This is a genomic window from Enterobacter cloacae complex sp. ECL352 (assembly GCF_020149545.1).
Classification (GTDB): Bacteria; Pseudomonadota; Gammaproteobacteria; order Enterobacterales; family Enterobacteriaceae; genus Enterobacter; species Enterobacter asburiae_B.
On sequence record NZ_CP083709.1, the window covers coordinates 2,181,149 to 2,642,521 of the forward strand.

The window sequence follows — 461,373 nt, forward strand, 5'->3', positions numbered from 1 at the left end:
ACAACAAGATATGTTTAAAACGAAGTCATAGCTAACTTAGCACGACTTCAGCCGGGCGTCCAGAGTTCCACATCATTTAGCCGGGAGCCCTGAACGCACAGCGGAGAAACCTTACGCCAGGTTAGCGTCCAGGAACTCTTTCAGTTGACCTTTGGACAGCGCGCCCACTTTGGTCGCTGCCACTTCGCCGTTTTTGAACAGCAGAAGGGTTGGGATGCCACGGATACCGTATTTTGGTGCGGTGCCCGGGTTCTGGTCGATGTTCAGCTTGGCAACGGTCAGTTTGCCCTGATATTCGTCAGCGATCTCATCCAGAATCGGGGCGATCATTTTGCAAGGACCACACCATTCAGCCCAGAAATCGACGAGGATCAGCCCGTCAGCCTTAAGTACGTCCGTGTCAAAACTGTCGTCAGTCAGGTGAATAATTTTATCGCTCATATATAACTCCACAGGAATAAGCCTGGTACGTTGGTTTTGTCTCCACCAACGACGTGTTGATGTCGCATTAACCAACTAAAGGTTGACTTTATTTCACCGGATACGCTTTCGTAAAGCAATAGTAAGCTGATATTCTACCACACTATGAGCAAAACACATTTAACAGAACAGAAGTTTTCCGACTTCGCGCTGCACCCGAAGGTGATTGAAGCCCTTGAAAATAAAGGGTTTCATAACTGCACGCCCATTCAGGCCCTCGCGCTGCCGCTGACGCTGGCCGGTCGCGATGTTGCCGGGCAGGCGCAAACCGGTACCGGCAAAACGATGGCGTTTTTAACGTCAACGTTTCATTATTTACTTTCTCACCCAGCGATTGCAGACCGCAAAGTTAACCAGCCGCGCGCGCTAATTATGGCACCGACGCGAGAACTGGCGGTACAGATCCACGCAGACGCTGAACCCCTGGCGCAGTCTACCGGACTGAAGCTTGGCCTGGCCTATGGCGGCGACGGCTACGATAAACAGCTGAAAGTGCTGGAAAGCGGTGTGGATATCCTGATCGGTACCACCGGCCGTCTTATCGATTACGCCAAACAGAATCACATTAACCTCGGCGCAATCCAGGTTGTGGTGCTCGATGAAGCTGACCGCATGTACGATCTGGGCTTCATTAAAGACATTCGCTGGCTGTTCCGCCGCATGCCGCCGGCCAATCAGCGTCTGAACATGCTGTTCTCCGCTACCCTTTCTTATCGCGTACGCGAGCTGGCGTTCGAACAGATGAACAACGCCGAATATGTCGAAGTGGAACCGGAGCAGAAAACGGGTCACCGCATTAAAGAAGAGCTCTTCTACCCTTCCAATGAAGAGAAAATGCGTCTGCTGCAAACGCTGATCGAAGAAGAGTGGCCAGATCGCGCCATTATCTTCGCGAACACCAAACACCGTTGTGAAGACATCTGGGGCCATCTGGCTGCAGACGGTCACCGTGTTGGTCTGCTGACCGGCGACGTGGCGCAGAAAAAACGCCTGCGTATTCTTGAAGAGTTTACCCGTGGCGATCTCGATATTCTGGTCGCAACCGACGTTGCTGCTCGTGGTCTGCACATTCCGGCCGTGACGCACGTCTTTAACTACGATCTGCCAGACGACTGCGAAGACTACGTACACCGTATCGGTCGTACCGGTCGTGCGGGCGCAAGCGGTCACTCGATTAGCCTTGCGTGTGAAGAGTATGCGCTGAATCTTCCAGCCATTGAGACGTATATCGGTCACTCTATTCCGCAGAGCAAATACAATCCGGAAGCGCTGTTAAGCGAACTGCCGCCGCCTAAGCGTCTAACCCGCCCACGCTCCGGCAATGGTCCGCGTCGTTCAGGTGGCGCGCCGCGTAATCGTCGTCGTTCAGGTTAAGAAAATATGCTCAGCTCCACCTCGCTTTATGCGGCAATTGATCTCGGTTCGAATAGTTTTCATATGCTGGTTGTGCGCGAGGTGGCGGGAAGCATACAAACGCTGACGCGCATCAAGCGCAAGGTCCGCCTCGCGGCGGGCCTGAGCAGCGATAATCACCTCTCCCCTGAAGCCATGGAACGTGGCTGGCAGTGTCTGCGACTCTTTGCCGAACGTCTGCAGGATATCCCGCACGCCCAAATCACCGTGGTCGCCACTGCGACACTCCGCCTGGCGGTCAACGCCGTGGATTTCATTGCCAGAGCGCAGGAAATTCTGGGTTGTCCGGTACAGGTTATCAGCGGTGAAGAAGAGGCTCGCCTGATTTACCAGGGCGTTGCGCACACCACGGGAGGTGACGATCGTCGTCTGGTGGTGGATATTGGCGGTGCCAGTACCGAGCTTGTGACCGGCACCGGCGCGCAGGCAACGTCGCTGTTCAGCCTGTCGATGGGCTGCGTGACCTGGCTTGAGCGCTACTTTACCGATCGGAACCTGGCGAAAGAGAACTTCGACGAGGCAGAAAACGCCGCGCGCGAGGTATTACGCCCGGTGATGGACGAGCTGCGCTATCACGGCTGGAAAGTCTGCGTGGGTGCCTCGGGTACCGTGCAGGCTCTGCAGGAAATCATGATGGCGCAGGGAATGGACGAGCGGATTACGCTTGCCAAACTTCAGCAGCTGAAACAGCGCGCCATTCAGTGCGGACGCCTGGAAGAGCTGGAAATTGAAGGCCTGACGCTGGAACGCGCGCTGGTCTTCCCGAGCGGACTGGCTATTCTTATCGCCATTTTCACCGAGCTGAACATCCAGTGTATGACCCTGGCCGGCGGCGCGCTGCGCGAAGGTCTGGTCTACGGGATGTTACATCTGTCGGTCGATCAGGATATCCGCAGCCGTACCCTGCGCAACGTTCAGCGTCGTTTTCTGGTTGATATCGATCAGGCAGGACGCGTATCGCAGCTGGCGTCACGCTTCGCCGATCGGGTTGCTAACGTCTGGGATCTTGACCATCTGAGCCGGGATTTACTGCTGAGCGCCTGTGCGCTACATGAAGTGGGGCTGAGCATTGATTTTAAGCAGGCACCGGCTCATGCAGCGTATCTGGTGCGAAACCTGGATTTACCGGGCTATACGCCTGCGCAGAAAAAATTGCTGGCCACGCTGCTGCTGAACCAGACCAACGCCGTCGATCTCTCCTCTTTGCATCAGCAAAACGCCGTACCGCCTCGCGTGGCCGAGCATCTGTGCCGCCTGCTGCGTCTGGCGATCCTGTTTGCCAGCCGCCGCCGCGATGATTTGCTGCCGGCCATTAATCTGGTGGCCGATGACGAGAAGCTTTCGCTGACGCTGCCGGAGAAATGGATTGATCGTCACCCGTTAGGGGCAGAGATGATCGAGCAGGAGTGCCAGTGGCAGAGCTACGTGCACTGGGTGCTTGAGGTAAAGTAATACGCTGAACATTGCCGGGTGGCGGCTTCGCCTTACCCGGCCTACAACCCCTTCGAACTCATCCTTTCTCTTTGGCTTTTGCCAGCATAGCGCGGATGTTCGCCACGTTAGCCTGACCCTTGTGCATCCGCTCTTCTGCGGTAATCACTTTGCGCTCCTGTTCCCAGATCACGTCATCCTGCGGCAGTTCCAGCAGGAAACGACTCGGCTCCGGGCGAACCAGTTCACCGTACTGGCGGCGCTCTTTACACAGCGTAAACGTCAGCTCTTTCTGCGCGCGGGTGATCCCCACGTAGGCCAGACGGCGCTCCTCGTCGACGTTGTCTTCATCAATGCTGCTCTGGTGCGGCAACAATCCCTCTTCCATGCCGACCAGATACACATACGGGAACTCCAGCCCTTTTGACGCATGCAGCGTCATCAGCTGAACCTGATCGGCCTCTTCTTCGCTCTCGCCGCGCTCCATCATGTCGCGAAGGGTAAAGCGGGTGACCACCTGCGTCAGGGTCATCGGCTCGTCGATTTCAGAGCCCTCCAGCATTTCGGTCATCCAGCTGAAGAGCTGGTTAACGTTTTTCATGCGCATCTCAGCCGCCTTCGGGCTGGCTGAGGTTTCATACAGCCAGGACTCATAGTCGATGCCGTGAATGAGATCGCGCACTGCCGCCACCGGCTCGCGCTCCGCGAGACGCTGCACTTCGCCAAGCCAGTGGGTGAAGCGGGTTAACGAGTCATACCCGCGTCCGGTTAACGTCTGGCTCAGCCCCATGTCGAAGCTGGCGGTAAACATACTTTTGTTGCGGGTCATCGCCCACTCGCCGAGCTTTTGCAGCGTCGCCGGGCCAATCTCGCGTTTAGGCGTATTCACGATGCGCAGAAACGCGCTGTCGTCATCCGGGTTAGTTAGCACCCGCAGATAGGCCAGCAGATCTTTGATTTCTGGCCGCGAAAAGAACGACGTGCCGCCCGAGATTTTGTACGGAATGCGGTTCTGCATCAGCATCTTTTCAAAGACGCGCGACTGGTGATTGCCGCGATAGAGGATCGCGTAATCCTTATATTCGGTTTTGTTGACGAAGTGGTGAGCGATGAGTTCGCCCGTCACGCGCTCCGCTTCATGGTCCTCATTGTTGGCGCTGAGCACTTTCAGCTCCGTGCCGTAGCCCAGTTCGGAGAAGAGACGCTTCTCAAACACGTGCGGGTTATTGGCAATCAGGATGTTTGCCGCCTTCAGGATACGCCCGGAGGAGCGGTAGTTCTGCTCCAGCTTAATCACCTGCAGCGCGGGGAAATCTTTGCTCAGCAGCACCAGGTTTTGCGGGCGCGCGCCGCGCCAGGAGTAAATCGACTGGTCGTCGTCGCCTACCACGGTGAAACGCGCGCGCTGCCCCACCAGCAGCTTCACCAGCTCGTACTGGCTGGTGTTGGTGTCCTGATATTCATCCACCAGCAGGTAGCGGATTTTATTCTGCCAGCGCTCGCGCACCTCTTCATTGCGCTGCAGCAGCAGCGTGGGCAGCAGGATCAGATCGTCAAAGTCCAGCACGTTGCACGCTTTCATATGCGCATCGTACAGACCGTAGCAGTGGGCGAAAATCCGATCCCGTTCGCCTTTGGCGATCGCCGCGGCCTGGGCCGGCGTCATCAGATCGTTTTTCCAGTTCGAGATCGTCGAGATCAGCTGCTGCAACAGCACCTTGTCATCTTCGATCAGCCCCTCGGTGAGCTCTTTGAGCAGCGCCACCTGATCGGTGTCATCGAAGAGCGAGAAGTTGGACTTCATTCCCAGCGCCGCATACTCGCGTTTGATGATATCCAGCCCCAGCGTGTGGAAGGTGGAGATCATCAGGCCGCGCGCCTCTTTACGACCCAGCGTCTGACCGACGCGCTCTTTCATCTCGCGCGCCGCTTTATTGGTAAAGGTGACCGCCGCAATGTGTCGCGCCTGATATCCGCAGTTGTGGATCAAATGGGCGATTTTGTTGGTGATCACGCGGGTTTTACCCGAACCGGCCCCTGCCAGCACCAGGCATGGTCCAGTAACGAATTCGACCGCTTGTTGTTGTCCAGGGTTTAAACGCATGGGAGTGTTGCTCAATCTTCGAACGGGGTGTGGATTGTAGCAGAAAGCCGGGCGCAGATTTACCGGCTAATGATAAAGTGGAGAAATCGCGTTTAACCCGTAGAGCAGAACCATGAAAAAGACCGCAGCAGCCCTGCATATTCTGGTAAAAGAAGAGAAACTGGCTCAGGAGATCCTGGTCAAGCTGGAGCGCGGCATCAGCTTTGATCATCTGGCGAAGCGTTACTCTAAATGCCCGTCCGGACGCAATGGCGGGGAGCTCGGCGAGTTTCAACAAGGTGCGATGGTCGGCCCGTTCGATCGGGCGGTCTTTAGCTGCCCGCTTCTGAAGCCCTACGGCCCGGTGAAAACCAAATTTGGCTACCATATCATTAAGGTGCTTTATCGCCGCTGACGCGTGGTATATTGCGCCCCGATTTATTTCAACCTATTCAAGGCACGATCATGGCAAAAACAGCAGCAGCAGTGCACATCCTTGTTAAAGAAGAGAAACTGGCTTTAGACCTTCTGGAGCAGATTAAAAACGGTGCCGACTTCGGCAAGCTGGCGAAGAAGCACTCCATCTGCCCGTCAGGCAAACGCGGCGGCGATCTGGGTGAGTTCCGCCAGGGCCAGATGGTTCCGGCGTTCGATAAAGTGGTGTTCTCCTGCCCGGTGCTGGAGCCAACCGGCCCGCTGCACACGCAGTTCGGCTACCACATTATTAAAGTACTGTATCGGAAATAAACATTCAAGGCCTTCTCTTAGAGAAGGCCTTGAATGTTTGCACCCTCTCCCAGTGGGAGAGGGGCGGGGTGAGGGCATCAGCCCGCACCAGGTGTTAACCCGCTACCGCGATACGCTTCATATCGGTCATGTAGCCACGCAGTTTGTGACCCACTTTCTCGATCTGGTGGCTGCGAATCGCTTCGTTCACATCACGCAGCTGCGCGTTATCCACGGCACCTTCCGCAATCGCTTTACCCAGATCGCCCGTCTGCAGAGTGGTCATAAACTCTTTCAGCAGCGGTACGCAGGCGTAAGAGAACAGGTAGTTACCGTATTCTGCGGTATCAGAAATAACCACGTTCATTTCGTACAGACGCTTACGGGCGATGGTATTCGCGATCAGCGGCAGCTCGTGCAGAGATTCGTAGTACGCGGACTCTTCGATGATGCCGGAATCCACCATGGTTTCGAACGCCAGCTCAACGCCTGCTTTCACCATGGCGATCATCAGTACGCCTTTATCGAAGTACTCCTGCTCGCCGATTTTACCTTCATACTGTGGCGCGGTTTCGAACGCGGTTTTACCGGTCTCTTCACGCCAGGTCAGCAGGTTTTTATCGTCGTTCGCCCAGTCCGCCATCATGCCGGAAGAGAATTCGCCGGAGATGATGTCGTCCATATGTTTCTGGAACAGCGGTGCCATGATGGTTTTCAGCTGTTCAGACAGCGCGTAAGCACGCAGTTTTGCCGGGTTGGACAGACGGTCCATCATCAGCGTAATACCGCCCTGCTTCAGCGCTTCGGTGATGGTTTCCCAGCCGAACTGAATCAGTTTTTCCGCGTAGGCCGGGTCGGTACCTTCTTCCACCAGCTTGTCAAAGCACAGCAGAGAACCGGCCTGCAGCATACCGCACAGAATGGTCTGCTCGCCCATCAGGTCAGATTTCACTTCGGCAACGAAGGAAGATTCCAGCACGCCCGCACGGTGGCCGCCGGTCGCCGCTGCCCACGCTTTGGCAATCGCCATGCCTTCGCCTTTCGGATCGTTTTCCGGGTGAACTGCGATAAGCGTCGGCACGCCGAAGCCACGTTTGTACTCTTCGCGTACTTCCGTACCCGGACATTTCGGTGCCACCATCACCACGGTGATGTCTTTACGGATCTGCTCGCCCACTTCAACGATGTTGAAGCCGTGGGAGTAACCCAGCGCGGCGCCGTCTTTCATCAGCGGCTGTACGGAACGCACTACGTCAGAGTGCTGCTTGTCCGGGGTCAGGTTAACCACCAGATCCGCCTGCGGGATCAGCTCTTCGTAGGTGCCCACTTTGAAGCCGTTTTCGGTCGCTTTGCGCCAGGAAGCACGCTTCTCGGCAATTGCTTCTTTGCGCAGGGCGTAGGAGATATCCAGACCGGAGTCACGCATGTTCAGGCCCTGGTTCAGACCCTGTGCGCCACAGCCGACGATGACCACTTTTTTACCCTGAAGGTAGCTCGCGCCATCGGCAAATTCGTCGCGCGCCATGAAGCGGCATTTGCCCAGCTGCGCCAGCTGCTGGCGCAAGTTCAGTGTATTAAAGTAGTTAGCCATGGGTGATACCTCGTGATGTTGTGTGTCTTATTGTTCGGTTCGCGTTTCAGCGAGAATGTACCCACATTACAACAGGAAATTTATTGCGGAAATTGATATATTCACAACGTCATATTGCAATTTTTGCAATGTAAAAAGAGGGAGTGGAATCGGTGGATTTACGCGATCTGAAAATGTTCCTGCACCTGGCGGAAAGCCGCCATTTTGGCCGCAGCGCCCGGGCGATGCACGTTAGCCCCTCCACGCTTTCACGCCAGATCCAGCGCCTTGAGGAGGACCTCGGCCAGCCGCTGTTCGTGCGCGATAACCGCACCGTCACCCTCACGGAAGCGGGTGAAGAGCTGCGCATTTTTGCCCAGCAGACGCTGTTGCAGTACCAGCAGCTGCGGCACTCGATTGACCAGCAGGGGCCGTCGCTTTCCGGCGAGCTGCATATTTTCTGCTCCGTGACCGCCGCCTATAGCCATCTGCCGCCCATCCTTGACCGCTTCCGCGCGGCGCATCCGTCGGTTGAAATTAAGCTCACCACCGGCGACGCCTCCGACGCAATGGAAAAAGTGGTGACGGGCGAAGCGGATCTCGCCATAGCAGGGAAACCCGAAACCCTGCCGGGCGCGGTGGCATTCTCAATGCTGGAGAATCTGGCGGTGGTACTGATTGCCCCGGCGCTGCCCTGCCCGGTGCGTAACCAGGTGTCGGTGGAAAAACCGGACTGGTCGACGGTGCCGTTTATCATGGCCGATCAGGGGCCGGTGCGCCGCCGCATCGAGCTGTGGTTCCGCCGTCAGAAAATCAGCAACCCGTCGATTTACGCCACGGTCAGCGGCCATGAGGCGATGGTGTCGATGGTGGCGCTGGGCTGCGGCGTGGCGCTGCTGCCGGAAGTGGTGCTGGAAAACAGCCCCGAACCGGTGCGCAATCGCGTGATGATTCTGGAGCGCAGCGACGAGAAGACGCCGTTTGAGCTTGGCGTGTGCGCACAAAAAAAGCGGCTGCATGAGCCGCTTATTGATGCGTTCTGGCAGATATTGCCAAACCACTAAAGCCGGGTGGCGCTGCGCTTACCCGGCCTACACGCAGCTCAGCCCTTAGCCCGCCAGGAAGAAGCGGAAGGCCGGGTTATGGGTTTCGTCGTGACACTCATAGCCCAGCTCGTTCAGCCGCGTTTCGAAATCCGGCTCGTGCTCGCCCAGTTCGAACGCCGCCAGCACGCGGCCATAGTCGGTGCCGTGGCTGCGGTAGTGGAACAGAGAGATGTTCCAGTGCGTGCCAAGCGTGTGAAGGAACTTGAGCAGCGCGCCCGGCGATTCCGGAAACTCGAAGCTGAACAGACGTTCCCGGAGCGGCTTCGATGGACGCCCGCCAACCATGTAGCGCACGTGCAGCTTCGCCATTTCATCGTCAGAGAGATCGACCACGCTGTAGCCGCCCTCATGCAGCAGGTTGAGGATCTCTTTGCGCTCCTCCACGCCGCGGCTCAGACGCACGCCGACAAAAATGCAGGCGTCTTTGGCATCGGCAAAACGGTAGTTGAACTCCGTCACCGAACGGCCACCCAGCAGCTGGCAGAACTTCAGGAAGCTGCCCTTCTCTTCAGGAATCGTCACCGCCAGCAGCGCTTCCCGCTGTTCACCCAGCTCGCAGCGCTCGGAAACGTAGCGCAGACCGTGGAAGTTCACGTTCGCACCAGACAGCACGTGCGCCAGCCGCTCGCCGCGAATGTTGTGCTGCGCGATGTATTTCTTCATTCCCGCCAGCGCCAGCGCGCCTGACGGTTCCGCCACCGCACGCACATCCTCGAACAGATCCTTCATCGCCGCGCAGATGGCGTCGCTATCAACCGTGACGATATCGTCGAGATACTCCTGACACAGGCGGAAGGTTTCATCCCCAATGCGCTTCACCGCCACGCCCTCGGCAAACAGCCCGACGCGCGGCAGGTCCACAGGATGCCCGGCATCCAGCGCCGCTTTCAGGCAGGCAGAGTCTTCCGCTTCAACGGCAATGACTTTGATCTGCGGCATCAGCTGTTTGATCAGCACCGCCACGCCTGCGGCCAGGCCACCGCCGCCTACCGGGACGAAGACGCGGTCGAGATGGGCATCCTGCTGCAGCAGTTCCAGCGCCAGCGTGCCCTGCCCGGCAATCACCATCGGATGATCGAACGGCGGCACCCAGGTAAAGCCCTGCTGCTGCGCCAGTTCAATCGCTTTGGCTTTGGCTTCGTCAAAGTTAGCCCCGTGGAGCAGCACTTCGCCGCCGAAACCGCGCACCGCGTCGACTTTGATATCTGCGGTAGCGACCGGCATCACGATCAGCGCCTTCAGCCCCAGACGGGCAGACGAGAACGCCACGCCCTGGGCGTGGTTGCCCGCAGACGCGGTAATCACGCCGCGCGCTTTCTGCTCGTCGGTCAGCCCGGCCATCATCGCGTAGGCGCCGCGCAGCTTAAAGCTGTGCACCGGCTGGCGGTCTTCGCGCTTCACCAGAATGACGTTGTCGAGGCGCGAAGAGAGTTTTTCCATTTTCTGCAGGGGCGTGACCTGCACGGCTTCATAGACCGGCGCGCGTAGCACCGCTCTCAGGTATTCCGCCCCCTCAGGGGCGGCGGATAAGGGTTGTGACTCGGCCATCATTAGCCCCCAAGTTTAGATTTATCGCGCACCGCGCCTTTATCTGCACTGGTGGCAAGGCTCGCGTAGGCGCGCAGGGCGAAGGAAACTTCGCGCTGGCGGTCTTTCGGCGTCCAGGCTTTATCGCCGCGGGCTTCCTGGGCTTCACGACGGGCCGCAATTTCCTGGTCGCTCAGCTTCAGCTGAATGCCGCGATTCGGAATGTCGATTTCGATCAGGTCGCCGTCTTCGATGATGGCGATGTTGCCGCCGCTTGCCGCTTCCGGCGAAACGTGGCCGATGGAGAGACCGGAGGTGCCGCCGGAGAAACGCCCGTCGGTGATCAGCGCACACGCTTTACCGAGTCCCATAGATTTCAGGAAGGTGGTTGGGTAGAGCATCTCCTGCATACCCGGGCCGCCTTTTGGCCCTTCGTAGCGGATCACCACCACGTCGCCTTCCACCACTTTACCGCCAAGGATGGCGTCTACCGCTTCATCCTGGCTTTCGTACACTTTTGCCGGACCGGTGAATTTCAGGATGCTGTCGTCCACGCCTGCGGTTTTAACGATGCAGCCGTTTTCCGCGAAGTTACCGTACAGCACGGCCAGACCGCCGTCTTTGCTGTAGGCATGTTCCAGCGAGCGAATGCAGCCTTCGGCACGGTCATCGTCCAGAGTGTCCCAGCGGCAATCCTGCGAGAACGCCTGGGTGGTACGAATACCCGCTGGACCGGCGCGGAACATCTTTTTCACCGCGTCGTCTTTGGTCAGCATCACGTCGTACTGGTCCAGCGACTCAGGCAGCGTCAGGCCGAGCACGTTTTTCACTTCACGGTTCAGCAGCCCGGCGCGATCCAGCTCGCCCAAAATGCCCAGCACGCCGCCCGCGCGGTGTACGTCTTCCATATGGTACTTCTGGGTACTCGGCGCGACCTTACACAGCTGCGGGACTTTGCGGGACAGCTTATCGATGTCGCTCATGGTGAAGTCGATTTCGGCTTCCTGCGCGGCGGCCAGCAGGTGCAGTACGGTGTTGGTGGAGCCGCCCATGGCGATATCCAGCGTCATGGCGTTTTCGAACGCGGCTTTACTGGCAATGTTGCGCGGCAGCGCGCTGGCGTCGTCCTGCTCGTAGTAGCGTTTGGTCAGCTCAACGATGCGCTTACCGGCGTTGAGGAACAGCTGCTTACGGTCGGCGTGGGTCGCCAGCAGCGAACCGTTGCCCGGCTGAGACAGGCCCAGCGCTTCGGTCAGGCAGTTCATGGAGTTGGCGGTGAACATACCGGAACAGGAGCCGCAGGTCGGACACGCGGAGCGTTCCACCTGATCGCTCTGCTCGTCAGAGACTTTCGGGTCCGCGCCCTGGATCATCGCATCGACCAGGTCGAGCTTGATGATTTTGTCGGAGAGCTTGGTTTTCCCCGCTTCCATCGGGCCGCCGGAGACGAAGATCACCGGAATGTTCAGGCGCAGGGAGGCCATCAGCATCCCCGGGGTGATTTTGTCGCAGTTGGAGATGCAGACCATCGCATCGGCGCAGTGGGCGTTAACCATATACTCTACGGAGTCGGCGATCAGCTCGCGCGACGGCAGTGAATAGAGCATGCCCCCGTGCCCCATCGCGATACCGTCATCCACCGCAATGGTGTTGAACTCTTTCGCCACGCCGCCGGAGGCTTCGATTTGCTCGGCAACCAGCTTACCGAGATCGCGCAGGTGCACGTGGCCCGGTACAAACTGGGTGAAGGAGTTCACCACGGCGATAATCGGCTTGCCGAAATCGGCGTCGGTCATTCCGGTGGCGCGCCACAGGGCGCGGGCTCCCGCCATATTACGGCCGTGGGTGGTGGTGGCTGAACGATACTTAGGCATGCTTTATTGACTCCCGTCTGACTATTTAATGGGACGGTGCGTGCCGTCCCAAATTTATGCTTAGTGGTTAACCTGATCCAACCAGCCGTATTTATCTTCTGTTTCGCCGGTGAAGAGGCCAAAGAAAGCTTGCTGAATACGTTTGGTGACCGGGCCACAGCGGCCTTCACCCACCTGGATACCGTCCACGCTGCGTACCGGCGTGATTTCAGCCGCCGTACCGGACATAAACACTTCATCCGCCAGATACAGGGATTCGCGGGACAGTACCTGCTCGCGCACTTCGATACCCAGATCTTTCGCCAGCTTGATGATGGCGTCGCGGGTGATGCCCGGCAGCGCGGACGAGGTGAACGGCGGCGTGAACAAAATGCCGTCTTTCACTTCAAACAGGTTTTCACCCGCACCTTCAGAGATGTAGCCATTTACGTCGAGGGCGATACCTTCCTGATAGCCGTGGCGGCGCGCTTCGCTACCGACCAGCAATGAGGAGAGATAGTTACCGCCTGCTTTCGCGGCGGTCGGGATGGTGTTTGGCGCCACGCGGTTCCAGGAAGAGACCATTGCGTCGATCCCCTGCTCCAGGGCTTCTGCACCCAGGTAAGCACCCCACGGGAACGCGGCAATGATCACATCTGTGGTATAGCCGGCTGGCGGGTTCACGCCCATGCCGACGTCGCCCACGAACACCAGCGGACGAATATAGGCGCTGGTCAGGTTGTTTTTACGGATAACGTCGCGGCAGGCTTCCATCAGCTCATCGACGCTTTGAGAAACCGGGAAACGATAAATTTTGGCTGAGTCATGCAGACGCTGCATGTGTTCGCGATGGCGGAACACCACTGGCCCTTTGTGAGAATCGTAGCAGCGGATGCCTTCAAATACGGAGGTACCGTAGTGCAGCGCGTGGGACATCACGTGGACCTTCGCGTCCTCCCAGCGAACCATCTCACCGTTGAACCAAATGTAATCAGCTTTTTTTGTCGTCATTTTTTCGTCCTGTCACGCTTAAGCGCGGATTTGTTGTGATGTGGTTGTGCTCTGGCAGATGGCAACATGGGCAACGTCTACCAGCTTTGATAACTGACTAAACAGTAAGTCGACCGACCGCGGGCTGGCAACGGTTAATTCGATACTGATATTCCGGGCGTCAGTGGCCGTCTCCATATTCATAGAGCAAATCTGAAAACCACGATGACGCACCACACGCAAAACGCGTTCTAAGGTTTCCGGGTTGAAGCGAGCCTGTACGGCGACCTGATGCTGCATCATGATAATTTCTCCATCATTTGTGAGTTACTGGCACCAGGCGGTACCAACGGCCAGACGTTCTCGAGTTCGTCGATTGAGACATGAAGCAGGTAAGGCCCATCGCTGTTCAGCATGGTGTCGAGCGCCGCTTCAACCTGATCTTTACGGGTGATGTGCTGACCAGGGATGCCGAAGGCGCTGGCCAGGGTGAGGAAATCGGGGTTATCGGTGAGAGTCGTTTCGCTGTAGCGCTCCTGGAAGAACAGCTGTTGCCACTGGCGAACCATCCCTAAACGCTGGTTGTCGAGCAACACGATCTTCAGCGGCAACTGCTTGCGCTTAACGGTGCCGAGCTCCTGAACGTTCATCATGAAGGAGCCGTCACCGGAGATACAGATAACGGTATCGTTCGGGCGGGCAACCTGCGCGCCAACGGCTGCCGGCAGACCGAAGCCCATCGTCCCTAACCCGCTGGAGGTGATGAAGTTTTCCGGACGGGTGTAGGTCATGTGCTGCGCGGACCACATCTGGTGCTGGCCTACGTCGGTAGTGACGACGCTGTCAGCCGGTTTACGGTCGGACAACTGCTTCAACAGCAGCGGCGCGTAGATGGCCTCGCCGGGATGGTCGTAACGCCAGGCGTGCTCGGCGCGCATGTCTGCGGTGTGCTGACGCCATGCGCTGATATCCAGCGGCTGCTGCAATGCCGGTAACAGCGCGTTGAGATCGCCCTGCAAGGCGACATGCGCCTGACGCAGCTTGTTCATCTCCGCCGGGTCGATATCCATATGAATGACTTTGGCGTTCGGCGCAAAGGTATTCAGCTTGCCGGTAACGCGGTCGTCAAAACGGGCCCCTACAGCGATGAGCAGATCGCACTCCTGCACCGCCAGGTTTGCCGCTTTGGTGCCGTGCATCCCCAGCATGCCCAGATAGTAGGGGTAATCCGCGTCGACTGCACCGAGACCTTTCAGCGTGCAGGTCGCTGGCATCTGCGTTGTTGCGATAAATTCGCGCAGGGCAGGAACGGCCTGCGCCATGCCTACGCCACCGCCGACGTACAGCATCGGCTGTTTCGCCTGGGCCAGCATCTGACGGGCCTCTTCAACTTCCGCTTCCGGAAAGGCATCGTCGCTTTCAACGGTAGAGAAGTGCGGTTCCAGATCGCCGAGTGCCACCTGGATATCTTTCGGGATATCAACCAGAACCGGACCGGGACGACCGGAGTTTGCCACATCGAACGCTTCTGCCATTACGCGCGGCAGCTCTTCCAGAGACTGGACGAGGAAGCTGTGTTTGGTGCAGGCCAGCGATAAACCGAGGACGTCAACTTCCTGGAAAGCATCGGTACCGATGAACGGAGACGCCACCTGCCCGGTGATGGCGACAACGGGAACGGAATCCAGCAGCGCGTCAGCCAGGCCGGTGATCAGGTTCGTTGCGCCCGGGCCTGAAGTCGCCATACACACGCCGGTTTTACCGGTCGCGCGGGCGTAGCCAATGGCTGCCATCGCTGCGCCCTGCTCGTGTCGGCACAAGAGATGTTCCACGCCGCCGTCATACAGTGCATCGTAAATCGGCATAATTGCGCCACCCGGATAACCGAATACGGTTTCGACTCCCTGCGCGCGCAACGCATGTACTACCCACTGTGCCCCATTCATAGTTAGTTCCCCGTCATAAATCGGGAGAAACAGAATTTTGTGCTAGTCGTCATTCTCTGCTCCTCATTTACGTTTTTTAGTCATAAAAAAACCCCCGGACCTTTCGGTGCGGGGGTCTTAGTTCGTTAAGGCTTGATTTCTAAGCCTTTCCTCGTCCAAGTGCAGCCCCGCACGGTGGGATAATAATCACCACCACGCTAATCACGACCAGGCTAATCACTCGTAGAAGGGCTGTCATTTTCAGTTCTTTTTGCATCTTGTTCGAAGGAATACCTAAAGAGTTATCACAGTTTTTAAATCAAACACAAGATTTATTTATGACGGATTTGATTAGGCCGCGAATCATATTTCTTAAAACCGTTGTTTTATATACGGAAATTAGAAAATGAATATTTTTCATTTTTTTACTGCGGTTTTAAGCGTCAAAACGGGGCTTTTTATATTCTGCGAGGAGGCTTCCACGGTTATGAAAGGGTTTCATTGTGTGTTTAAAATCTCTGAACAGGCGGCGTAAATTCGCAAAATGACGCTAAACAGACAAAATAGGCGCTGGCATAGTCACACCAGGAGGTAGTGCAAATGTCACTGTCAGTTGTTTATACGCGTGCGGCTCTCGGGGTAAAGGCACCGCTTATTTCCGTCGAGGTTCATTTGAGCAATGGGCTACCTGGACTCACGCTTGTCGGGTTACCTGAAACGACGGTTAAAGAGGCCAGGGATCGCGTTCGCAGCGCAATAATAAATAGCGGTTATACCTTCCCCGCGAAGAAGATCACCATCAACCTTGCCCCCGCCGATCTGCCTAAAGAGGGGGGACGATACGATTTACCTATCGCAATTGCCCTTCTCGCGGCTTCTGAGCAGCTTAATACGACACGGCTAGGCTCGTATGAGTTCGTTGGCGAACTCGCGCTCACAGGCGCATTAAGAGGCGTTCCCGGTGCGATATCGGGAGCGCTGGAAGCCATACGAGCAGGGCGGCAAATCATTGTCGCCAATGAAAACGCATCAGAAGTGAGTCTTATCGCCGAGAAGGGGTGTCTCATCGCCGGGCATTTACAGGAAGTTTGTGCCTGGCTGGAAGGGCGGCATGAACTGTCCGAGCCGGAGGAGTGTGATGATGTTATAGCGGATGCACCAGAGGATCTCAGCGAGATTATGGGACAGGAGCAAGGGAAACGGGCGCTGGAGATTACGGCGGCAGGTGGACACAATCTTCTGTTAATTGGCCCGCCAGGTACGGGTAAAACCATGCTGGCAAGCAGGTTGAGTGGGTTACTTCCACCGCTCAATAATCATGAAGCGCTGGAAAGTGCCGCCATATATAGCCTTATCAGTTCGACGTCGTTGCAAAAACAGTGGCGCCGTCGTCCTTTTCGTTCCCCGCATCATAGCGCTTCACTGACGGCAATGGTCGGCGGCGGGGCGATTCCGGGGCCGGGAGAGATCTCGCTGGCACACAATGGCATTCTGTTTCTTGATGAACTGCCTGAATTTGAGCGCCGTGTGCTGGATGCACTGAGGGAGCCCATTGAATCCGGTGAGATACATATCTCACGCACGAGAGCCAAAATAAGCTATCCCGCACAGTTTCAGCTGGTCGCGGCGATGAATCCCAGCCCGACGGGTCACTACCAGGGCAACCATAACCGCTGTACACCAGAGCAAACGTTGCGCTATCTGGGTAAGTTATCCGGCCCGTTCCTCGACCGTTTCGATTTATCCCTCGAAATTCCCCTTCCCCCGCCGGGTCTGCTCAGGCAAACGGGCATAACGGGTGAAAGCTCAGCGGAGGTACGCGAACGGGTGATTGCAGCCCAGACACGGCAGTACGCTCGTCAGAACAGGCTGAATGCACGGCTGGATAATGCCGGGATCCGGCAGTTTTGTTCACTTAACGTTGAGGATGCGGGATGGCTGGAAGAGACGTTAACGCGGTTCGGGCTGTCCATACGTGCGTGGCAGCGTTTGCTGAAGGTGGCCAGAACTATTGCTGACGTAGAGGGGTGCACTGACATTGAGAGGAAACATTTGCAGGAGGCGCTGAGCTACCGCGCTATCGATCGTTTGCTGCTGCATTTGCAGAAATTGCTGGCATAAAAAAAGGGGCCGTAGCCCCTTCTCTTCATTTTAGTCATCAGACTCGGTGTAGTCTTCTGCACCTTCCATCTGCGGCTTGCCGCCAGACAGCGTATGGAAGCGCTTTGGACGCTTAATTCGCGCCATGTACTTGATCCATACACGTTCCGCTTCTGACTCCGGCTCACGCTCACCACGGCAAACAGAAACAAACTGTTTCTCGTCTTCGGTAGCAGGTTCACGCTTCCCCAGATCCAGCTCGTTAAAGGCATAACCATGGCGCTCAAGCAGTTGAGCTTCTTTGATGGTGAAATCGCCGTGACGAGAGAACCCGCGCGGATAATGTTTATTGTCGAAAAAACGATTAGTCGTCGTAAAGCTTTCCGCCATCCTACACGCTCCTAATTCTTTGGCCGAGCTATTTATGGCGCGGAGTATTAGTTACGCTTGACAGAGTGTAAAACAAAACATTTAAATCATAACGACAAATAATTTTGCGGAGAAAGATGTGGATACGGAATTGCTTAAAACTTTCCTTGAAGTGAGCAGAACACGCCACTTTGGGCGAGCAGCTGAAGCCCTTTACCTGACGCAGTCAGCAGTCAGTTTTCGTATTCGACAGCTGGAAAATCAACTGGGTGTGAATCTTTTTACCCGCCATCGCAACAATATTCGCTTAACGCCTGCCGGTGAGAAACTGCTGCCGTATGCAGAAACGCTCATGAATACCTGGCAGGCAGCACGTAAAGAGGTGGCACATACTTCGAGGCATAATGAATTCTCGATAGGGGCAAGCGCTTCTCTGTGGGAATGCATGCTAAGTCAGTGGCTTACCCGACTGTATCATTCACATGGCCACCTGCAATTTGAGGCCAGAATTGCGCAACGGCAGTCGCTTGTTAAGCAACTTCATGAGCGCCAGCTTGATCTTCTGATCACAACCGAAGCCCCCAAGATGGACGAATTTAGCAGCCAGATTGTGGGCCAGTTTGGCCTGGCACTTTATGCGTCCGAACCTTCGATGATGAAGGCAGACCTGACCTATTTACGCCTGGAATGGGGACCAGATTTTCAGCAGCACGAAACGGGACTGATTGCACCTGATGATGTTCCGCAGTTAACGACCAGCTCGGCAGAGATCGCCTGTCAGCAGCTGTCCCTGCTGAAAGGTTGTACCTGGTTACCTGTTCGCTGGGCAGACGCTAAAGCAGGGCTGCACACCGTGATGGATTCCACCACGCTTACCAGGCCGCTGTATGCAATTTGGCTGCAAAACAGTGATAAGCAATCACAGATAAAAGATCTTTTAAAAATCAATGTAATGGATTGATGCATCAGCCAGCAGGGATGCTGGCTGAAATTAAGAAGAGAATTTTCTGCCGTATTTCAGGCAAAAAAAATCCTTTGCCGAAGCAAAGGATTCTATATGGCAGGGGCGGAGAGACTCGAACTCGCGACACCCGGTTTTGGAGACCGGTGCTCTACCAACTGAGCTACGCCCCTAAAGTTTTTTGCCATTAAGCCTGCCAACAAGGCAGGCTTAATGTCTTAATAAGTGGCGGAACGGACGGGACTCGAACCCGCGACCCCCTGCGTGACAGGCAGGTATTCTAACCGACTGAACTACCGCTCCACCGAAGACTGCTGTAACCACCGGATTTATGCACCGGCTTACTACTTAATTTGATGCCTGGCAGTTCCCTACTCTCACATGGGGAGACCCCACACTACCATCGGCGCTACGGCGTTTCACTTCTGAGTTCGGCATGGGGTCAGGTGGGACCACCGCGCTAAAGCCGCCAGGCAAATTCTGTTTAATCTGTATCAGGCTGAAAATCGTGTCTGTCTCTTCGCCGAAACAGCTTCGGCGTTGTAAGGTTAAGCCTCACGGTTCATTAGTATCGGTTAGCTCAACGCATCGCTGCGCTTACACACCCGACCTATCAACGTCGTAGTCTTCAACGTTCCTTCAGGACCCTTAAAGGGTCAGGGAGAACTCATCTCGGGGCAAGTTTCGTGCTTAGATGCTTTCAGCACTTATCTTTTCCGCATTTAGCTACCGGGCAGTGCCATTGGCATGACAACCCGAACACCAGTGATGCGTCCACTCCGGTCCTCTCGTACTAGGAGCAGCCCCCCTCAATTCTCCAGCGCCCACGGCAGATAGGGACCGAACTGTCTCACGACGTTCTAAACCCAGCTCGCGTACCACTTTAAATGGCGAACAGCCATACCCTTGGGACCTACTTCAGCCCCAGGATGTGATGAGCCGACATCGAGGTGCCAAACACCGCCGTCGATATGAACTCTTGGGCGGTATCAGCCTGTTATCCCCGGAGTACCTTTTATCCGTTGAGCGATGGCCCTTCCATTCAGAACCACCGGATCACTATGACCTGCTTTCGCACCTGCTCGAGCCGTCACTCTCGCAGTCAAGCTAGCTTATGCCATTGCACTAACCTCCTGATGTCCGACCAGGATTAGCTAACCTTCGTGCTCCTCCGTTACTCTTTGGGAGGAGACCGCCCCAGTCAAACTACCCACCAGACACTGTCCGCAACCCGGATTACGGGTCTACGTTAGAACACCAGCCATTAAAGGGTGGTATTTCAAGGTCGGCTCCACGCAGACTGGCGTCCACGCTTCAAAGCCTCCCACCTATCCTACACATCAAGGACCAGTGTTCAGTGTCAAGCTATAGTAAAGGTTCACGGGGTCTTTCCGTCTTGCCGCGGGTACACTGCATCTTCACAGCGAGTTCAATTTCACTGAGTCTCGGGTGGAGACAGCCTGGCCATCATTACGCCATTCGTGCAGGTCGGAACTTACCCGACAAGGAATTTCGCTACCTTAGGACCGTTATAGTTACGGCCGCCGTTTACCGGGGCTTCGATCAAGAGCTTCGCGTTGCCGCTAACCCCATCAATTAACCTTCCGGCACCGGGCAGGCGTCACACCGTATACGTCCACTTTCGTGTTTGCACAGTGCTGTGTTTTTAATAAACAGTTGCAGCCAGCTGGTATCTTCGACTGATTTCAGCTCCACCCGCAGGGGCTTCACCTACATATCAGCGTGCCTTCTCCCGAAGTTACGGCACCATTTTGCCTAGTTCCTTCACCCGAGTTCTCTCAAGCGCCTTGGTATTCTCTACCTGACCACCTGTGTCGGTTTGGGGTACGATTTGATGTTACCTGATGCTTAGAGGCTTTTCCTGGAAGCAGGGCATTTGTTACTTCAGCACCGTAGTGCCTCGTCATCACACCTCAGCGTTAAAAGGTACCGGATTTACCTGGAACCTCCGCCTACATGCTTAAACCGGGACAACCGTCGCCCGGCTAACATAGCCTTCTCCGTCCCCCCTTCGCAGTAACACCAAGTACAGGAATATTAACCTGTTTCCCATCGACTACGCCTTTCGGCCTCGCCTTAGGGGTCGACTCACCCTGCCCCGATTAACGTTGGACAGGAACCCTTGGTCTTCCGGCGAGCGGGCTTTTCACCCGCTTTATCGTTACTTATGTCAGCATTCGCACTTCTGATACCTCCAGCATGCCTCACAGCACACCTTCAACGGCTTACAGAACGCTCCCCTACCCAACAACGCATAAGCGTCGCTGCCGCAGCTTCGGTGCATGGTTTAGCCCCGTTACATCTTCCGCGCAGGCCGACTCGACCAGTGAGCTATTACGCTTTCTTTAAATGATGGCTGCTTCTAAGCCAACATCCTGGCTGTCTGTGCCTTCCCACATCGTTTCCCACTTAACCATGACTTTGGGACCTTAGCTGGCGGTCTGGGTTGTTTCCCTCTTCACGACGGACGTTAGCACCCGCCGTGTGTCTCCCGTGATAACATTCTTCGGTATTCGTAGTTTGCATCGGGTTGGTAAGCCGGGATGGCCCCCTAGCCGAAACAGTGCTCTACCCCCGAAGATGAGTTCACGAGGCGCTACCTAAATAGCTTTCGGGGAGAACCAGCTATCTCCCGGTTTGATTGGCCTTTCACCCCCAGCCACAAGTCATCCGCTAATTTTTCAACATTAGTCGGTTCGGTCCTCCAGTTAGTGTTACCCAACCTTCAACCTGCCCATGGCTAGATCACCGGGTTTCGGGTCTATACCCTGCAACTTAACGCCCAGTTAAGACTCGGTTTCCCTTCGGCTCCCCTATACGGTTAACCTTGCTACAGAATATAAGTCGCTGACCCATTATACAAAAGGTACGCAGTCACACCACAAGGGTGCTCCCACTGCTTGTACGTACACGGTTTCAGGTTCTTTTTCACTCCCCTCGCCGGGGTTCTTTTCGCCTTTCCCTCACGGTACTGGTTCACTATCGGTCAGTCAGGAGTATTTAGCCTTGGAGGATGGTCCCCCCATATTCAGACAGGATACCACGTGTCCCGCCCTACTCTTCGAGTTCACAACCTGTGTGCTTTCGTGTACGGGACTGTCACCCTGTTCCGTGCGACTTTCCAGACGCTTCCACTAACACACAAGCTGATTCAGACTCTGGGCTGCTCCCCGTTCGCTCGCCGCTACTGGGGGAATCTCGGTTGATTTCTTTTCCTCGGGGTACTTAGATGTTTCAGTTCCCCCGGTTCGCCTCGTTAACCTATGTATTCAGTTAACGATAGTGTGACGAATCACACTGGGTTTCCCCATTCGGACATCGCCGGGTCAAAGGTTCATATCACCTCGCCGGCGCTTTTCGCAGATTAGCACGTCCTTCATCGCCTCTGACTGCCAGGGCATCCACCGTGTACGCTTAGTCGCTTAACCTCACAACCCGAAGATGTTTCATCTTCTGATTGCGAAAATTTGAGAGACTCGAACACACCAATTAAGATGTGTCGTTTCAATTTTCAGCTTGATCCAGATTTTTAAAGAGCAAAACTTCGCAGTGCACCTTTTCAGGTTCACTCTGAAGTTTTCTTGTGTTCGCAGTAAAAGATGGTGGAGCTATGCGGGATCGAACCGCAGACCTCCTGCGTGCAAAGCAGGCGCTCTCCCAGCTGAGCTATAGCCCCATCGTTTATAATCTCTGTACCGCTCATCCTTTAAAAGGAGTTTGGTAGGCCTGAGTGGACTTGAACCACCGACCTCACCCTTATCAGGGGTGCGCTCTAACCACCTGAGCTACAAGCCTGCAGAGATTTTTACTGCTGTTTTTCATCAGACAATCTGTGTGGACACTACAAAGGCAGGTTCTTTAAGGTAAGGAGGTGATCCAACCGCAGGTTCCCCTACGGTTACCTTGTTACGACTTCACCCCAGTCATGAATCACAAAGTGGTAAGCGCCCTCCCGAAGGTTAAGCTACCTACTTCTTTTGCAACCCACTCCCATGGTGTGACGGGCGGTGTGTACAAGGCCCGGGAACGTATTCACCGTAGCATTCTGATCTACGATTACTAGCGATTCCGACTTCATGGAGTCGAGTTGCAGACTCCAATCCGGACTACGACGCACTTTATGAGGTCCGCTTGCTCTCGCGAGGTCGCTTCTCTTTGTATGCGCCATTGTAGCACGTGTGTAGCCCTACTCGTAAGGGCCATGATGACTTGACGTCATCCCCACCTTCCTCCAGTTTATCACTGGCAGTCTCCTTTGAGTTCCCGGCCTAACCGCTGGCAACAAAGGATAAGGGTTGCGCTCGTTGCGGGACTTAACCCAACATTTCACAACACGAGCTGACGACAGCCATGCAGCACCTGTCTCAGAGTTCCCGAAGGCACCAATCCATCTCTGGAAAGTTCTCTGGATGTCAAGAGTAGGTAAGGTTCTTCGCGTTGCATCGAATTAAACCACATGCTCCACCGCTTGTGCGGGCCCCCGTCAATTCATTTGAGTTTTAACCTTGCGGCCGTACTCCCCAGGCGGTCGACTTAACGCGTTAGCTCCGGAAGCCACGCCTCAAGGGCACAACCTCCAAGTCGACATCGTTTACGGCGTGGACTACCAGGGTATCTAATCCTGTTTGCTCCCCACGCTTTCGCACCTGAGCGTCAGTCTTTGTCCAGGGGGCCGCCTTCGCCACCGGTATTCCTCCAGATCTCTACGCATTTCACCGCTACACCTGGAATTCTACCCCCCTCTACAAGACTCTAGCCTGCCAGTTTCGAATGCAGTTCCCAGGTTGAGCCCGGGGATTTCACATCCGACTTGACAGACCGCCTGCGTGCGCTTTACGCCCAGTAATTCCGATTAACGCTTGCACCCTCCGTATTACCGCGGCTGCTGGCACGGAGTTAGCCGGTGCTTCTTCTGCGGGTAACGTCAATTGCTGTGGTTATTAACCACAACACCTTCCTCCCCGCTGAAAGTACTTTACAACCCGAAGGCCTTCTTCATACACGCGGCATGGCTGCATCAGGCTTGCGCCCATTGTGCAATATTCCCCACTGCTGCCTCCCGTAGGAGTCTGGACCGTGTCTCAGTTCCAGTGTGGCTGGTCATCCTCTCAGACCAGCTAGGGATCGTCGCCTAGGTGAGCCGTTACCCCACCTACTAGCTAATCCCATCTGGGCACATCTGATGGCAAGAGGCCCGAAGGTCCCCCTCTTTGGTCTTGCGACGTTATGCGGTATTAGCTACCGTTTCCAGTAGTTATCCCCCTCCATCAGGCAGTTTCCCAGACATTACTCACCCGTCCGCCGCTCGCCGGCAAAGTAGCAAGCTACTTTCCGCTGCCGCTCGACTTGCATGTGTTAGGCCTGCCGCCAGCGTTCAATCTGAGCCATGATCAAACTCTTCAATTTAAGTTTGATGCTCGTGAATTAAACTTCGTAATGAATTACGTATGTTCACTCAGAGACTTGGTATTCATTTTTCGTCTTGCGACGTTAAGAATCCATGTCACTTTGAGTGCCCACACAGATTGTCTGATAAATTGTTAAAGAGCAGTGCAACGCGGCTTTCGCTCACCGTTGCGAGGTCCCGTATATTACGTTTTCCTCATTCAGAGTCAAGCGATTATTTTTGCTTTTCTCTGCCGGCGTTCATCTCTGAACCCCGCTAACCCGGCGGCCTGTAAGCCGTTGTTCCGTGTCAGTGGAGGCGCATTATAGGGAGTTCTCAGACGTTGACAACCCCTCTTTTAAAAAAAACTTTCAACCGTCTCTTTTTTGCTCAAAACCGTGCTACAGCGCCAGTTTTTCGAGCGTTTCAAAGCCATAACGGCGTAAAACGGGTAAAAGTTGCTCAGTCTCTTTCGTGATGGCCATACAAAACGCGATATTCGCATCGGTAGATTTCGCATCCGGCGCTTCATGCTCCAGCAGCCAGGCCGTACGACGGGCGATAGCCGCACCGGAATCCACCAGGCGCGTCCCCTCCGGCAATACCTCTAATAGCTCTTCCTGTAATAGCGGGAAGTGAGTACAGCCCAGCACAACGGTATCCGGAGGCTCTGGCATCCGCAGCCACGGACGAAGAATACGACGCAGCTCGTCGAGTGATACCGCCTTTCCATGCAGCTTCGCTTCAGCCATCTCCACCAGCTCAGCCGAACCCAGCATCGCAATCTGGCATTCGTTGGCAAAACGGTCGATCAGTTCGCGGGTATAAGGACGCTTTACCGTGCCTCGCGTTGCCAGCAGACCCACAATGCCGTTCGCCGTCAGGCGCGCGGCTGGCTTTATTGCAGGAACGACGCCCACAACCGGGAACTGGAATTTTTCACGCAGGGCGGGAAGAGAAACGGTGCTCGCCGTATTACAGGCGATGACGGCCAGCGCAAGGGGATAGCGCTTTTGTACCGCGGTGACGATTTCAACCACACGCTCAACAATAAAATCTTCGCTCTTTTCCCCATACGGGAAAGCGACGTTATCGAAGGCGTAGATGTAATGGAGATCCGGCAGGAGATGCCGAATCTCATCATAGACCGAAAGCCCACCGACGCCGGAATCAAACACCAGCACGGTGGGACGCGGATTAGAAGGTGTAGCTGCCAGACAAGGTGTATTCCCGTCCTGCAGTTTGGTAGCCATAAACTGTCTCGTAATCTTTATCGAACAGGTTGGCTATTTTACCACGAACTGTGAGATGTGAGGTGACAGGATACGAAACTGCGACATCCCACAGGCTGACACCGCCCATTTTTACTTTCTCAGACGGATAAGCACCAAAGTCAGTGTCGTAACGCGTACCGAGATAGTGATAAGTCAGGCTCCAGTCGAAATCATAGATCTGCGTGTCGAGCTGATATTTCACCTGCTGTTTAGCACGACGGTCCAGAAGTTCGTTGGTTGCGGCATTGCGGGCATCCACATAATCGTAGCCAACAGTATGCGTCAACGGACCCGTATCAAACGATGCTGTCGCTTCCACACCTTTAATGCGCGCTTTACCGACGTTGTAATATTGCTGAAGGTTATTATCGAAGTCGATGAGATTATTGACGTCATTACGGTAGCCGGAGACGCGCCAGCTCACGCCGGCCGTCAGGCCTTCAAACGCACCTTCCCACTGCTTGCTCTCTTCGGGATCAAGATGGTCATTGCCATAGAAACCATAGAGTTGACCCAGATTCGGTGCTTTATAGGCCGTACCATAAGAAGCAACGAAGCGGTAACCCTCCACGAACTCCCAGGCCGCACTACTTTGCCAGGTGCCATGGCGACCGAACTGAGAGTTGTCATCGCTGCGAACCGCTCCTTCCAGAGTGAAGTCACCAAACTGCTGCAACCCGGTCAGGTAAACGCCGGTGTTACGCAGGTCGTAGCCGTTGGTCACGTAGTTTGTACCCGGCTCGGTGCTCTGCTTCTGCCAGTCAACGCCCGCGCCAATGTTTCCATGGCCAACATCAACGGAGTTCAGCCACTGGACGTTGTACTGCTTGATTTCATCCAGTGTGGCTGTCGAATCGTAGCGGCCCAAATTTGGGTCGTAGTTATAGTCCTTGCTGTGACTATAGCTGGTGAGCAGCTGTGAATGGAAGATGTCATCGTTGAAGCGCAATCCTGCATCCCAGGTCTGACTATAGAGCTGGCGGGTATCGACCAGTACGTCAGGGGTAAATGAACTGTAGTAACCGTCGTAGGCAGTACGGTTGCTATAGCCAAAGCCGCGAACAAATCCGCTCCACTGCTCCGAGAATGCGTGATCCACTGCACCATAGAGCGTTTTATTCATAAAGCCGTCGCGATCGGTCTGGGCAAGGCCACCATTGTTGCCGTCCGCAACCACATCAAACCCTTTGGTATAGGTGTAATCACCCGCAAGCGTGACGCGCGTGCTGTCGCCCAATGTTTGCTGAGTACTGCCGCCATAATTCTGGTAACCATGCGACCCTACACCTGCATTCAGCGTGGTACCGTCCTTCGCGCGAGTGGTAATAATGTTTACGACTCCGCCAATCGCGTCCGAGCCGTATACCGCCGAACGCGGTCCACGAACATATTCGATACGCTGCACCAGGGAGATCGGGAACTGGCTGAGATCGGACGACCCCGTAACGCCCGCCTGGTTAAGGCGGATCCCATCAACAAGGATCAGGACATGGCTGGAGTTGGTGCCACGTATAAAGAGAGAAGAGAGTTGCCCCATCCCGCCATTTTGCGCCGTATCCACGCCGGGCAGGCGACGCATAACATCAAGGACTGAGGTTGATTGCCAACGGTCAATATCGGCACGCGTAACAACGGAGGTTGCAGCCAGAATAGTTTTTTCAGGTTGTTCAAAACGATTTGCCGTCACCACCAACGAGTCGGCGCTATCCTGCGCCCAGCCCGAAAATGCCGTGACGGACAACGCCGTCAACAGCGATACTTTTTTAATCATTGTTAAAGCATCCACAATATAAGAAGGATGCCGCAGGCCTCATCGATAGCACGCGATGATGAAACCAAATGCGACGTGATCCCGGCAGGTCTTCGGGCTAGGTGGCTATATAAGGATGAAGACTTCCCATTTTCACAGTGTCTACAACACTCATCCCGCCAGACTTTACCGCTGCGCGTCAGCTCCAGATTTACACTGGATTCCCTTTTCACTCTCAGGAGACCGGAAACAGAATGCTACAATTAGACACGTATGGATGTCCAGACAGCTATTGCCCATTAAATCTGGACATCCCCTGAACAATGCCTACAATCCCCGCGTAATTCTTTATCATTCAGGACGCATCATGACCCCAGAACACCTCCCGACAGAACAGTACGACGCGCAGCTGGCAGAGAAAGTCGTCCGCCTGCAAAGTATGATGACGCCTTTCAACGCGCTCGTTCCCGAGGTGTTCCGCTCTCCCGTCAGCCACTACCGCATGCGCGCCGAGTTCCGCATCTGGCACGACGGCGACGACCTGTACCACATCATTTTCGATCAGCAGACGAAGTCCCGTATTCGCGTGGACAGCTTTCCGGCGGCGAGCGAGCTCATTAACCAGTTGATGACGCTGATAATGGACGGCGTGCGCAACAATCCGGTACTGCGTAACAAGCTGTTCCAGATTGACTACCTGACCACGCAAAGCAATCAGGCGATTGTCTCCCTGCTGTACCACAAAGCGCTCAATGACGAGTGGCGCGAGCAGGCAGAAGCGCTGCGCGATGCGCTGCGCGCGCAGAACATCAACGTTCACCTGATTGGCCGCGCGACAAAAACCAAAATCATGCTGGATCAGGACTACATCGACGAGCGCCTGCCGGTGGCAGGTAAAGAGATGGTGTATCGTCAGGTCGAGAACAGCTTTACCCAGCCAAACGCTGCGATGAACGTGCAGATGCTGGAGTGGGCGCTGAAGGCGACGGAAGGGTCAACGGGCGATCTGCTTGAGCTCTACTGCGGTAACGGCAACTTCTCGCTGGCGCTGGCGCGTAATTTCGATCGCGTTCTGGCAACGGAAATCGCCAAGCCGTCGGTGGCTGCCGCGCAGTACAACATCGCCGCTAACCATATCGATAACGTGCAGATCGTTCGTATGGCCGCGGAAGAGTTCACGCAGGCCATGAACGGCGTACGCCAGTTTAACCGCCTGGAAGGGATCGATTTGAAAAGCTACCAGTGTGAGACGATTTTTGTCGACCCGCCGCGCAGTGGACTGGACAGCGAAACCGAGAAGATGGTGCAGGCGTACCCGCGTATTTTGTACATCTCCTGTAACCCGGAGACGCTGTGCAAGAACCTCGAAACATTAGGCCAGACGCACAAGGTTGAACGTCTGGCGCTGTTCGATCAGTTCCCGTATACGCACCATATGGAGTGCGGCGTTTTACTTACCGCACGGTGATCTGTAGGCCGGATAAGCGTAGCGCCATCCGGCGTTTTTGGCAGGTGGCGCTTCGCTTACCTGCCCTACAAATAAATTCATTACTCCGGTAACTGGCTCTTACGGCTACGCATGCGCGAGCCAATCCAGAACACCAGCGCCACAGACAGTACCGCAGGGAAGAAGTTAGAGCCGATATCCGGATACTCCGCGCGAACCACCGTGCTATACAGCAATACGCCCAGAATAAAGCAGGCAGCGGCCAGCCCCGGTAACCCCACCGGCATGGTGCGGTTCAGGTAACGTTGATGCAGGCAGTAAACCGTCAGCACCAGCGCAATAAGCGGGAAAATCGAAAATGGAACAATTGAGCTAAAAATAGCGGCAAACGTACCATTAATGGATAAGCCAGCGATCAATGCCAGCAACAGCGTCCCTTTATCCTGACCTGACTGTTTCATTACTCACCTTCACTCTTCGGTTTGATGTGCCAGTTTCTCTTGTTCACGGCGATACCAGTAGTACGCGCCTTTGGAGATCATCCTGAGCTGCAATACCAGTCGCTCTTCGAGCTGCTTGCGTTGTTCAATGCTGACATCCAGCGCTTCGGCACCCGCGCTGAAAACAATCGTCACCATTGCCTCGGCCTGTGCTTCAGTAAACGCACGCGGCATATGGTTTTCGAGTTCAAGATAGTCGGCAAGTTCCGCGATGAAGTGCTGAATTTCACGCGCGACGGCGGCACGAAACGCCGCCGATGTGCCCGAACGCTCGCGCAGAAGCAGACGAAACGCGTTGGGGTTATTGCCGATAAATTCCATAAAGGTCGATACGGAGGTGCGGATCACGCTACCCCCTTTGGCGATACGCTGACGCGCCTGGCGCATCAGCTGGCGCAGCATCAGACCGCTCTCGTCGACCATGGTCAGGCCCAGTTCATCCACATCACGGAAATGACGATAGAAGGACGTTGGCGCAATCCCGGCCTCGCGTGCGACTTCGCGCAGGCTCAAACTGGCAAAACTCCGCTCAGCACTCAGTTGACTGAATGCGGCTTCCACCAGCGAACGCCGGGTTTTCTCTTTTTGTTGTGCTCTTACGCCCATCACGATAGTTGAATCCTTCCAAAGGCCTGATGGCACTATACCAGAGAATAAAATTAATCTGTTTGCCTGGCTTTGTGAATGATTGTTTACGTGCGGTTTGTGCTCCACTGCCCGAAAAAAGCACAACGATAATTGGGTTACTCTGGCAATGATGTTATGATTCTGTTGCTTTTATGTATAAGAACAGGTAAGCCTTACCATGCCACATTCCTACGATTACGACGCAATAGTTATTGGTTCCGGCCCCGGCGGCGAAGGTGCTGCTATGGGTCTGGTGAAACAGGGAGCCAGAGTAGCGGTCATCGAGCGCTACCATAATGTCGGCGGCGGTTGCACCCACTGGGGCACCATCCCTTCGAAAGCCCTCCGCCACGCCGTTAGCCGCATTATCGAATTTAACCAGAACCCTCTTTACAGCGACCACTCCCGACTTCTTCGTTCATCCTTTGCTGACATCCTGAATCACGCGGATACCGTTATTAACCAGCAGACACGCATGCGTCAGGGATTTTATGAGCGTAATCACTGTGAAATTTTGCAGGGCAACGCGCATTTTGTGGATGAACACACCCTGGCACTCGAATGCCACGACGGTTCGGTTGAAACCATCACGGCTGAAAAATTTGTGATCGCCTGCGGCTCACGCCCTTACCATCCGGCCGACGTGGACTTCTCGCATCCGCGCGTTTACGACAGCGACTCGATTCTGAGCCTGCACCATGAGCCTCGCCACGTCATTATCTATGGCGCAGGGGTCATTGGTTGCGAATATGCGTCGATCTTCCGCGGAATGGACGTCAAAGTTGACCTGATCAACACTCGTGACCGCCTGCTGGCGTTCCTGGATCAGGAGATGTCGGACTCTCTCTCCTACCACTTCTGGAACAGCGGCGTGGTGATTCGCCACAACGAAGAGTACGAGAAGATCGAAGGCTGCGACGACGGGGTGATCATGCACCTGAAGTCCGGTAAGAAGCTGAAAGCAGACTGTCTGCTGTACGCCAACGGTCGTACCGGCAACACCGATTCACTGCAGCTGGAAAATATCGGGCTTGAAACCGACAGCCGCGGTCAGCTGAAGGTCAACAGCATGTATCAGACCGCCCTGCCGCACGTTTACGCGGTCGGCGACGTGATTGGCTACCCAAGCCTGGCCTCAGCCGCTTACGACCAGGGACGCATCGCCGCACAGGCGCTGGTAAAAGGCGAAGCGACGGCGCACCTGATCGAAGATATTCCGACGGGGATCTATACCATCCCGGAAATCAGTTCAGTCGGGAAAACCGAGCAGCAGCTGACGTCAATGAAGGTGCCTTACGAGGTGGGACGTGCCCAGTTTAAACATCTGGCGCGGGCGCAAATCGTGGGGATGAGCGTGGGAACGCTGAAGATCCTGTTCCATCGCGAAACGAAAGAGATCCTCGGCATTCACTGCTTTGGTGAACGCGCGGCGGAAATCATTCATATCGGCCAGGCGATAATGGAGCAGAAAGGCGGTGGTAACACCATTGAGTACTTCGTTAACACCACCTTTAACTACCCGACCATGGCGGAAGCCTATCGGGTAGCCGCGCTGAACGGCTTAAACCGCCTGTTTTAACGCGCTGTCAAAATGGCCATCCATCGAACCACGGATGGCCTCTGCCAGCTGCTCATAGCGGCTGCGCAGCGGTGAACCCGGACGATACACCAGGCCGATAGTGCGACGCGGCTCCGGCTTAATGCACGGCAGATAAACCACGCCATCACGCTTACGCTCGCGCGGCACGGCCAGCGCAGGCAGCAGCGTAATACCGCTTCCCGCCGCGACCATATTACGCAGCGTTTCCAGGCTGGTTGCGCGGAAATGGGTATCCTCATCCGCACCCGCTTCGAAGCAAAAGCCCATCGCCTGATCGCGCAGGCAGTGGCCATCTTCCAGCATCAGCAGCTTTTCACCGGCCAGATCGGCCATCGGTACGCGATCGCGGTTCGCCCACGGGTGATCTTCATAGATCGCCAGCATCATCGGCTCATCGAACAGCGGCACTTCAATAAAGGCTTCACTCTCTTTCACCAGCGCCAGAATGGCGCAGTCGAGCTTGCCGCTGTCTAACTGCGCCAGCAGCTGATGGGTTTGCGCTTCATGCAGGTACATTTCGAGTTTCGGGAACGTCTGGTGCAGCATCGGAATGATGTGCGGCAACAGGTACGGGCCAACGGTTGGGATCAGGCCGATATGCAGCGGGCCGGACATCGCCTCCCCCTGCTGGCTTGCCATTTCCTTGAGCACTTTGACCTCGCGCAGCACGGTGCGCGCCTGATCCACCAGCAGAAGACCTGCCTGTGTGAACAGAACCTTACGACTGGTGCGCTCCAGCAGCATCACGCCCAGCTCGTCTTCCAGCTTGCGGATCTGACCGCTCAGCGTGGGCTGGCTGACGTGGCAGGAATCTGCCGCGCGGCGAAAGTGACGATGCTCGGCTAACGCTACCAGGTATTCAAGATCACGAATATTCATTATTCATCCTCCGTCGCCACGATAGTTCATGGCGATAGATAGCATAGCAACGAACGATTATCCCTATCAAGCATTCTGTTGAATAATACACCACATAGACGAGGCGGCACGTGTTTGACCCTTGACGTCCCCGCACCGTCAGCGAGTTTCTCTCAAAACTCGAACAACTAAAGCCAACGTGAACTTTTGCGGACCCCGTGGTCCGCTTTTTTTTTGCGTAAAAAAGCCCGGGGATAAAAGCAAAATGGCAACCGAAGTTGCCATTTTTAGTGTTTGCTCCCTCTCCCCGTGGGAGAGGGCCGGGGTGAGGACACCAGCCCGCACGGTTCAAACCAACCGGTTTTTCGCATCCGCTATCGCCTGCGCCACCTGCTTCGGCGACACGCCGCCTTTCGCGGCACGTTTATCCAGGCAAGACTGCAGCGCAAGGATCGGATACACATCATCCCCGATAACCGCGCTGAACTTCTGCAGGTCGGCCAGCGCCAGATCTTCCAGTGGTTTACCCTGACGAATGGCTTCCACCACCGCTTCACCCACAATGTGGTGCGCTTCACGGAAAGGTACGCCTTTCGCCACCAGATAATCCGCCAGTTCGGTAGAGTTCGCATAGCCCTGCTGCGCCGCTTCCTGGCAGCGCGGACGTTTCACCTGAATGCCGTCCAGCACCAGGGCGCCCATATGCAGACAGTCCAGCCAGGTGTCGAGCGCGTCGAACAGCCCTTCTTTGTCTTCCTGCATGTCTTTGTTATACGCCAGCGGCAACCCTTTCAGGGTCATCATCATGCCGGTCAGCGCGCCCTGCACGCGGCCACATTTGCCGCGGATCAGCTCCAGCGCGTCCGGGTTTTTCTTCTGCGGCATCAGGGAGGAGCCTGAGGTCACGCGGTCGGAGAGCTCGACGAAGCCCGCTTCGCCAGAGTTAAAGAAGATCAGGTCTTCGGCAAAGCGCGACAGATGCACCATTCCGATAGACGCATTGGAGAGCAGCTCCAGCACGTGGTCGCGGTCGGACACGCTGTCCAGGCTGTTACGGGTGGCGGAAGCAAAGCCCAGCCAGCCTGCCAGCTGTTCACGGTCGATTTCATACGCCGTACCGGCCAGCGCGCCGCTGCCCAGCGGGCTGACGTCCAGACGCTTCAGGGTATCCTGCAGACGGCTTTCGTCACGCGCCAGCATCTCGACGTAGGCCAGACACCAGTGAGCGAAGGTCACCGGTTGGGCGCGCTGCAGGTGGGTATAACCCGGCATCACCGCGTCCTGGTTGTTCTGCGCGGTCTCTACCAGCGCGCTCTGCAGCTGACGGTTAGCCGCCAGCAGTTCGCCAACGGTATCTTTGCACCACAGCTTAAGATCGGTGGCAACCTGGTCGTTACGGCTGCGGCCGGTATGCAGCTTTTTACCCAGCTGGCCGACTTTGTCGATAAGTTTACCTTCCACCCAGCTGTGAATATCTTCAGCATCGCTTTCGAGGATCTGCTGCGGGTTAAGACGCACCTCTTCCAGCAGATTGTTCAGCGCTTCTTCCAGCTGTAATTGTTCATCTGCGGTCAGTACGCCCACCGTCACCAGCGCCCTGGACCAGGCCACAGAGCCGACAATATCCTCCTCGGCCAGGCGGTAGTCGAAGCGCAAAGAGTCGTTGAACTGTTTGAACCGCTGATCCGCTGCCTGTGTAAAACGCCCACCCCAAAGTGCCATAACATGCTTCCTTAAATATCTTTGAATTTCATTGCCCGGTGGCGCTGCGCTTACCGGGCCTACAAAACATTAAATCGATTACGCCAGAATACGCGTGCCAATCGGCGTGCCGTTAAACAGCGCCGGCAGTTGTTCCGCGTGACGCCAGGAGGCGATATCCACCGGGCGGCCCAGCGTGCGTGCGGCATCCAGCGCGGCGTTCACTTTGACGATCATGCCGTCGGTAATAATGCCCTGGGCAATCAGCTGCTCGGCTTTCTCAGCCGTCATTTCCGCAATGCGCTGGCCTTTGCCGTCCAGAATGCCGCTCACGTCGGAGAGCAGGATCAGATCCGCACCCAGCGTTGCCGCCAGTGCCGTCGCCGCCTGGTCAGCGTTGACGTTCATCAGCTCGCCCTCTTCGGTCACGCCGATAGAGCTCACCACCGGCAGGAAACCTCCTTCCAGCAGCGTGTTAATCAGCTTAGGCGAACCCGGCTGCGCCAGTCCAACGTGGCCGAGCTCTTCGTCGAGCTGGGTCACTTTTACGCTGTCGCCATCGCCCAGATAGAGGCCGACGGACGCGATGTGGTGTTTCTTCGCCCACGCCAGCAGCGTTTTGTTCGCCGTACCCGCCAGCGCACCGGTAATGATGTCAATCTGGTCAGCAGGCGTGACGCGCAGGCCGTTCTTCTTTTTCACCGGCAGGTTGAGCCCTTTCATCAGCTCATCCACCACGCAGCCGCCGCCGTGGACAATCACCAGCGGACGCTGGTGTGATTCGCGATAGTTCACCAGCGCGGTAAACAGACGCTCCAGCGCTTCTTCGCTGTCCAGCAGTACACCACCGAGTTTGATAATTAATGGGTTCATCATCACACCTTAAATAAGAGCCTGCGTTTCCGGGAAACCGAAACGAATATTTGCACACTGCATTGCCTGTGCGGCAGCGCCTTTGAGTAAGTTATCTTCTGCGGCGACAACGATGAGATGCTCGCCCTGCACGGCAAAGCCGATGTCGCAGAACGGCAGGCCGACCACGTTTTTCAGCGCCGGCACGCCTTTATCGTACAGGCGCACCAGCGGTTTATCCGCATACGCCTGCGTGAAGGCCTCGTTCACCTGCTCTTTGGTCACGCCCGGCTTCAGGCGGCAGGTAATGGTTTCGAGGATCCCGCGCGGGAAGCTGCCCAGATGCGGCGTGAAAATGACGTCCGCGCCCAGATGCGTCGTGATTTCAGGGTGATGACGGTGATTAAACACGCCATACGGCTGAAGGCTCACTTCGCAGAAGCTGTTGGAGATAGCGGCCTTGCGTCCTGCACCGCTCACGCCGCTAGTGGCGTTGATCACCGGCCACTGGCTCAGATCCAGCAGGCCTGCGTCGATCAGCGGCTTCAGGGAAAGCTGCGCCGCCGTCGGGTAGCAGCCCGGAACGGCAATCAGGTCCGCTTCTTTCAGTTTATCTGCGCTCCACTCCGCCAGGCCGTACACCGCTTTTTCCAGCAGATCCGGATGCTGATGGGTGAAACCGTAATATTTTTCGTAAAACGCACCGTCGTTCACGCGGAACGCGCCGGAAAGGTCGAAGACCACGCAGCCAGCCGCCAGGAACTGCGGCGCCAGGTCGTGGCTGACCTCGTGCGCGGTGGCTAAAAACACCACGTCGACGCCGTCGGTAAACTCGCTGATGTCAGACATGGGCTGCAGCGGCAGATCGACAAGACCCTTAAGCTGCGGATGCAAATCGGAAATTAACTTTCCTGCATCATTGCTTTGCGCTGACACGGTCAAAGCGGTTATGGTCATATGTGGATGGCGATTCACGTAGCTTACAAGCTCTGCGCCCGCATAACCGCTAGCGCCTACAATCAGCGTATTCAACATCGGGTTCCTTTATGCTCAACGTTAATGTATTTTTATTCACATTTATTGCATGAATATTGATACTATCACGACCTAAGGTGTGTCAACAATGAAAATGAACTTACCGCCATTTATCGAGATCTACCGCGCCCTGATTGCCACTCCGTCCATCAGCGCAACGGAAGAAGCGCTGGATCAGAGCAATGAGTCTTTAATCAATCTGCTGGCGGGTTGGTTTAGCGATCTTGGGTTTAACGTTGAGGTTCAACCCGTTCCCGGAACACGCCACAAATTTAACCTGCTCGCCAGCACCGGAACCGGTGCGGGCGGCCTGCTGCTGGCCGGCCATACCGACACCGTGCCGTTTGACGATGGCCGCTGGACGCGCGATCCGTTCACCCTGACCGAGCACGACAACAAGCTCTATGGTCTGGGCACCGCCGACATGAAAGGCTTCTTCGCCTTTATCCTCGACGCGCTGCGTGACGTGGACGTGACGAAGCTGAAAAAACCGCTCTACATCCTGGCGACCGCCGACGAAGAAACCAGCATGGCGGGCGCGCGCTACTTCTCTGAAAACACGTCGATTCGCCCGGATTGCGCGATCATCGGCGAGCCGACGTCTCTGCAGCCGATCCGCGCGCATAAAGGCCATATCTCTACGGCCGTGCGCGTGCTGGGTCAGTCCGGCCACTCCAGCGACCCGGCGCGCGGCGTGAACGCCATCGAGCTGATGCATGACGCCATCGGCCGCATCATGACCCTGCGCGACGATCTGAAAGAGCGCTACCACTACGACGCGTTCACCGTGCCGTATCCGACGCTGAACCTCGGCAGCCTGCATGGCGGCGATGCCTCCAACCGTATCTGCGCCTGCTGCGAACTGCATATGGACATCCGCCCGCTGCCGGGCATGACGCTGAGCGATCTCGACGGCCTGCTGAATGAAGCGCTGGCTCCGGTGAGCGAGCGCTGGCCGGGCCGCCTGACGGTCTCCGAACTGCATCCGCCGATCCCGGGTTACGAATGCCCGCCGGATCATCAGCTGGTTGAAGTGGTGGAAAAGCTGCTCGGTGAGAAAACCGACGTGGTGAACTACTGCACCGAAGCGCCGTTTATTCAGACGCTTTGCCCTACGCTGGTCCTGGGCCCCGGCTCCATCAACCAGGCCCACCAGCCGGATGAATATCTGGAAACCCGCTTCATCAAGCCAACCCGCGAACTGATTACCCAGGTTGTGCATCACTTCTGCTGGCATTAAAACCGCACCGAAGAGTCCCCTCTCCCAGTGGGAGAGGGTCAGGGTGAGGCCAACAAATCGCATGATCTCCGTCACATTCCCATTAGCATCTCTTATCTGACGCAATGCGAATTAAATTTCGTAAATTGCCCGCATTTATTCGTTTGCTGAACCGTTTTCGCAGCAATTGACGACGGGGGTTTTACGTGGCTTTATAAAGGGAGATGACAAAATAATGTCCAGATGATTTTCGCCTGGGCATAAACAAAAATGATGGGGTGACTGGGTTTTTATGAACGAACAATATTCCGCGTTGCGTAGTAATGTCAGTATGCTCGGCAAAGTGCTTGGAGATACCATCAAAGACGCGTTGGGGGAGAACATCCTCGACCGCGTTGAAACCATCCGCAAGCTGTCTAAATCTTCCCGTGCCGGTAACGAGGCCAGTCGTCAGGAGCTGCTCACCACCTTGCAGAACCTCTCTAACGATGAGCTGCTGCCCGTTGCACGCGCATTCAGCCAGTTCCTGAACCTGGCTAACACCGCTGAGCAATACCACAGCATTTCGCCAAACGGCGAAGCGGCAAGCAACCCGGAAGTCATTGCCCGCACCCTGCGTAAACTGAAAGACCAGCCAGACCTCAACGAAGCCACCATCAAAAAAGCGGTGGAGTCGCTTTCGCTGGAGCTGGTGCTGACCGCACACCCCACTGAAATTACCCGTCGCACCCTGATCCACAAAATGGTGGAAGTGAACAACTGTCTGAAGCAGTTGGATAACAAAGACATTGCCGACTACGAACGTAACCAGCTGATGCGCCGTCTGCGCCAGCTGATTGCCCAGTCCTGGCACACCGATGAAATTCGTAAGCATCGTCCAAGCCCGGTCGACGAAGCCAAATGGGGCTTTGCGGTGGTGGAAAACAGCCTGTGGGAAGGGGTGCCTAACTATCTGCGCGAGCTGAACGAACAGCTGGAAGAGAACCTCGGCTACCGCCTGCCGGTCGACTTCGTTCCGGTCCGCTTCACCTCCTGGATGGGCGGCGACCGCGACGGCAACCCGAACGTGACCGCGGAAATTACCCGTCACGTCCTGCTGCTGAGCCGCTGGAAAGCGACCGACCTGTTCCTGAAAGACATTCAGGTGCTGATCTCCGAGCTGTCGATGGTTGAAGCGACGCCGGAACTGCGCGCGCTGGCCGGAGAAGAAGGCGCCAGCGAGCCGTACCGTTTCCTGATGAAGAAACTGCGTGGTCAGCTGATGGCCACTCAGGCCTGGCTGGAAGCGCGTCTGAAAGGTCAGCGCCTGCCAAAACCAGAAGGTCTGCTCAGCCAGAACGAACAGCTCTGGGAGCCGCTGTATGCCTGTTATAAATCACTGCAGGCCTGCGGGATGGGCATCATCGCTAACGGCGAACTGCTCGACACCCTGCGCCGCGTGAAGTGTTTCGGCGTGCCGCTGGTGCGTATCGACGTACGTCAGGAAAGTACCCGTCATACCGAAGCGCTGGGCGAACTGACCCGCTATCTCGGCATCGGCGACTATGAAAGCTGGTCCGAAGCCGACAAACAGGCCTTCCTGATCCGCGAGCTGAACTCGAAGCGCCCTCTGCTGCCGCGCAACTGGGAGCCAAGCAACGAAACCCGCGAAGTGCTCAACACCTGTAAAGCGATCGTGGACGCACCGAAAGGATCGGTGGCCGCCTATGTGATCTCCATGGCGAAGACCCCGTCCGACGTGCTGGGCGTTCACCTTCTGCTGAAAGAAGCGGGAATCGACTACGCCCTGCCGGTCGCCCCGCTGTTTGAGACCCTCGACGACCTGAACAACGCCAACGACGTCATGACCCAGCTGCTGAATATCGACTGGTACCGCGGCTTTATTCAGGGCAAACAGATGGTGATGATTGGCTATTCCGACTCCGCGAAAGATGCGGGCGTGATGGCGGCATCCTGGGCGCAGTATCAGGCGCAGGACGCACTGATCAAAACCTGCGAGAAAGCCGGTATTGAGCTGACCCTGTTCCACGGACGCGGTGGCTCGATTGGCCGTGGCGGCGCACCTGCACACGCAGCGCTGCTTTCACAGCCGCCGGGAAGCCTGAAAGGCGGCCTGCGCGTCACCGAGCAGGGCGAGATGATCCGCTTCAAGTACGGTCTGCCGGAAGTGACCATCAGCAGCCTGTCGCTCTACACCAGCGCTATCCTGGAAGCAAACCTGCTGCCACCGCCGGAGCCGAAAGCATCCTGGTGCCATATCATGGACGAGCTGTCTGATATCTCCTGCGATCTGTACCGCGGCTACGTGCGTGAAAACAAAGATTTCGTTCCTTACTTCCGCTCGGCAACGCCTGAGCAGGAGCTGGGTAAACTGCCGCTGGGCTCACGTCCTGCGAAGCGTCGCCCGACCGGTGGCGTAGAGTCTCTGCGCGCGATCCCGTGGATCTTCGCCTGGACGCAGAACCGTTTGATGCTGCCCGCCTGGCTGGGTGCCGGTGCCGCGCTGCAAAAAGTGGTGGAAGACGGTAAACAGAACGAACTGGAAACCATGTGCCGCGACTGGCCGTTCTTCTCTACCCGTCTGGGCATGCTGGAGATGGTCTTTTCGAAAGCTGACCTGTGGCTGGCGGAATACTACGACCAGCGTCTGGTGAAACCAGAGCTGTGGGCGCTGGGTAAAGAGCTGCGCGAACTGCTGGAAGGCGACATTAAAGTGGTACTCGACATCGCCAACGACTCACATCTGATGGCGGACCTGCCGTGGATTGCCGAGTCTATTCAGCTGCGTAACATCTACACCGACCCGCTGAACGTCCTGCAGGCAGAGCTGCTGCACCGTTCGCGTCTGGCGGAAGAAGAAGGTAAAGAGCCGGATCCGCGCGTTGAACAGGCGCTGATGGTGACGATTGCGGGCGTTGCTGCGGGTATGCGTAACACCGGCTAATACTCTATGCCCGGCGGCGCCGCGCTTGCCCGGACCTGTGACTGGTAGGCCGGGTAAGCGTTAGCGCCACCCGGCACATTTCGGTAGTCTTCTCATGCATTCCGATATCACCCGAATTTTGGCAGACCTGGTAAACCGCACGCTACCGCTGGGCCAGATTCATTTCTCAGCGCTGTCTGAACAGCATTCCCGAACATCTCCCTGCCTCGTCATTACCCTTGATGCCCCCTGTGAGGCGATATTTTCATCCTTTGGACACTTAACGCATCCATCGTCTAACGCCCTGAGCATGCATTTCGGTAAGCAGCTGCTGACTATCGAGTTACAGCATGACAATACGCTTGTGCAGCAGCTCCAGGTTGCCCGCCGCGGTCCGCGAACGGGTGCTTTTCTTCTGCAGACGCTAACCGAATTACAGATGCAGCCGGATGAGCAAGAGACCGCGATACTGGTGGTATTAAGCTTGCTCAGCCACTGCCGGGATCTGCTTGGCAGCGACATCCACACCGCCAGCCGCAGCCGCGCCCTGTTTGAGGCCATTCGCCGCTTCATCGAAGAACATCACGCTTCGGCGTTAACCCGTGAATCCGTCGCGCAGGCGTTCTACGTCTCGCCGAACTACCTTTCCCACCTCTTTCAGAAGATTGGCAACGTGGGGTTCAATGAATACCTGACGCAAACGCGACTCGAACACGCGCGCCAGCTGCTGAAAGGCTACGATCTTAAAATCAAAGATATCGCCGCACGCTGTGGGTTTACAGACAGCAATTACTTCTGCCGTCTCTTTCGCAAGCACACCGAACGCTCTCCTTCCGAATATCGTCGCCAGTATCACAGCGAGCTGACCGCCAAAAAATAGCATTGTGATCGCTCTCGCACTTCGCTAAGGACATTACATTTGTCCAGTATTTGGCAAAATTGGCCTGTATCCGCCCTGCCTGCCCGCGCCTTATCCTTTGTTCAACCTTTCTGACTTAAGGAAAAATAATGGAACTGTACCTGGATACCGCCAACGTGGCGGAAGTTGAACGCCTGGCGCGCGTTTTCCCCATTGCGGGCGTCACCACCAATCCGAGCATCGTTGCCGCCAGCCGTGAATCCATCTGGGACGTGCTGCCGCGTCTGCAAAAAGCCATCGGGCCGGAAGGCACGCTGTTTGCTCAAACCATGAGCCGCGATGCCGAAGGGATGGTGGCGGAGGCCAAACGTCTGAGTAACGCCGTCCCGGGCATCGTGGTGAAAATCCCGGTGACGGCTCAGGGGCTCATCGCGATTAAGGCGTTGAAAAAAGAAGGGATAGCCACGCTGGGGACCGCCGTTTACAGCGCGGCACAGGGCCTGCTCGCCGCGCTGGCAGGCGCGAAATATGTCGCGCCGTATGTAAACCGCGTAGACGCTCAGGGCGGTGACGGCATTCGCATGGTCCAGGAGCTGCAATCCCTGCTGGAACTGCACGCGCCGGAAAGCAGAGTGCTGGCCGCCAGCTTCAAAACGCCGCGGCAGGCGCTGGACTGCCTGCTGGCGGGATGCGAGGCAATCACGCTTCCCTTAGACGTAGCGCAACAAATGCTCGGCACGCCAGCGGTAGAGTCAGCCATAGAGAAGTTCGAGCAGGACTGGAAAAACGCGTTTGGTAACCTCAACCTCTAAGGGAGAACTGTTATGGACCGTATCATTCAATCGCCGGGAAAATATATCCAGGGCGCTGATGTGCTTACCCGTCTCGGCGACTATCTGAAACCCCTGGCCAATCGCTGGCTGGTTGTCGGCGATAAATTTGTGCTGGGTTTTGCCGAAGAGACCCTGCGCCAGAGTTTTAAAAAAGCCGAACTGCACGCCGAAATAGCGCCGTTTGGCGGCGAATGTTCACAAAATGAAATCGATCGCCTGAAAAAACTGGCCGACAGCGCCGACTGCCTGGCAGTGCTGGGTATCGGCGGCGGTAAAACGCTGGATACCGCCAAAGCGCTGGCCCATTTTATGGACGTACCCGTCGCCATTGCGCCAACAATCGCCTCCACCGATGCGCCGTGCAGCGCCCTTTCCGTCATTTACACCGACAGCGGTGAGTTCGATCGCTACCTGATGCTGCCGCACAACCCGAACATGGTAATCGTCGATACCAAAGTGGTAGCGGGCGCGCCGGCACGCCTGCTGGCCGCCGGGATTGGCGATGCGCTGGCAACCTGGTTTGAAGCACGCGCCTGCTCGCGCAGCGGCGCGAGCACCATGGCGGGCGGCAAATGTACGCAGGCTGCACTCGCGCTGGCCGAGCTGTGCTACAACACGCTGGTTGAAGAGGGTGAAAAAGCCATGCTGGCCGCGGAACAGCATATGGTTACACCGGCGCTGGAACGCATTATCGAAGCCAACACCTATCTCAGCGGCGTAGGCTTTGAAAGCGGCGGGCTGGCGGCGGCACACGCTATTCATAACGGAATGACGGCGGTACCGGACGCGCACCACTTCTATCACGGTGAAAAAGTAGCGTTTGGCACGCTGACGCAGCTGGTGCTGGAAAACGCGCCGGTAGAAGAAATAGAGACCGTCGCGGCGCTTTGTCACAGCGTTGGGTTGCCGATTACGCTGGCGCAGCTGAACATCAAAGAGGATATTCCGGCCAAAATGCGTTTGATCGCGGAAGCCTCCTGTGCCGAAGGGGAAACTATCCACAACATGCCCGGCGGCGTAACGCCGGATCAGGTATATGCGGCGCTGCTGGTGGCCGACCAGTATGGGCAGCGGTTCCTGCAGGAGTGGGAGTAAATAGCGTGAATAAAAATCCCCGCAACAGCGGGGATTTTTTTGCCCGTAGGCCGGGTAAGCCTTAGCGCCACCCGGCAAAAGGGTTACTGCAGGTCGAACCGATCCAGATCCATTACCTTCGCCCATGCGGCAACGAAGTCGCGGACGAACTTCTCGCTGGCATCGCTGCTGGCATAAACCTCTGCCAGCGCGCGCAGGACGGCGTTAGAACCGAAGACCAGATCGGCGCGGGTGGCGGTGTATTTCACTTCACCGCTGGCGCGATCGCTTCCGGCAAACAGTTCATTAGATTCGTCGGTTGCCTTCCACTGGGTGTTCATGTCCAGCAGATTCACGAAGAAATCGTTGCTCAGCACGCCCTCGCGGTCGGTAAACACGCCATTCTTGCCGCCATCAAAGTTTGCACCCAGCACGCGCAGGCCACCGATCAGCACCGTCAGTTCAGGCGCGGTCAGCGTCAGCTGCTGGGCTTTGTCGATCAGCAGTGACTCAGTGGTGGACACATCCACCTGCGCACGGTAGTTGCGGAAGCCGTCGGCAATCGGTTCGAGCAGGTTAAACATCTCGATATCCGTCTGATCCTGACGCGCATCCACGCGCCCTGGCGTAAACGGAACGTTGACGTAAACGCCTGCCGCTTTCGCCGCCTGCTCAACGCCCACGACGCCCGCCAGCACGATGATATCGGCCAGAGAGGCTTTGTTGGTGGTGCGCTGGATAGCTTCCAGAGCCGGCAACGCGCGAACCGCTACGGCGTTCACATCCCAGTCGCGCTGAGGAGCCAGCGCCAGACGCGCGCCGTTGGCGCCGCCGCGCTTGTCGCCGCCGCGGAAGGTCGACGCTGACGCCCACGCAACGGAAACCAGTTCGCTCACGGAGAGGCCAGAGGCAGCGATTTCCGCCTTCAGGCTTTCAATGTCTTCTTTCGACGGATTGAACACCGCCTGCGGCAGCGGGTCCTGCCAGATCAGATCTTCTTTCGGCACTTCCGGGCCAAGGTAACGCGATTTTGGCCCCATATCGCGGTGGGTCAGCTTGTACCACGCGCGCGCGAAGGCTTCGTTGAAGGCCTGCGGATCGTTCAGGAAGCGGCGGGAAATTTTCTCGAATTCCGGGTCAAAACGCAGCGTCAGGTCGGTGACCAGCATGGTAGGTTTGCGTTTTTTCGACGGGTCGAACGGGTCAGGCATGATTTCCGGCGCATCCACGGCTTCAAACTGAATCGCACCCGCCGGGCTGCGGGTCTGCACCCATTCGTATTTGAACAGGTTCTCGAAGAAGTAGTTGCTCCACTGGGTCGGAGTTTGCGACCAGATAACTTCCAGACCAGAGGTAATGGCATCTGCGCCAATTCCCGTGCCGTGCGTGCTGGCCCAGCCCAGGCCCTGCGCTTCAATCGGCGAGGCTTCCGGGTCGGTGCCGACGTGCGTGGCTTCACCCGCGCCGTGGGTTTTGCCGAGGGTGTGGCCGCCCGCGATCAGCGCAACGGTCTCTTCGTCGTTCATCCCCATGTTGCCGAAGGTGGCACGAATGGCCGCCGCAGCAGACAGAGGTTCACCGCTGGCGTTTGGCCCTTCCGGGTTCACATAAATCAGGCCCATTTCGGTGGCGGCCAGCGGTCGCTTCGCCAGCGCCTCCGGGTCACGGTGGGTTAGCCAGGCTTTTTCATCACCCCAGTTCACGTCCAGGTCTGGTTCCCAGACGTCTTCACGCCCGGCACCGAAACCAAACGTACGGAAGCCGGAGTTCTCCAGCGCCACGTTACCCGCAAGGATAAACAGGTCGGCCCAGGAAATTTTTTGGCCGTATTTTTGCTTGATTGGCCACAGCAGACGGCGCGCCTTATCCAGGCTCACGTTATCCGGCCAGGAGTTCAGCGGCGCAAAGCGCTGTTGACCGCGGCCTGCGCCACCGCGCCCGTCAACGGAGCGATAGGTACCCGCGCCGTGCCAGGCCATACGGATAAACAGGCCCGCATAGCTGCCCCAGTCGGCAGGCCACCACGGTTGAGAGTCGGTTAAAAGGGCTTTGAGGTCGCCTTTAAGGGCGGAGTAATCAAGTTTGCTGAATTCTTTGCGGTAGTCGAAGTCTTCACCCAGCGGGTTAGAACGATTGGAATGTTGGTTAAGAAGATCGATGCGGAGTTGTTTTGGCCACCAGTCGCGGCTGCCTGTACCTGCCCCCGCGCTGTGATCGACGCCGCCCTGGTGGAACGGGCATTTGCCGACCGATGCCGCTTTATTGGTCTCGTCTGACGTGCTCATCGCTATGCTCCCTTTTACAGTGTTACCGTTACGATATACACCACTAGCAATAAGTTATAGTTGAATTAATCCACAGATTCGATAGCTAATACCTTTTAACTATTCGCGTAACTAAAAAGCCCTCGTAATACGAGGGCTTTGTGCTTATTACGCCGGACGAACGCCCAGCGTATGGCAAATGGCGTAGCTCATCTCCGCGCGGTTCAGCGTATAGAAGTGGAAATCTTTCACCCCTTCACGGCTTAAAATTTTCACCATGTCCATCGCGATATTGGCCCCCACCAGCTTGCGGGTTTCCGGGTCATCGTCCAGCCCTTCGTACATTTTGGACATCCACAGCGGAATGCGGACATTGGTCATATCGGCGAACTTCTTCGCCTGTTTGAAGTTAGAGACCGGCAGAATGCCCGGGATAATTTCAACGTCGATGCCCGCGGAGACGCAGCGGTCACGGAAACGCAGGTAGCTTTCCACATCAAAGAAGAACTGGGTAATGGCGCGGTTCGCGCCGGCGTCCACTTTACGCCTGAGGTTCAGCAGATCGGCCTGGGCGCTTTTCGCTTCCGGATGCACCTCAGGATAAGCGGCAACGGAGATATCAAAATCAGCCACCTCTTTCAGCAGCGCGACCAGATCGGCGGCATACATGTCCGGCTTACCGCTGCCCGGCGGCAGGTCACCGCGCAGAGCGACGATATGACGAATGCCGTTATTCCAGTAATCCTGGGCGATGGCCCGCAGCTCGTCGCGGGTCGCGTCGATACAGGTGAGGTGCGGCGCCGCTTCCAGACCGGTACGATCTTTGATGCCTTTAATGATGCTGTGCGTACGGTCACGCTCGCCGGAGTTAGCACCGTAAGTCACGGAGACGAACTTCGGCTTCAGGCTGCTGAGACGATCGATAGAGCTCCACAGAGTTTGCTCCATTTCACTGGTGCGCGGCGGGAAAAATTCAAAAGAGACGTTAATCTGGCCGTTTACTTCGGCCAGGCTCTGATTCAGTGCTTCCCGCTGGTTGGCGTGAAAAAAGCTCATACCTTACCTCTATCAATCGCATGTCGTTATTTGTTGTGTTGTGAACTTCTATACGTTTAGACGTCCAGATGTAAAAATGACGGAAAAGCGGAGGGACGTCAACATAAATAATCAACAATAACGGTGAGGTTTGCTCAGGGAATATGAGGGAAATTCAGGATGAGGGTGAGTGCGGTCTGATGCCCTCACCCTAACCCTCTCCCACAGGGAGAGGGAAATTCAGGCTTTACAGCAGCTTAGCCAGACGGTTGATGTCGGACTGAATGGCTCCAGCGGTGACATCACGACCCGCGCCAGGGCCGCGGATCACCAGCGGGTTATCGCGGTACCAGCGGCTTTCGATGGCGAAGACGTTATCGCACGGCAGCAGCGCCGCCAGCGGATGTTCAGGACGCACCGCCTCGACGCCGACTCGCGCTTTTCCGTTGGCCTCGAAACGCGCCACATAGCGCAGTACCAGCCCCATCTCGTTCGCCGCTTCCAGACGCTGTACCATCTGCTCGTTAAGCTCTTCACCATTTTCAAAGAAATGATCCACAGAACCTTCTTCACAGCCGGCAGGCACCAGCGATTCGACGCGTACGGAATCCGGTTCGATGTCATAACCGGCTTCACGCGCCAGGATCACCAGCTTACGCATCACGTCTTTGCCGGAAAGGTCAACGCGCGGATCGGGCTCGGTTAAGCCCTGCTGCCACGCCTGATCCACCAGGTCAGTGAACGGTACGGTGCCGTCAAACTGCAGGAACAGCCAGGAGAGCGTGCCGGAGAAGATACCGCTCAGCGCCAGAATGCTGTCGCCGCTTTCAATCAGGTCACGCACGGTGTGGTTAACCGGCAGGCCAGCCCCAACGGTGGCGTTATAGAGCCAGTGGCGCCCTGTTTTTTCAAACGCATCGTGGATCTGGCGGTATTTATCGGTGCTGCTTGCCCCCGCCAGCTTGTTCGCACTGATGACGTGGAAACCGTGGCTGGCGAAATCCAGATACTGATCCGCAAGCTGTTCGCTGGCGGTAACGTCCAGCACCACCAGATCGTCATACGGGTGTGCGCGCATCCAGAGGAACAGCGACTCTTCATCCTGCTCTACCGCTTCATCATTAAAGAACGCAAGCGCGCGGCTGGCGTCCAGCCCTTCGTAGTTCAGGAGGCTGCGGCGGCTGTCCACCACGCCCGCGAGAATGAATTCAAATCCGGTACGCGCCGAGAGCGTGACCTGCTCGCGGGCGAACAGCTCCAGCCAGCGAGAGCCGATGTTGCCTTTACCAAACAGCACCAGACCGATGCGCTTTTCCGCGCGGAACAGGGAGGTATGCAGGCCCTGAATCAGGCTCTCGGTTGGGCCTTTACGCAGGACGGCGACCAGGCTGATGCCCTCTTCCGACTGCCAGGTGAATTCCACCGGCTGGCCTTTCAGCTGCTGCCAGAAGCGGTGGCAATGCAGCGGGTTACGGGTGACGCCCGCGCCCACCATCGCCACCAGCGCCAGCCCCTGACGCAGGCGAAGCTCGCCCGGCAGGCCCGCTTCATCCAGAATTTTCAGCGCGCTGTCCGCCACTTCCGCGGTATAGCAGAACTGCAGCAGTTGGCGATCGTTATGCACGCCAACGGCCAGCGGACGCACCTGGGCGCGTTTGAGGATCGTGTCGATATCTTTATGCGCCAGCTTGAAGTCCTGGCCCGCAGGCACCTGGAACTCAATCAGGCAGATGTCGTCGTGGCTGGTGACAATACGCGCCCCGGTACCGGACGCCAGCACGCGCTCAATGCGCGTGGAACCTTGATCCGGGGTGTAACTGCAGCGCAGCTGGAGGTCGATATCGCTGCCGGAAACCGGCTGCAGCGTGCGCGCGTGCAGTACCGGCGCGGCCAGACGCGCCAGCTCGCTGGCTTCGTCGAGACGCAGCAGCGGCAGCAGGCAGGCATCTTTTACTTTGCGCGGGTCCGCGCTGTACACGCCGGCCACGTCGCTCCAGATGGTGACGCGAGACACGCCCGCCAGGGCACCAATTTGCGTTGCCGAGTAGTCCGAACCGTTACGGCCCAGCAGCACGGTTTCGCCCGCGTTGCTGCGGCTGATAAAGCCGGTGACGACAATACGTTTGCCCGGGTGCTGCACCAGCAGCTGTTGCAGCAGCGGGTAGGACAACCCTTCATCCACCTGCGGCTGCGCGGCGCGTTCGGCACGCAGGAAATCACGTGCGTCGAGCCAGGCCGCTTCCACACCCAGGTGTTGCAGCACGGCGGCCATCAGGCGCGCGGACCACACTTCACCGTGGCCCACCACTTCGGCATACACCGCGTCGGTAATTCCGCTGTCCAGCAGGGCAGCCAGACGCTCAAGGTCATGCGTAAAGGCGCTGATCAGCCCGTCCGCCACGTCCGCAGGCAGCAGGCCGGCAATCAGCTCGCTCTGGTAACGGCGTAAGGACTGTTGCACCTGATGCGCAGAAAGGCGATCGGTCTGGCTCAGTTTCAGCCAGCTAATCAACTGGTTGGTGGTGCTGCCCGCCGCCGAGACAACCATCATGTCACCCGGCTGTGAATATTCCGTCATGATCCCTGCAACGCGCAGGTAACATTTCACATCAGCAAGACTACTACCACCAAACTTGTGCAGTTGACGACCCTTCGCCCCTGCCTGCGCTATCACACTCATGATTACCCCTTGGCTGCGATCCGGAAGGCATTTTCCAGATCGGCAATTAAATCTTCAGAATCTTCAATGCCGGTTGAGATACGCAGCAGCGTCTCAGAAATTCCGGCGGCGGCACGAGCTTCCGGTGCCATACCTGCGTGCGTCATGGTCGCGGCGTGGGAGATCAAGCTTTCAACCCCACCTAAGGATTCCGCCAGCGTAAACAATGACAGCCCGCCCAGGAAGCGACGCAGCGTTTGCTCGTCACCGTCCAGTTCAAAACTTAACATCGCGCCAAACCCTTTCTGCTGACGCGCGGCAATCTCGTGCCCCTGATTTTCCGGCAGCGACGGGTGATAAAGCTTTTTCACCAGCGGCTGGGTTTTCAGGAAATCGACAATCGCCTGGGCATTGCGCTGCGCCACGTCCATGCGCGGCGACAGCGTGCGGATGCCGCGCAACAGCAGATAGCTGTCGAAGGCCCCCGCGGTGACGCCAATATTATTGGCCCACCATGCCAGTTCGGTGACAACGTCGGGATCTTTAGCAATCACCACGCCCGCCACCACATCAGAATGGCCGTTCAGATATTTAGTGCATGAATGCAATACCAGATCGGCACCCAGTGCGAGTGGGTTCTGAAGGGCCGGACTGAGGAACGTATTATCCACTACACTTATCGCTCCCGCATCCCTTGCGAGCTGACAAATTTTCGCAATATCGACAACGCGCAACAATGGATTGCTTGGACTTTCCACCAGAACCAGCTTCGGCTTCTCTGCCAGGGCCTGTTTCAGCGCCTGTTCGTCGTTTTGATCGACAAACAGCACGCGATAGCAGCCGCGTTTCGCCAGGCTGTCAAACAGGCGATAGCTGCCGCCGTAGCAGTCGTGCGGCGCAACCAGCAGATCGCCCGGTTTCAGGAACACCGTGGTCACCAGGTGAATGGCGGACATCCCCGTATTGGTTAATACTGCACCTGCGCCACCTTCCAGCTCGGCCAGCGCGCGCTGGGTCACGTCACGCGTAGGGTTGCCACGACGCGAATAATCATGCGCGCGGGGTTCATTAAATCCGGTGAAATTATAGGTACTGGAAAGATGAATCGGCGGGACAACGCAGCCGTACTGCTCGTCATCATTTAATCCGCTACGCACTGCAATAGTGGCCTGTTTACGCGTCATGGTGAGGGCTTCCTGGCGAATGAGGTGAAAAGTCAGGCACCAGAGTAAACACTGAAAGTATGGACGTCAATACATCTGGACATCTAAACTTCTTTGCGTATAGATTGAGCAATGCGCAAATAGCCGTTAAAATTATATGCTTTAGTGCACGCTGCAGCGGCAATATCCGTGCCACGGTATCGTCTCTACGGTAAACTAGACAAGATTGCGGTTCAAAACGGGTGGTTACAGGTTTTGCACCTTTAAATAAATGACTGAGAGGATTAAAGGTATCTCATGGCTGAATGGAGCGGCGAATATATCAGCCCATACGCTGAGCACGGTAAGAAGAGTGAGCAAGTAAAGAAAATTACGGTTTCCATTCCTCTGAAGGTGTTGAAGATCCTCACCGATGAACGTACGCGTCGTCAGGTGAATAACCTGCGCCACGCGACCAACAGCGAACTGCTGTGCGAAGCGTTTCTGCATGCGTTTACCGGTCAACCGTTGCCGAACGATGAAGATCTGCGCAAAGAGCGCAGTGATGAAATCCCGGAAGAGGCGAAGGTGATCATGCGTGAACTGGGTATTGACCCGGATACGTGGGAATACTGAGAAGCGGATACAAAAAAGGCACCTTGCGGTGCCTTTTTTTCGGGAAACTTATTTAGCGCCCGGGATGCTGAAACGCTTGTTGAAGCGGTCAACACGGCCACCGGTTGCAACGTCACGCTGCTTACCAGTGTAGAACGGGTGGCATTTGCCGCACACGTCCAGGTTCAGATCGTGACCCACGGTAGAGCGGATCTGGATAGAGTTACCGCAAGAACAGTTTGCAGTAATCATTTCGTATTTCGGGTGAATATCTTTTTTCATGGGAGAACCTCAGTTAAGGCCGCGTCGCTCTTCCAGCCCTAACGCCAGACACCACGCGATGTTGATTGTAAGTTCTTTGGCGTAAAGTACACCAAAGGCGGCGAATCATACAGAATTTGACCAACGTATGCAAACTGATCCGCACGCCGCTTTTACTAATGTGTATACTAACGCGCCACTTTTCAAGTCAGGAAGATTCGATGCCCGTCGCTCACGTTGCCCTGCCCGTTCCGCTTCCCCGCACCTTTGACTACCTGCTGCCCGACAGCATGAGCGCCAAAGCGGGTTGCCGCGTGACCGTGCCGTTTGGCAAACAGCAGCGCGTGGGGATTGTTGTCTCCGTCAGCGATCAAAGTGAACTGCCGCTCAATGAACTGAAGTCGGTCGTTGAGGTGCTGGACAGCGAGCCCGTTTACTCCACCAGCACCTGGCGACTGCTGCTGTGGGCGGCAGATTATTATCATCACCCGATTGGCGACGTCCTGTTCCATGCCCTGCCAATCATGCTGCGCCAGGGCAAAAGCGCCAGCCATGCGCCGATGTGGTACTGGTTTGCCACCGAGCAGGGCCAGGCGGTGGACATCAACAGCCTGAAGCGATCGCAGAAACAGCAGCAGGCGCTGGCGGCGCTGCGTCAGGGAAAAATCTGGCGACATCAGGTCGACGAGCTTGAGGTCAGCGAAACGGCGCTACAGGCCTTAAGAAAGAAAGGGCTGAGCGAACTGGCCAGCGAAGCCCCCGCTCTTTACGACTGGCGGGAGAGTTTCTCCGTTTCAGGGGATCGCCTGCGTCTGAATACCGAGCAGGCCACCGCCGTGGGCGCGATTCATAGCGCCTCCGATCATTTCTCTGCCTGGCTGCTGGCGGGAGTCACCGGTTCCGGCAAGACCGAGGTCTACCTGAGCGTGCTGGAAAACGTGCTCGCGCAGGGCAAACAGGCGCTGGTGATGGTGCCGGAAATTGGCCTGACGCCGCAAACCATCGCCCGATTCCGCGAGCGCTTTAACGCGCCGGTTGAGGTGCTGCACTCCGGCCTGAACGACAGCGAACGCCTCAGCGCCTGGCTGAAAGCCAAAAACGGCGAAGCGGCGATTGTGATCGGCACCCGCTCGTCGCTGTTTACGCCGTTTAAAAATCTTGGCGTTATCGTGATCGACGAAGAGCACGACAGCTCCTATAAACAGCAGGAAGGCTGGCGCTATCACGCCCGCGATCTGGCGGTCTATCGCGCGCACAGTGAGCAGATTCCCATTATTCTCGGCTCCGCCACGCCTGCGCTCGAAACGCTGCACAACGTGCGCCAGCGTAAGTACCACATGCTGCGCCTGACGCGTCGGGCGGGGAATGCCCGTCCGGCCATTCAGCACGTGCTGGATCTGAAAGGTCAGCAGGTTCAGGCCGGGCTTGCGCCTGCATTGATTACCCGCATGCGCCAGCACCTGCAGGCGGGGAACCAGGTCATTCTGTTTCTGAACCGCCGCGGATTCGCCCCCGCCCTGCTTTGCCACGACTGCGGCTGGATTGCCGAGTGCCCGCGCTGCGACCACTACTATACCTTCCACCAGGCCCAGCGGCATTTGCGCTGCCACCACTGCGACAGCCAGCGCCCGGTGCCGCGCCAGTGCCCGTCGTGTGGCTCAACGCATATCGTGCCGGTCGGTCTGGGGACGGAACAGCTGGAACAGGCGCTTGGCCCCTTCTTCCCGGACGTGCCTATTTCGCGTATCGACCGGGACACCACCAGCCGCAAGGGCGCGCTGGAACAGCAGCTGGCGGAAGTGCATCGCGGCGGCGCGCGCATCCTGATTGGCACCCAGATGCTGGCCAAAGGCCACCACTTCCCGGACGTGACGCTTGTCGCCCTACTGGACGTGGACGGCGCGCTGTTCTCGGCAGATTTCCGCTCAGCCGAGCGCTTCGCCCAGCTATATACCCAGGTGGCAGGGCGTGCCGGTCGCGCCGGTAAACAGGGCGAAGTGGTGTTGCAAACGCACCATCCTGAGCACCCGCTGCTGCAAACCCTGCTGCATAAAGGCTATGACGCCTTTGCCGAGCAGGCGCTGGCCGAACGCCAGACCATGCAGCTGCCGCCGTGGACCAGCCACGTCATCATCCGCGCGGAAGATCACAACAACCAGCAGGCACCGCTTTTCCTGCAGCAGCTGAGAAACCTCCTGCAGGCCAGCCCGCTGGTGGATAATCAGCTGTGGATCCTGGGCCCGGTGCCGGCACTCGCACCAAAACGCGGCGGACGTTTCCGCTGGCAAATCTTACTTCAGCACCCTTCACGCGTTCGCCTGCAGCATATCGTCAGCGGCACGCTGGCGCTCATCAACACGCTGCCGGAAGCGCGAAAAGTGAAGTGGATACTGGACGTCGATCCCATTGAAGGCTGAAGACGGATCGAAAAATTTAACGCTCCTCACACTTTTTATGAAAATTCTGTAACCGATTCCATTAACTATCTGTAAAAATGGTGATGTCAGAAGTTCGGTGTTCAGGCGAGGAGAAGACGTTGAAGTCCAGGAAAGAGGTTGCACCGGCGACCATGAAAGACGTTGCCCAGAAAGCACAAGTCTCTACGGCAACGGTATCCCGCGCATTAATGAACCCGGATAAAGTCTCCCAGGCGACCCGTAACCGGGTAGAGCAGGCTGCGCTTGAAGTGGGTTATTTCCCACAGGCGATGGGGCGTAACGTTAAACGCAATGAGTCGCGCACCATTCTGGTGATTGTGCCGGATATCTGCGACCCCTTCTTCAGCGAGATTATCCGCGGTATTGAAGTCACCGCAGCGGAACAGGGTTACCTGGTGCTGATTGGCGACTGCGCTCATCAGAACCAGCAGGAAAAAACCTTCATCGATCTCATTATCACCAAGCAGATCGACGGCATGCTGCTGCTTGGCTCCCGCCTGCCGTTTGATGCCAGCATTGAAGAGCAGCGTAATTTACCGCCGATGGTGATGGCCAACGAGTTTGCGCCGGAGCTGGAGCTGCCGACGGTCCACATTGATAACCTCACCGCCGCGTTCAACGCCGTAAACTATCTCCAGGAGCTGGGGCATAAGCGCATTGGCTGTATTGCCGGGCCTGAAGAGATGCCGCTGTGTCACTATCGCTTGCAGGGCTACGTTCAGGCGCTGCGCCGTACCGGCGTCACCGTCGATCCGCACTACATTGCGCGCGGTGACTTTACCTTCGCCGCGGGTGGACAAGCGCTTGAGAAACTTCTGGACCTGCCTGAACCGCCAACCGCCGTATTTTGTCACAGCGACGTGATGGCGCTGGGCGCATTGTCGTACGCCAAACGCCGCGGCCTTCGCATACCGAAAGATTTATCGATCATCGGATTCGACAATATTTCGCTTTCAGAATTTTGCGATCCGCCACTCTCAACGGTCGCTCAGCCGCGCTACCAAATCGGCCGCGAAGCGATGCTCCTTCTGCTGGATCAGCTTCACGGTCAAACAGTTAGCAGCGGCTCGCGGTTGCTGGACTGCGAACTGATTGTCCGCGGCACTACCCAGGCATTGACTTAAAGTAAACGTCTTTCGGATACCCTTATCTGGTCAAAGCCCCGCCGCTTAAGTAACATGGCGGACTGACGAACGAATAAATACAGCGAAACGATAGTGGCACAACGAGATTATGTACGTCGCGGCCAGCCGGCACCTTCGCGACGCAAAAAGAGTAGCTCAAGGAAAAAGCAACGTAACCTGCCTGCTGTCTCGCCAGCAATGGTCGCTATTGCTGCGGCTGTAGTCGTCGCCTTTATTGGTGGCCTGTACTTCATCACGCACCATAAAAAAGAAGAGTCTGAGGCGCTTCAGGCCAGTAAAGTTGCCGGAAATGGCCTTCCTCCGAAGCCTGAAGAGCGCTGGCGCTATATCAAAGAGCTGGAAAGCCGTCAGCCCGGGGTGCGTGCGCCAACCGAACCTTCTGCGGGTGGTGAAGTGCAGAATGCGAATCAGCTGACGGATGAACAGCGTCAGCTGCTGGCCCAAATGCAGGCCGATATGCGCCAGCAGCCTACGCAGCTGAACGAAGTACCGTGGAATGAGCAGACGCCGGCACAGCGCCAGCAAACGCTGCAGCGACGTCAGGCGCAACAGCAGATCCAGCAGCAGCAACAACAGCAGCAGTGGGCGCAAACCCAGCCGGTGCAGCAGCCGAAAGCACAGCCGCGGGTAACGGAACAGCCATACCAGCAGCCGACGCGTACGGCGCAGTCTCAGCCTGTCCAGCAGCAGCCGAAAACGCAGCCGCAGAAACAGGCGGCTCAGCCGTATCAGGATCTGCTCCAGACGCCAGCGCATACCACCGCGCAGCAGCCGAAAACGCAGCAGGCCGCGCCGGTGACCAAAGAGACCGAAGCGCCGAAGCAGACGGCTGAGAAAAAAGACGAGCGCCGCTGGATGGTACAGTGCGGTTCGTTCAAAGGCGCAGAGCAGGCGGAAACGGTACGTGCTCAGCTGGCCTTTGAAGGGTTTGATTCGCGTATTACCACCAATAACGGCTGGAATCGCGTGGTGATTGGTCCGGTCAAAGGCAAAGAAAATGCCGATGGCACCATTTCGCGGTTGAAAATCGCTGGCCACACAAACTGCATTCGACTCGCCTCCGGGGGTTGAAACCCCCAAAATCCCCCCCATCTATCATTTAATTCAGCCCTGAGCACAGGCTCAGGGCTTCTGTTTCCCGATTCTGTAACCAGGGGGTCTGCTCGTGACAACAATAGTAAGTGTACGCCGTAACGGCCATGTGGTAATCGCCGGTGATGGCCAGGCCACGCTGGGTAATACCGTCATGAAAGGCAACGTGAAGAAAGTGCGCCGCCTCTACAACGACAAAGTGATCGCCGGTTTTGCTGGCGGCACGGCGGACGCCTTCACGCTGTTTGAACTGTTTGAACGCAAACTGGAAATGCACCAGGGTCATCTGGTGAAAGCTGCCGTTGAGCTGGCGAAAGACTGGCGTACCGACCGCATGCTGCGCAAGCTCGAAGCGCTGCTGGCCGTGGCCGATGAAACCGCCTCGCTGATCATCACCGGTAACGGTGACGTCATTCAGCCGGAAAATGATCTTATTGCCATCGGCTCTGGCGGCCCTTATGCCCAGGCTGCAGCCCGCGCGCTGTTGGAAAATACCGACATGAACGCGCGTGATATCGCGGTGAAGGCGTTGGATATTGCAGGTGATATCTGCATTTATACCAACCACAACCACACCATCGAAGAATTGACCTCCAAAGCGTAAGGATCTCCCATGTCTGAAATGACCCCACGCGAAATTGTCAGCGAACTGAACAAACACATTATCGGCCAGGATAACGCCAAGCGTTCCGTGGCTATCGCCCTGCGTAACCGCTGGCGTCGTATGCAGCTTGATGAAGAGCTGCGCCACGAAGTGACGCCGAAAAACATTCTGATGATCGGCCCGACCGGCGTCGGTAAAACCGAAATCGCCCGTCGTCTGGCGAAGCTGGCTAACGCGCCGTTCATCAAAGTGGAAGCCACCAAGTTCACCGAAGTGGGCTATGTGGGTAAAGAAGTGGACTCCATCATCCGCGATCTGACCGACTCGGCGATCAAGATGGTGCGCGTCCAGGCGATCGAGAAAAACCGCTATCGCGCGGAAGAGATGGCCGAAGAGCGCATTCTCGACGTGCTGATCCCACCGGCAAAAAACAACTGGGGCCAGGCAGAGCAGCAGGCGGAACCTTCCGCGGCGCGCCAGGCATTCCGCAAAAAACTGCGTGAAGGCCAGCTGGACGACAAAGAGATTGAGATCGATCTCGCTGCCGCGCCAATGGGTGTGGAAATCATGGCGCCTCCGGGCATGGAAGAGATGACCAGCCAGCTCCAGTCCATGTTCCAGAACCTGGGCGGCCAGAAGCAGAAAGCGCGTAAGCTGAAAATCAAAGACGCGATGAAGCTGCTGATTGAAGAAGAAGCGGCGAAGCTGGTAAACCCGGAAGAGCTGAAGCAGGACGCTATCGACGCGGTTGAGCAGCACGGTATCGTGTTTATCGACGAAATCGACAAAATTTGTAAGCGCGGCGGCAACAGCTCCGGCCCGGACGTGTCCCGCGAAGGCGTTCAGCGCGACCTGCTGCCGCTGGTTGAAGGCTGCACAGTCTCCACCAAGCACGGCATGGTGAAAACGGACCACATCCTGTTTATCGCTTCAGGGGCGTTCCAGGTTGCCAGCCCGTCGGATCTGATCCCCGAACTGCAGGGGCGTCTGCCTATCCGCGTTGAGCTGCAGGCGCTTACTACCGAAGATTTCGAACGTATCCTGACCGAGCCAAACGCCTCTGCTACCGTACAGTACAAAGCGCTGATGGCGACCGAAGGCGTGAACCTCGAGTTCACCGAAGACGGTATCAAGCGTATTGCCCAAGCCGCATGGCAGGTCAACGAAACCACCGAGAACATCGGTGCGCGTCGCCTGCATACCGTGCTTGAACGCCTGGTAGAAGATATCTCTTATGACGCGAGCGACCTTAACGGCCAAACCGTTACCATTGACGCAGAATATGTGAGTAAACATCTGGATGCGTTAGTGGCAGATGAAGATCTGAGCCGTTTTATCCTATAATCGCGGTTACTGGATTCTCATCACGTTTAATGGGGGCTAATGCCCCCATTTTTATTGGCTAAATACTTATGACTGACATCAGCCGTACTCAGGCGTGGCTCGAAAGTCTGCGCCCTAAAACGCTTCCTCTGGCCTTTGCCGCGATTATCGTCGGTACCGCCCTTGCCTGGTGGCAGGGTTATTTTGAGCCGCTGGTCGCCGCGCTGGCACTGATTACCGCCGGCCTGCTGCAAATTCTCTCTAATCTCGCCAACGACTACGGCGACGCGGTAAAAGGCAGCGACAAGCCGGACCGCATAGGTCCACTGCGCGGAATGCAGAAAGGGGTGATTACCCAGGCGCAGATGAAACGCGCGCTGATTATCACCGTAGCGCTGATCTGCGTATCCGGCCTTGCGCTGGTGACGGTGGCGTCTAAGACCACCAGCGATTTCATTGGCTTCCTGGTGCTGGGTTTACTGGCCATTATCGCGGCCATCACCTACACCGTCGGCACGCGTCCTTACGGTTATATTGGGCTCGGGGATATCTCCGTACTGGTGTTCTTCGGCTGGCTGAGCGTGATGGGAAGCTGGTACCTGCAGGCGCATACGGTGATCCCTGCCCTGTTCCTGCCCGCGACCGCCTGCGGTCTGCTGGCGACGGCGGTGCTCAACATCAACAACCTGCGCGATATCGACAGCGATCGCGAGAACGGCAAAAACACTCTGGCGGTTCGTCTGGGGCCGGTCAATGCGCGCCGCTATCACGCCTGTCTGCTCATTGGCGCGCTGGTTTGCCTGGCGCTGTTTAACCTGATTTCCTTGCAGAGCCTGTGGGGCTGGCTGTTTGTGCTTGCCGCGCCGCTGCTGATTAAGCAGGCCCGCTTTGTGATGCGTGAACTCAGCCCGTCCGCCATGCCGCCGATGCTGGAACGCACGGTAAAAGGCGCGTTGCTGACTAACCTGTTGTTCGTCATCGGGATTGTTTTAAGCCAGACGCTGCGTTAGCTGACAAATATCAATTAACAATTGATGATTTTGCCAACAACGCATTTCGCACGATATACTGAACACATTCGCAGCAACTGAGCGTTAAACCTATGAAATACGATACCTCCGAGCTTTGTGACATCTACCAGGAAGATGTCAACGTCGTTGAACCGCTGTTCTCCAACTTTGGTGGGAGGTCGTCGTTTGGCGGTCAAATCGTCACGGTGAAATGTTTCGAGGACAACGGGTTGCTGTACGATCTGCTCGAACAGAATGGCCGCGGCCGCGTTCTTGTGGTCGACGGCGGCGGTTCCGTGCGCCGTGCATTAATTGATGCTGAACTGGCCGGCATTGCCGTTCAGAATGAGTGGGAAGGCCTTGTGGTGTATGGTTCCGTACGTCAGGTGGACGATCTGGAAGACCTGGATATCGGGATTCAGGCCATCGCTGCCATACCGGTAGGGGCGGCGGGTGACGGCATCGGCGAAAGCGACGTGCGCGTCAATTTCGGCGGCGTGACCTTCTTCTCCGGGGACCATCTCTACGCCGATAATACCGGCATTATCCTGTCGGAAGATGCGCTGGATATCGAGTAGTTAAAAGTCAGCGAGAACCATAAAAAAACCGCCAACAGCAATGTGGCGGTTTTTTTGTCCCCTCAGGATTCGCGGTCCGTTGGGAAGTTTTGCAGACTAACACCAGGGAGTTTCATCATACTCTCGTCCAAACCTTGGGCAACCCCTCAGAACCTTTATAAAATCCTAATTGTCTATGAATACCTTAACTCCACGGTTGATGCTCATTATGATGAAGCGTCCCTTTCCGCCATCTCGCAAATGGGCATCGGTCCAGGGAAAGGTGTATTCACTACCGTAAAGCAGGCTAATACCAGGGCTTGTGTCCACCGACTTATCACCGGTGGTGAACGGTGGAGCGGTTAGCTGCAGGGACCGCATAATGAAACGCTATTTATGTATCGCGTTCATTGTCGCCAGCGTACTCGTTGTAAAGAGTGATGAACCGAATGTGTTCGTTGCTTTTGCTATGACAGCGCAGGACAAGTAGCGTTAAGGCCGCCTTTGGCGGCCTTTTTTATGGTGAGCCCCGGCTGACATCAAATCATAAAAAAGCCGGGTGGCGGCTTCGCCTTACCCGGCCTGTTCAATTCATCCCGTAGGGAATTAGACCTCTTCCATACGTCCCAGCAGCGCCTGCAGGCGATCCTGCCAGCCGTTCTGCTGTTCGCGCAGCTGGTTGTTTTCGCGCTCCAGTTCTTCGCGGCCGTGCTGAGCGTTCTGAACTTCCTGCGCCAGGCTGTTGTTCTTTTCTTTCAGCTCTTCAATTTCCATCTGCAGCAGGGTGATGGTGTCAATCGCCTGCTGTACTTTCGATTCCAGTTTCTCAAACACTTCTAAAGACATGATGCTACCTCTCCTGAATTGCAAGGCGACGCTTTAACATAAACGCGCACGACATATACCGTCGATTGTATGGAGCGCGGCGCTCTGTGTCCAGCGACACACCGCGCAGATCGCGGTTTGCAACACTTTTAGGTCTGGTCCTGGTGTGTTCGCATCATATATCCCTAAATTGTTAACTGATTCGTTAATGAAATGATTCAGCTCACATTCCTGTACTGATCCTGTACTGATGCAAAAATGTGCTTTATGGCGCGAAAACGCTCATTTTATTGACACAGACCACACATTTTGATTTCGATATTTCTCGTTTTTGCTCGTTAACGATAAATTAACACTATGTCTACAGGGCATCGTGGCTGTCACGGGCGGCCATGCTAACAATAAACATCAATTTCTTCAGGATTCCGATTATGAGTCAGACATCAACCTTAAAAGGCCAGTGCATTGCCGAGTTCCTTGGTACCGGGTTGTTGATATTCTTCGGAGTGGGCTGTGTCGCTGCACTGAAAGTGGCGGGTGCCAGTTTTGGTCAGTGGGAAATCAGTATCATCTGGGGTCTGGGCGTGGCGATGGCCATCTACCTGACTGCAGGGGTTTCTGGTGCACATCTTAACCCGGCGGTGACAATCGCACTGTGGCTGTTCGCGTGCTTCGACGGACGCAAAGTTGTTCCTTTCATTCTTTCTCAGTTTGCCGGCGCGTTTTGCGCAGCGGCGTTAGTTTACGGGCTTTATTACAATCTTTTCATCGACTTCGAACAGACGCATCATATGGTACGCGGCAGCGTCGAAAGTCTGGATCTGGCAGGCATCTTCTCAACCTACCCTAACCCGCATATCAATTTTGTGCAGGCGTTCGCAGTTGAAATGGTGATTACCGCTATTCTGATGGGCGTTATCCTGGCGCTGACCGACGACGGAAACGGCATTCCGCGCGGCCCGCTGGCACCCCTGCTGATTGGTTTGCTGATTGCGGTGATTGGTGCATCCATGGGCCCGCTGACCGGATTCGCGATGAACCCGGCACGTGATATCGGACCAAAAACCTTCGCCTTTATCGCTGGCTGGGGCGACGTCGCCTTCACCGGTGGCAAAGACATTCCTTACTTCCTGGTACCGCTGTTTGCGCCGGTTGTCGGGGCTGCGCTGGGTGCGTTTAGCTACCGCAAATTAATTGGTCGCCACTTACCGTGCGACACCTGTGTGGAAGAGGAGAAGGAAACGACTTCTACCGCACAACAAAAAGCTTCGCTGTAATCTGACTACGGGACACATACCATGACCGAAAAAAAATATATCGTTGCGCTCGACCAGGGCACTACCAGCTCCCGCGCTGTCGTAATGGATCATGACGCGAACATCGTCAGCGTGTCACAGCGCGAATTTGAGCAAATTTATCCTCGTCCAGGCTGGGTAGAACATGACCCAATGGAGATTTGGGCGTCACAAAGCTCCACGCTGGTCGAAGTGCTGGCGAAAGCCGATATCAGTTCCGACGAGATTGCCGCGATTGGTATTACCAACCAGCGTGAAACGACGATTGTCTGGGAACGTGAAACCGGTAAGCCCATTTACAACGCTATCGTCTGGCAGTGCCGCCGTACATCCGAGATCTGCGAACAGCTGAAGCGCGACGGTATGGAAGAGTATGTGCGCAGCGCCACCGGTCTGGTGGTTGACCCGTATTTCTCCGGCACCAAAGTGAAATGGATCCTCGACCACGTAGAAGGTTCACGCGAGCGTGCTAAACGCGGCGAGCTGCTGTTCGGTACCGTCGATACCTGGCTTATCTGGAAGATGACCCAGGGACGCGTTCACGTGACCGACTACACCAACGCCTCGCGTACCATGCTGTTCAACATCAACACCCTTGAGTGGGATGACAAGATGCTGGACGCGCTGGACATTCCGCGCGCGATGCTTCCTGAAGTGCGTAAGTCTTCAGAAGTATACGGCCAGACCAACATCGGCGGTAAAGGCGGCACCCGTATTCCTATCGCCGGTATCGCCGGCGACCAGCAGGCGGCGCTGTTCGGCCAGCTGTGCGTCAAGGAAGGGATGGCGAAGAACACCTACGGCACCGGCTGCTTTATGCTGATGAACACCGGCGAGAAGGCGGTGAAATCAGAAAACGGCCTGCTGACCACCATCGCCTGCGGCCCGCGCGGCGAAGTGAACTATGCGCTGGAAGGTGCGGTGTTCATGGCGGGTGCATCCATTCAGTGGCTGCGCGACGAGATGAAGCTGATCAGCGATGCGTTCGACTCCGAGTACTTCGCGACCAAAGTGAAAGACACCAACGGCGTGTACGTGGTGCCTGCGTTCACCGGTCTGGGCGCACCGTACTGGGACCCGTATGCACGCGGCGCAATTTTCGGCCTGACGCGCGGTGTGAACTCTAACCACATTATTCGCGCTACTCTCGAATCCATCGCCTACCAGACGCGCGACGTGCTGGAAGCGATGCAGGCTGACTCCGGCATTCGTCTGCACGCCCTGCGCGTGGACGGCGGTGCGGTAGCGAATAACTTCCTGATGCAGTTCCAGTCCGACATTCTGGGCACCCGCGTTGAACGCCCTGAAGTGCGTGAAGTCACGGCGCTGGGCGCGGCATACCTTGCCGGTCTGGCGGTAGGCTTCTGGCAGAACCTGGACGAGCTGCAGGAAAAAGCGGTTATCGAACGCGAATTCCGTCCGGGCATCGAAACCACCGAGCGTAACTTCCGCTACAGCGGCTGGAAAAAAGCGGTGAAACGCGCCCTGGCGTGGGAAGAGCACGAAGAGTAATTCCCCTCACCCCGGCCCTCTCCCCAAAGGGGAGAGGGTGTTTTAAGTCCCCTCGCCCCTTTGGGGAGAGGGGCTCCAACCGCACCGGCCCCCTCACCCCTCCCCACTCTGTGATAAACTTCGTGCAATTCCTTTTGATTGCACGAGTACCTCATGAAACGTGAACTTGCTATCGAGTTTTCCCTCGTCACCGAAGCGGCCGCACTTGCAGGCTATAAATGGCTGGGCCGTGGCGACAAAAATACCGCAGACGGCGCAGCCGTCCATGCCATGCGTATTGTACTTAACCAGGTCAACATTGACGGCACCATCGTGATCGGCGAAGGCGAGATCGACGAAGCGCCGATGCTCTACATCGGTGAAAAAGTCGGTACCGGCAAAGGCGATGCCGTGGATATCGCGGTTGACCCGATCGAAGGCACCCGCATGACGGCGATGGGTCAGGCCAATGCGTTAGCGGTGCTGGCCGTGGGCGATAAGGGTTGCTTCCTCAACGCGCCGGATATGTACATGGAAAAGCTGATTGTCGGTCCTGGCGCAAAAGGCGCAATCGACCTTAGCCTGCCGCTGGAAGAGAACCTGCACAACATCGCCAAAGCCCTGGGCAAACCCCTTAGCGAACTCACCGTCACCATTCTGGCGAAACCGCGCCACGACGCCACTATCGCGCAAATGCAAAAGCTCGGCGTGCGCGTGTTTGCTATCCCTGACGGTGACGTTGCCGCCTCGATCCTGACCTGCATGCCGGACAGCGAAGTCGACGTGCTGTACGGCATCGGTGGCGCGCCGGAAGGTGTGGTCTCCGCGGCAGTGATCCGCGCGCTGGATGGCGATATGCAGGCCCGTCTACTGCCCCGCCATGAGGTGAAAGGCGACAGCGAAGAGAACCGCCGTATCGGGGAAAACGAGCTGGCGCGCTGCGAAGCGATGGGCATCGAGGCCAATAAAGTGCTGGCTCTGGACGAGATGGCGCGTAGCGATAACGTTGTCTTCTCGGCGACCGGCATCACCAAAGGCGATCTGCTGGACGGCATCACCCGCAAGGGCAATATGGCCACCACTGAAACACTGCTGATTCGCGGTAAATCACGCACCATTCGCCGCATCCAGTCTATCCACTATCTCGACCGCAAAGACCCGGACGTGCAGACGCACATTCTGTAAAACCGTTTGATCGATAGAGCTTTCCGGCCCTGACGGGCTGGAAATTATCACCACAAGTACGGAAGATAGAACAGAGAAACAGCACAGGAGAAGATCATGGCGGACTGGGTAACAGGTAAAGTCACAAAGGTACAGTTCTGGACCGATGCGCTATTTAGTCTCACCGTACATGCTCCCGTTCACCCGTTTAAAGCCGGGCAATTTGCGAAGCTGGGACTGGATGTCGACGGCGAGCGCGTGCAGCGCGCCTACTCTTACGTTAACGCACCTGATAACCCGGATCTCGAGTTCTATCTGGTCACCGTTCCTGACGGTAAGCTCAGCCCGCGCCTTGCCGCTCTTAAGCCCGGCGACGAGGTGCAAATTGTGAGTGAAGCGGCAGGCTTCTTTGTGCTCGAAGAGATCCCTGACTGTGACACGCTCTGGATGCTGGCAACCGGTACGGCCATCGGCCCTTATCTCTCTATTTTGCAGTACGGCAAAGATCTGGAGCGCTTTAAAAACATCGTGCTGGTTCACGCTGCGCGCTACGCCGCAGACCTGAGCTATTTGCCGCAAATGCAGGCGCTGGAGCAGCAGTACGGCGGAAAGCTAAAGATTCAGACGGTGGTCAGCCGCGAAACCGTAGCAGGAGCGCTTACCGGCCGCGTGCCGGCGTTAATTGAGAGTGGAGCCCTGGAAGATGCGGTGGGTTTGCCGCTGAACGCTGAAACCAGCCACGTCATGCTGTGCGGCAACCCGCAGATGGTACGTGACACGCAGCAGCTTCTGAAGGATACCCGGCAGATGACGAAACATCTTCGCCGCCGACCGGGCCATATGACCGCCGAACACTACTGGTGATCAGCGGTATTTCACCTCAACGGTATCTTTACCGTATTTGTTTTCGCTCTGGGTGCCAATAAACGCGCCCAGATCGACAATCATCATCACGAAGATGACCGACGGCAGCAGCCTGCCCACAACCCACGGCAGGATGGACGGCAGCATCGCCCAGTTTCCCGCCACCAGCATCCACGCCAGAATAATCAGAAATGCCCACGCGCCGGAACGCCCGCGATCGTGCAGCCGTTTTACGACAACCGCCGCCGTTGGCCATAGCAGGCAGACCAGCGCGAAGGCCGCCGTTTGCGTGCTCAGCCAGGCGTTGTAAGCCACGAAAAACAGAAGCAGCATGGCGACAACCCACGTCACCATCCAGATCCAGAAATCACGGCGTCCAATACGCCCTTTGAATGAAAACAGCCACTGCTGTATGGTCATGTAAGGTTCCTTATTATCGTATAGCGCGTATTTTACCCTGGAGTTGTGACCTTTTGACAAGCCGACCAGATATCGTTTTAATCATGAGCACTTACGGCCAGGGGCAATGTTGATGAAAAGTTCGGCACGTTCTCTTTTCCTGTGTTTAGCGCTGCTCAGCGCGGGTTATCCCCTGCACGCCGCCGAAACCACAGCCCCGACCACAGCACCCTATCTGCTGGCGGGCGCACCGTCCTTCGATCAGTCCATCAGCCAGTTTCGTGAAACCTTTAATCAGACCAACCCCACGCTGCCGCTGGATGAGTTTCGCGCCATTGATGGCTCACGCGATACCCCCACATTGACCCGTGCGGCAAGCAAGATTAACGAGAATTTGTATGCTTCCACGGCGCTGGAGCGCGGTACGTTAAAAATCAAAAGCATGCAAATCACCTGGCTGCCGATACAGGGGCCAGAGCAGAAAGCCGCTAAGGCGAAAGCGCTGGAGTACATGAGCGCGGTACTGCAGGCCTTTACCCCTGCGCTGACGAAAAAGCAAAGCCAGCAAAAGCTGCAAAAACTCCTTACCGCCGGGAAAAACAAGCGTTATTACGCCGATACCGAAGGCGCGATCCGCTATGTTGTGGCGGACAACGGCGAAAAAGGACTGACCTTCGCTGTTGAACCGATTAAGCTGGCACTATCTGACACCCTCGGCGGGGCGAATTAATGACAAAAAGCAAAGCCTTTCGAGGGAAAATCTCTATACTGATTCACAGACCATGCTGCCCGACAGGGTGGCCATATTCCTTAATTCGCTTATTTAGCGTGGAGAATTGAAATGCGACATCCTTTAGTGATGGGTAACTGGAAACTGAACGGCAGCCGCCACATGGTAAACGAACTGGTTGCGAACCTGCGTAAAGAGCTGGCTGGCGTGACGGGCTGCGCGGTTGCTATCGCTCCGCCGGATATGTACCTGGATCTGGCTAAACACGCCGCTGACGGCAGCCACATCATTCTGGGCGCGCAGAACGTTGACGTTAACCTGTCTGGCGCGTTCACCGGTGAAACCTCCGCTGAAATGCTGAAAGATATCGGCGCGAAATACATCATCATCGGCCACTCCGAGCGTCGCACCTATCACAAAGAATCCGACGAGTTCATCGCGAAGAAATTTGCCGTGCTGAAAGAGCAGGGTCTGATCCCGGTTCTGTGCATCGGTGAAACCGAAGCGGAAAACGAAGCGGGCAAAACCGAAGAAGTGTGCGCACGTCAGATCGACGCAGTGCTGAAAACCCAGGGCGCGGCAGCGTTCGAAGGCGCAGTAATCGCATACGAGCCAGTCTGGGCGATCGGTACCGGCAAATCTGCAACCCCTGCGCAGGCTCAGGCGGTTCACAAATTCATTCGTGACCACATTGCTAAAGCCGACGCGAAGGTCGCTGAGCAAGTGATTATCCAGTACGGCGGTTCCGTAAACGCCTCCAACGCTGCTGAGCTGTTCACCCAGCCAGACATCGATGGCGCGCTGGTTGGCGGTGCATCCCTGAAAGCTGACGCTTTCGCGGTGATCGTTAAGGCAGCAGAAGCGGCTAAACAGGCGTAATTGCCTTTGTGGCGGGTGGCGCTTGCGCTTACCCGCCGCTCTTCTCCTCCCTCTCCCTTAGGGAGAGGGGTGGGGTGAGGGGAAACCGCTCGCACCGAACTACACTTTCCCCAGCAAACTAAACCACAGATAATCCAGCGGCAGCAGTACCAGATACGTTGCGATAGCCAGCGCCAGACAGAGCACCATCCCCGCCCTTGCAGGCACCTTCCCGAGCCCCATTGCTACCACAATCGGCGACGCCTGATACGGCAGCAGCGGCGTGGAATAGCCCAGCACCTGAATCATGATCACCGACAGCAGCGGGAAACCGGTCGCGTCCGAGAAGCTCTGCGCCAGCGTGGTGTAAAGCGCCGGCACGCCGTTGGCGGTCATAATGAAGTTGAGCGCCGTGGTAATACCGGTAAGCGCCAGGAAGCTGGTGAACGGTCTGTCTGCATCCAGCGGCATAATGCGAAGCAATGCCTCGCCCACGGCCGTTCCGATACCGGTTTGCGTCACCACGATCGCAAGCCCAAGAATGCCCGCAACGTAAATACAGGTACGCATATTCACCCCCGCAGAAAACTCTTCCCCGGTAATGAACCCAATGCGCGGCAGCATAACGATGACCGACGCCGCCAGCCCCGTCCACGCGGGCCCTACGCCGTGCCAGCTCTCCGTGACCCACATCCCCAGCACCACCGCCAGCAGCCAGGCAAGACGCTTTTCATCCCGCCCCATAGGATCAGACGGCGCCTGTTCCTTCGGCGGTTTTGGGCTGCCGGGAAATAGCCAGCAGATGAGGCCAATCAGAATCAGGCCTTTGAGGATACCGAGCACCGGCGTGTGCAGCAGCAGATACGGGACATAGTTCAGATGGATGCCGTACGAGCCTTCCGCCGCACCGCTCATCACCAGGTTAGGGACGTTAGCAGGCAGGATCGTCGCCGAAAGCTGGAAAGTCCCGAACCCCACCGCCAGCGCCAGCCCGAACCAGGCGCGGGAGCCGTCGGCGATACCGGCGCGTTTTGCCATCGCCGCGACAATCGGCATCAGCAGCGCAATACGTCCCATGTTCGACGGCATCACAAACGCCAGCGCGTAGCTCAGCAGCACCACGCTCGCCACCATCAACACCCAGGAGTCGGTGAGCTTTGCCGACAGCGCCCGGGCGGCCCTGTCCGCCAGTCCGGTTTTACGGATCGCCACGCCGAGCACAAAGCCGCTGAATACCAGCCAGAAAGCCGACGAGGCAAAACCGCCGAAGATGACCTCCGGCGGGGCGATTCTGGCGGTCATCGCCGCCGTGAAGAACAGCAGCGCGGTGATAAATTCCGGCAATAGCGACGTCGCCCACAGCACGATGGTGACGCCAACGATCAGTGAGGGCAGCAGCAAAGGATACGTTAACCAGAGCGACATACCTGTCTCCTGTAGAATTTTTCAGCAAGTCTACGGTGACAGGCAGCCCGAGTAAACGCGATTTATGGTGGGGTTACTTCAGGATAGTGCATTGATGATCCTGCAGTTCCTCCGCGGACGCGCGGTTAAACGTGAGCAGGTTACGCTCGGTCGCCAGCAAAACAAAAGAGCCGTCCGACTGCTGCGCCATCGCCAGGGCAAAGCGCCCCATATGGTCGCGCGCTTCCGGCAACTCTTCAGCCAGCATCATAAACGGGCTGCGCTGGACCAGTTCATTCTCCGTCACGCGGCGAGCAAGATATTCATGTCCTTCCAGCCCCCCCGGAAGAGGCAGCCACTGGGTGCTGATTTCTCCCTGTGCCGCGTTGAGCTTCTCGCGCACGTCCGGGCGCAGGCAGGAGATATGAATATGGAAATGGTTCTGCGTACGCCCTGTCGGGGAGTTAATCGTCAGCGAAATGGCGCTGTCAGGCACCTCGGATCCACGCTTCAGGGTCATAAAGCTGCGCGACTGCCACGCCAGCCAGAAAAAGTTCGGCGTATGAGCTTCGGTCAGCAGCGGGCTCTCGGTGCCGTTGATGCGATATGTCGGCATCAGCAGGTATTGCAGCGGCCCGTTGCGATCTTTAAATACCACATAGCCTGCATCCGTTTTCACCTGCGCACACGGTGCCGGGTTACGGTTCTGGATCTGATTCGGCACGCACTGGTCGAGAACGATATGTCGCAACGCATTCGGATTACCCGCCTTCATCCAGTACACACCGCCAGCGGCAAGGGCGATGACAATGAGGAGCAATAAGATAATTTTTTTCACAACGCGTTCCCTGTTTTCAGTAGAGGCAAAAGAGTAACGCAAAATGATGACCAAATAAAAAACCCGGCGGATTTCTCACGCCGGGTCACCGTTTCACAGGCTAATGGTTAGCGCTGGCTAATTTGGTCGAAAGTACCGCCATTGGAGAAGTGCTCTTTCTGCGCTTTGGTCCAGCCGCCGAACACATCGTCAATAGTGAATAGCTTCAGTTTTGGGAACTCCCCTTCGTATTTCTTGGCGACCGCCGCATCGCGTGGACGATAGAAGTTTTTCGCCGCAATTTCCTGGCCTTCTGGCGAGTACAGATACTTCAGGTAGGCTTCCGCCACCGCTTTGGTATCTTTCTTCTCAACCACTTTATCGACCACGGAGACGGTCGGCTCAGCCAGAATCGATTCGCTCGGGGTCACGATCTCAAATTTGTCTTTGCCCAGCTCGTGGGTGGCCAGCAGGGCTTCGTTTTCCCATGCGATCAGCACGTCGCCAATCCCGCGCTCGACGAAGGTGTTGGTGGCGCCACGCGCGCCGGAGTCCAGCACCTCAACGTTTTTATACAGCGCCTTCACGAATTCCTGCGCTTTGGCCTGGTCGCCATTGTTGTGATGCAGTGCATAGCCCCATGCGCCCAGGTAGTTCCAGCGAGCGCCGCCGGAGCTTTTCGGGTTCGGGGTAATCACAGAAACGCCCGGTTTGATCAGGTCGTTCCAGTCTTTAATTTGTTTCGGGTTTCCTTTACGCACCAGGAAGACGATGGTCGAGGTGTAGGGTGCGGAGTTATCCGGCAGGCGTTTGATCCAGTTTTTGTCGATGCGGCCGCGCTCGGCGATCGCGTCGACATCGTAGGCCAACGCCAGGGTCACCACGTCGGCTTCAATACCGTTTATCACGGACGTCGCCTGCTTGCCGGAGCCGCCATGCGACTGACGAACCACCACGTTGTCGCCGGTTTCCTGTTTCCAGTGTGCCGCAAACGCTTTGTTGTATTGCTCGTACAGTTCACGCGTCGGGTCGTATGACACGTTCAGTAACTGGATATCCTTAGCCAGAACGCTGGTCGATGCCAGCAATAATGTTAAACCCACGCCCCATTTATTCATCGCCCAGCTCTCTTGTGTAGTGTTTTGATGAATGCAGCGTGCCAGAAAGCAAATCGAGGATTAAAGAATAAAAAAAGATTGGCTATAACGTAGTGGAATAAAAGAAGTGGATGAACGGCCTGATGCCCTCGCCCTGACCCTCTCCCACGGGAGAGGGAGCAACCATAAAAAACGGTAACCCAGGGGTTACCGTTTTGCATTTACCTTGCCGCCACCCGGCACAAAACAAACGCCGATCAGTACAGTTTTTTCGCGCAGTCCAGCCAGTCACCTTTGAACGGACGCTTCATGTTTTCAATCGCGTCGATGATGTCGTGGTGAACCAGTTTTTCGTTCTGAATACCGACGCAGCGGCCGCCGTGACCCTGCAGCAGCAGATCGATAGCGTACGCGCCCATACGGGACGCCAGAATACGGTCGTAAGGGCCTGGGGAACCGCCGCGCTGGATGTGACCCAGTACGGTCGCGCGGGTTTCGCGTTTGGTTTCGGCTTCGATGTACTTCGCCAGCTCGTCAACGTCACAGATGTGCTCGGTGATAGCCACGATCGCGTGTTTTTTACCTTTCGCGATGCCCGCTTTGATTTCAGCCACCAGATCTTCACGGCTAAATTCGACTTCCGGCACGACGATAAATTCACAACCGCCCGCAATGGCTGCCGCCAGCGTCAGGTCGCCGCAGTAACGGCCCATCACTTCAACGATAGAGATACGCTGGTGAGAAGAAGAGGTGTCACGCAGACGGTCAATCGCTTCAACAACGGTACCCAGTGCAGTAAAGAAGCCGATCGTGTAGTCAGTACCTTTGATGTCGTTGTCGATGGTGCCCGGCAGACCGATGCACGGGAAGCCCATTTCGGTCAGACGTTTTGCACCCATGTAGGAGCCGTCACCACCGATAACCACCAGGGCGTCCAGGCCGCGTTTCTTCATGTTTTCGATAGCCACTTCACGAACGTGTTCATCACGGAATTCCGGGAAGCGCGCGGAACCGAGGAAAGTACCGCCACGGTTGATCATGTCAGACACGCTGTAACGGTCGAGCTGAACCATACGATCTTCATACAGGCCCAGATAACCGTCATAAACGCCAAAAACTTCCAGGCCTTCCGTCAGCGCTGCACGGACAACACCACGAATTGCCGCGTTCATGCCCGGCGCATCACCGCCGCTTGTCAACACACCGATTTTCTTAATCATGACTACCTCTGAACTTAGGAATGCAAAATTGAAATCTGTTGCCGGAAGAAACTTATCGACCAACGAATACTGCAAATAGTATATCAATCCCTTCCAGCTGAATTGATTCAGGTCAGACCAAACGGCGGTAATTTATACACAAAATGCTGGCCTGGCTCACTTTTTTACAACGAATTACGAAAGCCCAACATGACCGGGTACAACCGAGCAGGGATCCTGGTGAATGATGACGTCTGAACCAGGAAAACGCTGCAAAATCGCCTGCTCGACCTGCTCAGCAATAACGTGAGCCTGAACCAGTGGCAGGTTGTCTTCCATTTCAATATGAATCTGAATAAAGCGGGTCGGCCCTGACTGCCGCGTTCGAAGATCGTGTGCACCGCTGACGCCGGGCCAGGAGGTCACGATAGAAAAAATTTCATTACGTTCTGAGTCCGGGAGGGCGCGGTCAAGCAGTGATTGCACCGCTTCATACCCCATCCGCAGGGCGCTATATAAAATATAGATACCAATCCCTAACGCAAATAACGCATCGGCGCGATGCCAGCCATACCAGGCCAGACCGAGCGCAATAAGAATAGCCCCATTCATCATAACATCAGATTGATAATGAAGCATATCCGCCCGTACAGCCTGACTTTGCGTTTTGCGAACAACCCAGCGCTGGAACGTTACCAGAACAAGTGTGCATATAAGCGCAACGATCGTCACAACTACGCCCACGCCGGGATCGTTCATCGGTGTCGGCGAAACGAGATGCTGAATGCCGGTTAAAAACAGGAACAGCGCAGAGCCGGAAATGAACATACTTTGCGCCAGCGCGGCCAGCGACTCCGCTTTACCGTGCCCAAATGTGTGCTCTTCATCCGCTGGCTGCAGCGAGTAACGCACCACCAGCAGGTTGGTCAACGAGGCGGCAATGTCCATCAGCGAGTCCACGAGCGCCGCCAGAATACTGACCGAGCCGGTATACCACCAGGCAAAGATTTTAATCAGTAACAGGCTGGAGGCCATGACGGTCGCCGCAATGGCGGCCCGGCTTACCAGTCTTCCATAGGATTGATTCATAAACGCTCCTGTCATGTCATGCCGCTAGTATAACGGAAGCATGGGGAGTCTAAGGATGAATAAACGGTTAACAGCGCGGATGCGGGGCAAAAAAAACCCCCACATCATGTGGGGGAAGACAGGGATGGTGTCTATGGCAAGGAAAACAGGGTTTACTGGTTACTACGGGTACTGCTATTGCTACTGAAAAACGTCGTTTCTGAGCTTCGCTGCATCCGTGCAACCTCGCGCAGCTGGTCCATTCGCTGCTGATGTCTGGCATTCAAAACCGCTTGCTGCTCGGGCGTTAGCAGATGGAACATCTGGTTGCGGACCTTCGCCATCTCTACCTGGCGGGCAACCTGTTCCTGTGCCATTTTTTCGGCCTGAGCGCGCACAGCGCTTTCGTCAAAATTTTCTGCGGTGACAAGGCGATGCATTGTCTCCATTTCGCTAACATTAACAGGGGGCTGGTCGTGTCGTGCCCTCTGCATCAGATCTCGCATCTGTTGACGCTGATGTTCGGTTAAACTTATGCCGTCAAACATATGGCTTTGGCTGCTGTTCTGCGTTGCGCCCTCTTGTAAGGGACTGTTATCGCTGATGATAGCTTCAGCAGCCTGGCTAAACGCACTGAACGCCAGCGTTGAGGCCATGACGGCAGCGGTAACTTTGCGCATCACTTGCTCCCAAAATCTTTCGTGTCGCGATTCAACGAGAGACAGTCTACGATTCAGGCTGCAAACATGCGTCAGGGGGTGTAAAACAACGTAAAGTCATGGATTAGACAGCCTTGATGTCGTAATTTCTGCCTCGGAGGTATTTAAACAATGAATAAAATCCTGTTAGTTGATGATGACCGAGAGCTCACATCCCTTTTAAAGGAGTTGCTCGACATGGAAGGTTTCAACGTCCTGGTTGCCCATGATGGCGAGCAGGCGCTGAGTCTCCTTGACGACAGCATCGATTTACTTTTGCTCGACGTGATGATGCCGAAGAAAAACGGTATTGATACGTTGAAAGAGCTTCGCCAGACACACCAGACTCCCGTTATTATGCTGACCGCGCGCGGCAGCGAACTTGACCGCGTACTCGGCCTTGAGCTGGGCGCGGATGACTATTTACCCAAGCCGTTTAACGACCGTGAACTGGTTGCCCGTATTCGCGCTATCCTGCGTCGTTCCCACTGGAGCGAACAGCAGCAAAATACCGACAACAGCTCACCTACTCTTGAAGTCGACTCCCTGAGCCTGAACCCGGGCCGTCAGGAAGCAAGCTTTGATGGCCAGACGCTGGAACTGACCGGCACGGAGTTCACCCTGCTGTATCTGCTGGCGCAGCACCTCGGCCAGGTGGTTTCGCGTGAACATCTAAGCCAGGAAGTGCTGGGCAAACGCCTCACCCCGTTTGACCGCGCCATCGACATGCACATCTCTAACCTGCGCCGTAAGCTGCCGGAGCGTAAAGACGGTCACCCATGGTTTAAAACCCTGCGTGGTCGCGGTTATCTGATGGTTTCCGCTTCATGATAGGAAGCTTAACCGCCCGCATCTTCGCCATCTTCTGGCTGACGCTGGCACTGGTTTTAATGCTCGTTTTGATGTTGCCAAAACTCGACTCACGCCAGATGACGGAGCTTCTCGACAGCGAGCAACGTCAGGGCGTGATGATCGAGCAGCACGTGGAAGCCGAGCTGGCAAACGATCCGCCAAACGATTTAATGTGGTGGCGCAGGCTGTTTCGCGCTATCGACAAGTGGGCGCCGCCCGGACAACGCCTGCTGCTGGTGACCAGCGAAGGCCGCGTGATTGGGGCCGATCGCAATGAAATGCAGATCATCCGCAACTTTATTGGCCAGGCGGATAATGCCGATCATCCTCAGAAGAAGAAATATGGCCGCGTAGAGATGGTGGGGCCTTTCTCCGTCAGGGACGGAGAGGATAATTATCAGCTCTACCTGATCCGTCCGGCGAGCAACTCCCAGTCTGATTTTATCAACCTGCTGTTTGACCGCCCTCTCCTGCTGCTGATTGTCACCATGCTGGTCAGCTCACCGCTGCTGTTATGGCTGGCGTGGAGCCTGGCAAAACCGGCGCGTAAGCTGAAGAATGCCGCCGATGAGGTGGCGCAGGGTAACCTGCGACAACACCCTGAACTGGAAGCAGGTCCGCAGGAGTTCCTTGCCGCCGGAACCAGTTTTAACCAGATGGTGAGCGCCCTCGATCGTATGATGACCGCACAGCAACGTCTGCTGTCGGATATCTCGCACGAGCTGCGTACCCCGCTTACGCGCTTGCAGCTTGGCACCGCGCTGCTGCGCCGCCGCAGCGGTGAGAGCAAAGAGCTGGAGCGTATTGAAACGGAAGCGCACCGCCTGGACAGCATGATCAACGACCTGCTGGTGATGTCGCGCAATCAGCAGAAAAACGCGCTGGTTAGCGAAACGGTGAAAGCCAATCACCTCTGGCACGAGGTGCTGGACAACGCGGCGTTCGAAGCGGAACAGATGGGTAAATCCTTTACCGTCAACTTCCCGCCGGGCCCGTGGCCGCTGTACGGTAACCCCAACACGCTGGAAAGCGCGCTGGAGAACATCGTGCGTAACGCTCTTCGCTACTCGCATACGAAGATTGAGGTGGCGTTCTCGGTGGATAAAGACGGGATCACCGTCATTGTCGATGATGACGGCCCAGGCGTGAGCCCGGAAGACCGCGAGCAGATTTTCCGTCCGTTCTATCGTACCGATGAGGCGCGCGACCGGGAATCGGGCGGCACGGGACTGGGTCTGGCGATTGTTGAAACCGCTATGCAGCAGCACCGCGGCTGGGTGAAAGCCGACGATAGCCCGCTGGGTGGGCTACGGTTAACGCTGTGGCTACCGTTGTATAAGCGTTCGTAGCTGTTAGTGCCGGGTGGCGGCTTCGCCTTACCCGGCCTACTTTTTGCGGAGGACTATTTTCCCCACAATCTCCGCGAATTATCCTCGATCTTGCTGCTTAAACGCCGCTTCTGCATCGTTCTTGTCCAGCTGATGGATAACCCCGCGGCCGACAGCAGGCGGTGATACTGTTCGTCGTCAAACGGCATATGCCAGGCAATGGCGCAGGCGTCATAAACAGACACATCGCTCAGGCGCGACGCCAGCTCAAGCGGCGCGTCCGCTGAAACCTGCCCAGCCAGCACCACGCGATACAGCCAGCCGGTTTTACCCGCTTTTTGCAGCTGGGCCGACATATCCTGAATACCGAAGTGGTAGTTGAGCTTGAAGCACGGCGAGCGTGGCTGCGTCACCTGAATCAGGGCATCGCCCCAGCGGTAGATATCACCGATAAATACGTTCTTTTCGGTGAGCCCTTCGGTGGAGAGATTCTCGCCAAACGCGGGGGCAACAAAGAGGTCCGTCTGCTCGGGAAACTCGGTTTTCCAGTGCTGATAGTGTTCACGCGGGTAGTGGCACAGCGCGCGATCGGGCCCGCCGTGGATTTTCTTTTCGGCCTGCTCGTCACCCGCAAGCCCGAGGTCGGTTAACGTCAACTCACCGTCGACCTGAATTTTGGCGATGGCACTCGGGCGGCTGCCGTCGTACTCCCTTACCTTGCCTGTAAACACGTTCACCGGGTAATGCATTGCTGCTCCTTTATATGCCCTAAATAATTCGAGTTGCAGGAAGGCGGCAAGAGAGTGAATCCCCAGGAGCTTACTCAAGTAAGTGACTGGGGTGAGCGAACGCAGCCAACGCACCTGCAACTTGAAGTATGACGGGTATACAGATACAAAAAAAGCGAGTCATAAGACTCGCTTCTCACAGGCGTCAATGCAACCTTATTTTTTAGCGGCGAAACGCGCTGCTGCTTCGTCCCAGTTCACCACGTCCCAGAAGGCTTTGATGTAGTCCGGACGACGGTTCTGGAATTTCAGGTAGTAAGCGTGTTCCCACACGTCCAGACCCAGGATTGGGAAGCCGGATGCGCCAGAAATCGCTTCACCCATCAGCGGGGAGTCCTGGTTAGCAGTAGAAACCACCGCCAGCTTGTCGCCTTTCAGAACCAGCCACGCCCAGCCAGAGCCGAAACGGGTTGCAGCGGCTTTTTCGAATTCCGCTTTGAAGTTGTCAACGGAACCGAAGTCGCGCTCGATAGCCGCTTTCAGGTCGCCCTGCAGGGTGGTACCGGTTTTCAGGCCTTTCCAGAACAGGCTGTGGTTAGCGTGGCCGCCAGCGTTGTTACGCAGAACGGTTTTCTTGTCCGCTGGCAGCTGGTCCAGCTTGGTGATCAGCTCTTCAGCAGACAGGTTAGCGAACTCTGGCAGGCTTTCCAGCGCGGCGTTCGCGTTGTTCACATAGGTCTGGTGGTGTTTAGTGTGATGGATTTCCATCGTCTGCTTGTCGAAATGCGGTTCCAGTGCGTCGTAGGCATACGGCAGGGATGGCAGTGTATAACTCATAATCCTCTCCATTATTGTCGGGCGGCACAGCTGTTAATGCCGCGTAAGCAGTTGGTTCATTATAGTTAATTAAATGATATTGAAAATGATTATCAATGCCGTAGTTTTTATAAGGTTATTCGTTTTTCGATTAATCGCGAAATTGTGAGTCTGCTCACGCGGTTAACGTGCTGATTGCCATCCAGAACACATCTGCGGCAACCTTCTGAAGGTCCCCAAACCGCCTAATTTTTACACTCCTCAAGTCGGTGGGAAGCCACTGACGATAAAAACGATGAGGGTGTAAAAATGAATCATGCGATTACGATGGGTATCTTCTGGCATTTGATAGGCGCTGCCAGTGCAGCCTGTTTCTATGCTCCTTTTAAAAAAGTGAGAGGCTGGTCATGGGAAACCATGTGGTCCGTTGGCGGTATCGTGTCCTGGCTGATTTTGCCCTGGACCATTAGCGCCATGCTGCTGCCCGATTTCTGGGGCTACTTCTCCTCCTTCAGCGCCGCCACCCTGCTGCCGGTGTTCCTGTTCGGCGCGATGTGGGGCGTCGGCAACATCAACTATGGCCTCACCATGCGTTATCTCGGCATGTCGATGGGGATTGGTATCGCGATTGGCATCACGCTGATCGTCGGTACCCTGATGACGCCAATTCTCAACGGCAACTTCGACGTGCTTATTAATACTCAGGGTGGGCGGATGACGCTCCTGGGCGTGCTGGTGGCGGTCATTGGCGTAGGAATTGTGACGCGCGCGGGGCAGTTGAAAGAACGCAAGATGGGCATTAAAGCTGAAGATTTTAACCTGAAGAAAGGTCTGCTGCTGGCGGTGATGTGCGGCATTTTCTCGGCCGGCATGTCGTTCGCGATGAACGCCGCCAAACCGATGCACGAAGCGGCTGCCGCGCTGGGCGTCGACCCGCTGTACGTTGCGCTGCCAAGCTATGTCGTGATTATGGGTGGCGGTGCGATGGTTAACCTGGGCTTCTGCTTCATTCGTCTGGCAAAAGTAAAAAACCTGTCGGTAAAAACCGATTTCTCGCTGGCAACATCGCTCATCATCACCAACGTCCTGCTCTCCGCTCTCGGCGGCCTGATGTGGTATTTGCAGTTCTTCTTCTACGCCTGGGGCCACGCCAGCATTCCGGCGCAATACGACTATATAAGCTGGATGCTGCACATGAGTTTCTACGTACTTTGCGGCGGGCTGGTTGGGCTGGTGCTGAAAGAGTGGACGAACGCCGGACGTCGTCCGGTTGGCGTACTAAGCCTCGGCTGCGTGGTGATTATTATCGCTGCCAATATCGTCGGCCTCGGCATGGCAAACTGATTACACCCCCTTTCGACTGCGATGACGCCACTGTACCGGCGTCATCCCCACCTCGCGGTTAAACACCACTGAAAAGTAGTTACTGTCCTCAAAGCCGCAGCGCATCGCCACATCACTGACCATCCACTCCGTATGCTGGAGGAGATATTGTGCATGGCAGATGCGCAGCTGGCGCAGATAGTGGTTCACCGTCATCCCGGTCAGGGTGCGGAAATGCTGGCGCAACGCGCGCTCGCTGCACTGTTCCTGCTCGCAGAATTTCTCCAGTACAAAGTTTTTATTCAGGCTGCCCGCAAGCCGGGTGATGAGCTTATCCAGCAGCGCTTCCTGCGTTGTGGCGGAGGGGTTATCAGTGGCGTAACGATGGCGCTTCAACGTCATCACCAGCTGGGCGAAAAGCAACTCCGCCAGCTGGTTAGCAACGGGGTCGTTCTTCTGGCTCTCCTGCTCCAGTTGAGAAATAACCTGCCGTACCTGAGCCATGCCGCTACTGCTTAAGCGCCAGTGCGGAGAACACTTAGCATCAAGAAAGCCCGGAATGCTCGCGGCCCAGTCCACGTTAAGCTTGAGCCTGTCCGGACAGTAAATAACGTTTTGCAGCACCAGGTCGTTAACCGAGGCGTAGGAGTGTTTATCATCCGCGCGAATGTAGAACAGGTCTCCGCGCGTGATGCGGTAGGGACGGTCGTTGAGGATGTGCAGGCCGTTACCGCGCCAAACCAGCACCAGCTCGCAAAACTCGTGGGTATGTTCGGCAAAGACGTCCTGCGGGTAGCGATCGGCCACCGTGACGGCCTGACTCGCGGAGGCAAAAAAATCATCTTTGCGAAGAATTAACTGAGCAGCCACACCACGACCTCTACGCCGAATAACCTGACACTATTAGCTTTTTTGCGGAAATAAAACGGTGACTGCCCTCGCGTTACTGAAGCATCGCGTCTTTTCCCTGGCGAATATCGCGCGGAGACCAGTTAAATTCCCGGCGAAATAGCGTTGAAAAGTGATTGCTGTCGCCAAAACCGCAGCAATAGGCAATATCCGTGACGCTATCGTCGGTATGACGTAAAAGATGACGCGCTTTGATCAGGCGCAGACGGTTAAGGTAGCGTTGCGGCGTCAGTCCGGTGTGCTGTTTAAGCTGGCGATGCAGGGTCCGCAACGACAGGGAAAAATCATCCGCAAGGGTTTCCCAGCAGACATCCTCGGCAAAATGATCTTCCAGCCAGGCCATCAGATAGTTCAGGCGCGCGTTGTTATCTTCCAGCCCTTCCACCAGGCTGCTGCGGCGCAGCAGCACCAGAAGCTGCATAAACAGCAGTTCGCGCGTGGCAATGGCGTGCGTCTCCTGCCCGTCCTCGCTCTTCTCCATCTGGCTCACCAGCTGACGCACCTGCTGCAGGATGGACTGATTCACCCGCCAGTGCGACGGATAGTGTCCGTCTTGCTCCTGGGGCAACAGCTGGCTCAGCCCCGAAAGAAACTGGAACGCGTCCGGGGAACGGTAAAGCACATTCGTCAGACACAGGTTGTCGGTATGTTCATACAGGTGCCGGTCGTGGTCGCGCACGAAGCACACCGTACCGCCGCTGATGGTATAGGGCTGGCCATTGAAAACATGAATACCCGTCCCGCGCTCAACAATCACAATTTCGTGAAAATCATGATGATGCTCCGGGAACGCAGCCTGAGGAAGCCGTGGCTCAATCGCGACAGGCGAACCTCCTGAAGGAAAAAAATCCACGCAGTGCAGTACGGTCATAACGGCCCCCACCAATGAAAAATGTTCTCAAAATAGTAATTAAGGCCTCCCACACTCACCTTCAATTTTTGGCAGTAAACCTCGCAAAAGCTGTCCATTTTTCAAGAAACAGGGGGAAAGATCGGGAAATGCGCTCAGCGTCACACTGCCTGAGCATCCCGTCACTGCTGGAAACTGTGAACGCCCTCACATTCACCTTTGCTTTCTTGCCAGCGCGAGATTTGGCCTGTCAGTGGTGAGAAGGTGACTTTTTCTTCCCTTTTTTACACTCACCGCTAATGACTTAAGAAAGGACCCGACCATGACTTTTCGCCATTGTGTGGCTGTCGATTTAGGCGCATCCAGCGGCCGCGTAATGCTCGCGAGCTGGGACCGTGAGCAGCACGCGCTTTCGCTTCGCGAAATGCACCGTTTCGCCAACTGCCTGCAAAAGCAGGACGGTTTTGATACCTGGGATATCGATGCCCTGGAGGCGGAGATCCGTACCGGACTGAACAACGTCTGCAACGACGGCATTCGCATCGACAGCATCGGCATTGATACCTGGGGCGTGGACTACGTGCTGCTTGATAGCCATGGCGAGCGCGTCGGCTTGCCGGTGTCTTATCGCGACAGCCGCACCGACGGCCTGATGGCGCACGCTATCGCCCAGCTTGGCAAGGACAACATCTACGGGCGCAGCGGCATCCAGTTTCTGCCGTTTAACACGCTCTATCAGCTGCGTGCCCTGGTCGAGCAACAGCCGGAGCTGGTCGCGGACGTGGCTCATGCGCTGCTGATCCCGGACTACCTGAGCTATCGCCTGACCGGCAACATGAACTGGGAATATACCAACGCCACCACCACGCAGCTGGTCAACATCAACTCGGATAGCTGGGACGAACATCTGCTGGCCTGGACGGGGGCATCGCCTTCCTGGTTCGGCACACCCACCCACCCGGGTAACGTGATCGGTCACTGGATTTGCCCCCAGGGGAACGCAATCCCTGTCGTTGCCGTCGCCAGCCACGATACCGCCAGCGCGGTAATAGCGTCCCCACTTGCAAGCAAAGACGCGGCTTACCTCTCGTCCGGCACCTGGTCGCTGATGGGCTTTGAGAGCAAAACCCCGTACGCCAGCGATGCCGCGATGGCGGCAAACATTACCAACGAAGGCGGTGCCGAAGGGCGCTACCGCGTACTGAAAAACATCATGGGGCTGTGGCTGCTCCAGCGGGTGCTGAAAGAGCAGAACATTACCGACCTGCCCGCGCTTATCGCCGAAACCGAGAAGCTGAAGGCCTGTACGTTCCTGATCAACCCGAACGATGACCGCTTTATCAACCCGGTGCACATGAGCGCCGAAATTCAGGCCGCCTGCGTCGAGGGCGGGCAGCCGGTGCCGTCGAGCCCTTCCGAACTGGCGCGCTGCATTTTTGACAGCCTCGCCCTGCTGTATGCCGACATTCTCAGCGAGCTGGCGAGCCTTCGCGGAAAACCGTTCAGCCAGCTGCATATCGTGGGCGGCGGCTGCCAGAACCAGCTGCTGAACCAGCTCTGCGCCGATGCCTGCGGCATCACCGTGGTGGCGGGTCCCGTGGAGGCCTCCACGCTCGGGAATATCGGCATTCAGCTGATGACCCTGGACGAACTTTCCAGCGTTGACGACTTCCGTTCGGTGGTGGCGGCTAACGCCAGCCTGACCACCTTCACCCCCAATCCCTGCCGTGAAATTGCTCGCTTTCGGGCGCAGTTTCAGCAAAACCGACTGACTAAGGAGCTTTGCGCATGACAACTCAATTAGAACAAGCCTGGGGCCTGGCTAAACAGCGTTTCGCCGCCGTCGGCGTGGATGTCGAAGAGGCGCTGCGCCAGCTCGACCGTCTGCCCGTATCCATGCACTGCTGGCAGGGCGATGACGTCGCCGGTTTCGAGAACCCGGGCGGTTCCCTGACGGGCGGTATTCAGGCCACGGGTAACTACCCCGGCAAAGCGCGTAACGCGACCGAACTGCGCGCCGACCTGGAGCTGGCGCTGAGCCTGATCCCGGGGCCAAAACGCCTGAACCTGCATGCGATTTATCTCGAATCCGACGAGCCGGTGGCGCGCAACGAAATCAAACCGGAACACTTTAAGAACTGGGTGGAGTGGGCCAAAGCCAACCGGCTGGGCCTGGACTTTAATCCGTCCTGCTTCTCACATCCGCTGAGCGCGGACGGTTTTACCCTCGCCCACGCGGACGACGACATCCGCCAGTTCTGGATCGACCACGTGAAGGCCAGCCGCCGCGTTTCGGCCTATTTCGGCGAACAGCTCGGCACGCCGTCGGTGATGAACATCTGGATCCCGGACGGCATGAAGGATATCACCGTCGACCGTCTGGCCCCGCGCCAGCGCCTGCTGGCCGCGCTGGATGAGGCCATCAGCGAGAAGCTGGACCCGGCGCACCACATCGACGCCGTAGAGAGCAAGCTGTTCGGCATTGGCGCCGAGAGCTACACCGTAGGCTCAAACGAGTTCTATATGGGTTACGCCACCAGCCGCCAGACCGCGCTGTGTCTGGATGCCGGCCACTTCCACCCAACCGAGGTGATCTCCGACAAAATCTCCGCCGCCATGCTCTACGTGCCGCGCCTGCTGCTGCACGTCAGCCGTCCGGTGCGCTGGGACAGCGACCACGTGGTGCTGCTGGATGACGAAACCCAGGCGATTGCCAGCGAAATCATCCGTCACGACCTCTTTGAGCGCGTACACATCGGCCTCGACTTCTTCGATGCCTCCATCAACCGCATCGCAGCGTGGGTTATCGGCACCCGCAACATGAAGAAAGCCCTGCTGCGCGCGCTGCTGGAGCCTGTCGCCGCGCTGAAACAGCTGGAGGCTAACGGCGACTACACCGCGCGTCTGGCGCTGCTGGAAGAGCAGAAATCCCTGCCGTGGCAGGCGGTGTGGGAGATGTACTGTCAGCGTAACGACGCCCCGGCGGGCAGCCAGTGGCTGGACAACGTGCGGGCATACGAGAAAGACGTGTTGAGTCAGCGCGGGTAATTTTGCCCTCACCCTAACCCTCTCCCACAGGGAGAGGGAACTTTTACCCCCTCTCCCTGTGGGAGAGGGCCGGGGTGAGGGTTCAACCTCACCGCGATAACTGGAAAATGAAGACTATGCAGACCATCACCACTTCCTGGTTCGTCCAGGGCATGATCAAAGCCACCTCCGACGCCTGGCTGAAAGGCTGGGACGAGCGCAACGGCGGCAACCTGACGCTGCGCCTGGACGACGCGGATATTGAACCGTTCGCGGCCGATTTCCACCAGAAGCCGCGCTATATCGCGCTGAGCCAGCCGATGCCGCTGCTCGCCAACACGCCGTTTATCGTCACCGGTTCCGGCAAGTTCTTCCGTAACGTCCAGCTCGACCCGGAGGCCAACCTCGGCGTGGTGAAAGTGGACAGCGACGGCGCGGGCTACCACATTCTGTGGGGTCTGACCGACGAGGCGGTGCCCACCTCCGAACTGCCGGCGCACTTCCTCTCCCACTGCGAGCGCATCAGGGCGACGAACGGCAAAGACCGCGTGATCATGCACTGCCACGCCACCAACCTGATCGCCCTGACCTACGTGCTGGAAAACAGCGCCGACTTCATCACCCGCAAGCTGTGGGAAGGCAGTACCGAGTGTCTGGTGGTGTTCCCGGACGGCGTGGGCATTCTGCCGTGGATGGTGCCGGGTACCGACGAAATCGGCCAGGCAACCGCCGTGGATATGCAGAAGCATTCTCTGGTGCTGTGGCCGTTCCACGGCGTGTTCGGCAGCGGCCCAACGCTGGATGAAACCTTTGGCCTGATCGACACCGCCGAGAAATCAGCGGAAGTGCTGGTGAAGGTGTACTCCATGGGCGGCATGAAGCAGACCATTTCCCGGGAAGAACTCATCGCCCTCGGCAAGCGCTTTGGCGTGAGCCCGCTGCAATCCGCGCTGGATTTGTACGCATAACGCCTTCGCAGGACAAACGTTGATCGTTAAGGAGAATTATCATGAGCTTTATGTTGGCACTTCCAAAAATCAGCCTTCACGGCGCGGGCGCAATCGGCGATATGGTCAACCTGGTTGCGAACAAGCAGTGGGGCAAAGCGCTGATTGTCACCGACGGCCAGCTGGTAAAGCTGGGCCTGCTCGGCAGCCTGTTTACCGCTCTGGACGCCCATCAGATGTCGTATCACCTGTTCGATGAGGTGTTCCCGAATCCGACGGAAGCGCTTGTGCAAAAAGGAATTTCGGCTTACCGGGACGCGGAGTGTGATTACGTGATTGCCTTTGGCGGCGGCAGCCCGATTGATACCGCCAAGGCGATTAAAATCCTCACCGCCAACCCCGGTCCGTCAACCGATTACTCCGGCGTCGGCAAGGTGAAAAATGCGGGCGTGCCGCTGGTGGCGATCAACACCACCGCAGGCACGGCGGCGGAGATGACCAGCAATGCGGTGATCGTCGACTCCGCGCGTCAGGTGAAAGAGGTGATTATCGACCCGAACATCATCCCGGACATCGCCGTGGACGATGCCAGCGTGATGCTCGATATTCCCGCCTCCGTGACCGCCGCAACCGGTATGGATGCCCTGACCCATGCCATTGAAGCCTACGTATCCGTTGGCGCGCACCCGCTCACCGACGCCAACGCGCTGGAAGCCATTCGCCTGATCAACCTGTGGCTGCCGGAAGCGGTCGAAGACGGTCATAACCTTAAGGCGCGCGAGCAGATGGCATTTGGTCAGTATCTGGCGGGCATGGCGTTTAACAGTGCGGGTCTCGGCCTTGTGCATGCCCTGGCGCACCAGCCGGGCGCGACGCACAACCTGCCGCACGGCGTATGCAACGCCATCCTGCTGCCGATCGTCGAAAGCTTTAACCGCCCGAACGCGGTCGCGCGTTTTGCCCGCGTGGCGCAGGCGATGGGCGTCGATACCCGCGGCATGAGCGATGAAGCCGCCAGCATGTCCGCCATTCAGGCGATTCGCAACCTGAGCGCTCGCGTCGGCATCCCTGCGGGCTTTAGCCAGCTCGGCGTGACCAAAGCCGATATTGAAGGCTGGCTGGATAAAGCGCTCGCCGATCCGTGTGCGCCATGCAATCCGCGCGCCGCCAGCCGTGATGAGGTCCGCGAGCTGTACCTGGAGGCACTATGATCCGCAAAGCCTTTGTGATGCAGGTCAACCCGGACGCGCACGAGGAGTACGCGCGCCGCCACAATCCAATTTGGCCGGAGCTGGAAAAGGTGTTGAAAGACCACGGCGCACACCACTACGCCATTTATCTCGATAGGGCCCGCAGCCTGCTGTTTGCGACCGTAGAGATTGAATCGGAGGAGCGCTGGAGCGCGGTAGCGAATACCGACGTCTGCCAGCGCTGGTGGAAACATATGGGCGACGTCATGCCGTCGAACCCGGATAACAGCCCGGTGAGTACCGAGCTGAAAGAGGTCTTTTACCTGGACTGATGTGTTAACGCTGCTGCCCCCGCGGCGGCGGCGATCTCCTGCCTGCTGCTCAGCGTAAACGCCGACACCACCGTAATCGCCAGCACGAAACAGCCCAGCATCAGATACGTCTCCTGGAAGCCGATCCGGTCATACATATTCCCGGCAAAAGCGGAGAGGAAAATGGCCGCCGACTGCTTGGCGAACTGGAAGCCGATCAGATAGATAGTCGCTGACAGTCGGGTATCAAACACCCCGGTGATGTACTTAAATGCGCCCACCAGCAGGAACGGGACTTCCAGCGCGTGCAGCATCTTGAGGGCAATCACCTCCACGGCGGTGGTGGCGAACGAGGAGCCGATAATGCGCGTCGCCATAATCACCCCAGCGATCAGCAGCGTGTTCTTCGCGCCGATGCGGTTAATGATCCACGGCGAACAGAACATAATGATGGCGTTACAGATTTCCCCCGCAGTCGTTGCGAAACCAAAGGCGCGGGTTCCTTCCTGCGGCGTGGCGAAGAAGGTTTTAAAGAAGGTGGCAAACTGCTGGTCGAAAACGTCATACACGCAGGCCACGCCAATTACGTAGAGGATAAACATCCACATTCTGCGCTGGCGGAACAGGTTGAACACGGTTTTGGCGGTGATTTGCGGCTGGTTCGCGCCCAGGGCATCCATGACCTGCGCCGTCTGGTTGGGCTTTGGCTTCGCCACCACCAGCAGCAGCATCAGCAGCAATGCCGCTCCCGATCCCATCCAGAAAACGTACGACGGATCGATGCCGAACAGGATGCCGCCCGTTGAGGCGCACAAGCCCCAGCCGAGGCAGCCAAACATCCGCGCCTTGCCGTACTCAAAGAAGCTGTTGCGGCTCACGCGCTCAATGTAGGCCTCAATCGCCCCCGATCCGGCCGAAAATACAAAACCGATATACAGCCCGCCGCTCAGCGCGCCCAGCCAGATATTGACTTTCAGCAGCGGCGCGAAGACGTACAGGAAGAACGGCGCGAACAGAAACAGCAGCACCGCGATGATCCACAGAAGGTGTTTTTTCAGCCCCAGCTTGTCCGAAATTACGCCCAGCACTGGCTGGAAGGCGATAGCCGACAGCGAGATGCAGGAGAAGACAATCCCGGTGTGGGTTTTATTCAGGCCGATGATGTCCGACAGCCAAATCGGCAGGAACGGAAAGCAGGTGGCCATGATGAAGAAGTAGAGAAAGAAGAACAGCCCAAAAATCCAGAAGTTAGGGTTGTCTTTGTGGGTACAGGTTGTTGTGTTCATTATTTTTATCCTCAACGGAGGGCCGGCTGCCCGGCCCGTCACCCTTACACGCGTTCGACGCCAATCAGAATGGCGGTTTCCGGATCCAGAATCGGCAGCGCAATGCCCGCCTGCATCAGCCACTCGCCGCTCACCGTTTGCGGCGTTTCCATCCACGCCGGCAGCTTGCGCATGGTGTGCCCTCCCTCACCCGTAATCTGAATATTCGGGTGATCGAGCAGCGTGACGCGGTACCGCGCGCTGGCCTCCAGCCCCGCCATGCGCAGCGGCATCATCAGGCTGTAGTCCGGCATCGCGAGCTGGCTGACCATAAACAGCCCCTGAGCCTTATCTTCGCTAACAATACCCTGCGCCAGCGTGGTGGCGTCCGGCATATCAATTCGCCAGTGGGTGCCGCGATGAATGACCTCCCGCCACTGCTTGTGCAGCGCGGCGTAATGGCGATAGCCTTCGCGCTCCTGTGCGTCCACGGTGAGCGGATCCAGCTCCAGCCCCATATGGCCAAACAGGGCCGTCAGCCCCCGGAAGGCGATGCCGTGCTGGCGGAAGGTGGCGTGGCATTGATGATGACCGATATGCGCGCCCATCACCTCCGGCGGGAAGAAGTAGCTCATGCCGCGCTGGATGGTGCTGCGCTCCAGCGCGTCGTTGTTGTCGGACGCCCAGAAGCGGTGGCTGCGGGTCAGTACCTCATAATCAATGCGACCGCCGCCGGAGGAGCAGGATTCAAACTCAATATGCGGGAAGCGCTCGCCCAGCACGTCCAGCAGGCGGTAAAACTGACGGGTCTGAGCGTCGGCGGCGGCTTTACCGTTGTGTCCAGGCTGCACCAGCTCGCGGTTCATGTCCCACTTCACGTAGTCGACCGCATGCTCGCCCAGCAGCCAGCTCATGCGCTCCACCAGGTAATCAAAGGCCTCCGGGATGCTGAGATTGAGCACCAGCTGGTGTCGTCCGGTCGCCCGGGGATAGCCCGGCAGCGCCAGTACCCAGTCAGGATGCGCGCGGTACAAATCTGAATCCGGGTTGATCATCTCCGGCTCAACCCAGATGCCAAACTCCATGCCGAGCCGTTTGACGTGGTCGATCACCGGCGTCAGGCCGTTCGGGTATTTTTTCTCGTCCAGATACCAGTCGCCCAGCGCGGCATGGTCGTCGTTACGGCCTTTGAACCAGCCGTCATCAATGATGAAGCGCTCCACGCCCAGCGCGGCAGCCTCGTCGGCCATGCGCTTAATATAGTCCGGATCGTGGTTGAAGTAGATCCCTTCCCAGGTATTGAGGTGCACCGGGCGCGGTTTGTTTTCCGGGAAGCGGATGACGTTGTTGCGCAGGTAGCGATGAAACGGCTGGCTCATGCCGTTCAGGCCCTGCGTGGAGTAGCTGGCGTACAGGCGCGGCGTCCAGAGCGTATCGCCCTCCTCAACCGCCATTTCACCCGGCAGGTAGAGCGCTTCGGCCTGAAGATAGCGACGACCGTCGGTTTTCGCTTCCGCGCGCAGGCGGTGATTACCGCTCCAGCCCAGATGCACGCCCCAGACGTCGCCCTGCATTTCGCTGAACGACGGCGTACCGGCAATCAGCGCCGGGAAGTGCTCGTGGGAGGTTTTACCCCGACGGTTTTCAATCACGAAGCTGTCGTGTTCAAGCTTAACGCGGTGCGGCTGAAACTCCCTGATCCAGCGTCCGTGGAAGGCCATCACCTCCTGCGCGCGCTCGGCCACCGGCAGCGTGACGGCGAAACGGTCAACCTGCCAGGGGATCGCTTTCAGGTTCGTTAAACCGTGACGAACCACCAGCACGCCGCTGGCATCCAGCACCAGCTCGCTGGTCAGGCGCAAGCCCGCATGCTCATCTTCGGCGGTAATCGTCAGGGTGTTTACGTCCTGCTGCACCTGCGTGGTTTTGAACACCGGGGAACCGTCCAGCCCCTGGCGATGACCCTCAATGCCAGGCGAACCAAACAGACCATGCCCCAGCTCGGCCATCAGCGTGACCGGGGAGTCGACGTCAAGCCTGCCGTTGGCAACAGGACGCGCGAGCGTAGCAACATCCTGCGGCGAAAAGTGCTGAAGGTGAGGCCCCCAGTAGAGAATTTCGGCGAACGGATGGGTTTTGATCACCACGTCTACCGTCGTGGTTTCGAGTCGTAAAACGGGATCTTGCATCAGACATCTCCAGTCATCGGGATGATCTGAGTGTTGATCCGAAACGTTTCGGATACAAACCAAAACGTTTCGGTTCTGTGATCGGGTTTGGAATTTTAGTGGTTTAGGCCGTCTGGCCCGGAGAGAATTCAGGCTGCCAGAGCACCTGAAGCTGTTCAATATCGTCGCCGCTAATCAGCTGGCGCACCATATCGGCAATCTGTTTCCCGACGCCCTGGCGGGTGGACTGGATCACCGACGCCACCTCAACATCAACGATGCTGTCCTGCGGCAGGCCGTCATAGACCACCAGCGAGACGGCGTTGTCGCCGGATAAACGCCCCAGCTGCGCCAGCGCCATCGCCGCGCCGTCGCCGTGGGTGTTGCAGTCGGTGATGATGGCCGTTGGCGGCTGCGGCAGGGCAAGCAGTTCTTTCGTGGTGGCATACCCGACGCGGCGCGAAGGCGGCATGGCGCGCAGCCATTCGCTGGAAAGCCCGGCTTCCCGCAGGGCGTCGAGATAACCCTGACGGCGCTGGGTGATAAACGCCTGATTGTTGCTTTCGCCAAGTAGCGCGATACGCTGATGGCCTTTCTCGATCAGCCAGCGGGTAGCCTGATGCGTACCGGCGTAGTTGTCGAAGTCAAACCACGCGTACGGCTGCGGAAGGTGGCTGCGCCCGAGCGCCAGGAAAGGAAAACCGGCGGCCTGCAGCTGCTCAAGACGGGGATCGTGATCCAGCGTGTGCGCCACGATCAGCGCGTCGACGCGGCGGCTTTGCACCATGCGCATATAGCTGTGCTTATCCGTCAGATCGTCGTCGGCGATGAGCAACAGGTCGATCTCATGTCGCGCCAGTTCGTGGCTAATTTCGCCGACCATGTCCATAAATACGCTGTTATTGAGCGGAACAGGATGTACGGGAAACACCAGCCCGACGGCGTCAATTTTGCCCATCTTCAGGCGGCGGGCGAAGGTGTTCGGTCGGTAACCACGGCGCTGGGCCTCTGCTTCCACGCGTGCGCGCGTCTCGGCGGAGACGTCGTCATATCCGTTGAGGGCGCGGCTGACGGTGGTGACTGACAGCCCCAGTTCTTTGGCAATGGATTTAAGCGACATGAGTTTCCGTATCTCTGTTAGTTTTGTTCCGCCACCAGCAGCGCGTGCGTATCCGGCTCCAGCGCCTTAAAGATATGCGGCAGATCGGCGGGATAACAGATGTAATCTCCCGGGCCGAGCTCTTCCGCCGCGTCGATCAGGCCGACTAACGCGCGCCCCTGCGTCACAATAATATGTTCAACGGACCCCGGCGGATGCGGCTGGGAAATGCGGTCTGCGCCCGGCTGGGTAAGCAGGAGGTATACGTCGCGTCGCGCGCCCGGCGGACATGCTGCCAGCAGTATCGCCTCGTAGTTGGCCTGTCCGGCAACGACCTTCGTACCTTCACCACGACGGATCACCTGAGTGGTAGGCTGCTGTGGTTCAAGCAGGCGGGCAAAAGGAATATCCAGCGCCACGCAAAGCGACCACAGCGTTTCGAGGCTCGGGTTACCGTTGCCTGATTCAAGCTGAGAAAGCGTGGATTTTGCGATCCCGGCACGGCGAGCGATTTCCGCCAGTGAAAGCCCGGTTCGCAGGCGTTCTCGCACCAGGCTTTTTGCGATTACGCTGATTGGCTGCGTCATAAAACGGCCTCTTTGTTCTTTAAATCGAACGAATCGTTCATCTTGAAAAACACTTCTGTTGCGTTCATTATAATGGATACCCGTTCGATATGGCTAAAAATGTATGAAGCATCATCTCTCTTGCCTGAAAGGCGACACCATAAAAGCAATCATCCTGGTCTGCCTCGCGGTCGGCGTGGTCGGGATGTCATACGGCTCCCTGGCGATGGCCTACGGTTTCCCGATCTGGGTACCGTTTGTACTCTCCATCACCGTACTCGCGGGCGCGTCAGAGTTTATGTTTATTGGCATCGTGGCAAGCGGCGGTAACCCGCTGGCGGCCGCAGCCGCGGGGTTGCTGGTCAACGCGCGGCACGTGCCGTTTGGCGTGACGGTGCGTGAACTGGTCGGCAAACGTGGCCTGAGCCTGTTGGGCTGCCACATCATGAACGACGAAAGCGTGGTGTTTGGCCTGTCGCAAAAAACGCCCGAACAGCGCAAAGCGGCGTACTGGCTATGTGGTTTAGGCGTGGCGATTGTCTGGCCGCTGGGGGCCCTGCTGGGCGCTATGGTCGGCAAGCTGCTGCCGGATCCGGAAACCATTGGGCTGGATGCGGTATTCCCTGCCATATTGCTGGCGCTAGTGGTTCCCGCGTTTAAAAACCGTACCACGCTGATCCGCGCCTGCAGCGGCGCCGCGCTGTCACTGGCCGCTGTGCCGTTTGCCCCGGTGGGATTACCGGTGCTGCTCTCCTTACTGGGTCTCGCTGTGAGGAAAAAATAATGGGAAATATGACGTTTTTTATTCTCGGTATCGCCATTTTGTCTGCGGGAACGTATCTGATGCGTCTTGGCGGGGCGAAACTGGGCAGCAGGCTGGCATTGTCAGAGCGTTCACAGGCGCTGCTGTCAGATGCGGCAACGGTATTGCTGTTTTCCGTGGCGCTGGCGACCACGTTTTATGAAGGTGACCACTTTGCCGGAATGGCGCGCGTGCTGGGCGTGGCGTTTGCGGTATTTCTGGCCTGGCGGAAAATGCCGTTAATTGTGGTGATCGTGGCGGCGGCAGTGGTAACCGCGCTGCTGCGCGTGGCGGGCATAAACTAAAAAAGCGCCCCGGGGGCGCTCTTTCGACGGTGTGACAGCTTATTTAGTCAGTTCAGCAGTCATGTGTACGCGGTTACCTGAGAACGCCTGGGTAATTTTGTAAGATGATGCGCCAGCATCCTGAGCCTGAGCCGCGATTTTAGCTTCTGCGCCATCAATGGTAGAGGCGGTTGCGGTCACGGTCTGTGCAGCGAAAGAACCGAAAGAAGTAGCCAGAGCGATTACAACGACAAAAGTTTTGATGCTTTTCATGATATAAACCCTTTCATTAAGTTGTTTAGATAAGGCACCGTGCCTTGATGAGATAAATACTAGACCTCATCTCGAACAACTAAAAGCGGAAGGATTTGCTATTATCATTCAAAATTATTGATTAACTATTAATCGCTGCGGATGGGTATAAACGGTCGCCCTTCCCGGCTTGCAGAAGCCCACCAGCGTCAGGTTGCAGCGCTCCGCCACCTCCACCGCCAGCGTGGTCGCCGCCGACACCGCGAAGAGAATTTCCACACCGCACATCGCCGATTTTTGCACCATCTCATAGCTGGCGCGGCTGGAAACGAGTGCCGCCCCCTGCCTCCAGACATCACTTTCACGCGCACGGCGACCGAGCAGCTTGTCCAGCGCCACGTGGCGGCCCACGTCCTCGTGGCCCCCGGCAATATCGCCCGACGGCAACACCCATGCCGCCGCGTGCGTGCAGCCGCTCAGCTGGCCGATGGGCTGGACATCGTTCAGGTGCTCGAGCGCATGGTCGAGGTGAGCCAGATTATAGGTCTGAGTAAACGGCAGTGGCGCAACGGGTTTGCCAATATCATTCAGCTGCTCAACGCCACACACGCCGCAGCCGGTACGCCCGGCCAGCGCGCGGCGGCGCTCTTTCAGCCCCATAAAGCGGCGGCTGGAGAGTTCGATTTGCACTTCAAGGCCGTTGCAAGCCTGCACCACGTCCATGCCGTAGATCTCCTGCGGATGGTCAATGATGCCTTCCGAGAGGGAAAAACCGATGGCGAACAGCTCGAGATCTTTCGGCGAAGCCATCATCACCACATGGGAGATACCGTTGTAAACGAGCGCAACGGGCACCTCTTCCGCCAGAAAATCCGGCGTGGCATGGGTAATGTGGGGCGGTCTGTGTACCGACAGTTCCACAATGCCCGCAGGCAGGGGTGACGAGTGGGGAGCACGGTTTTGTTTAGACACAGCGGTATTCCTGAACAACCACGGAGGTGAGCCTGCTATTGCATCACAAACAACAGGGCTTACGCATAGTATGGATCAACTTTTCAGCATCAAGTTTACCTACTCACTTGTGAGAGGTACAACAAAACGCATGCTACACCCCTTTAACATGCGGGGTTAATAATGTGATTAATATCACATTTTATAGTCAACAGGGTGATAATACGTTCACTTTGTATTAACGCCATTAGAACAGCTGTACCGACATTGTGGTATTCTGATGATATCCCTCGTGGAATTGAGGGATTAACGCAAATTTTTCTCCTTTGCGGTCAATTCTCAACCGCGAAGTTAAAACTACATATGTAAGCAATGTCGAAACAAGGAGTGACCCATGCAGGTCAGCAGAAGGCAGTTCTTTAAGATCTGCGCTGGCGGTATGGCAGGCACCACGGCAGCGGCACTGGGCTTTGCGCCCGGCGTAGCGCTGGCGGAAACGCGGCAGTATAAACTGCTGCGCACCCGTGAAACCCGTAATACCTGCACGTACTGCTCTGTCGGTTGCGGGCTGTTGATGTATAGCCTCGGCGACGGTGCTAAAAACGCCAAAGCGTCTATTTTCCATATCGAAGGCGACCCGGATCATCCGGTCAACCGCGGCGCATTGTGCCCGAAAGGGGCCGGTCTGGTGGACTTTATCCACTCCGAAAGCCGCCTCAAGTTCCCTGAATATCGCGCACCTGGCTCCGATAAATGGCAGCAAATCAGCTGGGAAGAGGCGTTTGACCGCATCGCAAAACACATTAAAGAAGACCGCGATGCCAACTTTGTTGAGAAGAACGCCGACGGCGTCACGGTCAACCGCTGGCTCTCCACCGGGATGCTGTGTGCCTCTGCTTCCAGCAACGAAACCGGTTATTTAACCCAGAAATTTACGCGCGCACTCGGTATGCTCGCGGTCGACAACCAGGCGCGTGTCTGACACGGACCAACGGTAGCAAGTCTTGCTCCAACATTTGGTCGCGGTGCGATGACCAACCACTGGGTCGACATCAAGAACGCCAACCTCATCGTGGTGATGGGCGGTAACGCCGCTGAAGCGCACCCTGTCGGGTTCCGCTGGGCGATGGAAGCCAAAATCCACAACGGTGCGAAACTGATTGTGATCGATCCCCGCTTTACGCGTACTGCGTCAGTGGCGGATTTCTACACCCCAATTCGTTCAGGTACTGACATCACTTTCCTGTCAGGCGTATTGCTGTACCTGATGACCAACGAAAAATATAACCGCGAATACACCGAAGCTTATACCAACGCCAGCCTGATCGTGCGTGAGGATTACCACTTCGAAGATGGCCTGTTCAGCGGTTACGACGCCGAAAAACGCAAATACGATAAAACCAGCTGGAACTACGAGCTGGATGAAAAAGGCTTTGCGAAGCGCGACACCACCCTGCAACACCCGCGCTGCGTGTGGAACCTGCTGAAAGAGCACGTTTCCCGCTACACGCCGGAGGTGGTTGAGAATATCTGCGGTACGCCGAAGGCAGACTTCCTGAAGGTGTGCGAGCTTATAGCCGAAACCAGCGCGAAAGATAAAACCGCGTCGTTCCTCTACGCCCTCGGCTGGACGCAGCACTCCATCGGCGCGCAGAACATCCGTACCATGGCGATGGTTCAGCTCCTGCTCGGCAACATGGGAATGGCAGGCGGCGGCGTCAACGCCCTGCGCGGTCACTCCAACATTCAGGGTCTGACCGACCTCGGCCTGCTGTCTCAAAGCCTGCCGGGTTACATGAACCTGCCAAGCGAGAAACAGACCGATCTGCAAACCTACCTGACTGCCAGCACGCCTAAACCGCTGCTCGAAGGCCAGGTAAACTACTGGGGCAACTATCCGAAGTTCTTCGTCTCGATGATGAAAGCCTTCTTCGGCGACAAAGCGACGGCTGAAAACAGCTGGGGCTTTGACTGGCTGCCGAAGTGGGACAAGGGTTACGACGTTCTGCAGTATTTCGAGATGATGCACCAGGGCAAAGTGAACGGCTATCTGTGCCAGGGCTTTAACCCGGTTGCCTCGTTCCCGAACAAGAACAAGGTTGTTGAGTCTCTGTCGAAGCTGAAGTTCCTGGTGACGATTGACCCGCTCAATACCGAGACCTCAACCTTCTGGCAGAACCACGGTGAATCGAACGACGTCGATCCGTCGAAGATTCAGACCGAAGTGTTCCGTCTGCCGTCGACCTGCTTCGCGGAAGAGAACGGTTCTATCGTCAACTCCGGACGCTGGCTGCAGTGGCACTGGAAAGGTGCGGACGCCCCGGGCATCGCCATGAACGACGGCGAGATCCTGGCCGGCATCTTCTTACGCCTGCGTAAGATGTATGCGGAAGAAGGCGGCGCGAACCCGGAACCGGTGCTGAACATGACCTGGAACTACTCGACGCCGGAAAACCCAGCGCCGGAAGAAGTGGCGATGGAGAGCAACGGTAAGGCGCTGGCGGACGTTATCGACCCGGCCACCGGTACCGTGCTGGCGAAGAAAGGCGATCAGCTTAGTACCTTCGCGCACCTGCGCGATGACGGTACCACGTCAAGCGGCTGCTGGATCTTTGCCGGTAGCTGGACGCCGAAGGGCAACCAGATGGCCAACCGCGATAACGCCGACCCGTCGGGCCTCGGCAATACGCTGGGCTGGGCATGGGCATGGCCGCTCAACCGCCGCATCCTCTATAACCGCGCATCCGCTGACCCGCAGGGCAACCCGTGGGATCCGAAGCGTCAGCTTCTGAAGTGGGACGGCGCGAAATGGGGCGGCGTTGATATTCCGGACTACAGCACTGCCGCACCGGGCAGCGACGTTGGGCCGTTTATCATGCAGCCTGAAGGAATGGGACGTCTGTTTGCTATCGATAAGATGGCGGAAGGTCCGTTCCCGGAACACTACGAGCCGTTTGAGACGCCGCTGGGTACCAACCCGCTGCACCCGAATGTGGTCTCTAACCCGGCAGCCCGTATCTTTAAGGGCGATTTCGAAGCGCTGGGTAAAAAGGACAAGTTCCCGTACGTGGGTACCACCTACCGTCTGACCGAGCACTTCCACTACTGGACCAAGCACGCGCTGCTTAACGCCATCGCGCAGCCGGAACAGTTCGTGGAGATCGGCGAGAAGCTGGCGGGCAAGCTCGGCATTGCCCATGGCGATACCGTGAAGGTCTCCTCTAACCGCGGCTATATCAAGGCCAAGGCGGTGGTGACCAAGCGTATTCGCACGCTGAACGTTCACGGTCAGCAGGTGGATACCATCGGTATTCCGATCCACTGGGGCTATGAGGGCGTGGCGAAGAAAGGGTTCATTGCGAATACCCTGACGCCGTTCGTCGGCGATGCGAACACGCAGACGCCGGAGTTTAAGGCCTTCCTCGTGAACGTGGAAAAGGTGTAACGGAGACGACTTATGGCTTATCAATCTCAAGACATTATCCGTCGTTCCGCGACAAACAGTTTCACGCCCGCGCCTCAGGCGCGGGACCACCAGCAGGAAGTGGCGAAGCTTATCGACGTGACCACCTGTATCGGCTGTAAAGCCTGTCAGGTGGCGTGCTCGGAGTGGAACGACCTGCGTGACGAAGTGGGTCACAACGTCGGGGTGTACGACAACCCGGCGGACCTGACCGCCAAGTCCTGGACGGTGATGCGTTTCTCGGAAGTTGAGCAGAACGACAAACTGGAATGGCTTATCCGCAAAGACGGCTGTATGCACTGTGCGGATCCGGGCTGCCTGAAGGCATGTCCGTCAGAAGGGGCTATCATTCAGTATGCCAACGGTATCGTCGACTTCCAGTCCGAACAGTGCATCGGCTGCGGCTACTGCATCGCGGGCTGCCCGTTCGACGTACCGCGCCTGAACCCGGAAGACAACCGCGTCTACAAATGCACGCTGTGCGTTGACCGCGTCACCGTCGGCCAGGAGCCAGCGTGCGTGAAGACCTGCCCAACCGGCGCAATCCACTTTGGCTCCAAAGAGGATATGAAAACGCTGGCGGCAGAGCGCGTGGGCGAGCTGAAAACCCGTGGTTACGACAACGCGGGCCTGTACGATCCGGCAGGAGTTGGCGGTACGCACGTGATGTACGTGTTGCACCACGCCGACAAGCCGAACCTGTATCACGGCCTGCCGGAGAACCCGGAAATTAGCGCCACCGTGAAGTTCTGGAAAGGCATCTGGAAACCGCTGGCAGCGGTCGGTTTTGCTGCCACCTTCGCAGCGAGCATCTTCCACTACGTCGGCGTTGGTCCGAACCGCGCGGAAGAGGAAGACGACAACCTGCATGAAGAGAAAGACGAGGTGCGCAAATGAGAAAACGTGACACCATCGTGCGCTACACCGCGCCGGAACGCATCAACCACTGGGTCACCGCCTTCTGCTTCATGCTGGCGGCGATAAGCGGGCTGGGGTTCTTCTTCCCGTCCTTCAACTGGCTGATGCAGGTACTGGGTACGCCGCAGCTGGCGCGCATCCTTCACCCGTTCGTGGGTGTGGTGATGTTTGCCTCGTTTATCATCATGTTTTTCCGCTACTGGCACCATAACCTAATCAATCGGGATGATATCTTTTGGGCGAAGAATATTCGTAAGATCGTCGTCAACGAGGAAGTGGGTGATACCGGGCGTTATAACTTCGGCCAGAAATGCGTATTCTGGGCGGCGATTATCTTCCTGGTCCTGTTGCTGGTGAGCGGCGTGATCATCTGGCGTCCGTACTTTGCGCCTGCTTTCTCAATCCCGGTGATCCGATTTGCGCTGATGCTGCATTCATTTGCCGCAGTGGCGTTAATTGTGGTTATCATGGTGCATATCTACGCCGCCCTCTGGGTGAAAGGCACCATTACCGCGATGGTGGAAGGATGGGTAACCAGTACGTGGGCGAAGAAGCATCACCCGCGCTGGTACCGTGAAGTCCGCCAGAAACAGGAAAAGTCATCTGAATGAGTATTCGCATAATCCCGCAAGATGAGCTGGGGTCGAGCGAGAAACGCACGGCGGATTATATTCCGCCGTTGTTATTCCCCAGACTCAAGAACCTCTACAACCGCCGCGCAGAGCGTCTGCGCGAGCTGGCAGAGAACAACCCGCTGGGTGATTTTCTGCGCTTTGCCGCGCTGGTTGCCCACGCGCAGGAAGTGGTGCTGTACGACCACCCGCTGCAAATGGATCTGACCGCGCGCATTAAAGAAGCCAACGCGCAGGGCAAGCCGCCGCTGGACATTCACGTCCTGCCGCGCGACAAGCACTGGCAAAAACTACTGCATTCTCTGATTGCCGAGCTGAAGCCGGAGATGAGCGGTACCGCGCTGGCGGTCATTGAGAATCTGGAAAAAGCCTCTGACCTGGAGCTGGAAGAGATGGCGAGCGCGCTGTTTGCCTCCGACTTCGCTCTGGTGAGCAGCGATAAAGCGCCGTTTATCTGGGCTGCGCTGTCGCTCTACTGGGCGCAAATGGCAAGCCTGATCCCCGGTAAAGCCCGCGCCGAATACGGCGAGGCGCGCCAGTTCTGCCCAGTCTGCGGCTCCATGCCGGTATCGAGCATGGTGCAAATCGGCACCACTCAGGGGCTGCGCTACCTGCACTGCAACCTGTGTGAAACCGAGTGGCACGTGGTGCGCATCAAGTGCAGCAACTGCGAGCAGACCCGCGATCTGAACTACTGGTCGCTGGAAAATGAAGAAGCGGCAGTGAAAGCCGAAAGCTGCGGCGACTGCGGCACTTACCTGAAGATTCTGTATCAGGAAAAAGACCCGAAAGTCGAAGCCGTGGCCGACGATCTCGCCTCGCTGATTCTGGACGCGAAGATGGAGCAGGAGGGCTTTGCCCGCAGCTCGATCAACCCGTTCCTGTTCCCGGGTGAAGGGGAGTAATTCCCTCTGACAATGCCGGGCGGTGCGAGCTTGCCTGGCCTACAGCTGGTAAGGTGAAACGACCCCGGTGATGCCCGAAAAGTCTTTCGTATTGCGTGAGATTAACGGGCAACTTCTGCTCTGAGCTGTGGCCAGAATGATAGCATCAGGCAGTTTCATTCCATGCTTCTCGCGCAAAATTACACTTCTTTCAGCGATATCTCGGGTGATATCAATAATCTCAAATACGCCCATCACTGTCGCAGTTTTCGCTTCGTGACCATGTTTGCGGGCCCCCACCATGACTTCCATCCATGTGATCAGACTAATGGCTCGATGAGAAGCTGTGCGATCAATTGCATCCGCAGCCTCAACGCGATTATTAAAAAGATCGATGAGTATATTGGTATCGAACACCGCCATGCGCTCCATGATTACCACTCCTCACGCAGCTTGCGTTCATACTCAAGCCCATCTTCCTGCTGGTTTCCCCACAAGCCAAGCGCATCGCGGATAACCGATGAACTCTGCTGGTCGAGATATTGCTCAATGGCTTCCCGAAGCAATTCGGCACGAGGCCGGTTACGCAGCTGCTTCAGATTATCCAGTCGTTGAATTACGTCATCAGACAAATCGATCAGAATTCTGCCCATATCAAGATCCGCGGAAAGAATCATATATCACCTTAGTATATCACTATTGTCTATTTTCAAGGCAACATACGCTTTCATTCAGAAGGGTTAAAGCCCGTAGCTATAGTTTTCCTGCTATTTGCGAAGCGCTTTCCAGATTTATAGTCCTCGACAATTTTCTTATTTTCTTTTGAATCAAACCAGGTTATAAAGCTGTATATCCATACAGTTAAAGGGAATTTTCATGGCACTGGAACAGGGTATTGCGCAGCTGGTTAAGGGATTTATCGCTGCAGGCCGGCCTTCGTCACGTCGACAGACCATTGAGGTACGACGAGCAGGGTACATTGCCAGCACGGGGCTTGCCGGGAAGACAGAAACGCGCGTTCAGGTAGAGACGCTAGTGCTTGAGGGCCTTACCATTCGGGTATTTTCACCTCTTAATGCCCCTGAAATATTGCCTGCTGCCATCTACTATCACGGCGGATGCTTTATCAGCGGCGGCTTTGATACCCATGACAACCAACTCCGTCAGTTAGCCTGCTACGGCAATTGCCGGGTGATCGCGGTTCAGTACAGGTTGGCGCCGGAGCATACCTTCCCCGCCGCACATGACGATGCTGAAAGAGGTGCAGATCTGGTCTGGAAGTATGCGGACAAATTAGGCGTGGATAAGAACCGGCTCACCCTCTGTGGAGACAGCGCGGGAGGGCATCTGGCGCTGGTGACGTCATTGCGGCTCAACACTAGAGGACAATGGAAACCCGTACAGCTCATTCTTATCTATCCTATGCTCGACGCCACCGCCAGTTTTGAAAGCTATGCCCTCAATGGCACGGATTATATTATCACCCGCGATACCCTGCTCAGCGGGTATGAAATGTATCTTGCAGAGACTGACCGCCAGCATCCGGAAGCCAGCCCGCTGTGGCGCGATGATTTTTACGGGCTTCCGCCAGTGCATATCATTACCGCAGAGTACGATCCGCTTTGCGATGAGGGAGAAATGTTGTATCAGCATCTGACTGAGCAGGGTGTGAAGTGTACCGCTCAGCGCTGGCTGGGCGTCATCCATGGCTTCTTTCAGCTTGGCGGCGTCAGCCAGTCAGCGCGAGACGTTATGCGGGATATCGCCGGGCGGATTAACCACGCCCGAGGAGAGTGAACAGAAGATTACTCCTCCTCGTTCCCACCCTCTTCATACGCGCCGAAGGGCTTCGCTGGAAGAACAATGTAGGTGCCTTCAAACACCGCACCCGGTGTTTTATCGCCAAACAGTTCAACCTGCATTTGTACGCGGGCTTTGCGGCCGCGCGCCAGGCGGTCCAGATCGCCGCCCAGTGACCCCAGATCGGCCACGGCGCTCGGCTTGCCGCTTATCGGTGCGCTATAGCGGATGTGAGCATCAGCAAGAATAATGGTGCCGCCCAGATGGCGCTCGCGAAGCATCAGCCAGATGAGCCCCCAGCCGGTGAGCGTGGCAAGTGAGAAAAGACTTCCGGCAAACAGAGTGTGGTGCGGGTTTTGATTGCCGGTTTCCGGCATGGTGGTAATAAATTTTTGTCCGGTGTACTGCTGAATGCGCACACCCATTTTTTCGCTGAGCGGAATGTGCTGATACCAGGCCTGCTGCAGCTGTCCACACCAGTCGGCGCGATGAAGAATATCATCCAGCGTGGCGATGGGTTTGATCATCAAAAAATGACGAATCGGCGTGGTTTGTGGGGTCGTGATTTCCCCCTGATTCACAAAGCCGAGTTTGGCGAAAAAATCTACGGCATCTTCTCGGGCACTACAGGTAACGCGCTTAACGCCTTCCTGACGGGCGACGGACTCAAGGGTCATCGCCATTAGCGTTCCCAGACCTTTGTCCTGAACGGAGGGATGAACTGCCATAAAGCGAATCGACGCTTCGTTATCGGCGTTGATATACAAACGCCCGACGGCGACGAGGTTACCCTCTTCGTCCATCACCATCTGATGGTGGGCCATCGCATCCCAGGCGTCGCGTTCAGATCCTTTTGGCTGATGCAGTGGCTTGCGCAGCATTTCCCAGCGGAACTGGTAATAAGCGTCTAACTCTTCTTCCGTTTGCGGTACTCGAAGGTGATACATAGCTGTACTCTCTCTTGTTACCCGCGGCCACGCCGCCAGTTGGCTCATACCTGGAGCCAGAATGTGACGGGGCCATCGTTCACCAGCGAAACCTGCATATCTGCAGCGAATCGTCCAGTTTGTGTATTCATTTCCTGCTGGCGACAACGCTCAACAAAGTACTCGTAAAGTGCTTCTGCACGATCCGGCGCGGCGCCTTTGGAGAAGCTCGGACGCATGCCGCGCTCGGTATCCGCAGCCAGCGTAAACTGGGAAACCACCAGCACGCTGCCGCCCGCCTGCTGGACGTTCAGGTTCATCTTGCCTTCCGCATCGCTGAAAATACGGTAGCCCAGCACGCGCTCACACAAGCGGTTGGCTTTTTGTTCGTCGTCATCCTTTTCGACACCTAACAACACCAAAAGTCCTGGGCCAATTTCACCCGTCACCTCTCCCTCCACGGTGACGCTGGCACGGGTTACGCGCTGTATCAATGCAATCATGGTTGGTCTGCTTCTAATTGTTTTTCAGCTTCTGCTGCTTTTTTAAGTTCGCGGTACACACCGAGAGTGACAGTTATTTCGGCACCAAGCAAGACGATACACCAGGTCCAGTAGACCCATACAAACAAAATGGGGATCACCGCCAGCACGCCGTAAATCAGCTGATAGGACGGAAACATGGTGATGTAGAGGGCAAACCCTTTTTTACCGAGCTCAAAAAGCAACGCCGCCACCAGCGCGCCCACAACCGCATCGCGGTTAGGCACGCGCGTGGTCGGCACGACGCTGTAGAGCAGCCAGAAAGAAAGCCACGACAGGATCAGCGGAAAGATGCGAAGCGCATTATCAATTACGCCGTTTAAATCACTCGCCCAGCGCAAGGAGAGAAGATACGAACTGATCGCCAGGCTCGCCCCGGCCAGCAGCGGCCCCAGCGTAAGAATCATCCAGTACACGGCAAAGGAATAGACCTTTGGCCGCGCTTTTTTACTTCGCCAGATCGTGTTCAGCGCATTATCAATGGCGTACATCAACAGCAGCGCGGTAACGATAAGACCGCACGCCCCCACTGCCGTCATCTTGCTGGAATTGGCAACAAACTGCTCAATGTAGTTCTGAATGACATCCCCGGTTGCAGGAATGAAATTCGCGAAGACAAAATGACGAAGCTGCAGGCTGACGTCCGCAAACATCGGAAAGGCGGAAAACAGGGCAAAGATGACCGCCACCAGCGGCACTAATGAAAGCAACGACACGTAGGCGAGGTTACCCGCCAGCGTGGTCATGTTGTCCTCATCAATACGGTGCCAGAGCAGTTTCAGCCAGGCCCTTAGGGGGCGAGTATGATGCGTGGCTTTTTGATGAACGGTTTTTAGCATAGCTGCTTCGCAAAGTAGTTTGGTATCGTCTCTTTTCCGGTCACCAGAATTGACGTTATACCCAACTGGTTAGCTCCCTCTATATTATCGGCGTTGTCGTCAAAAAAGACCGCATCGGCCGCGGTGAATCCTTCCGCCTGGAGAACAGCCTGATAAATGCGTGCTTCAGGTTTACGCATGCCCATCTCCTGCGAGAGATAGATGTTATCGGCCGCCGCCTTAACTTCAGGATATTCCTCAGGCCAGAACGTGGTATGCAGGCGGTTGGTATTTGACAACACAACGACCCGATGGCCCTGCTCGCGAAGCTTGTGCATGATGTCGATCGCTTCAGGCCGGATGGCGACAAATACTGCCTGCCAGCCGTGAGAAAACTGCTCGTAGCTTAACGGTAGATCCATCTCCTGGCAGAAACGTTCAGCAAATTCTTCATCGTCGATCTCGCCGCGTTCATGCTGATGGAAGGTCTCGCCCATCGCGAAATTTTGCTTCAGTGTCGCCAGCGGAACGCGGCTAAAGTCGCTCCATGCACCCAGCACACGATTAAAATCGATATCGACGATTACGTTTCCTAAATCAAAGATATAAAGCATGTTTATCTCCTGCTCGCCGTGGAGAGGTAACTGTAGCGGGAAAGATAAAGTTTGGCTATGCACGAGATTCAGCTGAGAGGCAGCAGTATGAAAAACAAAAATTTAGCCCAGGAAGATGATATTGGCTTTCGGGCGATAGGCTGGGATGGGTTTTATTTAAGTGCGTTTTTGCGAGGATATACTTTTTAGTTCATTTTGCAAAAAATTATAGAAAAACGCTTCCATAAACTTTTTCTCATCACCATATTCCCCAGTTTTTGCCATGGCAATCCCATTTCTCGCGGCTTTGCGAGAAATTGCAACAAGTCTACTTTACTTAAATTTACATTTAGATACAAATCCTCTATTTATCTTCTTTTTTATAATGCTAAGTTTACATTACTTTACACATGGAGCTGCACTTTCGTGAAGATTAAAAAGGGATACGTCCTCAGTGCCGTTTTAATAGCAATACTCTGCGCATTCGCTATTTATTCATACAATGCCTACCAATTTAAAAAAGCCAGCAGAGATATTTTATATCAACTCTCTAGCCAATTAATTGTGAAGCAAGGGCTTGAACCAAAATCTTCAACCCACCTCGTTTTTGATACGTTATATATCGACGGAAACATATCCAAAGATGATGACAAAATCATTGTGGGACTTATCAAAAAAAACCTTATCCCTGTCAGAACAATATCGATAAACAGTGGTGGCGGCGATGTCGAAACTGCAATCAATATAGCACGAATTATTCATGATAAAGAAATTAACATTGAGATCAGGAGATTATGCCTTTCTTCCTGTGCTAACTATCTTTTCCCAGCGGCAAAAAACAAAATCATCAACTATGGTTCGATTATTGGTTTCCATGGGTCACCTAATTCTGATGACAATAAGTTAACAACTACAGTTAACGGAGAAATCAATACAGACACAACGATAACAGATCGCATTTTCTCAGAAATAAGAAAAACGGATAAAGCATTCTACAAAGATATAAATGTGTCATGGATGATGCCACTTTGCGGGCAAAAAGAAAATATTGGTGATCCAGACACAGGTCTGTCGACGTACAGCGAAAAGGATTTTACGCGTTTTGGCGTAAAAAACATTTCATTCACGGATGGTGAAATGGTATGGAAAAAGTCTATGGATATTATGGGTATACCTTTTGCTCACTATTGCAAGGAACATTAATAATGCGTGAACTCAATGAAAGTGAATTAAGCAACGTCAGCGGCGCAGGAATGTGGGGTTCTATCGGTAGTGCGATTGGTGGGATGTTCGGTGGTGGTAGTGCTGGTTGTAATGGCAGCTATTCTCACACCAGCACCACTAATAAAGATGGTTCTCACTCTGAAAGCACATCCTTTAGCGGTGGTTGCTCGGTTAACGTTGGTGGTAAAAGCGGTGGTTCATCAAAAGGTAATGGTGGTTCGAAAAGTGGTGGCGGCCGCCAGGGTAATGATCACGGTAGACATTAATTCCTGAATCATTATAACTCATAGCCGCTGATATTTAGCGGCTATTTCCACCCTGCAAGAGGCCAGATATGTTTCGCAAGGAAGCTATTGAATATCAGAGTACCCGGTGGGAAGGGAAAGCCGTTCTTCTGCCGGGCATCCCTTTTGCTTTTATCATATTGCTCAGCATTGTTTTTATTGCTTCCATTTCTATTTTTATTACCAAAGGTTCCTATACCCGTCGCGTCATCGTTCACGGTGAGGTAACCACTTTCCCTGGCTCAGTGGATATCTCTGCATCAATGCAGGGTACAGTCGTGAAGAGTTTTGTTAATGAAGGCGATCGCGTAAAAAAAGGTGACGCCCTCTTTCTCATTCATTCGGGTGTATCGACGCAATCAGGCCTGGTTGATGAAAATAAAAAAAAGGAGATCGCGCTACAGATAAACAGTATCAGCGTAATGATGGCAAATTTGAACGCTTCAAAAAAACGTACTCTCGCTGCGCTAACAACTCAAAAAGATCATTATCAGTCCAGTTTTAATACCTCATCTGGGTTACTCGTGCAGGCTGAACGGGAACTGAATCAGATTGAGAAGAACGTTAACGATTACCGTAGTTATCAGGAAAAAGGTCTGGTCACCAAAGACCAGATGAGCAGTCAAAACGCACTACTCTATCAACAGCAGAGCAATGTTTCTGACCTGGTCGCCAGAAAATCACAAGACCAGGTTCAGGTCGATACGCTCAATCAGCAGATCCAGTCCCAGGGCGCTGATTATGACCATCAGATTTACCAGCTTGAGCAACAAAAATACGAGCTGGAAAAAGAAAAGTTAAATACAGAAGCGGAAGGTAATTATGTCATCGAGGCAACAGCCGATGGCTTAATCGACTCCATCAATACGGCGCAAGGTAAGATGATCGGCGCAGGCGATGTACTGGCGCGAGTTCAGCAGAATATCCATTCACCATGCTATCTCGAAACCTGGGTTCCCGATGAAGTTCTTCCTTATCTGGCGATTGGCCAGCGCGTTAATGTCAGTTACGACGCCTTTCCTTATGAAAAATTTGGTCAGTTCAGGGCATCAATATCAGCAATATCCAGGCTTCCGGCATCGAAGCCAGAACTCCTGTCAAAACAGACCATCGCACACGAATTCTATGACGATAAAAAGTCCTGGTACAAAATCATGATCAAACCTGACCTACAGTCTGTGCAAGTTCATGGAAAACAACTCTCACTGAGCCAGGGAGCCAAAGCGCAGATTTCTCTTTTCCTTGAAAAGAGACATATCTATGAGTGGTTATTATCGCCCTTTTACGAAATGAAAATGAGCGTAACGGACGCGGGTAATGAATAAACTTTATACACTTGAGACGCTGCTGCACAAGTTGGATTTGAGGATATTTAAACGCATCCCAGTTGTCTTTCAAACTGAAGCGTCTGAATGTGGCCTGGCCTGTCTTTCAATGATATGCAGTTTTTATGGCAAGCAGGTCGATCTACTGCAACTCCGGCAACAATTCAATTTGTCATCACGTGGGGTCAACCTTCATGCGATAAAAGCAATTGCCAGTGAACTGGAGATGTCGTCACGCGCATTGTCCGTGGACCTTCAGGAATTACATGCCGTGCGTAAGCCCTGCATATTGCATTGGGATTTTAACCATTTTGTCGTACTGATTAAGGTCGATAAGAACAGCGCGGTGATCCACGACCCTGCGTTTGGACGACGGGTGATTAGCATGCCTGAATTGTCCCAACATTTTACTGGTGTTGTGCTTGAGGTATGGCCGGGAACCACTTTCTCAGTTCAAAAGAAGAAAAACAGGTTAAAAGCCTCCACGTTATTAAAGAATATCAACGGACTGATGACATCACTGGCGAAGATATTTTTCTTATCGCTGGTGATTGAGTTGATCAGCCTGCTGTTGCCTGTGGGAACACAATTAGTCACGGATCATGTCATTGCATCCGGAGATTACGGTTTACTTAATATCATCTGTCTTGGGCTGTTTATTCTGATTCTGTTACGTTTGACGGTCAGTATCATTCGCTCCTGGACCACGCTGATACTGGGAACACTCATCGACGTCCAGTGGAGTTTTAGCCTTTTTTCTCACCTTATTAAGCTACCAACCACCTATTTTGAAAGACGCAAACTGGGGGACATTCAGTCTCGTTTCCACTCACTTGATGTTATACGGGCCACTTTTACCACAGGTTTAACTGGTAGCATTATTGATACGCTAATGCTCATGGGTTTGCTGGTAATGATGTTTTTATACAACCTTCAGCTCAGCATGATAGTGGTCTCTTTTACCGCAATATACACCTTCATTCGGTTTGCTACCTATCGATACTATCGCCAGTTATCCGAAGAAGAGTTAATCAAGGAAGCACGTCTTAATTCTTATTTTATGGAAACCCTGTACGGTATCGCGACGATTAAGATTCAGGGGATGACTGACCTGAGAATCAATAACTGGTTTAATCTTTTTTCAGATAAGGTCAATACCGGCATTCGTTTGACGCGAATGGATCTCTTCTTTGGTGGTGTCGTCTCTTTTATCGCTGCCTGCGACCAAATTGTTATCCTGTGGGTTAGCGGCAGGCTGATGATGGATAGTCATTTAACCATCGGTATGTTTATCGCGTTTAATACCTTCAGGAGTCAGTTCTATGACCGAATAAATGCCCTGATCAACTTTATCATTCAGCTGAAGCTCATCAACTTACATAATGAACGCGTAGCCGATATTGCGCTGCAGGAAGCATCTTCTTCAACGGCCACCAGCCCGCTGCGTTTACCACACGGAGCCTTAACGCTCGAAACTCAGGATCTGACCTACCGTTATGATAACCATGCGGACCCTATATTCAGCAAACTGAATCTGACCATTCATGCCGGGGAGAGTATTGCTATTACGGGCGTATCGGGTGCAGGTAAAAGCACCTTGATGAAAGTGTTGTGCGGTTTATTCGAACCGTCGAACGGCTGCGTCCGAATTAATGGCATTGATATTAAGCAACTTGGTTTTGAGCGTTATGCTGAACGCATTGCCTGTATCATGCAGGAAGATAAGTTGTTTTCAGGCTCTATCAAAGAGAATATCGCCGGTTTTCGGCCTGACATTGACGAGCAGTGGATGGTGCAATGCGCCATCGCAAGCCATATTCATAATGACATTTTAAAGCTACCAATGGGTTACGAGACACTGATTGGTGAACTTGGGGAAGGGTTGTCCGGGGGTCAAAAACAGCGGATTTATATTGCCCGGGCATTATACCGCAAACCGGGTATTTTATTCATGGACGAGGCGACCAGCCACCTTGATAAAACCAGTGAAAGTCAGGTCAATCAGTCTATACAGGAGATGAACATCACCAGGATTATTATCGCGCATCGCGAAACCACGATTGCATCGGCAGATCGGGTGTTCGTGATAAATGGAGCAGAGTTACCCTAATCCCTGAATTTCGCAGGAAAGAGATAGCTTCGGGACATAACGCCCCAGGTAATGAAGAATTCTGGCGATCATCGAATAAAAAAGCCGCTGAGAGATCAGCGGCTTTTTAGTTGCCGGGTGGCGCTCACGCTTACCCGGCCTACGGATTGACCGTATTACTCTTCTTTCGCACCGCGCATAGCACGTTTACGGTCGTTCTCGGTCAGGTGACGTTTACGGATACGAATTGACTGTGGAGTCACTTCTACCAGTTCGTCATCATCGATGAATTCCAGAGCCTGCTCCAGAGTCATCTTGATCGGTGGAACCAGAACCGTTGCTTCGTCAGTACCGGACGCACGCATGTTGGTCAGTTTCTTACCGGTCAGGCAGTTTACGGTCAGGTCGTTAGAACGACTGTGAATACCGATGATCTGGCCTTCGTAAACTTCAGCACCGTGACCCAGGAACAGCTTGCCGCGATCCTGCAGACCGAACAGCGCAAACGCAACCGCTTTACCCTGACCGTTGGAGATCAGCACGCCGTTGTTACGCTGGCCCACTTCGCCCGGACGAACGTCGTCGTAGTGGCTGAAGGTGGAGTACAGCAGACCGGTACCGGAGGTCATGGTCATGAACTCTGAACGGAAGCCGATCAGACCACGGCTTGGGATCACGTAGTCGAGACGTACGCGGCCTTTGCCATCTGGATTCATGTTTTTCAGGTCGCCTTTACGCTCACCCAGAGCCTGCATCACAGAACCCTGGTGCTGCTCTTCAACGTCCAGCGTTACGTTTTCGAACGGCTCTTGTTTACGGCCGTCGATTTCGCGGAAGATTACTTTCGGACGGGAAACCGCCATTTCGAAACCTTCACGACGCATGTTTTCGATCAGAACAGACAGGTGCAGCTCACCACGACCAGAAACGCGGAATGCATCGGCATCCTGGGTTTCTTCAACGCGCAACGCAACGTTGTGCACCAGCTCTTTGTTCAGGCGGTCAAGGATCTGACGAGAGGTAACGAATTTACCTTCTTTACCACAGAACGGAGAGGTGTTGACGTTGAAGAACATGGATACGGTTGGTTCATCAACGGACAGGGCTGGCAGCGCTTCGACGTTCTGCGGATCGCAGATGGTGTCGGAGATGTTCAGTTCACCCAGACCGGTGATAGCGATGATGTCGCCCGCTTCCGCAACGTCACTCTCGATACGCTCAAGACCCAGGTGAGTCAGTACTTTACCGACTTTACCGTTACGGGTTTTGCCTTCGCTATCGATGATAGTAACCTGCTGGTTAGGCTTCACTTTACCGCGCTTGATACGACCAATGCCGATTACGCCAACGTAGTTGTTGTAGTCGAGCTGAGAGATCTGCATCTGCAGGGTGCCGTCGAGATCGACGTTTGGTGCAGGAACACGGTCAACAATCGCCTGATACAGCGGGGTCATGTCTTCAGCCATGTCTTCGTGGTCCAGACCTGCGATACCGTTCAGCGCAGAGGCGTAAACGATAGGGAAGTCCAGCTGCTCGTCGGTCGCGTCGAGGTTAACGAACAGGTCGAAGACCTGGTCAACAACCCAGTCAGGACGCGCGCCAGGGCGGTCAACTTTGTTGATAACAACGATTGGCTTCAGACCATGGGCAAAAGCTTTTTTGGTCACGAAGCGCGTCTGTGGCATTGGGCCATCCATTGCGTCAACGACCAGCAGAACGGAGTCTACCATGGACATTACACGTTCAACTTCACCACCGAAGTCGGCGTGCCCTGGGGTATCAACGATGTTGATACGGTAGTCATTCCATTTAATCGCGGTGTTTTTCGCGAGGATGGTAATCCCACGCTCTTTCTCCAAATCGTTGGAGTCCATCACGCGTTCTTGGGTTTCGGCACGCGCATCAAACGTACCGGATTGCTGCAGCAGCTTGTCGACCAGGGTAGTTTTACCATGGTCAACGTGCGCGATGATGGCGATGTTACGCAAATTTTCGATCACAACTTTGCCTCAGGCATTTAGAAATAGCGCGTTATTGTACACGGATTAATCGCACTACAAAACAGGATCACAAACATCCCCCGCAAACAAGTATTGCAGAGATGCTTTGTGATCGCTTTCACGGAGCGGTAAAAGGGCACTTTAACGTAAATTGCACCAATATGGTGCTCAATGTTCACATTGAAGCACTATACTGGTGCAACAAATCCATTGTGGTGCAGCCCTTTTGCACTATGGTGCGCATGATAACGCCTTTTTGGGGTGATTTAAAAGTTGGCACAGATTTCGCTTTATAAAAAATACATGGCACCAGCCAGTACAAACAGAAATTGAAGACCTCGTTACCACGACGACAATGACCAATCTGGAGAGTTAAGTATGTCCGCTGAACACGTTTTGACGATGCTGAACGAACATGAAGTGAAGTTTGTTGATCTGCGCTTCACCGATACCAAAGGTAAAGAACAGCACGTCACAATCCCTGCTCATCAGGTGAACGCCGAATTCTTTGAAGAAGGCAAAATGTTTGACGGCTCCTCCATTGGTGGCTGGAAAGGCATTAACGAATCCGACATGGTTCTGATGCCAGACGCGACCACTGCGGTCATTGATCCGTTCTTCGAAGAACCAACCCTGATCATCCGTTGCGACATCCTCGAGCCAGGCACGCTGCAGGGCTACGACCGCGACCCACGTTCTATCGCGAAACGCGCTGAAGAGTACCTGCGTTCTACCGGCATCGCAGACACCGTTCTGTTCGGGCCAGAGCCAGAATTCTTCCTGTTCGATGACATCCGCTTCGGTGCCTCTATTTCTGGCTCCCACGTGGCTATCGACGACATCGAAGGTGCATGGAACTCCTCCACCAAATACGAAGGCGGTAACAAAGGTCACCGTCCTGGCGTGAAAGGCGGTTACTTCCCGGTTCCTCCGGTCGACTCTGCACAGGACATTCGTTCCACTATGTGTCTGGTGATGGAAGAGATGGGCCTGGTTGTTGAAGCTCACCACCACGAAGTGGCGACTGCTGGTCAGAACGAAGTGGCAACCCGCTTCAACACCATGACCAAAAAAGCGGACGAAATTCAGATCTACAAATACGTTGTGCACAACGTTGCGCACCGTTTCGGTAAAACCGCGACCTTCATGCCAAAACCAATGTTTGGCGATAACGGTTCCGGTATGCACTGCCACATGTCTCTGTCCAAGAACGGTACCAACCTGTTCTCTGGCGACAAATATGCCGGTCTGTCCGAGCAGGCGCTGTATTACATCGGTGGTGTTATCAAACACGCTAAAGCGATCAACGCCCTGGCGAACCCAACCACGAACTCCTACAAGCGTCTGGTCCCGGGCTACGAAGCGCCAGTGATGCTGGCCTACTCTGCACGTAACCGTTCTGCTTCTATCCGTATCCCGGTGGTGGCTTCTCCTAAAGCACGTCGTATCGAAGTTCGCTTCCCGGACCCAGCGGCTAACCCATACCTGTGCTTCGCAGCACTGCTGATGGCCGGTCTGGACGGTATCAAGAACAAGATCCACCCGGGCGAAGCGATGGACAAAAACCTGTACGACCTGCCGCCAGAAGAAGCGAAAGAGATCCCACAGGTTGCTGGCTCTCTGGAAGAAGCCCTGCAGGCGCTGGACGCAGACCGCGAGTTCCTGACTGCAGGTGGCGTATTCACTGACGACGCTATCGATGCTTACATCGCCCTGCGTATGGAAGAGAACGACCGCGTGCGTATGACGCCACACCCGGTAGAGTTCGAGCTGTACTACAGCGTTTAATTAAAGTTGTTTTACCCGGCGTGATAAGCGCCGGGGGTAGTTGCCGTGGAAACTTTTAGCCCATCTCCGGATGGGCTTTTTTCTCCACCAACAACCTGATCTCACGCGCTTTTTACGCCGAAAACGCTATACTGCACAAAATTAGTGCAAACGACTCCAGGAGACTGCTGAATGGCAACTGGCACGCTGCCCGATGCTGGGCAGATCCTCAATTCTTTGATTAACAGCATATTGCTGGTCGATGACGAGCTGGCCGTTCATTACGCCAACCCGGCCGCGCAGCAGCTGCTCGCCCAAAGCGCACGTAAACTGTTCGGCACCCCGCTTCCTGAACTCCTGAGCTATTTTTCACTGAATATTGGCCTGATGCAGGAAAGTTTGCAGGCCGGCCAGGGGTTTACCGATAACGAAGTGACGCTGGTGATCGACGGGCGCTCGCACATTCTGTCGCTAACCGCGCAACGTCTTCCCGAAGGCCTGATCCTGCTGGAAATGGCGCCGATGGATAATCAGCGTCGACTGAGCCAGGAGCAGCTTCAGCACGCGCAGCAGATTGCCGCCCGTGACCTGGTGCGGGGCCTGGCGCATGAAATCAAAAACCCGCTGGGTGGATTACGCGGCGCGGCGCAGCTTCTGACCAAGGCGCTGCCCGATCCCGCGCTGGCGGAATATACCAACGTCATCATTGAGCAGGCGGACCGTCTGCGGAATCTGGTAGACCGTCTTCTCGGTCCGCAGCAGCCGGGAATGCACGTTACTGAAAGCATCCATAAAGTGGCTGAGCGGGTGGTGAAGCTCGTCTCAATGGAGCTGCCGGAGAACGTCACGCTGGTACGTGATTACGATCCAAGCCTGCCGGAACTGGCCCACGACCCGGACCAGATTGAGCAGGTCCTGTTGAATATTGTGCGTAATGCCCTGCAGGCGCTTGGGCCTGAAGGCGGCGAGATTATTTTACGCACCCGCACCGCCTTCCAGCTCACGTTACACGGCGTGCGCTACCGGCTGGCGGCCCGAATCGACGTTGAGGATAACGGGCCCGGCATTCCATCGCATTTGCAGGACACCCTGTTCTACCCGATGGTAAGCGGTCGCGAAGGCGGGACCGGCCTGGGCTTATCCATTGCCCGCAGTTTGATCGATCAACACTCCGGGAAAATTGAATTTACCAGTTGGCCGGGACATACCGAGTTTTCGGTTTTCCTGCCGATTAAAAAATAAAGGTGACGTTTATGCAACGAGGGATAGTCTGGGTAGTCGATGACGATAGCTCCATCCGTTGGGTGCTTGAACGCGCGCTCACTGGGGCAGGATTAAGCTGCACGACGTTTGAGAGCGGCAGCGAAGTGCTCGACGCACTCACCACCAAAACGCCAGATGTTCTGCTTTCGGATATCCGTATGCCGGGCATGGACGGGCTGGCGCTGTTAAAGCAGATCAAACAACGCCACCCTATGCTTCCGGTCATCATAATGACTGCGCACTCCGATCTGGATGCCGCAGTGAGCGCCTATCAGCAAGGGGCGTTTGATTACCTGCCCAAACCCTTTGATATCGACGAAGCGGTGGCGCTGGTTGAGCGCGCGATTAGCCATTATCAGGAGCAGCAACAGCCGCGCCACGCGCCCGATTTTGGGCCAACGACAGACATCATCGGTGAAGCGCCGGCGATGCAGGACGTGTTTCGCATTATTGGCCGTTTGTCCCGCTCGTCCATTAGCGTATTGATTAACGGTGAATCGGGAACCGGTAAAGAGCTTGTGGCGCATGCATTGCATCGCCATAGTCCACGGGCAAAAGCGCCGTTCATCGCCCTGAATATGGCGGCGATCCCGAAGGATTTGATTGAGTCCGAACTGTTCGGCCATGAAAAAGGGGCATTTACCGGCGCCAATACCATTCGCCAGGGGCGGTTCGAACAGGCTGACGGCGGTACGCTGTTCCTGGATGAAATTGGCGATATGCCGCTGGATGTCCAGACCCGCCTGCTGCGCGTGCTGGCCGACGGGCAGTTTTATCGCGTGGGCGGCTATGCGCCGGTGAAGGTGGATGTGCGCATTATCGCCGCGACCCACCAGAACCTGGAGCAACGCGTGCAGGAAGGAAAATTCCGCGAGGATTTATTCCACCGTCTGAACGTTATTCGCGTTCATCTGCCGCCGCTGCGTGAACGCCGGGAAGATATTCCCCGCCTGGCGCGTCATTTCCTGCAGGTAGCCGCCCGCGAGCTGGGCGTGGAAGCCAAGCAGCTTCACCCGGAAACCGATGCCGCTCTGACGCGTCTGGCGTGGCCGGGCAACGTGCGTCAGCTGGAAAATACCTGCCGCTGGTTAACCGTGATGGCCGCCGGGCAGGAAGTGCTGATTCAGGATTTACCGGCCGAGCTGTTTGAAGCGACCGCGCCTGAAAGCAGTACCGGGCACGCGCTGCCGGACAGCTGGGCGACGCTGCTGGCGCAGTGGGCCGACCGCGCGCTGCGTTCCGGTCATCAAAACCTGCTGTCTGAAGCTCAGCCGGAGATGGAGCGTACGCTGTTAACTACCGCGCTTCGTCATACGCAGGGCCATAAGCAGGAAGCCGCTCGCCTGCTGGGATGGGGACGTAATACCCTGACGCGCAAGCTTAAAGAGCTGGGAATGGAGTGATCGTACGCCGCTGTGTAAAGGTTATTCATTGAGCGCAAATTGCCGTTATTTTGCGCTTTACTGTTCCGATGAGTTTTGTATGATCGTGCCCGGAAATTGGGGGTGAACATCATGCTGGAAACAATCGTAAATATGCTCTCTAGCGGAGCCGCTGAAAGCCACACGCCACAGACAGCCGTTGCGGCTATGTTGTGTGCGGCGTTGGTGGGGCTGTTTAGCTAGCGAGTTGAACGTAAAAGCCGGGTGGCGGCTTCGCCTTACCCGGCCTACGTTTTGTGCATTTTGCAATGCGCCTTAAATCACCCGCGAGAACTGCTGCAGTCGCGCTTTCTGACGTAGATACGCGTCAAAGCACATGCAGATATTACGGATCAACAGACGCCCTTTCGGCGTGACCTCAATCGCGCTCTCCGACACATCCACCAGCCCGTCTTTCGCCAGCGGTGCAATCAGCTTCAGGTCTTCCGCAAAATAATCGCTGAAGTGCAGATCCCACTGCGACTCAACGTCGCTGAAATCGAGACGGAAGTTGCAGATTAGCGCCTTAATCACATCGCGCCGGATGCAGTCGTCGCGCGTTAACGCGATGCCGCGCCACAGCGCGTTGCCCGTTTCATCAACCTGCTGGTAGTAAAGCTTCAGCTCTTTCTGGTTCTGCGCGTAACAGTCGCCAATCATGCTGATAGCGGAGACGCCCATCCCCAGCAAATCGGTATCGCCCTGGGTTGTGTAGCCCTGGAAGTTGCGGTGCAGAACGCCTTCACGCTGCGCAATCGCCAGCTCGTCATCCGGACGGGCAAAGTGATCCATCCCGATAAACTGATAGCCGGTTTCGGTCAGCGAGGTAATGGTTTCCTGCAGGATATCCAGCTTCTGCTGGGCAGAAGGAAGATCGGCATCTTTGATTTTGCGCTGAGCGGCAAAGAGCGTCGGCAGATGCGCATAGTTAAAGACGCTCAGGCGGTCCGGGTTGAGTTCGGCCACGCGCTTCAGGGTGAAGGCGAAGCTTTCCGGCGTTTGCTTTGGCAGGCCGTAAATCAGGTCAATATTGGTCGAGGTGAAACCAATCTCGCGCGCGTGATTGAGTAAGGCAAAGATAAATTCTTCGTCCTGCTCGCGGTTCACCAGACGCTGAACCTCTTTATTGAAATCCTGCACGCCCATACTCAGACGATTGAAGCCTTCGGCGCGTAAGTGTTCCAGTACATCCAGCTCAATTTCACGCGGATCGACTTCGATCGAGATTTCAGCGTCGGCGTTAAAACTGAAATTGCCGCGCAGCAGGGTCATCAGGCGGCTGATTTGCGCTTTATTCAGATAGGTTGGCGTACCGCCGCCCCAGTGCAGCTGGCTGACGTGACGGCCAGCAAAAAGCGGCGCGCGATGCACAATTTCTTGTTCAAGCGCATCAAGATATTGGTCGGCTTTGTGCTGCTGACGGGTAACGATTTTATTGCAGCCGCAGAAGTAGCAAAGCTTGTGGCAGAACGGAATATGGACGTAGAGCGACAGCGGACGCTCAGGATAGCGCGCGACAGCCTGCTGGAAATCAGCCTCGCCGAAGGCATCGGAGAACTCCAGCGCGGTGGGGTATGACGTATAACGCGGCCCGGAATAGTTATATTTCTGGATTAGGGCCAAATCCCAGTCGATAGTTGGTGCTGACATGCTCACTCCTTCCGTTGGTGTCGCGTTCGTATACGGCGGCCCGTTCTGGCCCCATCGCGGGCCATCATTCGGGTGCGCAGCCACTTCTGTCGCCGCGACAACCGCCGTAGTTTAACGAATAACCACACCAGATAACATATAACCGGAAGGGTTATAAGCAGGACTATCGTGCCTGCCGGGTGCAAATGTTAGTTTCCACCCTTCAGAAGACGCATCATATCTTCCTGCTTCTCGTCTTCTTCTTCATCTTCGTCATCGTCGTATGACAGGCCCAGCTTCTGCATCAGTTCATCGATACGATCCAGTTTGGCATCCACCCATGACTGCTCTTCAGCGGTCAGGGTTTCACCCTCTTCAAGACGTTCCAGCAGCGCGTCCAGGCGCTCATCGTTCTCCAGCAAATCCAGCTCAGCCTGCGGTGAAAGCATAGGTTTCTCGCTCTTTGGTTTGTGCTGCTTAGTGACCGGGGTGTCTGTCACGCCCAGTGGAATGGGAGTTTTACTGCCGATACGAGGGTCTTTCTGCTGTTTGCCTTTTGCAGATGCACCCGCTGCACCACCACCGTTGGCACGGCTACCCGCAGCGTGACCGCGATGTTTTTTGTCGCGTTTGCGATCGCGCGCTTCCTGGTTCAGTTCTTCGCGCGTTTTGCGGCGTGCTTTTGCAGGGCGTTTCGCGCCCGCAGCGGAGGTTGGTTTTTTCATGATGTTTTATCTTTAAGTCGTTTTCTTCAGTATAGAATTGCGGCGAAATCTAGCAGAAAGCAAGCAAAGAAAAAAGGCGACAGAGCAATCTGTCGCCTTTTTTCCTGACTCACAACCCTTAGCGGGTCAGACTTTCCGTGTTTGCCAACAACAAACCCTGTTTATCCCTTGGCTAATACCGTCCGTGATACGGTTCCATTTCCTTTTAAAACGCCTCCAGGCGTTGGTCATCCTGACAATCCTGCGTCTTCGCCTCCTGGCGCTCCTGACCCTAATCCTTAAGTCGATTTCCTGTTGGCTTCCTCGCCCTGACGCACACTTTACCTTGTTCCGTTAAACTAACAAGCAACGAAACGGTACAAAAAGGATTTTTCAGACAATTACCCGGAAATAAGCTTATGATTTAAAACAGTTTGGCTTTTTTGACGCCTGCGAATTCTCTGAAATCTCCCATAGCATCACTGGCCGATCTCTCACACCGGTTGGGGCATTCGCCTACAGCTCATAGCAATCAGAAAAGCCTTTTGGCTGCATTCGGGTATAATCCCCTTCAGATTACGATTTTGGAGACGACCACGTGACTACCTGGAACTACCAACAGACGCATTTTGTCACCAGTGCGCCCGATATTCGCCACCTTCCTTCTGATACCGGTATTGAAGTGGCATTTGCTGGCCGCTCCAATGCGGGGAAATCCAGCGCCCTGAATACGCTGACCAATCAGAAGAGCCTGGCGCGTACCTCAAAAACACCTGGCCGTACCCAGCTGATCAACCTGTTTGAAGTCGCAGAGGGCAAACGCCTGGTCGACTTACCGGGCTACGGTTACGCGCAGGTACCGGAAGAGATGAAAATCAAGTGGCAGCGTGCGCTGGGTGAATACCTGGAAAAACGCCTGTGCCTGAAAGGTCTGGTGGTGCTGATGGATATTCGCCATCCCCTGAAAGATCTGGATCAGCAGATGATCGACTGGGCTGTAGCAAGCGATATCGCCGTGCTGGTGCTGCTGACGAAAGCCGATAAGCTGGCGAGCGGCGCGCGTAAAGCGCAGGTGAATATGGTTCGCGAAGCGGTGCTGGCGTTCAACGGTGATGTGCAGGTTGAGCCGTTCTCCTCGCTGAAAAAGCTGGGCGTGGACAAGCTGCGTCAGAAGCTCGATACCTGGTTTAGCGAGCTGGAACCCGCGACGGAAGCGGAAGAAGCGTAATACCGAGCGCGGCGATAGCCGCGTTTTTTTTGCCTGAATTTTTCTTTGCCGCAATAAAAAACGCCCCAGTCATTACTGACTGGGGCGGCTAAAATATTCAGCCAAATCCGATTACGTGAAGTAAAAGGTCTGAAAGATAGAACATCTTACCTCTGTACCCTACGCCGACAACTCTACCCCTTTTTGTGCTGCAGAAAAAGCACTTTTTGTAGTTTTTTTTCATTCTTTACATAGGGAATTCTAATGATTGTCACAAAACGCGCGTTGTTATGTTGCAAACTTACATAAAAAGCGCGTTATGCGAAGAACCCTTAGTGAGCCTGATCCCAGTTTTCGCCACTTCCCACTTCCACCAGCAACGGCACGTCAAGCGTCATGCTGCTTTCCATCAGTTCGTGGATCTTCTTCGACACGGCGTCGAGGTCGTCTTTGTGCACTTCAAATACCAGTTCATCGTGTACCTGCATGATCATCTTCACGCGAGGCTTCTCTTTTTCCAGCCAGGCATCAACGGCGATCATTGCACGCTTAATAATGTCCGCCGCGGTACCCTGCATCGGGGCGTTGATCGCCGCACGCTCTGCGCCAGCGCGACGCGCCGCGTTGCTGGATTTGATGTCCGGTAGGTAGAGGCGGCGGCCATCCAGGGTTTCGACGTAACCTTTTTCCTTCGCCTGCGCGCGGGTGCGTTCCATGTATTCCAGCACGCCCGGATAACGCTCGAAGTAGAGATCCATATACTTCTGCGACTCTTTGCGCGGAATGTTGAGCTGGCGCGAAAGACCAAATGCACTCATGCCGTAAATCAGACCGAAGTTGATCGCCTTAGCACTGCGGCGCTGCTCGTTGGTCACGCTGTCCAGCGGCAAGCCGAAGACTTCCGCCGCAGTTGCCCGGTGGATATCCTTCCCTTCAGCAAACGCGGTCAGCAGGCCTTTGTCGCGGGACAGATGCGCCATAATGCGCAGCTCAATTTGCGAGTAGTCAGCAGAGACAATCAGATAATCCTCTGGTGCGATGAAAGCCTGGCGAATACGGCGGCCTTCTTCGTTACGTACCGGGATGTTCTGCAGGTTGGGATCGGTTGATGAGAGACGACCAGTCGCCGCGACAGCCTGATGGTACGACGTGTGCACGCGGCCCGTTTTCGGGTTGATCATCAGCGGGAGCTTGTCGGTGTAGGTAGACTTCAGCTTCGCGAGGCCACGGTACTGCAGAATCACTTTTGGCAGCGGGTAATCCAGCGCCAGCTCTTCCAGCACCTCTTCAGAGGTTGACGGCGCGCCGCCAGGAGTTTTCTTCAGCGGCTTGATGCCCTGCTTTTCAAACAGAATGGTTTGCAGCTGCTTCGGCGAAGAGAGGTTAAACGGCTCGCCTGCAAGCTCATGCGCTTTTTGCTCGAGCTCGGTCAGACGCTGCGCCAGCTCCCCGGAGTGGTTATGCAGCACCGTTGGGTCAATCTTCACGCCGTTGCGTTCAATGCGGGACAGCACGGGCACCAGCGGCATCTCGATATGCTGGAACACGTTCAGCGGACCTTCATGCTTCTGCAGTTTTGGCCACATCTTCAGGTGCAGCTGCAGCGTGACATCTGCGTCTTCCGCCGCGTAGCGCCCCGCTTCTTCCAGAGCAATCTGGTTAAAGGTGAGCTGATTTTTCCCTTTACCGGCAATCTCTTCAAAGGTGATCGTTTTGTGCTTGAGCCAGCGGTCAGACAAGGAATCCATATCATGGCGGCCCGCGACGCTGTCCAGAATGTAGGATTCAAGCATGGTGTCGAAGGCAATCCCGCGCAGTTCAATGCCGTAGTTTTGCAGAATGCCGCGGTCGTACTTGAGGTTTTGTCCAACCTTGAGCGCCTTTTCGTCTTCCAGGATCGGCTTCAGCAGTTCAAGCACGCGTTCACGGGAGATCTGCTCCGGCGCATCCAGGTAATCGTGCGCCACAGGGACGTAGGCGGCAATACCAGGCTCTGTCGCAAATGACAGACCAATCATATTGGCAGAGATGTTATCGAGGCTGTCGGTTTCGGTATCAAAGGCAAAGACGGGCGCCTTTTTCAGTTTCTCGATCCAGGCAATTAGCTGTGACTCTTCAAGAATGGTTTCGTAGTTGTCGAAGGAAAGCGCCACGGCTTCTTCTTCCGCCTGCTCTTCTGCGTCAACGACGATCGTCTCCTTCGGCTTTGCAGCAGGTTTGGCCCCTTTCGCCTGCAGCCATTTACCGGCTTCCACGTCAGCCGTCCAGCGCTTGAATTCGTATTTCTTAAACAGGCTCAGCAGATCGTCAGCGGAAGGCTGTTGCACTTCAAGCTGCTCACAGCCCAGCTCCAGTTCGACATCGGTTTTGATTGTGGCCAGCTTATAGGAGAGATAAGCCACCTCTTTGTTCTCTTCCAGTTTTCCGGCCATGGTTTTTGCGCCACGGAAGGAGAGCCCGGCGATTTTGTCTGGCTCCGCGTAGAGCGTATCCAGACCACCCAGCCCCTGGAGCAGCGCCTGCGCGGTTTTTTCACCGACGCCAGGGACACCCGGGATGTTATCCGAGGAGTCGCCCATCAACGCGAGGAAGTCGATAATCAGCTCAGGCGGCACGCCGTACTTTGTGACCACTTCTTCTGGCCCCAGAATGGTGTTGGTCATGGTGTTAATCAGGGTGATGCCTGGCGTCACCAGCTGCGCCATATCTTTATCACCGGTGCTGATCAGCACAGGACGCCCCATCTTTTCTGCTTCACGCGCCAGCGTGCCGATGACGTCATCGGCTTCAACGCCAGAGACGGCCAGCAGCGGCAGCCCCATCGCTTTTACCATGGTGTGCAGCGGCTCAATCTGCGCGCGCAGATCGTCAGGCATTGGCGGACGGTGAGATTTGTAATGCTCAAACAGTTCGTCGCGGAAAGTTTTACCTTTCGCATCAAAGACCACAGCCGCATGGGTTGGCTGATACTGAAGGATCAGGCTGCGCAGCATGTTCAGCACGCCGTACATTGCGCCGGTGGGTTCCCCTGCGCTATTGGTCAGAGGAGGAAACGCATGATATGCCCGATACAGGTAAGAAGAGCCATCGACGAGAATAAGAGGGTTTTCTGGGATCTGAACCATAATGTCCGTGCCTTTAATCAATTTATGGGTAAAGGATGCCACAGAAGGATGAAAACATCAGGTATTAGCGCCAGATACAGGAAAAGATTTTGCGATCGTGAGGATCGCTCGCAAAAATCAAACTGTGGATAAGTTTGTGTATATTTTCACTTCATATGAATAACAGACGTAAAAAATACATATGCGTTAATTTTTAGATCTTAATTATCATGCTGTTATAGCATTAGATCTTATCTATATGGTCAACTGATGGCAATTTAGTCTATGTGGATATAAGCCTTGTTAAGCGCGCAATCACAGAGAAATCGTCTGCGACAGGGTAAAAGCGGCCAAATCATCACGTCAAAGCGCCATTAATTTGTCTGTTTTCTGGTAAAATCAGCGCCCGGCGTTGCATAGCCGACCGCTCACTTACAGCTAACTACCTGAAAAAGCTCATCATGCCGAGATTGCTCGCAGCAATAACATTACTGTTAAGCATCATTTTAACTATCCTGGTGACTGTCGCCTGCTCTGTGCCGATCATCATCGCCGGGATCGTTAAACTGCTGCTGCCTGTTCCCATGGTGTGGCGAGCCGTGTCCGCATTTTGTAACTTCATGATGTACTGCTGGTGCGAAGGACTGGCGATACTGCTGTGCCTGAACTCGCATCTGAAGTGGGATATCAAAGGGCTGGAGAGTCTTAACAAGAAGAACTGGTATCTGCTGATCTGCAATCACCACAGCTGGGCGGACATCGTGGTGTTATGCGTACTTTTTCGCAAACACATCCCGATGAACAAATATTTTCTGAAACAGCAGCTCGCCTGGGTGCCTTTTATCGGGCTGGCCTGCTGGGCACTTGATATGCCGTTTATGAAACGCTATTCGCGCAGCTATTTGATTCGTCATCCCGAGCGTCGCGGCAAAGATGTGGATACCACGCGCCGTTCCTGCGAAAAGTTTCGCGCGCATCCTACGACCATCGTGAACTTTGTTGAAGGCTCCCGGTTTACGGAAGAGAAGCATCAACAAACTCGCTCCCCTTACCAGCACTTGCTGCCGGCAAAGGCTGCGGGTATTGCGATGGCGCTTAACGTGCTGGGATCACAGTTCGATAAACTCCTGAACGTCACACTCTGCTATCCGGAAAACAATAAGACGCCGTTCTACGATATGCTCAGCGGCAAACTGACGCGCATTGTTGTGCGTGTCGATCTGGTTCCGATAGATGCCGGGCTGCACGGTGATTACGTTAACGATAAGAATTTCAAGCGTCGTTTCCAGCAGTGGCTTAATACGCTCTGGAAAGAGAAAGACGAACAGATAGACAATATTAAATCTTCATACAAAAACGCCGGTCAGTGACCGGCGTTTTTACATCCGCGAAATTACTTCTTCTCAACCAGGTATTTCACGGTATCAGCATACTGCTGTACGAAGATATCCATGCTGCTGGTGTCCATGCCCTGCATGTTCAGCTGGTATTTGCCGTTAACAAACATCGCCGGAACGCCCTGAAGCTGGAGGTCAGCAGCCGCTTTTTCCTGCTGAGCAACCAGAGATTTCACCACAAAGCTGTTCCATGCTGCGTCATACTCTTCCCCTTTCACGCCGGCATCAACGAACACTTTACGGATATCCGCAGTGGTCTGCACGGTCTGGGTTTTCTGTACGGCTTCAAACATTGGCGCAGTGATCTTATCTTCCACGCCCAGTGCCATCGCAACCGCCCACGCCTGGGTCAGGTCTTTACCCAATGGGCCCAGGAACTCGACGTGGTACTTGGTCATTTTGGTGCCTTCTGGCAGCTTTTTCTTCACGTTGTCAGAAACATGCAGAACCTGCTCGAACTGATAGCAGTGTGGGCAATAGAACGAGAAGAACTCCAGAACCTGTGGCTCGCCAGCAACCGGTTTGTCCAGCGTGATGAACTGTTTGCCGTCGGTAAACTGCGCAGCAGAAGCGCTAAATGCCAGAATCATACCTGCCAGCGCCAGCCAAATTTTTTTCATGATTAACTCTCTCCTGGGTGTGTCCAATTAATACATCGGCGTTAATTGCAGAGGGGGTTCCTGAAGAACCTTGACCTGCTCAGTAAATGTAGATATCTGGCTACGCCAGTAATCCTCTCCGGTAAGCCACGGGAAATTCCGGGGAAATGCGGGATCGTCCCAACGCCTGATTAACCATGCGAGATAATAAACAAAACGCATCGCACGTAAAGGCTCAATCAGGGCAATTTCGTCTGAATTAAACGGGCTAAATTCTTCATAAGCTTCAATAATGGTTTCAAGCTGCATGCGTTGCTCGGCTTTGTCGCCATTGAGCAACATCCACAGGTCCTGAACCGCTGGCCCCATACGCGCATCATCGAGATCGACAAAAAGCGGGCCATCACGCCAGAGGATATTTCCGGCATGACAATCGCCATGCAGGCGCAGGACAGAAATATCGTCGCGCCAGCAGGTTTTAACAGCAGCAATGAGCTTATCGGTGGCGTTGAGGAAATCATCCTTTAACGCAGTGGGAATCATGGCAGACGTTTCGAATATTCCGCGCGGCTCAAGAAGGTATTCCTGAATCCCGATAGTCGGGCGGGCAATAAAGGCTTTTTTGCGTCCCGTCTGGTGTATGCGCCCAAGATAGCGGGCAATCCACTCCATCTGATCAATATTATCCGCTTCAAATTGGCGGCCACCCAGGCTCGGGAATACAGCGTAGTAAAACCCTTCGTGCGTGAGGAGCGTTTGGTTATTGAATTTTAGCGGTGCGGCAACGGGAACATCGTCATCCAGCAGATCGTGAGCAAACTGATGCTCTTCCTGAATTTGTTCTGCGGACCAGCGTTCAGGACGATAGAATTTTACGACGAAGCGCTGACGATCCTCATCCTGAAACTGATAGACGCGGTTTTCGTAGCTGTTTAACGGTGTTAGCCCGGAATCCACCCGAATACCCTGTTCAAACAGGGCATCCATAATGGTGTCCGGGTGTAATGTCTGGAAAGTAAAAGCCTGGTCGTTCATCCGATCATCCGGAAATTATACGAATGATTCAGGATATCATCTTGTGGCGATTTCGGTGCCGCCGCTTACAAGCTTTTACTCTTTAATTACGCCTCGGGCGCGCAGTAATGCGGTCTTAAAATCTTCCTCATAATCTTTCTGAATACCAGGAATAACAGCATCTTTGGCAGAGTCACGCATTTTAAGGTGATAGATCAGGATGTCGTCAGAAAGGTCTGCCAGATCGCCGTCAAAACCTGACTCTTTCGCCAGTTTCTGTAAAAATTGCATCAGATTTAGCTCTGGCTCTTTTTGCCAGGCGGGCTGGAGGAGTTCAATAACTTCATTCAGACGTTTACATTTCATGGTGGTGCTCCTTTCATTTAGAGTGACACGTTAGCAGGGTCAATCCCACAATAAAAGAGGCGATATTCGTGAATCTTAGCCAGGAAATCATTGGGGTCGTTCTAGCAGGTGGCAGAGCGACGCGAATGGGGGGAAAAGATAAGGGGCTTCAACGCCTGAACGGCAAACCCTTGTGGCAATGTGTCGCTGATACGCTCGCAGGCCAGGTGTCGACAATGGCCATCAGTGCTAACCGGCATATCGACACTTACCAGCTCAGCGGGTATGCCGTTTATCAGGATATCCTTGAGGATTACCCGGGACCGCTGGCCGGCATGCTTTCGGTCATGCAACAGTCTCACGGAGAGTGGTTCATCTTCTGTCCCTGCGATACCCCGTTTATTCCGTCCTGTCTTGTCGAACGTTTGTTGCTGCTTCGGGGTACGGCTCCTGTGGTTTGGGTACATGACGGCGAGCGTGATCATCCTGCTATCGCATTGATGCACCGATCCCTGGCGCCAGCCCTGCAGTACTATCTGGCTGCGGGAGAGCGCAGGGTGATGGCTTTTATGCGCGAGTCTGGCGGTCATCCCGTTGATTTTAGCGATTTAAAATCAGCATTTGTGAATGTGAATACGCCTGACGATTTGCAGATGATGCAGGAGAAAAGATGATACCTGTTGTCGCCATTTCTGCCTGGAGTGGGACCGGAAAAACCACTCTGCTGAAAAAGCTCATTCCTGCGCTTTGTGCCAGAGGTATCCGTCCAGGATTGATTAAACATACCCACCATAATATGGATGTCGATAAACCGGGCAAAGATAGCTATGCGTTGCGTAAAGCGGGTGCAGCGCAAACGATGGTGGCAAGTACTCAACGCTGGGCGCTGATGACAGAAACGCCGGATGAGGCACCGCTGGATCTCGCTTATCTGGTCAGCCGGATGGATCACGCCACGCTGGATCTGGTGCTGGTCGAGGGATTTAAGCATGAGGCCGTGCCTAAGATCCTGCTGTTCAGAAGCGATGCCGGGCATGATTTCAGCGAATTAACGCTGGATGAGCATGTGATTGCGGTGGCCAGTGATGTTGTATTGCCGCTTGAAGTTCCGATGCTGGATTTAAATGATGTGGATGGGATTGCGGAGTTTATTGTGGAGTGGAGTGCGATCTGACTTGCCGGGTGGCAGCTTTGCCTTATCCGGCCTACAAATCTCTGTGATGCTTAAACGCAAAAAGGCCATCCTTTCGGATGGCCTCTCTACTTATTTGATGCCTGGCAGTTCCCTACTCTCACATGGGGAGACCCCACACTACCATCGGCGCTACGGCGTTTCACTTCTGAGTTCGGCATGGGGTCAGGTGGGACCACCGCGCTAAAGCCGCCAGGCAAATTCTGTTTAATCTGTATCAGGCTGAAAATCGTGTCTGTCTCTTCGCCGAAACAGCTTCGGCGTTGTAAGGTTAAGCCTCACGGTTCATTAGTATCGGTTAGCTCAACGCATCGCTGCGCTTACACACCCGACCTATCAACGTCGTAGTCTTCAACGTTCCTTCAGGACCCTTAAAGGGTCAGGGAGAACTCATCTCGGGGCAAGTTTCGTGCTTAGATGCTTTCAGCACTTATCTTTTCCGCATTTAGCTACCGGGCAGTGCCATTGGCATGACAACCCGAACACCAGTGATGCGTCCACTCCGGTCCTCTCGTACTAGGAGCAGCCCCCCTCAATTCTCCAGCGCCCACGGCAGATAGGGACCGAACTGTCTCACGACGTTCTAAACCCAGCTCGCGTACCACTTTAAATGGCGAACAGCCATACCCTTGGGACCTACTTCAGCCCCAGGATGTGATGAGCCGACATCGAGGTGCCAAACACCGCCGTCGATATGAACTCTTGGGCGGTATCAGCCTGTTATCCCCGGAGTACCTTTTATCCGTTGAGCGATGGCCCTTCCATTCAGAACCACCGGATCACTATGACCTGCTTTCGCACCTGCTCGAGCCGTCACTCTCGCAGTCAAGCTAGCTTATGCCATTGCACTAACCTCCTGATGTCCGACCAGGATTAGCTAACCTTCGTGCTCCTCCGTTACTCTTTGGGAGGAGACCGCCCCAGTCAAACTACCCACCAGACACTGTCCGCAACCCGGATTACGGGTCTACGTTAGAACACCAGCCATTAAAGGGTGGTATTTCAAGGTCGGCTCCACGCAGACTGGCGTCCACGCTTCAAAGCCTCCCACCTATCCTACACATCAAGGACCAGTGTTCAGTGTCAAGCTATAGTAAAGGTTCACGGGGTCTTTCCGTCTTGCCGCGGGTACACTGCATCTTCACAGCGAGTTCAATTTCACTGAGTCTCGGGTGGAGACAGCCTGGCCATCATTACGCCATTCGTGCAGGTCGGAACTTACCCGACAAGGAATTTCGCTACCTTAGGACCGTTATAGTTACGGCCGCCGTTTACCGGGGCTTCGATCAAGAGCTTCGCGTTGCCGCTAACCCCATCAATTAACCTTCCGGCACCGGGCAGGCGTCACACCGTATACGTCCACTTTCGTGTTTGCACAGTGCTGTGTTTTTAATAAACAGTTGCAGCCAGCTGGTATCTTCGACTGATTTCAGCTCCACCCGCAGGGGCTTCACCTACATATCAGCGTGCCTTCTCCCGAAGTTACGGCACCATTTTGCCTAGTTCCTTCACCCGAGTTCTCTCAAGCGCCTTGGTATTCTCTACCTGACCACCTGTGTCGGTTTGGGGTACGATTTCGTGTTACCTGATGCTTAGAGGCTTTTCCTGGAAGCAGGGCATTTGTTACTTCAGCACCGTAGTGCCTCGTCATCACACCTCAGCGTTAAAAGGTACCGGATTTACCTGGAACCTCCGCCTACATGCTTAAACCGGGACAACCGTCGCCCGGCTAACATAGCCTTCTCCGTCCCCCCTTCGCAGTAACACCAAGTACAGGAATATTAACCTGTTTCCCATCGACTACGCCTTTCGGCCTCGCCTTAGGGGTCGACTCACCCTGCCCCGATTAACGTTGGACAGGAACCCTTGGTCTTCCGGCGAGCGGGCTTTTCACCCGCTTTATCGTTACTTATGTCAGCATTCGCACTTCTGATACCTCCAGCATGCCTCACAGCACACCTTCAACGGCTTACAGAACGCTCCCCTACCCAACAACGCATAAGCGTCGCTGCCGCAGCTTCGGTGCATGGTTTAGCCCCGTTACATCTTCCGCGCAGGCCGACTCGACCAGTGAGCTATTACGCTTTCTTTAAATGATGGCTGCTTCTAAGCCAACATCCTGGCTGTCTGTGCCTTCCCACATCGTTTCCCACTTAACCATGACTTTGGGACCTTAGCTGGCGGTCTGGGTTGTTTCCCTCTTCACGACGGACGTTAGCACCCGCCGTGTGTCTCCCGTGATAACATTCTTCGGTATTCGTAGTTTGCATCGGGTTGGTAAGCCGGGATGGCCCCCTAGCCGAAACAGTGCTCTACCCCCGAAGATGAGTTCACGAGGCGCTACCTAAATAGCTTTCGGGGAGAACCAGCTATCTCCCGGTTTGATTGGCCTTTCACCCCCAGCCACAAGTCATCCGCTAATTTTTCAACATTAGTCGGTTCGGTCCTCCAGTTAGTGTTACCCAACCTTCAACCTGCCCATGGCTAGATCACCGGGTTTCGGGTCTATACCCTGCAACTTAACGCCCAGTTAAGACTCGGTTTCCCTTCGGCTCCCCTATACGGTTAACCTTGCTACAGAATATAAGTCGCTGACCCATTATACAAAAGGTACGCAGTCACACCACAAGGGTGCTCCCACTGCTTGTACGTACACGGTTTCAGGTTCTTTTTCACTCCCCTCGCCGGGGTTCTTTTCGCCTTTCCCTCACGGTACTGGTTCACTATCGGTCAGTCAGGAGTATTTAGCCTTGGAGGATGGTCCCCCCATATTCAGACAGGATACCACGTGTCCCGCCCTACTCTTCGAGTTCACAACCTGTGTGCTTTCGTGTACGGGACTGTCACCCTGTACCGTGCGACTTTCCAGACGCTTCCACTAACACACAAGCTGATTCAGACTCTGGGCTGCTCCCCGTTCGCTCGCCGCTACTGGGGGAATCTCGGTTGATTTCTTTTCCTCGGGGTACTTAGATGTTTCAGTTCCCCCGGTTCGCCTCGTTAACCTATGTATTCAGTTAACGATAGTGCAACGAATTGCACTGGGTTTCCCCATTCGGACATCGCCGGGTCAAAGGTTCATATCACCTCGCCGGCGCTTTTCGCAGATTAGCACGTCCTTCATCGCCTCTGACTGCCAGGGCATCCACCGTGTACGCTTAGTCGCTTAACCTCACAACCCGAAGATGTTTCACTTCATGATTGCGAAAATTTGAGAGACTCGAACACACCATTAAAGATGTGTCGTTTCAATTTTCAGCTTGATCCAGATTTTTAAAGAGCAAATATCTCAAACGTCACCCGAAGATGAGTTTTGAGATACTGAGGCAGGTGACTTTCACTCACGAACCAGCAAGTGGCGTCCCCTAGGGGATTCGAACCCCTGTTACCGCCGTGAAAGGGCGGTGTCCTGGGCCTCTAGACGAAGGGGACGTGTAAGTCTCAATCGCAAGACGCCTTGCTATTTACTTTTCATCAGACAATCTGTGTGGACACTACAAAGGCAGGTTCTTTAAGGTAAGGAGGTGATCCAACCGCAGGTTCCCCTACGGTTACCTTGTTACGACTTCACCCCAGTCATGAATCACAAAGTGGTAAGCGCCCTCCCGAAGGTTAAGCTACCTACTTCTTTTGCAACCCACTCCCATGGTGTGACGGGCGGTGTGTACAAGGCCCGGGAACGTATTCACCGTAGCATTCTGATCTACGATTACTAGCGATTCCGACTTCATGGAGTCGAGTTGCAGACTCCAATCCGGACTACGACGCACTTTATGAGGTCCGCTTGCTCTCGCGAGGTCGCTTCTCTTTGTATGCGCCATTGTAGCACGTGTGTAGCCCTACTCGTAAGGGCCATGATGACTTGACGTCATCCCCACCTTCCTCCAGTTTATCACTGGCAGTCTCCTTTGAGTTCCCGGCCTAACCGCTGGCAACAAAGGATAAGGGTTGCGCTCGTTGCGGGACTTAACCCAACATTTCACAACACGAGCTGACGACAGCCATGCAGCACCTGTCTCAGAGTTCCCGAAGGCACCAATCCATCTCTGGAAAGTTCTCTGGATGTCAAGAGTAGGTAAGGTTCTTCGCGTTGCATCGAATTAAACCACATGCTCCACCGCTTGTGCGGGCCCCCGTCAATTCATTTGAGTTTTAACCTTGCGGCCGTACTCCCCAGGCGGTCGACTTAACGCGTTAGCTCCGGAAGCCACGCCTCAAGGGCACAACCTCCAAGTCGACATCGTTTACGGCGTGGACTACCAGGGTATCTAATCCTGTTTGCTCCCCACGCTTTCGCACCTGAGCGTCAGTCTTTGTCCAGGGGGCCGCCTTCGCCACCGGTATTCCTCCAGATCTCTACGCATTTCACCGCTACACCTGGAATTCTACCCCCCTCTACAAGACTCTAGCCTGCCAGTTTCGAATGCAGTTCCCAGGTTGAGCCCGGGGATTTCACATCCGACTTGACAGACCGCCTGCGTGCGCTTTACGCCCAGTAATTCCGATTAACGCTTGCACCCTCCGTATTACCGCGGCTGCTGGCACGGAGTTAGCCGGTGCTTCTTCTGCGGGTAACGTCAATTGCTGTGGTTATTAACCACAACACCTTCCTCCCCGCTGAAAGTACTTTACAACCCGAAGGCCTTCTTCATACACGCGGCATGGCTGCATCAGGCTTGCGCCCATTGTGCAATATTCCCCACTGCTGCCTCCCGTAGGAGTCTGGACCGTGTCTCAGTTCCAGTGTGGCTGGTCATCCTCTCAGACCAGCTAGGGATCGTCGCCTAGGTGAGCCGTTACCCCACCTACTAGCTAATCCCATCTGGGCACATCTGATGGCAAGAGGCCCGAAGGTCCCCCTCTTTGGTCTTGCGACGTTATGCGGTATTAGCTACCGTTTCCAGTAGTTATCCCCCTCCATCAGGCAGTTTCCCAGACATTACTCACCCGTCCGCCGCTCGCCGGCAAAGTAGCAAGCTACTTTCCGCTGCCGCTCGACTTGCATGTGTTAGGCCTGCCGCCAGCGTTCAATCTGAGCCATGATCAAACTCTTCAATTTAAGTTTGATGCTCGTGAATTAAACTTCGTAATGAATTACGTATGTTCACTCAGAGACTTGGTATTCATTTATTGTCCGAAGACATTAAGAATCCATGTCACTTTGAGTGCCCACACAGATTGTCTGATAAATTGTTAAAGAGCAGTGCCGCTTCGCTTTTCGCAGCGGCGCGGGGTGTGCATATTACGCTTTCCCGCTTCAGAGTCAAGTGATTAATTTCGCTTTTCTCTGCTGACCCGGCGGCGTGTGTGCCGTTGTTCCGTGTCAGTGGAGGCGCATTATAGGGAGTTATTCCGACGTGACAAGAGGAAATTTAAAAAAAGTTTCCATCCGCGTTTTTTTTCACCAACAGAGGTGAAATCAAGCTACAAATTGTTCTATTTGATGTATCTGCAACCACAATCACATTCGAGGTGGCATAATTATCAGCATGAATCTTTAAGGAATAAAAGCGATGCCATTAAGCGCACAACAGCTGGCCGCCCAAAAAAACCTGTCGTACGTGCTGGCAGAAAAGCTGGCTCAGCGGATTTTAGCGGGTAAATATGCCCCGGGCAGCATCCTGCCGGGTGAGATGGAGCTGGGTGAGCAATTTGGGGTGAGCCGTACCGCCGTGCGCGAAGCGGTGAAAACCCTGACGGCAAAAGGTATGGTGCTTCCACGCCCTCGCATTGGCACACGCGTGATGCCACAGAGTAACTGGAATTTTCTCGATCAGGAGCTGCTCTCCTGGTGGATGACGGAAGATAACTTTCATCAGGTCGTCGATCACTTTCTGGTGATGCGCAGCAGCCTTGAACCTCAGGCATGTCTGCTTGCCGCCACGCTGGGAACAGCGGAGCAGAAAGCGCAGCTTAACGCGCTGATGGAAGAGATGGTGTTCCTGAAAAAACACTTCAACCGCGAACGCTGGGTTGAGGTTGATATGGCCTGGCATGAACACATCTATATGATGAGCGCCAATCCGTTTCTCACTTCTTTTGCCTCTTTATTCCATTCGGTGTATCACACCTACTTTACCTCTATTACACAAAACGAAGTGGTAAAACTGGATTTGCACCAGGCGATAGTTGATGCCATCCAGGAAAGCGACGGGCAGCGAGCCCTGAGTGCGTGCCAGGCATTGCTGGCCGCACCAACCCACCAGCAGGTAAATAAATGACAACGAAAAAAGCGCGCAGCATGGCCGGATTGCCGTGGATTGCAGCCATGGCGTTTTTTATGCAGGCACTGGATGCCACCATCCTCAACACAGCGCTTCCCGCTATAGCGCAAAGCCTTAACCGCTCCCCGCTGGCGATGCAGTCCGCCATCATCAGCTATACCCTGACGGTCGCAATGTTAATTCCGGTCAGCGGCTGGCTGGCCGACCGCTTTGGCACCCGCAGAGTTTTCATGCTGGCCGTCACGCTCTTTACGCTTGGATCGCTGGCCTGTGCGCTCTCCTCATCCTTAACGGAGCTGGTTATCTTCCGCGTATTGCAGGGCATTGGCGGCGCGATGATGATGCCGGTGGCGCGCCTTGCCTTGCTGCGAGCCTACCCCAGGAGCGAACTGCTTCCCGTACTCAACTTCGTCACCATGCCGGGCCTGGTCGGCCCGATTCTTGGCCCGGTACTCGGTGGCGTGTTTGTCACCTGGGCAAGCTGGCACTGGATCTTCCTGATTAATATTCCAATTGGCGTTGCGGGGCTGCTGTATGCCCGCAAATATATGCCGAACTTCACCACGCCAAGGCGCAGCTTCGATATGGGCGGCTTTTTCCTGTTTGGCCTGAGCCTGGTGTTATTCTCCAGCGGGATGGAGCTGTTTGGCGAGAAGATCGTCGCGACGTGGTTAGCGCTCTCCGTTATCCTCGGCGGTATTCTGTTATTCCTTCTTTATATACGTCACGCGCGTCGTCACCCGACGCCGTTAATCTCCCTGGGGCTCTTTAATACCCGAACGTTTTCCGTTGGGATTGCAGGGAACATTGCGTCTCGTTTGGGGACGGGCTGTGTGCCGTTCCTGATGCCATTGATGCTGCAGGTGGGTTTTGGCTACCCGGCCCTGATTGCTGGCTGCATGATGGCGCCCACGGCAATGGGCTCGATTCTGGCAAAATCAACCGTTACACAGGTGCTGCGCTGGTTTGGCTATCGTAAGACGCTGGTTGGCGTGACGGTCTTTATCGGTCTGATGATTGCGCAGTTCTCGTTGCAATCCGCCGCGTTACCCGTCTGGATGCTGATCCTGCCGCTGTTTGTGTTGGGCATGGCGATGTCGACGCAGTTCACGTCGATGAACACCATCACCCTCGCCGACCTGACTGACGAGAACGCCAGCAGCGGCAACAGCGTGCTGGCGGTAACGCAACAGCTGTCGATCAGTTTAGGGGTTGCCGTGAGCGCAGCGGTGCTGAGGTTTTATGAGGGTTTTGACAGCGCGAATACCGTTGAGCAGTTCCACTATACCTTTATCACCATGGGCGCACTTACCGTGGTATCGGCGCTGGTCTTTATGCTGTTAAAACCAAAAGACGGCCGAAACCTGATTAAAGAGCGTCACAAAGAGAAAGCTAAACCGAACCGCGTTCCATCAGAACAGGAGTAAGCTGCAGCCGTTGCTGTTGCAGCGTGGGCTGCGCCATACGGTGGATCAACACATCGATGGCCAGCTCGCCCAGTTCATCCTTCGGCTGATGAATAGTGGTCAGCGGCGGCGTCATGTAGCTGGCCAGTTCGATATCGTCATAGCCAATCACCGCCATATCGTCCGGCACGCGTAGCCCCGCCTGATACAACGCCTGATAGGCACCAAACGCCATCGCGTCGTTACCAATAAAGACCGCCTGCGGACGCGGCTTTTGCGTTAGCAGTTTCTGCATTGCCTCGAAACCGCCGTTAAACTCAAAGTCGCCTGTGATCCGGTAGCCATCAGGAATGGCAAGCCCCGCTCGTTCCATGGCGGAGAGATACCCTTCCAGACGCAAACGCGCCGGGGTTTTATCCAGCGGCCCCGTAATACAGGCAATGCGAGTGTGTCCTTTATCAATCAGGTACTGAGTCGCCATATCACCGCCCAGCAGGGAGTTATCCTGAATGAGATCGCTGGTTCCGTCGAACGGCGCCCAGTCCATCATCACCGTTGGGATAGAAGGATAACGCTGGATGATCTCTTTCGAGGGCTGGTGCGTTTCGGTGCAGAGCAGCAATAGCCCGTCGACGCGTTTTTGCATCAGCGTTTCCAGGTTACGATTCATGCGCTGCTCGTCACCCTCGGTATTGCACAGCACCAGGCTGTAGCCACGCTCGAAGCAGCTGCGCTCCACGCCGCGAACCAGTTCTGAATAAAAGGGGTTGGTACTCGCGGTGATCAGCATACCGATGGTGCGCGTCTGGTTGAGCTTAAGGCTGCGCGCCAGCGCAGACGGCGCATAGTTGAGTTCTTTTACCGCAGCTTCGACTTTCTCACGAATCGCCTCGCTGACGAAGCGATCGTTGTTTATAACGTGGGAGACCGTCGAGGTAGAAACGCCCGCCATGCGGGCGACATCTTTCATTGTGGCCAAGCGTTACCCCTGTTGACTTAAGAATTCATCGATCTCTTTACGCCACGGAACGGAAGGCTGGGCGCCTTTGCGCGTCACCGCAATCGCTGCAGCAGCGTGTGCGAAGCGAATAGCGTCATCCATTCTCTTGCCTTCCAGCAGCGCGGTGACCAGTGCACCGTTGAAGGTATCTCCCGCTGCGATGGTATCAATCGCTTTGACCTTAAAGCCCGGCACGCGACGGCCTTCGCCATTGACGCTTGCCCACACCCCACGGCTACCAAGGGTGATAATCACGGTACCGATGCCCTTATCATGCAGTGCACGCGCGGCTCGCGCGGCATCGTCATCATTTTCTACGCGGATGCCCGTCAGCTTTTCGGCTTCGGTTTCGTTCGGCGTAATGATGTCCACCAGCGCCAGCAGCTCGTCTGATAATACCCGGGCCGGGGCCGGGTTAAGTACGACAGTGGTATGATTTTCATGCGCAATTTTCGCGGCAGCCAGCACGCTTTCAACCGGTGACTCCAGTTGCATGAGCAGGGCTTCCGCTCCGGCGATGATGGCACGTTGCGCTTCTACGCGCTCCGTCGTCAGCGCAGCGTTAGCACCTGCATGAATACCGATGACATTCTCACCTTCAGCGTTGACGAAAATCAGCGCCACGCCGGTCGATTCCCCTGCAACCACGCTGACCGGTGCGATATCAATGTTGTCGCTCGCCAGCTGTTTGCGTACGCGCTCACCGGTATCGTCATCACCCGTGCAGGCGATAAACGCAATATTCGCCCCGCTGCGACCGGCGGCGACGGCCTGGTTGGCACCTTTACCGCCAAATGCTACCTGATACTGGTTACCCGTGACGGTTTCGCCCGGTGCAGGGAACGATTCAAGGTTAAGAATGTGATCGGCATTGATACTGCCAAGGACGACGAGGTTGCCTGCGGTTTTCATGGTTGGGTTGTCCATCTGAGAGCGCCACCGGTGTTACCCGGTGGCGTATGCCACACTTTTCTTTATTGGTGTCCCTCAGGCAGCCAGCGACTGCCTGATTCGCCTTTTACTGCTTGATGACCAGCTTCAGGTCAACTGGGTATTTAGCCTGAACTTTTTCGCCCTTCAGCACTTTGTCGGCAGTTTCAACGCCAGTGGCGCCAATCTGCTCAGGCAGCTGAGCGATGGTCGCAGCCAGTTTGCCATCGTTTACCGCTTTTTCACCATCCGGCGTGCCGTCAAATCCGACAACCATCACATCAGATTTACCTGCGGTCTGCAGGGCACGCAGCGCGCCCAGCGCCATTTCGTCGTTCTGCGCGAATACCGCCTGCACGTCAGGGTGCGCGGTCAGCAGGTTCTGCATAACGTTCAGACCTTTAGTACGGTCGAAGTCGGCTGGCTGGCTTGCCAGCACGTTAAATTTGTGCGCAGCCACAGCCTGCTGGAAGCCTTCACCACGCTCGCGGGCTGCGGACGTACCGGCAATCCCCTGCAGTTCGATAACTTTCGCGCCTTCGCCGGCTTTCTTCGCGATGTAATCACCCGCGATTTTGCCGCCCAGCACGTTATCAGACGCAATGTGGCTAACAACTTCGCCTTTCGTTGCCTGGCGATCCAGAGTGATCACCGGAATTTTCGCCTGGTTTGCCATTTTAACGGCGTTACCGACGGCGTCAGAATCGGTTGGGTTGATCAGCAGAATTTTAGTGCCACGAACGGTTAAGTCCTGAACGTTAGCCAGCTCTTTCGCCGGGTTGTTCTGTGAATCCAGTACCACCAGGTTGTAGCCCAGTTTGTCCGCTTCTTTCTGCGCACCGTCCTTCAGGGAGACGAAGAACGGGTTGTTCAGGGTAGAGACAACCAGCGCGATGGTATCTTTCGCCATGGCGTTAGCACTTACGGTTGCGCTCAGCGCGACAGCAGAAACCAGGGTAGCCAGTTTTTTCATGTTCATATCTAAGATGTCCTGTAGTGTCGTCAGTTACTGTTTTTTGTTGTCTACCAGTACCGCCAGCAAAATCACCACTGCCTTAACGATCATCTGGTAATAGGAGGAAACACCTAACAAATTCAAACCATTATTCAGGAAACCGAGAATCAGTGCACCGATCAATGTCCCAACAATGCGACCTTTACCGCCCGCAAGACTCGTACCGCCCAGAACCACTGCTGCGATAGCATCCAGCTCATACCCCGTACCCGCCGTCGGCTGCGCAGAAGAGAGGCGCGCCACTTCGATGATACCTGCCAGCGATGCCAGCAGACCGCACAGGGAGTAAACGATAATTTTGACTTTATTAACGCTGATACCGGACAGGCGCGTTGCCGCTTCGTTACCGCCCAGCGCGTAAATATAACGGCCCAGACGGGTGTGGTGCAGCATGTACCACGCCGCCAGGAAGACGATAGCCATGATCCAGACCGGGGTCGGAACACCCAGCGGGCGACCGATACCGAACCAGCCAAACAGATCCGCGTTATCGGTAAAGCCGGTATTAACCGGGCTACCGTTGGTGTATACCATGGTCACACCGCGCAGCAGCAGCATCATCACCAGCGTGGCGATAAACGCCTGAACGCGGCCTTTTGCCACAATCACGCCTGTTACGGCGCCAATCGCCGCGCCTGCCGCCAGGGCAGCGGCCACGGCAACCAGCGCGTTGACTTCAATGCCGACAATCGAAGCGGCGATCGCGCCGGTGAGCGCCAGCAGGGAACCGACGGACAGATCGATACCTGAGGTCAAAATCACCAGCGTCATGCCGACCGCCATAATGGCGTTCACAGACGTCTGCTGCAGAATGTTGAACAGGTTATTAACGGTGAAAAAGTTCGGGCTCATGGTCGATACAATCGCGATCAGCACCAGCAGGGCAATCAGCGATTTTTGTTCCATCAGCCATGCCTTTGTGAAATAGCGGCGACCAGAAACAGCCTGGGTAGTCATCTTCTTACTCCTGATTCACGCGATTAAGCTTGCCCACAGCGGCAGCCATCAGAACTTCCTGGGTGGCCTGCTCGCGAGTGAATTCACCGCCGAGATGCCCTTCATGCATGACGATAATGCGATCGCTCATGCCTAATACTTCTGGCATCTCGGAAGAGACCAGAATGATGCTCAGACCGTCGGCCTTGAACTGGTTAATCAGCTGATAGATCTCTTTCTTCGCGCCCACGTCTACGCCGCGGGTTGGCTCGTCGAGGATCAGCACTTTCGGGCGCGTCATCAGCCCGCGCGCAATCGCCACTTTCTGCTGATTACCGCCGGACAACAGGCCAATCGCCTGCTCCATCGACGGGGTTTTGACGTTAAAGAGGCGGATAAAATCGCTGACCGCCTGCTGCTCATCTTTATGCTTCAGGCTACCGCCGCTATGGCTGAAATAGCGCAGCGCGGTCAGGGACATGTTCTCTTTAACCGACATCCCCAGCACCAGGCCGTCGCGCTTGCGGTCTTCGGATATATAAACGATGCCGTTCGCCAGACCATCCTGCGGAGAACGGGTGACCACTTCATGACCGTCGAGGGTGACATAACCGCTGGTGCGCGGCAGTGCGCCGTACAACACTTTCATCAGCTCGGTACGTCCAGCACCCATCAGTCCCGCCACGCCCAGGATCTCGCCCTGGCGCAGGGTAAAGGTCACGTCGTTCACACCCGGACCGCAGAGGTTGTCCACCTTCAGGCGGATCTCACCCGGCGCTTTCTCCAGATGCGGATACTGATCTTCGAGCTTGCGTCCCACCATCATTTCGATGAGCGTATCTTCGGTCAGCGTGGCGACTTCGCGCTCGGCAATAAACTGCCCGTCGCGGAAGACGGTAACGTCATCGCAGATTTCGAAGATCTCTTTCATGCGGTGAGAGATATAGACAATCCCGCGCCCCTGCGATTTCAGCTCGCGGATCACGCGGAACAGGGATTCGGTTTCGGTATCGGTCAGGGCGTCGGTCGGTTCATCCATAATGATGACCTTCGACTCAAAGCTCAGCACCTTCGCGATTTCCACCATCTGCTGATCGCCAATGGACAGATCGCCGACCAGGCGGTCGCTCTTAAAGCGCAGGTTCAGCTTCGCCAGCAGCTTGTCCGCTTCGGCGTACATCGTTTTCCAGTCGATTTTGCCGAACCGGTTAACAAACTCGCGGCCGAGGAAGATGTTTTCCGCAATGGTGAGCTGCGGTATCAGGTTCAGCTCCTGGTGAATAATACCGATCCCGGCTTCCTGAGAGGATTTCGGACCGTTGAAGGTGGTCTCTTTCCCCAGCCAGACGAGTGAACCGGCATCGCGTTGATAGATACCGGTCAGCACTTTCATCATGGTGGATTTGCCGGCACCGTTTTCGCCCACCAGCGCCATCACGCGCCCGGGGTAGACGTTCAGCGCCGCGCCGGAGAGGGCTTTTACGCCCGGGAACGACTTATCGATCCCTTTGAGTTGCAGTAATGCGTCCATGATGGCCTCAGAATGTGACGCCAGCACAGAGAATGATATTCGCATACGGGGAACACTCCCCGCTGCGAATCACCGCCTGACTGTCTGCGGTTTGTTGTTTGAACTGTTCGTGCGTCGTGTAACGAATTTCTATGGTGTTTCCCTGGTGTTGTTGCAGTTGCTCAATATGGCTGAGCAACGTTTCGTGGAGTTGCGGATTATGTTGTTTGATTTCCGCCGCGAGAATGGCTGCCTCAACCTGCATCTCCGCGGTCACCACATCCAGTACCTGCATAAACGAGGGTACACCCTGCGTTAACGCCATATCGATACGGGTTGTGCTGCGCGGAACCGGTAAGCCTGCATCGCAAACCACCAGCGTATCGGTATGCCCAAGACGGGAAATAACCGATGAGATTTCTGAGTTGAGTACCGTGCCTTTCTTCATTTTCTTGCTCCACTAGCGAAACGTTTCGCTGACATCAGTTTAATCTCAAGAATGTTCAGAAAACCATCATGACGTAACAGATTTGTGATCGACGTCGAAACGTTTCGCTAAGTGAAATGCAGAGACAATTATTGTGGGTTGGCGAGGGGTTTGGTAGGCCGGGTAAGCGAAGCGCCACCCGGCATTTTCAGAAGGGATTAGATCTCGACCTGCGTCCCCAGCTCAATGACGCGGTTAGGCGGGATCTCAAACTGGTCAGGCGCGCGCAGGGCGTTACGCTGCAGGATGAGGTACAGCTTGCCGCGCAGGCGCAGATACCACGGGCGCTTGCCGATGATCAGCGACTCGTGCGACATAAAGAACGACGTCTCCATCATCCGGCAGCTCAGTCCTTCCAGGCCGCAGCGATGGAACACCTCTTCCACGTTTGGCGTTTCGCGCCAGCCGTAGCTTGCCACCACGCGCCAGAAGGTCGGCGACAGCTGCTCAATCTGCACGCGACGGACGTTATGAACATACGGCGCATCTTCCGTGCGCAGCGTCAGCAGGATCACCCGCTCGTGCAGTACCTTGTTGTGCTTGAGGTTATGCATCAGCGCGAACGGAATGACGTTCAGCGCGCGTGACATATATACCGCAGTACCCGGCACGCGGACCGGCGGGGATTTCTCCAGAGAAGCGATCATCGCCTCAAGAGAGTTCCCGTGCTCGTGCATGCGGCGCAGCAGGCGGAAGCGCTCGCTTTTCCATGTGGTCATGACGATGAACATCACCAGACCCAGCGTCAGCGGCAGCCAGCCACCGGAGACAATTTTGTCGAGGTTCGCAGAGAACAGCGGCACGTCGATACACAGGAAGCCCACCAGAATCATCGCCACGAGGAATTTATTCCAGTGCCAGTTTCGGTACGCCACCGTGGTGGAGAGAAGCGATGTCAGCACCATCGTACCGGTTACCGCAATACCGTACGCCGCCGCCAGGTTACTGGAGTGCTCGAAGCTGACGATAACAATGACAACAGCGAAATAGAGGAGCCAGTTAACGAACGGGATGTAGATCTGGCCCGACTCCATCTCTGAAGTATGGATGATGCGCATTGGCGAGAGATACCCCAGACGCACGGCCTGGCGCGTCAGAGAAAACACGCCGGAAATCACCGCCTGGGAGGCAATGACGGTCGCCAGCGTCGCCAGGATCAGCATCGGCACCAGCGCCCAGTCGGGCGCCAGCAGGAAGAACGGGTTCTTGATCGCTTCCGGGTTTTTAAGCAACAGCGCGCCCTGACCGAAATAGTTCAGCACCAGCGACGGCAGCACCACAATAAACCATGCCACGCGGATAGGCAGTTTCCCGAAGTGGCCCATGTCAGCATACAGCGCTTCCACGCCGGTGATGGAGAGCACGACGGCCCCCAGCGCCACGAAGGAAACCACTTTGTATTCGAGGAAGAAATGCACCGCCCAGTAAGGGTTCAGCGCATGCAGCACTTCAGGGTTCGCAATAATGCTGCGCAAGCCAAGCGCCGCCAGGATCAGGAACCAGGCCAGCATAATCGGCGCGAACAGTTTGCCCACCAGCCCTGTACCGTGCTTCTGGATCATGAACAGCAGCGTCAGGACAATAATGGCCAGCGGAACCACCCATGAATCGAGCTGCGGAGCGATAATCTCCAGCCCCTCAATCGCCGACAGCACCGAGATAGCCGGCGTTATCACCACTTCCCCGTAGAAGAAACTGCCGCCAATCAGGCCGATAATGACCAGCACAGAGGTCATCCTGGCCGAGGTATTACGCCCGGCAAGAGACATCAGGGTCAGGATCCCACCTTCACCTGCGTTATCAGCACGCATAACGAAGGAGAGATATTTAACGGAAACCACCAGGATCAGCAGCCAGAAAATGAGGGACAGGAAGCCAAACACGGCATCGCGTTCAACACCAAAACCAAACTGGCCGGACAGACATTCACGAAGCGTATAAAGCGGGCTGGTGCCGATATCACCGTAGACAACCCCGATCGCCGCAAGCGTTATTGCGGGTAATGATTGCTTATTATCAGTGCTCATAGACTAGTCTTTTCGTTTAAATAACAAATGTGTTCCCGGTCCCTTGGCCCACAAAAAGCGCACAGTATGCACGATTCATTGCAAAATCGTACCCCTAAATGCAACCGCATTAATGTAGCGCAAAGAAAATTGCGCCGCACTTCAGTCTATTACCAGCCCTGACTGAAACGTCTATACTCGCTTCAATTGGCCGCCACGACGGCGAAAGGATGCAAAACTATTATGGCTCACTCACATTTATTAGCAGAAAGAATTTCCCGCCTCAGCAGCGCGCTGGAGAAAGGCCTTTTCGAGCGTAGCCACGCCATCCGCCTCTGTTTACTGGCGGCGTTGAGCGGTGAAAGCGTGTTTTTGCTGGGACCGCCGGGCATTGCCAAAAGCCTGATTGCCCGCAGGCTGAAATTTGCTTTTCAGAACGCCCGCGCCTTCGAATATCTCATGACCCGGTTTTCCACCCCAGAAGAAGTTTTTGGTCCGCTCTCCATTCAGGCATTGAAAGATGAGGGGCGCTATCAGCGTCTGACGGAAGGGTATCTTCCGGAGGCTGAGATTGTTTTTCTCGATGAGATCTGGAAAGCGGGGCCGGCTATTCTGAACACCCTGCTCACGGCGATAAACGAACGTCGGTTCCGTAACGGCGCCAGTGAAGAGAAAATCCCGATGCGCCTGCTGGTGGCCGCCTCTAACGAACTGCCTGAAGCCGACAGCAGTCTGGAAGCGCTGTATGACCGTATGCTTATCCGCCTGTGGCTGGACAAAGTGCAGGATAAATCCAACTTCCGCTCCATGCTGGTCAGCCAGCAGGATGAAAGTGAAAACCCGGTATCCGCTTCGCTGCAGGTAACGGATGAGGAGTATCACCAGTGGCAGCAGGATATCGGCAAAATCAAACTGCCAGACGCCGTCTTCGAGCTGATCTATCTCCTGCGCCAGCAGCTTGATCTCATTCCTTCAGCGCCCTATGTCTCCGATCGCCGGTGGAAAAAAGCAATCCGCCTGCTGCAGGCCAGCGCCCTGTTCAGCGGGCGTGATGCCGTTGCGCCAATCGATCTGATCCTGCTGAAAGACTGCCTCTGGCACGATGCAGAGGGCATGAACCTGATGCAGCAGCAGCTTGACGTTTTGATGACCGGACACGCCTGGGGACAGCAGGCAATGCTCAACCAGCTGGGGGCGATTGCCCAGCGGCGCATCCAGCTCCAGCAGCAGCAAAGTGATAAAACCGCGCTGAAAGTGAATCGCCTTGGGGGCATGTTCGCCCGCAAACCGCACTACGAGCTTCCCGCGGATCTGACTGGCGCAACGCTAACGCTGCTGCTCCAGCAGCCGCTTAAACTGCATGATATGCAGGTGGTGCACATTACGATTGAGCGCGAGGCGCTGGCGCAGTGGCTGGATAAGGGCGGAGAGATCCGAGGAAAACTCAACGGCATTGGTTTCGCGCAGCCGCTGAATATGGAAGTGGACAGCAGCCAGCACCTGGTGATCCGCGACGTCAGCCTCCAGGGCTCGCGTCTTGCGCTTCCGGGCACCGCCTCTGACAGCGTCCCCGAAGAGATTAAGCAGCAGCTGGAAGCGCTGGATACCGAATGGCATCAGCAGCACACCCGCTTTAGCGAGCAGCAAAAATGCCTCTTTATTCATAGCGACTGGCTAGGCCGCATCGAAGCCAGCCTGCAGGACGTCAGCGCGCAGATCAAACAGGCGCGTCAATGCTAACGCTGGATACGCTTAACGTCATGCTGGCCGTCAGCGAGGAGGGGTTGATCGAAGAAGTAGTCATTACCCTTCTGGCGTCGCCGCAGCTGGCGGCGTTTTTTGAAAAATTTCCAAAGCTTAAAAAGGCGATGACGGACGATCTTCCGCGCTGGCGCGATAACCTTCGCCAGCGGTTTAAGGAGACGGAAGTCCCGCCTGAATTGACGGAGGAGGTCGCCAGCTATCAGCAGTGCCAACGGCTGTCGACACCGCAGTTTATCGTCCAGCTGCCGCAAACCCTTACGCTGCTTGATAAAGTCCACTCTCCGTTTGCCAGCCAGGCGCGGGCGCTGGTTACGGATAACGCCACTTTTACCCCGGCGCTGCATACCCTGTTCCTACAGCGCTGGCGCCTCAGCCTGGTGGTTCAGGCCACAACGCTGAACCAGCAGCTGCTGGACGAAGAGCGTGAACAGCTGCTCAGTGAAGTTCAGGAACGGATGACGCTGAGCGGCCAGCTAGAACAGGTGCTGGTGGAGAATGAAAACGCCGCAGGACGTCTGTGGGATATGAGCGCCGGCCAGCTCCGGCGCGGGGATTATCAGCTGATCGTCAAATACGGCGATTTTCTGGCGCAGCAGCCCGAGCTGATGAAGCTTGCAGAACAGCTGGGTCGCTCAAGGGAGGCAAAGTCGGTCCCAAAGAAAGATGCCCCGATGGAAACCTTCCGCACCCTGGTGCGCGAACCGGCTACCGTGCCGGAGCAGGTCGACGGGCTCCAGCAGAGCGATGACATTTTACGCCTGCTGCCCACGGAACTGAGCACGCTGGGGATGACCGAGCTGGAGTATGAGTTCTATCGTCGGCTGGTGGAAAAACAGCTTCTCACCTACCGACTGCACGGCGAAGCCTGGCGCGAGAAAGTCAGCCAACGGCCGGTCGTCCATCAGGATTTTGATGAACAGCCGCGCGGGCCATTCATTGTTTGCGTGGATACGTCCGGTTCGATGGGCGGGTTTAACGAGCAGTGCGCGAAGGCGTTCTGTCTGGCACTGATGCGCGTGGCGCTGGCCGATCGTCGTCGCTGCTTCATCATGCTCTTCTCCAGCGAGGTGGTGGGCTATGAGCTGACGAATCAGCAGGGTATCGAGCAGGCAATCCGCTTCCTGAGCCAGCGCTTTCGCGGCGGCACGGATCTGGCCAGCTGCTTTCGCAGCATTGTGGAGCGTATGCAGGGAGGCGACTGGTATGACGCTGACGCGGTGGTGATTTCCGATTTTATTGCCCAGCGGCTGCCGGATGACGTAGTGAATAAGGTGAAGGAGTTACAGCGGGTGCACCAGCACCGATTTCATGCGGTGGCGATGTCAGCCCATGGAAAACCCGGCATCATGCGCATCTTCGATCATATCTGGCGCTTTGATACCGGGCTGCGTAGCCGCCTGCTCAGACGCTGGCAGCGTTAATTACAGAAGAGAACCGACGCTTTCACGTATCTGCTGCGGCCAGACGCCACACTGAACCTGACCGATATGGGGTAATTGCAGCAGCAGCATGGTCAGACGGGACTGGCCGATACCACCGCCGATAGTCTGAGGCATTTCACCGCGCAGCAGCGCCTGGTGCCACTCGAGTTTGAGACGATCTTCATCGCCGGTGACCGCCAGCTGGCGCTTCAGCGCGTCAGCATCCACGCGGATCCCCATAGAAGAGAGCTCGAAGGCGTCTTCCAGTACCGGGTTCCACACCAGAATATCGCCGTTCAGCCCGGCAAATTCGCCCTCACCCGCAGTACTCCAGTCATCATAATCCGGCGCGCGAACGTCGTGGCGTTTGCCATCAGACAGTTTGCCGCCGATACCGATCAGGAACACAGCACCTAATTCTTTGGCGATCGCACGCTCGCGGCCTTTAGCATCGAGATCCGGGAAGCGGCTCAGCAGCGCCTGGCTGTGAACAAAGTGGATCGTATCCGGCAGGAACGGCGCCAGACCAAACTCTTTGCTCACGGCCGCTTCGGTTGCTTTGATCCCGGCGTAGATCGCCTCAACGGTGGATTTCAGCGTGCCGACGTGACGTTCACCATCACCCATTACGCGCTCCCAGTCCCACTGATCAACGTAAACGGAATGAATCGGTGAAAGGCGATCTTCATCGGGACGAAGGGCTTTCATGTGCGTGTAGAGCCCTTCGCCCGCGCTGAAGTCATGTTGTCCCAGAGTTTGACGCTTCCACTTCGCCAGGGAATGAACCACTTCGAACTGAGCGTCTGGCAGTGTTTTCACTTTCACCTGTACCGCTTTTTCGCATCCAGAGAGGTTATCCTGCGTCCCGTCACCCACGCGGCTCAGAATCGGGGCCTGAACTTCAATAAGGCCAAGCTTCTCTTCCAGCTGGCGGGAAAAATGGGATTTTACGAAACTGATCTGGCGTTGTTTTGCGATGTAAGCGGTTTTCATTATTTAGACTCCTGCGTCCTGTTGATATTGATTAAGCAACAGAAATGGCATCATTTTCAATAACTCATCAACAAAAAGCCACCTTCACTTTTGATTCGATAAATTTAAACGCTAGAATAGAGTGATTCATTAATCTTCATAAGAAAAAGCTATGGAAAATTATCAGATCGACAATCTCGACCGCGGCATTCTGGAGGCGTTAATGGCCAATGCCCGCACCGCCTACGCCGAACTGGCGAAACAGTTTGGCGTCAGCCCGGGAACCATTCACGTCCGCGTAGAGAAGATGAAGCAGGCGGGGATCATTACCGGCGCACGCATTGACGTCAGTCCTAAACATCTCGGTTACGACGTCTGCTGCTTCATCGGCATCATTCTTAAAAGCGCCAAAGACTACCCTTCCGCCCTGGCGAAGCTGAACGCGCTGGATGAAGTCACCGAGGCGTATTACACCACCGGGCATTACAGCATCTTTATTAAAGTCATGTGCCGATCCATCGACGCCCTCCAGCAGGTACTTATCAACAAGATCCAAACAATCGATGAAATTCAGTCCACCGAGACGCTGATCTCCCTGCAAAACCCGATCATGCGTACCATCCGCCCGTGATCGGGCAAATTCATTCCCACATTTTCCACAGGTAGATCCCAGCTCGTTCACAGCGTACAATGGCCGTCTCTTTATCTGGGCGAGCGATCAATGGCGGACATTACCCTTATCAGCGGCAGCACCCTTGGTGGTGCGGAATACGTAGCGGAACACCTGGCTGAAAAGCTGGAAGATGCGGGCTTTTCTACTGAAACCCTGCACGGTCCGTTGCTTGAAGATCTCCCGACTGACGGGGTCTGGCTGCTGATCACCTCCACGCACGGCGCGGGCGATCTGCCGGATAACCTGCAACCTTTATATGACGAACTGCTGGAACAGCAGCCCGACCTGTCAAACGTCCGTTTTGGCGCGGTGGGGATCGGCAGTCGTGAATATGACACCTTTTGCGGGGCAATAGAGAAAGTTGAAGCCGCTGTTACCTCTTGTGGAGCAAAACAGCTGGGTGAAACGCTCAAGATCAACATCCTCGATCATGACATTCCGGAGGATCCAGCCGAGATCTGGCTCGCGGAATGGAAAAATTTACTCAAAAACGAGTAAAGATCGCGCGAACAGATGTGGATAACTCTGGTTAAAAGCTCGTATTAACCCGTAGTTATCCAAAGAACAACTGTTGTGTTGTTTTTGTCCTGTGCATAAAGTCGCGATCTGATCCCAGCTTATACTGCCCAGGATCACCGATCATTCACAGCAAACGATCCTTTCTAACTGCATGATCTTCTTTGTGAGATCGGACTTATCCACACAGGTTCGCGATCCTAATAAGAGATCACAATAGAACAGATCTCTAAATAAAAAGATCTTCTTTTTAATAGCCCAGGATCCCAATGCTTTCTCGAAAGACTAAAGTTGAGTAGAATCCACGGCCCGGGCTTCAATCCATTTTCATACCGCTTTACGCGAGGCAGACCACCATGTTTTATCAGGATCCTTTTGACGTCATCATCATTGGCGGGGGTCATGCAGGCACTGAGGCCGCAATGGCCGCAGCGCGTATGGGTCAGCAGACCCTGCTTTTGACACACAATATCGACACGCTGGGACAAATGTCCTGTAATCCGGCGATTGGCGGCATTGGGAAAGGACACCTGGTAAAAGAAGTGGATGCACTTGGCGGCCTGATGGCGAAAGCGATCGATCATGCTGGCATCCAGTTTAGGATACTAAACGCGAGTAAAGGTCCCGCTGTGCGTGCGACCCGTGCCCAGGCAGACCGCGTGCTTTACCGTCAGGCTGTGCGTACCGCCCTGGAGAACCAGCCGAACCTGATGATCTTCCAGCAGGCGGTTGAAGATCTTATCGTTGAGAACGATCGCGTCGTGGGCGCCGTGACCCAGATGGGTCTCAAATTCCGTGCGAAAGCCGTGGTGCTGACCGTGGGCACCTTCCTGGACGGTAAAATTCATATCGGTCTGGATAACTACAGCGGTGGCCGTGCCGGCGATCCCCCGTCTATTCCACTGTCTCGCCGTCTGCGTGAACTGCCGCTGCGCGTCAGCCGCCTGAAAACCGGTACGCCGCCGCGTATTGATGCGCGCACCATTGATTTCAGCGTGCTGGCGCAACAGCACGGTGATAACCCCATGCCGGTTTTCTCGTTCATGGGCAATGCGGCACAGCATCCTCAGCAGGTACCGTGCTATATCACGCATACCAACGAGAAAACCCATGACGTGATCCGCAATAACCTCGATCGCAGCCCCATGTATGCCGGCGTGATCGAAGGGATCGGCCCACGCTACTGCCCGTCGATCGAAGACAAAGTGATGCGCTTTGCCGATCGTAACCAGCACCAGATCTTCCTGGAGCCGGAAGGGTTGACCTCGAACGAAATTTACCCGAACGGCATCTCCACCAGCCTGCCGTTCGATGTACAGATGCAAATTGTTCGCTCAATGCAGGGGATGGAGAATGCGAAAATCGTTCGTCCCGGCTACGCTATTGAGTACGATTTCTTCGATCCACGCGACCTGAAGCCAACCCTGGAAAGCAAATTCATCCACGGTCTGTTCTTCGCGGGGCAGATCAACGGCACTACCGGCTACGAAGAAGCGGCTGCACAGGGCCTGCTTGCCGGTCTGAACGCCGCACGCTTCTCCGCTGAGAAAGAGGGCTGGGCACCAGGCCGTTCTCAGGCGTATCTGGGTGTGCTGGTTGACGATCTCTGCACGCTGGGTACCAAAGAGCCGTACCGTATGTTTACCTCTCGCGCGGAATATCGCCTGATGCTGCGCGAAGATAACGCCGACCTGCGCCTGACCGAAATGGGCCGCGAGCTGGGTCTGGTCGATGACGAACGCTGGGCGCGCTTCAACGAAAAGCTGGAGCGCATTGAACAGGAACGTCAGCGCCTGAAAACCACCTGGGTGAATCCGCAGGCGGAAACCGCTGCCGAAGTAAACGCTCACTTAACCGCGCCGCTGTCGCGCGAAGCCAGCGGGGAAGATCTGCTGCGCCGTCCTGAAGTCACCTACGAGAACCTGGTCAAACTGACCGCGTTCGCGCCTGGCCTGGAAGACGCTGAAGCGGCAGAGCAGGTTGAGATCCAGGTGAAGTACGAAGGTTACATCGCGCGTCAGCAGGATGAGATCGAAAAACAGCAGCGTAACGAAAACACGCTGCTGCCGGAAATGCTGGACTACCGCCAGGTGACGGGCCTTTCCAACGAAGTGATCGCCAAGCTGAACGATCACAAACCGGTATCGATCGGCCAGGCATCCCGTATCTCCGGCGTCACGCCTGCGGCGATTTCGATTCTGCTGGTCTGGCTGAAAAAGCAGGGCATGCTGCGCCGCAGCGCGTAATGCCCAGAACATTGCCCGGTTGCGCTGCGCTTACCGGGCCAGATGAACCCGTAGGGCGGGTAAGCGAAGCGCCACCCGCCATCTAAGTTTTCCAACAGGTATTCACCGTGCTCAACAAACTCTCTCGTCTGCTGGATCAGGCAGGTATTTCGCTCACCGATCACCAGAAAAATCAGCTGGTGGCCTATGTCGATATGCTGAACAAATGGAACAAAGCGTACAACCTGACCTCAGTACGTGACCCCAACGAGATGCTGGTACGCCATATTCTCGATAGCATCGTGGTCGCCCCCTGGCTGAAAGGTGAGCGTTTTATCGACGTGGGGACGGGACCAGGTTTACCGGGCGTTCCGCTGTCGATTGTTCGCCCTGAGAGCCACTTCACGCTACTGGACAGCCTCGGCAAGCGCGTGCGCTTTTTACGTCAGGTACAGCATGAGCTGAAGCTTGAGAACATCACGCCCGTGCAGAGCAGGGTAGAGGAGTTCCCGGCAGAGCCGCCGTTTGACGGGGTTATCAGCCGCGCGTTTGCTTCACTCAATGACATGGTGAGCTGGTGTAAGCACTTGCCTGCAGAGAATGGCCGCTTTTATGCGCTGAAAGGGCAGTTGCCAGGCGATGAAATTGAACAGCTCCCGGACGGTTTTGCTGTTGAATCCATCGAGAAATTACACATTCCTCAGCTCGATGGGGAGCGTCATCTGGTGATAATTAAGCCAAACAATTTTTAAAAAATTAATAAAAAATGTGGAATTTGTGCTGTTCTTCGCATGTTAAAAAACAGCACAAAGACAGAGGATTTACCGGCGGGCTTTTAACCTCTTTTTCACTAAGGTTTTTCTTATGGTTAACCTGGCGACTTTTATTCACCGCAAAGATAGTCATCTGTGAAAATATAAGTCTGCTAAAAGTGGAAGGCAGTAACCAGAACGCAATGTTAATTATTTATTAAGAATGTCAATAAAACGTTTTTATTGTGTACTGGGCTGTTTTGAAAATAGTTACGGCATTTTGCGTTTAATTTCATAAAGATAAATTTGCGCGATTTGCGCCTTTGATAAATACAACCTTATCGCAAATGTGTGTTTTGTGATCTCGTGCACGCTTTATCGCCAACGTTTTCGCGCTGTTTGCAGTTTTGGTCGAAGGTTGACGCTTTCAGCGAAAGTTAAAAAATAGCGGTGGGGAAAAATATTTAAACATTTATTCACCTTTTCGCTACTTAATGTTTGAAATCACGGGTGCGCACCGTATAATTTGACCGCTTTTTGATGCTTGACTCTGAGCCTTAAAGGACGTTTTATACGACACGCGGCATACCTCGAAGGGAGCAGGAGTAAAAACGTGATGTCTGTGTCGCTCTTGAGTAGAAACGTTGCTCGTAAGCTTCTGTTCATTCAGTTTCTGGCTGTGATAGCAAGTGGACTGCTGTTTAGCCTCAAAGACCCCTTCTGGGGCATCTCCGCCGTGTGCGGGGGTTTGGCGGTTGTGCTGCCAAACGTGTTGTTTATTATTTTTGCCTGGCGTCATCAGGCGCATACACCTGCCAAAGGCCGCGTGGCCTGGTCCTTCGCCCTCGGCGAAGTGTGTAAGGTGTTGCTGACCTTTGCTCTACTGGTGATGGCGCTGGCGGTTTTGAAAGTGGTCTTCATGCCGCTGATAGCAACGTGGGTTTTGGTGCTGGTGGTACAAGTTCTGGCTCCAGCTGTAATCAATAACAAAGGGTAAAAGGCATCATGGCTTCAGAAAATATGACGCCGCAGGATTACATAGGTCACCATCTGAATAACCTTCAGCTGGACCTGCGTACATTCTCGCTGGTGGATCCACATAACCCCCCGGCCACCTTCTGGACGATCAACATCGACTCCATGTTCTTCTCGGTGGTTTTGGGTCTTCTGTTCCTGGCCATGTTCCGCGGTGTTGCTAAACGAGCGACCAGCGGTGTTCCAGGGAAATTCCAGACCTTCATCGAAATGATCATCGGCTTCGTCCATGGCAGCGTCAAAGACATGTACCATGGTAAGAGCAAGCTGATTGCTCCGCTGGCCCTGACCGTGTTCGTTTGGGTCTTCCTGATGAACCTGATGGACCTGCTGCCAATCGATCTGCTGCCGTTCATCGGCGAGCACATCTTCGGCCTGCCTGCGCTGCGTGTTGTACCGTCTGCGGACGTGAACATCACCCTGTCGATGGCGCTGGGCGTATTTATCCTGATTCTTTTCTACAGCATCAAAATGAAAGGCGTAAGCGGCTTTGTGAAAGAGCTTACCTTGCAGCCGTTCAACCACTGGGCGTTTATTCCGGTCAACCTGATCCTGGAAGGCGTTAGCCTGCTGTCCAAACCTGTTTCACTGGGTCTGCGACTGTTCGGCAACATGTATGCGGGTGAGCTGATTTTCATTCTGATCGCGGGTCTTCTGCCGTGGTGGTCACAGTGGATTCTGAATGTGCCATGGGCCATTTTCCACATCCTGATCATTACGCTGCAAGCCTTTATCTTCATGGTTCTGACGATCGTCTATCTGTCGATGGCGTCTGAAGAGCACTGATTTTTTACCAACACTACTACGTTTTAATTGAAACAAACTGGAGACTGTCATGGAAAACCTGAATATGGATCTGCTGTACATGGCTGCCGCTGTGATGATGGGTCTGGCGGCTATCGGTGCTGCGATCGGTATCGGCATCCTCGGGGGCAAATTCCTGGAAGGCGCAGCGCGTCAACCTGATCTGATTCCTCTGCTGCGTACTCAGTTCTTTATCGTTATGGGTCTGGTGGATGCTATCCCAATGATCGCTGTAGGTCTGGGTCTGTACGTGATGTTTGCTGTCGCGTAGTAGTAGTTTTAAAACCCTAAGCCACAGAAATTAAAGAGGTATTGTGCTGTGAACATGAACGCAACAATCCTCGGCCAGGCCATCGCGTTTATTCTCTTTGTCTGGTTCTGCATGAAGTATGTATGGCCGCCTTTAATGGCAGCCATCGAAAAACGTCAGAAAGAAATTGCTGACGGTCTGGCTTCCGCAGAACGCGCTAAGAAAGATTTGGACCTTGCACAGGCCAACGCGACAGACCAGCTGAAAAAAGCGAAAGCTGAAGCTCAGGTAATCATTGAACAGGCTAACAAACGCCGTTCTCAGATCCTGGACGAAGCCAAAGCTGAAGCAGAACAGGAACGTACTAAGATCGTGACACAGGCTCAGGCAGAAATTGATGCTGAGCGTAAACGTGCTCGTGAAGAACTGCGTAAGCAGGTTGCGATTCTGGCTGTTGCTGGCGCCGAGAAGATCATCGAACGTTCCGTGGATGAAGCTGCTAACAGCGACATCGTGGACAAACTTGTCGCTGAACTGTAAGGAGGGAGGGGCTGATGTCTGAATTTGTTACGGTAGCTCGCCCCTACGCCAAAGCAGCTTTTGACTTTGCTGTCGAACACCAAAATGTCGATCGCTGGCAGGATATGCTGGCGTTTGCCGCTGAGGTGACGAAAAACGAACAAATGGCTGAGTTGCTTTCCGGTGCGTTAGCACCTGAAACTCTCGCCGCGTCGTTTATCGCCGTGTGCGGAGAGCAACTGGATGCCAACGGCCAGAACCTGATTAAGGTGATGGCAGAAAATGGTCGTCTCCGTGTGCTCCCGGATGTTCTCGAGCAGTTTGAGCACTTACGTGCCCTTAGTGAAGCAACCGCTGAAGTCGAAGTGACTTCTGCGACTGAACTGAGTAATGAACAGCTTGCGAAAATCACCGCCGCGATGGAAAAACGTCTGTCACGCAAAGTTAAGCTGAATTGCAAAATCGATAAGTCTGTAATGGCAGGCGTAATCATCCGTTCGGGTGATATGGTCATTGATGGCAGCGTACGCGGCCGTCTTGAACGCCTTGCAGACGTCTTGCAGTCTTAAGGGGACTGGAGCATGCAACTGAATTCCACCGAAATCAGCGAACTGATCAAGCAGCGCATTGCTCAGTTCAGTGTTGTGAGTGAAGCTCACAACGAAGGTACTATTGTTTCTGTAAGTGACGGTGTTATCCGCATCCACGGCCTGGCCGATTGTATGCAGGGTGAGATGATTTCCCTGCCGGGTAACCGTTACGCTATCGCACTGAACCTGGAGCGCGACTCCGTAGGTGCAGTTGTGATGGGTCCATACGCTGACCTCGCCGAAGGCATGAAGGTTAAGTGTACTGGCCGTATTCTGGAAGTGCCGGTTGGCCGTGGCCTGCTGGGTCGCGTTGTTAACACCCTGGGTGCGCCAATCGACGGTAAAGGTCCGGTTGAGCACGATGGCTTCTCCCCAATCGAAGTTATCGCACCAGGCGTTATCGACCGTCAGTCCGTAGATCAGCCTGTTCAGACAGGTTATAAGTCCGTTGATGCCATGATCCCAATCGGTCGTGGTCAGCGTGAACTGATCATCGGTGACCGTCAGACCGGTAAAACCGCGATGGCTATCGACGCCATCATCAATCAGCGTGACTCCGGCATCAAATGTGTGTACGTGGCCATCGGCCAGAAAGCGTCCACCATTTCTAACGTGGTTCGTAAACTGGAAGAGCACGGCGCACTGTCTAACACCATCGTTGTGGTAGCAACTGCGTCTGAATCTGCTGCACTGCAATACCTGGCGCCATATGCCGGTTGCGCAATGGGCGAATATTTCCGTGACCGCGGTGAAGATGCACTGATCGTATACGATGACCTGTCTAAACAGGCTGTTGCTTATCGTCAGGTTTCCCTGCTGCTCCGTCGTCCACCTGGACGTGAAGCGTTCCCTGGCGACGTATTCTACCTCCACTCTCGTCTGCTGGAGCGTGCTTCCCGCGTTAATGCGGAATACGTCGAGAACTTCACCAAAGGTGAAGTCAAGGGTAAAACGGGCTCTCTGACCGCTCTGCCGATCATTGAAACCCAGGCGGGTGACGTTTCTGCGTTCGTTCCGACTAACGTAATCTCCATTACCGATGGTCAGATCTTCCTGGAAACCAACCTGTTTAACTCCGGTATCCGTCCGGCGGTTAACCCGGGTATCTCCGTATCCCGTGTTGGTGGTGCTGCTCAGACCAAGATCATCAAGAAACTGTCCGGTGGTATCCGTACCGCGCTGGCACAGTATCGTGAACTGGCTGCGTTCTCTCAGTTCGCATCCGATCTGGACGAAGCAACCCGTAAACAGCTGAGCCACGGTCAGAAAGTGACCGAGCTGCTGAAGCAGAAACAGTACGCACCAATGTCTGTTGCTCAGCAGGGCCTGGTACTGTTCGCGGCTGAACGCGGTTACCTCGAAGATGTGGAACTGGCGAAAATCGGTAGCTTCGAAGCCGCTCTGCTGGCTTACGTCGACCGTGATCACGCTCCGCTGATGCAAGAGATCAACCAGACCGGTGGCTATAACGACGAAATCGAAGGCAAGCTGAAAGCTATCCTCGATTCCTTCAAAGCAACCCAATCCTGGTAATCGTCCGGCGGCTTGTCTCAGGACAAGCCGCCTGGCATTGAGGAGAAGCTCATGGCCGGCGCAAAAGAGATACGTAGTAAGATCGCAAGCGTCCAGAACACGCAAAAGATCACTAAAGCGATGGAGATGGTCGCCGCTTCCAAAATGCGTAAATCGCAGGATCGCATGGCGGCCAGCCGTCCATATGCAGAAACCATGCGCAAAGTGATTGGTCACCTTGCAAACGGTAATCTGGAATATAAGCACCCTTACCTGGAAGAACGCGACGTTAAGCGCGTGGGCTACCTGGTGGTGTCGACCGACCGTGGTCTGTGTGGCGGCTTGAACATTAACCTGTTCAAAAAACTGCTGGCGGATATGAAAGCATGGTCTGAAAAAGGCGTTCAGTGCGATATCGCAATGATCGGCTCTAAAGGCGTCTCTTTCTTTAACTCCGTTGGTGGCAACATTGTCGCTCAGGTGACCGGTATGGGTGATAACCCGTCCCTGTCCGAACTGATCGGCCCGGTTAAAGTGATGTTGCAGGCCTATGATGAAGGCCGTCTGGACAGACTGTACGTTGTCAGCAACAAATTCATTAACACCATGTCTCAGGTTCCAACGCTCACTCAGATGCTGCCATTACCGGCATCAGAAGATGACGAGCTGAAGCAAAAAGCCTGGGATTACCTGTATGAACCCGATCCGAAACCGCTGCTGGATACCCTGCTGCGTCGTTACGTTGAATCTCAGGTTTATCAGGGCGTTGTAGAAAACCTGGCCAGCGAGCAGGCCGCACGAATGGTGGCGATGAAAGCCGCGACCGATAATGGCGGCAGCCTGATTAAAGAGCTGCAGTTGGTTTACAACAAAGCTCGTCAGGCCAGCATTACTCAGGAACTCACCGAGATCGTCTCGGGGGCCGCCGCGGTTTAACCAGGTTTACGAATTACGTAGAGGATTCAAGATGGCTACTGGAAAGATTGTCCAGGTAATCGGCGCCGTGGTGGACGTCGAGTTCCCTCAGGACGCCGTACCACGCGTGTACGACGCGCTTGAGGTACAGAATGGTAACGAGAGCCTGGTGCTGGAAGTTCAGCAGCAGCTCGGCGGCGGTATCGTGCGTACCATCGCTATGGGTTCTTCCGACGGTCTGCGTCGTGGTCTGGAAGTAAAAGACCTTGAGCACCCGATCGAAGTCCCGGTAGGTAAAGCAACACTGGGTCGTATCATGAACGTATTGGGTCAGCCAATCGACATGAAAGGCGACATCGGTGAAGAAGAGCGTTGGGCTATCCACCGCGCGGCACCTTCCTACGAAGAGCTGTCCAGCTCTCAGGAACTGCTGGAAACCGGTATCAAAGTTATCGACCTGATGTGTCCGTTCGCGAAGGGCGGTAAAGTCGGTCTGTTCGGTGGTGCGGGTGTTGGTAAAACCGTAAACATGATGGAGCTGATCCGTAACATCGCGATCGAGCACTCCGGTTACTCCGTGTTTGCGGGCGTAGGTGAACGTACTCGTGAGGGTAACGATTTCTACCACGAAATGACCGACTCCAACGTTCTGGACAAAGTATCCCTGGTTTACGGCCAGATGAACGAGCCACCTGGAAACCGTCTGCGCGTTGCGCTGACCGGTCTGACGATGGCTGAGAAATTCCGTGACGAAGGCCGTGACGTTCTGCTGTTCGTTGATAACATCTATCGTTACACCTTGGCCGGTACGGAAGTATCTGCACTGCTGGGTCGTATGCCTTCAGCGGTAGGTTATCAGCCTACGCTGGCGGAAGAGATGGGTGTTCTTCAGGAACGTATCACCTCTACCAAAACCGGTTCTATCACCTCCGTTCAGGCGGTATACGTACCTGCGGATGACTTGACTGACCCATCTCCAGCAACCACCTTTGCGCACTTAGATGCAACCGTGGTACTGAGCCGTCAGATCGCGTCTCTGGGTATCTACCCGGCCGTTGACCCGCTGGACTCCACCAGCCGTCAGCTGGATCCACTGGTTGTTGGTCAGGAACACTACGACACCGCGCGTGGCGTACAGTCCCTGCTGCAGCGTTACCAGGAACTGAAAGACATCATCGCCATCCTGGGTATGGATGAACTGTCTGAAGAAGACAAACTGGTGGTAGCACGTGCGCGTAAGATCCAGCGCTTCCTGTCCCAGCCGTTCTTCGTTGCGGAAGTATTCACCGGTTCTCCGGGTAAATACGTTTCCCTGAAAGACACCATCCGTGGCTTTAAAGGCATCATGGAAGGCGAATACGATCACCTGCCGGAGCAGGCGTTCTACATGGTTGGTTCCATCGACGAAGCCGTGGAAAAAGCCAAAAAACTTTAACGCCTTAATCGGAGGGTGATATGGCAATGACTTACCACCTGGACGTCGTCAGCGCAGAGCAACAAATGTTCTCTGGTCTGGTCGAGAAAATCCAGGTAACGGGTAGTGAAGGTGAACTGGGTATTTTCCCGGGTCACGCACCGCTGCTCACCGCCATTAAGCCTGGTATGATCCGCATCGTTAAACAGTTCGGTCACGAAGAGTTTATCTATCTCTCCGGCGGCATTCTTGAAGTGCAGCCTGGCAGTGTGACCGTTCTGGCCGATACCGCTATCCGTGGACAGGATCTCGACGAAGCGCGAGCCCTGGAATCGAAGCGTAAGGCTGAAGAGCACATTAGCAGCTCTCATGGTGACGTGGATTACGCTCAGGCGTCTGCGGAGCTGGCCAAAGCGATCGCGAAACTGCGCGTTATCGAGTTGACCAAAAAAGCGATGTAACACCGGCTTGAAAAGCACAAAAGCCAGTCTGGATACCAGGCTGGCTTTTTTTTTCGGCCTTAATTCATGATGAAAAAGATGTAGAATTTTAAGCATCAAACGTTTTTACTTCACACTCAAACTACCGTCAGGATGCGTATGTCAAACAGTGCGATGAGCGTGGTGATCCTTGCCGCTGGCAAAGGGACCCGCATGTATTCCGATCTGCCTAAGGTGCTCCACACGCTTGCAGGAAAGCCAATGGTGCAGCATGTCATTGATGCAGCGAACGAACTGGGTGCCGGTCAGGTCCACCTGGTCTACGGCCACGGCGGCGATCTGCTTAAAAAGACGCTGAGCGATGACAAGCTCAACTGGGTGCTTCAGGCCGAACAGCTGGGCACAGGCCATGCGATGCAGCAGGCTGCGCCTTTCTTTGCGGATGACGAAGACATTTTGATGCTCTACGGCGATGTCCCGCTGATCTCCGTTGAAACCCTGACTCGCCTGCGTGAAGCCAAACCGCAGGGCGGTATCGGTTTGTTGACCGTCGTGCTGGACGATCCAAGCGGTTATGGCCGCATCACCCGTGAAAACGGCAACGTCACGGGTATTGTTGAGCATAAAGATGCCAGCGACGAACAGCGCCAGATTCAGGAGATCAACACCGGTATTCTGATTGCCAATGGCGCGGACATGAAGCGCTGGCTGTCTCAGCTCAACAACAACAACGCACAGGGTGAATTCTACATCACCGACATCATTGCGATGGCGTACCAGGAAGGACGTGAGATTGCGGCGGTTCATCCGGCGCGCATCAGCGAAACCGAAGGGGTGAATAACCGTCTTCAGCTTTCCCGCCTGGAGCGCGTTTATCAGTCCGAGCAGGCCGAAAAACTGCTGCTGGCGGGCGTGATGCTGCGCGATCCGGCGCGTTTCGATCTGCGTGGTTCGTTATCTCACGGTCGTGACGTTGAAATTGATACGAACGTTATCCTCGAAGGTCACGTCACGCTGGGCAATCGCATCAAAATTGGCGCCGGCTGCGTGATTAAAAACAGCGTCATCGGCGACGACTGCGAAATCAGCCCGTACAGCGTGGTAGAAGATGCTCGTCTGGATGCGGCCTGTACCATCGGCCCGTTTGCGCGTCTGCGCCCGGGCGCTGAGCTGCTGGAAGGCGCTCACGTGGGTAACTTCGTGGAAATGAAAAAAGCGCGTCTGGGTAAAGGCTCGAAAGCCGGTCATCTGACCTATCTGGGCGACGCGGAAATTGGCAATAACGTGAATATTGGTGCAGGGACTATTACCTGTAACTATGACGGTGCGAATAAGTTTAAAACCATCATCGGTGACGACGTGTTCGTTGGCTCCGATACGCAGCTGGTGGCGCCTGTTACCGTGGGTAACGGGGTGACTATCGCCGCCGGAACAACCGTTACGCGCGATGTGGCCGAGAACGAGCTGGTGTTAAGCCGCGTGCCGCAGGTCAGCAAGCAGGGCTGGAAACGCCCGGTGAAGAAAAAGTAACGGATTTACCCCTCACCCTAACCCTCTCCCCATAGGGGAGAGGGGATCGTTCGGTGCGGTGTTTTTCTCCCTCGCCCCTTTGGGGAGAGGGCCGGGGTGAGGGGATAATATAATCCTCCCCCCACAAGCAGTACCCATAAAAATAACCCCACTCTCTACAAGGCTCGGGGTGCCCGGAAAGGGCGTTACCCAAAGGATTTCGCGTTGTGGCAAGGCGGCAAGCGTATGAGTCCATGGGAGCTTATTTAAGTAAGTGACCGTGGCGAGTACGAGAAGCCAACGCAGCCGCAGCGTGAAAGACGCAGGGAAAATACAGGTCAGCGACAACGCAGGCATAATGCCTAAATTCGGAATCTAAAATTATGTGTGGAATTGTTGGCGCAGTTGCGCAGCGTGATATTGCTGAAATCCTTCTCGAAGGTTTACGTCGTCTGGAATACCGTGGTTACGACTCTGCCGGTCTGGCTGTCGTCGATGCAGAAGGTCATATGACCCGTCTGCGTCGTCTCGGTAAAGTGCAGATGCTGGCCCAGGCCGCGGAAGAACATCCGCTGCACGGTGGTACCGGTATTGCGCACACCCGCTGGGCGACGCACGGCGAACCGTCTGAAGGTAACGCGCACCCGCATGTGTCTGAACACATCGTGGTCGTGCACAACGGCATTATCGAAAACCACGAACCGCTGCGCGAAGAACTGAAAGCGCGCGGCTACACCTTCGTCTCTGAAACTGACACCGAAGTGATTGCTCACCTGGTGCACTGGGAGCTGGAGCAGGGCGGTACACTGCGTGATGCGGTGCTGCGTGCTATCCCTCAGCTGCGCGGTGCGTACGGTACGGTGATCATGGATTCCCGCGATCCGTCCACATTGCTGGCCGCGCGTTCCGGTAGCCCGATGGTTATCGGTCTGGGTATGGGCGAAAACTTCATCGCTTCTGACCAGCTGGCGCTCCTGCCGGTCACCCGTCGCTTTATCTTCCTCGAAGAGGGTGATATCGCGGAAGTGACCCGTCGCAGCGTGACCGTCTTCGATACCAAAGGCGAGCAGGTGAAACGTCAGGAGATCGAATCGAATCTGCAGTACGACGCGGGCGACAAAGGCGCTTACCGTCACTACATGCAGAAAGAGATTTACGAGCAGCCAAACGCCATCAAAAACACGCTGACCGGGCGCATCAGCCACGGTGAAGTGGATCTGAGCGAGCTGGGCGCAAACGCGAACGAACTGCTTGGCAAGGTCGAGCATATTCAGATCGTGGCCTGCGGCACCTCTTACAACTCCGGTATGGTTTCTCGCTACTGGTTTGAATCCCTGGCGGGCGTGCCGTGCGATGTGGAAATCGCGTCTGAATTCCGCTATCGCAAATCCGCGGTGCGTCGTAACAGCCTGATGATCACCCTTTCCCAGTCCGGCGAAACGGCGGATACGCTGGCAGCTCTGCGTCTGTCTAAAGAGCTGGGTTACCTGGGCTCGCTGGCTATCTGTAACGTTCCTGGCTCATCGCTGGTGCGTGAGTCCGATCTGGCGCTGATGACCAAAGCGGGTACCGAAATCGGTGTGGCCTCCACCAAAGCGTTTACCACTCAGCTGACCGTTCTGCTGATGCTGGTGGCGAAGCTTGCGCGTCTGAAAGGTGAAGATGCGTCCGTTGAGCACGACATCGTTCACGGCCTGCAGGCGCTGCCGAGCCGTATTGAGCAGATGCTGTCTCAGGACAAACGCATTGAAGCGCTGGCGGAAGATTTCTCCGACAAACATCACGCCCTGTTCCTGGGTCGTGGGGATCAGTATCCGATTGCGCTGGAAGGCGCGCTGAAGCTGAAAGAGATCTCCTACATTCACGCTGAAGCCTATGCGGCTGGCGAGCTGAAGCACGGCCCGCTGGCGCTGATTGACGCGGATATGCCGGTCATCGTTGTGGCACCAAACAACGAACTGCTGGAAAAACTGAAGTCTAACATCGAAGAAGTGCGTGCCCGCGGCGGCGTTCTGTACGTCTTCGCCGACAAAGATGCCGGTTTCGTCAGCAACGACAACATGCACATTATCGAGATGCCGCATGTGGAAGAGGTGATTGCACCAATCTTCTACACCGTTCCGCTGCAGCTGCTGGCCTATCACGTTGCGCTGATCAAAGGCACCGACGTTGACCAGCCGCGTAACCTGGCGAAATCGGTTACCGTAGAATAATCCCTTCAGGCTCCACCTTCCGGTGGAGCTTTTTTATCCCACCCGGCTTGTTTTTAATCAATCCTTTCTCGTTTTTAATAATGACAATTTGTCATCTTCAGCTACTTTTTTCAGTGTCACATAAAGAAAATATTTCTGAAAACGTCTTGTCATAAAAGCGGCTAACACGATGAAAAATAAGCTTTCTTTTGCTGGTTTTTAAGTGAAATTAACGTTGTCATAAAACTGTCATAATTCGTACATTTATCTGTCACCTGTTTGTCCTATTTTGCTCATCGTAGCCACTAAACAACGATTTACGAAAATCTTGCAGGAGACATTATGAAAGTTATGCGTACCACTGTCGCAACTGTTGTCGCCGCGACCTTATCTCTGAGCGCGTTCTCTGTATTTGCAGAAGCAAGCCTGACTGGCGCTGGTGCAACCTTCCCTGCGCCGGTGTATGCCAAATGGGCGGATACCTACCAGAAAGAAACCGGTAACAAGGTTAACTATCAGGGTATCGGCTCCTCCGGTGGCGTTAAACAAATTACCGCGAACACTGTTGATTTCGGCGCATCAGACGCTCCGCTGTCTGATGACAAACTGGCTCAGGAAGGCCTGTTCCAGTTCCCTACCGTGATCGGCGGTGTGGTTCTGGCCATCAACCTGCCGGGCGTGAAGTCGGGTGAGCTGGTGCTGGACGGCAAAACGCTGGGTGACATCTACCTGGGCAAAATCAAAAAATGGGATGACGAAGCGATCGCTAAACTCAACCCAGGCCTGAAGCTGCCTTCTCAGAACATCGCCGTGGTTCGCCGCGCGGATGGTTCCGGTACCTCTTTCGTGTTCACCAGCTACCTGGCAAAAGTGAACGAAGAGTGGAAATCTAAAGTCGGCTCCGGCTCTACCGTTAACTGGCCAACCGGTCTGGGCGGTAAAGGTAACGACGGTATCGCCGCATTCGTACAGCGTCTGCCTGGCTCAATTGGTTACGTAGAGTATGCGTACGCCAAGCAGAACAACCTGTCCTACACCAAACTGGTTTCAGCCGACGGCAAACCGGTTAGCCCGACCGAAGAGAACTTTGCTAACGCGGCGAAAGGCGCTGACTGGAGCAAATCCTTCGCGCAGGATCTGACTAACCAGAAAGGCGAAGGTGCATGGCCAATCACCTCTACCACTTTCATCCTGGTTCACAAAGAGCAGAAGAAACCTGAGCAGGGCGCCGAAGTGCTGAAGTTCTTCGACTGGGCGTACAAAAACGGCGGCAAACAGGCTAACGCCCTGGATTACGCCACCCTGCCGGACAACGTGGTTGAGCAGATTCGCGCTGCATGGAAAACCAACGTGAAAGACAGCAGCGGTAAAGCGCTGTACTAACAGGATATATTTAACGAAGATGGCGGGTGGCGCTGCGCTTACCCGCCCTACGGTTTAAGCTGTAGGCCCGGTAAGCGTCAGCGCCACCGGGCATATTCGTAAAAACGTCTCAAACAGAAGAGTAATTTATGGCTGCAACCAAGCCTGCATTTAACCCTCCGGGTAAAAAAGGTGACATGATTTTCAGCGCGCTGGTGAAACTGGCTGCGCTGATTGTGCTATTGCTGCTGGGCGGCATTATCGTGTCTCTGATTTTCTCCTCATGGCCGAGCATCCAGAAATTCGGTTTTTCCTTCCTGTGGACCAAAGAGTGGGACGCGCCGAACGACATCTACGGTGCCCTGGTGCCGATTTACGGCACGCTGATGACCTCGTTCATCGCCCTGCTGATTGCGGTTCCGGTGAGCTTTGGTATTGCCCTGTTCCTGACGGAGCTGGCGCCGGGCTGGCTGCGACGCCCGCTGGGTATTGCTATCGAACTGCTGGCGGCCATTCCAAGTATCGTTTACGGCATGTGGGGTCTGTTCATCTTTGCTCCGCTGTTCGCCACGTATTTCCAGGAACCGGTCGGTAACGTGCTTTCCGCCATTCCGTTTGTGGGTGCCTTGTTCTCTGGCCCGGCTTTCGGTATCGGCATTCTGGCGGCAGGTGTGATCCTCGCCATCATGATTATTCCGTACATTGCGGCGGTTATGCGCGATGTCTTCGAACAAACGCCGGTGATGATGAAAGAGTCGGCCTACGGCATCGGCTGCACCACCTGGGAAGTTATCTGGCGCATTGTCCTTCCGTTCACCAAAAATGGGGTGATCGGGGGCGTGATGCTGGGCCTGGGTCGTGCGCTGGGTGAAACCATGGCGGTCACCTTTATCATCGGTAACACCTACCAGCTCGACAGCGCGTCGCTCTACATGCCGGGTAACAGTATTACCTCGGCGCTGGCGAATGAATTTGCGGAAGCGGAATCGGGGCTGCACGTGGCGGCGCTGATGGAGCTGGGTCTGATTCTGTTCGTTATCACCTTCATTGTTCTGGCGATTTCCAAGCTGATGATTATGCGCCTCGCTAAAAATGAGGGGGCACGCTAATGGCAACTCTCGAAATGCAAGCAACCGCTGAGCTGGCGGAATCCCGCCGCAAAATGCAGGCCAGACGCCGCATGAAAAACCGTATTGCCCTGTCGCTCTCTATGGCGACAATGGCGTTCGGCCTGTTCTGGCTGGTCTGGATCCTCTTCTCGACGGTCGTTCGCGGGATTGACGGGATGTCACTGTCGCTTTTCACCGAAATGACGCCGCCGCCGAACACGGCGGGTGGTGGCCTGGCGAATGCCCTGGCGGGCAGCGGCTTGCTGATCCTCTGGGCGACGGTCTTCGGCACGCCGCTGGGCATCATGGCGGGTATCTACCTGGCTGAATACGGTCGTAAATCCTGGCTGGCGGAAGTCATTCGCTTCATCAACGACATTCTGCTGTCTGCTCCTTCTATCGTCGTGGGTCTGTTTGTTTACACCGTGGTGGTGGCGCAGATGGAACACTTCTCGGGCTGGGCGGGTGTGATTGCCCTGGCGCTGCTGCAGGTGCCGATTGTTATTCGAACCACCGAGAACATGCTGAAACTGGTGCCGGACAGCCTGCGTGAAGCGGCTTATGCGCTGGGTACGCCGAAATGGAAGATGATCTCTGCGATTACGCTGAAGGCGTCCGTCTCCGGGATCATGACCGGTATCCTGCTGGCGGTGGCGCGTATCGCGGGTGAAACGGCGCCGCTGCTGTTTACGTCTCTCTCCAATCAGTTCTGGAGCACGGACATGATGCAGCCGATCGCCAACCTGCCGGTGACGATCTTTAAATTTGCGATGAGCCCATTCGCGGAATGGCAGCAGCTGGCCTGGGCCGGAGTGCTGATCATTACCCTTTGCGTACTGTTGCTGAACATTCTGGCGCGCGTCATTTTCGCGAAGAAGAAACACGGTTAATTTTTTACGGCGCGGCAGCTCGCGGCGCCGAATGAGGAAATGAGTCAATGAGTATGGTTGATACTGCCCCGGGTAAGATTCAGGTTCGTGATTTGAACTTCTACTACGGCAAATTCCATGCCCTGAAGAACATCAACCTGGATATCGCGAAGAACCAGGTCACGGCATTTATCGGTCCGTCCGGCTGTGGGAAATCCACGCTGCTGCGCACCTTTAACAAAATGTATTCGCTCTATCCGGAGCAGCGCGCTGAGGGTGAAATCATCCTGGACGGTGAAAACATTCTGACCCAGGCGCAGGATATCGCCCTGCTGCGCGCCAAAGTGGGGATGGTGTTCCAGAAACCAACGCCGTTCCCGATGTCGATTTACGACAACATCGCGTTTGGCGTGCGTCTGTTTGAAAAACTCTCCCGTGCCGATATGGACGAGCGCGTGCAGTGGGCTTTGACCAAGGCCGCATTATGGAACGAAACCAAAGATAAGTTGCACCAGAGCGGTTACTCTCTCTCCGGTGGTCAGCAGCAGCGTCTGTGCATTGCGCGCGGTATTGCTATTCGCCCGGAAGTGTTGCTGCTGGATGAGCCGTGTTCAGCGCTGGACCCGATCTCAACCGGCCGTATTGAAGAGCTGATCACCGAGCTGAAGCAGGATTACACCGTGGTTATCGTGACCCATAACATGCAGCAGGCTGCACGTTGTTCCGATCACACGGCGTTTATGTACCTGGGCGAGTTGATTGAGTTCAGCGATACGGACGCGCTGTTCACCAGGCCCGCGAAGAAACAAACCGAAGATTATATTACTGGCCGCTACGGTTGATTTGCCTTAGTGCATGTGGAGAAACCATGGACAACCTCAATCTTAATAAACACATTTCCGGCCAGTTCAACGCAGAGCTGGAAAGCATTCGCACCCAGGTAATGACCATGGGCGGCATGGTCGAGCAGCAGCTTTCTGATGCGATTACGGCAATGCACAACCAGGACAGCGAGCTGGCGAAGCGCGTCATTGAAGGCGACAAAAACGTCAACATGATGGAAGTCGCTATCGACGAGGCCTGCGTGCGCATTATCGCGAAACGCCAGCCGACGGCGAGCGATCTGCGTCTGGTAATGGCGATCATCAAAACCATCGCCGAGCTGGAGCGTATTGGTGACGTTGCGGATAAAATCTGCCGCACCGCGCTGGAGAAGTTCTCTCAACAGCACCAGCCGCTGCTGGTGAGCCTGGAGTCGCTGGGCCGCCACACCGTGCAGATGTTGCACGATGTGCTGGATGCCTTTGCGCGTATGGACCTGGACGAAGCGGTGCGTATCTACCGTGAAGACAAGAAGGTCGACCAGGAGTATGAAGGCATCGTGCGTCAGCTGATGACCTACATGATGGAAGATTCACGTACGATCCCAAGCGTACTGACCGCCCTGTTCTGCGCGCGCTCTATTGAGCGTATCGGCGACCGCTGCCAGAACATTTGCGAATACATCTTCTACTTCGTGAAAGGTCAGGACTTCCGTCACGTGGGCGGCGACGAGCTGGACAAGCTGCTGGCGGGTAAAGATCCGAAAGAGTGATTTTACCCTCTCCCACAGGGAGAGGGGACAATTCGGTTTTCTCCCTCTCCCCAGGGGAGAGGGTCGGGGTGAGGGGAAAACTCAGCGAGTAATATCCCACCCGCGCGCCTTCCACAGCGCTGGCAGCTGCGCCAGATCGGTAAAGGTCGTGACGTTGGGATGATCGATCGGCTTGTTGTGCGGGTCGGCGCAGAAGTAAAACACCTCCATCCCCGCATCAATCCCCGACTGCGCGCCCGCAGACGAGTCATCCACCAGAATACAGTTCTCTACGTTGACGTTCATCGCTTTTGCCGCATGGAACATCAGCGCCGGGTCTGGCTTCCAGCGCTGGATATCGTAGCCGCTGAACAGTTTTTCCGGGAAATGGTGCAACATCTCAAGCTTGCCCAGCGAGTGCTGCATTTTGCTGACCGGGCCGTTAGAGACGACGCAGACTGGCACCGTCATCGCATCCAGCAACGCGTTAGCCCCGGAGATAACCTCCAGCTCGGAGTCGAACAGGCGTGCGACCTCGGCGCGGTACACCGGTTCCAGATCGGCTTTCGCCAGATCCACTCCGTGTTCTTCGTTAATGATGTCGATGATCTCGTAGAGCTTTACGCCCTTAAAGCGTTTAAACACCTCTTCGAGTTCCAGCGTAATGCCAAATTCCTGGAACATGGTGACATACGCGCGGGAACAAATGACCTCACTGTCGACCAGCGTACCGTCGCAGTCGAAAAATACCGCTTCAATTCCGGACATGCCTTTCCCTTTTAACAAGTTTAACGTTTACGTACGGCAGTTCGCCGGCACGCAATCGTTGCCGTATAAGCAAAATCAATGAAAAAAGTATCACGTAACCGCCACTATTGTCGCATTTTGGTATAGGATAGCGACGAATTTTCCCTCCTTGTTCGGAATTGATGATGAGTCAACAACACACTACCCAGACATCTGGTCAGGGTCTGCTTGAGCGCGTTTTTAAACTGCGCGAGCACGGCACAACGGCACGCACCGAAGTGATCGCTGGTTTCACCACCTTCCTGACGATGGTCTATATCGTTTTTGTGAACCCTCAAATTCTGGGCGTTGCTGGCATGGATACCAGCGCCGTCTTCGTGACAACCTGTCTGATCGCGGCCCTTGGCAGCATCCTGATGGGTGTATTTGCTAACCTGCCGGTTGCGCTGGCACCGGCGATGGGCCTGAATGCGTTCTTCGCGTTCGTGGTTGTTCAGGCGATGGGGCTGCCGTGGCAGGTTGGCATGGGCGCCATCTTCTGGGGCGCGGTTGGCCTGCTGCTGCTGACCATTTTCCGCGTACGTTACTGGATGATTGCGAACATTCCCGTGAGCCTGCGCGTGGGCATCACCAGCGGTATCGGTCTGTTCATCGGTATGATGGGGCTGAAAAACGCCGGCGTTATCGTGGCGAACCCGGATACGCTGGTGAGCATCGGTCACCTGACCTCTCATAACGTGCTGCTGGGCGTGCTGGGCTTCTTTATCATCGCGATCCTGGCTTCCCGTAATATTCACGCGGCGGTGCTGGTGTCCATCGTTGTCACCACCCTGCTTGGCTGGATGCTGGGCGACGTTCACTATAACGGTATCGTCTCCGCGCCACCGAGCGTATCTACCGTGATTGGTCACGTCGATCTGGCGGGTTCCCTGAACCTGGGCCTGGCTGGCGTGATTTTCTCCTTCATGCTGGTCAACCTGTTTGACTCCTCCGGCACGCTGATTGGCGTGACCGACAAAGCGGGCCTGGCGGATGAAAAAGGGAAATTCCCGCGCATGAAGCAAGCGCTGTTTGTGGACAGCGTCTCCTCTGTGACCGGTGCTTTTATCGGAACCTCGTCCGTTACCGCGTACATTGAATCGTCTTCCGGCGTGTCCGTGGGCGGCCGTACCGGCCTGACGGCGGTGGTTGTGGGTATTCTGTTCCTGCTGGTGATCTTCCTCTCTCCGCTGGCGGGTATGGTTCCTCCGTATGCGGCAGCCGGCGCGCTGATCTATGTGGGGGTGCTGATGACCTCCAGCCTGTCACGCGTGAAGTGGGATGATTTAACCGAAGCGGTGCCGGCGTTTATTACCGCCGTGATGATGCCGTTCAGCTTCTCGATTACCGAAGGTATCGCGCTGGGCTTTATCTCTTACTGCGTAATGAAGATCGGTACCGGCCGCTTCCGCGACCTCAGCCCTTGCGTCATCGTTGTGGCGCTGCTGTTTGTGCTGAAGATTGTGTTTATTGACGCCAAATAAACAGCAAGCCCTTTTCTTCGAAAAGGGCTTTAATGTTTGTTCCCTCTCCCCGTGGGAGAGGGCCAGGGTGAGGGCATCAGGCTGCAATAAGCTTAAGCCTTCACCCGCTTAATATAATCCCCAAACGCCGTCAGCTGGCCAGACAGATGATCGCGCGTGCTCTGATCCACCACTTCACCCGTTTGCGGGTCGACCTTGTTCTGAATCACACCACCCATAAATTCCGGCTTGTTCATGACCATCGCATCCAGGAACACCAGGATCTGGCGCAGATGATACTGGCAGCGCGCGCCGCCAATCGCGCCCATTGAGCTGGTCTGGATCAGCACCGGCTTGCCTGCCAGCGGCTGCTCAGGTAAGCGGGACAGCCAGTCGATGGCATTCTTCAGGCCACCCGGAACCGAATAGTTGTACTCCGGCGTGACGATGACCACGCCGTCGGCCTGGCGGATCTGCTCTGCCAGCGCCTCAACGCTCTGCGGAAAACCCTCTTCTTGCTGTACGTCAGCGTCATAGAGCGGAATATCGCCAATAGACGGCAGGGCGCTAATGTCCATTCCTGCCGGTGCCAGCTGTGGCAGCGTGCGGGCAACCATCCCGTTAAATGAACCTTTGCGCAGGCTTCCCAGTAACGTAACTACTTTCAACGTATCAGACATGATTACTCCTGTTTCATCATGATGACCCTGATTGGATCAGCTAAGGGTGAATGCTTTTTCTGCCGGTAAACTGGTTAAACGCATCAGGCGTGCGGCGGGCTCGTTGGCACGCTCGGGCACATCAGGAAGGCTACGCCATCCCTGTTGGCTGTCAAATTCCCAGATTTTCATGCGTTCGATGGCGGGGGTAACCGCAATGGACCAAATGAGCACATCCTCTGCGTCGCTGAGCGCCTCTACCAGTGTGGCCTGAGTGGCACGCAGACGTCCGGAGCCTGGCAGCAGCTGCAGCAGGCTGGCGTCGTCTGAGGCGCATCCACAGAGCTTGCGAATGCTCTGGCGCAGGGTAATGAGCTGGGCTCGGGCTTCGACAGGATCGTTCTGGTTGCGTACCCACAGCTTCTCATTGCTGGAGAGCGGATAGTCTTCATGCGCATTACCGCCATGGAAGCTGCGCGTCGCGCGCTGAAGTTCCATATCCAGCCCACAATCCCCTTCGGTGGTCAGCGCGACGCCAATGATATTGCCCGCGTAGGCAATCGAAAAACGAGGGAGGTCCGGGTCGGCAAAGACCGGGCGGCCTTCGGGCTGGGTAATGATGTCCGGCAGCTCGCTGGTGCCGTACAGCATAAACATCAGTTCTGCCAGAAGCGCTCTGGACGCTAAAAACCGCGTTCTGCGGTGTTCCGGGAGAGTAAGTGCTTCACTGTGACAGGCTGAAGAAATTCTTGCCGATACGAGACGTCCTTCCGTAAGTATCCCTCTTGCAAAGTGCGTAGCCATTTTTCGCTCCTTGATAATGGTCGTAATCGGTTAAACGGTTACATGATTATCGCTTAACTTGACTCCTGTTTTAATCAGTAAATGGGAGTAAGAGAAGCCTCAGGACCGAACTTTACATTTTCTTAGGCAAAAATTGGATCGCTGGCACCGTACAGCGCCTTGATGGTTTCCCGCAGCCAGAGGATTTTCGGATTATGGCTGTTTCGTTTATGCCAGATCAGCGTGAAGGGAACGGTAAGCTTTTCAGCCTGCGCTTCGTCAATGGGAATGGGCAGCGCGATCAGCTTCCGCTGGTGGAGTTGATTGTAGTGATGGCAGTAGTGCGGAGCCGTGGCGATATAGTTATGGCCGGGCTGCGCCGCCATAAACATCGACTGCTCAAAACCCGGCACGCTCATGGCAATGTTTCTCTCCCGACCCATCTCCTTTAGCACTTCGTCCAGTGCCCAGGTTTCGCTGCGTTCCCAGAAGATGCTGATGTGCGGGTAGCGCAGGAAGGTCTCGAGGTTCCATTCGTCCTGTAGCGCGGGGTGATCCTCACGCAGATACACGCACGGACGGTCGCTGAACAGGATCTCATAGTCGATGAACCACGGCATTAGCTTCAGCAATTCACGCGAGCGCGGGTGCGTTTCGCGTCCGGTGAATCCCAGATCCACCTCTCCACGCGTAATGGCGTCCAGCGAGTCGTAATCCCAGTGACGCATCTTCACCGTAGCCTGCGGATAGCGCTGGTTCACCTGCTCCAGCAGGGCGTTAAAGCGGATCAGCATCAACGGCGTTTCGGCGGCCAGCACGAACGTTAGCCCGCCCGGGGAATCATGGTGGAATTTATCGAGGATCTGGTTGCCGATTTGCATCCAGTCAGCCAAATCCTGCTCGAGGCTTACCGTCAGCGGGGTCGGCAGCAGCCCCAACGGCGTTTTGACAAACAGCGGGTCGTCAAACCAGTCACGCAGCTTGGCCAGCGATTTACTCACCGCAGACGGCGTCACGTTCATCCGCTTCGCCGCTTTGGTGACGCTGCGCTCCTGCAGCAAAAGCTGCAGGCAAAGCAGGAGATTAAGATCGAGACTGCTGATGGGCTTCTTCATAATGCGCCGCGGGCTGGATGACCATAAGTAAGGTGATGCACAGTATGCTACAGCCAATCAGAACCCCGATCAGCATATTCAGCGCGTTAAGCCCAATGACCGCCGCCAGCCAAATCCACAGCGACGAGCCGCAGACCTGAGCAATCCCCAGCACCGAGCTTGCCACGCCTGCCCGCAGCGAGAAGGGGCCAAGCGCCTGACTCATCGCCACGCCAAAGCCAACCGAGAACCCGGCGCAAATGAGGGTAATGCCGGCCAGCATCACCGCATGCGAGCTGGTGGTTGCCAGGATCGCGCCAGCCGTGAGGAATAAAACCTGTGAGGTCAGCATCAACGTGCGCTGGCTGAAAACATTTAGCGCAAAGGGAGTCGAGAACGAGACTGCCATACTGACCATGGCGGTTAATGCCATCACCGTTGAATACTCACCCCGATCGAAGCCCATGGTTTCCATCAGTAAAACCGGGGAAACGTTTACATAGGTCAGGATCACCGCCACGCTTAACGTGGTCACGGCCAGACGACTGAGGAAAAATCGGTTAAGCAGTTTCTCGGCTGGGTGAATGGTTGCGGTATGACCGGTATTCTGCGAGCCCGGGTGGGTCTCTTTCAGCACGGCGATGGACAGGATAAACACCAGCGCGCCCATCGCCGCCATGGTCCAGAACAGGCTCTGCCACGGGAATTTCAGCATGATCAGATATCCCACGACCGGGGCCAGCACCGGGATAATGCAGGTAATACCGTTCAGCATCGAAAGCACTTTGGCGCGACGCTGGGCGCTTAAGGTGTCGCGCAAAATGGCAAAAGCGACGACGTAGCAGCCACCGGCTCCAATGCCCTGAATAAACCGTCCGGCCAGGAACAAGGTGCTGTTTTGCGCCTGTGAGCAGAGAAGAGAGGCCAGGGCAAAAATGATGGCGCCGGTTATGGCGACGGGCTGACGGCCTGCCTTATCCGCAATCTTCCCGGCAAACACCATCGACGACGCCATCCCCGCGAGGTAGGCCGAAAACGCGATGTGCAGCTGCGCTTCGCTGGCGCCCAGATCGCGGGCGATGTGCGGCAATCCCACCAGATACATATCAATGCCGGACGGATAAAGCAGAACTAATGCGAAACTACAAAACAGAAAACGCGCCATAAACCCCCCATAGATGCAGGCATGCAGGATAGGGGGTGAAAAGAGATTAGGCGAGTTGCCATTTGGACAATGGTGATTTCCCGGGAGGAAATCACCATCAGTGAGCGGGCCTTACTTACCGATACAGAAGCTCGAGAAAATTCGTCCCAGCAGATCGTCCGACGTAAACTCCCCGGTGATCTCGCTCAGATTCTGCTGCGCCAGGCGCAGCTCTTCCGCCAGCAGTTCACCCGCCCACGCGCCGATCAGCTGCGCTTTACCCTGAACGAGGTGGTTTGCCGCCTCTTCCAGCGCCTGCAGGTGGCGACGACGCGCGAGGAAGCCGCCTTCCATGCTGGTGTCAAAGCCCATGCTCTGCTTGAGATGGTTACGCAGGTCGTCAACGCCCTCACCGGTACGCGCCGACAGGCGAATCAGTGAGTGACCATTCACATCGCTGATGCCCAGCGTTTCGCCGGTGACATCCGCTTTGTTACGCACCACGGTGATGGGCAGTTTCGCCGGCAGACGGGCGATAAAGTCTGGCCAGATTTTTGCCGGGTCAACGGCGTCGGTCGTGGTGCCGTCCACCATAAACAGCACGCGGTCTGCCTGCTCGATCTCCTGCCAGGCGCGTTCGATACCGATGCGTTCAACCTCGTCGCTGGCATCGCGCAGGCCGGCGGTATCAATGATATGCAGCGGCATCCCGTCGATGTGGATATGCTCGCGGAGCACGTCGCGGGTGGTGCCGGCAATGTCGGTGACGATCGCCGCTTCACGGCCCGCCAGGGCGTTCAGCAGGCTCGATTTCCCGGCGTTAGGACGTCCGGCAATCACCACCTTCATCCCTTCGCGCAGCAGACTGCCCTGACGCGCTTCGGCGCGCACGGCGTCGAGATCGTTCATTACCTGATTGAGCTGGGCTTCGATTTTGCCGTCAGAGAGGAAGTCGATCTCCTCATCCGGGAAGTCGATAGCCGCTTCCACGTAGATCCGCAGGTGAGTAAGTGCTTCCACAAGGTGATTTACGCGGGCGGAGAATGCCCCCTGCAGCGAGTTCAGAGCGGAGCGGGCCGCCTGTTCAGAACTGGCGTCGATCAGGTCTGCAATCGCTTCTGCCTGCGCCAGGTCGAGCTTGTCGTTGAGGAAGGCACGCTCGGAGAACTCGCCCGGCTTCGCAATGCGCAGGCCAGGCAGGGTCAGGATACGTTTTAACAGCAGGTCGAGGATAACCGGGCCGCCGTGGCCCTGCAGCTCAAGCACGTCTTCGCCGGTGAAAGAGTTCGGGCCGGGGAACCACAGCGCAATGCCCTGGTCCAGCGGCGTGCCGTCGGTATCTTTAAACGGCAGGTAATCAGCGTAGCGCGGCTTTGGCAGTTTACCCAGCACCGCTTCGGCCACCTCGCGCGCCTTCAGGCCGGAGATACGCAGAATGCCTACACCACCGCGTCCCGGTGGGGTTGCCTGGGCGACGATAGTGTCGTTATGGCTCATGGTTGGTCTCGTTCAATACAAATAAAAAAGGCGGTCAATCGACCGCCCTTATTTTAGCGTTAACTTACCGAATCAGGACTTTTTCTTTTCGCGGCTATGCAGGCCACGTTTTTCCAGACCACGGTAAATCAGCTGCTGCTGGATGATGGTCACCAGGTTGCTGACGATATAGTACAACACCAGACCTGACGGGAACCACAGGAAGAACACGGTGAAGATGACCGGCATAAAGGTCATGATCTTCTGCTGCATCGGGTCGGTCACGGTGGTCGGCGACATCTTCTGGATGAAGAACATCGTCACGCCCATCAGGATCGGCAGGATGTAGTACGGGTCCTGTGCGGACAGGTCATGGATCCACAGTGCGAACGGCGCGTGGCGCAGCTCAACGGAACCCATCAGCATGTAGTACAGCGCAAGGAAGATTGGCATCTGAATCAGCAGCGGGAAGCAACCACCCAGTGGGTTTACTTTCTCTGCTTTATACAGGGCCATCATTTCCTGGCTCTGACGCTGTTTGTCATCGCCCAGACGCTCACGCATCGCCGCAATCTTCGGCTGCAGCATACGCATCTTCGCCATGGAGGTGTACTGCGCTTTAGTCAGCGGGTACATGATGCCACGAACGATGAAGGTGATAACGATGATGGAGAAGCCCCAGTTACCCAGGAAGCTGTGGATGAACTTCAGCAGCTTAAACAGCGGCTGAGAGATGAACCACAACCAGCCGTAATCAACGGTCAGATCCAGGTGCGGCGCAACAGCGGCCATTTTGTCCTGAATTTCCGGGCCGACCCACAGGGTGCTTGCCATCTTACCGGTTTGACCCGGCTGAACCAGAACCGGCTGAGATTTGTAGCCGATAGCTGCAAGACCGTTACCCAGGTTCGCGGTATAGAAGTTATTCGTACCGTCGTTGTTTGGGATCCAGGCCGTTGCGAAATACTGTTGCAGCATCGCAACCCAACCGCCTTTGGAACTAACGTTCAGGTTTTCGTTATCGGCAATGGTGTCGAATTTGTATTTCTCATACTTCGCGTCTGGCGTGGAGTACGCCGCGCCACGGAAGGTATGCAGCGCAAAGTTGCTGCTTCCGGTGTCACGGTGAGACGGCAGATTGATGGACTGCTTCAGCTGGCCAAAGGTCGACAGCTCCAGTGGTTTCGCACTGGCGTTCTGTACGCTGTAGCCCACGTTCACCGCATATTCACCGCGTTTCAGGGTGAAGGTTTTAGTGAAGGTGTTGCCTGCGGCGTCGGTGTACGTCATCGGGATCGCGAGTTCGTTCTGACCATCAGCCAGTACAAAGGTGTCGCTCTCGACGTTATACAGTGGACGCGCACCGTTAGCCGGGTTATCCGGGCCATCACGACCGGTCAGGCCGCTCTGCGCCTGGTAGATAAACTCAGGCGTGGTTTCCAGTAACTGGAACGGTTCGTTAGACTTCAGCTCTTTCGGGTAGGTCAACAGCAGCGCCTGCTCAACATCACCACCACGGGTGTTGATTGTCAGCTCAAGCACATCGGTCTTAACCGTAATCTGTTTCCCCTGGCCACTGGCCGGTACGCCCTGGTCGGCGGCGCTACCCGCTGCGGTGGTCGTAGTCTGCGTGGTCTGCTGCTGGGGTTGAGGATTTTTATCCTGCTCCCATGCCTGCCAGATCATGAAAGACACGAACAACAAAGCGATGATAAGAAGATTGCGTTGCGAATCCATCGTTAGTGTTCTCTGGTATCAAAGGGTCCTGGGGGGACGGGGTCGTCTCCACCGGGGTGTAAAGGGTGGCATTTTAATACGCGTTTCACCGTCAACCAACTGCCTTTTATCACTCCAAACCTGCGCAATGCCTCAATTCCGTAGCTTGAGCATGTTGGTGTGAAACGGCAGTGCGGCCCGAGTAGCGGACTAATCAGGCGTTGATAGACCCGAATGAGGGCTATCAGGACCCGTGAGCCAGGCGACAGTGGCGGCGCCATAATTTTTCCAACGCTTCCGAGAGAGCACGGTTATCGAGGTCGGCAACCCCTTTCTTCGCCACCACCACGAAATCCATTGAAGGCAGTTCGTGCTGACGTAAACGGAAGCTTTCACGCGTCAGACGTTTAATCCGATTGCGTTCATGCGCACGCTTAACATTTTTCTTGGCGACTGTGAGACCGATGCGGGGATGCCCCAGCGAATTTTGGCGGCCGAGGATGGTGATTTGCGGCGTGCCAGCCCGTAGTGGCTGCTGGAAGACGAAAGTGAAATGAGCGGGAGTTAACAAACGTAACTCCCTGGGAAATGCTAGCTTAACCACTCAGGGGTTAGCTTTATTACTTGGAAACGGTCAGACGAGCGCGGCCTTTAGCACGACGACGTGCCAGAACCTGACGACCATTTTTAGTAGCCATACGAGCACGGAAGCCGTGAGAACGGTTGCGCTTCAGTACAGACGGTTGAAAAGTGCGTTTCATGGCGATTTCTACCTAAACTTGAATAAATTCACTGACTTTTGCGTATACCCGAACGAGTTTCGAACGACTAACGCCTCAGCGTGGGTGATTAAAGAGGCCGGATTGTAATAATTGTACACTCCGGAGTCAATTCTCTTTCCTTATTTCCCGCGTATTTCCGCACGTTTTCGCGTGGAAAATGAGCAACGGACGACGCAGGAAGATGAGCATCACGCGCCGGGTCGAGGATTATACGGCCTCGCCAACAAAGCGCAAGGATCGTCCCGGATCTTCGTTAGATCATTTAAGCAATAAATTGTCTGTGCTCATTAATTTTTCCAATATGCGGACTAAATCGTGGGGCACTGGCGCCAGGATCGTTTACACTTATCCGGTTCCGGATCTTCCTGTGGATAAATCGGGAAGAATCTGTGAGAAACAGAAGATCTCTGGCTCAGTTTAGGCTATGATCCGCGGTCCCGATCGGGATCCAGCGATCCTGGCCGGGTATGACACAAAATCGTTCACGCTGTATCAAGGCGGCAAAGGAGCGAGTCCCCTGGAGCGTACACAAGTACGTGACTGGGGCGAGCGAGTGCAGCCAACGCAGAGACGGCTTGAACGATGAAGTGTATAACCGCAGATAGCGGTTCGCACATCACCCTTTTGCACAGGGTCATGTCGATGTGCGCCAACAATCATGAATATTCAATAGTTTTCTTTTATTGTTCGAGTGGAGTCCGCCGTGTCACTTTCGCTTTGGCAGCAGTGTCTTGCCCGATTGCAGGATGAGTTACCAGCCACAGAATTCAGTATGTGGATCCGCCCGTTGCAGGCGGAACTGAGCGATAACACGCTGGCTTTGTATGCGCCAAACCGTTTTGTGCTCGATTGGGTAAGGGACAAGTACCTTAATAACATCAATGGACTGCTGAACGATTTCTGCGGGTCAGATGCCCCGCAGCTGCGCTTTGAAGTGGGCACAAAGCCGGTCACCCAAACCGTCCGTGAAACCGTGAACGTAGCAGCGCCCGCTCAGGCCGCGCCTGCTCCGGCCCCTCGCGTCGCACCCGCTCGTCAGGGCTGGGATAATGTCCCTGCACCGGCTGAGCCAACCTACCGCTCTAACGTTAACGTGAAACACACGTTCGATAACTTCGTTGAAGGTAAGTCGAACCAGCTGGCGCGCGCGGCGGCTCGTCAGGTTGCTGATAACCCCGGTGGGGCCTACAACCCGCTGTTCCTTTATGGCGGCACGGGTCTGGGTAAAACGCACCTGCTGCATGCGGTGGGTAACGGCATTATGGCGCGCAAGCCCAATGCCAAAGTGGTGTATATGCACTCCGAACGCTTCGTTCAGGACATGGTAAAAGCCCTGCAAAACAATGCGATCGAAGAGTTTAAACGCTACTATCGTTCTGTTGACGCGCTGCTCATCGATGACATCCAGTTCTTTGCCAATAAAGAACGATCGCAGGAAGAGTTTTTCCACACCTTTAATGCCCTGCTGGAAGGCAATCAGCAGATCATTTTGACCTCGGATCGTTATCCAAAAGAGATCAACGGTGTTGAAGATCGTCTGAAATCCCGCTTCGGCTGGGGCCTGACCGTGGCGATCGAGCCACCGGAGCTGGAAACCCGCGTCGCGATCCTGATGAAGAAAGCCGATGAAAACGACATTCGCCTGCCGGGCGAAGTGGCGTTCTTCATTGCCAAGCGTCTGCGCTCCAACGTGCGTGAGCTGGAAGGGGCGCTGAACCGCGTTATCGCCAATGCCAACTTCACCGGTCGTGCGATCACCATCGATTTTGTGCGTGAAGCGCTGCGCGATTTGCTGGCATTGCAGGAAAAACTGGTCACTATCGACAATATTCAAAAGACGGTGGCTGAGTACTACAAGATCAAAGTGGCAGATTTACTGTCTAAACGTCGTTCCCGCTCGGTGGCGCGTCCGCGTCAGATGGCGATGGCGCTGGCAAAGGAGTTAACCAACCACAGTCTGCCGGAAATCGGAGATGCGTTTGGTGGCCGTGACCATACGACCGTGCTGCACGCTTGTCGTAAGATTGAGCAGTTACGCGAAGAAAGCCACGACATAAAAGAAGATTTTTCCAATTTAATCAGAACATTATCATCGTGACGCTATGAAATTTACCGTTGAACGTGAACATTTATTAAAACCGCTGCAACAGGTGAGTGGCCCATTAGGTGGCCGCCCAACGCTGCCTATTCTCGGAAACCTGCTGCTTCAGGTCGCGGACGGTACGCTGTCGCTGACCGGTACAGATCTGGAAATGGAAATGATCGCGCGCGTTACGCTGACGCAGCCGCACGACGCGGGCGCGACCACGGTTCCGGCACGTAAATTCTTTGATATCTGCCGCGGGCTGCCGGAAGGCGCTGAAATCGCCGTGCAGCTGGAAGGCGACCGTATGCTGGTGCGCTCTGGCCGCAGCCGTTTCTCGCTCTCCACGCTGCCTGCTGCGGACTTCCCGAACCTGGACGACTGGCAGAGCGAAGTTGAATTCACCCTGCCGCAGGCGACGATGAAGCGTCTGATTGAAGCCACGCAGTTCTCCATGGCGCATCAGGACGTCCGTTACTACTTAAACGGCATGCTGTTCGAAACCGAAGGTGAAGAGCTGCGTACCGTAGCCACCGACGGCCACCGTCTGGCGGTCTGTTCTATGCCGATTGGCGACGCGCTGCCAAACCATTCGGTGATCGTGCCGCGTAAAGGGGTGATTGAGCTGATGCGTATGCTCGACGGCGGCGACACGCCGCTGCGCGTGCAGATCGGCAGCAACAACATCCGCGCACACGTGGGCGATTTTGTCTTCACGTCTAAGCTGGTTGACGGTCGTTTCCCGGATTATCGCCGCGTATTGCCGAAGAACCCGGACAAAACGCTGGAAGCGGGCTGCGATAGCCTCAAGCAGGCCTTTGCCCGTGCGGCCATTCTCTCCAACGAGAAATTCCGCGGCGTGCGCCTGTACGTGAGTGAAAACCAGATCAAAATCACCGCTAACAACCCGGAGCAGGAAGAGGCAGAAGAGATTCTGGACGTCACCTACGCCGGAACCGAGATGGAAATCGGCTTTAACGTCAGCTACGTGCTGGATGTGCTGAATGCGCTGAAATGCGAAAACGTGCGCATTCTACTGACCGACTCCGTTTCAAGCGTACAGATTGAAGATGCCGCATCACAGTCGGCTGCTTATGTTGTCATGCCAATGAGACTGTAATGTCGCTCACCCGTCTGTTGATCCGCGACTTTCGCAATATTGAAAGCGCGGATCTCGCTTTATCCCCTGGCTTTAACTTCCTGGTTGGCGCAAACGGCAGCGGCAAAACCAGCGTGCTTGAGGCCATCTATACGCTCGGCCACGGTCGGGCGTTTCGCAGTTTGCAGATTGGTCGCGTCATTCGCCACGAGCAGGAATCCTTTGTCCTGCACGGGCGTTTGCAGGGAGCGGAGCGGGAAACCGCGATCGGCCTGACCAAAGACAAGCAGGGCGACAGCAAGGTGCGCATCGACGGCACCGACGGCCATAAAGTGGCGGAGCTGGCGCTGCTGATGCCAATGCAGCTGATTACGCCGGAGGGGTTTACTTTACTCAACGGCGGCCCCAAATACAGAAGAGCGTTCCTCGACTGGGGATGCTTTCACAACGAAGCCGGTTTCTTTAACGCCTGGAGCAACCTGAAGCGTCTGCTCAAGCAGCGTAACGCTGCACTGCGCCAGGTTACCCGTTACGCCCAGCTGCGTCCGTGGGACATGGAGTTAATCCCTCTCGCGGAACAAATCAGCAACTGGCGTGCCGAATACAGCGCAGGTATCGCCGAAGATATGGCCGACACCTGCAAACAGTTTTTACCCGAGTTCTCTCTCACCTTCTCTTTCCAGCGCGGCTGGGAGAAAGAGACGGATTATGCCGAGGTGTTAGAGAGAAGCTTCGAGCGTGACCGCATGTTGACCTACACCGCGCACGGCCCGCACAAGGCGGATTTCCGCATTCGTGCCGACGGTGCACCGGTGGAAGACACGCTGTCGCGCGGGCAGCTCAAGCTCCTGATGTGCGCGCTGCGCCTGGCACAGGGGGAGTTTCTCACCCGCGAGAGCGGAAGACGCTGCCTGTACCTGATAGATGATTTTGCCTCGGAACTTGACGACGCGCGGCGCGGGCTGCTTGCCAGCCGCTTAAAAGCCACGCAGTCGCAGGTTTTCGTCAGCGCCATTAGCGCTGAACACGTTATAGACATGTCGGACGAAAATTCGAAGATGTTTACCGTGGAAAAGGGTAAAATAACGGATTAACCCAAGTTGAAATGAGCGAGAAACGTTGATGTCGAATTCTTATGACTCCTCCAGTATCAAAGTCCTGAAAGGGCTGGATGCGGTGCGTAAGCGCCCGGGTATGTATATCGGCGACACGGATGACGGCACCGGTCTGCACCACATGGTATTCGAGGTGGTAGATAACGCTATCGACGAAGCGCTCGCGGGTCACTGTAAAGACATCGTGGTCACCATCCATGCGGACAACTCCGTCTCCGTCACCGATGATGGTCGTGGCATCCCAACCGGTATTCACCCGGAAGAGGGCGTCTCTGCTGCGGAAGTGATCATGACCGTGCTGCACGCAGGCGGTAAGTTTGACGATAACTCCTATAAAGTTTCCGGCGGCCTGCACGGCGTAGGCGTCTCCGTGGTTAACGCCCTGTCGCAGAAGCTGGAGCTGGTTATCCAGCGCGAAGGCAAAATTCACCGTCAGCTCTATACGCACGGCGTGCCGCAGGCACCGCTGGCCGTTACCGGCGATACCGACAAAACCGGTACCATGGTGCGTTTCTGGCCGAGCCATGAAACCTTCACCAACGTCACCGAATTCGAGTACGACATCCTGGCGAAACGCCTGCGTGAACTGTCGTTCCTGAACTCCGGCGTCTCTATCCGCCTGCGCGACAAGCGTGACGGCAAAGAAGACCACTTCCACTACGAAGGCGGTATCAAGGCGTTCGTTGAGTATCTGAACAAGAACAAAACGCCTATTCACCCGAATATCTTCTACTTCTCAACCGAAAAAGACGGTATCGGCGTGGAAGTGGCGCTGCAGTGGAACGACGGTTTTCAGGAAAACATCTACTGCTTCACCAACAACATTCCACAGCGTGACGGCGGTACGCACCTTGCAGGCTTCCGTGCGGCAATGACCCGTACCCTGAACGCCTACATGGACAAAGAAGGCTACAGCAAGAAAGCAAAAGTCAGCGCCACCGGTGATGACGCCCGTGAAGGCCTGATTGCCGTTGTCTCCGTGAAGGTGCCGGATCCGAAGTTCTCCTCCCAGACCAAAGACAAGCTGGTCTCTTCCGAGGTGAAATCGGCGGTTGAACAGCAGATGAACGAACTGCTGAGCGAATACCTGCTGGAAAACCCGTCCGACGCGAAAATCGTGGTGGGTAAAATTATCGATGCGGCGCGTGCCCGTGAAGCGGCGCGTAAAGCCCGTGAAATGACCCGTCGTAAAGGCGCGCTGGACTTAGCAGGCCTGCCGGGCAAACTGGCTGACTGTCAGGAACGTGACCCGGCGCTGTCCGAACTGTACCTCGTGGAAGGGGACTCCGCGGGCGGTTCTGCGAAGCAGGGCCGTAACCGTAAGAATCAGGCTATCCTGCCGCTGAAGGGTAAAATCCTCAACGTTGAGAAAGCCCGTTTCGACAAGATGCTCTCTTCTCAGGAAGTGGCGACGCTCATCACCGCGCTGGGCTGCGGCATCGGCCGTGATGAGTACAACCCGGACAAACTGCGCTACCACAGCATCATCATCATGACCGATGCGGACGTCGACGGCTCGCACATTCGTACGCTGCTGTTGACCTTCTTCTATCGTCAGATGCCTGAAATCGTTGAGCGTGGTCACGTCTACATTGCACAGCCGCCGCTGTACAAGGTGAAGAAAGGCAAGCAGGAACAGTACATTAAAGACGACGAAGCGATGGATCAGTACCAAATCGCGATCGCCCTTGATGGCGCGACCCTGCACGCGAACTCGCACGCCCCTGCACTGGCCGGTGAGCCGCTGGAGCGTCTGGTTTCCGAGTTCAACGCCACGCAGAAAATGATTACGCGTATGGAACGCCGTTATCCGAAAACGCTGCTGAAGGAGCTGGTTTATCAGCCAACCCTGACCGAAGCCGATCTGAGCGACGAGCAGACCGTGACCCGCTGGGTGAATGCCCTGGTGACCGATCTGAACGAAAAAGAGCAGCACGGCAGCATGTGGAAATGCGATATCCAGCAGAACGCCGATAAGCAGTTCGAGCCTATTATTCGCGTGCGTACCCACGGCGTTGACACCGACTATCCGCTGGAGCACGAGTTTGTGACCGGTCCGGAATACCGTCGTATCTGCACGCTCGGCGAGACGCTGCGCGGCCTGATCGAAGACGATGCGTTCATCGAGCGTGGCGAACGTCGTCAGCCGGTAACCAGCTTCGAGCAGGCGCTGGACTGGCTGGTGAAAGAGTCTCGTCGTGGTCTTGCGATCCAGCGCTATAAAGGTCTGGGCGAAATGAACCCGGACCAGCTGTGGGAAACCACCATGGATCCGGAAAGCCGCCGCATGCTGCGCGTCACCGTTAAAGACGCGATTGCTGCGGACCAGCTGTTCACGACCCTGATGGGCGATGCGGTTGAACCACGTCGTGCCTTCATCGAAGAGAACGCCCTGAAAGCGGCAAATATCGATATTTAATCGTCGTTATACCGCACGATAACTGGCCGCGCTTTTAGCGCGGCTTTTTTATGGGCGCTGGAAGGTCCAGTGACATCGCTGCCGGTAAACGGCTCGCCAGCGTATCTATCGCTATTCTTACCCTCAGCGGCAGATGCGGCGTCTGCTGCCACACCGCATGAACGTTGAAATGCACATCCGGTGCCTGCTTCAGGAGCGGGACGAGTTTACCCTGGTGAATATCTTTGACGACCATCCAGCAGGGCAGCCATGCAATGCCGTGTCCGGCCAGCGCGGCGTCGCAGATCGCCTGCAAATCATCCATATTGAGCGACGATCGGGGTGTAAAGGTGTGCGACGTTCCTTCGTTATCCATCAGCTGCCAGGACAACACTCTGCCTGCGCTCAAATAGTTAATGGCCGTATGCTGGGATAAATCATTAACGCTTTGTGGCTGGCCTTTCTTCAGCAGATACTCCGGCGCGGCGCACAGCACCATGCGGTGTTCTCCCAGCTTTCTGGCGACCAGCACGCTGCTGTCCTGAAGCGTGCCGTTACGCACCGCCATATCAAACCCTTCCTCGACCAGATCCACCACGCGGTCGCTGAATGACATTTCCAGTTCAAGCCCGGGGTGTTCCTGCGCCAGCGCTATCAGCAAGGGGGCGACGCACTGGCGACCAAACAGCACCGGCATGGAAACGCGCAGGCGGCCGCTGACCTGCTGTTTCCCCGTTTCAAGCAGCGATTCCGCACCCCGAATCTCCTCCAGCGCGCGCAGACAGCGTTCATAAAAAAGGGCGCCGTTATCGGTCAGACTCTGGCTGCGGGTGGTGCGCTGAAAAAGACGTACCCCAAGCCGCTGTTCGAGGCGAGCGATGCTTTTTCCGACCGCCGAACGTGACAAATGCAGGCGAATCGCGGCCTGCGCGAAACTTCCCGCCTCAACGGCGGCCACGAAAACAGGAATATCCTTCAGCGTATCGGTCATGGATTGTATCTGTTATGGCGTCAATAAAGAGAAAACTTATCGCCACTGGCGACCTTTAGTCAACGGTAGACTGTCAGGACTAAAGCTTATCTGATGGCAGGAGAAATAAAATGACAGAGACAATGCAACGCTGGTCCATGGATGCCCTCGGGCGCGAGAACCTCCAGCTGACTCAGGCGCCCGTTCCACAGCCAGGTCCGGGTGAAGTGCGCGTAAGGGTAAATGCCGTTGCGCTTAACTATCGCGATAAAATGGTTGTTGAAGGCACAATGCCGATCCCGCTTTCCTTCCCGTTTACCCCGGCGTCTGACATGGCGGGCGTGGTGGACAGCATTGGTGAAGGCGTTACGCGCTTCCAGCCCGGCGCGCGCGTCATCTCAACCTTCTTCCCGGAGTGGATCGACGGTAAGCCGCAGGCGGACGCGCGCAATCTGCCCTATAAAACGTCCGGTGGATACTTCCAGGGCATGCTGTCCGAGTATGTGATTTTGAAGGAAGACGCGCTGGTGGCCTCTCCGGAGACCCTGGATGACGCCGAGGCCAGCACCTTACCCTGCGCAGGGCTTACCGCCTGGTTTGCGCTGGTGGAGCGCGGCCAGCTGCGCGCCGGGCAATCGGTGCTGGTGCAGGGCACGGGCGGCGTGGCGATCTTCGCCCTTCAGATTGCAAAAGCGCACGGCGCGGAGGTGTTTGTCACCTCGGGGAGCGATGAGAAACTGGCGCTGGCCAAAACGCTGGGGGCCAGCCACGGCATCAACCGGCTGAAAGGCGACTGGGCTGAAAATACGCTGGCGCTCACGCAGGATCGCGGTATCGACCATATTATCGAAACCGTCGGTGGAGAGAACCTGAAGCATTCCCTGCGCGCCGTTGCCGTTCACGGACGTATCTCCGTCATTGGCGTGCTCGCCGGGACGGAGATTACCCTCTCTGCTGGCGAACTGCTGCTGAAATCCCCCGTCATTCAGGGGATTGGCGTGGGGCACCGCCGGGCGCTGGAAGATTTTGTCCGCGCTGTTGACGTCACGGGGCTGAAGCCGGTGATTGAGCATCGCTACCGTTTTAACGAGCTTGAACAGGCGTTTGAACATCTGGATCGCGGCGCGTTCGGTAAAATTGTGCTCACCCGCGAGTAAGCCTTCGTTCCCCGGAATAAGCGTAAAAGGGGCATTCCTGTTGCGCAATATAGCTCTATTTTTGTGTGCTTAATCGCGTTAGCATGAGGCAGCACTCATTTATTCCGGGGAACTCATGGCTATCAAACTCATTGCAATCGACATGGACGGCACGCTGCTGCTGCCAGACCACACCATCTCTCCAGCCGTTAAAAACGCGATCGCCGCGGCGCGCGCTAAGGGCGTGAATGTGGTCCTGACCACGGGACGTCCGTATGCGGGTGTACACAGCTACCTGAAAGAGCTGCACATGAATCAGCCGGGCGACTACTGCATCACCTATAACGGCGCGCTGGTGCAGAAAGCCGCAGATGGCAGTACGGTTGCGCAAACCGCGCTGAGCTACGAAGACTATCTGTTCCTGGAAAAACTGTCCCGTGAAGTGGGTTCCCACTTCCACGCGCTCGATCGCAATACGCTCTATACCGCCAACCGCGATATCAGCTACTACACGGTACATGAATCCTACGTTGCGACCATTCCGCTGGTGTTCTGTGAAGCGGAGAAAATGGACCCGGCGACGCAGTTCCTGAAAGTAATGATGATCGACGAGCCGGAGATCCTGGATAAAGCGATTGCGCGCATTCCGGCGGAGGTAAAAGAGAAGTACACCGTGCTGAAAAGTGCACCGTACTTCCTCGAAATCCTCGATAAACGCGTCAATAAAGGCACCGGTGTCAAATCACTGGCCGATGCGCTGGGCATTAAACAGGACGAGATCATGGCGCTGGGCGACCAGGAAAATGACATCGCGATGATTGAATTCGCCGGTATGGGCGTGGCGATGGATAACGCGATCCCATCGGTGAAAGAAGTGGCTAACTTCGTGACCAAATCCAACCTCGAAGACGGCGTGGCTTATGCCATCGAGAAGTTTGTGCTGAACTAAAAACCCGCTTGCGATACCCTGATGCGATAACTGCGCATCAGGGTATCCTCATGAAACAAATCACCTTCGCTTCCCGCAACCACCAGCTGACCAACATCAATACCTGGACGCCGGATAGCCAGTGGCTGGTCTACGACGTGCGCCCGTCCGGTGCGTCGTTCACCGGTGAAACCATCGAGCGGGTCAATGTCGCGACGGGTGAGGTAGAGGTGGTATATCGCGCCACTGACGGCGCGCATGTCGGCGTGGTGACCGTTCATCCTGCAGAAGAGAAATATGTCTTTATCCACGGCCCGAAAAACCCGGATGCCGACTGGCACTACGATTTTCATCATCGCCAGGGAGTGATTGCGCAAAACGGTCAGGTGAGCAACCTGGACGCGATGGATATCACCGCGCCTTACACCGCAGGCGCGCTGCGCGGGGGTAGCCACGTCCATGTCTTCAGCCCGAACGGGCAGCTCGTCAGCTTTACCTATAACGACCATGTCCTGCACGAGCGCGATCCTAAACTCGATTTACGCAACGTCGGCGTGGCTGCGCCTTATGGCCCGGTGAATCCGCAGGGGAACCATCCCCGTGAATATTCGGGAACCTTCTGGAGCGTGCTGGTTAGCCGTACCACGCCCAACCCTCGGCCGGGCAGCGATGAAATCAACCGCGCTTACGAAGAGGGCTGGGTGGGCAACGACAGGCTGGCGTTTATCGCCGATACCCTCTCCGCGCAGGGCGAAAAAGTACCCGAACTGTTTATCGTCGACCTGCCGGAAGACGAGCAGGGCTGGAAGCGTGCGGGCGATGCGCCGCTACAGGGCACGACGGAGACCCAGCCAGCCCCGCCTGCAGGAGTGAACCAGCGTCGTTTGACCTTTACGCATCAGAGGGCGTACCCGGGCCTGGTGAACGTGCCGCGTCACTGGGTTCGCAGCAACCCGCAGGGGACGCAGATTGCGTTTCTGATGCGGGATGATAACGGCATTGTGCAGCTGTGGCTGATCTCTCCTGCGGGCGGCGAGCCGCGCCAGTTGACGCGTACCGGGAGCGATATTCAGTCAGCATTTAACTGGCATCCTGCGGGCGACAGTCTGGGGTTTGTGCTCGAAAATCGGATCGCCTGCTGCGACGCCCTGACTGGAGAGGTGACGTTTTTGACGTCCGATCATGGCAACCCACCGTCTGCTGATGCGGTCGTGTTTTCCCCGGACGGGCGCGTTATTGCGTGGATGGAGGAGACAGCCGGTTTCCGTCAGCTTTGGGTAACGGAAACCGCGCAGTACTAGCGTGGAGGCATTTCAGCGGGCGGGATGACGGCGTTTGTCGCCAGATTTTCCTGCTCGCTTTTCTCTACCCGTGAGCGTACGGAGTTGTCCTTACGAAACATATCCCACGGCAGCAGAAGCGTATCCGCCACGGCCGTAAACGGCATATCGAGGATAACCAGGGATTTGGTGCCCCAGTTTGTATCGTCATCGGAGAGCATCGCCGCGCTGGCGCGCGTCCCCGGATATGTTCCTTCTTTACCGCCGGTGTGAGACATCACGCTCGAACACCCGCAAAGTAAAACTACCCCGCTGAACGTCGTCAGCTTTATCAGAACATTTTTCATCATCACTCAGTCATCGTTAATGGCACTGCATAGACCTGCAACTCAGGGTTATAGCGAGCCTTATCCAAAATGGATAGCCCTATAACCCCGCACTGTGGCAGCCATCGCAATTTAACCCTTTGTGCTGTTGTCCCAGTCTATGCGAGATGCAGGAAAGTGCAAAAAAAAGTGCAGCTGTCGTTCTTGAAAAGCCCGATTGCAGACCCATTTTAAGAATGTAGCCCGATAACGAACTCGCCTGATGGGTGTTCGGGGGCGCAAAGGCCTGTCCATGGTGGAAGGCTACAATTTCTCGCTGATTTCAGGAGTTTTATTTATGCGTAACTTCGATCTTTCTCCGCTATACCGTTCTGCAATTGGTTTTGACCGCCTGTTTAACCATTTAGAAAATAACCAAAGCCAGAGCAACGGCTACCCTCCATACAATGTTGAGCTGGTTGACGAAAATCACTACCGCATCGCTATTGCCGTCGCCGGTTTTGCAGAAAACGAACTGGAGATCACCGCGCAGGACAACCTGCTGGTGGTGAAAGGTTCCCATACGGCCGAGCAGAAAGAACGTACCTATCTTTATCAGGGCATCGCCGAGCGCAACTTTGAACGCAAGTTCCAGTTAGCCGAGAACATTCATGTTAAAGGCGCGAACCTGGTTAACGGCCTGCTGTTTATCGAACTGGAACGTGTGATTCCGGAAGAGAAAAAACCGCGTCGTATCGAAATTAACTAATTACGCGGGTCGCGTAAGCGGCCCACCCAGACTTGCTTGCCGTAACGGGAGCATATGCGAATCCATCAGGATTTGCAGGAACAACTGCGCACAAAATTAGACTGTGCCGAACTCGCTTCTCAGAAGGAGATTTAGTATGCGTAACTATGATTTATCCCCTCTGCTGCGTCAGTGGATTGGTTTTGACAAACTGGCTAACGCCCTGCAAAGCACCACCGAGCAACAGACGTTTCCGCCGTACAACATCGAAAAAAGCGACGATAACCACTATCGCATCACCCTTGCGCTTGCCGGTTTCCGCCAGGACGATCTGGACATCCAGCTTGAAGGCACTCGCCTGACCGTGAAAGGTACGCCGGAAAAACAAGAGACCGAGACCAAATGGCTGCATCAGGGGCTGGTTAATCAGCCGTTCAGCCTGAGCTTTACCCTGGCAGACCATATGGAAGTGTCCGGCGCAACGTTTACCAACGGTCTGCTGCATATCGACCTGATCCGCAACGTGCCGGAAGCCATCGCGCCGCAGCGTATCGCCATTAGCGAGCGGCCTGCGTTGAATAGCTAATAGCGTGCGGGCTGATGCCATCACCCCGGCCCTCTCCTGTAGGGAGAGGGTGAAAAGATAAAGCCCTGCCCCGGCAGGGCTTTTTTGTGCGCCATCACCCATACAACCGCCTCCGGCTCTGAGAGAATCCTTAGCATAACTAAGGTTATGCTAAGGAAGTGGGTCATGAGTGATATCGCGTTAACCGTCAGCGTGTTGGCCCTGGTCGCTGTTGTTGGCCTGTGGATAGGTAATATCAAAATCCGTGGCGTCGGGTTTGGGATAGGCGGGGTACTGTTTGGCGGCATTTTTGTCGGGCACTTCGCCGACAAGCTCGGGCTGGTCCTCAGCGCCGAAATGCTCCACTTTACTCAGGAGTTCGGCCTGATCCTCTTCGTTTATACCATCGGTATTCAGGTGGGACCGGGCTTTTTCGCCTCACTTCGGGTCTCCGGATTACGGCTCAACCTGTTTGCCCTCGGCATTGTAGTAATGGGCGGGCTGGTCACCGCAATTCTGCACAAAATCTTCGATATCCCGCTCCCCGTGGTGCTGGGCATTTTCTCCGGGGCGGTTACCAACACGCCTGCGCTCGGTGCCGGGCAGCAAATCCTGCGCGATTTGGGCATCGAACCCGGCATCGTCGACCAGATGGGGATGAGCTACGCCATGGCCTACCCGTTTGGGATTTGCGGCATTCTGCTTTCCATGTGGCTGGTACGCGTCCTGTTTCGCATTAACGTTGACAAAGAGGCGAAGGACCACGAAACCACGCTCACCAACGGCCATATGCCAATTAAAACCATCAACATTCGGGTCGATAACCCCAACCTGAACAATATGGCGATTCAGGACGTGCCGATCCTCAACAGCGCCAATATCATCTGCTCCCGCCTCAAGCGTGACGATATGCTGATGGTGCCCGCGCCCGGCACCGTCATTCGGCAGGGCGATCTGCTGCACCTGGTCGGCCAGCCCGGAGATTTAAACAACGCGCGGCTGGTGATTGGCCAGGAAGTGGATACCTCGCTCTCAACCCGCGGCACCGATATGCGCGTGGAACGTGTTGTGGTGACTAACGAACACGTTCTTGGCAAGAAAATACGCGATCTGCAGGTAAAAGAGCGCTATGACGTGGTGATCTCTCGCCTTAACCGTGCGGGTGTTGAACTGGTCGCCAGCCCGGAGGCCAGCCTGCAGTTCGGGGATATCCTCAACCTGGTCGGGCGCCCGTCGTCCATCGACGCCGTGGCGGATATGGTGGGTAACGCCCAGCAAAAGCTGCAGCAGGTGCAGATGCTGCCGGTGTTTATCGGTATCGGGCTTGGCGTGCTGCTCGGTTCTATTCCTGTGTACGTGCCGGGCTTCCCGGTGGCGCTCAAGCTGGGCCTGGCGGGCGGGCCGCTGATTATGGCGCTGATCCTCGGGCGTATCGGCTGTATCGGCAAGCTCTACTGGTTTATGCCGCCGAGCGCCAACCTGGCGCTGCGCGAGCTGGGCATCGTGCTGTTCCTGGCGGTGGTCGGCCTGAAATCCGGAGGGGATTTTGTCGATACCCTGGTCAAGGGCGAAGGGATGAGCTGGGTTGGATACGGCATCTTTATCACGGCGATCCCGCTGCTGACGGTGGGAATACTGGCGCGTATGTTCGCCAAAATGAACTACCTGACGCTGTGCGGGATGCTGGCGGGCTCCATGACCGATCCGCCAGCGCTGGCTTTTGCCAACAACCTGCACACCACCAGCGGTGCGGCCGCGCTCTCCTATGCCACCGTCTATCCGCTGGTGATGTTCCTGCGCATCATCACCCCGCAGCTACTGGCGGTGCTGTTCTGGGGGATGAGCTAGCAGGTCATCCGGGTGGATGCGCCGCAGATGGTAGTCCACCTGGTAATCACTGGTATTTCGGAACATCACGGAATAATTGAGGAACTCGCCGCTGTCGCTGTAGGAGAGAGAGGTAATTCGCAGCAGCGGCGTCTGTTCCGGCAGGTTCATATAACCGGCCAGCGTTTTATCTGCCAGCACCGGCGTCAGGCTCTCGTAGTTGCCGCTGATGGTGATCCCGCACTCCTTCTCGATGTAATCAAACTTAGACCCCTCAAGATGCGCCAGCGACAGATTGCGGAACAGCTTCACCGGCATAAAGCTGTCCTCCAGCATCAGCGGCTTCCCGTCCACGTAGCGCACCCGCCGGGAAAAGTAGATCCGTTCATCCACCTGAATCCGCAGCTGGCTGGCGATGGCGGGCGGGGCGGGCATCACTTCAAACTGTAAGACCTTACTCTGCACCTCTTTTCCCTGCTGACGCAGCACCTCCACCAGCCCGGTCAGGTTGGTGGTTTCGTGGTGAACGTCTTTGCGTGAGACAAAGGTTCCGCTGCCGTGCCGACGCTCAACCAGCCCCCAGCTCACCAGCAGATCCAGCGCCTTGCGGATGGTCATTCGCGCCACGCCGAACTCCTGCGCCAGCGCTTTTTCGCCGGGCAGCGGGCTGCCGACGTTGTAGTCCGACGAATTCAGCCGCAGCCGCAATCTGTCAGCAATGGATTTGTAGATCACCAGTAGACCTCTCTGCCGTTATCAGGGCGTGGATTGCGTTCTGACATGTCCATATTTACGTCAAAAAGTAGACCTGATTGGTCAAAATAAAACCATGAATGCGATCACGAATCGCAGCGGCACGCCATGTTCGCGCATCAGTAACTTCTTATGCTCACCTCAGGCCAGCAAAAAACCATAAAGGCCTCTACCCCTACAGGTTGTTTCATGAGGATTTAAAAATGCTCAGTCAAATACAACGTTTTGGCGGTGCCATGTTTACCCCGGTGTTGCTGTTTCCGTTCGCCGGGATCGTGGTGGGAATCGCCATCATGCTTCGCAACCCGCTGTTTGTCGGCGAAGCCTTAACGGCCCCCGATCATCTTTTCGCGCAGATTGTCCATATCATTGAAGAGGGCGGCTGGGCGGTGTTTCGCAATATGCCGCTGATTTTTGCCGTTGGCTTACCGATTGGCCTGGCGAAGCAGGCGCAGGGCCGCGCCTGTCTTGCGGTGCTGATTAGCTTCCTGACCTGGAACTACTTTATTAACGCGATGGGGATGACCTGGGGCCACTTCTTCGGCGTCGACTTCTCCGCCGAACCGACGGCCGGAAGCGGGCTGGCGATGATTGCCGGTATCAAAACGCTCGATACCAGCATCATCGGTGCCATTGTGATCTCAGGCATCGTCACCGCCATCCACAACCGCTACTTCGACAAGCCGCTGCCGGTGTTTCTGGGGATTTTCCAGGGCAGCTCGTTTGTCGTTATCCTCGCGTTCTTCGTCATGATCCCCTGCGCCTGGCTGACGCTGCTGGGCTGGCCGAAAGTGCAGATGGGCATTGAGTCCCTGCAGGCGTTTCTGCGCTCCGCCGGTGCGCTGGGCGTGTGGGTGTATACCTTCCTGGAACGCATTCTGATCCCAACCGGATTGCACCACTTCGTCTACGGTCCGTTCATCTTCGGCCCGGCGGCGGTAGAAGGCGGCATTCAGGTCTACTGGGCGCAGCACCTGCAGGAATTCAGCCAGAGCACCCTGCCGCTGAAAACCCTCTTCCCGGAAGGCGGATTCGCGCTGCACGGCAACTCAAAAGTATTTGGCTCGATCGGGATTGCGCTGGCGATCTGGTATACCGCGTCGCCGGAAAACCGCGTCAAGGTGGCGGGGCTGCTGGTCCCGGCCACGCTCACCGCCGTGCTGGTGGGCATCACTGAACCGCTTGAGTTCACCTTCCTGTTTATCTCGCCGCTGCTGTTTGCCGTGCACGCCGTGCTGGCGGCCACCATGGCAACGGTGATGTACGCCTTTGGCGTGGTCGGGAACATGGGCGGCGGCCTGCTGGACCAGTTCCTGCCGCAAAACTGGATCCCAATGTTCCACAACCACGCCTCGACGGTATTCACCCAGATCGGCATTGGCGTCTGCTTCACCGGGATTTACTTCGTGGTCTTCAAAACGCTGATCGAACGTCTGAACCTGAAAACGCCGGGCCGGGAAGAGAGCGAAATCAAACTCTACAGCAAGGCCGACTATAAGGCGGCGCGCGGGCAAACCACCGCCCCGGCGGCGGCCAGCCAGCAGGTAGGGCAGGCCGCCGGATTCCTGCAGGCTCTCGGCGGCGCGGCCAACATCGAAAGCATCAACAACTGCGCCACCCGCTTGCGCATTGCGCTGGTGGATATGGCGAAAACCCAAAGCGATGACGTCTTCAAAGCCCTCGGCGCCCACGGCGTGGTGCGACGCGGCAACGGCATTCAGGTGATTGTCGGCCTGCACGTTCCTCAGGTGCGCGACCAGCTGGAATCGCTGATGAAAACCCCTTTAACGAATGAACAAACCACCCTGACAGAGGCTATATCATGAAAAAATTCTCAGTTGTTATTGCAGGCGGCGGCAGTACCTTTACGCCTGGTATCGTCCTGATGCTGTTAGCCAACCGCGACCGTTTCCCGCTGCGCGTGCTGAAGTTCTATGACAACGACGGCGCACGTCAGGAAACCATCGCCGAAGCGTGCAAAATCATCCTCAGGGAGCAGGCGCCGGAGATTGAATTCAGCTACACCACCGATCCTAAAGCGGCGTTTACCGATGTGGATTTTGTGATGGCGCATATCCGCGTGGGCAAATACCCGATGCGTGAAAAAGATGAAAAAATCCCGCTGCGCCACGGCGTGCTGGGCCAGGAAACCTGCGGACCGGGCGGCATCTCCTACGGCATGCGCTCTATCGGCGGCGTGCTGGAGCTGGTGGATTATATGCAGCAGTACTCCCCGAACGCGTGGATGCTGAACTATTCCAACCCGGCGGCGATTGTCGCGGAAGCCACGCGCCGCCTGCGTCCGAACGCCAAAATCCTCAACATCTGCGATATGCCGATCGGCATTGAAGGGCGCATGGCGCAGATTGTCGGCCTGAAAAACCGCAAAGAGATGCGCGTGCGCTACTACGGCCTGAACCACTTCGGCTGGTGGACGTCGATTGAAGATCTCAACTGCAACGATCTGATGCCGAAACTGCGCGAATACGTGGCGAAAAACGGCTATGTTCCGCCTTCGGAGGATGCGCATACCGAAGCGAGCTGGAACGATACCTTTGCCAAAGCCAGAGACGTACAGGCGCTTGATCCGGATACCATGCCGAACACCTACCTGAAGTATTACCTGTTCCCGGACTACGTGGTCGCGCACTCCAACCCGGAACGCACCCGCGCCAATGAGGTCATGGATCACCGTGAGAAGCACGTATTCAGCGCCTGCCGGGCGATTATTGAAGCCGGTCACTCTGCCGCCGGTGAGCTGGAAATCGACGAACATGCGTCGTACATCGTCGATCTGGCGACGGCGATTGCCTTCAACACTCAGGAGAGGATGCTGCTGATTGTGCCAAACAACGGGGCCATCCATAACTTTGATGCCGACGCGATGGTGGAGATCCCGTGCCTGGTAGGCCATAACGGCCCAGAGCCGCTTACGGTGGGCGATATTCCACACTTCCAGAAAGGGCTGATGAGCCAGCAGGTGGCGGTGGAAAAACTGGTGGTGGATGCCTGGGAGCAGCGCTCGTACCAGAAACTCTGGCAGGCGATCACACTGTCGAAAACCGTGCCGAGCGCGTCCGTCGCGAAAGCGATTCTGGATGACCTGATCGAGGCCAATAAGGACTTCTGGCCAGCGCTGCACTAATCGTCCTGACCGGCATCGCCCGATGCCGGTCTCCTTGTCCTTGTCGATTTACGCTATGCTGAAGCCTGCCTGGAGCACGACAAGGAACCTTCATGAAAATTTCCCGCCTCGGCGAAGCGCCGGACTACCGCTTTTCTCTGGCCAATGAACGCACTTTTTTAGCGTGGATCCGCACCGCGCTGGGCTTTCTTGCCGCAGGGGTGGGTCTCGATCAGCTCGCGCCCGATTTCGCCACGCCGCCGATCCGTGAAGTGCTGGCGCTGCTGCTGTGCCTGTGTGCGGGCGTGCTGGCGATTTACGGCTACCTGCGCTGGCTGCGCAATGAGAAGGCGATGCGCCTGAAGCAGGATCTGCCCTATACGCGCGGGCTGCTGATCGTCAGCACGATTCTGCTGACGGTGGCGGGCGTGGTGATGGTGCTGGTGTTCTATGGCGGATAGCCGCAAAGAGCGACGCGAGGCGGACCCCGGCCTGCAGCCGGAGCGGACGTCGCTGGCCTGGCTTCGCACGCTGCTGGGGTATGGCGCGCTGATTGCCCTGGCGATTAAGCACAACTGGCACCGCACGGGGGTGCCATTCTGGATTTCTATTGTTGTGCTGGCGCTGGTGGCCATCATTTTATGGCGCTATACCCGCAGGCGTAACCTGATGGACGTGGCGCAGAACGATTTTGTACAGCCGAAAGCGGTGCGGGATAAGTTCCTGATCGCACTCGCTGTTCTCTCGCTGTCGCTGCTGTTTGCGGTAACCCATATTCAGCAAATTTTGAGCCTGTAAGCCCGGTGGCGGCTACGCCTTACCGGGCCTACGATTAACGGCCTTTTGCTAAATACTTCGCCATCTCGTCTTCCGGCACCATTCCGCCGCCGGTCGCCCACACCAGGTGGGTAACGTTGGTATGCGAATGAACGCGCACCGGCCCGGCCATCCCCGCCAGCGCCGACGGCTCCAGGCGGATCCCTTCCTCCTGCGCGAGCCAGCCGAGCATGTCATACATGCTCTGGTCGGAAAGGGTGTAGAACCCGTCGAGCAGGCGCTCCATCGCGCGGCCCACGAAGCCGGAGGCGCGTCCTACCGCCAGCCCGTCCGCCGCCGTGACGTTATCAATGCCCAGATCCTGCACCGCGATCTCATCGTGCAGGCCGGTGTAGACGCCGAGCAGCATGCACGGGGAGTGCGTCGGCTCCGCGAAGAAGCAGTGGACGTTATCGCCAAAGGCCAGCTTCAGGCCAAACGCCACGCCGCCGGGGCCACCGCCAACGCCGCACGGCAGGTAGACGTACAGGGGATGGTCCGCATCCACCACGCGGCCCTGTTCGGCAAACTGCGCCTTCAGCCGCTCGCCTGCAACGGCGTAGCCCAGGAAAAGGGTGCGGGAGTTTTCATCGTCAATGAAGAAACAGTTCGGATCGCTTTCCGCCGCTTTTCGTCCCTGCTCCACCGCCACGCCGTAATCCTGCTCGTATTCCACTACGATGACGCCGTGGCTGCGCAGTTTGGCTTTCTTCCACTCGCGGGCGTCGGCGGACATATGCACCGTCACCTTAAAGCCGATGCGGGCGCTCATAATGCCGATGGACATCCCGAGGTTGCCGGTTGAGCCTACCGCAATGCTGTGCTGGCTGAAGAAGTCCTTAAAGCGCGGTTCCAGCAGAATGCTGTAGTCGTCTTCAACGCTCAGCAACCCGGCTTCCAGCGCCAGTTTTTCCGCGTGGGTCAGCACTTCATAGATACCGCCGCGTGCTTTAATCGAGCCGGAAATCGGCAGATGGCTGTCTTTTTTCAGCAGCAGCGTGCCGGGAATAGGCTTACCAGTTTCTCTCTCCAGCCGCTTTTGCATCGCCGGGATCGCGACCAGTTCGGATTCGATAATCCCGCCCGTTGCCGCCGTTTCCGGGAAGGCTTTCGCCAGATACGGCGCGAAGCGGTTGAGGCGAGCGTGCGCGTCGTTCACGTCGGCTTTGGTCAGCCCGACATAGGGCAACCCTTCTGCAAGCGTCGTGGTGCGCGGGTTAAGCCAGGTGGTTTCTTTCAGGGCAACCAGATCCTCAACCAGAGGAAACTGTGCGGTTAAAGTAGTGATAGTTGCGTTTTCCATAATACGTCTCTTCGCGCTCAGATAATGAAGGAAAGCAGGAATGTGCCGCCAAGTGCAAGCACCGAGGCGATAAACGTCGCCGTCGTATAGTATTTGAAGGTCTCATTCAGGGTCGCGTCGCAGTATTGCTTCACCAGCCAGAAGAGGGAATCGGTCACGATCGTGCAGCCAATGGCGCCGGAACCGATGGCAATGGTGATGATCTCCGGGCTCACGTTCGGATAGAGCGGCAGCATCGGCGCGACGATCGCCGTCGCGCCCATCATCGCCACCGTCGCGGAGCCGACGGCGGCATGCAGCACCAGCGCCACCAGCCAGGCGAGCAGGATAGGGTGCATGTGCAGGTTCGAGAGAATATGCGCCAGCGAATCCGCCAGCCCGCTGGTTTTCAGGATGGCGTTAAACGCGCCGCCCGCGCCGATAATCAGCAAAATGTTGGCGATAGAGCCGAAGCCGTGCTCGGTGTGCGTCAGCATCGTGCCCATGCCCATATGCTGGCGTATCCCCAGCAGGTAGTAGGCGACAAACACGGCGATAAACATCGCGGTGATCGGGTTACCGATAAACTCCAGCAGCGTATACAGCGTGCCTTCTTTCGCCATATTCAGCTCGGCAATGGTTTTCACCAGCATCAGGGCAATCGGCAGCAGCACCGTGAACAGCGTGGCGCCCAGCGACGGCAGGGTGTGCTCTTCCCGCACCTTCAGGTCTGAAAATTCCGGCGGAACCGGTTTAAACGGCAGACGGTTGCCGAGCAGTTTCAGGAACAGCGGGCCGCCGACCAGCGAGGCCATCAGGCCTACCATCAAACCGTAGACAATGACCGTTCCGACGTCCGCGCCTAATTTATTGGTCACAAACAGCGCGGCCGGATGCGGCGGCACCACGCAGTGCACCGCCATCAGCGCGGTACAGAGCGGAATGGCCAGCTTGAGCAGCGACGTGTTGGTCTTTTTGGCGATGGAAAACGCCAGCGGGATCAGCAGTACCACACCCACTTCCACGAACAGCGTGATCCCGCAGATAAGGCCTACCAGCACCATAATCACGTCCGCCGACAGCCAGCGGCAGCGCTGCAACGCGATCCCGATTCGCTCGGCCGCGCCGGAGACCTCCATCATCTTGCCGAGAATGGTGCCCAGACCAATCACCGCCGCCAGGAAGCCCAGCGTACCGCCAATTCCGCTCTCAATGGCATTCACCATATCCAGCGGGCTCATCCCCATCATCGCGCCGACGAAAAAGCTCGCCAGCAGCAGCGCGAGGAACGGGTGAAACTTCAGCTTAACGATGGTTAAAACAATCAACACAATGCTGACCAGCAGCGTTGCCACAACCCAGACCTGAGATCCCATATCTCACCTCACCCTTATGTCATCTGTGGGTATTGGACGAAAAAACGGCGTGGGCTGACAAACGATATAAATTGGCGTTCAGATGAGCCAGATTGGATCAACTGAGTGACTGCGGTCTAAAAAGTGCACTTAATTCGTATTAGGTTCACATAAATTCACCCTTGAGCGGTATGCTGAGCGCAGAAAACCCGCGTGAGAATTGTGATGACCGATGCGAATGAAGCCAGAAACCGCCTGTTAAACGGCTGGCAGCTGTCGAAAATGTACACCTTTGAAGTGGCCGCCCGGCATGAGTCTTTCGCCCTGGCGGCGGAGGAGCTGTCGCTCAGCCCAAGCGCGGTGAGCCACCGCATCAACCTGCTGGAAGAGGAGCTGGGCATTCAGCTGTTCGTCCGCTCGCACCGTAAAGTTGAGCTGACGCAGGAGGGAAAGCGTGTTTACTGGACGCTTAAGTCGTCCCTCGACACCCTGAATCAGGAGATCCTGGACATCAAAAACCAGGCGCTGTCCGGCACGCTGACGGTCTACTCCCGGCCGTCGATCGCTCAGTGCTGGCTGGTGCCCATGCTGGGGGACTTTACCCGCCGCTATCCGTCGATTTCACTCACCATCCTGACCGGCAATGATTACGTCAATATGCAGCGAACGGGCGTCGATCTGGCGCTCTATTTCGACGATACGCCGCCAAACCACCTCTCTCATCACTTCCTGATGGACGAGGAGATTTTGCCCGTCTGCTCGCCGAAGTATGCCCGCGAGCATGAGCTGCTGAAAAACCCCGATAACCTCAGCCACTGCACGCTGCTGCACGACCGTCAGGCCTGGAGCAACGATTCCGGTACGGATGAGTGGCTGAGCTGGGCGCAACATTTTGCGGTGAATATGCCGCCATCGTCGGGTATTGGTTTCGATCGTTCCGATTTAGCGATTATTGCGGCCATCAACCACGTCGGCGTCGCGATGGGCAGAAAGCGGCTGGTGCAGAAACGGCTCGAACGGGGCGAGCTTATCGCCCCGTTTGGTGAAAAGACCCTGAAATGCCATCAGCACTACTATATCTCGACGCTCTCTGGCCGACAGTGGCCGAAAATAGACGCCTTTATCGGCTGGCTGAGAGAACTGGCAGGTTGAAGAATTATTACGCTTTCGCTCTACACGAAATGTGAAAAAGCGTGCTAAATACAGGTAATGCTTTCGATTTATCCAGGGTAAACCGTGTTAAAGCCTTTTATTGCCTGTGCATTACTGATCTCTTCCGGCTGGGCGATTGCCGCTGAGCCGCCGCTGACGGCTGCCCGTTATGCGCAGCAGCTGGGCGTCGGGATGGATGTGGACTGGGCGCGCACCGAGCGCGGCATACGCGAATTCGACCCGCTGGTAGTACGCGATTTTCGTGCAAAAGGCATTACCCACGTGCGCATTCGCGTCGCCGATGAGCCGACGGAAGCGCGGCTAATTCACCTGCGCAAGCTGGTGGAAGCCTGCGAGCAGTATGGCGTGATCCCGATTATCGCTTATCAGGCTGATGAGTATAAAAACGACCCGAAAGCCGATAACGAGAAAGAGACGATTAACTGGTGGATTGCCGTGGCGCACTATTTCGGTCAGAGCTATCCGCTGCTGGGTTTTGATCTCATTTATGAGCCGGCCGACAAGCTTAACCACAACCTCGCGTCGCTAAACCGGGTATATGAAAAAACCATTAAAGCGATCCACGACATGGACCCGCAGCGGATGATCTTTATTGCGCCACGCCTGCGCGCCGCGCCGGAGGATTTATCCAGCCTGAAGCTGCCCGCGCACAGCCAAAACTACCTGCTGGCGGAGTGGCATATTTTCCCGTGGGGGCCGCTGAAAAATAGCGGTAAATATCCGTGGACGTCCGGCACGGCGGCGGAGAAAGCGGCTATCCATAATCGCATCAATACCGCGCTGCGCTGGCAGCAAAAAACCGGACACGTGAGCTGGGTCGGGGGCTGGGGCGTGGGAGAGTCAAACCACCTTACGCCAACCGCTTCGCAAATGGCGTTCTCCACCTTTATGGCCTGCGAGCTGCAAAAGGCGAAAATCCCGTATGCGCTGAACGCGGATTTCCAGTTTTACGACGGGGAAGAGGGGGCCTGGCGGCCCGCGCCGGAGCCGTTGTTGCAGGCGATGATTGCGCCCGTTTGTGAAAAGCCCGGCGAGAAGCCGGGCCATCATGCGGTTAAACCGGCTGCTCGTGATGCGGAACACGCGACGCCAGCGGCAGCCAGCACAGTAAAATCAGCAGCCCCATCAGCGTCATCAGCAGGCCCAAACTAGCCTGCCCGGTCTGCGGCATCATGGCCGAGAGCCAGGCCAGCGCGCCGGAGCCGATATTCTGCAAACCGCCTACCAGCGCGCCAGCCGTGCCAGCGAGGAACGGGAACGGCTCCATCGCGCCGCTGGTCGCCAGCGGGAACAGCATCCCCGCGCCGAAGAAGAACAGCGCTGCCGGGATGAGCAGCGTCCAGACCGTCATCACGCCAAACAGCCCCGGTATCCACATCATCAGACCCGCCAGCAGACAGCTGATCACCGACTGCCACATCAGGGTGGAGAAGCGTTTGTTCGGGCGTCCGGCAAACCACGCGCCGAAGAACGCCGCCGGGATCGGCAGAATAAACAGAATACTCACTACCATGCTGCTCAGGCCCAGACCCGCGCCCAGCAGCACGCCGGAACAGGCTTCAAACACCGCAATGCCCGCCAGGCCGCCGATCAGCATCAGCAGGTAGCAGGTAAACGACCCGTTGCCGAACAGCGTTTTATAGCTGGTGATAAGCTTCGTGCGCGGCGCGTCCTGCGGGCGCGTTTCCGGCATCCAGCGCGCCATGCTGAAGGTGACAATGACGCACAGCACCAGCAAGAAGGCGTAGCAGGCGCGCCAGGACCACATCGTGTCCAGCAGGCCGCCAATCAGCGGGGCGAGAAGGGGGCTGACCAGAATACCCATATTCAACAAGCTGTTGGCATGACGGAGCTGGGTGCCCTGATACATATCGCGCGGTAAGGTTCGCGCCATCACCCCACCGACGCCGGTCCCGACGCCCTGCAGGGCGCTGGCGGCAATCAGTACGGTCAGGCTGTGCGTGGTAATGGCAATCACCGTCGCCACCATGAAAATGCTCATGCCCACCAGGATCACCGGGCGACGCCCGATTCGGTCAGACAGCGGGCCGTAGAAGAGCTGCGAAACGCCATAGGTCAGCAGGTAGGCTGCCATCACGCTCTGCACCGCGCCCTCGCGGACGTTCAATTCCTTTGCCATGTCGGCAATCGCCGGAATGTAGATGGTTTGCGCCATCTGACCGACGGCCACCAGTAACACCAGCATCAACAATAAGTTAACGTTCCTTTGTTTTTTCATGTCGCTGAATACTTTTGCCAAAAGAGAAAAATGAAGAATAAGTGACTGCGCATTCCCATAAATGCGCGAGGAATCTACCACAGAGAGATGACAATTTAAGCATTGTCGTGGTGAATGAAAAAACCGGGAAAGGCAGGATTTGTAAACAAGGACGGCAACTAATGTTGCCAGTGATTTACGCCAGGCGCAGCAGAATGGCGCCGCCAGCAATACCCAGCGCCGCCGCGATGCGCAGTCCCGCAACCTTCTCTTTTAAAAGGACAAACGCGATCAGCGCCCCGAAAAGAATCGAGGTTTCACGCAGCGCCGCGACCACCGCCAGCGGTGCCTGCGTCATGGCCCAAAGCGCCAGACCGTAAGAGCCCATGGTTCCCACCCCGCCGAGTAACCCCTTTTTCCAGTGCAGGCGCAGGTAGCCGGACGCTTCGCGCCGACGCGCCACCATCGCCCAGCTCAGCAGGCAGAAGCCGTTCATAAAGAAGGTCCACAGCGTGTAGCCCAGCGCGGTGTCCGACAGCCGCACGCCGGTGCCGTCCACCAGCGTATACCCGGCAATGAAGCAGGCGTTCAGCAGCGCCAGCCAGATCCCTTTGCGTGACTGCATGCGGCCATGCATCGCCATCGCCAGAATCGAAAGGCAAATTACACCGATGCCGGACCAGGCGAGCCAGGAGAGACGATCGCCGAGCGCCAGCACGCCGATCAGCGCCACCAGCAGCGGGGCGGTGCCGCGCATCAGGGGATAGGTCTGGCTCATATCGGAGACCTGATAGGTTTTCGCTACCAGCACGGTGTACACAACCTGTAAGGCGCAGGAGACGATCAAAAACGGCCAGCTTGCAGCAGATGGCTGTGGGGAAAACGGCAGTAAGACCAGAGCGATAAGCGTGGCGGATCCGCTGACGCTTATCGCGGAATAGAGCTTGTCCGTTCCGGCCTTAACGATGGCGTTCCAGCTGGCATGCAGCAGCGCGGCGAAGAGCAAAATGCAGAAAACGGTGGTGGTCATGGCGTATCGGGTGATGAATTGTCACTCAACTGTAACATTCACACCCTGATGCTGCCAGCCGGTTACACGGCACAAAAAAGGCGGTGCGTCACCCGCGGTTCGTCCGAGACCAGCGTAAAACCAGCCCGATTATAAAACCCGTAGGCACTGTCCGGCGCGTGGGTATTCAGAAAATCAAACCAGATGCTGGCATCGGCCATCACCACGGTTAAAAGCTGTTTGCCAATGCCCAGCCCGCGGCACTTCTCGCTGACGTAGAGATGGCGAATACGTCCGGCGCGCGGCTGCTGGCTGAACGGATCGCGGTTGAGGCCGCATACGCCGACCAGCTTGCCGTTAAGAAACGCGCCCAGCAGCTTTTCTCCCGGTGCGTTAAAGCGGTTCTCGCCGCGCTGCCAGTTCTCTTCAAGCCTGCGCAGCATGTTGAAATTCAGTGCGATACTTTCAGCCTTCAGGGCGATATACCCCGGTTCATCCGGTGTGACAGGCTCAATTAACAGACGCGACATAGCATTCCCTCGTTATTAAAGAGGGGCGGTTTCCCGCCCCTCTCAGGTGCGACTTGAACCTGAATTACCGAAGGAATTTCAGGACAGCATCAAGCAGTTGCAGTACTGCAACAATGAGTTTGAGGATAAGTATCACCATATCCACTACGCTCATACGCGTCTCCTTTTGGTTAAAAGGAGCACGATGCTGGCGTACCTTTCCGCCGCCTGTTGCCAGCACCTGGATTGACGTAACACAGTGTGCTCACTTCAGGGGTTAAGGCACTGACGGCACCACCCGTTTCAGCCAGGACTTCGTTGCGCCGGTAAAACTGCGGCCCCCTCGCTCACTGCGAACACCCTCAGTATAGATAAATACTGTATGCATGAACAGTATTTTTTGGACAAAATCAGGAAGGCGATCCATACTCAAAAGCGTCAAAATCCGTGCCGGAATTGCGCGTTCGTCTTCGATCGCGTATACTTTTTGCGTTGACGTAACACAGTGTGTTCTGCGGCGACCAACCGCAAACCCTGATAAAAACCTCGCTCCGGCGGGGTTTTTTGTTTTCTGATCTGCCTCATAAAAAACTGCTGGATGAGCGGGGGTTCTGCTGTTTGGCTTCGATGTGGGCTAGCCGGATCGCTTAAGCCACTCTGTTTAATGGAGAGGTATTAGATTCATTTTGTAAGATAACACCACTTAATATGTAAACTAATATAACTTACCAATACCTCTCAAGTAATTTAATTACTTCGCCTATAACACTAATAAATAAAAGTGAGTCAACTTATTTTTTACGTGAATGTTTAGTTGAAATAATTTCACTTGTTTGAAACTCAGCGCTTTTCAATGTATATTCCAGGAGTCGAAAATATTGTATGGATACATTATGCAATCATCTGATTATTAAAAAATGAAGTTCCAGAGTGACAGGCAGTTGGCTATTTATGGACAGCAAGGCGCTGCAGGGACATGGAGAGCATTAAAGGGGATCGGTTCTGATATTTACTCAGGAATCGAACGCGTAAGCTGGTACTCATCATGCTTAATCCCTAGCTATCATGATGTGTGTGATGAGCTTCTCTCAGAAGAAAAGAGGATGTATCTCTCAATTCTCTCGCTTTACCGTTATCGCGATGTAATAGAACACATGCTCTATCTTTATTTTGAACGTGTTATTACCGATTCTGAAAATGGAAATGAACAAAATCGCGTTCGTAAGATGGATTCAAAAGTCACCGGGCTTGTTAAAAACATACCAACAAACAAGGCCGCGCGTTTAGCGATAGCATTGGGGCTGGCCAAATCCCTTTCCGAATCTGGCCTGCTCTCTGAAATCGTCGTCGAACGGCTTGCACGCCGCGTACCTAACGTTGTCATGGCGCTTCAATTGATTGGAACGGAACAGAAGTGCGCTTTTGCTGCCCGTCGCCTGAAAACGTTGGACCCCAGGTATTACGCGACCCTGTATGCCGCACAACTGGAGATGCTTTACTACTTTTTTGAGCCTTTCCTGTCTGAACTCATTAAGAAGGTGCAAATGGGATTCTATAAGGATTTCGATGCAATTTATGACGACTTAAAGGACAAGGAGCATGTTTAAGAGTCTGCTATCAATTCTGTTTTCGGATTTTTTATTCCCCGTTTATATTTTTGCGTGCGCCTCTTTGTTCCTGTGGTTGATGCCTGACCACTGGGTATTACTAACATTCATTTCTATTGTTGTATTTATTATTGTGCATCCGATAATTTTCGTCCGCTTTGATAAGTACGATTAAATTTTATAAAAAGGATTTTATATGTCAAACCCAGCTTATTTGTTTCTAACAGATGAAAATGGTTCTCCCATGGTTGGACCTTGCCTTGTGTCAGGGCGTGAAGGTGCAATTGAACTCAAATCGTTCACTCATAATGTTAACATTCCAGTCGACGGGAATACCGGAAAATTGACGGGGACGCGCATACACATGCCCGTCATGTTTCAGAAGGAATTTGATCGTGTAACCCCGATTTTATTTCGGGCGCTGAGTACAGGAAGAACGCTCCAGTCAGCCACCATTAAGATGTACCAGATTAATGAGGCGGGTTTAGAACAGGAATATTTTAATATCCTCCTCGAGAATGTGAAAATCACCTCAATCACACCAGACCTGTACCCAGGCGCAAACACCGGAACACACCTTGAGACGGTTCTCATCCGCTACGAGAAAATCACCTGGAAGCATTGCGACGGCAATGTCATCTATAGTGACTCCTGGAATGAGCGAGCAACTTACTGAAACGTGATCCCTGGCGCATTTTTGCGCAGATGAAAATATTTCCATTGTCACACCCGAAAACCTGTGTTTGTATAAATTCCATCAATGATTCCAAACACAGGTCCCCAATGACTTCATCCATCTTCACTTCGACCCTACTAAAAACTGCGCAACCAGCCGCAGTGGTCGTCGTGCGTGTGGTGGTGGTCGTCGGCAATGCGCCGTAGGGACTGGATCAACACACGAATCCAAAACCCCGCCGGCGCAAACCGGGCGGGGTTTTTCGTTTAGGACCCTCCCCGGAACGTCGGCCCAGAAGAAAAGGACTGGAGCATGGCAAGTTCGGGCACAACATCCACCACGACGCGTTTTACTGGCGCGCAGCTGATCGTTCATCTGCTGGAACGGCAGGGCATCACCACGGTTGCGGGTATCCCTGGCGGCACGGTACTGCCGCTGTACGATGCGTTAAGCCAAAGCACGCAGATCCGCCACGTGCTGGCGCGCCACGAGCAGGGGGCAGGCTTTATTGCTCAGGGCATGGCGCGTACGCAGGGCAAACCTGCGGTCTGTATGGCCTGCAGCGGCCCGGGCGCAACTAACCTGGTGACCGCCATCGCCGACGCGCGCCTCGACTCCATTCCTCTGATCTGCATTACCGGCCAGGTACCGTCCTCGATGATAGGCACCGATGCGTTCCAGGAAGTGGACACCTACGGCATCTCTATCCCCATCACCAAACATAACTATTTAGTTCGCGACATCAGCGAGCTGCCTCAGGTTATCAGCGATGCGTTCCGCATTGCGCAGTCTGGCCGTCCGGGCCCGGTGTGGATAGACATTCCTAAGGATGTCCAGACCGCTGAGATCGAGATCGACGTCCTGCCTGAGCCGGGCGAGCGTGCCCCCGCGCCGGAATTCAGCGCTGAGAGCGTGCGCGACGCAGCCGCCATGATTAACGCCGCCAAACGCCCGGTGCTCTATCTGGGCGGTGGGGCCATCAACGCTGCGGATGAAATCCGCCAGTTTGCAGAGAAAGCCAACCTGCCGACCACCATGACCCTGATGGCGCTGGGCATGCTGCCTAAAGCGCACCCGCTCTCTCTCGGCATGCTGGGTATGCACGGCGCGCGCAGCACCAACTACATCCTGCAAGAGGCTGATTTGCTGATTGTTATGGGCGCGCGTTTTGATGACCGGGCGATCGGCAAAACCGAGCAGTTCTGCCCGAACGCCAAAATCATTCACGTGGATATCGACCGCGCCGAGCTGGGTAAAATCAAGCAGCCGCACGTGGCGATTCAGGGCGACGTGGCCGAGGTTCTGGCGCAGCTGATCCCGCAGACGGACGCAGCCGACCGCGCCGACTGGCGCCAGCTGGTGGCCGATCTGCAGCGCGAGTTCCCGGGCGCCATCCCAACCGAAGGCGCCCCGCTGAGCCACTACGGACTGATCAACGCCGTGGCAGCCTGCGTGGACGACAGCGCAATCATCACCACCGACGTGGGCCAGCATCAGATGTGGACCGCCCAGGCCTACCCGCTGAACCGTCCGCGCCAGTGGCTGACCTCCGGCGGTCTGGGAACCATGGGCTTCGGCCTGCCCGCAGCCGTGGGTGCGGCGCTCGCCAACCCGGACCGCAAGGTCATCTGCTTCTCCGGCGACGGCAGCCTGATGATGAACATTCAGGAAATGGCCACCGCGGCCGAAAACCAGTTAGACGTGAAAATCATCCTGATGAACAACGAGGCGCTGGGGCTGGTGCACCAGCAGCAGAGCCTGTTCTACAAGCAGGGCGTGTTTGCCGCGACCTACCCGGGGATGATTAACTTCATGCAGATTGCCGCCGGCTTTGGCCTGCACACCTGCGATCTGAACGCCGAAGAGGATGCCCACGCGGCGCTGCAGGACGCGATTTCTCGCCCCGGCCCGGCGCTGATCCACGTGCGTATCGACCCTGAACAAAAAGTGTATCCGATGGTGCCGCCGGGAGCGGCAAATACCGAGATGGTGGGAGAATAAGCCATGCAGAAACAACATGATAACGTCATTCTGGAACTCACCGTCCGCAACCACCCTGGCGTCATGACCCACGTCTGCGGGCTCTTTGCCCGCCGGGCGTTTAACGTGGAAGGCATTCTCTGTCTGCCGATTCAGGGCAGCGAGCACAGCCGCATCTGGCTGCTGGTCAACGATGACCAGCGTCTGGAGCAGATGATGGCGCAGATCGACAAGCTGGAAGACGTCACCAGAGTGGCGCGCAACCAGTCCGATCCCACCATGTTTAACAAAATTGCGGTGTTTTTCGAATAAATCGCTTAAGTTAAGCGCCCTGGTCGGCCTGCAGGCGTCGCGCTTGCAGGCCGGATAAGCGCAGCGCCATCCGGCGCTTTCAGACCGCAGGAAGACACATGACCACCATCGCTCTCATCGACGACCACCTTATCGTCCGCTCCGGCTTTGCCCAGCTTTTAAACCTCGAACCGGATTTTCAGGTCGTGGCCGAGTTTGGCTCCGGTCGCGAGGCGCTGGCGGGCCTGCCGGGGCGCGGAGTGCAGGTCTGTATCTGCGACATCTCGATGCCGGATCTCTCCGGGCTGGAGCTGCTAAGCCAGCTGCCGAAAGGGATGGCGACGATCATGCTGTCGGTCCACGACAGCCCGGCGCTGGTCGAGCAGGCCCTCAACGCGGGCGCGCGCGGTTTTCTCTCCAAGCGCTGTAGCCCCGACGAACTGATCGCCGCGGTACGCACCGTCTCCACCGGCGGCTGCTATTTAACGCCGGATATCGCCATTAAGCTGGCGGCCGGACGTCAGGATCCGCTCACCCGGCGCGAGCGCCAGGTGGCTGAGAAGCTCGCGCAGGGGATGTCGGTGAAAGAGATTGCCGCCGAGCTGGAACTGTCCCCGAAAACCGTGCACGTCCACCGCGCCAACCTGATGGAAAAACTCAACGTCAGCAACGACGTCGAGCTGGCGCGCCGCATGTTTGACAGCTGGCAATGAGTTCCGCTTTTTCACGGCTGATCGCCGTTGTCGCCAGCTTTTTTATCTTCTCCGCCGCCTGGTTTTGCCTGTGGAGCATCAGCCTGCACCTGGTGGAACGCCCGGAGCTGGCGGTGCTGCTGTTTCCCTTCGGCCTGCGTCTGGGGTTAATGCTCCAGTGTCCGCGCGCCTACTGGCCCGTTTTGCTCGGTGCTGAATGGCTGATGCTGGTCTGGCTGGCGCAGGAGGTTGCCCTCGCGCACCTGCCCTTATTGATGACCGGAAGCCTGCTCACGCTTCTCCCGGTTGCTCTCATTTCCCGCTACCGCCACCAGCGCGACTGGCGCACGCTGCTGCGTCAGGGGGCGGCGCTGATGGCCGCCGCGCTGCTGCAGTCGCTTCCGTGGGTCGGTGAGAAGGAGATGCTCAACGCCCTGCTGCTGACCCTGACCGGCGGCCTGACGCTGGCGCCAACCTGTCTCGTGATCTGGCACTACCTCACCAGCACCGTCTGGCAGCCGCTCGGCCCGGCGCTGGTTTCCCAGCCGGTGAACTGGCGCGCCCGGCACCTCATCTGGTATCTGCTGCTGTTTGTGGTGAGCCTGTGGCTCCAGCTTGGCCTGCCCGCCGAGCTTTCACGCTTCACGCCGTTCTGCCTGGCGCTGCCGATTATCGCCCTGGCCTGGCACTACGGCTGGCAGGGGGCGCTGATCGCCACGCTGATGAACGCCATCGCGCTGATTGCCAGCCAGACCTGGCACGATCACCCTGTGGATTTACTGCTTTCCCTGCTGGCTCAGAGCCTGACCGGGCTGCTGCTCGGCGCGGGCATTCAGCGCCTGCGCGAGCTGAACCAGTCCCTGCAAACCGAGCTGGCGCGCAACCGCCGTCTGGCGGAGCGTCTGCTGGAAACCGAAGAGAGCGTGCGGCAGGAGGTCGCCCGCGAGCTGCACGACGATATCGGCCAGACCATCACCGCTATCCGCACCCAGGCGGGCATTGTCCAGCGCCTGGCGGCAGAAAACGCGAGCGTGAAGCAGGGCGGGGCGCATATCGAACAGCTTTCGCTGGGCGTCTATGACTCCGTTCGTCGCCTGTTAGGACGACTGCGCCCGCGCCAGCTTGACGACCTTACGCTTGAGCAGGCGGTGCGTTCCCTGATGCGCGAGATGGAGCTGGAAAGCCGCGGAATAGTCAGCCATCTCGACTGGCGCATTAACGAATCTACGCTCAGCGAAGGCCAGCGCGTGACGCTGTTCCGCGTCTGTCAGGAAGGGCTGAACAACATCGTCAAGCACGCCAGCGCCAGCGCGGTTACGATCCAGGGCTGGCAGCAGGACGACAGCCTGAAGCTGATAATTGAAGACGACGGCTGCGGCCTGCCGCCGGGTTCCGGCCAGCAGGGCTTTGGCCTGGCGGGCATGCGCGAGCGCGTGAAGGCGCTGGGCGGCACGCTGAACCTCTCCTGCACCCACGGGACGCGCGTCAGCGTCAGCCTGCCGCTACGGAGTTACCATGTTTAAAACCCCTGCCAGCGCCGCGCCGATTGGCGATAAAGCGGAAATCGACGCCCGCTACCGCTACTGGCGTCGCCATATCCTGATGACCATCTGGCTCGGCTACGCGCTGTTCTACTTCACCCGCAAAAGCTTCAACGCCGCCGCGCCGGAAATCCTCGCCAGCGGCGTGATGACGCGCACCGATATCGGCCTGCTGGCGACGCTGTTTTACATCACCTACGGCCTGTCGAAGTTCTTCTCCGGCATCGTCAGCGACCGCTCCAACGCGCGCTATTTCATGGGCGTTGGGCTGATCGCCACCGGGGTGGTGAATATCCTGTTTGGCTTCTCGACGTCGCTTTGGGCCTTTGCCCTGCTGTGGGCGCTGAACGCCTTTTTCCAGGGCTGGGGCGCGCCGGTCTGCGCCCGCCTGCTCACCGCCTGGTATTCGCGCAACGAGCGCGGCGGCTGGTGGGCAATCTGGAACACCGCGCATAACGTCGGCGGGGCGCTGATCCCGATGGTGGTGGGTGCGGCGGCGCTGCACTACGGCTGGCGCGCGGGGATGATGATTGCCGGTGGCCTCGCGATTGTCGCCGGGCTGTTTCTCTGCTGGCGCCTGCGCGACCGGCCGCAAACCGTCGGCCTGCCTGCGGTGGGCGACTGGCGGCACGACGAGATGGAGATTGCCCAGCAGCAGGAGGGCGCGGGGCTGACCCGCAGGGAGATCCTCACCAAGTACGTGCTGAAAAACCCGTACATCTGGCTGCTGTCGCTCTGCTACGTGCTGGTCTACGTGGTGCGCGCGGCCATCAACGACTGGGGCAACCTGTACATGTCCGAGACGCTCGGCGTGGATCTGGTGACCGCCAACTCGGCGGTGACGATGTTCGAACTGGGCGGGTTTATCGGCGCGCTGGTGGCGGGCTGGGGTTCGGACAAGCTGTTCAACGGCAACCGTGGTCCGATGAACCTGATTTTCGCCGCCGGGATTTTGCTCTCCGTCGGCTCGCTGTGGCTGATGCCGTTCGCCAGCTACGTGATGCAGGCGGCGTGCTTCTTCACCATCGGCTTCTTCGTGTTTGGCCCGCAGATGCTGATCGGCATGGCGGCGGCGGAGTGTTCCCACAAAGAGGCGGCAGGCGCGGCGACGGGCTTTGTCGGGCTGTTTGCCTACCTCGGCGCATCGCTCTCCGGCTGGCCGCTGGCGCGGGTGATCGACGTCTGGCACTGGAGCGGATTCTTTGCGGTGATCGCCATCGCGGCGGGGATTTCCGCGCTGCTGCTGCTGCCCTTCCTGCACGCGCAGGCGCCGCGCGAGGTGAGCGAAGCGTGATGCGTCTCACCTTTTCACCCCGAATGGCGCAAAACCAGGAAATTTTCCCGGTTTTACCTGGACGCTGTCTCAGGCATCTCTCCCGGCTGATTTTTACAATGCCTGCCATTCGCAGGTAAAAATCAGCTCAGGAGCAAACCATGCTGGCCTTCCTCAACCAGGTGCGCAAGCCGACCCTGGATCTGCCGCTCGACGTGCGGCGCAAGATGTGGTTCAAACCGTTCATGCAGTCCTATCTGGTGGTCTTCATCGGCTACCTGACCATGTACCTGATCCGCAAAAACTTTAACATCGCGCAGAACGACATGATCTCAACCTACGGGCTGAGCATGACGCAGCTGGGGATGATTGGCCTGGGCTTCTCCATCACCTACGGCGTGGGTAAAACCGTCGTTTCCTACTATGCGGACGGCAAAAACACCAAGCAGTTCCTGCCGTTTATGCTGATCCTCTCCGCCATCTGTATGCTCGGCTTCAGCGCCAGCATGGGCGCGGGCTCCGTCAGCCTGTTCATGATGATCGCCTTCTACGCCCTGAGCGGCTTCTTCCAGAGTACCGGCGGGTCGTGCAGCTATTCCACCATCACCAAATGGACCCCGCGCCGCAAGCGTGGTTCGTACCTCGGCATGTGGAACATCTCCCACAACCTCGGCGGGGCGGGTGCGGCAGGCGTGGCGCTGTTTGGCGCAAACTACCTGTTCGACGGCCACGTGATCGGCATGTTTATCTTCCCGTCGATTATCGCCCTGATCGTCGGCTTTATCGGCCTGCGCTACGGCAGCGACTCCCCGGAATCTTACGGCCTCGGCAAAGCCGAAGAGCTGTTCGGCGAGGAGATCAGCGAAGAGGATAAAGAGACCGAAGAAAACGAGATGTCCAAATGGCAGATCTTTGTTGAGTACGTGCTGAAAAATAAAGTGATCTGGCTGCTATGCTTCTCAAACATCTTCCTCTACGTGGTGCGTATCGGCATCGACCAGTGGTCGACCGTGTATGCCTTCCAGGAGCTGAAGCTCTCTAAAGAAGTGGCGATTCAGGGCTTCACCCTGTTTGAAGTGGGCGCGCTGGTCGGCACGCTGCTGTGGGGCTGGCTCTCGGATCTCGCCAACGGCCGTCGTGCGCTGGTGGCCTGCGTCGCGCTGGCGCTGATTATCGCCACGCTCGGCGTCTACCAGCATGCCAGCAACCAGTACGTTTACCTGGCGTCCCTGTTCGCGCTCGGCTTCCTGGTGTTTGGTCCACAGCTGCTGATCGGCGTGGCGGCAGTCGGCTTCGTACCGAAAAAAGCGATCGGCGCCGCCGATGGGATTAAAGGCACCTTCGCCTACCTGATCGGCGACAGCTTCGCCAAGCTGGGTCTGGGGATGATCGCCGACGGCACGCCAATTTTCGGCCTCACCGGCTGGGCGGGCACCTTCGCGGCGCTGGATGCGGCGGCTATCGGCTGTATCGTCCTGATGGCGATGGTCGCGGTGCTGGAAGAACGTAAAATTCGCCGTGAGAATCGCGCGCAGAAATTAAAAACAGCCTGAGTGTGCAGGTAACTTCTTTGCCCGGTGTGTGATGCCGGGCTTTTTTATGGCTGTCGCTGTCGACGCCGTGCGTTTCCCGCTATGATGAGCGGCTATTCATAGGAGAACGCATGGTCTGGATAATGCTGGCAACGCTTGCCGTGGTGTTTGTGGTGGGATTTCGCGTCCTGACCTCAGATTCCCGCCGCGCCATCAAACGTTTGAGCGAGCGTCTGGGGATCACCCCGATGCCGGTTGAGTCGATGATCGACCAGTTCGGAAAAACGCCCGGCAATGAGTTTATCCGTTATCTTGAACGCCCCGACGAGGCGCATCTGCAAAACGCTGCGCAGGTGCTGCTGATCTGGCAGGTCTGCATCGTTGACGGCAGCGAAGAGAACCTGCACGCCTGGCACCGCATGCTGCGTAAAGCCCGCCTTGCTGCACCCATTACCGATGCGCAAATTCGCCTGGCGCTTGGCTTCATGCGCGAGATGGAGCCCGATCCGCAGGAGCTAAACGCTTTCCAGCTTCGCTATAACCAGCTCTTCCTGCCGGAAGAGGGCGTGTTTTACCTGCACTGATCCCCTGTAAAAACGACAAAAGTTGTCAAATCGTTAAATCCGTCACACTTTTGATGATAAACTGCGCGACTTTTCCGCACGTTTTTATCTTCAGGTGACGCCATGACAGAACATATCCAGCCCACGACCAGACCGCAGACCAAAGAGGTTTCTCGCCCCAACTGGTCGGCCGTTTTCGCCGTGGCGTTCTGCGTCGCCTGCCTGATTACCGTTGAGTTTCTGCCGGTGAGCCTGCTGACGCCGATGGCGCAGGATTTGGGCATTTCCGAGGGCGTGGCGGGGCAGTCCGTCACCGTTACCGCCTTCGTGGCGATGTTCGCCAGCCTGTTTATCACCCAGGTGATTGGCACCATCGACCGTCGCAAGGTGGTCATTCTGTTCAGCGTGCTGCTGACGCTCTCCTGCCTGCTGGTCTCCTTCGCGGAAAGCTTCACCCTGCTGCTGCTGGGGCGCGCCTGCCTGGGGCTGGGCTTAGGCGGTTTCTGGGCGATGTCGGCCTCGCTGACCATGCGACTGGTGCCCGCGCGGACGGTGCCAAAAGCGCTTTCCGTTATCTTCGGTGCGGTCTCTATCGCGCTGGTGATCGCCGCGCCGTTAGGCAGTTTCCTCGGCGGGATTATCGGCTGGCGTAACGTCTTTAACGCGGCGGCGGTGATGGGCCTGCTCTGCATCATTTGGGTGTGGAAAGCACTGCCGTCCCTGCCGGGCGAAGCGGCGCACCACAAACAGAACATGTTCGCGCTGCTGAAGCGCCCCGGCGTGCTGGCGGGGATGACCGCCATCTTTATGTCCTTTGCCGGGCAGTTTGCCTTCTTTACCTACATCCGCCCGGTGTTTATGACCATGGCGGGCTTTGACGTGGACGGCCTGACGCTGGTGCTGCTGAGCTTTGGTATCGCCAGCTTTGTCGGCACCTCGCTGTCTTCCCAGTTCCTGAAACGCTCCCTGAAGGTGGCGCTGGCGGGTGCGCCGCTGGTGCTGGCAGCGAGCGCGGCGGTGCTGGTGCTGTGGGGCAGCGATAAGTGGGTGGCGTCTGCCATCGCGATTATCTGGGGGTTGGCCTTTGCCCTGGTGCCGGTGGGCTGGTCGACGTGGATCACCCGCACGCTTGCCGATCAGGCGGAAAAAGCCGGGTCGATTCAGGTGGCGGTGATCCAGCTGGCGAACACCTGCGGCGCGGCCATTGGCGGCGTGGCGCTCGACCATTTGGGGCTGACGTCACCGCTGGTGATCTCCGGCACGCTGATGCTGCTGACCGCGCTGCTGGTGGCGGGGAAGGTGAAGGCGAAGTAGTGCTTTTCTCCCTCTCCCGTGGGAGAGGGTTGGGGTGAGGGCATCAGGCTACGCCGATGTCTGAACCCGTCTTCTCGAATCCATCGAAATCAGCACTACCGACGACACGATCAATAGCGTCCCCAGCCAGTCCGGCAGGGTGAACGCCACTCCCAGCAAAATCACCGACAGCAGCGCACTGCTCAGCGGCTCGGCGCAGCTCAGAATGCTCGCCTTCGGCCCGCCGATCATCTGCGCGCCTTTCAGATACAGGCTGAACGTTAGCGCCGTGCCAATCACCACCAGGTAGAAAAACGCCAGCAGCAGGCTGCCGTCAATCACAAAGGTGGTCCCGCGTCCGGCGTAGAACGGCGTCAGCATTAGCCCGGCAATCAACATGCTCCAGCCGACAATCGGCAGCGTGCCGTAGCGGGCGATCAGCGTTGACGGATACGTCGTGTAAAACGCGGCGGCAAACGCCGAGGCGATGCCGAAGAACAGCGCGGCAGGCGAGATGGAGAGCGAGGTCGGGTCGCCGTGGGTGACCAGCAGAAACGTACCGACAAGCGACGTCATGATGGCCGACAGCACAAAGACGCCGGGGCGCTTTTTCCGCGCCAGGGCGAACCAGGCCACGATAATGGTCGGCGAGAGGAACTGCAGCACGGTAGCGGTCGCCGCGTTGGATTTCTCAATCGTCAGCAGGAAGGTGAGCTGCACGGTGAGCGCGCCGACGAGTGAGAAAATCAGCAGGCTGAGGGCGTCTTTGCGATGTTTGATGACCGAGAAAATCTTATCGCCGTGAACGAAGGAGAGCGTCAGCAGGATCACGCCGGTAAACAGCAGGCGAACCATGGTCAGGTAAGGCGAAGAAATGTGGCTTTTCTCCATGATGTACTGCGCGCAAACGCCGGAACTGCCCCATAAAACGGCGGCGATCAGGACGTTTAGCATCCCTTTACGTGTGGAACCCATTTTCTCCCCTGCGATGTTGTCGTTAATTCGGTCAACAGCATAGCATGGTTGCGTGCGGCCTGATGCCCTCACCCCGGACCGTACACCCACGGGGAGAGGGAGCAAACACTAAAAACGGCAACTTGCGTTGCCGTTTTGCTTCTACCTTGCCTAGAACCACGCCTCCCACATCGCGCCGACGTTGAAGTCGTCGAGCGTTTCGTCTTTGGTGTTGTTCACGCGCGCGGTGCGTTCGTTATCCACCTTGCCGCCGGTCACGTAGAAGCGCAGCATCGGGCGGAACTCCGGCCCCATGGCGATAGACATGTTCTGCGACAGGGTCAGCTTCCAGCCCTTGTTGTCGCCGCCGTTGTCGTAATCTACATGCTGCCAGCCTGCTTCCAGCCAGGTGGAGTGAACGTCGTTCCACCAGTGCATCGGTCGCACGATGGCGTTGTAGTTTTTGCGGTTGTCGGTCTTATCGCGGCTGTTGTCGTAGTCGTGGAAGGCGAGGATGTACTCCACCTGCGTGGCCTGGGTGAATTTATACAGCCCTTCGAAGCTGGCGTAGACCGTGGTCAGATCCTCGGTTTTGTTGAACACGCTGTTGTCCGCGTTATCGGAGTAGCGGGCGATCACCTTGTTCACGCCGCTGTCGTTGGTGTGGCTCAACACCACGCCGCCCTGCCACGCGTTCAGACGCTCGTCGCTCTCCACCGCTTTGGAGTCAAAGCCGTAGTTGGCGTACAGCTCCATGTCGATCGGGCCAAGCTTCATGCCGTGGATTTTTGAGGTCGCGGCGTAGTTGCCTTTGTCGCCCGTGCCGGAACCGCCGGTACAGGTGATGCGCGACGGGTTGGCTTCATCTTCCATCACTTCCGGGCTACAGGATTCCACCGCCGCCACGGCGGCCACGTCGAACTGCACGCCGCCGATGTCGAAGTTCTTCACCCCGGCGCCCTGGCCGTCGTGGTTCATCCAGAAGTAATCGTTGATGCCCTGCTGCGGACGCTGGTGGAAGTCACGGCCTGCCCAGAAATAGGCGTTCGGGTTGGAGGCCATAATGTTGGTCACCCCCGCGTAGGCTTTTTTCAGGTTAACTTCGTCGCCCCAGTGATCGATCATCACGTTAACGTCCCAGATGGCGCCGTTTTCACCCTTGAAGGCCTTGGAGAGCTGGAATTCCCCGCCGTTGCCTTCGTTGCCCAGACGACCAATGGCGGACGCGCCGTTGTACGAGCCGTCCACCGCGACGTATTTCTGATCGGCGGCCTGGAAGTGCGCGCCGTAGCGGGCGTAGCCGGTAAATTTAATTCCGAACGGGATCGCCATATCCGGAGATTGCGCCGCGCTTTGCGGCTCGGTCACCACGTCCGCTTTTTTCGCGACCGCCGCATCCATTTTAGCCTGACGTTCGGCCAGGGCTTTATCCACCGCTTTCGCCACAATGGCGTCAATTTGCTCCTGGGTGAATTCCTGTGCGAGCACGGAAATTGGGCAAAGCGCGGCGATAACCGCCATGGTTAATGGAAGTTTTTTAATCGTATTCATGGTTATCTCAATATAGTTTAATTTTATTCAGACAATAACCATCCCGCTCCGATCTGACAGAGTATGTCGCTATCATCAGAACAAGTGGATCTCTATTTAGGGTACAGAGGTATTACAGTAATTATTTCGCCATAGACTATCTCTGATATAAATGAATAATTTCTTCGGACAGTTCACGCGCTAATAAGGAGTTCATTAAATGATCCTGCGCGTGCACCATAATTAACGTCATCGGCTGACGGCCTTCGCCCGCATCCTGCTCGATCAGTTTGGTCTGCATCTTGTGCGCCTGGCGCGCGTAGCCGTCGGCTTCGCGCAGCAGGCTTTTGGCTTCGTCAATATTGCCCTGGCGCGCCGCGTGCAGTGCTTCAAAGCACAGGCTGCGGGACTGTCCGGCATTGACGATAATTTCCATTACGGCTTCTTCTAATGCGATCATCATCATTACTCTTTTTCAAAACTATTATTTAACGCGGTAGCGGCAAACCACTCTCCGCTTTTCTTAATGGTGCGTTTCTGCGTCGCTAAATCGAGCTGGATAAATCCGTAGCGATTTTTATACGCGTTGCACCACGACCAGTTATCAATAAACGTCCACATATGGTAGCCGAGACAATTGCACCCTTCGCTAATACCCTTATGCAGCCAGGCTAAATGTTCGGAAATAAACTCGATGCGGTATTGATCGTTAATCTGGCCATTTTCAATAAAACGCTGCTCGTTTTCGACGCCCATGCCGTTTTCAGAAATAAAGCAGCGTGGGTTGCCGTAATTGTCGCGCAGGTTAACCAGAATATCGTAAATACCCGGCTCGTAGATTTCCCAGCCGCGGTACGGGTTCATCTTGCGGCCCGGCATCTCGTAATTATCGAAGAACCACTCCGGCATAAACGGCGCCTGCGGGTTCACCGCGCTGTCGCGACACTTCACGCGACGCGGCTGATAGTAATTCACGCCGAGCAGGTCGATTTTCCCTTCCGCAATCAGGAAGCCGTCTTCCGGTTTACAGGCGGGTAATTGATCGCAGGATTTCAGCAGCGCTACGAGATCTGCCGGGTATTCGCCGCGCAGGACCGGGTCAAGGAAGCTGCGGTTAAACATCAGATCCGCGATGTGCGCCGCCTTCACGTCTGCCGGGTTCTGCGAACGCGGGTACGACGGCGTCAGGTTCAGCACGATGCCAATCTCCCCCGCGTAATGCCCGGCGCGGTAGGCCTGGACCGCCTTCGCATGGGCCAGCACGGTGTGGTACGCCACGGTGGCTGCCCGACGAAAATCCACCACGTTCGGGTAGTGGAAGTCGTACAGATAACCGCCTTCCACCGGCACGATCGGCTCGTTGAAGGTAAACCAGTGCAGCACGCGATCGCCGAACAGCTCAAAGCAAATCTGCGCATAGCGGGCGTAGGCGTCCACCACGTCGCGGTTTTCCCAGCCGCCGATCTCCTGCATCGCCATCGGCATGTCGAAATGGAACAGGGTCATAAACGGCGTGATGCCCTGTTCATTCAGCTCATCAATGACCTGATTGTAAAAATCGACCACTTCCGGGTTCACTTCACCGATACCGTCAGGGATCAGGCGCGCCCAGCTAATCGAGGTGCGAAAGCTGTTGTGGTTCAGCTGCTTTAACAGCTGAATATCCGTCTTCCAGTGCTGATAAAACGTGGAGGTCTGCTGCGGCCCCACGCCGCTGTGAAAACGGTTCGGCTCGCGGGCAAACCAGTAATCCCACGTGGTTTCCCCCTCTCTTGCCCCTTCCGTCTGGAGAGCGGAGCTTGCGCTGCCCCACCAGAAATTATCGGGAAATGCGTATTTCATGACTCTTCCTCTTTGACTTAATTGCTGGCGGTCTCGGCGGCGCCGACGGTTGCCTGGGCCTTCTGCTCTTCGTTTTTGATGAGCGTACGCTCATAGGCGCGCAGGAACGGCAGGTACATCAGCGCGGACATCACCATACAGACCAGGCACATCACCACCGGGCTCAGCGCCCAGTTTGCCGCCCACGAGGCGCCAATCGGTGCAGGGGTGGTCCACGGGGTCAACGAGACGACCTGCGCCAGCCAGCCGAGTTTGGTTGCCGCGTACGCCAGGCAGGCGTTGACCAGCGGAACGAACACGAACGGGATAAACAGCATCGGGTTCATGATGATCGGCGCGCCGAACAGAATCGGTTCGTTGATGTTGAAGAAGCTTGGCACCACGCCCATTTTGCCGATGGTGCGCAGGTGGGTAACGCGGCTGCGCAGCAGCAGGAACGCCAGCGGCAGCGTGGAGCCTACGCCGCCAATCAGCAGGTAGTGATCCCAGAAGCCCTGGAGGTAAACGTGCGGCAGCGCCGCGCCGGCCGCCAGCGCCGCCTGGTTTGCCGAGAGGTTCGCCATCCAGAACGGGTTCATGATGCCGGTGACGATCAGCGAGCCGTGAATACCGGCGAACCAGAAGATCTGACACAGCAGCACGGAGAGCAGAATGGCGGGCAGGGAGTCAGACGCGGACACCAGCGGCTCCAGCAGGTGCATGATCGCCTGCGGTATGATCATTCCGGTCTGCGCTTCAATGAACAGGTTCAGCGGGTGCAACGTGCCGATCACCACCATCACCGGGATCAGGATCTCAAACGAGCGCGCCACGCCGGTTGGTACTTCCTTCGGCAGGCGAATGGTCACGTTGTTCTGCTTCAGCCACGCGTAAACGCGGGTGGCGTAAATGGCGGTGATCAGGGCGGTGAAGATGCCCTGGCCGGAGAGATACTGGGTCGAAATTTTGCCGTCGGCATACGGCGCGGCGACCAGCAGGAAGGCCATAAAGGCCAGCAGGCCGGACATCACCGGGTCGAGGTTGAACTGACGCCCCAGGCTCGCCCCAATTCCCACCGAGATGAAGAAGGTCATCACGCCCATGCTGAGGTTAAACGGCAGCATCAGCTGTTCGCGATAGGTCTGGGAGAAATCCAGCCAGCCGCGGGCAAAGCTGTTGGTGGTATCCGCCGAGAACGGCGGGAAGATGAACACCAGCATAAACGAGCCGATGATCATAAACGGCAGCGCGGCGGTAAAGCCGTCGCGGATGGCAATCACATACTTTTGCTGGCCCAGCTTTGCGGCCAGCGGGGTAATTGACTGCTCAATCACCGCGACCATGGATTGATATAACGAACTCATGTGAACACCTTTTAGTGTGCCGCTTCGATGAGCGACAGAGCATAGTCCAGTACTTTATCGCCACGCTGCATGCCGTAGTCCATCATGTCGATGGGCTGTACCGGAATGCCTTGCGTCGCCGCCTTGTCTGAGAGTGTCTGTAACATGTATTTCACTTGCGGTCCGAGAAGGACAACCTGGTATTGCGGAAACTGCGTATCAAATTCGGAAACACCGTACGCATCAATCTTCACCGGCAAACCACGTTCTTTCGCGACATCGACCATTTTGCTGACCAACAGGCTGGTGGACATCCCGGCAGAGCAGCACAGCATAATCTTGAACATCGACAACCATCCTCTAAATGTAAAAAGTTATTGCGAGGATGATTGGACATTATACGGAAACCGGTTTCCATTCATAAAAGACAGAAGTGTGACAACCATCATGATCCCTTACTTATGAGGCTAATTAACCGGATGTGGGTCACATAATTTGGCTGTTTTTACATCATTTTGAGTGGAAACGGAAAATCGGTTTCCATGGAAAACGGAAACGGATATACTCCGTTCTGGCTATAATGTGAGCCAAAGCGGTGATGGAATTTGCAGGCGCGAGGTAAGCCTGCCAGGGGAAAGAGATGTCGACAATCAATGATGTATCACGTCTTGCCGGGGTATCTAAAGCCACGGTATCGCGAGTGTTGAGTGGGTCGCGTGGCGTAAAGGAAGCCAGCCGTCAGGCCGTTCTGAAGGCCGTGGATGAGCTGAACTATCGTCCCAACGTGATTGCCCAGTCGCTGCTGAGCCAGTCGACGGGCTGTATCGGGGTGATTTGCGCGCAGGAAAATATTAACCAGACCACCGGTTATCTCTACGCGCTGGAAAAACAGCTCAGCCAGCATCAAAAACACCTCCTGCTGCGCTTCGCGCACAGCAAAGCGGAAGTGATGCACGCCCTTGAAGAACTCTCCTGCGGGCTCTGCGATGATATCCTGGTGATTGGCGCCCGTTTCCCGCTGGACGTGGAGATGGACAACGTCATTCTGGTGGACTGCATGGAGTCTGATAATTCCAACAGCATCCAGTTCGATCACGCCTTTGCCGCCGAAACCGCCTGTAACTACCTCACCAGCCAGGGGCGTCGCCAGATTGCGCTGATCCACCCCCACGGCAGCGGTTTTGCCGACCAGGTGCTGCTTGGCTACAAGCACGCGCTGGAGAAAAATTTCCTGCCCTTTAATCGCAACCTGGTCTTTATGGACGCGACTTCTTCGTCCGTTGCGCTGCAGGAGCTGCTTAACAACGCCAGCACCCTGAACTTCAACGCGCTGCTGGTGGCGGACGAGCAGGAAGCCCAGCGGGTGATCCCGCAGCTGCAGGCGTTTAATAAATCGGTGCCGGACGACATTATGGTCTTCAGCCTTGCCGGATCGCTGCACCTGCCGGGTATTCCGGTGATCCCGGCGATTGAATATTCCATGGACGCGATGGCGGCGCGCATTGTGAGCTGGCTGACGGAGAAAACGCAGATGCTCGGGTCCTATGTTCTGCGCGGGGATTTGATCATTCCAGACGTGCGTAAGCGTTAAACATGTTGTGTAGGCCGGGTAAGGCGCAGCCGCCACCCGGCGAGAAGCACGTTTCCAGCTCTCAATAATCTTCCATACAATCCACCTGACCAATCGCCCCCCAGTAGGCATCCAGGTTGTCGCGCTTCACGGCGGTGATGGCATTTTTAATCAGCAGCTGATTGGCCTCGGACGACAAAATCATCTCCTGCCAGGCTTTATCGCTCTGCTTTTTCTGTGGCGTACAGGTTTTCTTAATATCTTTAAGGACCTGCTGCTTTATTTGCGCCTCTTTCGCGGGGTCATCCTTTTCCTGAGCATGGACAAACGCGGCGAAGAGCAGACAAACCAGCAGGCAGACCAGGTGCGCAGCTTTCATCAACAACCCCCTTTAGAAGTCACATGCTTCCCATGAAATATATCGTTACATTCAGTGTAGCGACGCCAGCCGAAAGTATGAATTTTCTCTTCACCGCCTGTCATGAACTTCCCGGCAAGCGCTACTGTGACCTGCTCCCCGTTGATTAGTACACCCCGATGTTAGTAATGTCTTCATAAGCCACATGAGGACATCCCCATGAAGAAGCGTTTTTCCGACGAACAGATCATCAGTATTCTCCGCGAAGCCGAAGCTGGGGTACCCGCCCGTGAACTCTGCCGCAAGCATGCCATTTCCGATGCCACGTTTTACACCTGGCGTAAGAAGTATGGCGGTATGGAGGTGCCTGAAGTTAAGCGCCTGAAGTCGCTTGAGGAAGAGAACGCCAGACTCAAGAAGCTGCTTGCCGAAGCCATGCTGGATAAAGAGGCGCTTCAGGTGGCTCTTGGGCGAAAGTACTGACGACAGACCAGAAGCGGGAAGCCGTGATGTTGATGTGTGATGCGACCGGTCTGTCGCAACGTCGTGCCTGCAGGCTTACAGGTTTATCCCTGTCGACCTGCCGCTATGAGGCTCACCGTCCGGCTGCTGATGCGCATTTATCAGGGCGCATCACTGAGCTGGCACTGGAGCGCAGGCGTTTTGGCTACCGTCGTATTTGGCAGTTGCTGCGCCGTGAAGGGCTTCATGTTAATCATAAGCGCGTGTACCGGCTTTATCACCTCAGTGGCCTGGGCGTAAAACGCAGAAGACGTCGTAAAGGGCTGGCAACAGAACGTCTGCCGCTGCTCCGTCCGGCGGCGCCCAATCTGACCTGGTCGATGGATTTCGTCATGGACGCACTTTCCACCGGTCGCAGGATCAAGTGTCTTACCTGCGTCGATGATTTCACAAAGGAATGCCTGACGGTCACTGTTGCCTTTGGGATTTCAGGCGTTCAGGTCACGCGTATTCTGGACAGCATTGCACTGTTTCGAGGCTATCCGGCGACGATAAGAACTGACCAGGGGCCGGAGTTCACTTGCCGTGCACTGGATCAATGGGCCTTTGAGCATGGTGTTGAGTTGCGCTTAATCCAGCCGGGCAAGCCAACGCAGAACGGATTTATTGAGAGCTTTAACGGACGATTTCGCGATGAATGTTTGAATGAGCACTGGTTCAGCGATATCGTTCATGCCAGGAAAATTATTAATGACTGGCGGCAGGATTATAACGAATGCCGCCCGCACTCCACGCTGAATTATCAGACACCGTCTGAATTTGCAGCGGGCTGGAGAAAGGGTCATTCTGAGAATGAAGATTCCGACGTTACTAACTGAGTGTTGTATCTAATCGTGGGGGCAGGTCAGGCCGTATCGTCTTCCGGTCAATTCTGATTCTCCAATAACTACTCTTGCCGTTGGAGGAATATTGCGCATTATTTCAAAAGAAAAGAAGCGCTCTGAAGATCTACCCGAATGAGGGTATAGAACTACCCCAGCCTCTCCACCCTCGTCTCCCCCTCCACCATTGACAGCTGATACAGCGAAAACGATCGCTGTTTCTCAATCAACTTCGCCAGCTCCGGCGAGTGGCTGGTGAGCCAGATTTGCGAGTAGCGGCTGGCCTCGGCGATTAAGCTCGCCAGCGCGGGCAGCATCTGTGGGTGCAGGCTGTTTTCCGGTTCGTTCAACGCGATAAACGCCGGTGGGCGCGGGCTTAACAGCGCTACCGCCAGGCACAGAAAGCGCAGGGTGCCGTCGGAGAACTCCGCCGGTTCCAGCGGCCTGCTAAGACCTTCGCGCTGCATCATCATGCGAAAACGTCCGCCGGCGTTGTCGCTGTAAAACACGCAGCCGGGGAAGGCCTGGTCAAGGATGCGCATCAGCAGCAGCTCGTCGCCGATCTCGACGATAGTCTGAAACGCGGCCGCCAGGTTGGCACCGTCGCTGGCCAGCACCGGGGAGCGGAAGCCGACCTGCGGGGCGCGCATCGCCGAGCCGATTGATACAGAAAACTCATGATAAAAGCGCCAGTTACGCAGGGACTCGCGCATCTGCGACACTTCCGGGTAAAGATGCGGTTCGCCGAGCTGCCCGAACACCGATTCGTTCTCGTACAGCGTGCCGCTGTGGGTCACTTTCTCGTGATGCACGTTGTTCAGAAATACTGCCTGGTTCTTACGCTTCATCAGCTGTGACGAAGGCCGACGGTGCTGACCGCTCAGCCAGATGGACTCCTCTTTGATCACCGGGTCGAGCTGAAACTGCGAGGGATAGGGCAGCTTCTCCACAAACCCGACCTGCAGCTCGTATTCGTAGGCCTCTGTTTCCACCGCCAGATTCATCCGCCGCAGCTGGTCGCTGCGGGTTTTGCCTGCCCAGAACACCTTCAGAATGCCGCCCTCGTTTGCCAGCGCCTGGGAAAATTGCCCCTGGGCGGCGCTGTGCATCAGGTGTATCGCCTTGTAAATATTGGATTTCCCGGTGCCGTTCGGCCCGAAGACGATGTTGAGCTGCTCCAGCTCCAGCGACATGTCGCGGATGGATCGGTAGTTTTGAATGTGCAGGGTGTTGATCACTGGCAGGCCCCTTTTTGCAGAATAAGCCTGTATATAATCACAGTCTTTGAGATGAAATGCAAAAAAGAGACGACAGTGAGGATGTCGTCTAAACGGGGTACTGCTTTGGGCCTCTACGGGTCAATGGGGCCTTCGCATTTTTATGATCACTTGACTGCCAGACGCAGACCCAAATCATCAGGATAGGGATCAAAGTAGTTTTGCGTCATCAGATACCGGTCGGGGTATTCGGCCAGGTAGTGCTTCAGCAGCGTGATCGGGGCGAGAATAGGCAACTGTCCGTTGCGATAGTGCAGGATCACGTCGCGCAGCTCGCCGCGCTGGCGGGTGTTCAGCTGGTTACGGAAATATCCCTGGATATGCATCAGCACGTTGGTGTGATTCTTCCGCGAGGCGGGTTTTTTCAGGATGGTCATCAGCTTTTCCCGGTACGCCACGAAGAAGGCGTCCAGGTCTTCCCACTCGTGCAGCGAGGCAACGAACGGGCCGATTTCGCGATAGCCTGCCTGATGGTGCGCCAGTAGCTGAAGCTTATAGCGGCTGTGAAAATCCAGCAGCCCACGCCGCGTCAGACCTTTAGCGCGCAGCGTGTTTAGCTCGTGCAGGGCAAATACCCGCTCGATAAAGTTTTCCCGCAGCACCGGGTCGTGCAGCCGACCGTCTTCCTCGACGGGCAGCCACGGGTAGGTTTCAAGAAGGGCGGCGGTGAACAGCCCGACGCCCTCCTTGCGGCCCCGGTTGCCGTTTTCATCGTACAGCCGCACGCGTTCCAGGCCGCAGCTTGGGGATTTTGCACAGACGATAAATCCCGACAGATCGCCGATTTTTGGCAGATAACCCGCCGTAAAGTCGGCCATTTTCTGCGTGAGGTCATCATGAGGCGGCTTGCTGAAACGGAGCTGCGTTTCGCCGCTGTCCGTCAGCGTCAGGCGTATGGCCGGACGAGGCGTCGGGAGACCGATAGCCATTTCCGGGCAGACGGGCCTGAAATTCACCCACTGGGCCAGCTCATCCATGACGAAGCCCATACGCTTGTGTCCGCCGTCAAAGCGAACGGCGGATCCGGTCAAACATCCGCTAATACCGAGCACAGGTTTCGTTGTCATGGTGTAGTCCTCCCGTTCATATAATTAAAACTTACACAACATGACTAATTTGTCCAAGTATTAGCGGAACTATTTTTTTTATTCCTTTAAAATCAATGCGTCTTAACTGCCCTTGTAGGTCGAGTAACCGTACTGGCTCAGCAGAAGCGGGATGTGCAGCTTCTCGTTGGTGCGGGTCACGGTAAACAGCACCGGGATCTCCGGGAAGAAGGAGTCCAGCTTTTTGCCGTGGAAGTACTCTGCGGTTTTGAAGGTCACTTTATACACGCCAGGCTGCATGTCCTGATCCTGCGGATAGAGCGATTTGATGCGGCCGTCGTGGTCGGTTTTACCGCTGGCAATCGGGGTCCATTTGTCCTGCTGCTGTTTCTCCAGCGTAACGGTCACGTCTGATGGCGGCATCCCGGTTTGCTGGTCGAGAATGTGGACGCTCAGCGTGCCGGCAGGGGCGCTAAAGGCAGCAGGGGCAAAGGCCATCGAGGCCAGAATTAGCAGAGGGGCAGTTTTTTTCATGGTGTTTTCCTGTTGAGTTATTCGTCACAGGAAAACGTTAGCATCTGCGGCGCGGGAAAATATTCAACTTTTCGTGAAGATTCCCGCAGGAGAAAATTATCAGAGGATAATCACTTCAAGCGATACCTGCTGCTGCCACTGCTCCACCTGTTTTTTCCGCCCGGCGGTGAGTTTGCCGCTGGTGACCAGAAGCCATTTGCGCTCCGGGAAAATTTCCGGTGCCAGCGCGTCAGGCGGAACCGGCAGGATGTCGATTCGGTGGCCCTGCCCGGTGCGCGTTAAGGCTTCGAGCCAGATCTCGCACGGGTCGTTCAGGTGCCAGCCGCTGAGCAGAATGTTATCGCCCGGCGCTTTTTTATCGCCTTCGAGGCAAAACGAGGTGTAGGCGATGATGATGCCGTCGAGGATCGCGCGCAGGGTCATGGCGGCGGCGACGTTGGCCGAGACCTGGCTGCGCAGCGGGCGCAGCACGTTCGCGACCAGCTCCGGCCTTGGATACTCGCGTCCGGCGTCGTAAATCATCTGGCGCAGGGACTCGACCTTGCCGTCCTGCAGGCGTTGCAGCATGTTCTGCTGCAGGGTTTGCCAGTTGTTGGTCCGACCCGGCATCGGGCGTTCCAGCAGCGGTTTGACCTGGCCGATCGGGACGCCTTTTTTGACCCAGTCGAGAATTTTTAGCGCCTGCTGGACGTCCTCGTCGCTGTACTGGCGGTGGCCGCCTTCCGTGCGCTGTGGCTTGAGTAAACCATAGCGACGCTGCCACGCCCGCAGGGTGGTGGCGGTGATGCCGCTGAGTCTGGCGAATTCGCCGATGGAGTAAGCCATGTCCGTGTCCAGAGTGGAGGAATACTCTCAATATACTACGAATTTTCCCGAACGGGATGAAGCGCCGAAACGGTGCACTACACTTAACGTCCAACCGTGCAAATGAAAGGAATTCTCATGAAGCTATGGCCTGTTGTGACCGGTGTTGCCATTGCGCTGACGCTGGTCGCCTGTAAATCCCCCACGCCGCCGAAGGGCGTGCAGCCGATTTCTGGTTTTGACGCCAGCCGCTATCTCGGAAAATGGTATGAGGTCGCCCGTCTGGAAAACCGCTTTGAACGCGGGCTGGAGCAGGTAACCGCCACCTACGGCAAGCGCAGCGACGGCGGCATCAGCGTGCTCAACCGGGGCTACGATCCGGTGAAGAACAAGTGGAACGAGAGCGAAGGCAAAGCGTACTTTACCGGCGAGCCAACCACCGCCGCGCTGAAGGTGTCCTTCTTCGGCCCGTTCTACGGCGGCTATAACGTGATCAGGCTGGACGATAAGTACCAGTACGCCCTGGTCAGCGGCCCGAACCGCGACTACCTGTGGATCCTGTCGCGCACGCCAACCATTCCGGATGCGGTGAAGCAGGATTACCTGAACACCGCGCGCAGTCTGGGCTTCCGAACCGATCAGCTGGTGTGGGTGAAGCAGTAGCCCCTACTGGTAGGAAAACGTAATGCTGGCCAGCGCGTTGGCCGAGCCGGGGACCAGTTCGCCGGTTCGGATGTACTGCGCCTGGAACGGTAACGTGAGCGTCTGCGCCGCCGTGGTGCTCTGGATGAAGAACTGGCCGGTCGCACCCGCGGCCGAGCTGTCCGGCCCCATCGTCAGCGGCCCGCTGCCGTTGTAGAAAAACTGCACCCCAACGCCGGACGCCGTGGAGTCTCCGGTCAGGGTCACCACCGACGAGGTGTTCGACGGCGTGGTCTGATCGGTCATCACGGCGTGAACTGCTACGTTCGCGTCGCAGGTCAGGCCGACGGTGAACGTCCCCGACGGTGACGTGCTTCCCACCGTGGGCAGAGTGCGAATATCAATGGTGCCCAGCGCCACGCTGGCGTTTTTGCTGCCGACCGTACACCCGCTGGCGGTCACCGTGATGGTGGTCGGGCTGATAATCACCTGAGCCGTTTTCGTCTCGTTGTTATAGGCGGTGAGCACCGCGGCGTTGATGGTCGGGATGTTATAGACGCCGGATTTCAGGGCGGCACCGGTTTTAATAAAGGTGACCTTTGCCGACCATCCCAGATCCTGGGCAAACCCACTGGTGCCCTCTGCCGGGTAGCTTTGCGTGATACCGGTTTGCAGCGGAATATATTGTGTACTTTTAAAATCCTTCAGCCCGATGATATACCCCACGCCCGGTACGCCGGTCTCAAAAATGGTGTAATTCGCGCCGTCGACGGTGACCGTCGCACCGCTTGAGATGGCGCTGCTGCTGGGCTGCAGCGTGCCTTTGTTGCAGGTAAAAATAAGCCCGCACCAGAACACCTGCTGCACGCTGGCGGTGGCGCTCCAGGTCGATCCGATAATGCTGCCCGGCACCACGGAGTCCGCTGGCCCGCTGTAGGTCATCGGCTGAGGGGAGAGCGTAATGTCCGATTTCCAGTCCAGAGCCTGCACGCTGGCGCAGAAAAGTAATCCGCTGAGAAGAAACGCTAAACGCATCATAGATACTCCGTTGTCCAGGTGGCGAGGGCTGACACATCACCGGCGCTCACCGGCGTAGCGGTGGCAACCAGCTGCGCGTAGAAGGTCATCTGTACGCTGTCATCCCCCGCCGTTCCGTACGCGGTGGTCTTTGTATTCAGGGGAATGAGTACGCTCTCTTTATCGAGGATCTGCACCGCCACGCCGGTAGCGCCACCGTCGGCAATTTTCAGCAGCTGCGGGTTGGCATCATCCGGCGTACCGCTGAAGCGGATTTTTACGCCAGCAAAGGTTGGCCCGCACGCTTCAAGCCTGAGCGTGAAGGGCGTTTTGATATTGCTGACGGCCCCGGCACGGCTGAACTGTTTAATACCAATGGTGCCCAGCGGCACGTTTTGCTCCCCGGAGTCCTGCGCCACCACGCAGGTGTTGCCGATCAAATTGCCGGTGATGGAGACCAGCACGTCGTAGCCGCGAACGGGGAGCGTGAAAACCAGCAGCAGCGCAAGGCAGCCGATCCGAAGCGTTACTGACATACCACCTCCTGAGAATAAAGACCGGTGCGGGCGTTATAGTTCTGCTTGTTTAAGGCGTAGGTAATGGCGCAGCGCTGGCGGCTGCCGCGGCCCCACACGGCGTTCAGCGTGCCCTTCTCTGACAAACCGGAGAGATACAGGCTGCCGCCATCGCCAACGATGCCGCTGGTTTTGTCATCATCGAGCGAGACCAGCGTGCCGAAGGGGAGCACGTCGTTGCCGTGACGTACGATAAACATCGCTTTTGCCCCCTGGTGCGTGGTGAAGGTGGCGCGAACCAGGGCGCCATCGGTAGGCGTTTTGTTGGCGATGGCGTTTTCCAGCTCCACGTCGTTGCCGGCGGTCGTCACGTCCAGCGCGACCTGGTTAACGCGGTACGGCGTGGCGTACGGGATCACCGCGTAGCCACGGCCGTCCGTTTTGATGCCCTTATGGTTAAGCACGGCGACATTGCTGGCTCCCGGGGCTTTTACCAGAATGTTGGTGTTCCCGAGCGGCTGGCTCAGCGTCAGGCCATCTTCATGCACTACCGCGCCGCCGCTGATGCCGTAGCTGAGGTTGCGGGAGTCGCTGGCGTAGCTGTAGCCCAGGTTGTAGTCTCCCCACGCGCCTTCGTACTGCAGGGTGGCATCGCCGCCGTAGTGCTGTCGGGAGCTGTAGCGCTGGTTGACGCTATAGAACAGATTCTCCTCACCCGGCAGGTAGCCGCTCACGCCCGTGCTGGTTGTTGTGCCGGTGGAATCCGCATGGGTCGTGGTAAAGCGCGCGCGGGTCGACAGCGTCGGGTTGCCCAGCGGGACCGAAATCGACATCGACAGGATGTTATCTTTCTTGTCGTCATACAGGCTCGAGCTTCGCTGGACGCTGACGCCAAGCGACACGTTGCGAAACGTGGCGTTCCACGCAAACTGCAGGCTTTGCGTGGTATTTGACGTGTTCCAGTAGGTCTGCTGATCCCACGACAGTGACAGCGAGCCGTATTGTCCCATCGGCTGCGACAGCAGCAGCTGGTTTTTTGCCTTACGCGACATGCGCAGGTTGTACACGGTGTCGTATTGGGTGGTGACGGTGCCATCGTCTTCCACCGTCTGCTTTGGCGATCCGCCCGACATGCCTTTGTACGTGGTGTCGCTGAGGGTATAAAACCCTTTCGTGGAGTAGCGCAGCGAGAAGAAATTCACCCGCGTGCCAATGTCGTTCAGCAGCTTGCTGTAGCGCAGGCGCACCGAATCACCGGTATAGTGCCGATCGTCCGCCAGCTGGCTGCGGGCGTGGGTCAGATCGATGGAGTAGGCGCCAAAGCGGCCGAGGTTTTGCCCAAACCCGAGGGCCAGGCCGTTATAGCGATCGGCAAACTGCGCCCCGCCGTAAAACGTCAGGCCGTATCGCCAGCCGTAGAACAGCTCGCCCTGCGCGAAAGAGGGCGCGTCCTGATTGCCCGTCGGACGGTATTTCCCGGCGCCGAGGGCATATTTCACCTGTCCGTTACGCACCAGGTTCGGCACGCTGGCAAAGGGGAGCGTGTATTGCGTTTTGCTGCCGTCGTTCTCCTGAATGGTGACCGCCAGATCGCCTCCCGAGGAGGTCGGGTAGAGATCTTTCAGCACAAACGCCCCCGGCGGGACGGAGGTTTGATAGATGATGTTGCCGTTCTGACGAACCGTGACCGTGGCGTTGCTGCGCGCGATGCCGCGAACTTCAGGCGCATAGCCGCTGAGGCTTGCGGGCAGCATGTTGTCATCGGTTTTCAGGGCGATACCGCGCAGGCCCACGGAGTCGAACACCTGCGCCGAGGTGTACGTTTCCCCGGCATACACCTGCGCGCGCAGGGCGTGAATATCGCGCTGCAGCCAGGTCTGCACGTGGGTAAGCTCATTGCTGTCTTTGGTCCACGTGGTGAAATCACGCAGCCGCCACGCGCCCAGGTTGACGCCGCTGTTGAGGCTCGCAAACAGCTGCTGCTCCCGCGTGCGCGTCTCGCCGCGATACTCATTGTTCGAGCCATTGACCACGTAATTCAGCCACACGGCAGGAATGCCCGCCTCCCAGCTTTCCGGGCTGACGTACCCGCGCGGCAAATTGCGCATCGCACTTTGCGGTACGGTGAAGCTCAGGGTGAGCGTCTTCTGGTCCAGATCAAACTGCGTATCCGCAAACGCCTTCGTTAGGAAGATGCAGCGCTGCGCCAGCGGCAGGTCGCCGCCCTTCGCCTGATGGCTATCGATGCCCAGCGCGGCGAATTGTTCAGGCGTGAGGCAGGGCAGCGCTTCACCCGTGCCGTCTTCAGCAAGGCGGAACGTGACGTTACCCGTGAACGCATAATTCGTATTGATATACACGTTGAGGTTGTAATCACCCGGCGGCAACGCGCTCCCGGCGTTGACCCAGGCGAGATCGGCGCTGTTTGCGCTCTCGCCGTTGAGGAACGCGGGGTTAAATTGCAGCTCGCTTTCAGCAGCCACGGCTTGCCGAATCACCAGGGAGATCACCGTGGCGCACAGGATTTTTATTTTCACGTGGTCACGCCTTACTGTTTTTATTATTGGGATAACGACGCGCGCGCGGCGGGGGTCCATGCCCCGTAATCGTTAATGGTCTGATAGCTCATGCTGCCCGCATGGCTGAAGGTTTCGGCCAGCGTCACGCTGCCTTTCGGGGGCACCATCACCGGCTGCACCGGCATACCGTCAATTTTCACGTTGATGGTGGTGAGGTAGTACGGCGTGGGGTTGCTGAGAGTGACTTTTCCGGCGCGGTAGGCACCGGCCAGTTTTTTCCACGCCTCTCCCGGGCTCTCGCTGAGTCCCTCCGGGCGATAAAAGACCTTGATGCGGTTAGCCGACGCAAACTGCAGCGTATTCCCGGCGCCGCTTTTCGCCTGCTGGGGGATGGCTTTGACCGTCATCCAGTAGAGCGTCTCCCGATCCGCTGGCAGGGCTTTACCGTTAAACATGATTTTCACCGCGCTTTCGCTGGCCGGTTTTATGACGTACAGCGGCGGTGTGATCGCGAAGTCGTTGGTGCGTTCGCCTTTCTCATTCTCCATCCACGACTGGATGAGGAACGTAGCGTCGGGATGGGTGTTTCTCACCTGCATCATGGCCTGGCTGGTGGCGCTGGAGTAGACCATTCGCGTTGCGCCCAGCCCCACGCCGCCGGCATAGACGGCGGAAGAACATAACGCACCCGCCAGGCAAATCCATCTGTTTACGCGCATAGTGTTTCTCCTGAAAGCTAAGACAGGCCCGGCTCGCAGACCGGGCCTGAGGATTACGAATAGGTCACGGTGTAGGTTGCGACGGCGCTGGCATCACCCGCGGTGGCGCCGCCCTTCGGCGAGTAATATTTCGCGCTGAAGTTCAGGGTGTTGGCACCCTTACGCAGAGGGATGGCCGCAGCAGGTTCACCCAGGTTCACCACGTTGCCCTGCTCGTCATAAAGGCGAATAGCCACGTTTTGCGCAGAGTTGGCGCTGCCGTTTGCTCCGACGGACAAGCTATTAACATCGGAAGTGTCCGGCGTGCCGGTGAAGGTGACGGCCACGGTTGTGGCGGCAATCGGGTTCTCATCCGTAGAGGCTGAGGTATCGGCGATTTCGCAATCTTCCAGGGTGATGGCAAACGCTTTTGCCGTGCTGGCAACGCTGCCTGCCGTCTTCAGCGTTGCGGTACGCACTTCACCCATATCCACGTCAATGTTGGCGCTTCCTGCGCTGATGGCGCAGGCGGAGGTCACCACTTTGCCGCTAAAGTTCACCGTGCCGCCGCTGGTGCCGGCAGCCAGGGCCGTGCCCGCTGGCAGTAATGCCGCAATAGCGATCGCGAGCAGCGTTTTATTATTGAATTGAGCTTTCATTGTCCTGATTCCATTATGGTGTTATGTCGAGATTTGCTCTGAAAGCAGCAGGTCTAACTGGTTAAAAAGACCAGCAAATCTGTCTTGTTCCTGAGCCCGAGTTTTCTTATCGCTGAGCTTTTTAACGCGCTGACACGACGGTAAGAAAGCTGCTCTGTTTCGGCGATGTAACGCATATCCAGACCCTTTCGCAGTTCCTTCAATACCCTCCATTCACCCGGCGTCAGCGATAACGCCGTGGGTTTTTTTATTGGGCGATAACGGCTATCGACCATTTTTAATACGCTGGCTCGCCAGTGATAAAGCGGGTCCTGCAGCGAGAGATAGGCGTCTATTTCACCGCGTATCCACAGCCAGGAATTTGCCGGTGCGGAATACATGCAAATAAGTACGTCGGGATAAAGTACTTTCATCTTCCTGATATATTTCAGGCAGTCATATCCCGCGTGATATTTCTCCATGCCGGATAAAAAAATCACGTCTACCGGTGCGGCCGCGAGTATCGCTTCGATCTCCGCGTAATTATCGATCGATGCTGTAATCTGCATAGCCGGGACAATATTTTTTAATAACGCGGCGATCCCCCGGCGCGCAAAGTGATCTCCACCCAATAGCGCGATATTTAAATGACGTGTGTTGTTGAGCTTATTCGCCATGTCATTCCCTCGATTTATAATTGTAATGAGACTCGTCTGTCTGGCAGATCGATGCCTGTATTTTCGAAGCAATTAAGCATTGCACGGTGTGAGCCCACTATACTCAGGGCGTAAAAGAGGTAACCTGAATTAATCTTAATTTGTTTTAAGTACGGTTTAGGTGTAGCGTCAATTTCTCCTCGCTGAACCGGCTTTTGCTTATTTGCCTGTAAATAATCATACCGGTAGTTTTTATTGAAAAGTTGGCTTTAATAAATGTTTTGTAAGGAAATAGTCTGGAGACGTCATGCGACGAGGGTTGTTACTGACGGTGGCTAACAGTTTCGCACCGAAATTGTTAATTAAGACGACAGCTTTCGAATTGGTCGTAATTTCGAAACCCGCTGGCAGAGCGCGTCCTCTCTGCTTTTGATTAAAAAAACAAATTAAGCGCGCTGAATAATTCAGACAATGATGGCTAAAGCGTTCAACGGGCGCCTTTGTCGAGTTTTGTCAGTGTCAAGACGGCTTAAAATGGCGGTTAAGAAAACTTCAGACTGGTCAGATAAAGAGAAAGGAAAAATAAGATTTTTCGCCAGGCGCCAGGATATACAGTTGCGCATTTATCCGTCACATTAATCCTTACACAGGCGAGGGATACGCAGGTTAACCGTGAAGGGAATCTACTGGAGCAACAGGCGTTGACCGGAGGTATTTAGCCCATTCTATGCATAAGCATTACATTATTAATGGCCTGGTAGAGTTTCATCCAGCGGCCAGCACATTACGCGATCTCAACAATCCTGACCGGGTGGTGGTATTAAATTCCCCGGCGGGGCGCTGTTTGTTGTTATTAATAGAAAGAGTCGGAAGTATTGTGACTCAACAGGAGTGCATGGATATTGTCTGGCAGCGCCGGGGGATGCTGGTTTCGCCTAATACCTACTACCAGAATATTTCTATTCTGCGTAAGGGGCTGAAGAAAGTGGGGTTTGAAACCGATCCGATTGTCACTATCCCGCGCATTGGACTAACGCTCGCAAGCGATACGCAAATCACCGTTAAAGAGACGCAGCCGCAGGCTGAAGAGGAAGAACGTGCTGCTCCGGATGTCTGCGAAGAGACTGTCGGCCCGACGGCCCCGACACGCCGCTTCTGGCTGCCGGGCGCGCTGGTGCTATTGCTGATGCTGGCTGGCGTGAGCGTTATCAGCCATAACCTGCTGCATGACAGCTATTTCGTCGACGGGTACCGCTTCGCGATGAAGATGGGCGAATGCCAGCTCTATTTTTCTCGCGATATTGAAACGCAGCGCGACAGGGATAAAGCCCTGGCCTATGCCGCCCCGTTTAAGGACCAGTGCGCTAACTATCCCTGGGTTTACGTCAGCGGCTACATCCTGCTGCCTCGCGCATCGGTCATTCGCTGTGACAGGCCAATGACGGAACCCAACCGCTGTATGTCCGATTATTTTATAGAGGATCGCTAGTATGGTTCGCTACCGTCAAACGCTTGTTGCGCTCTGCCTGTGCCTGTTGATGGGGGCTGTCGTGGCAGCGTATTACCTCTGGCATCGCCATTACATCCAGCCCTTTTCCTGCCAGGCGAACTTTATTCAGCATCACCGTGATGAAACGCTCTCTCTGTGGCTGAATTACACCGTGGAGGGCAACAGCGGAATACTCAGCATGAATGGCCGGTTGAAAAGCGATCCTACGAAGACCCTGAATCGCAAAGTTTTCTTTCAGATTGAGCGCAAAGACAGCGTCTATAATCTGACGTCCATACGCAATATGAAATTTCCGGACGACAACATCAGCGACAGCTGGCTGGAGAAGTACGAGCCCTTATTTTTTATCTATCCGAATAAGAATATTTATATGCGTATTAAGAAACAGCAGAATGAGAATTATTTATTTATTCTGGGAACGCTGCCGACCTATGTGTGCCACACGTCAAAAAACGGATAGCGACAGGGAGAAATGTTTTTAAGTTTTTGCGGGCATCATTTATGCTTGATTTAACAGCCAGGACCTATCTTAGGAAAATATAACAGCAACAATAATGTTGCGATAATGTAATTATTCTTCGGCAAGTTAATGAATAATATAATTGATGATAGCGTCAGTATGACGCCTGCACGGAATAAATCCCTGCATATGGGTTTACTCCTGTGGCCCCATTTCTCGCTTTTCGCATATTCAGGATTAATAGAGGCGTTACGTATTGCATCCAGCGTCCAGAAGCGTAGCCAGAAAATACGCTTTAAACTCAGCCTGATAAGCACTTATCCCGACTTACCGATAGTGAGCAGCTCAGGGCTCAGCGTGCGGCCTGAGGCCGCCCATGCGCCGCCCGGCGATTTCGACTATATTGCGGCGATCGGCGGAGGTCTGGAGCATCTTCACCAGGGACACCGTGGCGACAGAGCGTTTCTCACGGAGGCTTATCACAACAACGTTCCCCTGATTGGTATTGGTACCGGCAGCTTTATTCTGGCGGAGGAAGAGTTACTGAACGAGCGCCGCGCCTCGATTCATCCTCATCACCATGACGTTTTCACGCAGCGGTTTCCGCAGGTTTATGCTGAGCAAGGCCTCGATTTTATCGACGAAGGCGATGTGCTGACCTGCCCGGGCGGGATCTCAACGCTCACCCTGGTAACGTCGCTGATCCGCGCCCACGGGGGAGACGACATTGCGGCCACCACCTCCCGGCGGCTGTCCCTTCCTCCGCATGACGCCGCCACGCCGCGGCCCGCGAATATCGCCATGATCCCTGATTCACGGCTGCGCAGGGCGGTGACGATCGTCGAACAGTATCTGACTCACCCGCTGAACGCCGCCAGGCTCGCGCAGGACGTTAAGCTGAGCGAACGCCAGCTTAACCGCCTGTTTCACGCCGAGTTTGGCAAAACGGCGCGGGAATTTATTCGCAGCGCCAGGCTGCGCTATGCCTGCTGGCTGCTGAAAAACTCTCAGCAGAGCGTGACGGATATTGCGCGGCGGATGCGGTTTAGCGACTGCGCCCACTTTATTCGTCATTTTCAGACCGAGTACGGCTGCACGCCGGGGGTATGGCGCACGTCGCAGAACTGATGCACCTATTTCGTGCTTTCTTCGTAGGGTATTACTGGCTCGCCTGGATAGACTTCCGTTAAAAGCCTAACGGAGGGAAGACGACATGAACTGGCAGCCTTTTCGCGGCGATGCACCGGAAAATATGACGATTTTCAGCGCGTCATTTCCCGACGTCAGCGACCAGTGGCCGATGAAAGACGACGCTGCCCGTGAGATCGCCTCCCTTGACCGCGCCCTGAAAGCCGAGCCAGCGCTCCGGCCTCCGAGGGTGGAATACGACGAAGGCGGGCAGGCCGTGCTTGTCCCGCAGAACCGCTATTCCGAAGAGGCCTTCCGCAACCGCCCGGCGCTCACCGCGTGGCGCACCCGGCTGGTGCCCTCCGCGCTGGCGCTGTTTGTGGTGCAAAACCCGCTGGAGGACCGCCTGCCCGACGGCACGAAAATGGACAGCGACAGCCGCCAGTGGTTTATCCACGCTAACGATGCGGTTGGCGTGCGATCCCGCGCCAGGGTGCTGGCCGCGCTGGTGGATAAGTACATTCACAACGAAAGTGAAAATAACTGGGTTAGCCTCGCAAGCGGTGCCGCCATTCCGGTGCTGGAGGCGCTGCGCGAAGCAAAGCTCGACGGCCAGCGTGTATATCTCACGCTGGTGGACAAAGACCCGGTGGCGCTCAGCTGGGCCGAAACCATGGCGGCGCAGGAAGGGATTGTGGTGGGCGAACAGCTGACGCTGCTCAGGCGCAACCTGCTCCATACGCTGGTGCGTAACGAAGACCTGCTGCTGGAGCTCGGCGAGCATCAGGCCGAACTGGTCGACGCGCTTGGGATTTTCGAATACTTCAACGATACCGATGCGGTGATTTTTCTCCAGCGCGCCCTGCGGCTGGTCAAACCCGGCGGCGCGGTGATTGTGTCGAACATGCTGACCAGCAGCCCGCAAATTGACTTTGTGCTGCGGGGTATCGGCTGGGAGGATATTCACCCGAGGTCGTTACAGCAGCTGCAGGATATCCACCTCGCGGCGGGCGTGCCGGTGGAAGACGTCACCGTGGTGGTGCCGAAGGATGGGGTGTATGCGGTGATGGAGATTAGGGTTTAGCTCGAACGGTGTGGGATGACAAACCGCACAATCGGTTCCCTCTCCCTTGAGGGAGAGGGCTAGGGTGAGGGGGAACAGGGCGCAACAATATTTACCGTTCCTCAGTTGTTCGGTTAAACCGAACAACTGTCATAAAGGATTGACTCGTTTCCCTGTTCTCATTCCCAGGTGATGATTCTTACTTGCCATGATCTATCATTTGCCTGGTTTCCTGAACCAACTTTAGGGCCATTTCCTTGATACGCTCTCTACTTTCAGATGTACCAGAGTTTATAACTTCATTTAAGGTCTTCGTTTTATTGCCTCCATGCTTCTGGATACTTGATTTAATCTCTGCGCTCTATAATGATCCCCCCATGAAAATAGAAACCGCACTCCCTACATACTTTGAACGTCTGGTCGCGATCTGGGAATCCTCCGTCCGCGCCACCCATCACTTTTTACAGGAAAGCGATATTGCGGCGTTGCGCCCGCTATTGCTTAACGCCTATCTGCCTAACCTCAAGGTCGTGATCGCTCGCGATGACGCAGGCGTTATTCACGGCTTTTTAGGCGTGGATGAAAACCGCATTGAAATGCTGTTTGTTGATGACGCGAGTCGCGGGAAGGGCGTCGGGAAATTGCTGCTGCAACACGCCACCGCAGCGTTCGGCGCGAACGAAGTGGACGTGAATGAGCAGAACCCGCAGGGTGTGGGATTTTATCGCCATATGGGGTTTGAGCAGGTCGGACGCTCGGAACTGGACGGGCAGGGGAATCCGTTTCCGTTGCTGCATATGCGGTTGGGTGAGTATAAATAATCAGTAGATAATTTAAAACGTTACCGTAATTTCTGAGGGATATAATAACACCCTTATCATTCATTAAAAAAATAATTGTATTAAGTTACGGTGATATTAATATAGCTCTCGCAAAAGGAGAGCGCAGATGAGCGATGGAATAAAAATTGGCGGAGTGCGACTGCTAACGCTCGGTGAAATTAACCTTGCCAAAACACTTTATGGTTTAAGTATTCGTTATAATGAAGTGTGGATTCATCGGGGAAGTTATTTGCCCTTCAATATGCAGAATTTCAGAACCGCAATGACGCCAAACGGTGAGATTTATTTTATGGAAGGTACGTATGAAAACGACTTTTCCATGTCCCATCAAAGAATGTCTCGTATCGTCGGAGCGCATCTTTTTCTGCATGAAATGATGCATGTTTGGCAGCATCAGCACGGTATGATGGTACGCCTTCGCGGAGCATTCTCCTGGGCTGTCGACTATTCCTACCATTTAGATAAACATCACTTGCTTGATTACGGTCTCGAGCAACAAGCCTCTATCGTCAGTGATTTCTGGCTGCTCAATACCTATGGATTTGATCCCCGCAGCAACCTGCATAAACTCATTGATTACGACCCATCGGAACCAAAACAGGATCTTCTCAGGCGGTATGAAGCTATTTTAGGAGACTTTCCACAGTGAAACTAAAAATTCTATTCATTCCGATTATCTCAATGTTGACCGGTTGTCCGGGTGAAAACCTGAATATTCCTGAGCAGCGAACGATCATGATAAATGGCAATCATTTTTGTTTTAGTGTTGACGAAAAAGATATTTTGAATGGATATACAATTTCGTCTATGCAACACGGTGAATATAAAGAGTTTGCGGCCGAATTTCAAAGGCGTTCATATCCAGATAGTTGTATCGAGATTGCCCTGCCAGCTGGCTATGCCTATGAAATCTCTTATACCTTGAATGAGCGAAATTATTACTATCCATTTTTCAAGGATAATGACGGCAGAGTCATAAATTATCATTAGGAGGAAAGTCAATGTCATTACCCGCGTACATGTTTCTTTATGATGAAAATGGAAACCCGATCAAAGGCAGCTGCAACGTTTCGGGCAGAGAAGGCGCGATTGAGATCCTTAACAGCAATTACCACATCCATCAGGTTTGCAGCGCCAGCACGGGCAATCTTATGGGGGCCAGAGAACATGGGGCATTCACGATCCATAAGCAGATCGACAAAACGTCGCCTTACTTTGCAGATGCTTTATGTCAAAGCAAAAGGCTACAGAAAGCGGTTATCCACTACTATGATGTGAACGAAGCAGGATTTGAATTCGAGGTGTACCGCATAACGCTGGATAGTATCGTGATTATGTCTGTCGATGCTGCCCATACCTGGGTTCCGGGGGCGCCTGGTCATAATATGATGGAAAGCATCGGGATTCGTTATCGCGGTATCGAGTGGTTTTATCTGGAAGGACACATTAAATATGAGGATCACTGGAATAAGGTGCCTCAGTGATGCTGTTAGTGAAGATTGGGTCCCTCTACCTTGATGGAGAGGGATTTAAAAAATTAGTTACTGGTAATTTGCCCGATGATTACGCCACGCACTTTTTCGCCATCGAAGTAATAGGAGACCGTATTACTCTGGATGAATCCATTCTGTACTGGCGTCTCCTGATAAAAAAGCATCGCTTTCTTTCTGGAAGGTCAAAAAGAATTTTCTTTAAAGGTGTAATGAGCTTTTACCCACTCGTCACGAATGAGAGGCAGTTAAGAGAACTGGATGGATGGTTAGTTTCTACTATTTATAGAGCTTTATTGTTAAGATCAAAACTTCTTGCTCAGCATGGATATAACAGAAATCATAGTTTCCCATTCAATCAGTCTAAAGTTAACTTACTTACTAATTGTTCAAAAGTTAAAATTAATGGAAAAAAATTATTGGAGATTCCTAGTTTCCTTTTGATCAGCAAAGCATTAAGGAAAGGGTTAATAGAAAATGGCATTGAAAGAGTAATGAATCCCAATTCACAAAATTACAACTACCGATGGTAGGGGACTGGCGGAAGATCACAGGAGTCGAACCTGCCCGGGAACGCTGGCGTCCCCAACTGGATTTGAAGTCCAGCCACCTCACCGGAGATGACGATCTTCCGCGCCTCGATTGCTACATGGAGGCGGGGCGCATTATAGCTACTTTCAGGCATTTACCACATACCCCGACACACTTTTTTCACCTCTCTTTTGACCTGTACACCCCTGTTTCAGTTAATTCCTAAGAAAATCCTCATGTTAGCCCCTCGTGCTTCCAACATTTACCGCGATCACAAAAAACAAGAAACGTAATCTGCTAACCAGAAAACGCAATACCCGCTCCTGAAACAATGGTTTAAAACTCTGTAACCGGTCTCAGCGCCCCCTACAGCGTGAAGGATAAAAAAAGATGAGCGAAGTATTGTCAGTTAAAGAGAAGATTGGCTACGGCATGGGAGATGCCGCCAGCCACATCATTTTTGATAACGTCATGTTGTACATGATGTTTTTCTACACCGATATTTTCGGCATTCCCGCCGGGTTTGTCGGCACCATGTTTCTGCTGGCGCGCGCGCTGGATGCGATCTCCGACCCGTGCATGGGGCTGATTGCCGACCGCACCCGCAGCCGCTGGGGCAAATTCCGTCCGTGGATTTTGTTCGGCGCCATCCCGTTCGGCATCGTCTGCGTGCTGGCCTACACCACCCCGGACCTCAGCCTCAACGGCAAAATGGTTTACGCCGCCGTTACCTACACCCTGCTGACCCTGCTCTATACCGTGGTCAACATTCCCTACTGCGCGCTGGGCGGCGTGATCACCAACGACCCGACGCAGCGTATCTCCCTTCAGTCCTGGCGCTTTGTGCTGGCGACCGCGGGCGGCATGCTCTCCACGGTGCTGATGATGCCGCTGGTGAACCTGATTGGCGGCGACGATAAGGCACTCGGCTTCCAGGGCGGGATCGCCGTGCTGTCGGTGGTCGCGTTCCTGATGCTGGCGTTCTGCTTCTTCACCACCAAAGAGCGCATCCAGGTGCCGCCGAGCACCACCTCCATGCGGGAAGACCTGCGCGACATCTGGCACAACGACCAGTGGCGCATCGTCGGCGTGCTCACCATCCTTAACATCCTCGCCGTCTGCGTGCGCGGCGGCGCGATGATGTACTACTGCACCTGGATCATGGGCTCGCCGGAGGTGTTCGTCGCGTTCCTCACCACCTACTGCGTCGGCAACCTGATTGGCTCCGCGCTGGCGAAACCGCTCACCGACTGGAAGTGCAAGGTCAGCATCTTCTGGTGGACCAACGCCGCGCTGGCGGTGGTCAGCGTGGCGATGTTCTTCGTGCCGATGCACGCCACCGTGCTGATGTTCGCCTTTATCTTCGTCATCGGCGTGCTGCACCAGCTGGTGACGCCGATCCAGTGGGTGATGATGTCCGATACCGTCGACTACGGTGAATGGACCAACGGCAAACGCCTGACCGGCATCAGCTTTGCGGGCACGCTGTTCGTGCTGAAGCTCGGCCTGGCGCTGGGCGGGGCAATGATCGGCTGGATGCTGGCTGGCGGCGGCTACGACGCGGCAGCCAAAAGCCAGAACAGCGCGACCATCAGCATCATTATCGGCCTGTTTACCCTGGCCCCGGCGGCCTGCTACGTGCTGAGCGCCATTATCGCCAAGCGCTACTACACGCTGAAAACCCCCTTCCTGACCAAAATCCTGGGCGAGCTGGCGCAGGGGGCGCGCCGCAATCAGCAGGAGTTTGAAAACCTGCCGGTCAGCAAAGAATTGCAGAACTAAGAGGACGCAAGCATGAAAATCAGTGATGGAAACTGGCTTATTCAACCGGGCCTGAACGTGACGTATCCGGTTCAGGTGTTCGACGTGGAGCAGCAGGGCAACGACCTTGTGGTGTATGTGGCGCCGCGCGACGTGCGCGAACGCACCTGGCAGCTCGACACGTTGATGTTCACGGTGCGCCTGTTTTCCCCGCAGGAAGGGATTGTCGGGGTGCGCATCGAGCATTTCCAGGGCGTGCTGAATAACGGCCCGCACTATCCGCTGAACGTTCTGAAAGACGTGAAGGTAGAGATTGAAAACAACGCCGACTTTGCCGAGCTGAAAAGCGGAAGCGTCAGCGTGCTCGTCACCTAAGGCGAGTTCTGGGCGCTGGATTTCCTGCGCAACGGCCAGCGCATTACCGGCAGCCAGCTGAAAAACAACGGCTACGTGCAGGACAGCAATACCGACCGCAATTACGTGTTCGAACGTCTGGATCTGGGCGTGGGGGAAACGGTCTACGGTCTGGGCGAGCGCTTTACCGCGCTGGTGCGCAACGGCCAGACGGTCGAAACCTGGAACCGCGACGGCGGCACCAGCACCGAGCAGTCCTACAAAAACATCCCGTTCTACCTGACCAACCGCGGCTACGGCGTGCTGGTGAATCATCCCGAGAACGTCTCGTTTGAAGTCGGCTCCGAGAAGGTCTCCAAAGTGCAGTTCAGCGTGGAAGGGGAATATCTCGAATACTTCGTGATCGACGGCCCGACGCCGAAAGAGGTGCTGAACCGCTATACGCGGTTCACCGGGCGTCCGGCGCTGCCGCCTGCCTGGTCGTTCGGCCTGTGGCTCACCACCTCGTTCACCACCAACTACGACGAAGCGACGGTAAACAGCTTTATCGACGGCATGGCCGAGCGCGACCTGCCGCTGCACGTCTTCCACTTCGACTGCTTCTGGATGAAGGCCTTTCAGTGGTGCGACTTCGAGTGGGACCCGGTGACCTTCCCGGATCCGGAAGGGATGATCCGCCGCCTGAAAGAGAAAGGCCTGAAGGTCTGCGTGTGGATTAACCCGTACATCGGCCAGAAATCCCCGATCTTCCGGGAGCTGAAAGAGAAGGGCTACCTGCTCAGGCGCCCGGACGGCTCCCTGTGGCAGTGGGACAAATGGCAGCCGGGGCTGGCAATCTACGACTTCACCAACCCGGACGCGTGCCGGTGGTATGCCGACAGGCTGAAAGGCCTGGTGGAGATCGGCGTCGACTGCTTCAAGACCGACTTCGGCGAGCGTATCCCGACGGACGTGCAGTGGTTCGACGGGTCCGATCCGCAGAAGATGCATAACCACTACGCCTACATCTATAACGAGCTGGTGTGGAACGTGCTGAAGGAGACGGTGGGGGAGGAAGAGGCGGTGCTGTTTGCCCGCTCGGCGTCCGTCGGGGCGCAGCAGTTCCCGGTGCACTGGGGCGGTGACTGCTACGCCAACTATGAATCCATGGCCGAAAGCCTGCGCGGCGGGCTGTCGATTGGCCTGTCCGGCTTCGGGTTCTGGAGCCACGATATTGGCGGGTTCGAAAACACCGCTCCGGCGCATGTCTACAAACGCTGGTGCGCGTTCGGGCTGTTCTCCAGCCACAGCCGCCTGCACGGCAGCAAATCCTATCGCGTGCCGTGGGCGTACGATGACGAGTCCTGCGACGTGGTGCGCCACTTCACCCAGCAGAAGTGTCAGCTGATGCCGTACCTGTATCGTCAGGCGGCGCTGGCCCGCGAGTTCGGCACGCCGATGCTGCGGGCGATGATGCTGGAGTTCCCGGACGATCCGGCATGCGATTACCTCGACCGCCAGTACATGCTGGGGGATGCGGTGATGGTCGCGCCGGTGTTCTCCGAGGCGGGCGACGTGCAGTTCTACCTGCCGGAAGGACGCTGGACGCATCTGTGGCATAACGACGAAATTCAGGGCAGCCGCTGGCATAAGCAGCAGCACGATTTCATGAGCCTGCCGGTCTACGTGCGCGATAACACCCTGCTGGCGCTGGGCAACAATAACCAGAAGCCGGACTACGCGTGGAACGCGGGGACGGCCTTCCAGCTGTTTAACCTGGACGATGGCTCAACGGCGGTGAGCGAAGTGCCTGCGGCGGACGGGGCCGTGGCGTTTACGCTGAAGGCGTCACGTCGGGGCGATATCGTGACCTTTACCGGCGCGGGAGACGCGAAAAACTGGTCCGTGTGCTTGCGCAACGTACAGAAGGTGAGCGGCGTGAAGGGGGGTTCACACGCGGGCAGCGAGTGGGGTGTGGTAGTGAAAGCGGAGGGGAATGAGGTGGTGGTTCACCTTTAATTCCCCTCACCCTAACCCTCTCCCCAAAGGGGCGAGGGAAGGGTTTGCTCCCTCTCCCTTTCAGGGAGAGGGCTGGGGTGAGGGTGCGGTCGATACTACACCGCCCGTCATCGTCTGCTGCACCTGCTGTTTATCCATATTTACCGCGTTCAGCTTGCCGTTCACCGTTGGCTTCAACGGTGCGCTGGCCTGCACGCTGCCGCTGGCGGTGAGCTGAATATTGCCGTCGCCCGTAATCGGCAGCGCAGGCCAGCCCCACTGCTGCAGCACGTTGAGCGGCACGCCGCGGCCGTTCAGGCTCACCGTGGTCTGCCGCTGCGGCAGCTGAGAAACCGTCGCCGTGGCTTCCAGAATGCCTTTCTCGGTAAAGGCGCTCAGGTCGGTAATGTTCACCGTGGCGGCGTTCGCATTCAGCGCCAGCGACGGACGACGCACGTCCACGCGGTTAAAGGTCGCTGCCGCGCCGTTCAGGGTTGCGCTACCGCCCCAGATACCCCACTGGCGATCTTTCACCAGCTGCAGGTTTGCGCCGTAGCCGTCCAGAGAGGTGATCTGCCACGGGAAGGCGGGATCGATGTCGATCACCAGGTTGCGGCTCAGGCCGAATTTTTGCAGCGTGACGCTGTTCAGCCATTCCGGCAGAGGCTCCATCCACAGCGTTTTCCAGTTCTGCGGCAGGGTGTACTCCAGCCCGGCGATGGCAACATCGTCCAGCACCAGCGCTTTACCGTCGCGCAGCCAGTTACCGGACGTGCGCACCATGCCGCCTTCCCAGCGGGAGGTGAACTGACGCAGCGCCATGCCCTGCGGGGAAAACTCCGCATTCAGGATCGGGTCGAAAAGATGCAGCGAGCCGTAGATAAACTCGCTGGCGTTCATGGACAGCCGGCCTTCCTGGCTCTGCCAGTCGCCTTGGCTGAGAGTCAGGTTGCGCAGGCTTAAATCGAGATCGGTCACCGCCCAGTCCGGGCCCTGAAGCCGGGCGTCGGTCACGTCCAGACGACCAATCTGCAGAGAGGGGATGGAGGCCAGCGGCGCGAAGAACGCCATCAGCGTTTTATCGCTCTGCAGGCGGATCTCATTCAGGCGCATCGTGTCGATAATCCAGCTCCCGTCGGCGTTGCGCAGGGCGGAGCCGGTAAGCGAGCCACGGGCCATGTCGGCACCAATCGTTTTCAGCACCACTTCCTTGCCGTTGAGCTGGCCCTCGATCAGCACGTTGGTCGCCAGTACGCCGTTCAGGGTCAGCGAGCCCGCGCTCATCTGGATCTGCGCGTTGTTCCCCAGCACGTTGCCCGCTTCCGGCTGCCACGGGCTGACGCCGCCCGTGACCTTCTGCGCGCTCAAGTCCCATTCAGTATTCGGGCTGTTAAAGGCCATGTTGTTCAGCTGCAGGCGATCCGCCTGGAAAGGCAGCGGTGCCGTCTGGGGCGAGAGATTCAGCGTGCCGTCGAACAGGGTGATGGTGTCCATATGCAGCGGATCGGTTATCTGGCGGCTGCTCAGACCGATATCGACTTTTTTGGCTACCAGCGTGGCGGGTTTACCGTCCCGACCGAAGGTGACGTTTTCCAGAATGATGTGGGAAGGCGACGAAAAGCGGTGATTCATCTTGTCGAAACTGAGTTCGTAGTCGGTATTCACCGTCACCCAGCTGCTGACCTGAGACGCGCCCCAGCGGGTCTGGAGCAAAATGTAGAACGCCAGCAGCACAATGAGCAGGGCTACCAGAAGATAGATGAGGAGCTTTCCAATAAATTTCATGGTCTTCCATCCCGCAAAACGCACATAAGGGAGTTATGCACGATTTATGCGCAATCCTCAAGGCGGGAATGGTGTAATTAGATGTCACGGCAGGCATTGGCTGCCTGCCGTGAAGAGGATCAGTTCTTTTCAGGCGGGAAAACGAGGTTCAGAACGATAGCGGTGATACCGCCCGCGGCAATGCCGGAAGAGAGCAGGTTTTTCACCCAGTCAGGCGCAAACTGCAGGATCAGCGGCTGCTGGGAAACACCCAGACCGACGGCCAGCGACAGGGCGATAATCATGATCGCGCGGCGGTTCAGCGGCTCGCGGGAGACGATACGCACGCCGGAGGCCGCGATGGTCCCGAACATCACCAGCGTTGCGCCACCCAGCACCGGCTCAGGGATGTGCTGCACAAAGCCGCTTACCGCCGGGAACAGGCCGAGAACGATCAGCATCAGCGCCACCACAAAACCGACGTAGCGGCTGGCAACGCCGGTCAGCTGGATCACGCCGTTGTTCTGGCCGAAGCAGGAGTTCGGGAAGGTGTTGAATACCGCAGAGACAAACGAGTTCAGGCCGTTCGCCAGCACGCCGCCTTTCAGACGCTTCATGTACAGCGGGCCGGACACCGGCTGCTCGGAGACGTCGGAGGTGGCGGTGATATCACCGATGGTCTCCAGAGAGGTGATCATAAAGACCAGCATCAGCGGCAGGAGCAGGCCCCAGTCAATGCCCAGTCCGTAGTACAGCGGCGTAGGAACGACGATCAGCGCGCTGTTGGTCGGCGCGGTGTTCTCCGGCAGCATGCCCAGCGCCCACGCCAGCAGGTAACCCGCCGCCATGGCGATCACCAGCGAGGCGACGCGCAGGTAAGGATTACGCTGACGGTTAAGCAGAATAATGATCGCCAGCACGACACCCGCCAGCAGCAGGTTTTTCGGCGCGCCGAAGGTGTGGTCGCTCATTGCGGCATAGCCGCCGCCAATGGAGGTCAGGCCCACCTGAATCAGCGACAGGCCGATAATCATTACGACGACGCCAGAAACCAGCGGGGTGATAACGCGGCGAGCCAGATGCAGAACGCGGGAGATGACCATCTCCGTACAGCTGGCCAGCATCAGGGTGCCGAACAGCGCCGCCATCATGGTTGGGACATCCGCACCGCCGGTTTTTAGCGCCGTACCGCCCATGATCAGCGGTGCCACGAAGTTAAAGCTGGTGCCCTGAATCGACAATAATCCCGACCCCACCGGCCCCCACGCTTTAATTTGAATAATCGAGGCCACGCCGGAGGCGAAGAGAGACATGCTGATAATGTGCTGCGTGTCCTGCGCCGGTAAACCGAGCGCCTGGCAAATTAGCAGCGCCGGGGTGATCACCGCAACAAACATTGCCAGAAGATGCTGGCAGGCGGCGAAAAGCGTTTGCGGCAGCGGCGGGCGATCCTCAAGGCGGTAAATCAGTTCGCTATTTTGCTTCTGCGCAATCGGTTGCGCATCAGGCGACTCTATGGTGTTAACGGACATCGGCGGCAATCCCACGGTGGAAAAGCGGGCATTTTATCTGACCACCTGGTAAAAGCAAACGATTGCCAGCAAAAAAAGGGAAGAAAATCTGCCGCTGTGAGCAGGTTTTCTACAACGCGTGGGGAAAAAAAATTACACTTTTTGCGCCGGGGGCTCATGAAGAGCGCAAACCGGCCCAGGATAACGCCGCGTGTGTATGGAACACGCGCATAACAGGAGCCTTTTATGATTCATCTCGATACGTTGTCGACCCTTGTTGCCGCAACGCTGGTTCTTCTGCTTGGTCGCAAGCTGGTACATAGCGTTTCCCTTCTGAAGAAATACACCATTCCTGAACCTGTCGCCGGTGGCCTGCTGGTGGCGCTGGCCCTGCTGATACTGAAAAAAAGCATGGGCTGGGAAATCGATTTTGATATGTCCCTGAAAGATCCGCTGATGCTGGCCTTCTTTGCCACTATCGGCCTGAATGCCAACCTGGCGAGCCTGCGCTCGGGCGGTAAGGTGCTCGGCGTATTCCTGATTGTGGTGGTGGGGCTGCTGCTGATGCAAAACGCCATTGGCATCGGCATGGCAACGCTGCTGGGGCTGGATCCGCTGATGGGTCTGCTGGCGGGGTCGATTACCCTTTCGGGCGGTCACGGAACCGGGGCCGCGTGGAGCAAGCTGTTCATCGAGCGCTACGGGTTTGAAAACGCGACGGAAGTGGCGATGGCCTGTGCGACCTTTGGCCTGGTGCTGGGTGGCCTAATTGGTGGTCCGGTGGCGCGGTATCTGGTTAAGCACTCCACCACGCCGAACGGCAGGCCGGACGATGAGCTGGTGCCGACCGCCTTCGAAAAGCCGGACGTTGGCCGCAGCATCACCTCGCTGGTGCTGATTGAAACTATCGCGACGATCGCCATCTGCCTGACCGTGGGCAAAGTGGTTGCGCAATGGCTGGCGGGTTCCGCGTTTGAACTGCCGACGTTTGTCTGCGTGCTGTTTATCGGGGTGATCCTGAGCAACGGTCTGGCGCTGATGGGCTTCTACCGCGTGTTTGAACGGGCGGTATCGGTGCTCGGCAACGTCTGCCTGTCGCTGTTCCTGGCGATGGCGCTGATGAGCCTCAAGCTGTGGGAGCTGGCCTCGCTGGCGCTGCCGATGGTGGCGATTCTTGCGGTGCAGGCGCTGTTTATGGCGCTGTACGCCATGTTCGTGACCTGGCGCATGATGGGCAAAAACTACGATGCGGCGGTGCTGGCGGCCGGTCACTGCGGGTTTGGTCTGGGGGCTACCCCAACGGCTATAGCCAACATGCAGGCGATCACCGAACGGTTCGGACCATCGCACATGGCGTTTCTGGTGGTCCCGATGGTTGGGGCGTTCTTTATTGATATCGTCAACGCGCTGGTGATCAAGCTGTACCTGATGCTGCCGATGTTTGCCTGAAATCAGGCGTTGGAATACCGCTCGGTTTCCGGCATCCAGCGCTCAATCAACGCTGCCGCCTGTTCGGGGTAGCGTTCATGAATATGGCGGGCGAGGCGCTGAACCTCGGGGATCATGGTCTGATCGCGCAGTAAATCCGCTACTTTGAACTCCGCGTTACCCGTCTGACGCGTGCCCAGCAGTTCGCCCGGGCCGCGGATCTCCAGGTCTTTTTGCGCAATCACAAAACCGTCGTTGCTGTCGCGCAGCACCTGCAGACGCATCTGGGCGGTTTTGGAAAGAGGCGCTTTGTAGAGCAGTACGCAGTGGGACGCAACCGCGCCGCGGCCGACGCGCCCGCGCAGCTGGTGGAGCTGGGCAAGGCCGAGACGCTCCGGGTTTTCGATGATCATCAGGCTGGAATTGGGGACGTCCACGCCGACTTCGATCACCGTGGTGGCGATCAGCAAATGCAAATCACCCTGTTTGAACGACTGCATCACCGCCTGTTTTTCGGCGGGCTTCATGCGTCCGTGAACCAGACCCACGTTCAGCTCGGGCAGCGCCAGCTTAAGCTCTTCCCACGTTGCTTCGGCAGCCTGCGCTTCCAGCAGTTCAGATTCTTCAATCAGCGTACAGACCCAGTAGGCCTGACGCCCTTCCTGGGTGCAGGCGTTGCGCACGCGGTCAATGATATCGCTGCGGCGCGTGTCGGGAATGGCGACCGTGGTGACCGGCGTACGGCCCGGCGGCAGTTCGTCAATGGTGGAGGTATCCAGATCGGCGTAGGCGGTCATCGCCAGGGTGCGTGGGATCGGCGTAGCGGTCATGATCAGCTGATGCGGGTGGAAGCCCTGCTGCAGGCCTTTTTCCCAGAGCGCCAGACGCTGATGTACGCCGAAGCGGTGCTGCTCGTCGATAATCACCAGCGCAAGACCGTTAAACTGCACCTGCTCCTGGAAGATGGCGTGCGTGCCGACAATCATCTGCACCTGCCCGCTGGCAATAGCCTCCTGTTGCGCAAGGCGCGCTTTGCCTTTTTGCTTCCCGGCAAGCCAGCCCACTTCAATTCCGAGTGGCGCAAACCAGGCGCGGAAATTGTTGGCGTGCTGTTCAGCCAGCAGCTCGGTCGGCGCCATTAGCGCCACCTGTTTACCGTTAGCAATCGCGCGCAGGGCCGCCAGGGCGGCAACCAGCGTTTTACCGGAGCCCACGTCGCCCTGCACCAGACGCATCATCGGCACGTCGAGCGCCATATCGCGTTCAATCTCGGCGGTGACGCGCGCCTGCGCGCCGGTGGGCTTAAACGGCAGCGAGGCCAGCAGCTTATCTTTGAGCGCATCATTCTGGCTTAACGGCTGAGCGTGGAAACGCTGCGCGCCCGCGCGAAGCGCCAGCATGCTCAGGTTATGTGCCAGTAATTCCTCAAGGATAAGACGCTGTTGTGCGGGGTGTTTGCCGCTTTCTAAATCGCTGAGCTGCAGCGTTGGCGGCGGGCGGTGCAGGGTGCGCAGCGCCTCGGGCAGGCTCATCATGCCCTGCGCCAGCTCGGGCGGCAGCAGCTCGGTAATGGCGCAGGTATCCAGCAGCTCCAGCGCCTGATCGGTGAGCTTGCGCAGCGTCGCCTGCTTGATGCCTTCGGTTGTCGGGTAAACCGGGGTAAGCGTCTCCTGCATTTCCGGCGTGCTGAGATCGCCCTGCACGCGGTACTCCGGGTGGATCATCTCTGCGCCGTATTTCCCGCGTTTGGCTTCGCCATAGGCCAGCACCCTGCGGCCCGTCGCCAGGCTGTTTTTCATCGCCGCGCTGAAGTTGAAAAAACGCATGGTGAGAATGCCGGTGCCGTCGCTGATCTGGCAGGTCATCATTCGGCGTCCGCCGAAGGTGATGTTGCAGTTCAGGACTTCGCCTTCAACGGTGGCGTAAATGGCGGGAAGAAGATCGCCAATCTTGTAGAGCTGGGTGCGGTCTTCGTAACGCAGGGGGAGGTGAAGCAGGAGATCCTGAACGGTGTGCAGGCCAATTTTTGCAAGCTTATTACTTTGCGCTGAGCCCACGCCCGTCAGGCTGTTAAGCGGGATAGCATCCAGCAGGCGGCCTTTCATCGCTTACCCGGCGTACTGCATGGTGGCCCACCACTCGGCATCGGCTTCAATTTCGCCCTGCGCGTTGACGTGGGGGTAAGGCAATTTTTTCTGCTTCGCAACGCGAGCCAGAACCGGATAACCACCTTCAAACAGCAGGCGCTGCTGTTCCTCTTCCGGCAGCATGCTGTTGCTGCGCTCGTACATCCCGGCGTTCTGACGCTGGCGCTGCGCTTCATACAGAATGAGCGCGGACGCCACGGAGACGTTGAGAGACTGGACCATGCCGATCATCGGAATGATGATGTCACGATCCGCCAGATCCAACGCTTCCTGGGTGATCCCGGTTTTCTCCTGACCCATCAAAATGCAGGTCGGGCGGGTGTAGTCGATCTCGCGGAAATCTACGGCTTTAGCGGACAGGTTAGTGGCGAGGATCTGCATCCCGCGCCCTTTTAGGTGCGATACGGCTTCGCCAATGGTGTGATGATTTTTGACAGACACCCAGCTGTTGCTGCCTGCCGCCGCCGAGACCGTATTGCGCATACGGCCGTCCGGCCAGACGGCGTGCACTTCATGCACACCGACGGCATCTGCGGTACGGACGATAGCAGAGACGTTATGAGGTTTATGCACCTGCTCCATGCAGACCGTCAGGTCAGGCTGACGCCTGGCGAGCATTTCGCAGATACGTGCATAACGTTGTGAATTCATAAACCTAGTTTCGGTTTCGGGTGACTTTAATCACGTCCGGCATGACGCGGATCTTGCGCATAATATTCGCCAGATGCACGCGGTCGCGGGCGGTCAGACGAATAAAGGCGCTGTACACGCGGCCATCTTTTTCTTCCGTATTCAGGCTCTGAATGTTGGAAGAAGCCGTGTTGATCGCTGCCGTCAGGTTCGCCAGAGCACCCTGATGGTTGAACATATCCACCTTAATTTCGGTGATAAATTCCTGCGCGGTCTCTTTATCCCACTCGACCGCCATAAACTTCTCGGCTTCTTTCTGGTAGCCGCGAATGTTACGACAGGACTCGTGGTGGATAACCAGCCCTTTACCCGGGCTGACATGCGCAATAATCGGGTCGCCAGGAATTGGACGACAGCATTTTGCGAAGGTGATCAGCACCCCGTCTGCGCCTTTAATCGGCAGGTGTCCGTGGCTTTGCGTGGTTGCAGGCACCGCTGTCGTGTCGCCTTGCTGCAGATTCTTCGCCACCACCACGCTCATGGCGTTGCCGAGGCCAATCTCTGCCAGCAGGTCGTCAAGCGACGCAAGCTTCATGCGCTCCAGCTCACGCTGTACGTTCTCCTGCGGAATTTCAGCCAGCTTACGGCTACCGCCCAACGCGTGGTTGAGCAGGCGACGCCCCAGGCTGACGGAATCATCGCGCTTGAGGTTTTTCAGCAGCTGGCGAATTTTGGCGCGTGCTTTGGAGCTCACGACAAAGTTCAGCCAGGCCGCGTTCGGACGTGCGCCCGGCGCGGTAATAATTTCTACCGTCTGGCCGCTGGAGAGCGGCTGAGACAGCGGATAAGGCTGTCTGTCGACGCGCGCGCCGACGCAGGCATGCCCGATATCGGTATGCACGGCGTAAGCGAAGTCGACCGGCGTTGCGCCCGCAGGCAGTTCGACAATGCGGCCTTCTGGGGTGAAAACGTAAATCTCATCCGGGAAGAGATCGGATTTAACGCTCTCGATAAATTCAAATGAGCTACCCGCACTCTGCTGAAGCTCTAGCAGACTCTGCATCCAGCGCTGGGCGCGGATTTGTGCGGTCGTGCTGCTTTCGCCACCGTGCTCTTTATACGCCCAGTGTGCGGCAACACCCATCTCTGCCATCTGGTCCATGTCTTCGGTGCGAATTTGCACCTCAACAGGTACGCCATGTGGCCCGATCATCGAGGTGTGCAAAGATTGATAGCCGTTCGCTTTTGGAATGGCGATGTAATCTTTCATGCGGCCCGGACGCGGTTTGTAGAGGCTGTGCATCTGCCCCAGCACGCGATAGCAGGTGTCCGAGTCGTGGACAATTACGCGGAAGGCGTAGATATCCATGATCGAGTGAAAACGCTGCTCTTTGAGCACCATTTTGCAGTAGATGGAGTACAAATGTTTTTCGCGACCGCTGACGCGGCACGGAATTCCCGCTTCCTGTAAGCGCCCTTCAATTTCCGAGAGGATTTTTTGAATCATCTCTTTACGGTTACCGCGTGCGGCTTTCACCACCTCTTTAATCACGCGATAGCGGTTCGGGTACAACGCTTCAAAACCCAACTCTTCCAGCTCGGTTTTAATGTGATGAATACCTAAACGGTGCGCCAGCGGACTGTAGATTTCGAGGGTTTCACGGGCAATGCGGCGACGTTTATCCGGGCGAAGTGAGCCCAGCGTGCGCATGTTGTGGGTACGGTCAGCGAGTTTGATGAGAATGACGCGGATATCCTGCACCATCGCCATAATCATCTTGCGGAAGTTTTCGGCTTGCGCCTCTTTCTTGTCGCGGAAATTCAGCTTATCAAGCTTAGAGACCCCTTCCACCAGTTCGGCAACGCTTTTGCCAAACAGCTGTTCCATGTCCTGATAAGTGGCAGGGGTATCTTCGATCACGTCATGCAGCAGAGCGGCCATCAGCGTTTCGTAGTCGAGTTTCATCTCGGCCAAAATACAGGCCACCGCTACAGGGTGCGTGATATAGGGTTCACCGCTTGAACGTGTCTGGCCCTCGTGAGCGTCACGTGCAACGAGATACGCCTGCTGAAGACGCTTAATCTGGTCTTCAGGCAGGTAGGTTTGAATCAGTTGATTCAGGCTTTCAAACAGATACAAGGGCGACCCGCAGGTTTAATTAACGACGACCTTCAGCAATAGCGGTTACGGCCTGCAGTTCTGCGGCTTCCTGCTCTTGCTGCTCCTGGCGCTCACGCACGTCGAGGATCTGGTTGTTGATCAGACCTTCTTCGATTTCGCGAAGTGCAATAACGGTGGTTTTATCGTTTTCTTCCGGTACCAGCGGATCTTTACCGCCTACCTGCATCTGACGAGCGCGACGCGCGGCGACCAGCACCAGGTCAAAACGGTTACCAATTTTCTCTACAGCGTCCTGAACAGTTACGCGTGCCATACTTAAAATGCTCCACAGGTGAAGAAATGACTGGGCATGATACTGAAAGTGGGTTCAGTCTGCCAACAGTTTGGTGATTAATGCGTCATGTCGCTGCTTCTGGCGGCTCATACGCAGACGTTCTGCACGAAGAATGGTTTTGAGATCGCTCAGTGCGGCATCAAAATCATCATTCACAATAAGGTAATCATATTCCGCGTAATGGCTCATTTCTGCAACAGCCTGTTCCATACGCTTTGCGATCACTTCTTCGCTGTCCTGACCGCGGCCACGCAGGCGGCGATCCAGCTCATCTTTCGATGGCGGTAAAATAAAGATACTGCGCGAGTCAGGCATTTTCTTACGAATTTGCTGTGCGCCCTGCCAGTCGATATCCAGGAACACATTCACGCCCGTGGCCAGAACCTGCTCAATGGTTTCACGCGAGGTACCGTAGTAATTACCGAATACTTCAGCGTGTTCAAGAAACGCGTCTCTGCCGATCATCGCTCTGAATTCGTCGTGATCCACAAAGAAATAGTGTTCACCGTGCACTTCACCCGGACGCGGCGCTCGCGTGGTGTGAGAAACAGAAACCTGTGTGTCGTACAACGGTTGGGTTTTTAACAGTGCCTGAATAAGGCTGGATTTACCCGCGCCACTAGGGGCAGAAACAATATAAAGCGTGCCTTGAGCCATGAGAGTCTTTTGTATGTGTTAACGAAGAAGTCCTACATACGGGCTTATTATACACGTCACCGCCGTGTGACGTAGCCTTTGTCACACTTTTTCCCCTGGATTATTGAATTTTGCGTGCCGTTTTCAGGTTTTATCTGTGGTTTTCAGCAACCAAAAGAAACACCGGATAGCGTCTCGCATTGTGAAACGTTGTCGTTAGCGTTGTTTCAGGCATCCGGGTATACCTCCTGCAATGCAAAGGAGGGGTAGCGATGTGGCGATGGATAAGCGGGTTAATGCTGTTGTGGTGTGGCTCTGGCGCGGCGGTGTGTCCGGTGTGGTCGCAGGCAAAAGCAGAAAAAGAGATGGCGTCGTTAAGCGCCCAAATCAAACGCTGGGATGAGGCTTACTGGAAGCAGGGCGTAAGTGAGATCAACGACGAGGTTTACGACCAGCTTCACGGGCGATTAACGCAGTGGCAGCGCTGTTTTGGCGGTGAGCCTTCAGAAGAGAAACTCCCGGCGCTGGCGGGAAGTGTAAAACATCCCGTTGCCCATACGGGCGTACATAAAGTGGCCAGCAAAGAGGAGTTGAGACAGTGGATGCGTACCCGACAACATCTGTGGCTGCAACCCAAAGTTGACGGTGTGGCGGTAACGCTGGTCTATCGCAACGGAAAGTTAACCCAGGCTATCAGTCGCGGTGATGGCCTGAAAGGGGAAGACTGGACCGATAAGGTGCGTTTAATCCCGTCGGTTCCGCAAAAGCTCACCGGCGCGCTGGCGAATAGCGTCTTGCAGGGCGAGCTTTACTGGTTACGCGACAACCACATTCAGAGCCAGTTGGGCGGAATGAACGCTCGCGCAAAGGTGGCGGGGGCGATGATGCGGCAAAAGGATAACTCGCTATTGAGCAAAATCGGCGTATTCATCTGGGCCTGGCCGGACGGACCGAAAGATATGCGGACATCTTTAGCTGAACTGTCTCAGGCCGGTTTTACGCTGTCGGCACGGTACACGCTACCCGCCGATTCAGTCGATGCCGTCGAGAAGCAGCGCGCGGCCTGGCACGTGACCGCATTACCCTTTGTCACGGATGGCATTGTAGTGCGTTCGGAGGATGAACCTGCGGGCGAAGAGTGGTTACCGGGAGAAGGCAGCTGGGTTGTCGCGTGGAAATATCCTCCCGCAGCCCAGGTCGCTGAGGTGAGCGATATTCATTTTTCCGTGGGGCGCACGGGCAAAATTTCCGTTGTAGCAGCGCTGGAACCCGTACAACTGGATGATAAACAGGTGCAGCGGGTGAGTCTGGGCTCGGTTGGGCGCTTGCAGAGTCTGGATATTGCTCCGGGGGATCAGATACAGATCAGCCTGGCCGGGCAGGGTATCCCCCGGTTTGATAAGGTGCTCTGGCGCGGGACTGACAGACATAAACCAGAGCCACCGGCCTCACGCTATCATGCTCTTAGCTGTTTCTATGCTTCGCCGGAGTGTATGGAGCAGTTCTTTGCCCGGCTGACCTGGCTCAGTTCAAAGCAGGTATTCGATATTGAAGGATTAGGTGAGTCAGGCTGGCGGACCCTCTGGCAGGCGCATCATTTTGAACATCTCTTTTCATGGCTGTTATTAACGCAGGCGCAGCTGCAGGCTACACCGGGGTTTTCCTCAGCACGCGGGCTGGCGCTCTGGCACCGATTTAATCTGGTGCGCGAGAAGCCGTTTATCCGCTGGCTCATGGCAATGGGTGTGCCATTGACCCAGGCTTCGCTGAAGGCGATGGGAGACATATCGTGGCAGAAGATGAGCGGGCGCAACGCAAAGCACTGGCAGACCCTGCCGGGAACGGGAGAGGAGAAAGCGCGACAAATCGTAAACTGGGTTCACGCGCCTCAGATTGATGTGCTGGCGAAATGGCTCGCTGAACAGCACATCAACGGGTTCTGAAGCTAGTGGGCGCTGTGTTTGTAATGAAAAATGGGCAGCCCGAGCTTCAGACGCAGCGCCAGCATGCGGGCCGTAAAGCCAAACAGCAGCGTCGAGATGACCACCACATCATGATTTGAAACGTAATGCTGCAGGGCGATATAGAGCACCGCTGCTGCAAAGGAGATGCCGGCATACAGCTCTTTTTGAAAGACCAGGGGGATGCGTTTGCAGAACATATCGCGCAGCACACCGCCGAATACGCCCGTGACCACGGCGGCGATGGTGGCGATAACCGGTCCTTCCCCCATATCGAGCGCGATTTGCGCGCCGATGATCGAAAATACGATCAGCCCCAGCGCATCAAGCACCAGGAACAGGCGGCGAAGATGGGGCATAACGGGCGCCACTATGGTGGTTAACACGGCGGCCGTTGCCACGATAATCACGTATTCAGGGTGTTTAACCCAGCCGAGCGGGTAATGGCCAAGCAGAATATCGCGCACGGAACCGCCGCCCAGTGCGGTCGCCGTAGCAATAATGATCACGCCGAAGGTATCCATACGGCGACGTCCGGCGGCAAGTGCGCCGGTCATGGCTTCTGCGGTGATGCCAATGAGATAAAGGATGTGAAGCAGCATATACCCTCCGGTGTGAACGCGGGGGAGGTTAGCGATTTGTGCGCAAGATCACGATTGAGATTTTCTAAGGCGAGCCAGTTTGCCCTAAAAATTTTTATCAAGTTCTATAGAGAAAGCTTGATGAAAGGCGGTAAGGCGACAAAATTGGCGTTAAGATGGATTAGAAATAGTAATGGGTGGTGCTGTCGACACCACCCGAAAAGCATTACTCGATGTTCTGGATCTGCTCGCGCATCTGTTCAATCAGCACTTTCAGCTCAATCGCTGAATTCGTCACTTCTGCATTGATCGACTTAGACGCCAGGGTGTTCGACTCGCGGTTGAACTCCTGCATCATAAAGTCCAGACGGCGGCCCACAGCTTCTTTTTTCTTCAGAATGTTGTAGGTTTCTTTAACGTGCGCTTCCAGACGGTCCAGCTCTTCAGCGACATCGATACGCTGCGCCATCAGCACCAGTTCTTGTTCCAGACGGGTGTTTTCCAGCTGAACTTCCGCTTCTTCCAGTTTGGCGACAAGGCGCTCGCGCTGCCATTGCAGCACTTCTGGCATATGGGTGCGGACTTTCGCTACTTCGGTGCTCACGCCTTCAAGACGCTGCTCAATCATCGCTTTCAGCGCCTGGCCTTCGGTTTCGCGGGCAATGATAAAGTCGTCCAGCGTGCCGTCGAGAGCTGCCAGGATTTCAGCGGCAATGGCGTCCAGATCCTGCTCACCGGCGGCCATGACGCCAGGCCAGCGCAGAATATCAACCGGGTTGATTTCGCCTTCATCGCTCTGCATTTTGACCCAGTTCGCCGCATTCACGAGCTGTTTTGCCAGTTTTTCGTTGAGGATGAGCTCGCCCTGTGCGCTCGCATCAGGCTCAAAGCGCAGGTTACATTCCACTTTTCCGCGCGTCAGACGCGTACGGATACGTTCACGTACGACAGGCTCAAGGCTGCGGAACTGCTCCGGCATACGGAAATACGTTTCCAGGTAACGCTGGTTTACCGAGCGCATTTCCCATGTGGCGCTACCCCAGCTACCCTTGATTTCACGCCGGGCGTAGGCGGTCATACTGCGGATCATAGACATTCCCGTTTTTAAAGGAGAGATGGGGGGATTATAGCTTTCGGGGGCTTCTCAGGATAGGAATAAGCGTCCTTTATCCGTATAATGCGCAGCCACATTCGTTTCAAGCCGGAGAATCCATCATGCGTCCATCAGGCCGTAGCGCCAACCAGGTGCGTCCCGTCACCCTGACCCGTAACTATACAAAACACGCTGAAGGCTCCGTGCTGGTTGAGTTTGGTGACACTAAAGTGCTGTGCACCGCCTCCATCGAAGAAGGCGTTCCGCGCTTCCTGAAAGGTCAGGGCCAGGGTTGGATCACCGCAGAATACGGCATGCTGCCGCGTGCGACCCATACCCGTAATGCCCGTGAAGCGGCAAAGGGTAAGCAGGGCGGCCGTACCATGGAGATTCAGCGTCTGATCGCGCGTGCGCTGCGCGCCGCCGTTGACCTGAAAATCCTTGGCGAATTCACCATCACTCTCGATTGCGACGTCATTCAGGCAGACGGCGGTACGCGTACCGCATCCATTACCGGCGCCTGCGTGGCGCTGGCGGATGCCCTGAACAAGCTGGTTGCGGCCGGTAAGCTGAAAACCAACCCAATGAAAGGCATGGTTGCGGCGGTTTCTGTTGGTATCGTTAACGGCGAAGCGCTTTGCGATCTGGAATACGTTGAAGATTCCGCAGCCGAAACCGACATGAACGTGGTGATGACCGAAGACGGTCGCATCATTGAGGTGCAGGGCACGGCGGAAGGCGAGCCGTTCACCCACGAAGAGCTTCTCTCCCTGCTGGCGTTGGCCCGAGGGGGAATCGAATCCATTGTAACGACGCAGAAAGCGGCGTTAGAAAATTGATTTTAAAGGCGACCAATGAGTCGCCTTTTTTTTGCCTGTAAGACAGAAAAACCAAAGGAGCAAATCCATGAAATCGTATCAGCGCCAGTTTATTGAGTTTGCGCTTAACAAGCAGGTACTTAAGTTTGGCGAATTTACGCTGAAATCCGGGCGTAAGAGTCCCTATTTCTTCAACGCCGGGCTGTTTAATACCGGGCGCGATCTGGCACTGTTAGGCCGTTTCTATGCCGAAGCGCTGGTGGATTCCGGGATTGAATTTGACCTGCTGTTTGGCCCGGCCTATAAAGGCATTCCGATTGCGACCACCACCGCGGTGGCGCTGGCGGAACACCATGACCGCGACGTGCCGTACTGCTTTAACCGCAAAGAAGCTAAAACCCATGGTGAAGGCGGGAATCTGGTCGGCAGCGCGCTGCAGGGCCGCGTCATGCTGGTCGATGACGTGATTACCGCGGGTACGGCGATCCGCGAATCAATGGAGATTATCCAGGCCAACGGTGCGACGCTTGCTGGCGTGCTGATTTCTCTGGATCGTCAGGAGCGTGGTCGCGGTGAAATTTCCGCTATTCAGGAAGTCGAACGCGATTACAGCTGCAAAGTGACGTCGATTATTACCCTGAAAGACCTGATTGCGTATCTGGAAGAGAAGCCTGAGATGGCGGACCATCTGGCGGCGGTACGTGCATACCGGGAAGAGTTCGGGGTGTAATTAAATTGCCCGGTGGCGCTACGCTTACCGGGCTTACGGATTACTGCAACTGAGCAGCCACTAATGGCCAGCGGGCGTCAAAATCGTCCGTTGGACGGTATTTGAATTCGCTACGCACAAAGCGGGAGAGCATCCCTTCACAAAACGCCAGAATCTGGCTCGCCAGCAGCGTTTCATCAATGGTGTAACCTTCGCCTTCACGCATTTTCTTTTCGCGCAGTACCTGGCGCAGCTGCGCTTCAATACGCTCGAAAAGCTGGTTAATGCGGCCCTGCAGTCTGTCCTGTTCAAACATCAGCGCGTGGCCGGTGAGGATACGGGTTAAGCCCGGATTGCGTTCACCGAAGCCCAGGATTAACAGCACAATCAGACGCAGACGCGCGGTCGTGTCTTTTTCGTCTTTCAGAATCAGGTTGATGCGCGTGATCAGGCTGTCTTCAATAAACTCGATCAGGCTGTCAAACATCCGGGTCTTGCTCGGGAAATGACGGTACAGCGCCGCCTCAGACACGCCTACAGAGGCGGCCAGTTTAGCGGTGGTGATGCGTTGACTGCCATCGCTGGATTCAAGCATCAGAGCCAGAGATTGAAGTATTTCTTCGCGACGATTCCTTTTCGCGGTTTGTTTTTCTGCCATGTTACAAAATACCCCTGAAAATAAGCACTTGCCAGGCTGGCATCCACACAGCGACCGCAAACGGGCGTTTGCGGTTTGTTATTGCATTATAACGCTGTGAGATACGTGTCTTTCGGGCCGTTATTTGCGCCCGGAATGGCCGAAGCCGCCTTCGCCACGGTCGGTGGCGTCAAAGTCTGCCACCAGGTTAAATTCTGCCTGTACCACCGGTACAAAGACCATCTGGGCGATACGCTCGCCAGGTTCAATGGTGAAGCTGTCCTGACCACGGTTCCAGACGGAGACCATCAGCTGACCCTGGTAGTCTGAGTCGATCAGGCCGACCAGGTTACCCAGCACAACGCCGTGCTTATGGCCCAGACCAGAACGCGGCAGGATCACTGCTGCCAGAGACGGGTCAGCAATGTGAATCGCCAGGCCAGTTGGAACCAGGGTAGTGGCACCCGGAGCCAGTTCTACGGCGTCATCGAGACAGGCGCGCAGGTCAAGACCGGCAGAGCCGGAGGTGGCATAGGTTGGCAGCGGGAATTGCTCGCCAACACGCGGGTCCAGAATCTTAACGTCGATTTTTTTCATCATAACGGGTAACGATCTCGTCGAGTAATTGTTGGCCCAGGAGTTCCTTGCGCTCAAGCGGTAAGACTTTATCTCCATCCTGCCAGAAAAGGTGCAGTGCGTTGCTGTCGCTGTTAAATCCTTGTGTGGCCAGCGATACGTCGTTCGCGCAAATCAAATCGAGGTTTTTGCGGGTACGTTTTTGCCGGGCATATTCTTCCACATTATTCGTTTCTGCGGCAAACCCAACAACGTATGGACGATGGCTTTTTAGTGCGGCGACACCGGCGACAATGTCCGGGTTTTTCACCATTTTTATTGTTAATTCATCGCCTTGCTTTTTAATTTTAGCCTCGGCGATAGTCTCGGCACGATAGTCTGCGACGGCCGCACAGCCGATAAAAATCTGCTGGCTTTGCGCATGTGCCTGCACGGCGGCTTCCATCTCCAGCGCGGTGGTGACGTCAATTCGCTTCACAAACGCAGGGGTAGGCAGCGATACCGGGCCGCTCACCAGCGTGACGTTCGCGCCACGCCTTGCGGCGGCGGCGGCAATCGCAAAGCCCATTTTGCCGGAGCTGTGGTTGGTGATGTAGCGCACCGGATCCAGCGGCTCGCGCGTGGGGCCCGCGGTAATCATGATGTTGAGATGTTGCAGATCGTTGACAGGCGAAAAATGGGCTGCGGCTATATCAACAATCGTCAGCGGATCAAGCATGCGACCCGGGCCAACGTCGCCGCAGGCCTGGCTGCCGCTGTCCGGACCCCAGATAAGCAGGCCGCGTGAGGCCAGCGTCTCCAGATTGTGCTGGGTGGCCGCGTTACGGTACATCTGCTGGTTCATGGCAGGAACGACGGCAACAGGCGCAGGGGTGGCCAGACAAATGGTGGAGACCAGGTCGTTTGCCATACCGGCTGCCACCCGAGCGATTAAATCAGCCGTGGCGGGAGCGAGGATAACCAGGTCTGCCCATTTTCCCAGCTCAATATGGCCCATCGCGGCTTCGGCGGCCGGATCGAGCAGGCTGTCAGATACCGGGTATCCTGAAACGGCCTGCAGGCTCAGGGGAGTGATAAAGGCTTTACCGCCTTCGGTTATCGCGACCCGCACGTCAGCTCCGCGCTCGCGCAGACGACGCACCAGCTCCGGCGCTTTATAAGCAGCAATGCCGCCGCTCACGCCAAGAACGATTTTTTTACCGGCCAGGCTCATCATGATTCTTTCCTGTTGGGTTTCACCAGAGAGCGGGCATTTTATCACAATCCCCAAAGCGGAGTGATTTTGTACTTCGTCCACTTTGCGAGGCGCTACGCAAGAACTCAATGTGGCCGTCGAGCGACGGATTGGCCTGTGGCAGCATGAGGTTAAAAAGGGGAGAAAGAGCATGGAAGAAGAGGATGAGGAGCTGCTGCCGCGCGAAAAACTGCTGCGCTATGGCGTTACCCTGTTAAAAGACGATGAACTGCTGGCGCTCTTTTTACGTACCGGAACGCCCGGAAAAACGGTATTTACGCTGGCAAAAGAGCTGATAGCACATTTCGGTTCGCTGTACGGTTTATTGACCGCCGATCTGGCGCAGTTTAAGCACGTTGAGGGAATTGGCGTGGCGAAATATGCCCAGCTGAGGGGCATTGCTGAACTTGCCCGCCGTTTTTACAATGTCCGCATGGAGAAGGAAGATCCGATCCTGACGCCAGAAATGACGCGTGAATTCCTGCAAAGCCAGTTAACTGATATTGAACGCGAGATCTTTATGGTGATCTTTGTCGATAACAGAAATCGGGTGCTGAAACATAGCTGTCTCTTTGCGGGCACGTTGAGTCACGTTGAGGTGCATCCGCGTGAAATTGTGCGGGAAGCGATAAAAGTGAATGCAGCGGGCGTGATCCTCGCGCATAATCACCCCTCTGGCTGTGCAGAACCGAGCAGAGCGGACAAAGAAATCACCGAACGCATTATCAAATGCTGTCAATTCATGGACATTCGTGTGCTGGACCATCTGATAATTGGCCGCGGTGAGTACATTTCTTTCGCAGAACATGGCTGGATTTAGGCTATTTCTCGCGATCCATCGGGATCTTTGTCTGTTCGGGACTTGAGCACACCGCCGAGTCAGCGTATACTACGCCACCTTTGAGAATCTCGGGTTTGGCATTTGGGCCTGGCAATCGAGAGTTCACTTAGAACTATGCGATGACCGGGCTGTAAAGCCTGACGAGGCGCCGATACCCCATACGAAGCTCGAGCTAATTTGATTTTTGGAGAATAGACATGTCCCGAGTCTGCCAAGTTACTGGCAAGCGTCCGGTGACCGGTAACAACCGTTCCCACGCACTGAACGCGACTAAACGCCGTTTCCTGCCGAACCTGCACTCTCACCGTTTCTGGGTTGAGAGCGAGAAGCGTTTTGTCACCCTGCGCGTATCTGCTAAAGGTATGCGTGTAATCGATAAGAAAGGCATCGATACAGTTCTGTCCGAACTGCGTGCCCGTGGCGAAAAGTACTAAGTACTTAAAGAGGAAATAAATCATGGCTAAAGGTATTCGCGAGAAAATCAAGCTGGTTTCTTCTGCTGGTACAGGTCACTTCTACACCACCACGAAGAACAAACGTACTAAGCCGGAAAAACTGGAACTGAAAAAGTTCGATCCAGTTGTACGCCAGCACGTACTGTACAAAGAAGCTAAAATCAAATAATTTTAGATTCCTTGTATCGAAAAACCCCGCAACTGCGGGGTTTTTTGCATTCTGTATCTCAACGGAGGAACTATGCCTGAATTACCTGAGGTAGAAACCAGCCGTCGCGGCATTGAGCCCCATCTGGTCGGCGCGACGATTCTTCACGCGGTGGTCCGCAATGGACGTCTGCGCTGGCCGGTGTCCGATGAGATCCATGCCCTGAGCGATAAACCCGTCCTTAGCGTACAGCGTCGCGCGAAATACCTGCTGCTGGAACTGCCCGACGGCTGGATTATTATCCACCTGGGGATGTCCGGGAGCCTGCGCATTCTTACCGAAGAACTGCCTGCGGAAAAGCACGACCACGTCGATCTGGTGATGAGCAACGGCAAAGTGCTCCGTTACACCGACCCACGGCGCTTTGGCGCGTGGCTGTGGACGAAGGAGCTGGAAGGGCATAACGTGCTGGCGCATCTGGGCCCGGAGCCGCTCTCAGACGCGTTTAACGCAGAATACCTCAAGGCGAAGTGTGCGAAGAAGAAAAGCCCGATTAAGCCCTGGCTGATGGATAACAAGCTGGTGGTCGGCGTGGGGAATATCTACGCCAGCGAATCGCTGTTTGCGGCGGGGATCCATCCCGATCGGCTGGCCTCTTCGCTGTCGGCGCAGGAGTGCGAGCTGCTGGTCCGGGTGATTAAAGCCGTATTACTTCGCTCGATTGAGCAGGGCGGGACAACGTTGAAGGACTTCCTGCAAAGTGACGGCAAGCCGGGCTATTTTGCCCAGGAGCTGCAGGTGTATGGCCGTAAAGGCGAACCGTGCAGAGTCTGCGGCACGCCAGTGATTGCCACGAAGCACGCCCAGCGCGCCACGTTCTACTGCCGTCAGTGCCAGAAATAAGGCTACTTTAGCTTTTCCATCAATGCCTGGTGGACGTTAGTCGGCAGGAAATGGGTGACATCGCCGTGATGACGCGCCACCTCTTTTACCAGTGTGGAAGAGATAAACGACCACTCTTTGGAGGGCATCAGGAACACGCTCTCCAGCTCCGGCATCAGATGGCGGTTCATGTGCGCCAGCTGCATCTCATACTCGAAGTCTGCCACCGCGCGTAAACCACGGATCAGAATATTGGCCTGCTGAGCGCGGGCGAAGTTTGCCATCAGGTCGCTAAACCCGACCACCTCAACATTCGGCAGATGCGAAATGGCATCGGTGGCGAGCTGTACGCGCTCGTTGAGATCAAACATTGGCTTTTTGCTGGGGCTGGCGGCAATGGCCAGGATCACCTTGTCGAACATGCACGCCGCACGGGTGATGATATCAAGATGACCGTTGGTGATCGGATCGAAGGTACCCGGATAAATCGCTTTTGTGCTCATGGCTCACGTTTTCTCTGAGTAGCCGCGGCAGAGCGCCCACAGCTCGGTGTATTTGTTGAAAGTATACTGGGCATTCACAACCGCGAGTAACCAGCCCTGCTTGCCGTCCAGGACGCCACCACGCAGCAGCAGCGTTTTCAGGAACGCGCCCAGCGTGTGGGTGAAGATACCCGTCAGCGAGGCCTTCTTGCCACGCTGGTGACGCTCCTGAGCCCATGCGGTGGCATAGTTGAGCTGTTTACGCTGGAAGCTCGCGAAATCACGGCAGGTCAGGTGCAGCAAATCGCCCGTCAGGGGAATCACCTGGGCGCTATCGCAGCTCAGGGATTCATGCACCAGATTGTCGTTGTATTGATACCGCTCGCGCTCGTAGAGGCGCATCACGCGGTCAGGATACCAGCCGCTGTGGCGCATAAAACGGCCAAGGAAGTAGTTGCGGCGGGCAATGCTGTATACGGCGCCAGGCTGGGGCGAGGAAATCACCGCCTGAATGGCCTGCTGAAGCTCAGGCGTGATGCGTTCGTCGGTGTCGAGCATCAGGACATAATCACCTGTGGCATACCCCTGCGCGCGCTGGCGCTGGATGCCATAGCCCTGCCAGTCAGCGTCGACAAAGACTTTTGCGCCCGCTGCCCGGGCAACGTCCACCGTGTTGTCCGTACTTCCAGAGTCAAGAATGACTATCTCGTCAGCCCAGGCAACCGACGCCAGGCAATCCGGAAGCAGGTCGGCGGCGTTTTTGGCGATCATGACGACCGACAGGCGCGTTGACATCAGTGGCTCCGCTGGGGCAGATAAGGTTGCAGAAGCTGCAGCAGTCGGGTCAGCGCGCCCTGGTTCTGGTGCAGCACTTCGACGGCATGACGCCCGTACCACAGGCGATAATCTTCGTCAGTCAGAAGGGTCGATACCTCTTTGACCACCGAATCCGCATCGGTCACGGTAATTAAACCATCGGCCTGCTGTAGTTTCGCGCAGATATCTTTGAAGTTAAACGTGTGCGGCCCCATCAGCACCGGAATAGCGTGGGCTGCCGGCTCCAGCGGGTTATGACCGCCGCGTTCGACCAGGCTGCCACCGACAAACGCGAGGTCAGCGATTCCGTACAGCAGCATCAGCTCGCCCATCGTATCGCCAATCACCACCTGGGTGCTGCCGGAAGGAATTTCACCGCTGCTGCGCAGCGTGAAGCTGAAGCCGCCTTTCTGCACCATTTCACGGGCATCTTTAAAACGCTCCGGATGGCGAGGCACGAGGATCAGCAGTAAATCAGGGAATTTTTCCAGCAGCTTGCGGTGAGCCTGCAGAATGATCTCTTCTTCGCCATCATGAGTACTGGTGGCAATCCAGACCTGACGACGCGGGGCCCACTGGCGACGCAGCGTGATCGCACGGGCGGCGAGTTCAGGGGTAACGGAAATATCAAATTTCAGGCTGCCCGTTACCGCAAGCTGGTTGCGTTTCAGGCCCAGCGCGATAAAGCGTGCCGCATCCTCTTCGTTCTGCGCGGCAATCAGCGTAATTTTGCTCAGCAGGCGGCGCATAAACTTACCCAGCTTGCCGTAACCTTTCGCCGAGCGCTCTGAAAGGCGGGCGTTGGCAATGACCAGCGGGATTTTACGGGCATGCAGGGCGGAAATCATATTCGGCCACAGTTCGGTTTCCATCACGATCACCAGCTTCGGGCGAACGGTATTCAGGAAACGATTCATGGCGCAGGGCAGATCGTAAGGCAGATAGACGTGCTGCACGTCTTTACCGAAAGCGGATAACGCGCGCTCCGAGCCGGTTGGCGTCATCGTCGTGACGGTGATTGGCAGCGAAGGGTAGCGGTGACGCAGGGCGCGAACCAGCGGGATCGCCGCCAGCGTTTCACCGACAGAAACGGAATGCAGCAAAATACCGTCCGGTACGACTTTATTGCGGCAGAAGCCATAGCGTTCAGCCCAGCGTTTACGATACGCAGGCGCTTTCCGGCTACGAAGCAACAGTCTCAGCCACACCAGTGGCTGAATGATGTAGAGCAGAGCGGTATACAACAATTCCAAGCGATTATCCGTTTTTTTAGTTTCGGCGGGCAAATTCTAAGCATTTAGGCCAGGTAAAGCTATCTCTTATGCCAGATACCGTTTCAAACGGAAATAACGTCGACCCAGCCGCCAGCGCAGACGCGGACTTTTTGCACTTTTCCAGATGAGTTTCCAGATGCCTGTTTCGAAGAACTCTTTAATAATCATTGATTTCTTCTTCTCATCCTTCATGTTGTCGAAGGTGTGAATAATGCCCAGCCCCTCTTTGGCAATTTGCCAGTGGCAGGCAGGGATCCCTTTCACTTTATCCGGGTAGCGCTGATTGATGGCGTCGAGCATCTGCAAGATTTTCATGTAGTGACGCGCGGAGCGAATCAGCGTGTCGTCATTGTCCGGCATATGGGACACCGATGCAGAGTGAATGTAGTAGTCGTAATAACGTTCACTGGTGTACTGAACCCGCTCTGCCGCGAGCAGCACTTCGGTGGTCCACGGAATATCCTGATGGCGCAGGCCGGGTTCGAAATGGAAATTGTGTTTACGGATAAAGTCGTGGCGATAGATGTTCAGCCAGGTGACGTGAAGGAATTTACGAGAGTCCAGCGCCATTTTTAACCACGCAGGGCCAGCCATGACCCCAGTCGAAGCCAGTTTGTCTTCAGGGAAGATCGGGCGCGAGGGTTTCTTGTTATTCTCCCAGACGTAGTTCCCGTTACAGGTGGCGACATCCAGATCCTGCGTGACGGCCATATCCAGCAGGTGTTGGTACATGCCGGGTTTAAAGACATCATCAATATCCGGGAAAGAAAGATATTGACCCGTCGCAACGGCCAGACCGGTGTTACGCGCGATGGATACGCCCTGGTTTTGCTGTTCTATGACCTGCAGCTGCGGCAGTTTTTCTCGCCAGTTTTCGACGATCTCCATCGAGCGGTCAGTAGAGCCGTCATTGACAATGATGACTTCCATGCTGTCGATGCGTTGATTGACAAGGCAGGTAAAGAACTGATCCAGGAAAGCTTCACCGTTATAAACGGCAACCACCACGCTTAACAATGGGGCTGAATTTTGCATAAGAAACCTGATTATTTTTGATTGTCGACCAGAGCAATATATTGCTGGCAAATGGCATTGATACCGAACGACGCGATGGTTGTATCGCCAACGACCGGTGGGGCGGTATAAATATCCGCCAGCGTTTTTGCCAGTGACTCGTCATTTAACTCTGCCAGCCCGCGCGCTAAAGCGCCGATGAGGATTTCGGCAGGGCCTCCGGGGCAATTTGTACTGACCGGTGGCGTCTGGCAGATAATGGCTTCGACCAGCACATTACCAAAACCTTCGCAGTCAGAACTTAACACTAAAAGGCGTGCCCCTTTAATCCAGGGATAGGGATTGGACTCGAACGGGCGGAAAACCGTTTTGTTTTCAATACCCAGCTCGGCAGCAAGCTGCTTGAGTTTTTGAATTTGAGCGTCAGAACCATTGCCCATCATGACCAGCGTTGTGTCAATTTTACTCAGGGCGAACGCACGTAAGAGTCGGTCGTGGCGTTTGTGCTCATGGAAGCGGCCAACATGAATAATGTAATCCTTTCCCTGCATCTCGAAGGGCGCATCCGCCAGACGCTGAATTTCAGGAATATCGAAAGGATTATGGATAACCGCTTTGCGTCGAAGATTGAGCGCCAGCGTCTCGGAAAGATCTGTCAACACGGCGCCTGAGACGGCGACAACGTTGCGGTTTTCGTAGGTATGACGAATTTTAAGATGTTTAAACCAGCGCGAAAGTCCGCTGCGATGGCGAAGATAGGAAAACGAGAACATGCCGTGCACGCAGAACCAGACTTTGTCACGTTCCAGCGCGCGGCAGTGCGACACAATGCGGTCTGTTTTGTGCAGGTGAGAGAACACCACATCAAATTTGCCGCTGCGCTCAGCTTGCTCAATCGCCTGATCCAGCAGTTGGGCGCGGCGTGGGATTTCCGTCAGCTTTCGCCACGGTTTTTTACATGTGTCCTGAACAACCTGATAATTGATGCCGTCCGGGATGGCGTAGTCGCACACTTTCCGCAGAGAGAATAGAGAGACCTGATGTCCCATTTCTATTAATCCACGGGAGAGCGTAAGAACCGTTTTTTCAGCTCCTCCACCGGGTAAACCATCAATAATCATTAGGATGCGCATTTTTAATCCAGTAATTTTTGATAAAGCGTAATAAGCTGACTTGATAGTTTTTCGGGAGTGGCGTCTTTTACACGTTCACGTGCCGCTCGTCCCATATTGTTATTTTTTTCCAGTGAAGGAATGGCGGCTACCGCTTCCTTCAGTGTACTGATATCAAGTGCGTCACAATAAAATCCGTTCTGGCCTTGTTGAATAAACTCTGCACCACCGCAACTCTCTGAAGTAATGACGGGCAAGCCGCAGGCCATCGCTTCAAGAATGACGTTAGGAAAGGGATCATACAGCGTTGGCAACAGTAAACCATCGGATAGCTGATAAAAAGGCAGAGTTTCTTTTTGCACCCCCAGGAAACGGATTTGCCCCTCGCAGCCTAACGAACGGGCGAGGTCGCGATAACGACGCTCTGCTTTATCTTGCCCAACCACAATCAGCCAGGCTGATGTTCCAGCGATAGCGCGTATGGCGCTGGCTAATCCTTTTCGTTCAAACCCTGAGCCAACAAAACAGAGCACAACGGCATCGGCTGGCAAACCAAATTGCTGGCGCAGCATCGCACGCTGTGCCTCCTGGGCCGGAACGAAGCGGCTGGAATCAATAGAATTATAAATCACATGAATTTTATTTGCGTCAATATCAAAGTCTTCAACGATTTCGCGTTTGATCATCTCCGCATTACAGATTACGGCTTTCAGCTCGGGCGCCTGATACATTTCCCGTTCCGCACGCATCACGTAGCGGTGATAGCGGTCATACATCAGCATTTGCGCACGCCAGGCAGGTAAAATGCGCGCGCGCTGCAGCAGCCAGCGACGATGCACCCCATCACCCGCGCGATAGATATCACAACCCGGGATGCGCTCATGGCTTTGAACAATATCAAACTGCTGTTGCTGCCACAGCGCGCGCGCGGCCTGTGCAAATCCGCGCTCTCGACTGATGCGGCCCCATTTTTGAGGGTTGCAAATGTGGATATGCCAGTCGTCTTGCTTCTCTCCCTGCCACTCACGCGTGATGACGTTGAGCTCAAGGTTCTGATTGCTCAGCGCGGTGAGAGCGCGCGAAACGAAGCGTTCCGCTCCGCCATCAGGGCGATACTTTTGGCGAACAATGGCCAGACGATGGTTTTTCATGACAGATATCTCCTTGCGGCGGAGACGACAGCATCAACGGGAATGGCGTCGAGATAGCGTTCTTTCGTTTTGGTATCAATGGCATCCGGATCGGGTAGCGGGCCGTAATCGCCGGCCCAGATGACTTCACCGTTGACTTGCCATGGAGACCAAAACGTGAGTTTAGAAGGGCCAAATAGCGCCACGCAGGGCGTTTGCAGCGCGGCGGCCATATGCATTGGAACGGAGTCAACGCCGATAAAAAGACGCGCATGATCGATAAGTGAGGCCAGCTGGCGCAACGTTAGCTGGCCCGCCAGCGAGACGACTCCCGTCTTTGGCGAGGCGGCGAGAATGCGATCGATCATCGCCAGCTCTTTTTTATCCGGCCCCGCGGTGAGCACAACCGTATGACCATCCTGCTGCAGTGCAGTAATGGTTTGCGCCATTTTGTCTTCGCTCCAGCATTTAAAGAACCAGCGGGACGTCGGCTGGATCACGATATAGCTGTCGCCCACAGCCGTCTGCGTCAGCTTTTGGCGGGCATGATCCCAGTCTTCTGCGGTGTAAGCCATGGTGACGGCAGGCTGCGGCGCGACCGGTAATGGCGCCAGAATGGAGAGATTCTGTTCGACCGTATGCAGGGATTTGTGGCCGTCGACAGAGACCAGATCGGTGTGACAAAAACGCCAGAATGAACTGTTGCGTTTGTTAAACGCGAATCCGAGGCGAACGGGTGCACCGGTGAAACGGGTGACGATCGCGCTACGCCATTGATCGGCAAGGTTAATCACCAGATGATAATGCTGATTTCTTAACGCACGCAGCAACTGCCACTCTTTTTGAAGATGCTTCAGCGTGCCAAGCTGTTTCCATTTACGATCGATTCCATAAATTGTACCGATCGTCGGATGCGCGGCGAGCATATCGCGCGTTTCTTCATACAGCAGGACATCAATCTGCGCCTGCGGCCATTTTTGACGTAGCGAATCAATGACGGGAGTGGTCAGCAACATGTCGCCATGATGGCGGAGTTTGATAAGTAAAATGCGCAAATCAGGTGTGTCAGGTAAGTTATTCATCATCATCTTATCGGCGTTGTACTGATGGCAATTCTAATAGACCTGATAGCGACTTGCACTCTTTCTCCATAATCTCAGTAATTTCCCTGGAAGGGTTTACTCATGCTTTGGAGAGTGCGTAACATAGCGCTAACTTTCCTGTCTTGCGGACTCATTATGAACAAACCAGCGTTTATCATCACAATTGATACTGAGGGCGATAATCTCTGGCAAAATCACCGCGTCATTAAAACGGAAAATGCGCGTTATCTGGCGCGTTTCCAGGCGCTTTGTGAGCGTTTCGGCTTTAAGCCCGTGTGGCTGACCAATTACGAGATGGCGATCGAACCCGTTTTCATCGAATTCGCCAGGGACGCAATCGCCCGCGGTCAGGGGGAGGTGGGAATGCACCTTCACGCATGGAATAGCCCGCCGGAGCACGATCTCACGGGCGATGACTGGCGATGGCAGCCTTATCTGGTTGAATTTTCGGATGAGGTGATGCGCGAAAAAGTGCTGTTCATGACACGCCTGCTGGAAGAGACCTTCCAGACCAAAATGTTAAGCCACCGTGCCGGACGTTGGGCATTTGACAGTCGCTACGCAAAATTGCTCGTTGAACTGGGCTACCAGGTGGATTGCTCCGTGACGCCACGCGTGAACTGGCGCAATGCGAAAGGCGCCCCACAGGGTAATGGCGGAACGGATTATCAGCATTTCCCCGACCACGCCTATTTCATGGATTTAGACAATATTTCCCGGGCAGGCCATAGCCCATTACTCGAAGTGCCGATGAGCATTCAGTATAAACACCCGGCGTGGTTGAACACGATCAAACAGGGTTACGACAGGCTTCGCGGTAAATATCGCTCTCCCTCTGTGAACTGGCTAAGACCGTCCGGTGGGAATGCGGCGCAAATGATTCAGGTCGCACAGCAAAGCCTGTCGCAGGGAAGTGAGTACGTGGAGTTTATGCTTCATTCGTCGGAATTTATGCCTGGCGGAAGCCCAACGTTTAAAGATGAGGCGGCGATTGAAGGGTTGTATCAGGATTTAGAAACGCTTTTTAGCTGGTTATCCGATAAGACGGTAGGGATGACGCTGGCGGAGTTTTATCAATACAAGAAAAAATAATGCCCGCCAGGCGGGCATTATCATTAGCGTTGCCTGGTTTGCGAAAAAGGGGGACTCAGCGCAAACACGGTGACAAAGAAGATTAAAGCCTCAGAACTCAACAGTATGACGTCAGTCAGGCCATAGAGTAATAAAAGAAGCATGGTCGTCAGCAGCAGGCCATTTCTGTTTTTAAGGGCGTAAACGATCATCGATATATAGAAAAACACTAATATCGCCAGCCCTGGGATCCCCTGCAGAGAATATTTCTCAATAAACTCATTGTGCAGATGCACCCTGATAAACTCGAGTGCAGCCGCGAGGTGTGGGTGCCCATTTTTCACATATTGCTGTGTCCATATTTCGCGGTCTTCAACTGACTGCCCTAAAGGATGGGCCAGCCCGTTTTGAATGCCAACACTCCACATAGAAAAACGTGCGCCGAGCGAGGTTGCATCATTACCTTTTTGATAACTTTCAACTTCAGCTTGTGTTTGTTGTAGCTTGGGTAGGATTAATGGTTTGTAGCTAACGATAACAATACCCGCCACAATACATAAGAAAATCAGCGTAGATTTAAGGTGTATTCTTCTGAAGTGATAAAGCGTGAGTACAATCGCCAGGAGTAGATATAACCCCATTGCGGCACGGGTGCCCGTTAGAAGAATGACGAAATAAGATATTAAGATGATGAGTCCTGCGGCTACATACAGTTTGATATTTTTCTGTAGATAAAGGCTGTATACAAACGCCAGTGACAATACAGAATAAACATAGGCCGACACGGTCGCACGGTTTACGGCCATCTCGATACGCCCCATACCCTGTGAAGCCTGCCATAAGCCATAGCCAGTGGCGAGTATAAACCCTGCACCAGAGGCGTATAAAAAATATTTCTGGAAGGATGCTCTATCAATATAAGACTTAAACCGGTCAAGGTAAAAAATGAGAATACTTGCCAGAATTAATTTTTTACTTGCACCGAGATAATCGCTATAAACGTTCAGACCTTCGCTATGATATTCATACACCAGATACCAGCCAAGATTAAGCAGGCCAATCAATATAATCGGCAATGCGATAGAAAAAGGACGCATTGTGATTTTTTTATATTCGCACGCTAAGCCGATAATGCTGGCATAAATCGCAATATAGAAAAACTCTCGCTGCTTACCTGAACTCAGCAGCGCCAGCGCAAGCGAAATAAGGCTCAAAATCAGCGTCAGCTGATAAAGCCGCAGTTTTACTTTTTCCATAATGCCTCAATGACCCTTTTTTTGTAGCTGAAACGTACATCTCTGGTAAAGAAGAAAGAGAGAGAATAAAGTGCATTGACCCGCTGTTTAACCAGTTTGAGTTGCAGGTCAGTCAGATGCTGCCGGTGGTTTCTGTAGATATCAAACCAGTGACAATTAACAAGATGCTTAAAAGAACGAGGGAATGTTTCTTCCATTTGTAATGTGCAATCAACCAGCGTAGCGATTTTACTGGCGTCGAGACGGCTCGACAAACTGTCGTTACGTTTGATGTAATAATAATGTCCCTGACGCTGATAGACTATTTTACTCGATTGCATCAGCATGCCGGGAAACACGGCAAAATCTTCATAGCAGACCATCGAAGGAATCGGGTTATTCACATACAATTCCCGATGAATGAATTGCCCGATGAGATGTGCCTGAAAATCTTTGTGCTGCAGGAACCGCTTTATTGCCTCATGTTGTGACAAAGCAACAGGAGAGAACCCCTGCCAGTCGGCTGTCATTTTTTTGGTGTCGCGAATTTCCAGCAGGCGCGTCAGGAGCATATCAGGGCGCTCTGATTTGAGAAACGCCACCGCGTCCCTGATGCTGCCCGGTTTCATCCGGTCATCGCTATCCAGCATGGTAATGTATTCACCTGTGGCCAGCGAGAGGGCACTGTTTCGAACATGGCCTACGTTACGGTACTCGACGTATCGGGATTGCGCATTCGGAAGCATTGGCAGCCACGCTTCAATAATATCCTGCGTTGAGTCGTTTGAACTGTCGTTAAAGATAATGATCTCTACATCATCCCACGCACCCTCAATCGCGTTTTGCAGGCTTTCTAGCGTGGTGTGAAGCGTATCTTTGGCGTTATGCGCGGCAATAATGATGCTTAGAAAAGCCATAATAATTAGTTTCCCTGAGCATCAAAGGAGTATGCGTCTGTATTAATTGTGGGTAACTCGCAAATGAAGTGTTTGAGTTCACGTAGCGCTTCGTCTGTTACAGCGAAGAGTTCTTCCCGGCTCTGTGAGAAGTAATATCGTGTTTCAAAAACATATGAGCAAATGTTGTCATCATTACCAATCAGCAATACGTTGCCCAGCGGACGCTGTTCATAGTGGCAACAAGGCCCGAACAGTAAGATTACCGGCACGCCGACTGCATCGGCAATGTAGACATTCCCCGAGTCAGACGCGATATAGCAATCCATTTTAGAAATGGCCCACGGCAGCTCTTCAAGCGAGATTTTGCCAATCAGATTAATAAAGTTGGGCAGTTCACCGTAAGCGCGGGTGATGTCGTCCATCCACGATTGTTCATTCGGGGCGCCAAACACATAAAATTCGCAGGGCAGGTCGGCGAGACGATCGGAAATTTGCTTCCAGATGACCGGCGGAACGGTTTTCGCTTTATTTCCCGCGGCTACGCTGATGCCAATGCGGATCACGCCGGGTTTATCGAGGATTGCCGGATAGGTCGCAGGTTTGAAAAGTGGCTTTGTGGCGTGCTTTGGCGAGTCTTGCCAGGTTAAGGTGCGATCGGCCAGTTTGAGATAGTTCGTGACTGAAAGAGTCTTCTTACCGTGTTCAACAGTACCGTCTGCCGTTGCATAGAAAATACCGTGATACCATCTGCGCGTGTAAGTGCTTAAAAACTGTTTGTTTTTAGCGTTACACACGGAGGCGAAAAAGAGGTTCACGCTATTGGGTTGCAGGAGATAGACATTGTCATAGCGGTTCATGATCCGGCAGGCAAAGACCAGCTTTCGCCACAGGTTACGCTTATGCTGCTCGATAAAAAAAATCTCATCGATCGTCTCATCATGCTTCGCCAGCGCACCCACGCTACGACTGATGAGCACGTCGCTTTTTTGCAGGTATGCCAGAAGGGGCGTTGCATTAACAAAATCGCCGATTTTTGCTGTCTGAATGACCAGGTTTTTACCTGTCTCTTTGCGGAACAGCTTCCGGATAAGCTTCACCGGAAAGAGTAAAATCAGCAGAAATACGTAACTCATGCGTTAGATATCCCTGTTGGAAAGCCAACGGCTGCCCTGTAAAAATGAAAAAATAGCATCTGCGCTGATATCCTTCGTTTGCTGGGTCGGGCTGACCATCTGATGCTGGTTTTTACCGTAACCCCCGATCAATCCGGGATCGGTCGGACCAAAAATCGTAATATTCGGACGATCCAGCGCCGCGGTTAAATGGCTTAAACCTGTATCAACGGAAACAACAGCATTCGCTCCCGCCAGCTGCGCGGCAACCTGCGCCAGCGTGAGTTTCGGCAATACCTCGACGTGTGAAAAACCTGCTGCCAGACGCTCTGCACGCTGCCGCTCATGTTCAGCGCCCCAGGGCAGTTTAATATGGATGCCGGTAGGTTGCATTAGTTCAATCAGGCTTCGCCAGTGCGTTTCCGGCCAGTGTTTATCGTCGCGCGTTGTGGCATGCAGGAAGACAAGATAAGGCTGCGCACAGGGATCTGTATTGCGCAAAAAGTGCTGCGCAATGGCGTAGTCGCCCTGGGTTTCCGGTTTCGCATAGCCCAGACTTTTTGCAAACAGCTCGCGGGTACGTTCTACGGCATGCTGTTGCTTTACGATGTGGTGCCGACGGTTATAGAACAGGCTCGCCAGCGGTTCGCGGGCGGTATGCCAGTCCATGCCGTGCTTTACGCCGTGTGCCAGACGCGTCACCAGCGCGGCGCTTTTCACCAGCCCCTGGGCGTCGATGATGGCGTCGTAATGCTGTGCCCGCACCGCCTCACGGAAGGCTTTGCGTTCGGCTTTAATCGGCGCGGAGAACCACGCTTTGCGCCAGCGGCGGATCGCCACCGGGATCACGCGGTCAACCGCTTCATGCCAGGTGGGGATCTGCGCGAAGCCTTCTTCCACCACCCAGTCAAAACGAATGTCGGGAATGGCCCGCATGGCGTCCGTCAGTGACGGGAGCGTATGCAGAACATCGCCCATCGAAGAAGTTTTAACGATCAGTACCCGCATTCGTTATCCTTCTTCGCTCAACAGCAGTTCGTTAAGCTCTTCGAGAACGCGCTCTGGCGTAATGTCGATCAGGCTCTGATGGTAGCCTTCTGCGGCATCGCCCTTGCGTACTTTGTGATAGCCGGTGATCAGGCGGATGACGCGCGCTTTATGAGAAAGCGGGGGCGTGAAGTCCGGGCTACTTGGGCCATACAGCGCCACCAGCGGGCGGTTTAGCGCGGCGGCGACGTGCATCAGGCCCGAATCGTTGCTGACCACGGCCTCACAGGCGGCAATCAGAATAACAGCCTGTTCAAGCTGCGTTTCTCCCGCCAGGTTGCGGCACCAGGCCTGCTGTTCATTACTGAGCGTCGCGAGAATTTCGTTGCCTGCCTCGTGGTCCTTTGCCGAACCGAACAGAACAATCTGGTAGCCTTCGTCAATCAGCTGTTTCGCCAGCTCCGCATAGTGATAGTGCGGCCAGCGTTTTGCCGGGCCGAACTCGGCGCCGGGGCAGAAGCCAATCATCGGGCGTTCAGACGAAAGGCCAAACGCGCTGCAGGTCTGGGATTTTTCACCGTCGTTAACCTGAAGCTGTGGCCACAGCAGCGGCTGCGGCAGATCTTTCGCACTGCGCATCACGCCTTTGTCGTAGGCCAGCGCCACATAGCGCTCCACCATCAGCGGCCAGGCCTCTTTATCCAGCACCCGCGCATCGTTCAGCAGGCCGTAGCGCATTTCACCGCGCCAGCCGGTGCGATGTGGGATACCTGCAAAGAAAGGCACAAGGGCGGATTTAAAGGAGTTTGGCAGGACATACGCCCGATCGTAGCGCTTATCGCGCAGGCTATGGCCGAGCTTGCGGCGTTCGCCAATTTCCAGCGCCCCGTGGCCAAGCGGCATCGGGATCGCCTCGTTCACTTCCGGCATACGCGACAACAGCGGACGGCACCACGCGGGTGCCATCACGTCGATTATCGCCTGGGGATAACGCGCCTTGAGCGTGCGATAGAGACTTTGCGACATCATCATGTCGCCCACCCATGACGGGCCGATCACCAGAATCTTCATACTTATGCGTCGCGGTTCAGCCAGGCCATATATTCCGTTACGCCTTCGGCAACGGTCTTGAACGGCTTGTCGTAGCCTGCGGCGCGCAGGTTGGTCAGGTCAGCCTGGGTGAACGCCTGATAACGGCCTTTCAGCTTGTCAGGGAACGGAATGTACTCGATGCTGCCTTTTTTGTGATACGCCAGCGTTGCGTCAGCCACCGCCTGGAAGGACTCCGCGCGGCCGGTACCCAGGTTGAAGATGCCGGATACGCCGTTTTCCCAGAACCACAGGTTCACTGCGGCAACGTCGCCCACGTAAACGAAGTCGCGCTTAAAGCCGTCGCTGCCTTCGAACAGTTTCGGGCTTTCGCCGTTATTCAGCTGGGTGTTCAGGTGGAACGCCACGCTCGCCATGCTGCCTTTGTGGCCTTCGCGCGGTCCGTACACGTTGAAGTAACGGAAGCCGACGATCTGCGAGTTCGCTTCAGGCAGCACCTGACGCACGTACTCGTCGAACAGGAATTTGGAGTAACCGTAGACGTTCAGCGGCTGTTCATACTCGCGGGATTCGATAAAGTCCGAGGTGCGGCCACCGTAGGTTGCCGCGGAGGAGGCATACAGGAACGGAATTTCACGCTCCAGGCAGTAGTGCAGGAGCTCTTTGGAGTACTGATAGTTATTGTCCATCATGTACTTGCCGTCCCACTCGGTGGTGGAAGAACACGCACCTTCGTGGAAGATGGCTTCGATCTCGCCGAACTCTTCGCCTGCCATAATCTGGATAAGGAAGTCTTCTTTATCCATGTAGTCAGCGATGTTCAGATCCACCAGGTTGACGAACTTGGTGCCGTCTTTCAGGTTGTCAACCACCAGGATGTCGGTGATGCCTTTGTCATTGAGAGCCTTAACAATATTGCTGCCGATAAAGCCCGCGCCGCCGGTAACGATGATCATAACTGTAACCTTTGAAGTGTGGAGCCCGGGGACAATCCCGGACGCTAATGTCTCTATCATATCATTAGTATGGCTGCCCTTCAGCCATTCACCTTCACAGCGCAGGGGTACGCGTGATTTATGCTGCAAAAACGACAAGAGATGACGTGTCATCTCGTCATGAACTATAGGTTTGGGTAATATGTCCCGAAATTTGCCGAGTCTGGAGAATTGCAATGCGTGGTGATTTTTACAAACAGTTAAACAGCGACCTCGACACCGCACGTGCGGAAGGGTTGTTCAAGGAAGAGCGTATTATCACGTCTGCCCAGCAGGCGGACATCACCGTTGCCGACGGCAGCCATGTGATCAACTTTTGTGCGAACAACTACTTAGGTCTTGCGAATCACCCTGAGCTGATTGCCGCTGCAAAAAACGGCATGGACACCCACGGTTTCGGCATGGCCTCCGTACGCTTTATCTGCGGTACGCAGGACAGCCACAAGCAGCTTGAGCAAAAGCTGGCGAGCTTCCTCGGAATGGAAGACGCGATTCTGTACTCCTCCTGCTTCGACGCCAACGGCGGTCTGTTTGAGACCCTGCTTGGCGCAGAAGATGCGATTATCTCCGACGCCCTGAACCACGCCTCCATCATTGACGGCGTACGCCTGTGCAAAGCGAAGCGTTTCCGCTACGCCAACAACGACATGGTCGAGCTGGAAGCGCGCCTGAAAGAGGCTCGTGAAGCGGGGGCTCGCCACGTGCTGATCGCCACCGACGGCGTGTTCTCCATGGACGGCGTGATCGCCAACCTGAAGGGCGTGTGCGACCTGGCGGATAAATACGACGCGCTGGTGATGGTTGATGACTCTCACGCGGTCGGTTTTGTCGGCGAAAACGGCCGCGGTTCCCACGAATACTGTGACGTGATGGGCCGCGTGGATATCATCACCGGTACGCTGGGCAAAGCGCTCGGCGGCGCGTCCGGCGGCTATACCGCCGCGCGTAAAGAGGTGGTCGAGTGGCTGCGCCAGCGCTCTCGCCCGTACCTGTTCTCCAACTCCCTGGCGCCGGCCATTGTTGCCGCCTCCATCAAGGTGCTGGAGATGGTGGAGTCCGGCGCTGAGCTGCGCGACCGCCTGTGGTCCAACGCCCGTCTGTTCCGTGAAAAAATGAGCGCCGCAGGGTTTACCCTGGCCGGTGCTGACCACGCGATCATTCCGGTGATGCTGGGCGATGCGGTCGTCGCGCAGCAATTTGCCCGCGAACTGCAGAAAGAAGGGATTTACGTCACCGGGTTCTTCTTCCCGGTGGTGCCAAAAGGTCAGGCGCGTATCCGCACCCAGATGTCTGCGGCGCATACGCCTGAACAAATTGAACGTGCGGTGGAAGCCTTTACCCGCATCGGCAAACAGCTGGGCGTAATTGCCTGAGGACGTGTGATGAAAGCGTTATCCAAACTGAAAGCGGAAGAAGGGATTTGGATGACCGACGTGCCGGAGCCGGAAGTCGGTCATAACGATCTGCTGATCAAAATTCGTAAAACCGCCATCTGCGGTACTGACGTTCACATCTACAACTGGGACCAGTGGTCGCAGAAAACCATTCCGGTACCGATGGTTGTCGGTCACGAATATGTCGGTGAAGTGGTGGGTATCGGCCAGGAAGTGAAAGGCTTCCAAATTGGCGACCGCGTCTCCGGTGAAGGCCATATTACCTGCGGCCACTGCCGTAACTGTCGCGGCGGGCGTACGCACCTGTGCCGTAATACCATTGGCGTGGGCGTAAACCGCCCGGGCTGCTTCGCGGAATACCTGGTGATCCCGGCGTTTAACGCGTTCAAAATTCCGGACAATATCTCTGACGACCTGGCCTCCATCTTCGACCCGTTCGGCAACGCGGTGCACACGGCGCTCTCCTTCGACCTGGTCGGTGAAGACGTGCTGGTCTCCGGCGCGGGCCCAATCGGCATTATGGCCGCTGCGGTGGCGAAGCACGTGGGCGCGCGCAACGTTGTGATCACCGACGTGAACGAATACCGTCTGTCGCTGGCACGCAAAATGGGCGTCACCCGTGCGGTGGATGTCTCGAAAGAGAGCCTGACCGACGTGATGGAAGAGCTGGGCATGACCGAAGGCTTTGACGTGGGTCTGGAGATGTCCGGTGCGCCACCGGCGTTCCGCACCATGCTCGACACCATGAACCACGGTGGCCGTATCGCGATGCTGGGTATTCCGCCGTCAGACATGTCTATCGACTGGAACAAAGTCATCTTCAAGGGGCTGTTCATCAAGGGCATCTATGGCCGCGAGATGTTCGAGACCTGGTACAAGATGGCGGCGCTGATCCAGTCCGGTCTGGATCTGTCCCCAATTATTACTCACCGTTTCTCCATCGATGAGTTCCAGCAGGGCTTCGACGCGATGCGTTCCGGCCAGTCAGGAAAAGTGATCCTGAGCTGGGATAAGTAATCAAAAAGGGGCCTGAGGCCCCTTTTTTCACTGATTCTTTTTCTCTTCGTCCGTCAGGTAACGCACCTTGCGGGTGTAGTCCTGACCTTTGAACAGCAGTTTGTTATCCGGCGATTCAAGGTACTTCTGCCATTCGGAGAGAGGGAAACCGCCGTGCGCGCCAATCACCTCTTTCGGTACAACGGCTTCCTGACCGCCAATTTTTTTCGAGACCGGCCAGTTCATCCAGTCACCCAGGTTAACTGTTTTTAGATCCAGCATGTCCAGCAGCGCGGCGAGCGGCAGCTGATCGGTCGGCGGCTGCGTGTCGTCCATCAGCTCCCAGGTATCCTGGAACAGCGTCAGCCACAGCGGGCAGATACGGCGCCAGGTTTTTTTGGTTGCCGCAAGAAACGCGCCGTTAACGTGATCGACCAGATACGGGCGCACCGTCTCCTTGTAATACGCCGGCACTTTTTCCTCTGGCGCACCGTCCAGCTTGGCAATCATTTTGCCCTGACGGAAGCTGGAGTAGATATGCATATCGGCCATGTTGATCTCGGGCATCTTGAGCAGGTTGAGATCGGAATCGATCATCAATACCCCTTCACCGCGAGCCTGCAGCGGGGCGTTAAGCTTCACCAGACGGCTGAGGTAGATCTGCTTATAGCGGTAGCTTTCCTCACGTACGGGAAGATTTAGCGTCACTACGCGGGTTTTCGGCGGCAGTACCCCAAAGGCAGATTCAGGCTGATCGCTGACGATGACGATTTCGCTCACCCCGGTGGCATAACGTTCCGCGAAGGTGGCAGAGAGTAATGTTTCTTCGACGAAATCTGCACCGGTACACGGAATCACAATAGAATCCACCGCAGCAAGCGCGCCCGTCACGGGCAGAGAGCTGTAAGGAATGTTGTGTCGCCCGGTGATATGACGATAGCGAGCATTAAGAAATTTAAACATAGTTATCTCGTTTGGTTAGTGCGCGCCAAGCACGGCTTCGACACCGCTGACATAGTTTTCGATGGCATAGGTATGACAGACGTTCTGGTATGCAGCCGCAGCCAGCCGAGCCCGCAGGTCAGCATCTGCCCAGATATTGTCCAGATGCTGTGCAAGCTGTGAAACATCGCTCCAGGGGAAGAGCAGCCCTGTTGAATCATGATCAATCAATTCCGCCGTGCCGGTCACCTGAGAGCCAATAACGGGGATATTGAGAAGCATCGCTTCCAGCACCACGCGCGGCAGCCCTTCGCTTTTTGAGGCCAGAATAAAGGCGTCAAACGTAGCGAGGTAATTAAATGGGGTATTCTGAAAACCGGTGAAGATGACGTGGTTTTCAATTCCCAGCGTTCGGGCCTGTTCCGCTAAAGCGCGGCGTTCGGCACCTTCGCCGACCAGCACCATTTTCCATTTCGCCTCGGGATGCTTCTGGCTGAACTGTGCCAGCGCCTCCAGCGTGTGGTGGTTGGCTTTGCGAGGGATTAACGACCCGATACTGCCGAACACAAACGTGTCGTCATCAATATTCAGGCGCTGGCGCATTGCGCGTCGGTCAGGTAAAGGCTGGTGGATGTCGATGGCATTATTGACCGTCGTACACAGTTCGGGCCGGACGCCATGCTGAAGCAACACGCGTTCAACGCCGTGCGAGACGGCGATGATTTTTGTGGCATGGGCATTAACCAGCTTTACCAGCGGCGGGGTCAAAACGGGCTCAATGCGGCAGTGCTGGATCAACCGCGCCTGCAGGTTCGCCGCCGCCAGATAGCCTTCCTCGTTTGAGCCCGGCTGGTTATTCATATAGAGCGTATCGAAACCGCCCTGCGTGAAAAGGGTCTCGATTTTGCTGACGTTAGGCCTGATGCGCCACATGATATCCACGTGACGCGTCAATGCCTTGCGGGCGCTGCGTGAGAAAAACAGCAGGCTACGTCCCGCTTCCTTCAACAATTTGGCCCAGACCGGCTGCGGACGTTGAGGGATCACGATGAGCGGGATGCCGATGCCGTTGAGCACCTGGCCAATCGTCTCACCTTCAGCACGACTATAATCACTGTAAAAACAACAGGTAATATCGAATTTATCGCGATTGATTCGCTTCAGGAGCTCAAGCATACTGTTGGTGCCTCCCCCCCATTCTTTACCCGTATCCAGGAGGAGAATTTTACTTTTGTGCGGCATGTCTGAATCCGTGTGCTACCCTTCATCTGACTGCATTATAAAGAATCTGTTGAAATAAAATAGATTTTTCTATTTTATTGCTCTTGAGAATTAGACAAAATTTCAAGCGTGCTTATTTGAAAAGTGTGATTCAGGACTTTAATCGTCTCTACTCATTTATATAGTATTAATAATATTAATTTAGGCTGCTATTGAGAGTGGGAAAATGTTTAAAATAACGGTCTGCTTATTAACGTTTAATTCTGAAAGATTATTGCACGATGTTATCCCGCCTCTTTTGAAAATAGCGGATGAAATTGTCGTGGTCGATTCTGGCAGTACGGACAAAACACGATATATTTGTGAAAGTTTTGGACTGCTACCTGTCTATAAAAAATTTAGCTGGCATGGCGAGCAGATGAACCATGCTATATCCTTAGCCAGCAATGACTGGGTCCTGTGCATCGACAGCGACGAAATTCTTGACCAGGAAACGGTTAATGCCGTTTTAACGTTAAAAGCAGGCGATGAGCCAGACCCCGGAATGGCATGGCGAATATGCCGCCACTGGTTTGTTCTGGGTGAAGAAGTCCGGACGATTTATCCAGTTTCATCCCCTGATTATCCTGTGCGTCTTTTTAATCGTAAACAGTCCCGGTTTAATAACAGGCCGGTAGACGATCAGGTCGAAGGTTTTCTCCGTTGTGAACGTATTCCGGGTTATGTAAAACATGATACGTTTCCCACGCTGCATGAGCTTTTTAACAAATTAAATTGTTATACAACCCGCCTGGTTCAACATCAAAAAATACGGCCCTCTATAGGGCGCGGCGTAATCAGCGCCATCGGGGCTTTTTTCAAATGGTATCTGTTTAGCGGCGCCTGGCGTAAGGGCAAAGTGGGGGTGGCGACGGGACTGTATGCCACAGCCTATAGCTTTTTGAAGTATTTCAAATCCTGGTATCAGCATCAGGAAAAAAAAGAGTCCGTTGCTAACGAGCAGACGGACTCTCAGATTGCGAAATAAGCGTCAGGCTTTCTTACCCCATCCCTGCCACTGCTGCTGGACGTATTTCACCAGGGTACTGTTACTGATGCTGTCTCCGATGACGGAGAAGAAGCGGGTCGCATAGACCGGTTCAAGCGGTTGCTTCGGTACACAGCGCTTCACGCCGCGGAACGGATTACGCGGCGCTGTTGGGACGGGCTGCGCAGAATTTGGTGTAGAGGTATCTACCTGCGGCTCGTTCAGCAGATCGCTCGGACGCACCAGCGTGATATCGGCAGGCAAGGTCGGCAGCATCTGCTGCAGGACGCGAACGGTAGACGGGTGCGGGTGACCGATGGCGATGGCTGAGCCATTGCGGCGGGCCAGTTGTACCGCGCGATTAAACTGCATGCGGATATCGGCTTCGTTCTGGGTATCATCCAGGAACACCTTGCGCTTAATCACCTTTACGCCCGTTCCCTGAGCGGCACGCATCGCCTGGCTGTTGCCGATGGTCATGCTGTCGAGGAAGTAGAGATTGTAACGCTCCAGCGCCTGCATCACTTTGAGCATCCCGTACAGGCTTGATGTCATCGCGCTGCCCATATGGTTGTTCAGCCCTACGGCATACGGCACTTTGTTGTAGGCGTCGCGGATGATGCGCTCGATCTCCTCGCTGCTCATGTCCGGGCGCAGGGTGTCTTTTTCCAGCGGCTGCTTGCTGAGCGGGGCCATCGGCAGGTGGATCAGCACCTGATGACCGCTGTTATGGGCTTTGGTCGCCATCTCACGCGCGTGGGGCGCATTTGGAAGGACGGCGACAGAGATGGCCGACGGCATCGCCAGCACCTGATTTTCATAGTGTGGACGATAACCGAAGTCATCAATCACGATAGCGAGTTTACCTGCGTATACTGGTGCAGCCAGCGCCAGCACGCTGACGACGGAGAAAACCATTCGACGAAATTGAAGCAAAACTTATCTTCCCAACCACGGCTGTGGATTGACCGCCTGACCCTGGCGACGAATTTCGAAATAGAGTGACGGGCGGCCCTGACCGCCACTGCTGCCCACAAGGGCGATGGGTTGGCCTGCGCGCACCTGCGTGCCGACGCTGACCAGCGCGCTCTGGTTGTAGCCGTAAAGGCTCATGTCACCTTTACCGTGTTCGACCACCACCACCAGTCCGTAACCCTGCAGCCAGTCGGCCAGAATCACGCGGCCATCGGCAATGGCTTTTACTTCGCTACCTTCAGACGCACCGATAACTATCCCTTTCCAACGTAGCTCACCCTGCAGCTGTTCGCCATAGCGATGCAGAATTGAACCGCGAACGGGCCAGAAAGCCTGACCGCGAGGAGAGCCCAAACCGCCGGTACGCGACATCAGGGAACGTTCGCTCTCGCTTGGTTTGTAGGTAGTTCCTTTGCGGGACGCTTCCTGCTGCTTATCGCGAACGGCCTGCGCCTCGCGAGCCTCTTTTTCGGCGCGCGCTTTCGCCGCCGCTTCCGCACGGGCGATGCTGTTACGCAGTTTTGATTCGTTGGCGCGCATTTCGCTGAGCTGGCTCTGACCTTCCTGAATGGAGGATTCAAGGCCGGAAAGGGTTTTCTTACGCTCGTTGCGCGCCTGCTCAAGCTTCGCCTGCTGGGCCTGCTGATCGTAAAGCAGCGTCTGCTGCTGGCTCTGCTTCTCTTCCAGCTCGGCTTTTTGCGTGGAGACCTCTTCGCGCGTCTGCTTCAGCTGCGCGATCGTCTCCTGACGCGCCTGGTTGAGATAGCCAAAGTAGGCCTGCAGGCGCTGGCCGCGCTGGCTCTCTTCGCCGCTGAGGATCAGCTGGAGTCCGGTATGTTCACCCTGGCGGAATGCGGCATCAAGCTGTGCGGCAAGATTACGCTCCTGCGCGTCACGCTGGCGCTCGAGTTTGGCAATCGACGCGTTCATCTCGTCGATCTGTTTATTCAACTGGGCGAGGGTGTTTTGTGTTTCACGGAGTTTACGCGTGGCGGCGGAGATCGCCTCTTCCTGCTGCTTGAGCTGGGCGAGCAGGGCGGAGCGCTGCTGCTGCTGCTGGCGTACCGCACGCTCTTTGGCGGCGATATCGGCCTGAATGGATTTTAGCTGGTCGCGGTCATCCGCGTGGGCGGATGCGGCGCACAGCAATACGCCAGCGCTGAGTGCGCTGGCGTAAAACAGAGGTCTGACTGATAACCTAAGCGGCTTCACGACCCATGTGATTGAAAAAATCGCCTTTCCCCTCATGGGGAGCGATTATTCCACGATGAACAGCGGCTTACCAGTCATCTCTTCAGGGATCGGCATACCCATCAGCGACAGCATGGTTGGCGCGATGTCAGAAAGCTTGCCGCCTTCCACTGCTTTCAGTGATTTATCACCCACATAAATCAGCGGAACAGGCAGGTTGGTATGGGCCGTGTGCGCCTGGCCGGTCGCCGGGTCGCGCATCTGTTCAGCGTTACCGTGGTCAGCGGTGATCAGCAGCTGGCCGCCAACGGATTCAACCGCTTTCGCTACCTGCTCAACGCAGTGGTCCAGCGCTTCAACCGCTTTTACTGCTGCTTCCATCACCCCGGTATGCCCAACCATGTCGCCGTTCGGGTAGTTACAGATGATGGTGTCGTACTTACCGCTCTTGATGGCCGCAACCAGTTTTTCCGTCAATTCTGCAGAGCTCATTTCTGGCTGCAGATCGTAGGTAGCGACTTTCGGAGAGTTGATCAGAATGCGGTCTTCGCCTTTGAACGGCTCCTCAACGCCGCCGTTAAAGAAGAAGGTCACGTGCGCGTATTTTTCAGTTTCGGAAATACGCAGCTGCGTTTTGTCGTTCTTCGCCATCCACTCGCCAAAGGTGTTTGCCAGAGATGCTGGCGGATACGCGCAAGGCGCTTTGATGTCTGCGGCGTATTCAGTCAGCTGGATGAAATTGAGGTTTACCACTTTCTTACGGGCGAAACCGTCGAAGTCGCTGTTGACGAACGCACGGGTGATTTCACGCGCGCGGTCAGCGCGGAAGTTCATGAAGATCAGCGCGTCGCCATCTTCCATGGCGGCGTCGGCCTGGCCTTCAGCACGAATCACGGACGCTTTCACGAATTCGTCGTTTTCATCACGTGCATAGGCCGCTTCCAGCGCCTCAACGGCGGTCGCGAACTGGAACTCACCTTTTGCCAGGGTCATCAGGTCATAGGCCTGTTCAACGCGATCCCAGCGGTTGTCGCGGTCCATAGCGTAGTAACGGCCAATGATGGACGCTACGCGGCCTTTACCCAGCGCGGCGAATTTCTCTTCGAAGGCTTGCAGAGAGCCTTTTGCGCTACGTGGTGGCGTATCGCGACCGTCCAGGAAGGCGTGCAGATAGATTTTTTCTGCACCGCGCTCGGCGGCCAGTTCAACCATCGCCATGATGTGATCTTCGTGGCTGTGAACGCCGCCAGCAGAGAGCAGGCCCATGATGTGTACGGCCTTGCCAGCGGCAACGGCTTTATCGACCGCGCCAGACAGCGTTGGGTTGGAGAAGAAGGTGCGTTCTTTAATTTCAACGTCCAGACGCGTCAGATCCTGATACACAATACGCCCGGCGCCCAGGTTTACGTGACCGACTTCGGAGTTGCCCATCTGGCGGTCCGGCAGGCCCACTTCCAGGCCAGACGCGTCAATCAGCGTATGCGGACGTTTCGCCCACAGGGCATCCATGACCGGAGTTTTGGCGTTGAAAATAGCGTTATCCTGGCTATCTTCACGGTAGCCATAGCCATCCAGAATCACCAGTACCATAGGTTTTTTAGAAACCGACATTGCGACAACCTCATGCTCAAGAGTCAAAATTTGCGTAATTTTACTACAGCTGAATCGATCAAATAGCCGCAGAAGATCAAAGAAAGCGCAGGGGCAAGATGTTCACCAGACCATTTTGAGGCATTTTTTTAGGTGGCATGCCGCAGAAAATGGATTAGGTTATGGTCGCTGGCTGTATTTGCCAGAACGCACAGGTATACTCCTGTCCTGGTTTTTTTTATCACTTAGTCGGGAGTAGTTACCCTCCATGCAAGAAATTATGCAATTCGTTAGCCGCCATCCGGTTCTGAGCATCGCGTGGATTGGCCTGCTGGCTGCTGTGCTGTTCACCACATTTAAGAGCCTGACGTCTAAAATTAAGGTTATCACCCGTGGTGAAGCGACGCGTCTGATCAACAAAGAAGATGCCGTCGTGGTCGATCTGCGTCAGCGTGACGATTTCCGCAAAGGTCACATTGCGGGCGCAATCAACCTGCTGCCAGCTGAAATCAAAGCGAACAACGTTGGTGAGCTTGAGAAACACAAAGCCCAGCCGATTATCGTTGTCGATGCGACCGGCATGCAGGCACAGGAATCTGCCAGCGCGCTTCATAAAGCAGGCTTCGAAAACGTAACGGTGCTGAAAGAAGGTATTTCCGGCTGGAGCGGGGAAAATCTTCCTTTGGTACGCGGTAAATAAGGAGTTCAGTCATGGCCAATATTGAGATCTATACCAAAGCGACGTGCCCGTTCTGTCATCGTGCGAAAGCGCTGCTGAACAGCAAAGGCGTCACGTTCCAGGAACTGCCGATCGACGGTGACGCGATTAAACGCGAAGAGATGATCAAACGTAGTGGTCGCACGACGGTTCCGCAGATTTTTATTGATGCGCAGCACATTGGCGGCTGTGATGACTTGTATGCGCTCGACGCCCGTGGTGGACTCGATCCGCTGCTGAGCTAAGAGACTTTAGGACAATTAAAAAGGGTATTTCCATGTCAGAACAAAACAACACCGAGATGACTTTCCAGATCCAGCGTATCTACACCAAGGACGTCTCTTTCGAAGCGCCAAATGCGCCACATGTTTTCCAGAAAGATTGGCAGCCAGAGGTTAAACTTGATCTGGATACCGCATCTACCCAACTGGCAGATGACGTGTATGAAGTCGTGCTGCGTGTGACCGTTACCGCGTCTCTGGGTGAAGAAACTGCATTCCTGTGTGAAGTACAGCAGGGCGGCATCTTCTCTATCGGCGGTATCGAAGGCAACCAGATGGCGCATTGCCTGGGTGCGTACTGCCCGAACATTCTGTTCCCGTATGCGCGTGAATGCATCACCAGCCTGGTTTCTCGCGGTACATTCCCGCAACTGAACCTTGCGCCAGTTAACTTTGATGCGCTGTTCATGAACTATCTGCAGCAGCAAGCTGGCGAAGGTGCTGAACAACATCAGGATGCCTGATGAGCACTGTTAATGCGTCAATGACTGTGATCGGTGCCGGCTCATACGGCACCGCTCTTGCCATCACGCTGGCAAGAAATGGTCACGAAGTGGTTCTCTGGGGCCACGACCCAAAACATATCGCAACGCTGCAACGCGACCGTTGTAACGTGGCGTTTCTTCCGGACGTTCCGTTCCCCGACTCCCTGCACCTTGAAAGCGACCTTGCGACCGCGCTGGCGGCCAGCCGCAACATTCTGATTGTGGTTCCGAGCCATGTATTTGGCGACGTGCTCCGTCAGATTAAGCCGCTGATGCGCCCGGATGCGCGCATTGTCTGGGCGACAAAAGGACTGGAAGCCGAAACCGGACGCCTGCTGCAGGACGTTGCCCGTGAAGCGCTGGGTGATGAGATCCCGCTGGCGGTCATCTCCGGCCCGACCTTTGCCAAAGAGCTGGCCGCTGGCCTGCCGACGGCGATTTCGCTGGCCTCCACCGATCAGGCCTTCTCCGACGATCTTCAACAGCTGCTGCACTGCGGCAAGAGCTTCCGCGTCTACAGCAACCCCGATTTTATCGGCGTGCAGCTGGGCGGTGCGGTGAAGAACGTGATTGCGATTGGTGCCGGAATGTCAGACGGCATTGGTTTTGGTGCCAATGCGCGTACGGCGCTGATCACCCGAGGGCTGACCGAAATGTCCCGCCTGGGCGAAGCGCTGGGTGCCGATCCTGCCACCTTTATGGGGATGGCTGGCCTGGGCGACCTGGTGCTGACCTGTACCGACAACCAGTCTCGTAACCGCCGCTTTGGCATGATGCTCGGACAGGGCAGCGATGTTAAAGGCGCGCAGGAGAAGATTGGTCAGGTGGTTGAAGGCTACCGCAATACCAAAGAAGTCCGCGAGTTGGCGCACCGTTTCGGTGTCGAAATGCCAATAACCGAGGAAATTTATCAGGTATTGTATTGCGGAAAAAATGCGCGCGAGGCAGCATTGACCTTATTAGGTCGCGCGCGCAAGGACGAGCGCAGCAGTAACTAGTCGGAACCGTTGTCACCTGAATGACCCAGCCAGCGCAGAACTGGCTGGTCATTAACTATCGTCTGGAGTAAGCAATGCCGTGTGAAGAACTGGATATCGTCTGGAACAATATTAAAGCCGAAGCCCGGGCGCTGGCCGACTGCGAGCCTATGCTGGCCAGTTTCTACCACGCGACGCTACTCAAGCACGAAAATCTCGGCAGCGCGCTGAGCTATATGCTCGCCAACAAACTGGCTTCCTCGATCATGCCTGCTATCGCCATTCGTGAAGTGGTGGAAGAGGCTTACGCCGCAGACCCGGAAATGATCGCCTCTGCCGCCTGCGATATCCAGGCCGTGCGCACGCGTGACCCGGCGGTCGATAAATATTCTACGCCGCTGCTGTACCTGAAAGGCTTCCACGCCCTGCAGGCTTACCGCATCGGCCACTGGCTGTGGAATGAAGGCCGCCGCGCGCTGGCGATCTTCCTGCAAAACCAGGTTTCCGTGACGTTCCAGGTCGATATTCACCCGGCGGCAAAGATTGGCCGCGGGATCATGCTCGACCACGCCACCGGGATTGTCGTCGGGGAAACGGCGGTCATTGAAGATGACGTCTCGATCCTGCAGTCGGTTACCCTGGGCGGTACCGGTAAAACCAGCGGCGATCGCCATCCGAAAATCCGTGAAGGGGTGATGATTGGCGCGGGTGCCAAAATCCTCGGCAATATCGAAGTCGGGCGCGGCGCGAAGATCGGCGCAGGCTCCGTGGTGCTCCAGCCCGTGCCGCCGCATACCACCGCCGCTGGCGTACCGGCGCGCATCGTCGGTAAACCAGACAGCGATAAGCCGTCCATGGACATGGATCAGCACTTCAACGGCATTCACCATACGTTCGAGTATGGTGACGGCATTTAACTTCTGAGAATGGCGCCCGGATACCCCAGCTGGCGCCAGGCTTCATACACCACCACCGACACCGCGTTCGACAGGTTCATGCTGCGGCTGTCCGGCATCATCGGAATACGGATTTTCTGCTCGGCGGGCAGGGCATCCAGGATCGTGGCCGGCAGGCCGCGGGTTTCCGGGCCAAACATCAGATAGTCACCTGCCTGATAGCTCACGGCGCTATGCGCTGGCGTGCCTTTGGTGGTCAGGGCGAACATGCGCTGCGGCTTCTCGGCTTCCAGAAACGCGGCGTAATCGTGATGGCGAACGACGGCGGTAAATTCATGATAATCCAGCCCTGCGCGACGCAGGCGTTTGTCGTCCCACGTAAAGCCCATCGGCTCAATGATATGCAGACGAAAACCGGTGTTCGCACACAGGCGGATAATATTGCCGGTATTTGGCGGAATTTCTGGTTCGAATAAAACGATGTTAATCATGCTGCCCCCTTAATTGCGGGGGCAGAATAGCAGAAAAGAGAGGAACTACGCGACGCCGGGTTCCTGCGAGCGGCTGTACAGCATTTTGTAGAGGGTTGCCGCAGCGGCCACCAGAGCGGGCACGCTGAGGATCATTAAAATACTGTCTGCCTGCCACTGCATAGCGAGAAGCTGGGCGCTGGTCATGGTTCCCGCCACGCCGCCAAAGCGGCCGATCCCCTGCATCCAGGCGATGCCCGTCGCGCGGCACTCGGTAGGGTAAAAGGTGGCGGCCAGGGTTTGCATGCCCGATTGCGCGCCGTTCATCGCGATCCCCATCAGGAAAATCAGCCCGCCAAACAGAGCGATATGGTTATGCTCAATACCCAGTAAAAGAATAAGGCCCATTGTCAGCACGAAACCACACGCGACCACTTTATGCGCTTCCCAGCGGTCCATCATCCAGCCCGCGAGCAGAATGCCTGCGGTGCCGCCGAAGGTGAACAGCGAGGTGAGCCAGGCGGATTCCGCCAGAGCATAGCCCATCCCCTGCATCAGCGTTGGCATCCAGCTAAGCAGGACGTAGTAAATCACCAGCCCCATAAAATAGGTCACCCACAGCATCAGGGTGCCGGGCAGCCAGGGCATGGAAAAGAGCTGCGACACGCTCCCTTTTTTAGAGGCGACTTTCTCCTCCGCCAGGAAGAAGCCCGTGACGCTATCCAGCGTGCTGCGGGCGAACCGGCTGGCGATGCGGCGGACCTGCATGACGTCTTTCCCGCGCTGCACCAGAAACTTCACGGACTCCGGTAAAAACAGCCCCAGCAGCAGCGTTAAAATCAGCGGCGCAATCGCCCCGGTCAGCAGCACGCTTCGCCAGCCGTGATGGGGGATAAGCCAGGAAGAGATCGCGCCGCCGCCCGCCGCACCGAGAGGGAAGCCGCAGTACATGGTATTAATCGCCATGGCGCGACAGCGCTGGGGGGCAAACTCGGAGATTAGCGTGATGGCGTTCGGCATTGCGGCGCCGAGGCCGAGGCCCGTCAGAAAGCGCCACAGCGTGAGCGTATTCAGACTTTGCGCCCAGGCCGTCCCCAGGCTCGCAAGGCCGAAGAACAGGCACGAAAAGACCAGCACGCGCTTGCGCCCCATCCGGTCCGATACCGGACCGGCAATCAGCGCGCCCAGCGACAGCCCCAGCAGCGCCGCGCTCAGCACCGGCCCCAGATCCTGTTTATGTATCCCCCATTCTGCCGACAGCGTAGGCGCGATGTAACCCATCGCCGCCGTATCAAAACCATCGATCGCCAGAACCAGAAAGCCCAGCACAATGAGCAGCCAGTGAAACCCTGAAAAGGAACTCTCATCGATCACCTGCTGAATATCCACCTTACCTGAATACGCCATACGCTCCCCTCCGATCTGATGTTGTTTTTGTGTTCTTGTATTTGCTTGTCTATACAATTGCGGACGGCAGGTGGATGTCAAATTTTCTTATCCAATATGTTATCTGGATGTTATTTTTGGCGTAAAAAAGCGCCCGAGGGGGAAATCGGGCGCGTGAGAAAGGTATATTAACGGAGGAGAATTTACGCCGCGTTTCCCTGAGCAAGTGGCGCCAGCGCCGCCGGTAATTTATTTAACTCCTGTACCAGGGAATCTTTACTGATTTCGCTAATCGTTCTTGCACCTGTCAGCGTCATCGCTACCTTCATCTCTTTTTCGATCAGGTTGAGCAGATTCGCCACCCCTGCCTGGCCCGCCGTCGCCAGCGCATACAGATACGCGCGCCCCAGCAGCACGCTGTCGGCGCCCAGCGCAATCATTCGCACCACGTCCAGCCCGTTGCGGATGCCGCTGTCGGCCAGGATCGCAATATCGCCTTTCACCGCATCGGCGATGGCCGGCAGGGCGCGTGCGGAAGAGAGCACACCGTCAAGCTGGCGTCCGCCGTGGTTAGATACCACAATCCCGTCTGCGCCAAAGCGGACCGCGTCGCGGGCATCTTCCGGATCGAGGATCCCTTTGATCACCATCGGGCCGTCCCAGAACTCGCGGATCCACTCCAGGTCTTTCCACGAGATCGACGGATCGAAGTTGTTCGCCAGCCAGCCAATGTAATCCTCCAGCCCGGTCGGTTTACCGAGGTAAGCCGAGATATTCCCGAGATCGTGCGGACGACCGTTCAGGCCGACATCCCACGCCCACTGCGGGTGAGTAACCGCCTGCCAGTAACGACGGAGCGCAGCGTTAGGGCCGCTCATGCCGGAGTGCGCATCGCGGTAGCGCGCCCCGGGCGTTGGCATATCGACGGTAAAGACCAGCGTGGAGCAGCCCGCCGCTTTGGCGCGCTCGAGCGCGTTGCGCATAAAGCCGCGATCGCGCAGGACGTACAGCTGGAACCACATCGGGCGCTTGATGGTCGGGGCGACCTCTTCAATCGGGCAGACGGACACGGTGGAAAGGGTAAACGGAATGCCTTTGGCATCCGCCGCCGCGGCCGCCTGCACTTCACCGCGGCGGGCATACATGCCGCATAAGCCCACAGGCGCGAGCGCCACGGGCATGGAGAGCGTTTCGTTGAACAGCTTTGTCTCAAGGCTCAGGTCAGACATATTCTTCAGCACGCGCTGGCGCAGGGCCACTTCCGACAGATCTTCCACGTTGCGGCGCAGGGTATATTCGGCATACGCCCCGCCGTCGATATAGTGGAACAGGAACGGGGGCAAAATGCGCTGCGCCGCGGCGCGATAGTCACTGGCTGCTGAAATAATCATGCTTTGTTCTCCCTGGAAATATCACTGTCGCCAGGCAGACGGGTAATACGCGCCTGTCGGGCCTGGTCTTCATCGAATCGTTTAATGGTGGTGTGCACGAAACCGAGATGCGCCATCATCGCTTTGCGCGCGGCCTCGGCATCACCGGCGAGAATGGCGTTGAGCACCGCCTCGTGCTGTTCGGTCAGTTGGGCAAACACTGGCGGAACCAGATACATGCGCTGGCGGCTCTGCTTCACGGAGGATTGCAGCAGGTCGAAGAACCCGCGCATGGTCTGGAGCAGCACCACGTTGTGCGACGCCTCGGCAATCGCCAGGTGAAAACGGACGTCCGCCTGGGAGGCGATGTCCGGGTCGCTGCTTTGCGTGGCCTCAAAGCAGGCGATGAGTTTCTCTTTGTCGGCGTCGGTTGCCCGCATCGCCGCGTGCCAGGCGGTACTGGTTTCGATGGCGTGACGCGCTTCAAGGATGTCGAAGCTGTAGTCCGGGTCGTTCTCCATCAGCGTCTTCAGCGGCTGCACGATGTTTTGCTCGGACCAGTCGTCATGCTGCCAGCGCACAAAGGTGCCGCCGCCGCGACGGCTCACCAGCACGCCTTCGCTGACCAGCGTCGCCAGCGCCTCGCGCAGTGAATTGCGCGACACGCCAAGCTGGGCGGCAAGCTGGCGTTCGGCGGGCAGCTTCATGCCCGCTTCAAGCTGTTGTTCTTCAATCAGCGCCCGCACGCGAGAGGCAATCTCGTCGGACAGGCGTCTGGGCATCACTATCATGGGATCATCCAGGTTAAGACATAGGCCTGCAGGGTGGTGATCACCCCGACCATGCAGGTGAATATCAGGCTGTGTTTCACGGTAAAGCGGAACAGATCCGACTCTTTACCGACCAGTCCCACCGCCGCACAGGCAATGGCGATGGATTGTGGAGAGATCATTTTCCCGGTCACGCCGCCGGTGGTGTTCGCGGCCACCAGCAGGACGTCCGACACGCCAATCTGCTGGGCTGCCGTTGCCTGCAGCGCGGCAAACAGGGCGTTAGACGAGGTATCGGAACCGGTCAGGAACACCCCCAGCCAGCCGAGGAACGGCGAGAAGAAGGTGAAGGCGTGGCTGGTATGGGCCAGCGCCAGCGCCAGCGTCGATGACAGGCCGGAGTAGTTCGAGATAAACGCGAACGCCAGCACCATGCCGATGGAGTAAATCGGCAGCATCAGCTCTTTAACGGTCGCGGCAAAGGTCTGCACCGCGGCCGCAGGCTTCATGCGCAGCCACACTACGGAAAGGATCGCGGCAAACAGGATGGCGGTACCGGTGGCGGAGAACCAGTCGAATTTATAGACCGCGGCATACGGCGTAGCGGCGTGCACCACCGGCGGCATACGGGCGACCATCTTGTCGAGGAACGGTACGGAGATGTTAATCACCATGTCGTACAGCGCGCCGCCCGGGGCGAACAGGGCTTTAAAAGGCGGGATGCTCCACAGGGTCACCGTTGCGGTCAGGAACAGGAACGGCGACCAGGCGCGGATCACCTGTCCTGCCGTATAGCCCGTACGGGCCAGGGTTTGATCAACCTGCGAGGCGCCCATGTCGGCGAAGCGGAAAATACGCACCGGCTGCCAGCGCTTCAGGAACAGCGTCAGACAGACCAGCGACACCAGCGAAGAGATGATGTCCGGCAGCTCCGGGCCGAGGAAGTTCGAGCTGAGGTATTGAGCGATAGCGAACGAACCGCCCGCCACCATCACCGCAGGCCAGGTCTCCTTCACGCCGCGCCAGCCGTCCATAATCGCCATGATCCAGAACAGGACGATAATGGTCAGGAAGGGCAGCTGGCGGCCAACCATCTGGCCGATCTCGAAGCTGTCCAGCCCGGTGACCTGTCCGGCCACCAGAATCGGAATACCCATCGCGCCAAACGCAACCGGCGCGGTGTTCACAATCAGGCACAGACCGGCGGCATAGAGCGGGTTAAAGCCCAGACCGACCAGCAGCGCGGCGGTGATCGCCACCGGTGCGCCAAAGCCTGCCGCACCTTCCAGAAACGCCCCGAAGGAGAAGCCGACAATCAGCATCTGCAGGCGCTGGTCCGGCGTGATGGAAAGAATCGACGAACGGATTATGTCGAACTGCCCGGTTTTCACCGAGATTTTATAGACAAACACCGCCGCGATGATGATCCACGCAATCGGCCACAGGCCGTAGAAGAAACCGTAGACGACGGAGGCCAGCGCGCGATCGACCGGCATTTTATAGAAGAACAGCGCCACCATCAGGGCGATAGCAACGGTATACGTCGCGGCGAGGTAGCCCTTCAGCTTGAGCTTAATCAGCGCAAAGAAGAAGAACAGGATCGGAAGCGATGCGATCAGGCTCGACAGCCAGATATTTCCGGCCGGGTCGTAGTTTTGTTGCCAGAGGCTCATGCAGGTCTCCTGGGGACCAGACAGCCTGCGCTGCGGGTGAGTCTCCGCTCAACTCTGCGTCACAGGTTGTGTAAAAGTGGTCCTGCCAATGTTGTGTTGTAGGGTTAATGACAATGAATGGTTAACCAAATGTTATGGTCAGGCAATGAGTTTGTGAGCGGAAATAATGGAATTGTGAACCGGGGAAGAAAGAAAAGGGGGATTGGTTGGGCCAATTTGAAGCAGGGTGGGGCCTGATGCCCTCACCCCGGCCCTCTCCCACAGGAAGAGGGGGAAGTATCAGAACGCGGTCTTACAAAAGCCCGTCATCTCTTTCAGGCCCATTTCACGACCAAGCTCGGTCATAGGGTGTACCACCACCAGACCACGGACGCTTTTCTTCAGCTTGCCCATGTCGGCCTGTTCTTTTTTGGTGATCGCGCGGCGGTGCGGCATGTTCATCAGCTTCTGCGCTTCTTTGCTCAGCTTCTGGCCCTTCACTTCGCGCAGACGCTCGATTTCTGTTTCCAGCGTGGCGGCTTCTTTTTCCAGCTCGGCGTACTTCTCGGCGGAATCGACCAGTGACAGGCCAGCCATCTGGTGGCGGATCAGATCCAGGCGGTCGCTCAGGCGTTTAATTTCGTTCTTTTCGACTTCTTTCATGACAAATAACTCTGAAAACGGGGAATTTACAGGGAAGGATACACCAATGTGAGCAGGCTTACTTCTGAAACGCTTTTTTTAAGCTGATTCGGGAAATCAGCTCAGTCAGGGAGAGAACCATCGTGGAACGGACAACCTGTTGATAACGAAGCTTTTGCATCGCATAGAGCTCAGGGTCGCTGTTATCAAAATGGGGAGCAGGGGGCAGCGCGGTGACGCAGTGCAGCTCGCCGAAGGGTCCCAGGATCTCATCATCGGTAAAGGTGTACTCGTTACCGTCATGATTGAGCTCTTCGCGCAGCGCCATTAACAGCTCCGCATCTTCATACTCTTGTCGGTTGAGCACGCCAAGACCATAAATCAGCTTTAGACGCACGGATAAATCGCCCAGCGGTCCGTCTCCGTCCAGTAACGGTTCTACAGCATACTTTACCGCGTAGTCGTCTTTGCGAAACACCTGAAGCACCAGGATATTCACCGCCTCGGTTAACAGCTCGACGGCGGCAATCAGGAAACTTCGTACGGTTTTGCCAGCATTCAGACGCTCAAGCACACGATTTTCAAAGGCCTGGGTTTGTTCCATTATTGCCTGCATATCTGACAATTTATTATCTGGGCGCAGGTTAACCTGCGCCGCACTGTGCATCATTTGGTTGCGTTGTATGCGTTAACCGCCTCCACAACCACGTCGCTGTTGGCGTCCAGACCGGAAATCTGCGCCAGCGCAGCCTGCGCGCCTTTGTCATCAATAAGCTGAGCCAGTTCCTGCGCCTGTGGGTCCTGCTCGCTGCGGTAGTGCATCGCGGCGGCAATCCCTTTCACCAGGTTGGCGTGCGGCAGGCCGTATTCCAGCGTGCCCAGCAGCGGCTTAATCAGACGGTCGCCCGCGCTCAGTTTGCGCAGAGGCTGGCGGCCCACGCGCTCAACGTCATCTTTCAGATACGGATTTTCAAAGCGACCGAGGATTTTCTGGATGTATGCTGCGTGTTTATCAGCATCAAAACCGTAGCGTTTGATCAGCACCGCGCCGCTCTCTTCCATTGCCCCTTTCACCACCGCGCGGATCTTCTCATCGAGGATCGCATCACGAATGGTCTGATGACCGGCCAATTTTCCGAGGTACGCGGTTATAGCATGCCCGGTGTTCAGCGTGAAGAGTTTGCGTTCGACAAATGCCATCAGGTTATCGGTTAATTCCATTCCCGGAATGGTCGGCAGGGCGCCTTTAAACTGGGTTTTATCCACGATCCACTCGCTGAAGGTTTCCACGGTCACTTCCAGCGGGTCGTTGGTGGCGGATTCAGACGGCGGAACGATGCGATCCACGGCGGAATCCACAAACCCAACGTGCGCTTCAACCCAGGCTTTGTCTTCGTCTGCTACAGCGTTAAGCACGTGGCCTTTCAGCTGCGTGGTGCCGCGCACCATGTTTTCACAGGCGATGATGTTCAGCGGAGCGTCGATGCCCTGCGCTTTACGTTTTGCCAGGCCTTTCGCAACCGCAGGGGCGATGCGCTCAAGGACGACCGGACCCACGGCCGTGGTGACCAGATCGACGCTGGCGATCAGGTCGATAACGTCTTCCCCGATGCTGCTGACCGCGTTGACGCCGGACACCGTCTCAACCTGCTCGTTTTCACCGACTACATGGACCTGATAGCTATGACGCGCATTCAGGGCATCCAGGACCACCTGATTCACATCGGCGAATGTCAGCGTAATGCCCGCGTCTGCCAGCAGTTTACCGATAAAACCACGACCGATATTACCTGCGCCAAAATGTAATGCTTTCATAGTGTTAACCTTCATCAATGTTTTTACCCGAGAGGGCTGGGGTGAGGAACTTTTTCCCCTCACCCTAGCCCTCTCCCCCATGGGGGAGAGGGAAGAGAACTTATTTGTTAAGAAGTGCCAGGACTTCTTCCACGCTGGTGGTGCTCGCCAGACGCGCAATGACAGACTCATCGTCCAGCGCGTTGGTCAGGCTGGTAATCACCTGAATGTGCTCGTTGTTGCGAGCGGCGATACCAATCACCAGACGGGCGATGTCGTCTTCTTCTTCACCGAAGCGCACGCCCTGCGGATACTGACAGAATACGACGCCGGTTTTCAGGACGCGATCTTTCGCTTCAACCGTACCGTGCGGCACCGCGATGGATTCGCCCAGGTAGGTTGGCGTCAGTTTTTCGCGTTCCAGCATTGCGTCGACATATTCAGGCTGAACGTAACCGCCTTTCACCAGCTGCTCGCCGGCAAAGCGAATCGCCTCTTCTTTGGTTGCCGCTGTACGGCCGAGGAAGATGTTTTCCGCACCCAGTTTGAACAGGTGGGCGTTGCTTTCGTCAAAGCTGTCCTGCAGGCTTGAGCGCACTTTCACTTCGTTGTCTTCGTGACGCTGCGCCGCAACCAGACGTTCGGTCAGGCTGGTGTACAGGCCGCTGTCGAGGAAGTTGGTCAGCGAGATGTGCTGTGCCTGCGGCACCTGGCGCATGGCGCGTTCGGTCAGGTCGCGGTGCGTGATGACCAGGTCAACGTCCGGCGGCAGGCTGTTAATGGCGCTGTTGGTGACGGAGATGTTGGTCAGGCCCGCATCCTGCACTTTCTTACGCAGCACGCCTGCACCCATTGCGCTGGAACCCATACCGGCGTCACAGGCAACGATGATTTTACGCACGTGGCTCAGGTCGTTAGACACGTCGCCAGCCGCCAGCGGGGTCGCGCCTTTGGATTCGGCTTTCATGTCGTGCATACGACGGGTCGCCGCTTCAATATCGTCGTCTTCTTTCACTTTGCTGGTTTTCAGCAGGATAGAAGAGACCACGAAGGAGACGGCCATGGCCGCACAGATGGCCGCGATGTTGGCGAAGTACGCCCCTTTTGGCGTCATCGCCAGCACCGCCAGGATAGAACCCGGAGAAGCTGGAGACACCAGACCGCCGCCCAGCACGCTCAGGGTGAACACGCCGGTCATACCGCCAAGGATAACGGCCAGGATCAGGCGTGGGTTCATCAGCACGTACGGGAAGTAAATTTCGTGGATACCACCCAGGAAGTGAATGATTGCCGCACCACCAGCAGACTGCTTAGCGCTGCCGCGACCAAAGAACATGTACGCCAGCAGTACGCCCATACCCGGACCTGGGTTAGCTTCAATCAGGAAGAAGATAGACTTGCCGAGATCGTGAGACTGCTGAATACCCAGCGGCGAGAAGATACCGTGGTTGATGGCGTTGTTCAGGAACAGGATTTTCGCCGGTTCAACAAAGATAGACGCCAGCGGCAGCATGTCGTGCGCCACCATAAAGTTAACGCCTGCCGCCAGAATTTTGGACAGCACTTCAACCGCTGGGCCAATGCCGAGGAACGCCAGAATCGCGAGGATCATCCCGATGATGCCCGCAGAGAAGTTGTTCACCAGCATTTCGAAGCCGGATTTGATCTTACCATCAACCCAGACGTCGAATTTCTTAATCGCCCAGCCGCCCAGAGGACCGGCAATCATTGCACCGAGGAACATCGGCATATCCGCACCGACGATAACACCCATGGTCGTGATGGCACCCACTACGCCACCACGGTCACCGCCCACCAGACGACCACCGGTGAAACCGATGAGCAGCGGCAGGAGATAGGTAATCATTGGGCCAACAAGTTTCGCCAGCGTTTCGTTAGGCAACCACCCTGTCGGAATGAACAATGCAGTGATGATACCCCACGCGATAAACGCGCCGATATTTGGCATCACCATGTTGCTGAGGAAACGACCAAAGCTTTGAACTTTGATCTTGAAATCGGATGACATAAAACACCCCTTCTTCTGTTTACGCTTAGGCTTGCGGCCCGAGGTTTATTGTTAATGAGGCGGCAGAGGTAGCCGGGCCCTGTTCTGATGCTGTGAAATCTGGCACTGAATCGTTCAACTGTCCAGACAGCGAAAATTTGTGTGACGCACATCACGTAAAGGTAGGGGGTGTGGATGTCAATGAGGTGATCTTAGTCACAAAAAAGGTGGGCAAAAAAAATACGACGGCGAAAAATGCGGCAAAAACCACCCTTTTCTGTGATGGTTGTCACGATTTGGTTTTGTGGGTTTGTTTCTGGATTGTGACTGATTTCACAAAATATTTTTATGCAGATTTCTCCGGCTGCGATCGGCGGCAAACTCTGCTTAGCGATTCGGCGTCAGGATGGCATAGCGCGACACGTTAAGCTAAAAAACCACTTTTGAAGTGTGGTATGGCGAAAAGTTAAAAGGTGGATTACGCTCATATTGTAAGGTTAAGTATATTATTATTCATGATATATTTTGACACGCTTATAAACTTGCACGGAGATATTATAAAAAACGATACTCCCCGGCTCTGAAATAACCAGTATACCTTCTGTATTTCAAAATAAATTAATTAGGTTGCGTACTGTTTTATTAATTAAATGAGTTGACGTTGTTTAAGTGAGGAGAATATGTTTCTCAACTATTTTGCGCTGGGCGTATTGATTTTTGTATTTCTTGTTCTTTTTTATGGAATCATCGCCATCCATGACATTCCTTATAATATGGCCAAAAAGCGAAACCATCCGCATGCCGATGCGATTCACACGGCAGGCTGGATTAGCCTGTTTACGCTCCATGCCATCTGGCCGTTCCTGTGGATATGGGCCACGCTGTACCGTGAAGATCGCGGCTGGGGGATGCAAAACCACATCACCAAGCCTGATGAGGTTCCGGGCATGGATGCGCTGGCCAAACGCGTGGCCGAATTAGAACAAAAGCTGGCCGCGGTACAGCCCGCCGCTGATAAGAACACGCTGGAGCGCTAATCATGGATCTGTTAATTATTTTGACCTATGTGGCATTTGCCTGGGTGATTTTTAAAATATTCCGTATTCCGGTAAACCAGTGGACGCTTGCCACCGCGACATTAGGCGGGGTGTTTATTGTTGCCGGACTTATTCTGTTAATGAACTATAACCATCCGTACACCTTTACGGCGCAAAAGGCGGTTATTTCTATTCCAATTACGCCGCAGGTTACCGGGGTGGTCAGTGAAGTGACCGATAAAAATAACCAGCTAATTAAAAAAGGCGAAGTGTTATTTAAACTGGATCCGGGCCGCTACCAGGCGCGCGTCGACAGACTCCAGGCCGACCTGGTGACCGCAACGCACAATATCGACAATCTGAAAGCGCAGCTTTCGGAAGCGGTCGCCAATACCACCCGCGTGTCGGCTGAACGCGATCGTCTGTTTAAAGATTATCAGCGCTACCTGAAAGGCAGCCAGGCAAAGGTGAATCCGTTTTCTGAAAGCGATATCGACAACGCGCGGCAAAATTATCTCGCACAGGATGCGATGGTGAAAGGCTCCGTTGCCGAACAGACGCAGATTCAAAGCCAGCTGGACAGCATGGTGAACGGCGAACAGTCGCAGATTGCCTCCTTACGCGCGCAGCTTGCTGAAGCGAAATACAACCTGGATCAGACCGTGGTCCGTGCGCCAAGCGATGGCTACATCACCCAGGTGCTGATCCGTCCGGGGACGTACGCCGCCGCGCTGCCGCTGCGTCCGGTGATGGTCTTTATTCCTGAACAGAAGCGTCAGATCGTGGCCCAGTTCCGTCAGAACTCGCTGCTGCGTCTGAAGCCGGGCGATGAAGCGGAAGTGGTGTTTAACGCGCTGCCGGGCCAGGTGTTTACCGGTAAACTCACCAGTATTCTGCCGGTGGTGCCGGGAGGCTCCTATCAGGCGCAGGGTGCGCTGCAGTCGCTGACGGTGGTGCCGGGAACGGACGGCGTGTTGGGTACGATTGAGCTGGATCCGAATACGGAAGTCGATGCGCTGCCAGACGGTATCTATGCCCAGGTGGCGGTCTACTCGGACCATTTCGCCCACGTCTCGGTGATGCGTAAAGTATTGCTGCGTATGACCAGCTGGATGCACTACCTCTACCTCGATCACTAATCCTTCCAGGGCAGGAATGCGACACGCGTACCTGCCCTTTTTTCATCGCTTGATCCATACTGACTTTTTTCCGGCATCAAGGATCAGGCAATGAAACTCATCGGTAGCTACACCAGTCCCTTCGTGCGAAAAATCTCGATTCTCCTGCTGGAGAAAGGGATTGAATTTGAATTCATCAATGAACAGCCCTACAACGCTGAAAACGGCGTCGCGCAGTACAACCCGCTGGGGAAAGTCCCGGCGCTGGTGACGGACGAGGGCGAATACTGGTTCGATTCCCCGATTATTGCGGAGTATATCGAGCTGCTGGGCGTTGCCCCGGCAATGCTGCCGGCTGACCCAAAAGCGGCGCTGGCGGTGAAGCAAATTGAAGCCCTGGCCGATGGCATTATGGATGCGGCGTTAACCTCCGTGCGTGAGCAGGCCAGGCCCGCCGCCCAGCAGTCGGAAACGGAACTGTTACGCCAGCGGGAAAAAATCAGCCGCAGCCTGGACAGGTGCGAACAGCTTATCCGGGAGGGCAAAATTCAAACCGACAGCCTGAACCTGGCAACTATCGCTATCGCCTGCGCCATCGGCTATCTCAACTTCCGCCGGGTTTCCCCTGGCTGGTGCGTCGACCGTCCGTTGCTGGTGAAACTGGCAGACACGCTTTTTAGCCGCGAGAGCTTTGCCCGTACCGAACCGCCAAAGGCTTGATGCGGGTTATAACACTTCGGCGTCGGAGGCGGTACAATCCCTCCACATGTTAACTCCCTCTCCCGTCGGGAGGGGGGAAGATATTTACTCGCCAGGCGCTTTCATGACTACTCATCATTCGCTGTACAGCCAAATCCCCGCTACCGACCGTCTCCTTCGCGAGCCCCGCATTCATGCTGCCGTTGAGCGTTTTGGCCATACCGCGACGGTGGAGATGTTACGCCTGCTTCAGGACGAAGCCCGATGCGCTATTCAGGCAGAAAACGCCTTGCCCGACTGGTGCGCGGCGTGGGAGCAGGAAGTTGAGCACCGGCTGGATGAGAAAGCGCAAAGCGCATTACGCCCGGTGATTAACCTGACCGGTACCGTGCTGCATACCAACCTGGGCCGCGCGCAGCAGGCGGAAGAGGCGGTTGCGGCGGTTGTGCAGGCCATGCGGGCGCCCGTGACGCTGGAGTACGATCTGGACGGCGCCGGTCGCGGGCATCGTGACCGGGCGCTGGCGGACCTGCTGTGCCAGCTGACCGGCGCGGAAGATGCCTGCATTGTGAATAACAACGCCGCAGCGGTGCTGCTGATGCTGGCGGCCACCGCCAGCGGCAAAGAGGTGGTGGTTTCCCGCGGCGAGCTGGTGGAGATTGGCGGGGCGTTTCGTATTCCGGACGTGATGCGCCAGGCGGGCTGCACGCTACATGAAGTGGGCACCACTAACCGTACTCATGCGAAAGATTATCGCGCGGCGGTGAATGAAAATACCGCCCTGCTGATGAAGGTCCACACCAGCAATTATCATATTGAAGGCTTCACCAAAACGGTTGAAGAGGCAGAGCTGGCGGCGATTGGCCGCGAACTGAATATTCCGGTGATTGCCGATCTCGGCAGCGGCTCGCTGGTGGATCTGAGCCTTTACGGGCTGCCGAGAGAGCCGATGCCGCAAGAGATGATTGCCGCAGGCGTTAGCCTGGTCAGCTTTTCCGGCGACAAGCTGCTGGGCGGGCCGCAGGCCGGGATTATCGTCGGCAAGCGCGAGCTGATTGCGAAGCTGCAGCAGCATCCGCTCAAGCGCGCCCTGCGAGCCGATAAAATGACGCTTGCCGCGCTGGAGGCGACGCTGCGGCTCTATCTCCATCCGGAGAAACTGGCCGACCGCCTGCCCACGCTGCGTCTGTTAACCCGTGATGCCGCCTCGATTCGCGCCCAGGCCGAATTACTGCTGCCGCGCATTGCCCCGCACTACCCCGATTTTGACGTTCGCATTGAACCCTGCCAGTCGCAGATTGGCAGCGGTTCGCTGCCGGTGGACAGGCTGCCGAGTGAAGCGCTCACGTTCACCCCGCGTGACGGGCGCGGCAGCCACCTTGAAGCCCTGTCGTCGCGCTGGCGTGGCCTGCCTGCGCCGGTTATCGGGCGGATTTACGATGGCCGAATGTGGCTGGATCTGCGCTGCCTTGAAGATGAAGAGCGATTTCTGGAGATGTTGTTGAAATGATTATTGCCACCGCCGGTCATGTCGACCACGGAAAAACCACGTTGCTGCAGGCGATTACCGGCATAAACGCCGACCGCCTGCCGGAAGAGAAAAAGCGCGGCATGACCATCGATCTGGGCTATGCCTACTGGCCCCAGCCTGATGGTCGCGTGCTGGGTTTTATTGATGTTCCGGGGCATGAAAAGTTTCTGTCCAACATGCTGGCGGGCGTGGGGGGTATCGATCATGCCCTGCTGGTGGTGGCCTGCGATGATGGCGTCATGGCGCAAACCCGTGAGCACCTGGCGATCCTGCAGCTGACCGGTAACCCGCAGCTGACCGTGGCGCTGACCAAAGCCGATCGCGTGGATGACGCTCGCGTCAGCGAAGTGCGCGAAGCGGTACAGGCGACCTTGCAGGAGTATGGTTTTGCCGATGCACCGCTTTTTGTCACCGTGGCGACAGAAGGGCGCGGTATCGATGAACTTCGCCACCACTTACAGCAGCTTTCGTCGCGTGACCACGCCAGCCATCACCGCTTCCGTCTGGCAATTGACCGGGCGTTTACCGTCAAAGGCGCGGGGCTGGTGGTGACCGGTACGGCGCTGAGCGGTGAAGTGAACGTAGGTGATACGCTTTGGCTGACGGGCGTTAACAAACCGATGCGCGTGCGCGGCCTGCATGCGCAAAACCAGCCCGCGGAGCGTGCTCATGCCGGGCAGCGGATCGCGCTGAACATTGCCGGGGATGCGGAAAAAGAGCAGCTTAACCGCGGCGACTGGCTGCTGGCCGATGCCCCGCCTGAGCCGTCTGAACGCGTCATTGTCTCCCTGCAGACAAACGTGCCCCTGACCCAATGGCAGCCGCTGCATATTCACCACGCGGCCAGCCATATCACCGGGCGCGTGTCGCTGCTGGAAAACGATCTTGCCGAAGTGGTATTCGATTCACCGCTCTGGCTTGCAGACAACGATCGTCTGGTTCTGCGTGATATTTCCGCGCGGGAAACGCTGGCCGGGGCACGGGTGGTCGCGCTGAATCCGCCGCGACGCGGCAAGCGTAAGCCTGAATATCTGCAGTGGCTGGCAGCGTTGGCGCAGGCCAGCGATGATAACGCCGCGCTGCGGGTGCATCTTGAGCGCGGTGCGGTGAGCCTGCGTGATTTTGCATGGGCACGCCAGCTGAGCGAGGAAGGGTTACGCATGCTGGCCCAGCAGCCGGGCTTTATTCAGGCTGGAAACAGTCTGCTAAACGCCCCGGTTGCTGCGAACTGGCAGCGTAAGATACTGAACACGCTCGCAACATACCATGAACAGCATCAGGATGAGCCTGGCCCGGGCCGTGAGCGTCTGCGGCGCATGGCGCTGCCGATGGAAGACGATGCACTGGTGCTGCTGCTGATTGAAAACATGCGCGAAAGCGGGGCGATCAAAAGCCACCACGGCTGGCTGCATCTGCCGGATCACAAGGCCGGGTTCACCGCTGAGCAAGAGGCAGTATGGCAAAAAGTGGCCTCGCTGTTTGGCGATGAGCCGTGGTGGGTTCGCGATCTGGCCCGCGAAACGAATACCGACGAGCAGGTGATGCGTCAGGTATTGCGCCATGCGGCGCAGCAGGGGCTGATAGTCGCGATCGTGAAAGATCGTTATTACCGTAACGATCGCATTGTGGCGTTTGCGAACCTGATCCGCGAGCTGGATCAGGAGCGGGGCTCTACCTGCGCAGCCGATTTCCGCGACCGGCTGAACGTGGGCCGCAAGCTGGCGATTCAGATCCTGGAGTATTTCAACCGCATCGGCTTTACCCGCCGTCGCGGTAACGATCATTTATTGCGCGATTCGTTATTATTTCCTGAAACTCCGTGACCCCCGTCGTAAAGCCGTTACCGGTTGGCGAGAAAATCGCCAGCCGGAACTACCCTTGATGTACACCAACAGCAAGGAGACGGTCATGACAAACAATCCTCCCTCATCGCGTATCCAGCCCGGCGAGTATGGTTTTCCCCTCAAGCTGAAGCCTCGTTATGACAACTTTATTGGCGGCGACTGGGTAGCTCCCGTCGACGGCGAATACTATTCCAACCTGACCCCCGTAACCGGCCAGCCGCTGTGCGAAATAGCCAGCTCCGGCAAGCGCGATATCGATCTGGCGCTGGATGCGGCGCACAAAGCGAAAGATAAATGGGGCCATACCTCGGTTCAGGACCGCGCGGCTATTTTGTTCAAAATCGCTGACCGGATGGAGCAGAATCTGGAGCTGCTGGCGACGGCGGAAACCTGGGATAACGGCAAGCCGATCCGGGAAACGATGGCGGCAGACGTGCCGCTGGCCATCGACCACTTCCGCTATTTTGCCTCCTGCATTCGCGCTCAGGAGGGTGGAATAAGCGAGGTAGACAGCGACACCGTGGCGTATCATTTCCACGAACCGCTGGGCGTCGTCGGGCAAATCATTCCGTGGAACTTCCCGCTGCTGATGGCGAGCTGGAAAATGGCGCCCGCGCTGGCGGCCGGGAACTGCATTGTGCTTAAACCGGCGCGTCTGACCCCGCTCTCGGTGCTGCTGCTGATGGAAATCGTTGGCGATCTTCTGCCGCCTGGCGTGATTAACGTGGTCAACGGTGCGGGCGGTGAGATAGGGGAATATCTGGCTACCTCGAAACGGATCGCTAAAGTGGCATTTACCGGGTCGACGGAAGTGGGCCAGCAGATTATGCAATACGCCACGCAGAACATCATTCCCGTGACCCTGGAGCTGGGCGGGAAATCCCCGAACATCTTCTTCGCGGACGTGATGGAGGAAGAGGATGCCTTCTTCGATAAAGCCCTGGAAGGGTTTGCGCTGTTTGCGTTTAACCAGGGCGAAGTCTGCACCTGCCCAAGCCGCGCGCTGGTGCAGGAGTCCATCTGTGAGCGCTTTATGGAGCGGGCCATTCGCCGCGTCGAGTCTATCCGCAGCGGTAATCCGCTCGATAACGTCACGCAGATGGGGGCGCAGGTCTCGCACGGACAGCTGGAAACCATCCTCAACTACATCGATATCGGCAAGAAAGAGGGGGCGGATATTCTGACTGGCGGTCGCCGTAAGGTGCTCGGCGGGGATCTGCAGGAAGGGTATTACCTGGAGCCGACGATCCTGTTCGGTCAGAACAACATGCGCGTCTTCCAGGAGGAAATTTTCGGACCGGTGCTGGCCGTAACCACCTTCAAAACGATGGAGGAGGCGCTGGAGATTGCCAACGACACTCCGTATGGCCTGGGAGCTGGCGTCTGGAGCCGCAACGGTAATCTGGCCTATAAAATGGGCAGAGGCATTCAGGCCGGGCGCGTCTGGACCAACTGCTACCACGCCTATCCTGCCCACGCTGCATTTGGCGGTTATAAGCAATCGGGTATCGGGCGTGAAACCCACAAGATGATGCTGGAGCATTATCAGCAGACGAAATGTTTGCTGGTCAGCTACTCCGATAAACCGCTGGGGCTGTTCTAATCGCCCAGCTCAGGCCGTCCATGGGCGGCCTGAGCAATTTGCTGGCGCAGGCAGTTCAGAACGCCATCCAGAACGTATTGCACGCGCCAGGGCTGGTATTCGCGTTTGCGGAAGATGGCCGTCAGATCGAGCCACCACTCTTCCTGATGCGGGAAGCAGGGGACCAGTATCCCTTGCGTTAATTCTTTTTTCAGACTTTCTTTTGGCGCAAAAACAATCCCAAGATTATTTCTTGCCAGCTCCAGGGCCGTCTGCGTATTGTCGCAAATATAATTACCGGTCACCCGGTAGTCATGCACGCTATCACTGCCGTGCACGCGGAAACGCCAGATGTTTGCATCATCGATCAGCATGGAATCAATGAGAATACAGGAGTGATTAATTAAACCTTCAGGTCCCGTTGAGGGGTGTTTATTTAAATATTCTACAGTAGCGAATGCCGTAACAGAATATTTTGTTAACACGCTGGCAACCAGACTTTCGTCTTTCGGCGGCGCATAGGTAATTAAAATGTCGCAGTCATCAGGAAAGGAAACGCCTTCTGAATATTCATTCCGATCCAGGTTATAGGTTTTCAGGGAGATGCGGATGTCACCGATATCTTCTATCTGATGGATCACGTGGCGCGCGAGATAAGTTACGATACCTGTAGGGGCATAGATCGTGACCTTTCCGCGCTTTTCATGCTTATAATCAGCAATAAAATTAACGAGTTGACGGTTCTTATCCAGCGTGGCATCAATGTACGGGAGTAACGCTTCCCCAAACTGGGTCAGGGCCAGCTGCCGCGTGGTGCGCTCAAAAACCTTGAGTCCAACCCGCGTTTCAAAATCAGACAGATATTTACTGACGTTGGCCTGCGCCATGCCCAGCAGGGCGGCGGCATCACCAATGCTGTGGGTGGCTGCGATGACGGATATAATTTTTAACTCGCGCGGCTTTAGCTGTAATTTATTCATCATGCACACCCATCTATATGATTTTGTATATAATATTATATAAACCGCAGCGTTGCATTGGCAAATTTGTAACCATTATTATGCGCCTCGCTTGTTTGGCATTTTAATGGATTACATGTAATGACTATTAAATACAATTTACTCATCGCTGCCACGTTATTTGCAACATCCTCAGCAATGGCCGGTGACTTTTCACTAGGAGCGGGGGCTGTATTTAATGAGTCTCCTTACAAAGGCTATAACGAAAATACTACCGCAGTACCGTTAATTAGCTACGAAGGCGATAGCTTTTATGTTCGCCAGACCATGGGCGGGTGGATCCTGTGGAAAGACGCAAAAAATGAACTCAGCCTGACCGCATCGTGGATGCCGCTGCATTTCGATCCTGATGACAACGACGACCATCATATGAAAAAGCTTGATGAGCGTAAAGCTTCTGCCTTCCTCGGCGGCGCGTACTACCGCCACGAAAGCTGGGGTTCGCTGAAAGTGGCGGTCTCGGGCGATGCCACGGATGAAAGCGGTGGTATGATCGGCGAGGTTTCATACTTCCGTCCAATCAGGATGGAACGCCTGACCCTGACGCCCTCTGTCGGTATTTTCTATAGCGACGAAAGCTATAACGACTACTACTATGGCGTATCCGGCAGCGAGTCTCGCCGCTCAGGTCTGGATGAATACACCGCCGGTGACAGCTGGACGCCATACGTTGGCCTGGCGGCCAAATATCAGTTAACCCAGAAGCTGTATCTTAACGCCAGCGCGGTCTACACCGTATTGCCTGACGACGTGAAGAACAGCCCGATGATCGACCGCGACGACAGCTTCGCGCTGATGACCGGCCTGACCTGGCGTTTCTGATGCGCTAAAGCCGGGTGGCGGCTTCGCCTTACCCGGCCTACATGGACTGCCATCGCAGTTTTACGTAGGCCCGTGCAAGCGAAGCGCCGCCGGGCATATTTGAGGGTACCGATCTCCCGTTTTCCCTTCCCGTCATGGCTTCCTCATTAATATTCCTGATACGCTAATGCGATCTGCGCCATCAATAAAGGTGTGCATCATGTGTATCATTCTTAAAGAAAATTAAACCTGGTACTCTCGTCCGGATTTGGCGACGGGCGTGAATTAAGCACGGATATCAGGAGTCGTTATGTTTTATCCGGCTTACATTCATTCTGACTTCGACGGTAGCGCCAGCGGCTATCTCAAAAGAACCGGCTTTTAACGTGCGCGAGGCGTAACACATGAACCGATTTATCATGGCGGATGCGGAAAAATGCATTGGGTGCCGCACCTGCGAAGTGGCCTGCGCGGTGTCGCATCAGGACGCCGTCTCCGCTAATGCCTTTTCGCCCCGCCTTCGGGTGGTTAAGGGAAGTTCATACACTACGGCAGTGGGTTGCCATCAGTGCGAGGACGCGCCGTGTGCTAACGTCTGTCCAACCCATGCCATCAGCCGTACGGCGGGAGCCTGGCTCGTTGAGCAGACGCGCTGCATTGGGTGCAAAAGCTGTGTGGTGGCGTGTCCGTACGGGGCGATGCAGGTGCGCCTGGAGGGAAATAAGGCGCAGGCGCTGAAATGTGATTTATGCCTGCATCGCGAAGGCGGACCGGCCTGCGTGGAGGCCTGTCCAACCCACGCGTTGCGCTGCGTTGACCCTGCCAGGATTCGGGCTGAAAAGCTTACTGCATTTTATTGAAATTCCACGTAAACGTCAGACTGTAGCGCCAGTCTCTGTTGCGACTGTCTGTCGGAACATCCCCGACGGGTCGTGCCGCCTCAACCGTGACGCTATAGTGGCGCGTATCGCCTATCATCACCCCGGCAGCCACTGACCCGAGCCGCTGATGAGGCAAACCGGACGTGTTAAACCAGGTTTGCGCGGTATCGGCCAGGATATAGGGCTGGATGGTGGCAAGCCAGGTACTCTCTTTTCGCATCTTGATATAGCGCAGTTCTACCTGCCCGCCATAGCCGTAATCACCGCTTGCTTCACTGTCCTGATATCCACGGCCAAAGCGCTGGGCACCGAAGCTAACGCGTTCGGGCTCTGGCAACGTGTTATTTGACCAGTCTCCCTCCCATGATGTTGATAGCCGCCATTTGTCGGCAAACAGCCAGGCTGCGTCTAAATAGCTTTTTGTGAGCGTAAAATTAATATCGGGTTTAGGCGCTGAGACGATATCGGCACCCATCGCATCAATACCCTGTCGTACGTTGAGTCTGCCGCTGATGCTGGCGGTTGTGAATTGATGTGCACCATTGATACCCACTTCCAGCGCCGGATAACGTGCGTGTTGGTTGACGGAGTCCAGACTGTAGGTTTTGCCCTGCAGTCTGGCCTGCAGGGCATAGTCATCCTGGCGGTCGGTATAATCAAAACCGCTGGTCAGATTAATTTGTGATTTTTGCGTCAGCAGCAATGGATAGCCAAACGTCACGCCGCCGTTGTATTGCGTGGTTTTTTGCTTCGAATCGACCTGAATATTATTGGGCAAAGTGAGCAGGGGGGAAAAATCCCGCGGATTTTCACGGTAATAGCTGCCTTTGATCTGCATCGTCAGCCCTTCATCGTTTAAAAACTGCTGCCAGTTCAGACCCACATAGTTTTTTCGCGTGTTGCTATCTAACGGTATAAGCGTAGCCACGCCAAGCTGATCGCCATAGCTTGTCAGGTTGCTGAGCGTTCCGTTCAGCATCATTACATCTTGCCCTTTACGGGTGTCGATCGTGGAGGCGATATTCCAGCTCCGCTCCTCATTACCGGTTATCTGCATCGCCGCCGCGCCATAGATATTGGTTGGCAGCTGCGCGTTGGCCGTGACCGGAACGTTCGGGGTGCGGGTCATCAGCTGGCTATATCGATCGAACGTATCCTGAGACAGCGGTTTTTCCGCCATGATTTTTTCTGACAAGCGTTTAAGGCGCGCGGCGATATTGGGGTTGTTACTGGTTATGTCGCTGTGCGCCACGTACCCTTCGACCAGGACAATTTTAATATTTCCCTGCTGGAAATTATTATCGGGCAGCCAGGCATAGGAGAGCGGAAAACCGTCGGCCTTGTAGCGCGCCGTAATATCATTTACCAGCCCCGTAAGCGTTTTTAGCGGCACGGTTTTTCCGGCGTAAGGCCTGAAGGGTTTAAGTAATTCCTGCAAGGGATAACGCGTGCCGCCAATAAACTGAATGTGATGAATGGTAATGGGCGTTTCAGGCGTCAGCGTTGACTGCGGTTTTTCTATTTTGACTTTCGGCTGTGGGACGGTCTCAGTCTGTTCTGGGGCAACGTTACGAGAAACTTGCGCCGGGTTATCAGGGTTAATAATAGAGGGCAGTGTATCGGCGCGGGCCATGCTCAACACAACCAGCCCCGTCAGCGAAAAAAGGAAATGGTTTTTCATCGCGCTATCCCTGTTCATCATTCCCGGTTAGGGGGAGTGTCGCTGTACGAAGCGCCCCTGAAGCAGGGGCGCAGAAAGGCAATAACCGTTTTACTGTTTTGGCGTCAGTAGACCGGTGGTTAACGTGTTGTTGTGCTGGCGGTAACGCCCGACGTCAGGGTATTGAGGGTTGTATTGACCGTCGCACCCAGGCTGTTGTTCGTGGCCGCCACAGTTGCATTAGCTGTGAGGGAGCCTGATCCTCCTCCGGTCGTCGAGGTGGCGGGTTTCACTAGCGTACCGGTATCCGTCACCGTCTGGCCGACGTTTTGAACGACCTGACCTACGCCGCTAAGCCCGCTATTACTGCTGCTAACGTTGGTGCCTACGCCGCTCACGGTGTTTCCTACCTGCGTCAGCAGGCCGTTGACCGGAGTACCCAGACCTGTTGTGGTGCCCACGCTTTGCGTCACGCCTTGTACTCCGCCCAGCGTCTTGTTCACCACAGTCGTGGTATCGGTTGTTACCTGAGCTACCGCAGGGCTACTGACCGTGTTGGTTAAACCTGTGCCGGTGTTACTGACTAACTGCCCGGTACTGTTTACCACGCTGCCCGTCAGGCCTGTTACGCCGCTAACCGGTGTTCCCGATGTCGAACTTGCCAGGCCCGTGCCTACCGTAGAGACGGTATTGCCCAAGGAGGTGACCGACGTGGTCACGCCCTGAACCGTCGTACCAACACCGTTCGCGTTGCCCGGATCGCCAATGCCGGAGGTGACGCCTGTTCCCACGGTAGAGACGGCACTGCCAACACCGCTGACGGTGGTTGAAACGGTTGATGTGACAGGATTATTTGTCGGGATCTGGCTTCCCAGACTGTCCACCGTAGAGCCGACGCTGGTCACCGTTTTACCGGCATCACCCAGCACAGTATTCACGCCTGCAGTGGTTGTGCCGCCACTGCCCGTTCCGGTTCCTCCGCTGCCGTTACCTCCGGTTCCCGTTCCTGAGCCCGAGCCTGTCCCTGAACCTGAGCCAGATCCGTTACTGCCTGAACCACCATTGTTAGCCGTTGTGCCACTTCCATCACCCGAGCCGGTATTACTTCCGGTTGCAGGGTTATTTTTGGCTGTTGAGTGAGATCCGCCACCGCTTCCACTGCAGGCAGAAAGAGAGAACGCGAGCAGTACCGCAGCAGCAATTACGCTGATGCGACTAGCATTATTAGGTAGCATAAAAATACTCCACGCAATAGAACGCCGAGCGGCGTATTAGTGAGTATATGCAGTATTTTAAAAATGCACACAGACTCGCTTCGAGGATATTTTTTTACCAGCGTTGTTTGTTTTAAATCTTATATAACAATGAGTTAATTAAGTTATTATTTAATGTCTACTTAATTATTTTTGAATTACTATAGTGCCATTAAAACAACAGGAATTATCCTAAATAATCCCTTTAAATAATAGGGCAATAAAGCTGAAGGATATATCCTTTATAAAATATATAGATCACGATAAAAATAAGGCTCTTCATCCGAAGAGCCTTAATATTTAACAATTGCCTTCGCGCCAGGCTTTTTCAATTTCTTCGGCGAGAATTTTAACACCCGCTTCGATTTTTTCCGGATCGGGTACGTAGTTCATGCGCATGCACTGGTGCGTATGCGGCCACGGCTTATCCAGTCCCGGGAAGAAATAATCGCCCGGTACCATCAGAACGCCGCGCTTTTTCAGGCGCTGGTAGAGCAGTTCGGTGGTGACAGGCAAATCCTTAAACCACAGCCACAAGAAAATTGCTCCTTCAGGTTTGTGGATCAGGCAGCGTTCTTCCGGCAAATAGCGGCGAAGTATCGCAATCGTCTCCTGAACGCGCTGGTAATAGAATGGCTTGATCACATCATTCGACAGACGCAGCAGGTCGTTGCGCTTAATCATTTCACACATCATCGCCGGGCCAATGCCGCCCGGTGAAAGGCTGATAATGCCGTTCATATTGGTAATGGCGGTGATGATTTTCTCGTTGGCGATGATGATGCCGCAGCGGCTGCCCGGCAGACCCAGCTTAGAGAGGCTCATGCACAGGACAATGTTCGGGTTCCACAGCGGACGTGCTTCGCTGAAGATAATGCCCGGGAACGGCACGCCGTAGGCGTTATCGATCACCAGCGGAATGCCGTGCTGATTCGCCAGCGCATCCAGCTTCATCAGTTCGTCGTCGGTGATCACGTTGCCCGTTGGGTTAGTCGGGCGCGATACGCAGATCATGCCCGTCTCTTCACCAATATGCAGGTGTTCAAAATCGACGTGATATTTGAACTGGCCTTCCGGCAGCAGCTCGATGTTCGGGCGCGCAGAGACGAACAGATCCTCTTCCAGGCCGGAATCAGCGTAGCCGATATACTCCGGTGCCAGCGGGAACAGCACTTTTTTGGTGGTGCCGTCGGCGCGACGCCCTGCGAACAGGTTAAACAAGTAGAAAAACGCGCTCTGACTGCCGTTTGTTAGTGCAATATTCTGTGGTTCGATATCCCAACCCAGCTCGTCACGCAGCATTTCGGCGAGGAGTGCCAGCAGTTCGGTTTTACCCTGCGGGCCGTCGTAATTGCAAAGCGCATCGGTTGCTTTGCCGCTTTCCAGCATCTGAGCGAGCAGCGTCTGGAAATAGGTATTCATCTCCGGGATTTGAGCCGGGTTTCCGCCGCCGAGCATGATTGCGCCCGGTGTGCGCAGCCCGTCGTTGAGATCCTCCATCAGGCGAGTAATGCCTGAATGGCGGGTAAATTTGTCGCCGAAAAGTGAAAACGTCATAGCAGGTGATCTGTCGAGCTTATTTTGAAAGTGGGTAACCATAACGCTAGCACCGTGCTGGTGCAAATCGGGTGATGTGGTCGGATTTGTTGTTTTGTATGGCGGAGTTGTATTTATATAGTGAATAGTTCTGGTGGATTTTCCCTCACCCCGACCCTCTCCCAAAAGGGAGAGGGGGAAAAGACGGCGCCGTGCGGTCCCCTCTCCCCTGCGGGGAGAGGGTTAGGGTGAGGGGGTGAATTATTGATTACCTGCCCATACCACCATCACCTTATCGCCATTATGCTCGCGCACGAATCCATACCCCTCTTTCAGCGATAGCGTGGTTTGTTTGCCTTCACCGATCGCCGGATGGCGGGCGCGGAACTGGCCCAGCGTTTGCCAGTGGGCGACGGTTAGGGCCTGCTTGCCCGTGACGTCCTGCCAGTTCATATCTGACCGGGTGCCCTGTAATGGATCAGAACCCGTTGGCCCGAACGGACGCTCGGATTCATCACCGTAATAGATTTGTACGCTGCCGGGTGCCAGCAGAAGCAGCTCCGCCGCGCGCTGGCCCCCTTCGCGGAACAGACGCGTATCGTGTGATGAGAGATAGCTCAGCACGTTGAAGCTTTGCAGCTTCTCCGCCATCTGCTGCCAGGTGAGATCCATATCGGCCAGACAATCCACCGCTTTTGCCGCCTGCTCCTGATAGTCAAAGTTGATCATCGCATCAAAACCGTGGCGGTAATAATCGCTTTGCATCACCCCGTGGCCCCAGGATTCCCCGGTCATCCAGAACGGTGCGTTGTCGAGCTTTTTGTCCGGGTTCGCCCCTTTCCAGGCGGCCAGCGCCTGGCTTGCCTGGTCTTTAAGCTGTTGCCAGGCCGCAAGCTCAACGTGTTTCGCCGTATCCACCCGGAAACCGTCGATGCCGTAGTCACGTACCCACTGGCTGAGCCAGTGGGTCAGATAATCTCGCGGGGTATATCCGGGGATGGCCTTCGCGTGGGTGTCGGGCTTGTGTTGGTAAAAGTTTGGCAATCCGGAAGGCGTCGTGGATTCCGTTTTCAAATCCGGCAGAAATGCCAGCGACATGGTCAAATCGTCGAAGCCGGGGTTGTCGTAATCGCCGATGTCCGTGCGGATCCACTTTTTGCCCCACCATTTCTCCCATGCGGCTTTGTCGCTGAAGTTGATGTAGTCGTTAAAGCTGTGCCAGCTTTGGCCCGCGCCCGGCTTCCAGTCCGTCCAGCGTTCTCCCAGCGTCTTTTTCAGCTCATCACCCTGAAGGTACAGGGCGCCAAACTGAAATTCCTGCATGTCTGCCAGCGTGGCATAACCAACGTGGTTCATGACGATATCGAACAGAACGCGGATCCCGCGCTTGTGCGCTTCGTCGACAAGATGGCGTAAATCATCTTCGGTTCCCATGTTGGCGTCGAGCTTCGTCCAGTCCTGGGTGTAGTAGCCGTGATAGGCGTAATGCGGGAAATCCCCTTTTGTGCCACCGCCTACCCAGCCGTGGATCTGCTCAAGCGGAGAGCTTATCCAGAGTGCGTTCACTCCCAGCTGCTGTAAATAATCGAGCTTGCCGGCAAGTCCTTTGAGATCCCCGCCGTGGAAGGTGCCAATCTCCTGCATACCGTCTTTGTTGCGACCGTAGCTGTTGTCGTTGCCCGGGTCACCATTCACATAACGGTCGGTCAGCACAAAATAGACGGTGGCGTTTTGCCAGCTAAACGGCGCGGGCTTGTCGGTTTCGGCGCGCTCAAGCAGCAGGAGGCCGTTACTGTTAGCGGCTGGCTGCAGGGTGATTTTTCCATTCTGCACCGTCGCCGTCTGTTTACTGTAGTAGTCGCGCACGACGGAGCCTTCCGGGAAGGTACTGCTAACGTCCAGCGTCAGCGGTTTACCGTCCCACTTCGGACACTGGCGGATGACGTTTGCAACCGGCTGTTCTGCGGCACTCTGAATCGTCAGCAGCAGAGTGGGCGTGCCGGAGCGAGTATCAATCCGCATCTGGTAGTCACCGTCGCGGAAAAGACGCCACTGCGGCGGCGTGCCGTCACAGGGCTTGAGCGACAGCATCTCATTGAGTTTTATCGCGTCCGCAGGCTGCCAGCACGTCTTGTCAAAACTTAGCGTCAGAGGACGCGTACCCTTCGCAAGCTTTGCCTGGCTGGTGAAGACCCCGGTGCCTTCGGCGCTAAATGCGCTAAACCCCGGCGATGACCAGTCGGCATGCGCCAGTGCGGGTAACATCAGAAAGGCTAATGCGGTACGTTTCATTCCTTTTTCCTGTCGCGGCATTTTTGACCAGTGTGCCATCAGGCGAGGGGCAAAAACTCATCCCCTGTCGCTTTCTGCCGGGAGGAAGCGTGAGGATGAGTGATCTCGCGCAAAATTAGGCAGTTATCTGCGATAGCGCACACAGTTTTTGTGGAACGATGTTTTTATGAGCAAGTTTCAGGTGACATAGTTTCGGAATTGGACTATTTCTATACGTGCTCTTGAAGTCTATTTTTGATATGATTTGAGATTCCGCTCTCAAATTTGTGAAAAAAATAAGGTGTTGGGATGATTACATCCGACCAGGAGACCTAATGATATCGACTCCCATTCGACGATATGGGGCTGCGATACTCATGTTACTCACCACGGCATTTTCGGGTGAGGTGCTTGCGAAGACGCACACGGATACAACGAGTAAGAAAGCCCACGTAATAAAGACGACAAGTAGTAAGGTTAGCAGTAAACAAGAGTATTCTCGCAATAGTGCAAAGAGTAGTTCACTTCCTGATTTGCGAAAATACCCTTCCGGAACACCAAGGAAAAAAGCGTTTCTCCGGACGGTAATGCCTTACATCACGAGTCAAAATGCCGCGATTACTGCGGATCGTAACTGGCTGATTTCCAAACAGTACGATAGCCGCTGGTCGCCGTCAGAGCGCGCGCGTCTGAAAGATATCACGAAGCGCTACAAGCTGAGCTGGAACGGTAACACCCGTCGTGTGCCGTGGAATGCTCTCCTTGAGCGTGTAGATATCATCCCGGGCAGCATGGTTGCGACCATGGCTGCTGCCGAAAGCGGCTGGGGGACTTCTAAGCTTGCGCGTAGCAACAACAACCTTTTCGGCATGAAATGTGTGAAAGGTCGTTGTAATAATGCCCCTGGCAAGGTGAAAGGCTATTCGCAGTTTGAATCTGTGAAAGATTCCGTCAGCGCCTATGTGGTGAATCTGAACACGCATCCGGCCTACTCATCGTTCCGTAAATCACGCGCTCAGCTGCGTAAAGCGGACCAGGAAGTGACGGCCAGTACGATGATCCACAAGCTGAAAGGTTATTCGACAAAGGGACAGAGCTATAACAACTATCTGTTCGCCATGTACCAGGATAACCAGCGTTTAATCGCCGCCCATATGTAATCTAAAAAAACGCCTTCCACTGGAAGGCGTTTTCTTTTCTATATCAGCACCTCGCTGTAGCGATCCCGATACTCCTTCGGCGTGGTCTCATACTCCTTGCGAAACACGGAATAGAAATATTGCAGAGACGGGTAACCGCACATCTGCGAGATTTCGTTGATCGACAGCGACGTGGAAATGAGCAGGCTGCGTGCTTTCTCCAGCTTTTCAGCATGGATGACGGCATGAATGGTTTCGCCCACCTCTTCTTTAAAACGCTTCTCCAGATTCGAACGCGAAATGCCCACCGAATCCAGCACCTGATCGACCTTTATCCCTTTGCAGGCGTGGTTGCGAATGTAGTGCATGGCCTGAATGACGGCCGGGTCGCTTAAGGAGCGATAATCGGTTGAGCGACGTTCCACGACGCGGACAGGAGGCACAAGCAAACGCTGAAGCGGCAGAGATTCTTTATCGAGCAGACGATGTAGCAGCTTCGCCGCCTGATAGCCCATCTGACGCGTGCCCTGTGCAACGGAGGAGAGCGCCACGCGAGACAGATAGCGGGTCAGTTCTTCGTTATCAATGCCAATCACGCACAGCTTTTCGGGCACCGGAATGTGTAAATGTTCGCAGACCTGCAGCACGTGCCGCGCGCGAGCGTCCGTCACGGCGATAATACCGGTTTGCGGCGGCAGCGTTTGCAGCCAGTCCGCCAGGCGGTTTTGCGCGTGCTGCCAGTTTTCCGGCGCGGTCTCCAGCCCCTGGTACACCACGCCGCGATACTTCTCCTGCGCGACCAGCTGGCAAAACGCGTGTTCTCGCTCAGCGGCCCAGCGCTTGCCGCTGGTGGCCGGTAACCCATAAAACGCGAAGCGATGGACGCCTTTCTCTTTTAAATGAAGAAAGGCGGCCTCGACCAGGGCATGGTTATCGGTGGCAATATAGTGGACCGGCGGATAGTGTTCGGGCGAATGGTAGGAGCCGCCGACGCCCACAATCGGGACGTCGACGTCGGTCAGCAGCTGCTCAATGATGGGATCGTCATAGTCGGCGATGACGCCATCGCCCAGCCAGTCTTTAATGTTCTCCAGACGGGTGCGAAAATCTTCTTCAATAAAAATATCCCATTCAGATTGCGACGCCTGCAAATATTCACCAACACCTTCCACCACCTGACGGTCGTAGGCTTTATTGGCATTGAATAACAACGTAATGCGGTGACGCTTTTCAAACATGGCTCACTTCCCAATTAAGTCACAATACGGTTATCAGGCCCGTCGCTTGGTGGCCGAGTCCATCCAGACTGCCAGTAAAAGAATGGCCCCCTTGACGATATACTGCCAAAACGTCGGGACGTCCATCATACTCATCCCGTTATCCAACGACGCCATGATAAATGCCCCCATGACCGCGCCCGCCACGCTCCCGATACCCCCTGCGAGGCTGGTACCGCCAATGACGCAGGCGGCGATAGCATCCAGCTCGGCGATGTTACCGGCGGAGGGCGAGCCGGCGCCCAGACGCGAGCTGAGGATCAACCCGGCGATAGCGACCATCAGGCCGTTAATGGCGAAAACTGCCAGCTTGGTACGTTCGACATTGATACCTGAGAGGCGGGCAGCTTCAAGGTTGCCGCCTATGGCATAAATACGGCGGCCAAACGCGGTGCGCGTCGCCATAAACATACCGGCCAGAAGTAAAAGCGCCAGCAGCAGGACGGGGGTCGGAACGCCGCGATAGTCGTTTAAAAGCCAGATGGCGCCCAGCACAATAACCGCCGTGAGCGCCTGACGCCCCACTACCGACGTTGACGCTGGAGAAGCCAGCCCCAGCGCCTGACGGCGCATGCGTCCACGCCACTGCCACGCGACAAACCCCAGCAACCCCACCACACCGAGGGTAAAGCCCACGGTATCCGAGAGGTAACTCTGGCCAATCTGCGACATGGCTGCACTGGTCGGGGAGACGGTGGTGCCGTTAGTGATGCCGATTAAGATCCCGCGAAAGGCCAGCATCCCCGCCAGGGTGACAATGAACGATGGCACCTTACGGTAGGCAACCCACCAGCCGTTCCAGGCTCCCAGTACCAGACCCAGCACCAGCGTGACCGCCACGGTCAGCGGCAGCGGCCAGCCGAGCCAGACGTCAAAAATCGCCGCCACGCCGCCGAGGAGACCCATCATCGACCCGACCGACAGGTCGATCTCCGCGGAGATAATCACGAACACCATGCCCACCGCCAGAATGCCGGTGATGGCGGTCTGGCGGAGCAGGTTAGAGACGTTACGTGCGCTTAAGTACGAGCCATCGGTCATCCAGGTAAAGAAGAGCATGATGACGATAATGGCCGCGATCATCACGAAAACCTGCAGGTTAAGCGCTTTTAAGCCCGCGAACGCACCGGGCGTCGGAACAGCGACTTTGATATCAGACGGATTGCTTTTCGACATGACGTTCGCTCCTTAAAGCGGCTTCCATCACCTGCTCCTGCGTCAGGTTCTGGTTAATCAGGTTGGCTTTCAGTTTTCCCTCATGCATGACCAGCACGCGGTCGCTCAGTCCGAGCACTTCGGGTAATTCAGACGAAATGACAATGACGGCAATCCCTTGTTGTACAAGCTGATTAATCAGTTTGTAGATTTCATATTTGGCACCGATATCAATCCCGCGCGTTGGCTCATCAAGAATTAATATGCGTGGATTGAGAAGCAGGCAGCGCGCCAGAATCGCCTTCTGCTGGTTTCCCCCGCTCAGACGGCCAATAGCCAGTTCCGGCGAGGAGGTTTTGACCTTCAGCCGGGCAAGCGACTGGAGGATGCACTGCTGCTCGGCGGCGTCGTCCAGGCTGCTCAGCGCGCCGGAGAACCGATCGAGTGCCGCAAGCGTAATGTTTTTACCCACCGCCATCACCGGTACGATGCCGTCTTTCTTACGATCTTCCGGCACCATGGCAATGCCGTGGGCAATCGCCTGCTGGCAGTTGTCGATTTTCACCGGCTGGCCGTCGATATAAACCGTGCCCTCCCAGCGCCCCGGCCACACGCCAAACAGGCACTGTACGGCTTCGGTGCGCCCGGCACCGACGAGGCCGGCAATCCCAAGAATTTCACCACTGTGAAGGGAAAACGAGACGTTATTGACGCGCTTGATGTGGCGGTTAACGGGGTGCCACGCGGTGAGGTTTTCCACGCGCAGCACTTCATCGCCCTTAGCGTGAGGCTCATTCGGGTAGAGCGCCGTCAGCTCGCGGCCCACCATCATGGTGATGATGTCATCTTCACTCATGCCGGCGGCTTCACGCGTGCCGATGTGCTGCCCGTCGCGGATCACGCAGATGGTGTCCGAAATGGCTTTGACCTCGTTCAGCTTGTGCGAAATGTAGATACAGGCGATGCCGTGGTTTTGCAGATCGCGGATGATGTTGAGAAGAACCGCGGTTTCCTGTTCGGTGAGCGAGGCCGTTGGCTCATCAAGGATCAGCAGCCGGACCTGTTTATTTAGCGCCTTCGCTATTTCGACCAGCTGCTGTTGACCCAGGCCCAGATCCCCCACGCGGGTATCCGGTGAAATGTTGAGGCTCACCTGCGCCAGCAGCTTTTCGCAGCGGAGCGTCATGGTGTCGTAATCCAGCACGCCGCGGTGGGAAATTTCGGCCCCGAGGAAGATGTTCTCCAGCACGGTGAGATGCTTCACCAGCGCCAGCTCCTGGTGGATGATGGCGATGCCTTTGCGTTCGGTATCGCGGATGTGTGTCGCCTGAATCACTTCGCCAGCAAAGACGATTTCGCCTTCGTAGCTGCCGTGTGGGTAGATCCCGCACAGCACTTTCATCAGCGTCGACTTGCCCGAACCGTTCTCGCCGCACAGCGAAACCACTTCGCCGGGGTTCAACCGGAGGCTAACGTTGTCGACGGCTTTCACCGTGCCGAAGCGCTTGGTGATGCTTTTCATTTCAAGTAAATAGGGCATAACCGCTCCACATAACCCGAGGGAAGAACAGTACAACGTGATGCGCCCCCGCAGAGCAGGGGCCGCGCCGGATTACAGTTCGCTCTTCTTGTGGAAACCGTCTTTAACCACGGTGGCGTCAATGTTCTCTTTATTGACTTCAATCGGCGTGAGCAGGCGAGCCGGAACGTCTTTCAGGCCGTTATTCAGCGTTGCGTCTGCTTTAGGTTGTTTGCCATTACCCAGCTCCACGGCGATTTCCGCCGCCGTATTGGCCAGCTGGGTAATCGGTTTGTAGACCGTCATGGTTTGGGTGCCTGCGATAATGCGTTTTACGCCAGCGAGATCGGCATCCTGTCCTGAAATGGCGACTTTTCCGGCCAGCCCCTGTGCGCTCAGGGCCTGGATAGCACCGCCTGCAGTGGCATCGTTGGAGGCCACAACCGCATCAATTTTGTTGTTGTTGGCCGTCAGCGCGTTTTCCATAATTTTCAGCGCGTTTTCTGGCAGCCAGCCGTCGGCCCACTGATCGCCAACCACTTTAATTTTACCGTTGTCGATGTACGGTTTAAGGACTTTCATTTGCCCTTCGCGGAACAGTTTGGCGTTGTTATCTACCGGAGAGCCGCCCATCAGGAAATAATTGCCCTGAGGCACTTTGTCGATCAGGCTTTGCGCCTGTAATTCCCCGACTTTTTCATTGTCGAAAGAAATATAATAATCAATATCCGCATTATTAATCATGCGGTCATAGGCCAGGACTTTTATGCCTTCCTGTTTGGCTTCTTTCACCACGTTACTTAATACCTGGCCGTTATAGGGGATAATGACCAGAACATCGACGCCACGGTTGATCATATTCTCAATCTGCGACATTTGTGTTTCTTCGTTGCCGTTAGCCGACTGAACAAACACGCTTGCGCCGAGAGATTCTGCTTTCTTCACAAAAATATCGCGATCTTTTTGCCAGCGTTCCAGGCGCAGGTCGTCAATCGCCATGCCAATTTTGACCTCTTTGGCATGTCCTGCAAAGCTTGCAAGGAGAAGCGTAGTGCAGAGCGTTAGAGTCAGGTTCTTTATCTTCATAATTATTAGGCCTTTTTGTAGGGGTATGTGTTGCTGAGATAAAAGAAACATTCACTACTGAGACGCAGCAAATTTTTAACGCGGAAAGGCGGGCTGGCAATTACAGATTTTTATCTTCTCATTATGATATTTGGTTTATTTCTGAATTTATGACCGCGATCGGATTTTAAAATACGTAACGTCTTAATTACATTTGATTCTGGAATACGCGCCGAAAAATAGTTTGTCTGCGCATTATTTTGCGAGCCAGCGCACAGTTGTGCATTCTCTCAATAGCAGTGTGAAATAACGTAATTGAGCAACCCAAAATGTCTATTCACTATTACTCCTGTATCAACGACTCGCCGCATACCCTGATTATGGAGCTCAATATGCAAGCTTATTTCGACCAACTCGATCGTGTTCGTTACGAAGGCCCAAAAACGACCAATCCTTTAGCATTTCGTCACTACAACCCGGATGAGCTGGTGCTGGGTAAGCGCATGGAAGATCATCTGCGCTTTGCCGCCTGTTACTGGCATACCTTCTGCTGGAACGGCGCCGATATGTTCGGCGTGGGTTCCTTTGACCGCCCGTGGCAGCAGCCGGGTGAGGCCATTGAGCTGGCAAAGCGCAAAGCCGATGTCGCATTTGAGTTCTTCCACAAGCTGAACGTACCGTACTACTGCTTCCATGACGTGGACGTGTCGCCGGAAGGCGCGTCGCTGAAAGAGTATCTGAACAATTTTGCGCAGATGGTGGATGTACTGGCGGCGAAACAGCAGCAAAGCGGCGTGAAGCTGCTCTGGGGCACTGCAAACTGCTTCACCAACCCACGCTACGGCGCGGGCGCGGCAACCAATCCGGATCCGGAAGTGTTTAGCTGGGCAGCCACGCAGGTGGTGACGGCAATGAACGCTACGCATCAGCTGGGTGGCGAGAACTATGTCCTGTGGGGTGGCCGTGAAGGTTATGAAACGCTGCTGAACACCGACCTGCGTCAGGAGCGCGAGCAGATTGGCCGCTTTATGCAGATGGTTGTCGACCATAAGCACAAAATCGGCTTCCGCGGCACGCTGCTGATCGAGCCGAAACCGCAGGAACCAACCAAGCACCAGTATGACTACGACGTGGCGACGGTGTATGGCTTCCTGAAGCAGTTCGGTCTGGAAAAAGAGATCAAAGTGAACATTGAAGCCAACCACGCCACGCTGGCGGGCCACTCTTTCCATCATGAGATCGCGTCTGCCATTGCGCTGGGTATTTTCGGCTCTGTCGATGCGAACCGTGGCGATGCACAGCTGGGCTGGGACACCGATCAGTTCCCGAACAGCGTGGAAGAGAATGCGCTGGTGATGTACGAGATCGTCAAAGCGGGCGGTTTCACCACCGGCGGCCTGAACTTTGACGCCAAGGTGCGTCGTCAGAGCACCGACAAATACGATCTGTTCTACGGCCACATTGGCGCGATGGACACCATGGCGCTGGCGCTGAAAGTGGCGGCTCGTATGATTGAAGACGGCGAGCTGGATAAACGCGTAGCGAAGCGTTACAGCGGCTGGAACAGTGAGCTGGGCCAGCAAATCTTGAAAGGTCAGTTATCGCTGGCGGAAATTGCGAAGTACGCTGAACAACAGCAGCTGGCGCCGCAGCACCAGAGCGGGCACCAGGAACTGCTGGAAAATCTCGTCAACCACTATCTGTTTGATAAATGATTGAGCTGAAGATGCACGTAGGCCCGGTAAGCGTTAGCGCCACCGGGCATTTCTGTTAAAGGAGTCACCGTAATGTATATCGGGATCGATCTTGGCACATCGGGTGTGAAAGCCATCCTGTTGAGCGAGCAGGGCAACGTGTTAGCAACGCAGACGGAAACGCTGCAGGTTTCACGTCCGCATCCGCTGTGGTCGGAACAGGATCCGGAGCAGTGGTGGCAGGCGACGGATCGCGCAATTAAAGCCTTAGGTGAGCAGCACAGCCTTCGTGACGTGAAAGCGCTGGGAATTGCCGGACAAATGCACGGCGCTACGCTGCTCGACAGCCAGCATCGCGTGCTGCGTCCAGCGATCCTCTGGAACGATGGCCGCTGTGCGGAAGAGTGCGCGCTTCTTGAGGAACGCGTGCCCAATTCCCGGGAGATTACCGGCAACCTGATGATGCCCGGCTTTACTGCGCCCAAATTGCTGTGGGTGCAGCGCCACGAACCGGAGATTTTCCGTCAGGTGGCGAAAGTCCTGCTGCCGAAAGACTATCTGCGTTTTCGCATAACGGGCGATTTCGCCAGCGACATGTCCGATGCCGCGGGCACCATGTGGCTCGACGTGGCGAAGCGCGACTGGAGCGAGGCGATGCTGGATGCCTGCCATCTGACCCGGGAACATATGCCAGCGCTGTACGAAGGCTGTGAGGTGACAGCCGCGCTGCTGCCAGCCGTTGCTGAACGCTGGAATATGCCTGCCGTACCGGTGGTGGCCGGGGGCGGCGATAACGCGGCGGGCGCTGTCGGTGTCGGCATGGTTGAGGCGGGGCAGGCGATGCTGTCGCTGGGAACGTCCGGCGTCTATTTTGCCGTCAGCGACGGGTATCGCAGTAATCCTGAAAGCGCTGTGCACAGTTTCTGTCATGCCCTTCCCGGGAAATGGCATTTGATGTCGGTGATGCTCAGCGCGGCATCCTGCCTGGACTGGGCGGCAAAACTCACCGGCATGGCCGACGTTCCGGCGCTCATTTCCGCAGCCCAGCAGGCGGATGACGCTGCGGGTACCGTCTGGTTTTTACCGTATCTTTCCGGCGAGCGTACCCCGCACAACAACCCGGAAGCGAAAGGGGTGTTCTTTGGCTTAACCCATCAACATGGCCCGGCAGAACTGGCGCGTGCGGTTCTGGAAGGCGTGGGCTATGCGCTGGCCGACGGGATGGACGTGGTGCACGACTGCGGCCTGAAACCGACGAGCGTCACCCTGATTGGCGGCGGTGCGCGAAGCCCTTACTGGCGACAGATGCTATCGGATATCAGCGGGTTGCAGCTGGATTTCCGCACCGGAGGGGATGTCGGGCCCGCGCTCGGTGCCGCGCGTCTGGCGCAGATAGCCATTCATCCGGAACAACCGCTTTCGCAACTGTTGCCGCAGCTTACGCTTGAACAGGCGCATTTGCCTGACGCGGCGCGCCATGCGCGGTACGCGGAGAGGCGCGACGTGTTCCGCAAAATCTACCAGCAGCTGCTGCCGCTGATGTCTTAAAACCGCTTGTCCGGGAGAGGCACGAGGATGTCCTTTTTTGGTCTGTGCGTGCCTTCATTTCCTTGCCAGTATGGTGTCACACCCACTGGCGAGGAGAACCATCATGTCACGCATTGCATTAATCAACATCGATACTCAGCAGTCATTCCATCACCGCAATTACTGGCAGGAGGACGAAATTCCTGCCTTTCAGCAGGCGATGCTGGGGCTGATTGAAGGCTGTCAGGCGCACAATATTCCGGTCGTTGATATTTTTCACGTGGATGAAGACGGTCCTTTCACCCTCGAAAGCGGCTATGTCAAACCGATGGCCTTTTTACGTCATCAGCCGGATGTGGTTTTCCAGAAACACGTCCATAATGCCTTCACGGATACCGGGCTTGACCGCTGGCTGCGCGAGCGTGATATCAACCAGCTGATTATCTGCGGCATTCGCACTGAACAATGTTGTGAAACCACCGCCCGGGTGGCATCCGATCTGGGTTATGCTGTGACCTTTGTTAGTGAGGCAACGCTGACGTTTCCCATGACGTACAAGGGGATAACCCTTAGCGCAGCGGAAATTCGCCATCGTACCGAGACGGTACTTTCCGGGCGTTTTGCCGAGATTAAAACGGTAGCGGAGACGCTGGAGTCACTGTAATGCGCATCGACGTCTGGTTCGTGATGTTGCCCGGGGTGCTGTCATTAGACATGACCGGCCCGGCAGAAACCTTTGTGCTGGCAGGCGACGCGTTTCGCCTGCATTACATTGGCCCGCAGCCTGACGTTCAGACGTCGATTGGCCTGACGATGAGCGGCATTCAGCCGCTGCCGGAGCGTCTGCCGGAAGGTAGTCTGCTGGTGCTGCCGGGTGTGAGCGACTCCCGCAGTCAGTTCTCAACGCCACAGGCGCAGCAGATCCAGCACTGGCTGATGCGCCTGCAGCCGCAGATCCAGCGCCAGGAAATCACCGTGATGTGCGTCTGTTCAGGGGCCTTACTGGCGGCGAAATCGGACCTGCTGAACAACCGACAGTGCACGACCCATCATGACGTTATTAGCCGTTTACGCACCGCGGCCCCCACGGCGACGATTAAAGAAAACCGCATCTTTGTGCAGGATGAGAATATCTGGACCAGCGCGGGGATCACGTCAGGCATCGATCTGGCGCTGCACATGATTAACCGCCTGTGCGGCCCCGAAAAGGCGCTGACCGTAGCGCGTGAAATGGTGGTCTGGTTCCGCCGTTCCGGTGACGATCCCCAGCTCTCTCCGTGGCTACGCTATCGCAATCATCTTCACCCGGCGATTCATCGGGCGCAGGATGCGCTCACCGCCGACCCGCAAAAAACGTGGAGCTTGCCTGACATTGCCGCACTGGCGCACGTCAGCCCGCGTCATCTCACCCGGCTTTTCCAGTCACATTTAGGGATTAGCGTTCGCGATTATCTGGAACAGCTGCGTCTGGCGGTGGCGGAGCAGTGGCTGATACAGGGGCGCGGCGTTGAGCAGGCTTCACTGGCGGCAGGGTTTTCCTCCCCGCGCCAGTACCATCGCGCCCGGCAGCGAAGCATTAGCTGACGAAGCGGCGAACGTCTATTTTTTGCAGCAGCATCGACAGCAGCAGGCTGATCGCCAGCGTGGCGGCAAAAATCCAGACCATATCCAGCACCGGCCAGCTTTTTAGCTCAACGCCTCTCGTGCGCAGCGCGTGGATCACCAGCGCGTGAAAACCGTAAATCCCGAGAGAGTGCCGCGAGATAATACTCAGCACGGGAAGGGCGCGCGTGTTCAGGGTATTTTTGGCAAGCGTGAGCAGCGAAACGGCACAGATAAAGACCATCGGCCCGCAATAGAGATACCAGGTATCGGCAAAATTGCCGCGCCACTGCAATTCGTGCAGCGTCCCGCGTGAAATCACTGCCACGCCAGCGATAAACAGCGCCCCGCAGAGCCAGTTCAGCCCGCGTTTTTGCGTGTCCATCATCCCGATGGCGCGCCCCAGCATGCCGTAAAGCACGTAGTAAAAAGTATCGCCGTTGATATAGAGATTGACCGGCAGCCACTCAAATCCGTCGATTTTCTGTGAGAGCGTATTCGGGTTGGCGACAATGCCGATAACCACCATCAGGGCCAGCAGCATTTTACCGCTGACGTTTTTTACCTGGATGAGCGGGGAGACCAGATAGATAACGATAATGGCGAAGAAGAACCACAGGTGATAGAACACCGGTTTTTGCAGCACGTATTTCAGCGATAGCCCGGCGTTAATGGAGGTGAACAGCGTGATATAGAGCAGGGCAACGGCGCTGTAGAACCCCAGGCAGGCCGCGATGCGGATGAAGTGCCGCGGCTGCGCGCTACGCTCGCCAAAAAAGAGAAAGCCGGAAATCATAAAGAATAGCGGCACGCTGACGCGTGACGCAGAGTTGAGAATATTGGCGATATCCCAGTTAACGGGGCTGATGCTGTGGGCATTCGTGACGTACCAGGTCGTCGTGTGGATCATGACCACCATCAGACACGCTATTCCTCGCAGGTTATCAATCCAGTTAATTTTTGACTGCATCAGTTCCTCGTATTCCCTGTAAATTGAGTGTGACTGCCATTGTCCAAAAGTCTTCGCTTGGAAAATTCTGAGTTTTATTCAGCAGGCTTGTAGGGAAGCCGCGAGATTCGCAGAATGCCGGACCTTAATCTATAAAAGCTTTGATACTAAAAATAACAGCCACTGACCAGGGCGGTAATAAAAATGATGATGAAGCGTGTGGCGTCACTCTTTCTGCTGTTGAGCCTGGCGGGATGCAGCGCGCCGCAAGAAGCACCTGTGCAGAAAGCGCAGCAGGGTAAAATGAGCCCGGAACGTTCACTGAATATGGAAGCGCTCTGTAAAGATCGGGCCGCTCGCCGCTATAACTCGGACGTACAGAAAATTGATGTCACCGGGTTTGAGCGTTTTCAGGGAAGCTATGAGCTGCGGGGACATACGTCGCGCAAAGAGGGCTTTGTCTGCTCGTTTGATGCGGACGGTCAGTTTTTACATCTCTCCATGCGCTAGCCTGCTCGTATAATCAACAGCCAGACGCCGTCAGCGTTCTGGCCGGAAGGCTTATTTCCCCAATTTTCCCTAAACAACCCCGTTTCGTACTGTATATCTTGCAGCCAGCGGGTATACTGGTCCCTTCCATTTAAAACCACACGTATCCAGCACGAAATACTATGCAAAAGTTTGATACCAAGACCTTCCAGGGCCTGATCCTGACCTTACAGGATTACTGGGCTCGTCAGGGCTGTACCATTGTTCAACCTTTGGACATGGAAGTCGGCGCCGGCACTTCACACCCGATGACCAGCCTGCGCGCGTTGGGGCCAGAGCCAATGGCGACCGCGTATGTGCAGCCTTCCCGTCGTCCGACCGATGGTCGTTACGGTGAGAACCCGAACCGTCTGCAGCATTACTATCAGTTCCAGGTGGTGATTAAGCCATCACCAGACAACATTCAGGAACTGTACCTCGGGTCGCTGAAAGAGCTGGGTATGGATCCAACCATTCACGACATTCGTTTCGTGGAAGATAACTGGGAAAACCCAACGCTGGGTGCCTGGGGTCTGGGTTGGGAAGTGTGGCTGAACGGCATGGAAGTGACCCAGTTCACTTACTTCCAGCAGGTTGGCGGTCTGGAATGTAAGCCAATCACCGGTGAAATCACCTACGGTCTGGAACGTCTGGCGATGTACATTCAGGGCGTAGACAGCGTTTACGACCTGGTCTGGAGCGACGGCCCGCTGGGTAAAACCACCTACGGCGACGTGTTCCATCAGAACGAAGTGGAGCAATCCACCTATAACTTCGAATACGCGGACGTGGACTTCCTGTTCACCTGCTTCGAGCAGTACGAGAAAGAAGCGCAGCAGCTGCTGGCGCTGGAGACTCCGCTGCCTCTGCCTGCCTACGAGCGTATTCTGAAGGCCGCCCACAGCTTCAACCTGCTGGACGCCCGCAAAGCCATCTCCGTGACTGAACGTCAGCGCTACATTCTGCGTATTCGTACCCTGACCAAAGCCGTTGCAGAAGCTTACTACGCGTCCCGTGAAGCCCTTGGCTTCCCGATGTGCAACCGAAACAAATAAGAGGCGGTCATGTCTGAGAAAACTTTCCTGGTGGAAATCGGCACCGAAGAGCTGCCACCAAAAGCCCTGCGCAGCCTGGCTGAATCTTTCGCTGCGAACGTGACCGCCGAGCTGGATAACGCTGGCCTGGCACACGGTAAAATTGAGTGGTTTGCTGCACCGCGCCGTCTGGCGCTGAAAGTGGCAAATCTGGCGGCGTCTCAGCCGGATCGTGAAGTCGAAAAACGTGGCCCGGCGATTGCCCAGGCGTTTGACGCGGAAGGCAAGCCGAGCAAAGCGGCTGAAGGCTGGGCGCGCGGCTGCGGCATCACCGTTGATCAGGCCGAGCGTCTGACCACGGATAAAGGCGAGTGGCTGCTGTACTGTGCGCACGTGAAAGGCGAAAGCGCGGAAGCGCTGCTGCCGGACATGATTGCCACGTCTCTGGCGAAGCTGCCGATTCCTAAGCTGATGCGCTGGGGCGCCTCTGACGTGCACTTCGTGCGTCCGGTGCACACCGTGACCCTGCTGCTGGGCGATACCGTTATCCCGGCGACCATTCTGGGCGTGGCGTCCGATCGCGTGATCCGCGGCCACCGCTTTATGGGCGAGCCAGAGTTCACCATCGACAATGCCGACCAGTATCCGCAGATCCTGCTGGAGCGCGGTAAGGTCATTGCCGACTACGAGCAGCGTAAAGCCAAAATCAAAGCGGACGCGGAAGACGCGGCGCGCAAGATTGGCGGTAACGCAGACCTGAGCGACAGCCTGCTGGAAGAAGTCACCTCTCTGGTTGAATGGCCAGTTGTGCTGACGGCGAAGTTCGAAGAGAAATTCCTGGCCGTTCCGGCTGAAGCGCTGGTATACACCATGAAGGGTGACCAGAAGTACTTCCCGGTCTATGCCAACGACGGCAAGCTGCTGCCAAACTTCATCTTCGTGGCGAACATCGAATCGAAAGATCCGATCCAGATTATCTCCGGTAACGAGAAAGTGGTGCGTCCACGTCTGGCAGATGCGGAGTTCTTCTTCAATACCGACCGTAAAAAGCGTCTGGAAGATCATCTCCCGCGCCTGCAGACCGTGCTGTTCCAGCAGCAGCTGGGTACGCTGCGCGACAAGACCGACCGCATTGCGGAGCTGTCCGGCTGGATTGCCCGTGAAATCGGCGCGGACGTCAACCACGCGACGCGTGCAGGCCTGCTGTCCAAGTGCGACCTGATGACTAACATGGTGTTCGAATTTACCGACACCCAGGGCGTGATGGGCATGCACTACGCGCGTCACGATGGCGAAGCGGAAGACGTGGCCGTCGCCCTGAACGAGCAGTATCAGCCGCGCTTTGCGGGTGACGAACTGCCGTCCAACCCGGTTGCATGTGCCGTCGCAATTGCCGATAAGATGGACACCCTGGCGGGTATCTTTGGTATCGGTCAGCATCCGAAAGGCGACAAAGATCCGTTTGCGCTGCGTCGTGCCGCGCTGGGCGTGCTGCGTATCATCGTTGAGAAGAACCTGAACCTCGATCTGCAGACCCTGACCGAAGAAGCGGTGCGTCTGTACGGTGACAAGCTGACCAACGCTAAGGTCGTGGATGATGTGATCGACTTTATGCTCGGTCGTTTCCGCGCGTGGTATCAGGACGAAGGTTTCACCGTTGACACCATTCAGGCGGTGCTGGCGCGTCGTCCAACCCGTCCGGCTGATTTCGATGCGCGTATGAAGGCGGTTTCCCACTTCCGTACCCTGGAAGCGGCATCTGCCCTGGCCGCGGCCAACAAGCGCGTATCCAACATTCTGGCGAAATCCGACGAGACGCTGAACGAGCGCGTGAACGCCGCGACCCTGAAAGAGCCGGAAGAGATCGCTCTGGCGATGCAGGTTGTAGTGCTGCGCGACAAGCTCGAGCCTTACTTCGCGGAAGGTCGCTACCAGGAAGCGCTGGTGGAGCTGGCCGAGCTGCGTGACGTGATCGATGCCTTCTTCGAGAAAGTGATGGTGAACGTAGAAGATAAAGAACTGCGTATTAACCGTCTCTCCATGCTCGAGAAACTGCGCGAGCTGTTCCTGCGCGTAGCGGATATTTCGCTGCTGCAGTGATGTGCCCGATGTTACAAATGCTAAAAACCCGCTTCGGCGGGTTTTTTTATGGGGCTTTTCTGAGCAGGATAAGCGCAGCGTCATCCGGCAGGTTTAGCCGATCGCGATTGTGCCTTCGTTCGTCTGCAGCCAGCGCGGTGCCTTCAGCTTATCGGCAAAGTAGCTGACCAGTTCGCACAGCAAATCTTCCATCACGATTTCAGATTGTCGCGGCAGTGAGCCGTTCATCAGCATCTGCGTTATCTCCTGACAGTAGCGCCCCAGCTGATCGCATTCGGGTTCGAAAGCCGGAACGCATGACGGGAGTTCCTTCACGGTCAGGCTGGCTTTTAAAGCGTCCGGAACAGGATCCAGAAGCGTGGGTTGCAGAAGATTCAGACAGGCATAAAGTCTGCCGTAAAGCGCCATTTTTGGGGCGGGTTCTTCGCAATCTACCAGTGCGTCGGTAAAACGTTCGCAGTTATCCGCCAGTTCGGTGAAGTCGGTGGCATGGTTGAAGGGCAGGGTGATTAAAGATTTAATCAATGACATAAAATAACCTCAGTGAGTGGTATATCTTCCGCCACGGGAGGTTCCAGGCTCGCTGGTGGCGGAACCGAACAAGGTTGGAACGACTGGCCTCACTGACACCAGCGCGCTTTGCAGCGCCCCTGTCCGGCCCGCCATTGAGATGCAACAGGCCGTACGACACAGAGCCTGTGTCGCCAGTGAAGTGATTCAGGGTTCCAATCCCGGCACCTGATTTTGCAGGTGCGAAGAGAACTTACTGCTCATCAAAACAGGCGGCAACAGTTTTGAGCTATGTCGCTGAGGATATTACCATTTCTGGAAAGAGGCTCGCAAAATTACCGTAATGAGAAGCATACTGCGGGTAGAGGTTTTACAGCGACGCCATGGCGGTGGCGATTGAGCCGCCCTGGCACGTTCACAGGCCATGTCGTTACAGAGTAGCAAGGAACAACCCCCACAGCCGTATGTTCCCCCTCACCCCAGCCCTCTCCCTCAAGGGAGAGGGGGCCGTCTGTGCAGACAATATTTGGTGGGGATCCCTCAGCCCAAAGGGAGAGGGAGTATAAGTCGTCCAAAATTTAACCTTGAAACCGTCAACACATTACCGCTATCCTTATCGCGTTAACTTTCTCACGCTGGAGCGCCCCCCAAAAATGAACAAACACGACTGATGAATTTCGATCCTTGCTAAACGCCACCGCGTCGGCAGGGGATGTTTTGATTTCATTCAGGAGTGCTTATGGCTCATTTTGCGCAGTCCCCTTCTTTTATTTTGCATCAGGTCACCTGTCAGTTTCCGACGGGCGATACCCTTTTTGGTCCGCTGAATCTCACGCTGGAACCCGCCCTGTGCGCGCTGGTTGGCCGCAACGGCAGCGGGAAAACGCGTCTGCTGCGTCTGCTGGCGGGGCTGGACGAACCGGCTTCCGGTCATATTGAACGCTTTGGCTCGCATGCCTGGGTGGCGCAGCAGCACCTCATTTCGCCGCAGACGACGCTTGCTGAACTGCTCGGGTATGACGCTATTTTTGCGGCACGTAAGCGCATCGACAGCGGCAATTACCAGCCTGACGATCTGGAGCTGCTTGACGGTCACTGGGATGTCGCCGAGCGTCTGAGCGAAGCCTTTATCAATGCAAATCTCCCGCCGTTTGACCCGGATAAACCCGCCGGTGAGCTCAGCGGCGGCGAGCGCATTCGCGCCCTGCTGTGCGGGGCGTTTACGGCTGAGGCGGATTTCATGCTGCTGGACGAACCCACTAACCATCTGGACCGACAGGGCCGGGCGTGGTTCTACGACCAGCTCAGCCGTTTTCAGGGCGGCGTGCTGGTAGCCTCCCATGACCGCGAACTTCTGGAGCAGGTGCCGCGTATCCTTGAACTGAGCGCCTCGGGCCTGCGCAGCTACGGCGGGAATTATGCGGATTATCAAACCCAGCGCGATGCCGAACAGCAGGCGGCCCGCGCGTCGCTGGAACATGCTGCAACCGAGCGCAAACGCACTCGGGCACGCATGCAAAAAGAGCATGATGACAGCCAGCGGCGTTCGGCAAAGACATTGCGCACCGTTGATACCCTGAATATCGCGTCGTTCGAGCGGGTCAAATATAAAGGCGCGGCAAAGGAGCGGATCGGCTCCTGGAAAAAACAGCACAGCGAGCAAAATGAAGCCCTGAACGCCGCGGTAAATAAGGCGCGTGAACGCGTTGAGGAAGATAACCCGGTAATGTTCACCCTGCCGGGGAGTCAGATCCCGGACGGGAAGCAGGTACTGGTGCTGGAGGATCTGGTGCTGCCGCATGTGCCTGTTCCTCCGCTCAACTTGCGGATGGACGGACCGATGCGCGTGGCGTTAAAGGGACCGAACGGCTGCGGAAAATCGACGCTGTTAAAAACCCTCCTCGGCGAGATAGCCCCCCGTTCGGGTACCTGTAAGGTTTCCGTCAGCTGCGCTTATCTCGACCAGCATCTTTCCCGGCTCGATCTTTCGCAGTCGGTCATGACGCATCTCAACCTGAGTCATACGCCTCTGGAAGAGGGGGTATTGCGAACCCGTCTGGCGCAGCTTCAACTGGGTGCCGACAAAGTGACGCTCCCGCTTGCGGAGCTCAGCGGCGGCGAGCGTCTTAAGGCCGCTCTGGCCTGCGTGCTGTGGCGCGCGGAGGCTACGCAGCTTCTGCTGCTGGATGAACCGACCAACCATCTGGATTTGGCCTCGGTCCAGGCCATTGAAGCGGCGCTGGCCGGTTTCCCTGGGGCTTTGCTGGTGGTATCACACGATGAGGCTTTTCTAAGAGGCTTAACGTTAACGCATGAATGGGTGTGGGAAGAGGCGGGCTGGCGTTGCGAGAGCCTTTAAAACACAAGCCCCCGCAAAGGCGGGGGCATTCAATCTTCACTACGCTATCTGTTTGCTGAGTGCAGGGTTGGCCTGAATCAGGCGCATCAGCCTTAACTCGGTTGGGGTGGGTTTCTCACGTTTTGACTCCCACTCCTGCACCATAGCCACGCTGACACCCATCGCTCTGGCGAATTCTTCAGTTTTCAGTCCTGTCCCTTTGCGCAATTGCTCATATTCTGTAAAGGGATTGGATTTTTGTTGCAGGGTAATCGCCTGCGGCACGTCTTTAAAAATGATCTGTTCCAGACTGCTCAGCAGTTCAAACTCAGGATCTTTATATTCCATTGAGGACTCCTCTTAAATCTCACATCGTGATCAAGAACATCAGAGAGCCAGTTAAGAATAGTCCCTAATACGAACCCAGGATCGTCACGGGTGTGATTAATCGTGCGATAACGATCGCTTTACCCGATTCAGCGATATGGATAGTTATGCTAATTACCTGATTAGTCATATGTCGGCTTCGGCAGGTATTTTTTTGTAAATGGTAAGAAATAAATCGGCAATAGCCGTTTTGCATGAAAAGAGTATCTTGCAAGGCTGACCTGGACTATCCTTGTCAGCGTCGGGCACGCGTGTGCCGGTGTGCGCTTTTTTGGGTGAAAGGAGTAATAAAATGGCGACAGGAAAGTCCTGCTCTCGCTGGTTTGCGCCTATTGCGGCGTTGTTGATGGTTGTTAGCCTGAGTGGGTGTTTTGATAAAGAAGGCGATCAGCGCAAAGCGTTTATCGATTTTCTGCAGAATACAGTGATGCGCAGCGGCGAGCGGTTGCCGACGCTGACTGCGGATCAGAAAAAACAGTTTGGCCCCTTCGTGTCCGATTACGCCATTCTTTATGGTTATTCACAGCAGGTGAGCCAGGCGATGGATTCCGGTATCCGTCCGGTAGTGGATAGCGTGAACGCCATTCGCGTTCCGCAGGATTATATGACGCAGCGTGAGCCGCTTCGCCAGTCCAACGGTGCGCTTGGCGTGCTGAGCCAGCAGTTGCAGAATGCGAAAATGCAGGCTGACGCGTCACGTTCTGCGCTGAAGCAGGGTGACGATCTCAAACCTGTCTTCGACAAAGTGTATGAGAAAGTGGTGACGAAACCGTCTGAAGCGCTGCAACCGCTGATTCCGGCCGCGCAAATCTTCACGCAGCAGCTGGTTCAGGTGGGCGACTTTATTGCCCAGCAGGATACTCAGGTGAGCTTTGTTGCCAACGGCATTCAGTTCCCGACCTCGCAGCAGGCAAGCCAGTACAATACGCTGATTGGGCCGCTGGCCTCCCAGCATCAGGCCTTTAGCCAGGCCTGGAGTGCCGCCGTCACGGCCACAGAATAAACCGAAAAAACCCCGCGCATGGCGGGGTTTTTTTATGCTTATCGAAAATAACGCTTGTCATTCTTCTACCACATCGGTATAACTATCCCCGTCGGTTTGTTACACAGACCTAAAGCAGTTTAGTAAAGCAGTCCAGATTGTTATCCATAGATACCCTTCGTTGTGACCCTTCCTTCATCGCTTAAAAATCTGTAACGCAATCCATCAAGCCGGAAGGCTCAATATATTTGTTAATAAGGTAATTTCTATGTCTGCTAAAATGACTGGTCTGGTAAAATGGTTCAACGCTGATAAAGGTTTCGGCTTCATCACTCCTGACGATGGCTCTAAAGACGTGTTCGTACACTTCTCTGCTATCCAGAACGATGGCTACAAATCTCTGGATGAAGGTCAGAAAGTTTCCTTCACCATCGAAAGCGGCGCTAAAGGCCCAGCAGCTGGTAACGTTGTAAGCCTGTAAGCTTCCAACCCAGTAGCACAAAATTCAAAAACCCGCCTTCTGGCGGGTTTTTTCATTTCTATTGTTGCACCTGCGGGTTCACGCAGTTTATCTCCACCTTTCCGCTTAGGGCGGCGATAAGGTTATCGACCGCAGTGGCCGCCATGTTGTAGCGCGTCTCATGGGTGGCTGAGCCGATGTGGGGCAGGGCGACGACGTTTGGCATTGTCAGCAGCGGGGAGTCCACCGGCAGCGGCTCCTGTTCAAACACGTCCAGACCTGCGGCATGGATCTCACCGTTCTGCAGGGCTTCAATCAGCGCCTTCTCATCTACCACCGGGCCACGACCCGCGTTGATGAAAATGGCGGATTTCTTCATTTTTTCAAATGCGGATTTGCCAATCAGATGACGCGTTTCGTCCGTCAGCGGCAGAACCAGACAAACAAAATCGGCTTCCTGCAGCAGAGTATCCAGCTCGCAGTAGCGGGCGTTGAAGCGTTCTTCGGCTTCACCGTGATGACGGCGCGCGTTATACAGAATCGGCATGTTAAAACCAAAATGCGCGCGCTGCGCCAGTGCCAGCCCGATACGCCCCATGCCAACAATGCCCAGCGTTTTGCCGTTAACGTCCACGCCGAACCAGTCCGGTCCAATGCTTTTTGTCCATTCCCCCGCTTTCACGCGCTCTGCCACTTCCACCACGCGACGGGCCGTGGTGAGTACCAGCGCCATCAGCGTATCGGCCACGGTTTCCGTCAGGGCATGGGGCGTGTGCATCAGCAGGATCTTGCGGGCGTTCAGGGCATCCACATCGAAATTGTCGTAACCCACGGAAACGGTAGAGGTAGCACGAAGCTTCGGCATTTTCTCCAGCAGGGCGACATCCACTTTCTCGCTTGAACCCAGCAGGCCTTCGGCGCTGGCGAACGCTTCGGGGTGCTGCGCCACGGTTTCCGGGCTCAGGTTCTTCACCTGCGTGACGGTGAAGTGTTCTTCAAGGCGTTTCTGCAGATCTTCCGGCAGTGCTTTGTACAAAATGACGGACGGCTTCATGCTAATCTCCGTTGATTTTTAAGGGTTCAGGCGTGGCGTGCGCCGACAGGGTGTTGTTGATTATTAGCAGGCTTAACAATCAGAGTAAGCCACACGGAGGCGAAAAGCGCCACCCCCATAAAGATGTACGATGCGGACGGACTGCCGGTGGCACCGTTCAGGTAGCCGACGAACCAGGAGCCGCAGAACGACCCCAGCGCACCCATACTGTTAATCAGCGCCATCGCGCCACCCGCGACGTTACGCGGCAGCATTTCCGGGATGATGGCAAAGAACGGACCGTACGGGGCATACATGGCGGCACCGGCGATCACCAGCAGGGTATAAGAGGCCCAGAAGTGATTTGCACCCACGGCCCACGAGCCGATAAAGGCAAAAGCAGCGATCAGCAGCAGCGGCCAGACAAACAATTTTCGGTTCTGCAGCTTGTCCGACGCCCAGGAGACGACGATCATGGCGATGGTCGCGGCCAGATACGGTACGGAAGAGAGCCAGCCCACTTCTACCATGCCGAGGTTTTCGCCGCCGCTGCGGATAATCGACGGCAGCCACAGCACAAAGCCGTACACGCCAATGCTCCAGGTAAAGTACTGTGCGCAGAGCAGGATCACGTTGCGCGAGCGGAAGGCTTCACCGTAGTTACGTACCGCCTTCAGACCTTGCTGTTCTTTATCTAGCTGCGCCTGCAGCGCCGCTTTTTCGTCTTCGGAAAGCCATTTCGCCTGGGCAGGTTTATCTTTTACCAGTACCCACCAGCAGAATGCCCAGATCACTGCCGGGACCCCTTCGATGATAAACATTTCGCGCCAGCCGAAGGACTGGATCAGGTAGCCAGACACCACCGACATCCACAGCACCGTCACCGGGTTACCGAGGATCAGGAAGGTATTCGCGCGCGAGCGTTCGGATTTGGTAAACCAGTTGCTGATGTAGATCAGCATCGCCGGCATGACCGCCGCCTCAACGACGCCGAGGATAAAGCGAATGGCGGCCAGGGCAGGAATATTGTTCACCACGCCGGTCAGTGACGCGCAGGCGCCCCACAGGATCAGACAGACGAAGATCAGCTTACGCACGCTGCGGCGTTCCGCGTAAATCGCGCCGGGGATCTGGAAGAAGAAGTAGCCCAGGAAGAAAAGGGCACCCAGCAGGGAGGAAATACCTTTGGTGATGCCAAGGTCCTCTGTAATCCCCGCCGCGGACGCGAAGCTGAAGTTGGCACGGTCAAGGTATGCCAGGCTGTACGTGATAAACACGATTGGCATGATGTACCACCAGCGTTTTACTGCATTGGTCGAACTGTTCATAGGCTTGCCTCTGTTGTTGAGGTTGTTACCGCCGTTGTCTGTAGGGTACACGGTGGCTTGTTTTGCTGAGTGCGATTTATGCCCCTCACCCCGGCCCTCTTCCCAGAGGGAGCAAGTCATTCCCTCGCCCCTCTGGGGAGAGGGTTAGGGTGAGGGGGATGTTTATTCGTTAAGCTCTGCTCGCGTTGGTAATCCTTCGCTGTCGCCCTGCACCTGGATGGCCAACGAGCCAATCTTGTTGCCTTGCGCCACGGCCTGCAGCAGCGTTTTGCCTTCCAGTAGGGCGCTAATCACGCCCACGGCAAAACCGTCGCCCGCGCCGACGGTGTCGACCACGTTCTCAACCTTGACCGCCGCGACCGCGCCCTGTTGGCCGTCGGCCGTCTTAAACCATGCGCCATCGGCGCCGGTCTTCAGCACCACCGCTTTTACTCCTTTATTCAGGTAGAAATCGGCAATGCCTTCCGGTGTGCTTTCGCCGGTCAGGATCATCCCTTCTTTCAGGCCCGGCAGAACCCAGTCCGCTCTGAACGCCAGACGGTTGAGCTTCTCGACCATTTCCGCTTCGCTTTTCCACAGCACCGGGCGCAGGTTCGGATCGAAAGAGATCGTTTTTCCCTGGGCTTTCAGAGTGGCTGCCGCGTGATCCAGCAGTTCATACGAGCTGGCAGACAGCGCTGCCGCCACGCCGCTGAGGTGCAGATGGCGCGCGGAGGCGAAATAGTCGGCGTGGTAATCCGCCACTGAGAGGTGGCTTGCGGCCGATCCCTTACGGAAATACTCAACGATGGGATCGGTTCCATTTTCGACCTTAGATTTAAGCTGAAAGCCGGTAGGGAAGCGTGCATCAAGGGTGACGCCCGCGGCATCAATCCCCTCTTTTTTCAGCGAGTCGAGAACGAAATGGCCAAAGCTATCGTCCCCCACGCGGCTGACCCAGCCCACGTTCAGGCCGAGACGCGCCAGGCCGGTTGCGACGTTCAGCTCTGCGCCCGCCACGCGTTTGATAAAGTGCTCTACCGCGCTCAGCTCGCCCGTTTCGGTGGCGACAAACATCGCCATGGCCTCGCCGATCGTGATGACATCCAGCGTCTTGTGCATGGCTTACTCCTCGCGCAGCAGGTTGACGTAATGGCGGGTAACGGCGGTTAAATCCGTCCCTTCCAGCGGGAACTCGATACCGCGCGGGGCATCGGCAGGCAGCTGGCCAAGCAGATCCAGCCAGCGCGCATCAGCGTGGTCCGGCGCCACGGCGCGGAAGTTATCTTTATGCGGCACGGCGGCTTTCACGTGGATATAGCTCACCGCAGGGGCCAGATTACGCGCGGCCTCTTCGGGGGAATCACCGACCCACAGCCAGTTGCCCATGTCGAAGGTCAGCGTGACGGGCAATGCCATTTCCCGACAGGCGGCCTGGAAGCGCTGCATCGGCGCGAGCTGTCCGCAGTCGGTCTGATCGTTCTCCACGACCAGCGCCATGCCGCTTGCGTTCAGCAGGGTACGCAGGGCGTCGAGAGGCTGCGCGTCGCGGAAATGGCCCAGGGAAACCTTCAGCCACAGGGCGTTCAGGGTGCTGGCCTCAGAGAGATAGCGGGTCAGATCCGGGTTGAGGGTGCCGTCGGGCATAAACAGGGCGGCGGGGGCGGAGTAGCACGCCAGCAGGCCGAGCAGCTCAATAGATTCTCCCAGCGCAGGCAGCGCCAGCAGCTCTTCGCTGCTGAACAGTTCCCGGCGGATCTCCACGCCGTCTGCCCCTGCGCCTGCAATAACGGGAAGCATCGCCCGCTGACCGCCTGCCTGTCGCACCTGTTCCGCACCGTACGCGGCGGTGACCACCATAATTTTCCTGCCCATCTTCGGACTCCATCGCAACATATCAATACTATTACGCTAGATGGAACCGGTTCCAAAGAAAAGGTCAGGATGTCGAATTTATGATCGGTATCACAAGGGAAAATTAACGCGCCGTGGAGCCGCGAACGATCAGCTCGCCGGAGAAGACCTGCTCGCGAACGGCATCGCTGGTGCCTTCAATGCGGCGAACCACTTGTTCAACAGCAGCATAGCCAATCTGCCAGGTGGGCTGTTTGAGTGTCGTAATGCCGACGCCCGCCAGCTCCGCCCACTCCAGTTCATCAAACCCCAGCAGACCGATATCGCTGCCCCAGTGCAGGCCAATGCGCTTGAGCGAGCGGGCGACCTGAAGCGTCAGCGCCCCGTTTGCGGAGATAACGGCTTTGCGCATCCCGCGATGGCGCGTGTGGAACTGGCGCAGGGTGTTATCAAGTTGGTCGGCTTCGTGAAGCGGCGTTTCGGCATTTTCGGCGATCACGCCGGGATATCGCTCCAGCGTGGCGCGAAATGCGCTCAGGCGCTCGCGACGGGTATTGACCATCCCTAACGGTTCACTCAGAAACAGAATGGCCTCGAAGCCCTGTTCGATCAGATGCTCGGTGGCGGTCGTGGCGGCCTGAGTGTTATCCAGCCCGACCACATCGCAGGCAAATTCCGGGATTTTACGGTCGATGAGGACCATGGGCAGGGAGGACTGCTGCAGGCGGTTTAAACCCTCTTCCCGCATGCCCACCGCGTTCACCACAATCCCTTCGACCTGGTAGCTGCGCAGCAGATCGAGGTAATGCAGCTCCTGGTCGACTTCGTTGTTGGTATTACAGACCAGCGGCGTGAACCCCTTCTCGCGACAGGCGGCTTCAATACCGCTGAGGACGTTAACGGAATAGGGGTTGGTGATATCGGCGATGATAAGCCCGATAAGGCGGGTGCGGCCGCGTTTGAGCCCGCGCGCCATGAGGCTGGGACGGTAGTCGAGATCGGCAATGGCCTGTTCAATACGCGCCAGCAATGCGTCGGACAGCAGGTGTTTCTCGCCGTTGAGGTAGCGTGAAATACTGGTTTTACCGGTTTTGGCGGCTTTCGCCACGTCGCTAATGGTGGCCCGGGCTGGTTTGCTCATCGCTGATTTCCCTGAATTTAGTGAGAATACCTTAACGGGAAAATCAGACGAATCAAGTAATTTGCCCGGTGGCGCTGCGCTTACCGGAGGGTGCGGTCTGGTGCCCTCACCCCAACCCTCTCCCACGGGAGAGGGTGCAACCACTAAAAACGGCAACGAGCGTTGCCGTTTTGCTTTTACCTACTGAATTGGGCTTAACGTAATCTCAACGCGGCGGTTCTGCGCTTTGCCTTCCGCCGTGCTGTTGCTGGCGATAGGGTTGGCAGGGCCCATGCCGCTGGTGCGGATGCGGTTGGCTTCAACGCCCTGGGTAATCAGCGAGCTGGCTACGGCGTCGGCGCGCTGCTGGGACAGACGCATGTTCAGATCCTGGCTGCCGGTGCTGTCGGTGTAGCCCATCACGTTCACGGCGGTCTTGTTGTACTCTTTCAGCACCATCGCCACGCCGGTGAGCGTGTTCGCGCCCGCGGGTTTCAGCGTCGCGCTGCTGCTGTCGAAGGTCACGTTGTTCGGCATATTCAGGATGATGTTATCGCCGCTGCGCGTCACGCTCACGCCGGTTCCCTTCATTTTGTCGCGCAGCTTCGCTTCCTGCACGTCCATGTAATAGCCAACGCCGCCGCCCAGCGCCGCGCCCGCCGCGGCGCCAATCAGCGCGCCTTTGCCGCGGTCTTTCTTGGAGGAGGAGAGCGCCCCCACGCCTGCGCCGACCAGCGAGCCGATACCCGCGCCAATGCCGGATTTACCCGCTTCACGCTCACCGGTGTAAGGGTTAGTTGTGCAGCCAGAAACAGCCAGTGCACCGCTCACCAGAGCGGCAATAACGAGTACGCGTTTTTTCATCTTCTTTCCTTAATCCTTTTTATTCTTTGCCACGGCGAGCGTGGCAGTTGATTATGACGTCCAGATACGGAGAAAATTCCGGGTATAACTCTGAAATTTGTGACAAACCATAAACTGCCTCAGAAAGAAGGCCGTAAACCTGCACGCAACCAGGAGCGCACGCTTGAGCACCTCAACGAAAACCATTCTGACCGCCGCCCACTGGGGGCCGATGCTGGTCGAAACCGATGGCGAAAATGTTCTGTCGTCCCGCGGGGCACTGCCAACCCAACATCCCAACTCGTTACAGACCGTCGTTCGCGATCAGGTGCACAGCAAAACGCGCGTGCGCTGGCCGATGGTGCGTAAAGGTTTTCTGGCCTCGCCGGATAAACCGCAGGGGATCCGCGGTCAGGATGAGTTTGTTCGCGTGAGCTGGGATGACGCGCTGGCGCTGATCCACGCCCAGCATAAGCGAATTCGCGACACTTACGGTCCGTCGTCCATTTTTGCCGGATCTTACGGCTGGCGTTCGAACGGCGTGCTGCACAAGGCCTCGACGCTGCTGCAGCGCTACATGAGCCTGGCGGGAGGCTATACCGGCCATCTCGGGGATTACTCCACCGGCGCGGCGCAGGCGATCATGCCGTACGTCGTAGGGGGGAACGAAGTGTACCAGCAGCAGACCAGCTGGCCGCTGGTGCTGGCGCATACCGACGTGGTGGTGCTCTGGAGCGCCAACCCGCTCAATACGCTGAAAATTGCCTGGAATGCCAGCGACGAGCAGGGGATTGGGTATTTCGACGCGCTGCGCAAAAGCGGCAAGCGCATCATCTGCATTGACCCGATGCGCTCTGAAACCATGGATTTCTTCGGCGATAGCGCCGAGTGGATTGCCCCCCATATGGGCACCGACGTGGCGATGATGCTGGGGATCGCCCATACGCTGGTAGAAAACGGCTGGCACGATGTTGAATTCCTGACGCGCTGTACCACCGGCTTCGATAAATTCGCCGACTACCTGACGGGCCAATCCGATGGGGTGGCGAAAACGGCAGCGTGGGCGGCAGATATTTGCGGCGTACCTGCGGAGAAAATCCGCGAACTGGCGGCGTTGTTCCATAAAAATACCACGATGTTAATGTCCGGCTGGGGAATGCAGCGTCAGCAGTTTGGCGAGCAAAAACACTGGATGCTGGTAACGCTTGCCGCAATGCTTGGGCAGATCGGCACGTCGGGCGGGGGTTTTGGTCTCTCCTATCACTTTGCAAACGGCGGTAACCCGACGCGTAAAGCGGCGGTGCTGGCGTCTCTGCAAGGCTCGGTGCAGGGCGGCGTCGATGCCGTGGATAAAATCCCGGTGGCGCGTATTGTTGAAGCCCTGGAAAACCCGGGCGGTTTCTATCAGCACAACGGTCTGGACCGCCACTTCCCGGACATTAAATTTGTATGGTGGGCGGGCGGGTCGAACTTCACGCACCATCAGGATACCAACCGCTTGATCCGCGCCTGGCAGAAGCCGGAGCTGGTGGTGATTTCCGAGTGCTTCTGGACCGGCTCGGCTAAGCATGCAGATATTGTGCTGCCAGCGACCACCTCGTTTGAGCGTAACGATCTCACCATGACCGGCGACTACAGCAACCAGCATATGGTCCCGATGAAGCGCGTAGTGGCCCCGCGAGACGAAGCGCGTGATGATTTTGACGTGTTTGCTGAACTGAGCGAGCTGTGGGAAGCGGGCGGTCGCGAGCGTTTTACCGAGGGGAAAAGCGATCTGCAATGGCTGGAAACCTTCTACCAGATTGCCGGCCAGCGCGGCGCGGCGCAGGGCGTGACGCTTCCGCCATTTGCCGAATTCTGGGAAGCGAACCAGATCGTCGAGATGCCGGAGAGCGAACAGAACGCGAAGTTTGTCCGTTTTGCCGATTTCCGCCGCGACCCCGAGAACCACCCGCTGAAAACCGAGAGCGGAAAGATCGTGATCCACAGCGAGCGCATCGCCAGCTTTGGCTATGCCGACTGCCCGCCACACCCTATGTGGCTCGAGCCGGACGAGTGGCACGGCAACGCCCAGCCGGAACAGCTGCAGGTGTTATCTGCGCATCCCGCGCACCGTCTGCACAGCCAGCTTAACTATACGTCTCTGCGCGAGCAGTATGCGGTCGCCGGGCGAGAGCCGATCACGCTGAATACCCTCGATGCGAAAGCCCGGGGGATTGCGGACGGCGACGTGGTGCGCGTCTGGAACTCGCGCGGGCAGGTGCTGGCAGGGGCGGTGGTGAGCGACGGAATTAAACCGGGCGTGATCTGCATTCATCAGGGCGCATGGCCCGACCTTGAGCCCGCCGAGGGAGGGATCTGTAAAAACGGGGCGGTTAACGTGCTGACCAAAGATCTCCCCAGCTCGAAGCTGGGGAATGGCTGCGCAGGGAACACGGCGCTGGCCTGGGTAGAAAAATATCAGGGACCCGAGCTTACCTTAACGGCGTTTGATCCGCCTGCCAGCTCATGATCCACGTCGGGTGCTGGGTATCATCCTGCCAGGCGCTGTCCTCAATGCGAAAGCCCTGAGCATGGTAGAAATTCACCGCCCGCACATTTTTCTGATATACCTCCAGGGTTAAATGCGGGAAGCGCTGTTGAACATGGTTCAGCAGCGCGCGCCCGATGCCTTTCCCGATGCATGACGGTGCGACAAACAGCGCGCCGACAAACTGAGACTGCATCACGCTGATAAATCCGTATGGCTCGCCATCCTGTTCCCAGACCCAGGTTTCCGCCGACGGCAGGTAAACGTCCCGCACCATGGCCTCGTTCTCTTTCCAGTAACCCGGCTCGATAAACGGATGCGCTTCCGTGGTGCTTTCAAGCCACAGGCTCAAAAGCGGCGCGGTATTCTCACTTTGCCATTTGCGGATCATGATGGCCTCCCGGATGACAGAAGCAGCCGGTAACGTGGTCGTTGACCAGGCCACAGGCCTGCATAAAGGCGTAGCAGATGGTGGAACCGACAAACTTAAAGCCGCGTTTTTTCAGGGCCTTCGAGAGCGCATCCGAGGCCGGGGTAGAGGCCGGGATTTCCGCGAGCGTGGCGGCTTGGGTGACCTGCGGATCGTTGTTCACAAACGTCCAGACAAAATCTGAAAATGATTCGCCGTTTTGCTCCATTGCCAGGTAAGCGCGTGCGTTACCGATGATGGCCTGGATCTTACCGCGATGACGTATAATACCGGCGTCCTGCACCAGGCGTTCCACATCTTCATCGGTCATTGCGGCGACGGCGACAGGATCGAACTGGTGGAAGGCGTTGCGGTAGTTTTCGCGTTTCTTCAGTACCGTAATCCAGGACAACCCCGCCTGCTGGCCCTCCAGGCAGATCATCTCAAAGAGTTTTTTGCCATCCGTTTCCGGCACGCCCCATTCCCGATCGTGATAGTCGATATAAAGCTGATCCTGGCTCACCCAACCGCAACGTTCCATCCGTCATCTCCCTTATTGATACTGATTTCGCAAAATTTTCATTCTGACTGGCTTGACGTGTTTACTATAAAGACAATAGTTAATACAAGGGTTATAAGCTCTTCCTGAATAACGACAAATATCGCCGAATTCGGCTCTCTCTGGGGTCGCGTTGATGATGATAAAAAAAATCAGTGGTCGCCATGCTGCTTCTGGCCTGGTGGGGATTTCAGCCTGCCTGTTTTTTTGTAATACAGCGTCTGCCTGGCAACAGGAATATATCGTTTCAGACGCCCAAAATAATACGGCGGAACGCTATACATGGGACGCGGATCACCAACCGCGTTATGAGGATATTCTGGCTGAGCGTATTCAGTCTTCGCAAAACGCGCCGGGTCTTGCCCTGAATATACCGTCTGGCAGCACGCCGGAGGGGACGATGAGCGTGGGCTGGAATTTTCCGGTTTCAGCGCGTATCACCACCGGTCCGGTGGTGGCGTGGCGATACGACGGCACGGCTCCCATGATGATCAACGAGTTTGGTGATAGCGCGTCGACGCAGGCAATCACCGACCCGCTCTGGCATGCCAGCGTCAGCACGCTGGGGTGGCGCGTGAATACCCAGTACGGCGATCTCCGTCCGTGGGCGCAGATTAGCTATAACCAGCAGTTTGGTGAAAACCAGTGGAAATCGCAGTTTGGCATGCCGCAAACGCCATCCCCTGCCCAAAACGGTAGCTGGATGGACGTCACCGTGGGAACGGATATTCCTTTTAATACGCACGTGGCGGCCTATGCGTCGCTGGCTCAGGGGGAGCACACCACCACCGGTGAGGAGTTTTTATACACCCTCGGCGTTAGCGCAAATTTCTAGAGTTGTTACTTTTTTAAACGTTACGATAACATCTAGAATACAATAACCACGGGCTTTACAGCGATAGCGGATACTAACACGCTGTCGCTTTATTCCCGGGCCAGGCCATTCATTCCCGATTCCAGGCATTTCATTCCGTTCCGCCTGCATTTCATGCCGTTTTACCCCAGGCGTATTAAGGTTTTGTTTATCGTTGTCCTCAGCGAACTTCCTTAATTTCTCTTGCAGGACGACTGCCATGAACACATCAAATTATAACCGCACGCGCTGGCTCACGCTCTTTGGCACCATCGTCACCCAGTTTGCGCTGGGGTCGGTCTATACCTGGAGCCTGTTTAACAGCGCGCTTTCCGACAAACTCGGCGCGCCGGTCAGCCAGGTTGCGTTCTCCTTTGGTCTGCTGAGCCTGGGTCTGGCGATTTCGTCTTCCGTCGCGGGCAAGCTGCAGGAGCGTTTTGGCGTGAAGCGTGTGACCATGGCGTCCGGCATTCTGCTGGGTTTGGGCTTTTTCCTGACGGCGCATTCCAGCAACCTGATGATGCTGTGGCTGAGCGCCGGCGTGCTGGTGGGTCTGGCCGATGGCGCAGGTTACCTGCTGACCCTGTCGAACTGCGTGAAGTGGTTCCCGGAGCGTAAAGGCCTCATCTCCGCATTCGCCATCGGCTCCTATGGCCTGGGCAGCCTCGGGTTCAAATTTATCGACTCCCATCTGCTGGCGTCCGTTGGCCTCGAAAACACCTTTATGATCTGGGGCGCAATCGTGCTGGTGATGATTCTGTTCGGCGCCACGCTGATGACCGATGCGCCGCAGCAGGAGGTCAAATCCGTTAACGGCGTGGTAGAGAACGACTTCACTCTCGCGCAGTCCATGCGTAAACCGCAGTACTGGATGCTGGCGGTGATGTTCCTGACGGCCTGCATGAGCGGACTGTATGTCATCGGCGTGGCGAAGGATATCGCACAGGGGATGGTGAAGCTGAATGCGGCCACGGCGGCGAATGCGGTGACGGTCATCTCCATTGCCAACCTCTCCGGTCGTCTGGTGCTCGGTATTCTGTCTGACAAAATTGCCCGTATCCGTGTGATTACGATTGGGCAGGTGGTTTCGCTGGTCGGCATGGCGGCGCTGCTGTTCGCTCCGCTGAATGAAGCCACTTTCTTTGCGGCGATTGCCTGCGTGGCCTTTAACTTCGGCGGCACGATTACCGTCTTCCCGTCACTGGTAAGCGAGTTCTTTGGCCTGAACAATCTGGCGAAAAACTACGGCGTTATCTATCTTGGCTTCGGGATCGGCAGTATCTGCGGCTCGCTGATTGCCTCTCTGTTCGGCGGGTTCTACGTGACCTTCTGCGTCATATTTGCCTTGCTGATTATCTCGCTGGCGCTCTCGACCACGATTCGCCAGCCGCAGCGTGAAGTATTCAAAGAAGCGCACGCGTAAGCTGTATGAAAGAGGCCTCTGTGGCCTCTTTTTTCTTTATGCGAGACGCTTCCCGTCTCGATATTTTGTAAAAATTTATACCGATCACACTCTCTGCTGCCACTTTTCTCTCCCGCTGTGGTCTACTTATCGCGCTTGTAGACGTTTCTAATAACGCTTCCTTACGCATTTACGTACTCTGTCCGCTTTCTCTTTGAGATTCGTCGGGTTTTTATACCCCTTCCCCCAGGGTTGTTTGCATGAAATACATTAGGTCTCTTACCCAGCAAAGATTGTGTCTGATGCTGGCTGTCTATATCGGATTATTTCTGAATGGCGCGGTACTGTTCAGAAGAGTGGAAGGTTATTTTGAACACCTTACCGTGAGTAATGGTATTTTTGCCGCCATTGAAGTGTTCGGCTCCGTCCTCGCTACCTTCTTCCTCTTACGCCTGCTGTCCCTTTTTGGCCGACGTACCTGGCAAATTTTGGCCTCGCTGGTGGTGATTATTTCCGCCGCCGCAAGCTATTACATGACCTTTATGAACGTGGTCATTGGGTACGGTATCGTTGCCTCGGTGATGACCACGGATATCGATCTCTCGAAAGAGGTGGTAGGGAAAGGCTTTATCGTCTGGACAGTTTTAACCTGTCTGATACCGCTGTTCTTTATCTGGAACAATACGTGCCGCTATACGCTGTTACGCCAGCTGCGCACGCGTGGACAGCGGATCCGCAATATCGTCGTTGTCCTGCTGGCTGGTCTGCTGGTATGGGCGCCAATCCGCCTGATGGAAACGCAGCAAAAACGCGTTGAAAAAGCGACGGGCGTGGATATGCCAAGCTATGGCGGCGTGGTGGCAAACTCGTATTTGCCGTCTAACTGGCTGTCAGCGTTAGGTTTGTATGCCTGGGCGCAGGCGGACGAATCCAGTGATGTGAAATCGCTGATCAATCCAACGAAAAAATTCACCTACCAGCCGCCAGCCGACGGGATTGATGATACGTACGTCGTCTTCGTCATCGGCGAAACGACGCGCTGGGATCATATGGGTATTCTCGGCTATAACCGGGACACCACGCCAAAGCTGGCGCAGGAGAAAAACCTGGTGGCTTACCGTGGCTACTCCTGCGATACCGCAACCAAGCTCTCGCTGCGCTGTATGTTTGTGCGTGAAGGCGGTGCAAGCGATAACCCGCAACGCACGCTGAAAGAGCAGAACGTGTTTGCCGTGCTGAAGCAGCTTGGGTTTAGCTCTGACCTGTTTGCGATGCAAAGTGAGATGTGGTTCTACACCAACACCCTTGCAGATAACATCGCGTACCGCGAGCAGATTGGCGCCGAGCCGCGTAACCGCGGTAAAAACGTCGACGACATGCTGCTGCTGGAAGAGATGTCGCAGTCCCTCAAGAACCATCCGCAGGGTAAGCATCTGGTTATTCTGCATACCAAAGGGTCGCATTACAGCTATTACCAGCGCTACACGCGTGATTTTGCGAAGTGGCAGCCTGAGTGCGTGGGCATTAATAAAGACTGCAGCAAGCAGGAGCTGATCAACGCCTACGATAACTCGGTGCTGTACGTGGATACCTTCCTGAGCCGGGTGATCGACCAGCTGCGCGATAAAAAAGCGATTGTGATTTACGCGGCAGACCACGGTGAATCCATCAATGAGAAAGAGCACCTGCACGGTACGCCGCGCAAGCTGGCACCGCCGGAGCAGTTCCGCGTGCCGATGATCATGTGGATGTCGGATAAGTATCTTGAAAATCCGGAGAAGGCGAAGATGTTTGCTCAGCTGAAAAAAGAGGCGGAGATGAAGGTGCCGCGTCGTCACGTTGAGCTGTACGACACCATTATGGGTTGTCTCGGCTATACCTCACCGAATGGTGGGATTAACGAAAACAACAACTGGTGTAAACTCCCTGATAACAGCGTAAAAGCCGCGCAGTAGCTGCCCTGGCGAGAATATCGCCAGTTGAATGGCTTTTTGAAAATAAGGGATTGACGGGGGCGCACCTCAGCAGTAAGATGCGCTCCGCATTCGGCGAGTAGCGCAGCTTGGTAGCGCAACTGGTTTGGGACCAGTGGGTCGGAGGTTCGAATCCTCTCTCGCCGACCACATTCTGAAAAGGGCTAACCGCAAGGTTAGCCCTTTTTGCATTATGATCTTATCCCGTCAGAGTATCCAAAACGCCCCTTAGGCCTGCTTCTCCCTGCCTGTTAACGATTTTGTGACATAATCCATTGTATTTTTTTATATATAGATTGATCTTTTTTCGCGTTGCTTATGGATAACCTCAGCATTTTTCGCTGTGCGTTTTAACGTTCGCGGTATTTAGTGCTCAGATAATCACCATTCTGCAAGAAAATTTACCCATTCTGAATAAAAGTTAATCACTGATTGTTGCGAAATATGAAGAGACTTGTGCTGCAAGATAGCGAGTAGCATAAATTTCCCTGCTGAAAACTGGCATGCATAGTTTTTTTAATCTTTGTTTGCGGTTTCTCACACTCAGCGTAAATCCCCGTCACCTGTATTGACGTTTTCACATTCTGTTGACAGATTGTAGGGCATGAGGGGCATTTCAGGGACGATCTGCGCTGCAACTCAAACGCTCTTCTGAAAGGATTCTCCATCCCTTTAAAGCCTTCGGGCATCACCGACCGGACCGGGTAAAAAATAAATAAAGGTCTGGCGGCGTAACACAACAAAGCAAAACATCACATTGGAGCAGAATAATGAGTATTTCCTTGAAGAAGTCAGGGATGCTGAAGCTTGGTCTGAGCCTGGTGGCTATGACCGTGGCAGCAAGCGTACAGGCAAAAACCCTGGTTTACTGTTCTGAAGGCTCGCCGGAAGGCTTTAACCCACAGCTCTTTACCTCTGGTACGACTTACGACGCAAGCTCTGTACCGATCTATAACCGTCTGGTTGAATTCAAAACCGGTACCACGGAAGTGATTCCGGGTCTGGCCGAGAAGTGGGACGTCAGCGAAGACGGTAAAACCTATACCTTCCACCTGCGCCAGGGCGTGAAGTGGCAGGACAGCAAAGAATTCAAACCAACGCGCGACTTTAACGCCGACGACGTTGTGTTCTCCTTCGACCGTCAGAAAAACGCTCAGAACCCGTACCACAAAGTGTCTGGCGGCAGCTATGAATACTTCGAAGGGATGGGTCTGCCTGACCTGATTGCTGAAGTGAAAAAAGTGGACGATAAAACGGTTCAGTTCGTGCTGACGCGTCCGGAAGCGCCATTCCTGGCTGACCTGGCCATGGACTTCGCTTCAATTCTGTCCAAAGAGTACGCGGACAACATGCTGAAAGCCGGTACGCCGGAGAAAGTCGACCTGAACCCAATCGGTACCGGTCCATTCCAGCTGCTGCAGTACCAGAAAGACTCCCGCATTCTGTATAAAGCGTTCGAAGGCTATTGGGGCACCAAGCCGCAGATCGACCGTCTGGTCTTCTCCATCACGCCTGATGCGTCAGTGCGTTATGCAAAACTGCAGAAAAACGAATGCCAGGTAATGCCGTACCCGAACCCGGCTGACATCGCCCGCATGAAGCAGGACAAGAACATCAACCTGCTGGAGCAGGCTGGCCTGAACGTGGGCTATCTCTCCTTCAACACCGAGAAAAAACCGTTTGATGACGTGAAAGTGCGTCAGGCGCTGACCTACGCGGTGAACAAAGAAGCGATCATCAAAGCCGTTTACCAGGGCGCGGGCGTTGCTGCCAAAAACCTAATCCCACCAACCATGTGGGGCTATAACGACGACGTTAAAGACTACAGCTACGATCCTGAGAAAGCGAAAGCGCTGCTGAAAGAAGCGGGCCAGGATAAAGGCTTTACCGTTGAGCTGTGGGCGATGCCTGTTCAGCGTCCATACAACCCGAACGCACGCCGTATGGCGGAAATGGTTCAGGCTGACTGGGCTAAGGTTGGCGTTCAGGCCAAGATTGTGACCTACGAGTGGGGCGAGTACCTGAAGCGCGCCAAAGCGGGTGAGCACCAGGCGGTAATGATGGGCTGGACCGGTGATAACGGGGATCCGGACAACTTCTTCGCCACCCTGTTCAGCTGCGCGGCGGCGAAAGACGGTTCTAACTACTCTCGCTGGTGCTACAAGCCGTTTGAAGACCTGATCCAGCCGGCGCGTGCGACCGACGATCACAACAAACGTATTGAACTGTACAAGCAGGCTCAGGTTGTTATGCACGATCAGGCTCCGGCGCTGATTGTTGCTCACTCCACCGTGTACGAGCCAGTGCGTAAAGAAGTGAAGGGCTACGTGGTTGATCCACTGGGCAAACACCACTTCGAAAACGTATCTGTTGAATAATAAGTAGGGTGTTCTCCCTCTCCCTCTGGGAGAGGGCAGGGGTGAGGGGATGCATGCACGCCCTTCACCCTAACCCTCTCCCGCCAGGAGAGGGAATTTACATTTGTGAGCAATACAGACGTCACGCCACTGGTCGTGCGTCATCAGAGAGAATCCGGGTTATGTTGCAGTTCATCCTCCGACGTCTGGGACTTGTTATCCCCACGTTTATCGGTATCACCCTTCTCACTTTTGCCTTCGTCCATATGATCCCCGGCGACCCGGTAATGATTATGGCGGGCGAGCGTGGTATTTCCCCTGAGCGCCATGCACAGCTGCTGGCGGAACTCGGTCTCGATAAGCCGATGTGGCAGCAGTACCTCCACTATATCTGGGGCGTGTTGCACGGTGATTTAGGGATTTCGCTGAAAAGCCGTCTTCCGGTGTGGGACGAGTTCGTGCCGCGTTTTAAAGCGACGCTGGAGCTTGGCGTCTGCGCCATGATTTTCGCCACTGCGGTGGGTATTCCTGTTGGGGTACTGGCTGCCGTCAAGCGTGGCTCTATTTTTGACCACACCGCCGTGGGCCTGGCGCTGACCGGCTACTCCATGCCTATCTTCTGGTGGGGCATGATGCTGATCATGCTGGTATCGGTGCAGCTCAACCTGACACCGGTCTCCGGGCGCGTCAGCGATATGGTCTTCCTTGATGACTCCAACCCGCTCACCGGCTTTATGCTGATCGATACGGCTATCTGGGGCGAAGAGGGCAACTTCATTGATGCCGTGGCGCACATGATCCTGCCTGCCATGGTGCTGGGCACCATTCCTCTGGCGGTGATCGTGCGAATGACCCGTTCATCGATGCTGGAAGTGCTGGGTGAGGATTATATCCGCACCGCGCGCGCAAAGGGCCTGACGCGTATGCGCGTCATCATCGTCCATGCGCTGCGTAATGCCATGCTGCCGGTGGTGACCGTTATCGGTCTCCAGGTGGGGACGTTGCTGGCGGGGGCGATCCTGACCGAAACCATCTTCTCCTGGCCGGGCCTTGGACGCTGGCTGATTGACGCGCTGCAACGCCGTGACTATCCGGTTGTGCAGGGCGGTGTACTGCTGGTCGCGACGATGATTATCCTCGTCAACCTGCTGGTCGATTTGCTGTACGGCGTGGTGAACCCGCGTATTCGTCATAAGAAGTAAGGGACCATCATGTCACAAGTCACTCAAAATAAAGTGGTCGCTGCACCGGTTCCTATGACGCCGCTGCAGGAATTCTGGCACTACTTCAAGCGCAATAAAGGCGCGGTGGTAGGGCTGGTGTATGTCGTAATCATGATCCTGATTGCGGTGTTTGCGAACTTCCTCGCACCGTATAACCCGGCGGACCAGTTCCGCGATGCGCTGCTCGCGCCGCCTGCGTGGCAGGATGGTGGTAGCCTGACGCACCTGCTGGGTACCGATGACGTGGGCCGCGACGTGCTGTCGCGTCTGATGTACGGCGCGCGCCTGTCGCTGCTGGTCGGCTGTCTCGTTGTTGTGCTGTCGCTGATCATGGGCGTTGTACTCGGCCTGGTTGCCGGTTACTTCGGCGGCATCGTTGATAACATCATCATGCGTATCGTCGACATCATGCTGGCGCTGCCAAGCCTGCTGCTGGCGCTGGTGCTGGTGGCGATCTTCGGCCCGTCGATAGGCAATGCCGCGCTGGCGTTGACCTTCGTGGCGCTCCCTCACTACGTGCGTTTAACCCGTGCGGCGGTGCTGGTGGAAGTGAACCGCGATTACGTCACCGCCTCTCGCGTGGCGGGTGCCGGTGCGATGCGTCAGATGTTCGTGAATATCTTCCCAAACTGCCTTGCGCCGCTGATTGTTCAGGCGTCGCTCGGTTTCTCTAACGCCATTCTTGATATGGCCGCTCTTGGCTTCCTGGGCATGGGTGCGCAGCCGCCAACACCGGAGTGGGGCACCATGCTCTCCGACGTGTTGCAGTTCGCACAAAGCGCCTGGTGGGTTGTCACCTTCCCGGGTCTGGCAATTCTGCTGACGGTGCTGGCATTTAACCTGATGGGTGATGGCCTGCGTGATGCGCTTGATCCCAAACTGAAGCAGTAAGAGGCACGAGATGGCGTTATTAAATGTAGATAAATTATCGGTGCACTTCGGCGACGAAGGCACCCCGTTTCGCGCCGTGGACCGCATCAGCTACAGCGTAAATCAGGGCGAAGTGGTTGGCATTGTCGGGGAGTCCGGTTCCGGTAAGTCAGTGAGCTCGCTGGCGATCATGGGGCTGATTGATTACCCGGGCCGCGTGATGGCGGAAAACCTGCAGTTCAACGGTCAGGATCTGAAGCGCATTTCTGAAAAACAGCGCCGCCAGCTGGTGGGCGCCGAAGTGGCGATGATTTTCCAGGATCCCATGACCAGCCTGAACCCTTGCTACACCGTTGGTTTCCAGATTATGGAAGCGATTAAGGTGCATCAGGGCGGGAATAAGAAAACCCGTCGTCAGCGCGCGATCGACCTGCTGAACCAGGTGGGGATTCCTGACCCGGCATCACGTCTGGACGTTTACCCGCACCAGCTCTCCGGTGGGATGAGCCAGCGCGTGATGATCGCGATGGCGATTGCCTGTCGACCAAAACTGCTGATTGCGGATGAACCGACGACGGCGCTGGATGTGACCATTCAGGCGCAAATCATCGAACTGCTGCTGGAGCTGCAGCAGAAAGAGAATATGGCGCTGGTGCTGATTACGCACGATCTGGCGTTGGTGGCCGAAGCCGCGCACAAAATCATCGTGATGTATGCCGGCCAGGTGGTCGAGACCGGGAATTCACACGATATTTTCCGCGCGCCGCGTCATCCGTATACCCAGGCGCTTTTACGCGCGCTGCCGGAGTTTGCTCAGGACAAAGCGCGTCTGGCATCGCTGCCGGGTGTGGTACCGGGTAAATATGACCGTCCGCAGGGCTGTCTGCTCAATCCGCGCTGCCCGTATGCAACGGACAAATGCCGGGCAGAAGAGCCAGAGCTGAACCAGCTTGCTGACGGCCGTCAGTCGAAATGCCACTACCCACTCGATGATGCCGGGAGGCCAACACTATGAGTACGCAACAGGCCACCACGCAACAACCGTTGTTGCAGGCCATCGATCTAAAAAAATACTACCCGGTGAAGAAGGGGCTGTTTGCCCCTGAACGCCTGGTGAAAGCGCTGGACGGCGTCTCCTTTAACCTCGAACGCGGTAAAACGCTGGCGGTGGTGGGGGAGTCAGGCTGCGGCAAATCCACGCTGGGCCGTCTGCTGACGATGATTGAAGTGCCGACCGGCGGGGAGCTCTATTATCAGGGGCAGGATCTGCTCAAGCACGATCCGCAGGCGCAGAAGCTGCGCCGCCAGAAAATCCAGATTGTGTTCCAGAACCCGTACGGTTCTTTGAACCCGCGTAAAAAAGTGGGGCAGATTCTGGAAGAGCCGCTGCTGATCAACAGTAATCTGAGCAAAGAGCAGCGCCGTGAAAAAGCGCTGGCGATGATGGCGAAGGTCGGCCTCAAAACCGAGCATTACGATCGCTATCCGCACATGTTCTCCGGCGGCCAGCGTCAGCGTATTGCGATCGCCCGCGGGCTAATGCTCGATCCGGACGTGGTGATTGCCGATGAGCCGGTCTCCGCGCTCGACGTATCCGTGCGTGCGCAGGTGCTGAACCTGATGATGGATCTCCAGCAGGAGCTGGGGCTCTCTTACGTGTTCATCTCCCACGACCTGTCGGTGGTTGAGCATATTGCCGATGAAGTGATGGTGATGTACCTGGGGCGCTGCGTGGAGAAGGGGACTAAAGACCAGATCTTTAATAACCCTCGTCACCCGTATACCCAGGCGCTGCTGTCTGCGACGCCGCGTCTGAACCCGGACGATCGTCGTGAGCGTATTAAGCTGACGGGTGAACTACCAAGCCCGCTGAATCCGCCTCCGGGATGTGCATTCAACGCCCGCTGCAGTCGCCGCTTCGGTCCGTGCACCCAGCTCCAGCCGCAGCTGAAGGATTATGGCGGCCAGCTGGTTGCCTGCTTCGCGGTCGATCAGGATGAAAATGGCGAGAAGCCACAGGCATAACGAAAAAAACCGGCGCTAAGCCGGTTTTTTTTATGTCTGCTTGATTATTTCCGCAGGCGAATCTGGTCGACGGCGTGCTTCTCGCTCTTGGTGAGGATCAGGCTTGCACGCTCGCGCGTCGGCAGGATGTTCTCTTTGAGGTTCACGTAGTTGATCTCATTCCACAGCCCTGTGGCCACGTTGATCGCTTCTTCTTCAGAAAGCTGGGCATAGTGGTGGAAATAGGAATCCGGATCAGTGAACGCCCCCTCGCGGAACTTCAGGAAGCGGTTGATGTACCAGTTTTGCAGCAGGTCTTCCGGCGCATCGACATAAATAGAGAAATCGACGAAGTCCGAGACGAATACGTGATGCGGGTCGTGAGGATAGTCCATCCCGCTTTGCAGCACGTTCAGACCTTCCAGAATCAGGATGTCCGGCTGGACCACGGTTTTATCCCCACCCGGGATGCGATCGTAGATCAGGTGCGAATAGACTGGCGCAGTCACGTGCGGCACGCCGGATTTCAGGTCAGAGACAAATTTCACCAGACGGTGCATATCATAAGAAAGCGGGAAACCTTTCTTCTTCATTAGCCCACGTTCTTTTAACACCTCGTTCGGGTGCAGGAAGCCGTCGGTGGTGATCAGCTCCACGCTGCGGTGTTCCGGCCAGCGGCTTAACAGCGCCTGCAGGACGCGCGCGGTGGTACTTTTACCCACGGCCACGCTGCCTGCGATACTAATGATATAAGGAATGCGTTGACCGTTCGTCCCGAGAAACTGCTCCAGCACGGCCTGACGACGCAGGTTCGAGCTGATATAGAAGTTAAGCAAGCGAGAGAGGGGGAGATAAATTTCTGCCACCTCTTCCAGGGACAGATCTTCGTTTATCCCTTTTAACCGTGCGATTTCACCTTCCGTCAGCGTCATAGGGACGGAATCACGCAGGGCAGCCCACTGGCTGCGGTTAAAGTGAAGATAAGGCGTCATTAACGTTTGCTCTTTTTTGCTCATAAGCATGCTTCAGTGAGCCAGCATCACACTGCCGGATCGTGGCTCATCACACAGTTAATTTTGGACAATGGGCAGGAGGTTAACACCAGATGACGGGAATAATAAGAAAAAAGATGGAAAGCGCTGCGTTACGCGGAAGCCGTCACGCTACGGTGAATACGGTGCAAATCACGATGATATGTTGAATATTTGACCTCAAATGACTACTTTTACAGCGTCCGATACGCTGTTCGCATAAAATGTGAGCGAAAGAACGTTTTATGCAAATTTTTAGTTGCATGACCGCGCAGGTATCCATAGAATGCGCGCTACTTGATGCCGACTTAGCTCAGTAGGTAGAGCAACTGACTTGTAATCAGTAGGTCACCAGTTCGATTCCGGTAGTCGGCACCATCAAGTCCGGTGGGGTTCCCGAGCGGCCAAAGGGAGCAGACTGTAAATCTGCCGTCACAGACTTCGAAGGTTCGAATCCTTCCCCCACCACCACTTTCTGGCAGCGTAAATGCCGCCGGAGCTGGTTGGAAAAATTAGCCAGCTCAAACTGAAAAAGAGAGAAATCTCTTTTTTTGTTACAGAAAGAACTGGGTAGCCGAGTTTCAGGATGCGGGCATCGTATAATGGCTATTACCTCAGCCTTCCAAGCTGATGATGCGGGTTCGATTCCCGCTGCCCGCTCCAATACGTGCTGATATGGCTCAGTTGGTAGAGCGCACCCTTGGTAAGGGTGAGGTCCCCAGTTCGACTCTGGGTATCAGCACCACTTCACTTCTCCTTCCCGTTTCTCTCTGTTTCAATTTTACTGTATTCAACAATTCAGGCATTTCGCCTGGTTGATGTGGTGATATCACCGATTTATCCGTGTCTTAGAGGGACAATCGATGTCTAAAGAAAAGTTTGAACGTACAAAACCGCACGTTAACGTCGGTACTATCGGCCACGTTGACCATGGTAAAACAACGCTGACCGCTGCAATCACTACCGTTCTGGCAAAAACCTACGGTGGTTCTGCTCGTGCATTCGACCAGATCGATAACGCACCAGAAGAAAAAGCTCGTGGTATCACCATCAACACCTCTCACGTTGAGTACGACACCCCGACTCGCCACTACGCACACGTAGACTGCCCAGGCCACGCCGACTATGTTAAAAACATGATCACCGGTGCTGCGCAGATGGACGGCGCGATCCTGGTTGTTGCTGCGACTGACGGCCCAATGCCTCAGACTCGTGAGCACATCCTGCTGGGTCGTCAGGTAGGCGTTCCTTTCATCATCGTGTTCCTGAACAAATGCGACATGGTTGATGACGAAGAGCTGCTGGAACTGGTAGAGATGGAAGTTCGTGAACTGCTGTCTCAGTACGATTTCCCGGGCGACGATACCCCAATCGTTCGTGGTTCTGCTCTGAAAGCGCTGGAAGGCGACGCAGAGTGGGAAGCGAAAATCATCGAACTGGCTGGCTTCCTGGATTCTTACATCCCAGAACCAGAGCGTGCGATTGACAAGCCATTCCTGCTGCCAATCGAAGACGTATTCTCCATCTCCGGTCGTGGTACCGTTGTTACCGGTCGTGTAGAGCGCGGTATCATCAAAGTTGGTGAAGAAGTTGAAATCGTTGGTATCAAAGAGACTGCGAAGTCTACCTGTACTGGCGTTGAAATGTTCCGCAAACTGCTGGACGAAGGCCGTGCTGGTGAGAACGTTGGTGTTCTGCTGCGTGGTATCAAACGTGAAGAAATCGAACGTGGTCAGGTTCTGGCGAAGCCAGGCTCAATCAAGCCACACACCAAGTTCGAATCTGAAGTGTACATCCTGTCCAAAGACGAAGGCGGCCGTCATACTCCGTTCTTCAAAGGCTACCGTCCACAGTTCTACTTCCGTACAACTGACGTGACCGGTACCATCGAACTGCCAGAAGGCGTTGAGATGGTAATGCCAGGCGACAACATCAAGATGGTTGTGACTCTGATCCACCCAATCGCGATGGACGACGGTCTGCGTTTCGCAATCCGTGAAGGTGGCCGTACCGTTGGCGCGGGCGTGGTTGCTAAAGTTCTCGGCTAATCGCTGATAACATTTGACGCAATGCGCATGAAAAGGGCATCATTTGATGCCCTTTTTGCACGCTTTCACATCAGAACCTGGCTCATCAGTGATTATTTTTGTCATAATCATTGCTGAGACAGGCTCTGCAGAGAGCGTATAATCCATAAAGGGATTAGCGTTTCGATTTGGCTCGCCTCGCAATCGCGGGGTGAAATTATTTGTAGAATTCTTCTGACAGGTTGGTTTATGAGTGCGAATACCGAAGCTCAAGGGAGCGGGCGCGGCCTGGAAGCGATGAAGTGGGTCGCTGTTGCCGTGCTGCTGATTGTGGCAATCGTTGGCAACTATCTTTATCGTGACATGATGCTGCCGCTCCGCGCGCTGGCAGTGGTGATTCTGATTGCTGCAGCGGGCGGTGTCGCGCTGTTGACGACTAAGGGTAAAGCAACCGTTGCTTTCGCTCGCGAAGCACGTACCGAAGTCCGCAAGGTCATTTGGCCGACTCGCCAGGAAACATTGCACACCACGCTGATCGTGGCTGCAGTGACTGCGGTAATGTCACTGATCCTGTGGGGACTGGATGGTATTCTGGTTCGCCTGGTTTCCTTTATTACTGGCCTGAGGTTCTAAGATGTCTGAAGCCCCTAAAAAGCGTTGGTACGTCGTTCAGGCGTTTTCCGGTTTTGAAGGCCGCGTAGCAACGTCGCTGCGTGAGCATATCAAATTACACAACATGGAAGAGTTATTTGGCGAAGTTATGGTTCCGACCGAAGAAGTGGTTGAGATCCGTGGCGGCCAACGTCGCAAAAGCGAGCGTAAATTCTTCCCGGGTTACGTGCTGGTTCAGATGGTGATGAACGACGCGAGCTGGCACCTGGTGCGCAGCGTACCGCGCGTGATGGGCTTTATCGGCGGCACGTCTGACCGTCCGGCGCCAATCAGCGACAAAGAAGTTGATGCGATTATGAACCGCCTGCAGCAGGTGGGTGATAAGCCGCGTCCGAAAACGCTGTTTGAACCGGGTGAAATGGTTCGTGTTAGCGACGGTCCGTTTGCTGACTTTAACGGTGTGGTTGAAGAAGTGGACTACGAGAAGTCCCGCCTGAAAGTTTCTGTTTCTATCTTCGGTCGTGCGACCCCGGTAGAACTGGACTTTGCGCAGGTCGAAAAAGCCTAAGCAGCGATCAAAAAAGCGGCGATTTAATCGTTGCACAGGGCGCGAGATTGGAATACAATTTCGCGCCTTTTGTTTTTATGGGCCCGGCCCGTAAAACGAATTTTATTCACGGGGAGCCTCCCTGAGGCGCTATCACCCAATCAGAGGATTTTACAATGGCTAAGAAAGTACAAGCCTACGTCAAGCTGCAGGTTGCAGCTGGTATGGCGAACCCAAGTCCACCAGTTGGTCCAGCTCTGGGTCAGCAGGGTGTGAACATCATGGAATTCTGTAAAGCGTTCAACGCCAAAACCGAATCCCTGGAAAAAGGTCTGCCAATCCCAGTCGTAATCACTGTTTACGCTGACCGTTCTTTCACTTTCGTTACCAAAACCCCTCCAGCAGCTGTTCTGCTGAAGAAAGCGGCTGGTATCAAGTCTGGTTCCGGTAAACCGAACAAAGACAAAGTGGGTAAAATTTCCCGCGCTCAGCTGCAGGAAATCGCGCAGACCAAAGCTGCCGACATGACTGGTGCCGACATTGAAGCGATGACTCGCTCAATCGAAGGTACTGCACGTTCCATGGGCCTGGTAGTGGAGGACTAAGAAATGGCTAAACTGACCAAGCGCATGTCCGTGATCCGTGACAAAGTTGATGCGACCAAACAGTACGACATCAACGAAGCTATCGCTCTGCTGAAAGAACTGGCAACTGCTAAGTTCGTTGAAAGCGTTGACGTTGCCGTTAACCTCGGCATCGACGCGCGTAAATCCGATCAGAACGTTCGTGGCGCAACTGTACTGCCACACGGTACTGGCCGTTCCGTTCGCGTAGCTGTATTTGCTCAGGGTGCAAACGCTGAAGCTGCTAAAGCTGCCGGCGCTGAACTGGTAGGTATGGAAGATCTGGCTGATCAGATCAAGAAAGGCGAAATGAACTTTGACGTTGTTATTGCTTCTCCAGATGCAATGCGCGTTGTTGGCCAGCTGGGCCAGGTTCTGGGTCCACGCGGCCTGATGCCTAACCCGAAAGTCGGTACTGTAACTCCTAACGTTGCTGAAGCGGTTAAGAACGCTAAAGCAGGTCAGGTTCGTTATCGTAACGACAAAAACGGCATCATCCACACCACCATCGGTAAAGTGGACTTTGACGCTGACAAACTGAAAGAAAACCTGGAAGCTCTGCTGGTTGCGCTGAAAAAAGCAAAACCAACTCAGGCGAAAGGCGTGTACATCAAGAAAGTTAGCATCTCCACCACCATGGGTGCAGGTGTTGCAGTTGACCAGGCTGGCCTGAGCGCTGCTGCAAACTAATGCCTTTACGTGGGCGGTGATTTTGTCTACAATCTTACCCCCACGTTTGCTAACGAAAGTTAGCGGCTAAAAGATTTGTTCGTTGGAGCCTGGCCTAATCCAGGCCTCCGTCGAAGACCGCAGGTGTTTCGCAAGAGACTTAATCCCCTGCGTAGACGGTGACAGAACGCTAAGATTATTTTTGGATACTCTGGCTTGTTTCTGCTCACCGTATTAAGACGCTCTTTCCGTTTGGGAGAGTGAAGTGAGTTCCGGAACATGAGTTCCGGCAAACATCCAGGAGCAAAGCTAATGGCTTTAAATCTTCAAGACAAACAAGCGATTGTTGCTGAAGTCAGCGAAGTAGCCAAAGGCGCGCTGTCTGCAGTAGTTGCGGATTCCCGTGGCGTTACTGTAGACAAAATGACTGAACTGCGTAAAGCAGGTCGTGAAGCTGGCGTATACATGCGTGTTGTTCGTAACACCTTGCTGCGTCGCGTAGTTGAAGGTACTCAGTTCGAGTGCCTGAAAGACACGTTTGTTGGTCCGACCCTGATTGCATACTCTATGGAACACCCGGGCGCTGCTGCTCGTCTGTTCAAAGAGTTCGCGAAAGCGAATGCAAAATTTGAGGTCAAAGCTGCAGCCTTTGAAGGTGAGTTGATCCCGGCATCGCAAATCGATCGCCTGGCAACCCTGCCGACCTACGAAGAAGCAATTGCACGCCTGATGGCAACCATGAAAGAAGCTTCGGCTGGCAAACTGGTTCGCACTCTGGCTGCTGTTCGCGATGCGAAAGAAGCTGCTTAATCGCAGTTATCTTTATAAAGCATTTGCTTACGTATAAACTTATTCTGATTTTCAGGAACAATTTAAATGTCTATCACTAAAGATCAAATCATTGAAGCAGTTGCAGCTATGTCCGTAATGGACGTTGTAGAACTGATTTCTGCAATGGAAGAAAAATTCGGTGTTTCTGCTGCTGCTGCTGTAGCTGTAGCTGCGGGCCCGGCTGAAGCTGCTGAAGAAAAAACTGAATTCGACGTAATTCTGAAAGCTGCTGGCGCTAACAAAGTTGCTGTTATCAAAGCAGTACGTGGCGCAACTGGCCTGGGTCTGAAAGAAGCTAAAGACCTGGTAGAATCTGCTCCAGCTGCGCTGAAAGAAGGCGTGAGCAAAGACGACGCAGAAGCACTGAAAAAATCTCTGGAAGAAGCTGGCGCTGAAGTTGAAGTTAAATAAGCCAACTTTTCTGGTTGCAGCCTGAGTAATTAGGCTGATGGCTGGTGACTTTTTAGTCACCAGCCTTTTTGCGCTGTAAGGCATCAGTAGCATTTCACACTGTTTGACTGCTGATTGTCCTGACAATGCATGTTTCTATCGACGACTTAATATATTGCGACAGGGTGCTCGCTCTGTGTAAATCGCGACGAAATGATTTAAGCGTGATAGCAACAGGTATTGCGGAAAGTATTCAATTTTCCGGTCCACAAAATGGTGTTGCACAAACTGTCCCTTCGTCGGACAGATGGGTCGACTTGTCAGCGAGCTGAGGAACCCTATGGTTTACTCCTATACCGAGAAAAAACGTATTCGTAAGGATTTTGGTAAACGTCCACAAGTTCTGGACATTCCATATCTCCTTTCTATCCAGCTTGACTCGTTCCAGAAGTTTATCGAGCAAGATCCTGAAGGGCAGTACGGTCTGGAAGCAGCCTTCCGCTCCGTGTTCCCGATTCAGAGCTACAGCGGTAACTCCGAGCTGCAGTACGTCAGCTACCGCCTTGGCGAACCGGTGTTTGACGTTCAGGAATGTCAGATCCGTGGCGTGACCTATTCCGCACCGCTGCGCGTAAAACTGCGTCTGGTGATCTACGAGCGCGAAGCGCCGGAAGGCACCGTAAAAGACATTAAAGAACAAGAAGTCTACATGGGTGAAATTCCACTCATGACAGACAACGGTACTTTTGTTATCAACGGTACTGAGCGTGTTATCGTTTCCCAGCTGCACCGTAGCCCGGGCGTCTTCTTCGACAGCGATAAAGGTAAAACACACTCTTCCGGTAAAGTACTGTATAACGCACGCATCATTCCTTACCGTGGTTCATGGCTGGACTTCGAGTTCGATCCGAAAGACAACCTGTTTGTCCGTATCGACCGTCGTCGTAAGCTGCCTGCAACCATCATTCTGCGTGCGCTGCAATACACCACTGAACAGATCCTGGACCTGTTCTTTGAGAAAGTGATCTTTGAAATCCGCGACAACAAGCTGCAGATGGAGCTGGTGCCGGAACGTCTGCGTGGCGAGACCGCGTCGTTCGACATCGAAGCCGACGGCAAAGTGTATGTGGAAAAAGGTCGCCGTATCACCGCGCGCCACATCCGCCAGCTGGAAAAAGATGATATCAAACTCATCGAAGTTCCGGTTGAGTACATTGCAGGAAAAGTAGCCGCGAAAGATTACGTTGATGAGTCAACGGGTGAGCTGATCTGCCCAGCGAACATGGAGCTGAGCCTGGATCTGCTGGCTAAGCTGAGCCAGTCTGGTCACAAACGTATCGAAACGCTGTTCACCAACGATCTGGACCACGGCGCGTATATTTCTGAAACTATTCGCGTCGACCCAACCACCGATCGTCTGAGCGCGCTGGTAGAAATCTACCGCATGATGCGTCCTGGTGAGCCACCAACTCGCGAAGCGGCGGAAAGCCTGTTCGAGAACCTGTTCTTCTCCGAAGACCGCTACGATCTGTCCGCGGTTGGTCGTATGAAGTTCAACCGTTCTCTGCTGCGCGACGAAATCGAAGGTTCCGGTATCCTGAGCAAAGACGACATCATCGAAGTGATGAAGAAGCTCATCGATATCCGTAACGGTAAAGGCGAAGTGGACGATATCGACCACCTCGGCAACCGTCGTATCCGTTCCGTAGGCGAAATGGCGGAAAACCAATTCCGCGTTGGCCTGGTACGTGTAGAGCGTGCGGTGAAAGAGCGTCTGTCTCTGGGCGATCTGGATACCCTGATGCCTCAGGATATGATCAACGCCAAACCGATTTCTGCAGCAGTGAAAGAGTTCTTCGGTTCAAGCCAGCTGTCTCAGTTCATGGACCAGAACAACCCGCTGTCTGAGATTACGCACAAACGTCGTATCTCTGCACTCGGCCCAGGCGGTCTGACCCGTGAACGCGCAGGCTTTGAAGTTCGAGACGTACACCCGACGCACTACGGTCGCGTATGTCCAATCGAAACGCCTGAAGGTCCAAACATCGGTCTGATCAACTCCCTGTCCGTGTACGCACAGACTAACGAATACGGTTTCCTCGAGACCCCGTACCGTAAAGTGACAGACGGTGTTGTAACCGACGAAATTCACTACCTGTCTGCTATCGAAGAAGGCAACTACGTTATCGCTCAGGCGAACTCCAACCTGGATGACGAAGGCCACTTTGTAGAAGATCTGGTTACCTGCCGTAGCAAAGGCGAATCCAGCTTGTTCAGCCGCGACCAGGTTGACTACATGGACGTATCCACCCAGCAGGTGGTATCCGTCGGTGCGTCCCTGATCCCGTTCCTGGAGCACGATGACGCCAACCGTGCATTGATGGGTGCGAACATGCAACGTCAGGCCGTTCCAACTCTGCGCGCTGATAAGCCGCTGGTTGGTACCGGTATGGAACGTGCTGTTGCCGTTGACTCCGGTGTTACTGCGGTTGCTAAACGTGGCGGTACTGTTCAGTACGTCGATGCATCCCGTATCGTTATCAAAGTTAACGAAGACGAGATGTATCCGGGCGAAGCTGGTATCGACATTTATAACCTGACCAAATACACCCGTTCTAACCAGAACACCTGTATCAACCAGATGCCTTGCGTATCTCTGGGTGAGCCAGTTGAGCGCGGCGACGTGCTGGCAGACGGTCCGTCCACCGACCTCGGTGAACTGGCGCTCGGTCAGAACATGCGCGTAGCGTTCATGCCGTGGAACGGTTACAACTTCGAAGACTCCATCCTCGTCTCCGAGCGTGTGGTTCAGGAAGATCGTTTCACCACCATCCACATTCAGGAACTGGCATGTGTGTCCCGTGACACCAAGCTGGGGCCAGAAGAGATCACCGCTGACATCCCTAACGTGGGTGAAGCTGCGCTCTCCAAACTGGATGAATCCGGTATCGTTTACATCGGTGCGGAAGTGACCGGCGGCGACATTCTGGTTGGTAAGGTTACACCGAAAGGTGAAACCCAGCTGACGCCAGAAGAGAAACTGCTGCGTGCAATCTTCGGTGAGAAAGCGTCTGACGTTAAAGACTCTTCTCTGCGCGTACCAAACGGTGTTTCCGGTACGGTTATCGACGTTCAGGTCTTCACCCGTGACGGCGTTGAGAAAGATAAGCGTGCGCTGGAAATCGAAGAGATGCAGCTCAAACAGGCTAAGAAAGACCTGTCTGAAGAACTGCAGATCCTCGAAGCGGGTCTGTTCAGCCGTATCTATGCGGTGCTGGTTGCCGGTGGCGTTGAAGCTGAGAAGCTCGACAAACTGCCACGCGATCGCTGGCTGGAACTGGGCCTGACCGACGAAGAGAAACAAAATCAGCTGGAACAGCTGGCTGAGCAGTATGACGAACTGAAACACGAGTTCGAGAAAAAACTCGAAGCGAAACGCCGCAAAATCACTCAGGGCGACGATCTGGCACCAGGCGTGCTGAAGATTGTTAAGGTGTATCTGGCCGTTAAGCGTCAGATCCAGCCTGGTGATAAGATGGCAGGTCGTCACGGTAACAAGGGTGTTATCTCTAAGATCAACCCGATCGAAGATATGCCGCACGATGCTAACGGTACGCCGGTAGATATCGTACTGAACCCGCTGGGCGTACCGTCTCGTATGAACATCGGTCAGATCCTGGAAACTCACCTGGGTATGGCTGCGAAAGGTATTGGCGACAAGATTAACGCCATGCTGAAGCAGCAGGAAGAAGTCGCGAAACTGCGCGAATTCATCCAGCGTGCCTACGATCTGGGTACTGACGTGCGTCAGAAAGTCGACCTGAATACCTTCAGCGATGAAGAAGTACTGCGTCTGGCTGAGAACCTGAAAAAAGGTATGCCAATCGCAACGCCGGTCTTCGATGGTGCGAAAGAAGCTGAAATTAAAGAGCTGCTGCAACTGGGTGGTCTGCCAACGTCTGGTCAGATTACGCTGTTTGACGGCCGTACCGGTGAACAGTTCGAGCGTCCGGTAACCGTAGGTTACATGTACATGCTGAAACTGAACCACCTGGTCGACGACAAGATGCACGCTCGTTCTACCGGTTCTTATAGCCTGGTTACTCAGCAGCCGCTGGGTGGTAAGGCACAGTTCGGTGGTCAGCGCTTCGGGGAGATGGAAGTGTGGGCGCTGGAAGCATACGGCGCGGCATACACCCTGCAGGAAATGCTCACCGTTAAGTCTGATGACGTGAACGGTCGTACCAAGATGTATAAAAACATCGTGGACGGCAACCATCAGATGGAGCCGGGCATGCCAGAATCCTTCAACGTACTGTTGAAAGAGATTCGTTCGCTGGGTATCAACATCGAACTGGAAGACGAGTAATTCTCGCTCAAACAGGTCACTGGTGCCGGGTTAACCCCCGGCACCAGATTGTGCTAACTCCGACGGGAGCAAATCCGTGAAAGATTTATTAAAGTTTCTGAAAGCGCAGACTAAAACCGAAGAGTTTGATGCGATCAAAATTGCTCTGGCTTCGCCAGACATGATCCGTTCATGGTCTTTCGGTGAAGTTAAAAAGCCGGAAACCATCAACTACCGTACGTTCAAACCTGAGCGTGACGGCCTTTTCTGTGCGCGTATTTTCGGGCCAGTAAAAGATTACGAGTGCCTGTGCGGTAAGTACAAGCGCCTGAAACACCGTGGTGTGATCTGTGAGAAGTGCGGCGTTGAAGTGACCCAGACCAAAGTGCGTCGTGAGCGCATGGGCCACATCGAGCTGGCGTCTCCGACCGCTCACATCTGGTTCCTGAAATCTCTGCCGTCCCGTATCGGTCTGCTGCTGGATATGCCGCTGCGCGATATCGAACGTGTTCTGTACTTCGAATCTTATGTGGTTATCGAAGGCGGGATGACGAACCTGGAACGTCATCAGATCCTGACTGAAGAGCAGTATCTGGACGCGCTGGAAGAGTTCGGTGACGAATTCGATGCGAAGATGGGTGCGGAAGCTATTCAGGCCCTGCTGAAGAGCATGGATCTGGAGCAAGAGTGCGAGCAGCTGCGTGAAGAGCTGAACGAAACCAACTCCGAAACCAAACGTAAAAAGCTGACCAAGCGTATCAAACTGCTGGAAGCGTTCGTTCAGTCTGGTAACAAACCAGAGTGGATGATCCTGACCGTTCTGCCGGTTCTGCCGCCAGATCTGCGTCCACTGGTTCCGCTGGATGGTGGTCGTTTCGCAACGTCCGATCTGAACGATCTGTATCGTCGCGTTATCAACCGTAACAACCGTCTGAAACGTCTGCTGGATCTGGCTGCGCCGGACATCATCGTACGCAACGAAAAACGTATGCTGCAGGAAGCGGTTGACGCCCTGCTGGATAACGGTCGTCGCGGTCGTGCGATCACCGGTTCTAACAAACGTCCTCTGAAATCTTTGGCCGACATGATCAAAGGTAAACAGGGTCGTTTCCGTCAGAACCTGCTCGGTAAGCGTGTTGACTACTCCGGTCGTTCTGTAATCACCGTAGGTCCATACCTGCGTCTGCATCAGTGCGGTCTGCCGAAGAAAATGGCACTGGAGCTGTTCAAACCGTTCATCTACGGCAAGCTGGAACTGCGTGGCCTGGCCACCACCATCAAAGCCGCTAAGAAAATGGTTGAGCGTGAAGAAGCTGTCGTTTGGGATATCCTGGACGAAGTTATCCGCGAACACCCGGTACTGCTGAACCGTGCACCAACTCTGCACCGTTTGGGTATCCAGGCATTTGAGCCAGTCCTGATCGAAGGTAAAGCTATCCAGCTGCACCCGCTGGTTTGTGCGGCATATAACGCCGACTTCGATGGTGACCAGATGGCTGTTCACGTACCGCTGACGCTGGAAGCCCAGCTCGAAGCGCGTGCGCTGATGATGTCTACCAACAACATCCTGTCCCCAGCGAACGGTGAACCTATCATCGTTCCTTCTCAGGACGTTGTATTGGGTCTGTACTACATGACCCGTGACTGTGTTAACGCCAAAGGCGAAGGCATGGTGCTGACTGGCCCGAAAGAAGCTGAGCGTATTTATCGCGCTGGCCTGGCCTCTCTGCATGCGCGCGTTAAAGTGCGTATCACCGAATACGAAAAAGATGAAAACGGCGAATTCGTTGCGAAAACCAGCCTGAAAGACACGACCGTTGGCCGTGCTATTCTGTGGATGATCGTACCGAAAGGTCTGCCTTTCTCCATCGTCAACCAGGCGCTGGGCAAGAAAGCGATCTCCAAAATGCTGAACACCTGTTACCGCATTCTGGGTCTGAAGCCGACCGTTATCTTCGCTGACCAGACAATGTATACCGGCTTTGCTTATGCAGCGCGTTCAGGTGCATCTGTTGGTATCGATGACATGGTCATCCCAGAGAAGAAACACGAGATCATCTCTGAAGCGGAAGCCGAAGTTGCTGAGATCCAGGAGCAGTTCCAGTCTGGTCTGGTTACCGCGGGCGAACGCTATAACAAAGTTATCGATATCTGGGCAGCGGCGAACGATCGTGTATCCAAAGCGATGATGGATAACCTGCAGACCGAAACCGTGATTAACCGTGACGGCGTAGAAGAGCAGCAGGTTTCCTTCAACAGCATCTACATGATGGCCGACTCCGGTGCGCGTGGTTCCGCAGCACAGATTCGTCAGCTGGCAGGTATGCGTGGTCTGATGGCGAAGCCAGATGGCTCCATCATCGAAACGCCAATCACCGCGAACTTCCGTGAAGGTCTGAACGTACTCCAGTACTTCATCTCCACCCACGGTGCTCGTAAGGGTCTGGCGGATACCGCACTGAAAACTGCGAACTCCGGTTATCTGACGCGTCGTCTGGTTGACGTTGCGCAGGATCTGGTTGTGACCGAAGACGATTGTGGCACCCTCGAAGGTATCACCATGACCCCGGTTATCGAGGGTGGTGATGTTAAAGAGCCACTGCGCGATCGCGTTCTGGGTCGTGTGACCGCGGAAGACATTCTGAAGCCGGGTACTGCAGACATTCTGGTTCCACGCAACACGCTGCTGCACGAGCACTGGTGTGACCTGCTGGAAGCGAACTCTGTTGACTCCGTGAAAGTACGTTCCGTTGTATCCTGTGACACTGACTTTGGTGTATGTGCGCACTGCTATGGTCGTGACCTGGCGCGTGGCCACATCATCAACAAAGGTGAAGCAATCGGCGTTATCGCGGCACAGTCCATCGGTGAGCCGGGTACACAGCTGACGATGCGTACGTTCCACATCGGTGGTGCGGCATCGCGTGCGGCTGCTGAATCCAGCATCCAGGTGAAAAACAAAGGTAGCATCAAGCTCAGCAACGCGAAGTCTGTTGTTAACTCCGCAGGCAAGCTGGTTGTGACCTCTCGTAACACCGAGCTGAAGCTGATCGACGAATTCGGTCGTACCAAAGAGAGCTATAAAGTGCCTTACGGTGCGGTTATGGCGAAAGGTGATGGCGAGCAGGTTGCCGGCGGTGAAACCGTTGCAAACTGGGATCCACACACCATGCCGGTTATCACCGAAGTAAGTGGTTTCATCCGCTTCACTGACATGATCGACGGCCAGACCATTACTCGTCAGACCGACGAGCTGACCGGTCTGTCTTCTCTGGTGGTTCTGGATTCTGCTGAACGTACTACCGGTGGTAAAGATCTGCGTCCTGCACTGAAAATCGTTGATGCTCAGGGTAACGACGTTCTGATCCCGGGTACCGACATGCCTGCGCAGTACTTCCTGCCGGGTAAAGCGATCGTTCAGCTGGAAGATGGCATTCAGATCGGTGCGGGTGATGCTCTGGCACGTATTCCACAGGAATCCAGCGGTACCAAGGACATCACCGGTGGTCTGCCACGCGTTGCGGACCTGTTTGAAGCACGTCGTCCGAAAGAGCCTGCAATCCTGGCTGAAATCAGCGGTATCATCTCCTTCGGTAAAGAGACCAAAGGGAAACGCCGTCTGGTTATCACTCCAGTAGATGGCAGCGAACCGTACGAAGAGATGATTCCTAAGTGGCGTCAGCTCAACGTGTTCGAAGGTGAACGTGTAGAACGTGGTGACGTGGTTTCCGATGGTCCAGAAGCTCCGCACGACATTCTGCGTCTTCGTGGCGTCCACGCGGTAACGCGTTACATCACCAACGAAGTACAGGACGTTTACCGTCTGCAGGGCGTTAAGATTAACGATAAGCACATCGAAGTTATCGTTCGTCAGATGCTGCGTAAAGCAACCATCGAAAACGCAGGCAGCTCCGAGTTCCTGGAAGGCGAGCAGGTTGAATACTCACGCGTCAAGATCGCTAACCGCGAACTGGAAGCGAACGGCAAAATCGGTGCGACCTTCTCGCGCGATCTGCTGGGTATCACCAAAGCGTCTCTGGCAACCGAGTCCTTCATCTCTGCAGCATCGTTCCAGGAAACGACTCGTGTCCTGACCGAAGCCGCTGTTGCAGGTAAACGTGATGAACTGCGCGGTCTGAAAGAGAACGTCATCGTGGGTCGTCTGATCCCGGCGGGTACCGGTTATGCGTACCACCAGGATCGTATGCGTCGTCGTGCTGCGGGCGAACTGCCAGCTGCACCGCAGGTAACTGCTGAAGATGCATCCGCGAGCCTGGCAGAACTGCTGAACGCAGGTCTGGGCGGTTCCGACAACGAGTAATCGTTGATGCCCGGTGATGAGCATTACCGGGCATGTGCCTCGTAGGTCGGGTAAGCTCAGTGCCACCCGACAATAAAAAACCCGCCTCGGCGGGTTTTTTTACATCTGTAGGTTATCAGTTCACCAACGGGATCCGACGATAAAGCTCAATCATATCGCCCGCCAGATCCTGAATGACCATCGCGTTCATCAGGTGATCCTGAGAGTGGACGGTGATCAGGTTAACCGGAAGCTTCCCGGTCCCTTCGTCAAAACCGATAAGCTGCGTCTGGATCGTGTGCGCATGCTTCACATATTCGCGCGACTCTTCCATCGCTTTTTCTGCTTCGTCAAACTCACCTTTACGCGCCATCTGTAGCGCCGTCAGGGCCGCACTGCGCGCCGCGCCTGCGTTGACCAGCAGTTCCATTATCGTAGTTTCTAAGTCTTCCATTATGACTCCAGAAGTTTGAGCGCTTTTTCCAGGACGGCATCGCCTTTCATCATGCCGTAATCCATCATGTCGATCACCGCGACCTTTTTACCCAGCGGCTCGGCCTGCGCCTGGAGTTTAGCCTGCTCGTATTTAACCTGTGGCCCCAGCAATACGATGTCGGCCGTCGCGATGTTGTCTTTAAACTCCGCAACCGGAACGGCTTTAATGGTGACTTCAACCCCTTTTTTCTGCGCGGCGTCTTTCATACGTTGAACCAGCATGCTGGTTGACATTCCCGCTGCACAGCATAAAACGATGTTCTTCATAATCAGCCTCGATCTACATGTGTTTATTGATAATTATCCCGTGCAGAGCGCTTCAACAACCGGTTTACCGCGATTGTGTGTCAGGCATCACAAAGAAACCGGCGATTTTCTGAAACCGGTTACAATTTTACATTGTCGGGTACCCGGCCCGTGGAAACGGGCAGGGTGAAAGTGGGAGGATTAGCTGATGGACGTTCGATTGATGCGGTTTTTGCCCTGCTGTTTGGCGCTGTAGAGGGCGCTATCAACGCTTCCGACAAATTGCTCCAGCGGTTCAAAATGCCACTCCCCAAGACCGCCGCTGAATGTAACCCGCAGGTTTTCTTCTCGCCAGACGCGTTTTTCAACTGCGGTACGCCAGGCTTCCAGCAATGAGAGCGCAGACGTCATCTGCTCAGCCTGGAAGATTACCGCGAACTCTTCTCCACCGTACCGGTAAATCGAGACGTGATGTGGCTGCATAATCTGGATCCCTTCGCGGGCCACGTTGCGCAGAACGATATCACCGGTCAGGTGGCCCAGCGTGTCGTTAATCGACTTGAAGTTATCGATGTCCACCAGCGCCAGCGCGAAAGGCTGCTGGGCATTCAGCAGCTCCGCGATATCGCTATCGAACGCGCGGCGGTTTTTACAGCCCGTCAGCGCATCGTGAGTGGCCTGGCGCACATAGGCCATCTCACGCTCTTTATTGGACTGGATAGTGTGGCTCAGCATCGCTTCCAGGCGCGGCGCTTCGCTGACGTCGCCGGTTTTGATGGCATTGATAATGTGCATCAGCACGGTACGCGAGGCGTGACGGAGGTATAAGCCGAAGAGGATGATGATAATGGCCGCCAGCGCAAACCCCCAGCCAACAATCGTTGTTTCGTGGCGGGTGATATCGGTGAGCGTCTCGCCAGAGACCCGGTAGATGACAAACCAGTCCGGATTGGTAAACGAGTAGTAGTAGTACCAGGCGTTGCTTTTCTTATCGTAAAGGTGGCCTTCGCCGCTGGTCATTTTGTCCATCAGCGCTTCGCTCACGTATTGTTTGAAGAGCGCGCCTGTATCCGGGTGAAGCACAACGGCGCCGTCGCGTTCAACGACGAAGAATTCTCCCTGGACGGGCGCCACCATCTGACGCAGGGTGAAGCCCATTGACGTCAAATCGAGATGAAACGCGATCGTTCCCTTCAGTCTTCCTTCGGGTGAAATCAAGGGTTTATAAAGTGTGACCGTCGGATGGCCGGTGAAATAGTCCATGTACGGGCGAGTATAGTGGCTGAAGATACTGGCTTCGGCCTGAGCGATAAACCACGGCCGCGTCCGGGGATCGAAGGTTTTACTCTTCTCCGTGGGGAGCACTTCCGGCGCGCGGAGATAATGCCCCTGCGTGTCCGCCAGCGAGATGGAGGACACGGTCGGCATCAGGTTTTGCAAATGCATCATCATCTGCAGCCCCTGCGTCGGGTTGACGTTGAGCGTCTCGTTTAGCCTGTCGTCGCGGGCAAAGTACATCGCGGAACGGCCCAGGATATAGTCGTTTTCACGCAGGATAGATTCGGTATAGTTCACCGCCAGGTTGTGCGTGAAATTGCTGTTTATCTTATGATAATCCTCAAGAAAATCCTTTCGTTGCGAAAGCGTCACCGCGATCGCGATCACCGCAAAACTGCAGAGGATCCCCGCGAAGCTGAGCATGATTGGCCGGGTAAAAGAGAGCTTTTTGCTGTGAAGTGCCATGAGCTGTACATCGTTCCTGATGGTGAATACTTTTCGTCTGCCGATATCCTCTCAGCATAGTCGCTGTCCTGCGGTTAGCGGTGAATTATACGACACACGATTTCTGGCGGGATGATTTATCTTAAGAACCATTAAGAAAATACTTATTCAACCTGCTGGCGGCCGTGTGCGCAATGAACCAGAGGCAGGGCGAAACGAGGAAGAAGCTTTTCGCCCTGGTCAGCATCCGTTGCTGACCGTGTGACAATAAAAAACCGGACGATCGCTGACAACCACCCGGTTTTGCCTTTTCGTCGCGCCTCGACAATTTTTTATGGTGTTGCAGCGCGTTTCATCGTCATTGCGAGGCTCTTCCCAGCCAGCTGTCCCAGTCTTTCCAGACAGGCTGAAGACCCTGCGCCGTCAGGGCTGCGGCGACCGCTTCCGGACGTCGTCCGTCATGCGGCACAAATTGCTCCAGCTCCGGGCGATCGTCTGCGTAGCCGCCAGGCTGCGTTTTGGAAAACGCGCTGACGTTGTTAATCGCAAGCGGGATAACGCGATCGCGAAACGCCGGGGATTCACGCGTTGAGAGTGATAACTCCACTTCCGGGGCGAGCAGGCGAAACGCACAGATGGCCTGCACCAGCTGGCGTTCATCCATCAGCGAAGCCGGTTCAATCCCGCCCGCGCAAGGCCTCAGGCGCGGGAAGGAGATGGAATAACGGCTCTGCCAGTAGTGCTGCTGAAGCCACAGCAAATGTTCCGCCACCATGTAACAATCTACCCGCCAGCTGTCAGAGAGCCCGATCAGCGCGCCCAGACCGATTTTGTCGATCCCCGCGCGACCCAGCCTGTCCGGCGTTTCCAGGCGGAAAAAGAAATCCTGTTTCTTGCCCTTCAGGTGATGCCGGGCGTACGTCGCCTCGTGATAGGTTTCCTGGTAGACCATGACCCCGTCCAGCCCGAGGGTTTTGAGCTCCGCGTACTCCTCCTGCGCCAGGGGCTGTACTTCCATCTGCAGCGACGCAAACTGACGACGAATGGCGGGAAGGTGCTGACGGAAATAGTCCATTCCCACTTTTCCCTGATGCTCGCCCGTGACCAGCAGAAGATGTTCAAAGCCCATTTCACGAATGGCCGCGCACTCGCGGGCGATCTCACCTTCATCGAGCGTTTTACGTTTGATGCGGTTGCTCATGGAAAAACCGCAGTAGGTGCAGTCATTGGCGCACAGGTTTGAGAGATAGAGCGGCACGTAGAAGCTCACCGTGTTGCCAAAACGCTGGCGTGTGAGCCGCTGCGCTCGCTGGGCCATCGGTTCGAGGTACGCGCTGGCCGCCGGGGAGAGCAGTGCCATCAGATCCTCGCGGGTCAGATGGCGGGCATGCAGCGCGCGCTCCACGTCAGCCGCCGTTTTGCTGTTAATGCGCAGGGCAATGTCGTCCCAGCTAAGCTGCCGCCAGCGCTCGGTAAACGTGCTCATGAGATCGCCTCCAGAAAACCGGTCAGCGGGCTGGTGGCCTGTGCCTGGAAACTGCGCGAGCCGGGGCCGGACTCCCTTGCCAGCAGGCCAGCCTCTACGGCCATGCGGAACGCACGCGCCATCATGACCGGATCGTCGGCAACCGCGATGGCCGTGTTGACTAGCACCGCGTCAGCGCCCATCTCCAGCGCCTGCGCGGCATGGCTGGGCACGCCAATGCCCGCATCAACCACCACCGGCACGGTAGCCTGCTCAATAATGATTTCCAGCATCGCACGGGTTTCAAGCCCCTGGTTGGAGCCAATGGGGGCGCCCAGCGGCATGACGGCGGCGCAGCCGACCTCTTCCAGCCGTTTGCACAGAACAGGATCGGCGCCGCAGTAAGGCAGGACGGTAAACCCTTGCTGCACCAGCTTTTCAGCCGCTTTCAGCGTTTCGATGGGGTCGGGGAGCAGCCAGCGGGCGTCAGGATGAATTTCCAGCTTCAGCCAGCGGGTGCCGAGCGCCTCGCGGGCCAGCTGCGCGGCGAAAATCGCCTCTTCGGCCGTTTTGGCACCGGAGGTGTTGGGCAGCAGCGTGACGCCTGCCTCCAGTAAAGGCGCCAGAATGGCATCGCTGTGATGGCGCAGATCCACGCGCTTGAGCGCCAGCGTCACCAGCTGGCTGCCGCTTTCGCGAATGGCATCCACCATCAGCTGCGGCGAGGCGAATTTTCCGGTTCCGGTAAACAGATGTGAATCAAAGACTTTATCGGCAATACGTAACATCTCAGCCCCCTGCGATAACCTGAAACAGCAGGATCTGGTCGCCGTCATTGACCTGCTGATGTTCCCACTGCTCGCGCGGCAGGATCTGTTGATTGAGCGCCAGCGCCGTTCCCGGCTTGAGCTGGCGCAGCTTGTCGAGCAGTACCGCAACGGTGAGCCCGTCGTCGCATTTCATCGGCTCATCGTTAAACAGAATGCGCATCGCGGCCTCCGCATACCGGGCAGCGACTGGCGCGGTGTAACGCCAGATGGCGCCAGCCGCTGGAGCGGGCATCAAACAGCCGCAGCGTATTGCGTTCCGTCTCCATGCCGCTGAGCAGCTTGATGGCCTCCAGCGCCTGCATTGTGCCCATTACGCCGACCACCGGACCAAGAATGCCCGCCGTACGGCAGTTGCGCGCCGGCTCTGCATCATCCGGCCACAGGCAGCAATAGCAGCCCTGCGACCACGGCGGGGTCAGGACCATCATCTGCCCGCCGAAACCCACCGCGCTGGCGGTGATAAGCGGCGTATTACTTGCCACGCAGGCGGCGTTAATCGCCTGGCGCGTCGCCATGTTGTCGGTACAGTCCAGCACCACGTCGGCAAGGGCGACCTCACGGCTGAGGTTGTCACCGCTGAGCCGTTCCTGCAGGGCAATCAGCGCGATATCCGGGTTGAGCTGGTTCAGGCGCTTCCGGGTGATTTGCGCTTTCGGCTGGTTGATATCCTCGGTGGTAAAGAGGATTTGTCGCTGCAGGTTGCTGAGGTGAACCTCGTCGTCGTCGGCCAGCACCAGCGTACCGATACCTGCGCCTGCCAGATAAAGCGCGGCGGGCGCGCCTAGCCCGCCCAGACCGACAATCAGCACCCGGCTGGCGAGCAGCTTTTGCTGTCCGTCGATGGCGATATCTTCCAGCAAGATCTGACGGCTATAGCGCATAAAATCACGATCGTTCATCACCCGCTCCTGCCAGCTGTAACAGCTGTTCGGTGGCGAACCGCCAGTCTGCGGCCTGGGTGATGGCGCTGACGACGGCGATACTGCCGACGCCGGTCTCCAGCACCGCCGGGGCGCGTTCAAGGCTGATTCCGCCAATGGCGACGGTAGGGTAATCGGCAAGGCGTTTAACGTGACTCGCCAGCTGCGTCAGACCCTGCGGTGCGGAGGGCATCTGCTTGGTTTGCGTCGGGAAGACGTGACCCAGCGCGATGTAAGAGGGACGGGCCGCCAGGGCCACGTCGATCTCCATGTCATCGTGTGTTGAAACGCCAAGACGCAACCCGGCTTCGCGGATAGCGCTCAGGTCCGTTGTTTCCAGATCCTCCTGACCCAGATGCACGCCGTACGCCTGGTGCTTAACGGCCAGCCGCCAGTAATCGTTGATAAACAGACGGGCATCGTAGCGACGCCCAAGCGCGATGGCGGCAGCCACATCGGCTTCCACCTCGTCATCGCGTTTATCCTTGATGCGCAGCTGGAGGGTGCGAACGCCTGTCTTGAGCAGGCGCTCTATCCACTCCACGCTGTCCACCACCGGATAGAGCCCTAAACGGTAGGGGACAGGCGGGAAATCGGGCTTATACATTACGCCTCCTCTTTTTTGAGGTAGATTTCGCCGCCTCTGGCGCGGAAGGTTTCAGACATGTCCGCCATCCCCACTTCAATGGTCTGCGCGGCGGCGTAGTCGCGCACCTCCTGGCTGATTTTCATCGAGCAGAATTTTGGCCCGCACATAGAGCAGAAGTGCGCGACTTTGCCTGATTCCTGCGGGAGGGTCTCGTCGTGATAGGCGCGGGCGGTGAACGGGTCCAGCGCCAGGTTGAACTGGTCTTCCCAGCGGAATTCAAAGCGCGCCTTCGACATGGCGTTATCGCGAATTTGCGCGCCCGGATGGCCTTTGGCCAGATCCGCGGCGTGGGCGGCAATTTTGTAGGTGATCAGCCCCTGCTTCACATCCTCTTTGTTTGGCAGGCCGAGGTGCTCTTTTGGCGTGACGTAGCAGAGCATAGCGCAGCCGAACCAGCCGATCATCGCCGCGCCAATGCCCGACGTGAAGTGGTCATAGCCCGGCGCAATATCAGTGGTCAACGGCCCCAGGGTATAGAACGGTGCTTCGTGGCAGTGCTCCAGCTCCTCGGTCATGTTGCGGCGGATCATCTGCATCGGCACGTGGCCCGGGCCTTCAATCATCACCTGCACGTCATACTCCCAGGCGATTTTGGTCAGTTCGCCCAGAGTGTGCAGCTCGGCAAACTGCGCTTCGTCGTTCGCGTCGCGAATAGAGCCCGGACGCAGGCCGTCGCCCAGAGACAGAGAGACATCGTACGCGGCGCAGATTTCGCAAATTTCGCGGAAGTGTTCGTAGAGGAAGTTTTCCTGATGATGTGACAGGCACCACTTCGCCATGATGGAACCGCCGCGCGAGACGATGCCGGTCAGACGCTTTGCCGTCATCGGCACGTAGCGCAGCAGCACGCCCGCGTGAATGGTGAAGTAGTCCACGCCCTGTTCGGCCTGCTCCAGCAGCGTGTCGCGGAACGCTTCCCAGGTAAGGTCTTCGGCGATGCCGTTGACCTTTTCCAGCGCCTGATAAATCGGTACGGTGCCAATCGGTACCGGGCTGTTACGCAGGATCCATTCGCGGGTTTCGTGAATATAGCGTCCAGTGGAGAGGTCCATTACCGTGTCCGCGCCCCAGCGCGTGGACCAGACCAGCTTCTCCACCTCTTCTTCGATGGAGGAGGTGACGGCCGAGTTACCGATGTTCGCGTTGACCTTCACCAGGAAGTTGCGGCCAATAATCATCGGCTCGGATTCCGGGTGGTTGATATTGGCAGGGATAATCGCGCGGCCTGCGGCCACTTCGTCACGCACAAATTCCGGCGTGATGTTCTCCGGCAGGCGAGCGCCAAAGCCTTCACCCGGATGCTGATAGCGCAGCACTTCGCTACGGATGCGCTCGCGACCCATGTTTTCGCGGATGGCGATGAACTCCATCTCCGGCGTGACGATGCCCCGGCGCGCGTAGTGCAGCTGGGTCACGCATTTGCCCGCCTTAGCGCGTTTTGGCGTCAGCAGGCCGGTAAAGCGCAGCTCGTCCAGACCGTCGTCGGCCAGGCGCTCTTTGGTGTAGGCAGAGCTGAGTACGCTCAGTTCTTCACAGTCGTTGCGCGCATCAATCCACGGCTGGCGCAGCTTAGCCAGACCCTGCTGGACGTTGATGGCAACATCAGGGTCACCGTACGGGCCGGAGGTGTCATACACCGGCACGGCTTCGTTGTCTTCATACTGCGGGTTATCTTTGCTGCCGCCGATAAGCGTCGGGCTAAGCTGAATTTCGCGCATTGGGACGCGGATATCGGCCTGCGAGCCGGAAATATAGATGCGTTTCGAGTTCGGGAAAGCGGTGCCTTCCAGCGTGTCGATGAAGTGTTGGGCCTGTGCGCGCTGTTCGCGGCGGGTCAGTTTTGCAGTAGACATAGCTCATTCCAAAAGTGAAGGACATGGCTTGTCAGACGACGGATGAAGCAAGAGAGGATCGCCCTCAGGCGATACAACAGCAGTGTGACTCTTGTTCCCTTCGCAGGTATTAGCCTGATCAGGTTCCGCGGATCCCGAATTAACGGTCTCAGCCCGCGCTTTCAGGCGCTGGGCACTCCGACAAGAAAAATCCCCCTCGTGAGAGGGGCGAATGGTTGTAAATTACTCGTTAACGATGAAGAACTCAAGCAGGGCGCGCGACGTTCTCTTCGTTACTGATGTTCAAATCATTGTCCAGCACGAGGGCTATCAGCTTATCTTCCAGCGTGAATCGCTCTTCCAGCGCTTCACCGAGGTCGGATAGCGCCTGCTGAAACTCAAGATAGTTATCGTGATCGATAGCGTTCTCGAGCGCGGAATCATAGTAATCCATGATCTGCTGGGTGTTGGCTTCCAGAAGGGGATAGAGCTTGCTGGCCGCTAAATACGGCGTTGTCCCTTCCATTTCGCGGATAATGCGTTCATAAATATTGAAATGGCCGTCGGACAGATAGTCGACCAGGCCCTGACAAAAATCATCCAGCGCTTTTTCATTCAGTCGCATAAACGATTCTTTGCCAGGCTTAATACCGACCAGATTGTAATAAGCCACGAGTAGATGCTTGCGTACATGTAGCCAGCGATCCACCAGTTTGTTATTTCCTCTAACGCGCTCAGTCAGGCTTTCCAGCTGGTTTAACATGGTCGACTCCGCAAAATGTAGGATTGAATCTGCTTATCCAGAATGTAACCACAATGCTAACAACATGTCAGTGAAGCGAAGGTAGTGCAATAGATATGGATCGTATTATTGAAAAATCAGATCTTGGTTGGTGGATCGTCAGTCACGAACAAAAATTATGGCTTCCTGCCGGGGAAATCCCCTACGGTGCAGCTGAGGCGTTCGATCTCGTTGGCCAGCCAGCGCTGAAGATCGGCGAGTGGCAGGGTGAGCCGGTGTGGTTGATCCAACAGCCCCGCCGCCAGGATATGGGATCGGTGCGCCAGGTGCTGGATCTGGACGTGGGGCTGTTCCAGCTGGCGGGGCGCGGCGTGCAGCTTTCTGAGTTTTACCGCTCGCATAAATACTGCGGCTACTGCGGTCATACCATGCGTCCGAGCAAAACCGAGTGGGCGATGCTCTGCAGCCACTGCCGCGAACGCTACTATCCGCAGATAGCGCCGTGCATTATCGTCGCTATCCGCCGGGAGGATTCCATCCTGCTGGCGCAGCATACCCGCCATCGCAACGGCATTCACACCGTGCTGGCCGGCTTCGTCGAGGTGGGCGAAACGCTGGAGCAGGCGGTAGCGCGCGAGGTGATGGAGGAGAGCGGGATCAAAGTGAAGAACCTGCGCTACGTTACCTCCCAGCCGTGGCCGTTCCCGCAGTCTCTGATGACGGCATTTATGGCCGAATACGACAGCGGCGAGATCGTTATCGACCAGAAAGAGCTGCTGGAAGCAAACTGGTATCGCTACGACGATCTACCGCTGTTGCCTCCGCCGGGCACCGTGGCACGTCGGCTGATAGAAGATACCGTGGCGATGTGTCGGGCCGAGTATGAGTAGTGTTACACTGAGGCCATGACGCTTAAGGAACTGCAAAAATGACCGAACTGAAGAACGATCGTTATCTGCGTGCGCTGCTGCGCCAGCCCGTTGATGTCACCCCGGTATGGATGATGCGCCAGGCGGGACGCTATCTCCCGGAGTACAAAGCCACGCGCGCGCAGGCGGGCGATTTTATGTCGCTGTGCAAAAATGCCGAGCTGGCCTGCGAAGTGACGCTCCAGCCGCTGCGCCGCTTCCCGCTGGATGCTGCGATCCTCTTCTCGGATATTCTGACCATTCCGGATGCAATGGGCCTTGGCCTGTACTTCGAAACCGGTGAAGGTCCGCGTTTCACCTCCCCAATCAAAAGCAAAGCCGACGTGGATAAGCTCCCGATCCCCGATCCGGAAGGCGAGCTGGGCTACGTGATGAACGCCGTGCGCACCATTCGCCGCGAGCTGAAAGGTGAAGTGCCGCTGATTGGCTTCTCCGGCAGCCCGTGGACGCTGGCGACCTATATGGTTGAAGGAGGCAGCAGCAAAGCCTTCACCATGATTAAAAAGATGATGTACGCCGAGCCTCTGGCCCTGCACGCGCTGCTCGATAAGCTGGCGAAGAGCGTCACCCTCTACCTGAACGCGCAGATTAAGGCGGGTGCGCAGTCGGTGATGATTTTCGATACCTGGGGCGGCGTGCTGACCGGGCGCGATTATCAGCAGTTCTCCCTGTACTACATGCACAAAATCGTCGACGGCCTGCTGCGTGAAAACGAAGGCCGCCGCGTGCCGGTGACGCTGTTCACCAAAGGTGGCGGCCAGTGGCTGGAAGCGATGGCGGCAACCGGCTGCGACGCGCTGGGCCTCGACTGGACGACCGATATCGCCGATGCGCGCCGTCGCGTGGGGGACAAAGTGGCGCTGCAGGGCAATATGGACCCGTCCATGCTCTATGCGCCGCCAGCGCGCATTGAAGAAGAAGTGTCGACTATACTGTCTGGTTTCGGCCAGGGTGAAGGCCACGTCTTTAACCTCGGCCACGGCATTCATCAGGATGTGCCGCCAGAACACGCAGGCGTATTTGTGGAGGCGGTGCATCGGCTTTCTGCCCAGTATCACAAGTAAGGAGTGGTTATGGATCTCGCGTCGCTACGCGCTCAACAAATCGAACTGGCCTCATCGGTGATCCGCGAGGATCGTCTGGATAAGGATCCTCCGCAGTACATTGGCGGAGCAGACGTCGGATTCGAGCAGGGTGGGGAAGTGACGCGAGCGGCGATGGTGGTACTGAAATATCCTTCGCTTGAGCTGGTGGAGTACAAGGTAGCGCGTATCGCGACCACCATGCCGTACATTCCGGGCTTTCTCTCCTTCCGCGAATATCCCGCGCTGCTGGCAGCGTGGGAGCAACTCTCGCAAAAACCTGACCTGCTGTTTGTCGACGGACACGGTATTTCACACCCGCGCCGTTTAGGCGTTGCCAGCCACTTTGGGCTGCTGGTGGATGTGCCGACCATTGGCGTTGCCAAGAAACGCCTGTGCGGCGCGTTTGAACCTCTTTCAGCCGAGCCGGGCGCGCTGGCGCCGCTTATCCATAAAGGTGAACAGCTGGCGTGGGTCTGGCGCAGCAAGGCACGCTGTAATCCGCTCTTTATCGCCACGGGGCACCGGGTTAGCATGGACAGCGCCCTGGCGTGGGTGCAGCGCTGCATGAAGGGCTACCGCTTGCCGGAGCCGACGCGCTGGGCAGACGCCGTGGCATCTTCGCGTCCGGCTTTTGTTCGTTGGCAGGAAATTCAGCGATGATTCAGGTAAACTGCGCCTAATTTTCGATTCGAGAGATCATCATGCTACAAAACCCGATTCACCTGCGCCTTGAGAAACTTGAAAGCTGGCAGCACGTGACGTTTATGGCTTGCCTGTGCGAGCGCATGTATCCCAACTATGCCGCGTTCTGTAAGGAGACGGGCTTTGGTGATGGCCATATCTACCGCCGCATTCTGGATCTGATCTGGGAAACGCTGACGGTGAAAGACGCGAAGGTGAACTTCGACTCCCAGCTGGAAAAGCTGGAAGAGGCGATTCCGGCTGCGGATGATTTTGACCTGTACGGTGTCTATCCGGCGATTGATGCCTGCGTGGCGTTAAGCGAACTGCTCCACTCCCGTCTGAGCGGTGAAACGCTGGAGCACGCAGTTGAAGTCAGTAAGGCGTCTATTACGACCGTCGCGATGCTGGAAATGACCCAGGAAGGTCGCGAGATGACCGACGAAGAGCTGCGTGCAAACCCGGCGGTTGAGCAAGAATGGGACATTCAGTGGGAAATTTTCCGCCTGCTGGCAGAGTGTGAAGAACGCGATATTGAGCTGATAAAAGGGCTGCGCGCGGACTTACGAGAGGCTGCGGAGAGCAATATTGGTATAATTTTTAACCAATGAGACAAGAAAACTTGAGATAACGCCCGTTTTGTCGCTCCTCGACTCTTCCCTTTCGCCCCTTGTCTGGTCTACATTTGGGGGGCGAAAAAAAGTGGCTATCGGTGCGTGTATGCAGGAGAGTGCTTTTTTGGCATTTTCGTCGCACTCGATGCTTAGCAAGCGATAAACACATTGAAAGGATAACTTATGAACAAGACTCAACTGATTGATGTAATTGCGGACAAGGCTGATCTGTCTAAAGTGCAGGCTAAAGCTGCTCTGGAATCTACCCTGGCTGCTATTACTGAGTCTCTGAAAGAAGGCGATGCTGTGCAACTGGTTGGTTTCGGTACCTTCAAAGTGAACCACCGCGCTGAGCGTACTGGCCGCAACCCGCAGACCGGTAAAGAAATCAAAATCGCCGCAGCTAACGTGCCGGCATTTGTTTCTGGTAAAGCACTGAAAGACGCTGTTAAGTAAGACGCGTGGCAGTGAACAGTTTTAGCGAAGGGGCGGCAACGCCCCTTTTGTCTTTCTGGCGTGGAACGCTCGCGCTGGCAGGCATGCTGCTGCTGTCAGCCTGCAGCCACGACACCTCCCTGCCGCCGTTTACCGCCAGCGGCTACGCGGACAACCAGGGTGCTGTGAGGATCTGGCGCAAAGATTCCGGCGGCGAAGTGCATCTGCTTTCTGCCTTCAGCCCGTGGCATAACGGCAATACGTCGACTGCGGAATATCGCTGGCAGGGAGATGACCTGTCGCTGATTGAACTGAACGTCTACAGCAAGACCCCCGAACACGTGAAAGTGCGTTTTGACGACCATGGCGAGCTGAGCTTTATGCAGCGCGAAGTCAGCGGCCAAAAACAGCAGCTTTCCAGCGATCAGATCGCTCTCTACCGTTATCGTGCCGAACAAATCCGCCAGACCAGCGATGCGCTTCGTCTGGGACGCGTTGTGCTGCGCCAGGGGCGCTGGCATGCCGATGGGACGGTGACAACCTGCGAAGGACAGACGGTCAAGCCTGAGCTCGAATCCTGGGCAACAGAACACATTCAACGCCGTCAGCGTCATTCATCAATGGAAGTGAGTGTGGCGTGGCTTGAAGCGCCGGAAGGCTCTCAGCTGCTGCTGGTGGCGAACGAAGACTTCTGCACCTGGCAGCCGACAGAGAAGAGTTTTTGATTTAAGTTCCCTCTCCCTTGAGGGAGAGGGTTAGGGTGAGGGTGTGAAATTACTCGCCCTGCTCGCGCGCAATTGCACGATAACCGATATCCTGACGGCTAAAGCTGCCGTTCCAGTGAATATCCGCCATCAGCGCGTAGGCGCGCTTCTGCGCTTCTGCCACGGTATGGCCCAGCGCGGTTGCACACAGCACGCGTCCGCCGTTGGTGAGGACGCGATCGTCGTCAGCCAGCTTCGTACCCGCATGGAACACCTTCGCACCTTCAATCTCTTCCAGCGGCAGGCCGTGGATTTCATCCCCGGTGTTGTAGTTGCCCGGATAACCACCCGCCGCAATCACCACGCCCAGAGACGCACGCTCGTCCCACTCTGAGGTTTTCTCGTCGAGCTTGCCTTCGCAGGCTGCCAGACACAGTTCCACCAGATCGGATTTCATGCGCAGCATGATGGGCTGCGTTTCCGGATCGCCAAAGCGGCAGTTGAATTCGATGACCTTAGGGTTACCCTGCTTGTCGATCATCAGACCCGCATAGAGGAAACCGGTGTAGGTGTTGCCTTCCGCCGCCATCCCTTTCACGGTTGGCCAAATGACGCGATCCATGGTGCGCTGGTGGACTTCATCAGTCACTACCGGAGCGGGGGAGTAAGCGCCCATTCCGCCAGTATTCGGGCCGGTATCGCCATTGCCCACGCGCTTGTGATCCTGGCTGGTGGCCATCGGCAGAACGTGCTCGCCGTCGACCATCACGATAAAGCTGGCCTCTTCACCGTCGAGGAACTCTTCGATCACGATGCGGTGGCCCGCGTCGCCAAAGGCGTTACCCGCCAGCATATCCTGAACCGCGGCTTCCGCTTCTTCGAGCGTCATCGCCACGATCACGCCTTTACCGGCGGCCAGGCCGTCGGCCTTGATCACAATCGGCGCGCCTTTTTCACGCAGGTAGGCCAGGGCTGGCTCCACTTCGGTGAAGTTCTGATATTCCGCCGTCGGGATGTTATGACGCGCGAGGAAATCTTTGGTGAAGGCTTTGGAGCCTTCCAGCTGCGCGGCGCCTTCCGTAGGCCCGAAGATTGTCAGACCCGCCGCGCGGAACGCATCGACGACGCCAATCACCAGCGGCGCTTCCGGGCCCACAATCGTCAGATCGATTTTCTCGCTCTGGGCAAAGCTCAGCAGCGCCGGGATATCGGTCACGCCAATAGCCACGTTCTGCAGCGCGGGTTCCAGCGCGGTACCGGCGTTGCCCGGTGCTACGAAAACTGTTTTCACCAGCGGAGACTGCGCCGCTTTCCACGCCAGAGCGTGCTCGCGTCCGCCGTTACCAATCACTAATACTTTCATTTTCTGCTCCCGGAATTAATGGCGGAAGTGGCGCATGTCGGTGAAGATCATTGCAATGCCGTGTTCGTCGGCAGCGGCAATCACTTCGTCGTCGCGAATTGAGCCGCCAGGCTGGATCACACAGGTGATGCCCACTGCAGCCGCCGCGTCGATACCGTCACGGAACGGGAAGAAGGCGTCAGAAGCCATGGCGGAGCCTTTTACTTCCAGACCTTCATCGCCTGCTTTAATGCCCGCGATTTTCGCGGAGTAAACGCGGCTCATCTGGCCTGCGCCTATCCCGATAGTCATGTTTTCTTTGGCGTAGACGATGGCGTTGGATTTGACGAACTTCGCGACCTTCCAGCAGAACAGCGCGTCACGCAGTTCCTGTTCGGTCGGCTGACGTTTGGTTACCACGCGCAGGTCGGCTTCTGTCACCATACCCAAATCGCGGTCCTGAACCAGCAGGCCGCCGTTCACGCGCTTGAAGTCCAGGCCCGGCACGCGTTCTGCCCACTGGCCGCAAACCAGCACGCGCACGTTCTGTTTTGCCGCGGTGATTTTCAGCGCCTCTTCGGATGCGGATGGCGCGATGATCACTTCAACGAACTGGCGGGAGATGATGGCCTGTGCGGTTTCAGCATCCAGCTCGCGGTTGAAGGCGATAATGCCGCCGAACGCGGAGGTCGGGTCGGTTTTGTACGCGCGATCGTAGGCATCCAGAATAGAGGTGCTCACGGCAACGCCGCATGGGTTCGCATGCTTAACGATAACGCAGGCCGGCTCGCTGAACTCTTTCACGCATTCCAGCGCGGCGTCGGTGTCCGCAATGTTGTTATAGGAGAGCGCTTTGCCCTGAACCTGCTGAGCGGTCGCAACAGAGGCTTCTTTTACCTCTTCTTCTATATAGAAGGCTGCCTGCTGGTGGCTGTTCTCACCGTAACGCATATCCTGCTTCTTAATGAAGTTCAGGTTCAGGGTGCGCGGGAAGCGGCCAGAAGGATCTTTGCTTTCACCGTGGTAAGCAGGCACCAGGCTACCGAAGTAATTGGCGATCATGCTGTCGTACGCCGCGGTGTGCTCGAAGGCTTTGATGGCGAGGTCGAAACGCGTTTCCAGAGTCAGTGTCCCTTCGTTGGCATCCATCTCATTAATAATGGTGTTGTAATCGCTGCTCTTTACGACGATGGCCACATCTTTATGGTTCTTGGCCGCGGAGCGCACCATGGTTGGGCCGCCGATATCAATATTCTCTACGGCATCTTCCAGAGAACAGCCTTCGCGAGCAACGGTCTGGGCAAAAGGGTAGAGGTTAACGACAACCATGTCGATTGGGGCGATGTCATGCTGTTCCATAATGGCGTCGTCCTGACCGCGACGGCCAAGAATACCGCCGTGCACTTTCGGATGCAGGGTTTTGACGCGTCCATCCATCATTTCCGGGAAACCGGTGTAATCGGACACTTCGGTTACCGGCAGACCTTTATCTGCTAACAGGCGAGCGGTACCGCCTGTAGAAAGCAGCTCCACACCGCGTGCGGAAAGTGCCTGAGCGAATTCGACGATACCGGCTTTATCAGAAACACTGAGCAGAGCGCGGCGGACTGGACGACGTTGTTGCATGGTAAATCCCCTGGATTTCACGATTACAGAGAGCGTTAGATGAATTTTCCTGCGAAAAACTCATCTAACACACCTGACGGGGCATCCTTATTAAGCGCGAGCATTTTAACGAAAACGTTTGCGCAACGCTCGCACATTTTCACTTTTTCGTATCATTGTGGATAAGTCTGTGTGTAAAAAGGTATAAGGCGGGGTTTTGCTGTGGAATGCAGCAGTCAGTCATTTTTCTGTCATTTAGCGGTTGCGGCCTGCTGAGAACTCCCTATAATGCGCCTCCATCGACACGGCGGATGTGAATCACTTCACACAACAAGCGGTTCGGTTGAAGAGAAAAATTCTGAAATAACGGGTTGACTCTGAAAGAGGAAAGCGTAATATACGCCACCTCGCAACGGTGAGCGAAAGCCGCGTTGCACTGCTCTTTAACAATTTATCAGACAATCTGTGTGGGCACTCAAAGTGACATGGATTCTTAATGTCTTCGGACAATAAATGAATACCAAGTCTCTGAGTGAACATACGTAATTCATTACGAAGTTTAATTCACGAGCATCAAACTTAAATTGAAGAGTTTGATCATGGCTCAGATTGAACGCTGGCGGCAGGCCTAACACATGCAAGTCGAGCGGCAGCGGAAAGTAGCTTGCTACTTTGCCGGCGAGCGGCGGACGGGTGAGTAATGTCTGGGAAACTGCCTGATGGAGGGGGATAACTACTGGAAACGGTAGCTAATACCGCATAACGTCGCAAGACCAAAGAGGGGGACCTTCGGGCCTCTTGCCATCAGATGTGCCCAGATGGGATTAGCTAGTAGGTGGGGTAACGGCTCACCTAGGCGACGATCCCTAGCTGGTCTGAGAGGATGACCAGCCACACTGGAACTGAGACACGGTCCAGACTCCTACGGGAGGCAGCAGTGGGGAATATTGCACAATGGGCGCAAGCCTGATGCAGCCATGCCGCGTGTATGAAGAAGGCCTTCGGGTTGTAAAGTACTTTCAGCGGGGAGGAAGGTGTTGTGGTTAATAACCACAGCAATTGACGTTACCCGCAGAAGAAGCACCGGCTAACTCCGTGCCAGCAGCCGCGGTAATACGGAGGGTGCAAGCGTTAATCGGAATTACTGGGCGTAAAGCGCACGCAGGCGGTCTGTCAAGTCGGATGTGAAATCCCCGGGCTCAACCTGGGAACTGCATTCGAAACTGGCAGGCTAGAGTCTTGTAGAGGGGGGTAGAATTCCAGGTGTAGCGGTGAAATGCGTAGAGATCTGGAGGAATACCGGTGGCGAAGGCGGCCCCCTGGACAAAGACTGACGCTCAGGTGCGAAAGCGTGGGGAGCAAACAGGATTAGATACCCTGGTAGTCCACGCCGTAAACGATGTCGACTTGGAGGTTGTGCCCTTGAGGCGTGGCTTCCGGAGCTAACGCGTTAAGTCGACCGCCTGGGGAGTACGGCCGCAAGGTTAAAACTCAAATGAATTGACGGGGGCCCGCACAAGCGGTGGAGCATGTGGTTTAATTCGATGCAACGCGAAGAACCTTACCTACTCTTGACATCCAGAGAACTTTCCAGAGATGGATTGGTGCCTTCGGGAACTCTGAGACAGGTGCTGCATGGCTGTCGTCAGCTCGTGTTGTGAAATGTTGGGTTAAGTCCCGCAACGAGCGCAACCCTTATCCTTTGTTGCCAGCGGTTAGGCCGGGAACTCAAAGGAGACTGCCAGTGATAAACTGGAGGAAGGTGGGGATGACGTCAAGTCATCATGGCCCTTACGAGTAGGGCTACACACGTGCTACAATGGCGCATACAAAGAGAAGCGACCTCGCGAGAGCAAGCGGACCTCATAAAGTGCGTCGTAGTCCGGATTGGAGTCTGCAACTCGACTCCATGAAGTCGGAATCGCTAGTAATCGTAGATCAGAATGCTACGGTGAATACGTTCCCGGGCCTTGTACACACCGCCCGTCACACCATGGGAGTGGGTTGCAAAAGAAGTAGGTAGCTTAACCTTCGGGAGGGCGCTTACCACTTTGTGATTCATGACTGGGGTGAAGTCGTAACAAGGTAACCGTAGGGGAACCTGCGGTTGGATCACCTCCTTACCTTAAAGAACCTGCCTTTGTAGTGTCCACACAGATTGTCTGATGAAAAGTAAATAGCAAGGCGTCTTGCGATTGAGACTTACACGTCCCCTTCGTCTAGAGGCCCAGGACACCGCCCTTTCACGGCGGTAACAGGGGTTCGAATCCCCTAGGGGACGCCACTTGCTGGTTCGTGAGTGAAAGTCACCTGCCTCAGTATCTCAAAACTCATCTTCGGGTGACGTTTGAGATATTTGCTCTTTAAAAATCTGGATCAAGCTGAAAATTGAAACGACACATCTTTAATGGTGTGTTCGAGTCTCTCAAATTTTCGCAATCAGAAGTGAAACATCTTCGGGTTGTGAGGTTAAGCGACTAAGCGTACACGGTGGATGCCCTGGCAGTCAGAGGCGATGAAGGACGTGCTAATCTGCGAAAAGCGCCGGCGAGGTGATATGAACCTTTGACCCGGCGATGTCCGAATGGGGAAACCCAGTGCAATTCGTTGCACTATCGTTAACTGAATACATAGGTTAACGAGGCGAACCGGGGGAACTGAAACATCTAAGTACCCCGAGGAAAAGAAATCAACCGAGATTCCCCCAGTAGCGGCGAGCGAACGGGGAGCAGCCCAGAGTCTGAATCAGCTTGTGTGTTAGTGGAAGCGTCTGGAAAGTCGCACGGTACAGGGTGACAGTCCCGTACACGAAAGCACACAGGTTGTGAACTCGAAGAGTAGGGCGGGACACGTGGTATCCTGTCTGAATATGGGGGGACCATCCTCCAAGGCTAAATACTCCTGACTGACCGATAGTGAACCAGTACCGTGAGGGAAAGGCGAAAAGAACCCCGGCGAGGGGAGTGAAAAAGAACCTGAAACCGTGTACGTACAAGCAGTGGGAGCACCCTTGTGGTGTGACTGCGTACCTTTTGTATAATGGGTCAGCGACTTATATTCTGTAGCAAGGTTAACCGTATAGGGGAGCCGAAGGGAAACCGAGTCTTAACTGGGCGTTAAGTTGCAGGGTATAGACCCGAAACCCGGTGATCTAGCCATGGGCAGGTTGAAGGTTGGGTAACACTAACTGGAGGACCGAACCGACTAATGTTGAAAAATTAGCGGATGACTTGTGGCTGGGGGTGAAAGGCCAATCAAACCGGGAGATAGCTGGTTCTCCCCGAAAGCTATTTAGGTAGCGCCTCGTGAACTCATCTTCGGGGGTAGAGCACTGTTTCGGCTAGGGGGCCATCCCGGCTTACCAACCCGATGCAAACTACGAATACCGAAGAATGTTATCACGGGAGACACACGGCGGGTGCTAACGTCCGTCGTGAAGAGGGAAACAACCCAGACCGCCAGCTAAGGTCCCAAAGTCATGGTTAAGTGGGAAACGATGTGGGAAGGCACAGACAGCCAGGATGTTGGCTTAGAAGCAGCCATCATTTAAAGAAAGCGTAATAGCTCACTGGTCGAGTCGGCCTGCGCGGAAGATGTAACGGGGCTAAACCATGCACCGAAGCTGCGGCAGCGACGCTTAGGCGTTGTTGGGTAGGGGAGCGTTCTGTAAGCCGTTGAAGGTGTGCTGTGAGGCATGCTGGAGGTATCAGAAGTGCGAATGCTGACATAAGTAACGATAAAGCGGGTGAAAAGCCCGCTCGCCGGAAGACCAAGGGTTCCTGTCCAACGTTAATCGGGGCAGGGTGAGTCGACCCCTAAGGCGAGGCCGAAAGGCGTAGTCGATGGGAAACAGGTTAATATTCCTGTACTTGGTGTTACTGCGAAGGGGGGACGGAGAAGGCTATGTTAGCCGGGCGACGGTTGTCCCGGTTTAAGCATGTAGGCGGAGGTTCCAGGTAAATCCGGTACCTTTTAACGCTGAGGTGTGATGACGAGGCACTACGGTGCTGAAGTAACAAATGCCCTGCTTCCAGGAAAAGCCTCTAAGCATCAGGTAACACGAAATCGTACCCCAAACCGACACAGGTGGTCAGGTAGAGAATACCAAGGCGCTTGAGAGAACTCGGGTGAAGGAACTAGGCAAAATGGTGCCGTAACTTCGGGAGAAGGCACGCTGATATGTAGGTGAAGCCCCTGCGGGTGGAGCTGAAATCAGTCGAAGATACCAGCTGGCTGCAACTGTTTATTAAAAACACAGCACTGTGCAAACACGAAAGTGGACGTATACGGTGTGACGCCTGCCCGGTGCCGGAAGGTTAATTGATGGGGTTAGCGGCAACGCGAAGCTCTTGATCGAAGCCCCGGTAAACGGCGGCCGTAACTATAACGGTCCTAAGGTAGCGAAATTCCTTGTCGGGTAAGTTCCGACCTGCACGAATGGCGTAATGATGGCCAGGCTGTCTCCACCCGAGACTCAGTGAAATTGAACTCGCTGTGAAGATGCAGTGTACCCGCGGCAAGACGGAAAGACCCCGTGAACCTTTACTATAGCTTGACACTGAACACTGGTCCTTGATGTGTAGGATAGGTGGGAGGCTTTGAAGCGTGGACGCCAGTCTGCGTGGAGCCGACCTTGAAATACCACCCTTTAATGGCTGGTGTTCTAACGTAGACCCGTAATCCGGGTTGCGGACAGTGTCTGGTGGGTAGTTTGACTGGGGCGGTCTCCTCCCAAAGAGTAACGGAGGAGCACGAAGGTTAGCTAATCCTGGTCGGACATCAGGAGGTTAGTGCAATGGCATAAGCTAGCTTGACTGCGAGAGTGACGGCTCGAGCAGGTGCGAAAGCAGGTCATAGTGATCCGGTGGTTCTGAATGGAAGGGCCATCGCTCAACGGATAAAAGGTACTCCGGGGATAACAGGCTGATACCGCCCAAGAGTTCATATCGACGGCGGTGTTTGGCACCTCGATGTCGGCTCATCACATCCTGGGGCTGAAGTAGGTCCCAAGGGTATGGCTGTTCGCCATTTAAAGTGGTACGCGAGCTGGGTTTAGAACGTCGTGAGACAGTTCGGTCCCTATCTGCCGTGGGCGCTGGAGAATTGAGGGGGGCTGCTCCTAGTACGAGAGGACCGGAGTGGACGCATCACTGGTGTTCGGGTTGTCATGCCAATGGCACTGCCCGGTAGCTAAATGCGGAAAAGATAAGTGCTGAAAGCATCTAAGCACGAAACTTGCCCCGAGATGAGTTCTCCCTGACCCTTTAAGGGTCCTGAAGGAACGTTGAAGACTACGACGTTGATAGGTCGGGTGTGTAAGCGCAGCGATGCGTTGAGCTAACCGATACTAATGAACCGTGAGGCTTAACCTTACAACGCCGAAGCTGTTTCGGCGGATGAGACAGACACGATTTTCAGCCTGATACAGATTAAACAGAATTTGCCTGGCGGCTTTAGCGCGGTGGTCCCACCTGACCCCATGCCGAACTCAGAAGTGAAACGCCGTAGCGCCGATGGTAGTGTGGGGTCTCCCCATGTGAGAGTAGGGAACTGCCAGGCATCAATTAGAAGAACCCCGTACCGTAAGGTGCGGGGTTTTTTGCTTTTGTTTTTCCCTCTCCCCCTTCTTGAAACTTTCTCACCTTCTTCTTGCAGACTCGACATTATGCCCGTTTCTGGGTATCGTTAGCTATCTGGATGTCTAAACGTTTATACGTATGCTGTGAGGATATTAAGTTATGCCGATTCGGGTGCAGGACGAGCTACCAGCCGTCAATTTCTTGCGTGAAGAAAACGTCTTCGTCATGACGGCTTCGCGTGCGACAGGTCAGGAAATTCGCCCGCTGAAGGTGCTTATTCTCAATCTGATGCCAAAAAAGATCGAAACAGAAAACCAGTTCCTGCGTCTTCTGTCGAACTCTCCGCTGCAGGTGGATATCCAGCTGCTGCGAATCGATGCCCGTGAATCACGTAACACGCCATCTGAGCATTTGAACAACTTCTACTGTAACTTCGATGACATTCAGGGTGAAAACTTCGACGGACTGATCGTGACCGGCGCGCCGCTCGGCCTGGTTGAATTTAACGATGTCGCCTACTGGCCTCAGATCAAACAGGTTCTGGAGTGGGCAAAAGATCACGTTACCTCCACATTGTTTGTCTGTTGGGCGGTACAAGCCGCACTGAATATTCTTTATGGCATCCCCAAGCAAACCCGCACTGAAAAGCTCTCCGGCGTATACGAACACCACATTCTTCATCCACATGCGTTGCTGACGCGCGGTTTCGATGACTCTTTCCTGGCCCCGCATTCTCGCTACGCCGATTTCCCGGCCCAGCTGATTCGTGATTACACCGATCTGGAGATCCTGGCCGAAACGGAAGACGGAGATGCTTACCTGTTTGCCAGCAAGGATAAACGCATTGCTTTTGTGACCGGACATCCTGAGTACGATCCGCATACCCTCGCATCAGAGTATTTCCGTGATGTCGAAGCGGGTCTTAATCCGGATGTACCGTACAACTATTTCCCGAAAGACGATCCGCAAAACAAACCGAGAGCAACCTGGCGCAGCCACGGGAATTTGCTTTTCACTAACTGGCTCAACTATTACGTCTACCAGATAACGCCATACGATCTGCGTCACATGAATCCGACGCTGGAGTAATCTTCTGCACTAAACGATCCTAAAGCGTTTCAGCTATTCAAATCAGGCACCTTCGGGTGCCTTTTTTATTTCCGAAATGTCACTCACCGTTCGATCCAACTTTAATCTCAATTAAATCAATCAATTAATCACAATTAATAATTAAAATGGAAATTGTTTTTGATTTTATAAAAAATATAGATAGTCTTAATTCTGCTGAGCGAAAACTACCCAACGATCTTTCGTTCGCATCGGGGGCGTGATTTTGGATCTTTGATGAGGAGCAGAGTAATGACTCAACAGGCAACGACGGTCGATGAACTGGCCTTTACCCAGCCGTATGGCGAGCAAGAACAGCAAGTTTTGACGGCGGAAGCGGTAGAATTTCTGACTGAACTGGTGACCCGCTTTACGCCGCAGCGTAATAAGCTGCTGGCGGCACGCATTCATCAGCAGCAGGAAATTGACGATGGCAAGTTGCCTGGATTCATTTCGGAAACCGCTTCCATTCGTCGCGGTGAGTGGAAAATCCGTGGCATCCCTGAAGATTTACAGGATCGTCGCGTTGAGATCACCGGTCCGGTAGAGCGCAAAATGGTGATCAACGCCATGAACGCCAACGTTAAAGTCTTCATGGCCGATTTTGAAGACTCACTGGCGCCAGACTGGAACAAAGTTATCGAGGGGCAGATCAACCTGCGCGACGCCGTGAACGGCACCATCAGCTATACCAACGAAGCCGGCAAAATTTACCAGCTCAAACCGAACCCTGCGGTGCTGATCTGTCGCGTACGCGGCCTGCACCTGCCTGAAAAACATGTTACCTGGCGTGGGGAAGCCATTCCGGGCAGCCTGTTTGATTTCGCACTCTATTTCTTCCACAACTACAAGAACCTGCTGGCAAAAGGCAGCGGACCTTATTTCTATCTGCCAAAAACGCAGGCCTGGCAGGAAGCGGCCTGGTGGAGCGAGGTGTTTAGCTATGCGGAAGATCGTTTCAACCTGCCGCGCGGCACCATCAAGGCCACGCTGCTGATTGAAACGCTACCTGCCGTGTTCCAGATGAATGAAATTCTGCACGCCCTGCGCGACCACATCGTCGGCCTGAACTGCGGGCGCTGGGACTATATTTTCAGCTACATCAAAACCCTGAAAAACTATCCCGACCGCGTACTGCCGGATCGCCAGGTCGTGACCATGGATAAACCGTTCCTGAGCGCCTACTCGCGCCTGCTGATCAAAACCTGCCACAAGCGCGGCGCCTTTGCGATGGGCGGCATGGCGGCATTTATCCCGAGCAAAGACGCAGAGCGCAACAATCAGGTGCTCAACAAGGTGAAGGCCGACAAAGAGCTTGAAGCGCGTAACGGTCACGACGGCACGTGGATTGCCCATCCCGGCCTTGCCGATACGGCGATGGAGGTCTTTAACCGCGTTCTCGGCGACAACAAAAACCAGCTGTTTGTCACGCGTGAAGACGATGCCCCAACGGCTGAAGAACAGCTGCTGGCACCGTGCGCGGGCGAGCGTACGGAAGAGGGCATGCGTGCCAATATCCGCGTCGCGGTCCAGTACATCGAAGCGTGGATCTCCGGCAACGGCTGCGTACCTATCTACGGCCTGATGGAAGATGCCGCGACGGCGGAGATCTCACGTACCTCCATCTGGCAGTGGATCCACCATCAAAAAACGCTCAGCAACGGTAAACCGGTGACCAAGACCCTGTTCCGCCAGATGCTGGCCGAAGAGATGCGGGTGATCCAGGACGAGCTGGGCGAGCACCGCTTCAGCAGCGGACGTTTTGACGACGCCGCGCGCCTGATGGAGCAAATCACCACATCAGATGACTTAATCGACTTCCTGACCCTGCCGGGCTACCGCTTCCTGGCGTAACTCACCACATAACAATATGGAGCATCTGCACATGAAAACCCGTACCCAACAAATCGAAGAGTTGAAGAAAGAGTGGACACAGCCTCGCTGGGAAGGCATCCGCCGTCCTTACAGCGCGGAGGAAGTGGTGAAATTACGCGGCTCGGTCAATCCGGAATGCACGCTGGCACAGAACGGTGCGGCGAAAATGTGGAAGCTGCTGCACGGTGGCTCTAAAAAGGGCTACATCAACAGCCTCGGCGCGCTGACCGGCGGTCAGGCGCTGCAGCAGGCGAAGGCCGGTATTGAAGCTATCTATCTCTCCGGCTGGCAGGTTGCGGCGGACGCTAACCTGGCGTCCAGCATGTACCCGGATCAGTCGCTCTATCCGGCTAACTCCGTGCCGTCGGTGGTGGATCGGATCAACAATACCTTCCGCCGTGCGGATCAGATCCAGTGGGCTGCCGGTATCGAACCTGGCGATCCGCGCTTTATTGACTACTTCCTGCCGATCGTCGCGGATGCGGAAGCGGGCTTCGGCGGTGTGCTGAACGCCTTCGAGCTGATGAAATCGATGATTGAGGCCGGTGCAGCGGCCGTTCACTTCGAAGACCAGCTGGCGTCAGTGAAAAAATGCGGACACATGGGCGGTAAGGTGCTGGTTCCTACACAGGAAGCCGTACAGAAGCTGGTTGCCGCGCGTCTGGCCGCGGACGTGCTCGGCGTGCCGACGCTGGTGATTGCCCGTACCGATGCGGACGCGGCGGACCTGATCACCTCTGACTGCGACCCGTACGACAGCGAGTTCATCACCGGCGAGCGTACCAGCGAAGGTTTCTACCGTACCCATGCCGGCATTGAACAGGCGATCAGCCGCGGCCTGGCGTACGCGCCTTACGCGGACCTGGTCTGGTGTGAAACCTCCACGCCGGATCTGGCGCTGGCAAAACGCTTTGCCGACGCCATCCACGCGAAGTATCCGGGCAAACTGCTGGCCTATAACTGCTCGCCGTCCTTCAACTGGCAGAAAAAGCTGGATGACAAAACCATCGCCAGCTTCCAGCAGCAGCTGTCCGACATGGGCTACAAATACCAGTTCATTACCCTGGCCGGTATCCACAGCATGTGGTTCAACATGTTCGACCTGGCGCACGCCTATGCGCAGGGTGAGGGCATGAAGCACTACGTTGAGAAGGTGCAGCAGCCGGAGTTTGCGGCGGGCAAAGACGGTTATACCTTCGTGTCTCACCAGCAGGAGGTGGGGACCGGCTACTTTGACAATGTGACCACGATAATTCAGGGCGGCACCTCCTCCGTCACCGCCTTAACGGGTTCAACGGAAGAAGCACAGTTCTAATCTTTTCCCCCTCTCCCCTCTCGGGGAGAGGGCTGGGGTGAGGGGGAATATATGTCGCGTGGCCTGGAATTGCTGATTGCCCAAACTATTTTGCAGGGCTTCGATGCCCAGTATGGTCGTTTTCTTGAAGTGACATCCGGCGCGCAGCAGCGCTTCGAACATGCAGACTGGCATGCGGTTCAGCAGGCCATGAAGCAGCGTATCCATCTCTATGACCACCACGTGGGTCTGGTGGTGGAGCAGCTGCGCTGTATTACCGACGGTAAAAGCCCGGACGCGGAATTTTTACTGCGCGTGAAAGAGCACTACACCCATTTGTTACCCGATTACCCGCGCTTCGAGATTGCGGAGAGCTTTTTCAACTCCGTCTATTGTCGGTTATTTGACCACCGCTCACTATCTCCTGAGCGGTTATTTATCTTCAGCTCCCAGCCCGAGCGACGCTTTCGAACCATTCCCCGTCCGCTGGCGAAAGATTTCTTTCCCGATCGCGGATGGGAAAAGCTCCTGCACCGCGTGCTAACGGATCTGCCGCTGCGCCTGCCCTGGGAGAATAAAACCCGGGATATCGGCTATGTCCACGCCCATCTCAACGAAACCTTCGGCGCTGAGGTGCTCAGCCACAGCCATTTGCAGGTTGCCAACGAGCTTTTCTACCGCAATAAAGCCGCCTGGCTGGTGGGCAAACTGGTTACGCCGACCGCCATTGTGCCCTTTCTGCTGCCCATTCACCGTACCGACGACGGGGAACTGTTTGTCGATACCTGCCTGACCACCAGCGCCGAGGCCAGCATCGTGTTTGGCTTCGCTCGCTCCTATTTCATGGTGTACGCCCCGCTGCCTGCCGCGCTGGTGGAGTGGCTGCGGGAGATCCTGCCGGGCAAAACCACCGCCGAGCTGTATATGGCCATTGGCTGCCAGAAGCACGCCAAAACGGAAAGCTATAGGGAGTACCTGCGCTATGTCACCGCGGCCGATGAGCAGTTTATCGAAGCGCCCGGCATTCGCGGTATGGTGATGCTGGTCTTTACGCTGCCGGGCTTTGACCGGGTCTTTAAGGTGATTAAAGACAGATTCGCGCCGCAGAAAGAGATGACCGCCGCGCACGTTCGCGCCTGCTATCAGCTGGTTAAAGAGCACGACCGCGTCGGGCGCATGGCGGATACCCAGGAGTTCGAAAACTTTGTGCTGGATAAACAGCAGATCGACCCGGCGCTCATGGCGCTGTTAATGCAGGAAGCGCCCGCGAAAATCACCGATCTGGGTGATAAAATCGTGATTAGCCATCTCTACATTGAGCGCCGCATGGTACCGCTGAATATCTGGCTTGAGCAGTCCGAAGGCCAGGCGCTGCGGGATGCCATTGAAGAATACGGCAACGCGATTCGCCAGCTTGCCGCCGCCAATATTTTCCCGGGCGACATGCTGTTTAAAAACTTCGGCGTCACCCGTCACGGGCGCGTGGTGTTCTACGATTACGACGAAATTTGCTACATGACCGAAGTGAATTTCCGCGATATACCACAGCCCCGCTACCCGGAAGACGAGCTTTCCGGTGAGCCGTGGTACAGCGTCTCGCCGGGCGATGTGTTTCCGGAGGAGTTTCGCCACTGGCTGTGCGCCGACCCGCGCATCGGGCCGTTATTTGAAGAAATGCATGAGGATCTGTTCCGCGCCAGCTACTGGCGCGGGCTGCAAACGCGGATCAAAAATGGGCATGTCGAAGATGTGTACGCTTACCGCCGCAAGCAGAGGTTTTGCATTAGGTTTGCACCCTCTCTAGCAGGGTGAGGGCATCAGATTTTCTCCCTCTCCCTGCGGGAGAGGGCCGGGGTGAGGGCATCAGGTCGCACTCAATCTCAACGAATCCCACCATACGCCAGCGTCACCTCTTTCGCCGCCTTAATCACCAGCGCGCCCAGCTCGGTCACGCGGTCGTCGGTCATCCGCGAAATCGGCCCGGAGATGGAGATAGCGGCAAACGGCTCGCGGTGCTCGTCAAAAATACAGGCCGCGAGGCAGCGCAGGCCCAGGGCATGTTCTTCATCATCAAACGAATAGCCGCGCTTGCGGGTCAGGGCCAGATCTTCTTTCAGGTGCACGGGCGATACCAGAGTGGCGTGGGTATAGGCGTGCAGACCTTTACGGTGCAGCAGTCCCGTCACCTGCTCCTCGCTCAGCTGCGAGAGAAACGCTTTCCCCGCCCCGGAGGCATGCATCGGCAGCTTGCCGCCAATCGGTGCGGACATGCGCATCAGCTGCGTGCACTGCACCTGGTCGATGATAATCGCCTGGTGGTCGCTCTGGTCCAGCACCGCCAGGTTTACGGTCTCGCCGGACTCCTCCATCAGCTTGCGCAGAATCGGGTGCACAATTGCCAGCAGGTTGCGGCTCTGCAGGAAGCTGCTGCCGACGATAAACGCATGCGCGCCCACCGCCCAGTGCCCCAGCTCGCCGACCTGGCGGACAAAGCCCAGCTGCTGCATGGTGGTCAGCAGGCGGTGCGTCGTGGAGTTCGGTAGGCCAGCCTGCTGGGCCAGCTCCGTCAGGGCCACGCTGCTGTGCGACTCGGCTATCCACTCCAGCAGCTTCAAACCGCGCGTGAGCGATTGAACCTGTCCGCCCTGTTGTGCGGCGGCGGTGGTGGCAGCAGGTTTTCTGCCGCGTTTAGCGGGAACGGTCGCGACCATGACGATCTCCTTTTTCTGTATCGTGGAAATCATTTTCGTTTTATTTGGTGAATTTGCAACCGTTATCCTGACTGATCGGAGGAGTGATGGTGAACATGTCTCATGTTACCGCTGTGCGGCTTTTCCACCCTGCGAGATTGTGCCAGTATGGAACGCAGCCTTATGGCCTTGTTGAGCGTTGTCGGGAGCAAGTGTGAGCAGCAAAGTAGAGCAACTGCGTGCGCAGTTAAATGAACGAATTCTGGTGCTGGACGGCGGCATGGGCACCATGATCCAGGGGTATCGTCTGAGTGAAGATGATTTCCGCGGCGAACGCTTTGCCGACTGGCCCTGCGACCTGAAAGGGAACAACGACCTGCTGGTGCTCAGCAAGCCGTCCGTTATTAAGGATATCCACAACGCCTACTTCGAAGCGGGTGCGGATATCGTTGAAACCAACACCTTTAACTCGACAACTATCGCCATGGCGGATTACCAGATGGAATCCCTGTCGGCGGAAATCAACCTGGAAGCCGCGAAGCTGGCGCGCGCCTGCGCCGACGAGTGGACGGCCCGCACGCCGGACAAGCCTCGCTACGTTGCCGGGGTGCTTGGCCCGACGAACCGCACCGCGTCGATTTCACCGGACGTCAACGACCCGGCGTTTCGTAATATCACCTTCGATCAGCTGGTCGCGGCCTACCGTGAATCGACCAAAGCGCTGGTGGAAGGCGGTTCCGATCTGATCCTGATTGAAACCGTATTCGATACCCTCAATGCCAAAGCCGCGATTTACGCGGTGAAAGAGGAGTTTGAAGCGCTCGGCGTTGACCTGCCAATCATGATTTCCGGCACCATCACCGACGCCTCCGGCCGTACCCTGTCCGGCCAGACAACCGAAGCGTTTTATAACTCCCTGCGCCACGCCGAAGCGCTCTCCTTTGGCCTGAACTGCGCGCTGGGGCCGGATGAACTGCGCCAGTACGTGCAGGAGCTTTCCCGTATCGCGGAATGCTACGTCACCGCCCACCCGAACGCCGGTCTGCCAAACGCGTTTGGTGAATACGATCTCGATGCCGACACCATGGCGGCGCAAATCCGCGAGTGGGCCGAGTCTGGCTTCCTGAACATCGTCGGCGGCTGCTGCGGCACCACGCCGGAGCATATCGCGGCCATGAGCAACGCCGTGGCCGGTCTGCCGCCGCGCAAGCTGCCCGAGCTTCCGGTTGCCTGTCGTCTGTCCGGCCTGGAGCCGTTGACCATCGGCGACGACAGCCTGTTTGTGAACGTGGGTGAGCGTACTAACGTCACCGGTTCCGCAAAGTTCAAACGCCTGATTAAAGAAGAGAAGTACAGCGAAGCGCTGGACGTTGCCCGCCAGCAGGTAGAAAGCGGCGCGCAGATTATCGATATCAACATGGATGAGGGGATGCTCGACGCCGAAGCGGCGATGGTGCGTTTCCTCAACCTGATTGCCGGTGAGCCGGACATTGCCCGCGTGCCGATCATGATCGACTCCTCCAAGTGGGAAGTCATCGAAAAAGGGCTGAAGTGCATCCAGGGTAAAGGCATCGTCAACTCTATCTCGATGAAAGAAGGCGTTGATATCTTTATCCACCACGCGAAGATGGTCCGCCGCTACGGTGCCGCCGTGGTGGTCATGGCCTTTGACGAAGTGGGCCAGGCCGATACCCGCGAGCGCAAAATTGAGATATGCCGCCGCGCGTACAAGATTTTGACCGAAGAGGTGGGCTTCCCGCCGGAAGACATTATCTTTGACCCGAATATCTTCGCCGTTGCGACCGGGATTGAAGAGCACAACAACTACGCCCAGGACTTTATCGGCGCATGTGAAGACATCAAGCGAGAGCTGCCGCATGCGCTGATCTCCGGCGGCGTATCGAACGTGTCGTTCTCGTTCCGCGGCAACGACCCGGTGCGCGAAGCGATCCACGCCGTGTTCCTCTACTACGCCATCCGCAACGGCATGGACATGGGGATCGTTAACGCCGGCCAGCTGGCGATTTACGACGACCTTCCCGCCGAGCTGCGCGACGCCGTCGAGGACGTGATCCTTAACCGCCGCGACGACGCCACCGAGCGCATGCTGGACCTGGCGGAGAAATACCGCGGCAGCAAATCGGATGAGGCGGCAAACGTTCAGCAGGCCGAGTGGCGTTCGTGGGACGTGAAAAAGCGCCTGGAATACTCGCTGGTCAAAGGCATCACCGAATTTATCGAGCTCGATACCGAAGAGGCGCGCCAGCAGGCAGCCCGCCCGATTGAGGTGATCGAAGGTCCCCTGATGGACGGCATGAACGTGGTCGGCGATCTGTTCGGTGAGGGCAAAATGTTCCTGCCGCAGGTGGTGAAATCCGCCCGCGTGATGAAGCAGGCAGTGGCCTATCTGGAGCCCTACATCGAAGCCAGCAAAGAGAAAGGCTCCAGCAACGGCAAGATGGTTATCGCCACCGTGAAGGGCGACGTGCACGACATCGGCAAGAACATCGTTGGCGTAGTGCTGCAGTGTAATAACTACGAGATTATCGACCTCGGCGTGATGGTCCCGGCGGACAAAATTCTCAAGACCGCGCGCGAAGTGAACGCCGACCTGATTGGCCTCTCCGGGCTGATTACGCCGTCGCTGGACGAAATGGTCAACGTGGCAAAAGAGATGGAGCGACAGGGCTTCACCATTCCGCTATTGATTGGCGGGGCGACCACCTCAAAAGCGCATACGGCGGTGAAAATCGAGCAGAACTACAGCGGCCCGACGGTCTACGTGCAGAACGCCTCGCGCACCGTGGGCGTGGTCTCCGCGCTGCTCTCCGACACCCAGCGCGACGATTTTGTGGCGCGCACCCGCAAAGAGTACGAAACCGTTCGCATCCAGCACGGCCGTAAGAAGCCGCGCACCCCGCCTGTTTCGCTTCAGGCGGCGCGCGACAACGATCTGGCCTTCGACTGGTCCAGCTACACGCCGCCGGTCGCGCACCGCCTGGGCGTGCAGGACGTAACGGCCAGCATCGAGACGCTGCGCAACTACATCGACTGGACGCCGTTCTTTATGACCTGGTCGCTGGCGGGCAAATATCCGCGCATCCTGGAAGACGAGGTGGTTGGCGAGGAGGCGAAGCGCCTGTTTAAAGATGCCAATGATATGCTCGACACGCTGAGCGCAGAGAAAAGCCTCAACCCGCGCGGCGTGGTGGGCCTGTTCCCGGCGAACCGCGTGGGCGACGACATCGAAATCTATCGCGATGAAACCCGCACCCACGTGCTGGCGGTCAGCCGCCATCTGCGCCAGCAAACCGAGAAAGTGGGCTTTGCCAACTACTGCCTGGCCGATTTTGTCGCGCCGAAGCTGAGTGGTAAAGCCGACTATATCGGCGCCTTTGCGGTGACCGGCGGTCTGGAGGAAGACGCGCTGGCGGACGCGTTCGAAGCGCAGCACGATGATTACAATAAAATCATGGTGAAAGCGATTGCCGACCGCCTGGCGGAAGCCTTCGCCGAGTACCTCCACGAGCGCGTGCGTAAGGTGCACTGGGGCTACGCGGCGAATGAAAACCTCAGCAATGAGGATCTGATCCGCGAAAATTACCAGGGGATTCGCCCGGCGCCGGGATACCCGGCCTGTCCGGAACACACCGAAAAAGGCACCATCTGGAAGCTGCTGGACGTGGAAGCCCATACCGGCATGAAGCTCACCGAGTCGTTCGCCATGTGGCCAGGCGCGTCCGTTTCCGGCTGGTACTTCAGCCATCCGGACAGCAAGTACTTTGCCGTGGCGCAGCTGCAGCGGGATCAGATTGAAGATTACGCCCTGCGCAAAGGCATGAGCGTGTCTGAAGTGGAGCGCTGGCTGGCGCCTAATCTCGGCTACGACGCCGACTAAAATCACTTTTCCTTACAACAAACAGGGCGCTCATTGGGCGCCCTGTCTCTTTCTTACGTTTAAACCCTTATACTGAACCTATGGAAAACGAATAACGATAAGGAGGAAAACCTTCCGTGCTGACCCTGTTACACCTGCTCTCTGCAGTCGCCCTGCTCGTATGGGGCACCCATATCGTCCGTACCGGCGTGATGCGCGTATTTGGCGCGCGCTTGCGTACCGTTCTCAGCAGCAGCGTTGAGAAGAAGCCGCTCGCCTTCTGCGCGGGCATTGGCGTAACGGCACTGGTGCAGAGCAGTAACGCCACGACCCTGCTTGTCACCTCCTTTGTGGCGCAGGATCTGGTGGCGCTGGCCCCGGCGCTGGTGATTGTGCTGGGTGCGGATGTAGGTACCGCGCTGATGGCGCGTGTTCTGACCTTCGATCTCTCCTGGCTGTCGCCGCTGCTGATTTTTCTCGGCGTCATCTTCTTCCTCGGCCGCAAACAGACGCGCGCCGGGCAGCTCGGGCGCGTAGGAATTGGCCTCGGGCTGATCCTGCTGGCGCTGGAGCTGATTGTGCAGGCGGTCACGCCAATCACCGAGGCCAATGGCGTTCAGGTCATCTTCGCCTCCCTGACCGGGGACATCATGCTGGACGCGCTCATTGGCGCGGTGTTTGCTATCGTCAGCTACTCCAGCCTGGCGGCGGTCCTGCTGACGGCCACGCTTACCGCCGCAGGGGCGATCTCTTTCCCGGTAGCGCTGTGTCTGGTGATCGGGGCTAACCTCGGCTCCGGCCTGCTGGCGATGCTTAACAACAGCGCGGCCAATGCCGCCGCCCGCCGCGTGGCGCTGGGCAGCCTGCTGTTTAAGCTGGTGGGCAGCCTGATTATCCTGCCCTTTATCCACCCGCTGGCGAACCTGATGGACAATCTCCCGCTGCCGAAGGCGGAGCTGGTGATCTACTTCCACGTCTTCTACAACCTGGTGCGCTGCCTGGCGATGGTGCCGTTTGCCGCGCCGATGGCCCGCTTCTGCGAACGCCTCATTCAGGACGAACCGGAGCTGGATGCGCGCCTGAAGCCGAAGCACCTGGATACGTCCGCGCTGGATACCCCGGCGCTGGCGCTGGCGAATGCCGCGCGCGAGACGCTGCGCATGGGCGACGCAATGGAAACCATGCTCGAAGGCCTGCAAAAGGTGATGCACGGCGAGCCGCGTGAAGAGAAAGAACTGCGCAGACTGGCGGACGATATCAACGTGCTCTATACCGCCATTAAGCTTTACCTGGCGCGTATGCCGCAGGACGAGCTGGCGGAAGAGGAGTCCCGCCGCTGGGCGGAAATCATCGAGATGTCGCTTAACCTTGAGCAGGCCTCGGATATCGTGGAGCGTATGGGCAGCGAGATCGCCGACAAATCCCTTGCCGCGCGTCGTGCGTTTTCAGGTGAAGGCCTGAAGGAGCTGGAAGCGCTGCACGAACAGCTGGTCAGCAACCTCAAGCTGGCGATGCTGGTCTTCTTCTCCAGCGACGTGCCGAGCGCGCGCCGCCTGCGCCGCAACAAACATCGTTTCCGCATTCTGAACCGCCGCTATTCGCACGCCCACGTTGAGCGTCTGCACCAGCAGAACGTGCAGAGTATCGAGACCAGCTCCCTGCATCTGGGGCTGCTGGGGGATATGAAGCGTCTCAACTCGTTGTTCTGCGCGGTGGCGTACAGCGTGATGGAACAGCCGGATGAAGACGACGAGCGGGATGAGTATTAATCTCTGAAAGCGCCTCGCAAAATCGTTTTGCGGGGCGTGACACTTTATAAAGCGCCATTTACTCTTCAGACCTTACATTTTGAAGGGAATAGAAAATGCTCGTTTATTACGCTACACTTCGCCAATTCATGCGCATTCCGATGGGGGTTTTCATGCGCGCTACTCAAGGCATCAAAAAATCAGTCAATGTGTCGTTAGCACCAGAAATCCTTGAAGAGGCGCGTCGGCTTAAACTTAATCTCTCTGCTGTACTCACGGCTGCGCTGCAGGAGCAGTTTCGAGCGCATCAGCGCGCAGAGTGGTTAGCAGAAAATAAAGCTGCTATCGAGGCCATTAACCAGTGGGTTGATGAAAACGGCTCCTTTAGTGATTCTCAGAGATCGTTCTGATGGAGCAATATTTTGCTTATGAGAATGAAGGTAAGGGGAAAACTGCCTATCCCTGGCTAATCAATATGCAGCATCCCGTGGCCAATGTGATGAAGCATGTCCTGGTCGCCCCAGCAGTTGAGCTTAGCCACCTGGGAGGCATTCAGCCGCCTGCGAAAGTGTGCCCTGTCGTTGAGATAGCGGGTAAGCCCTGCGTGGTTATGATGCACATGATGGCTGGCATATCGCCAAAAGAGTTAGGTGAGCGTGTTGCCGATCTTACACAAAACCGGTCTTCATTGCGGGATGCACTCGATTTTTTGATCAACGGTTACTAACACTTTTTTGTCAGCCGCAAGGTAAGGTATATTTCGCCCTTCACAGGAGAAACTATGCTGCCAACTCAATCAACCCGATTAAACAAATACATTAGCGAGAGCGGGATCTGCTCACGTCGCGAGGCTGACCGTTACATTGAACAAGGTAACGTGTTTCTTAACGGCAAACGCGCCACCATCGGCGACCAGGTGGTCCCTGGCGATGTGGTTAAAGTGAATGGTCAGGTCATCGAACCGCGTGATGCTGAAGACCTGGTGTTTATCGCGTTGAACAAACCGGTTGGGATTGTCAGCACCACGGAAGACGGTGAGCGGGACAACATCGTTGATTTCGTGAACCACAGCAGCCGTATCTTCCCGATTGGCCGTCTGGATAAAGACTCTCAGGGGCTGATTTTCCTCACCAACCACGGCGATCTGGTCAACAAAATTCTGCGTGCCGGTAACGACCACGAGAAAGAGTACATTGTGACGGTGAATAAGCCGGTCACGGACGAATTTATTCGCGGCATGGGCGCGGGCGTGCCGATCCTCGGTACCGTCACGAAAAAGTGTAAGGTGAAGAAAGAAGCGCCGTTCGCGTTCCGCATTACGCTGGTGCAGGGCTTAAACCGCCAGATCCGCCGTATGTGCGAGCACTTCGGTTATGAAGTGACGAAGCTGGAACGCACGCGCATCATGAACGTCAGCCTGTCCGGTATCCCGCTGGGCGAGTGGCGCGATTTAACGGATGACGAGCTGATTGAACTCTTCAAGCTTATCGAGAATTCCTCGTCCGAAGCGAAGCCGAAGGCCAAAGCCAAACCGAAAACCCAGGCGATTAAGCGCCCGGTGGTGAAGGCGCCGCAGGCGGAAGATAAGGGGCGAGGCAAGCCGGGGAATGGAAAACGCTTTACCCAGCCGGGGCGCAAAAAGAAAGGGCGCTGATTAGCGCCTTCCACGGGTAGACGTTGTGGCCGACCAGGAAAAGGTCGCCTCTGCATCGGGTTTATAAGCCTGCTCTTTTTTCAGCTTGCGGGCTTTTTTCGCCGCGGCGTCACGCTGCGCCATCAGCTTATCGATGTACTCTTTTTTCACCTGATTGGTTTCGGCGTTCGTCAGCGTGCGGCCATGTGCGATACGGGCGCGGTCGAGAAGCGTTTTCAGTTCGCGCAGCTCGGCTTCCGTCATGTCTTTCTGGGTCAAACGTGGTGTAGCCATTGCTGAAGCCTCCTGATAGAGAGGCTTCAGTGTAAAGCAAGCCGCGTAAATTAACCCTGCTTCACCGCATCTTTTTTCGTTTGTTCATCAATCGGTTTGCCGGACCAGTAGCCCGCCAGCAGCGAGCCGGAGAGGTTATGCCAGACGGAGAACAGCGCGCCAGGCAGGGCCGCCAGCGGGGAGAAGTAAATTTTACCGAGCGCCGCCGCCAGGCCGGAGTTCTGCATGCCTACCTCGATTGCCAGCGTGCGGCAGGTCGATTCGTCAAAACCGAACAGCTTCCCGCCCCAGTAGCCGCCCAGCAGGCCAATCGTGTTATGCAGCACCACGGCGATAATCACGACAAAGCCCACGGAGGCAATGTGCGATGCGGAACCCGCCACCACGGCGCTGATGATTGCCAGAATGCAGACCATCGAAAACGCGGGCAGGTACGGCTCAACGGCCTTCACCACGCGCGGGAAAAGATGGTGAATGACCAGCCCCAGCGCAATCGGGATCACCACAATCTGCAGAATGCTGAGCAGCATGCCCATCACGTCCACCTGAATATGCGCGTCCACGTACAGACGGGTTAACAGCGGCGTGGCAACGACGCCAACCAGCGTCGAAACGGACGAGATCGTGACGGAGAGCGCCACGTCGCCTTTCGCCAGGTAGATCATGACGTTGGACGCCGTGCCGCTGGCCACGCTGCCTACCAGCACCATCCCGGCGGAGAGATCGGGCGGCATCTTAAAGGCCATCGCCAGCAGCCACGCCGCAAGCGGCATCACCAGGTAGTGCAGGAAGATCCCTGCCGCGACGGGCGCAGGGCGAGACAGCACGCGTTTAAAGTCGTCGACTTTCAGATGCACGCCCATACCGAACATGATCAGCATCAGCAGCGTGGCGACCCACGGACCAATGCCCGTGAACGTGGCGGGGGTGTAATACGCGAGTACGGAGAGCAGCAGCGCCCATAACGGGAACAGCCGCGTAACGGCGGATAACATAGTGGATTCCTTGCAGTATTGTCGTGTTGTTTAGTTATGAAAAAGCCGGGTCTGTGCCCGGCTTATAGGTATTGTTTATCGTGCTAACGAATTTTATTCAAACAAATTCTGATGAAGTTTCTGCACGACCTGCTCGGCCTGATCGGCAGGTACCAGGAAGCAGAGGTTGTAGCTGGATGCGCCGTAGCAAATCATGCGGATGCTGAACGGGTCGAGCACGCCGAACACCTCTTTACCCACGCCGCAGGCGCGCGACAGCTTGTTGCCGATGATGGCAACCAGCGCCAGGTCTTCTTCTACTTCCACGCGGCACAGCTCAGACAGCTCAATCAGCAGCGACTGCGTCAGCAGCGTGTCGCCGGTGGAGGTAGAGCCTGTGGTGTCCAGCGTAAGCGCAATGCTCACTTCAGAGGTGGTGATCAGATCCACCGAGATATTGTGGCGCGCCAGAATGCCAAACACTTCCGCCAGGAAACCGCGTGAATGCAGCATATTGTGGCTGTGGAGCGTCACCAGCGTCTGGCGACGGCGCAGGGCCAGGGCGCGGAACAGAGGTGGGTTTTCCGTTTTTTTGCAGACCAGCGTCCCGCCCGCTTTCGGATCTTTGCTGGAGCCGACGAAGACCGGAATATCGCTGCGTACGGCCGGCAGCAGCGTTGCCGGGTGCAGCACTTTCGCACCGAAGGTGGCCATTTCAGCCGCTTCTTCAAAGGCGATCACATCAATACGTTTAGCCGCAGAAACGACGCGCGGGTCGGTGGTGTAAATGCCCGGAACGTCCGTCCAGATATCCACGCGCGTTGCATGCAGGGCTTCGCCCAGCAGCGCGGCGGTGTAGTCGCTGCCGCCGCGGCCAAGCGTGGTGGTGCGGCCTTTCGCTTCACTGCCGATAAAGCCCTGGGTGATCACGATACCGTCTGCCAGGCGTGGTGCCAGCTGCTGATTGGTCAGCTCCGCCAGCGCCTCAACGTCCGGCTCGGCGCGGCCAAAGCGATCGCTGGTACGCATCACTTTACGCACGTCAAACCACTGCGCCTGAACGTTACGCTCGCGCATGATTTCAACAAACAGCAGGGTGGACATCAGCTCACCGTGGCTGACCAGTTCGTCGGTCAGGGCGGTGGAGGTAGCCAGAGACGCCGCTTCTGCCAGAGTGGTGATATTTTCCAGCAGACGTTCCACTTCCTCGCGGATGACGTTCGGGTTCTGCAGACGCTCAAGAATGTCGAACTGAATTTTGCGCAGTGCATCCAGCTTCACGAAACGTTCTGTCGCTTCCAGTCCTTCAGACAGAGAAACCAGCAGGTTCGTCACGCCGGCGGAGGCAGACAGCACCACCAGGCGGGTATTCGGATCGGCCAGCACCACATCGGCGCTGCGGTTCATGGCATCGTAATCGGCCACACTGGTGCCGCCAAATTTGGCGACCACAAAACTCGTCATAACAACCTCGTGTCAGGGAATGAATAAGCGACCTTGGCACAAGAGTGAAACGAAAACAGGTGCAGGCGCAAAATACGGCCCTATAAATAAAATGCGGGGGAGGTCCTGTCAATGCTGGGATTATGCGGATTTTTTATGGGGGGGTACCCCTGAGAAACAGGACTTATAACAGCGCCAGATTTTATGCTCCGTTTTAGGGCTTTTTGACCGACATTTCGCCGCCCCGGGAGGGCGCTTCAGCAGCTATACTTTTCGGGTCTTTTCACCTGTGTTTGATGCAGGCCAGGGCAATGGCATAAAAACCATCACAATTTTTATTTGCAGGCGCTACAATCGACCGCAGTCACAATTCTCAAATCAGAAGAGTATTGCTAATGAAAAACATCAACCCAACGCAGACCGCTGCCTGGCAGGCACTCCAGAAACATTTTGATGAAATGAAAGACGTCACCATCGCGGACCTGTTCGCGAAGGATGCCGATCGTTTCTCTAAGTTCTCCGCGACCTTCGACGACCTGATGCTGGTGGATTTCTCCAAAAACCGCATTACCGAAGAGACGCTGGCAAAACTGCAGGATCTGGCGAAAGAAACTGAGCTTGCCGACGCCATCAAATCCATGTTCTCCGGCGAGAAGATCAACCGTACCGAAGACCGTGCCGTGCTGCACGTGGCCCTGCGTAACCGTAGCAATACGCCAATCATCGTTGACGGCAAAGACGTCATGCCGGAAGTGAACGCGGTGCTGGAAAAGATGAAAACCTTCTCCGAAGCGATCATCTCCGGTAGCTGGAAAGGCTACACCGGCAAAGCGATCACCGACGTGGTGAACATCGGTATCGGCGGTTCTGACCTCGGCCCGTTCATGGTGACCGAAGCGCTGCGCCCGTATAAAAACCACCTCAATATGCACTTTGTGTCTAACGTCGATGGTACCCACATCGCCGAAGTGCTGAAGAACGTGAACCCGGAAACCACCCTGTTCCTGGTTGCGTCCAAAACCTTCACCACTCAGGAAACCATGACCAATGCCCACAGCGCGCGCGACTGGTTCCTGAAAACCGCAGGCGACAACAAGCACGTGGCGAAACACTTCGCGGCGCTGTCTACCAACGGTAAAGCGGTCAGCGAGTTCGGCATTGATACCGCGAACATGTTCGAGTTCTGGGACTGGGTCGGCGGCCGCTACTCCCTGTGGTCTGCGATCGGTCTGTCCATCATCCTGTCCGTGGGCTTCGACAACTTCGTCGAGCTGCTCTCCGGCGCGCACGCGATGGACAAACACTTCTCCACCACCGCACCAGAGAAAAACCTGCCGGTGCTGCTGGCGCTGATCGGTATCTGGTACAACAACTTCTTCGGCGCTGAAACCGAAGCGATTCTGCCATACGACCAGTACATGCACCGCTTTGCTGCTTACTTCCAGCAGGGCAACATGGAATCCAACGGTAAGTACGTTGACCGTAACGGCAACGCGGTGGATTACCAGACTGGCCCAATCATCTGGGGCGAGCCGGGCACCAACGGCCAGCATGCTTTCTACCAGCTGATCCACCAGGGCACCAAAATGGTACCGTGCGATTTCATCGCCCCGGCTATCACCCATAACCCGCTGTCCGACCACCATCCGAAGCTGCTGTCGAACTTCTTTGCGCAGACCGAAGCGCTGGCGTTCGGTAAATCCCGCGAAGTGGTTGAACAAGAATACCGTGACCAGGGTAAAGATCCGGCAACCCTGGACCACGTTGTGCCGTTCAAAGTGTTCGAAGGCAACCGCCCAACCAACTCCATCCTGCTGCGCGAAATCACGCCGTTCAGCCTGGGCGCGCTGATTGCCCTGTACGAGCACAAGATCTTCACGCAGGGCGCCATCCTGAACATCTTCACCTTTGACCAGTGGGGCGTTGAGCTGGGCAAACAGCTGGCAAACCGTATTCTGCCAGAGCTGGGTGACGATAAAGCAATTGCCAGCCATGACAGCTCGACAAATGGTTTGATCAACCGTTATAAAGCCTGGCGTGCGTAATTAAAACGTCATGAAAACGTGCCGGCTTAATGCCGGCATTTTTTTATCGGATAATTCCTGATGTCTGTTAGTTAACTCAAATTCTGAATCTGAGTTTAATCCGAAAAAGACGCTTAACCCGTTAATTGCTGCGGTTTATTTTAAGAAAATACGTAGTGGTTAATTAATATGGATATATTATAACTTATTGATTTTTATCTATTATATATTTATGTTATTTGCCTTTCATTTCCATTTTAACCATTAGTCCGAAAACTCCATCCCTATTTCGCCTTACGGCAAACCCACGGCAGTAGTTGTGTATACTCGATTCCGCCTGAAATTCTTTTCGGGCAAATCTCCATTCATTCATTGAAGGGAAATTGTTATGAAGAAAGTACTGTATGGCATTTTTGCCATATCTGCGCTTGCGGCGACATCTGTCTATGCAGCTCCGGTTCAGGTCGGGGAAGCGGCAGGTTCGGCAGCGACGTCTGCGTCTGCGGGAAGTTCTACCGCAGCCAGCGCCAGCACCGTAAGTTCAGCCGTGGGTGTCGCGCTGGCGGCAACCGGTGGCGGTGATGGCTCCAATACCGGAACCACGACCACCACGACAACCAGCACCCAGTAATAGCGGGTGTTTTAATCATAACCACACTTCGGTGTGGTTATTTCGCCCCTTCGGAGAAGAGTCGTGAAGCGACCTGCAATCATTCTGATTTGCCTGCTGCTGCAGGCGTGCTCGGCCACCACCAAAGGGCTGGGAAACTCACTGTGGGAAAGCATGTTTGGCACACCGGGCGTGCATTTGACCGATGACGAACTTCAAAACATGCCCTATGCCAGTCAGTACATGCAGCTTAACGATGGCCCGCAGCTGTTTGTGGTGCTCGCTTTCGATGAAAACGGGCAGCAGAAATGGGTGACGCAGGATCAGGCCACCATCGTGACGCAGCATGGTCGTATCGTGAAAACCCTGTTGGGTGGCGACAACCTGCTGGAGGTGAATAACATCGCTGCCGATCCGCTGATCAAGCCGAACCAGATCGCCGACGGCGCAAGCTGGACGCGCACGATGGGCTGGACCGAACATAAGCAGGTGCGTTACGCCACGGCACGCTCGACCTTCCGCTGGGACGGCACGGACAGCGTGAAAGTCGGCAGCGACGAAACGCAGGTTCGCGTGCTGGATGAAGAAGTCACTACCGACCAGGCCACCTGGCACAACCGCTTCTGGATCGACGAGGAAGGGCAGATCCGCCAGTCCCTGCAGTATCTCGGTGCCGAATTCTTCCCGGTGAAAACCACCCTGATCAAGGCGGCGAAATCATGAAAACGCTCATCCACGTTGCGCTTATCGCCAGCCTTGCCGCGCCGCTGGCATGGTCCGCAGGGACGGTGAAGGTCTACACGCCGGACAGTGAAAAACCCAAAACCTTAACCCACGCTGAGCATCTGCTCGATCTCGTCGGACAGCCAAGGCTCGCCAACAGCTGGTGGCCGGGGGCAGTGATCGCTGAGCGGCAGAAGACCGCTGAAGCGGAACAACAGCACAAGGCGCTCCTTGCCAGGCTGACGGGATTAGCGGAGCAGGAAGATGGCGACGACGCGGCGGCGATTAACAGCGTTCGCCAGCAGCTGCAGGCGCTGAAGGTGACGGGCCGTCAGAACTTGAACCTGGATCCCGACGAAGTGCGCGTCACGGAAAAGGGCAATCCCACGCTTGAAGGGGAGTATACGCTCTGGCTGCCGGAGAAGCCGACGACGGTGACCGTGATGGGGCTTATCAGCAGCCCGGGTAAAAAGCCCTTTACGCCCGGTCGTGACGTGGCGAGCTACCTCGACGAGCAGAGCCTGCTGAGCGGTGCCGATAACAGCTACGCCTGGGTGGTTTACCCTGACGGGCACACACAAAAAGCCCCCGTCGCTTACTGGAATAAACGGCATATCGAACCTATGCCGGGCAGCATCATTTTTGTCGGTTTTGCCGACCATTTCTGGACGAAGGCGTATGACGGGCTTAACGCCGATATCCTTCACTCCCTGATTCAGCGGATACCGGAATAATGAAAAGAACCTATCTCTACAGCATGCTGGCGCTCTGCGTGAGTGCCGCCTGCCATGCAGAAACGTATCCGGCACCCATTGGCCCGTCTCAGTCAGACTTCGGCGGCGTCGGTTTACTGCAAACGCCCACCGCGCGTATGGCGCGCGAAGGCGAAATTAGCCTTAACTACCGTGATAACGACCAGTATCGCTACTACTCCGCCTCGGTGCAGCTGTTCCCGTGGCTTGAAACCACGCTGCGCTATACCGACGTGCGTACGAAACAATACAGCAGCGTAGAGGCGTTCTCCGGCGATCAGACTTACAAAGATAAAGCCTTCGACGTCAAGCTGCGCCTGTGGGAAGAGAGCTACTGGATGCCGCAGGTGTCCGTGGGCGCCAAAGATATCGGTGGTACCGGTCTGTTTGATGCGGAATACATCGTGGCCAGTAAAGCCTGGGGGCCGTTCGACTTCTCGCTCGGTCTGGGATGGGGCTATCTCGGCACCAGCGGAAACGTGAAAAACCCGTTTTGCTCCTACAGCGATAAATACTGCTACCGCGATAACAGCTATAAGAAAGCGGGCTCCATCAACGGAGACCAGATGTTCCACGGTCCGGCGTCGCTGTTTGGCGGCGTGGAGTATCAAACGCCCTGGCAGCCATTGCGCCTGAAGCTGGAATATGAGGGGAATGACTACTCGCAGGACTTCGCCGGAAAGATTGAGCAGAAGAGCAAGTTTAACGTCGGCGCCATTTATCGCGTCACCGACTGGGCCGACGTTAACCTCAGCTACGAGCGCGGCAATACGGTGATGTTTGGCTTCACGCTGCGCACCAACTTTAACGACATGCGGCCGCACTACAATGATAACGCGCGCCCTGCATACCAGCCGGAGCCGCAGGATGCGATTCTGCAGCACTCCGTGGTGGCAAACCAGCTGACGCTGCTGAAATACAATGCCGGCCTGGCGGATCCGAAAATTCAGGTGAAAGGCGACACGCTGTACGTCACCGGCGAGCAGGTGAAATACCGCGACTCGCGCGAAGGGATCGAACGCGCTAACCGGATCGTTATGAACGATCTGCCGGAGGGGATCCGCACGATCCGCGTGACGGAGAACCGCCTCAACCTGCCGCAGGTCACAACCGAAACGGACGTTGCCAGCCTCAGGCGCCATCTGGAAGGCGAGCCGCTCGGGCATGAAACCGAGCTGGTGCAAAAACGCGTAGAGCCGATCGTGCCGGAAACCACCGAGCAGGGCTGGTATATCGACAAATCGCGCTTCGATTTCCATATCGATCCGGTGCTGAACCAGTCCGTCGGCGGGCCTGAAAACTTCTACATGTATCAGCTGGGCGTCATGGCGACGGCGGATCTGTGGCTCACCGACCACCTGCTGACCACCGGCAGCCTGTTCGGCAACATCGCCAATAACTACGACAAGTTCAACTACACCAACCCGCCAAAAGACTCGGCGCTGCCGCGCGTGCGTACCCGCGTGCGTGAGTACGTACAAAACGATGCCTACGTGAATAACCTGCAGGCCAACTACTTCCAGTACTTCGGCAACGGCTTCTACGGCCAGGTGTACGGCGGGTATCTGGAAACCATGTACGGCGGCGCGGGGGCGGAAGTGCTTTATCGTCCTGTCGACAGTAACTGGGCGTTCGGGGTGGATGCCAACTACGTCAAACAGCGTGACTGGCGCAGCGCGCAGGACATGATGAAATTCACCGACTACAGCGTCAAAACGGGCCATCTGACCGCCTACTGGACGCCGTCGTTCGCCCCTGACGTGCTGGTGAAAGCCAGCGTCGGCCAGTACCTGGCGGGCGATAAGGGCGGTACGCTGGACATCTCTAAACACTTCGACAGCGGCGTCGTGGTGGGTGGCTACGCCACTATCACCAACGTTTCGCCGGACGAGTACGGGGAAGGGGACTTCACCAAAGGGGTCTACGTGTCGATTCCGCTGGATCTGTTCTCGTCAGGCCCAACCCGCAGCCGTGCGGCAGTGGGCTGGACGCCGCTGACGCGTGACGGGGGTCAGCAGCTTGGACGTAAGTTCCAGCTGTATGACATGACGAGCGATAAGAACATTAACTTCCGCTGATGCTTCTTTGCCCGGTGGCGCTGCGCTTACCGGGCCTACGTTAGTGTTTTTGTAGGCCGGGCAAACGCAGTGCCGCCCGGCAAGAATGCTCATGCGGACAAAACATAAACAAAAAATATAGATCCCCGTCACATTTTTGCGTTATACAGGAACCTCGCCCTGGAGAATGAGGTGCTGTATGACATCCCTGACTCGCCCGCGCGTTGAGTTTATCTCAACAGTCCTCCAGACCGTGCTGAACCTCGGTCTGTTGAGCCTTGGCCTGATACTGGTCGTCTTTTTGGGTAAAGAGACAGTGCATCTTGCGGATGTACTGTTCGCCCCTGAACAAACCAGCAAATATGCGCTGGTGGAAGGCCTGGTGGTCTACTTTCTCTACTTTGAATTTATCGCCCTGATTGTGAAGTACTTTCAGTCCGGCTTTCACTTCCCGCTGCGTTATTTTGTCTACATTGGGATCACTGCGATAGTGCGGCTGATCATCGTCGATCATAAGTCCCCGCTCGACGTGCTGATCTACTCGGCGGCGATCCTGCTGCTGGTGATCACCCTCTGGCTGTGCAACTCGAAGCGGCTGAAACGCGAATAAAAAAAATGGCGCTCCGAAGAGCGCCTAACAACAGTCACAAGTTGGGTCAATACAATACGTCTAAAGTTGAGGGTTGCAGTGGCATAACAAAATGAAACTTAACCTTTCACACCGCCCGCCGTCAGGCCGTTGACCAGCCAGCGCTGCGCCAGCAGGAACACCACGGTAATCGGGATGGCGGAAAGTACGGCCGCCGCGGCAAAGTCGCCCCACAGGTAGTTTTGCGGGTTGAGGTATTGCTGCATACCTACGGCCAGGGTGTAGCTGTTCACATCACGCAGTAACAGTGAGGCAACCGGTACTTCGGTGATCGCAGCGATAAACGACAGGATAAACACTACCGCCAGAATCGGCACCGACAGCGGCAGCAGCACCAGGCGGAACGCCTGCCACGGGGTTGCGCCATCCAGAGCGGCCGCTTCTTCCAGCGAGCCGTCGATAGTTTCGAAATAGCCTTTGATGGTCCACACATGCAGTGCGATACCGCCAAGATAGGCGAAGATCACGCCGCCGTGGGTGTTCAGGCCGATAAACGGTACGTACTGGCCCAGACGGTCAAACAGGGCATACAACGCCACCAGCGACAGTACGGCCGGGAACATCTGGAAAATCAGCATCCCTTTCAGCAGCGTCGCTTTGCCCGGGAAACGCATGCGGGCGAAGGCATAAGCACAGGTAGTGGAAAGCGCCACGATACCAATGGCGGTAATGCCTGCGATTTTCACCGAGTTCCACAGCCACAGCAGGACCGGGAACGGCGGCGGCGTGACGCGGCCATCCGCGTGTTCCACGCTGAAGCCCAGCGCGAGCTTCCAGTGCTCCCAGGAGATTTCGTCCGGGATCAGGCTCCCTGTCGCGAAGTTACCCGAACGCAGGGAGATGGCGATAACCATCAGCAGCGGGAACATGATCGCCGCGATGAAAATCAGCAGGCCTAAGTGCGTCGCCAGGAGGCGCAACTTTTGAGATTTGGGTTGTACCATTGCCATGATTGATGCCCTCCTTAATCAAATTTCATACGTGTGGCTTTCAGGTTCACAATCGCCAGAGCGCCTACCAGCAGGAAGATCAGGGTGGCAATCGCCGCCGCCAGACCGAAGTCCTGGCCGCCGCCGCCTTCGAAGGCGATACGGTAGGTGTAGCTCACGAGCAGGTCGGTATAGCCTGCTGGCGTCGTGGTGCCAAGGCGGTCCGGGCCGCCGTTGGTCAACAGCTGAATCAGCACGAAGTTGTTAAAGTTAAAGGCGAAGCTGGCAATCATCAGCGGCGTCAGCGGTTTAATGAGCAGCGGCAGCGTAATTTTAAAGAAGTTCTGGAATGGGCCCGCGCCGTCCATCGCCGAGGCTTCGTACAGATCGTCCGGGATAGCCTTCAGCAGGCCCATGCACAGGATCATCATGTACGGATAACCGAGCCAGGTGTTCACGATGATAATCATCGAGCGAGCGGTGGTCGGGTCGCTGAACCAGGCCGGTTTGATGCCGAACAGGGCGCTCAGCATCATGTTGATTTCACCGAAGCTCTGGTTAAACAGCCCTTTGAAAATCAGAATCGAGATAAACGACGGTACGGCATACGGCAGGATCAGCAGCACGCGGTAAATCGCTTTGCCTTTCAGGGATTCCCACTGGACCAGACAGGCCAGCACCATGCCCACGGCCACGGTCAGGATCACCGTCAGCACCGAGAAGACCACCGTCCAGACGAAGATGGCGAAGAACGGTTTCTGAATGCCTTCGTCGGTAAACACGCGGGTAAAGTTGTCCCAGCCGATGGTGACGGTATAGCCCGGGCTGAGCTTGTCATCACCCCATTTGCCGTCGGCAGTAATGGACTGATAGAAACCAATGTCGTTATTCGGACGATATTTCACGCCGCTCTGGTTGTTGGTCAGCGTACCGTCGTCCGCCAGGGTATACAGCGGCTGCGTGCCGGAGAACTGGCGCAGCGAGCTCATGGTCACCTTGCTGTCGTCTGGCAGCACGGCGGTGAGCTGGGTCAGCGCCTGACGGTTCTGGGTAATGACGCGCAGGTTGGCGCGTTCACCTTCCGGCAGGGCCTGTGCCTCTTTTAAGGTGAGCTTCTGCTCGCCGCCAAATTTGAACGCGTCGGAGACATAGTATTTGCTGCTTGCTTCGTCAGTAAGCGCTAACTTCCAATCGTTCCCGGCAGGATACAGGCCGAAGTTAAAGGTCTTGCCTGCCTGATATGAGCGATCCAGCAGGACCTGCTGCGCGCGTTCCTGCGCAAGCTGGTTGGTGCTGCTGTAGTTGGTAAACGCAATGGCGATGGTACAAATCAGCGGGAACAGGACAAACAGCCCCATCCCGGCCACGCCCGGATAAACATAGCGCCAGGCATAGGCTTTACGATTAGCGAAAATATACAGGCCAGCAGAGCTTAAAATCAGCGTCATGATGGCAAACAGATATTCCCCTTGTACGTACATTAAAACAACAAGGTAACCCACCAGCAGACACAGCAGACCGATCGCTGACCACTTCAGCGCGTCGCTTTGCCACCAGCGTTTCTTTTTAATGACATCCATGGGGTTTTTCCTCTACAACGTTTGATCTTTTCTCCCTCTCCTGGGGGAGAGGGCCGGGGTGAGGGCGTGCGGATAGCGCCAACCCTCACCCTAACCCTCTCCCGAAGGGAGAGGGGACTACGTCATTACTTAGTAATACGACCCTGAGCATCTTTCAGCGCGGCATCGACAGTCTGACGACCGCTTGCAGCGTTGATGACCGCGGTACGCGTGGCGTACCAGAACGCAGCCATCTGTGGGATGTTCGGCATGATTTCGCCTTTCTGGGCGTTATCCATGGTGGCCGCGATACGTGGATCTTTCGCCAGCTGATCCTGGAAGGATTTCAGCGCGACGGCGCCCAGCGGTTTGTCCTTGTTCACTTCATCCAGACCCTGATCGGTCAGCAGGTAGTTTTCCAGGAACTCTTTCGCCAGCTCTTTGTTCGGGCTGGCGGCGTTGATGCCCGCGCTCAGCACGCCAACGAACGGTTTAGACGGCTTGCCTTTGAAGGTTGGCAGCAGCGTCACGCCGTAGTTGACTTTGCTCTTGTCGATGTTGGTCCAGGCCCACGGACCGTTGATGGTCATCGCGGTTTCGCCTTTGTTGAACGCCGCTTCCGCGATGGAGTAGTCGGTATCCGCGTTCATGTGTTTGTTCTTGATCAGATCAACCAGGAAGGTCAGACCCGCTTTCGCGCCCGCGTTGTCCACGCCCACGTCTTTCACGTCATATTTGCCGTTTTCAAACTTGAACGCGTAACCGCCGTCGGCAGCAATCAGCGGCCAGGTGAAGTACGGCTCTTGCAGGTTGAACATCAGCGCGGATTTACCTTTCGCCTTCAGCTCTTTATCCAGTTTCGGGATCTCTTCCCAGGTTTTCGGTGGGTTTGGTACCAGGTCTTTGTTGTAAATCAGAGACAGGGCTTCAACCGCGATAGGGTAAGCGATCAGCTTGCCGTTATAGCGAACGGCATCCCAGGTGAACGGGAACAGTTTGTCCTGGAAGGCTTTATCTGGCGTCACTTCTGCCAGCAGGCCAGACTGCGCGTAACCCCCGAAACGGTCATGCGCCCAGAAAATAATGTCCGGGCCGTCGCCGGTTGCTGCAACCTGCGGGAACTTCTCTTCCAGCTTGTCAGGGTGTTCTACGGTAACTTTGATGCCGGTATCTTTTTCGAATTTTTTGCCCACTTCGGCCAGGCCGTTATAGCCCTTGTCGCCGTTAATCCAGATAACCAGTTTGCCTTCTTCAATTTTGGCGAGCGCCGGTGCGGAAATCATCATTGCTGCGAGGGCGGACAATGCGAAAACGCGTGCGCCAGTCTTGATATTCATAGCTGCCATCCTTTTTGGTGATGTCTCGTGGTATGACTTCAGTGGTTCAACGTGTCTCAGTCTCCTTATTTGACATCCTCTTTCCATCCTCCCAACCCCTACGCCCCACCCCCCGTTTGTGTGATCTCCGTTGCATAAATTTAAGTTATGAGTGCTGGCGCACATAAAAAACCACCGAATTTTGCAGGCGGCTTCACGAATTTTGCCTCAGCCCGCCCACGGCGGTCGCAGAGCCTGCTCCCTCATCCTCCCGCCTCCTCCCCCATAAAAAAGGCGGGGGGTGGAGGATTCGGGAAAGTAATGGATACCCCATAGTGAACTTATCTTGAATGTTTCTGTCGGTGACAGGTTGTAACGAAGGGAGAAGGGCATGGCGAGCGTACAGCTGCGTAATGTAACGAAAGCCTGGGGTGACGTTGTGGTGTCGAAAGACATCAATCTGGACATCAACGAAGGCGAATTCGTGGTGTTTGTTGGCCCATCAGGCTGTGGTAAATCTACTCTGCTGCGTATGATTGCCGGTCTTGAAACGATTACCAGCGGCGACCTGCTGATTGGTGATACCCGAATGAACGACATCCCGCCTGCCGAACGTGGCGTCGGTATGGTGTTCCAGTCTTATGCACTCTATCCACACCTTTCCGTTGCCGAAAATATGTCCTTTGGCCTGAAGCTGGCCGGCGCGAAGAAAGAGGTCATTAACCAGCGCGTGACGCAGGTGGCGGAAGTGTTACAGCTGGCCCACCTGCTGGAGCGTAAACCAAAAGCGCTTTCCGGTGGTCAGCGTCAGCGTGTGGCGATTGGCCGTACGCTGGTGGCCGAACCGCGCGTGTTCCTGCTCGATGAACCTCTCTCTAACCTGGATGCCGCCCTGCGCGTCCAGATGCGTATTGAAATCTCCCGTCTGCACAAGCGTCTTGGCCGCACGATGATTTACGTCACCCACGATCAGGTGGAAGCGATGACCCTCGCCGACAAAATCGTGGTGCTGGATGCCGGCCGCGTGGCGCAGGTGGGTAAACCGCTGGAGCTGTACCACTACCCGGCAGACCGCTTTGTTGCGGGCTTCATTGGCTCGCCAAAGATGAACTTCCTGCCCGTCAAAGTGACCGCGACAGCCATTGAACAGGTACAGGTGGAGCTGCCAAACCGCCAGCAGGTCTGGCTGCCGGTCGACAGCGCCAACGTACAGGTCGGGGCAAATATGTCCCTCGGTATTCGTCCTGAGCACCTGCTGCCGAGCCACATCGCTGATGTGACCCTGGAAGGTGACGTTCAGGTCGTCGAACAGCTTGGTCACGAAACACAGATTCATATCCAGATCCCCGCCATCCGTCAGAACCTGGTCTACCGCCAGAACGACGTGGTGTTGGTAGAAGAGGGTGCCACATTCGCTATCGGCTTGCCGCCAGAGCGTTGCCATCTGTTCCGTGAGGATGGCACTGCATGTCGTCGGTTGCACAAAGAGCCAGGCGTTTAAGCAATCCCAAAAGAAGACACGAAACCGACAGGTGAAGTGTTCAAAGAAAAGCAATGATCTCAGGAGATAGAATGATGATTACTCTGCGCAAACTTCCTCTGGCAGTTGCCGTCGCAGCGGGCGTAATGTCTGCTCAGGCAATGGCCGTGGATTTCCATGGTTATGCTCGTTCCGGTATCGGCTGGACGGGTAGTGGCGGCGAACAACAGTGCTTCCAGGCAACCGGTGCTCAAAGTAAATACCGTCTGGGTAACGAATGTGAAACCTATGCGGAACTGAAACTGGGCCAGGAAGTGTGGAAAGAGGGCGATAAGAGCTTCTACTTCGACACCAACGTCGCGTATTCCGTGGCGCAACAGAACGACTGGGAGGCCACTGACCCGGCGTTCCGTGAAGCCAACGTGCAGGGTAAAAACCTGATTGAGTGGCTGCCAGGTTCGACTATCTGGGCCGGTAAGCGCTTCTATCAGCGTCATGACGTCCACATGATCGACTTCTACTACTGGGATATTTCAGGTCCTGGTGCAGGTCTGGAAAACATCGACGTAGGTTTTGGTAAGCTCTCTCTGGCTGCAACCCGTTCTTCTGAAGCCGGCGGTTCTTCATCCTTCGCCAGCAACAGCGTTTATGACTACACCACTCGCACGGCGAACGATGTCTTTGACGTGCGTTTAGCCCAGATGGAAATTAACCCGGGCGGTACCCTGGAGCTGGGGGCTGATTACGGCCGTGCAAACCCACGTGATGATTATCACCTGATCGACGGCGCATCTAAAGATGGCTGGATGTTCACCGCTGAACACACGCAGAGCATGCTGAAAGGCTACAACAAATTCGTTCTGCAATATGCAACTGACTCTATGACCTCTCAGGGTAAAGGTCTGTCGCAAGGTTCGAACATTGGCACTACTGACGATATCAACTATGGCATCAACAACAACGGGCACCTGTGGCGCGTACTTGACCACGGTGCTATCTCGCTGGGCGATAGCTGGGATCTGATGTACGTCGGTATGTACCAGGATATCAACTGGGATAACAACAACGGTACTAAATGGTGGACCGTAGGCGTTCGTCCTATGTACAAATGGACGCCTATCATGAGCACTCTGCTTGAAGTGGGCTACGACAACGTCAAATCTCAGGAAACTGGCGAAACCAACAACCAGTATAAAATCACCCTGGCACAACAGTGGCAGGCTGGCGACAGCATCTGGTCACGTCCAGCAATCCGCGTCTTCGCCACCTATGCCAAGTGGGATGAGAAATGGGGTTATGCGCCTTCAGGTAAAAACTCCGTTGCGGGTTACACCCCAGGCATGGCCTATAGCGATACCACTGCGAAAAGCTTCAGCCGCGGCGACAACGATGAGTGGTCCTTCGGCGCCCAGATGGAAATCTGGTGGTAATCCCGTCTTAACCTGACGTAATGACCAAACTGAGGGGCGCAAGCCCCTCAATCCTTGGGACGGCGCGCTATTGCCTGGCTACCGCTGACCTGTGCATTTTGAGGTGATAACAATGAAAATGAACAAAACTCTCCTTGCCCTTTGTTTAACCGCAGGGCTGCTGGCAAGCGCGCCTGCTGTAACGCTCGCTAACGTCAATTTCGTTCCGCAAAACACAACATCCGCGCCAGCCATTCCGACAGCTGCATTGCAACAGCTTGTCTGGACCCCTGTCGATCAGTCTAAAACCCAGACCACCCAGCTCTCAACGGCTGGTCAGTCACTTAATGTTCCGGGTATTACCGGCCCTGTCGCTGCGTATAGCGTACCCGCCAATATTGGTGAACTGGCCATTACCTTGACCAGTGAGGTTAATAAGCAGACGAGTGTATTTGCACCAAACGTGTTGATTCTCGATCAGAACATGACGCCATCTGCCTTTTTCCCAAGTGAATACTTTACGTATCAGGAGCCCGGCGTGATGAGCGCCGACCGTCTGGAAGGCGTCATGCGCCTTACGCCAGCGCTGGGCCAGCAAAAACTCTACGTTCTGGTCTTTACCACTGAGCAAGATCTTCAGAAGACCACCACGTTGCTCGATCCGGCTAAAGCCTACGCAAAAGGTACCGGTAACGCGATTCCTGATATTCCAGACCCGATTGCTCGTCACGTCACCGACGGAACGTTAAAGCTGAAGGTGAAAACGAACAGCGGTTCAAGCGTGCTGGTCGGCCCGCTGTTTGGCTCTTCCGGTTCCGGCCCTGTCACTGTAGGTAACACAGCTGCTCCTGCCTATACCGCGCCAGCTGCCACGGCAGCCGCACCGGTAGCGACCGCAGCGCCTGCCCCGGCGAAGAAGGCCGAGCCGGTACTGAACGACACCGAAGAGTACTTCAACAACGCCATTAAGCAGGCGGTGAAGCGCGGCGATGTCGATAAAGCGCTGAAACTGCTTGATGAAGCCGAACGTTTAGGTTCAACCACTGCCCGTTCCACCTTTATCAGCAGTGTAAAAGGCAAGGGGTAACCGTTTCCCCACAGTGCTGATTTGTTAGTAGTTTGGTGCGCCTGAGTGGGCGCACTTTTTTTCGTAGCCGCCAGGCTGTTGCGCCCATGTTGCGATCGTGATCGTTAAATAACGTTTGGCCCCCCTCAATCCGTGTTTCTGCGATACAATGCCATTACGTTATGTATCGGAGAGTCTGGCATGTCACACCCTGCGCTAACGCAACTGCGTGCGCTGCGCTATTTCGACCAAATACCTGCGCTTGATCCGCAGCAACTGGACTGGCTGTTGCTGGAAGATTCCATGACGAAACGTTTTGAGCAACAGGGTAAAACGGTCACGGTGACCCTGATTCAGGAAGGGTTTGTCTCTGGCGATGAGATCGCCAGCGAGCTGCCGCTGCTGCCGCAAGAGCCACGCTACTGGCTGCGCGAAATTTTACTCTGTGCTGATGGTGAACCGTGGCTTGCCGGGCGGACGGTGGTCCCCGAGTCCACCCTTTCCGGGCCAGAGCTCGCGCTGCAACGTCTGGGGAAAACGCCTCTGGGGCGTTACCTTTTTACCTCGTCTGAGCTTACCCGGGATTTTATTGAGATTGGTCGTGATGCCGAACTCTGGGGGCGTCGTTCCCGCCTTCGCCTGAGCGGTAAACCGTTAATTCTGACGGAGCTTTTTTTACCGGCATCACCGTTGTACTAAGAGGAAGAAAAAATGGAGTGGAGCCTGACGCAGAATAAGCTGTTGGCGTATCACCGCTTAATGCGTACCGATAAACCCATTGGCGCGTTACTGCTGCTGTGGCCGACCCTGTGGGCGCTGTGGCTCGCCACGCCGGGCGTGCCGCCGCTGTGGATCCTGGCCGTGTTCGTTGCCGGCGTCTGGCTGATGCGCGCGGCGGGCTGCGTGGTGAATGACTATGCCGATCGTAAATTCGACGGTCATGTTAAGCGTACTGCCGGACGTCCGTTACCCAGCGGGCAGGTCACCGGGAAAGAAGCCCGCGTGCTGTTCATTGTTCTGGTGCTGCTCTCTTTCCTGCTGGTGTTAACCCTCAACACCATGACCATTCTGCTTTCCGTTGCGGCGCTGGCGTTGGCCTGGGTATATCCCTTTATGAAGCGCTATACCCACCTGCCTCAGGTGGTGCTGGGCGCGGCGTTTGGCTGGTCGATTCCGATGGCGTTTGCGGCGGTTAGTGAGTCCTTACCGCTCAGCTGCTGGCTGATGTTCCTGGCGAACATTCTCTGGGCGGTGGCGTATGACACGCAATACGCGATGGTAGACCGCGACGATGACCTGAAAATTGGCATCAAATCCACCGCCATCCTCTTTGGTCGTCAGGACAAGCTGATTATCGGTATCCTGCAGGTCGCGGTACTGGCGCTGATGGTCGCGATCGGTCGCCTGAACGGGCTGAACTGGGAGTTTTACTGGTCCGTGCTGGTGGCGGGACTGCTGTTTGCGTACCAGCAAAAGCTGATTGCGAAGCGTGAGCGTGACGCCTGTTTTAAAGCGTTTATGAACAACAACTACGTCGGTCTGGTGCTGTTTTTAGGCCTGGCGATGAGCTATTTCTTATAAAAAAGTCGGGTGGCGGCTTCGCCTTACCCGACCGATGAGTTAACAGGACATGGAGGCCCGGTAAGCGTTAGCGCCACCGGGCTTTTTTTACCGGCGACGCAGCAGCCGGAGCGCGTTCGCCGTCACCAGCACCGTTGCCCCGGTATCCGCCAGCACCGCCAGCCACAATCCGGTCATGCCGAGCAGGGTCGTCACCAGGAAAATCCCTTTCAGCCCGAGCGCAATGCCGATGTTCTGACGGATGTTGGCCCGCGTCGCGCGCGCCAGGGCGATCGTCTGCGCCAGCCCGGTCAGGCGGTTGTGGGTCAGCGCCGCGTCGGCCGTTTCCAGCGCCACGTCGGTACCACTGCCCATTGCAATACCAATGGTGGACGCTTTCATCGCCGGGGCATCGTTAATCCCGTCACCGACCATCGCCAGCGGCGCGCGGGCGTTCAGCGCCGTCACGGCGCTGACCTTATCCGCAGGCAACAGTCCGGCTTTAAACTCCAGCCCCAGCTCACCGGCAATCGCTGCCGCCGCGCGAGGGTTATCACCGGTAAGAATAACGCCCTGCACGCCCAGCTTGTGCAGCGCCGCTACGGCTTCTTTGGCGTCATCGCGCAGGGTATCGCGCAGCGCCAGCATTCCCTTCGCCACGCCGTCCTGCATAACGCTCACGACGGTTTGTCCGGTCTGTTCTAACGCCTCAACCTCTGGACTGGAAGACTTGCCTGCCGCGACAATCAGCACATTTTTACCGTCAACGGTGGCCTCAATCCCTGACCCGACCAGCGCCCGCTGGGCGGTTGCCGGAGGGATATTCAGCCCGCGCGACTGCGCTTCTCGCACAATCGCCTGCGCCAGCGGGTGAGTGGACCCCTGTTCAACGGCGGCGGCCAGTGTAAGCAGCTCATCTTCACTGGTTTCCTGAGGATACACGCCGGTCACCTGCGGCTTGCCCACGGTCAGCGTACCGGTTTTATCGAAGGCGATATGCTGAACCTGGCTCAGCTGCTCCAGCGCCGCGCCGCCCTTAATCAGCGCGCCGCGCCGCGCCGCCGCCGCCAGACCTGAGGTAATCGCCGCCGGGGTGGAAATCACCAGCGCGCACGGGCAGCCAATCAGCAGCAGCGTCAGCCCTTTATAAATCCAGCCCTCCCACGGGGCGCCAAAGAACAGCGGCGGGACGACGGTGACCAGCAGGGCAACCAGCATGATGGCAGGGGTATAAATCCGGCTGAAGCGATCGATAAAGCGTTCGACCGGCGCGCGGTGCTCTTCGGCCTCTTCAATCAGCTTCAGGATACGGTCGATGGCGCTGTCGCCCGGCTCGGAAAGCACGGTGAGCTGCACCAGACGGTCGACGCTGGTGGCGCCAGCAGGCACTTTTTCACCCGCGGCGCGCTCTACCGGAATGGATTCCCCGGTCAGGGCGCTTTCATCAAAGCTCGCGGTGGCGGTAAGCAGCGCGCCGTCGGCAGGCAGACGCCCCCCTGCGGCCACCTCAATCACGTCGCCCGGGCGCAGCGTATTGATGGCGACCGTTTCACGCGTGCCGTTTATCACGCGAGTGGCAGTTTCCGGCTTCAGCGCCATCAGCGCGCTGACCCCTTTACGCGCCCGGCTCGCCGCCCAGCCCTCAAGGCGTTCGCCGATTAAGAACAGCAGCAGCACCATCGCCGCTTCTGCCGTCGCGCCAATGAACAGCGCGCCGATCGCCGCCACGCTCATCAGCGTTTCGATGGCAAACCAGCTGCCGCTTTTCATCAGGCGCAGCGCCTGACGGGCAATCGGGAACAGGCCGACCAGCGTGGTGGCGATAAACGCCAGATTGCCGAACGGATGGTTAATCTGCTCCAGCCCCCAGCTCAGGGCCATCATGATGATGAGGGTAATGAGCGGCAGGTTTTCTTTCAGGGAGGAGGCTTTTTCAACGGGCGCCGTTTCGCTGCGCAGGGTATAGCCCGCCTGGCTGACGGCAGCTTCAACCTGCTTGCTGACGTCGTTATCGGCGCTGACCAGCAGCTTTTCGGTGGCAAACAGCACCTGAACGTGGCTCACGCCCGGCACCTGCTTGACGGCGTTTTCCACCTTGCGGGCGCAGGCCGCGCAGTCCATGCCGTTGACGACCCAGCTGTAGCGGTTGCCGCTTTCAGGAAGGGGTTGAGTTGGCGTTTCGCACGCGCCTTCGCAGCAGCAGTCGTCTTTCGACGGAGCCGGGCTGAGCTTAAGTGCCGAGAATTGAGGGACTTTTTTTGGTATTTCTGGAGTCGACATGGCAGTCTCCGGCAATGATAATTTTCTCATTAACCGCAGCATACACTCTGGAGTCGACTCCAGAGTCAAGCGCTATTTAGATATACAGCGAACGCACAATCAAGAAATGCCCGGCAAAGTAACACGCGGAGGCTATCGCGTTATCCGCCCGGAAGCGGCGGCGATAGTGGCTGCCCAGCCAGACGACATTCCCGATCAGCAGCAGCGCGGCGCCGAAGAACGCGGACATCGCCGGAGCGGTCGGACGGAAGAACCACAGTTCACCTGCCAGCCACACCATCACCAGCGTCATGGCGATAAACGTACAGACCGGCAAACGCATCTCTTCCAGTCGTGACCAGATCACCGCAATCAGCAGGGCGCCAATCACCAGCAGTACCAGCGGCAGCGGCCAGAAGAAGGAGAGCGTCATCTGGCTGGCAAAGTAGATGGTATAGAGCAGATGCGACAGGAAGAACGCCCCAACGGCGTACAGCAGGCGCTGGCGCGGCAGCAGGGTTAAGGCATCGCCAATCAGGGATGCACACAGCCCGGCGAGCACCAGATAGCTGACGGCGTTAAACATCGGCGCTTGCCAGGCCAGCAGCAGCAGGAGCAACAGCGTGACCGGTTTAAATAACCAGCGCTGCCAGGTGGGACCGCGGTACGATGCATCGACATAAAGCCATGCGGAAAAACAGACAGCGATAAATGACCAAAGCATATTAACTCCCTGTATCTGTTAAGTCTGAATAATCAGTTTCTGATCCAGTGTAGTGACGCGGGCGGGCGTTTGGCAATGGCGGGGGAGGCAAGGTATCCTGAATTCCGCAAAATCTGATGGGATTGTCGAATGAGCAAGATGCCGCTTTTTTTCATTATCGTGGTGGCGATTATCGTCATTGCCGCCTCGTTCCGTTTCGTGCAGCAGCGCCGCGAGAAGGCGGATAACGATGCCGCACCGCTGATGCAAAAGCGCGTGGTGGTGACCAACAAACGCGAGAAACCGCTCAACGACCGCCGCTCGCGCCAGCAGCAGGTGACGCCTGCGGGCACAGCAATGCGCTATGAAGCGAGCTTTAGGCCGGAAGCAGGCGGCCTGGAGATGACCTTCCGCCTGGAGGCGCAGCAGTACCATCAGCTGACGGTGGGGGAGAAAGGGACGTTGAGCTACAAAGGGACGCGGTTTGAAGGGTTTGAACCGGAGCGGTAATTTTCCCCTCACCCCGGCCCTCTCCCACAGGGAGAGGGTGTAATCGTTCCCTCTCCCTGTGGGAGAGGGTTAGGGTGAGGGCATCAGGCCGCGCCTTACTTCTTCACCTGCGCCTTAAACTTCTTCATCCACACCAGCAGTTCAAACACGCCGAAAATAAACACGCGCAGCTGCTGCCAGCCCGTCATCTGCGGGCCGTCTTTCGGCAGGCCGTTTTTCAGCATCACCATCTGCAGGGCGTGCATAAACGACGTGAAAATCAGCGCCACGTTAACGAAAATATTCATCGGGCGCGGGAAGGGGTGTACCAGGTTGAGAATTAAAAACGCCCAGACGCCCAGCATCAGCAAACGTCCCAGGTTAATCAGTACCGGCATCGGAGCCTCCTTGTGCCTGACGGTGATAAAGACGATAAGCGACCTGGCCGGCGACCTTTTCGCGGTGCAGATCCCAGTGGGCGGGAACCGGAGGTAAACCGTTTTCCACTTCGCTTTCGACATAAATTAGCGCGTCATCCGCCAGCCAGCCGTTTTGCTCAAGCAGGGATAACGTCTCTTCCAGCAGCCCCTTGCGGAACGGCGGATCGACAAACACCACGTTATGCGGCGTGCCTTTCTGCGCAAGAAAACTCAGCGTGTTGGTGTTCACGACTTTGGCGTTGCTCGCTTTCAGCGTCGCCAGATTTTGCTGCAGCGTCTGCGCAACGCCGCGCTCCATCTCCAGCAGCGTGGCGCTGGCGGCATAGCGCGACAGCGCTTCCAGGCCGAGCGCGCCGCTTCCGGCGAAGCAGTCCAGGCAGTGGGCGTCTACCATTGACGGGGCCAGCCAGTTAAACAGCGTCTCGCGCACGCGGTCAGTAGTAGGGCGTAAACCGGGGCTGTCCGGCACCGGTAATTTCCGGCCTCGCCACTGACCGCCGATAATACGAATTTGACCGGCCGGGGCGCGGTTGGGTTTCTTCATCTCAGGAAAGCTCTGTTAACAATTGGCCTGCGATTGCGGGCGGTGATGTCAATTAAGTAAAGTGTTAGACTATTTCATCATTTTTTTAGCTTCCATGTATATAGCGCCGCGAGGAGTGTAGTCGCAGATGGCAAAACAAAAAAAACGTGGCTTCTTTTCCTGGCTGGGCTTCGGTGAAAAAGAGCAAGAAACAGAACAGAAAACCGAAGAGCAACAAGCCGTTGAAGAGCAGTCACAGCCTGAAACGCCTGTAGAAACCGCCGCGGTTGTCGAAGCGGAAGAAACGGCGCACAGCAAAGAAGAGATTGAATCCTTTGCTGAAGAGGTGGTTGAGGTCACGGAACAGGTTCAGGAGAGCGAGAAGCCAGAGCCGGTTGTCATTGAGGCCCTTGCCGAAGCGCCGCAGGCCGTTATCGAACACGAAGAGCTGCCGCTGCCGGAAGAGGTGAAAGCCGAAGAGGTGTCTGCCGAGGAGTGGCAGGCCGAAGCGGAAACCGTTGAAATTGTTGAGGCGGTGGAAGAAGAAGCGGCACTCGAGCCAGAGCTGACCGATGAAGAGCTGGAAGCCCAGGCGCTGGCGGCAGAAGCCGCGGAAGAGGCGATTATCGTCGTGCCGGTAGAAGAGCAGGCCGAAGAAGAGAGCGTCCAGGAGCAGGAAAAACCGACCAAAGAAGGTTTCTTCGCGCGCCTGAAGCGCAGCCTGCTCAAAACCAAAGAAAACTTAGGTTCCGGATTTATCAGTCTGTTCCGCGGCAAGAAGATCGACGACGATCTCTTTGAAGAGCTGGAAGAACAGCTGCTGATTGCGGACGTCGGCGTGGAAACCACCCGTAAGATCATCGCCAATCTGACCGAAGGGGCGAGCCGCAAACAGCTGCGCGACGCCGAAGCGCTGTACGGTTTGCTGAAAGACGAGATGGGTGAAATTCTCGCAAAAGTTGACGAACCGCTTAATATTGAAGGCAAAACGCCATTTGTTATTCTGATGGTCGGCGTGAACGGCGTGGGTAAAACTACCACCATCGGCAAGCTGGCGCGTCAGTTCGAGCAGCAGGGCAAATCGGTGATGCTGGCGGCGGGCGATACCTTCCGCGCGGCAGCGGTTGAGCAGCTGCAGGTTTGGGGCCAGCGCAACAACATTCCGGTGATTGCCCAGCATACCGGCGCGGACTCCGCGTCCGTGATCTTCGACGCCATCCAGGCGGCGAAGGCGCGCAACGTGGACGTGCTGATTGCCGATACCGCAGGGCGTTTGCAGAACAAATCGCACCTGATGGAAGAGTTGAAGAAAATCGTCCGCGTCATGAAGAAGCTGGACGAAGACGCACCGCATGAAATTATGCTGACCATTGATGCCAGCACCGGACAGAACGCCATCAGCCAGGCGAAGCTGTTCAATGAAGCGGTAGGACTGACGGGGATCGCGCTGACCAAGCTGGACGGCACCGCGAAAGGCGGGGTGATCTTCTCCGTGGCCGATCAGTTCGGTATTCCTATCCGCTACATCGGTGTGGGCGAGCGTATTGAGGATTTGCGTCCGTTTAAGGCGGACGACTTTATTGAGGCATTATTTGCCCGAGAGGACTAACAATGATTCGCTTTGAACACGTCAGCAAGGCCTATCTCGGTGGGAGACAAGCGCTGCAGGGGGTGACATTCCACCTGCAGCCGGGCGAGATGGCATTCCTGACCGGCCATTCCGGCGCGGGGAAAAGTACCCTGCTCAAGCTTATCTGTGGGATCGAGCGGCCAAGCGCCGGGAAAATCTTTTTTGGCGGCCATGAGATCAGCCGCCTGAAAAACCGCGAAGTGCCGTTCCTGCGTCGTCAGATCGGCATGATTTTCCAGGATCACCACCTGCTGATGGATCGCACCGTTTTCGATAACGTGGCCATTCCGCTGATTATTGCCGGCGCCAGCTATGACGATATCCGCCGTCGCGTCTCTGCGGCGCTGGATAAGGTCGGGCTGCTGGACAAAGCGAAGAACTTCCCGATCCAGCTCTCCGGCGGTGAACAGCAGCGCGTGGGCATCGCCCGCGCGGTGGTGAACAAGCCTGCCGTACTGCTGGCGGATGAACCAACCGGTAACCTGGACGATGCCCTGTCCGAAGGGATTTTGCGTCTGTTTGAGGAATTCAACCGCGTAGGAGTCACCGTATTGATGGCGACGCACGACATCGGGCTCATTTCCCGTCGTTCGTACCGCATGCTGACCCTGAGCGACGGGCATTTGCACGGAGGCCACGGTGAATAAGCGTGATGCAATAAACCAGATTCGGCAGTTCGGAAACCGGTTTGACCGTTTCCGTAAGCCGCAGGGCGGTGGTGACGGCAATCGTAATGCGCCAAAGCGCCAGAAGGCCGCGCCAAAACCGGCCTCCCGTAAAACCAACGTGTTCAACGAGCAGGTGCGCTACGCTTTCCACGGCGCGCTGCAGGATCTGAAAAGCAAACCGCTGGCGACGTTCCTGACGGTGATGGTGATCGCCATCTCCCTGACGCTGCCAAGCGTCTGCTATATGGTCTATAAAAACGTCAACCAGGCGGCCTCACAGTATTATCCGTCTCCGCAGATCACGGTCTATATGGATAAAGCGCTCGACGATAACGCCGCGGCACAGGTGGTCGGGCAAATCCAGGCCGAGCAGGGCGTGGAGAAGGTCAACTATCTCTCCCGTGAAGACGCGCTGGGCGAGTTCCGTAACTGGTCTGGTTTTGGCGGCGCGCTGGATATGCTCGAAGAGAACCCGCTGCCCGCCGTGGCGGTGGTGATCCCGAAGCTGGATTTCCAGGGGACCGATTCGCTTAACACCCTGCGCGATCGCATCACGCGCATTAAGGGCATTGATGAAGTGCGCATGGACGACAGCTGGTTTGCGCGCCTTGCTGCCCTGACCGGGCTGGTAGGACGCGTCGCGGCGATGATTGGCGTGCTGATGGTGGCGGCGGTCTTCCTCGTCATCGGTAACAGCGTGCGCCTGAGCATCTTTGCCCGTCGCGATACCATTAACGTGCAGAAACTGATTGGTGCGACGGATGGTTTCATCCTCCGACCGTTCCTTTACGGTGGCGCATTGCTCGGTTTTTCCGGTGCATTTCTTTCACTGATATTGTCAGAAATTTTGGTGATGCGGCTCTCTTCTGCCGTGACTGAAGTGGCGCAGGTTTTCGGAACGAAGTTTGATATCAGTGGCTTAGGGTTCGATGAGTGTCTGTTACTGCTGCTGGTTTGCTCGATGATTGGGTGGGTGGCAGCCTGGCTGGCAACCGTTCAACATTTACGTCACTTTACTCCCGACTAATAAAAGCGTGATATAATCTTTCCCTGCACCGAGATGCTCGCTCTGCAGGGAAAGCGTCCCTGTTGTCGCTTCCCCTGTTATCATCTTCATGTCACAATTTGTGCGTAATTTATTCACCGTTGCACCTGGAACTTGTGGATAAAATCACTGTCTGATAAAAGAGTGAATGCTAATCTCGTTGCTCAAACGCTTTGGCATGGTTGTTGCCTGACGGGGACGACCAGGACCAGAAGAAACATTGAGAGGAATGAATGACCAAAGAAATGCAAACTTTAGCTTTAGCCCCTGTTGGTAACCTGGAATCTTATATCCGGGCTGCGAACACCTGGCCGATGTTAACGGCCGAGGAAGAAAAGGAGCTTGCTGAAAAGCTGCATTACCAGGGCGATCTGGAAGCAGCGAAAAAGCTGATCCTGTCTCACCTGCGCTTTGTTGTTCACATTGCTCGTAACTATGCGGGCTATGGCCTGCCGCAGGCGGACTTGATTCAGGAAGGCAACATCGGCCTGATGAAGGCTGTGCGTCGCTTTAACCCGGAAGTGGGTGTGCGACTCGTCTCCTTCGCTGTGCACTGGATCAAAGCAGAAATTCATGAATACGTGCTGCGCAACTGGCGTATCGTGAAAGTCGCCACGACAAAAGCGCAACGCAAACTGTTCTTCAACCTGCGTAAAGCCAAGCAGCGTCTGGGCTGGTTCAACCAGGATGAAGTGGAAATGGTGGCGCGCGAGCTGGGCGTAACCAGCAAAGACGTGCGTGAGATGGAATCCCGTATGGCCGCGCAGGACATGACCTTTGATATGTCCTCCGACGACGACGCATCTGACAGCCAGCCGATGGCGCCGGTTCTGTATCTGCAGGATAAAACCTCTAACTTTGCTGACGGCATCGAAGAGGATAACTGGGAAGATCAGGCCGCGAACAAGCTGACCCATGCGATGGAAGGCCTTGACGAGCGTAGCCAGGATATTATCCGCGCCCGCTGGCTGGACGAAGACAACAAGTCCACGCTGCAGGAGCTGGCCGACCGCTACGGCGTTTCTGCGGAACGTGTCCGTCAGCTTGAAAAGAACGCCATGAAAAAACTTCGCGCCGCTATCGAAGCGTAATTTTCGCGAAGTACACCGAGAACCCCTGGATGAAAGTCTGGGGGTTTTGTTTTTTTAGCGCCCGCTCTGGCGAATTCCCTCCCCCTGGCAAACACTTACTGATGCGCTAAGCAGGCGACTTTCTCAGGGGGACAGGGTGAAAAATAACGAACTGAACGACCGGCGTTTACAGGCGACGCCGCGCGGCATCGGCGTGATGTGTAACTTCTATGCTGATAAAGCTGAAAACGCCACGGTGTGGGACGTGGAAGGTAACGAGTACATCGACTTCGCCGCCGGGATCGCGGTGCTGAATACCGGCCATCGCCATCCAAAAGTCATTTCCGCCATTGAAAAACAGCTCCACGCGTTTACCCATACGGCGTACCAGATTGTGCCGTACGAAGGCTATGTGGCGCTTGCCGAGCGCATCAACCAGCGCGTGCCCGTTGACGGTCCGGCCAAAACCGCGTTCTTCTCCACGGGGGCAGAGGCGGTCGAAAACGCGGTCAAAATTGCCCGGGCGTACACCAAACGTCCCGGCCTTATCACCTTCGGCGGCGCGTTCCACGGCCGCACCTTTATGACCATGGCGCTGACCGGCAAAGTTGCGCCGTACAAGCTCGGCTTTGGCCCGTTCCCCGGTTCGGTGTATCACGCGCAGTATCCGAATGAATTGCACGGCGTCAGCACGGCGGAAGCGTTGAAAAGCCTGGAACGCATCTTTAAAGCGGATATCGCACCCGACCAGGTCGCGGCCATTATTCTCGAACCGGTTCAGGGAGAGGGCGGTTTCAACATTGCGCCAGCTGATTTTATGCAGGCGCTGCGCGCCCTGTGCGACACCCACGGTATTTTGCTGATTGCCGACGAGGTGCAAAGCGGCTTCGCCCGTACCGGCAAGCTGTTCTCGATGGAACACCACTGCGTGAAGCCCGATCTGATCACCATGGCGAAAAGCCTGGCGGGCGGGATGCCGCTCTCAGCGGTTTCTGGCCGTGCGGAGGTCATGGACGCCCCTGCACCGGGCGGGCTGGGCGGTACCTACGCCGGGAACCCGCTGGCGATTGCGGCGGCGCATGCCGTGCTCGACGTGATTGATGAAGAGGATCTCTGCACGCGCTCGGCGCATCTTGGCCATCACCTGGTGGAAGTGCTGAACAAGGCGAAGGAACACTGCCCGTATATCGCTGACATTCGCGCGCAGGGATCGATGGTGGCGGTGGAGTTTAACGACCCGCAAACGGGCCAGCCTTCGCCGGAATTTACCCGCCAGGTGCAGGAGCGTGCGTTGCAGGAAGGGCTGCTTCTTCTGAGCTGCGGCGTCTACGGCAACGTCATTCGTTTCCTGTATCCGCTGACTATCCCTGAAGCGCAGTTCCGTAAAGCGCTGGACATTATCTCCGCGTCGCTGACACGTTAAAGCCACATGCCCGGCGAAAATCCCTGCCGGGCTTATCATATATTCATTTCAAATTAGCTATTCCAAAATCATAAAAATCGGGTATGTTTTAGCAGAGTATGCTGAAAAAGCGCGGACGGCACACCTATAATTGATATAAAGCGCTGCACAACAACATCACAACAATCGTAATAACCATAATAATGGGGAATCTCAGGATGAACATGAAGGGTAAAGCGTTACTGGCAGGATGTATCGCGTTGGCATTCAGCACCATGGCACAGGCAGACATCAAGGTGGCTGTGGTTGGCGCAATGTCCGGTCCGGTAGCACAGTACGGCGACCAGGAATTTACCGGCGCTGAGCAGGCGGTTGCAGACATTAATGCCAAGGGCGGTATCAAGGGCGAAAAACTGCAGATCGTAAAATATGATGATGCCTGTGACCCGAAACAAGCGGTCGCGGTCGCAAACAAAGTGGTGAACGACGGTATCAAATACGTTATCGGTCACCTGTGCTCTTCCTCGACTCAGCCTGCGTCTGACATCTACGAAGACGAAGGTATTCTGATGATCACCCCGGCAGCGACCGCACCGGAGCTGACCGCGCGCGGCTACAAGCTGACCCTGCGCACCACCGGTCTGGACTCTGACCAGGGCCCAACCGCGGCGAAATACATCGTTGAAAAAGTGAAGCCGAAGCGCATTGCCATCGTTCATGACAAGCAGCAGTACGGTGAAGGTCTGGCGCGTTCAGTGCAGGATAACCTCAAGAAAGCGAATGCCGACGTGGTGTTCTTCGACGGGATCACCGCCGGTGAGAAAGACTTCTCCACCCTGGTGGCGCGTCTGAAGAAAGAGAATATTGATTTCGTTTACTACGGTGGCTACCACCCGGAAATGGGCCAGATCCTGCGCCAGGCGCGCGCTGCGGGCCTGAAAACCCAGTTTATGGGCCCGGAAGGCGTGGCGAACGTTTCCCTGTCTAACATTGCGGGTGAATCAGCTGAAGGCCTGCTGGTGACCAAACCGAAGAACTACGATCAGGTCCCTGCGAACAAACCTATCGTAGATGCCATCAAGGCGAAGAAACAGGATCCAAGCGGCGCGTTCGTCTGGACCACCTACGCGGCGCTGCAGTCTCTGCAGGCGGGCCTGAACCAGTCAGCCGATCCGGCTGAGATTGCCACCTGGCTGAAAGCGAATACCGTCGAGACCGTCATGGGGCCACTCTCCTGGGACGCGAAGGGCGACCTGAAGGGCTTCGAGTTCGGCGTGTTTGACTGGCATGCGAACGGCACGGCGACCGACGCCAAATAATTTTCCCGTCGCCTTTCGCGCCGCAGGTGCGTTGGCTGCGTTATTCAACCCCGGTCACTTACTTATGTAAGCTCCCGGGGATTTCATAACTTGCCGCCTTCCTGCAACACGAAATGCTTGGGAAAATGCGGCAGATAATGTAGGCCGGGTAAGGCGCAGCCGCCACCCGGCTTTCTTTTAGCGCTTCTCCCACCCGCTTTCCTGCGCCGTAAACCCTAACGCCTGCATAAACGCCGCCATCACGCCGCGGTCTTCCACGCCCACATCAGCCATCCACCATGAGGTCACGCTCGGGTTTTCGCGGATCACTTCTTCAATTAAATACTGTCCCACACCGCGACGACGGGTGACGTCACGCACGCGCAGCGAGTCCAGCGCCCCTTCCGTACCGCTCAGGGTTACGCGAACCGCTGCCAGCAGGCGTTCGTTAAAACGCGCGGCATAAATGCGGTGGGTCTCATCAACGCGCAGCGACGAAGGGGAATATTCCGGCCAGATCTTGCCCAGGTCGATATGATCCTGGTCGCTAAAGGTCACCAGACGCACGATAGTCAGTTTCATTAGCCACTTGTCCAAATCAGATTGAGTAGGGGCAGTGTACTCAATTTATTCACTCAGCGGCTTCCTCTTTTTATTCTCATTAACCAGGTGATTAGTTTTTTGGCAACGCGTTGGGCAGTTTGAAAACACATGGATCGAAAAATAAGCAGAATTTTAACCTGAACGGTAGTGATTTATTCGGCGCTTTGTACCGTTATTTTATGCTGCAAACTGCACTTTTATTTGTTTATCTCTGCCTGATTTCAGAATATTATCTTTGCTTAATCGCCTGAAAAATAGAGATTTTAGTCTGGTTTTTGACAAAAAACTGCGCTAAACCATTAAAGGCACTGGTAAAAATAGCGTTGTTCATTAAAAGTACAGAATGCTTTTTAACCATAATAAAACAAAATATAAACACGACATCACGAATGGGGATTCAGAGATGAAAAGGAACGCGAAGACGTTAATCGCGGGGATAGTCGCACTGTCGATCTCGCATGCCGCTATGGCAGACGACATTAAAGTTGCGGTAGTGGGCGCGATGTCCGGCCCTGTTGCCCAGTGGGGTGACATGGAATTCAACGGCGCGCGCCAGGCCATCAAAGACATCAACGCTAAGGGCGGCATCAAAGGCGACAAGCTGGTGGGCGTGGAATATGACGACGCCTGCGATCCGAAACAGGCCGTCGCGGTCGCCAACAAAATCGTCAACGACGGTATTCAGTATGTGATCGGCCACCTGTGCTCATCCTCCACGCAGCCTGCGTCTGATATCTACGAAGACGAAGGCATTCTGATGATCACCCCAGGCGCAACGAACCCGGAACTGACCCAGCGCGGCTATCAGCACATCATGCGTACCGCCGGTCTGGACTCCTCGCAGGGCCCCACCGCCGCCAAATACATCCTCGAGACCGTTAAGCCACAGCGTATTGCCATTATTCATGACAAACAGCAGTACGGCGAAGGCCTGGCGCGCTCCGTGCAGGACGGCCTGAAAAAAGGCGGCGCGAACATCGTCTTCTTCGACGGCATTACCGCCGGTGAGAAAGACTTCTCCGCGCTGATTGCCCGTCTGCAAAAAGAGAATATCGACTTCGTTTACTACGGCGGCTACTACCCGGAGATGGGGCAGATGCTGCGTCAGGCGCGCGCCACCGGTCTGAAAACCCAGTTTATGGGGCCAGAGGGCGTGGGCAATGCCTCCCTGTCAAACATCGCGGGGGATTCTGCCGAAGGCATGCTGGTGACGATGCCAAAACGCTATGACCAGGATCCGGCCAACAAGGCTATCGTGGATGCGCTCAAGGCGCAGAAGAAAGATCCGAGTGGTCCGTACGTCTGGATCACCTACGCGGCCGTACAGTCTCTGGCCACCGCGCTGGATCGCTCCGGCAGCAAAGAACCGCTGGATCTGGTGAAAGATTTAAAAGCACACGGGGCGAACACCGTGATTGGGCCGCTGAACTGGGATGAGAAAGGCGATCTGAAGGGATTTGAGTTTGGTGTCTTTGTGTGGCACGCCGACGGTTCATCCTCGGCCGCCAAATAATTATCCCACCGCCCGGCATGACGGGCGGGTATAAAAAGGTTTGCATATGTCCGAGCAGTTTCTCTATTTCCTGCAGCAGATGTTTAACGGCGTTACGCTGGGAAGCACCTACGCGCTGATCGCCATCGGCTATACGATGGTTTACGGCATTATCGGCATGATCAACTTCGCCCACGGCGAGGTGTACATGATCGGTAGCTACGTCTCCTTTATGATTATCGCCGCCCTGATGATGATGGGCATCGACAGCAGCTGGCTGCTGGTCGCCGCCGGGTTTGTCGGCGCGATCGTGATTGCCAGCGCCTACGGCTGGAGCATTGAGCGCGTGGCCTACCGGCCGGTGCGCAGCTCCAAGCGCCTGATTGCGCTGATTTCCGCGATCGGGATGTCGATCTTCCTGCAAAACTACGTCAGCCTGACCGAAGGCTCGCGCGACGTGGCGCTGCCAAGCCTGTTTAACGGCCAGTGGATTGTGGGGGCCAGCGAAAACTTCGCGGCCTCTATCACCACCATGCAGCTGGTTATCTGGGTCGTGACCTTTATTGCGATGCTCGCCCTGACGCTGTTCATCCGCTACTCGCGTATGGGACGCGCCTGCCGCGCCTGCGCGGAAGACCTGAAGATGGCGAGCCTGCTCGGCATCAACACCGACCGCGTGATTGCCCTGACCTTCGTGATTGGCGCCGCGATGGCGGCGGTGGCGGGCGTCCTGCTCGGCCAGTTCTACGGCGTGATCAACCCGTACATCGGCTTTATGGCCGGGATGAAAGCCTTCACCGCGGCGGTTCTGGGCGGTATCGGCAGTATTCCGGGCGCGATGATCGGCGGCCTGATCCTGGGCGTGGCCGAAGCGCTCTCCTCGGCGTACCTGAGCACGGAATATAAAGACGTGGTGTCGTTTGCCCTGCTGATTCTGGTTCTGCTGGTGATGCCTACCGGTATTCTGGGCCGTCCGGAGGTAGAGAAAGTATGAAACCGATGCATTTTGCAATGGCGCTGCTCTCTGCCGCCATGTTCTTCGTGCTGGCCAGCGTCTTTATGGGCGTCCAGCTTGAGCTGAATGGCACCAAACTGGTTGTCGATACCGCAGCTGACATCCGCTGGCAGTGGGTATTTATCGGTACGGCCGTGGTGTTCCTGTTCCAGCTGCTGCGTCCGCTGTTCCAGAAGACGCTGAAAAACGTCTCCGGTCCGAAATTCGTCCTGCCGGCAATCGACGGTTCTACCGTTAAGCAGAAGCTGTTCCTCGTGGCGCTGCTGGTGGCCGCCGTAGCGTGGCCGTTCGTGGTGTCGCGTGGCACCGTGGATATCGCCACTCTGACCATGATCTACGTGATTCTCGGCCTCGGTCTGAACGTGGTCGTGGGGCTCTCGGGCCTGCTGGTGCTGGGCTACGGCGGCTTCTACGCCATCGGCGCCTATACCTTCGCGCTGCTGAACCACTATTACGGTCTCGGCTTCTGGACCTGCCTGCCGCTGGCAGGGCTGGTCTCTGCCGCTGCAGGCTTCCTGCTTGGCTTCCCGGTACTGCGCCTGCGTGGCGACTACCTGGCGATTGTGACCTTAGGCTTCGGTGAAATCGTCCGTATCCTGCTGCTCAACAACACCGAAGTGACCGGCGGCCCGAACGGCATCAGCCAGATCCCGAAACCGACCTTCTTCGGCCTGGAGTTCAGCCGTACCGCCCGCGAAGGCGGCTGGGATACCTTCAGCAACTTCTTCGGCGTGAAGTATGACCCGTCCGACCGCGTGATCTGGCTCTATCTGGTGGCGCTGCTGCTGGTGGTGATTACCCTGTTCGTGATCAACCGCCTGTTGCGCATGCCGCTGGGCCGCGCGTGGGAAGCGCTGCGTGAAGATGAGATCGCCTGCCGCTCCCTGGGCCTGAACCCGACCCGCATCAAGCTGACCGCGTTCACCATCAGCGCCGCGTTTGCCGGTTTCGCCGGAACGCTGTTTGCCGCGCGTCAGGGCTTCGTAAGCCCGGAATCGTTCACCTTCGCCGAATCCGCCTTTGTGCTGGCGATTGTGGTGCTCGGCGGGATGGGCTCGCAGTTCGCCGTTATCCTCGCGGCCATCCTGCTGGTGGTCTCGCGCGAGCTGATGCGCGACTTTAACGAATACAGCATGCTGATGCTGGGTGGTTTGATGGTGCTGATGATGATCTGGCGTCCGCAGGGTCTGCTGCCGATGACCCGTCCACAGCTGAAGCTGAAGAACGGGCAAGCGAAAGGAGAGCAGGCATGAGTCAGCCATTATTATCCGTTAACGGTCTGATGATGCGTTTTGGCGGCCTGCTGGCGGTCAACAACGTGAATCTGGATCTGCACAAGAAAGAGATTGTCTCCCTGATTGGTCCGAACGGCGCAGGGAAAACCACGGTCTTTAACTGCCTGACCGGCTTCTACAAGCCGACGGGCGGTACCATCATGCTGCGCGACCAGCACCTGGAAGGGCTGCCGGGCCAGCAGATCGCCCGTATGGGCGTGGTGCGTACCTTTCAGCACGTGCGTCTGTTCCGCGAGATGACGGTGATTGAGAACCTGCTGGTGGCCCAGCATCAGCAGCTGAAAACCGGGCTGTTCTCCGGCCTGCTGAAAACCCCGGCCTTCCGCCGCGCGCAGGATGAAGCGCTTGACCGCGCCGCCACCTGGCTCGACCGAATTGGCCTGCTGCAGCACGCCAACCGTCAGGCGAGCAATCTGGCCTACGGTGACCAGCGTCGTCTGGAGATTGTGCGCTGCATGGTGACGCAGCCGGAAATCCTGATGCTCGACGAACCAGCGGCAGGGCTCAACCCGAAAGAGACCAAAGAGCTGGACGAGCTGATTGCCGAGCTGCGCGACAGTCACGACACCACCATCCTGCTGATTGAGCACGACATGAAGCTGGTGATGGGCATTTCGGACCGTATCTACGTGGTAAACCAGGGCACGCCGCTGGCAAACGGCACGCCGGAAGAGATCCGCAACAACCCGGACGTGATCCGCGCATACCTTGGTGAGGCATAAGATGGAAAAAGCGATGTTAACGTTCGACAAGGTCAACGCGCACTACGGCAAGATCCAGGCGCTGCACGACGTCAGCCTGCATATCAATCAGGGTGAAATCGTGACCCTGATTGGCGCCAACGGCGCGGGCAAAACCACGCTGCTCGGCACCCTGTGCGGCGACCCGCGCGCCACCAGCGGGCGGATTGTGTTCGATGGTAAAGACATTACCGACTGGCAGACCGCCAGAATCATGCGCGAGGCGGTGGCTATTGTTCCGGAAGGGCGCCGCGTCTTCTCCCGCATGACGGTGGAAGAGAACCTGGCGATGGGCGGGTTCTTCGCTCACCGCGATGAATACCAGACCCGCATCAAGTGGGTATATGAACTCTTCCCGCGCCTGTGGGAGCGCCGCATCCAGCGTGCGGGCACCATGTCCGGCGGTGAGCAGCAGATGCTGGCGATTGGCCGCGCGCTGATGAGCCAGCCGCGCCTGCTGCTGCTGGACGAACCGTCGCTCGGTCTGGCGCCGATCATCATCCAGCAGATTTTCGACACCATCGAGCAGCTGCGCAAAGAGGGGATGACCATCTTCCTCGTCGAGCAGAACGCCAACCAGGCGCTGAAGCTCGCCGATCGTGGCTACGTGCTGGAGAACGGCCGCGTGGTGCTGGAGGATACCGGCGACGCGCTGCTGGCGAACGAAGCGGTGCGGAGCGCGTATCTGGGCGGATAGGTAAAAGCAAAAAGGCAACGCAAGTTGCCTTTTTTAGTGTTTTCTCCCTCTCCCCGTGGGAGAGGGCGGGGTGAGGGCACCAGACCGCACGAGGTAAAAGCAAAAAGGCAACGCAAGTTGCCTTTTTTAGTGTCTTCTCCCTCTCCCTGTGGGAGAGGGTTGGGGTGAGGGCACCAGACCGCACGAGGTAAAAGCAAAAAGGCAACGCAAGTTGCCTTTTTTAATGTTTTCTCCCTCTCCCCGTGGGAGAGGGGCGGGGTGAGGGCACCAGACAGCACCTAAACCACACCGCCAACCCCCTTCACACAACCATCATCCCCCTGACGCCTGGCTGTCACTTATCTGTAAACAAACAGTTATTTTTCTGTAATTCGAGCATGTCATGTTACCTCGCGAGCATAAAACGCGTGATATCGCGCATCCGGCACAATAAGAGAGATGACAATGACATCGTTACGACACACAGCTTTGGGTCTGGCACTGGGTCTGGCTTTTGCGACGAACGCAATGGCTGTCACCACCATTCCGTTCTGGCATTCCATGGAAGGGGAGTTGGGTAAAGAAGTTGACTCCCTGGCGCAGCGTTTCAACGACACCCATCAGGATTACAAAATTGTGCCGGTGTACAAAGGCAACTACGAGCAGAGCCTGAGCGCGGGCATCGCCGCCTTCCGTACCGGTAACGCACCGGCGCTGTTGCAGGTTTATGAAGTGGGTACCGCCACCATGATGGCCTCCAAAGCCATCAAACCGGTCTATGAAGTGTTCAAAGAAGCGGGTATCAACTTCGATGAGTCGCAGTTCGTGCCGACCGTAGCGGGTTACTACACCGATTCCAAAACCGGCCACCTGCTGTCTCAGCCGTTTAACAGCTCCACGCCGGTGCTGTACTACAACAAAGACGCCTTCAAAAAAGCCGGTTTAGACCCGGAGCAGCCGCCAAAAACCTGGCAGGACCTGGCGGAGTACACCGCCAAGCTGAAGGCGGCGGGGATGAAGTGCGGCTACGCCAGCGGCTGGCAGGGCTGGATCCAGATTGAAAACTTCAGCGCCTGGCACGGTCTGCCGGTTGCGACCAAAAACAACGGCTTCGACGGCACCGACGCGGTCCTGGAGTTCAACAAGCCTGAGCAGGTGAAACATATCGCGCTGCTTGCCGATCTGAACAAGAAGGGCGACTTCAGCTACTTCGGACGTAAAGACGAATCCACCGAGAAGTTCTACAACGGCGACTGCGCCATTACCACCGCCTCTTCCGGTTCGCTGGCGGATATCCGCCACTACGCCAAATTCAACTACGGCGTGGGCATGATGCCGTACGACGCTGACGTGAAGGGCGCGCCGCAGAACGCCATCATCGGCGGAGCGAGCCTGTGGGTGATGCAGGGTAAAGACAAGGGCACCTACAAAGGCGTAGCCGAATTCCTCGACTTCCTGGCGAAGCCTGAAAACGCCGCCGAGTGGCATCAGAAGACCGGCTACCTGCCGATCACCAAAGCCGCGTACGACCTGACCCGCGAGCAGGGCTTCTACAGCAAGAACCCGGGCGCGGACATCGCGACGCGTCAGATGCTGAACAAGCCGCCATTGCCGTTCACCAAGGGTCTGCGTCTGGGCAACATGCCGCAGATCCGCACCATCGTGGATGAAGAGCTGGAAAGCGTGTGGACCGGGAAGAAAACGCCACAGCAGGCGCTGGACTCTGCGGTAGAGCGCGGGAATCAGCTGCTGCGCCGCTTTGAGCAGTCGACCAAATCGTAATTCAAACCTGCCCCTCACCCTAACCCTCTCCCCATAGGGGAGAGGGGACTGCGCGGAGCCGTCTTTTCTCCCTCGCCCCTTTGGGGAGAGGGACGGGGTGAGGGGTGAATACCTACAGAGCAAACCTATGTCATCATCCCGTCCGGTGTTTCGTTCCCGCTGGCTGCCCTATCTTCTGGTCGCACCGCAGCTGGTCATCACCGTTATCTTCTTTATCTGGCCTGCGGGCGAAGCGCTGTGGTACTCGGTACAAAGCGTCGATCCGTTCGGGCTCTCCAGCCAGTTTGTTGGCCTGGACAACTTTACCGCACTGTTCCACGACAGCTACTACCTGGACTCCTTCTGGACGACGATGAAGTTCAGCGCGCTGGTGACCGTCAGCGGTCTGGTTGCCTCGCTGTTTTTCGCCGCGCTGGTGGACTACGTGGTGCGCGGCAGCCGTATTTATCAAACCCTGATGCTGCTGCCTTACGCCGTGGCTCCCGCCGTCGCCGCCGTACTGTGGATCTTCCTGTTTAACCCGGGGCGCGGGTTGATTACCCATTTCCTGGCCGAACTGGGCTACGACTGGAACCATGCCCAGAACAGCGGTCAGGCGATGTTCCTGGTGGTGTTCGCCTCGGTGTGGAAGCAGATCAGCTACAACTTCCTGTTCTTCTTTGCCGCGCTGCAGTCCATTCCGCGCTCGCTGGTGGAAGCCGCGGCAATTGACGGCGCAGGGCCCATTCGTCGCTTCTTCAGGCTGTCGCTGCCGCTGATCGCCCCGGTGAGTTTCTTCCTGCTGGTGGTTAACCTCGTGTACGCCTTCTTCGACACCTTCCCGGTGATCGACGCGGCGACCGCAGGCGGCCCGGTGCAGGCGACCACGACGCTTATCTATAAGATCTATCGCGAAGGCTTCGCCGGTCTGGATCTCTCCGCCTCTGCCGCGCAGTCGGTCGTGCTGATGTTCCTCGTCATCATCCTCACGGTGGTGCAGTTCCGCTATGTCGAAAGTAAGGTGCGCTACCAATGATTGAGAACCGTCGCGGGCTGACGATTTTCAGCCATACCATGCTGATTTTAGGGATCATCGTCATCCTCTTCCCGCTGTACGTGGCGTTTGTCGCCGCCACGCTGGACACCAAAGCGGTGTTCGACACGCCGATGACGCTGATCCCCGGCGGGCATCTGTTCGAGAACATGAAGACCATCTGGACCCAGGGCGTGGGCGCCAACAGCGCGCCGTTCTGGCTGATGATGCTCAACAGCTTCATCATGGCGTTTGGCATTACGGTCGGCAAAATTACGGTGTCGATGCTTTCGGCCTTCGCCATCGTCTGGTTCCGCTTTCCGCTGCGTAACCTCTTCTTCTGGATGATTTTTATCACCCTGATGCTACCGGTAGAGGTGCGTATCTTCCCGACGGTAGAAGTGATTGCCAACCTGAAGCTGCTCGACAGCTACGCGGGCTTAACCCTGCCGCTGATGGCCTCGGCGACCGCCACCTTCCTGTTCCGCCAGTTCTTTATGACCCTGCCGGACGAGCTGATTGAAGCGGCGCGTATCGACGGCGCGTCGCCGATGCGCTTCTTCCGCGACATCGTGCTGCCGCTGTCGAAAACCAACCTCGCGGCGCTGTTTGTGATCACCTTTATCTACGGCTGGAACCAGTACCTGTGGCCGCTGCTGATTATTCAGGACGTTAACCTCGGTACCGCCGTGGCGGGCATCAAAGGCATGATCGCCACCGGCGAAGGCACCACGCTCTGGAACCAGGTGATGGCGGCGATGCTGCTCACCCTTATCCCACCCGTAGTCATTGTTTTAGCCATGCAGCGCGCGTTTGTCCGCGGCCTGGTCGATAGCGAGAAATAAGATGGCAGGTTTAAAACTTCAGGCAGTAACCAAAAGCTGGGATGGCAAAACCCAGGTGATTCAGCCGCTGACGCTCGACGTGGCGGACGGGGAATTTATCGTGATGGTCGGGCCGTCCGGCTGCGGCAAATCCACCCTGCTGCGCATGGTGGCGGGGCTGGAGCGCGTGACCTCCGGGGATATCTGGATTGACCGCCAGCGCGTCACCGAGATGGAGCCGAAAGACAGAGGCATTGCGATGGTGTTCCAGAACTACGCCCTCTATCCGCACATGAGCGTAGAAGAGAACATGGCCTGGGGGCTGAAAATCCGCGGGATGGGCAAAGGCCATATTGACGAGCGGGTGAAAGAGGCGGCGCGAATTCTCGAGCTGGACGGCCTGCTGAAGCGCCGCCCGCGCGAGCTCTCCGGCGGCCAGCGCCAGCGCGTGGCGATGGGGCGCGCCATCGTGCGCGATCCGGCGGTATTCCTCTTCGACGAGCCGCTCTCTAACCTCGACGCCAAGCTGCGCGTGCAGATGCGCCTTGAGCTGCAGCAGCTGCACCGTCGCCTGAAAACTACCTCCCTGTACGTGACCCACGATCAGGTCGAAGCCATGACCCTCGCCCAGCGCGTGATGGTGATGAACAAAGGCATCGCCGAGCAGATTGGCACTCCGGTGGAAGTGTACGAGAAACCGGCCACCCGCTTTGTGGCGAGCTTTATCGGCAGCCCGGCAATGAACCTGCTGGAAGGGCGTATAAGCAACACGGGCACGCATTTTGAGCTGGAAAGCGGGATGGCGTTGCCGATCAACTGGTACTATCGTGGCTACGCCGGGCGTAAGATGACGCTCGGTATCCGCCCCGAGCATATCGTTTTAACCTCTCAGGCGGACGGCGGCGTGCCGCTGGTGATGGACACGCTGGAGATGTTGGGTGCAGATAACCTGGCGCACGGGCGCTGGGGCGAACAAAAAATGGTGGTGCGCCTGGCACATCAGGAGCGTCCGAAAGCAGGCAGCACGCTGTGGCTGCACCTGCCGGAAAACCATCTGCACCTGTTTGACGGTGAAACAGGACAACGAGTATGAGCAACTGGCCTTATCCCCACGTCGTCGCCCACCGGGGCGGCGGTAAGCTGGCGCCGGAGAACACCCTGGCGGCAATTGACGTCGGCGCGCGCTACGGTCACACGATGATCGAGTTCGACGCCAAGCTGTCGAAAGACGGCGAAATTTTCCTGCTGCATGACGATAATCTCGAACGCACCAGCAACGGCTGGGGCGTGGCGGGCGAGCTGCCGTGGCGCGATCTGCTGAAGGTGGACGCCGGAAGCTGGTACAGCGGCGAATTCAAAGGCGAACCGCTGCCGCTGCTGGCGGAAGTGGCCGATCGCTGTCGCCAGCACGGCATGATGGCCAATATCGAAATCAAACCGACCACCGGCACCGGGCCGCTGACGGGCAAAGTCATTGCCCTTGCCGCGCGCGAGCTGTGGGAAGGGATGACCGCTCCGCTGCTGTCATCATTTGAAATCGATGCGCTGGAGGCCGCACAGGCGGCCGTGCCGGAGCTGCCGCGCGGGCTGCTGCTTGACGAGTGGCGCGAGGACTGGCGCGAACTGACGACACGCTTAGCGTGCGTTTCTATCCATCTCAACCACAGGCTGCTGGATGAGGCGCGGGTGAAGATGCTGAAGGACGCGGGTCTGCATATTCTGGTCTACACGGTTAACAAACCCCAGCGCGCAGCCGAACTGCTGCGCTGGGGCGTGGACAGTATCTGTACCGATGCAATCGACCTGATCGGCCCGGACTTTAGTTCTGCGGATTAAGCATGCTGCCATTCGACTGCGGCGGCAGCATGTGCTGCTGTCCGCTGCCTGACGACGTCATTCCCCCTAACATCCCGCCGTTTTTATTCGGCAGCGGTTGCTCGCGCATCTGCCCCTGCTGCACGCGCTGGGTGTTGGCGTTCATCTGATTTTGCAGGCTTTGCTGCTGCATTTGGGTCTGCGTTTTAAGCTGCTGATTAAGCATTCCTTTCTGCTGCTGTTGCTGGCTCATCATCTCCGTCTGCATACGCTGCTGGCTCGGGATAACGTAACCCTGCTGGTTCGGGTTGTTCATGGTGTTGAGTGGCTGTGCGAGCGCGGCAAACGGGATCAGCGCCGTAAGGATCCATAAGCGTTTCATTGTCATTTCCTCCTTTTGAGGTCTCTCTTAAGTTTACCCCGATTTCACCATGACGATGATTTTTTAGGAGTTGTGAACCAGGCTTAAGCGGGGAATATGGATCCCTTCACCTGGAGAACAATAATGATGAAACCAACGTTTTTGCGCTGGGTCGCCATCGCCGCGCTGATGGCAGGCGGTACATTTAGCGTGGCGGCCAACCCGCCAGCGGCGCCTCCGGTCTCTTACGGCGTGGAGGAAGATGTTTTTCATCCCGTGCGGGCAACCCATGGCATGGTGGCGTCGGTGGATGCGCTGGCAACAAAAGTGGGCGTCGATATTCTCAGGCAGGGCGGTAACGCGGTGGATGCAGCGGTCGCCGTCGGCTATGCGCTGGCGGTGACGCATCCGCAGGCGGGGAACCTGGGCGGCGGCGGCTTTATGATGCTGCGTACCAAAGACGGCAAAACCACCGCCATCGATTTCCGCGAAATGGCGCCTTCTCAGGCGTCCCGCGATATGTTCCTCGACGATCAGGGTAACCCTGACAGCAAAAAATCCCTGACTTCGCACCTCGCCACCGGCACGCCGGGCACCGTTGCGGGCTTCTCGCTGGCGCTGGAAAAATACGGCACGATGCCGCTGAACAAGGTGGTGCAGCCTGCCATCAAGCTGGCGCGCGACGGCTTTGTGGTAAACGATGCGCTGGCGGACGATCTCAAGACCTATGGCAGCGAAGTCATTCCGAATCACGAAAACAGCAAGGCCATCTTCTGGAAAGACGGTGAGCCCCTGAAGAAGGGCGATAGGCTGGTGCAGAAGAACCTCGCCAAAAGCCTGGAGCTGATTGCGGAGCACGGTCCGGACGCCTTCTACAAAGGGGCAATTGCCGACCAGATTGCGGAAGAGATGCAAAAGAACGGCGGGCTCATCACCAAAGCGGATCTTGCGGAATACAAGGCGGTGGAGCGCGAGCCGATTAGCGGTACCTATCGCGGATACGAGGTCTTCTCCATGCCGCCGCCGTCTTCCGGTGGGATCCACATCGTGCAGATCCTCAATATTCTCGAAAACTTCGATATGCACAAGTTCGGCTTCGGCAGCGCGGACGCCATGCAGGTGATGGCGGAAGCGGAAAAACGCGCCTACGCCGACCGGTCGGAATATCTCGGCGATCCGGACTTCGTGAAGGTGCCGTGGCAGGCGCTGACCAACAAGGCGTATGCTAAATCCATTGCCGATCAGATCGACATCAACAAGGCTAAACCGTCGAGCGAGATCCGCCCCGGCAAGCTGGCGCCGTATGAAAGCAACCAGACCACCCACTTCTCGGTGGTGGATAAAGACGGTAACGCGGTGGCGGTGACGTACACGCTCAACACCACCTTCGGCACCGGGATTGTGGCGGGCAACAGCGGCATTCTGCTGAACAACGAGATGGATGACTTCTCTGCCAAACCGGGCGTGCCGAACGTCTACGGGCTGGTGGGCGGCGATGCGAATGCGGTAGGGCCGAAGAAACGTCCGCTGTCGTCCATGTCGCCCACCATTGTCGTGAAAGACGGGAAAACCTGGCTGGTGACCGGCAGCCCTGGCGGCAGCCGTATTATCACCACCGTGCTGCAGATGGTGGTGAACAGCATCGACTTTGGGATGAACGTCGCCGAAGCGACCAACGCTCCGCGTTTCCATCACCAGTGGCTGCCGGACGAGCTGCGCGTGGAGAAGGGCTTTAGCCCTGACACCATCAAGCTGCTGGAACAGCGCGGGCAGAAGGTGGCGGTGAAGGAGGCGATGGGCAGCACCCAGAGCATTATGGTCGGGCCGGACGGGGCGCTGTTTGGCGCGTCGGATCCGCGGTCGGTGGATGATTTGTCGGCGGGGTATTAACGATTCCCCTCACCCTAACCCTCTCCCCGAAGGGGAGAGGGGATTGCACGGTGCGGTCTTTTCTCCCTCGCCCCTGTGGGGAGAGGGCCGGGGTGAGGGGAGTGTGTCACTTCATTCGCGCCATATAATACGCGTCCACATATTCACCGTTGCGCAGGGCATAGCGTTTGCCGGTGCCTTCAATTTCGAACCCGTGTTTTTTGTACACCGCAATCGCCGGTTCGTTATCGACAAATACCGTCAGCTCAATGCGGTCAACGCGCAGCCAGTTATCGCACATATCAATCATGGTGCGCATCAGAGCGCTGGCAACGCCCCGGTTTTGCCACTGCGCGCCGACACAAATCCCAAAATCAGCCACATGGCTGCGGCGCGGGCGTTGCGCGACGACGATGCACAGATGGCCAGCGACATGACCGTCTATGCAGGCGACGAGCTGCTTGATGCCGGGCTGGTCGGATAGCCGTTCTTGCCACATTTGCTCAGAGGGATGAGGAACCTGTAGTGTGTTGTGGTACACCTCCGGCTGGGCGTGGATCTGACGAATGGCGTCATAATCTTTCGGTTCCGCATGGCGTATCACTATCTCACTCATTCCTTGTTCCTCAGTCAGTTAAACGTCCCTTCCAACATCAATGACTTTAAAATTTGAGTCAACCGCTATTTTTTGCAAAAAGTATTGGACAAGTGCGAATGAGAATGATTATTATTGCTCTGCATTCAGGAAGACCGCTACGGGAACCTGAAAGCACGACATTGCTCACATTGCTTCCAGTATTACTTTAGCCAGCTTTTAGCTGGCTTTTTTTTTGTTATGGTTAGACTCAGTAACCTTCCAAAAGGACTGAGCCATGACACTACATTGCGCATTTATTGGATTTGGTAAAAGTACGACCCGCTACCACCTGCCGTATGTTCTCAACCGTAAAGACAGCTGGCACGTCGCGCACATCTTCCGCCGCCGCGCGAAGCCGGAAGAGCAATCCCCGCAGTATTCTCATATCCATTTCACCAGCGATCTTGATGAAGTACTTAACGATCCGCAGGTCAAACTGGTTGTTGTCTGCACCCACGCCGACAGCCATTTTGACTATGCGAAACGCGCGCTGGAAGCGGGTAAAAACGTGCTGGTGGAAAAGCCGTTCACCCCAACTATCGCCGAAGCAAAAGCGCTGTTCGCGCTGGCGAAAAGTAAAGGCCTGACCGTTACGCCGTATCAGAACCGTCGCTTTGACAGCTGCTTCCTGACGGCGAAAAAGGCGATTGAAAGCGGCAAGCTGGGCGACATTGTGGAAATCGAAAGCCACTTCGATTACTACCGTCCGGTGGCGGAAACCCAACCCGGCCTGCCGCAGGACGGCTCGTTCTATGGTCTGGGCGTGCATATGATGGACCAGATCATCTCTCTGTTTGGCCGACCGGACCACGTGGCGTATGACATCCGCAGCCTGCGTAACAAAGCCAACACGGACGACACCTTTGAAGCGCAGCTGTTCTACGGCGACCTGAAGGCCATCGTCAAAACCAGCCATCTGGTGAAAATCGACTATCCGAAATTTATCGTTCACGGCACCAAAGGATCGTTCATTAAGTACGGCATCGACCAACAGGAGACCAGCCTGAAGGCCAACATCATGCCGGGTGAACCGGGCTTTGCGGCGGATAATTCCGTGGGCGTGCTGGAGTATGTGAACGATGAGGGCGTAACGGTCAGGGAAGAGCTGAAACCGGAAATTGGCGACTATGGCCGCGTCTACGATGCGCTGTATGAAACTCTCACAACTAGCGCGCCGAATTACGTCAAGGAATCTGACGTTCTGACCAACCTGGAAATCCTCGAGCGGGCCTTTGAGCAGGCTTCTCCTGCCACGGTAACCCTCGCGAAATAAGCAAAAACGGCTCCTCTGCGCTTGTTCATAATTTTTGAACAGAGGAGTCAATTTTCACCCTCTATGATCCCAGGCGGTTTACGTCCACACTTACTCCATCGAAACGAACTGAGGGTGAAACAATGATCTACTTACGCAAAGCAAACGAACGTGGTCACGCGAATCATGGCTGGCTGGACTCATGGCATTCATTCTCGTTTGCCGACTACTACGACCCGAACTTCATGGGCTTCTCCGCACTGCGCGTGATTAACGACGACGTGATTGATGCAGGCCAGGGCTTCGGTACCCACCCGCACAAGGACATGGAAATCCTGACCTATGTGCTGGAAGGGGCGGTGGAACACCAGGACAGCATGGGCAACAAAGAGCAGGTTCCGGCGGGCGAGTTCCAGATTATGAGTGCGGGTACCGGGGTGCGTCACTCCGAGTACAACCCGAGCAAAACGGAAAAACTGCACCTGTATCAAATCTGGATCATTCCAGAAGAGACCGGCATCACGCCGCGCTACGAGCAGCGCCGCTTCGACGCGAAACAGGGCAAACAGCTGGTGCTGTCCCCGGATGCACGTGAAGGTTCTCTGAAGGTTCATCAGGATATGGAGCTGTACCGCTGGGCGCTGGCGAAAGACGAACAGTCTGTGCACCAGATTGCCGCCAACCGCCGCGTCTGGATCCAGGTGGTGAAAGGTGAAGTGTCCATCAACGGCACCAAAGCGACAACCGCCGATGGCCTCGCCGTCTGGGATGAGCAGGCGCTTTCCGTGCATGCCGACAGCGAAAGTGAAATTCTGCTGTTTGACCTGCCGCCGGTGTAATAAATCATAAATAAATGCCCATCCTTCCCTTTGACAGGGGAAGGATGGGCTTTGTCCGTGATAAACTGAGCAAATCTCTCACTTCAAGATTTCTCAGGACGATGAAAAAGAAACGCCCCGTACTTCAGGATGTCGCCGATCGCGTCGGTGTGACCAAAATGACGGTCAGCCGTTTTTTACGTAACCCGGAACAGGTTTCCGTGGCGTTGCGTGGCAAGATTGCCGCGGCTCTTGATGAACTGGGTTATATCCCCAACCGCGCGCCCGATATTCTCTCCAATGCGACCAGTCGTGCGGTGGGCGTCCTGCTTCCTTCCCTGACCAACCAGGTTTTCGCCGAAGTTTTGCGCGGCATTGAAAGCGTCACCGATGCTTTTGGCTATCAGACCATGCTCGCCCACTACGGGTACAAGCCGGAACTGGAAGAGGAACGTCTTGAATCGATGCTTTCCTGGAATATCGACGGCCTGATTTTAACGGAACGTACCCATACTGCCCGCACGCTCAAAATGATCGAAGTGGCCGGTATCCCGGTGGTGGAGCTGATGGACAGCCAGTCGCCGTGCCTCGATATCGCCGTGGGGTTCGATAACTTCGAAGCGGCGCGCCAGATGACGGCGGCCATCATTGCCCGTGGGCATCGTCATATCGCCTATCTGGGTGCGCGTCTTGATGAACGTACTATCATCAAACAGAAGGGATACGAGCAGGCGATGCTCGACGCGAACTTAACCCCCTACAGCGTGATGGTGGAGCAGTCCTCTTCCTATACGTCGGGTATTGAGCTGATGCGTCAGGCACGACGTGAGTATCCGCAACTGGACGGTATTTTCTGTACCAACGATGACCTTGCGGTCGGCGCGGCGTTTGAGTGTCAGCGTCTGGGGCTCAAGATCCCGGATGATATGGCAATTGCCGGTTTCCACGGCCACGACATTGGCCAGGTGATGGAGCCGCGTCTGGCGAGCGTCCTGACCCCGCGTGAACGTATGGGCCGCATTGGCGCAGAACGCCTGCTGGCGCGCATTCGTGGCGAGACGGTTACCCCAAAAATGTTAGATTTAGGTTTCACCTTGTCACCGGGTGGATCTATTTGAACTGACAAATTTGAAGTAGCTCACACTTATTCACTTCGCGCACGTTTGGATATTGCTTCTCTTTTGCCCCGGCAGGACAATGTTACCGATAACTGTTACCCGTAACAATTGACTGAGGGACACCCTTTGAGCACGACTAATCACGATCACCACGTCTACGTCCTGATGGGCGTTTCCGGTAGCGGGAAATCAGCCGTAGCCAGCGAAGTGGCGCATCAACTCCAGGCTGCGTTCCTTGATGGCGACTTCCTCCATCCGCGCAGCAACATCATGAAAATGGCCTCCGGCGAGCCGCTGAACGACGACGACCGCAAACCGTGGTTGCAGGCGCTGAATGACGCCGCGTTCGCCATGCAGCGTACCAACAAAGTCTCCCTGATCGTCTGCTCTGCGCTGAAAAAAACCTACCGCGAACTGCTGCGCGACGGCAACCCGAACCTCTCTTTCATCTACCTGAAAGGGGATTTCGAGGTGATTGAAAGCCGTCTGAAGGCGCGTAAAGGTCACTTCTTCAAAACCCAGATGCTGGTGACGCAGTTCGAAGCGCTGCAGGAGCCGGGTGAAGATGAGAAAGATGTCTTAGTGGTTGATATCGATCAGTCACTGGAAGGTGTTGTTGCCAGCACCATCGAGGTCATTAATAAAAGGCAGTAAGTTTTGAGTACATTAACGCTAGTTTTGACAGCAGTGGGTTCCGTGTTGCTGCTGCTGTTTTTAGTGATGAAGGCGCGTATGCACGCTTTTGTCGCTTTGATGGTGGTTTCTATAGGTGCAGGTCTCTTTTCCGGTATGCCGCTCGACAAGATCGCCGCGACGATGGAAAAAGGGATGGGAGGCACGCTGGGCTTCCTGGCGATTGTGGTCGCCCTTGGCGCGATGTTTGGCAAGATTTTGCACGAGACGGGCGCGGTCGACCAGATTGCCGTCAAGATGCTGAAATCCTTTGGCCACAGCCGCGCGCACTACGCGATTGGTCTGGCTGGCCTGATTTGCGCGCTGCCGCTGTTCTTCGAAGTGGCCGTTGTGCTGCTGATAAGCGTCGCGTTCTCCATGGCGCGCCATACCGGCACTAACCTCGTGAAGCTGGTTATTCCGCTGTTTGCGGGCGTGGCGGCGGCCGCAGCGTTTCTGCTGCCGGGGCCTGCGCCGATGCTGCTGGCGTCCCAGATGCACGCTGACTTTGGCTGGATGATCCTGATTGGTCTGTGCGCGGCAATCCCGGGGATGATTATTGCCGGTCCGCTGTGGGGCAACTTCATCAGCCGTTACGTTGAGCTGCATATTCCGGACGACATCACCGAGCCGCACCTGGGCGAGGGCAAAATGCCGTCCTTCGGCTTCAGCCTGTCGCTGATCCTGCTCCCGCTGGTTCTCGTGGGTCTGAAAACCATCGCCGCGCGCTTTGTGCCGGTAGGTTCCAGCGCCTACGAATGGTTCGAGTTCATCGGCCACCCGTTCACGGCGATCCTGGTGGCCTGTCTGGTGGCGATTTACGGCCTGGCGATGCGTCAGGGAATGCCAAAAGACCGGGTGATGGAGATCTGCGGTGCCGCGCTGCAGCCTGCGGGTATTATCCTGCTGGTGATCGGCGCTGGCGGCGTGTTCAAGCAGGTGCTGGTGGATTCCGGCGTGGGTCCGGCTCTGGGCGAAGCGCTGACCGGGATGGGCCTGCCGATTGCGGTCACCTGCTTCGTGCTGGCTGCGGCGGTGCGTATCATCCAGGGTTCCGCAACCGTGGCGTGCTTAACCGCCGTGGGTCTGGTGATGCCGGTGATTGAACAGCTGAACTATTCCGGTGCGCAGATGGCGGCGCTGTCTATTTGTATCGCGGGCGGTTCGATTGTGGTCTCTCACGTTAACGACGCGGGCTTCTGGCTGTTCGGTAAATTTACCGGCGCCACCGAAGCGCAAACCCTGAAAACCTGGACGCTGATGGAAACCATCCTTGGCACGACGGGCGCCATTGTCGGGATGATTGCTTTCACACTGCTGAGCTGAATGCGGTGATTTAACAAGGCTCAAAAATAAGGCCCGGTAGCGTTAACGCTTACCGGGCCTTTATATTATGCAGAACGCCAGGCCGGGTCAGGTGAAACCACCAACCCGGCTTTTTCACATCACTCGCCCTGCGTCGCGCTCTCGATCGTCAAACGCACATCCGACGTAATGAGTTCGGCCAGCATCTGGTACACCTTCAGCGTCTCTTCCGGCTCGGCATCTCCCGTATCGCTGATGTAGCCTTCATCACGCAGCGTCAGGACCAGAGAGCTGAAGACCGCTTTGTCGAAGAACTCCGGGGCGTTAATGCCGTGCAGAACGGACAGGCGCTGTGCCAGCGTCCGGCTCTCTTTCTCCAGCGTGCCGCGGTTGATAGACGGGTTCGCACTCAGCAGCCAGAACGTAATGGCGTAGCGCTGCAGCGTTTCGCGCGCACCGGCCGCAAGCAGTTGCAGAGTTCGGGAACGCGACGGATTGATGTGCAGCTCGTCGTTTGAGACGGTGATCAGCCCCTGACGACGCAGCTCTTCCGTCAGTTTGTCCAGTTCGCCCGCCAGCTCGTCTTTGCTCCAGCGCAGGAACAGCTCCGCTTTCAGCATCGGATAGAGCGTCTCAACGTGACGCAATAGCTCCTGACGCGAAATACGGCGATGCTGGGTGATGATAGCCGCCATGAGCGACGGCAGCATCAGCATATGGGTGATGTTGTTGCGGTAGTAGGTCATCAGCACTGCCTGCTCGCGCGGCAGAATAATGATGTCGCCGATCGTGTCCTTTTCGACTTCAAACTTGTTCATCTGCAGCGCGTGATCGATAAGCTCACTGGCGGTAGCAGAAGGCACGGTTGAATCAACGGAATACGGCACGTTGCGCATCATGTCCAGATAGCAATCCAGCTGCTCCGTGAGCTGTTCGCGGGTCAGCGAGCGCTGACGCGAAGCCAGAAGCGCCGTACAGCACAGGTTCATGGCGTTAGCCGCACCGGCGTTGTTAATACGCACCATCAGCTCGGACGCGATGCCGTTGACCGTTGGCGTCAGCCAGGCCGGACGAATCGCTTCGATAGGATCGATGGACTCGCGCCACTCGGGAACGTGATG

Annotated in this window: 410 protein-coding genes, 12 tRNA genes, 9 rRNA genes, 1 pseudogene, 2 riboswitches and 1 other annotated feature (1 of these 435 running past the window's edge); of the genes and pseudogenes, 234 read left to right on the forward strand and 198 right to left on the reverse strand. The window is 55.9% G+C overall.

Features of this window, described 5'->3' with window-relative positions; genetic code table 11:
• Positions 1 to 111: 111 nt before the first annotated feature.
• Positions 112 to 441 carry a thioredoxin TrxA gene (gene trxA / locus LBF07_RS10685; protein ID WP_006179218.1) on the reverse strand — a complete coding sequence of 110 codons (330 nt, stop codon included), beginning with the start codon at positions 439 to 441 and terminating at the stop codon, positions 112 to 114.
• A gap of 144 nt (positions 442 to 585) precedes the next feature.
• On the opposite strand from trxA, the gene rhlB reads away from it, so the two are divergent.
• Positions 586 to 1,854 carry an ATP-dependent RNA helicase RhlB gene (rhlB, locus tag LBF07_RS10690; protein ID WP_023309646.1) on the forward strand — a complete coding sequence of 423 codons (1,269 nt, stop codon included), beginning with the start codon at positions 586 to 588 and terminating at the stop codon, positions 1,852 to 1,854.
• Positions 1,855 to 1,860: 6 nt separating this feature from the next.
• Positions 1,861 to 3,345, forward strand: coding sequence for a guanosine-5'-triphosphate,3'-diphosphate diphosphatase (gene gppA / locus LBF07_RS10695; protein ID WP_094935537.1), 1,485 nt, complete (start codon positions 1,861 to 1,863; stop codon positions 3,343 to 3,345).
• A 58-nt stretch (positions 3,346 to 3,403) separates the two neighbouring features.
• Here the strand turns inward: gppA and rep are convergent, their stop codons facing one another.
• Entirely contained in the window at positions 3,404 to 5,428 is a 2,025-nt protein-coding gene (gene rep / locus LBF07_RS10700) for a DNA helicase Rep (RefSeq protein WP_032646096.1), read from the reverse strand.
• A 112-nt stretch (positions 5,429 to 5,540) separates the two neighbouring features.
• Between rep and ppiC (LBF07_RS10705) the strand changes: the two genes are divergently transcribed.
• Together ppiC (LBF07_RS10705) and ppiC (LBF07_RS10710) are read left to right on the forward strand one after the other, a co-directional pair.
• Positions 5,541 to 5,822, forward strand: coding sequence for a peptidylprolyl isomerase PpiC (gene ppiC / locus LBF07_RS10705; RefSeq protein WP_094935536.1), 282 nt, complete (start codon positions 5,541 to 5,543; stop codon positions 5,820 to 5,822).
• A gap of 50 nt (positions 5,823 to 5,872) precedes the next feature.
• Positions 5,873 to 6,154, forward strand: a complete 282-nt coding sequence (ppiC, locus tag LBF07_RS10710; protein ID WP_023309650.1) for a peptidylprolyl isomerase PpiC — start codon at positions 5,873 to 5,875, stop codon at positions 6,152 to 6,154.
• A gap of 94 nt (positions 6,155 to 6,248) precedes the next feature.
• Here ppiC (LBF07_RS10710) and ilvC read toward each other — a convergent pair whose 3' ends face one another.
• Entirely contained in the window at positions 6,249 to 7,724 is a 1,476-nt protein-coding gene (gene ilvC / locus LBF07_RS10715; protein WP_023333828.1) for a ketol-acid reductoisomerase, read from the reverse strand.
• A gap of 152 nt (positions 7,725 to 7,876) precedes the next feature.
• On the opposite strand from ilvC, the gene ilvY reads away from it, so the two are divergent.
• Positions 7,877 to 8,767, forward strand: a complete 891-nt coding sequence (ilvY, locus tag LBF07_RS10720; RefSeq protein ID WP_032641403.1) for an HTH-type transcriptional activator IlvY — start codon at positions 7,877 to 7,879, stop codon at positions 8,765 to 8,767.
• 45 nt (positions 8,768 to 8,812) lie between these two features.
• Here the strand turns inward: ilvY and ilvA are convergent, their stop codons facing one another.
• From ilvA to ilvL, 7 genes are all read right to left on the reverse strand, one after another.
• Entirely contained in the window at positions 8,813 to 10,357 is a 1,545-nt protein-coding gene (gene ilvA, locus LBF07_RS10725; protein ID WP_024907958.1) for a threonine ammonia-lyase, biosynthetic, read from the reverse strand.
• 2 nt (positions 10,358 to 10,359) lie between these two features.
• The gene (gene ilvD, locus LBF07_RS10730) at positions 10,360 to 12,210 is read right to left on the reverse strand and encodes a dihydroxy-acid dehydratase (RefSeq protein ID WP_094935535.1); all 1,851 of its coding nucleotides are present in this window, start codon (positions 12,208 to 12,210) and stop codon (positions 10,360 to 10,362) included.
• Positions 12,211 to 12,270: 60 nt separating this feature from the next.
• Positions 12,271 to 13,200, reverse strand: coding sequence for a branched-chain-amino-acid transaminase (ilvE, locus tag LBF07_RS10735; RefSeq protein WP_023309654.1), 930 nt, complete (start codon positions 13,198 to 13,200; stop codon positions 12,271 to 12,273).
• Positions 13,201 to 13,218: 18 nt separating this feature from the next.
• Positions 13,219 to 13,482, reverse strand: a complete 264-nt coding sequence (gene ilvM / locus LBF07_RS10740; RefSeq protein WP_024907956.1) for an acetolactate synthase 2 small subunit — start codon at positions 13,480 to 13,482, stop codon at positions 13,219 to 13,221.
• Positions 13,479 to 15,125 (reverse strand): acetolactate synthase 2 catalytic subunit, encoded by a 1,647-nt coding sequence (gene ilvG / locus LBF07_RS10745; protein WP_064673098.1) that lies wholly within the window; start codon positions 15,123 to 15,125, stop codon positions 13,479 to 13,481. The genes ilvM and ilvG overlap by 4 nt, the downstream gene beginning before the upstream one ends.
• A gap of 2 nt (positions 15,126 to 15,127) precedes the next feature.
• The gene (ilvX, locus tag LBF07_RS10750; protein WP_166792073.1) at positions 15,128 to 15,178 is read right to left on the reverse strand and encodes a peptide IlvX; all 51 of its coding nucleotides are present in this window, start codon (positions 15,176 to 15,178) and stop codon (positions 15,128 to 15,130) included.
• Between the two features lie 86 nt (positions 15,179 to 15,264).
• Positions 15,265 to 15,363, reverse strand: a complete 99-nt coding sequence (ilvL, locus tag LBF07_RS10755) for an ilv operon leader peptide (protein WP_001311244.1) — start codon at positions 15,361 to 15,363, stop codon at positions 15,265 to 15,267.
• A 341-nt stretch (positions 15,364 to 15,704) separates the two neighbouring features.
• Between ilvL and LBF07_RS10760 the strand changes: the two genes are divergently transcribed.
• Positions 15,705 to 17,225, forward strand: a complete 1,521-nt coding sequence (locus tag LBF07_RS10760; protein WP_048975639.1) for a YifB family Mg chelatase-like AAA ATPase — start codon at positions 15,705 to 15,707, stop codon at positions 17,223 to 17,225.
• A 30-nt stretch (positions 17,226 to 17,255) separates the two neighbouring features.
• Here the strand turns inward: LBF07_RS10760 and LBF07_RS10765 are convergent, their stop codons facing one another.
• Positions 17,256 to 17,594 (reverse strand): DUF413 domain-containing protein, encoded by a 339-nt coding sequence (locus LBF07_RS10765; RefSeq protein ID WP_023309658.1) that lies wholly within the window; start codon positions 17,592 to 17,594, stop codon positions 17,256 to 17,258.
• A gap of 118 nt (positions 17,595 to 17,712) precedes the next feature.
• On the opposite strand from LBF07_RS10765, the gene hdfR reads away from it, so the two are divergent.
• On the forward strand, positions 17,713 to 18,534 hold the full coding sequence (hdfR, locus tag LBF07_RS10770) for an HTH-type transcriptional regulator HdfR (protein ID WP_094935534.1): 822 nt from the start codon (positions 17,713 to 17,715) through the stop codon (positions 18,532 to 18,534).
• Between the two features lie 97 nt (positions 18,535 to 18,631).
• Here hdfR and LBF07_RS10775 read toward each other — a convergent pair.
• The 9 genes from LBF07_RS10775 to btuB form a co-directional block, all read right to left on the reverse strand.
• Positions 18,632 to 18,707: transfer RNA gene (locus LBF07_RS10775), tRNA-Trp, on the reverse strand.
• Positions 18,708 to 18,760: 53 nt separating this feature from the next.
• A tRNA-Asp gene (locus LBF07_RS10780) sits at positions 18,761 to 18,837 on the reverse strand.
• A gap of 55 nt (positions 18,838 to 18,892) precedes the next feature.
• Positions 18,893 to 19,008, reverse strand: a 5S ribosomal RNA gene (rrf, locus tag LBF07_RS10785).
• Positions 19,009 to 19,078: 70 nt separating this feature from the next.
• Positions 19,079 to 21,983: ribosomal RNA gene (locus LBF07_RS10790) — 23S ribosomal RNA — on the reverse strand.
• A gap of 172 nt (positions 21,984 to 22,155) precedes the next feature.
• A tRNA-Ala gene (locus tag LBF07_RS10795) sits at positions 22,156 to 22,231 on the reverse strand.
• 42 nt (positions 22,232 to 22,273) lie between these two features.
• A tRNA-Ile gene (locus LBF07_RS10800) sits at positions 22,274 to 22,350 on the reverse strand.
• Positions 22,351 to 22,419: 69 nt separating this feature from the next.
• Positions 22,420 to 23,961 (reverse strand): 16S ribosomal RNA (locus LBF07_RS10805).
• 381 nt (positions 23,962 to 24,342) lie between these two features.
• Positions 24,343 to 25,194, reverse strand: a complete 852-nt coding sequence (gene murI / locus LBF07_RS10810; protein WP_023309660.1) for a glutamate racemase — start codon at positions 25,192 to 25,194, stop codon at positions 24,343 to 24,345.
• The gene (gene btuB / locus LBF07_RS10815; protein ID WP_094935298.1) at positions 25,139 to 26,986 is read right to left on the reverse strand and encodes a TonB-dependent vitamin B12 receptor BtuB; all 1,848 of its coding nucleotides are present in this window, start codon (positions 26,984 to 26,986) and stop codon (positions 25,139 to 25,141) included. The genes murI and btuB overlap by 56 nt, the downstream gene beginning before the upstream one ends.
• Positions 26,987 to 27,051: 65 nt before the next feature.
• Positions 27,052 to 27,228: riboswitch (cobalamin riboswitch) on the reverse strand.
• 104 nt (positions 27,229 to 27,332) lie between these two features.
• Here btuB and trmA point away from each other — a divergent pair.
• Positions 27,333 to 28,433: a tRNA (uridine(54)-C5)-methyltransferase TrmA gene (gene trmA, locus LBF07_RS10820; RefSeq protein ID WP_094935297.1), complete on the forward strand. Its 1,101-nt coding sequence runs from the start codon at positions 27,333 to 27,335 to the stop codon at positions 28,431 to 28,433.
• An 80-nt stretch (positions 28,434 to 28,513) separates the two neighbouring features.
• On the opposite strand, the gene LBF07_RS10825 is transcribed toward trmA, so the two are convergent.
• Both LBF07_RS10825 and fabR read right to left on the reverse strand, forming a co-directional pair.
• Positions 28,514 to 28,873, reverse strand: a complete 360-nt coding sequence (locus LBF07_RS10825) for a YijD family membrane protein (RefSeq protein ID WP_008501783.1) — start codon at positions 28,871 to 28,873, stop codon at positions 28,514 to 28,516.
• Between the two features lie 9 nt (positions 28,874 to 28,882).
• Positions 28,883 to 29,521 carry an HTH-type transcriptional repressor FabR gene (gene fabR / locus LBF07_RS10830; protein WP_008501784.1) on the reverse strand — a complete coding sequence of 213 codons (639 nt, stop codon included), beginning with the start codon at positions 29,519 to 29,521 and terminating at the stop codon, positions 28,883 to 28,885.
• A gap of 196 nt (positions 29,522 to 29,717) precedes the next feature.
• Between fabR and sthA the strand changes: the two genes are divergently transcribed.
• Complete coding sequence (sthA, locus tag LBF07_RS10835; protein ID WP_008501785.1) at positions 29,718 to 31,118, forward strand: Si-specific NAD(P)(+) transhydrogenase; 1,401 nt, start codon at positions 29,718 to 29,720, stop codon at positions 31,116 to 31,118.
• Here the strand turns inward: sthA and oxyR are convergent.
• The 4 genes from oxyR to argC form a co-directional block, all read right to left on the reverse strand.
• Positions 31,101 to 32,018, reverse strand: a complete 918-nt coding sequence (oxyR, locus tag LBF07_RS10840) for a DNA-binding transcriptional regulator OxyR (RefSeq protein ID WP_023309664.1) — start codon at positions 32,016 to 32,018, stop codon at positions 31,101 to 31,103. The genes sthA and oxyR overlap by 18 nt on opposite strands.
• Positions 32,019 to 32,345: 327 nt before the next feature.
• Positions 32,346 to 33,719 (reverse strand): argininosuccinate lyase, encoded by a 1,374-nt coding sequence (gene argH, locus LBF07_RS10845; RefSeq protein WP_094935296.1) that lies wholly within the window; start codon positions 33,717 to 33,719, stop codon positions 32,346 to 32,348.
• 78 nt (positions 33,720 to 33,797) lie between these two features.
• Positions 33,798 to 34,574, reverse strand: coding sequence for an acetylglutamate kinase (argB, locus tag LBF07_RS10850; protein WP_090420882.1), 777 nt, complete (start codon positions 34,572 to 34,574; stop codon positions 33,798 to 33,800).
• Positions 34,575 to 34,580: 6 nt separating this feature from the next.
• Positions 34,581 to 35,585, reverse strand: coding sequence for an N-acetyl-gamma-glutamyl-phosphate reductase (argC, locus tag LBF07_RS10855; RefSeq protein WP_032662767.1), 1,005 nt, complete (start codon positions 35,583 to 35,585; stop codon positions 34,581 to 34,583).
• Between the two features lie 88 nt (positions 35,586 to 35,673).
• Here argC and argE point away from each other — a divergent pair, with 88 nt between their 5' ends.
• From argE to LBF07_RS10880, 5 genes are all read left to right on the forward strand, one after another.
• Positions 35,674 to 36,825 carry an acetylornithine deacetylase gene (argE, locus tag LBF07_RS10860; protein WP_023309677.1) on the forward strand — a complete coding sequence of 384 codons (1,152 nt, stop codon included), beginning with the start codon at positions 35,674 to 35,676 and terminating at the stop codon, positions 36,823 to 36,825.
• Positions 36,826 to 37,096: 271 nt separating this feature from the next.
• Positions 37,097 to 39,748, forward strand: coding sequence for a phosphoenolpyruvate carboxylase (gene ppc / locus LBF07_RS10865; RefSeq protein WP_023309665.1), 2,652 nt, complete (start codon positions 37,097 to 37,099; stop codon positions 39,746 to 39,748).
• Positions 39,749 to 39,842: 94 nt separating this feature from the next.
• The gene (locus LBF07_RS10870) at positions 39,843 to 40,607 is read left to right on the forward strand and encodes an AraC family transcriptional regulator (RefSeq protein WP_094935295.1); all 765 of its coding nucleotides are present in this window, start codon (positions 39,843 to 39,845) and stop codon (positions 40,605 to 40,607) included.
• 128 nt (positions 40,608 to 40,735) lie between these two features.
• On the forward strand, positions 40,736 to 41,398 hold the full coding sequence (gene fsa / locus LBF07_RS10875) for a fructose-6-phosphate aldolase (protein ID WP_094935294.1): 663 nt from the start codon (positions 40,736 to 40,738) through the stop codon (positions 41,396 to 41,398).
• Between the two features lie 12 nt (positions 41,399 to 41,410).
• Positions 41,411 to 42,514, forward strand: a complete 1,104-nt coding sequence (locus LBF07_RS10880; protein WP_094935293.1) for a glycerol dehydrogenase — start codon at positions 41,411 to 41,413, stop codon at positions 42,512 to 42,514.
• Between the two features lie 83 nt (positions 42,515 to 42,597).
• Here the strand turns inward: LBF07_RS10880 and katG are convergent, their stop codons facing one another.
• The 4 genes from katG to metB form a co-directional block, all read right to left on the reverse strand.
• On the reverse strand, positions 42,598 to 44,778 hold the full coding sequence (katG, locus tag LBF07_RS10885; RefSeq protein WP_206462026.1) for a catalase/peroxidase HPI: 2,181 nt from the start codon (positions 44,776 to 44,778) through the stop codon (positions 42,598 to 42,600).
• Positions 44,779 to 44,925: 147 nt separating this feature from the next.
• Complete coding sequence (gene metF, locus LBF07_RS10890) at positions 44,926 to 45,813, reverse strand: methylenetetrahydrofolate reductase (RefSeq protein ID WP_033146931.1); 888 nt, start codon at positions 45,811 to 45,813, stop codon at positions 44,926 to 44,928.
• Between the two features lie 226 nt (positions 45,814 to 46,039).
• The gene (locus LBF07_RS10895) at positions 46,040 to 48,472 is read right to left on the reverse strand and encodes a bifunctional aspartate kinase/homoserine dehydrogenase II (protein WP_033146932.1); all 2,433 of its coding nucleotides are present in this window, start codon (positions 48,470 to 48,472) and stop codon (positions 46,040 to 46,042) included.
• Positions 48,473 to 48,474: 2 nt separating this feature from the next.
• Positions 48,475 to 49,635 carry a cystathionine gamma-synthase gene (gene metB, locus LBF07_RS10900; RefSeq protein ID WP_048978884.1) on the reverse strand — a complete coding sequence of 387 codons (1,161 nt, stop codon included), beginning with the start codon at positions 49,633 to 49,635 and terminating at the stop codon, positions 48,475 to 48,477.
• Between the two features lie 276 nt (positions 49,636 to 49,911).
• Here metB and metJ point away from each other — a divergent pair, with 276 nt between their 5' ends.
• The gene (gene metJ, locus LBF07_RS10905) at positions 49,912 to 50,229 is read left to right on the forward strand and encodes a met regulon transcriptional regulator MetJ (RefSeq protein ID WP_007369220.1); all 318 of its coding nucleotides are present in this window, start codon (positions 49,912 to 49,914) and stop codon (positions 50,227 to 50,229) included.
• Positions 50,230 to 50,277: 48 nt separating this feature from the next.
• On the opposite strand, the gene rpmE is transcribed toward metJ, so the two are convergent.
• Positions 50,278 to 50,490, reverse strand: coding sequence for a 50S ribosomal protein L31 (gene rpmE / locus LBF07_RS10910; RefSeq protein ID WP_003862040.1), 213 nt, complete (start codon positions 50,488 to 50,490; stop codon positions 50,278 to 50,280).
• 200 nt (positions 50,491 to 50,690) lie between these two features.
• On the opposite strand from rpmE, the gene priA reads away from it, so the two are divergent.
• The 7 genes from priA (at position 50,691) to rraA (ending at position 58,659) form a co-directional block, all read left to right on the forward strand.
• A complete protein-coding gene (gene priA / locus LBF07_RS10915) occupies positions 50,691 to 52,886 on the forward strand; it encodes a primosomal protein N' (protein ID WP_112778132.1) in 2,196 nt (731 codons plus the stop codon).
• 119 nt (positions 52,887 to 53,005) lie between these two features.
• Positions 53,006 to 54,031 (forward strand): DNA-binding transcriptional regulator CytR, encoded by a 1,026-nt coding sequence (gene cytR, locus LBF07_RS10920; protein ID WP_023309683.1) that lies wholly within the window; start codon positions 53,006 to 53,008, stop codon positions 54,029 to 54,031.
• Positions 54,032 to 54,124: 93 nt separating this feature from the next.
• Entirely contained in the window at positions 54,125 to 55,123 is a 999-nt protein-coding gene (gene ftsN, locus LBF07_RS10925) for a cell division protein FtsN (RefSeq protein ID WP_058841957.1), read from the forward strand.
• 94 nt (positions 55,124 to 55,217) lie between these two features.
• Positions 55,218 to 55,748: an ATP-dependent protease subunit HslV gene (gene hslV, locus LBF07_RS10930; RefSeq protein WP_008501802.1), complete on the forward strand. Its 531-nt coding sequence runs from the start codon at positions 55,218 to 55,220 to the stop codon at positions 55,746 to 55,748.
• A 9-nt stretch (positions 55,749 to 55,757) separates the two neighbouring features.
• Positions 55,758 to 57,092: an HslU--HslV peptidase ATPase subunit gene (gene hslU, locus LBF07_RS10935; protein WP_023309685.1), complete on the forward strand. Its 1,335-nt coding sequence runs from the start codon at positions 55,758 to 55,760 to the stop codon at positions 57,090 to 57,092.
• A 68-nt stretch (positions 57,093 to 57,160) separates the two neighbouring features.
• Positions 57,161 to 58,081 carry a 1,4-dihydroxy-2-naphthoate polyprenyltransferase gene (menA, locus tag LBF07_RS10940; RefSeq protein ID WP_069303426.1) on the forward strand — a complete coding sequence of 307 codons (921 nt, stop codon included), beginning with the start codon at positions 57,161 to 57,163 and terminating at the stop codon, positions 58,079 to 58,081.
• A gap of 92 nt (positions 58,082 to 58,173) precedes the next feature.
• Entirely contained in the window at positions 58,174 to 58,659 is a 486-nt protein-coding gene (gene rraA, locus LBF07_RS10945) for a ribonuclease E activity regulator RraA (protein ID WP_032662736.1), read from the forward strand.
• Positions 58,660 to 59,244: 585 nt separating this feature from the next.
• On the opposite strand, the gene zapB is transcribed toward rraA, so the two are convergent.
• On the reverse strand, positions 59,245 to 59,484 hold the full coding sequence (gene zapB, locus LBF07_RS10950) for a septal ring assembly protein ZapB (RefSeq protein ID WP_010436935.1): 240 nt from the start codon (positions 59,482 to 59,484) through the stop codon (positions 59,245 to 59,247).
• A gap of 410 nt (positions 59,485 to 59,894) precedes the next feature.
• Here zapB and LBF07_RS10955 point away from each other — a divergent pair, with 410 nt between their 5' ends.
• From LBF07_RS10955 to fpr, 4 genes are all read left to right on the forward strand, one after another.
• Positions 59,895 to 60,740, forward strand: a complete 846-nt coding sequence (locus LBF07_RS10955; RefSeq protein ID WP_087822921.1) for an MIP/aquaporin family protein — start codon at positions 59,895 to 59,897, stop codon at positions 60,738 to 60,740.
• Between the two features lie 21 nt (positions 60,741 to 60,761).
• The gene (glpK, locus tag LBF07_RS10960) at positions 60,762 to 62,270 is read left to right on the forward strand and encodes a glycerol kinase GlpK (protein ID WP_023309688.1); all 1,509 of its coding nucleotides are present in this window, start codon (positions 60,762 to 60,764) and stop codon (positions 62,268 to 62,270) included.
• 153 nt (positions 62,271 to 62,423) lie between these two features.
• Positions 62,424 to 63,434: a class II fructose-bisphosphatase gene (glpX, locus tag LBF07_RS10965; protein WP_094935290.1), complete on the forward strand. Its 1,011-nt coding sequence runs from the start codon at positions 62,424 to 62,426 to the stop codon at positions 63,432 to 63,434.
• A 96-nt stretch (positions 63,435 to 63,530) separates the two neighbouring features.
• Positions 63,531 to 64,277 (forward strand): ferredoxin--NADP(+) reductase, encoded by a 747-nt coding sequence (fpr, locus tag LBF07_RS10970; RefSeq protein ID WP_029739198.1) that lies wholly within the window; start codon positions 63,531 to 63,533, stop codon positions 64,275 to 64,277.
• On the opposite strand, the gene LBF07_RS10975 is transcribed toward fpr, so the two are convergent.
• Complete coding sequence (locus LBF07_RS10975; RefSeq protein WP_023293600.1) at positions 64,278 to 64,697, reverse strand: DUF805 domain-containing protein; 420 nt, start codon at positions 64,695 to 64,697, stop codon at positions 64,278 to 64,280. It abuts the gene before it with no gap.
• Between the two features lie 112 nt (positions 64,698 to 64,809).
• On the opposite strand from LBF07_RS10975, the gene LBF07_RS10980 reads away from it, so the two are divergent.
• Together LBF07_RS10980 and tpiA are read left to right on the forward strand one after the other, a co-directional pair.
• Positions 64,810 to 65,406 carry a DUF1454 family protein gene (locus LBF07_RS10980; RefSeq protein ID WP_023309692.1) on the forward strand — a complete coding sequence of 199 codons (597 nt, stop codon included), beginning with the start codon at positions 64,810 to 64,812 and terminating at the stop codon, positions 65,404 to 65,406.
• Positions 65,407 to 65,517: 111 nt separating this feature from the next.
• Positions 65,518 to 66,285, forward strand: coding sequence for a triose-phosphate isomerase (gene tpiA / locus LBF07_RS10985; RefSeq protein WP_014172206.1), 768 nt, complete (start codon positions 65,518 to 65,520; stop codon positions 66,283 to 66,285).
• Positions 66,286 to 66,384: 99 nt separating this feature from the next.
• On the opposite strand, the gene LBF07_RS10990 is transcribed toward tpiA, so the two are convergent.
• The 6 genes from LBF07_RS10990 to cpxP form a co-directional block, all read right to left on the reverse strand.
• Positions 66,385 to 67,689 (reverse strand): SLC13 family permease, encoded by a 1,305-nt coding sequence (locus LBF07_RS10990; protein ID WP_039264211.1) that lies wholly within the window; start codon positions 67,687 to 67,689, stop codon positions 66,385 to 66,387.
• A gap of 73 nt (positions 67,690 to 67,762) precedes the next feature.
• Complete coding sequence (locus LBF07_RS10995) at positions 67,763 to 68,506, reverse strand: CDP-diacylglycerol diphosphatase (protein ID WP_058841956.1); 744 nt, start codon at positions 68,504 to 68,506, stop codon at positions 67,763 to 67,765.
• A gap of 107 nt (positions 68,507 to 68,613) precedes the next feature.
• On the reverse strand, positions 68,614 to 69,603 hold the full coding sequence (locus LBF07_RS11000; RefSeq protein WP_023309695.1) for a sulfate ABC transporter substrate-binding protein: 990 nt from the start codon (positions 69,601 to 69,603) through the stop codon (positions 68,614 to 68,616).
• Positions 69,604 to 69,839: 236 nt separating this feature from the next.
• Positions 69,840 to 70,802: a 6-phosphofructokinase gene (pfkA, locus tag LBF07_RS11005; protein WP_023309696.1), complete on the reverse strand. Its 963-nt coding sequence runs from the start codon at positions 70,800 to 70,802 to the stop codon at positions 69,840 to 69,842.
• Between the two features lie 174 nt (positions 70,803 to 70,976).
• Positions 70,977 to 71,870, reverse strand: a complete 894-nt coding sequence (gene fieF / locus LBF07_RS11010) for a CDF family cation-efflux transporter FieF (protein WP_023309697.1) — start codon at positions 71,868 to 71,870, stop codon at positions 70,977 to 70,979.
• Positions 71,871 to 72,022: 152 nt separating this feature from the next.
• A complete protein-coding gene (cpxP, locus tag LBF07_RS11015; RefSeq protein ID WP_032662714.1) occupies positions 72,023 to 72,529 on the reverse strand; it encodes a cell-envelope stress modulator CpxP in 507 nt (168 codons plus the stop codon).
• Between the two features lie 150 nt (positions 72,530 to 72,679).
• Between cpxP and cpxR the strand changes: the two genes are divergently transcribed.
• The gene (cpxR, locus tag LBF07_RS11020; protein WP_006179159.1) at positions 72,680 to 73,378 is read left to right on the forward strand and encodes an envelope stress response regulator transcription factor CpxR; all 699 of its coding nucleotides are present in this window, start codon (positions 72,680 to 72,682) and stop codon (positions 73,376 to 73,378) included.
• Complete coding sequence (gene cpxA / locus LBF07_RS11025; RefSeq protein ID WP_023309731.1) at positions 73,375 to 74,748, forward strand: envelope stress sensor histidine kinase CpxA; 1,374 nt, start codon at positions 73,375 to 73,377, stop codon at positions 74,746 to 74,748. Before cpxR ends, cpxA begins: the two co-directional genes overlap by 4 nt.
• 53 nt (positions 74,749 to 74,801) lie before the next feature.
• On the opposite strand, the gene yiiM is transcribed toward cpxA, so the two are convergent.
• Together yiiM and sodA are read right to left on the reverse strand one after the other, a co-directional pair.
• Positions 74,802 to 75,476, reverse strand: a complete 675-nt coding sequence (gene yiiM / locus LBF07_RS11030) for a 6-hydroxyaminopurine reductase (RefSeq protein WP_064673063.1) — start codon at positions 75,474 to 75,476, stop codon at positions 74,802 to 74,804.
• A 195-nt stretch (positions 75,477 to 75,671) separates the two neighbouring features.
• On the reverse strand, positions 75,672 to 76,292 hold the full coding sequence (gene sodA, locus LBF07_RS11035; RefSeq protein ID WP_004203668.1) for a superoxide dismutase [Mn]: 621 nt from the start codon (positions 76,290 to 76,292) through the stop codon (positions 75,672 to 75,674).
• A gap of 288 nt (positions 76,293 to 76,580) precedes the next feature.
• Here sodA and rhaT point away from each other — a divergent pair, with 288 nt between their 5' ends.
• Complete coding sequence (gene rhaT, locus LBF07_RS11040; protein ID WP_039264206.1) at positions 76,581 to 77,615, forward strand: L-rhamnose/proton symporter RhaT; 1,035 nt, start codon at positions 76,581 to 76,583, stop codon at positions 77,613 to 77,615.
• Here rhaT and rhaR read toward each other — a convergent pair whose 3' ends face one another.
• Together rhaR and rhaS are read right to left on the reverse strand one after the other, a co-directional pair.
• Complete coding sequence (gene rhaR / locus LBF07_RS11045; protein WP_094935289.1) at positions 77,616 to 78,464, reverse strand: HTH-type transcriptional activator RhaR; 849 nt, start codon at positions 78,462 to 78,464, stop codon at positions 77,616 to 77,618.
• Positions 78,465 to 78,537: 73 nt separating this feature from the next.
• Positions 78,538 to 79,374 (reverse strand): HTH-type transcriptional activator RhaS, encoded by an 837-nt coding sequence (rhaS, locus tag LBF07_RS11050; protein ID WP_094935288.1) that lies wholly within the window; start codon positions 79,372 to 79,374, stop codon positions 78,538 to 78,540.
• A gap of 301 nt (positions 79,375 to 79,675) precedes the next feature.
• Between rhaS and rhaB the strand changes: the two genes are divergently transcribed.
• From rhaB to rhaM, 5 genes are all read left to right on the forward strand, one after another.
• On the forward strand, positions 79,676 to 81,145 hold the full coding sequence (gene rhaB / locus LBF07_RS11055; protein WP_094935287.1) for a rhamnulokinase: 1,470 nt from the start codon (positions 79,676 to 79,678) through the stop codon (positions 81,143 to 81,145).
• A complete protein-coding gene (rhaA, locus tag LBF07_RS11060; RefSeq protein ID WP_094935286.1) occupies positions 81,142 to 82,401 on the forward strand; it encodes an L-rhamnose isomerase in 1,260 nt (419 codons plus the stop codon). Before rhaB ends, rhaA begins: the two co-directional genes overlap by 4 nt.
• 116 nt (positions 82,402 to 82,517) lie before the next feature.
• Positions 82,518 to 83,348, forward strand: coding sequence for a rhamnulose-1-phosphate aldolase (gene rhaD / locus LBF07_RS11065; RefSeq protein ID WP_058841949.1), 831 nt, complete (start codon positions 82,518 to 82,520; stop codon positions 83,346 to 83,348).
• 41 nt (positions 83,349 to 83,389) lie between these two features.
• Positions 83,390 to 84,538, forward strand: coding sequence for a lactaldehyde reductase (gene fucO, locus LBF07_RS11070; protein WP_094935285.1), 1,149 nt, complete (start codon positions 83,390 to 83,392; stop codon positions 84,536 to 84,538).
• On the forward strand, positions 84,535 to 84,849 hold the full coding sequence (gene rhaM / locus LBF07_RS11075) for an L-rhamnose mutarotase (RefSeq protein WP_045888508.1): 315 nt from the start codon (positions 84,535 to 84,537) through the stop codon (positions 84,847 to 84,849). The genes fucO and rhaM overlap by 4 nt, the downstream gene beginning before the upstream one ends.
• Here the strand turns inward: rhaM and LBF07_RS11080 are convergent.
• The 4 genes from LBF07_RS11080 to LBF07_RS11095 all read right to left on the reverse strand — a co-directional run bounded on the left by LBF07_RS11080 (position 84,837) and on the right by LBF07_RS11095 (position 89,947).
• Positions 84,837 to 86,114 carry an MFS transporter gene (locus LBF07_RS11080; protein WP_094935284.1) on the reverse strand — a complete coding sequence of 426 codons (1,278 nt, stop codon included), beginning with the start codon at positions 86,112 to 86,114 and terminating at the stop codon, positions 84,837 to 84,839. The genes rhaM and LBF07_RS11080 overlap by 13 nt on opposite strands.
• 44 nt (positions 86,115 to 86,158) lie before the next feature.
• A complete protein-coding gene (locus tag LBF07_RS11085) occupies positions 86,159 to 88,282 on the reverse strand; it encodes an alpha-galactosidase (protein WP_094935283.1) in 2,124 nt (707 codons plus the stop codon).
• A gap of 103 nt (positions 88,283 to 88,385) precedes the next feature.
• Positions 88,386 to 89,381 (reverse strand): LacI family DNA-binding transcriptional regulator, encoded by a 996-nt coding sequence (locus LBF07_RS11090; RefSeq protein ID WP_094935282.1) that lies wholly within the window; start codon positions 89,379 to 89,381, stop codon positions 88,386 to 88,388.
• Between the two features lie 17 nt (positions 89,382 to 89,398).
• Positions 89,399 to 89,947, reverse strand: coding sequence for a helix-turn-helix domain-containing protein (locus LBF07_RS11095; protein WP_033146956.1), 549 nt, complete (start codon positions 89,945 to 89,947; stop codon positions 89,399 to 89,401).
• A 103-nt stretch (positions 89,948 to 90,050) separates the two neighbouring features.
• Between LBF07_RS11095 and LBF07_RS11100 the strand changes: the two genes are divergently transcribed.
• A complete protein-coding gene (locus LBF07_RS11100; protein ID WP_094935281.1) occupies positions 90,051 to 90,710 on the forward strand; it encodes an AzlC family ABC transporter permease in 660 nt (219 codons plus the stop codon).
• On the forward strand, positions 90,710 to 91,033 hold the full coding sequence (locus LBF07_RS11105) for an AzlD domain-containing protein (RefSeq protein WP_033146957.1): 324 nt from the start codon (positions 90,710 to 90,712) through the stop codon (positions 91,031 to 91,033). The genes LBF07_RS11100 and LBF07_RS11105 overlap by 1 nt, the downstream gene beginning before the upstream one ends.
• Before the next feature lie 39 nt (positions 91,034 to 91,072).
• Here the strand turns inward: LBF07_RS11105 and LBF07_RS11110 are convergent, their stop codons facing one another.
• Both LBF07_RS11110 and fdhD read right to left on the reverse strand, forming a co-directional pair.
• Complete coding sequence (locus tag LBF07_RS11110; RefSeq protein WP_094935280.1) at positions 91,073 to 91,285, reverse strand: DUF1471 domain-containing protein; 213 nt, start codon at positions 91,283 to 91,285, stop codon at positions 91,073 to 91,075.
• Between the two features lie 114 nt (positions 91,286 to 91,399).
• Positions 91,400 to 92,236 carry a formate dehydrogenase accessory sulfurtransferase FdhD gene (gene fdhD, locus LBF07_RS11115; protein WP_094935279.1) on the reverse strand — a complete coding sequence of 279 codons (837 nt, stop codon included), beginning with the start codon at positions 92,234 to 92,236 and terminating at the stop codon, positions 91,400 to 91,402.
• Between the two features lie 373 nt (positions 92,237 to 92,609).
• Here fdhD and fdnG point away from each other — a divergent pair, with 373 nt between their 5' ends.
• Genes fdnG through fdhE form a run of 4 tightly spaced genes read left to right on the forward strand, consistent with a single transcriptional unit; the run spans position 92,610 to position 98,133 of the window.
• Entirely contained in the window at positions 92,610 to 95,660 is a 3,051-nt protein-coding gene (gene fdnG, locus LBF07_RS11120; RefSeq protein ID WP_094935278.1) for a formate dehydrogenase-N subunit alpha, read from the forward strand.
• A gap of 12 nt (positions 95,661 to 95,672) precedes the next feature.
• Positions 95,673 to 96,575: a formate dehydrogenase subunit beta gene (fdxH, locus tag LBF07_RS11125; protein WP_010436855.1), complete on the forward strand. Its 903-nt coding sequence runs from the start codon at positions 95,673 to 95,675 to the stop codon at positions 96,573 to 96,575.
• Positions 96,572 to 97,207 (forward strand): formate dehydrogenase cytochrome b556 subunit, encoded by a 636-nt coding sequence (fdoI, locus tag LBF07_RS11130; RefSeq protein ID WP_010436852.1) that lies wholly within the window; start codon positions 96,572 to 96,574, stop codon positions 97,205 to 97,207. The genes fdxH and fdoI overlap by 4 nt, the downstream gene beginning before the upstream one ends.
• On the forward strand, positions 97,204 to 98,133 hold the full coding sequence (fdhE, locus tag LBF07_RS11135) for a formate dehydrogenase accessory protein FdhE (RefSeq protein ID WP_023309751.1): 930 nt from the start codon (positions 97,204 to 97,206) through the stop codon (positions 98,131 to 98,133). The genes fdoI and fdhE overlap by 4 nt, the downstream gene beginning before the upstream one ends.
• A 39-nt stretch (positions 98,134 to 98,172) precedes the next feature.
• Here fdhE and LBF07_RS11140 read toward each other — a convergent pair whose 3' ends face one another.
• Positions 98,173 to 98,544 (reverse strand): type II toxin-antitoxin system VapC family toxin, encoded by a 372-nt coding sequence (locus LBF07_RS11140; protein ID WP_094935277.1) that lies wholly within the window; start codon positions 98,542 to 98,544, stop codon positions 98,173 to 98,175.
• Between the two features lie 2 nt (positions 98,545 to 98,546).
• Positions 98,547 to 98,789 (reverse strand): CopG family transcriptional regulator, encoded by a 243-nt coding sequence (locus LBF07_RS11145; RefSeq protein ID WP_094935276.1) that lies wholly within the window; start codon positions 98,787 to 98,789, stop codon positions 98,547 to 98,549.
• Positions 98,790 to 98,988: 199 nt separating this feature from the next.
• On the opposite strand from LBF07_RS11145, the gene LBF07_RS11150 reads away from it, so the two are divergent.
• Positions 98,989 to 99,909, forward strand: coding sequence for an alpha/beta hydrolase (locus LBF07_RS11150; protein ID WP_094935275.1), 921 nt, complete (start codon positions 98,989 to 98,991; stop codon positions 99,907 to 99,909).
• A gap of 8 nt (positions 99,910 to 99,917) precedes the next feature.
• Here LBF07_RS11150 and fabY read toward each other — a convergent pair whose 3' ends face one another.
• From fabY to yihX, 4 genes are read right to left on the reverse strand one after another with little or no spacing between them, the layout of a single operon-like run.
• Positions 99,918 to 100,859, reverse strand: coding sequence for a fatty acid biosynthesis protein FabY (fabY, locus tag LBF07_RS11155; RefSeq protein WP_039264191.1), 942 nt, complete (start codon positions 100,857 to 100,859; stop codon positions 99,918 to 99,920).
• A gap of 44 nt (positions 100,860 to 100,903) precedes the next feature.
• A complete protein-coding gene (dtd, locus tag LBF07_RS11160) occupies positions 100,904 to 101,341 on the reverse strand; it encodes a D-aminoacyl-tRNA deacylase (RefSeq protein WP_008501836.1) in 438 nt (145 codons plus the stop codon).
• Complete coding sequence (locus LBF07_RS11165) at positions 101,338 to 102,219, reverse strand: virulence factor BrkB family protein (protein WP_033146965.1); 882 nt, start codon at positions 102,217 to 102,219, stop codon at positions 101,338 to 101,340. The genes dtd and LBF07_RS11165 overlap by 4 nt, the downstream gene beginning before the upstream one ends.
• Positions 102,213 to 102,812 carry a glucose-1-phosphatase gene (gene yihX / locus LBF07_RS11170; protein WP_094935274.1) on the reverse strand — a complete coding sequence of 200 codons (600 nt, stop codon included), beginning with the start codon at positions 102,810 to 102,812 and terminating at the stop codon, positions 102,213 to 102,215. The genes LBF07_RS11165 and yihX overlap by 7 nt, the downstream gene beginning before the upstream one ends.
• 405 nt (positions 102,813 to 103,217) lie before the next feature.
• Here yihX and LBF07_RS11175 point away from each other — a divergent pair, with 405 nt between their 5' ends.
• From LBF07_RS11175 to LBF07_RS11190, 4 genes are all read left to right on the forward strand, one after another.
• On the forward strand, positions 103,218 to 103,994 hold the full coding sequence (locus LBF07_RS11175; protein ID WP_047059145.1) for a hypothetical protein: 777 nt from the start codon (positions 103,218 to 103,220) through the stop codon (positions 103,992 to 103,994).
• A 2-nt stretch (positions 103,995 to 103,996) separates the two neighbouring features.
• Positions 103,997 to 104,281 (forward strand): hypothetical protein, encoded by a 285-nt coding sequence (locus LBF07_RS11180; protein WP_023309759.1) that lies wholly within the window; start codon positions 103,997 to 103,999, stop codon positions 104,279 to 104,281.
• A gap of 68 nt (positions 104,282 to 104,349) precedes the next feature.
• Positions 104,350 to 105,624 (forward strand): HlyD family secretion protein, encoded by a 1,275-nt coding sequence (locus LBF07_RS11185; RefSeq protein WP_094935273.1) that lies wholly within the window; start codon positions 104,350 to 104,352, stop codon positions 105,622 to 105,624.
• Positions 105,617 to 107,734 carry a peptidase domain-containing ABC transporter gene (locus LBF07_RS11190; RefSeq protein WP_224435144.1) on the forward strand — a complete coding sequence of 706 codons (2,118 nt, stop codon included), beginning with the start codon at positions 105,617 to 105,619 and terminating at the stop codon, positions 107,732 to 107,734. Before LBF07_RS11185 ends, LBF07_RS11190 begins: the two co-directional genes overlap by 8 nt.
• A 155-nt stretch (positions 107,735 to 107,889) precedes the next feature.
• Here LBF07_RS11190 and typA read toward each other — a convergent pair whose 3' ends face one another.
• Positions 107,890 to 109,713, reverse strand: coding sequence for a ribosome-dependent GTPase TypA (typA, locus tag LBF07_RS11195; protein WP_023333895.1), 1,824 nt, complete (start codon positions 109,711 to 109,713; stop codon positions 107,890 to 107,892).
• A 378-nt stretch (positions 109,714 to 110,091) separates the two neighbouring features.
• Here typA and glnA point away from each other — a divergent pair, with 378 nt between their 5' ends.
• The 4 genes from glnA to LBF07_RS11215 all read left to right on the forward strand — a co-directional run bounded on the left by glnA (position 110,092) and on the right by LBF07_RS11215 (position 114,368).
• Positions 110,092 to 111,501 carry a glutamate--ammonia ligase gene (glnA, locus tag LBF07_RS11200; protein ID WP_023309763.1) on the forward strand — a complete coding sequence of 470 codons (1,410 nt, stop codon included), beginning with the start codon at positions 110,092 to 110,094 and terminating at the stop codon, positions 111,499 to 111,501.
• A gap of 171 nt (positions 111,502 to 111,672) precedes the next feature.
• Entirely contained in the window at positions 111,673 to 112,722 is a 1,050-nt protein-coding gene (gene glnL, locus LBF07_RS11205) for a nitrogen regulation protein NR(II) (protein WP_008501857.1), read from the forward strand.
• Between the two features lie 11 nt (positions 112,723 to 112,733).
• Positions 112,734 to 114,146, forward strand: a complete 1,413-nt coding sequence (glnG, locus tag LBF07_RS11210; protein WP_023309765.1) for a nitrogen regulation protein NR(I) — start codon at positions 112,734 to 112,736, stop codon at positions 114,144 to 114,146.
• Positions 114,147 to 114,257: 111 nt separating this feature from the next.
• Complete coding sequence (locus tag LBF07_RS11215) at positions 114,258 to 114,368, forward strand: YshB family small membrane protein (RefSeq protein ID WP_023333898.1); 111 nt, start codon at positions 114,258 to 114,260, stop codon at positions 114,366 to 114,368.
• A 72-nt stretch (positions 114,369 to 114,440) separates the two neighbouring features.
• Here LBF07_RS11215 and hemN read toward each other — a convergent pair whose 3' ends face one another.
• The gene (hemN, locus tag LBF07_RS11220; RefSeq protein WP_094935271.1) at positions 114,441 to 115,814 is read right to left on the reverse strand and encodes an oxygen-independent coproporphyrinogen III oxidase; all 1,374 of its coding nucleotides are present in this window, start codon (positions 115,812 to 115,814) and stop codon (positions 114,441 to 114,443) included.
• 188 nt (positions 115,815 to 116,002) lie between these two features.
• Positions 116,003 to 116,518, reverse strand: a complete 516-nt coding sequence (gene yihI / locus LBF07_RS11225) for a Der GTPase-activating protein YihI (RefSeq protein WP_032644299.1) — start codon at positions 116,516 to 116,518, stop codon at positions 116,003 to 116,005.
• Positions 116,519 to 117,095: 577 nt separating this feature from the next.
• Here yihI and yihA point away from each other — a divergent pair.
• Complete coding sequence (gene yihA, locus LBF07_RS11230; protein WP_087822903.1) at positions 117,096 to 117,725, forward strand: ribosome biogenesis GTP-binding protein YihA/YsxC; 630 nt, start codon at positions 117,096 to 117,098, stop codon at positions 117,723 to 117,725.
• Between the two features lie 311 nt (positions 117,726 to 118,036).
• On the opposite strand, the gene polA is transcribed toward yihA, so the two are convergent.
• Positions 118,037 to 120,829: a DNA polymerase I gene (polA, locus tag LBF07_RS11235; RefSeq protein WP_094935270.1), complete on the reverse strand. Its 2,793-nt coding sequence runs from the start codon at positions 120,827 to 120,829 to the stop codon at positions 118,037 to 118,039.
• A gap of 440 nt (positions 120,830 to 121,269) precedes the next feature.
• On the opposite strand from polA, the gene LBF07_RS11240 reads away from it, so the two are divergent.
• Positions 121,270 to 122,178 carry an acyltransferase gene (locus LBF07_RS11240; protein ID WP_094935269.1) on the forward strand — a complete coding sequence of 303 codons (909 nt, stop codon included), beginning with the start codon at positions 121,270 to 121,272 and terminating at the stop codon, positions 122,176 to 122,178.
• A gap of 23 nt (positions 122,179 to 122,201) precedes the next feature.
• On the opposite strand, the gene dsbA is transcribed toward LBF07_RS11240, so the two are convergent.
• From dsbA to LBF07_RS11255, 3 genes are all read right to left on the reverse strand, one after another.
• Positions 122,202 to 122,825 (reverse strand): thiol:disulfide interchange protein DsbA, encoded by a 624-nt coding sequence (gene dsbA, locus LBF07_RS11245; RefSeq protein WP_033146975.1) that lies wholly within the window; start codon positions 122,823 to 122,825, stop codon positions 122,202 to 122,204.
• Between the two features lie 27 nt (positions 122,826 to 122,852).
• Entirely contained in the window at positions 122,853 to 123,839 is a 987-nt protein-coding gene (locus tag LBF07_RS11250) for a serine/threonine protein kinase (protein WP_094935268.1), read from the reverse strand.
• A 75-nt stretch (positions 123,840 to 123,914) separates the two neighbouring features.
• Entirely contained in the window at positions 123,915 to 124,184 is a 270-nt protein-coding gene (locus LBF07_RS11255; RefSeq protein WP_008501866.1) for a YihD family protein, read from the reverse strand.
• A 68-nt stretch (positions 124,185 to 124,252) separates the two neighbouring features.
• Between LBF07_RS11255 and mobA the strand changes: the two genes are divergently transcribed.
• Both mobA and mobB read left to right on the forward strand, forming a co-directional pair.
• The gene (gene mobA, locus LBF07_RS11260) at positions 124,253 to 124,837 is read left to right on the forward strand and encodes a molybdenum cofactor guanylyltransferase MobA (protein WP_094935267.1); all 585 of its coding nucleotides are present in this window, start codon (positions 124,253 to 124,255) and stop codon (positions 124,835 to 124,837) included.
• Positions 124,834 to 125,337, forward strand: a complete 504-nt coding sequence (gene mobB / locus LBF07_RS11265) for a molybdopterin-guanine dinucleotide biosynthesis protein MobB (RefSeq protein ID WP_033146978.1) — start codon at positions 124,834 to 124,836, stop codon at positions 125,335 to 125,337. Before mobA ends, mobB begins: the two co-directional genes overlap by 4 nt.
• Positions 125,338 to 125,436: 99 nt before the next feature.
• Here the strand turns inward: mobB and rrf (LBF07_RS11270) are convergent.
• The 4 genes from rrf (LBF07_RS11270) to LBF07_RS11285 form a co-directional block, all read right to left on the reverse strand.
• Positions 125,437 to 125,552, reverse strand: a 5S ribosomal RNA gene (gene rrf / locus LBF07_RS11270).
• Between the two features lie 70 nt (positions 125,553 to 125,622).
• Positions 125,623 to 128,527, reverse strand: a 23S ribosomal RNA gene (locus LBF07_RS11275).
• A gap of 184 nt (positions 128,528 to 128,711) precedes the next feature.
• A tRNA-Glu gene (locus tag LBF07_RS11280) sits at positions 128,712 to 128,787 on the reverse strand.
• Positions 128,788 to 128,872: 85 nt separating this feature from the next.
• Positions 128,873 to 130,414, reverse strand: a 16S ribosomal RNA gene (locus LBF07_RS11285).
• A gap of 454 nt (positions 130,415 to 130,868) precedes the next feature.
• Here LBF07_RS11285 and LBF07_RS11290 point away from each other — a divergent pair.
• Together LBF07_RS11290 and mdtD are read left to right on the forward strand one after the other, a co-directional pair.
• Positions 130,869 to 131,576 (forward strand): FadR/GntR family transcriptional regulator, encoded by a 708-nt coding sequence (locus tag LBF07_RS11290; RefSeq protein ID WP_023309775.1) that lies wholly within the window; start codon positions 130,869 to 130,871, stop codon positions 131,574 to 131,576.
• Positions 131,573 to 133,006: a multidrug transporter subunit MdtD gene (mdtD, locus tag LBF07_RS11295; protein WP_033144368.1), complete on the forward strand. Its 1,434-nt coding sequence runs from the start codon at positions 131,573 to 131,575 to the stop codon at positions 133,004 to 133,006. Before LBF07_RS11290 ends, mdtD begins: the two co-directional genes overlap by 4 nt.
• On the opposite strand, the gene rbsR is transcribed toward mdtD, so the two are convergent.
• The 7 genes from rbsR to kup all read right to left on the reverse strand — a co-directional run bounded on the left by rbsR (position 132,972) and on the right by kup (position 140,890).
• Positions 132,972 to 133,964 (reverse strand): ribose operon transcriptional repressor RbsR, encoded by a 993-nt coding sequence (gene rbsR, locus LBF07_RS11300; protein ID WP_073001901.1) that lies wholly within the window; start codon positions 133,962 to 133,964, stop codon positions 132,972 to 132,974. The two genes, mdtD and rbsR, sit on opposite strands and share 35 nt — an antisense overlap.
• A gap of 3 nt (positions 133,965 to 133,967) precedes the next feature.
• A complete protein-coding gene (rbsK, locus tag LBF07_RS11305; RefSeq protein WP_032662107.1) occupies positions 133,968 to 134,897 on the reverse strand; it encodes a ribokinase in 930 nt (309 codons plus the stop codon).
• A 106-nt stretch (positions 134,898 to 135,003) separates the two neighbouring features.
• A complete protein-coding gene (gene rbsB, locus LBF07_RS11310) occupies positions 135,004 to 135,894 on the reverse strand; it encodes a ribose ABC transporter substrate-binding protein RbsB (protein WP_010426610.1) in 891 nt (296 codons plus the stop codon).
• 27 nt (positions 135,895 to 135,921) lie between these two features.
• A complete protein-coding gene (gene rbsC / locus LBF07_RS11315) occupies positions 135,922 to 136,887 on the reverse strand; it encodes a ribose ABC transporter permease (RefSeq protein WP_006808742.1) in 966 nt (321 codons plus the stop codon).
• 4 nt (positions 136,888 to 136,891) lie between these two features.
• Entirely contained in the window at positions 136,892 to 138,397 is a 1,506-nt protein-coding gene (gene rbsA / locus LBF07_RS11320) for a ribose ABC transporter ATP-binding protein RbsA (RefSeq protein ID WP_023309779.1), read from the reverse strand.
• Between the two features lie 7 nt (positions 138,398 to 138,404).
• The gene (gene rbsD, locus LBF07_RS11325; RefSeq protein ID WP_032662094.1) at positions 138,405 to 138,824 is read right to left on the reverse strand and encodes a D-ribose pyranase; all 420 of its coding nucleotides are present in this window, start codon (positions 138,822 to 138,824) and stop codon (positions 138,405 to 138,407) included.
• Positions 138,825 to 139,021: 197 nt separating this feature from the next.
• Complete coding sequence (gene kup / locus LBF07_RS11330) at positions 139,022 to 140,890, reverse strand: low affinity potassium transporter Kup (protein WP_023309781.1); 1,869 nt, start codon at positions 140,888 to 140,890, stop codon at positions 139,022 to 139,024.
• A 222-nt stretch (positions 140,891 to 141,112) separates the two neighbouring features.
• Between kup and ravA the strand changes: the two genes are divergently transcribed.
• Positions 141,113 to 142,609, forward strand: coding sequence for an ATPase RavA (ravA, locus tag LBF07_RS11335; protein ID WP_023309782.1), 1,497 nt, complete (start codon positions 141,113 to 141,115; stop codon positions 142,607 to 142,609).
• A complete protein-coding gene (viaA, locus tag LBF07_RS11340) occupies positions 142,603 to 144,054 on the forward strand; it encodes an ATPase RavA stimulator ViaA (RefSeq protein WP_058842016.1) in 1,452 nt (483 codons plus the stop codon). The genes ravA and viaA overlap by 7 nt, the downstream gene beginning before the upstream one ends.
• Here the strand turns inward: viaA and asnA are convergent, their stop codons facing one another.
• Positions 144,055 to 145,047, reverse strand: coding sequence for an aspartate--ammonia ligase (asnA, locus tag LBF07_RS11345; protein WP_094935438.1), 993 nt, complete (start codon positions 145,045 to 145,047; stop codon positions 144,055 to 144,057).
• Positions 145,048 to 145,198: 151 nt separating this feature from the next.
• Here asnA and asnC point away from each other — a divergent pair, with 151 nt between their 5' ends.
• The 20 genes from asnC to phoU all read left to right on the forward strand — a co-directional run bounded on the left by asnC (position 145,199) and on the right by phoU (position 165,306).
• The gene (gene asnC, locus LBF07_RS11350) at positions 145,199 to 145,657 is read left to right on the forward strand and encodes a transcriptional regulator AsnC (RefSeq protein ID WP_023333916.1); all 459 of its coding nucleotides are present in this window, start codon (positions 145,199 to 145,201) and stop codon (positions 145,655 to 145,657) included.
• A 90-nt stretch (positions 145,658 to 145,747) separates the two neighbouring features.
• Positions 145,748 to 146,197, forward strand: a complete 450-nt coding sequence (mioC, locus tag LBF07_RS11355; RefSeq protein ID WP_069303442.1) for an FMN-binding protein MioC — start codon at positions 145,748 to 145,750, stop codon at positions 146,195 to 146,197.
• Positions 146,198 to 146,571: 374 nt separating this feature from the next.
• Entirely contained in the window at positions 146,572 to 148,461 is a 1,890-nt protein-coding gene (gene mnmG, locus LBF07_RS11360) for a tRNA uridine-5-carboxymethylaminomethyl(34) synthesis enzyme MnmG (RefSeq protein WP_014072433.1), read from the forward strand.
• 107 nt (positions 148,462 to 148,568) lie between these two features.
• The gene (gene rsmG / locus LBF07_RS11365) at positions 148,569 to 149,192 is read left to right on the forward strand and encodes a 16S rRNA (guanine(527)-N(7))-methyltransferase RsmG (RefSeq protein ID WP_023309787.1); all 624 of its coding nucleotides are present in this window, start codon (positions 148,569 to 148,571) and stop codon (positions 149,190 to 149,192) included.
• A 616-nt stretch (positions 149,193 to 149,808) separates the two neighbouring features.
• A complete protein-coding gene (gene atpI / locus LBF07_RS11370; RefSeq protein WP_094935439.1) occupies positions 149,809 to 150,189 on the forward strand; it encodes a F0F1 ATP synthase subunit I in 381 nt (126 codons plus the stop codon).
• Positions 150,190 to 150,197: 8 nt separating this feature from the next.
• Positions 150,198 to 151,013, forward strand: a complete 816-nt coding sequence (atpB, locus tag LBF07_RS11375) for a F0F1 ATP synthase subunit A (protein ID WP_023309789.1) — start codon at positions 150,198 to 150,200, stop codon at positions 151,011 to 151,013.
• Between the two features lie 49 nt (positions 151,014 to 151,062).
• Positions 151,063 to 151,302, forward strand: coding sequence for a F0F1 ATP synthase subunit C (gene atpE / locus LBF07_RS11380; RefSeq protein WP_000429386.1), 240 nt, complete (start codon positions 151,063 to 151,065; stop codon positions 151,300 to 151,302).
• A 48-nt stretch (positions 151,303 to 151,350) separates the two neighbouring features.
• On the forward strand, positions 151,351 to 151,821 hold the full coding sequence (atpF, locus tag LBF07_RS11385; protein ID WP_014072436.1) for a F0F1 ATP synthase subunit B: 471 nt from the start codon (positions 151,351 to 151,353) through the stop codon (positions 151,819 to 151,821).
• A gap of 14 nt (positions 151,822 to 151,835) precedes the next feature.
• Positions 151,836 to 152,369 carry a F0F1 ATP synthase subunit delta gene (atpH, locus tag LBF07_RS11390; RefSeq protein WP_023309790.1) on the forward strand — a complete coding sequence of 178 codons (534 nt, stop codon included), beginning with the start codon at positions 151,836 to 151,838 and terminating at the stop codon, positions 152,367 to 152,369.
• A 12-nt stretch (positions 152,370 to 152,381) separates the two neighbouring features.
• Complete coding sequence (gene atpA, locus LBF07_RS11395) at positions 152,382 to 153,923, forward strand: F0F1 ATP synthase subunit alpha (protein ID WP_006808751.1); 1,542 nt, start codon at positions 152,382 to 152,384, stop codon at positions 153,921 to 153,923.
• 51 nt (positions 153,924 to 153,974) lie between these two features.
• The gene (atpG, locus tag LBF07_RS11400) at positions 153,975 to 154,838 is read left to right on the forward strand and encodes a F0F1 ATP synthase subunit gamma (protein ID WP_008500191.1); all 864 of its coding nucleotides are present in this window, start codon (positions 153,975 to 153,977) and stop codon (positions 154,836 to 154,838) included.
• A gap of 31 nt (positions 154,839 to 154,869) precedes the next feature.
• Positions 154,870 to 156,252, forward strand: coding sequence for a F0F1 ATP synthase subunit beta (atpD, locus tag LBF07_RS11405; RefSeq protein ID WP_006177559.1), 1,383 nt, complete (start codon positions 154,870 to 154,872; stop codon positions 156,250 to 156,252).
• A 20-nt stretch (positions 156,253 to 156,272) separates the two neighbouring features.
• Complete coding sequence (locus LBF07_RS11410; protein WP_006177560.1) at positions 156,273 to 156,692, forward strand: F0F1 ATP synthase subunit epsilon; 420 nt, start codon at positions 156,273 to 156,275, stop codon at positions 156,690 to 156,692.
• 138 nt (positions 156,693 to 156,830) lie between these two features.
• The gene (glmU, locus tag LBF07_RS11415) at positions 156,831 to 158,201 is read left to right on the forward strand and encodes a bifunctional UDP-N-acetylglucosamine diphosphorylase/glucosamine-1-phosphate N-acetyltransferase GlmU (RefSeq protein WP_094935440.1); all 1,371 of its coding nucleotides are present in this window, start codon (positions 156,831 to 156,833) and stop codon (positions 158,199 to 158,201) included.
• Positions 158,202 to 158,563: 362 nt separating this feature from the next.
• Positions 158,564 to 160,393: a glutamine--fructose-6-phosphate transaminase (isomerizing) gene (gene glmS, locus LBF07_RS11420; RefSeq protein WP_023309792.1), complete on the forward strand. Its 1,830-nt coding sequence runs from the start codon at positions 158,564 to 158,566 to the stop codon at positions 160,391 to 160,393.
• A gap of 321 nt (positions 160,394 to 160,714) precedes the next feature.
• A complete protein-coding gene (gene pstS, locus LBF07_RS11425) occupies positions 160,715 to 161,755 on the forward strand; it encodes a phosphate ABC transporter substrate-binding protein PstS (RefSeq protein WP_008500186.1) in 1,041 nt (346 codons plus the stop codon).
• 128 nt (positions 161,756 to 161,883) lie between these two features.
• Positions 161,884 to 162,843 carry a phosphate ABC transporter permease PstC gene (gene pstC / locus LBF07_RS11430; protein ID WP_024907883.1) on the forward strand — a complete coding sequence of 320 codons (960 nt, stop codon included), beginning with the start codon at positions 161,884 to 161,886 and terminating at the stop codon, positions 162,841 to 162,843.
• The gene (gene pstA / locus LBF07_RS11435) at positions 162,843 to 163,733 is read left to right on the forward strand and encodes a phosphate ABC transporter permease PstA (protein ID WP_023309794.1); all 891 of its coding nucleotides are present in this window, start codon (positions 162,843 to 162,845) and stop codon (positions 163,731 to 163,733) included. Before pstC ends, pstA begins: the two co-directional genes overlap by 1 nt.
• A 47-nt stretch (positions 163,734 to 163,780) precedes the next feature.
• Positions 163,781 to 164,554, forward strand: a complete 774-nt coding sequence (pstB, locus tag LBF07_RS11440) for a phosphate ABC transporter ATP-binding protein PstB (protein WP_010426574.1) — start codon at positions 163,781 to 163,783, stop codon at positions 164,552 to 164,554.
• Between the two features lie 26 nt (positions 164,555 to 164,580).
• Entirely contained in the window at positions 164,581 to 165,306 is a 726-nt protein-coding gene (gene phoU / locus LBF07_RS11445) for a phosphate signaling complex protein PhoU (RefSeq protein WP_008500182.1), read from the forward strand.
• Positions 165,307 to 165,387: 81 nt separating this feature from the next.
• On the opposite strand, the gene yieH is transcribed toward phoU, so the two are convergent.
• The gene (gene yieH / locus LBF07_RS11450; RefSeq protein WP_045888256.1) at positions 165,388 to 166,053 is read right to left on the reverse strand and encodes a 6-phosphogluconate phosphatase; all 666 of its coding nucleotides are present in this window, start codon (positions 166,051 to 166,053) and stop codon (positions 165,388 to 165,390) included.
• 164 nt (positions 166,054 to 166,217) lie between these two features.
• Between yieH and adeP the strand changes: the two genes are divergently transcribed.
• Positions 166,218 to 167,555 (forward strand): adenine permease AdeP, encoded by a 1,338-nt coding sequence (gene adeP, locus LBF07_RS11455; protein WP_023309797.1) that lies wholly within the window; start codon positions 166,218 to 166,220, stop codon positions 167,553 to 167,555.
• A 92-nt stretch (positions 167,556 to 167,647) separates the two neighbouring features.
• Here adeP and LBF07_RS11460 read toward each other — a convergent pair whose 3' ends face one another.
• The 9 genes from LBF07_RS11460 to rpmH all read right to left on the reverse strand — a co-directional run bounded on the left by LBF07_RS11460 (position 167,648) and on the right by rpmH (position 175,167).
• Positions 167,648 to 168,214, reverse strand: a complete 567-nt coding sequence (locus tag LBF07_RS11460; protein ID WP_049015527.1) for an NADPH-dependent FMN reductase — start codon at positions 168,212 to 168,214, stop codon at positions 167,648 to 167,650.
• Positions 168,215 to 168,250: 36 nt separating this feature from the next.
• Complete coding sequence (locus LBF07_RS11465) at positions 168,251 to 168,997, reverse strand: 4'-phosphopantetheinyl transferase superfamily protein (protein WP_069303443.1); 747 nt, start codon at positions 168,995 to 168,997, stop codon at positions 168,251 to 168,253.
• Between the two features lie 122 nt (positions 168,998 to 169,119).
• Complete coding sequence (gene yidZ / locus LBF07_RS11470; protein ID WP_069303444.1) at positions 169,120 to 170,091, reverse strand: HTH-type transcriptional regulator YidZ; 972 nt, start codon at positions 170,089 to 170,091, stop codon at positions 169,120 to 169,122.
• A complete protein-coding gene (locus LBF07_RS11475; RefSeq protein WP_094935441.1) occupies positions 170,060 to 171,235 on the reverse strand; it encodes an MFS transporter in 1,176 nt (391 codons plus the stop codon). Before LBF07_RS11475 ends, yidZ begins: the two co-directional genes overlap by 32 nt.
• A 111-nt stretch (positions 171,236 to 171,346) precedes the next feature.
• Positions 171,347 to 172,711, reverse strand: a complete 1,365-nt coding sequence (gene mnmE, locus LBF07_RS11480; protein WP_033144357.1) for a tRNA uridine-5-carboxymethylaminomethyl(34) synthesis GTPase MnmE — start codon at positions 172,709 to 172,711, stop codon at positions 171,347 to 171,349.
• A gap of 72 nt (positions 172,712 to 172,783) precedes the next feature.
• A complete protein-coding gene (gene yidC / locus LBF07_RS11485) occupies positions 172,784 to 174,427 on the reverse strand; it encodes a membrane protein insertase YidC (RefSeq protein WP_033144356.1) in 1,644 nt (547 codons plus the stop codon).
• A 2-nt stretch (positions 174,428 to 174,429) separates the two neighbouring features.
• Positions 174,430 to 174,687, reverse strand: coding sequence for a membrane protein insertion efficiency factor YidD (yidD, locus tag LBF07_RS11490; protein WP_001307474.1), 258 nt, complete (start codon positions 174,685 to 174,687; stop codon positions 174,430 to 174,432).
• Positions 174,651 to 175,010, reverse strand: a complete 360-nt coding sequence (gene rnpA, locus LBF07_RS11495; protein ID WP_032640303.1) for a ribonuclease P protein component — start codon at positions 175,008 to 175,010, stop codon at positions 174,651 to 174,653. The genes yidD and rnpA overlap by 37 nt, the downstream gene beginning before the upstream one ends.
• 16 nt (positions 175,011 to 175,026) lie before the next feature.
• Positions 175,027 to 175,167 carry a 50S ribosomal protein L34 gene (rpmH, locus tag LBF07_RS11500; RefSeq protein WP_000831330.1) on the reverse strand — a complete coding sequence of 47 codons (141 nt, stop codon included), beginning with the start codon at positions 175,165 to 175,167 and terminating at the stop codon, positions 175,027 to 175,029.
• Between the two features lie 724 nt (positions 175,168 to 175,891).
• Between rpmH and dnaA the strand changes: the two genes are divergently transcribed.
• From dnaA to gyrB, 4 genes are read left to right on the forward strand one after another with little or no spacing between them, the layout of a single operon-like run.
• Positions 175,892 to 177,286 (forward strand): chromosomal replication initiator protein DnaA, encoded by a 1,395-nt coding sequence (gene dnaA, locus LBF07_RS11505; RefSeq protein ID WP_010426558.1) that lies wholly within the window; start codon positions 175,892 to 175,894, stop codon positions 177,284 to 177,286.
• Between the two features lie 4 nt (positions 177,287 to 177,290).
• Positions 177,291 to 178,391 carry a DNA polymerase III subunit beta gene (gene dnaN, locus LBF07_RS11510; protein ID WP_023309804.1) on the forward strand — a complete coding sequence of 367 codons (1,101 nt, stop codon included), beginning with the start codon at positions 177,291 to 177,293 and terminating at the stop codon, positions 178,389 to 178,391.
• Entirely contained in the window at positions 178,391 to 179,464 is a 1,074-nt protein-coding gene (recF, locus tag LBF07_RS11515) for a DNA replication/repair protein RecF (RefSeq protein ID WP_023309805.1), read from the forward strand. Before dnaN ends, recF begins: the two co-directional genes overlap by 1 nt.
• A 28-nt stretch (positions 179,465 to 179,492) precedes the next feature.
• Positions 179,493 to 181,904: a DNA topoisomerase (ATP-hydrolyzing) subunit B gene (gene gyrB / locus LBF07_RS11520; RefSeq protein ID WP_087822896.1), complete on the forward strand. Its 2,412-nt coding sequence runs from the start codon at positions 179,493 to 179,495 to the stop codon at positions 181,902 to 181,904.
• Positions 181,905 to 181,938: 34 nt separating this feature from the next.
• On the opposite strand, the gene LBF07_RS11525 is transcribed toward gyrB, so the two are convergent.
• Complete coding sequence (locus tag LBF07_RS11525) at positions 181,939 to 182,874, reverse strand: LysR family transcriptional regulator (protein WP_033144355.1); 936 nt, start codon at positions 182,872 to 182,874, stop codon at positions 181,939 to 181,941.
• A gap of 110 nt (positions 182,875 to 182,984) precedes the next feature.
• On the opposite strand from LBF07_RS11525, the gene LBF07_RS11530 reads away from it, so the two are divergent.
• The 3 genes from LBF07_RS11530 (at position 182,985) to LBF07_RS11540 (ending at position 186,218) form a co-directional block, all read left to right on the forward strand.
• Positions 182,985 to 184,010: an NAD(P)-dependent alcohol dehydrogenase gene (locus LBF07_RS11530; RefSeq protein WP_094935442.1), complete on the forward strand. Its 1,026-nt coding sequence runs from the start codon at positions 182,985 to 182,987 to the stop codon at positions 184,008 to 184,010.
• A 115-nt stretch (positions 184,011 to 184,125) separates the two neighbouring features.
• Positions 184,126 to 184,938, forward strand: coding sequence for a sugar-phosphatase (gene yidA / locus LBF07_RS11535; protein ID WP_094935443.1), 813 nt, complete (start codon positions 184,126 to 184,128; stop codon positions 184,936 to 184,938).
• Positions 184,939 to 184,988: 50 nt separating this feature from the next.
• Complete coding sequence (locus tag LBF07_RS11540; RefSeq protein ID WP_094935444.1) at positions 184,989 to 186,218, forward strand: DUF3748 domain-containing protein; 1,230 nt, start codon at positions 184,989 to 184,991, stop codon at positions 186,216 to 186,218.
• Here the strand turns inward: LBF07_RS11540 and LBF07_RS11545 are convergent.
• Positions 186,215 to 186,547 carry a YceK/YidQ family lipoprotein gene (locus tag LBF07_RS11545; protein ID WP_033144351.1) on the reverse strand — a complete coding sequence of 111 codons (333 nt, stop codon included), beginning with the start codon at positions 186,545 to 186,547 and terminating at the stop codon, positions 186,215 to 186,217. The genes LBF07_RS11540 and LBF07_RS11545 overlap by 4 nt on opposite strands.
• A 248-nt stretch (positions 186,548 to 186,795) precedes the next feature.
• Positions 186,796 to 186,867 (forward strand) — a sequence feature (ROSE (Repression Of Heat Shock gene Expression) occurs in the 5'-region of heat shock genes and acts as an RNA thermometer to modulate expression.).
• Between LBF07_RS11545 and ibpA the strand changes: the two genes are divergently transcribed.
• The 3 genes from ibpA to LBF07_RS11560 all read left to right on the forward strand — a co-directional run bounded on the left by ibpA (position 186,861) and on the right by LBF07_RS11560 (position 189,663).
• Complete coding sequence (ibpA, locus tag LBF07_RS11550) at positions 186,861 to 187,271, forward strand: small heat shock chaperone IbpA (protein ID WP_008500162.1); 411 nt, start codon at positions 186,861 to 186,863, stop codon at positions 187,269 to 187,271. Its footprint overlaps the feature before it by 7 nt.
• 136 nt (positions 187,272 to 187,407) lie before the next feature.
• Positions 187,408 to 187,836 (forward strand): small heat shock chaperone IbpB, encoded by a 429-nt coding sequence (gene ibpB, locus LBF07_RS11555; protein WP_032662053.1) that lies wholly within the window; start codon positions 187,408 to 187,410, stop codon positions 187,834 to 187,836.
• A 165-nt stretch (positions 187,837 to 188,001) separates the two neighbouring features.
• Positions 188,002 to 189,663, forward strand: a complete 1,662-nt coding sequence (locus LBF07_RS11560; protein ID WP_033144349.1) for a putative transporter — start codon at positions 188,002 to 188,004, stop codon at positions 189,661 to 189,663.
• Here the strand turns inward: LBF07_RS11560 and LBF07_RS11565 are convergent.
• Positions 189,631 to 190,377, reverse strand: coding sequence for a GntR family transcriptional regulator (locus LBF07_RS11565; RefSeq protein WP_033144348.1), 747 nt, complete (start codon positions 190,375 to 190,377; stop codon positions 189,631 to 189,633). The genes LBF07_RS11560 and LBF07_RS11565 overlap by 33 nt on opposite strands.
• Before the next feature lie 221 nt (positions 190,378 to 190,598).
• Between LBF07_RS11565 and LBF07_RS11570 the strand changes: the two genes are divergently transcribed.
• The 4 genes from LBF07_RS11570 (at position 190,599) to LBF07_RS11585 (ending at position 194,317) form a co-directional block, all read left to right on the forward strand.
• Positions 190,599 to 192,221 (forward strand): alpha-glucoside-specific PTS transporter subunit IIBC, encoded by a 1,623-nt coding sequence (locus LBF07_RS11570; RefSeq protein WP_094935445.1) that lies wholly within the window; start codon positions 190,599 to 190,601, stop codon positions 192,219 to 192,221.
• Positions 192,218 to 193,540, forward strand: coding sequence for a 6-phospho-alpha-glucosidase (locus tag LBF07_RS11575; protein WP_094935446.1), 1,323 nt, complete (start codon positions 192,218 to 192,220; stop codon positions 193,538 to 193,540). Before LBF07_RS11570 ends, LBF07_RS11575 begins: the two co-directional genes overlap by 4 nt.
• A 92-nt stretch (positions 193,541 to 193,632) precedes the next feature.
• Positions 193,633 to 193,980, forward strand: a complete 348-nt coding sequence (locus LBF07_RS11580; RefSeq protein WP_094935447.1) for a YidH family protein — start codon at positions 193,633 to 193,635, stop codon at positions 193,978 to 193,980.
• On the forward strand, positions 193,970 to 194,317 hold the full coding sequence (locus LBF07_RS11585) for a DUF202 domain-containing protein (protein WP_094935448.1): 348 nt from the start codon (positions 193,970 to 193,972) through the stop codon (positions 194,315 to 194,317). Before LBF07_RS11580 ends, LBF07_RS11585 begins: the two co-directional genes overlap by 11 nt.
• 34 nt (positions 194,318 to 194,351) lie before the next feature.
• On the opposite strand, the gene dsdA is transcribed toward LBF07_RS11585, so the two are convergent.
• On the reverse strand, positions 194,352 to 195,638 hold the full coding sequence (gene dsdA, locus LBF07_RS11590) for a D-serine ammonia-lyase (protein WP_094935449.1): 1,287 nt from the start codon (positions 195,636 to 195,638) through the stop codon (positions 194,352 to 194,354).
• A 17-nt stretch (positions 195,639 to 195,655) separates the two neighbouring features.
• Positions 195,656 to 196,993 (reverse strand): D-serine transporter DsdX, encoded by a 1,338-nt coding sequence (dsdX, locus tag LBF07_RS11595; RefSeq protein WP_094935450.1) that lies wholly within the window; start codon positions 196,991 to 196,993, stop codon positions 195,656 to 195,658.
• A 204-nt stretch (positions 196,994 to 197,197) separates the two neighbouring features.
• On the opposite strand from dsdX, the gene dsdC reads away from it, so the two are divergent.
• Both dsdC and LBF07_RS11605 read left to right on the forward strand, forming a co-directional pair.
• On the forward strand, positions 197,198 to 198,124 hold the full coding sequence (dsdC, locus tag LBF07_RS11600) for a DNA-binding transcriptional regulator DsdC (RefSeq protein ID WP_033144342.1): 927 nt from the start codon (positions 197,198 to 197,200) through the stop codon (positions 198,122 to 198,124).
• A gap of 84 nt (positions 198,125 to 198,208) precedes the next feature.
• The gene (locus tag LBF07_RS11605; protein ID WP_033144341.1) at positions 198,209 to 199,297 is read left to right on the forward strand and encodes a cellulase family glycosylhydrolase; all 1,089 of its coding nucleotides are present in this window, start codon (positions 198,209 to 198,211) and stop codon (positions 199,295 to 199,297) included.
• Here LBF07_RS11605 and emrD read toward each other — a convergent pair.
• The 4 genes from emrD to tisB all read right to left on the reverse strand — a co-directional run bounded on the left by emrD (position 199,200) and on the right by tisB (position 202,056).
• Positions 199,200 to 200,384, reverse strand: a complete 1,185-nt coding sequence (emrD, locus tag LBF07_RS11610; protein WP_033146466.1) for a multidrug efflux MFS transporter EmrD — start codon at positions 200,382 to 200,384, stop codon at positions 199,200 to 199,202. The genes LBF07_RS11605 and emrD overlap by 98 nt on opposite strands.
• A gap of 175 nt (positions 200,385 to 200,559) precedes the next feature.
• On the reverse strand, positions 200,560 to 201,393 hold the full coding sequence (locus LBF07_RS11615; RefSeq protein ID WP_045888268.1) for an EamA family transporter: 834 nt from the start codon (positions 201,391 to 201,393) through the stop codon (positions 200,560 to 200,562).
• A gap of 62 nt (positions 201,394 to 201,455) precedes the next feature.
• Complete coding sequence (locus LBF07_RS11620) at positions 201,456 to 201,902, reverse strand: GNAT family N-acetyltransferase (protein WP_033144339.1); 447 nt, start codon at positions 201,900 to 201,902, stop codon at positions 201,456 to 201,458.
• A gap of 64 nt (positions 201,903 to 201,966) precedes the next feature.
• Complete coding sequence (tisB, locus tag LBF07_RS11625; protein WP_023309830.1) at positions 201,967 to 202,056, reverse strand: type I toxin-antitoxin system toxin TisB; 90 nt, start codon at positions 202,054 to 202,056, stop codon at positions 201,967 to 201,969.
• Between the two features lie 742 nt (positions 202,057 to 202,798).
• Here tisB and LBF07_RS11630 point away from each other — a divergent pair.
• From LBF07_RS11630 to nepI, 11 genes are all read left to right on the forward strand, one after another.
• Positions 202,799 to 203,488 (forward strand): hypothetical protein, encoded by a 690-nt coding sequence (locus tag LBF07_RS11630; RefSeq protein ID WP_224435034.1) that lies wholly within the window; start codon positions 202,799 to 202,801, stop codon positions 203,486 to 203,488.
• 196 nt (positions 203,489 to 203,684) lie between these two features.
• Positions 203,685 to 204,164, forward strand: a complete 480-nt coding sequence (locus LBF07_RS11635) for a type VI secretion system tube protein TssD (protein ID WP_033144336.1) — start codon at positions 203,685 to 203,687, stop codon at positions 204,162 to 204,164.
• A 107-nt stretch (positions 204,165 to 204,271) separates the two neighbouring features.
• On the forward strand, positions 204,272 to 204,370 hold the full coding sequence (gene ivbL, locus LBF07_RS11640) for an ilvB operon leader peptide IvbL (RefSeq protein WP_057979964.1): 99 nt from the start codon (positions 204,272 to 204,274) through the stop codon (positions 204,368 to 204,370).
• A 106-nt stretch (positions 204,371 to 204,476) separates the two neighbouring features.
• A complete protein-coding gene (gene ilvB, locus LBF07_RS11645) occupies positions 204,477 to 206,165 on the forward strand; it encodes an acetolactate synthase large subunit (RefSeq protein WP_094935452.1) in 1,689 nt (562 codons plus the stop codon).
• A gap of 3 nt (positions 206,166 to 206,168) precedes the next feature.
• Positions 206,169 to 206,456, forward strand: a complete 288-nt coding sequence (gene ilvN / locus LBF07_RS11650) for an acetolactate synthase small subunit (RefSeq protein WP_033144334.1) — start codon at positions 206,169 to 206,171, stop codon at positions 206,454 to 206,456.
• A gap of 98 nt (positions 206,457 to 206,554) precedes the next feature.
• Positions 206,555 to 207,148: a transcriptional regulator UhpA gene (gene uhpA, locus LBF07_RS11655; protein ID WP_032626676.1), complete on the forward strand. Its 594-nt coding sequence runs from the start codon at positions 206,555 to 206,557 to the stop codon at positions 207,146 to 207,148.
• Positions 207,145 to 208,650, forward strand: coding sequence for a signal transduction histidine-protein kinase/phosphatase UhpB (uhpB, locus tag LBF07_RS11660; protein WP_094935453.1), 1,506 nt, complete (start codon positions 207,145 to 207,147; stop codon positions 208,648 to 208,650). Before uhpA ends, uhpB begins: the two co-directional genes overlap by 4 nt.
• Entirely contained in the window at positions 208,643 to 209,962 is a 1,320-nt protein-coding gene (locus LBF07_RS11665; protein WP_094935454.1) for an MFS transporter, read from the forward strand. Before uhpB ends, LBF07_RS11665 begins: the two co-directional genes overlap by 8 nt.
• A 140-nt stretch (positions 209,963 to 210,102) precedes the next feature.
• Positions 210,103 to 211,494 (forward strand): hexose-6-phosphate:phosphate antiporter, encoded by a 1,392-nt coding sequence (gene uhpT / locus LBF07_RS11670; RefSeq protein ID WP_023333957.1) that lies wholly within the window; start codon positions 210,103 to 210,105, stop codon positions 211,492 to 211,494.
• A 110-nt stretch (positions 211,495 to 211,604) separates the two neighbouring features.
• Positions 211,605 to 212,057 carry a DUF1198 domain-containing protein gene (locus LBF07_RS11675; protein WP_021242696.1) on the forward strand — a complete coding sequence of 151 codons (453 nt, stop codon included), beginning with the start codon at positions 211,605 to 211,607 and terminating at the stop codon, positions 212,055 to 212,057.
• A 102-nt stretch (positions 212,058 to 212,159) separates the two neighbouring features.
• A complete protein-coding gene (gene nepI / locus LBF07_RS11680; protein WP_033144329.1) occupies positions 212,160 to 213,350 on the forward strand; it encodes a purine ribonucleoside efflux pump NepI in 1,191 nt (396 codons plus the stop codon).
• A 48-nt stretch (positions 213,351 to 213,398) separates the two neighbouring features.
• Here nepI and LBF07_RS11685 read toward each other — a convergent pair whose 3' ends face one another.
• The 6 genes from LBF07_RS11685 to LBF07_RS11710 form a co-directional block, all read right to left on the reverse strand.
• Positions 213,399 to 214,304, reverse strand: a complete 906-nt coding sequence (locus LBF07_RS11685; RefSeq protein ID WP_029741863.1) for a DMT family transporter — start codon at positions 214,302 to 214,304, stop codon at positions 213,399 to 213,401.
• 150 nt (positions 214,305 to 214,454) lie between these two features.
• On the reverse strand, positions 214,455 to 215,834 hold the full coding sequence (locus LBF07_RS11690; RefSeq protein WP_033144328.1) for a carbohydrate porin: 1,380 nt from the start codon (positions 215,832 to 215,834) through the stop codon (positions 214,455 to 214,457).
• Positions 215,835 to 215,970: 136 nt separating this feature from the next.
• On the reverse strand, positions 215,971 to 216,273 hold the full coding sequence (locus tag LBF07_RS11695; protein WP_029741865.1) for a PTS lactose/cellobiose transporter subunit IIA: 303 nt from the start codon (positions 216,271 to 216,273) through the stop codon (positions 215,971 to 215,973).
• Positions 216,274 to 216,278: 5 nt separating this feature from the next.
• Positions 216,279 to 217,655, reverse strand: coding sequence for a glycoside hydrolase family 1 protein (locus LBF07_RS11700; RefSeq protein ID WP_224435035.1), 1,377 nt, complete (start codon positions 217,653 to 217,655; stop codon positions 216,279 to 216,281).
• Positions 217,656 to 217,672: 17 nt separating this feature from the next.
• A complete protein-coding gene (locus LBF07_RS11705) occupies positions 217,673 to 218,998 on the reverse strand; it encodes a PTS sugar transporter subunit IIC (protein ID WP_023309840.1) in 1,326 nt (441 codons plus the stop codon).
• 11 nt (positions 218,999 to 219,009) lie between these two features.
• Positions 219,010 to 219,324, reverse strand: coding sequence for a PTS sugar transporter subunit IIB (locus LBF07_RS11710; RefSeq protein ID WP_023333974.1), 315 nt, complete (start codon positions 219,322 to 219,324; stop codon positions 219,010 to 219,012).
• A gap of 293 nt (positions 219,325 to 219,617) precedes the next feature.
• On the opposite strand from LBF07_RS11710, the gene LBF07_RS11715 reads away from it, so the two are divergent.
• Entirely contained in the window at positions 219,618 to 220,568 is a 951-nt protein-coding gene (locus LBF07_RS11715) for a LacI family DNA-binding transcriptional regulator (protein ID WP_094935456.1), read from the forward strand.
• Positions 220,569 to 220,629: 61 nt separating this feature from the next.
• Here the strand turns inward: LBF07_RS11715 and LBF07_RS11720 are convergent, their stop codons facing one another.
• The gene (locus LBF07_RS11720) at positions 220,630 to 220,926 is read right to left on the reverse strand and encodes a YicS family protein (RefSeq protein ID WP_023309843.1); all 297 of its coding nucleotides are present in this window, start codon (positions 220,924 to 220,926) and stop codon (positions 220,630 to 220,632) included.
• Between the two features lie 198 nt (positions 220,927 to 221,124).
• On the opposite strand from LBF07_RS11720, the gene LBF07_RS11725 reads away from it, so the two are divergent.
• Positions 221,125 to 222,245 (forward strand): IS3-like element ISSen4 family transposase gene (locus tag LBF07_RS11725; RefSeq protein WP_087451024.1). Its coding sequence is split into 2 segments (ribosomal slippage): positions 221,125 to 221,383 and positions 221,383 to 222,245, totalling 1,122 coding nucleotides; the frame shifts between segments, so codons are not numbered across the junction.
• A 152-nt stretch (positions 222,246 to 222,397) separates the two neighbouring features.
• Here LBF07_RS11725 and LBF07_RS11730 read toward each other — a convergent pair.
• From LBF07_RS11730 to LBF07_RS11745, 4 genes are all read right to left on the reverse strand, one after another.
• The gene (locus LBF07_RS11730; protein WP_094935841.1) at positions 222,398 to 223,486 is read right to left on the reverse strand and encodes an AAA family ATPase; all 1,089 of its coding nucleotides are present in this window, start codon (positions 223,484 to 223,486) and stop codon (positions 222,398 to 222,400) included.
• A 146-nt stretch (positions 223,487 to 223,632) separates the two neighbouring features.
• On the reverse strand, positions 223,633 to 224,592 hold the full coding sequence (locus LBF07_RS11735; RefSeq protein ID WP_094935840.1) for a DUF523 and DUF1722 domain-containing protein: 960 nt from the start codon (positions 224,590 to 224,592) through the stop codon (positions 223,633 to 223,635).
• A 102-nt stretch (positions 224,593 to 224,694) separates the two neighbouring features.
• A complete protein-coding gene (gene uraH, locus LBF07_RS11740) occupies positions 224,695 to 225,105 on the reverse strand; it encodes a hydroxyisourate hydrolase (protein WP_033147068.1) in 411 nt (136 codons plus the stop codon).
• 99 nt (positions 225,106 to 225,204) lie between these two features.
• Positions 225,205 to 225,930, reverse strand: a complete 726-nt coding sequence (locus LBF07_RS11745) for a MerR family transcriptional regulator (RefSeq protein WP_032661978.1) — start codon at positions 225,928 to 225,930, stop codon at positions 225,205 to 225,207.
• A gap of 117 nt (positions 225,931 to 226,047) precedes the next feature.
• On the opposite strand from LBF07_RS11745, the gene LBF07_RS11750 reads away from it, so the two are divergent.
• On the forward strand, positions 226,048 to 226,572 hold the full coding sequence (locus tag LBF07_RS11750; protein ID WP_029740779.1) for a lipocalin family protein: 525 nt from the start codon (positions 226,048 to 226,050) through the stop codon (positions 226,570 to 226,572).
• Positions 226,573 to 226,575: 3 nt separating this feature from the next.
• Here LBF07_RS11750 and LBF07_RS11755 read toward each other — a convergent pair whose 3' ends face one another.
• Genes LBF07_RS11755 through LBF07_RS11780 form a run of 6 tightly spaced genes read right to left on the reverse strand, consistent with a single transcriptional unit; the run spans position 226,576 to position 232,615 of the window.
• Positions 226,576 to 227,586 (reverse strand): fimbrial protein, encoded by a 1,011-nt coding sequence (locus tag LBF07_RS11755; RefSeq protein ID WP_045889361.1) that lies wholly within the window; start codon positions 227,584 to 227,586, stop codon positions 226,576 to 226,578.
• Positions 227,586 to 228,104, reverse strand: coding sequence for a fimbrial protein (locus LBF07_RS11760; protein ID WP_094935839.1), 519 nt, complete (start codon positions 228,102 to 228,104; stop codon positions 227,586 to 227,588). Before LBF07_RS11760 ends, LBF07_RS11755 begins: the two co-directional genes overlap by 1 nt.
• A complete protein-coding gene (locus LBF07_RS11765) occupies positions 228,095 to 230,620 on the reverse strand; it encodes a fimbria/pilus outer membrane usher protein (protein ID WP_094935838.1) in 2,526 nt (841 codons plus the stop codon). Before LBF07_RS11765 ends, LBF07_RS11760 begins: the two co-directional genes overlap by 10 nt.
• A 23-nt stretch (positions 230,621 to 230,643) precedes the next feature.
• A complete protein-coding gene (locus tag LBF07_RS11770) occupies positions 230,644 to 231,321 on the reverse strand; it encodes a molecular chaperone (protein ID WP_094935837.1) in 678 nt (225 codons plus the stop codon).
• 53 nt (positions 231,322 to 231,374) lie between these two features.
• Positions 231,375 to 231,959, reverse strand: coding sequence for a fimbrial protein (locus LBF07_RS11775; RefSeq protein WP_032661969.1), 585 nt, complete (start codon positions 231,957 to 231,959; stop codon positions 231,375 to 231,377).
• A gap of 53 nt (positions 231,960 to 232,012) precedes the next feature.
• Positions 232,013 to 232,615: a LuxR C-terminal-related transcriptional regulator gene (locus LBF07_RS11780; RefSeq protein ID WP_094935836.1), complete on the reverse strand. Its 603-nt coding sequence runs from the start codon at positions 232,613 to 232,615 to the stop codon at positions 232,013 to 232,015.
• A 706-nt stretch (positions 232,616 to 233,321) separates the two neighbouring features.
• Here LBF07_RS11780 and LBF07_RS11785 point away from each other — a divergent pair.
• The 9 genes from LBF07_RS11785 (at position 233,322) to LBF07_RS11825 (ending at position 239,620) form a co-directional block, all read left to right on the forward strand.
• On the forward strand, positions 233,322 to 234,083 hold the full coding sequence (locus tag LBF07_RS11785; RefSeq protein ID WP_069303461.1) for a winged helix-turn-helix domain-containing protein: 762 nt from the start codon (positions 233,322 to 233,324) through the stop codon (positions 234,081 to 234,083).
• A 1-nt stretch (position 234,084) separates the two neighbouring features.
• On the forward strand, positions 234,085 to 234,564 hold the full coding sequence (locus LBF07_RS11790; protein ID WP_023309865.1) for a hypothetical protein: 480 nt from the start codon (positions 234,085 to 234,087) through the stop codon (positions 234,562 to 234,564).
• Positions 234,565 to 234,753: 189 nt separating this feature from the next.
• Positions 234,754 to 235,692, forward strand: a complete 939-nt coding sequence (locus LBF07_RS11795) for a GlxA family transcriptional regulator (protein ID WP_094935835.1) — start codon at positions 234,754 to 234,756, stop codon at positions 235,690 to 235,692.
• A gap of 85 nt (positions 235,693 to 235,777) precedes the next feature.
• Positions 235,778 to 236,776 (forward strand): class I SAM-dependent methyltransferase, encoded by a 999-nt coding sequence (locus tag LBF07_RS11800; RefSeq protein WP_094935834.1) that lies wholly within the window; start codon positions 235,778 to 235,780, stop codon positions 236,774 to 236,776.
• Positions 236,777 to 237,132: 356 nt separating this feature from the next.
• Positions 237,133 to 237,576, forward strand: a complete 444-nt coding sequence (locus LBF07_RS11805; RefSeq protein WP_094935833.1) for an acetyltransferase — start codon at positions 237,133 to 237,135, stop codon at positions 237,574 to 237,576.
• Positions 237,577 to 237,703: 127 nt separating this feature from the next.
• Positions 237,704 to 238,246 (forward strand): hypothetical protein, encoded by a 543-nt coding sequence (locus LBF07_RS11810; RefSeq protein ID WP_039263512.1) that lies wholly within the window; start codon positions 237,704 to 237,706, stop codon positions 238,244 to 238,246.
• The gene (locus tag LBF07_RS11815; protein ID WP_224435036.1) at positions 238,243 to 238,587 is read left to right on the forward strand and encodes a putative T6SS immunity periplasmic lipoprotein; all 345 of its coding nucleotides are present in this window, start codon (positions 238,243 to 238,245) and stop codon (positions 238,585 to 238,587) included. Before LBF07_RS11810 ends, LBF07_RS11815 begins: the two co-directional genes overlap by 4 nt.
• A gap of 11 nt (positions 238,588 to 238,598) precedes the next feature.
• Positions 238,599 to 239,081 carry a type VI secretion system tube protein TssD gene (locus LBF07_RS11820; protein WP_109845907.1) on the forward strand — a complete coding sequence of 161 codons (483 nt, stop codon included), beginning with the start codon at positions 238,599 to 238,601 and terminating at the stop codon, positions 239,079 to 239,081.
• Complete coding sequence (locus LBF07_RS11825) at positions 239,078 to 239,620, forward strand: hypothetical protein (protein WP_126327667.1); 543 nt, start codon at positions 239,078 to 239,080, stop codon at positions 239,618 to 239,620. The genes LBF07_RS11820 and LBF07_RS11825 overlap by 4 nt, the downstream gene beginning before the upstream one ends.
• A 5-nt stretch (positions 239,621 to 239,625) precedes the next feature.
• Here LBF07_RS11825 and LBF07_RS11830 read toward each other — a convergent pair.
• A tRNA-Sec gene (locus tag LBF07_RS11830) sits at positions 239,626 to 239,720 on the reverse strand.
• A gap of 288 nt (positions 239,721 to 240,008) precedes the next feature.
• On the opposite strand from LBF07_RS11830, the gene LBF07_RS11835 reads away from it, so the two are divergent.
• Together LBF07_RS11835 and yicI are read left to right on the forward strand one after the other, a co-directional pair.
• Positions 240,009 to 241,400: a glycoside-pentoside-hexuronide family transporter gene (locus tag LBF07_RS11835; RefSeq protein WP_094935073.1), complete on the forward strand. Its 1,392-nt coding sequence runs from the start codon at positions 240,009 to 240,011 to the stop codon at positions 241,398 to 241,400.
• A gap of 12 nt (positions 241,401 to 241,412) precedes the next feature.
• A pseudogene (gene yicI / locus LBF07_RS11840) lies at positions 241,413 to 243,731 on the forward strand (alpha-xylosidase).
• Between the two features lie 60 nt (positions 243,732 to 243,791).
• On the opposite strand, the gene LBF07_RS11845 reads toward yicI, so the two are convergent.
• Together LBF07_RS11845 and xanP are read right to left on the reverse strand one after the other, a co-directional pair.
• Positions 243,792 to 245,495 carry an AsmA family protein gene (locus tag LBF07_RS11845; protein ID WP_094935075.1) on the reverse strand — a complete coding sequence of 568 codons (1,704 nt, stop codon included), beginning with the start codon at positions 245,493 to 245,495 and terminating at the stop codon, positions 243,792 to 243,794.
• A gap of 119 nt (positions 245,496 to 245,614) precedes the next feature.
• Positions 245,615 to 247,006, reverse strand: a complete 1,392-nt coding sequence (gene xanP / locus LBF07_RS11850) for a xanthine/proton symporter XanP (RefSeq protein ID WP_023309879.1) — start codon at positions 247,004 to 247,006, stop codon at positions 245,615 to 245,617.
• Between the two features lie 225 nt (positions 247,007 to 247,231).
• Between xanP and gltS the strand changes: the two genes are divergently transcribed.
• Positions 247,232 to 248,434 carry a sodium/glutamate symporter gene (gene gltS / locus LBF07_RS11855; protein WP_023309880.1) on the forward strand — a complete coding sequence of 401 codons (1,203 nt, stop codon included), beginning with the start codon at positions 247,232 to 247,234 and terminating at the stop codon, positions 248,432 to 248,434.
• A gap of 2 nt (positions 248,435 to 248,436) precedes the next feature.
• Here gltS and recG read toward each other — a convergent pair whose 3' ends face one another.
• The 5 genes from recG to gmk are packed head-to-tail and all read right to left on the reverse strand — an operon-like array spanning position 248,437 to position 254,303.
• Entirely contained in the window at positions 248,437 to 250,518 is a 2,082-nt protein-coding gene (recG, locus tag LBF07_RS11860; protein WP_094935076.1) for an ATP-dependent DNA helicase RecG, read from the reverse strand.
• A 3-nt stretch (positions 250,519 to 250,521) separates the two neighbouring features.
• On the reverse strand, positions 250,522 to 251,211 hold the full coding sequence (gene trmH, locus LBF07_RS11865; RefSeq protein WP_024906644.1) for a tRNA (guanosine(18)-2'-O)-methyltransferase TrmH: 690 nt from the start codon (positions 251,209 to 251,211) through the stop codon (positions 250,522 to 250,524).
• Between the two features lie 4 nt (positions 251,212 to 251,215).
• Complete coding sequence (gene spoT, locus LBF07_RS11870; RefSeq protein ID WP_023309883.1) at positions 251,216 to 253,330, reverse strand: bifunctional GTP diphosphokinase/guanosine-3',5'-bis pyrophosphate 3'-pyrophosphohydrolase; 2,115 nt, start codon at positions 253,328 to 253,330, stop codon at positions 251,216 to 251,218.
• A gap of 19 nt (positions 253,331 to 253,349) precedes the next feature.
• The gene (rpoZ, locus tag LBF07_RS11875; RefSeq protein ID WP_000135058.1) at positions 253,350 to 253,625 is read right to left on the reverse strand and encodes a DNA-directed RNA polymerase subunit omega; all 276 of its coding nucleotides are present in this window, start codon (positions 253,623 to 253,625) and stop codon (positions 253,350 to 253,352) included.
• A gap of 54 nt (positions 253,626 to 253,679) precedes the next feature.
• Positions 253,680 to 254,303 carry a guanylate kinase gene (gene gmk / locus LBF07_RS11880; protein WP_010426438.1) on the reverse strand — a complete coding sequence of 208 codons (624 nt, stop codon included), beginning with the start codon at positions 254,301 to 254,303 and terminating at the stop codon, positions 253,680 to 253,682.
• A 251-nt stretch (positions 254,304 to 254,554) separates the two neighbouring features.
• Between gmk and ligB the strand changes: the two genes are divergently transcribed.
• Positions 254,555 to 256,225, forward strand: coding sequence for an NAD-dependent DNA ligase LigB (ligB, locus tag LBF07_RS11885; RefSeq protein WP_094935077.1), 1,671 nt, complete (start codon positions 254,555 to 254,557; stop codon positions 256,223 to 256,225).
• A gap of 2 nt (positions 256,226 to 256,227) precedes the next feature.
• Here the strand turns inward: ligB and LBF07_RS11890 are convergent, their stop codons facing one another.
• Entirely contained in the window at positions 256,228 to 256,845 is a 618-nt protein-coding gene (locus LBF07_RS11890; RefSeq protein WP_094935078.1) for a trimeric intracellular cation channel family protein, read from the reverse strand.
• A 205-nt stretch (positions 256,846 to 257,050) separates the two neighbouring features.
• Complete coding sequence (locus LBF07_RS11895) at positions 257,051 to 257,914, reverse strand: YicC/YloC family endoribonuclease (protein WP_048975620.1); 864 nt, start codon at positions 257,912 to 257,914, stop codon at positions 257,051 to 257,053.
• A 125-nt stretch (positions 257,915 to 258,039) separates the two neighbouring features.
• On the opposite strand from LBF07_RS11895, the gene rph reads away from it, so the two are divergent.
• Complete coding sequence (rph, locus tag LBF07_RS11900; RefSeq protein ID WP_010426431.1) at positions 258,040 to 258,756, forward strand: ribonuclease PH; 717 nt, start codon at positions 258,040 to 258,042, stop codon at positions 258,754 to 258,756.
• Between the two features lie 67 nt (positions 258,757 to 258,823).
• Positions 258,824 to 259,465: an orotate phosphoribosyltransferase gene (gene pyrE, locus LBF07_RS11905; RefSeq protein WP_094935079.1), complete on the forward strand. Its 642-nt coding sequence runs from the start codon at positions 258,824 to 258,826 to the stop codon at positions 259,463 to 259,465.
• Between the two features lie 40 nt (positions 259,466 to 259,505).
• On the opposite strand, the gene slmA is transcribed toward pyrE, so the two are convergent.
• The 3 genes from slmA to coaBC all read right to left on the reverse strand — a co-directional run bounded on the left by slmA (position 259,506) and on the right by coaBC (position 261,870).
• A complete protein-coding gene (gene slmA / locus LBF07_RS11910; RefSeq protein WP_010426428.1) occupies positions 259,506 to 260,102 on the reverse strand; it encodes a nucleoid occlusion factor SlmA in 597 nt (198 codons plus the stop codon).
• A gap of 120 nt (positions 260,103 to 260,222) precedes the next feature.
• The gene (gene dut / locus LBF07_RS11915) at positions 260,223 to 260,681 is read right to left on the reverse strand and encodes a dUTP diphosphatase (protein ID WP_008502691.1); all 459 of its coding nucleotides are present in this window, start codon (positions 260,679 to 260,681) and stop codon (positions 260,223 to 260,225) included.
• Positions 260,659 to 261,870 carry a bifunctional phosphopantothenoylcysteine decarboxylase/phosphopantothenate--cysteine ligase CoaBC gene (gene coaBC, locus LBF07_RS11920; RefSeq protein ID WP_094935113.1) on the reverse strand — a complete coding sequence of 404 codons (1,212 nt, stop codon included), beginning with the start codon at positions 261,868 to 261,870 and terminating at the stop codon, positions 260,659 to 260,661. Before coaBC ends, dut begins: the two co-directional genes overlap by 23 nt.
• 172 nt (positions 261,871 to 262,042) lie before the next feature.
• On the opposite strand from coaBC, the gene radC reads away from it, so the two are divergent.
• The 4 genes from radC to mutM all read left to right on the forward strand — a co-directional run bounded on the left by radC (position 262,043) and on the right by mutM (position 264,238).
• Positions 262,043 to 262,711 carry a DNA repair protein RadC gene (radC, locus tag LBF07_RS11925; protein ID WP_023309889.1) on the forward strand — a complete coding sequence of 223 codons (669 nt, stop codon included), beginning with the start codon at positions 262,043 to 262,045 and terminating at the stop codon, positions 262,709 to 262,711.
• 218 nt (positions 262,712 to 262,929) lie between these two features.
• Positions 262,930 to 263,166, forward strand: coding sequence for a 50S ribosomal protein L28 (rpmB, locus tag LBF07_RS11930; protein WP_002436699.1), 237 nt, complete (start codon positions 262,930 to 262,932; stop codon positions 263,164 to 263,166).
• 22 nt (positions 263,167 to 263,188) lie between these two features.
• Positions 263,189 to 263,356 carry a 50S ribosomal protein L33 gene (gene rpmG, locus LBF07_RS11935; RefSeq protein WP_003024094.1) on the forward strand — a complete coding sequence of 56 codons (168 nt, stop codon included), beginning with the start codon at positions 263,189 to 263,191 and terminating at the stop codon, positions 263,354 to 263,356.
• 72 nt (positions 263,357 to 263,428) lie between these two features.
• Positions 263,429 to 264,238 (forward strand): bifunctional DNA-formamidopyrimidine glycosylase/DNA-(apurinic or apyrimidinic site) lyase, encoded by an 810-nt coding sequence (mutM, locus tag LBF07_RS11940; RefSeq protein WP_023309890.1) that lies wholly within the window; start codon positions 263,429 to 263,431, stop codon positions 264,236 to 264,238.
• A 2-nt stretch (positions 264,239 to 264,240) separates the two neighbouring features.
• On the opposite strand, the gene coaD is transcribed toward mutM, so the two are convergent.
• The 7 genes from coaD to rfaQ form a co-directional block, all read right to left on the reverse strand.
• Entirely contained in the window at positions 264,241 to 264,720 is a 480-nt protein-coding gene (coaD, locus tag LBF07_RS11945; RefSeq protein ID WP_023334018.1) for a pantetheine-phosphate adenylyltransferase, read from the reverse strand.
• Between the two features lie 3 nt (positions 264,721 to 264,723).
• Positions 264,724 to 265,494 (reverse strand): glycosyltransferase family 2 protein, encoded by a 771-nt coding sequence (locus LBF07_RS11950; RefSeq protein ID WP_045887674.1) that lies wholly within the window; start codon positions 265,492 to 265,494, stop codon positions 264,724 to 264,726.
• Positions 265,494 to 266,768 carry a lipid IV(A) 3-deoxy-D-manno-octulosonic acid transferase gene (gene waaA / locus LBF07_RS11955; protein WP_032661923.1) on the reverse strand — a complete coding sequence of 425 codons (1,275 nt, stop codon included), beginning with the start codon at positions 266,766 to 266,768 and terminating at the stop codon, positions 265,494 to 265,496. Before waaA ends, LBF07_RS11950 begins: the two co-directional genes overlap by 1 nt.
• Positions 266,769 to 266,834: 66 nt before the next feature.
• On the reverse strand, positions 266,835 to 267,824 hold the full coding sequence (locus LBF07_RS11960) for a glycosyltransferase (protein WP_045887675.1): 990 nt from the start codon (positions 267,822 to 267,824) through the stop codon (positions 266,835 to 266,837).
• Positions 267,825 to 267,835: 11 nt separating this feature from the next.
• Positions 267,836 to 268,936, reverse strand: coding sequence for a glycosyltransferase (locus tag LBF07_RS11965; protein ID WP_206462016.1), 1,101 nt, complete (start codon positions 268,934 to 268,936; stop codon positions 267,836 to 267,838).
• 2 nt (positions 268,937 to 268,938) lie between these two features.
• Entirely contained in the window at positions 268,939 to 270,066 is a 1,128-nt protein-coding gene (locus LBF07_RS11970; protein WP_045143053.1) for a glycosyltransferase family 4 protein, read from the reverse strand.
• Positions 270,063 to 271,133: a putative lipopolysaccharide heptosyltransferase III gene (gene rfaQ, locus LBF07_RS11975; protein WP_094935081.1), complete on the reverse strand. Its 1,071-nt coding sequence runs from the start codon at positions 271,131 to 271,133 to the stop codon at positions 270,063 to 270,065. The genes LBF07_RS11970 and rfaQ overlap by 4 nt, the downstream gene beginning before the upstream one ends.
• Before the next feature lie 150 nt (positions 271,134 to 271,283).
• On the opposite strand from rfaQ, the gene LBF07_RS11980 reads away from it, so the two are divergent.
• Positions 271,284 to 272,240 (forward strand): polysaccharide deacetylase family protein, encoded by a 957-nt coding sequence (locus tag LBF07_RS11980; protein WP_094935082.1) that lies wholly within the window; start codon positions 271,284 to 271,286, stop codon positions 272,238 to 272,240.
• A gap of 23 nt (positions 272,241 to 272,263) precedes the next feature.
• On the opposite strand, the gene LBF07_RS11985 is transcribed toward LBF07_RS11980, so the two are convergent.
• From LBF07_RS11985 to rfaD, 6 genes are read right to left on the reverse strand one after another with little or no spacing between them, the layout of a single operon-like run.
• The gene (locus tag LBF07_RS11985) at positions 272,264 to 273,475 is read right to left on the reverse strand and encodes an O-antigen ligase (protein ID WP_206462015.1); all 1,212 of its coding nucleotides are present in this window, start codon (positions 273,473 to 273,475) and stop codon (positions 272,264 to 272,266) included.
• Positions 273,463 to 274,371, reverse strand: coding sequence for a glycosyltransferase family 2 protein (locus LBF07_RS11990; protein ID WP_033147037.1), 909 nt, complete (start codon positions 274,369 to 274,371; stop codon positions 273,463 to 273,465). Before LBF07_RS11990 ends, LBF07_RS11985 begins: the two co-directional genes overlap by 13 nt.
• A gap of 5 nt (positions 274,372 to 274,376) precedes the next feature.
• Positions 274,377 to 275,486 (reverse strand): glycosyltransferase family 9 protein, encoded by a 1,110-nt coding sequence (locus LBF07_RS11995; RefSeq protein WP_033147036.1) that lies wholly within the window; start codon positions 275,484 to 275,486, stop codon positions 274,377 to 274,379.
• Between the two features lie 3 nt (positions 275,487 to 275,489).
• A complete protein-coding gene (rfaC, locus tag LBF07_RS12000) occupies positions 275,490 to 276,473 on the reverse strand; it encodes a lipopolysaccharide heptosyltransferase RfaC (protein ID WP_033147035.1) in 984 nt (327 codons plus the stop codon).
• A gap of 3 nt (positions 276,474 to 276,476) precedes the next feature.
• Positions 276,477 to 277,523: an ADP-heptose--LPS heptosyltransferase RfaF gene (gene rfaF / locus LBF07_RS12005; protein ID WP_033147034.1), complete on the reverse strand. Its 1,047-nt coding sequence runs from the start codon at positions 277,521 to 277,523 to the stop codon at positions 276,477 to 276,479.
• A gap of 2 nt (positions 277,524 to 277,525) precedes the next feature.
• Positions 277,526 to 278,458, reverse strand: a complete 933-nt coding sequence (rfaD, locus tag LBF07_RS12010; RefSeq protein ID WP_013094908.1) for an ADP-glyceromanno-heptose 6-epimerase — start codon at positions 278,456 to 278,458, stop codon at positions 277,526 to 277,528.
• A 215-nt stretch (positions 278,459 to 278,673) separates the two neighbouring features.
• On the opposite strand from rfaD, the gene kbl reads away from it, so the two are divergent.
• Together kbl and tdh are read left to right on the forward strand one after the other, a co-directional pair.
• The gene (gene kbl / locus LBF07_RS12015) at positions 278,674 to 279,870 is read left to right on the forward strand and encodes a glycine C-acetyltransferase (protein WP_024906617.1); all 1,197 of its coding nucleotides are present in this window, start codon (positions 278,674 to 278,676) and stop codon (positions 279,868 to 279,870) included.
• Between the two features lie 9 nt (positions 279,871 to 279,879).
• Entirely contained in the window at positions 279,880 to 280,908 is a 1,029-nt protein-coding gene (gene tdh / locus LBF07_RS12020) for an L-threonine 3-dehydrogenase (RefSeq protein WP_023309906.1), read from the forward strand.
• A 27-nt stretch (positions 280,909 to 280,935) separates the two neighbouring features.
• Here tdh and LBF07_RS12025 read toward each other — a convergent pair whose 3' ends face one another.
• Positions 280,936 to 281,850, reverse strand: coding sequence for a hypothetical protein (locus tag LBF07_RS12025; RefSeq protein ID WP_224435037.1), 915 nt, complete (start codon positions 281,848 to 281,850; stop codon positions 280,936 to 280,938).
• Positions 281,851 to 281,865: 15 nt separating this feature from the next.
• Positions 281,866 to 283,071, reverse strand: coding sequence for a glycosyltransferase (locus LBF07_RS12030; protein ID WP_094935085.1), 1,206 nt, complete (start codon positions 283,069 to 283,071; stop codon positions 281,866 to 281,868).
• 205 nt (positions 283,072 to 283,276) lie between these two features.
• On the opposite strand from LBF07_RS12030, the gene LBF07_RS12035 reads away from it, so the two are divergent.
• Positions 283,277 to 284,077, forward strand: a complete 801-nt coding sequence (locus LBF07_RS12035) for a glycosyltransferase family 2 protein (RefSeq protein WP_039261118.1) — start codon at positions 283,277 to 283,279, stop codon at positions 284,075 to 284,077.
• A 3-nt stretch (positions 284,078 to 284,080) separates the two neighbouring features.
• Here the strand turns inward: LBF07_RS12035 and LBF07_RS12040 are convergent, their stop codons facing one another.
• The 3 genes from LBF07_RS12040 to gpmM are packed head-to-tail and all read right to left on the reverse strand — an operon-like array spanning position 284,081 to position 287,854.
• Entirely contained in the window at positions 284,081 to 285,013 is a 933-nt protein-coding gene (locus tag LBF07_RS12040) for a divergent polysaccharide deacetylase family protein (RefSeq protein WP_094935086.1), read from the reverse strand.
• Positions 285,014 to 285,016: 3 nt separating this feature from the next.
• A complete protein-coding gene (gene envC, locus LBF07_RS12045; RefSeq protein ID WP_229231479.1) occupies positions 285,017 to 286,276 on the reverse strand; it encodes a murein hydrolase activator EnvC in 1,260 nt (419 codons plus the stop codon).
• Positions 286,277 to 286,309: 33 nt separating this feature from the next.
• Positions 286,310 to 287,854 (reverse strand): 2,3-bisphosphoglycerate-independent phosphoglycerate mutase, encoded by a 1,545-nt coding sequence (gpmM, locus tag LBF07_RS12050; protein WP_094935087.1) that lies wholly within the window; start codon positions 287,852 to 287,854, stop codon positions 286,310 to 286,312.
• Between the two features lie 247 nt (positions 287,855 to 288,101).
• Here gpmM and LBF07_RS12055 point away from each other — a divergent pair, with 247 nt between their 5' ends.
• The 5 genes from LBF07_RS12055 to cysE all read left to right on the forward strand — a co-directional run bounded on the left by LBF07_RS12055 (position 288,102) and on the right by cysE (position 291,211).
• A complete protein-coding gene (locus LBF07_RS12055) occupies positions 288,102 to 288,533 on the forward strand; it encodes a rhodanese-like domain-containing protein (protein ID WP_023309913.1) in 432 nt (143 codons plus the stop codon).
• Positions 288,534 to 288,544: 11 nt separating this feature from the next.
• Positions 288,545 to 288,796, forward strand: coding sequence for a glutaredoxin 3 (grxC, locus tag LBF07_RS12060; protein ID WP_023309914.1), 252 nt, complete (start codon positions 288,545 to 288,547; stop codon positions 288,794 to 288,796).
• Positions 288,797 to 288,828: 32 nt separating this feature from the next.
• A complete protein-coding gene (gene secB, locus LBF07_RS12065) occupies positions 288,829 to 289,296 on the forward strand; it encodes a protein-export chaperone SecB (RefSeq protein ID WP_003860835.1) in 468 nt (155 codons plus the stop codon).
• Entirely contained in the window at positions 289,296 to 290,315 is a 1,020-nt protein-coding gene (gpsA, locus tag LBF07_RS12070; protein ID WP_023309915.1) for an NAD(P)H-dependent glycerol-3-phosphate dehydrogenase, read from the forward strand. Before secB ends, gpsA begins: the two co-directional genes overlap by 1 nt.
• A gap of 74 nt (positions 290,316 to 290,389) precedes the next feature.
• On the forward strand, positions 290,390 to 291,211 hold the full coding sequence (cysE, locus tag LBF07_RS12075; protein WP_008502718.1) for a serine O-acetyltransferase: 822 nt from the start codon (positions 290,390 to 290,392) through the stop codon (positions 291,209 to 291,211).
• Here the strand turns inward: cysE and trmL are convergent.
• The 9 genes from trmL to LBF07_RS12120 form a co-directional block, all read right to left on the reverse strand.
• Complete coding sequence (gene trmL / locus LBF07_RS12080) at positions 291,208 to 291,681, reverse strand: tRNA (uridine(34)/cytosine(34)/5-carboxymethylaminomethyluridine(34)-2'-O)-methyltransferase TrmL (protein ID WP_048980280.1); 474 nt, start codon at positions 291,679 to 291,681, stop codon at positions 291,208 to 291,210. The genes cysE and trmL overlap by 4 nt on opposite strands.
• A 45-nt stretch (positions 291,682 to 291,726) precedes the next feature.
• Positions 291,727 to 293,067: an aromatic acid/H+ symport family MFS transporter gene (locus tag LBF07_RS12085; RefSeq protein WP_094935088.1), complete on the reverse strand. Its 1,341-nt coding sequence runs from the start codon at positions 293,065 to 293,067 to the stop codon at positions 291,727 to 291,729.
• 182 nt (positions 293,068 to 293,249) lie between these two features.
• On the reverse strand, positions 293,250 to 294,437 hold the full coding sequence (lldD, locus tag LBF07_RS12090; protein ID WP_094935089.1) for a quinone-dependent L-lactate dehydrogenase: 1,188 nt from the start codon (positions 294,435 to 294,437) through the stop codon (positions 293,250 to 293,252).
• The gene (lldR, locus tag LBF07_RS12095) at positions 294,434 to 295,207 is read right to left on the reverse strand and encodes a transcriptional regulator LldR (RefSeq protein WP_023294814.1); all 774 of its coding nucleotides are present in this window, start codon (positions 295,205 to 295,207) and stop codon (positions 294,434 to 294,436) included. The genes lldD and lldR overlap by 4 nt, the downstream gene beginning before the upstream one ends.
• Positions 295,204 to 296,859: an L-lactate permease gene (lldP, locus tag LBF07_RS12100; RefSeq protein WP_023309919.1), complete on the reverse strand. Its 1,656-nt coding sequence runs from the start codon at positions 296,857 to 296,859 to the stop codon at positions 295,204 to 295,206. The genes lldR and lldP overlap by 4 nt, the downstream gene beginning before the upstream one ends.
• Positions 296,860 to 297,138: 279 nt before the next feature.
• Positions 297,139 to 297,501, reverse strand: a complete 363-nt coding sequence (locus LBF07_RS12105) for a YibL family ribosome-associated protein (protein WP_010436679.1) — start codon at positions 297,499 to 297,501, stop codon at positions 297,139 to 297,141.
• A 58-nt stretch (positions 297,502 to 297,559) separates the two neighbouring features.
• Positions 297,560 to 298,150 (reverse strand): mannitol operon repressor MtlR, encoded by a 591-nt coding sequence (gene mtlR / locus LBF07_RS12110; protein WP_094935090.1) that lies wholly within the window; start codon positions 298,148 to 298,150, stop codon positions 297,560 to 297,562.
• The gene (gene mtlD, locus LBF07_RS12115; RefSeq protein WP_032665121.1) at positions 298,147 to 299,295 is read right to left on the reverse strand and encodes a mannitol-1-phosphate 5-dehydrogenase; all 1,149 of its coding nucleotides are present in this window, start codon (positions 299,293 to 299,295) and stop codon (positions 298,147 to 298,149) included. Before mtlD ends, mtlR begins: the two co-directional genes overlap by 4 nt.
• Before the next feature lie 100 nt (positions 299,296 to 299,395).
• Positions 299,396 to 301,303: a PTS mannitol transporter subunit IICBA gene (locus LBF07_RS12120; protein ID WP_023309922.1), complete on the reverse strand. Its 1,908-nt coding sequence runs from the start codon at positions 301,301 to 301,303 to the stop codon at positions 299,396 to 299,398.
• Between the two features lie 170 nt (positions 301,304 to 301,473).
• Here LBF07_RS12120 and LBF07_RS12125 point away from each other — a divergent pair, with 170 nt between their 5' ends.
• From LBF07_RS12125 to aldB, 7 genes are all read left to right on the forward strand, one after another.
• Entirely contained in the window at positions 301,474 to 301,710 is a 237-nt protein-coding gene (locus LBF07_RS12125; protein WP_126327665.1) for a hypothetical protein, read from the forward strand.
• Between the two features lie 252 nt (positions 301,711 to 301,962).
• On the forward strand, positions 301,963 to 302,319 hold the full coding sequence (locus tag LBF07_RS12130) for a DUF3302 domain-containing protein (RefSeq protein ID WP_023334046.1): 357 nt from the start codon (positions 301,963 to 301,965) through the stop codon (positions 302,317 to 302,319).
• Positions 302,320 to 302,321: 2 nt separating this feature from the next.
• Entirely contained in the window at positions 302,322 to 303,458 is a 1,137-nt protein-coding gene (locus LBF07_RS12135; protein ID WP_094935091.1) for an HlyD family secretion protein, read from the forward strand.
• Between the two features lie 90 nt (positions 303,459 to 303,548).
• The gene (locus LBF07_RS12140) at positions 303,549 to 304,157 is read left to right on the forward strand and encodes a glutathione S-transferase (protein ID WP_033147022.1); all 609 of its coding nucleotides are present in this window, start codon (positions 303,549 to 303,551) and stop codon (positions 304,155 to 304,157) included.
• A gap of 103 nt (positions 304,158 to 304,260) precedes the next feature.
• Positions 304,261 to 305,646 (forward strand): L-seryl-tRNA(Sec) selenium transferase, encoded by a 1,386-nt coding sequence (gene selA / locus LBF07_RS12145; RefSeq protein WP_033147021.1) that lies wholly within the window; start codon positions 304,261 to 304,263, stop codon positions 305,644 to 305,646.
• Entirely contained in the window at positions 305,643 to 307,490 is a 1,848-nt protein-coding gene (gene selB / locus LBF07_RS12150; RefSeq protein ID WP_094935092.1) for a selenocysteine-specific translation elongation factor, read from the forward strand. Before selA ends, selB begins: the two co-directional genes overlap by 4 nt.
• An 85-nt stretch (positions 307,491 to 307,575) precedes the next feature.
• Positions 307,576 to 309,114 (forward strand): aldehyde dehydrogenase AldB, encoded by a 1,539-nt coding sequence (gene aldB, locus LBF07_RS12155; protein WP_094935093.1) that lies wholly within the window; start codon positions 307,576 to 307,578, stop codon positions 309,112 to 309,114.
• Here the strand turns inward: aldB and LBF07_RS12160 are convergent.
• The gene (locus LBF07_RS12160) at positions 309,111 to 310,076 is read right to left on the reverse strand and encodes a LysR family transcriptional regulator (RefSeq protein WP_094935094.1); all 966 of its coding nucleotides are present in this window, start codon (positions 310,074 to 310,076) and stop codon (positions 309,111 to 309,113) included. The two genes, aldB and LBF07_RS12160, sit on opposite strands and share 4 nt — an antisense overlap.
• A 117-nt stretch (positions 310,077 to 310,193) precedes the next feature.
• On the opposite strand from LBF07_RS12160, the gene LBF07_RS12165 reads away from it, so the two are divergent.
• Together LBF07_RS12165 and LBF07_RS12170 are read left to right on the forward strand one after the other, a co-directional pair.
• Positions 310,194 to 310,934 (forward strand): MipA/OmpV family protein, encoded by a 741-nt coding sequence (locus LBF07_RS12165; RefSeq protein ID WP_094935095.1) that lies wholly within the window; start codon positions 310,194 to 310,196, stop codon positions 310,932 to 310,934.
• Positions 310,935 to 311,317: 383 nt separating this feature from the next.
• The gene (locus tag LBF07_RS12170; RefSeq protein ID WP_094935096.1) at positions 311,318 to 311,773 is read left to right on the forward strand and encodes a 4Fe-4S dicluster domain-containing protein; all 456 of its coding nucleotides are present in this window, start codon (positions 311,318 to 311,320) and stop codon (positions 311,771 to 311,773) included.
• Here the strand turns inward: LBF07_RS12170 and LBF07_RS12175 are convergent.
• From LBF07_RS12175 to LBF07_RS12190, 4 genes are all read right to left on the reverse strand, one after another.
• Positions 311,757 to 313,475, reverse strand: coding sequence for a ShlB/FhaC/HecB family hemolysin secretion/activation protein (locus tag LBF07_RS12175; protein ID WP_058841875.1), 1,719 nt, complete (start codon positions 313,473 to 313,475; stop codon positions 311,757 to 311,759). The genes LBF07_RS12170 and LBF07_RS12175 overlap by 17 nt on opposite strands.
• A gap of 119 nt (positions 313,476 to 313,594) precedes the next feature.
• A complete protein-coding gene (locus LBF07_RS12180) occupies positions 313,595 to 314,392 on the reverse strand; it encodes a collagen-like triple helix repeat-containing protein (protein WP_224435038.1) in 798 nt (265 codons plus the stop codon).
• 615 nt (positions 314,393 to 315,007) lie between these two features.
• On the reverse strand, positions 315,008 to 316,264 hold the full coding sequence (gene avtA / locus LBF07_RS12185; protein WP_033147014.1) for a valine--pyruvate transaminase: 1,257 nt from the start codon (positions 316,262 to 316,264) through the stop codon (positions 315,008 to 315,010).
• Between the two features lie 240 nt (positions 316,265 to 316,504).
• Complete coding sequence (locus tag LBF07_RS12190) at positions 316,505 to 318,535, reverse strand: alpha-amylase (RefSeq protein ID WP_094935098.1); 2,031 nt, start codon at positions 318,533 to 318,535, stop codon at positions 316,505 to 316,507.
• Positions 318,536 to 318,849: 314 nt separating this feature from the next.
• Between LBF07_RS12190 and LBF07_RS12195 the strand changes: the two genes are divergently transcribed.
• Entirely contained in the window at positions 318,850 to 319,674 is an 825-nt protein-coding gene (locus tag LBF07_RS12195) for a protein bax (RefSeq protein ID WP_032661838.1), read from the forward strand.
• Positions 319,675 to 319,712: 38 nt separating this feature from the next.
• On the opposite strand, the gene xylR is transcribed toward LBF07_RS12195, so the two are convergent.
• The 4 genes from xylR to xylF form a co-directional block, all read right to left on the reverse strand.
• Positions 319,713 to 320,891: a D-xylose utilization transcriptional activator XylR gene (gene xylR, locus LBF07_RS12200; protein WP_094935099.1), complete on the reverse strand. Its 1,179-nt coding sequence runs from the start codon at positions 320,889 to 320,891 to the stop codon at positions 319,713 to 319,715.
• Between the two features lie 33 nt (positions 320,892 to 320,924).
• Positions 320,925 to 322,106: a xylose ABC transporter permease XylH gene (xylH, locus tag LBF07_RS12205; RefSeq protein ID WP_033147011.1), complete on the reverse strand. Its 1,182-nt coding sequence runs from the start codon at positions 322,104 to 322,106 to the stop codon at positions 320,925 to 320,927.
• Positions 322,084 to 323,625: a xylose ABC transporter ATP-binding protein gene (locus LBF07_RS12210; protein ID WP_039261158.1), complete on the reverse strand. Its 1,542-nt coding sequence runs from the start codon at positions 323,623 to 323,625 to the stop codon at positions 322,084 to 322,086. The genes xylH and LBF07_RS12210 overlap by 23 nt, the downstream gene beginning before the upstream one ends.
• 72 nt (positions 323,626 to 323,697) lie before the next feature.
• On the reverse strand, positions 323,698 to 324,690 hold the full coding sequence (gene xylF, locus LBF07_RS12215) for a D-xylose ABC transporter substrate-binding protein (protein WP_032650791.1): 993 nt from the start codon (positions 324,688 to 324,690) through the stop codon (positions 323,698 to 323,700).
• A gap of 371 nt (positions 324,691 to 325,061) precedes the next feature.
• Between xylF and xylA the strand changes: the two genes are divergently transcribed.
• From xylA to LBF07_RS12235, 4 genes are all read left to right on the forward strand, one after another.
• A complete protein-coding gene (gene xylA, locus LBF07_RS12220; RefSeq protein ID WP_087823749.1) occupies positions 325,062 to 326,384 on the forward strand; it encodes a xylose isomerase in 1,323 nt (440 codons plus the stop codon).
• Positions 326,385 to 326,456: 72 nt separating this feature from the next.
• Positions 326,457 to 327,911, forward strand: coding sequence for a xylulokinase (xylB, locus tag LBF07_RS12225; protein WP_094935100.1), 1,455 nt, complete (start codon positions 326,457 to 326,459; stop codon positions 327,909 to 327,911).
• 103 nt (positions 327,912 to 328,014) lie between these two features.
• A complete protein-coding gene (locus LBF07_RS12230; RefSeq protein ID WP_094935101.1) occupies positions 328,015 to 328,554 on the forward strand; it encodes an isochorismatase family protein in 540 nt (179 codons plus the stop codon).
• Positions 328,554 to 329,474, forward strand: coding sequence for a GlxA family transcriptional regulator (locus tag LBF07_RS12235; protein WP_094935102.1), 921 nt, complete (start codon positions 328,554 to 328,556; stop codon positions 329,472 to 329,474). The genes LBF07_RS12230 and LBF07_RS12235 overlap by 1 nt, the downstream gene beginning before the upstream one ends.
• On the opposite strand, the gene LBF07_RS12240 is transcribed toward LBF07_RS12235, so the two are convergent.
• The gene (locus LBF07_RS12240; RefSeq protein WP_033147006.1) at positions 329,467 to 330,462 is read right to left on the reverse strand and encodes an acyltransferase; all 996 of its coding nucleotides are present in this window, start codon (positions 330,460 to 330,462) and stop codon (positions 329,467 to 329,469) included. The genes LBF07_RS12235 and LBF07_RS12240 overlap by 8 nt on opposite strands.
• A 183-nt stretch (positions 330,463 to 330,645) precedes the next feature.
• Here LBF07_RS12240 and LBF07_RS12245 point away from each other — a divergent pair, with 183 nt between their 5' ends.
• The 3 genes from LBF07_RS12245 to glyS all read left to right on the forward strand — a co-directional run bounded on the left by LBF07_RS12245 (position 330,646) and on the right by glyS (position 334,103).
• On the forward strand, positions 330,646 to 330,951 hold the full coding sequence (locus LBF07_RS12245) for a YsaB family lipoprotein (protein ID WP_033147005.1): 306 nt from the start codon (positions 330,646 to 330,648) through the stop codon (positions 330,949 to 330,951).
• 161 nt (positions 330,952 to 331,112) lie between these two features.
• A complete protein-coding gene (glyQ, locus tag LBF07_RS12250; RefSeq protein ID WP_003860141.1) occupies positions 331,113 to 332,024 on the forward strand; it encodes a glycine--tRNA ligase subunit alpha in 912 nt (303 codons plus the stop codon).
• A gap of 9 nt (positions 332,025 to 332,033) precedes the next feature.
• Positions 332,034 to 334,103 (forward strand): glycine--tRNA ligase subunit beta, encoded by a 2,070-nt coding sequence (gene glyS / locus LBF07_RS12255; RefSeq protein ID WP_094935103.1) that lies wholly within the window; start codon positions 332,034 to 332,036, stop codon positions 334,101 to 334,103.
• Positions 334,104 to 334,196: 93 nt separating this feature from the next.
• Here the strand turns inward: glyS and LBF07_RS12260 are convergent, their stop codons facing one another.
• Positions 334,197 to 334,634, reverse strand: coding sequence for a hypothetical protein (locus LBF07_RS12260; protein ID WP_094935104.1), 438 nt, complete (start codon positions 334,632 to 334,634; stop codon positions 334,197 to 334,199).
• A gap of 718 nt (positions 334,635 to 335,352) precedes the next feature.
• Between LBF07_RS12260 and LBF07_RS12265 the strand changes: the two genes are divergently transcribed.
• Complete coding sequence (locus LBF07_RS12265) at positions 335,353 to 336,972, forward strand: ABC-F family ATP-binding cassette domain-containing protein (RefSeq protein ID WP_094935105.1); 1,620 nt, start codon at positions 335,353 to 335,355, stop codon at positions 336,970 to 336,972.
• A gap of 39 nt (positions 336,973 to 337,011) precedes the next feature.
• Here the strand turns inward: LBF07_RS12265 and LBF07_RS12270 are convergent, their stop codons facing one another.
• Positions 337,012 to 337,299, reverse strand: a complete 288-nt coding sequence (locus LBF07_RS12270; protein ID WP_029740975.1) for an HTH-type transcriptional regulator — start codon at positions 337,297 to 337,299, stop codon at positions 337,012 to 337,014.
• A gap of 331 nt (positions 337,300 to 337,630) precedes the next feature.
• Here LBF07_RS12270 and LBF07_RS12275 point away from each other — a divergent pair, with 331 nt between their 5' ends.
• Both LBF07_RS12275 and cspA read left to right on the forward strand, forming a co-directional pair.
• Entirely contained in the window at positions 337,631 to 338,341 is a 711-nt protein-coding gene (locus LBF07_RS12275; protein WP_023309949.1) for a DUF3053 domain-containing protein, read from the forward strand.
• 247 nt (positions 338,342 to 338,588) lie between these two features.
• The gene (gene cspA, locus LBF07_RS12280; protein ID WP_003860775.1) at positions 338,589 to 338,801 is read left to right on the forward strand and encodes an RNA chaperone/antiterminator CspA; all 213 of its coding nucleotides are present in this window, start codon (positions 338,589 to 338,591) and stop codon (positions 338,799 to 338,801) included.
• A gap of 58 nt (positions 338,802 to 338,859) precedes the next feature.
• Here the strand turns inward: cspA and ghrB are convergent, their stop codons facing one another.
• The 6 genes from ghrB to LBF07_RS12310 all read right to left on the reverse strand — a co-directional run bounded on the left by ghrB (position 338,860) and on the right by LBF07_RS12310 (position 344,958).
• On the reverse strand, positions 338,860 to 339,834 hold the full coding sequence (gene ghrB / locus LBF07_RS12285) for a glyoxylate/hydroxypyruvate reductase GhrB (protein ID WP_094935106.1): 975 nt from the start codon (positions 339,832 to 339,834) through the stop codon (positions 338,860 to 338,862).
• A gap of 26 nt (positions 339,835 to 339,860) precedes the next feature.
• The gene (locus LBF07_RS12290) at positions 339,861 to 341,141 is read right to left on the reverse strand and encodes an MFS transporter (RefSeq protein WP_048980837.1); all 1,281 of its coding nucleotides are present in this window, start codon (positions 341,139 to 341,141) and stop codon (positions 339,861 to 339,863) included.
• 162 nt (positions 341,142 to 341,303) lie between these two features.
• Positions 341,304 to 342,242 (reverse strand): sugar kinase, encoded by a 939-nt coding sequence (locus LBF07_RS12295; RefSeq protein ID WP_094935107.1) that lies wholly within the window; start codon positions 342,240 to 342,242, stop codon positions 341,304 to 341,306.
• Positions 342,243 to 342,245: 3 nt separating this feature from the next.
• Complete coding sequence (locus LBF07_RS12300) at positions 342,246 to 342,995, reverse strand: sugar phosphate isomerase/epimerase (RefSeq protein WP_064673783.1); 750 nt, start codon at positions 342,993 to 342,995, stop codon at positions 342,246 to 342,248.
• Between the two features lie 103 nt (positions 342,996 to 343,098).
• A complete protein-coding gene (locus tag LBF07_RS12305; protein WP_039261180.1) occupies positions 343,099 to 344,115 on the reverse strand; it encodes a LacI family DNA-binding transcriptional regulator in 1,017 nt (338 codons plus the stop codon).
• A 180-nt stretch (positions 344,116 to 344,295) separates the two neighbouring features.
• A complete protein-coding gene (locus LBF07_RS12310; RefSeq protein WP_024909080.1) occupies positions 344,296 to 344,958 on the reverse strand; it encodes an OmpA family lipoprotein in 663 nt (220 codons plus the stop codon).
• A gap of 211 nt (positions 344,959 to 345,169) precedes the next feature.
• On the opposite strand from LBF07_RS12310, the gene LBF07_RS12315 reads away from it, so the two are divergent.
• Complete coding sequence (locus tag LBF07_RS12315) at positions 345,170 to 347,449, forward strand: molybdopterin guanine dinucleotide-containing S/N-oxide reductase (RefSeq protein WP_232926330.1); 2,280 nt, start codon at positions 345,170 to 345,172, stop codon at positions 347,447 to 347,449.
• Here LBF07_RS12315 and LBF07_RS12320 read toward each other — a convergent pair.
• Together LBF07_RS12320 and tag are read right to left on the reverse strand one after the other, a co-directional pair.
• On the reverse strand, positions 347,412 to 347,858 hold the full coding sequence (locus LBF07_RS12320; RefSeq protein ID WP_032661790.1) for an N-acetyltransferase: 447 nt from the start codon (positions 347,856 to 347,858) through the stop codon (positions 347,412 to 347,414). The two genes, LBF07_RS12315 and LBF07_RS12320, sit on opposite strands and share 38 nt — an antisense overlap.
• Positions 347,836 to 348,417: a DNA-3-methyladenine glycosylase I gene (gene tag, locus LBF07_RS12325; RefSeq protein ID WP_024909083.1), complete on the reverse strand. Its 582-nt coding sequence runs from the start codon at positions 348,415 to 348,417 to the stop codon at positions 347,836 to 347,838. Before tag ends, LBF07_RS12320 begins: the two co-directional genes overlap by 23 nt.
• Positions 348,418 to 348,571: 154 nt before the next feature.
• On the opposite strand from tag, the gene LBF07_RS12330 reads away from it, so the two are divergent.
• From LBF07_RS12330 to dppF, 9 genes are all read left to right on the forward strand, one after another.
• The gene (locus LBF07_RS12330) at positions 348,572 to 349,270 is read left to right on the forward strand and encodes an autotransporter domain-containing protein (protein ID WP_094935109.1); all 699 of its coding nucleotides are present in this window, start codon (positions 348,572 to 348,574) and stop codon (positions 349,268 to 349,270) included.
• Positions 349,271 to 349,508: 238 nt separating this feature from the next.
• Positions 349,509 to 350,711: an MFS transporter gene (locus LBF07_RS12335; protein WP_094935111.1), complete on the forward strand. Its 1,203-nt coding sequence runs from the start codon at positions 349,509 to 349,511 to the stop codon at positions 350,709 to 350,711.
• 239 nt (positions 350,712 to 350,950) lie between these two features.
• Positions 350,951 to 352,645: a kdo(2)-lipid A phosphoethanolamine 7''-transferase gene (gene eptB / locus LBF07_RS12340; protein WP_039261186.1), complete on the forward strand. Its 1,695-nt coding sequence runs from the start codon at positions 350,951 to 350,953 to the stop codon at positions 352,643 to 352,645.
• A gap of 91 nt (positions 352,646 to 352,736) precedes the next feature.
• A tRNA-Pro gene (locus LBF07_RS12345) sits at positions 352,737 to 352,813 on the forward strand.
• 620 nt (positions 352,814 to 353,433) lie between these two features.
• Positions 353,434 to 355,041, forward strand: a complete 1,608-nt coding sequence (gene dppA / locus LBF07_RS12350; protein ID WP_094935112.1) for a dipeptide ABC transporter periplasmic-binding protein DppA — start codon at positions 353,434 to 353,436, stop codon at positions 355,039 to 355,041.
• A gap of 161 nt (positions 355,042 to 355,202) precedes the next feature.
• Complete coding sequence (gene dppB / locus LBF07_RS12355; protein ID WP_023334097.1) at positions 355,203 to 356,222, forward strand: dipeptide ABC transporter permease DppB; 1,020 nt, start codon at positions 355,203 to 355,205, stop codon at positions 356,220 to 356,222.
• 9 nt (positions 356,223 to 356,231) lie between these two features.
• Entirely contained in the window at positions 356,232 to 357,134 is a 903-nt protein-coding gene (gene dppC, locus LBF07_RS12360) for a dipeptide ABC transporter permease DppC (protein WP_029742039.1), read from the forward strand.
• A gap of 10 nt (positions 357,135 to 357,144) precedes the next feature.
• Positions 357,145 to 358,128 (forward strand): dipeptide ABC transporter ATP-binding protein, encoded by a 984-nt coding sequence (gene dppD / locus LBF07_RS12365; RefSeq protein ID WP_008502772.1) that lies wholly within the window; start codon positions 357,145 to 357,147, stop codon positions 358,126 to 358,128.
• Positions 358,125 to 359,138 (forward strand): dipeptide ABC transporter ATP-binding subunit DppF, encoded by a 1,014-nt coding sequence (gene dppF / locus LBF07_RS12370; protein WP_023309965.1) that lies wholly within the window; start codon positions 358,125 to 358,127, stop codon positions 359,136 to 359,138. Before dppD ends, dppF begins: the two co-directional genes overlap by 4 nt.
• 44 nt (positions 359,139 to 359,182) lie before the next feature.
• On the opposite strand, the gene coaA is transcribed toward dppF, so the two are convergent.
• Positions 359,183 to 360,133 carry a type I pantothenate kinase gene (coaA, locus tag LBF07_RS12375; RefSeq protein ID WP_021242480.1) on the reverse strand — a complete coding sequence of 317 codons (951 nt, stop codon included), beginning with the start codon at positions 360,131 to 360,133 and terminating at the stop codon, positions 359,183 to 359,185.
• A 317-nt stretch (positions 360,134 to 360,450) separates the two neighbouring features.
• Here coaA and LBF07_RS12380 point away from each other — a divergent pair.
• The 13 genes from LBF07_RS12380 to rpoC all read left to right on the forward strand — a co-directional run bounded on the left by LBF07_RS12380 (position 360,451) and on the right by rpoC (position 374,516).
• Positions 360,451 to 360,526: transfer RNA gene (locus LBF07_RS12380), tRNA-Thr, on the forward strand.
• 8 nt (positions 360,527 to 360,534) lie between these two features.
• Positions 360,535 to 360,619 (forward strand) — tRNA-Tyr (locus tag LBF07_RS12385).
• A gap of 117 nt (positions 360,620 to 360,736) precedes the next feature.
• Positions 360,737 to 360,811: transfer RNA gene (locus LBF07_RS12390), tRNA-Gly, on the forward strand.
• A gap of 6 nt (positions 360,812 to 360,817) precedes the next feature.
• Positions 360,818 to 360,893 (forward strand) — tRNA-Thr (locus LBF07_RS12395).
• A gap of 118 nt (positions 360,894 to 361,011) precedes the next feature.
• Positions 361,012 to 362,196 carry an elongation factor Tu gene (gene tuf, locus LBF07_RS12400; protein WP_023309456.1) on the forward strand — a complete coding sequence of 395 codons (1,185 nt, stop codon included), beginning with the start codon at positions 361,012 to 361,014 and terminating at the stop codon, positions 362,194 to 362,196.
• A 228-nt stretch (positions 362,197 to 362,424) separates the two neighbouring features.
• The gene (gene secE / locus LBF07_RS12405; RefSeq protein WP_014068449.1) at positions 362,425 to 362,808 is read left to right on the forward strand and encodes a preprotein translocase subunit SecE; all 384 of its coding nucleotides are present in this window, start codon (positions 362,425 to 362,427) and stop codon (positions 362,806 to 362,808) included.
• Position 362,809: 1 nt separating this feature from the next.
• Complete coding sequence (gene nusG, locus LBF07_RS12410; protein WP_002438628.1) at positions 362,810 to 363,355, forward strand: transcription termination/antitermination protein NusG; 546 nt, start codon at positions 362,810 to 362,812, stop codon at positions 363,353 to 363,355.
• A gap of 155 nt (positions 363,356 to 363,510) precedes the next feature.
• Positions 363,511 to 363,939: a 50S ribosomal protein L11 gene (rplK, locus tag LBF07_RS12415; RefSeq protein WP_008503452.1), complete on the forward strand. Its 429-nt coding sequence runs from the start codon at positions 363,511 to 363,513 to the stop codon at positions 363,937 to 363,939.
• Between the two features lie 3 nt (positions 363,940 to 363,942).
• On the forward strand, positions 363,943 to 364,647 hold the full coding sequence (gene rplA, locus LBF07_RS12420) for a 50S ribosomal protein L1 (protein ID WP_006810530.1): 705 nt from the start codon (positions 363,943 to 363,945) through the stop codon (positions 364,645 to 364,647).
• Positions 364,648 to 364,938: 291 nt separating this feature from the next.
• The gene (rplJ, locus tag LBF07_RS12425) at positions 364,939 to 365,436 is read left to right on the forward strand and encodes a 50S ribosomal protein L10 (RefSeq protein ID WP_001207203.1); all 498 of its coding nucleotides are present in this window, start codon (positions 364,939 to 364,941) and stop codon (positions 365,434 to 365,436) included.
• A gap of 66 nt (positions 365,437 to 365,502) precedes the next feature.
• Positions 365,503 to 365,868, forward strand: a complete 366-nt coding sequence (gene rplL, locus LBF07_RS12430; RefSeq protein WP_006176746.1) for a 50S ribosomal protein L7/L12 — start codon at positions 365,503 to 365,505, stop codon at positions 365,866 to 365,868.
• 319 nt (positions 365,869 to 366,187) lie between these two features.
• Positions 366,188 to 370,216, forward strand: a complete 4,029-nt coding sequence (gene rpoB, locus LBF07_RS12435) for a DNA-directed RNA polymerase subunit beta (protein WP_023334099.1) — start codon at positions 366,188 to 366,190, stop codon at positions 370,214 to 370,216.
• Positions 370,217 to 370,292: 76 nt separating this feature from the next.
• Positions 370,293 to 374,516, forward strand: coding sequence for a DNA-directed RNA polymerase subunit beta' (rpoC, locus tag LBF07_RS12440; protein WP_023309968.1), 4,224 nt, complete (start codon positions 370,293 to 370,295; stop codon positions 374,514 to 374,516).
• A gap of 115 nt (positions 374,517 to 374,631) precedes the next feature.
• On the opposite strand, the gene LBF07_RS12445 is transcribed toward rpoC, so the two are convergent.
• From LBF07_RS12445 to LBF07_RS12490, 10 genes are all read right to left on the reverse strand, one after another.
• A complete protein-coding gene (locus LBF07_RS12445; RefSeq protein ID WP_033146992.1) occupies positions 374,632 to 374,949 on the reverse strand; it encodes a PTS lactose/cellobiose transporter subunit IIA in 318 nt (105 codons plus the stop codon).
• Entirely contained in the window at positions 374,949 to 375,257 is a 309-nt protein-coding gene (locus LBF07_RS12450; protein WP_023334100.1) for a PTS sugar transporter subunit IIB, read from the reverse strand. The genes LBF07_RS12445 and LBF07_RS12450 overlap by 1 nt, the downstream gene beginning before the upstream one ends.
• Positions 375,258 to 375,437: 180 nt before the next feature.
• Positions 375,438 to 376,979, reverse strand: a complete 1,542-nt coding sequence (locus tag LBF07_RS12455; RefSeq protein WP_047059532.1) for a sensor domain-containing diguanylate cyclase — start codon at positions 376,977 to 376,979, stop codon at positions 375,438 to 375,440.
• 337 nt (positions 376,980 to 377,316) lie between these two features.
• Complete coding sequence (gene thiH / locus LBF07_RS12460; RefSeq protein ID WP_094935700.1) at positions 377,317 to 378,444, reverse strand: 2-iminoacetate synthase ThiH; 1,128 nt, start codon at positions 378,442 to 378,444, stop codon at positions 377,317 to 377,319.
• Positions 378,441 to 379,211: a thiazole synthase gene (thiG, locus tag LBF07_RS12465; protein ID WP_023334103.1), complete on the reverse strand. Its 771-nt coding sequence runs from the start codon at positions 379,209 to 379,211 to the stop codon at positions 378,441 to 378,443. Before thiG ends, thiH begins: the two co-directional genes overlap by 4 nt.
• Position 379,212: 1 nt before the next feature.
• A complete protein-coding gene (gene thiS, locus LBF07_RS12470; RefSeq protein ID WP_039262358.1) occupies positions 379,213 to 379,413 on the reverse strand; it encodes a sulfur carrier protein ThiS in 201 nt (66 codons plus the stop codon).
• Positions 379,397 to 380,152, reverse strand: a complete 756-nt coding sequence (locus LBF07_RS12475; protein WP_094935701.1) for a HesA/MoeB/ThiF family protein — start codon at positions 380,150 to 380,152, stop codon at positions 379,397 to 379,399. Before LBF07_RS12475 ends, thiS begins: the two co-directional genes overlap by 17 nt.
• A complete protein-coding gene (thiE, locus tag LBF07_RS12480; protein ID WP_087822976.1) occupies positions 380,139 to 380,780 on the reverse strand; it encodes a thiamine phosphate synthase in 642 nt (213 codons plus the stop codon). Before thiE ends, LBF07_RS12475 begins: the two co-directional genes overlap by 14 nt.
• Positions 380,780 to 382,675: a phosphomethylpyrimidine synthase ThiC gene (gene thiC / locus LBF07_RS12485; protein ID WP_033146986.1), complete on the reverse strand. Its 1,896-nt coding sequence runs from the start codon at positions 382,673 to 382,675 to the stop codon at positions 380,780 to 380,782. Before thiC ends, thiE begins: the two co-directional genes overlap by 1 nt.
• Positions 382,676 to 382,753: 78 nt before the next feature.
• Positions 382,754 to 382,865: riboswitch (TPP riboswitch) on the reverse strand.
• A 54-nt stretch (positions 382,866 to 382,919) separates the two neighbouring features.
• Positions 382,920 to 383,417: an Rsd/AlgQ family anti-sigma factor gene (locus LBF07_RS12490; RefSeq protein ID WP_048979202.1), complete on the reverse strand. Its 498-nt coding sequence runs from the start codon at positions 383,415 to 383,417 to the stop codon at positions 382,920 to 382,922.
• A gap of 95 nt (positions 383,418 to 383,512) precedes the next feature.
• Between LBF07_RS12490 and nudC the strand changes: the two genes are divergently transcribed.
• From nudC to LBF07_RS12520, 6 genes are all read left to right on the forward strand, one after another.
• Positions 383,513 to 384,286, forward strand: coding sequence for an NAD(+) diphosphatase (nudC, locus tag LBF07_RS12495; protein ID WP_094935702.1), 774 nt, complete (start codon positions 383,513 to 383,515; stop codon positions 384,284 to 384,286).
• A gap of 38 nt (positions 384,287 to 384,324) precedes the next feature.
• On the forward strand, positions 384,325 to 385,389 hold the full coding sequence (hemE, locus tag LBF07_RS12500) for a uroporphyrinogen decarboxylase (RefSeq protein ID WP_029742041.1): 1,065 nt from the start codon (positions 384,325 to 384,327) through the stop codon (positions 385,387 to 385,389).
• A gap of 9 nt (positions 385,390 to 385,398) precedes the next feature.
• Positions 385,399 to 386,070, forward strand: coding sequence for a deoxyribonuclease V (gene nfi / locus LBF07_RS12505; RefSeq protein WP_023309979.1), 672 nt, complete (start codon positions 385,399 to 385,401; stop codon positions 386,068 to 386,070).
• A gap of 41 nt (positions 386,071 to 386,111) precedes the next feature.
• Positions 386,112 to 386,702, forward strand: coding sequence for a YjaG family protein (locus LBF07_RS12510; protein ID WP_069303510.1), 591 nt, complete (start codon positions 386,112 to 386,114; stop codon positions 386,700 to 386,702).
• A 186-nt stretch (positions 386,703 to 386,888) separates the two neighbouring features.
• Complete coding sequence (gene hupA, locus LBF07_RS12515; RefSeq protein WP_002445246.1) at positions 386,889 to 387,161, forward strand: nucleoid-associated protein HU-alpha; 273 nt, start codon at positions 386,889 to 386,891, stop codon at positions 387,159 to 387,161.
• Between the two features lie 11 nt (positions 387,162 to 387,172).
• Positions 387,173 to 387,865, forward strand: coding sequence for a DUF1481 domain-containing protein (locus LBF07_RS12520; protein WP_033146981.1), 693 nt, complete (start codon positions 387,173 to 387,175; stop codon positions 387,863 to 387,865).
• Between the two features lie 49 nt (positions 387,866 to 387,914).
• On the opposite strand, the gene purD is transcribed toward LBF07_RS12520, so the two are convergent.
• Positions 387,915 to 389,207 carry a phosphoribosylamine--glycine ligase gene (gene purD, locus LBF07_RS12525; RefSeq protein ID WP_029742044.1) on the reverse strand — a complete coding sequence of 431 codons (1,293 nt, stop codon included), beginning with the start codon at positions 389,205 to 389,207 and terminating at the stop codon, positions 387,915 to 387,917.
• A gap of 15 nt (positions 389,208 to 389,222) precedes the next feature.
• Complete coding sequence (gene purH / locus LBF07_RS12530) at positions 389,223 to 390,812, reverse strand: bifunctional phosphoribosylaminoimidazolecarboxamide formyltransferase/IMP cyclohydrolase (RefSeq protein ID WP_094935703.1); 1,590 nt, start codon at positions 390,810 to 390,812, stop codon at positions 389,223 to 389,225.
• Positions 390,813 to 391,372: 560 nt separating this feature from the next.
• Here purH and LBF07_RS12535 point away from each other — a divergent pair.
• From LBF07_RS12535 to aceK, 8 genes are all read left to right on the forward strand, one after another.
• Positions 391,373 to 392,914, forward strand: a 16S ribosomal RNA gene (locus tag LBF07_RS12535).
• A gap of 85 nt (positions 392,915 to 392,999) precedes the next feature.
• Positions 393,000 to 393,075, forward strand: a tRNA-Glu gene (locus LBF07_RS12540).
• 183 nt (positions 393,076 to 393,258) lie between these two features.
• Positions 393,259 to 396,163: ribosomal RNA gene (locus LBF07_RS12545) — 23S ribosomal RNA — on the forward strand.
• A gap of 71 nt (positions 396,164 to 396,234) precedes the next feature.
• Positions 396,235 to 396,350: ribosomal RNA gene (gene rrf, locus LBF07_RS12550) — 5S ribosomal RNA — on the forward strand.
• A 179-nt stretch (positions 396,351 to 396,529) separates the two neighbouring features.
• Positions 396,530 to 397,459, forward strand: a complete 930-nt coding sequence (gene metA, locus LBF07_RS12555; protein ID WP_024906663.1) for a homoserine O-succinyltransferase — start codon at positions 396,530 to 396,532, stop codon at positions 397,457 to 397,459.
• 270 nt (positions 397,460 to 397,729) lie between these two features.
• Positions 397,730 to 399,331, forward strand: coding sequence for a malate synthase A (gene aceB, locus LBF07_RS12560; RefSeq protein WP_094935072.1), 1,602 nt, complete (start codon positions 397,730 to 397,732; stop codon positions 399,329 to 399,331).
• A gap of 31 nt (positions 399,332 to 399,362) precedes the next feature.
• Positions 399,363 to 400,667, forward strand: a complete 1,305-nt coding sequence (gene aceA / locus LBF07_RS12565) for an isocitrate lyase (protein WP_024906665.1) — start codon at positions 399,363 to 399,365, stop codon at positions 400,665 to 400,667.
• Between the two features lie 51 nt (positions 400,668 to 400,718).
• On the forward strand, positions 400,719 to 402,458 hold the full coding sequence (gene aceK, locus LBF07_RS12570; RefSeq protein WP_069303512.1) for a bifunctional isocitrate dehydrogenase kinase/phosphatase: 1,740 nt from the start codon (positions 400,719 to 400,721) through the stop codon (positions 402,456 to 402,458).
• A 68-nt stretch (positions 402,459 to 402,526) separates the two neighbouring features.
• Here the strand turns inward: aceK and iclR are convergent, their stop codons facing one another.
• Positions 402,527 to 403,357: a glyoxylate bypass operon transcriptional repressor IclR gene (gene iclR / locus LBF07_RS12575; protein WP_045888359.1), complete on the reverse strand. Its 831-nt coding sequence runs from the start codon at positions 403,355 to 403,357 to the stop codon at positions 402,527 to 402,529.
• A gap of 193 nt (positions 403,358 to 403,550) precedes the next feature.
• Here iclR and metH point away from each other — a divergent pair, with 193 nt between their 5' ends.
• The 5 genes from metH (at position 403,551) to rluF (ending at position 410,615) form a co-directional block, all read left to right on the forward strand.
• On the forward strand, positions 403,551 to 407,234 hold the full coding sequence (gene metH, locus LBF07_RS12580; RefSeq protein WP_033144373.1) for a methionine synthase: 3,684 nt from the start codon (positions 403,551 to 403,553) through the stop codon (positions 407,232 to 407,234).
• Positions 407,235 to 407,350: 116 nt separating this feature from the next.
• Positions 407,351 to 408,982, forward strand: coding sequence for a Na/Pi cotransporter family protein (locus tag LBF07_RS12585; protein ID WP_039264168.1), 1,632 nt, complete (start codon positions 407,351 to 407,353; stop codon positions 408,980 to 408,982).
• Positions 408,983 to 409,077: 95 nt separating this feature from the next.
• Positions 409,078 to 409,371, forward strand: a complete 294-nt coding sequence (locus LBF07_RS12590) for a type II toxin-antitoxin system CcdA family antitoxin (RefSeq protein WP_094935071.1) — start codon at positions 409,078 to 409,080, stop codon at positions 409,369 to 409,371.
• Entirely contained in the window at positions 409,371 to 409,688 is a 318-nt protein-coding gene (locus tag LBF07_RS12595; RefSeq protein ID WP_048977782.1) for a CcdB family protein, read from the forward strand. The genes LBF07_RS12590 and LBF07_RS12595 overlap by 1 nt, the downstream gene beginning before the upstream one ends.
• 54 nt (positions 409,689 to 409,742) lie before the next feature.
• The gene (rluF, locus tag LBF07_RS12600) at positions 409,743 to 410,615 is read left to right on the forward strand and encodes a 23S rRNA pseudouridine(2604) synthase RluF (RefSeq protein ID WP_023309993.1); all 873 of its coding nucleotides are present in this window, start codon (positions 409,743 to 409,745) and stop codon (positions 410,613 to 410,615) included.
• On the opposite strand, the gene LBF07_RS12605 is transcribed toward rluF, so the two are convergent.
• From LBF07_RS12605 to lysC, 3 genes are all read right to left on the reverse strand, one after another.
• On the reverse strand, positions 410,616 to 410,888 hold the full coding sequence (locus LBF07_RS12605) for a DUF3811 domain-containing protein (protein ID WP_094935070.1): 273 nt from the start codon (positions 410,886 to 410,888) through the stop codon (positions 410,616 to 410,618).
• A gap of 50 nt (positions 410,889 to 410,938) precedes the next feature.
• On the reverse strand, positions 410,939 to 411,883 hold the full coding sequence (gene panS / locus LBF07_RS12610; protein ID WP_048977786.1) for a ketopantoate/pantoate/pantothenate transporter PanS: 945 nt from the start codon (positions 411,881 to 411,883) through the stop codon (positions 410,939 to 410,941).
• Between the two features lie 93 nt (positions 411,884 to 411,976).
• Positions 411,977 to 413,326, reverse strand: a complete 1,350-nt coding sequence (gene lysC / locus LBF07_RS12615) for a lysine-sensitive aspartokinase 3 (RefSeq protein WP_023309996.1) — start codon at positions 413,324 to 413,326, stop codon at positions 411,977 to 411,979.
• A 374-nt stretch (positions 413,327 to 413,700) separates the two neighbouring features.
• Here lysC and pgi point away from each other — a divergent pair, with 374 nt between their 5' ends.
• The 6 genes from pgi (at position 413,701) to psiE (ending at position 420,081) form a co-directional block, all read left to right on the forward strand.
• Positions 413,701 to 415,350 carry a glucose-6-phosphate isomerase gene (gene pgi, locus LBF07_RS12620; protein ID WP_048977787.1) on the forward strand — a complete coding sequence of 550 codons (1,650 nt, stop codon included), beginning with the start codon at positions 413,701 to 413,703 and terminating at the stop codon, positions 415,348 to 415,350.
• Between the two features lie 367 nt (positions 415,351 to 415,717).
• The gene (gene yjbE, locus LBF07_RS12625; protein WP_008503423.1) at positions 415,718 to 415,960 is read left to right on the forward strand and encodes an exopolysaccharide production protein YjbE; all 243 of its coding nucleotides are present in this window, start codon (positions 415,718 to 415,720) and stop codon (positions 415,958 to 415,960) included.
• Positions 415,961 to 416,023: 63 nt separating this feature from the next.
• Positions 416,024 to 416,662 (forward strand): YjbF family lipoprotein, encoded by a 639-nt coding sequence (locus LBF07_RS12630; RefSeq protein WP_094935069.1) that lies wholly within the window; start codon positions 416,024 to 416,026, stop codon positions 416,660 to 416,662.
• Positions 416,659 to 417,396 carry a capsule biosynthesis GfcC D2 domain-containing protein gene (locus LBF07_RS12635; protein ID WP_094935068.1) on the forward strand — a complete coding sequence of 246 codons (738 nt, stop codon included), beginning with the start codon at positions 416,659 to 416,661 and terminating at the stop codon, positions 417,394 to 417,396. The genes LBF07_RS12630 and LBF07_RS12635 overlap by 4 nt, the downstream gene beginning before the upstream one ends.
• Complete coding sequence (locus tag LBF07_RS12640) at positions 417,396 to 419,492, forward strand: YjbH domain-containing protein (protein ID WP_064673006.1); 2,097 nt, start codon at positions 417,396 to 417,398, stop codon at positions 419,490 to 419,492. Before LBF07_RS12635 ends, LBF07_RS12640 begins: the two co-directional genes overlap by 1 nt.
• Before the next feature lie 178 nt (positions 419,493 to 419,670).
• Positions 419,671 to 420,081, forward strand: coding sequence for a phosphate-starvation-inducible protein PsiE (gene psiE / locus LBF07_RS12645; RefSeq protein ID WP_021242727.1), 411 nt, complete (start codon positions 419,671 to 419,673; stop codon positions 420,079 to 420,081).
• Between the two features lie 98 nt (positions 420,082 to 420,179).
• Here psiE and malG read toward each other — a convergent pair whose 3' ends face one another.
• From malG to malE, 3 genes are all read right to left on the reverse strand, one after another.
• Positions 420,180 to 421,070, reverse strand: a complete 891-nt coding sequence (gene malG / locus LBF07_RS12650; protein ID WP_023310002.1) for a maltose ABC transporter permease MalG — start codon at positions 421,068 to 421,070, stop codon at positions 420,180 to 420,182.
• Between the two features lie 14 nt (positions 421,071 to 421,084).
• Positions 421,085 to 422,629 carry a maltose ABC transporter permease MalF gene (gene malF / locus LBF07_RS12655; RefSeq protein ID WP_094935067.1) on the reverse strand — a complete coding sequence of 515 codons (1,545 nt, stop codon included), beginning with the start codon at positions 422,627 to 422,629 and terminating at the stop codon, positions 421,085 to 421,087.
• 125 nt (positions 422,630 to 422,754) lie between these two features.
• Positions 422,755 to 423,945 carry a maltose/maltodextrin ABC transporter substrate-binding protein MalE gene (gene malE / locus LBF07_RS12660; protein WP_039264157.1) on the reverse strand — a complete coding sequence of 397 codons (1,191 nt, stop codon included), beginning with the start codon at positions 423,943 to 423,945 and terminating at the stop codon, positions 422,755 to 422,757.
• A 370-nt stretch (positions 423,946 to 424,315) separates the two neighbouring features.
• Here malE and malK point away from each other — a divergent pair, with 370 nt between their 5' ends.
• The 5 genes from malK to ubiA all read left to right on the forward strand — a co-directional run bounded on the left by malK (position 424,316) and on the right by ubiA (position 429,460).
• Positions 424,316 to 425,425 (forward strand): maltose/maltodextrin ABC transporter ATP-binding protein MalK, encoded by a 1,110-nt coding sequence (gene malK, locus LBF07_RS12665; RefSeq protein WP_023310005.1) that lies wholly within the window; start codon positions 424,316 to 424,318, stop codon positions 425,423 to 425,425.
• Positions 425,426 to 425,496: 71 nt separating this feature from the next.
• A complete protein-coding gene (locus tag LBF07_RS12670; RefSeq protein ID WP_072210885.1) occupies positions 425,497 to 426,834 on the forward strand; it encodes a maltoporin in 1,338 nt (445 codons plus the stop codon).
• Positions 426,835 to 426,946: 112 nt separating this feature from the next.
• A complete protein-coding gene (malM, locus tag LBF07_RS12675) occupies positions 426,947 to 427,900 on the forward strand; it encodes a maltose operon protein MalM (RefSeq protein ID WP_087823764.1) in 954 nt (317 codons plus the stop codon).
• A gap of 180 nt (positions 427,901 to 428,080) precedes the next feature.
• A complete protein-coding gene (gene ubiC / locus LBF07_RS12680; protein WP_023334136.1) occupies positions 428,081 to 428,578 on the forward strand; it encodes a chorismate lyase in 498 nt (165 codons plus the stop codon).
• Positions 428,579 to 428,590: 12 nt separating this feature from the next.
• Positions 428,591 to 429,460 (forward strand): 4-hydroxybenzoate octaprenyltransferase, encoded by an 870-nt coding sequence (gene ubiA / locus LBF07_RS12685; RefSeq protein ID WP_032662636.1) that lies wholly within the window; start codon positions 428,591 to 428,593, stop codon positions 429,458 to 429,460.
• 87 nt (positions 429,461 to 429,547) lie between these two features.
• On the opposite strand, the gene zntA is transcribed toward ubiA, so the two are convergent.
• Together zntA and LBF07_RS12695 are read right to left on the reverse strand one after the other, a co-directional pair.
• Entirely contained in the window at positions 429,548 to 431,719 is a 2,172-nt protein-coding gene (gene zntA, locus LBF07_RS12690; RefSeq protein ID WP_094935066.1) for a Zn(II)/Cd(II)/Pb(II) translocating P-type ATPase ZntA, read from the reverse strand.
• Between the two features lie 76 nt (positions 431,720 to 431,795).
• A complete protein-coding gene (locus tag LBF07_RS12695) occupies positions 431,796 to 432,422 on the reverse strand; it encodes a lysoplasmalogenase (RefSeq protein ID WP_029741976.1) in 627 nt (208 codons plus the stop codon).
• A gap of 129 nt (positions 432,423 to 432,551) precedes the next feature.
• Between LBF07_RS12695 and LBF07_RS12700 the strand changes: the two genes are divergently transcribed.
• On the forward strand, positions 432,552 to 432,911 hold the full coding sequence (locus tag LBF07_RS12700) for a DUF2500 domain-containing protein (RefSeq protein ID WP_047059430.1): 360 nt from the start codon (positions 432,552 to 432,554) through the stop codon (positions 432,909 to 432,911).
• A 95-nt stretch (positions 432,912 to 433,006) separates the two neighbouring features.
• On the opposite strand, the gene LBF07_RS12705 is transcribed toward LBF07_RS12700, so the two are convergent.
• Together LBF07_RS12705 and rsmD are read right to left on the reverse strand one after the other, a co-directional pair.
• Positions 433,007 to 433,288: a DUF1145 family protein gene (locus LBF07_RS12705; protein ID WP_010436509.1), complete on the reverse strand. Its 282-nt coding sequence runs from the start codon at positions 433,286 to 433,288 to the stop codon at positions 433,007 to 433,009.
• The gene (rsmD, locus tag LBF07_RS12710) at positions 433,272 to 433,874 is read right to left on the reverse strand and encodes a 16S rRNA (guanine(966)-N(2))-methyltransferase (RefSeq protein ID WP_023310014.1); all 603 of its coding nucleotides are present in this window, start codon (positions 433,872 to 433,874) and stop codon (positions 433,272 to 433,274) included. The genes LBF07_RS12705 and rsmD overlap by 17 nt, the downstream gene beginning before the upstream one ends.
• Before the next feature lie 127 nt (positions 433,875 to 434,001).
• Here rsmD and ftsY point away from each other — a divergent pair, with 127 nt between their 5' ends.
• From ftsY to livJ, 6 genes are all read left to right on the forward strand, one after another.
• Positions 434,002 to 435,462 carry a signal recognition particle-docking protein FtsY gene (gene ftsY / locus LBF07_RS12715; protein ID WP_087823774.1) on the forward strand — a complete coding sequence of 487 codons (1,461 nt, stop codon included), beginning with the start codon at positions 434,002 to 434,004 and terminating at the stop codon, positions 435,460 to 435,462.
• 2 nt (positions 435,463 to 435,464) lie between these two features.
• Positions 435,465 to 436,130, forward strand: a complete 666-nt coding sequence (gene ftsE / locus LBF07_RS12720) for a cell division ATP-binding protein FtsE (RefSeq protein ID WP_025758973.1) — start codon at positions 435,465 to 435,467, stop codon at positions 436,128 to 436,130.
• On the forward strand, positions 436,123 to 437,178 hold the full coding sequence (ftsX, locus tag LBF07_RS12725) for a permease-like cell division protein FtsX (RefSeq protein WP_032662628.1): 1,056 nt from the start codon (positions 436,123 to 436,125) through the stop codon (positions 437,176 to 437,178). Before ftsE ends, ftsX begins: the two co-directional genes overlap by 8 nt.
• 251 nt (positions 437,179 to 437,429) lie before the next feature.
• Entirely contained in the window at positions 437,430 to 438,287 is an 858-nt protein-coding gene (gene rpoH / locus LBF07_RS12730; RefSeq protein ID WP_023310018.1) for an RNA polymerase sigma factor RpoH, read from the forward strand.
• 136 nt (positions 438,288 to 438,423) lie between these two features.
• Entirely contained in the window at positions 438,424 to 439,689 is a 1,266-nt protein-coding gene (locus tag LBF07_RS12735) for a 4-aminobutyrate--2-oxoglutarate transaminase (protein WP_029741816.1), read from the forward strand.
• Between the two features lie 197 nt (positions 439,690 to 439,886).
• Positions 439,887 to 440,987, forward strand: a complete 1,101-nt coding sequence (livJ, locus tag LBF07_RS12740; protein ID WP_072163886.1) for a branched chain amino acid ABC transporter substrate-binding protein LivJ — start codon at positions 439,887 to 439,889, stop codon at positions 440,985 to 440,987.
• Positions 440,988 to 441,164: 177 nt separating this feature from the next.
• Here the strand turns inward: livJ and panM are convergent, their stop codons facing one another.
• Positions 441,165 to 441,548, reverse strand: a complete 384-nt coding sequence (gene panM / locus LBF07_RS12745) for an aspartate 1-decarboxylase autocleavage activator PanM (RefSeq protein ID WP_023334145.1) — start codon at positions 441,546 to 441,548, stop codon at positions 441,165 to 441,167.
• A 424-nt stretch (positions 441,549 to 441,972) separates the two neighbouring features.
• Here panM and livK point away from each other — a divergent pair, with 424 nt between their 5' ends.
• From livK to ugpQ, 10 genes are all read left to right on the forward strand, one after another.
• Positions 441,973 to 443,082 carry a high-affinity branched-chain amino acid ABC transporter substrate-binding protein LivK gene (livK, locus tag LBF07_RS12750; protein WP_094935065.1) on the forward strand — a complete coding sequence of 370 codons (1,110 nt, stop codon included), beginning with the start codon at positions 441,973 to 441,975 and terminating at the stop codon, positions 443,080 to 443,082.
• A 46-nt stretch (positions 443,083 to 443,128) separates the two neighbouring features.
• The gene (livH, locus tag LBF07_RS12755) at positions 443,129 to 444,055 is read left to right on the forward strand and encodes a high-affinity branched-chain amino acid ABC transporter permease LivH (protein ID WP_008500099.1); all 927 of its coding nucleotides are present in this window, start codon (positions 443,129 to 443,131) and stop codon (positions 444,053 to 444,055) included.
• The gene (gene livM, locus LBF07_RS12760) at positions 444,052 to 445,329 is read left to right on the forward strand and encodes a branched chain amino acid ABC transporter permease LivM (protein WP_023310023.1); all 1,278 of its coding nucleotides are present in this window, start codon (positions 444,052 to 444,054) and stop codon (positions 445,327 to 445,329) included. The genes livH and livM overlap by 4 nt, the downstream gene beginning before the upstream one ends.
• Positions 445,326 to 446,093, forward strand: coding sequence for a high-affinity branched-chain amino acid ABC transporter ATP-binding protein LivG (gene livG / locus LBF07_RS12765; RefSeq protein ID WP_023310024.1), 768 nt, complete (start codon positions 445,326 to 445,328; stop codon positions 446,091 to 446,093). The genes livM and livG overlap by 4 nt, the downstream gene beginning before the upstream one ends.
• Position 446,094: 1 nt before the next feature.
• Entirely contained in the window at positions 446,095 to 446,808 is a 714-nt protein-coding gene (gene livF / locus LBF07_RS12770) for a high-affinity branched-chain amino acid ABC transporter ATP-binding protein LivF (RefSeq protein ID WP_008500102.1), read from the forward strand.
• A gap of 444 nt (positions 446,809 to 447,252) precedes the next feature.
• Positions 447,253 to 448,569: a sn-glycerol-3-phosphate ABC transporter substrate-binding protein UgpB gene (gene ugpB / locus LBF07_RS12775; protein ID WP_094935064.1), complete on the forward strand. Its 1,317-nt coding sequence runs from the start codon at positions 447,253 to 447,255 to the stop codon at positions 448,567 to 448,569.
• A 127-nt stretch (positions 448,570 to 448,696) separates the two neighbouring features.
• Positions 448,697 to 449,584 (forward strand): sn-glycerol-3-phosphate ABC transporter permease UgpA, encoded by an 888-nt coding sequence (gene ugpA / locus LBF07_RS12780; RefSeq protein ID WP_023310026.1) that lies wholly within the window; start codon positions 448,697 to 448,699, stop codon positions 449,582 to 449,584.
• Positions 449,581 to 450,426: a sn-glycerol-3-phosphate ABC transporter permease UgpE gene (gene ugpE / locus LBF07_RS12785; protein WP_033144397.1), complete on the forward strand. Its 846-nt coding sequence runs from the start codon at positions 449,581 to 449,583 to the stop codon at positions 450,424 to 450,426. The genes ugpA and ugpE overlap by 4 nt, the downstream gene beginning before the upstream one ends.
• A gap of 1 nt (position 450,427) precedes the next feature.
• Positions 450,428 to 451,498: a sn-glycerol-3-phosphate import ATP-binding protein UgpC gene (locus LBF07_RS12790; RefSeq protein ID WP_094935063.1), complete on the forward strand. Its 1,071-nt coding sequence runs from the start codon at positions 450,428 to 450,430 to the stop codon at positions 451,496 to 451,498.
• Positions 451,495 to 452,241, forward strand: a complete 747-nt coding sequence (gene ugpQ, locus LBF07_RS12795) for a glycerophosphodiester phosphodiesterase (protein WP_045888354.1) — start codon at positions 451,495 to 451,497, stop codon at positions 452,239 to 452,241. Before LBF07_RS12790 ends, ugpQ begins: the two co-directional genes overlap by 4 nt.
• Here ugpQ and LBF07_RS12800 read toward each other — a convergent pair.
• Positions 452,225 to 452,602 (reverse strand): DUF2756 family protein, encoded by a 378-nt coding sequence (locus LBF07_RS12800; protein ID WP_063440727.1) that lies wholly within the window; start codon positions 452,600 to 452,602, stop codon positions 452,225 to 452,227. The genes ugpQ and LBF07_RS12800 overlap by 17 nt on opposite strands.
• A 123-nt stretch (positions 452,603 to 452,725) precedes the next feature.
• Between LBF07_RS12800 and ggt the strand changes: the two genes are divergently transcribed.
• The gene (gene ggt, locus LBF07_RS12805; RefSeq protein ID WP_073001667.1) at positions 452,726 to 454,471 is read left to right on the forward strand and encodes a gamma-glutamyltransferase; all 1,746 of its coding nucleotides are present in this window, start codon (positions 452,726 to 452,728) and stop codon (positions 454,469 to 454,471) included.
• A 106-nt stretch (positions 454,472 to 454,577) separates the two neighbouring features.
• Here the strand turns inward: ggt and yhhY are convergent, their stop codons facing one another.
• Positions 454,578 to 455,066 carry an N-acetyltransferase gene (gene yhhY / locus LBF07_RS12810; protein WP_045143059.1) on the reverse strand — a complete coding sequence of 163 codons (489 nt, stop codon included), beginning with the start codon at positions 455,064 to 455,066 and terminating at the stop codon, positions 454,578 to 454,580.
• A 256-nt stretch (positions 455,067 to 455,322) separates the two neighbouring features.
• Here yhhY and LBF07_RS12815 point away from each other — a divergent pair, with 256 nt between their 5' ends.
• From LBF07_RS12815 to gntU, 5 genes are all read left to right on the forward strand, one after another.
• Positions 455,323 to 456,360 (forward strand): oxidoreductase, encoded by a 1,038-nt coding sequence (locus LBF07_RS12815; protein ID WP_094935062.1) that lies wholly within the window; start codon positions 455,323 to 455,325, stop codon positions 456,358 to 456,360.
• 122 nt (positions 456,361 to 456,482) lie between these two features.
• Positions 456,483 to 457,178, forward strand: a complete 696-nt coding sequence (locus tag LBF07_RS12820; RefSeq protein WP_003861565.1) for a pirin family protein — start codon at positions 456,483 to 456,485, stop codon at positions 457,176 to 457,178.
• A gap of 101 nt (positions 457,179 to 457,279) precedes the next feature.
• Positions 457,280 to 458,275 carry a gluconate operon transcriptional repressor GntR gene (gene gntR / locus LBF07_RS12825; RefSeq protein ID WP_021242747.1) on the forward strand — a complete coding sequence of 332 codons (996 nt, stop codon included), beginning with the start codon at positions 457,280 to 457,282 and terminating at the stop codon, positions 458,273 to 458,275.
• A gap of 126 nt (positions 458,276 to 458,401) precedes the next feature.
• Complete coding sequence (gene gntK / locus LBF07_RS12830) at positions 458,402 to 458,929, forward strand: gluconokinase (protein ID WP_094935061.1); 528 nt, start codon at positions 458,402 to 458,404, stop codon at positions 458,927 to 458,929.
• A gap of 3 nt (positions 458,930 to 458,932) precedes the next feature.
• Positions 458,933 to 460,273, forward strand: a complete 1,341-nt coding sequence (gntU, locus tag LBF07_RS12835; protein WP_010436459.1) for a gluconate transporter — start codon at positions 458,933 to 458,935, stop codon at positions 460,271 to 460,273.
• A 119-nt stretch (positions 460,274 to 460,392) separates the two neighbouring features.
• Here gntU and plsB read toward each other — a convergent pair whose 3' ends face one another.
• On the reverse strand, positions 460,393 to 461,373 hold the end of the coding sequence (gene plsB, locus LBF07_RS12840) for a glycerol-3-phosphate 1-O-acyltransferase PlsB (protein ID WP_033144402.1). 1,440 nt of this gene lie beyond the right edge of the window; 981 of the gene's 2,421 nt are visible here — the last part of the coding sequence; the start codon falls outside the window, past its right edge; its stop codon occupies positions 460,393 to 460,395.

Bases quoted from the DNA above. Each gene is read 5' to 3' on its own strand.
- trxA (WP_006179218.1), bottom strand. From the start codon at position 441: ATGAGCGATAAAATTATTCACCTGACTGACGACAGTTTTGACACGGAC.
- rhlB (WP_023309646.1), top strand. From the start codon at position 586: ATGAGCAAAACACATTTAACAGAACAGAAGTTTTCCGACTTCGCGCTG.
- gppA (WP_094935537.1), top strand. From the start codon at position 1,861: ATGCTCAGCTCCACCTCGCTTTATGCGGCAATTGATCTCGGTTCGAAT.
- rep (WP_032646096.1), bottom strand. From the start codon at position 5,428: ATGCGTTTAAACCCTGGACAACAACAAGCGGTCGAATTCGTTACTGGA.
- ppiC (WP_094935536.1), top strand. From the start codon at position 5,541: ATGAAAAAGACCGCAGCAGCCCTGCATATTCTGGTAAAAGAAGAGAAA.
- ppiC (WP_023309650.1), top strand. From the start codon at position 5,873: ATGGCAAAAACAGCAGCAGCAGTGCACATCCTTGTTAAAGAAGAGAAA.
- ilvC (WP_023333828.1), bottom strand. From the start codon at position 7,724: ATGGCTAACTACTTTAATACACTGAACTTGCGCCAGCAGCTGGCGCAG.
- ilvA (WP_024907958.1), bottom strand. From the start codon at position 10,357: ATGGCCGAGTCACAACCCTTATCCGCCGCCCCTGAGGGGGCGGAATAC.
- ilvD (WP_094935535.1), bottom strand. From the start codon at position 12,210: ATGCCTAAGTATCGTTCAGCCACCACCACCCACGGCCGTAATATGGCG.
- ilvE (WP_023309654.1), bottom strand. From the start codon at position 13,200: ATGACGACAAAAAAAGCTGATTACATTTGGTTCAACGGTGAGATGGTT.
- ilvM (WP_024907956.1), bottom strand. From the start codon at position 13,482: ATGATGCAGCATCAGGTCGCCGTACAGGCTCGCTTCAACCCGGAAACC.
- ilvG (WP_064673098.1), bottom strand. From the start codon at position 15,125: ATGAATGGGGCACAGTGGGTAGTACATGCGTTGCGCGCGCAGGGAGTC.
- ilvL (WP_001311244.1), bottom strand. From the start codon at position 15,363: ATGACAGCCCTTCTACGAGTGATTAGCCTGGTCGTGATTAGCGTGGTG.
- LBF07_RS10760 (WP_048975639.1), top strand. From the start codon at position 15,705: ATGTCACTGTCAGTTGTTTATACGCGTGCGGCTCTCGGGGTAAAGGCA.
- LBF07_RS10765 (WP_023309658.1), bottom strand. From the start codon at position 17,594: ATGGCGGAAAGCTTTACGACGACTAATCGTTTTTTCGACAATAAACAT.
- murI (WP_023309660.1), bottom strand. From the start codon at position 25,194: ATGGCTACCAAACTGCAGGACGGGAATACACCTTGTCTGGCAGCTACA.
- btuB (WP_094935298.1), bottom strand. From the start codon at position 26,986: ATGATTAAAAAAGTATCGCTGTTGACGGCGTTGTCCGTCACGGCATTT.
- trmA (WP_094935297.1), top strand. From the start codon at position 27,333: ATGACCCCAGAACACCTCCCGACAGAACAGTACGACGCGCAGCTGGCA.
- LBF07_RS10825 (WP_008501783.1), bottom strand. From the start codon at position 28,873: ATGAAACAGTCAGGTCAGGATAAAGGGACGCTGTTGCTGGCATTGATC.
- sthA (WP_008501785.1), top strand. From the start codon at position 29,718: ATGCCACATTCCTACGATTACGACGCAATAGTTATTGGTTCCGGCCCC.
- oxyR (WP_023309664.1), bottom strand. From the start codon at position 32,018: ATGAATATTCGTGATCTTGAATACCTGGTAGCGTTAGCCGAGCATCGT.
- argH (WP_094935296.1), bottom strand. From the start codon at position 33,719: ATGGCACTTTGGGGTGGGCGTTTTACACAGGCAGCGGATCAGCGGTTC.
- argB (WP_090420882.1), bottom strand. From the start codon at position 34,574: ATGATGAACCCATTAATTATCAAACTCGGTGGTGTACTGCTGGACAGC.
- argC (WP_032662767.1), bottom strand. From the start codon at position 35,585: ATGTTGAATACGCTGATTGTAGGCGCTAGCGGTTATGCGGGCGCAGAG.
- argE (WP_023309677.1), top strand. From the start codon at position 35,674: ATGAAAATGAACTTACCGCCATTTATCGAGATCTACCGCGCCCTGATT.
- ppc (WP_023309665.1), top strand. From the start codon at position 37,097: ATGAACGAACAATATTCCGCGTTGCGTAGTAATGTCAGTATGCTCGGC.
- LBF07_RS10870 (WP_094935295.1), top strand. From the start codon at position 39,843: ATGCATTCCGATATCACCCGAATTTTGGCAGACCTGGTAAACCGCACG.
- fsa (WP_094935294.1), top strand. From the start codon at position 40,736: ATGGAACTGTACCTGGATACCGCCAACGTGGCGGAAGTTGAACGCCTG.
- LBF07_RS10880 (WP_094935293.1), top strand. From the start codon at position 41,411: ATGGACCGTATCATTCAATCGCCGGGAAAATATATCCAGGGCGCTGAT.
- katG (WP_206462026.1), bottom strand. From the start codon at position 44,778: ATGAGCACGTCAGACGAGACCAATAAAGCGGCATCGGTCGGCAAATGC.
- metF (WP_033146931.1), bottom strand. From the start codon at position 45,813: ATGAGCTTTTTTCACGCCAACCAGCGGGAAGCACTGAATCAGAGCCTG.
- LBF07_RS10895 (WP_033146932.1), bottom strand. From the start codon at position 48,472: ATGAGTGTGATAGCGCAGGCAGGGGCGAAGGGTCGTCAACTGCACAAG.
- metB (WP_048978884.1), bottom strand. From the start codon at position 49,635: ATGACGCGTAAACAGGCCACTATTGCAGTGCGTAGCGGATTAAATGAT.
- metJ (WP_007369220.1), top strand. From the start codon at position 49,912: ATGGCTGAATGGAGCGGCGAATATATCAGCCCATACGCTGAGCACGGT.
- rpmE (WP_003862040.1), bottom strand. From the start codon at position 50,490: ATGAAAAAAGATATTCACCCGAAATACGAAATGATTACTGCAAACTGT.
- priA (WP_112778132.1), top strand. From the start codon at position 50,691: ATGCCCGTCGCTCACGTTGCCCTGCCCGTTCCGCTTCCCCGCACCTTT.
- hslU (WP_023309685.1), top strand. From the start codon at position 55,758: ATGTCTGAAATGACCCCACGCGAAATTGTCAGCGAACTGAACAAACAC.
- menA (WP_069303426.1), top strand. From the start codon at position 57,161: ATGACTGACATCAGCCGTACTCAGGCGTGGCTCGAAAGTCTGCGCCCT.
- rraA (WP_032662736.1), top strand. From the start codon at position 58,174: ATGAAATACGATACCTCCGAGCTTTGTGACATCTACCAGGAAGATGTC.
- zapB (WP_010436935.1), bottom strand. From the start codon at position 59,484: ATGTCTTTAGAAGTGTTTGAGAAACTGGAATCGAAAGTACAGCAGGCG.
- LBF07_RS10955 (WP_087822921.1), top strand. From the start codon at position 59,895: ATGAGTCAGACATCAACCTTAAAAGGCCAGTGCATTGCCGAGTTCCTT.
- glpK (WP_023309688.1), top strand. From the start codon at position 60,762: ATGACCGAAAAAAAATATATCGTTGCGCTCGACCAGGGCACTACCAGC.
- glpX (WP_094935290.1), top strand. From the start codon at position 62,424: ATGAAACGTGAACTTGCTATCGAGTTTTCCCTCGTCACCGAAGCGGCC.
- fpr (WP_029739198.1), top strand. From the start codon at position 63,531: ATGGCGGACTGGGTAACAGGTAAAGTCACAAAGGTACAGTTCTGGACC.
- LBF07_RS10975 (WP_023293600.1), bottom strand. From the start codon at position 64,697: ATGACCATACAGCAGTGGCTGTTTTCATTCAAAGGGCGTATTGGACGC.
- LBF07_RS10980 (WP_023309692.1), top strand. From the start codon at position 64,810: ATGAAAAGTTCGGCACGTTCTCTTTTCCTGTGTTTAGCGCTGCTCAGC.
- tpiA (WP_014172206.1), top strand. From the start codon at position 65,518: ATGCGACATCCTTTAGTGATGGGTAACTGGAAACTGAACGGCAGCCGC.
- LBF07_RS10990 (WP_039264211.1), bottom strand. From the start codon at position 67,689: ATGTCGCTCTGGTTAACGTATCCTTTGCTGCTGCCCTCACTGATCGTT.
- LBF07_RS11000 (WP_023309695.1), bottom strand. From the start codon at position 69,603: ATGAATAAATGGGGCGTGGGTTTAACATTATTGCTGGCATCGACCAGC.
- pfkA (WP_023309696.1), bottom strand. From the start codon at position 70,802: ATGATTAAGAAAATCGGTGTGTTGACAAGCGGCGGTGATGCGCCGGGC.
- fieF (WP_023309697.1), bottom strand. From the start codon at position 71,870: ATGAATCAATCCTATGGAAGACTGGTAAGCCGGGCCGCCATTGCGGCG.
- cpxP (WP_032662714.1), bottom strand. From the start codon at position 72,529: ATGCGCAAAGTTACCGCTGCCGTCATGGCCTCAACGCTGGCGTTCAGT.
- cpxR (WP_006179159.1), top strand. From the start codon at position 72,680: ATGAATAAAATCCTGTTAGTTGATGATGACCGAGAGCTCACATCCCTT.
- cpxA (WP_023309731.1), top strand. From the start codon at position 73,375: ATGATAGGAAGCTTAACCGCCCGCATCTTCGCCATCTTCTGGCTGACG.
- yiiM (WP_064673063.1), bottom strand. From the start codon at position 75,476: ATGCATTACCCGGTGAACGTGTTTACAGGCAAGGTAAGGGAGTACGAC.
- sodA (WP_004203668.1), bottom strand. From the start codon at position 76,292: ATGAGTTATACACTGCCATCCCTGCCGTATGCCTACGACGCACTGGAA.
- rhaT (WP_039264206.1), top strand. From the start codon at position 76,581: ATGAATCATGCGATTACGATGGGTATCTTCTGGCATTTGATAGGCGCT.
- rhaS (WP_094935288.1), bottom strand. From the start codon at position 79,374: ATGACCGTACTGCACTGCGTGGATTTTTTTCCTTCAGGAGGTTCGCCT.
- rhaB (WP_094935287.1), top strand. From the start codon at position 79,676: ATGACTTTTCGCCATTGTGTGGCTGTCGATTTAGGCGCATCCAGCGGC.
- rhaA (WP_094935286.1), top strand. From the start codon at position 81,142: ATGACAACTCAATTAGAACAAGCCTGGGGCCTGGCTAAACAGCGTTTC.
- rhaD (WP_058841949.1), top strand. From the start codon at position 82,518: ATGCAGACCATCACCACTTCCTGGTTCGTCCAGGGCATGATCAAAGCC.
- fucO (WP_094935285.1), top strand. From the start codon at position 83,390: ATGAGCTTTATGTTGGCACTTCCAAAAATCAGCCTTCACGGCGCGGGC.
- rhaM (WP_045888508.1), top strand. From the start codon at position 84,535: ATGATCCGCAAAGCCTTTGTGATGCAGGTCAACCCGGACGCGCACGAG.
- LBF07_RS11080 (WP_094935284.1), bottom strand. From the start codon at position 86,114: ATGAACACAACAACCTGTACCCACAAAGACAACCCTAACTTCTGGATT.
- LBF07_RS11085 (WP_094935283.1), bottom strand. From the start codon at position 88,282: ATGCAAGATCCCGTTTTACGACTCGAAACCACGACGGTAGACGTGGTG.
- LBF07_RS11090 (WP_094935282.1), bottom strand. From the start codon at position 89,381: ATGTCGCTTAAATCCATTGCCAAAGAACTGGGGCTGTCAGTCACCACC.
- LBF07_RS11095 (WP_033146956.1), bottom strand. From the start codon at position 89,947: ATGACGCAGCCAATCAGCGTAATCGCAAAAAGCCTGGTGCGAGAACGC.
- LBF07_RS11100 (WP_094935281.1), top strand. From the start codon at position 90,051: ATGAAGCATCATCTCTCTTGCCTGAAAGGCGACACCATAAAAGCAATC.
- LBF07_RS11105 (WP_033146957.1), top strand. From the start codon at position 90,710: ATGGGAAATATGACGTTTTTTATTCTCGGTATCGCCATTTTGTCTGCG.
- LBF07_RS11110 (WP_094935280.1), bottom strand. From the start codon at position 91,285: ATGAAAAGCATCAAAACTTTTGTCGTTGTAATCGCTCTGGCTACTTCT.
- fdxH (WP_010436855.1), top strand. From the start codon at position 95,673: ATGGCTTATCAATCTCAAGACATTATCCGTCGTTCCGCGACAAACAGT.
- fdoI (WP_010436852.1), top strand. From the start codon at position 96,572: ATGAGAAAACGTGACACCATCGTGCGCTACACCGCGCCGGAACGCATC.
- fdhE (WP_023309751.1), top strand. From the start codon at position 97,204: ATGAGTATTCGCATAATCCCGCAAGATGAGCTGGGGTCGAGCGAGAAA.
- LBF07_RS11140 (WP_094935277.1), bottom strand. From the start codon at position 98,544: ATGGAGCGCATGGCGGTGTTCGATACCAATATACTCATCGATCTTTTT.
- LBF07_RS11145 (WP_094935276.1), bottom strand. From the start codon at position 98,789: ATGATTCTTTCCGCGGATCTTGATATGGGCAGAATTCTGATCGATTTG.
- LBF07_RS11150 (WP_094935275.1), top strand. From the start codon at position 98,989: ATGGCACTGGAACAGGGTATTGCGCAGCTGGTTAAGGGATTTATCGCT.
- fabY (WP_039264191.1), bottom strand. From the start codon at position 100,859: ATGTATCACCTTCGAGTACCGCAAACGGAAGAAGAGTTAGACGCTTAT.
- dtd (WP_008501836.1), bottom strand. From the start codon at position 101,341: ATGATTGCATTGATACAGCGCGTAACCCGTGCCAGCGTCACCGTGGAG.
- LBF07_RS11165 (WP_033146965.1), bottom strand. From the start codon at position 102,219: ATGCTAAAAACCGTTCATCAAAAAGCCACGCATCATACTCGCCCCCTA.
- yihX (WP_094935274.1), bottom strand. From the start codon at position 102,812: ATGCTTTATATCTTTGATTTAGGAAACGTAATCGTCGATATCGATTTT.
- LBF07_RS11180 (WP_023309759.1), top strand. From the start codon at position 103,997: ATGCGTGAACTCAATGAAAGTGAATTAAGCAACGTCAGCGGCGCAGGA.
- LBF07_RS11185 (WP_094935273.1), top strand. From the start codon at position 104,350: ATGTTTCGCAAGGAAGCTATTGAATATCAGAGTACCCGGTGGGAAGGG.
- LBF07_RS11190 (WP_224435144.1), top strand. From the start codon at position 105,617: ATGAATAAACTTTATACACTTGAGACGCTGCTGCACAAGTTGGATTTG.
- glnA (WP_023309763.1), top strand. From the start codon at position 110,092: ATGTCCGCTGAACACGTTTTGACGATGCTGAACGAACATGAAGTGAAG.
- glnL (WP_008501857.1), top strand. From the start codon at position 111,673: ATGGCAACTGGCACGCTGCCCGATGCTGGGCAGATCCTCAATTCTTTG.
- glnG (WP_023309765.1), top strand. From the start codon at position 112,734: ATGCAACGAGGGATAGTCTGGGTAGTCGATGACGATAGCTCCATCCGT.
- LBF07_RS11215 (WP_023333898.1), top strand. From the start codon at position 114,258: ATGCTGGAAACAATCGTAAATATGCTCTCTAGCGGAGCCGCTGAAAGC.
- hemN (WP_094935271.1), bottom strand. From the start codon at position 115,814: ATGTCAGCACCAACTATCGACTGGGATTTGGCCCTAATCCAGAAATAT.
- yihI (WP_032644299.1), bottom strand. From the start codon at position 116,518: ATGAAAAAACCAACCTCCGCTGCGGGCGCGAAACGCCCTGCAAAAGCA.
- polA (WP_094935270.1), bottom strand. From the start codon at position 120,829: ATGGTTCAGATCCCAGAAAACCCTCTTATTCTCGTCGATGGCTCTTCT.
- LBF07_RS11240 (WP_094935269.1), top strand. From the start codon at position 121,270: ATGCCGAGATTGCTCGCAGCAATAACATTACTGTTAAGCATCATTTTA.
- dsbA (WP_033146975.1), bottom strand. From the start codon at position 122,825: ATGAAAAAAATTTGGCTGGCGCTGGCAGGTATGATTCTGGCATTTAGC.
- LBF07_RS11250 (WP_094935268.1), bottom strand. From the start codon at position 123,839: ATGAACGACCAGGCTTTTACTTTCCAGACATTACACCCGGACACCATT.
- LBF07_RS11255 (WP_008501866.1), bottom strand. From the start codon at position 124,184: ATGAAATGTAAACGTCTGAATGAAGTTATTGAACTCCTCCAGCCCGCC.
- mobB (WP_033146978.1), top strand. From the start codon at position 124,834: ATGATACCTGTTGTCGCCATTTCTGCCTGGAGTGGGACCGGAAAAACC.
- LBF07_RS11290 (WP_023309775.1), top strand. From the start codon at position 130,869: ATGCCATTAAGCGCACAACAGCTGGCCGCCCAAAAAAACCTGTCGTAC.
- mdtD (WP_033144368.1), top strand. From the start codon at position 131,573: ATGACAACGAAAAAAGCGCGCAGCATGGCCGGATTGCCGTGGATTGCA.
- rbsK (WP_032662107.1), bottom strand. From the start codon at position 134,897: ATGAAAACCGCAGGCAACCTCGTCGTCCTTGGCAGTATCAATGCCGAT.
- rbsB (WP_010426610.1), bottom strand. From the start codon at position 135,894: ATGAACATGAAAAAACTGGCTACCCTGGTTTCTGCTGTCGCGCTGAGC.
- rbsC (WP_006808742.1), bottom strand. From the start codon at position 136,887: ATGACTACCCAGGCTGTTTCTGGTCGCCGCTATTTCACAAAGGCATGG.
- rbsA (WP_023309779.1), bottom strand. From the start codon at position 138,397: ATGGACGCATTACTGCAACTCAAAGGGATCGATAAGTCGTTCCCGGGC.
- rbsD (WP_032662094.1), bottom strand. From the start codon at position 138,824: ATGAAGAAAGGCACGGTACTCAACTCAGAAATCTCATCGGTTATTTCC.
- kup (WP_023309781.1), bottom strand. From the start codon at position 140,890: ATGAGCACTGATAATAAGCAATCATTACCCGCAATAACGCTTGCGGCG.
- ravA (WP_023309782.1), top strand. From the start codon at position 141,113: ATGGCTCACTCACATTTATTAGCAGAAAGAATTTCCCGCCTCAGCAGC.
- viaA (WP_058842016.1), top strand. From the start codon at position 142,603: ATGCTAACGCTGGATACGCTTAACGTCATGCTGGCCGTCAGCGAGGAG.
- asnA (WP_094935438.1), bottom strand. From the start codon at position 145,047: ATGAAAACCGCTTACATCGCAAAACAACGCCAGATCAGTTTCGTAAAA.
- asnC (WP_023333916.1), top strand. From the start codon at position 145,199: ATGGAAAATTATCAGATCGACAATCTCGACCGCGGCATTCTGGAGGCG.
- mioC (WP_069303442.1), top strand. From the start codon at position 145,748: ATGGCGGACATTACCCTTATCAGCGGCAGCACCCTTGGTGGTGCGGAA.
- mnmG (WP_014072433.1), top strand. From the start codon at position 146,572: ATGTTTTATCAGGATCCTTTTGACGTCATCATCATTGGCGGGGGTCAT.
- atpI (WP_094935439.1), top strand. From the start codon at position 149,809: ATGTCTGTGTCGCTCTTGAGTAGAAACGTTGCTCGTAAGCTTCTGTTC.
- atpB (WP_023309789.1), top strand. From the start codon at position 150,198: ATGGCTTCAGAAAATATGACGCCGCAGGATTACATAGGTCACCATCTG.
- atpE (WP_000429386.1), top strand. From the start codon at position 151,063: ATGGAAAACCTGAATATGGATCTGCTGTACATGGCTGCCGCTGTGATG.
- atpH (WP_023309790.1), top strand. From the start codon at position 151,836: ATGTCTGAATTTGTTACGGTAGCTCGCCCCTACGCCAAAGCAGCTTTT.
- atpA (WP_006808751.1), top strand. From the start codon at position 152,382: ATGCAACTGAATTCCACCGAAATCAGCGAACTGATCAAGCAGCGCATT.
- atpG (WP_008500191.1), top strand. From the start codon at position 153,975: ATGGCCGGCGCAAAAGAGATACGTAGTAAGATCGCAAGCGTCCAGAAC.
- atpD (WP_006177559.1), top strand. From the start codon at position 154,870: ATGGCTACTGGAAAGATTGTCCAGGTAATCGGCGCCGTGGTGGACGTC.
- LBF07_RS11410 (WP_006177560.1), top strand. From the start codon at position 156,273: ATGGCAATGACTTACCACCTGGACGTCGTCAGCGCAGAGCAACAAATG.
- glmU (WP_094935440.1), top strand. From the start codon at position 156,831: ATGTCAAACAGTGCGATGAGCGTGGTGATCCTTGCCGCTGGCAAAGGG.
- glmS (WP_023309792.1), top strand. From the start codon at position 158,564: ATGTGTGGAATTGTTGGCGCAGTTGCGCAGCGTGATATTGCTGAAATC.
- pstS (WP_008500186.1), top strand. From the start codon at position 160,715: ATGAAAGTTATGCGTACCACTGTCGCAACTGTTGTCGCCGCGACCTTA.
- pstC (WP_024907883.1), top strand. From the start codon at position 161,884: ATGGCTGCAACCAAGCCTGCATTTAACCCTCCGGGTAAAAAAGGTGAC.
- pstA (WP_023309794.1), top strand. From the start codon at position 162,843: ATGGCAACTCTCGAAATGCAAGCAACCGCTGAGCTGGCGGAATCCCGC.
- pstB (WP_010426574.1), top strand. From the start codon at position 163,781: ATGAGTATGGTTGATACTGCCCCGGGTAAGATTCAGGTTCGTGATTTG.
- phoU (WP_008500182.1), top strand. From the start codon at position 164,581: ATGGACAACCTCAATCTTAATAAACACATTTCCGGCCAGTTCAACGCA.
- yieH (WP_045888256.1), bottom strand. From the start codon at position 166,053: ATGTCCGGAATTGAAGCGGTATTTTTCGACTGCGACGGTACGCTGGTC.
- adeP (WP_023309797.1), top strand. From the start codon at position 166,218: ATGAGTCAACAACACACTACCCAGACATCTGGTCAGGGTCTGCTTGAG.
- LBF07_RS11460 (WP_049015527.1), bottom strand. From the start codon at position 168,214: ATGTCTGATACGTTGAAAGTAGTTACGTTACTGGGAAGCCTGCGCAAA.
- LBF07_RS11465 (WP_069303443.1), bottom strand. From the start codon at position 168,997: ATGGCTACGCACTTTGCAAGAGGGATACTTACGGAAGGACGTCTCGTA.
- yidZ (WP_069303444.1), bottom strand. From the start codon at position 170,091: ATGAAGAAGCCCATCAGCAGTCTCGATCTTAATCTCCTGCTTTGCCTG.
- LBF07_RS11475 (WP_094935441.1), bottom strand. From the start codon at position 171,235: ATGGCGCGTTTTCTGTTTTGTAGTTTCGCATTAGTTCTGCTTTATCCG.
- mnmE (WP_033144357.1), bottom strand. From the start codon at position 172,711: ATGAGCCATAACGACACTATCGTCGCCCAGGCAACCCCACCGGGACGC.
- yidC (WP_033144356.1), bottom strand. From the start codon at position 174,427: ATGGATTCGCAACGCAATCTTCTTATCATCGCTTTGTTGTTCGTGTCT.
- yidD (WP_001307474.1), bottom strand. From the start codon at position 174,687: ATGGCGCCGCCACTGTCGCCTGGCTCACGGGTCCTGATAGCCCTCATT.
- rpmH (WP_000831330.1), bottom strand. From the start codon at position 175,167: ATGAAACGCACTTTTCAACCGTCTGTACTGAAGCGCAACCGTTCTCAC.
- dnaN (WP_023309804.1), top strand. From the start codon at position 177,291: ATGAAATTTACCGTTGAACGTGAACATTTATTAAAACCGCTGCAACAG.
- recF (WP_023309805.1), top strand. From the start codon at position 178,391: ATGTCGCTCACCCGTCTGTTGATCCGCGACTTTCGCAATATTGAAAGC.
- gyrB (WP_087822896.1), top strand. From the start codon at position 179,493: ATGTCGAATTCTTATGACTCCTCCAGTATCAAAGTCCTGAAAGGGCTG.
- LBF07_RS11525 (WP_033144355.1), bottom strand. From the start codon at position 182,874: ATGACCGATACGCTGAAGGATATTCCTGTTTTCGTGGCCGCCGTTGAG.
- LBF07_RS11530 (WP_094935442.1), top strand. From the start codon at position 182,985: ATGACAGAGACAATGCAACGCTGGTCCATGGATGCCCTCGGGCGCGAG.
- yidA (WP_094935443.1), top strand. From the start codon at position 184,126: ATGGCTATCAAACTCATTGCAATCGACATGGACGGCACGCTGCTGCTG.
- LBF07_RS11540 (WP_094935444.1), top strand. From the start codon at position 184,989: ATGAAACAAATCACCTTCGCTTCCCGCAACCACCAGCTGACCAACATC.
- LBF07_RS11545 (WP_033144351.1), bottom strand. From the start codon at position 186,547: ATGATGAAAAATGTTCTGATAAAGCTGACGACGTTCAGCGGGGTAGTT.
- ibpA (WP_008500162.1), top strand. From the start codon at position 186,861: ATGCGTAACTTCGATCTTTCTCCGCTATACCGTTCTGCAATTGGTTTT.
- ibpB (WP_032662053.1), top strand. From the start codon at position 187,408: ATGCGTAACTATGATTTATCCCCTCTGCTGCGTCAGTGGATTGGTTTT.
- LBF07_RS11560 (WP_033144349.1), top strand. From the start codon at position 188,002: ATGAGTGATATCGCGTTAACCGTCAGCGTGTTGGCCCTGGTCGCTGTT.
- LBF07_RS11570 (WP_094935445.1), top strand. From the start codon at position 190,599: ATGCTCAGTCAAATACAACGTTTTGGCGGTGCCATGTTTACCCCGGTG.
- LBF07_RS11575 (WP_094935446.1), top strand. From the start codon at position 192,218: ATGAAAAAATTCTCAGTTGTTATTGCAGGCGGCGGCAGTACCTTTACG.
- LBF07_RS11580 (WP_094935447.1), top strand. From the start codon at position 193,633: ATGAAAATTTCCCGCCTCGGCGAAGCGCCGGACTACCGCTTTTCTCTG.
- LBF07_RS11585 (WP_094935448.1), top strand. From the start codon at position 193,970: ATGGCGGATAGCCGCAAAGAGCGACGCGAGGCGGACCCCGGCCTGCAG.
- dsdA (WP_094935449.1), bottom strand. From the start codon at position 195,638: ATGGAAAACGCAACTATCACTACTTTAACCGCACAGTTTCCTCTGGTT.
- dsdX (WP_094935450.1), bottom strand. From the start codon at position 196,993: ATGGGATCTCAGGTCTGGGTTGTGGCAACGCTGCTGGTCAGCATTGTG.
- dsdC (WP_033144342.1), top strand. From the start codon at position 197,198: ATGACCGATGCGAATGAAGCCAGAAACCGCCTGTTAAACGGCTGGCAG.
- emrD (WP_033146466.1), bottom strand. From the start codon at position 200,384: ATGAAAAAACAAAGGAACGTTAACTTATTGTTGATGCTGGTGTTACTG.
- LBF07_RS11615 (WP_045888268.1), bottom strand. From the start codon at position 201,393: ATGACCACCACCGTTTTCTGCATTTTGCTCTTCGCCGCGCTGCTGCAT.
- LBF07_RS11620 (WP_033144339.1), bottom strand. From the start codon at position 201,902: ATGTCGCGTCTGTTAATTGAGCCTGTCACACCGGATGAACCGGGGTAT.
- tisB (WP_023309830.1), bottom strand. From the start codon at position 202,056: ATGAGCGTAGTGGATATGGTGATACTTATCCTCAAACTCATTGTTGCA.
- LBF07_RS11630 (WP_224435034.1), top strand. From the start codon at position 202,799: ATGAAGTTCCAGAGTGACAGGCAGTTGGCTATTTATGGACAGCAAGGC.
- LBF07_RS11635 (WP_033144336.1), top strand. From the start codon at position 203,685: ATGTCAAACCCAGCTTATTTGTTTCTAACAGATGAAAATGGTTCTCCC.
- ivbL (WP_057979964.1), top strand. From the start codon at position 204,272: ATGACTTCATCCATCTTCACTTCGACCCTACTAAAAACTGCGCAACCA.
- ilvB (WP_094935452.1), top strand. From the start codon at position 204,477: ATGGCAAGTTCGGGCACAACATCCACCACGACGCGTTTTACTGGCGCG.
- ilvN (WP_033144334.1), top strand. From the start codon at position 206,169: ATGCAGAAACAACATGATAACGTCATTCTGGAACTCACCGTCCGCAAC.
- uhpA (WP_032626676.1), top strand. From the start codon at position 206,555: ATGACCACCATCGCTCTCATCGACGACCACCTTATCGTCCGCTCCGGC.
- uhpB (WP_094935453.1), top strand. From the start codon at position 207,145: ATGAGTTCCGCTTTTTCACGGCTGATCGCCGTTGTCGCCAGCTTTTTT.
- LBF07_RS11665 (WP_094935454.1), top strand. From the start codon at position 208,643: ATGTTTAAAACCCCTGCCAGCGCCGCGCCGATTGGCGATAAAGCGGAA.
- uhpT (WP_023333957.1), top strand. From the start codon at position 210,103: ATGCTGGCCTTCCTCAACCAGGTGCGCAAGCCGACCCTGGATCTGCCG.
- LBF07_RS11675 (WP_021242696.1), top strand. From the start codon at position 211,605: ATGGTCTGGATAATGCTGGCAACGCTTGCCGTGGTGTTTGTGGTGGGA.
- nepI (WP_033144329.1), top strand. From the start codon at position 212,160: ATGACAGAACATATCCAGCCCACGACCAGACCGCAGACCAAAGAGGTT.
- LBF07_RS11685 (WP_029741863.1), bottom strand. From the start codon at position 214,304: ATGGGTTCCACACGTAAAGGGATGCTAAACGTCCTGATCGCCGCCGTT.
- LBF07_RS11690 (WP_033144328.1), bottom strand. From the start codon at position 215,834: ATGAATACGATTAAAAAACTTCCATTAACCATGGCGGTTATCGCCGCG.
- LBF07_RS11695 (WP_029741865.1), bottom strand. From the start codon at position 216,273: ATGATCGCATTAGAAGAAGCCGTAATGGAAATTATCGTCAATGCCGGA.
- LBF07_RS11700 (WP_224435035.1), bottom strand. From the start codon at position 217,655: ATGAAATACGCATTTCCCGATAATTTCTGGTGGGGCAGCGCAAGCTCC.
- LBF07_RS11705 (WP_023309840.1), bottom strand. From the start codon at position 218,998: ATGAGTTCGTTATATCAATCCATGGTCGCGGTGATTGAGCAGTCAATT.
- LBF07_RS11710 (WP_023333974.1), bottom strand. From the start codon at position 219,324: ATGTTCAAGATTATGCTGTGCTGCTCTGCCGGGATGTCCACCAGCCTG.
- LBF07_RS11715 (WP_094935456.1), top strand. From the start codon at position 219,618: ATGTCGACAATCAATGATGTATCACGTCTTGCCGGGGTATCTAAAGCC.
- LBF07_RS11720 (WP_023309843.1), bottom strand. From the start codon at position 220,926: ATGAAAGCTGCGCACCTGGTCTGCCTGCTGGTTTGTCTGCTCTTCGCC.
- LBF07_RS11735 (WP_094935840.1), bottom strand. From the start codon at position 224,592: ATGACAACGAAACCTGTGCTCGGTATTAGCGGATGTTTGACCGGATCC.
- uraH (WP_033147068.1), bottom strand. From the start codon at position 225,105: ATGAAAAAAACTGCCCCTCTGCTAATTCTGGCCTCGATGGCCTTTGCC.
- LBF07_RS11745 (WP_032661978.1), bottom strand. From the start codon at position 225,930: ATGGCTTACTCCATCGGCGAATTCGCCAGACTCAGCGGCATCACCGCC.
- LBF07_RS11750 (WP_029740779.1), top strand. From the start codon at position 226,048: ATGAAGCTATGGCCTGTTGTGACCGGTGTTGCCATTGCGCTGACGCTG.
- LBF07_RS11755 (WP_045889361.1), bottom strand. From the start codon at position 227,586: ATGCGTTTAGCGTTTCTTCTCAGCGGATTACTTTTCTGCGCCAGCGTG.
- LBF07_RS11760 (WP_094935839.1), bottom strand. From the start codon at position 228,104: ATGTCAGTAACGCTTCGGATCGGCTGCCTTGCGCTGCTGCTGGTTTTC.
- LBF07_RS11770 (WP_094935837.1), bottom strand. From the start codon at position 231,321: ATGCGCGTAAACAGATGGATTTGCCTGGCGGGTGCGTTATGTTCTTCC.
- LBF07_RS11775 (WP_032661969.1), bottom strand. From the start codon at position 231,959: ATGAAAGCTCAATTCAATAATAAAACGCTGCTCGCGATCGCTATTGCG.
- LBF07_RS11780 (WP_094935836.1), bottom strand. From the start codon at position 232,615: ATGGCGAATAAGCTCAACAACACACGTCATTTAAATATCGCGCTATTG.
- LBF07_RS11785 (WP_069303461.1), top strand. From the start codon at position 233,322: ATGCATAAGCATTACATTATTAATGGCCTGGTAGAGTTTCATCCAGCG.
- LBF07_RS11790 (WP_023309865.1), top strand. From the start codon at position 234,085: ATGGTTCGCTACCGTCAAACGCTTGTTGCGCTCTGCCTGTGCCTGTTG.
- LBF07_RS11795 (WP_094935835.1), top strand. From the start codon at position 234,754: ATGGGTTTACTCCTGTGGCCCCATTTCTCGCTTTTCGCATATTCAGGA.
- LBF07_RS11800 (WP_094935834.1), top strand. From the start codon at position 235,778: ATGAACTGGCAGCCTTTTCGCGGCGATGCACCGGAAAATATGACGATT.
- LBF07_RS11805 (WP_094935833.1), top strand. From the start codon at position 237,133: ATGAAAATAGAAACCGCACTCCCTACATACTTTGAACGTCTGGTCGCG.
- LBF07_RS11810 (WP_039263512.1), top strand. From the start codon at position 237,704: ATGAGCGATGGAATAAAAATTGGCGGAGTGCGACTGCTAACGCTCGGT.
- LBF07_RS11820 (WP_109845907.1), top strand. From the start codon at position 238,599: ATGTCATTACCCGCGTACATGTTTCTTTATGATGAAAATGGAAACCCG.
- LBF07_RS11835 (WP_094935073.1), top strand. From the start codon at position 240,009: ATGAGCGAAGTATTGTCAGTTAAAGAGAAGATTGGCTACGGCATGGGA.
- LBF07_RS11845 (WP_094935075.1), bottom strand. From the start codon at position 245,495: ATGAAATTTATTGGAAAGCTCCTCATCTATCTTCTGGTAGCCCTGCTC.
- xanP (WP_023309879.1), bottom strand. From the start codon at position 247,006: ATGTCCGTTAACACCATAGAGTCGCCTGATGCGCAACCGATTGCGCAG.
- gltS (WP_023309880.1), top strand. From the start codon at position 247,232: ATGATTCATCTCGATACGTTGTCGACCCTTGTTGCCGCAACGCTGGTT.
- recG (WP_094935076.1), bottom strand. From the start codon at position 250,518: ATGAAAGGCCGCCTGCTGGATGCTATCCCGCTTAACAGCCTGACGGGC.
- trmH (WP_024906644.1), bottom strand. From the start codon at position 251,211: ATGAATTCACAACGTTATGCACGTATCTGCGAAATGCTCGCCAGGCGT.
- rpoZ (WP_000135058.1), bottom strand. From the start codon at position 253,625: ATGGCACGCGTAACTGTTCAGGACGCTGTAGAGAAAATTGGTAACCGT.
- gmk (WP_010426438.1), bottom strand. From the start codon at position 254,303: ATGGCTCAAGGCACGCTTTATATTGTTTCTGCCCCTAGTGGCGCGGGT.
- ligB (WP_094935077.1), top strand. From the start codon at position 254,555: ATGTGGCGATGGATAAGCGGGTTAATGCTGTTGTGGTGTGGCTCTGGC.
- LBF07_RS11890 (WP_094935078.1), bottom strand. From the start codon at position 256,845: ATGCTGCTTCACATCCTTTATCTCATTGGCATCACCGCAGAAGCCATG.
- LBF07_RS11895 (WP_048975620.1), bottom strand. From the start codon at position 257,914: ATGATCCGCAGTATGACCGCCTACGCCCGGCGTGAAATCAAGGGTAGC.
- rph (WP_010426431.1), top strand. From the start codon at position 258,040: ATGCGTCCATCAGGCCGTAGCGCCAACCAGGTGCGTCCCGTCACCCTG.
- pyrE (WP_094935079.1), top strand. From the start codon at position 258,824: ATGAAATCGTATCAGCGCCAGTTTATTGAGTTTGCGCTTAACAAGCAG.
- slmA (WP_010426428.1), bottom strand. From the start codon at position 260,102: ATGGCAGAAAAACAAACCGCGAAAAGGAATCGTCGCGAAGAAATACTT.
- dut (WP_008502691.1), bottom strand. From the start codon at position 260,681: ATGATGAAAAAAATCGACGTTAAGATTCTGGACCCGCGTGTTGGCGAG.
- coaBC (WP_094935113.1), bottom strand. From the start codon at position 261,870: ATGAGCCTGGCCGGTAAAAAAATCGTTCTTGGCGTGAGCGGCGGCATT.
- radC (WP_023309889.1), top strand. From the start codon at position 262,043: ATGGAAGAAGAGGATGAGGAGCTGCTGCCGCGCGAAAAACTGCTGCGC.
- rpmB (WP_002436699.1), top strand. From the start codon at position 262,930: ATGTCCCGAGTCTGCCAAGTTACTGGCAAGCGTCCGGTGACCGGTAAC.
- rpmG (WP_003024094.1), top strand. From the start codon at position 263,189: ATGGCTAAAGGTATTCGCGAGAAAATCAAGCTGGTTTCTTCTGCTGGT.
- mutM (WP_023309890.1), top strand. From the start codon at position 263,429: ATGCCTGAATTACCTGAGGTAGAAACCAGCCGTCGCGGCATTGAGCCC.
- coaD (WP_023334018.1), bottom strand. From the start codon at position 264,720: ATGAGCACAAAAGCGATTTATCCGGGTACCTTCGATCCGATCACCAAC.
- LBF07_RS11950 (WP_045887674.1), bottom strand. From the start codon at position 265,494: ATGTCAACGCGCCTGTCGGTCGTCATGATCGCCAAAAACGCCGCCGAC.
- LBF07_RS11960 (WP_045887675.1), bottom strand. From the start codon at position 267,824: ATGCAAAATTCAGCCCCATTGTTAAGCGTGGTGGTTGCCGTTTATAAC.
- LBF07_RS11965 (WP_206462016.1), bottom strand. From the start codon at position 268,936: ATGCGCATCCTAATGATTATTGATGGTTTACCCGGTGGAGGAGCTGAA.
- LBF07_RS11970 (WP_045143053.1), bottom strand. From the start codon at position 270,066: ATGAAAAACCATCGTCTGGCCATTGTTCGCCAAAAGTATCGCCCTGAT.
- rfaQ (WP_094935081.1), bottom strand. From the start codon at position 271,133: ATGATGATGAATAACTTACCTGACACACCTGATTTGCGCATTTTACTT.
- LBF07_RS11980 (WP_094935082.1), top strand. From the start codon at position 271,284: ATGAACAAACCAGCGTTTATCATCACAATTGATACTGAGGGCGATAAT.
- LBF07_RS11985 (WP_206462015.1), bottom strand. From the start codon at position 273,475: ATGGAAAAAGTAAAACTGCGGCTTTATCAGCTGACGCTGATTTTGAGC.
- LBF07_RS11990 (WP_033147037.1), bottom strand. From the start codon at position 274,371: ATGGCTTTTCTAAGCATCATTATTGCCGCGCATAACGCCAAAGATACG.
- LBF07_RS11995 (WP_033147036.1), bottom strand. From the start codon at position 275,486: ATGAGTTACGTATTTCTGCTGATTTTACTCTTTCCGGTGAAGCTTATC.
- rfaC (WP_033147035.1), bottom strand. From the start codon at position 276,473: ATGCGGGTACTGATCGTTAAAACTTCTTCGATGGGCGATGTTCTGCAT.
- rfaF (WP_033147034.1), bottom strand. From the start codon at position 277,523: ATGAAGATTCTGGTGATCGGCCCGTCATGGGTGGGCGACATGATGATG.
- rfaD (WP_013094908.1), bottom strand. From the start codon at position 278,458: ATGATCATCGTTACCGGCGGCGCGGGCTTTATCGGCAGCAATATTGTT.
- kbl (WP_024906617.1), top strand. From the start codon at position 278,674: ATGCGTGGTGATTTTTACAAACAGTTAAACAGCGACCTCGACACCGCA.
- tdh (WP_023309906.1), top strand. From the start codon at position 279,880: ATGAAAGCGTTATCCAAACTGAAAGCGGAAGAAGGGATTTGGATGACC.
- LBF07_RS12025 (WP_224435037.1), bottom strand. From the start codon at position 281,850: ATGTTTAAATTTCTTAATGCTCGCTATCGTCATATCACCGGGCGACAC.
- LBF07_RS12030 (WP_094935085.1), bottom strand. From the start codon at position 283,071: ATGCCGCACAAAAGTAAAATTCTCCTCCTGGATACGGGTAAAGAATGG.
- LBF07_RS12035 (WP_039261118.1), top strand. From the start codon at position 283,277: ATGTTTAAAATAACGGTCTGCTTATTAACGTTTAATTCTGAAAGATTA.
- gpmM (WP_094935087.1), bottom strand. From the start codon at position 287,854: ATGTCGGTTTCTAAAAAACCTATGGTACTGGTGATTCTGGATGGCTAT.
- LBF07_RS12055 (WP_023309913.1), top strand. From the start codon at position 288,102: ATGCAAGAAATTATGCAATTCGTTAGCCGCCATCCGGTTCTGAGCATC.
- grxC (WP_023309914.1), top strand. From the start codon at position 288,545: ATGGCCAATATTGAGATCTATACCAAAGCGACGTGCCCGTTCTGTCAT.
- secB (WP_003860835.1), top strand. From the start codon at position 288,829: ATGTCAGAACAAAACAACACCGAGATGACTTTCCAGATCCAGCGTATC.
- gpsA (WP_023309915.1), top strand. From the start codon at position 289,296: ATGAGCACTGTTAATGCGTCAATGACTGTGATCGGTGCCGGCTCATAC.
- cysE (WP_008502718.1), top strand. From the start codon at position 290,390: ATGCCGTGTGAAGAACTGGATATCGTCTGGAACAATATTAAAGCCGAA.
- trmL (WP_048980280.1), bottom strand. From the start codon at position 291,681: ATGATTAACATCGTTTTATTCGAACCAGAAATTCCGCCAAATACCGGC.
- LBF07_RS12085 (WP_094935088.1), bottom strand. From the start codon at position 293,067: ATGGCGTATTCAGGTAAGGTGGATATTCAGCAGGTGATCGATGAGAGT.
- lldD (WP_094935089.1), bottom strand. From the start codon at position 294,437: ATGATTATTTCAGCAGCCAGTGACTATCGCGCCGCGGCGCAGCGCATT.
- lldR (WP_023294814.1), bottom strand. From the start codon at position 295,207: ATGATAGTGATGCCCAGACGCCTGTCCGACGAGATTGCCTCTCGCGTG.
- lldP (WP_023309919.1), bottom strand. From the start codon at position 296,859: ATGAGCCTCTGGCAACAAAACTACGACCCGGCCGGAAATATCTGGCTG.
- LBF07_RS12105 (WP_010436679.1), bottom strand. From the start codon at position 297,501: ATGAAAGAAGTCGAAAAGAACGAAATTAAACGCCTGAGCGACCGCCTG.
- mtlR (WP_094935090.1), bottom strand. From the start codon at position 298,150: ATGATGCACAGTGCGGCGCAGGTTAACCTGCGCCCAGATAATAAATTG.
- mtlD (WP_032665121.1), bottom strand. From the start codon at position 299,295: ATGAAAGCATTACATTTTGGCGCAGGTAATATCGGTCGTGGTTTTATC.
- LBF07_RS12120 (WP_023309922.1), bottom strand. From the start codon at position 301,303: ATGTCATCCGATTTCAAGATCAAAGTTCAAAGCTTTGGTCGTTTCCTC.
- LBF07_RS12130 (WP_023334046.1), top strand. From the start codon at position 301,963: ATGTTTCTCAACTATTTTGCGCTGGGCGTATTGATTTTTGTATTTCTT.
- LBF07_RS12135 (WP_094935091.1), top strand. From the start codon at position 302,322: ATGGATCTGTTAATTATTTTGACCTATGTGGCATTTGCCTGGGTGATT.
- LBF07_RS12140 (WP_033147022.1), top strand. From the start codon at position 303,549: ATGAAACTCATCGGTAGCTACACCAGTCCCTTCGTGCGAAAAATCTCG.
- selA (WP_033147021.1), top strand. From the start codon at position 304,261: ATGACTACTCATCATTCGCTGTACAGCCAAATCCCCGCTACCGACCGT.
- selB (WP_094935092.1), top strand. From the start codon at position 305,643: ATGATTATTGCCACCGCCGGTCATGTCGACCACGGAAAAACCACGTTG.
- aldB (WP_094935093.1), top strand. From the start codon at position 307,576: ATGACAAACAATCCTCCCTCATCGCGTATCCAGCCCGGCGAGTATGGT.
- LBF07_RS12160 (WP_094935094.1), bottom strand. From the start codon at position 310,076: ATGATGAATAAATTACAGCTAAAGCCGCGCGAGTTAAAAATTATATCC.
- LBF07_RS12165 (WP_094935095.1), top strand. From the start codon at position 310,194: ATGACTATTAAATACAATTTACTCATCGCTGCCACGTTATTTGCAACA.
- LBF07_RS12170 (WP_094935096.1), top strand. From the start codon at position 311,318: ATGAACCGATTTATCATGGCGGATGCGGAAAAATGCATTGGGTGCCGC.
- LBF07_RS12175 (WP_058841875.1), bottom strand. From the start codon at position 313,475: ATGAAAAACCATTTCCTTTTTTCGCTGACGGGGCTGGTTGTGTTGAGC.
- avtA (WP_033147014.1), bottom strand. From the start codon at position 316,264: ATGACGTTTTCACTTTTCGGCGACAAATTTACCCGCCATTCAGGCATT.
- LBF07_RS12190 (WP_094935098.1), bottom strand. From the start codon at position 318,535: ATGAAACGTACCGCATTAGCCTTTCTGATGTTACCCGCACTGGCGCAT.
- LBF07_RS12195 (WP_032661838.1), top strand. From the start codon at position 318,850: ATGATATCGACTCCCATTCGACGATATGGGGCTGCGATACTCATGTTA.
- xylR (WP_094935099.1), bottom strand. From the start codon at position 320,891: ATGTTTGAAAAGCGTCACCGCATTACGTTGTTATTCAATGCCAATAAA.
- xylH (WP_033147011.1), bottom strand. From the start codon at position 322,106: ATGTCGAAAAGCAATCCGTCTGATATCAAAGTCGCTGTTCCGACGCCC.
- LBF07_RS12210 (WP_039261158.1), bottom strand. From the start codon at position 323,625: ATGCCCTATTTACTTGAAATGAAAAGCATCACCAAGCGCTTCGGCACG.
- xylF (WP_032650791.1), bottom strand. From the start codon at position 324,690: ATGAAGATAAAGAACCTGACTCTAACGCTCTGCACTACGCTTCTCCTT.
- xylA (WP_087823749.1), top strand. From the start codon at position 325,062: ATGCAAGCTTATTTCGACCAACTCGATCGTGTTCGTTACGAAGGCCCA.
- xylB (WP_094935100.1), top strand. From the start codon at position 326,457: ATGTATATCGGGATCGATCTTGGCACATCGGGTGTGAAAGCCATCCTG.
- LBF07_RS12230 (WP_094935101.1), top strand. From the start codon at position 328,015: ATGTCACGCATTGCATTAATCAACATCGATACTCAGCAGTCATTCCAT.
- LBF07_RS12235 (WP_094935102.1), top strand. From the start codon at position 328,554: ATGCGCATCGACGTCTGGTTCGTGATGTTGCCCGGGGTGCTGTCATTA.
- LBF07_RS12240 (WP_033147006.1), bottom strand. From the start codon at position 330,462: ATGCAGTCAAAAATTAACTGGATTGATAACCTGCGAGGAATAGCGTGT.
- LBF07_RS12245 (WP_033147005.1), top strand. From the start codon at position 330,646: ATGATGATGAAGCGTGTGGCGTCACTCTTTCTGCTGTTGAGCCTGGCG.
- glyQ (WP_003860141.1), top strand. From the start codon at position 331,113: ATGCAAAAGTTTGATACCAAGACCTTCCAGGGCCTGATCCTGACCTTA.
- glyS (WP_094935103.1), top strand. From the start codon at position 332,034: ATGTCTGAGAAAACTTTCCTGGTGGAAATCGGCACCGAAGAGCTGCCA.
- LBF07_RS12260 (WP_094935104.1), bottom strand. From the start codon at position 334,634: ATGTCATTGATTAAATCTTTAATCACCCTGCCCTTCAACCATGCCACC.
- LBF07_RS12265 (WP_094935105.1), top strand. From the start codon at position 335,353: ATGGCTCATTTTGCGCAGTCCCCTTCTTTTATTTTGCATCAGGTCACC.
- LBF07_RS12270 (WP_029740975.1), bottom strand. From the start codon at position 337,299: ATGGAATATAAAGATCCTGAGTTTGAACTGCTGAGCAGTCTGGAACAG.
- LBF07_RS12275 (WP_023309949.1), top strand. From the start codon at position 337,631: ATGGCGACAGGAAAGTCCTGCTCTCGCTGGTTTGCGCCTATTGCGGCG.
- cspA (WP_003860775.1), top strand. From the start codon at position 338,589: ATGTCTGCTAAAATGACTGGTCTGGTAAAATGGTTCAACGCTGATAAA.
- ghrB (WP_094935106.1), bottom strand. From the start codon at position 339,834: ATGAAGCCGTCCGTCATTTTGTACAAAGCACTGCCGGAAGATCTGCAG.
- LBF07_RS12290 (WP_048980837.1), bottom strand. From the start codon at position 341,141: ATGAACAGTTCGACCAATGCAGTAAAACGCTGGTGGTACATCATGCCA.
- LBF07_RS12295 (WP_094935107.1), bottom strand. From the start codon at position 342,242: ATGCACAAGACGCTGGATGTCATCACGATCGGCGAGGCCATGGCGATG.
- LBF07_RS12300 (WP_064673783.1), bottom strand. From the start codon at position 342,995: ATGGGCAGGAAAATTATGGTGGTCACCGCCGCGTACGGTGCGGAACAG.
- LBF07_RS12305 (WP_039261180.1), bottom strand. From the start codon at position 344,115: ATGAGCAAACCAGCCCGGGCCACCATTAGCGACGTGGCGAAAGCCGCC.
- LBF07_RS12310 (WP_024909080.1), bottom strand. From the start codon at position 344,958: ATGAAAAAACGCGTACTCGTTATTGCCGCTCTGGTGAGCGGTGCACTG.
- LBF07_RS12315 (WP_232926330.1), top strand. From the start codon at position 345,170: ATGCTGGTCGAAACCGATGGCGAAAATGTTCTGTCGTCCCGCGGGGCA.
- LBF07_RS12320 (WP_032661790.1), bottom strand. From the start codon at position 347,858: ATGATCCGCAAATGGCAAAGTGAGAATACCGCGCCGCTTTTGAGCCTG.
- tag (WP_024909083.1), bottom strand. From the start codon at position 348,417: ATGGAACGTTGCGGTTGGGTGAGCCAGGATCAGCTTTATATCGACTAT.
- LBF07_RS12330 (WP_094935109.1), top strand. From the start codon at position 348,572: ATGATGATAAAAAAAATCAGTGGTCGCCATGCTGCTTCTGGCCTGGTG.
- LBF07_RS12335 (WP_094935111.1), top strand. From the start codon at position 349,509: ATGAACACATCAAATTATAACCGCACGCGCTGGCTCACGCTCTTTGGC.
- eptB (WP_039261186.1), top strand. From the start codon at position 350,951: ATGAAATACATTAGGTCTCTTACCCAGCAAAGATTGTGTCTGATGCTG.
- dppA (WP_094935112.1), top strand. From the start codon at position 353,434: ATGAGTATTTCCTTGAAGAAGTCAGGGATGCTGAAGCTTGGTCTGAGC.
- dppB (WP_023334097.1), top strand. From the start codon at position 355,203: ATGTTGCAGTTCATCCTCCGACGTCTGGGACTTGTTATCCCCACGTTT.
- dppC (WP_029742039.1), top strand. From the start codon at position 356,232: ATGTCACAAGTCACTCAAAATAAAGTGGTCGCTGCACCGGTTCCTATG.
- dppD (WP_008502772.1), top strand. From the start codon at position 357,145: ATGGCGTTATTAAATGTAGATAAATTATCGGTGCACTTCGGCGACGAA.
- dppF (WP_023309965.1), top strand. From the start codon at position 358,125: ATGAGTACGCAACAGGCCACCACGCAACAACCGTTGTTGCAGGCCATC.
- coaA (WP_021242480.1), bottom strand. From the start codon at position 360,133: ATGAGCAAAAAAGAGCAAACGTTAATGACGCCTTATCTTCACTTTAAC.
- tuf (WP_023309456.1), top strand. From the start codon at position 361,012: ATGTCTAAAGAAAAGTTTGAACGTACAAAACCGCACGTTAACGTCGGT.
- secE (WP_014068449.1), top strand. From the start codon at position 362,425: ATGAGTGCGAATACCGAAGCTCAAGGGAGCGGGCGCGGCCTGGAAGCG.
- nusG (WP_002438628.1), top strand. From the start codon at position 362,810: ATGTCTGAAGCCCCTAAAAAGCGTTGGTACGTCGTTCAGGCGTTTTCC.
- rplK (WP_008503452.1), top strand. From the start codon at position 363,511: ATGGCTAAGAAAGTACAAGCCTACGTCAAGCTGCAGGTTGCAGCTGGT.
- rplA (WP_006810530.1), top strand. From the start codon at position 363,943: ATGGCTAAACTGACCAAGCGCATGTCCGTGATCCGTGACAAAGTTGAT.
- rplJ (WP_001207203.1), top strand. From the start codon at position 364,939: ATGGCTTTAAATCTTCAAGACAAACAAGCGATTGTTGCTGAAGTCAGC.
- rplL (WP_006176746.1), top strand. From the start codon at position 365,503: ATGTCTATCACTAAAGATCAAATCATTGAAGCAGTTGCAGCTATGTCC.
- rpoB (WP_023334099.1), top strand. From the start codon at position 366,188: ATGGTTTACTCCTATACCGAGAAAAAACGTATTCGTAAGGATTTTGGT.
- LBF07_RS12445 (WP_033146992.1), bottom strand. From the start codon at position 374,949: ATGGAAGACTTAGAAACTACGATAATGGAACTGCTGGTCAACGCAGGC.
- LBF07_RS12450 (WP_023334100.1), bottom strand. From the start codon at position 375,257: ATGAAGAACATCGTTTTATGCTGTGCAGCGGGAATGTCAACCAGCATG.
- LBF07_RS12455 (WP_047059532.1), bottom strand. From the start codon at position 376,979: ATGGCACTTCACAGCAAAAAGCTCTCTTTTACCCGGCCAATCATGCTC.
- thiH (WP_094935700.1), bottom strand. From the start codon at position 378,444: ATGAGCACGTTTACCGAGCGCTGGCGGCAGCTTAGCTGGGACGACATT.
- thiG (WP_023334103.1), bottom strand. From the start codon at position 379,211: ATGTTACGTATTGCCGATAAAGTCTTTGATTCACATCTGTTTACCGGA.
- thiS (WP_039262358.1), bottom strand. From the start codon at position 379,413: ATGCGCATTCTGTTTAACGATGAGCCGATGAAATGCGACGACGGGCTC.
- LBF07_RS12475 (WP_094935701.1), bottom strand. From the start codon at position 380,152: ATGAACGATCGTGATTTTATGCGCTATAGCCGTCAGATCTTGCTGGAA.
- thiE (WP_087822976.1), bottom strand. From the start codon at position 380,780: ATGTATAAGCCCGATTTCCCGCCTGTCCCCTACCGTTTAGGGCTCTAT.
- thiC (WP_033146986.1), bottom strand. From the start codon at position 382,675: ATGTCTACTGCAAAACTGACCCGCCGCGAACAGCGCGCACAGGCCCAA.
- LBF07_RS12490 (WP_048979202.1), bottom strand. From the start codon at position 383,417: ATGTTAAACCAGCTGGAAAGCCTGACTGAGCGCGTTAGAGGAAATAAC.
- nudC (WP_094935702.1), top strand. From the start codon at position 383,513: ATGGATCGTATTATTGAAAAATCAGATCTTGGTTGGTGGATCGTCAGT.
- hemE (WP_029742041.1), top strand. From the start codon at position 384,325: ATGACCGAACTGAAGAACGATCGTTATCTGCGTGCGCTGCTGCGCCAG.
- nfi (WP_023309979.1), top strand. From the start codon at position 385,399: ATGGATCTCGCGTCGCTACGCGCTCAACAAATCGAACTGGCCTCATCG.
- LBF07_RS12510 (WP_069303510.1), top strand. From the start codon at position 386,112: ATGCTACAAAACCCGATTCACCTGCGCCTTGAGAAACTTGAAAGCTGG.
- hupA (WP_002445246.1), top strand. From the start codon at position 386,889: ATGAACAAGACTCAACTGATTGATGTAATTGCGGACAAGGCTGATCTG.
- purD (WP_029742044.1), bottom strand. From the start codon at position 389,207: ATGAAAGTATTAGTGATTGGTAACGGCGGACGCGAGCACGCTCTGGCG.
- purH (WP_094935703.1), bottom strand. From the start codon at position 390,812: ATGCAACAACGTCGTCCAGTCCGCCGCGCTCTGCTCAGTGTTTCTGAT.
- metA (WP_024906663.1), top strand. From the start codon at position 396,530: ATGCCGATTCGGGTGCAGGACGAGCTACCAGCCGTCAATTTCTTGCGT.
- aceB (WP_094935072.1), top strand. From the start codon at position 397,730: ATGACTCAACAGGCAACGACGGTCGATGAACTGGCCTTTACCCAGCCG.
- aceA (WP_024906665.1), top strand. From the start codon at position 399,363: ATGAAAACCCGTACCCAACAAATCGAAGAGTTGAAGAAAGAGTGGACA.
- aceK (WP_069303512.1), top strand. From the start codon at position 400,719: ATGTCGCGTGGCCTGGAATTGCTGATTGCCCAAACTATTTTGCAGGGC.
- iclR (WP_045888359.1), bottom strand. From the start codon at position 403,357: ATGGTCGCGACCGTTCCCGCTAAACGCGGCAGAAAACCTGCTGCCACC.
- LBF07_RS12590 (WP_094935071.1), top strand. From the start codon at position 409,078: ATGCTCGTTTATTACGCTACACTTCGCCAATTCATGCGCATTCCGATG.
- LBF07_RS12595 (WP_048977782.1), top strand. From the start codon at position 409,371: ATGGAGCAATATTTTGCTTATGAGAATGAAGGTAAGGGGAAAACTGCC.
- rluF (WP_023309993.1), top strand. From the start codon at position 409,743: ATGCTGCCAACTCAATCAACCCGATTAAACAAATACATTAGCGAGAGC.
- LBF07_RS12605 (WP_094935070.1), bottom strand. From the start codon at position 410,888: ATGGCTACACCACGTTTGACCCAGAAAGACATGACGGAAGCCGAGCTG.
- panS (WP_048977786.1), bottom strand. From the start codon at position 411,883: ATGTTATCCGCCGTTACGCGGCTGTTCCCGTTATGGGCGCTGCTGCTC.
- lysC (WP_023309996.1), bottom strand. From the start codon at position 413,326: ATGACGAGTTTTGTGGTCGCCAAATTTGGCGGCACCAGTGTGGCCGAT.
- pgi (WP_048977787.1), top strand. From the start codon at position 413,701: ATGAAAAACATCAACCCAACGCAGACCGCTGCCTGGCAGGCACTCCAG.
- yjbE (WP_008503423.1), top strand. From the start codon at position 415,718: ATGAAGAAAGTACTGTATGGCATTTTTGCCATATCTGCGCTTGCGGCG.
- LBF07_RS12635 (WP_094935068.1), top strand. From the start codon at position 416,659: ATGAAAACGCTCATCCACGTTGCGCTTATCGCCAGCCTTGCCGCGCCG.
- LBF07_RS12640 (WP_064673006.1), top strand. From the start codon at position 417,396: ATGAAAAGAACCTATCTCTACAGCATGCTGGCGCTCTGCGTGAGTGCC.
- psiE (WP_021242727.1), top strand. From the start codon at position 419,671: ATGACATCCCTGACTCGCCCGCGCGTTGAGTTTATCTCAACAGTCCTC.
- malG (WP_023310002.1), bottom strand. From the start codon at position 421,070: ATGGCAATGGTACAACCCAAATCTCAAAAGTTGCGCCTCCTGGCGACG.
- malF (WP_094935067.1), bottom strand. From the start codon at position 422,629: ATGGATGTCATTAAAAAGAAACGCTGGTGGCAAAGCGACGCGCTGAAG.
- malE (WP_039264157.1), bottom strand. From the start codon at position 423,945: ATGAATATCAAGACTGGCGCACGCGTTTTCGCATTGTCCGCCCTCGCA.
- malK (WP_023310005.1), top strand. From the start codon at position 424,316: ATGGCGAGCGTACAGCTGCGTAATGTAACGAAAGCCTGGGGTGACGTT.
- LBF07_RS12670 (WP_072210885.1), top strand. From the start codon at position 425,497: ATGATGATTACTCTGCGCAAACTTCCTCTGGCAGTTGCCGTCGCAGCG.
- malM (WP_087823764.1), top strand. From the start codon at position 426,947: ATGAAAATGAACAAAACTCTCCTTGCCCTTTGTTTAACCGCAGGGCTG.
- ubiC (WP_023334136.1), top strand. From the start codon at position 428,081: ATGTCACACCCTGCGCTAACGCAACTGCGTGCGCTGCGCTATTTCGAC.
- ubiA (WP_032662636.1), top strand. From the start codon at position 428,591: ATGGAGTGGAGCCTGACGCAGAATAAGCTGTTGGCGTATCACCGCTTA.
- zntA (WP_094935066.1), bottom strand. From the start codon at position 431,719: ATGTCGACTCCAGAAATACCAAAAAAAGTCCCTCAATTCTCGGCACTT.
- LBF07_RS12695 (WP_029741976.1), bottom strand. From the start codon at position 432,422: ATGCTTTGGTCATTTATCGCTGTCTGTTTTTCCGCATGGCTTTATGTC.
- LBF07_RS12700 (WP_047059430.1), top strand. From the start codon at position 432,552: ATGAGCAAGATGCCGCTTTTTTTCATTATCGTGGTGGCGATTATCGTC.
- LBF07_RS12705 (WP_010436509.1), bottom strand. From the start codon at position 433,288: ATGCCGGTACTGATTAACCTGGGACGTTTGCTGATGCTGGGCGTCTGG.
- rsmD (WP_023310014.1), bottom strand. From the start codon at position 433,874: ATGAAGAAACCCAACCGCGCCCCGGCCGGTCAAATTCGTATTATCGGC.
- ftsY (WP_087823774.1), top strand. From the start codon at position 434,002: ATGGCAAAACAAAAAAAACGTGGCTTCTTTTCCTGGCTGGGCTTCGGT.
- ftsE (WP_025758973.1), top strand. From the start codon at position 435,465: ATGATTCGCTTTGAACACGTCAGCAAGGCCTATCTCGGTGGGAGACAA.
- rpoH (WP_023310018.1), top strand. From the start codon at position 437,430: ATGACCAAAGAAATGCAAACTTTAGCTTTAGCCCCTGTTGGTAACCTG.
- livJ (WP_072163886.1), top strand. From the start codon at position 439,887: ATGAACATGAAGGGTAAAGCGTTACTGGCAGGATGTATCGCGTTGGCA.
- panM (WP_023334145.1), bottom strand. From the start codon at position 441,548: ATGAAACTGACTATCGTGCGTCTGGTGACCTTTAGCGACCAGGATCAT.
- livK (WP_094935065.1), top strand. From the start codon at position 441,973: ATGAAAAGGAACGCGAAGACGTTAATCGCGGGGATAGTCGCACTGTCG.
- livH (WP_008500099.1), top strand. From the start codon at position 443,129: ATGTCCGAGCAGTTTCTCTATTTCCTGCAGCAGATGTTTAACGGCGTT.
- livM (WP_023310023.1), top strand. From the start codon at position 444,052: ATGAAACCGATGCATTTTGCAATGGCGCTGCTCTCTGCCGCCATGTTC.
- livG (WP_023310024.1), top strand. From the start codon at position 445,326: ATGAGTCAGCCATTATTATCCGTTAACGGTCTGATGATGCGTTTTGGC.
- livF (WP_008500102.1), top strand. From the start codon at position 446,095: ATGGAAAAAGCGATGTTAACGTTCGACAAGGTCAACGCGCACTACGGC.
- ugpB (WP_094935064.1), top strand. From the start codon at position 447,253: ATGACATCGTTACGACACACAGCTTTGGGTCTGGCACTGGGTCTGGCT.
- ugpA (WP_023310026.1), top strand. From the start codon at position 448,697: ATGTCATCATCCCGTCCGGTGTTTCGTTCCCGCTGGCTGCCCTATCTT.
- ugpE (WP_033144397.1), top strand. From the start codon at position 449,581: ATGATTGAGAACCGTCGCGGGCTGACGATTTTCAGCCATACCATGCTG.
- LBF07_RS12790 (WP_094935063.1), top strand. From the start codon at position 450,428: ATGGCAGGTTTAAAACTTCAGGCAGTAACCAAAAGCTGGGATGGCAAA.
- ugpQ (WP_045888354.1), top strand. From the start codon at position 451,495: ATGAGCAACTGGCCTTATCCCCACGTCGTCGCCCACCGGGGCGGCGGT.
- LBF07_RS12800 (WP_063440727.1), bottom strand. From the start codon at position 452,602: ATGAAACGCTTATGGATCCTTACGGCGCTGATCCCGTTTGCCGCGCTC.
- ggt (WP_073001667.1), top strand. From the start codon at position 452,726: ATGATGAAACCAACGTTTTTGCGCTGGGTCGCCATCGCCGCGCTGATG.
- yhhY (WP_045143059.1), bottom strand. From the start codon at position 455,066: ATGAGTGAGATAGTGATACGCCATGCGGAACCGAAAGATTATGACGCC.
- LBF07_RS12815 (WP_094935062.1), top strand. From the start codon at position 455,323: ATGACACTACATTGCGCATTTATTGGATTTGGTAAAAGTACGACCCGC.
- LBF07_RS12820 (WP_003861565.1), top strand. From the start codon at position 456,483: ATGATCTACTTACGCAAAGCAAACGAACGTGGTCACGCGAATCATGGC.
- gntR (WP_021242747.1), top strand. From the start codon at position 457,280: ATGAAAAAGAAACGCCCCGTACTTCAGGATGTCGCCGATCGCGTCGGT.